Genomic DNA, 448,049 nt, shown 5'->3' with positions numbered 1-448,049 from the left:
TTTTGCGCCTGGCGTGCTGTATTACCTGACGTTGTGGTTCCCGCAGCACTTCCGTGGGCGCATCACGTCGATGCTGTTCCTGGCGTCGGCCTTTGCCGGCCTGGTGGGCGCACCGTTCTCCGGCTTGGTGCTGGAGCACCTCGACGGCGTCTTGCAAATGCGCGGCTGGCATTGGCTGTTCCTGCTCGGTGGCTTGCCGTGCATCGGCCTGGGCTTCCTGGTGCTGACGCTGCTCAAGGACCGCATCGAAGATGCCCATTGGCTGACACCCGCGGAGAAAACCTTGCTGGCCAGTCGCATCGCCAAGCATGAGCCGAACCAGCACGGGGGCTCGCTGCTGTCAGCAATCCGCATTCCTGGGTTCCTGATGCTCGGCTTCATCTACTTCCTGATCCAGGTGGCGTCCTACGGCCTCAACTTCTGGGCGCCGCAATTGATCCGCAGCGCCGGTACCCAGAGCCCGGTGATGATCGGCCTGCTCACGGCGATTCCTTATGTGTGCGGCGCGATCACCATGGTGGTGATCGGGCGGCTGTCGGATGCCTCCGGCGAGCGGCGCAAGTTTGTCTGCGGCCTGGTGGTGCTGGGGGCGGTGGGCTTCTTCAGTGCCGGCATTTTCGCCGACCACACGACCTTTCTGATTATTGCCCTGGGCATGCTGGGCGCGGGCATCATCGCCTCGATCCCGACCTTCTGGACCCTGCCACCCAAGTTGCTGGCCGGTGCCGGAGCCGGCGCGGCGGGTGGGATTGCGGTGATCAATACCCTCGGGCAGTTCGGTGGCATTGTCAGCCCGGTGATGGTGGGACGCATCAAGGACCTCACCGGCAGCACCACCCCGGCACTGTATGTGATCGGCGTGTGCGCGCTGTTGGCAGCAGCGCTGCTGCTGTGGGGCTTGCCGCAAAAACTGCGCACGCTCGATAAAGGCTGATCAGCCAGCGGTGGCCAACGCTCGGGCCGGTGTGGCGCTGAACTGAATCAATGCCACCCCGCCAATCAACAACAACGCCCCCAGCACACGGGGCGTTGTCAGTTGGCGCTCCACCAGGCCGAACAGGCCGAAGTGATCCAGCACCAACGAGGCCAGAATCTGCCCAGCCATGGCCAGCGCGATGAACCCCGACGCACCCAGTTTGGGCAGCAGCATCAACGCCAGGGCAATAAAGCACACGCCAAACGCGCCGCCCGCCCACATCCACAAGGGCGCCTTGCTGATAAACGCCAGGCTTGGCAATGGCAAGCGCATCGCCAGAATCACCGGCAGCAACACGATGATGCTCACCAGCAGTGACGCCAGGGTGGCCCACAATGGATGGCCGAGCCCGCGCCCGAGGTTTGCGTTGATCGCGCTCTGAAACGGCACCACCGCGCCGCCGATGACCGCCAGCGCCAACAGACCTACCCAATGCAACGTCGTCATGTCCAATCTCCCAGAGGTTTTGCTGGACTCTAGGCTATTCGTCACGCAAATTTAAATTCCAAGTTCTTATGCCGAGCATGCAGCTGATGAATGATCTGCGCCGCATCGACCTCAACCTACTGGTGATCCTCGACGCCTTGCTCAGTGAGCAACACGTCACCCGTGCTGGCGAGCGTTTGCACCTGAGCCAGCCGGCGGTCAGTCATGCGCTGGCGCGTTTGCGTGACCTGCTGGGCGACCCGCTGCTGGTGCGCCAGGGCGGTAGCCTGGTGCCGACGGCCCGCGCGCTGGAGTTGGCCACGCCACTGGCTGAAGCCCTGGCGCAGGTACAGGCCCTGCTGGCGCCGAATCGCTTTGACCCGGCGTCGGCCAAACGTAGGTTTCGTGTGGCGATGTCTGACTACAGTGCGGCGATTTTCCTACCCGACCTGGTGCGGATGCTGCGCCGCGAGGCTCCGGGTATCGATCTGCAAATCATCCAGGCCAGCCGTGAAGGCATGGTGGAGGGCGTGCTCAATGGCGACCTTGACCTGGCGGCGGGGGTCTTCCCCGACATGCCCGCAGAACTGTGTACTACGCCGTTGTTCGAAGAGCACTACACCTGCCTGGTGGACCGCAACAGCCTGTCGGCAAATGGCACATTGGATTTGTCCACCTACCTGTCACGCCCCCATGTCTTGTTGGAAATGCGTGGCAGCGGCACACCGGAAATCGAGCGGGCACTGACGGCGATTCGTGAACGTCGACACGTAGCAATCAGCCTGCCGCACTGGGGCGTAGCACCGCAGTTGATCCAAGGCACCGACCTGATCCTCACCGTCTCGACGCGTGGCTTGCTGAATATTGATCACCAGCACTTGTTGGCCGTACCGCCGCCCTTTCATATTCCATCGTTTGCGTTTGAATTGGCGTGGCATGCACGCCGGGGCGGGGATTCGGGGTTGCAGTGGTTGATTGGGCAGGTGCAGGGTGTATTGTCCAAGGGCCACCGCTGACAGGAAAACAACACCATGCTTTCTGGCTTCAACCACCTCACCCTCGCTGTCACCGATTTGGATCGCAGCGTCCGCTTCTATCATCAGCTGTTGCAACTTCAACTGGACGCTACCTGGGACGCCGGCGCCTACCTCTCGCTGCCGGGCCTGTGGTTATGTTTGTCGCTCGATCCATTGCGCACTGCGCAGCCGGCGGCCGACTACACCCATTACGCGTTCACAGTGGCTGCAGATGATTTCAGCGCACTGGTGGCACGCCTGCGCGCGGAGGATGTGCAGGAGTGGCGCGACAACCGCAGTGAAGGTGCCTCGTTCTATTTTCTCGACCCGGACGGCCACAAGCTCGAAGCCCATGTCGGCGACCTGGCCTCGCGGTTGCAAGCGTGTCGCGCCAAGCCTTATGCGGGAATGAAGTTTTACCCGTAGCACGGGAACGTGCAGAATCCCGTCACTGTTCAACCCCCCTGTCTGAGTCTCGCCCATGACCCCATCCTTGCTGTTCGCCGTGCTTGCTTCAGGTTTTATCTACGGTATTACGCCGGGGCCGGGGGTGTTGGCCGTGTTCGGCATCGGCGCCGCCCGTGGCCGGCGTGCCGGCGCAGGGTTCCTGTGCGGGCACCTGCTGGGAGATGTGGTGTGGTGCTCGACAGCGCTGATCGCCATCGTTGGGGCGCGGGAAGTGGGCAGCAGTGCGTTTGATGTGCTTGGTGTGCTCAGTGGCCTGTATTTGTTCTGGCTTGGCTGGCGCGCGATCCGAACCCAGCGCCGCAGCAGCGATGCGCCTCAAGGGGCAGCACGGCATCCGTTCTGGCATGGCATCGTGTTCGGCCTGACCAACCCCAAGGCGTACCCAGTGGCGGTGGCGACATTCACGGCGTTGCTGTCCAGCCGTGCCGAGTTGCTGACCTGGTCGATGCTGCCGTCGTTGATCTTCCTGAGCTTTGTCGGCGGGCTGCTCGCCTATGCGATCCTGATCGGTGTGGTCGGCGCCCAGCGGGTGCGTACGGTGTATCAACGCCATGAAATCCTGATCACCAGACTCTGCGGCGTGATGTTTATCGGTTTCGCCATCAATGCTCTAGCGCATGCATTACCAGGCTTGTTTGGCAGCAAACCCGCCTGATTTGATGATGACCGTTCGTCGCACTGGCGAGTTTTTTCTAAACCTTTGCCGCCCTGAAAATTCGAATTGAGGGCGGGGTGTGTTCCCCCGCACCTATTTTTACCCTGGAGGAACCCATCATGAGCCGCATGGCTATCCGGTTACGCACCGCCAGTTTCGCGATGCTGCTGGGCCTCGGCGCCAGCAATGCTTTCGCCCAGTCGCCTGCTGAATTCATCGAGCAGGCTTCGGCCAAAGGCATGGCCGATATCGAAACCAGTCGCATGGCCCACGCCAAGACCTCGTCCCAGGAAATCAAGGACTACACCATTGAGGTGATCAACGAGCGCACCCTGGCCAACCAGCATCTGGCGGCCATCGCCAAGAAGCTCGACTTGCCCGTCGCGCCGCGCGAAAAGATCGTCGACAAAGCCGAAACCCTGATGCCCGAACTCAAGGACGGCGACTCCTTTGATGCGGCCTACACGGCGCAACAAGTTAAGGAAAACGAAGACGCTATCGCCCTGTTCAAAAAGGAAGGTGCAGCGTCGGATGTGCCAGAAATAAAAGCCCTGGTGGATGAGACGCTGCCCAAGTTGGAAGAGCGTCTGCAAAAAGCCCGTGCATTGGCATCGACCTATGGCAAGGGTCATCAAGGCGACGGTTGAGCCTGTCACCTGAACTGAAAAACGGCGGTTGGCGCTTCTCCAACCGCCGTTTTTTTATGCCTGGTTCAAATCGGTCTTGATCTGCGCGGCATCGTCGGCGTGCTCGCCGCAACTGCTGTTGAGGCTGACGCTACCTGCCGCACCGATGCTGCGGTATTCCTTGCGCAGTTTCTCGAGTTCTTTACGGTCGAGCCCGTCCAGGCTCAGCACGGCATTCTGTGCATCCTTGGACACGCGCAGCAGCTCATCGATCTTGATATGCAGGATGTCGTTGTCGCGGTTCTGCGTGTTCTGGATCAGGAACACCATCAGGAAGGTGATGATGGTGGTCGAGGTATTGATGATCAGCTGCCAGGTGTCGTTGTAGTGGAAATACGGCCCGCTCAGGCTCCATGCCAGGATCAACGCCACCGCCGCGTAGAACGTGCGTGGGCTGCCCGCCCAACGGGACAGGGATTGGGAGACTGCGGAGAATTTCATGACCGTTGTTCCTTTGGAAGAGGTGATGAAATAATGGACCGCAGGGAATCTTTGAAATTTCTTTTTACATTTGGCTGGGTGAACAAAGTTGTACGTTTTTGTCGTCAGCTACCTCAGAAGGCCAGCTCCGCTTGGCCAGTGCCCTCCAGCGCGAGCAAATACTGCTTGGCTTCCAGCCCCCCGGCAAACCCGGTCAACCCGCCCGACGCGCCGATTACCCGGTGGCACGGTGCAATGATCGATATCGGGTTACGCCCATTGGCGGCCCCCACCGCGCGCACGGCTTTCGGGTTGCCGATCTGCTGTGCGATCTGGCTGTAACTTCGGGTCTCGCCGAAAGGAATCGTCAGCAGTGCCTGCCAGACCCGCTTCTGGAAATCGGTGCCGGAAAAGTCCAACTCCAGCTCGAACTGGTTGCGCGTACCCGCGAAGTATTCCTGCAACTGGCGTTCGGTTTCCAGCAGCACCGCGCTGTCATTGGCCTCGCGCAATTCCCCCAAACGCACACGGTTGGCGCGCTCGGTTTCCCAGAGGATGGCGCCGAGTTTGCCGTTGCGCGCCACCAGGGTGAGTTGGCCGACGGGGGAGGGAATGAGTTTGTATTCGTAGGGCATGGGCCTGATCCTTGACGCTGTATGGCGTCACTATCCGTGTTGTAAACCGTGGGGGAACCCTGTTTCTTGCGATGGAATTCCACGTGGCTAAAAACGCCAGTGAATCCAATTGCCCGACCCATAGACCCAGGAGACCTGGAAGATAAACCAGGCTATCGAGGGCGTCGACAATGCGACCAGTGAGCCGACATTGAGCAGAGCAATGATGGCTGCGACGATTGTCAGACCTCGACTGGCATGCTGCCTCGCGTACCACGCGCCATAGATAGACCCGGCAACGGTCGCTATCGATCCAAGGCCTCCGAGACCTAGGGGGGGCAAGGGCATCAGCGAGGCCAGCAGTGGAATGATCAGCACCAGCCCCACGACTTTTCTAAAGATCGGCCTCGGCGTTTTTTGTCCGCGCGGGAGCATTCTAAGTTGTCCTGTTTCTGGGTAAGGGGTTTCCCATAGTGATAGGCGAATTTTCTTATCCCTGTAGGGATGGGCTTAATCAATGTTCCAGCTGAAGCACTTTCAGCGCTGCCGACGCCAGAAACCCCGAACGGCTTTTTTCTTCCGGGTGGTGCAGTACCTATTCATCGATACGATTGAGCAGATAACCGGGCAATGTGATGTTGAGCTTCTGCGCCTTGCCCGGGGACTTGGTGACATCGATGTCCAGCCTGCGTACTGAGGATTGGCGGCATGCAGGGTGACCTTTTGCGCACTGGGAATCGGCGCACCGTCTTCTGCGAGGATCTGCGAAGGCGTTACCGAATATGTATCGTCTGTGCAATGACGGCGATAAACTCATCAACTAGCACACTTTTTGTTTCAGTCCGGGTCAGCACCAACAATTGCGCACACGCATCCCCCTCCACCAACGGCCGGTAAGTCACACCTTTATTCATCAAACTCTGCGTGCACGCCGGCACCAACGCCACCCCTTGCCCGGCCGCCACCAGCGCAATGATCGATGTGATCTGCCGCCCGGTCGGGCCTGGGCGTAATGGCTGGCCGTGGTGGCGGTAAAGCTGTTCGATGGACTGGTTGAGCCCCGAGCCATAATCGGCTGGGAATAAAATCAACGGGTAGGCACTGAGCTGCGCCAGGTTGACGCTGGGTTGACGGGCCAGCGGGCTGTCGCTGGAAACGGCGGCTACCAAGCGCTCTTCGCCCAGGGACAGCGCATGCACCTCGTCGCCCTTTGGCAGCAGGCGACTTAGCCCGATATCCAGCCGCCCGTCCGCAACTTGCGCGCCCAGGCTGCCGGAGGCGCATTCCACCAGGGTCAACTGCACATCGGGAAACCGTTGGGCAAATTCCTGGATCGCCTGGCTGAACAAATCCGACAGGGCGATCGAGCTGACATACCCCAGTGCCAGTTGCCCCGCAGTGCCCGCCGCCAGCTTCCCGGCGATGACCTGCGCCAATTCCACCTGCTCCAGCACGCTGCGTGCGTAGGGCAGGAACGATCGGCCCTGAGCGGTGAGGGTGACCGTACGGCTGGTGCGATCAAACAGCTTGAAGCCCAGCTCCGTCTCCAGCGCCGAGATCTGCCGCGTCAGCGGCGGCTGTGCCAAATGCAGGCGAATGGCCGCGCGGCCGAAGTGCAATTCTTCGGCGACCGTCAGAAAGTAACGCAGCTTGCGTAGGTCGAGCATCCTGGTCCTTGGGTATCGATCGGTCCGAAATCGGTATTGGTTTTAGACCTGCCGGCCATTCTATAAAGACCTCACAAAATAAAACGAGAGGTTTCATGAAACCGCGCCTGCATTGTGCCCGTCTTGCCCTGTTCCTGTGTGGCTGCGCGGCGTTTCTCAACCTGTATGCCACCCAGAGCATTCTCCAGACGTTCGCCGCGCAGTTTCACATCAGCGCCAAGGCGGCGGGGTGGAGTATCACCGTGACGACCCTGGCGGTGGCGATCACTGCGCCTTTCGTCAGCCGGCTGACCGGGCGCTTTGAGCAACGCACGGTGATCAGCGCTGCGGCGTTGTTGCTGGCGGTGCCTGCGTTGATGACAGCCTATGCCGACAGCTTTGCCGAGGTGCTGGTGTGGCGGTTTGTGGAGGGCATGCTGATTCCGGTGGTATTCGCTACCAGCGTGGCGTACATCGGCGACCGCTGGCGTGGCGGCACGGTCACGGAGGTCACCAGCCTTTATGTCGCCGGGACGGTGCTGGGTGGGTTTGCCGGGCGCTTCGTCACGGGTGTGATGACGGAGTACGTGGGGTGGCGCGAAGCCTTTGAATTGATGGCGGTGCTAAGCCTGATGGTGGGTGGGTTTATCCAGTTCTTGTTGCCGGTCAGCCGCGCACGACCCGTAAGGGTTGAGACTTCGTTCTCGACGGTTTTTCGCAAGCCTTTATTGGCCGCCTACGCGGTAGGTTTTTGCGTGCTGTTTTCCCAGGTGGCGGCGTTTACCTACGCAGGTTTGTATCTCGGATTACCGCCGTTCAGCCTGGGGCCTGCGGCGCTGGGTACGCTGTACATGGTGTTCCTGTTGGCGCTGATCGTGATCCCCATCGCCGGCCGCCTCAGCAAGGCCCGGCCACATGCTGAACTGCTGAGCGTGGCTGCGGTGCTGGGTATTATCGGCTCCGCGCTGACGCTGTTGCCCTCTTTGTGGTGCATCGTTGCAGGCCTGGCCCTCAGCTCGACTGGCGTGTTCCTGGCCCAGGCGGCGGCCAACGCGTTCACCACCGCGACCGCAGGTGACAACAAAGCAGGCGCCGTGGGCGTGTACCTCACCTGTTACTACCTGGGCGGCAGTTGCGGTGCGATTGTCCCGGCGTTGGCCTGGGAGCGTTGGGGCTGGGCCGGGTGTGTGGTGCTGATTATCGCCTTCCAGGTGTTGACCTTGTTGATCGCGCTCACTGGCTGGAAGCCCGTTAAACCTCAACTGATCGCGACGCCATGAACGACACCTCAAACCGCCGCCGTACCTTGATCGCCGGCTGCAGCGCCCATGCCGTGCATGATGGCCTTACCGATGTTATCTACGTGCTATTGCCGATCTGGCAGGCGCAGTTCGCGCTGTCCTACGCCCAGATCGGACTGTTACGCGGTGCTTATTCCGGGATGATGGCAGTGTTCCAACTCATGGCCAGTCGCGCCGCGAAACGCTGGGGCAGGGTATCGATGCTGGTGGGCGGCACAGCACTTGCCGGTGCGGCTTATCTAATGGTGGGCCAAGCCACTGGATTGGTGATGTTGCTGCTGGCACTCCTGTTAGGTGGATTGGGCGCCAGCACCCAACACCCGCTGGCCTCTTCGATGATCAGCGACGCCTACGAGGACGGTGGCGGAATCAAGCAGGCGCTGTCCCAGTACAATTTTTCCGGCGATATCGGCAAAACGCTGATTCCGGGCTTGATCGGGTTGCTGCTCACCGTCATCAGCTGGCGTGCCAGCGCCACGTTGCTGGGGTTGCTCGGCTTGGCGGCGGCGGGGCTGCTGTGGTGGTTGGTTCCGGCAAAAGCATCCGAATCCACCTCTACAAAAAGCGCAAAGCCTTTCAGCGGAAGTGGCTCCGTCACCGGCCTGCGCGCCTTGATTCTCACAGGCACCCTCGACAGCGCCGTACGCATGGGCTTTCTCACCTTCCTGCCCTTTCTGCTGCAAGCGAAAGGCGCGGGCACTGCCGGTATTGGCCTGGCCCTGACGTTGCTGTTTATCGGTGGCGCATTCGGCAAATTGCTCTGCGGTTACCTGGGGGCGCGCATCGGCATGATGAAAACCGTGTGGCTGACGGAAACCAGCACCGCGTTGCTGATCGTTGCCGCGGTGTATCTGCCGCTGGCCGGGTTGATGGCGATGCTGCCGTTATTGGGCCTGGTGCTCAACGGTACGTCTTCGGTGTTGTATGGCGCCGTGCCAGATCTGGCGGGCGCGGGGAAGCGGGAGCAGGCGTTTGCAGTGTTCTACACCGGCACCATCGGTGGTGGTGCGCTGGCGCCGGTGGTGTTCGGCGGGGTGGGGGATGCGTTGGGCGTGTCGGTGGCAGTGATGGTATTGGCGGGGGTGTTGTTGGTGACGTTGCCGTTGGCGTGGGTGGTGCGGCGGGGCTTCGAGCTCAAATAATCGAGCGGTCGACCGGATGTCCAGCCCGCGCAAACAGATCGATACCGAGGGAGTGGAGTACTTTGAGTACAGTTTCGAAGCGAGGTTTTGCGCCAGGGGCGAATGCCTTGTAAAGGCTCTCACGACCCATGCCCGCTTCGGCAGCGATCTTTGTCATTCCTCGGGCTTTAGCCACGTAGCCGATGGCGCGAAGAAATTCTTGATTGTCGCCGTCGGCCAGAACCTGAGAGAGGTATTCACTGATGGCCTCGTCGCTGTCGAGCAGTTCGGTCATATCAAATGTCGTCAGCGTTTGTTTCATGATCAAACCTCTTTTGCCAATTTTTTTGCTCTACGGATATCAGTGTCCTGGGAAAACTTGTCACCGCCTACCAGCAAGATGACGATCACGAAACCATCGCCGGCGCGGGAGCCATGACCAATGAGTTCGCTGAAACCCTGCCTTCCCAACAGCGCTACCTGGCCCTTGCGATTCAGCAAATGATCGAGTTGGGGCTGATGCTGGTGGAAGCGGCGCAGGACCGCGTGGATCAAGCCGCCTAGGTCACTTGGCGCACCGCATAGGCTTGCCTTCCCAGGCCGCCCCTACCAAGGGGGAGGGGAGCCAACAAATTCCAAATCTTACAGGGACGAGGCCAGCGTAAACGGAATGCGCAATGCGCCGATCGGTCCTTCCCGCACACCGCACATTTCATCGTGCACGCAGTGCTGCACCAGTACGCAGGGAAAGGGCGGAACCCGTTGCAACAGGCTGCGCAAATGCGTGATGGAGCCGATGCGCAGCGGCTTGGCGTCATCGCCCTGCAGTGTCATCTCAACGTTATCCAGCCTGATGCGCGCGATATAGAAGCCACCTTCCAGCGACAGTAACTCCAGCTCGCGAACTTCACTGTTCATGGCCAACTCAGTCAGCATTTGCAGGTTCATGTTTCACCCTCACTGCGGGTCATTCACTGGCGACGAAAGAACAACGTGACCTGGCCCCATTCGACGCCGAACTTGGTCATGCTGGAGCGGTTGATCAGGGTGTCTTCGTCCATCAGGTACATCCAGTCATCAAAGCTCACCTCATAGACGGAACCGTCCACGGGCAGGTTGAGCCGGTAGCGCCAACGCAGTGCGTTACCCGCCACTTCGCCAATGGCCTCACCAACCACATCACCCGCCCGGCCCTTCCAGCGCCCCGGGCCATCCGGTGTCAGCGTCCACACACGTTGTTGACGCGTGCCGTCGCTGTACAGGAAGCGTTCGTCGAGAATCAAGGCATTACCCTCGCGTCGGCTGGCGATGTTCACTTCAAAGCGCTTGGCCACTTCGCCCGAGCGCTTCTGGAAAATCCCCCAGGCCTTGACGGGCTTGCTGAAGAACCGCTCCAGGTCCAACTGCGGCTGCTGGTCGGCGTAGTGCTCGACGCCTACGTTGGCGCAATTGCTCAAGCTCAATACCAGCAACAATGAAACCAGTAGACGTGTCATTGCTCGGCTCCGTGAACATGCGTAAGTATTCTTCTGAAGTGATACTTGTACAAAAATATTAATTTGTATAGGTGTGGGCGAGGCGAATGATCAGCGTCTCAAATCGCAGCCATAAAAAAACCGGCCTCAAAGGACCGGTTTTTTTATGCATTCCCCGTCAAAAACAACCTGACACAGAACGCGAATTTGAGTGGAGCGGGTAGAGGGAATCGAACCCTCGTCGGAAGCTTGGGAAGCTACTGTTCTACCATTAAACTATACCCGCTCAGAGCGGCTGACTTTGTACCAGATGTTCGTCGGGATTTGAAGTTTTTCTTCAAAAATGTGTGGGTTGTGTGCCTTTGTAGGAGCGGGCTTGCCTGCGATGGCATCGCCTCGGTTTACCTGATACCCCGAGAGCCATCGCAGGCAAGCCCGCTCCCACACAAGCATTCAAATGGCGAAGGCATGCTGCGCCTGGCCCTGGTGATAGCGCAACCGGCTGACCTGCCGCTGTGGTTTCAAGAAGCCCACCACCGCATCCCGGCTGTCCCGGCACGCCGCCTTGTGCTCCATGTCCAGGAAATGCCCCGTCGCCTGAATCGTACTGAAGCTGCTGTTGGCCACATGCTGGCCAAACAGCTTGGCGTCCTGGGCGCTGGTGTATTCGTCCCATTCACCGTTGAGAAACAACACCGGAATGTCGATCTGCTTGGCGGCCTTGAGGTAGCACAAGCGATCACTGTTGAGCACATGGCTGATGTGAAAGTGCATCTGCCCATACTCATGCTCGGCCAGGCTGCTCACGTGTTTATAGTTGAAGCGCTTGAACAGCGACGGCAGGTGTTTGCCGATGGTGCTGTTGACGAGGTGGCCGACGCGGTCGCGGTCGAGGTTGCCGAGGTAGTCGACGCCGCGTTCCAGGTAGTCGCGCATCGGTGCGTTGATCACCGGCGAGAACGAACTGATCACGGCCTTTTCCACGCGACGAGGGCGGTGGGCAAGGGCGACCAGGGCAGCGGCACCGCCCCAGGAAAAGGACAGCACGTGCTCGGCGGCGAAGTGGTCGATAAGCTCCAGCAGGATCTGGCCTTCGACTTCCTTCGTCAGCATCTGCTCATGGCGGTTGTGGATTTTGGAGCGGCCGGCGTAGGGCTGATCGTACAAAACCACATTGAATTGCGGGTACAGGCTTTTCACGGTTTGGGCGAAGGATGCCGTGGTGGCCATGGAGCCGTTGACCAGGATGATGGTCTTTGCAGCAGCGTCCGCGCGATAGAACTCCGTGTAAACCCGATACTGACCCTGTATATCCAACACAGCGATTTCTGGCCTCATGTCGTAAGACTCCTGGCAAGCGGGTAGGGCGCGCAGATCACTCTGCACGAGCTTTATGACAGGTAGGCATACGCCTGGAAAAGGAGGCCCATGTCGATCCAATGACGGCTGGCCGACGGGTGTTGTTATGGCGGGCTGTTTGCCGGGAAGGCCCGTGGATCAAGCGCGGGCGGGGCAAGGTGTTTCTTGGAGGTTATAGGCGACTCGCCGGTCATATTTGAACGGGTGATCCTGATTCAAGCAGCAGAGCGGGCAGCTCGCAAGGTGGTGAAGCGGTTTTTTGCCATCACCGGCTGAACGGTCATCAGACCTGGCGGATTTCTTCGTCAGTCAGCGCCCTATATTGGCCGGGCGCGAGGGCGGCATCCAGCACCAAGGGCCCCATGCGCTCGCGATGCAGGCCGATGACCTTGTTATCAAAGTGCCCGAACATGCGCTTCACCTGGTGATAGCGCCCTTCGATGATGCTCAGCCGCGCGGTTCTCGGCCCCAGCAACACCAGTTCGGCGGGTTGGGTGGTCAGGTCTTCGAACGCGAAATACACGCCCTGTGCAAACGTGGCGGCGTACTCCGCGCCAATGTCCTGCTCGGTCTCTACCCGGTAAACCTTGGGCAGTTTGGTCTGCGGTTGTGTCAGGCGACGCGACCATTGGCCGTCGTTGGTGATCAGCATCAGGCCGGTGGTGTTGAAGTCCAGGCGACCGGCAATGTGCAATTCGTCTTTGCCCGGCTCATCGAGTAGATCCAGCACGGTCGGGTGCTGCGGGTCCGCCGTGGCGCTCACACAACCCTGGGGCTTGTGCAGCATGAAGTAGCGCGCCGGTTTGCCCGCCTGCAGCACTTCATCGTCAACACACACGCGGCTGAATTCCCGCACTTCGTGATGGGGATCATTGACCGCCACGCCATCCACCGACACCCGCCGCTCAACCAGCAACAGCCGCACTTGCTTGCGATTGAACCGGGGCAGGTTACTGAGGAATCGATCAACCCGCATTACGTTGGCTCAGCCCCACGCAACTGCGCATCGACCTGGGCACAGCGCGGGCATAGGCAGGCCTTGTTGCGCAATTCATCGGGCAAGGCTTGGAGCACGGCCGGGTCGAGGGTGACGCTGTAGCACCAGCACGCCTGGTCGACCGTGCGTGGGTCTGCCAGGGAGCAGTCGTTGCGGGCGCCGCAGGCGGGGCAAAGGGTTGGCGTGGTCATGGGCAGGTTCGGGCTGGATCTGGCAAATAGTCCGGAGTATCCCGGTGTGCCTCGTACGATACAGGGCCGACCCTGCCCAGGCTACTTAGAGCTGGAACTTACTGACCAGTACGTTGAACGAGGTGGCCAGGCGCGACAGGTCCTGGCTGGAGGCGTTGGTCTGATGGGCTCCGGCGGCCGTCTGGGTAGACAGGTCCTGAATATTCAACAGGTTGCGATCCACCTCGCGGGCCACCTGGGCCTGTTCCTCCGAGGCCGAGGCGATCACCAGGTTGCGCTCATTGATTTTCGCCACACTGGCCGTGATCCGTTGCAACGCTTCGCCGGCGTTCTGCGCCAGGGCCTGGGTATTGTTGGCCCAGGTCAGGCTCTTGTTCATTGCCGCGACCGCATCGTCGGCGCCGGTCTGTACTTCACCAATCATCTTTTCAATGTCCACCGTGGACGTCTGGGTGCGGTGAGCCAGCGCCCGCACTTCATCGGCGACCACCGCAAACCCACGCCCTTGCTCGCCCGCGCGGGCGGCTTCAATGGCGGCGTTGAGGGCCAGCAAGTTGGTCTGGTCAGCAATGCCGCGGATCACATCGATCACCTTGCCGATCTCTCGCACCTGGCCGGCAAGGTCTGCAACCGATTGTGTGGAGTCGTTAATCTCGACCACCATCGAACTCATGCCGGACACCGCCTGTTCCACTTGCTGGCGGCCATCTTCGGCCTCGGTGGTGGCCTGGCGCGAGGCTTCAGAGGTCGAGACAGCGTTGCTGGCCACTTCGTCCACGGCGGCGGTCATCTGGTTGACGGCGGTGGCTGCTTGTTGGATTTCATCGTTCTGGCGGGTCAGGCCGCGGCTGCTTTCATCGGTGACGGCACTCAGTTCCTCGGCCGCCGATGCAAGCTGGTCGGACGCGTTGGCGATTTCCACGAGGGTACTTTTCAGGCCGCCTTGCATGTCCGACAGCGCCATCAGCAGTTGCCCGGCTTCATCGGTGCGCTCGGTGATGATGGCCTGGGTCAGGTCGCCCTGGGCAATGCGTTGTGCGCTCTGCACGGCTTGAGCGATAGGGCGGGTGATCAGGCGGGTGATCAACACACCGATGATGATCGCAATGAGGAACGCCAGCACAATGCCGCCGATCATCCACGTCAATGCACTGTTGCGCAGTTCATCGGCTGCGACCGCGCCTTCCTTGATCTGGCGGTTATTGGACTCGATCATTACGCGGATCAGCTCACGCGCCTGGCGGAACAGTTCATTGTTGCTGGTATTGAGCTGGGCCCGGGCCTGGTCGACTTGGCCACCGTCGAGCAGTGCCATGATGCGTTCAGAGTTGCTGATGTAGCTGGGCCAGATCAGGTCAAGTTTGTCTCCCGCTGCCCGTTCGTCATCTTCCAGCGGCGTTGCGCGGTAAGTGGCGTAGGACGCTTGGCTACGCTTGAGTTCCTGGGCGATGTCCTGGCGCACGCGGTCGCGGTCCTGCGGGGAAACGTCGCCTCTGCTGGCATCCATCAAGCGGTACAGGCCGCGGTTGTGGGCCACCAGGCCGTTGAGCGTAGCGGCCGTGTTGCTCACCGAAACCAGGTTGTTGGAAAACGTCAGTTCCAATGCCGTGGAGAGGCGAACCACCCCTTTGATTCCCAGCAGGCCCACCGCCAGGGTGACCAGCGCACACAGTAGAAACGAGAGCAGCAGTTTGGTTGAGATTTTCATGGGTCAGGTCCGGACAGGGTAGCGAAGGCGCACGCTAGAGCCTCCCTGGCACGGTGCGATGTCATAGTGACATCATCGCAATTGAGAAAGTTGCGAGCCAGACAAATTTACTGAACCGATAAAGCTGGCGCAGATGTATCAAGCTGTTGCGAAAACGCACCAGATTCCGTTTTTGATGTCAGATATTTCGTCATTCAGTGAAAGCTGAATGCCGCCCTCCCGCGTCGCTGGAGGTGCTCTTTCGCGGTCCAGGAGGCCGCCATGTATCGACGACTGCTGCTCAGCGCTTTACTCGGTCTGACCCTTTCTGCTTGTGTGCCTTATTACGATGGAGGCCAGAGCTACTATCGATCCGAGGTCTACACCTCACCGGCGCCGGTGTACTACTACGGCGGTGGCACGGCGTATCCGTATCGACGTGACTACTACCCCGCACCGCGCTACTACGCGCCACAACCGCGCTACTATTCGGCGCCGCGTTATTACCAGCCGGCACCGCGTTACTACGGACCGCGCGCAGGTTACCGGCCTTACCCGAACCAGGGGTGGGGTGGCGGCGACCGTTGGGGAAATGGTGGGCACGGTCGCGGTTCCGACCATGGGGGTGGCCGGGGCGGTCACCGTTGACAGGTCTGCATTGCAAGCGGCGCATGAAGCGCCGCTTTTTTATGGGCAACTGTTTAGTAATCGGACAGGTCGGCCAAGGGGTGGCGACCTTCCCACGCCTTATTGAAATGCGCCTGCACCACCGCCTCCGGAATCGCGTTGATATCCGGCCAATGCCAATGCGGCGCCTGGTCCTTGTCGATCAGCCGCGCACGCACGCCTTCGCTGAATTCGGGGTGACGGCAGCAATTGAGGCTCAGGGTGTATTCCATCTGGAACACCTGCGCCAGTGACAGATGCCGGCCACGCTGGATCTGCTCCCACACCAGGTGCGCGGTCAATGGGCAGCCTTCGCTGAGCATCTTGCCGGCCCGGCTGAACAGCGGGTCGGCGTGTTCGCTTAGTTGGCTCAACGCCCGCCAGGCACACCGCACATCGCCCACATCCAGCCATTCGTCGATCTGCGCCCGGCGTGGCAGCCATTGTGCCTCCGGTTGTTGCTCGACGGCTTCCTGGGCCAACGCCTTGAGAAGACTGTTGAGCTGCATCGAGGTCTGTTCCTGCCAGTTCAGTTGCAGCAGGCCGTCGAGCAGTTCGTCTTGCTGGTCGTCGCGCAGGAAGCGGTCGGCCAGGCCCAGGTCCAAAGCGTCGCGGCCATTGATATGGGCGCCTGTGAGGCCCAGGAACAACCCGAGCTTGCCCGGCAGGCGTGACAGGAACCAGCTGGCACCGACGTCCGGGTACAGGCCGATGCTGATCTCTGGCATGGCCAACCGGCTGCTCGGTGTAACGATGCGCACGGCGGCACTTTGCAACAGGCCCATGCCGCCGCCCAGCACGTAGCCGTGACCCCAGCAGATCAGCGGTTTAGGGTACGTGTGCAGGCGATAATCCAGGCGGTATTCCGCCGCAAAGAACTGCGCAGCCAGCGACGGCACGACACCTGGCTGTTCGCGGCAAGCCTGCGCCAGGCTGCGCACTTCACCCCCGGCGCAAAACGCCTTGGAGCCGTTGCCGCGCAGCAGTACACAAACGATGTTCGGGTCCTTGGCCCAGGTGTCCAGGCGGTCGCCCAGGGCGAGGATCATCGGCAAGGAAAGGGCATTGAGGGATTTTTCAGCGTCGAGGCTGGCGATGCCGATGCGGGCACCGTCGCTGCCGGTCAGCTCTTCGAAGTGCAGGTTCATCGTGACCTCATTCGATACGTTGAAGGATGAGTATGATCGCTTCGCAGGAAAGTGCGGGTGGTGTGTCAGATCAATTGACAAGCGGGGTCGGCTTTCCTAGGGTTCGCCTCATTCTTTTTGACAAGACCATTCAACCATGACCGAAGACGACCGTATCAAACTCGAACCCAGCTGGAAACACGCCCTGCGGGATCAGTTCGAGCTGCCGTACATGTCCCAGTTGCGCGAATTCCTGCGCCAGGAACATGCCGCCGGGAAAGAGATCTACCCGCCTGGCCCGCTGATTTTCAACGCACTCAACTCCACACCGCTGGACAAGGTCAAGGTGGTCATCCTCGGCCAAGACCCGTACCACGGCCCCAGCCAGGCCCACGGCCTGTGCTTCTCGGTGCAGCCGGGCGTGCCGGCGCCGCCGTCGCTGGTCAACATCTACAAAGAGCTCAAGCGCGACCTGAACATCGACATCCCCAACCACGGCTACCTGCAAAGCTGGGCCGACCAGGGCGTGCTGATGCTCAACACCACCATGACCGTCGAGCGCGCCAACGCGAACGCCCATGCGGGCAAGGGCTGGCAGTTCTTTACGGATCGGATTATCGAAGTGGTCAGCGAACATCAGCCGCACCTGGTGTTTTTGCTGTGGGGCGCCCATGCCCAGGGCAAGCAGAAGCTGATCGACGCGACCAAGCACCTGGTGCTGACGTCGGTGCACCCGTCGCCGTTGTCGGCGTATCGCGGGTTTTTGGGTTGCGGGCATTTCAGCCGGACCAACAAGTTTCTTGAGCAGAATGGCGAGACGCCGATCGAGTGGCGGTTACCGCCGGTCTGATTGAAAAGGGCGGTGCAATGCCGCCTGAACCGCGTCTACTCCTTGTTTCGACACGGGCTTCACTTTTTTGAACGCTTCAGAACGCAGGGGTACCTGTTAGTTCTGACAGTATTCATGGTCAGTTCAAGCGCATTAACTACTCTTCTCGGCCGTTGGGGCTGGTGCCTACCAGCTCTTGGTCGACGGCGGCTTACTGCTGATTACCAAGGAGATTAGATATGACTAGACCCACTGTAACGACTCCAATGGTCGCTCGAGCCAGGGCTCCTGGGGTTCTTGAAGCAGATGCCCCGGTGGCGCCGGATGCGTTGCCCCTGTGGGATGACGATGTTGGTTTCAAGATCCCGGTGACCTTTCAAAGTACGGGGTTGCCAGTCCAGGTACCCACCCTGTGGGGGGGGACTGGCGCTCTGTTCCCTGGCGACATAACTGCCGTTGTCTGGTACTGGGATGGCGTACCGTTTGACACCAAGCGGGTGGAGGCACCTTACGATGCCACCGACTTACCTCTCGTTGACGCGGTGGTACCGCCCCAACTGATGGATGCCGCTGGCTTGCATAACTTGCACTATGAAGTGTTGCTTAGGGAAAGCAGTGGGAACCCCGGCGAGCTGTCTTTTGTAACCGTGCTGGACAGCGACAAGGTCGGGCCCAATCAGGGGCAGCGTGGTCCACGGCTGCGATTTCCACCTGAAATTGAACAAGATGGCGTCACTGATGATTACCTGAATGACCCCGCCAATAACGACCAGGTGGTGGGCACCGTCGTTTCCACTACTACGCCTGCCTGGCTGGACATGCGATTAGGCGATGTTGTTGAAGCCTACCTGGCTCTTTTGCCTTTGCGTCGGCCCTTGCGCAGGCATCCACGGCAACAGGATATTGTTGCCACAACCCCCATCACCCAAGCACACAAAGATGGAGCGCCCGTTGAGGTGATTTTCCCCGGGGACGTCCTGCGTAGTCTGGCGTCCAATCGAGAGTACAACGCACACTACTGGCTGCGAGACCGGGCAGGTCGCGAATCGGGTCCGTCATTTACCAGTGTGTTGTATATCAATTTGGCAGTAACACCTATTGAGCTGCGCCCGGTCGATCTGCCTCAGTTGAACGACGGACGTATCACACTAAGCGATGCCCGCGAGCCCGATGGTGTGTTCATGAATATTCCTGAAATATTCGGCTCTGCGCCGGGGGACATTCTGCGTCCTCTCTGGAACTTTATTCCTCTGCCTGAAATTGAGATTGCGGCTATTCAGGCTTGGCCCATCTGCGTGCCAATCCCGTATTCGGACCTCGCTACAGGTGGTTTTGAGGTGACACCGGGGACGATTCGGGCGGGTTATACATGGGAGCGAGGATCGGCGACGCCCAGGCCCTCCCAACCTCGGTTTGTCCCTGTCGACTTGACGGTTGCCGGCCCAGTCAGCCCAGGCAATCCGGACCCAATCAACCGCTTGCTGGAGACAGTCACCGTCAAGGGGCGAGACGCTGATAACCTGCTGACCCTCAATGATGTGGGCCTCCCTGTTCGGGTCGTGACCTTGTTGTTCGACGAGCCTAATGCCAACGAAACCTTGGAGCTGATGGTAGGTAACCATCCGGTACCGTTGGCCACCTATACCGTGCAGCTCAACGACGTCGCCGGGCAGGAGATCGAGTTTTTTGTCGACTGGGCTGATTTGGCACCCATTGTTGGTAACGGCGGCATCTTCGCGTTCTTCTATTGGACCTTTAACGGCGTGAACCGCCAGCGTGCCGAGGACACCTCGGTGACTGTCAACATTGTGCCCATCGTCGGGTTACAGGACCTGGAGTACGTTGGCGTCACCTATGGACCGGGGCCTGGTGCAGGGTTTATCAGTTGCCCATTGAGGCCTTGGGTTAACGGTGTAGGCGTCCTCATTCCGGGGGACGCTAGTTTGCTGGAAGGCGGTGACGAATTGGTTCTCGAGTGGGCCAGTTACGCAAACCCCAACGGTCATCCGAGTGGCGTCATGCCCGAAACGATTAACACATTTTCCCATACGTTGAGTCCCGCAGAGGCTCGGGATGGTTATGAGTTCAGGGTTCCCTTCGACCCCTACATCCTGCATCCAGGGTTGGTGAAACCACCTACCGGGCAAACAAATCCTCGACATGGTTCAGCCATAGCACAGTACCGGGTGATGAAACCCGCAGGGGGCGGAATGGGGTGGTCTCCTCGCAGGTTGGTGGCCATTACGTTGATCCGTCCTGCTGGCCTGCCGCCTTGCCTTTCGGATGAATGAAGCCGCGCGCACGGGCGTTACACCCGTGCGCGATTCAAACGCTCGGCACCTGTCAAGTTTGACAGTTACGGGTGATCGAAAACTCACATTTAATGGACACGAGATCAGCAGGTTCGCAAGACCAGGTAGTTGTCGGTCGTAGTTCGCTCTTCCCCATAGACGGCCCGGGGTGACCGGGGTGAAAACTTGTTCCTACCAGGAGTGTGCACCATGTCCAACAAGCCCCAAAACATCATCAATAAAAAAACGTCCGCGCAACCGCAGTTTCCCATGGAAGATTGGGAAGATCCCGTCATTGATCCCACACTTGAGCCTGCCCCTTTGATCGACGGGTTGTTACCCGCTATTCCTGGGGACTCACATAGGAATATTGTGGACAGGGACATGCAACTGCGGGGCGTGGTGCTGTCCATCCGGCTGTGGGATCGGAGTGGCTTTCTCAATGACTTTGAAACACTCACCGTATTCGTTAACGACAGGCCTATAGAGATCAGGACCTATGACCAGACCGACGCTCTGCCAGACCCTGTGATGGTGGATCTGGGGCCTAAATCCGCGTTGCAGACTCATGGCATCAAGGACATCCGGGTGCATGTAGTCAATTTCGGCGCCAATGACGTTAACTACAACATCACCCGGGTCTATGTGGATGTGCAGGACCCTAACTACAACAACCAACCTGGTTTGATCAGACTGGAAGATTACGGTTCGGATCTGACTCCTGCTGACTTGGAGGGAAAAGCCGGACTTGATTTCATTATTCCTAATCCTGCCGATCGTCGCGGGGGAGATACTTATAAGGTTTATGTCGGGACGAGCGAGCTTCCGGTGGCGGATAGCGTTCCGCTGACCGGAGACATTGAGGGGACCATTCCCACCGCGATGATCCTGGCAAGGTCAGGCGAAATCCCTGTGCGGTATAGCCTGGAGGATCGTTCTGGTAACAGCACCGTCCTCTCCCTTCCGGCGTATGTGCGGGTCAGTCTCAACGATCCACCGGAATTCGGTACTGTGTCGGTGTTGGAAGAGCCCGTGGTCGATAAAGAGGAAGCCCGCAACAGTGCGACGGTGCGCCTGGAAAACCTTACCGGCCATCTGCCCTCAGATATCTTGGTGGTTCGCTGGGGAACGGTTGAGATCTACCGGCAAGCCCTCGGCATGGGCATCTTCCCGATGGACATTCCCGCGCCGTTTGCGGCTATTGCGGCGGGCGGGGACTTTTACACTGCGGACATTCAACTCACTGTTGAACGCCTGGACGGCAGCACATACCCAGGGCCAGGCACGCAGGTAGACGTCGACCTGCGTGAGCCGGGCGTCACCAACCCGGACCCAGGCCCGGTAGACTCCAACCTGGCCAAGCCTGATCTGATTGGCGGAGGACCGCTGCCAAGGCCACTCAATCGTCTCTCGGAAAAAGACCGTGGATTTGATGCCACCGCAACCTTCTTGTTGCCACCCGGCCTGGAGACAGGTGATTTCATTGACTTTGTCTATGCGGGCAATGTTGTCGCCACCTATCCTGTGACGGGGGCCGAAGCCCCAGACTTTACCGTGACGGTTACCGTGGACTGGGATGACATCGATGGGACGGGGAACGGTACTATTCCCCTTTTCTGCCTCATCCGTGATGCGGTCAATTACAAACATTCGCCACATCAAGACGTCATCGTAGAAGTCTTCAATCTAAACGGCCTGGCCGATGCGATCTTTAGTAACGCCCAGCCTGTTACCGGCCAGACGAACTTCAGCTACTACATCAATTGCACAAGAAGTCCTTGGCTGGGTGTGCCCATCCAGGTCCTGGATTCTGGATTGCTCCAGATCGACGATGAAGTGATGATTGAGGCGGTCAGGTATGCGTATGTCCCACCTACTGCACCGATCGGTGTGCCTATCGGTACGCCCATAGAGAGTGCGTGGTTCACACTCAACAGTTCAGATGTCAATCTTGGTCTGGTTGTGCCAATGGATTTGAGAGCCTGGTTCGAAGACCACACGGGTACTACAGGTCGAGGCTATGTTGGCGTGCGCTGGAAACTTTATCGCCCCTCGACAGGCGATAGGGGCATCTCCGAGGAGGTCAGGGCGGCCTGGGACCTCGTCGGTACTGGCGGTGGTGTGCCGGGTAGTTGCGTTCCGGGGGCGTCACGTCGTAACGGTACGCTTTGAAGCAACGTTGAAGCTTCATCCTTTCTGATTGAAAGGGTGAGGCTTTTTTGTGTAATGACCTTTAGTCGCTACCCGCGTGACCTTAAGGAAAGTCCTACAGGGCTTGGGAGGTCAGGTCTTTAGTCTCTGCGCCGAAGAAAACGGAAACCTATTCGATACGGGGTCCGGATTCGAACTGGTATTTACTTCTGAGACTACATGGCATGACTTCTATTACTTCCCATCGTTTTCGCTTGTCGCGTTTATCGTCAATCATCAAACTCATGGCGGTTGCCCCGCTCTACTTGCTGAGCGAGCAAGCACTCTCCGCGGTCGTCGTAGACGGTAATGTCGGTAGCGGCAAACATGACGTCTATCCCGGTACAGGCGCTACCGATTACATTGCCCAGAACGGTGCGACGCTCACTGTCCACGACGGCGCGACGGTCAAGGAAATCCGGGCTACGACCGGCTCCAATCTGACCATGACCGGTGCCACTGTGACCTCGGCACACGCCTCCCAGGCGGCGATTACCCTGGCCAACTCGAACGCAGTCATCACCGGCACAAAGATTACCAGCCATTTCAGCGGCGGCTTGAGCGTGGCTCGCCAGCCGGGCACGACGACTGGTTCCTATGCACAGGTCAATGGCAGCGAAGTCATCGGTGCAACCTGGGGAGCCAACGTCACCTCCCATAGCCTGCTGGAGCTGAATAACTCTACGTTGACAGGGCAAAGCCGGCAGGGCTTGGTGCTGCAGGGGGGCGCGGCGATTGCAACCGGCAGTGAAATTATAGGGGCTACCAGTGGTGTGGTAATGACGGGTGAGAGCCTGAGCGTGCCTGCAACGCCTCAATTGACCCTGGACGGTTCGCGGGTGGTTGGGCTCAATGGTCCGGCAATCAGCGTAGAGCGACCGTTCACTGCTGAAATCGACGTGCGCAATGGCTCCACCCTGGTCGGCGGCAACGGCAACATGCTCGAGCTGACGGGGGGCGGCAACGCCAACATGCGCGTCAACAACAGCGCCCTGACCGGCAACATCCAAGTGGGCACCGGCAGCGCCCTGGACCTGAGCCTCGACCACGCCATCATGAACGGCGACGTGATCAACAACGGCGGCAGCGCCAGCGTTGGCCTGAGCAACGGCTCGATCCTCACTGGCCGTCTGGAGAACGTCGACAAGCTGGCGATCAATAGCGACGCCACCTGGGTGATGGTCGACAACCAGCAAGTGGGCGACCTGTCCCTGAGCGGCGGCAACGTCAAGTTTGGCGACCCGGGCGTGTTCTATCAACTGGACGTGGAAAACCTGTCGGGCAACGGCACCTTCATCATGACGGCGGATTTCTCCACCTTGACCGGTGACTTCCTTAACGTTACCGGGACGTCGTCGGGTGACCACAAACTGCTGATCGCCAGCAGCGGTGCCGACCCCTTGAGCGATGATCGCCTGCACGTGGTACACACCGCAGATGGCGGCGCCAAGTTCAGCCTGCTGGGTGACCGCGTGGACGTGGGGACCTACTCCTACAGCCTGGTCAACGACAACGAAGGCAAAGACTGGCTGCTGGACCCGGACAGCAAGGTCATCAGCCCGAGTACCCACTCCGTTCTGGCTCTGGCCAACGCAGCGCCGAGCGTGCTCTACGGTGAAATGACCAACCTGCGTACCCGCATGGGGGAGTTGCGTCACAGCGATGGCAAGTCCAGCGGCTTGTGGAGCCGTACGTACGGCAACAAGTTTGAAGTGAACAACCGCGATAAAGGTGTGCAGTACAACCAGGTCCAGCGTGGCTTCACCCTGGGTGCCGACGTACCGTTGTCCGGCGGCGACGGCCAATGGCTGGCAGGCTTCCTGGCCGGTCACAGCACCTCCGACCTGGACCTGAACCGTGGCAGCAAAGCCACCGTCAACAGCTACTACGCCGGTGGTTACGCCACGTGGCTGGACGCTGAGAGCGGCTTCTACTTCGATGGCGTGCTCAAGTTCAACCGCTTGCACAACGAGTCCAACGTGGCAATGAGTGACGGCAAGAAAGCCAAGGGCAACTACACGCAGAATGCGGTAACCGCCTCGGCCGAAGTGGGCCGTCACATCAAGCTGGACGACGGCTTCTTCGTGGAACCTTACGGCCAATTGGCCACGGCGATCATCCAGCGCCAGAGCTACGAGCTGGATAACGGCCTGCAAGCCAAGGGCGCGCGTACCGCTTCGGTGGTGGGCAAGGCCGGTGTGACCGCCGGGCGTGACATCCAACTGGACGGAGGCAGTGTGTTGCAGCCGTACTTGCGCACTGCCGTTGCCCATGAGTTCAACCAGAGCAACAAGGTGTCGGTGAACGGCAACAACTTCAACAACGATTTGTCGGGTACCCGGGTTGAAATGGCAGCTGGTCTGGCCATGGCTGTGTCGAAGAACTGGAAGGTTCACGCCGATGTAGAGCGCAGCATGGGCAAGAGTGTTGATCAGCCGTGGGGGGTGAATGTGGGGGTGCGGTATGATTTCTAAGTTTGCATAAAATCAGCACCTATTAAAAAGCCCCGTATCCTTGATACGGGGCTTTTTTACAGGCTTCAATTTAAAATTGAAGCTTAAGCCGGCCTATCATCTGGTTTGGTCCATCGTTGTTGTATGCAAGCCTGCGCTACGAGATAACGACAGACTGATTATTGCCCGAACTCCACGCATCCCAACTCAAGCCTGAGCCACTCACCACTTCGACTATGTGGTAAACGTTAGGTTGGCCGGCTGTTGGGTGTACAGTCCAGTAATAACCGCTTAGTGGAAATGCGCTACTGAATCTCCAATACAGCGAGGAGAATTCACTGATTGTGGGCAACCGTCCGCTGGCATTGGCATTCGCCCATGGCAATATACCAATGTACGTAAGGGTTGAGTAAGACCCCGAAACTTGAATCTGGTAGGTTGCCGACTGCGGTGGCTGCGAACTATCCGTCACTGTGATGGTTGCAGTACCAGTGCCATTGGGTGTGACCCTCCCTGACGAAGCTTCAACAATGACTGCACTACTATTGCTGGAGTACCTATAGGGCCCTTTGCCTCCCGAAGCTGTACGAGTGGTGAGCCCATACGCAAGCTCGGTGATACCAAAGTTTTTAAGCAGCCACCCGCCGAGATTTACAAACCTGGTATCACCGGGAATAGTTAGCGGTGGCACCGAGCTTAGGGTGTAGGTCCTGGGAGTCAAAGCTATCGCTCCGCTTTCAAGGCCAGTCCCATTCAAGACAACCTTGGCCCTAACAGTCAGGGAGCTGCCATTGGGTTTTGTCTTGAGGTAATCGCCTGGGATCAGGTCCAGAGTACGGCCCGCTGTGAACTCGGATGGGGTGACAACCAGGCCGTCACGCAACGTCAGGTCGCCGGCTGTGTGTTCCAGTTCAATGAATACCGGTTGTCCCGCCTTGAAGAATGGCCATGGGTCGATTTTCACGTTGTTGGCGGTGTTCACGTTAATTGAAGTGCCATTCGCCTCAGGTACTGAAACGATGTCCAGCGTACTAGATGGTAATGCCGTGACCCTGAGCGTCAGGATGGCTGACGGAACAGGGTTGCCATTGCGCATAACCGTGAAAAACACCTGGCAGAAACTCCCCAGGTAAGCGGCCACGAAATCACTCAGGATGGGGAAAGAAATGTAATCCACACCTGCGTCAGGCACACCAGGTTTGGACGGGATGACGGGTTCGCCCAGGCCAGGCATACCCACAATATGAACAGTTACATCATCGGTGGGTAACAAGTCGGTAGCAGGCACCTGGATGGTGACGATGGTGGGCGACGGCGGCCGTACATGCAGTGGGTTCATCTCGGCTTCGGTAGGCGAAATGACCGTCGCCTCCAGCACCTTGGGTGGCGTAGGGAGCCTCAACGCCATGCCGACATTGATAACCAGGTCTCGTGAAAACAGATTAGCGGCACCTGGTGCGGGAATGACCTCGTAGTACAACCTCATCGTGCTGTTCAGGTTGGCTAGTACGATCAGTCGTGGAACGGTAAACGGCACGACTGAACCCTCCCAGTTGTCGTCCACGTTGAACCAGTTGCTTGTAAAGCTACCTCCTGGCTGAGTGCCAATGGCGAACAGCCGTATCTGGGCCCCTTCGACAATTACCGGATGGGGGTCAACGCGTACGTTGAGGTTTGCCAGGCTGATGGCGGGGTCGAACGTGTGGTCGGGAGGTGTTGCCTGCAATGTCCACGGTGGTGGTAGTACCGCTTGTGCATCGCCGACCGGTACAGTGACCGACTTCGATGCGGGTCGCTGGGCAGCGCCATTGATCTCGTAGTACGCAACGAAGTAGCCACCGTTCAGTGCGGCGAAGAAGGGGTTGTCCAAGAGGAACGTCAGATCGCCAGTGCCGGCCATGTCTGTAAACGTCGCGTACACTGGTCTTCCGTCAGCTGTCAGGCCCGTCACGATGAGGTCAACGCGGTCATTCGGTAACTGGCCGAAGTAACGCGGAACCACAATTCTCACCGGGTTGGTATCAGCTGGTAAGGCACCCTCGTTGAGGTCCAACACTATCGGTGCTTTGAGACCGTCCTCAACGGGTTCACCATCGATAGCGTACAACACACCTTCTGACGGGCGATCAGCGACGCCTGGTCGAACCCGTTTGTAGGTGATCAGAATCAGGCCGCCCGATAGCAGTAAGAGAAAATCAAGGTCCAGAGGGATGTACACACGGATCGGTGTAATCGAGTTGACCGTGTAGTCGATGATTTTTTCGGAGGAAGTGCCATCTGCGGCAAGCCCTCTAACCGTAATGATCACCGTATCGTCGAGGAGGTAGCCTTGGTTGCGGATCAGCAGTTCCAGCGGCGTATCGACGACAAGATGTCGCGTGTCGATAAAGTCCAGATCGCGTACTGGGTCGTAATCGGATTCGGATGCAAGTAACGCTTTCAGCAGCGGCTCGGTCGAAGCACCGGAGTCCACTTGTATCAGCCGAGGCGGTGAGGCCCCGGGGGAGGGGTTGCCGACCTTGTCCAGTACATTCCATTCGGCTAACCGAACGCCGTCGGGCACTTGGCTCCAAAAACCGAAATACAGGGTGAATTTGATGGGGTCATTGCTAGCGGCTTCAAAAGCGGTGACCGTATGACTGGCTGTTGCACCGCCGATACTCACGGTGATGACGTCATGTTCCTTGCGCCAGTGAACTTGCGGCAATGACCTGTCCAGCGGGTAGTTGGCGATTTCTACCTCGGTGCCGAGCTGCATCTGGGCTAGGGTTACGAGACCAAAAGCTTCAATCAACGGGTCGGTAAACTTCAACACGGCCATGTTTTCGTTATAGGGCTTGTTGAAGGTTGGGAATGGGCTGACCGGTAGTTGGCGATCAACGAAAATATTAAAGAGCTTGGACGGCACGGGGTCGCCACCCTCCGGCGTTACAAAGGCCTGTATCGTATTGTTGGCCTGGTCGAAAAAGCGACTGCTGTTGATGAACAGGACGATCGCCTTGCCCTTGGAGGCTTCATCGTCGGTGACAATGTGGAATGTAACTTGTGTCCCGTTGACCCTGAGGCTGATGAAATCGTGCTCTTTTTGGTCCAGGTATGCATTTACGATGCAGATCACACCAAATTGGTTGACTATCAAGGCTGCAGCATTGAGCCCACCGTCGTGGCCCGGGACAGGGTTCCAGAGTGTGGGGAGGTACAAGGGCAGCACGCTGAAGGGCGTATTGATAAAAGCCTTGTCATTCAAGATCGCCCCGGCGGGCGGTGGAGACGTGAAGCCTTCGCGTCGATAAAGGTTAGGTGGCAGCCCACCCGACACTTGGCTACGGACTTTGACTAGTTGGTTTCTCGCTACGTTGCGAGAGCTTGCAGTCAAGGCTGGAACACTGGATTCGTCATCATTACTGGGTTCAGGGTTTTGGTCGTAGGTCATGATCGGCATCCTGTTAGATAGAATCGACGCGATCTGAAGCCCGATGGAGCGTCGACAGTCGCTGGCTCGATTCAACGCCCGCGGTCGCTGGCCGACTAGCTGTGAAAAATGACAGTGCCGACAAACGGTAATGAGGGGGGCGGAGCTTGCCATCCCAGAAGAGTTAAGACGGGCGGTTCCAATGCCTGAACAACGGCTCCGCCAGAAACAACACAAACAACAAGCGCATCACCTGCATCGCCGTCACCAGTGGCACGGACAGTTGCAGGGTCTCGGCTGTAAGGCTCATCTCGGCAATGCCACCGGGCATCATGCCCAGGGTCAATGAGCGCAGATCCAGGTGTGTCAACGCACTCAGCCCCACGGCCGCCAATGTCGCCAGCGCCATGGTCAACGCCGTGCCGATCAAAGTACGGCCCATGAACGACGGCGCCCGACGAAAGAACTGCCGGTTGAAGTGGCAACCCAAGCCACTGCCGATCAACCACTGACCGATCTGGCTGCCGCCATCGGGCAGGCCGATATGCAGGTCCCAGACCACGCTGGCCGTCGCACTCACCAGCAACGGCCCGAACAACCAAGGGTTCGGCTGGCGCAAGCGCTGCCAACCCCAGGCGACCAAGGCGCCCAGCGGAAACAGCGCCAGCAGCCACGGCCAACTCACCGGCGCCGGATGAAACTGCGGTGTACCGCCTTCGAGCAAGTACTTGAAGATCGCCGGCACACACAGCACCACCACCAGCACCCGCAGGCTCTGCCCCGCCGCGACACGGCTCAACACCGCGCCATTGCGCGCGCCGAGGTTGACCATCTCACCGGAACCACCCGGCATGCTGGAGAAGAACGCCGTGGCGCGGTCTTCACCGCTGCGGCGCATCAACCACACGCCGACCACGCTCGACAGGCTGGTGACCAGCGCGCCGAAGAAGATCAGGCCGAAGTGGCTCATCACCTGTTCGATCACCACTGGCGTGAAGTGCAGGCCGATGCCGATGCCCACCACCCATTGGCCGCATTTGCGCCCGCCGGGAATCTCCGCCAACTGCCACGGCGTGAGGCAACGTACCAGGATGATCGCCAGCAACGAACCGACCATGTACGGCAAAGGCCAGCCAACCAGGCTGGCCAGGTAACCGCCGGCCAGGCCGACCAGCGGTGTTCCCCACCAATGTTTAAAGCTGACCTCAGACATCGGCCACGGCACGACGCTGCAGGGCACGTTTGCGGTAGATGCGGATCAACGGGAAGGCCAGCATCAGCGCGGTCAGCACCCACACGCCAAAGGTGATCGGGCTCGACCACAGGATCTGCAGGTCACCGTTGGAGATCGACAGCGCACGGCGCAGGTTCTGTTCCATCAAGCCGCCGAGGATGAAGCCGAGCAGCACCGGTGACAGCGGGAAGTCGAGCTTGCGCAGGATGTAGCCGAAGATGCCGATACCGACCATCAGGAACAAGTCGAAGGTGGTGGCGTGAACGGCGTACACACCGATCGCGGTGATGATCGCGATCACCGGCACCAGCGCCCAGTTCGGCACGGCGAGGATGCGCGTGAAAATGCGGATCATCGGGATGTTGAGGATCACCAGCATGATGTTGGCGATAAACAAAGAGGCGATCAGGCCCCAGACGATGTCCGGTTGCTGTTGGAACAGCAGCGGGCCCGGGGTGATGTTGTACAGCGACAGCGCGCCGATCATCACCGCCGTGGTGCCCGAGCCGGGAACGCCGAGTGTCAGCATTGGCACCAGGGCGCCGCAGGCGGACGCACCAATCGCGGTTTCCGGAGCGGCGAGGCCGCGCATGTCGCCCTGGCCGAATTTACCGCTGGCACCGGCCAGGCGTTTTTCGGTCATGTAGGCAACGGCCGACGCCAACGTGGCACCTGCACCGGGCAGCACGCCCATGATGAAACCGAGCAAACCGCAGCGGATGTTGACGACAAAGACCGCGCCCGCTTCCTTGAGGTTGAACATCATGCGGCCCGTGGCTTTCACGGCTTCCTGGCCACGGTGGGTTTTTTCCAGCAGCAACAGGATCTCACTGATAGAGAACAGGCCCAGCACCAACACCACAAACTGGATGCCGTCGGTGAGGTGGATGTTGTCGCCGGTAAAGCGGTACACGCCGCTGTTCGCGTCGATGCCGACAGCCGACAGGAACAGGCCGATCAGCGCTGCAACAAAGGTCTTCAAGGGTTTGTCACCGGCCATGCCGCCGAGACAGACAATCGCAAACACCATCAGTACGAAATATTCCGCCGGCCCGAAGGCAATCGCCCATTTGGCCAGCAGCGGCGCAAACAGCACCATGCCGCAGGTGGCGATAAACGCGCCGATGAACGAACTCCACGCCGACAGCGACAGCGCCACACCGGCGAGGCCTTTGCGGGCCATGGGGTAGCCGTCGAGAGTGGTCATAACGGTGGACGCTTCGCCCGGGATGTTCAGCAGAATCGAGCTGATACGCCCGCCGTATTCGCAGCCCAGGTACACGGCTGCCAGCAGGATCAGCGCCGATTCCGGCGGCAGGCCCAGGGCGAACGCGATGGGGATCAACAGCGCCACGCCGTTGATCGGGCCCAGGCCCGGCAACAGGCCGACCACGGTGCCGATCAGGGTGCCGCACAGTGCGGTGATGAGGTTGTAAGGGGACAGTGCAACGCCGAAGCCTTGGCCCAAATAGCCGAAAGTATCCATATCAGTTCTCCAGAACGTCGAGCAGGCCGAGGGGCAGCGGCACATCCATGGCTTTATCGAACAGCAGGTAAAGACCAATCGCCATCAGGCTGACGATCACCACGCTGGGCATCCAGCGGCCGCCATACAGGCGCGCCATCGGGATGCCGATCAGCATGCTGCTGAGGATGAAACCCAGGGGTTCGAACGTGCCGGCAAACACGATCAACAGCGCGACGCACGCGGCGATCTTGACCAGGGTCTCGCGGTCCAGCGCGGGTTCTTCTTCCGTGTGCTTGGTCGGCTGGGGGCGAAACAACATGTAGATCAGTGCCAGGCTCATCAGCCCGAGCATCAGCAGCGGGTAGGCCCGAGGGCCCACCGGCTCGTAGGAAAACGACGCCTGGTACGGCCAGGCCATCAGCGCCAGGCCGGCACAGGCCAGCAGCAGCGCGGCGGCGAAAATGCGTTGTAAGAGCATGTGAAACTCCTGGGCCACGCCACTGGGTCAAGGGGCGTGGCCGCACAAAAGAGGGGCGATTACTGGATCAGGCCGAACTCTTTGGCCAGCACTTTGTAGTCAGCCACCTGTTTCTTCACGTAGGTGTCCAGCTCCGGGCCGGTCATGGCGAACGGGAACAGCTCGCGCTGGTCACGCAGCTTGGCGAACTCTTCCGAGGCCAGCAGTTTGTCGAACGCTTCTTTCCACCAGGCGTAGTCGGCATCGCTGACTTTTGGCCCGAGGTAGAAACCACGCACCACCGGCCAGACGATGTCGTAGCCTTGCTCTTTGGCGGTCGGAATATTCTTCATTTCCGGCTCGTCCAGGCGCTGTTCGGAGAACACGGCCAGCAGGCGCATGTCGCCGCTCAAGATGTGCGGCATGGAGTCGGAGATGTCGGTACTGCCTACTTGGATGTGGCCACCGAGCAGGGCGGTGGCAATTTCGCCGCCGCCTTCGAGGGCTACATAACGCAGTTCACGCGGGTTGATCCCGGCCGCCTTGGCGATCAGGGCGGTTTGCATCCAGTCCTGGCTGCCAACGGTGCCGCCGGAACCGATCACCACGCTGCCCGGATCTTTCTTCAAGGCTTTGACGAGATCGTCGAGGGTCTTGTAGGGCGAATCTGCTTTCACCGCGATGGCCCCGTAGCTGGTGCCGACCGCTGCGAGCCAACGTACGGCGCTTTCATCGAAGCGACCGAATTTGCCCTGGGCCAGGTTCAACAGCGAACCGCTGGACCAGGCCACTAGCGTGCCGGCATCTGCAGGACGCTGGGCGACCACGGCGTTGTAGGCCACCGCGCCTACGCCGCCAGGCATGTAGGTCACGCGCATCGGCTTGCTCAGCAGCTTTTCGTTGACCAGCGCGCTTTGCGCCAGTTTGCACGTCAGGTCAAAACCACCGCCCGGCGAGGCCGGGGCGATGCATTCCGGGCGCTTGGGTTCATCGGCGGCCAGCAGTTGGCCGGCGAACAGCATGCAGCCGGCGGCGAGGGCCAATTTACGCAGTGAAAGGGTCATGGTTATCTCCGTCTTTGTTGTTATGAGTTGTTACTACCAGAGCGCAACGCTATAGCTCACCAGCACGCGCATTTCATCCGCGTCACGGGCCGAATAGTTGGAGCGGTACGTGGCGTTGCGCAAGCGCACGGCCACGTCCTTGAACGTGCCGGTTTGCACCACGTACTTGATCTCGCTGTTGCGTTCCCACTCCTTGCCGGTCTCGCCGTTCTTGAGCTTGATGTTGTCACCTGAGAGGTAACGGCTCATGAAACTCAGGCCGGGAATACCCAGCTTGGCGAAGTCGAAGTCATAGCGGGCCTGCCAGGAACGCTCTTCGGCGCCGGCAAAGTCGTTGATCTGCACGAAGTTGACCAGGTACGGGTCGCTGCCATCCACATACGGGAAGGCGCTGTCGCCGGACAGGTGCTGGTAGCCGGCGCTGAGCTTGTGGCCATTGAGGGCATAGCTGAACAGGCCGTTGAGGGAGGTGTTGTCGATCTTGCCGCCGCGTGCTGCGCCGGCGTCATCGCTGATGGCCAGGCGCAGGTCGGTGCCGAAGGTGCCGGGGCCCATCGCACGCGCAGCCACCAGGCCGAGGAAGTGCTGGCGGTACACATCGTCGAGTTGGGCGAAGTGATAGCTGCCGGTGATCTTGTCGGCGAATTTATAGTCGACGCCGCCGAAGTTGAAGTGCTTGCCGGTGGCGCCGCTGAGGAAGCGACTGTTCTTATTGTTGAGGGCGATGTCTTCGTAGTTGGTGTCGTCGCGGTCTTTGGCCTTATCGAGGCGACCACCGGTGAACACCAGGTTCTTGAATTCCTTGGAGGTGATCAGGCCGCCATTAAAGGTCTGCGGCAGGATGCGGCCGTCGTTGGGCTTGAGGATCGGCAGTTCGGGGATCAGTGCGCCGATTTTGAGCTCGGTGGCCGAGATCTTCACTTTGCCGGTCAGGCCCAGCTTGGAGTATTCGTCGGCGGCACGGCCATCGTCATGGGTTGGCAGCAGGCCGGTGCCGGTGCGGTCTGGGCTGGAGTCGAGCTTGACCCCAAGCATGCCCAGCGCATCCACACCGAAGCCGACGGTGCCGTCGGTGTAGCCCGACTGCAGGTTGAGCATGAAGCCCTGGGCCCATTCGTCGCGCTTGGATTGCTGTGCGCTGGTGCCATCGCGAAAGTCGCGGTTGAAGTACATGTTGCGGGTTTCCAGGGTCGCGCTACTGTCTTCGAAGAAGGCAGCCTGGCTAAGCGGCGAAAAGCCGGCAAGGGTAGCAGCACTGGCAAGGGCGGTCTGGGTCAGGCGAGAAAAACGAACAGGCGAGGGGGCCTGGGGCTGTGTCGACAGCATCGTTGTGTACTCCGTTATTGTTCTTATTTTGGCGAAAACGCTTCGAGGCGTTTTTCGGGCGCTGCGCTTCAGGCAGCTCGGTGGGCACAGACCACCTTGGCTGGATGCTAAAGGGCGAAGCTTTCACTAACCTTTCAGTTGCCTTTCAATGTTTTCGGGCTTCACAGGGCAGGCGGCGCCTGTAAACTGCCCGGCAAAGCGTGGTGCCAACCACCCCTGACTGAGGTAGAAATCCATGCGTGTCTTGCTGGTTGAAGACCATCTGCAACTCGCTGAAAGTGTCGCGCAAGCGCTCAAGAGCACGGGTTTGACCGTTGACGTGCTGCACGATGGCGTGGCCGCGGACTTGGCCCTGAGCAGTGAGGAGTACGCCGCGGCGATCCTCGATGTGGGGCTGCCGCGCATGGATGGTTTCGAGGTGCTCGCCCGTTTGCGCGCCCGTGGGAAGAATTTGCCCGTGCTGATGCTGACGGCGCGCAGTGATGTGAAAGACCGCGTGCATGGCCTGAACCTGGGCGCGGACGACTACCTCGCCAAACCGTTCGAGTTGACGGAGTTGGAGGCGCGCGTCAAAGCGTTGCTGCGCCGCAGTGTGTTGGGCGGCGAGCGCCAGCAGACCTGCGGCGTGTTGGTCTACGACCTCGACACCCGGCGCTTTACCGTAGGCGGCGAATTGATGACGCTCACTTCCCGCGAGCAAGCGGTGCTTGAAGCACTGATCGCCCGCCCTGGCCGGGTGATGAGCAAGGAGCAATTGGCCGCACAGGTATTTGGCCTGGACGAAGAAGCCAGCCCCGATGCCATCGAAATCTACGTGCACCGCCTGCGCAAGAAACTCGACGGCCAGCCCATCGCCATCGTGACCTTCCGTGGCCTCGGCTACCTGTTGGAAGCCCGCGATGCATAAGCCCAGCAGCCTGCGCTGGCGTCTGTTGTGGAACCTGGCGCTGTTGCTGGTGCTGCTGATGTTTGCCAGCGGCATGAGCGCCTACTGGAATGGCCGCGAAGCTGCCGACACAGCCTACGACCGCACGCTGTTGGCCTCGGCGCGCACCATTGCTGCCGGCTTGACCCAAGTGGACGGCACCCTGAGCGCCAATGTGCCCTACGTGGCGCTGGACACCTTTGCCTACGACAGTGCCGGGCGTATTTATTACCAGGTCAACGACATCGACCAGAAACTGATCTCCGGCTACGAAAACCTCCCTGGCCCACCACCCGGCACGCCGCGCACCGATGACTATCCGGCGCTGGCGCGCTTCTATGACGCCATCTACCAGGGCCAGCCGGTGCGTGTGGTGAGCTTGCTCAAAGCCGTCTCCGAACCGAACATGAACGGCATGGCGGAAATCCGCGTAGCCGAAACCGACGAGGCCCGCGTGAGCATGGCCCGAAGCCTTATGGCTGATACTTTGCTGCGCCTGGGCATGCTCGGCGTCGGCGCGTTGCTGTTGGTGTGGTTTGCCGTGAGTGCCGCATTGCGGCCACTGGAGCGCCTGCGCACGGCGGTGGAAGAGCGCCAGCCTGACGACCTGCGGCCGTTGCCTTTGGTGGAAGTGCAGCATGAGTTTGGCCCATTGGTGCGTTCCCTCAACCACTTCACCGAACGCTTGCGCGGCCAGTTCGAGCGCCAGGCGCAGTTTATTGCTGATGCAGCCCATGAATTGCGCACGCCACTGGCCGCGCTCAAGGCGCGACTGGAACTGGGCTTGCGCGCCGAAGACCCCGCCACGTGGCGCAGCACTCTGGAGACTGCAGCCCAGGGCACTGACCGCCTGACTCACCTGGCCAATCAATTGTTGTCTCTGGCACGCATCGAAAATGGTGCCCGCGCGATTGCCGAGGGCGGCGCGCAGTTACTTGACCTTAGCCAGTTGGCCCGTGAGCTGGGCATGGCCATGGCGCCATTGGCTCACGCACGCGGTGTGGCGCTGGCGCTGGAAGCCGACGAGCCGGTGTGGCTGCGCGGCGAGCCCACTTTGTTGAACGAGCTGTTGAGCAACCTGGTGGACAACGCCCTGGCCCATACGCCGCCGGGCGGCAACGTGATCCTGCGGGTGACAGCGCCGGCGGTACTGGAAGTGGAAGATGATGGCCCAGGCATCCCGCTGGACGAGCGCGACCGGGTGTTCGAGCGCTTTTACCGGCGCAGTCAGCAGGGCATGGGGTCGGGGTTGGGCCTGGCGATCGTCGGCGAAATCTGCCGGGCGCACCTGGCGCAGATCAGCCTGCACGATGGCGAGCAGGCCGGGCTGAAGGTGCGGGTGAGCTTTATCGCCGGTTGATCAGTAGAGCATCGAGCGGGCTTCATCCAGCTCGGCGCGCAAGGCGTCGCTGTAGGGGTCGACCCGCAGTTTCTTGATCGCTGGCAGCGTGGAAACCGGAATGTTTGCCAACGGATGATCGGTGCCGCGATGGCAATACATCACGGCCACTTGCACCAGGTCGATGTAGTCGAGGCTGGGCGAGTCGCGCTCCAGGTCCAGGTATTGGCCGGGCAGCTTAGCCAGCATTTCCGGGAAGTCCCAGCCCCCCAGCAGTTTGTCGCCCAGTAATGGGTGAATGCTCTCGATGACATGGTTGAGGCTGACTGGGTCGGCCAGCAGTTCGTAGTGGTCTTCGGCGTACGTCAGGATCGGCAGCACGCCGATCTGGTGCACCAGGCCGCCGAGGGCGGCCTGGTCCGGCTTGAGCTGGCTGTGGCTGCGGCACAGGGCGTAACTCACGCCCGCGACCTCCAGGCTGCGGCGCCACACATCACGCATCTTTTGTTCGACCACGTCGGAGCGGGCGTGGAAGATCTGCTCCATCACCAGGCCGATCGCCAGGTTGCTGCTGTAGTTGGTGCCCAGCCGGGTGATGGCGGTATGCAGGTCGGTGACTTCCTGGGTGGCGCGCAACAACGGGCTGTTGACCACTTTGATCAGGCGTGCCGACAGCGCGGTGTCACGACCGATCACTTTGCTCAAGTGGCTGATGCTGATTTCCGGGTCTTCGGCAGCCTGGCGTATCTTCAGGGCCACTTCCGGCAATGTCGGCAGAACCAGGTCATCGTTATCGATGGCCGTCACTAAAGCCTGTTGGACTTTTTCCGCCAGCTTGTTCATTCATGATCTCTAGGGTGTTGCAAAAAAGTACGGCGATTAACGCTGGATCTCTCGATCACGGTCGAGCGTGTAAGGCAAGTCGAGCAGTTGCAGACCGGGGCCTTCGAGGGTGCCTAAGTGCACATCGCCACTGTCGGCAGCTTCGGCTTGCAACACGGCCAGAAGTTCAACGCTCTGGTCAGCTTTTGCGGCTATGACCACTTCGCCGATCGCGCTGTTATGGCTGGGGGAAAACAGCGGAGTGCCTGGCTCGGGCATTTCAGCCGCATTAAGGCTCAAGCGGTACAGGCGACGTTTGAGTTTGCCCAGGTACTGCATGCGCGCGACGATTTCCTGGCCGGTGTAGCAGCCTTTTTTGAAGCTCACGCCGCCTATGGCCTGCAGGTTGAGCATCTGCGGGATGAACAGCTCGCGGGTCTGTGGCATGACCTGGCCAATGCCGGCGCGGACCTGGCCCAGCAGCCATTCATTCAAGTCGGCTTGTTGCAGCTGTTCAGCGAGTTGGTTGCGCACAGTGTCGGCCTGCTCGGCGGGCACCCAGAGTTCGGCACGGCCAGGGGACACGCGCACGGCGATCAAGGCATCGGCGCGGGCGACGCTGTCGGTCTCGGCGGGCAGCGCCAGGCCAAGGCCGGACAAGGCCTGGTCGGCATTCGCCAGGCCGAAACGCACCCAGGCGGTGCTTTCGTCGGTGAGTTTGGATTTCGAGAACACGGCGTACTTCTTCAAGTCTGCCAGTTGCGATTCCAGCAGCTCGGTGGCCATAGCCAGCAACACGCCGTCACCTTGCAGCAGGATGCGAAAGCTCGACTGCATGCGCCCTTTTTGCGTGCAGCGCGCGCCGAGGCTTGCCTGGGTGTCGCTCAGGTAATTGAGGTTGCAGGTCAGTTGGCCCTGAAGGAATTTGGCAGCGTCGGCGCCGCGGACGGCGAGAACGCCTTCGTGGGACAGGGGGCAGAAGAAAGCAGAGTCAGCCATGGGTCATCGCAGGTCAAAAAGTCATGGGTGCATCATAGAGGGGCGCCCGGCAAATGGATAGTTTCCGTATGGGGCGACCAAAGCCGACTGTTCCGGTGCCGTCTGGCCTGTATACTTGCCGCCTATTTGAGGAGCGCTCCATGGTCGAAGAAGTAGAAATCAATCGCCTCTACTGGCACAGCCGTCGTGGCATGCTGGAGTTGGATGTGTTGCTGGTGCCTTTCACCAAAGAAGTGTACGCAACGCTCAACCAGGTGGATCGCGACCTCTACGTCAGGCTGCTGACTTGCGAGGATCAGGACATGTTCGGCTGGTTCATGGAGCGTGCCGAATCTGAAGATCCGGAGCTGCAGCGCATGGTTCGGATGATCCTGGACCGTGTCCAGCCCAAGTAATCGCTTTGAATGCCGCTGGCAGGCCTCACGGCTGTTGCTGGCGGCGTATCTCCTTGCCCAGCTGTTTGCGCTGGGTGCGCTTTTGTTTCTCGATCTGTCTTATTCAAGCCTTGGCCTGCTGTTGTGCCTGGCGCACGCCGTCTGGGTTTTGCCGCGCGCCGTCCTGCTGACACACCGTTCGTCGATTCGTGGCCTGCGCCGCGACGCGGATGGCTGGCAGCTATTGAGCGCCGAGCACGGCTGGCGCAGCGTGCAGTTGCGTCCCGACAGCCTCGCCCTGCCATTGATCGTCGTGCTGCGTTACCGAGTACCCGGTGAATGGCGGGTGCGTACGGTCTGCGTGCCCAGGGATGCGCTGGTCGCCGATGTGCATCGGCGCCTGCGCGTGCGGCTCAAGTTCAGCCGCCGTAGGTGGTTGGCACCAGGATAGTGTCGCGGGCCTCGGGTAGCATCTGCGGGTAGTCGAGGGTGTAATGCAGGCCGCGGCTTTCCTTGCGCTCCATCGCCGAGCGGATCATCAGTTCGGCCACCTGGGCCAGGTTGCGCAGCTCGATCAGGTCGCGGCTGACTTTGTAGTTGCTGTAGAACTCGTCGATTTCATCCAGCAGCAGCCGTACGCGATGTTGCGCGCGTTGCAGGCGCTTGTTGGTGCGCACGATTCCTACGTAGTCCCACATGAAGCGGCGCAGTTCGTCCCAGTTGTGCGCGATGATCACGTCTTCGTCCGAATCGGTGACCTGGCTGGCGTCCCAGCGGGGCAGGGCGGCAGGCACAGGAATGCGTGGCAGTTGTTCGAGAATGTCCGCCGCCGCAGAGCGTGCGTAGACGAAGCACTCGAGCAACGAGTTGCTGGCCATGCGGTTGGCGCCGTGCAAACCGGTGAAGCTGGTTTCGCCAATCGCGTACAGGCCGGGCACGTCGGTACGGCCGTGCTGGTCAACCATCACGCCGCCGCAGGTGTAGTGCGCGGCCGGCACCACCGGGATGGGGCCTTTGGTGATGTCGATGTTGAACGCCAGGCAGCGCTCGTAGACGGTGGGGAAGTGGGTCTTGATGAAGGCTTCGGGCTTGTGGCTGATGTCCAGGTAGACGCAGTCGACGCCCAGGCGCTTCATTTCATGGTCGATGGCGCGGGCGACGATATCCCGCGGGGCCAGTTCGGCGCGTGGGTCGAAGCGCTGCATGAAGCGTTCGCCGTTGGGCAGCTTCAGGTGCGCGCCTTCGCCACGCAGGGCTTCAGTGATCAGGAAACTCTTGGCCTGCGGGTGATACAGGCAGGTGGGGTGGAACTGGTTGAATTCCAGGTTCGCCACCCTGCAGCCCGAACGCCAGGCCATGGCGATGCCATCCCCACAGGCGCCGTCGGGGTTGCTGGTGTAGAGGTAGACCTTGGCGGCGCCACCGGAGGCGAGGATGGTGAAGCGTGCACCGTAGGTGTCGACTTCGCCGCTGCCACGGTTGAGCACGTAGGCGCCAAGGCAGCGTTCGCCGTCGAGGCCCAGGCGTTTTTCGGTGATCAGGTCGACGGCGACCCGTTGTTCGAGCAGTTCGATGTTGGGGCGCTGCCGGGCTTGGTCGAGCAGCGTCTTGAAGATCGCAGCGCCAGTGGCGTCGGCGGCATGAATGATGCGGCGATGGCTGTGGCCGCCTTCACGGGTCAGGTGGAACTCGAAACCGCCGTCGTCGCTGCCCGCGTGTTCATCGCGGGTAAACGGAACACCTTGATCGATCAGCCACTGGATCGCCTCGCGGCTGTGCTCGACGGTGAAGCGCACCGCTTGTTCATTGCACAGGCCGCCACCGGCATTAAGGGTGTCTTCGACGTGGGATTGCACCGTGTCGGTGTCATCCAGCACGGCCGCAACGCCACCCTGGGCCCAGAACGTCGAGCCATTGGCCAGGTCGCCTTTGCTCAGTACCGCGATGCGCAGGTGGCTGGGGAGGGTGAGTGCAAGGCTCAAACCGGCCGCGCCGCTGCCGATCACCAGGACATCGTGTTGAAACTGTTGGCTCATTGGAGGGATTCCGCAAAAAGCGATCCGAAGAGGTGGCGCAAACAGGACGCCTGGATCGGCGAATCAAAGGGTCACACGGGCTACTAGTATATAGAGGGGTGGAGCGGCACAATAGCCGGGCATTCGTGGCAATGTGAGATTACGGTGCACGGCTTGGGTAAAATCGGCTGGTTATTGGAACGGGAACTTTTTGCATGAGCCCCGACTCAATAGCAGGTTGCCCGAAAGCTGGGAAAACGTTGAGTTTATTGGCCCGTCGGGAGCATTGGACGCGTCAGAAAACCGGCGACAAGATTATTCGCGCAGTCGGCGTTGCCCGCACTGCGTTTTTCGTGTGTGCCAAATCAGTGCGTGCCGGAAACTTGCTTGAAGGGGGAGAACTTTTGCGAAAAGACCGAGTCTATGTTTGCAAGCCTGATCGTTTAGTTATGCAAGCCTCCTTCAAGTACAACGAGGAGTGTTCATGCTAACCCAGGAAGAGGATCAGCAGCTGGTCGAGCGCGTTCAACGCGGCGACAAGCGAGCTTTTGATCTGCTAGTGCTGAAATACCAGCACAAAATTCTCGGGTTGATCGTGCGGTTTGTGCACGACACCCATGAAGCGCAGGACGTTGCACAGGAAGCCTTTATCAAGGCTTACCGTGCACTTGGTAACTTTCGCGGTGACAGTGCGTTTTACACGTGGCTGTATCGCATCGCCATCAACACGGCGAAGAACTATCTGGTGTCTCGCGGGCGCCGCCCACCGGATAGTGATGTAAGTTCAGAAGATGCAGAATTTTACGATGGTGATCACGGCCTCAAAGATCTCGAGTCGCCGGAGCGTGCATTGCTGCGCGACGAGATCGAAGGCACCGTTCATCGCACAATTCAGCAACTGCCAGAAGATTTACGTACGGCGTTAACTTTACGTGAATTCGATGGTCTGAGTTACGAAGACATTGCGAGCGTCATGCAGTGTCCGGTGGGGACTGTAAGGTCACGGATTTTCCGGGCCCGGGAAGCCATCGATAAAGCCTTGCAACCGTTGTTGCAAGAGAACTAAAGACAGCGGCGACAGCCAAGAGAGGAACCGCCATGAGTCGTGATGCCCTGCAGGAATCGCTGTCCGCAGTGATGGATAACGAAGCGGATGAACTGGAACTTCGTCGAGTGCTCAATGCATTTGATGATGCCGAAACCCGTGATACCTGGTCTCGTTACCAAGTCGCTCGGGCGGTGATGCACAAGGATCTTCTAATCCCTCGTCTGGATATTGCTGCGGCCGTTTCTGCTGCGCTGGCTGATGAAGCCGTTCCGGCAAAAGCTGCTCGTGGTCCATGGCGTAGCCTGGGTCGCCTGGCAGTTGCTGCATCGGTGACTGTTGCCGTGCTGGCCGGTGTTCGCCTGTACAACCAGGACGAAATCGCCGGTGCCGAACTGGCCCAACAGACCCAGCAACCGGTCATGGCCGGTCCGCAAGTCAAAGGCCCAGCAGTACTGGCCGGTTACAAGGAAAGCTCTGACACCACCGGCCCCATGGCCAACGGTGTGTTGCAAGGGCAATCCGGCTGGCAAGACCAGCGTCTTCCAGGCTACCTGCGCCAGCACGCTCAGGAATCGGCCCTGAAAGGCACTGAAAGCGCTCTGCCCTATGCTCGTGCAGCAAGCCTGGAAAACCGCTAATCCGTAAGGAGCTCTATGCGAGCCATACCGCTCCTTACGCTTTTGCTCAGTGGTTGGTTTGCACTCCCCGCCCATGCCGATGAAGCCCAAGACTGGCTGACTCGACTTGGGCGTGCAGAGCAGCAGCAAAGCTTTCAAGGTACGTTCGTCTACGAACGTAACGGCAGTTTCTCTACCCATGACATCTGGCATCGTGTCCAGGATGGTCAGGTCCGTGAGCGGCTCTTGCAGCTCGATGGTTCTGCCCAGGAAGTCGTGCGGTTGGACGGCCGGACGCAATGTGTCAGCGGCACCCTCGTCGCAGGCCTGGGCAATTCACGTGATGCCCCTTCACGTGCGCTTGATCCGCAAAAACTCAATCAATTCTATGAACTGGCCGTCATTGGCAAATCCCGCGTGGCTGGTAGAAATGCAGTCATCGTATCGATCACGCCGCGTGATCAGTACCGTTACGGTTTTGAATTGCACCTGGATCGAGAAACCGCACTGCCGCTCAAATCGCTGTTGTTGAATGACCAGGGGCAATTGCTAGAGCGCTTCCAGTTCACGCGACTGAATACGTCGGTGATACCTGACGACCGCGATCTGCAGTCCAGTAGCGAATGCACACCTATTGCGGTGGCCACTAGCAAGGCGCCAGAGGTGCAGTCTACCGAGATTTGGCACCTGGAATGGCTGCCACCGGGCTTTCAGTTGACCAATACCAGCGCCCGCAAAGACACCCAGACCAAAGCCACAGTCGACAGCTTGATGTACGAAGACGGGCTGGCGCGTTTCTCGGTGTTCCTTGAGCCGATCAGCGACGCGAGCGTTACCGAAACCCGTACACAACTGGGCCCAACGGTCGCTGTATCCCGTCGTCTCAACACAGTTGATGGCGAGATGATGGTGACGGTAGTGGGTGAAATTCCGATCGGCACCGCTGAGCGGATCGCGTTGTCGGTGCGCGGCGAAAAAAAGCCAGTCACCCAGCCGTGAGTCGTTAATCCTATGTTCATCCTGACCTTTCAGTGTATTTCCATGCCAGATTGGCTGCCGAGAGCATGAAATGTCTGGATTAGCATTTTCACTTGCAAAAATCTCTCATGTTTTTTATAGGTCAGGGCTTGTCGGCTCTGGCCTTGTTTTGTTCGCGGAACAAAGATGTCGGTCGCAGTTTTCGGCGTTTCTTGAACCCTGTCGCTCAACCCTGCTCGTCGTAACGGGAGCTGTATGTCGATACCACGTTTAAAGTCTTACCTAACCATAGTCGCCACGGTATTGGTGCTGGGTCAGGCCTTGCCTGCGCAAGCAGCCGAGCTGCCTGACTTCACCCAATTGGTTGAGCAAGCCTCGCCTGCGGTGGTGAACATCAGTACCACGCAAAAACTGCCGGACCGCAAAGTCTCCAACCAGCAGATGCCAGACCTGGAAGGCCTGCCGCCAATGCTGCGCGAATTCTTTGAGCGTGGCATGCCGCAACAGCGCGCACCCCGCGGCGGTGGTGGTGGCCAGCGTGAGGCCCAGTCCTTGGGCTCGGGCTTCATCATTTCGCCGGACGGCTATATCCTCACCAACAACCACGTGATTGCCGACGCCGATGAGATCCTCGTGCGCCTGGCCGATCGCAGTGAGCTGAAAGCCAAGCTGGTCGGCACCGACCCTCGTTCCGATGTGGCGTTGCTGAAGATCGAAGGCAAGGACTTGCCTGTGCTTAAGCTGGGTAAATCCCAGGACCTGAAAGCTGGGCAATGGGTCGTCGCTATCGGGTCGCCGTTTGGTTTTGACCATACCGTCACGCAAGGTATCGTCAGCGCCATTGGCCGCAGCCTGCCGAACGAAAACTACGTGCCGTTCATCCAGACCGACGTGCCGATCAACCCGGGTAACTCCGGTGGTCCGCTGTTCAACCTGGCGGGCGAAGTGGTCGGCATCAACTCGCAGATCTACACCCGTTCCGGTGGCTTCATGGGCGTGTCGTTCGCCATCCCGATCGACGTGGCCATGGATGTTTCCAACCAACTGAAAAGCGGCGGCAAGGTCAGCCGCGGCTGGTTGGGCGTGGTGATCCAGGAAGTGAACAAAGACCTGGCTGAATCCTTCGGCCTCGACAAGCCGGCCGGTGCCCTGGTCGCACAGATCCAGGACGATGGCCCGGCTGCCAAGGGTGGCCTGCAAGTCGGCGACGTGATCCTGAGCATGAACGGCCAACCGATTGTCATGTCGGCTGACCTGCCGCACTTGGTCGGTGCTCTCAAGGCTGGCAGCAAGGCCAAGCTGGAAGTGATCCGCGAAGGCAAGCGCCAGACCGTGGAGCTGACGGTGGGCGCGATCCCAGAAGAAGGCGCAACACTGGATGCCCTGGGCAACGCCAAGCCGGGTGCCGAGCGCAGCAGCAATCGCCTTGGCATCGCCGTGGCCGAACTGACCGATGAGCAGAAGAAGAGCTTCGACCTCAAGAGCGGCGTCGTGATCAAGGAAGTGCAGGACGGCCCCGCCTCCCTGATCGGCCTGCAGCCAGGTGATGTCATTACCCATCTGAACAACCAGGCAATCGATACCACCAAGCAATTCACCGACATCGCCAAGGCGTTGCCGAAGAACCGTTCGGTGTCGATGCGTGTGCTGCGTCAGGGACGTGCGAGCTTCATCACCTTCAAACTGGCTGAGTAAGTCGGTAAAAGCAAAAAGCCCCGCCTTCGTTTGACGAGGGCGGGGCTTTTTTGTGCCTGATGGGTTTAGCTCATCATCCCTTTGACCAGGCGTTCCTGTTCGATCAGCTCACGCTGGCGTGCGTCGATACGTGAAGACAGCGGGAAATTGTTACCCGCGCGGCGCTTGGCGAAATCCAACTGTTGAATGGCCTGCTGGAAATCACCCACCAATGCAAAGTACTCGGCGCGGGCCTGATGCAGGCCGATGATATTGCCCGACAACCCGCGTGTCTCGGCGACCTGGTACCAGACGTCCGGGTCATCCGGGCGCGACTTGAGCAGGCTGTCCAGCGCCTTCTCCGCATCCGCCGTGCGGTTCTGCTTCAGCAGTAGGTCCACGCGCACCTGATTCAATGGGTAATTGCCCGGATACTGGGTCAGCATCCGATCTGTACGTTGCTGGGCATCCGGCAGGCGGCTGTTGTCGATGTCCAACTGGATCTGCGCCAGGTTGTAGGTGATGTCGTTGGGGGACTTGGCCAGCAGCGGCGCCAGATTGTCCCGTGCCTGTTTGAACTGGGAGCCTTTGATCTGGGCGATAGCCAGGCCGTAGCGCGCCACATCGTTCTTTGGGTTCTCATCCAACTGCGCCTGGAAGCGCTTGGCGGCGAGGCCCGAAGTGTCTTCGTATTGCAACTGCACCCGCGCCCGAATCAGTTGATAGCGCAGGCTGTCTTCCTTGCCGCCTGGCTTGGCCTGCTCGGCACGGTTGCGCGTGTCGGCGATCCGCGACTCGGTAACCGGGTGCGTCAGCAGGAATTCCGGTGGCTTGGCATCGAAGCGGTACTGGCGCATCAGGCGCTCGAACATGGTCGGCATGGAGCGTGGGTCGTAGCCGGCTTTTTCCAGGTTGAGAATGCCGATACGGTCTGCTTCCTGTTCGTTCTGGCGTGAGAACCGGCGTTGCTCCTGGATGGCGGCGGCCTGGGTACCGGCGATGGCGGCAATACCGGCATCACCGGCGCCGGCGGCTGCCGCAATGATGCCGCCGAGCAGGGCAGCCATCATCGGCAGTTGCATACGCTGTTGCGCTTCAACGCCACGGGCGAAGTGACGTTGGGACAAATGCGCCAATTCGTGAGCCAGTACCGAGGCATATTCCCCTTCGGTCTGGGCGTTGAGGAACAGGCCACCGTTGACGCCGACAATCCCGCCAGGTGCGGCAAAGGCGTTCAATTGCGGGCTGTTGATCAGGATGAACTCCAGGCGCCGGTCGTTGACCTGGCTGGTCTCCACCAGTTTGTACACGCTGGTTTCGACGTAGTCCTTGAGCTGCGGGTCGTTGAGTTGCGAGACCTGGCCCCGCAGGTAGGCCAACCAGGCGCGGCCCAGCTGGTATTCCTGTTGTGGCGAGACAATGGCAGAACTGGCGTCGCCAAGTGACGGCAGGTCGTCAGCGAAGCCTGGGGAGGCCAGCAGGCAAGCCAGCGTCAGCAGGGTAGGGCGCAAAAAAGTCATGCACAAAGCCTTTCGACAAAGAGCTTACTGTAGCCGGACACTGAGCTTCGGACCAGATATTCTAAGCAACCCAAACGCGTGTCCGGAGTAAAACCATGACCGACGCTGTAGCCTTTGATGCCGAACTCGACGCCAGCGGCCTCAATTGCCCGTTGCCCTTGCTCAAGGCCAAGCTGGAACTCAACCGTTTGGCCAGCGGCGCAGTGCTCAAGGTGATCGCCACGGATGCGGGCTCCCAGCGTGATTTCCGTACCTTTGCCAAGCTGGCCGGCCACACCCTGTTGCATGAAGAGGACGCTGGCGGTGTGTACCGTTACTGGTTGCGCAAGGCCTGAACCGTTTGCCCCATCACCCGAGGTTGATTGATGTTCAAAGTGTTACGAGACTGGATTCAGCGCTACTTCTCCGATGAGGAAGCGGTGGTGCTGGCGGTCCTGCTGTTTCTGGCCTTTACGGCCGTGCTCACCTTGGGCGGCATGCTGGCGCCTGTATTGGCGGGGATGGTGCTGGCTTACTTGATGCAAGGCCTGGTCACCACCCTGGAACGCTTGCGCTTGCCAGGCGGAGCCGCAGTAGGGCTGGTTTTCGCCTTGTTCATGGGCCTGCTGGTGTTGTTTATCGTGGTGGTGTTGCCGCTGCTGTGGCACCAACTGATTACGCTGTTCAACGAGTTGCCAGGCATGCTCGCCAAGTGGCAGTCGCTGTTGCTGCTGTTGCCGGAGCGCTACCCGCACCTGGTGTCCGACGAGCAGGTGTTGCAAGCCATCGAAGTGGCGCGCGGCGAGATAGGCAAGTTTGGCCAATGGGCGCTGACCTTTTCCCTGTCCAGCCTGCCGCTGCTGGTCAACATCATGATCTACCTGGTGCTGGTGCCGATCCTGGTGTTTTTCTTCCTCAAGGATCGCGCCATGATCGGCCGCTGGGTGCGTGGCTATCTGCCGCGTGAGCGAGCGCTGATCACTCGGGTAGCCGAGGAAATGAACCGGCAGATCGCCAACTACATCCGTGGCAAGGTCATCGAGATCATTATCTGCGGAGGCGTGACCTACATCGCGTTTATTGCACTGGACCTGAACTACGCGGCCTTGCTGGCTTTGCTTGTCGGTATTTCAGTGGTGGTGCCCTATGTCGGCGCCGTGGTCGTGACAGTACCCGTGACCTTGATCGCCTTGTTCCAGTGGGGCTGGAGCGACCAGTTCATCTACCTGATGGCGGTATACGGGATCATCCAGACCCTGGATGGCAACGTGCTGGTGCCGCTGCTGTTCTCGGAGGCGGTCAACCTGCACCCGGTCGCGATCATCTGTGCGGTGCTGTTGTTTGGTGGGCTGTGGGGATTCTGGGGCGTGTTCTTTGCGATCCCGCTGGCGACGCTGTTTAAGGCGGTGCTGGATGCGTGGCCGCGGCAGGAACCGGTGGTTGCGCCGTTGCTTTGAACATTGCGGTGGGGTTGGGGGCGTCATCGCCGGCAAGCCGGCTCCTACAAAGGATGTGTAACAAATGTAGGGGCCGGCTTGCCGGCGATGACAATCCAAAGGACGCCGCAGCGATCAAGCCTTGTTCAGCGCCTGCGCCGCCGCCAAAACGGCATCCACGTGGCCCGGCACTTTCACACCACGCCATTCCTGGCGCAGCACACCTTCGCTGTCGATCAGGAAGGTGCTGCGATCCACGCCCAGGTATTCCTTGCCGTACAGCTTCTTCAGCTTGATCACATCAAACAGCTGGCAAACTGCTTCATCCTTGTCGCTGATCAGCTCGAAGGGGAATTCCTGCTTGCCCTTGAAGTTCTCGTGGGACTTCACGCTGTCGCGCGACACGCCGAACACCTCGGTGTTGGCGGCCTTGAACGCTGTGTATTGGTCACGAAAGCCCTGGCCTTCGGTGGTGCAGCCCGGCGTGCTGTCCTTCGGGTAGAAGTAGATCACCACTTGCTTGCCTTTGAGGGCTGCAAGGCTGAAGGTCTGGCCGCTGGTGGCCTGGGCTTCGAAATCGGCTACGGGTTTGTCGATGACTACCGCCATGAAAACTTCCTTACATTGGGTTCTGTGGGCGCCATGGCTCGATCAAGGCGTCGAGGTTCAGGGCATCGGCGAAATCCAGGAACTGGTCGCGCAACCAGCTGATCTGCACGCCAGCCGGCAAGGTTACGGTAAACGTAGCGTTGAGCATGGTGCCGCCGGTCTGCGGTGCCTGGTAGGTGTCGCAGGTCAGGTTCTCCAGCTCGACGTTGTGGTCGATAAAGAACTGGCACAGTTCGTTGACGATGTCCGAGCGGTAGGCGGAGCTGACATATGCCACATAAGGCAGCGCCTGGGGACGATTCTCCAGGGCCGCACTGCGCACTACATTGACAGTGAAGTCGTGCTTCTTGGCCAGGCCTGGCAGGCCGGTTTCCAGGCGCGCCAGGGCATCCCAGGTGCCGGAGATCTGCAGGACCAGCGCGCTGCACTCGCCATGGCGGGTCAGGCGCGAGGTCACGACGGCGCAGCGGTTTTCATGGCTGGCGCGGCACAGGACGTTGGTCAGCTCCATGGGGTTGGCGCCGAGGGCACTGATAACAAGGAATTGTTCGCGAACTGTGGGGGTGGACATGCAGCCTTCCTAAAACGATGAGCGGTCGATACCGTGAGGGCCGTATCGATCAAAGGATGAAGGGTAGCGAAAACCGTCGCCAAGGGATAGGAGGTGGCGTTTTCATTACGTGAACGGTCTGATTTCAGCGTGCTTCAAGGCGTGCTTTTGCCCAATGATGGCATTGCCCGTCGTTTAGTTGCGCCAGAACGCATCCTCAGGCGGTACTTCGCTTGTGCAAGCATCTTGGCGCCAGTACCATTACGGCTCTCTTTTTCCGGCAGGAGCGGTTGCATGATTGCGGGCAGTATGGTGGCACTGGTCACACCCATGGATGCACAAGGTCATCTCGACTGGGACAGCCTGGGCAAACTGGTGGACTTCCACCTGCAAGAAGGCACCAATGCCATCGTGGCGGTCGGCACCACCGGTGAATCGGCCACCCTCGATGTGGAAGAGCACATCCAGGTGATCGAATTCGTGGTCAAGCGTGTCGCGGGCCGTATCGCCGTGATCGCCGGTACGGGCGCCAACTCGACGCGTGAAGCGATCGAGCTGACCAAAAATGCCAAGAAGGCCGGCGCCGATGCCTGCCTGCTGGTGACCCCGTACTACAACAAGCCGACCCAGGAAGGCCTGTACCAGCACTTCCGCGCCATTGCCGAAGCCGTCGACATTCCGCAGATCCTCTATAACGTGCCGGGTCGCACCGCGTGCGACATGAAGGCCGAGACGGTGATTCGCCTCTCCACCGTGCCGAACATCATCGGTATCAAGGAAGCCACCGGCGACCTGCAGCGCGCCAAGGACATCCTGGCCGGCGTGAGCAGCGATTTCCTGGTGTATTCCGGTGACGACGCCACGGCTGTAGAGCTGATCCTGCTGGGTGGTAAAGGCAATATCTCCGTGACCGCCAACGTGGCCCCGCGTGCCATGAGCGAAATGTGCGCCGCCGCCATTGCCGGCGACGCCGTGACCGCCCGCGCGATCCACGAAAAGCTGATGCCGCTCAACAAGACACTGTTTATCGAATCCAACCCTATTCCCGTGAAATGGGCACTGACTGAAATGGGCATGATGCCGGACGGTATCCGTCTGCCGCTCACCCGTCTCAGCGACGCCTGTCACGAACCGCTGCGACAGGCCCTGCGCCAGTCCGGCGTCCTGGTTTAATTGAGGAAGCACTACGCATGAAGCGATTGGCCGGACTTTCCGCACTTGCCTTGATTATCTCCAGCACCAGTGGCTGCGGTTGGATCTGGGGCCCGGAAGGCTACTTCCGTGACCGCGGCAGCGATTACCTGGAAGCACAACCCACCAAACCGATGGAATTGCCGCCAGGCGTCAACGTCGCCAAGCGTCTTGACCCGTTGCTGCCGATCCCGCGCAACGTTGCCGACGACACCACCAAGGGTGAGTACGTGGTGCCACGCCCGCAGCCGATCTCGGCCGTAGCGGATGCCAGCGACTACAGCCTGCAGAAGAGCGGCGACTCCCGCTGGATCGTGGCTCAGCGCCCACCTGCCGAAGTCTGGCCAGTGGCCGTGCAGTTCTTCCAGGACAACGGTTTCCGCATCGACGAACAGCGTCCTCAGACCGGTGAATTCACCACGGCGTGGCAGCAGGGCAGCGAGCTGTCCGCCACCATGGCCAAGCGCTTGCAGGCCGGTGGTGTCGCCGCCGACAGCGAAGCCCGTGTGCGTGTACGCATCGAGCCAGGCGTGCAGCGTAATACCAGTGAAGTCTACGTGGTCAGCGCCGAGCGTCCGGCCGGCAGCACCGCCAACGTTGAGTTCACCAACCGCTCGGTCAACACCGGTGTCGACTCGGCGCTGGTCGACGAGATGCTGGCCAGCATGAGCCGTATCTCCGAGAAGGGCGGTTCCGTTTCCCTGCTCGCCGCACGTGATTACGACACCCCGAGCCGCGTCAGCCTCACCGAAGACGGCAGCGGCAACGTGGTGCTGAACCTGGGTGAAGACCTCGACCGTGCCTGGGCCAGTGTCGGCCGCGCGTTGGAGCAGGGCCCTTGGCGTGTTGAAGACATCAACCGCAGCCTGGGTTTGTACTACATCAACGTGGCTGAAAAAGCCGAGCGTAAAGATGACGAGCCTGGCTTCTTCGGCAAGCTGTTCGGCAGCAAGCCGACCAAGGAAGAGATCGAGACCCGCGCCGAGCGTTACCAGGTTCGTTTGAGCAAGGTTGGCGAAAGCGTGCAAGTCACCGTCGAGAAGAACATCAATACCGTTGCGCCCGCTGAAACAGCGCGCAAAGTGTTGGGCGTGATTCAAGACAACCTGGGCTGATCCAGTGCGTTTTGCCGTTCTCGGCAGCGGTAGCCAAGGGAACGGTACGCTGGTCGCCCACGACGACACGTACGTGCTGGTGGATTGTGGTTTCTCGCTAAGGGAAACCGAGCGGCGCCTGCTGCGCCTGGGGGTTCATCCCGCGCAGCTGAGCGCCATTCTGGTGACCCACGAACATGCCGACCACGTGCATGGCGTGGGTTTGCTGTCTCGGCGCTACAATCTTCCGGTGTACCTCAGTCGCGGTACCTTGCGCGGGATGCGCAAACCCATTGAACCCGCAGGTTTCCTGGCCGGTGGCGAGCAGCTTCAAATTGGCGCCTTGAGCATCGATGTGGTTGCCGTGGCGCACGATGCCCAGGAACCGACGCAGTATGTATTCAGTGACGGTGAGCGGCGTTTCGGCGTGCTGACCGACCTGGGCTCCTACTGCGCCAGGGTGCTGGACGGCTACCGGAACCTCGATGCCTTGATGATCGAGTCCAACCACTGCCGAGACCTGCTGGCTCGCGGTCACTACCCCTACTTCCTCAAGCAGCGGGTGGGCGGCGAACTGGGACATTTGAACAACCACCAGGCGGCGTACCTGGTGTATGAGTTGGGCTGGCAAGACTTGCAACACCTGGTCCTGGCCCACCTGAGCAGCAAGAACAACCTGCCGCAGCTGGCCCGGCAATGTTTTGTCGACACTCTCGGGTGCGACCCAGACTGGCTGCAACTGGCCGATCAAGATTCAGGGCTCGACTGGCGACACATCGCCTAGCCCACCATTTAGCAAGCGGAGCCCATCATGGAAAAACGTGAAGAACTCTACCGCGGCAAGGCCAAGTCGGTGTACAAGACCGACGACGCCAACCGCCTGATCCTGCTGTTTCGCAACGACACCTCGGCGTTCGACGGCAAGCGCATCGAACAACTTGATCGCAAAGGCATGGTGAACAACAAGTTCAACGCCTTCATCATGCAAAAGCTCGAAGCGGCCGGTATTCCGACCCAATTCGACAAGCTGCTGGGCGACAACGAGTGCCTGGTCAAGAAGCTCGACATGATCCCGGTTGAATGCGTCGTGCGTAACTACGCCGCCGGCAGCCTGGTCAAGCGCCTGGGCGTGGAAGAGGGCCTCAAGCTCAATCCCTACACCTTCGAACTGTTCCTGAAGGACGACGCCAAGGGCGACCCGTTCATCAACGAATCCCACGTCGTGGCATTCGGTTGGGGCACCGCTGAGCAACTGGCGCGCATGAAGGAGTTGTCCCTCAAGGTCAACGACGTGCTCAGCAAACTGTTCGACGACGCAGGCCTGCTGCTGGTGGACTTCAAGCTCGAATTCGGCGTGTTCCACGACGGTTCCATCGTCCTGGGCGACGAATTCAGCCCGGACGGCTGCCGCCTGTGGGACAAGGACACCAAGAAGAAGATGGACAAGGACCGCTTCCGCCAGGGCCTCGGTGACGTCATCGAAGCCTACGAAGAAGTCGCCAATCGTCTCGGCGTACCGCTTTAATCGACGCAAGCATCTGATAGCACGGAAAAAAATCGCTTCGGCGCTTTGCATCCACGAATCATGCTGTTATGATGCGCGCCGTTGGAGAGATGCCAGAGTGGCCGAATGGGACGGATTCGAAATCCGTTGTACCTTCACCGGTACCTAGGGTTCGAATCCCTATCTCTCCGCCATATCAGTACAAAAAGGCCCCGTTTTTACGGGGCCTTTTTGCATTCTGCGGTTTCTGTTCCTTCATTGATCCCCTCCTGAATTCCCCCGTGATCTAGTCCCCTAAGCGCCTTTCGCTTGGGTGCTGGTTTTTCATCTTTAAGCCAGGCGAACGCGCTGGGTTTTTTACACGTCCTGCCAACCCTGCTAACCAACCGAGTGACCTTCCTACGGCATCGCCGCTTGCGGTACTTGCGCGTTCCCTCGCCCGCGCATCCGTTCAATGTGCGCGCATTCAAAAAAATAGGTTGAATAGTCACACCAAATGTTATTTAAATAACAAAAATAATGACGCTGCGGTGCCTGCCACCCCGTGCACAAGGTAAAGATATCCATGAATAAGATCGCGGTCATCGGTAGCAATATGGTGGATTTGGTTACCTATATCGACCGAATGCCCCGCCAGGGCGAGACCCTAGAAGCCCCGGGCTTTGCCATGGGGTGTGGCGGCAAGGGTGCGAACCAGGCGGTGGCGGCGGCCAAGCTTGGCAGCGAGGTGTTGATGCTGACCAAGTTGGGCGATGACATGTTTGCCGATAACACCCTGGCCAATTTTCAGCGCCATGCCATCGACTCGCGTTACGTCACGCGGGTGCCAGGGGTGTCCAGCGGCGTGGCGCCGATCTTTGTGCAGCGCGATTCCCACAACAGCATTCTCATCGTCAAAGGCGCCAACGCGCATTTGAAGCCTGCCGATATCGACGCCGCACAAGCGGCTTTGCGCGAATGCAAGCTCATCGTCTTGCAGTTGGAAATCGACTTGGCGACCGTCTACTACGCCATTGAGTTTGCCAAGCGCCACGTTATTCCGGTGTTGCTCAACCCGGCCCCTGCGGTCGCAGGTTTGAGCCGAGAGCATCTGGCGCAGCTGGACTTTTTCATCCCTAACGAAAGCGAACTCTCGCTGATCACCGGCAAGCCGGTCGAGGGGCCTGAGAGTGCGTTGCTGGCCGCGCGGGAATTGGTCGTCCAGGGCATTCGCCATGTCATCGTCACCCTGGGTGAACAGGGCGCGCTGTATGTGGGCGAGGAGGGTGAGTTTCATGTGCCTGGCCGCAAGGTCGAGGCCCGGGATACCACCGGCGCGGGTGACGCCTTTATCGGTTGCTTTGCCCACTACTGGACCCAGCAGGGCGATATGCGTGCGGCCATGACTCGGGCTGTGGCGTATTCCGCCTGTTCGGTCACAGGCCTCGGTACCCAGAGTTCCTACCCGGATGCTGCCCGGTTCGCGGAGTTTTTGGACCCGCGCTGATTCCTCTATCACCGATGTTGGCGATCCCAGCATGGCTGGTGCGCCCTATATCCCACGGAGAATAACAATGACAAAAGTCCCGCTCCAACAGACCGCCGATGGTTTCTACCTCAACCGCACGCCTTGGTTCGCGTTTTTGCTGCTGTGCAGTATTTTTGCCCTGTGGGCGGCGGCGGCCAGCATGAATGACGTGCTGATCGCGCACTTCAAGAAAGCCTTTTTGCTCAGCGATTTTCAGACCGCCTTTGTGCAGTCGGCGTTTTACCTGGGCTACTTTTTCGTGGCGATTCCGGCGGCCATGGTGGTGCGTCGCTTCGGCTACAAAAGCACGATCCTGGTGGGCTTGATGCTTTACATGGCGGGCTGCGCGCTGTTCTTTCCTGCGGCCTCCACTGCCACCTACGGCATGTTCCTGATGGCGCTGTTTGTGATCGCGTGCGGGCTGTCGTTTCTCGAAACCGCCTGCAACACCTATTCGACGTTGATGGGACCACGGGAAACCGGCACCCGCCGTCTGAACATCTCGCAGACCTTCCACCCGTTCGGCGCCATGGCGGGGGTGTATGTCGGTAGCTTTGTGATGTTCAAGGACACCGACGCCACCCACGAACAGTTGACGCAAATGAGCGCCTCCGAGGCGGCCATCCAGCAGTTGGAAATGATCCAGTCGACCCTGCTGCCCTACAAATGGATGATCGCGGTGCTGGTGCTGATGTTCATCCTGATCGCCATTACCCGCTTCCCCGCATGCCGGGGCAACGCCAAGGCCGACGTGAAAAAGCCCAGTCTCGGCCAGAGCCTGGCGCGCTTATCGCGCAACCCGCGCTTTACCTTCGGCGTGCTGGCGCAGTTTCTGTATGTGGGGGCTCAAGTCGGGGTATGGAGCTTCACCATTCGCTTGGCGATGCAAATGGGCGGGATGAACGAGCGCAGCGCGTCATGGTTCCTGCTGACGACCTTTGCCGCCTATTTCGTCGGCAAGATGATCGCCAACCTGTTGATGCGCAAGCTGCACCCGGCCAAGGTCCTGGCGATCTATGGCGTGCTGACCATTGTCTTGCTTGCCTATACCATCCTGGTGCCGAATATCAGCGCAGTGTACGCGGCGGTCGCGGTGAGCATTTTCCTCGGGCCGTGCTGGCCGACCATTTATGGCCTGACGATTGAAGGGCTGGGTGAAGACACCAGCGTCGGTGGTTCACTGCTGGTGATGAGCATCGTCGGCGGCGGGGTGATCCCGGTGTTCCAAGGCCTGCTGTCAGATGCCACCCACGGCAATATGCAACTGGCCTACAGCGTGCCCCTGCTGTGTTTCGTGGTGATTGTGGCCTACGCCTATTCCTGCATGCGCCACAGTCGCGCCACACAGCCTAGGGCTGGCGCCGTGGTGGCCTCATGAAAACCTTCACCCTGGCCTTGTCTCCCGAGCAATTCAGCGGGGCAGAGAAAACCCTGCTGCAATCGGCTGATTTTCGCGTGCTGGCCTGGACCTACCCCAGTGGGGTCAAGGCCCTGGCGTTGGAAAATGCCCGTGGTCGCGTGGTGGCCTTGCCTTATCAGGGGCAGATGATTTGGTCCGCGACCTTTGACGGCTGCGAGTTGACCATGCGCAATATGTTCCGCCAGCCAAAGCCCAGCGCAACGGTAATTGGCACCTACGGATGCTTTATGTTTCACGCCGGGCTGTTGCGCAATGGCTGCCCGACCCCAAGCGACGACCACCCGCTGCACGGCGAAATGCCCTGCGCACCAATGGACGCAGCCTGGCTGGAAGTGGGCGAAGACGCTGCGGGCCTGTACCTGCGCCTGGGTGGCGATTACGAGTATGTGCAGGGGTTCGGCGACCACTATCGGGCCACACCCACGCTGACCCTGCGGGCCGGCTCGGGGGTATTTGATATCGGCATGGCGGTCACTAATCTCGCGGGTAAGGCCATGGAACTGATGTACATGGCCCACATGAACTACGCCTACATGCCTGGCGCGCGCTTTGTCGAGCCCCTGGCCGGCGCCCGGGTGCGCGTACGCAGCAGCGTGCCGGCCCACGTCAAGCCAACCCCCGAGTGGTCGGCCTACATGGCTGAGCTGAGCCGCGACCCTTCACGCCTGAGCAGCCTGGACAGCCCCGCGCTGCATGATCCGGAAATCGTCTGTTTCTTCGAAGAGGTTCCAGCCGATGCCGCAGGCAATGCGCATTTTCTGCTGGACCATCCCGAAGGGTCGGCGTTCTACACCCACTACCGGCCCGATCAGTTCTCCCATGCCACCCGCTGGGTCCTGCATAACGCTGACCAGGGCGTCGCCGCATTTGTCTTGCCTTCTACCTGCGAACCCGAGGGCTACCTGGCAGAAAAAACCAAAGGCAATGTGCGTTCATTGGCCGGCGGACAACAGGCATTGTTCAGCGTGAGCACCGGCTATTTGTCGGCTGAAGAACGGCGCCGCCTGCGGGATGAGCTAGGCGGCTGATGAGGTGCGGCAAGGGTGGTCACACCACCCATTGCGCGCCATATTGGGTGATCAGTTCACGGTACGCTTTGGGCAGCTTCTTGTCGGAGACCACCACATTGAACTGTTCGAGGGTGGCGAAATGCGCGGTGCGCACAACGTCGAACTTGCTGTGATCGGCCAGCAACAGGGTGTGTTGGGCCTGGCGCAAAACCTTCTGTTTGACCGCCACTTCATTGAAGTTGAAGCAGGTGACACCGAAGGTCTCGCTGATGCCTGCGGCCGAAATGAAGGCCCAGGTCAAACGCACGCTGTCGAGGATGCTGCTCTCGTCGGCATGGTCGAACACTTGGTTCTTGCGATGAAAGGTGCCGCCACACAGGACGATAGTGCAGTTGGGCTTCTGTTGCAGCTTGAGCAGCACGTTCAGCGAATTGCAGACCGCCGTGAACTCCAGCTCATCGGGAATGAAATCAATCACAAAAGGCACAGTGGTGCCGCAGTCGAAGAACACCGTGTCGCCACTTTTGACAAACGCGGCCGCGAGCTTGCCGATACGGCGTTTCTCTTCCACATGCCGAGTGCCTTGCTCCGTAACCTTGTAGTCAGGCGCGTCCGCCGGGTCGAAGGTGAGGGTGATATGCCCGCCGAGCAGGTGGAACTTGTCCGGGTGACGGTTCAAGTCCCGGCGCAGGGTCATTTCCGAGACTTCCAGTAATGCGGCCATTTCCCGCAGGTGGATCGCCTTTTGGTCCTGCAGGGCTTGTTGGATCAGTTTGATGCGTTCTGATTGTTTGCTTTCCACAGGCATTCCGGTCGGCTGGTTATGTTGTAATTACATCATTTATTGGTATTATAGTCACATCTTTTGGGCGTGCTTTCTCACAGCTGCGCCCATCGTGCTCCTTCACCAGGAACGGATTTCATGACCTCAATCACACCCGCAGCACTTGCACAGTTTATCGACCACACGTTGCTGGCGCCCGACGCAACGCGGCAACAGATCGCAGCGTTATGCAAAGAAGCGCAGGAATACGGGTTCTATTCCGTCTGCGTGAACTCGGGCCAGGTGCCTTATGCCGCGCAATTGCTCAGTGGGCAAAAGGTCAAGGTCTGCGCGGTGGTCGGGTTCCCGCTGGGCGCCGGGCTGAGCGAGAGTAAAGCCTTCGAAGCCCAACAGGCAATTGCAGTGGGTGCGGGCGAGATCGACATGGTGCTCAATATTGGCGCGTTGCGCGAGGGCCTGTTGGATACGGTGCGTGACGACATCGCCAGGGTGCATCAAGCGTGCGGTTCGGTGCCGCTGAAAGTGATCCTCGAAACCTGCCTGTTGGACGAGGAACAAAAGATCCGCGCCTGCGAAATTTGCCGTGAACTGGGGGTGGCCTTCGTCAAGACCTCGACCGGCTTTAGCCATCATGGCGCCACCGCCGGAGATATTGCCCTGATGCGCCGTATCGTCGGCCCGCAGATGGGGGTCAAGGCGTCGGGCGGGGTGCGCGATTACGCGACCGCAGTGGCCATGATCGAAGCCGGTGCCACCCGCCTGGGCACCAGCTCGGGGGTGAGCATTGTCAGTGGCAAGCCTGCGGAAGCGGCGGGTTACTGATTTCGCCAGCGCACACGAGGTCTGGCAATGTTTGAAAAAAGGAGCTTCGGCTGCTTTTTCGGCGGCACAGTTCACGCCGATTGCGGTGCCGTAATCCAGGGCCTGGGCCAGCCCCAGTCCCGCACGGCCAAGTCGGGGTTAAACCTGATTCTGTGCTCGGGTGCAATTCCCTGGTTGATAACCCAGGCAAATGATGCACTGCCCTGAAACTGAAAAAGCCTGCTGGGCGCAATGCTCAGCAGGCTTTTTAGTGAGTGCGGTTGGATCAGGCAGGCTGAGCCACCAAGCTGTTACTCACCTTACGGCCCAGCACCAGCACTGTCACAAACCCGGCGCCCACCAACGCCGTGGCCAAGCTCAGCAGCACCGCGCTACCCATCTGATCGACGATGCGTCCGCCAAAGAATGAACCCAAGGCAATGATCACCTGGAACAGGGCAACGAACAGCGGCATGCCGCGCTCCACATCCTTGGGCGCTACCACGAACATCCAGATGCTGGCGCAGGCCGGGAAGGCGCCGAAGGCGAAGCCCCATAGGCCGATCAGCATCGCTGCGCCGGTCATGCCGGTGGCGAAGTAGGGGAACAGCGCGGTGCTGGTGCCGATCATCAGGGCGACCAGCAACAGGGTGTGGCGTACGCTTCGGTTGGCGGCGAAACCGGCAAAGATATTACCGAACACCCCGGCCACGCCAAAGAGCAGCAACAGTGAGCCAATCGTCGGGCCATCGAAGCCGGAGCTGTATTTGAAGAACGGCGCGACATAGGTGTACGCGGCAAAGTGCGCCAGGCCGATCAGCAACACGGCGATCAACCCGACCCGCGCTTGCGGGTTGATAAACAAGGCGGGCAGGTCGCTGACGCGAATCGCCTTTTCCGGATCAAGGCGGGGAAGCAGGAAGATCTGCGCCAGCAGCACCGGTACGCCCACCAGCGCGGTGACCAGGAACGTCATGCGCCAGCCCATCAGGCCACTGAGCCAGGTGCCGACGGGCACGCCCAGTACGGTGGCCAGGGTCACCCCCATCATGATGATCGAGGTGGCCTTGGCTACGTCGACGCCCTTGGGGGCCAGGCGGCCGCTGAGGGCGATGGCTGTCGCCCAGAAACCACCGATGCTGATGCCCAGCAGTACGCGGCCAAACAGCAGCAGGCTGAAGTCGCTGGCGAAGGCCACGACCGAGTTGGCGATGATCATGATCAGCGTCAGGCCGATCAGCAGGTAGCGACGGTCCATGGCGCCAATGCTGACGGACAGCAGGGGGGCGGCGAGGGCCGCCATGATGCCGGGCAGGGTCACCATCAGGCCGGCGTGGCCAGCGCTGATACCCAGGTCGCTGGCGACGTCATTGAGTACGCCCACAGGGAGAAACTCACTGGTCACCAGGGCGAAAGCACCCACGGCAACCGAGAGGATCGCCAACCACTGCTGTTTGACACTCTGTTGATTATGTTCGGGAAGGCCGCTAGGGGCCTGGCTGGCACTTGGCATGGAGTTGGGTTCCAGGATGAACGTCGCCTGAAGCCAGGCGAAGGGAAGGGAATTTGGAGCCGATTATAGGAACCGATACTGAAAATCGGGCAGGCGCTCGGTTCGATAGTAATCATCAGTGCAATCGATGCAACGCTCTAGACCGCACTACCTGACCCGGTGATCTTTCACACGAACTGCGCAAACGTTGCCTACAGGCCGTGCATTGCTGGTCCGCCGGCAACTTATTACTTTGTGGTAGCGCTCAAGATCGGGCGCCTCCCACCGCAAAGGAATTGCGTCATGAGCAAGAATACGAAGAAAACCTCCGTCAAGGTCGCGACATTGGCGGCGGAAACCCTCAACAGCCCAGCGTCTTCTGCCATCGCTAAAAGCCTCGCTGCTTCAGCGTTGGCGCAGAAAGGCACTGACAAACAGACAAGCGCCGAGATGGAGGAAATAGCAGGCAAGGTGCTGGGCAGTGATAAATACAGCGAAGACACCAAAGCGCTGGCCGCGTCGGTCCTTTCCCAAGCCAATAAAGAGCGAGGACACTGAGTTAAAGCGCCGCCAATAAATAGAAAGGCCTTGTGGCGAATCAAGCTACAGGGCTTTTTCGTGTCCAGGCGTGGGGTTTGCCATGGCGGGTGTGCATAAATTATTCGCGCCTACCGAATAATCTCCGGGACTGCGGTGTTCACCTCACAGACCACCCAGGAAACGCCCATGAACCACGCTGCCGACCGCTACGACCGCCTGACCCGCACCTTCCACTGGCTCACCGCTGCCGTGGTGATCTTCATGTTTGCCAGTGCGCATATCTGGGAAAACCTGGAGAAGGGCACGCCGCTGCGCAAGGGCCTGCAATCGGTGCATATTTCCCTTGGCATAGCCATGGCATTGTTGATCGTCGTACGGATTGTGTGGCGTGTGTTCGGCGGCAATCGCCCGAAGGCCGACAGTCACCCAGCGCTTAACCTGCTGGCGAAAATGGCGCATGGTTGTCTGTACCTGTTGTTGCTGGTGCAGATTGCGTTGGGCTTCCTGTTTCGCTGGGCTCAAGGTGAACCCTTTAACTTTTTCGGGCTGTTCCCTGTTCCTGCGCCCTTTGTGATCGATCACGACGGGCGGGGCACCCTTGGCGGCCTGCATAACACTGTGGCCTGGGCGATTATCCTGCTGGCAGGCCTGCATGCGATGGCTGCGCTCTGGCATCACTTTGTCATGGGCGACAGCACGTTGCGCCGAATGCTGCCGGGTTCACGCAATGTGTTTCAAAAGTGATGTTTCCTACCTATCGCTACGGAGCATGACAATCATGAGTCACCGCCACGAACACCCCGTCTCTTACCGTGCTGCGCGGTTCTTCGGCGCGTGCCTGGCTGCCGCGTTACTTGCCGGTCAAGCCCACGCATCCGGTGATGAGTCAGCACCGCCCAAGCCCAACTGCCCCAAAGGCCAGGTTTGGGACACCAAGACCGGAAAATGCGTGCTGCAAACCAGCAAAGCCACTTCGGACGCCGACCGTACCGACTACGCCTATCGCTTGGCCAAGGACGGGCGCTACGACGAGGCCCTAACCCTGCTCGACACCCTGCAAAACCCGAACACCGCCAAGGCCCTCAATTATCGCGGTTACGCCACGCGCAAACTGGGGCGCACCGATGAAGGCATCGGTTATTACCTGAAATCGGTCGCGCTCGACCCCAACTACGCCCAGGTTCGCGAGTACTTGGGGGAGGCCTACGTGATCAAGGGCCGAGTCGATTTGGCACAAGAGCAATTGCTGAAGATCAAGGCCTTGTGCAGCACGACCTGCGAAGAGTACGAAGACTTGGCCGAAGCCATCGCCGCCGCCCCGCAGGCTTGAAACCGATGCGTGAGCCAGCAGGGGGCAGCCATCGACAGAGAGGCTGAGTTTCGTCGCGAGTTGGGCCTGCTGTTGCCGCGTCTATGGCGATATGGGTGGGTGTTGTCGCGACAAAAGCACGTGGCCGAAGATCTGGTGCAGGCCACCTGCGTGCGAGCGCTGGAGCGTGCCAGTCAGTTCGCTGACGGCACACGGTTGGACCGTTGGCTGCTGGCTATCATGCATTCGATCTGGCTCAACGAACTGCGTTCACAGCGGGTTCGCCAAGGGCAGGGCTTTGTGGAGGCAGAGCAGGCGTTGTCGTTCGATGGCGAAAGCCAGGCCCAGGATCAGGTGCTGGCCGCGCAGGTGATCAAACGCGTCAACGGGTTGCCTGAAGCGCAGCGGGAAACGGTTTTTCTGGCCTATGTCGAAGGGCTTTCTTACAAGGAAATTGCCGATGTCCTGCATATTCCGGTGGGTACGGTCATGAGCCGGCTCGCGGCTGCGCGCGCCAGGCTTGCCGAGGCGGCACCTGCAAAAGCCCAGGCCGAAAAATCCAGCGGAGAACGGCGATGACCCACACACACCTACCCTCCGATGAGCTGTTGGTGGCTTATCTGGATGATGAGCTGGACGCTGATCAACGCCGGTTGATCGCCGACCAGGTCCGCACTCAGCCTGCGGTCGCTGCGCGCCTGGAGGCATTGCAGTGCGCGGATATGCCGTACAAGGCCGCGTTCGACAGCCTACTGGACCAAGCGCCAACCGAGCGTCTGCAGGCGATGCTCAACACCTTGCCACCGGCAGAAATCCCAGCCCTGAGTCGGCGCCGTTTCCTTGCGATTGCCGCAAGCTTCGGGGTAGCCGGCATAGCCGCCGACCGTCTGTTCATGGCCTGGCCCCGCGCAGAGTCTGACCAGGGTTGGCGCGCTTCGGTCGCACAATACATGGCGTTGTATACACCGCAGACCCTGGAAAATCTCAGTGCCGATCCGGCCACCTACCTCGCGCAACTGAGTTCGGTGGGCGCGCAATTGGGCTTGCCGTTGTCTCCTGGGGTCGTTGACCTGCCCGGTGCGCAATTCCGGCGTGCACAGATCCTTGATTATGACGGTGTGCTGATTGGCCAATTGACCTATCTGGACCCGCGCTACGGTCCATTGGCGTTGTGTATCACCGCCAGCAAGAGAGGCCCGGCGACCCTGGCGACGGAGCAGCGACGCGGCATGAATGTCGTGTATTGGTCCAGCGTCTCCCATGGTTTCATGCTGATCGGCAGGAACCCGATCGAAGACCTGCAAATCATGGCGCACAGGGTAGAGGAAACCTTACTCGGCTAACCGTCCTCTGAGGCTGTCGATAAACATGCCTTCCGCCCGACTCATCTTCTGTTCCCGATTCCACAGCAGATGAATATCCACGTCCGCAATCCCCTCATCTGGCGGCAGGCGCCACAGCAGGCCGTTCTTCACGTCTTCCGCCACCACATGGATCGGCAAACAGCCCAGGCCAAATCCGGCAATCACCAGGCGCCGCACTTCCTCCAGGCTTGAGGACGATGCAACGATCCGCCCACTGAACCCTTGTTGATCGCGGAAAATCGTCAAGGGCGACAGCATCCCGCCAATCTGGTCGCTGGTGAAACTCACGAAGTTCTCCGACTGCAGATCCCCCTCCGCCAAGCCGGTGCGCCCGAACAGTGGATGGTGCCGCCCGCAAAAAAACGCGTAGCGCTGACGCAAAAACAGGTGCTGCTCCAGGCGCGGCTGTGGTCGGCGGTTGAGGCTTAAACCCAGGGTCGCGGTTTTCTCCAGGAGGGCGGCGACGATGTCCGAGCTGCGCATCACCTCGACCTCCAGGTCTACCCGTGGATGCTCGCGGTGAAAGCCTGCCAGGAAGTCATCGAAGGTGTCCGAGTTGATCCGGCTGATCATCAGCAAACGCACCTTGCCGATCACTTCATCACCCGGTTTTTGCAGGGCATTGCTCATCTGCGACACCTGGCCGTACATCTCGCCGGCAATCGCAAAGATCTGCTCGCCGGCTTCAGTGAGTACAAAGCGTGGACCACGGCGGACGATGAGCTGGCAGTCGAGTTGTTCTTCCAGGCGCTTGAGGGCTTGGCTGATCGCTGGCTGGGTAAGGTGCAGGCGGGCGGCCGCGCGGCTGATGCTCAGTTCCTGGCCGATCACGCGAAAGGTGCGCAGCAGGTTCCAGTCCAGGCGGTCGTTGAGCAACGGGTGGATATCGCGACGGGTTTCGGACATGGCGCAGCTCAATAATAAGCAGGATTTATAATTCGAATAATAAATAGAAAATTGACTAATCATAGCCCCGGGACGAAAAATCACCCTCGACAAGCGCCATCAGAGCGCATGCGTTCGACCTTTCTCCTGCCAAAAAAATAAACAAAGGAGCCAGCCCCATGAAGCCTTCCGCTTCGCCCCAGCCTCGCCGTGCTGCGGCCGCCGCTTTTATCGGCACCATGATCGAGTGGTACGACTTTTACATCTACGCCACCGCCGCCGCGCTGGTGTTTGGCCAACTGTTTTTCCCCTCCGAAGACAAACTGTTCAGCACCATGGCCGCGTTCGGCACCTTTGCCGTGGGCTTCTTCGCCCGGCCATTGGGCGGCATTGTGTTCGGGCATATCGGCGATCGGATCGGGCGCAAGAAATCCTTGGTGATTACCCTGGTGATGATGGGGGTGGTCACTGTCTGCATTGGTCTGCTACCGACCTACGCCCAGATCGGTGCCGCCGCGCCGGTGCTGCTGATCCTGTTGCGCGTGGTGCAGGGCATTGCCGTCGGCGGCGAGTGGGGCGGGGCGGTGTTGATGGCCGGTGAGCATGCACCGAAAGGTCGGCGTAACTTCTTTGCCTCCTTCGCGCAGTTGGGCAGCCCGGCGGGGTTGATCCTGTCGCTGCTTGCCTTCAGTGCGGTCACCCGCCTGCCGGAAGAAGATTTGCTTAGTTGGGGCTGGCGCGTGCCGTTCCTCGCCAGTGCCTTGCTGTTGGTGGTCGGCCTGGCGATTCGCCTGGGCGTGAATGAGTCGCCTGAGTTTCTCGAAGACAAAGCCCTGGCGGAAAAAGCGCGGGCGATCAAGCAAGACCAGGCCCCAGTGATCGAGGTGCTGAAAACCGCCTGGCGGCCGTTGCTGCTGTGCATCGGCGCAAATACCTTGGGCATCGCCGGCGTGTATTTCACCAATACCTTCATGATTGCCTACAGCACTCAGCAATTGGGCCTGCCGCGCTCGCTGATTCTGGAATGCCTGTTCTTCGTTGCCATTATTCAGTTCTGCGTCCAGCCCCTGGCCGCCTGGGTGGCAGAGAAGGTCGGTGCCACGCGCTTCCTGTGCGCGATGACGGTGCTGGCCATGGCCTCGCCTTACCCGATGTTCGTGCTGGTCAGCAGTGGCCAGGCCCCCTTGATCATCCTCGGCATTGCCCTGGCAGTGGTGTGCATGGCGTCGTTTTACGCGGTGATTGCCGGCTTCGTCAGCGGCCTGTTTGAAACCCGTGTGCGCTACACCGCGATCTCCCTGGCGTACCAGGTATGCGGCGCGCTGGCCGGTGGCCTCACGCCGTTGATCGGCACCTGGCTGGCCCATGAATACCAAGGCCAATGGTGGCCGATGGCAGTGTTTTACAGCCTGATCGCGGCGGTCTCGCTGGTGTGCGTACTGGCGTTGTCGCGCCGCCACGCCACCGCTCACCGTCTTGAGATGGCCCATAGCGTTTGATGGAGAGTCTGCAATGTTGAAGATCAACGGCGAGCGCCTGTGGGCCAGCCTGATGGCCATGGCCGAAATTGGCGCCACGGCACGCGGTGGCAGTTGCCGCCTGGCCTTGAGTGCCGAAGACAAAGCCGGTCGTGAACTGTTCAGCCACTGGTGCACAACCGCTGGGTTGACCCTGAGCGTCGACGCCATCGGCAATCTGTTCGCCCGGCGTGCCGGAACGGATAAAGACGCGGCGCCGGTGATGATCGGCAGCCACCTCGACACGCAGCCCGAGGGCGGGCGCTTCGATGGTGTCTACGGGGTGCTGGCTGGCCTGGAGGTGATCCGCAGCCTCGACGACCAAGGTATCCAGACCTGCAAACCCCTGGAGATTGCCGTGTGGACCAACGAAGAGGGCGCCCGTTTCACCCCGGCCATGCTGGGCTCCGCGGTGTTCACCGGCACCCTGGCGCTGGACAAGGCCCTGGCCACTGTCGATGCCGCTGGCGTCAGTGTGGCCGAGGCATTGCGCGTGACGGGCTACAACGGTTCACGCCCATTGGGGGGTGCGGTGGATGCGTATTTCGAAGCGCACATCGAGCAAGGTCCGATCCTTGAAGACAATGCCAAGAGCATCGGCGTGGTCACCGGTGGCCAGGCAATTCGCTGGCTGGATGTACGCGTCGAAGGCATGGCGGCCCACGCCGGCACAACGCCGATGCCGCTGCGTAAAGATGCGTTGTATGGCGCCGCGCAAATGATCCAGGCGCTGGAAACGCTGGCAGCGGACTTTGCCCCGGAAGGCCTGACCACCGTCGGCGAATTGAGCATCGCCAAATCGTCGCGCAACACCATTCCAGGGTTGCTGAGTTTCACCGTCGACCTGCGTCATCATCGCGACAGTGAGATCGACGCCATGGAGCGCCAGGTGCGCCAACAGGTGCAGGCCATCGCCGAGCAACGCGGCCTGACCGTGACGGTGACCCCGCACTGGATCAGTCCGGCTACGCCCTTCGACGCCGAGTGCGTCGCCTGCGTGCAAACCTCGGTGGACACCCTGGGCTACAGCCAGCAGCGCATCGTCAGTGGCGCCGGCCATGATGCCATCCACCTGGCGCGTTACTGCCCGACCGCGATGATCTTCATCCCGTGCGTCGGCGGCCTTAGTCACAATGAAGCCGAAGATGTACTGCCCGAGGATGTGCGCCAGGGCACCGACGTATTGCTCAACGCCGTATTGAAACGCGCCGGCCAGGCTCAGTAAGGAGACTTTTTGATGCGAACGTTTTTCCACCCCGAACAACTTCTGCACCATCCGCGCAGCTACTACTCCCGTGGCCAGATGCGCACGCCACAGGAAGTCCCCGAGCGCGCCCGCAACCTGCTGCTGGCCGCGCAAACCCTGGGCTTCGATATCCAGCAACCCCAGGACCATGGTCTCGACCCACTGCTGGCCGTGCATGGCGCGCCTTACCTGGCTTTCCTCCAGGAGGCCTACCAACGCTGGAAGGAAGTCCCCGAAGACTGGGGCGACGAAGTCATGTCCAACATCTTCGTGCGCGAGCCCAACGCCCTGCGCGGCATACTCGCCCAGGCTGCGCGGTACCTGGCGGACGGCAGTTGCCCCATCGGAGAACTCACCTGGCGCTCGGCCTACTGGTCAGCCCAGAGCGCCGTCGCGGCCGCCAAGGACATCCTCGAGGGTGCCCCGGCCGCTTATGCGCTGTGTCGTCCACCCGGCCATCACGCCCGCTTTGATGCAGCGGGAGGTTTCTGCTACATCAACAACGCAGCAGTGGCCGCCCAGGCCTTGCGCGAAGGCTACCAGCGCGTTGCCGTGCTCGACACCGACATGCACCACGGCCAGGGCATCCAGGAAATTTTCTATGACCGCGATGATGTGCTGTATGTGTCGATCCACGGTGACCCCACCAACTTCTATCCGGGTGTCGCCGGCTTTGCCGAAGAACGCGGCAGCGCGGCGGGTGAAGGCTTCAACCTCAACCTGCCCATGCCCCACGGTGCCAGCGAGGCGGTGTTCTTCGAAAAGCTGCAACTGGCCCTGGCGGCGGTGAAGGACTTTTCGGCGGACGTACTGGTGCTGTCGCTGGGGTTTGATATCTACGAACTGGACCCACAGAGTAAAGTCGCGGTCACCCGCGAAGGGTTTGCGCGGTTGGGCGAAAGCATTCGCGGGCTGGGACTGCCCTGTGTGGTCGTGCAGGAGGGCGGGTACCACCTGGAGACGCTGGACAGTAATGCGCGGGCGTTTTTCAGTGGGCCGCAGGCCTGGGTGTAGCCAGAAACGCAAAGCCTGCCGAACTCAGCGTTCTGCAGGCTTTGGTGGGTGAGGTGACAGAATCTGCTGGCTTGCTGTTCAGGCAGGCTTCACCGGTCTGATCAGACTCTGGGCCGGGATTCCAAACATCTCATGCAGTTTCCAGATCATGGGCAGGGTCAGTGCTCGTTTTCCATTCAGCACTTCATAAACCCGATTCTGACGGCCTATGGCGGGGACCAGGTCGGAGGCTGAAAGGCCTGACTGTTCCATCCGGAAACGGATAGCGTCGACTGGGTTGGGCAGGTCAACCGGAAAATGCTTCGCCTCGTACGCCTCGATCAACGTGATCATTACATCAAAATAATCACCTTCCGGCGTGCCGGGCTCAGGTTCATTGTCGAATAGCGCTGAGACAGATTTAAGCGCGTCCTTGTAGTCCTGTTCGGTGTGAATAGGTCGAATGTTCATGGGTTACTCCGCTTCAACGGTATCAGCGTCAATCATGTCGTATTGCTTATGCGTGCCGATGAATTTGATATACAGCGCGCCGTAGCGGTAGGCCACGGCGGCGACGAGCCGGTAGTCATGACCCTTGATATTGAAGACGACTCTTCGACTCTTGAGAACGCTGGCATGGCGAAATTGTTCTTTGATGGCTGCTGGTGTTGACCAGTTGGCGTTCTTTGCCTCGTCAATCCAAGCCAGCAGTGGCTGTTCCGCGTCCGGGTATTTTTGCCAGAACGCTTTGACTTGGCTGATCGCAATAATTCTCATGGGCTGATCCTAGTCCCGTGGTGGGACTTATGCAAGCGGGTGGTATCGATATCGATTGTTTCCAACTGCGGCGGTGCTATGAACGAAATTTTCCGCATAGGAAATTCCCCTCGTAACCATGTACGAGGGGGCCCAGGAACATGAGAGGACCACAGGCGTAAAGTGGGGAGGGGGAGGGGCGTGTGCTACAGACAGGGAGCTTCAGGGGTATAGGTATTCCGATCCAAAGGGTCATGCCGCACCAGGTTCTTGCGGGTGGGTTTTGATGGTTTGCGACGTAATGGTTGTTGCCTGGAACTGATAACTGCGCGCCGAGGCAACCGGTCAGGCAAGAAATTGATAGCGCAGCTAGTATGGCTTTTTCCATGTATGACCTCTATGAAAGCAATGCTTCGAGGCTCTCAGTATTGTCGTCAGGAAAAGTTATGCCCGCCGATGGCCTAACTAACTGACTGATTTTTATGACTTCTCGTTTCCCGGTCCGTACAAGGCACTGGCGCGGCTCAAGTTGGCGCGTGCTTCACGGTGATGCCGTGTGTTTATCGGGTACCAGTTCCAACACTCGGTTTCTCCCGCCTTCGGCCAGCAAGTAAGTCCCCTGGCCCGTCGGCACGATCGACTGTGGTGCTTTCAGGAATGACAGAATCGTCCGCTGGCGCCCTTGCTTATCAATCAGCAACAACCGCGCCCGATGGGTGGCGTCTTCATTGACCCACAGCCCGCGCTCGTCGCACATCAAAAAGCTCGGCTGGTTGAGGTGGCTCAGCACCACCGGGTCGCTGCCGTCTGCGCTGAGTTCACGCACGACACCTTTGTTCTTTTCGTTGTAGAGCATCCGCCCGTCAGTACAGCGAACGATGGATTCGCCTTCCTCCACCTGGTCGCGCAACACGCTCAAGGTCTGGTCGCTCCAGCGATAGCGCAGCAATCGCCCGAAGGGCTTGCGGTCTTCGATGGCATACAAGTAATCGCCGTCATCCCACAGGCCCTGCACACTCTCACCTTGGAAGAGTTCGGTGACGACGCCGTCCTTGAAGAAGCTCACGGGCAGGGCGGCGGACTCCTGGCTGAAGACCCAGCCGCCACGGGTGGCAAACAGACCGTCGGGCTTGGACAGGCTGGCCACCACCACGTCGCGGGTGCCGTCCGGGTGGATGCGCACGATGCTGCCCTTGGCCTTGTCGAGTTCCTGGCTGACCACCAGCGAGCCGTCCGCCATGGGCAGCAGCGAGGCGGCTTTCTGGACATCGCGATGCACCACCTGCACAGTCCAACCGTCGGCGGCACGGACGGGGTAGTAACTTTGCCAGGCAAAAAAGCCCAGGGTCGCGACGCATAGCAGGCCTGCTGCGCGCAGGCCAAATCGCAGTGCCGGGTGTTTTTTGGAAGAGAGGGTCATCGATGATTGCCAGTAGCCGGGGAAAAAACGCCGACCACCCTACCAAGCTTGCCGAAGAACTTCACGTGTGGGAAACCCGCTGTCCCCTTTATCAGTGCCTAGCCCTGGGTCTCCAGACCTTGCCTGAGTTTTTCCAGCAACTCATCGATGTGAAACGGCTTGGTGATCAAGTCCATGCCCTCACCCAGGAAGTTCTGTCGGTTCGCCGCGTTCTCGGCGTAGCCGGTCATGAACAGAATGGGCAGGTTGGGGCGCAGGGCGCGTGCATGGTCGGCCAGCTCGCGGCCAGTCATGTACGGCAGGCCGACATCGGTGAGCAGCAGGTTGATGCTCGGGTCGGCCTGCAGGACGGCCAGTGCTTCGTCACCGTCCGCTGCCAGGCTGCAGCGGTAACCTGCATCGACCAGCACCTCAGCCACGAAGCTGCGCACCGAGGGCATGTCTTCGACGATCAGAATGTGTTCACCCTTGCTGTTACCCGGCACTGCCAATGTCTTGGTGGTCGCGGCGGCGGGGCCAGCGGCGGCGGGGAGCATGATGGTCACCTCGGTGCCCTGGCGGGTGACGCTGCGGATCTGCGCATCACCGCCGGACTGGCGGGCAAACCCGTAGATGGTCGACAGGCCCAGGCCGGTGCCCTGGCCCACTGGTTTGGTGGTGAAGAACGGGTCGAACACCTTGTCGATCACGCTGTGCTCGATGCCCACGCCGTTATCCCTGACCGACAGGGCGATGTAGGGGCCGTTTTCCAGCTTGAGGTTGCCGTTGGAAAACGCCTGGTAGGTCGTGACCCACACAATGCCACCCTGGGGCAGGGCGTCCCGCGCGTTGATCACCAGGTTCAGCACCGCGCTTTCCAGTTGGATCGGGTCCACCATCGCCACGGCGGGGTTGTTGGTCAGCTCCAGTTTCAAGGCGATGTGTTCACCGATGGTGCGCACCAGCAACTCTTCCAGGGAGCGAATATGCGCATTGATATCGATTGGCCGGGTGTCCAGCGGCTGCTGGCGGGCGAAGGCGAGCAAACGGTTGGTGAGGCCGGCGGCACTCAGGGCTGAACTGAGTGCTGCGTCGGCGTAACCCAGGACCTTGTCGGTACGGTTGCTTACGATGCGCTTCTTGATCAGTTCCAGGCTGGTGATGATCCCGGTCAGCAGGTTGTTGAAGTCATGGGCGATACCGCCGGTCAGTTTACCCAGGGCATCCATTTTCTGGGCCTGGAGCAGTTGCGCTTCGGTACGTGCCAACTGGCTGGCGGCATTGGCCAGCTCGGCCTGTTGGTGGCGTTCGCGGTGGCGATGTTCGGTGACATCTTCGACAAACACCAGGCTCAGTTCGGCACGGCGATAGGGTGAAATCTGCCATTCGGTCTCGCGCAGTTGGCCATCGACCTTCATCTGCAGCGTGCCCTTCCAGCGTTCACCGGCTGTCAGGCGCAGGCACAGTTCGTGGATGACCGCGTGCTGGCCGTCTGCGAAGCATTCGAGCAGGGCATCCGGGTTGAGGTTGTCGTGGATCAGTTGGGCGAACGCGTGGTTGCATTCGTGCACTTTGAGCTGTGCATCCATCACCGCGATCGGCGCGCTGATATTGAAGAAGATCTCTCGAAAGCGCGCCTCGCTTTCACGCAGGGCGTATTCGGTGTCGCGCACACGCAGCAAGGTGCGCAGGGTCGCCAGCAAGACGTCAGGGTCGACCGGATGGATCAGGTAGGCGTCGGCACCGGCGTTGAGGCCGGTGATGATGTCACCGGTCTCGATCGACGCGGCCGACACGTGCACCACCGGCAGCAACGCCGTGGCCGGATCGCTGCGCAAGCGCCGCACGATATCGAAGCCGCTCATGTCCGGTAGGTTGACGTCGAGGATCAGTGCATCAATCTTTTCCTTCGCGATCAGGTCCAGTCCGTCCTGGCCCGTGCCGGCTTCGAGCACCGCGTAATCATGGCGCTCCAGGCGCCGACGCAGGGCGTAGCGCGTGGCGGCGTTGTCGTCCACGATCAAGAGTTGAATGTCACGTTTCATTGACGTTCTCGCTGGCGATGGACAGGGGAATGATCACAAAGAACAGCGAGCCCACGCCGGGTGTGCTTTCCACGCCCACGCGACCGCCCAGCAGCTCGGCGAAACGCTTGCACAGGGACAGACCGAGGCCGGTGCCGCGCAGGCGTTTTTGCAACGGTGAATCGATCTGGGAAAAATCTTCGAACAGGTTGTTATGCAGCTCGCCCGGTATGCCCAGGCCTGTGTCCTGTACGGCAAAGCGGATTTCGTGGTCACTCTCCATGCGCGCCGACACGCGCACTTCGCCCTGCACCGTGAACTTCAAGGCATTGGAGATAAAGTTGCGCAGGATCTGCGCCAGCTTCTTGTCATCGGTATAGAGCTTGGGCAGGCCGGATGGCTCTTCGAAGATCAGGTCGACGGACGATGCATCCACAATCGGCCGGAACATCCCGCGCAGTGCCGAGAACAGGTCGAACATATCGAACCAGGCCGGGGAGATGGTGATACGCCCGGCTTCGATCTTCGCCAGGTCCAGCAGGTCGTCGACCATCTCGCGCAGTTCGCGGGCCGAGCTGCGGATGAAACCGACCTGGGTGTGCTGTTCCGGGCTCAACGGGCCATCCAGCTCATCGGCCAGCAGGCTGGTGATGCTCAGGATCGAGCCCAGCGGCGTGCGGAACTCATGGCTCATATAGGACAGGAAGCGGCTTTTCAGGTCCGACGCCTGGCGCAACTGATCGGCCTGCATATCCAGCTCGGCGTACAGCGCCAACACGCCCTGGTTGGTTTCGTCCAATTCGGCGCGCAGATTATCCGCTTCCTGGCGAAGGTGTTGGATTTCAGCGGTAAGCGAGGCGGTGGTGTCAGCCATCAATGGCCTCCAGGGCAATCACGAAGACGGTGACGTCATCCCGGCCGCGACAAAAATCGCGGTGCAGGATGGCGGCAATGAGGGCCGGATGGCGATGAACAAGCCCCGGATAGTCCGACAGGTTCCAGCGTGATTTCAGGCCGTCGCTGTACAGGATCAACAACTGGCCGGCCACTTGAGCGTAGTCGAAGGGCTGTGCCTTGCGAAACTGCACCCCGACGATCCCCGGATGGGACGCCAGGCCGCGCGACTTGCCCGGCCCGATCAGGCTGGCGCCGATATTGCCGACGCCGGTGAACCGCAGGTTGTCGGCATGGGCATCGTACTGGGCCACGGCCATGGCGCCACCTCGGGTGCCGTTCATGCCGATGTGCATGTCGTTCATCAACACCGTCGAATCCGCAAAGGCATACCGTGCGAACACGTCTTCCCCGGCCCTGGCCGCGCGCTCTGCATGCTCGCCATGGCCAAGGCCGTCGGCCATCATCACGCTGAAGCGGCCGGGTTCGATTGCCAAGTGCCAGGCATCGCCGCAGTGTGGATCATCGTGCAGCGAATGCTGGCTGACCCCGTAGCGAATGTCTTTCGGCGTCGACCCGCGTGGGTACAGCCTGGCCAGGATCGCCGTGCCACGCTGATCGGCGTGCGCATCGAACACTTGGGCCAGGCGTGATATAGCGCCCAGGCCGATACCCTGGGTGCCGCCGGTGGAAAAACCGTCCACCAGGCAACTGTCCAGATCAAAGCCTTGCCCACGGTCCATGGCAATCAGTTCGACGCCTCCGTTTCCCGTGGCGCGCAGGTGCAATGCACCATGGTCGGCGTGCTTGAGGACATTGCTGGCCAATTCAGTCGCCACCAAGGCCACGCGGCCGGCATCGGTCTCGTCGAAACCCAATTGCTCGGCGAGACGCTGCGCCACGCGCCGGGCATGGCCGATCTGGCTGGAATCCTCAATCAACAACACGGTGGTGAGGGCGCTGGGAATGTTCAGGCCCATCGGGTGATCGTCACGCGGGTACCCTTGCCTGGCTCGGTGTCCAGTTCAAATTCATCCACCAGACGCTTGGCCCCGGTGAGCCCCAGGCCGAGCCCGCTGCCGGATGTCCAGCCGTCGGTCATCGCCAGCTTCAGGTCGGGAATGCCCGGCCCTTCATCGCGAAATGTCAGGCGGACACCGGGGCGGTGGTCTTTTTCGATCACTGCCCAGTCCATGTAGCCACCACCGCCATACACCACGGTGTTTCGCGCCAACTCACTGACCGCCGTGACCAGTTTGGTCAGGTCGATCAGGCGCATGCCGCAGTCCTGGGCCAGTTTGCGGACCAATTGTCGAGCCAGCACGACGTCCTGTTCGATCAGCACCGGGTGGGTGCCACTGCTGGCTTGGGTCATGAGTGTTCTACCCGGTCACGCAGCAGTTTCATGCCGCGCTCCACATTCAGTGCGGTGGCGACGCCGGGCAGGGTCATGCCCAGTTCCACCAGGGTAATGGCCACGGCTGGCTGCATGCCCACCAGGACGGTCTGGGCGTCCATGATGCGGGACAGGCCCGAAATGGTGCCGATCATGCGCCCGATGAACGAGTCGACCATGTCCAGCGCCGAGATATCGATGAGTACGCCCCGCGCCGAGGTACGGCTGATCCGCTCGGACAGGTCGTCCTGCAAGGTCAGCGCGAGTTGGTCGTGCATGTCCACCTGGATGGTCACGAGCAGGAATTCGCCCATCTGCAAAATAGGGATGCGTTCCATGCTCAGACGGCCTTGGTGACAGTGACGCCTAGGCGTTTGAGGGAGAGGGCCAGGGCATCGGCAAGGTTGGCCTTGGTGACCACGCCTTGCAGGTCAAGGCCCAGGTGCACGATGGTCTGGGCAATCTGCGGGCGCACGCCGCTGATAATGCAGTCGGCACCCATCAGGCGGATGGCCGTGACGGTTTTGAGCAGGTGCTGGGCGACCAGGGTGTCGACGGTCGGCACGCCGGTGATGTCGATAATCGCGATTTCAGCACCGGTGTCGACGATGCGCTGCAGCAGCGACTCCATCACCACTTGGGTGCGTTGCGAGTCCAGCGTGCCGATCATCGGCAGGGCCAGTACGCCATCCCACAGCTTGACCACCGGCGTGGACAGCTCCAGCAGTTCTTCCTGCTGGCGCTTGATCACCGACTCGCGGGACTTCTGGAAGGTGCGGATGGTGTGCATGCCCAGCGCGTCGAGCAGTTCGGAAATCTTCAGCAGTTGTTCGGCAAGCTGCGCCGGTTGCTCGGTGTACACGCGCTGCAGCAGGGCAAACAGCGGGCCTTTGAGGGCAAAGATGAAGCTGGCGGTTTGCTGCGAGTCCTGGCCGGCGAGGGCGCGACTGTGGGACAGTTTTTCCAGGAATACACGGGTTTCTGCCCAGTTTTCATGGTCGGTGTTCTGCGAGCTGCCTTGTTGCAGGGCAGTCGCCAGCAGGTTCAGGAACTCCTGGGTTTGCTGTTTGACGTCGTCGCCCTTGATGTTGCGCGTCGCCCCCGAAGTCTCGAGGCTGGCATTCCATTCGGCAAGGAGGGCGCTGCGATTGTCTTGCAGTGCCTGAATAGTGTTCGTTTGCAGAGTTGCCACGGGTAACCTCCATGAATGCCATCGATGCGAATCGCGCAATTTATACTAATTTGATCTGTTTAGAATTGTTTCAGACGTAATCGTTCGCAGCCGGCGCAGGGAAACGACGATTGCGCTCTGGAACTATAGATTGATACCTCTGATCGGCCAGTGACTCTCCTCAACACCCATACCATAATGCCCACCATCCCGACCACTCTGGCTTCTTTCCCGTGATCATCAACTTCGACCTCAACGACCTCCAGGCCTTCCGCGCCGTGGTAGACAAGGGCAGTTTTCGCGGCGCCGCCGAGGCCATCCGCATCTCGCAACCGGCCCTGAGCCGGCGGATCGAAAAGCTCGAGACCGCCCTCGACGTGAAGCTGTTCGAACGCACCACCCGGCGCGTCAGCCTGACCATGGTCGGCCGCGCGTTCCTGCCCCAGGTCGAGCGCATGCTTGATGACCTCGACGTGGCCCTGATGGGCATCAGCAATGTGGCGTCCACGCGCATGGGCAATGTCACCATCGCTTGCGTGCCGTCGACCGCGTATTACTTCATGCCCCACGTGATCTCCGAATTCCACAAGCTGTACCCGAAGATTCGGCTGCGGGTGCTGGATGCCAGTGCCGGCGAGGTGTGCAATGCGGTGGAGAGTGGCGAGGCGGATTTTGGCGTGAGTTTCAGCGGCAGCCTGGCTGATGAGGTGGAGTTCGAACTGCTGCTGCAAGAGCGCTATGTGCTGGCCTGTCGCCGCGACCACCCGCTGGCCCAGCGCGACAGCGTGACCTGGGTCGAGGCCTATGAGCACGACTACATCACCGTGGACAAAACCTCCGGCAACCGCTTCCTGTTGGACCAGGCCTTGCGCGGCGTGCGGGTGAAAAAGCCGAGTATCTGCGAGACGCACCACGTGACCACGATGATCGGGCTGGTGGAGGCGGGGTTGGGCGTGGCGATGGTGCCGTCGATTGCGATGCCGTCCACGGAGCACCCGATCTTGGTGAGCGTGCCCCTGGTGGAACCGCAGGTGATGCGCAATGTGGGCTTGATCAAACGCCGCGGGCGGACATTGCCGCCGGCGGCGCTGGAGTTGGAGCGGTTAGTGCGGGAGATGCCGTTTCGCTCAGCGTGACACCGAGTCCAGGCCGGTGGATTGCACCACCGGTTGTGCCTCGGGCGAGGCCAGGTAGTGCAGCAGCGCCTTGGCCTGCGCCGGGTGCTCGGCGTTGACCGGGATGCCGGCGGCAAAGCGCGTTACCGATTGCACATCTTCCGGGATCTTGCCGACGTAGGTCACACCTGGCACCGGCAACAATTCCGCCACCTGTTGCAAGCCCACTTCGTAGTCACCCTTGGCGACCTGCTCGGCCACCGGAAGGCGTTCGATCATGGTGCCCTTGGCGGGCATGCCGAGCTTCTTGAACAGCTCTTTCTCGACATACACACCGCTGGCGCTGTCCGAATAGGCCACCGACTTGGCATTGCTCAGGGCGGCCTTCAATTCGGCATCGGTGCCGATAGCCGGCTTGGCCGCGCCGGCCTTCACCACCAGGCCGATGCGCGAGTCTGCCAGTTCCACGCGGGAGGCCGGGTCGACCTTGCCCTGCTTGATCAGCTCATCCAGGGCGTAGCCGACCATGATCACCACGTCGGCGTGTTCGCCACGGGCCAGGCGGTTGGGAATCGCTTCCGGCGCCTTGCCCATGGACGGGCCGAGGATGGTGTCGAGGCTGTCACCGCTTTGCTTGGCGTACTGCGGGCCGAGCAGTTTATACGCGGCAGTGAAGCCGCCAGAGGTCATCACCTTGAGCTGTTCGGCCTGGGCCGTCAGCGCCAGGGCGCCGAGGGCCAGGGCCGTCAGGGTCTTGAACAGTGCCTTCATTGCGCTGCTCCCTGCATCACCTGCCCGCGAGCGTTGGCGCGGCGATACAAGGCGAGGGTCGAGCACAGCGCGCACAGTGCGGCGAACATCATCCAGTAGGCCGGCGACGCCTTGTCTTCGGTGATGTGAATAAACCAGGTGGAGATCGCCGGGGTGAAGCCGCCGAAGATTGCGGTCGCCAGGCTGTAGGCCAGGGAGAAGCCCGCCACGCGGACTTCCACCGGCATGATTTCGGTCAGGGCCGGGATCATCGCACCGTTATACATGCCGTAGAGGAAGGAGAACCACAGCAGGGTTTCCAGCATATGGGCGAAGCTTGGCGCGTTCACCACGTAGGACAGCGCTGGGTAAGCTGTGAGAACGGTCAGCACGGTCATGGCGATCAGTACCGGCTTGCGACCGAAGCGGTCACTCAACGTACCGCCGATCGGCAGCCAGACAAAGTTCGACACCGCCACCAGCAAGGTCACCAGCAGGGCATCCGAGGTGCTCAGTTGCAGCACGGTCTTGCCGAAGGTCGGCGCGTACACGGTGATCAGGTAGAACGCGGTGGTGGTCATGGCCACCATCAGCATGCCGCCGATGACCACGGTCCAGTTCTTCACCAGGGTCGCCAGCACTTCACGCATGGTCGGGCGATGCTTGCGGTTGGCGAACTCTTCGGTTTCCTGCAGGTTACGCCGCAGGATAAAGATGAACGGGATGATCACACAGCCGATGGCAAACGGAATGCGCCAGCCCCAATCGGCTACCACGGCGGGTTCCATCCACACGTTCAGGCCATAACCCAGCGCGGCGGCGACCACGATGGAGATCTGTTGGCTGCCCGATTGCCAGCTGGTGTAGAAGCCTTTGCGGCCGGGGGTGGCCATTTCGGACAGGTACACCGACACACCGCCCAGTTCCGCGCCGGCCGAGAAGCCCTGCAACAGGCGGCCCAGCAGCACCAGCAAAGGTGCCCAGAGGCCAATGGTGTGATAACCGGGCACCAGCACGATCAGCAACGTGCCGCTGGCCATGATCGAGAGCGTCACGATCAGCCCCTTGCGGCGACCGACGTCATCGATGTAGGCACCCAAGATAATCGCGCCCAGCGGGCGCATCAGGAAGCCCGCGCCGAACACGGCGAAGGTCATCATTAATGACGCAAACTCATTAGCGGCAGGGAAGAACGCGGCAGCGATGTAGGTGGCGTAGAAACCGAACAGAAAGAAGTCGAACTGTTCGAGGAAGTTGCCCGAAGTAACGCGGAATACCGCACCAACTTTCGAACGGGCAGAGTCGGGCCGGGTAGGGCTAGTCATGGTTTTGTGTCTCCAGCGTTCTTTTTAAAGTGCTTGTTTCGCTTAAGACTTGGAATAGTGGCTGACACATTTAGAAATGATAAGTGACAAATTTGGATAGATTGATGTTCATTGGCTATCAATCGGCTATAAGCCAAAACCGCATCGGCTGTTCTATGCTGAAGACGTGACCAATTCTTACGGATGGGAGGTGGCAATGACGGATCAACAGACACGGCGAGATGAGCCGCAACGCGAGCAACCCCAACGGCGGGAGGAAGAGAAACCGCAAACCTGGAAGCATCCCGATGATGGGACGGAGCTTTCCGAGCGGGATCAGGAACGTCCGCTGAAACCCTGAGTGCACACCAACTGTAGGAGCCGGCTTGCCGGCGATGGCGTAGTCGAGATCGCCATCGCCGGCAAGCCGGCTCCTGCGTTTCTGCTGCGCGAAGATAGGAAACTATTTGACATATTTGATTTGTGATCACATATTGAGGCCATAAGAACGACAACACAGGTTTTGCCTCATGACAGATGGTCCGCTCCTCCTGCCCACCCTGCGCCAGGTGTCCCGCGATACCTTGCAAGACCAGGTCTATCGCCAGATCCGCGAAGCCTTGATGAGTGGCCGTTTCCAGCCCGGCCAGAAACTCACTATCCGCGGCCTCGCCGAAGCCCTCGGTTCCAGCCCCATGCCGGTGCGTGAAGCCCTGCAGCGCCTCAGCGCCGAAAACGCCTTTGAAGTCACCGAAACCTCGCGTCTGCGCGTCCGCTTGATGACGGTCGAACGCCTACGGGAAATTCGCGATGCACGGGTCGCCCTCGAAGGGCTCCTGGCGGAAAAAGCCGTGCTGCTCCTGCAGAAGGCCGACCTCGATGAAATCACCGACCTGTGCCAGCAAATGCAGCACGCCGCCGACGAAGTCGACGTGTCCCGCTACCTGTGGACCAACTTTGCCTTTCACCGGCGCATCTACGCCGTGGCCCAGGCCGAGTTGACCATGGCCGCCGTGGAAAACTTCTGGCTGCACATGGGCCCGTGCTTCGCGCTGGTCGCCCCGGACAAAGCTCACCTGCAACGCTCGATGGAGGCGCACACGCGCATCGTCGAAGCCCTGGCTGCCCGTGATGGCGCGGGTGCACGCGCGGCGGTGACCGATGACATCATGCAGGCCGCCGATTCCCTGGCGCGCCTGCTCGTCAAGAACGACCGTGCGCGGTCGTCTGCTTCAGGAGGTAAACGTGCATGAGTGTCCTACAACGGCTGCAGCCCTATCCTGGGTTACGTGTGTTGATTTCCGGCGGGGCTGCCGGCATCGGTGAAGTGTTGGCAGCGGCGTATCTGGAAGCCGGTGCCCAGGTGCATGTGTGTGATGTGAGCGAGCCGGCCCTGGCCGCGTTTCGCGACAAATACCCGGGCACGGTTGCCACCCGTGCCGATGTCAGCGATGCCGCACAGATCGAAGCGGTGTTCCAGGTGCAGCGCGAGCATTTCGGCGGCCTCGATGTGTTGGTCAACAACGCCGGGATCGCCGGGCCCACTGGCGGCATCGATGCGATCAGCGACGCGGAGTGGCAAGCCACTATCGACATCAATCTCACCGCGCAGTACCGGTTTGCCCACCACGCGGTGCCGATGCTCAAGGAATCGTCCCACGGCCATCTGCTGCATATCGCCTCGGTGGCGGGGCGCTTGGGCTACGCGTGGCGCACGCCGTACGCGGCGACCAAATGGGCGATTATCGGCCTGATGAAATCCCTGGCCTCGGAGCTGGGCGAGAGCGACATCCGCGTCAATGCCTTGCTGCCCGGCATCGTCGAAGGTCCGCGCATGGACGGCGTGATCCGCGCGCGTGCCGAACAGGTCGGCGTGCCCGAAGCCGAGATGCGCCAGGAATACCTCAACAAGATTTCCCTCAAGCGCATGGTCACCGCCGAAGACGTGGCAGCCATGGCGCTGTTCCTCTGTTCGCCCGCCGCACGCAACGTGACCGGCCAGGCGATCAGCGTCGACGGTAACGTCGAGTACCTGTAAGCCACGGAAGAACACATCGCGCTGCACCCAGGATTTTTTTCATAAGAATAAAAGTCGGAGATTCGTCATGTCCAAAAATCGTCCTGTCATCATCACCTGCGCCGTCACCGGTGCGATTCATACGCCGTCGATGTCGCCGCATCTGCCCATCACTGCGCAGGAAATTGCCGACGCCGCCATCGGTGCCGCCGAGGCTGGCGCCGCGATTGTCCACCTGCATGCCCGCGATCCGATTGATGGCCGTCCCAGCCAGGACCCGGCGCTGTTCGCCGAATTCCTGCCGCACATCAAGGCCGCCAGCGACGTGGTGATCAACATCACCACCGGCGGTGCTCCGACCATGGGCGTGGAAGAACGCCTGCAGCCGGTGATGCAGTTCAAGCCGGAATTAGCCTCGCTGAACATGGGCTCGATGAACTTCGGCCTGTACGAAATGCTCAACCGCTTTACCGAGTTCAAGCACGACTGGGAGCGGCCGTATTTGGAGGACAGTGACGACCGGATATTCCGCAACACCTTCCGCGACATCACCCACATCCTCAATTCGTGCGCCGAGAACCGCACGCGTTTTGAGATCGAGTGCTACGACATCGGCCACCTGTACACCGCTGCACACTTCCTGGAGCGCGGCCTGCTCAAGCCGCCATTGTTTATCCAGTCGGTGTTCGGCCTGCGCGGCGGTATCGGCGGCCACCCGGAAGACCTGGCGCACATGCGCCGCACCGCCGACCGCCTGTTTGGCGACGACTATGTGTGGTCGATCCTTGGCGCCGGGCGTGGGCAGATTCCGCTGGCGACCATGGGCCTGTCCATGGGCAGCAACGCCCGTGTCGGCCTGGAAGATTCGCTGTGGGATGGCCCGGGCAAACTGGCGGCGTCGAATGCCGACCAGGTCCGGCGTATTCGTACCGTGATCGAAGCGCTTGGCCATCGGGTCGCTACGCCGGATGAAGCGCGGGAAATCCTCGGGCTCAAGGGGCGCGACCAGGTCAACTTCTAACTCAACAAACCGCCGCGTCAAGGCGCGGCCTGCATCCCGCACAACAACAATAAGGGGATCACCATGCGTATCGAAGTGCTTGTCGACGTCAAGACCACCCTGGGCGAAGGCCCGGTGTGGGACGTCGAGCAACAACGCTTGTATTGGATCGACAGCGCCGACGGCCGCATCCTGCGCTGCACCGACGATGGCCGCGAACTGCGGGCCTGGGAGGTGGGCCAGAAGATCGGCTCCATGGCCCTGCGTCGCGAGGGCGTGTCGGCCATCGTCGTGCTGCAGAACGGCGTGCATACCCTCGACCTCAACAGCGGTGAGCTCAACCTGGTCATCGACCCGGAACCGCACCTGCCCGACAACCGCCTCAACGACGGCAAGGTCGACCGCCAGGGCCGCTTCATCTTCGGCTCCATGGACACCCAGGAGGACAACGCCAGCGCCAAGCTTTACCGCCTGGACGCCGACCTGAGCCTGCACACCCTGGACGAAGGCATCATCGTGTCCAACGGCCCGTGCTGGAGCCCATCGGGTGACACCTTCTACTTCTGCGACACCTGGTCCGGCGAGATCTGGGCCTATGACTACGACCTGGCCACCGGCAGTGTCAGCAATCGTCGCACCTTCGCCAAGGTCGACACCTCCGGCGGGGGCGCTGCCGATGGCTGCACCGTGGATGCCGAAGGCTGCCTGTGGCAGGCGCTGGTCTACGCCGGAAAACTGGTGCGCTACACCCCCGACGGGCACGTCGACCGCATCATCCAGATGCCGGTGAAAAAGGTCACCAGCCTGACCTTTGGCGGGCCGAATCTCGACACCCTGTTTGTGACCTCCATGGCCAAGCCGCCGCTGCCGCGTTTTCCGGCAGACGGCCAGCAGCGCGGAGCGCTGTTCGCCATTACCGGGTTGGGCGTGCAAGGAATAGCCGAGCGACGGTTCGCCAGCTAGCGCGTGTGTGTGACAAGGCATATTCCTTCGCAACCTTGTGTCAGTGCGCGCCCTTGCGCGCCTGGAGAGGCCCATGGCAACTATAAAAAAAGCGTCGCTGCGCAGCATTCACCGGCATTCCTGGGTGTCGCTGCTGGTCTGCTGGATGATCTGGATCCTCAACGCCTACGACCGTGAGATCGTGCTGCGCCTGGGGCCGACCATCTCCAAGCATTTCGATTTATCCGCCGACCAATGGGGCACCGTGGCCACGGTGGTCATGCTGGCCCTGGCGCTGCTGGATATTCCCGGGTCGATGTGGAGCGACCGCTACGGTGGCGGCTGGAAACGTGCGCGCTTCCAGGTGCCGCTGGTGCTGGGCTACACCGCGATTTCGTTCCTGTCCGGCTTCAAGGCGTTGAGCGGCAATCTCGCCACTTTTATTGCCCTGCGTGTCGGCGTCAACCTCGGCGCCGGCTGGGGTGAACCGGTGGGCGTGAGCAATACCGCCGAATGGTGGCCGGTGGAGCGTCGCGGCTTTGCCTTGGGCGCGCACCACACCGGCTACCCGATTGGGGCGATGCTCAGCGGTATCGTCGCAAGTTTCGTCATCACCGTGTTTGGTGAGGAGAACTGGCGCTACGTGTTCTTCTTCGCCTTCGTGGTGGCGTTGCCGCTGATGATCTTCTGGGCGCGTTATTCCACCGCCGAGCGCATCACCGCGTTGTACGTCGACATCGCCGCCAAAGGCATGACCCCGCCGGACAGCGCCCCGGCCAGTTCGGTGAAAGGCGAAGCCTGGCGTACCTTTGTCGCCACATTGCGCAACCGCAATATCGCCCTGACAGCGGGCAATACGATGCTCACTCAAGTGGTGTACATGGGCGTGAACATCGTGCTGCCGGCCTACCTCTACAACATCGCCGGATTATCGCTGGCCGAGTCGGCGGGGATGAGCGTGGTGTTCACCCTCACCGGCATCCTCGGGCAACTGGTGTGGCCGTCGCTGTCGGACATCATTGGCCGGCGCACCACCCTGATCATCTGCGGGCTGTGGATGGCGGCGAGTGTCGGCGCGTTCTACTTCGCCAACACCCTGACGTTGATCATCGTCGTGCAACTGCTGTTCGGCCTGGTGGCGAATGCAGTGTGGCCGATCTACTACGCGGTGGCCTGCGACTCGGCAGAGTCGTCGGCGACCTCCACCGCCAACGGCATCATCACGACGGCGATGTTCATCGGCGGCGGCCTGGCGCCGGTGCTGATGGGCAGCATCATCGCCATGGGCGGCGGCTGGACCACGCTGCACGGCTACACCCTGTGCTTCTTCGTGATGGCCGGCTGCGCCCTGGGCGGCGCACTGCTGCAACTGTTTTCCCATCGCCCCCAGGCGCTGGTTGTGCAACTCGACTCCTAGAACAACACCGATGCGCCCCCCAGCCTGGCTGGCGGGGCGCCAAGAGGAATTGCCGATGACTACCGTCCCCCACGCCCGCGAGCCGCAGGCGTTGAACAAACTGATGTTCGTCAAGCTGATGCCCTTGCTGATCATCGCCTACATCCTTAGCTTCCTGGACCGCACCAACATCGCCCTGGCCAAGCATCACCTGGACGTCGACCTGGGCATTTCCGCCGCGGCGTACGGGTTGGGCGCGGGGCTGTTTTTCCTGACGTATGCGCTGTCGGAAATCCCCAGCAACCTGATCATGCACAAGGTCGGCGCGCGGTTCTGGATCGCGCGGATCATGGTGACCTGGGGCCTGATCTCGGCGGCCATGGCCTTTGTGCAAGGCGAGACGTCGTTCTACGTGCTGCGCCTGTTGCTGGGCATTGCCGAGGCCGGTCTGTTTCCGGGCGTGATGCTGTACCTGACCTACTGGTTCAACCGTGAACAACGGGCGCGCGCCACCGGCTATTTCCTGCTCGGCGTGTGCTTTGCCAACATCATCGGCGGCCCGGTGGGCGCCGCCTTGATGCGCATGGACGGTATGCTCGGCTGGCATGGCTGGCAGTGGATGTTCCTGCTCGAAGGCTTGCCGGCCGTGGCGTTTGCCTGGGTGGTCTGGCGCAAGTTGCCGGACCGCCCGAGCAAGGCGCCCTGGCTGTCGGCCGAGGAAGCGCGCGGGATCGAACAGCGCATCGCGCTGGAAACCGAAGAGGGCGCAGGCGAGGGGGGCCACTCGTTGAAAAACTGGCTGACCCCGCAAATCCTGCTGGCGATTTTTGTGTACTTTTGCCATCAGATCACCATCTACACCGTGATCTTTTTCCTGCCGAGCATCATCAGCAAGTACGGTGAACTGAGCACCATGAGTGTTGGCCTGCTGACCTCCTTGCCTTGGATCGCGGCGGCCCTCGGCGCAGTACTGATCCCGCGATTTGCCACGACGCCGGGGCGTTGTCGGCGGTTGTTGGTCACCGGGCTGCTGACCATGGCGCTGGGGTTGGCCATCGCATCGATGTCGGGGCCGGTGTTCAGCCTGCTGGGCTTTTGCCTGTCGGCGGTGATGTTCTTTGTGGTGCAGTCGATCATCTTTCTGTACCCGGCTTCACGCCTCAAGGGCGTGGCACTGGCGGGCGGCTTGGGCTTCGTCAACGCCTGCGGATTGTTGGGCGGGTTTGTCGGGCCGTCGGTGATGGGCGTGATCGAGATGAGCACCGGCAATGCGATGAACGGCTTGAAAGTCATCGCGCTGGTATTGGTGGTAGCGGCGCTGGCGGCCTTGCGTCTGCGCCAGGGCCAGGAGGAGGCTCAGACCAGTAACGCGGTGGGAAACCCTGAAGCCAGCACCAGGTAGGCCACGACCGCCGCCAGGCATAAGCCGACGAATACGCGCAGCAATGTCCTGGCGGTGGGATGGGCGATGAACTTGATGGCCCAGAGCAAACTCCCGCCGAGCAGGAGGCTCAGGGCAAGAATGACCAGCACGTTGGTGTTCCTGCGACCTTAGAGAGCTGATTTATAGTCGCAAAGCCGCTGGATGAACAGTGCGCACATAGACGCAGGCCCCCGCGCTTTCTAAACTGCGGCTTGTCTTGGGGAAAGGGGCAGGCGCCGATGAATCGCAATGAATTACGCAAGGCCGACATCAACCTGATGGTGGTGTTCGAAGCGTTGATGCTCGAGCGCAACGTGACGCGGGTGGCGGAGAAGCTGTTTCTCGGCCAGCCGACCATCAGTTCGGCCCTCAACCGCTTGCGCACGCTATTCAACGACCCGCTGTTCATTCGCGTCGGCCACCGCATGGAGCCGACGGCGCGGGCCGAGGAAATCATCCAGCACCTGTCGCCGGCCCTGGATTCGTTGTCGTCGGCCTTGAGCCTGACCCACGATTTCGACCCGTCCATCAGCACCATGACCTTTCGCATCGGCCTGTCCGATGATGTCGAGTTCGGCCTGCTGCCGCCGTTGCTGCGCGCCTTGCGCCAGGAAGCGCCGCAAGTGGTATTCGTGGTGCAGCATGTGGACTACTGGCGCATTCCCGACCTGCTGGCCTCCGGCGATATCACCGTCGGTATCACCCAGACCCGTGGCCTGCCGGCCAATGCCAAGCGCAAGCTGCTGCGCCATATCCGCCCACGCTTGCTGCGCGCCGATGCCTCGGACACACCGCTGACCCTCGATGAATATTGCTCGCGGCCTCATGTGCTGGTGTCCCACACCGCCAACGTGTCCGGGTTCGCCGATGAGTGGCTGGCGGAAATCGGCCGCAAGCGTCACGTGGTGCTGTCGGTGCCGCAATACAGCGCGCTGCCGGCGTTGTTGGCCGGCACTGACCTGATCGCCAGCCTGCCGGACTACACCGCCGAGGCCATGGCGGTGTCGGGCCAACTGTTCTGCGAGCCGTTTCCGTTCGAGACACCGACCCTGGATTTGTCCATGGTCTGGCTCAGCCATGTCGACACCGACCCGGCCGAGCGCTGGGTGCGTTCGCGCCTGGAAGCGTTCATGAGCGACCGAGGGCTGGCGGCCAAGCCCTGACTGACAGCGCTTTCATGCCTGGGACACGGGGCGCTGTGATATACCTACGAACCTTCCTACATCAAACATGGAAACTGCCATGCCGCACCTGCACCTGGAATACACCGCCAACCTCACAGGCCTTGCTGTCGAGAAGACCCTGTTGCGGCTCAATAACGTGCTGATGGTGTCCGGGCAGTTCGCATCCGAATCCGATATCAAAAGCCGTGCCGTCAAGGTCGAGAGCTTCCAGGTGGGAACCTCCCTCGCCCCGCGTGGCTTTATTGCGGTGAGGCTGTCACTGCTCAGTGGGCGGTCGGGGCAGGTCAAGCAGCAGCTGTCGGAAAGCCTGCTGGCGGCGTTGCAGGACCTTGGGGATTGGCCGGCGGATATACAGGTTCAGCTGAGCGTCCAGTTGGTAGACATGGACCGCGAGTCCTACAGCAAAATCGCCATTGGCTGAGGCTTACAACAGCCCCTGATCCGCACACACCTTGACCACCTGCTCACGAAACCAGGTATTGGCACTGTCCTGTTCACTGGTTTCATTCCACTGCATCTCCAGGGTGAACCCCGGCAAGCCGTTGGGTGCTTCGCAATGGCCGAACACCGTCGCCGGCGCCAGCAGCTTTTGCACGCGGCGTGGCAGGGTGACGATGAAGTCGGTGCCGGTGATCATTTTCAGCGCCGCGCTGTAGCTATTGGCGCGGGCGACCACCTGGCGCTTGTGGGCCTGACGCGCCAGCCAGCCGTCGATCATGTTGGTGTCGGAGGTCCACGGCGTGGGGAACACATGGCGCCGCTCGACGAAGGATTGCAGGCTGAAAGCCGGCTCCCGTGGGGCCGAGCGCTTGTCGAAGACGCACACCAGGTCGTCCTCCAGCAGCATCTGGGTGCGGAAGTCCTTGTGGGCGCGGTGGAAGTTGGGGCCAAAGCAGATCACCAGGTCGAGGCGACCGTCACGCAGGTCATCGGCGGGGATGTCGGTTTCCAGTTTCTGCACATTGACGATCACCGGCAGGTCGGCGCGGTCGAAGTTCTTCAACAGTCGCGGCAGGATCAACTGTTCGAAGTATTCCGGCGCGCAGATATTGAAGGTCACGGCTTTCTGGGTCGGGTCGAAGGCCTGGCCACCGGCGTGGCACAGGTTGATGCTTTCGAGGATTTTCTGCACATGGCCATACATGGTGGTGGCCTTGTAGGTCGGCCGCATGCCCGCGCGGGTATTGATAAACAGCTCGTCTTCAAAGCTGATGCGCAGCTTCTTCAGGCTGTAGCTCACGGTGGACTGGCTGACAAACAACGTTTCGGACACCTCGGTAACGCTGCTCTGGTCGTAGACTGCGATAAACACCATCAAGTCCTGCATATCGAGCTTTCTGAGCAAGTTACTGTTTAACATCGGTTTCGTCCGTAAACCTGTTGTACCGAACTCAGTACAAGACAACGCAAAAGCTTAACGGAACGAGCGTGCCATTAGAAAGCTCTGTAGGGCGTTTCTATGTTTGGTGTGAGACAAATACTTTTTGCAACACGACGTCAGCGGATATGCCTCGCGTAATGCCGAGGGTCGAAGCGCGTGACGATCAGCAGCATCACCACGATCACCGCCGTCAGTGACCACCAGGCCCATTCGAAGCTGCCCAGTTGGTCGCGGATCATCCCGGCGATCAGTGGCGACAGCCCGGCAATCAGGTAGCCGATACCTTGCACAAATGCGGTGAGGCCTCCGGCGCGGCGGGGGTTGTCCAGGTGGTCGAGGGACAGGATCAGGCTCATCGGGAACAGACCGCCGATGCCCAGGCCCAGCAGGCACGGCCACAACAGGCTCAGGTGGTGCGGGCTGAGAATCAAGCCGCAGAAACCCAGGATGATCAGCACCAGCAACACTGCCACCACACCGCGCTTATCCTGGCGACGGTTGGCAATGGCAGGGGTGATCAGGCCGGACACCACTTCCATGGCTGTCAAGAATCCCAGCAGCAACCCGGCATTCTGTTCGCTCCAGCCTTGCTCCACGTAGTACGGCGCCAGCCAGGCGAGGACGCAGGTGTAGGACGCGGTACCCAGGCCGAAGAAGATCGCCAGCAACCAGGCGCGGCCATTGCCGAAAAACGATTCTTGAGGGCCGGCGCCGGCTTGGGGCAGGGGCGGCAGCGCCGAGCGCTGCGCATACCAGAACACCAGGGCCAGCAAGGCGAGCACGGCCCAGATCGCCAGGCCGATGCGCCAACTGCCGGTCTGTGTTTGCACGAACGGCGCGAACGACGCCGCCAGTGCCGCGCCGCCCATGATCGCGGTGACGTAGAGGCCCATGAACAGCGAGACGTTGTCGCTGAACCGCGACTTGATCAGTGTTGGCATCAACGCCTGGATCATCGCAATCCCCACCCCGGCGGCGATGGCGCTGACGATCAATTCCAGCGCTGAATCGAGGAACAACCGTGACAGGGTGGCGACGCCAATCACCAGCAGCGACACCACGATGCTGCGGTGCTCGCCAAAGCGCTTGGCCAGGCCCATGCCAAAGAACATCGCCACGCCCATGGCCATCACCGGCAACAGGGTGAGCAAGGCTGCGCTGCTGAAACTCAATGCCACGTCGGCGCGGATCGATGACAGCAGTGGGCCGATCGCCGCCATTGATGGGCGTAGGTTGAGGGCGACCAGTACGACGCTGATCATCAGCCAGAGGGCGGTGGTGGGTTTGGTGTGGACGGTTTCCATGGGACGGCCTTGAGTGAACAAGGGGGCATCAGGCCATGGGTGGGGGAGTGGGGCAAATGAGAAAGTCGCAGGGGCTATCTAAAAATTGCAGGCGGGCGGTCTGATACGACGTCGATCCAATGTGAGAGCTGGCTTGCCAGCGATGGCGGCCTGACAGCCGACCACAAACTAACTGTCACCCCGCGATTCAAAAATGTGGGAGCTGGCTTGCCTGCGAAGACGGCCTGACAGCCGACCACTCTCTAACTGTTGCCCCGCGATCCAAATGTGGGAGCTGGCTTGCCTGCGAAGGCGGCCTGACAGCCGACCACTCTCTGACTGTTGCCCCGCGATCCAAATGTGGGAACTGGCTTGCCTGCGAAGGCGGCCTGACAGCCGACCGGGATGTTGGATCAGACCGAGTACATATCCGTTACTTGGGTAACGGCTGCTATGGGTTCCGCCCTTACGGCGGCTCACTTTTGAAAAGCCCAAAAGTAAGCAAAAGGCTCTTGCCCCAACACTCGGCACCTCGCCTAGGCTCGGTGTGCCCGTAATCCGACAGGTATTTGGGGGGTCGCCGCCACGCGCCATCCATGGCGCGGGGCGGCTAAACCGGCATCCCTGCCGGTTTACCCCCCAAATCCCTGTCGAATTCCGGCCAGCGTGTTTGACGGGGCGCCTGAGATCAAAAGCAGGATCAAGATCAAGATCAAAAGCAGGATCAAGATCACGAGCAACAGCGGCTCGCTTCGCAGTGTGGTTAGGTTAGTTGGAGCTGATTACGTGTTTGATCTCTTGAAACGTGGCCAGTCCCCACGGGCCTAGTTCGCGGCCGATGCTGCTTTGTTTGTAACCGCCCCACGCGGTCTGCGGGAAGATGACTTGCGGTGCGTTGATCCATACCAGGCCGGCCTGCAAGGCATTGGCGACGCGTTCGGCGGTCTCGGTATGGGTGCTGACGACGCTGGCGACCAGGCCGAAATCACTGGCATTGGCCAGGGCGATGGCGTCCTCCTCGGAGGCAAAACGGCGGACACACAGGACCGGGCCGAAGATTTCTTCGTTCCACAACGCGCTGTCGAGCGGCACATCGGTGAACACGGTGGGGCGAATGAAGAAACCCTTGGGCAAATCTGCCGGGCGTTCACCGCCGCAGAGCAAACGGGCGCCGTCTTCGATGCCGCGCTGGATATGCCCCAGCACCCGCTGATACTGCACGCGGTTGATCAGCGCGCCCATTTCTACTTCTTCGGCAAAGGGGTCGGCCACGCGAATGCTTTCAGCGCGTGCCTGCACACGCTGCAGGAATTCATCCGCCAGGCTGTCAGCCACCAATACGCGGCTGGTGGCGGAGCACATCTGGCCGGCGTTGAAAAATCCGCCGCCACAGGCCAGTTCCACCGCCAGGTCCAGGTCGGCATCCGCCAGCACCAACAATGAAGATTTACCGCCCAACTCCAGGCTCACGCCCTTGATGGTTTCGGCCGCGCGTTGCATCACCTGCACGCCGACGGCGTTACTGCCGGTGAAGGAGATCTTTGCTACGCGAGGGTCTGCCGCCAACGGCGCGCCGACGTCCAGGCCTGTGCCGCAGACCAGGTTGAATACCCCAGCCGGCACGCCGGCCTCGGCGATAATCCGCGCCAATTGCAACTCGGCCAAGGGCGTGACTTCCGACGGTTTGAGCACCACGCAGCAACCGGCTGCCAGGGCCGGGGCGAGTTTCCAGGCGGTGGTCACCATCGGGAAATTCCATGGCACGATCAGCCCCACCACGCCGCACGGTTCACGGCGCAGGCGTGCGCTGAAGTCATCACTGGGCAGCGTCACTGCACGGTCCTGGCCGTCGTCCATGTCGTCGGCTACCGTGGCGTAATACTCGAAAGTGGCGATCACATCGTCCACATCGATCGCGGCTTCAAACAGCGGCTTGCCGTTATTGCTCGACTGCAGGTGCATCAGTGGTTCACGCTGCTCGTTGACGCCCTGGGCGATCTTGCGCAGCAGGGCGGCGCGATCGCGGCCGGTGCTTTTCGACCAGTCGCCGAAGGCAGCGCTGGCGGCGCCGACCGCCCGCTTCACTGCCAGCGCATCGCCCACGCTGACCTGGGCCAGCAGCGCCTCGGTGGCCGGGTTGATCACCTCAATGACGTCATGACCGGCATGCCACGCGCCGTCGATGTAGATCCCGTTCAATACCGTGCTCATACCTCCACCCCCTTCATCCACAGCCCTTGGTCGATTTCGATCAGCGTCGGCCCCTGGCGATCAGCGGCGCTGCGCAATGCTGTGCGCAGTTGCTCGATGCCCTGGATGCTTTCGGCTGTACAGCCCAGCGCCTTGGCCACGCCGATGAAGTCCGGTGTGTAGATGTCTACGCCGACCGGCTCGATGGCGCGGTTGACCATGTATTTCTTGATCTCTTCATAGCCGTGGTTATTCCACAGCAACACGATGACGGGCGTGCGCGCTTCCACGGCGCTGGCCAGTTCCGGCAAGGTGAATTGCAGGCCGCCGTCGCCGATCAGGCACACCACCGGTTGCCCGTCGCCGCGTCCCAGCCAGGCGCCGATGGCGGCGGGCAGGGCATAGCCGAGGGTGCCGTAGCCGGTGGATGAGTTGAACCAGCGGCGCGGGTGGTCGAGGTTCAGGGTGAGGTTGCCGCTGTACACCGGTTGGGTCGAGTCGCCGACCAGCACGGCGTTGGGCAATGTCTCCAGGACGGTAGTGAGGAACAGCGTTTGCGCACGGGTGGCGGCGTCCCAGGCAGGGGTCAGCTCGGCCCACAGGCGTGCCACACGGTCAGCGCCCCAGGCACTGTTGCGTGGCGGCAATGGCTGGCTGCTCACCTCCGCGAGCAAGGCTTCGGCGGCAATGTGCGCATCGGCTACCAAGGCGACGTGCGGCGGGTAGTTGCGCACGGTCTGGTCCGGGTCGATGTCGATACGCAGCAAGGCCCCGGGAATCTCGAAGCCGCCAGCGAAGGTCACATCGTAGTCGGTTTCTGCCAGCTCAGTGCCGATGGCCAGCACCACGTCTGCTTCGGCCACCAGCGCGCGAGTGGCGACCAGGGTCTGGGTCGAGCCGATCAACAGCGGGTGGCGGGCCGGCAGCAGGCCTTTGGCGTTGATGGTCAGGGCCACGGGCGCGCCGAGCGCCTCGGCCAGTTGCGTCAGTGCGGGTGCGGCGTCGATGGCGCCGCCACCGGCCAGAATCAAGGGCCGCTTGGCGGCGGCGAGCAACTGGCTCATCTGCTTGACCGCCGACGGCGCCGCACCGGCACGGGCCACGCTGACCGGCTCACTGCCCAGCAGTGCATCGGCATTTTCCACCAGTACATCCAGCGGGATTTCGATGTGCACCGGGCGCGGCCGACCGGCCTGGAACAGCGCAAACGCCCGCGCCAGCACACCGGGCAGTTCCGCCGCCGACATCAAGGTATGGGAGAACGCCGCCACGCCGGCCATCATCGCGCCCTGGTTCGGCAGCTCATGCAACTTGCCGCGCCCGCCGCCCAATTGGCTACGTGACTGCACGCTGGAGATCACCAGCATCGGGATCGAGTCGGCATAGGCCTGGCCCATGGCGGTGGTGATATTGGTCATGCCGGGGCCGGTAATGATGAAGCACACGCCGGGCTTGCCGCTGGTGCGCGCATAACCGTCGGCCATGAAGCCGGCGCCCTGTTCGTGGCGCGGGGTGACGTGACGGATGCTGGAACGGGCCAGGCCGCGGTACAGCTCCACGGTGTGTACGCCGGGAATGCCAAACACCTGGTCCACGCCGTAGCCTTCCAGGAGGTTGACCAATACTTCGCCGCAGGTCGCCATACATGTCGCTCTTATTGTTGAGGTAAGGCGTTATTGGACCGGCTGGCCCGTAGCGGCAACAATCGATAAAAAGTCATACTAGCCATGTCCTCACGTCATGGCTCAGCCCTTATGAAACGCCTTCCGCCGCTGCCCGCGTTGCACACCTTCTGGGTCACGGCCCAGTGCTGCAACTTCACTCGCGCCGCCGAGCAACTGCATATCACCCAGGGCGCGGTGAGCCGGCAGATTGCGGGGCTGGAAAGTCATTTGGGCTACGCGCTGTTCCAACGCCAGGCGCGGGGCTTGAGCCTGACCGAAGAGGGCCGCGAATGGTCCCTGCGCGCACACCAGGTGTTTGGCCTGATCGGCGAGGCGGTCGAGCAGATCGGCAGTCGCCGCCAGACCCTGCAGCTCAAGGCCTCCACCTGTGTGATGCGCTGGCTGCTGCCACGCCTGATGCAATGGCAGAAGGAGCGCCCGGACGTCCCCGTGGAACTCACCACCACCGTGGCCTACACCGTGGACTTTCGCCGCGAGCAATTCGACGCGGCGGTGATCTACGCACCCATCGCCGAGCAGTCGGCGCAGGCGCGGCATTTGTTCGATGAACAACTCACCCCAGTGTGCGCGCCGGCATTGCTCGGTGCCTTGCACACACCGGCGGACCTGCAGCAACAGGTGCTGCTGCACCCCACGCGGGATGAGCGGGATTGGGCGCTGTGGCTGAAGGCGGCGAATACGCGACTGAGCAATTTGAGCCAGGGGCATCATTTTGAAACGCTGGACTTGGCGATGACGGTGGCGTCCCAAGGTTCCGGCGTGGCGATTGGCGACAGTGCGTTGATTGGCGAGGATTTGAAGGCCGGGCGGTTGGCGACGCCGTTTGAACTGAGGGTGCCGACGGGGATGGGGTATTACCTGGTGTATCCACCGGGTACCGAGCCTTCGGCAGGGCTGGAGGCCCTGATTAACTGGTTGGTCATGAACGCCAAATCCCCGTTGTAGGAGCCGGCTTGCTGGCGATGGCGACCTTGAAATCGCCATCGCCGGCAAGCCGGGCTCCTACACGGGAGGGGGTGTCAGTAGCCGACGGTGAAGCGTTGGCGCGAGTGCTTGGGTGTTTCGACTTCGTCGATCAGGGCGATGGCGTAGTCGGCAAAGCTGATCCAGCTGCGGCCTTCACTGCTCACCAGCAGATCATCCTGGCCCACGCGGAACCTGCCGGTGCGCTCGGTTTCGACGAATTCCGCCGAGGGCGACAGGAAGGTCCAATCCAGCTCTTTTTCCTGACGCAGCGTGTCGAGAAACGCTGCCCCTGCGCTGGCTTCGGCTTTGTACTCCGCCGGGAAACCTTCACTGTCGATCACCCGACCGCCACCCGGCAGCAGCAGTGAACCGGCACCGCCTACCACCAGCAAGTGTTTCACCCCGGCTTTTTTCACCGGCTCGATCACGGCTGGGGCGGGCAGGGTGGCGAAATGCGCCGCGCTGATCACCACGTCGCTGCCGCTCACGGCCTGTTGCAGGGCGGCGGCATCCAGTGCATCCACTTGCTTGACGGTGACGCCAGGGCGCGCCGCCAGCGTGTCGGTGTTACGTGCGATGGCCACAACGCTATGCCCACGGCGCAAGGCTTCTTCCAACAGTTGGCTACCCGCACGGCCAGTGGCCCCAATGATTGCGATCTTGCTCATGTCGTTCTCCAGTACGTTAGGGGTTAAAACCCATCACCACTTCATCTCGCCCTTGGCGACTTTGGCGCTCAGTTCCAAGCTGCTTTCGTCTTCAAGGTCCGGGTAACGCTTTTTCATCGCCGCGATCAGTGCAGTCGAGTCCTTGGCCTTGGCGGTCTCGATATCGAAGGCCTTGATGTAGTCGGCGGTAAAGGCCACTGACTGCACGGTGGGTGTGCCCAGGTAGTGGCCCGGAATCACGGTAGACGGTTTCAGGTCCTGGATGCGTTGCAAGGTGGCCAGCCAGTCGGTGTGGGACTTGGCGCTTTGCGTATCGGCCATCCAGACATGGGTGTTTTCAAAGACGACGACGCCCCCAACCACGGCCTTGATCGATGGAATCCACACAAAGGTGCGATCCGGCTGCGGGCCGTCCAGGCCGATCACTTCCAGCGTCTTGCCTTCCAGGGTCAAGGTATGGCCTTGCAGTACCTGCGGGATGACGGCTTTGCTTGGTTTGTCTGCGCCCAGCTTCGGGCTCCAGAACGCGATTTTTTGCTCAACGGTGGCCTTCATATGGTTCACCACGGGCTGCGTTGCCAGTACCTTCGCATCGGGGAAAGCCGCCGTCAGAGTGTCGAGGCCGAAATAGAAGTCAGGGTCGCCATCGCTGACATAGATGGTGGTCAAGTGCTTGCCGCTGGCGCGAATTTTGGTCACAAGCTGCTCAGCTTGGGACTTGCCGAATTGGGCATTCACCAGAATCAGGTCCTTCTCGCCGCTGACCAGCACCGAGCTGACGGGCATCATCGCCGATGTGCCGGGGTTGTAAGCGTCCAGCGTCAGGTCGGCTGCCGCAGCATGGGCGGCGAATGCCAGGGCGGCCGTGGCGATGGCCAATCGTTTGAGCGTCGAGATCATGTGCAGCTCCAGCAGGAGATAAGTGATGCACAGAGCTTAGTTGCACCAAACACAACAAAAAATGCCATGCTTTAACATAGTTTGTTTCTGAAATCGGGCAAGTTATGGATCGTCTTCAAGCAATGCGCGTGTTTGTGACGGTAGTCGACCTGGGCAGCCAGTCGGCCGCCGCGGATCAACTAGAGCTGTCGCGGCCAGTGGTCTCGCGGTATCTGGCCGAGCTTGAGGATTGGGTCGGCGCGCGCCTGATGCATCGCACCACGCGCAAGCTCAGCCTCACCGCCGCCGGTAGTGAAATGCTGCCCCGCTGCCGACAAATGCTGGAGCTGTGCAGTGACATGCAGGCGGCCGTCAGCGAACCGGACGAGGCGCCACGGGGCCAGTTGCGGCTGAGTGTCAGCAGCTCATTCGGCCAGGCGCAGTTGGCGGATGCCGTGGCCGAGTACGTCAAGCGTTTTCCGTTGGTCAGCATCGATCTGCAGATGCTCGACCGCACGGTGAACTTGGTGGATGAGCGCATCGACCTGGCGATCCGCACCAGTTTTGAACTGGATCCCAACCTGATCGCCCGCAAGCTGACGCTTTGTCGTTCGGTGATCTGCGCGTCGCCGGCGTACCTGCGCGAGCACCCGCAGCCTCGACAGGTGCGCGAACTGGCTGGACACAATTGCTTGACGCACTCTTACTTCGGCAAAAGCCTGTGGCATTTCACCGAGAACGGCGAGCCGGTGTCGGTGGCGGTGCAGGGCAATATCACCGCCAACGAGGCGACGACCCTGTTGCGGGTGACGCTGGCGGGGGCCGGGGTGGCACGGTTGCCCAGTTATCAGGCGGGGGATTACATTCGCAGCGGCGAACTGATCCGTTTGCTGCCCGAGGCTGAGCCCCAGCAAATGAATGTTTACGCGGTGTATGCCTCGCGCAAACACATGCCGTTGGCGCTGCGCAGCCTGCTTGATTTTCTGGTGGTGCGGTTCCCGGAAGAACCCGTCTGGGATATCGGTCTCTGAACCCGACATAAACGGGTTGAATGGCGTCCAATAATGGCAACTCGCGCCGGTTGACCTATGCTTTGAATAGCACCGTGTAGATCCGCTCAGAGGTCTGTGCCATGAGCATTAAAACCAGAAAGTACCTGATGATTGTCAGCCTGTGCGCCATCGCCAGCGCGCTTTACGGGACCGCCGCCTATCGCGTGGAGCAGACCCGTATGCAGCCAACCTTTGCGATCAGCTGCCATCAGGATCAATGCGTTCCCCATACCGGCAGCTTCAGCGCTTTGCGTTAAAAGCGGACAGCCGGGCATCTGAATGTGGGAGCCGGTTTCCACATTCAATTGGGTGGTGTTTCGGTTTTCAGTTGCTCGCGAAACGCCTTCGGTGAGAACCCGACCCGGCGACGGAACAGTCGAGAGAAGTTGGTCGGGTCGGAAAAACCCAACACCTCCGACATTTCATTGATGGTCATGCTGGTGTAGGTCAGCAAGCGCTTGGCCTCCAGCAGTTGGCGATCGTGCATGATCTGCAGCGCAGGCTGCCCACCCAATTCCCGACACGTCCCGTTCAGGTGAGAGACCGAGATGCCCAGTTTGTGGGCCAGGTCTTCGATCTTGGGGTGTTCGCGGTAATGCTGCTCGACCAACTGGGTAAAGCGTCGAAAGTACTCGCGCCCCCTCGGCGCCCGTGGGTGGCGACGCTGGATGGCCTGGCGGCTGATCCACACCAGCAGCACGCTGACCAGTGCATGCATCATCATGTCCCGTGCCGGCTGTTCGTCGGCGTATTCATCCTGCAGGCGCGCGAACTGGCTGTTCAGGTAGTCACTGTCCTTGCCCGCCGGGTAGTTGCCCAGCGCCTGCAAGCCGTCCACCGTGGTGCCCAGTTGGGTTTGCAAGTGGCTGACCAGCGGCGCGGCGAGCGTCACCACGTAGCCTTCGACGTCCTCGGAAAAACGAAACCCGTGCACACACAGCGGCGGCAATACCTGCAATGTCGCTTCGTTCAGGGTGGAGCGCTGGCCTTCGATTTCCAACTCTGCCTGACCTTTGTGCACATACAGCAATTGGCACAGGTCCGCGTGCCGGTGGGGCTGGATTTCCCACTGGTATTCCCGACTGCGCCGGGAAATGGTTTCACAGTGCAACAAATCGGGGGTCGGCCATTGCTGGTTTTCCCCGTAAAGCTTGAAGACCGGAATCGCGGTTTTGGTCATGGTTTCAATCCGATACCCAGGAGAGTGGTGCGGTAATCGCCCCGATTGGCAAAAAGCGCAGGCTTTGGCTCAGTTTTCACCTTCTTATACCGACCACTCAAGTGAAAAATGTCAGCTACAAGACCAATGACAATTCTTTCACCCTATCCGTTCGGGTGGAGCTTGCGGGCGATAAAAATAATGAAAACGTTGAAAACCCAAGTCGCTATTATCGGCGCCGGTCCCTCGGGACTGTTGCTCGGCCAGCTGCTGCACGACGCCGGTATCGAGACCCTTATCCTAGAGCGCCAGAGCGCCGATTACGTGCAAGGCCGTATCCGTGCCGGGGTGCTGGAACAAGGCATGGTCGACCTGCTGAGGCAGGCGGGCGTCAACCATCGTATGGATAGCGAAGGCCTGGTGCATGACGGGTTCGAGTTGGCGCTGAACGGACAGCTTACCCACATCGACCTCAAGGGGCTGACCGGTGGCCAGTCGGTGATGATCTACGGCCAGACCGAAGTCACCCGCGACCTCATGGCCGCCCGCGCCGCCGCAGGTGCCACCACCCTGTATGAAGCCAGCGACGTGCAGCCGCACGGGCTCAAAAGTGATCAGCCCTGGCTGACCTTTGAGCATCAGGGCGAAGCCTATCGCCTGGAGTGCGACTACATCGCCGGGTGCGATGGTTTCCACGGTGTCGCGCGCCAATCGATCCCAGCCGAATCGCTCAACGTCTTCGAACGAATCTATCCTTTTGGTTGGTTGGGCATCCTCGCCGACACACCGCCGGTGCACGCGGAGTTGGTGTATGCCAGACACCCGCGTGGCTTTGCCTTGTGCAGCATGCGTTCACCGACCCGCAGCCGTTATTACCTGCAGGTGCCGGTGGACGAACCGATTGATGAATGGCCCGATGCGCGCTTCTGGGACGAACTGAAAACGCGTCTGCCCAGCCACCTCGCCGAGGGCCTGGTCACCGGCCCCTCGATCGAAAAAAGCATCGCGCCGCTGCGCAGTTTCGTGGTGGAGCCGATGCAGTATGGGCGCCTGTTCCTGCTGGGGGATGCGGCGCACATTGTGCCGCCCACCGGCGCCAAGGGCTTGAACCTGGCGGCCAGTGATGTGAGCACGCTGTATCGAATCTTGCTCAAGGTCTACGGCGACGGGCGCGTGGACTTGCTGGAACGCTACTCGGCCATCTGCCTGCGGCGGGTGTGGAAAGCCGAGCGGTTTTCCTGGTGGATGACCTCGATGCTGCATCAGTTTCCCGAGGCAGACGGCTTCAGCCAGCGCATCGCCGAGAGTGAACTTGAGTACTTCATCCACTCCGAGGCAGGGCGCACGACCATCGCGGAAAATTACGTCGGACTTCCTTACGAAGCTATCGAATAGCCTGCTATCGTATCGAGCATTCCCGTGGGCCGCCTTTTCCCGCGGGCCCTGCTCGAAGGTTCTGCCGTGACGCACCTCAACCCGCCCGTTCCGCCGCTGCCTGCTGTGCGCAGCATCCTCGCCTCACTGATGATGGCGATCTTCCTGGGGGCCCTGGACCAGACCATTGTCGCCGTGTCCATGCCTGCGATCTCCGCCCAGTTTCATGACGTCAACCTGCTGGCCTGGGTCATCTCCGGCTACATGGTGGCGATGACCGTCGCGGTGCCGATCTACGGCAAGCTCGGCGACCTGTATGGGCGGCGGCCGATGATGCTGATCGGCATGGGCCTGTTCACCCTGGCCTCGCTGTTCTGCGGCATGGCGCAAAGCATGGAGCAACTGGTGCTGGCGCGGATCCTCCAGGGCATCGGCGCCGGCGGCATGATCTCGGTGAGCCAGGCGATCATCGGCGACATCATCCCGCCCCGCGAACGCGGGCGGTACCAGGGCTATTTCAGCAGCATGTACGCGGTGGCCAGCGTCGCCGGGCCGGTGCTCGGCGGCTACATGACCGAGTACCTGTCGTGGCGCTGGGTGTTCCTGATCAACCTGCCCTTGGGCGCCGGCGCCTGGTACGTGGCCCATCGCACCCTGGTCGGGCTGCCGGTACCGCAGCGCAAGCCGATCATCGATTACCTCGGCACCGTGCTCATGATCATCGGCCTGACCGCCTTGCTGCTGGGCATCACCGAAATCGGCCAGGGCCACCCTTGGCGTGACGACGAAGTGCTGGGGCTGTTGCTGGCTGCTCTGGTGGCGTTGACGTTATTCGTGTGGCACGAGCGCCGCGCACGCGAGCCGTTGCTGCCGATGCACCTGTTCGCCAACCGCAGTGCGGTGTTGTGCTGGTGCACGATCTTTTTCACCAGTTTCCAGGCGATTTCCCTGACGGTACTGATGCCCTTGCGTTATCAGACCGTGACCGGCTCGGGTGCTGACAGCGCGGCCCTGCACCTGCTGCCGCTGGCCATGGGCTTGCCGATGGGCGCCTATTTTGCCGGGCGCATGACCTCGGTGACCGGGCGCTATAAACCGATGATCCTCAGCGGCGCGCTGCTGAGCCCCTTCGCGATCCTCGGCATGGCCCTGAGCGCGCCCCAGGCAGTGGGGCTGACGGCGATGTTCATGCTGCTGTGCGGGATCGCCGCCGGCATGCAATTCCCCACCTCGCTGGTGGGCACACAAAACTCAGTGGACCAGCGCGACATTGGCGTCGCCACCAGCACCACCAACCTGTTCCGCTCCCTGGGTGGAGCAGTCGGGGTAGCGTGCATGTCGGCGCTGCTACTGGCGCTGCTGCAAGACTCCAGCTTCGCCCACCTGGCCAGCGGCGCACCGGTGGCGGAAGGCACCTCCGGCAACGTACTGCTCGACGGCCTCAACGCCGCCCCCGGCCCGGCACAAGACGCCCTGCGCGCAGAACTGGCGGTGACGTTCAGGCATTTGCTGATGGTGAGCGCAGCAGTGTCACTGCTGGGCCTCGCAGCGGCAATCGCAATGCCGAACCGAGTGCTGCGCGGCCGTGAGGACAAGGCTAAATAACTGCAGGAACAGCAACCGCAACCGCAACCGCAACCACGATGCGAAGCGAGCCGCTCTTGATCGTGATCTTGATCTAGCTTTTGACCTTAGGCGCCCCATCAAACACGCTGGCCGGAATTCGACAGGGATTTGGGGGGTAAACCGGCAGGGATGCCGGTTTAGCCGCCCCGCGCCATGGATGGCGCGTGGCGGCGGCCCCCCAAATACCTGTCGGATTACGGGCACACCGAGCCTAGGCGAGGTGCCGAGTGTTGGGGCAAGAACGTTTTGCTTACTTTTGCGCTGTTCAAAAGTGAGCCGCCGTAAGGGCGGAACCCATAGCAGCCGTTACCCAAATAACGGATATGTACCCGATCAGATCCAACATCCAGGTCGGCTGTCAGGCCGCCTTCGCAGGCAAGCCAGCTCCCACATTTGGAGCGCGGGGCAGCAGTTAGAGAGCGGTCGGCTGTCAGGCCGCCTTCGCAGGCAAGCCAGCTCCCACATTTGGAGCGCGGGGCAGCAGTTAGAGAGCGGTCGGCTGTCAGGCCGTCTTCGCAGGCAAGCCAGCTCCCACATTTTTGAATCGCGGGGTGACAGTTGGATTGTGGTCGGCTGTCGGGCCGCCATCGCTGGCAAGCCAGCTCCTACAGTTAGATCACGGGGTGAGAGTTGGATTGTGGTTGGCTGTCGGGCCGCCTTCGCAGGCAAGCCAGCTCCCACATTTGGATCGCAGGGCAACAGTCAGAGAGTGTTCGGCTGTCAGGCCGCCTTCGCAGGCAAGCCAGCTCCCACATTTGGATCGCGGGGTGACAGTTAGAGTGTGGTTGGCTGTCAGGCCGCCATCGCTGGCAAGCCAGCTCCTACAGTTTTGGATCGTAGGGTTACAACGAAATTGGGGGAGCAACCCCCCACAGACCATCGCATTTCAACACCCCATCAAGGGCTGTAATACCCCACCGCAACCATGAAATGCCCCGCCTTACGCACATACGCATGCTTATTCTCAACCTTATCGGTCACCGGGTTCTTCCAACGGTACTTATATTCCCCCTGATCCTGCTCCGCCATCAGCCTGAGAATCGGCTCCCCAACCGGCCTCCCATCCGGGTCCTTGATCTTGCTGAAGTCAGTGTTGACCAGCCGCAGATTAGTGCCGTGGGCCACATAGCGCTGGGTATCCAGGTCGACCACAAACACATAGAGATCATCCTGCAGGAACCCCCCCTGCAATGAGTTGATGGCCGTAAGCGTACCGGCTTCATCCTTGAGCAACGCGTTCACCGCTTTGTTGCGCAAGGCCCTGGCCTGTTCCGGCGTAGCCCGTGGCAAGTAATAACCCACCGCCAGGATGCGTTCGCCCACGCGCTGATAAAACACATGTTTATGCTCGACCTTGCCGTCGTTCCAGTTCTGCCAGCGGTAATCGGCCTGCTGGATGCCCTGGCCTTCCGGGCGCTTGAGTGCGTCCTTGAACGACTGGCGCAAATCCGGGCCCAGCACTTCGGACACATCGCGGCCGATCAAGGCGGAGGAGGGCCCGCCACTGGCCAGCAGCACGCCTCTGGTGTCAACCACAAACACATAGCGGTCGTGGTCGACGAATTCGCCCTGCCGGCTAAAAGCGGCAAAGGCCTTGTCGCCGTTGCTCTGGTAGTAAGCCAAGGCTTTTTCCAGCAGCGCCTTGGCCGCCTGCGCGTCCTCATCCTGAGTCGTCGCGGCGTGCACCTGGCTGAAACACAACAGCAGCAGCCAGCTGAGTCGGAGCAGTCCCTTCATGGCCCATCCCTCGTTATTGTTGGTGTGACCACAGCGTAGACGGCCCTGGCTCAAGGCGCCGCCAGCCATTGGTTGACGATGCCGTCATACACCCCGGTGGCGACGCTCAGGTGCAACCATTGGTCGACATAGCTCTTCCAGGCCACGTCATCACGCGGCAGCAAAAAGGCTTTTTCGCTGTACTGCATCTGCCGCTCCGGGTTGACTGCACACAGCCCGGGTTTGAGCTTTTGCTGGTAACGCGCTTCGCTGGCGTCGGTGATCATCACGTCGGCCTTGCCCGACAGCAGTTCGTCGAAGATGGTCACGTTGTCGTGCAAACGGATTTGCGCCTGGCCCAGGTGGGCGCGGGCGAACACTTCGTTGGTGCCGCCTGCCGGTTCGATCACCCGCACCTGGGGCTGGTTGATCTGCTCGACGGTCTGGTAACGCTTCACATCGTCGCACCGCACCAGTGGGATCTTGCCGTCGACGCCCAGGGACTGGCTGAAGAACGCCTTCTTCTGGCGTTCCAGGGACACCGAAATCCCGCCCACGGCAATGTCACAGCGCTGGGCCAGGAAGTCCGGCATCAGGGTTTTCCAGGTGGTGGGCACCCATTGGATGGTGGCGTTGAGGCTCTTGGCCAGGGACTCGGCCATGGCAATGTCGATGCCTTCATAGCGGCCGTCGGCGCGCAAGGCGGTGTAGGGCTTGTAGTCGCCGGTGGTGCAGACCGTGAGCGTGCCGCGCTTGAGCACCTCGTCCAGGCGCGACGGGGCGGTGTCGGCCAGGGCGCTGGTTGCCAGGCCGAGTACACACAGGGCGAAAGGAACTTTCATGCGGTCGAGTCCTTGGGGCATGGGCAGGGCGCTCATTATTTCCAGCGCTGGGCCAGGTGGCAAGGCGCGGTGAATGTTTAGCCAAGTTGCAACCAAACTCCGCCAACCCTGAATTTAACCACCTATGCAGGCATGTGACGCTGGCGTTTATCTCTAGCACTGTGATTCCCGCATGGACGGCTCCTCCGACACCCACCCCGCGACACTGCCGTCCGATCTCGCGTTCTGGGCCCTGTTCCACTGCCGACACGCACGCCCACCAGACACCTCATTCCTACGTTGATCCATCCCCAGGATGGCGCGCACCTGTGCGCCTGCCCGACACACACGTATGAGAATGCCCATGAGTGTTTTTGCCTGCCTGCACGAAGCCCAGTCTTTCCTCGAACAGCATCCGGACATCGAGATGTTCGAGCTGTTTATCCTCGACAACAACGGCGTACCGCGCGGCAAGTTGCTGCACCGCGATGAACTGCTGGCGGTGTATACAAGCGGCCGCCCCTTGCCCAGCACTATCCTGGGGCTGACCATCAACGGCGACGACGTGGAAAACTCGGGTCTGGTCTGGGAGGTGGGTGACATCGACTGCCGCGCATACCCGATCAGCGGCAGTCTGCAACGCATGCCGTGGCGGTTGATCCCCACCGCTGCGGTGCAAGTCAGCATGCACCCCACCGAAGGCTTGCCCGCTACCGTGGCCGACCCCCGGCATTTGCTCGCCAAGGTGATCGATGGCCTCAAGGCCGACGGTTATTACCCGGTGATGGCGGCAGAGTTGGAGTTCTACCTGCTGGACCAGAAGCCCGACAGCAATGGCCGTCCGCAACCGGCGCGCGATGTGGATGGCGGGCGCCCACGCTCGACCCAGGTCTACGGTCTGCGTGAGCTGGAGCAGATCGAACCCTTCCTTGCCGACCTCTACAGCGCCTGCAAACTGCAGGGCATTCCTGCGCGCACGGCGATTTCCGAATACGCGCCGGGCCAAGTGGAAATCACCCTGGAGCATCGCACCGACGCTCTGCAAGCCATGGACGAAGCCGTGCGCTACAAGCGGCTGGTCAAGGGCGTGGCGCATAAGCACGGGATGACCGCCTGCTTCATGGCCAAGCCGTTCGACGACTTGGCGGGCACCGGCATGCACATGCACGTGAGCCTGGCGGATGCCGAGGGCAATAACCTGTTCGCCAGCGAGGCCACCGACGGCACGCCGCTGCTGCGCCAGGCGGTGGGCGGCATGCTCAGCACCTTGCTCGACTCGCTGCTGATGTTCTGCCCCAACGCCAACTCCTACCGTCGGTTCCAGACCAACAGCTACGCACCCCTGGCCGCCACCTGGGGGGTGGACAACCGCACCGTCAGCTTGCGCGTGCCGGGCGGTCCGGCCAACTCCCGGCATATCGAACACCGCATCTGCGGCGCCGACGCCAATCCTTACCTGGCCGCCGCCGCGATCCTGGCCGGCATCCATCGCGGCATCCGTGAACAACGCGACCCCGGCGCTCCAGTAGAAGGCAATGGCTATGCCCAGGCCAGTGAGTTGCTGCCTACCGACTGGTTGACCACCCTGCGTGCCCTGGAAGGGTCGAGCTGGGCGCGGGACGCGTTCGGCAGTGAATTCCTGGGCGTGTACCTGGCCGTCAAGCGCGCCGAGTACCGCCAGTTCATGGGCGAAGTGGGCGAGCAGGATTGGCGCTGGTATCTGCACCAGGCGTGATCGGGGCTACGGCAGTGAAGGCTTCGACCTTTTTTTGACATTGCAGTGGTTAAGCTGCGAATCAAGGTCGTTCACTACCGTTCAACTCACCTGAGCCCGCGATGTCGCCACAACCACCTTCTTCTATCGAGATTGAATACGCCGAGCGCTGTGACCGCGAGCACGCCAGGGTGTGCGGCGACACGCGCCCGCCGGGGTTGCGGCGGCGCCTGGCGTCGTGGCGCGACGAATGGTTGGTGCGCCAGGCCCTGAAAGTGGCCGGCGAACCTGGGCTGGTACTGGACCTGGCCTGCGGCTCGGGACGTTTCTGGCCGGTGCTGGCCGAGCACGTCAACCGTGTGATCCTGGCCTCGGACAATTCCCAGGACATGCTCGACCACGCCCGCACCCACCACCCGGCGTCGTTGCTCAAGCGCGTCAAGACGTTTCAGGGTTCGGCGTTTTCCATTGGCTTGTCGGCGAATGCGGTGGACTGCATTTTCTGCCTGGAATTGTTTCGCCATGTACCCAGCAGCGAAGGGCGATTGGCCTTGTTGCGCGAGTTCCACCGGGTCAGCCGCGACACAGTGATTGTCTCCGTCAATGCGCGCACGGCCGTAGAAGACGAGTTCCGCCAGGCCGGCTTCAAGGTCTTGCACCATCAGGAGTTCATGCCTGGCTCAAGCCTGTGGCGGGTCTACGTGCTGCGTAAGAGAGGATAACTCCCGCCTGTCGGACTATTCTTCATCTCCTGTCTGAGTTTTCATGGTCGCCTGTGCACTGCGGATGCTCGCTAGCCCCTTTCGCGATATATACTGCGCGCCATTCTTCAAGGGAGAGCCGTGTGGCCATCGATATTCACTGGATCTGCGACAACGATAGCCTCGGCCAGCATTGCGCCGAATGGCAGCAGTTGCCATTCGTCGCCCTCGACACCGAATTCATGCGGGTCGACACCTTTTATCCCATTGCCGGGCTGATCCAGATCGGTGATGGCGTTCGCGCTTACCTGATCGACCCCCTGACCATCGACAATTGGCAACCCCTGGCCGCCTTGCTGGAAAACCCGGCGGTGATCAAGGTGGTGCACGCCTGCAGCGAAGACCTCGAAGTGTTGCTGCGCCTGACCGGCAGCCTGCCGGTGCCGTTGTTCGACACCCAATTGGCGGCGGCTTACCTGAACCTCGGTTTCTCCATGGGCTATTCGCGCCTGGTGCAAGCCGTGCTGGATATCGAGCTGCCCAAGGGCGAGACCCGTTCGGACTGGCTGCAGCGGCCATTGTCCGAGACGCAGGTCAGCTACGCCGCCGAAGACGCGGTGCACCTGGCCGAGGTGTACATCCGCCTGCGCCCGCAGCTGTCGGATGACAAATACGCCTGGGTACTGGAGGACGGCGCCGAATTGGTCGCCAACCTGCGCCGCGAAGTCGACCCTTACGAGGTGTACCGTGACGCCAAGCTGGCGTGGAAGCTGTCCCGCGCCCAGCTCGCCGTGCTGCGTGAACTGTGCGCCTGGCGCGAGCAACAAGCCCGTGCCCGGGACCTGCCGCGCAACCGCATCATTCGCGAACACTCATTGTGGCCCCTGGCCAAATCCCAGCCGGATAACCTCGCCGCGCTGGGCAAGATCGAAGACATGCACCCGCGTACCGTGCGTCAGGACGGCCAGTTCCTGCTGGACCTGATCAAGCGTGCCGGCAGCGTGCCCATGGACCAATGGCCGCCTGCCGTTGCCGAACCATTGCCGGTGGATGCCGCCGCACTGATCAAGCAACTGCGCGCCCTTGGCCAAGCAGAGGCCGAACGCCTGGACATGGCGCCGGAACTGATGCTGCGCAAGAAAACCCTCGAAGCCCTGGTCAAAAGCGGCTATCCCGATGGGCCTTATAAATTGCCAGACTCGCTGCGTGGCTGGCGCCGCGAGTTGATGGGCCAGGCGCTGCTCGATAGCCTGGCCACTGCCGGAGAACAGCCTTGAAACGTATCTGCTCCATATATCGCAGCAAGAAAAAAGACGGGATGTACCTCTACGTGCTGAAAAGCGACGCCCTGGAGCGCGTGCCGGAACCCTTGATGGAAGCCTTCGGCAAGGCCCATCACGCGTTTGACATGGTGCTGACGCCGGAGCGCAAGCTGTCCCGCGAGGACATTGCCGTGGTCCTGGAAAACCTCGACAAGCAGGGCTATCACCTGCAAATGCCGCCAGCCGAGGACGAGTACATCGAACACTTGCCCGAAGAGCTGCTGCGCCGCAACGACCCGATGTGATCGTTCCGTGCCCCGTCCGGGGCACGTGCTTCAATGGAATCGTATAAGTGGGCGGTGGCCGTAAGGATGCGGGCGGCCGCCCGTACTGTTTTTGAAAGGTTTTAAGCATGCGTGTTCTGATTGCTGAACAGGATCACCCGCTCTACGCCCAACTGCTGGGCGAAGCGGCACCTGACCTTGAAGTGCTCACCAGCGGCGATTCGGCCGAACTGTCGCGCCTGGCCGCCGATTGCCCGGTATGGCTGGGCCAGCCGGATCTGTTGGCCACTTTGTTGCGCCAAGGCCATCAGCCGCAATGGCTGCAATCGACGTGGGCCGGCATCACGCCATTGCTGGCCGAAGGCCTACCCCGCGATTACCGCCTGACCCGGGCCGTTGGCATCTTTGGCCAGGTCATGGCCGAATTCGTGCTCACCTACATGCTCGGCCACGAACGTGAAGTGCTGGCGCGCCTGGTCAGCCAGGTCGAGCGCAAATGGGACAACCGCATGGGCCAGAGCCTGGCGGGGCGCAAGGCGCTGATCGTCGGTACCGGCGATATCGGCCAGAGCGTCGCCGAGTTCCTGCTGCCGTTCGGCGTGAAGCTCTACGGTATTGCCAGCGTTGCGCGCGAGCAGGCGCCGTTTATCGAAGTGGCCGGGCTCGACCAATTGGGCCGGCTGGTGGGGGAGGTGGACTATGTGATCAACCTGCTGCCCAACACGCCGAACACCCATGACCTGTACGGCGCGGCGCTGTTCAAGCAATTCAAGCCGACCGGGTTGTTCATCAACGTCGGGCGTGGGGTGGCGGTGGTGGATGCGGACTTGGTCGAGGCCCTGAAAGAAGGGCACCTGGCCGGTGCGGTGATTGACGTGTGCCGCCAGGAACCGCTGCCGCAACGTCATCCGTTCTGGACCGCGTGGGGCCTGTTGCTGACCGGGCACAGTTCGGCACCGACGTCACCTGCATTGATGGTGGAGTTGTTCATGCAAAATATGCGGGCGTATCAGGCCAAGCAAGCATTGCGTGGAACCGTGGATTTCGAGCGCGGTTACTGATAGCAAAGGAGCCGGCATGCCGGCTCCTCTTGGCATTACAGGCTGAAGTCACCTTCCGATACCAACTCGCTCACCGGCTTGCGCGGGCTGGGTGCTTCGCGACCTTGCAGGTATTCCGGCAAGGTCGACTTGTCGCCCAGCTTGCCGATCGCCACGGCGGCGTGCAGTGCATAACCTTCCGGGATCTTCAGTTCCTTGCGGGTCAGCTCCTGATCGAAGCCGGCCATGCCGTGGGTGTGCCAGCCGCTGAGGCTGGCCTGCAGCGCCAGGTGGCCCCAGGCGGAACCGGTGTCGAAGGTGTGCCACAGGGCCGGGGTTTCTTCGGTGGCGCCGGGGGCGGTGAAGTCGGTTTTCGAGGCGATGATCACCAGGGCCGATGCATGCTGCGCCCAGTTACGGTTGAATTCATTCAGCAAGCCCAGGAAACGCTCCCAGTCTGGCGTGTCGCGGCGCGCGTAGAGAAAACGCCACGGCTGCGAGTTGTAGGCGGAGGGGGCCCAGCGTGCGGCTTCGAAGAAGCTCAGCAGGGTGTCCTTGGAGATGCTCTCGCCGGTGAAGGCGCGAGGTGACCAGCGGTCGGTGAACTGGGTGTGGATCGGATAATCGGCAACACGGGTCATGAGCAGTTCCTGATCGTCAATTCGGCGCTCAAAGCTACTGCGCGGCCACTAGACTGACAAGTGTTGTTGCACCGCCAGTCGCTAGCGCTTGGTTCCAGGCGCCTTGGGCACTAGACTGGCGGCCTTTTCACCTACCGATACTGATGTAGAGCCATGGCCGCCAAAGTCGAACCCTTCTGGATACGCAAAACCCTTGAACACCTCGATCAGGAGGAGTGGGAGTCGTTGTGCGACGGCTGTGGCCTGTGCTGCCTGCAAAAGCTTGAGGACGAAGACGACAACAGCGTCTATTACACGCGTATCGCCTGCAAACTGCTCGACCTGAAAACCTGCCAGTGCACTGACTACCCCAACCGGCGTGCGTCGGTGCCGGACTGCATCCAGCTCACCCCAGGCCAGGCGGACCAGTTCAAATGGCTGCCACCGACCTGCGGCTACCGCCTGGTCAGCGAGCGCAAGGACCTGCCGCTGTGGCACCACCTGGTCTGTGGCGACCGTGATGCCGTGCACCATGAACGCATTTCCCAGTCCGGGCGCATGCTCAGCGAAGGCAGCGTGCCCGAGGATGACTGGGAGGATTACCTGATTTTCCGCGCGGGCTGAACAAGGAGTGGGTATGAGGGTGGGATTCAAGCTGGCGGCATCGGTCGTGCTGCTGGTGCTGAGCACGTCGGGCTGGTGCGCGAAGAAAGTCGACCTGGACTATCACGTCAAGCTCCTGCCCCAGAGCGACCAGGCCGAGGTGCGTGTGAGCCTGTCCCAGGGCTCGGCGGTGCGCAGCCTCAACTTCGACCTCGGCCACGACGGTGACTACAGCGACTTCAAGGCCGACGGCCAGTGGAGCATCAATGAGCACCGCGGCCTCTGGCAACCCAGCGCCAGCAAAGCCAGCCTCACCTACCGCGTGCGCCTTACCCATGCGCGCAAACCCGGTACTTATGAAACGCGGATGACGCCGAGTTGGGCGTTGTTTCGCGGCGAAGACCTGGTGCCGCCGGCGCGGCTCGACCAGCAGGACGGCATCGAGCTGGTCTCGCGCCTGGTGTTCGAGCTGCCGGCCGGCTGGAAAAGCGTAGAAACCGCCTGGCCGCGCATCGGCAAGCACACATTCCGCATCGACAACGTTTCCCGCCTGTTCGACCGCCCCACCGGCTGGATGCTCGCCGGCAACCTCGGCAGCCGCCGCGTGCGCCTGGGCGAGACAGAAGTCACCGTGGCCTCGCCCAAAGGCCAGGCCATGCGCCGCATGGATGTGCTGACGTTGCTGACCTTTGTCTGGCCCCAAGTCGAAGCGGCCTTCCCGCGGCATCCGGCCAAGCTGCTGGTGGTGGGCGCCAGTGATCCGATGCGCCGTGGTGCGTTCTCGGCGCGCGACTCGATCTACCTCAACAGCCGCACCCCACTGGTCAGCGAAAACGGCAGCAGCCCGTTGGTGCGGGAAGTGGTGCAGGCGATCGGGCGCTTCAATGACCACGACACCAGTGACTGGATCAGCGAAGGCCTGGCCGAGTACTACGGCATCGAACTGGTACGTCGGGCCGGTGGTATCACCGACGAGCGTTATCAGGCAATACAGGCGCGGTTGGCCAAGGACGGCAAGGACGTGACCAGCCTGCGTGGCGAACGCGTCAGCGGTGCGACGGTGTCACGGGCGGTGGTGGTGTTGCAGGAACTGGACCGCGAGATCCGTGTGAAGACTCACAACAAACGGTCATTGGACGACCTCGCGCAGGCGGTGATGCGTGCCAACAGCATCACCACCGCGGAGTTTGTGAAGCTGGCTGAGAGCATCATCGGGGAGTCGTCGGTGGTGCTGGACAACAAGCTGCTGCGTTGAACCCTTGCTGAACCTCCGCAATCCCTTGTAGGAGCCCGGCTTGCCGGCGATAGGGCCCTCAAGGACGCCATCGCCGGCAAGCCGGGCTCCTACAGGTCGGTGTGGTGTCAGCCGGTGGTTTTTACGGCTTTCTCAGCGGCCACTTCGGCCTTGGTCTTCAAGTTCTTCAATTCTTCCCCGGCCCGCTCGATCTTTGCGCGCACTGTGTTCATTTCCTGGCGGCCCTGTTCGAGCTTGTCCTTGAGCGTGCTGTGCCCGGTAAAACCACGGGCCAGCGCCACGCCGCCGATCGCCACTTGGATCAAGCCGAAAATCCCACCTCGGCGCAGGCCTTTGCCGACCATCATCACGCCACCGGCCACTGAGCCAATGCGCTCCCAACCGTGCACGTTCTGCGTGGGCTGGGTCTGGAACGGTGTGTGTTCGATGATAGGTCGCAAGGTTTTGCTGTCGCTCATGATCTGTCTCCAACGAGGGCTAGTGATAAATAGCTGACTGCCCGCAGGCGCCGGATGTTCCCTAAATCTCAGTACTTGGGACCCGAGCGGGTGTTGTTGCCCTTGGCCAGGCGGTCATAGAGCACCACGTTGACGGTGGCGGCGAGGTTCATGCAGCCGGTGGTCGGGATGTACACCACATCCTCACACCAGTCGCGGATCTCCTTGTCGAGGGAGCCGTCTTCCGGGCCGAAAATGTACAGCGCGCGGTCGGGGTGGGTGTATTCCGGCAGGGGGCGGGCGCCCTCCACCAGTTCCACAGCGACGGGGATGCAGCCCAGGGGCAGGATCTTTTTCAGGTCATCGATGCCGATCAGCGGAATGTCGTGGTGGACCTTCTTGGTGTCGGTGATGAAGTCCCGGGCGCGCTCGTAACGCACGCCGGTGTAGAACACCGAGGCCACGCCGTAGCAGCCGGCGGCGCGCATGACCGAACCAACGTTTTCGGGGGATTTGGGGTTGTACAGGCCGATGCAGCTGTAGCGTTTATTGCCCACGGGGAAGGGTGCCTTGGAGAAAAACGGCGATTATACGGCCTTGGGGGAATCTAGTGTTTGGGCGATCGCGATCGCCGGCAAGCCGGCTCCTACATTGAAATGCATTCCTCTGTAGGAGCTGGCTTGCCAGCGATGAGGCCAGAACAGGCAAAGAAGCTCTTCAGTCGTCTTTCTTCATAAGGCCAGCCAACGCCGCAAACGGGTTATGCGTGGCCTTGGCAATCGTCGGGCTGCTGGTAGAACCTTCGCCGAAGTACTGCTGGTCGGTATACCGCGAGTGTTCGTTGTCGTGGCAATACAGGCACAACAATTCCCAGTTCGAACCGTCCTGGGGATTGTCATCATGATTGTGGTTTCGGTGGTGTACGGTCAGTTCACTCAGGCGTTTGCCGGCGAACTCACGGGCGCAGCGGCCGCACACGTGGGGGTACATTTTCAAGGCTTTATCGCGGTAGCCCATTTCCCGGTCGCGCTGGGCATCGGCAAGGATGCGGTCCAGCTTGGCGGTGTGGGAGGGCGGGTTGGTTGAGCTCATCATGGCTCCTGGCTATTTTGGGGTTCACGGATAGGGTTGATTCTAGCCGCTCGCGTTGCAAATAACCGCTTCACTTTATCGATAAGGATCTGAAACTCATGCGTCTGCATTCATGGACTGTTGCACTGTTGTTGTGTGGGCTCACGGCCCAAGCCCAGGCATTCTCTACACCACAACCCGGTCAGGTGATCGAGGTGGCCCTCGACCAATTGCACCCGACCCAGGCGGTGGTGGGTTTTGACCAGATTTACTACAGCCTCGGCCTGTTCGCTGACAAACCTGCCAAGGTCTTCGATGAATACTGCGAAACCAACGGCCAGGGCGAGGCCGACACAGTGCCCAAGAGCGCGGACCTGCACAAGCCGGCGAGCTTCACCTGCAAGGAGCCGGTGGGCACCCATCCCGACGACATGAAAACCGTGGTCGTCGGCCCCGGCGGCCAGTTGTACCTGACCGACGGTCATCACAGTTTCACCACCTTGTGGGAAGTGCCCGGCGGTGGGCCTCGCCTGAACATGTGGGTCAAGGTCACCGATGACTTCAGCAACAGCCCGACCATGGCCAACTTCTGGCAGCGCATGGAGGCCGCGCGCAAGGTCTGGCTCAAGGACAATCAAGGCCAGACCCTGCCGCCCGAGCAACTGCCAGCGCACCTGGGCTTCAAGAACCTGCAGGACGACACGTTCCGCAGCCTGGTGTATTTCACCCGCAAGGCTGCGTATGGCAAGCCGGACAGTGGGGAGATCGCGCCGGAGTTCCTGGAGTTCTACTGGGGCAATTGGCTGCGCACTCAAATTGATCTGGGCAAGTACAACCTGGACAAGAAGGGTGGCTACAAGGACGCCATTGAGGCCGTGGCCAAGCGCATGGTCAGTCTGGCGCCGGGCTCACAGGTCGGTGACAGCGGCTTCACCGCCCATCAACTGGGCGGCATGACCAAACTCGACCGCAATGAGCTGGAGAAGACCTTCGACAAAAAAGTCCCGTATGTGATCGATTACCGCCATTCCCTGCGCTAACCGATCACACCTTCTGCGCAATCCAGATGGTGTGTCGGGTGCCCTTGTTGCCATGGGCAAACACCCGCACTTCCTCGGCCTTGAAACCGGCCTTGCGCAGTTTGTCGCTGAACAGCTTGTCCGCGCTGGCCGACCACACGGCCAGCACGCCTTTGGGGCGCAGGGCCTTGGCGCAGGCGGCCAGGCCACCGGCGGAGTAGAGCCAGCTGTTGGCCCGTTGCGTCAGGCCTTCGGGACCGTTGTCCACGTCCAGCATGATCGCATCAAAGCCTTGGGGCTCGGCCTGTAGCACCTTGGCCACGTCTTCCAGGCGGATCACCGTGCGCGGGTCCAGCAGCGGGCGGCCGGATTTTTCGCCCAGCGGCCCACGGTTCCACTCCACAACGCCCGGCACCAGTTCTGCCACGACCACTTCGGCAGTCTTGCCCAAATGCTTGAGCGCCGAGGCCAGGGTAAACCCCATGCCCAAGCCGCCAATCAACACCCGCGAACCGGGGCGGCCGGCGACTTTGCGGCAGGGGATTTCCGCCAGGGCGTCTTCGGAGCCGTGCATGCGCGTGTTCATCAATTGGCCGCCGTCACCGCCCTGGATCTTGATGACAAAATCTTCACCGTATTCGAACAGGCACAAGGCACCGCCGTTATCGGGGATCGGGGTGGTGTCGAGCAGAACGAAACGTTTCATGGAAATCTCATTGGGAAGGGCATTCTTGCGCGGTTGGGAGTAGCCTTGTGACATTCCGGTCAGGCCATGGAGCCATCGATGAAGTGCAGCATTCTAACGGTCATTGTGTTGAGCGCGCTCGCATTGGGTGCGGCGCAGGCTCAGGAGTTGCAAACCGTACCGGTCGCGCCCGCTCCAACGCCAGGCGCGCCGGGCACCCCGACGCCGACGTTGTACCCGCAAGTCACACCACCGGTCGTGCCCAACACCAACGGTTCGCCGCCCCTGGCGCCCATCGTGTTGCCCACGCCGCCAAAGGACCAGAGCGTGCCTGGCCTACTGCAAAACGACAGCAAGCCGAAGACGCCGGGCGGTTAGAACTGTTGGGACAGCAGTTGCCCGTCGGCCATGCGCAGGCGCTTGGACAGGGCAATCGCGATTGCGCGGATGATCTTGGCGGCCACCCTGGGGGCCTCGTTGAGCATCTTTTCCAAGGCATCCTTGCCCAGGTTCAGCAGCACGCAGTCGCTGGCAGCCACGCAGCTGGCCGAGCGCCGTTCGCCGTCCAGTACGGCCATTTCGCCAAAAGCCCGGCCACTGCGCAGGGTGGCGATGGTCAGGCGCTGGCCTTCATGGTTGGTTTTCTGCACTGCCACCTGGCCGCTGTGGATGATGCACATGAAGGTGCCGGCGTCGCCCTCCAGGAAAATCACTTCGTCACGGGCAATGCTGCTGATATTGAAGTAGCCGGCGGCCACGTGAAAATCTTCCGGCAACAGCGGGTCGAACAGGCCGCAGTCCATGAGCATGTCGCGGATTTCGTTATTGAGAAGCGTCGGTTGTGACATGGCTGCAATCTTGGTCCATCAATCAGGTTGGGCGGTCCTGTGTTCAGACAGGACCGCCTGGCTAAGTTCCTTAAACCAACCCCAGCGCCTTGAACACAAATGCATATTCGAGTGCTACGTCACGTAATCCCTGGTAACGACCGCTCATGCCGCCGTGGCCGGCGCCCAGTTCGGTCTTGAGCAACAGCAGGTTGTCGTCGGTCTTGGTGTCACGCAACTTGGCCACCCACTTGGCGGCTTCCCAGTACTGCACGCGGCTGTCGTTGTAGCCGGCGATCACCAGCATGTGCGGGTAGGCCTGGGCGCTGACGTTCTCGTACGGTGCGTAGGCCTTGATGCGCTCGTACACCTCGGGTTCCTGCGGGTTGCCCCACTCGTCGTACTCGGTGATGGTCAACGGCAGATCCGGGTCGAGCATGGTGTTGAGAACGTCGACGAACGGCACTTCGGCAATCGCCGCCTGGAACAGCTCGGGGCGCTGGTTGAGTACCGCGCCGATCAACAGGCCGCCGGCACTGCCGCCGCTGATGGCCAGTTGCTTGGAAGTGGTCAGGCCTTGGGCGATCAGGTGTTCGGCGCAGGCGATAAAGTCGCTGAAGGTGTTTTGCTTGTGTTCCTGCTTGCCCGCGCGGTACCAGGCTTCGCCCAGTTCGCCACCGCCGCGCACATGCGCAATGGCGAAGCCTACGCCTCGGTCCAGCAGGCTCAGGCGTGCGTGGGAAAACCAGGGGTCGAGGCTCGAACCGTAGGCGCCGTAGCCGTACAGGTACAGCGGCGTTGGCTTGCCCAACTGATCGCGCCGGACCACCAGGCTGATCGGCACCTGGGTGCCGTCCGCCGAGGTGGCCCACAGGCGCTGGCTCACATAGTCATCGGCGTTGAATACACCAAGTACCGGGGTTTCCTTGAGCACCTGTTGCGCACCGTTGGCCAGGTCCAGCTGGCGGACCTGGGCCGGGCGGTTCAGGGCTTCATAGCGCAGGCGAATCTTGTCGCTGGCAAATTCCAGGCTGTTCTGGACGTAGAGGCTGTAGGCGGCGTCCGGCAATTCCACGCGATACGCCGACAGGCCTTCCGGGTGCACTTCGATCACTGGCAGGCCGCCGATGCGCAGGCTCAGGGTCATGGCGCTGGCATTCAGGCTCACGCCGTCGAGCATCACGTCGTCGCTGTGGGGGATCAGGTTCTGCCATTCATCCTCGGTTGGGATGTCGCCAATATCGGTGGCCACGAACAACGCGTAGTTGATCCCGTCGCGGTTGCTGCGGATAAACCAGGTCCACGCGCCATTCAGCTGGCCATGGTCGACATCGTATTCGTGGTCCTCGACCCGTGGCGCCAGGCAGGTGAACTCCAGGTGTGGCTGGTTGGCATCCAGCGCCCAGATTTCGCTGGTGGTCTTGCTGCCCAGTGACAGCAGCAACTGGCGCTCGGAGCTGGAACGGTAGCAATGCAGGAAGAATCGGCCGTCGGGCTCGTGGAACACTTCCTGCGCGGCCGTGCCGTCCAGGCGATAGCGATAGAGTTTGTGCGGGCGGTGGGTGTCGTCCAGTTCGCCGAAGAACAGGGTCAGGCTGTCGTTGGCCCAGGTCATGCTGCCGTCGCAGTCCTGGAACTCCAGTTCGCTGACTTTGCCGGTCGCAATTTCCTTCACGTACAGGGTGTAGATCTCTTCACCGCTGGTGTCGAGGCTGTAGGCCAGGCGTTGGTGATCGGGGCTGATGCTGAATGCCCCGAGGGAGAAGAAACCGCCATTGGCCAGCACGTTCGGGTCCAGCAACAATTCTTCGCTGCTGTCATCCACTTGGTTGCTGTCGTCGGCCGGGCGGCGGCAGCGGTAGTGGCGGGCGTACTCGTCACCGGCGGTGGTGCGGGTGTAGTACAGGTACGGGCCCCACGGCGAGGGCAGCGATAAATCGGTTTCGAGAATGCGGCCCTTGATTTCCTCGAACAGGCTTTCGCGCAGCGCCGCCTGGTCGGCGAGTTGGACGTCCTGCCAGGCGTTTTCGGCCTTGAGGTAGTCGAGCACCTCAGCGCTGTCACGCTCCTGCAGCCAGGCGTACGGGTCTGGGCCTGGGGCCTTGCGGGCAATCGGGGTGGTCGATGTAGGCATGGATTAATCTCTATCTGGCGGACGGTGGCAGCCATTGCAGCCGCGACACGCAAAAGCCGTTATCATAGCCGCCTGTTTGCCAACCTTGCCATGGACACCATGACCGAGAACGACTATCTGACCGCTTGGGGCCTTTACGCCTTCGCCGCTTTGGGCTGCCTGTTGGTGTGGTGGCGCATGACCCGCTGGATCTGGCGCTGGCTGCGCGAGCCGCTGCAACTGCTGATGGCGGTGCTGCTGTTCAGCCCGACCATCGTCGATCCGGTCAAGACCCAGTTCGCACCGGCCGTGGCTATCACCGCCCTGGACCTGGTGCTCAAGGTCGGCAACAACGCCTGGCGGGCCATTTCCGATCTGTTCATGTACACCATGATCGCCTTTGGCGTGTACCTCGTGTTTGTGCTGATCCGCTGGCCCATCGAGCGCGCCGCCAACGCCCGCCGTGAGCGCAAGGCGGCTGCCGATGCAGCCCTGGCTGCCGAGCCGGATCAAGATGAAGACGACGTGCCTTTCCGCCGTCCTGCACCTGTGAGCGGTATGCGCGTAGAACCGCGCCTTTAACGTCGTCCGCCCTGCAGCGAGAGCCCTGGCATGTGTGAATTATTGGGCATGAGTGCCAACGTCCCCACCGACATCGTGTTCAGCTTTACCGGGCTGATGCAGCGCGGTGGGCGCACCGGCCCCCACCGTGACGGTTGGGGCATCGCCTTCTATGAAGGCCGTGGCCTGCGTTTGTTCCAGGACCCGGCCGCCAGCAGCGAATCGGAAGTCGCGCTGCTGGTGCAACGTTACCCGATCAAAAGTGAAGTGGTGATTGGTCATATCCGCCAGGCCAACGTCGGCAAGGTCAGCCTGGCCAATACCCACCCGTTCGTGCGCGAACTGTGGGGCCGCAACTGGTGCTTCGCACACAACGGCCAGTTGGCAGACTTCAACCCCCGCGCCACCTTTTACCGCCCGGTGGGTGACACCGACAGCGAAGCGGCCTTCTGCGACCTGCTCAACCGCGTGCGCGAAGCGTTCCCTGAGCCGGTGGACATCGAAAAGGTGCTGCCCGACCTGATCGCCGCCTGCTCCGAATACCGCAGCAAAGGCGTGTTCAACTGCCTGCTGAGCGACGGCGACTGGCTGTTTTGCTTCTGCTCGACCAAATTGGCGCAAATCACCCGTCGCGCACCATTCGGCCCCGCACGCTTGAAAGATGTCGACGTGATCGTCGATTTTCAGGCCGAAACCACGCCCAATGACGTGGTGACCGTGATCGCCACCGAGCCTTTGACCGACAACGAAAACTGGACCCGTTACGAACCGGGCCAATGGAGCCTGTGGCGACGCGGTGAATGCGTCAGCCAGGGCATCACCGAGTAAGGATATCGCCCATGTTGCTCAGTTATCTGCGGTTGGTGCTGTTTGCCATTGGCCTGTTGGTCGGTGTGCAAGTGCCGGGCTTCATCAATGACTACGCCAAGCGTGTCGAAGCCCACCTGATCGAGGCCCAGACCGGCCTCAGCGGGTTTGAAACCACCGCACGGCAGTTCTTCAACGGCGATTTGAAGGCGTTGGTGGCGCATTACCGCGCCAGCGACGACCCGGTGTTCCAGAGCGACGCCAACAGCCTGGGCGCCATGCTTGACCGCCAGGTGGCGTTGGACAAGCAATTCCAGGCCATGCAGGGCCCGTGGTACATCCGCGCCCTGCAGGTGGCGGTGGCGGCCGACCCGGATATCCGCCAGGAAACCTGGAATGGCTACAGCTACCAGATCCTGCTGACGCCTGAGGCAATGGGCTGGGGCCTGGGCGGGGCGATGCTGCTGTCGTTTGGCCTGGAGTGCCTGTTCCGCCTGATCGACTGGGTCGTGCTGGGCGGCAAGCGCCTGCGCCAGAGTCGGCCGATTGAAGAGCGAGACCTCAAAGGCCTCTAAAGACCGACGCGGTCAACTGTGGGAGCTGGCTTGCCTGCGATAGCTATTTATCAGTTAATGCATCAGTGACTGATACACCGCTATCGCAGGCAAGCCAGCTCCCACAGTTTTAATCGGGTTTCGCCAGCACCATCCGCTCTTCACCGACCTCTGCGGCATACCGCGCCACCACCTTCTGGCACAGCCCGACGATCTCTTCCACCAACTCCACCCCCACGCGCCACGACACCACCACCTGCAAGTTCGGCAGTTTCTGCCCCATCGGCAGCATCACCAGTTCGCCGCGCGCCAGTTCTTCGCTGACCAGCACCGGCGGCAGCGCGCCAATGCCGAAGCCATCGCGCAACAAGCGAGTAATCGCCGACACTGAATTCACACAGTTCATCCGTGGCGCGGCCACGCCGTTGGCTTGCATCAGGCTGATAACGTCCTGGTGCGGGTGGGAGTTTTTCGAGTAGGTGATGATGCGCTCCTGGGCCAGTTCGGCCAGGGAGGCGTAGTCACGGTTGTAGATCGATTGGCTGGCGACGATCCAGGCCATGGGGTGGCTGGCCAGCTCCAGGCTGCGCACGGTTTCGAGGCGCAGCAGGTCGGTTTGCAGGATCAGGTCGAGAAAGCCTTTTTGCAGCTGATCGCTGAGGTTCAACGCGGTATCGGCGACCAACTCGATTTCCACCAGGGGGAAGTGGTCCATCAGTTCGGCGACCAGCGGGCTGAGCCAGGTGTGGATCACCGTATCCATGGCGCCGATCCGAATGCGCCCGACCTTGCTGCTGGTGGTCTCCAGGGACTGCTTCAAGCCCTGCATGGTCACCATCATCTGCTCGGCATAGTCGAGCACCTTCAAGCCTTCCGGGGTCAGGCTCACACCACGGGAGTCACGCAGAAACAGCTTCACCCCCAGCTCGCTTTCCAGCACCGCGATGCGGCTGGAAATCGACGCCTGGGTGGTGAACAACTTCTCGGCGGTCAGGCGGAAACTCTTGAGCTTGGCCACCCAGACGAAGGTTTCGAGGAACTTCAAATTCATGGGATCAACTTTTTCTTATGCATGGATCGGTTTTTATTAGTTGGACGCCGCACCGGGCCAGCGCCAAAAATCGAGCCATTCCACGATAAGCGCCGTTGGGGTGTCAGGACAAGTTGCGAGTTCTGTGTAAAAAATCCCACACTACAAAAAAATAAAGCCTACAGGAGCAACAGCCCGTGAGCCGTCTTTTACTCAATTGCGACATTGGCGAAAGCTTTGGCAACTGGACCATGGGTCTGGACGCCGAGGTCATGCCGTTCATTGATTGCGCCAACGTGGCCTGTGGCTTTCATGCCGGCGACCCCAGCATCATGCGCAAGACCGTCAGCCTGGCGCTCAAGCACGGCGTGCAAGTCGGCGCGCACCCGGCGTACCAGGACCTGCAAGGCTTTGGCCGCCGCTCCATGGCCTACACCCCTCAAGAAATCCAGGACCTGTTGCACTACCAGATTGGTGCCCTCGACGGCATCTGCCGTGCCCAGGGTGGGCGTGTCAGCTACGTGAAGCCCCACGGTGCGATGTACAACGACATGATGGCCAACCCCACGCAGTTGCGTGCGGTGATCCAGGCCGTGGCGGCCTACGGCGAACTGCCGTTGATGCTGCTCGCCACCCGCGACAACAGCGCGGCCCAGGCCCTGGGCGACGAATACGGTGTAACGCTGTGGTTCGAAGCCTTCGCCGACCGCGCCTACGACCACAAGGGGCACCTGGTCTCCCGCCAGTTACCCGGCGCCGTGCACCACGATAGCGACACCATCGTGCAGCAAGCCCTGACCATTTCGCGCCGCGAAGCGCTGATCGCCAGCGACGGCAGCCCGCTGGTGCTGCAGGCCAACACGCTGTGCGTGCACGGCGACAACGCCAGTTCGGTCGCCGCCGTGCAGCGCATCCGCGAGGCATTGAAGCCAGTATGAAGGCACGGATTGAAGTGGTCGCCATCGACTGCCTGATGGTGCGTCTGTTTGATGCAATCGCCGAAACCAATATGCCGTGGATGCTGGCCGCTACCCAGCGCCTGCGCAGCGGTTTTGGTGCCGCATTGGTGGACCTGGTGCCGTCCTACACCACCTTGATGGTGCATTACGACCTCACCGCAGTGAGCCCGGCCCAGGCACGGGAATGGATCGAGCAGGCCCTCATCGACCTGCAGCCCCAAGCCCAGGGCAGCGGCCAGTGCCATGTGCTGCCGGTGTGGTATGACCTGAGTGTCGGCCCCGAGTTGACCTTGCTCAGCCAGCGCAGCGGCCTGTCTGTCGACGACGTGATCCGGCGCCATAGCGCCCACGAATACCAGGTATTCGCCCTCGGCTTCGCGCCCGGTTTTGCCTTTATGGGCCTGGTGGATGAAAGCCTCGCCACCCCGCGCCTCAACACCCCACGCAAACGCGTGGCGGCTGGCAGCGTCGGCATCGCCGAACGCCAGACCGCCGCCTACCCGGTGGTGTCGCCCGGCGGCTGGAACCTGATCGGTCGCACGCCGGCCAAACTCTTCGATCGCGAGCGCGACGGCTACAGCCTGATGCAACCGGGCGACACCGTGCGCTTTGCGCCGGTCGATCACGCTGAATTCATCAAGCTGGGTGGCGATGACACGCCGTTGGAGGCGCAAGCATGAGCCGCTTGATCATCGAGGCCAGCACGCCGCTGTGCCTGTTGCAGGACGCCGGTCGCTTTGGCGTGCGTCACCTGGGCGTGACCCAGGGCGGGGCGCTGGATTGGGTGTCGATGTCCTGGGCCAACTGGCTGCTGGGCAATGCACTGGACTCGCCGGTGGTGGAAATCACCCTGGGCGGCTTCACCGTGCAAGCCGAGGCGTATTGCCTGCTGGCCCTGGCCGGTGCGGACCTGGGCGCCTATATCGACGAGCGCGCCATCAGCCCCGGCCGTAGTTTTATCCTGCAAAAGGGCCAGCGTTTACGCTTTACCCAGCCGTTCAGCGGCGCGCGGGCTTACCTGGCGGCACCGGGCGGGTTTGATGCGCCGGATGTACTCGGCAGTTGCGCCACGGTGGTGCGGGAAGAACTGGGCGGGGTGGACGGTTTCGGCAAGGCGTTGGCCGAAGGCGGGCGCCTGGCGTATTCCGGTGTGGGCGGTGCGCTGAAAGTGCTGAACGATCCAGGCCTGCCGGCCAAGGCAGCATTGGACGTGATCGTCGGCGCGCAGATCGGCCAGTTCAGCGGCCAAAGCCTGTTCGATGCCTTCAACACCGACTGGGCCCTCGACAGCCGAGCCGACCGCATGGGCATGCGCCTGTTGGGCACGCCGTTGCAGTATCAAGGGCCGTCGCTGATTTCCGAGGGCATTCCGCTGGGGGCGATCCAGGTGCCGCCGGACGGGCAGCCGATCGTGTTGCTCAATGACCGGCAGACCATCGGTGGCTATCCGCGCCTGGGCGCGTTGACGCCGTTGTCGCTGGCACGGCTGGCGCAGTGCTTGCCGGGGGAGAAGGTGCGGTTGGCGCCGGTGGTGCAGCACAGTGCTTATGAGCAGCATATAAAGTTTTTGGCGCAATACGGCCGGCCCTGACTGCTGTACTTACATCACTGTGTGATTCAAACATCACGCACTTCAATATCGAATTTCAGACACGCGCTGTGGTGGCGTATGGATCGGCCCTTTAACCGCTACCTTGAAATCGTTGCCGAAGACCTTGACTTGGATGGGCAACCCGATCTGGTCAGATTGAGGTTTCATGAGGGCGATGGGCCGCCGACTGACGACGGTAGACGCCGCCGCTTGGATCTTTCTAAATGACAGCGCCGGAAGCTGTTTTACGCTCAATGAGGATGTCAATGCAGACTCATATATCGATCAACGGGATGCGACTTTTGTGGAGGAGTTTTGTCGTGACTTTCTAAGGTGTAATTGGAATAACGTTCGAGCAGCAAAGCCTTGTTCATCCTCCGGTACGCCCTTTTAACTTACAGGGCTTGCGCGTTTGCCTCAAAAAACCGCCTGGTTTCTGATTCGCGACGGTGAAAATATTGAGGGTGGTAGTTTCGGAAAAGTCCTTCAATGCAACGTGGCTTTTTGAGGTTGTGCCTTTGGCATCTTAGTGAAAACCTTCACCATCTAGCTAACTTCATGGAGAGGAGTTCATATGAGATACCTGGTAATAACGTCCAAAGACGCCAAGGACGATGATGTACCCGCTGTCCACTTTGGCTTTTATGAGCATGAGGCAGGGACGCTCCCTCGCCTCATCAAACAGGCACTGGCCGAGGATCTGCATGATTTCGGTGAGCTTGATGAGGTGACGACTGATGACGTTATCGAAGATGGTGTAGTGGATGAGGCGGATAAACGCCTGATCAAGCGTTTTGCGCAACAGTTTCTTGAGTTCAACTGGTTCAGTCCGGAACCGCCCTTCGACAAGCACATGAAAATCTTTGCCGAGGAGTTTGACGCCTGCGGTGTGGCTCAAACCGTGCGCTTAGAGTTTTTTAACGTCACAGACTCCTTGGCGTTCAGCGCTGCCTACCAAACCAATGCTGACGGGAGAGGGATGGAGTTGACCATATTTTCAGACGTCAACGGCGACAAACAGACCAATTATGTGGACGCCCAGCTCGTCAAGGGTTTTGCGCTTCAGTTCCTTTCGTTTCGCTGGTACGGCGCGCACGACCATACGTTTTGTCAGTTACAGCTGCTGTAGCAAGACAAATCTGTGACGTTGAGATCCCGCTAATCCTTTGGTGCCCGCCCAGGTGGTCCGCCCGATACGTGAAGGTACATTTTATGCGCTATATGAAACTATCCGCCCAAGACTATTGCCCCGACGGCACACCTGACGTTGTGAAACTGGAATGGCATGACAACCAGCGAACTCCTTCGCTTGTTCGTTGCGTTACGGTGTTCGACATGGACAATGACGGGAATTTGGATTGCGCTCAGCCGGAAGATATTGATAACGACGGCGTCAGTGACGAGTGGGATCGGTTCAAGGCGATTGCCTTGGCTCGCCAATTTCTCGAATTCAACTGGTTCAGTCGCGATCAGTCGTTCAACAAATACCTTAAGGTCTCTGCCTATGATTTGGATGCCAGTGGTTTTCCCGAAACGGTGCATCTGAGGTTTCATATCGGTGACGCGCGCGTGGCGTTCAGTGCTAAGTTCTACAGCGTGACTGGTGGGCAGCAGGGGGCAGTCAACCCGGACGTCAATGGAGATGGTGAAGTCGACTTCAGTGATGCCGACCAGATTCGTATGTTCTGTACCGCGTTCCTGGCGCTGGGTTGGTTCACTGCCAAGTGTTCCAGTGCCTGATGGCCTTGAGGTATCGGTTGAAGGAGCTGGACGTTGAATCAAGCCCCTTGGTTTGATGACTTACTTGGAAAGAAAACGCATCCCTTCTTCCAACCCCCGCAACGTCAGCGGATACATCTGATCCTCCACCAACTCCCGCACAATTCCCGTCGACGCCGTATACCCCCAGGTGTCCTTCGGATACGGGTTAATCCAGATCAGCTTCTTGTACTTGGCCATGAAGCGCTGCATCCACACATACCCCGGCTCCTCATTCCAATGCTCGACGCTGCCGCCGGCCTGGGTGATTTCATACGGCGCCATCGACGCATCGCCGATAAAAATCACTTTGTAATCCGCGCCGTACTTGTGCAACAGGTCCTGGGTCGAGGTGCGCTCGGAGGTGCGACGCTGGTTGTTTTTCCACACCGACTCGTACACAAAGTTGTGGAAGTAGAAGTACTCCAAGTGCTTGAACTCGGTCTTACACGCGGAGAACAGCTCTTCGCAGATCTTCACGTGGGCGTCCATCGAGCCGCCGATATCGAACAGCAACAGCAGCTTGATGGTGTTGCGCCGCTCCGGTCGCATCTGGATATTCAATAAGCCGGCATCGCGGGCGGTGTGGTCGATGGTGCCGTCGATATCCAGCTCTTCCGCCGCGCCCTGGCGCGCAAACTTGCGCAGGCGCCGCAGGGCCACCTTGATATTGCGCGTGCCCAGTTCCACCTGGTCGTCGAGGTTCTTGTACTCGCGCTGGTCCCAGACCTTCACGGCCTTGCCCTGACGCTTGCCGGCGTCGCCGACGCGAATGCCTTCGGGGTTATAGCCGCCGGAGCCAAATGGGCTGGTGCCGCCGGTGCCGATCCACTTGTTGCCGCCGGCGTGGCGTTCCTTTTGTTCCTCCAGGCGCTTCTTGAATTCCTCGATCAGCTTGTCGAGTCCGCCGAGGGACTGGATCTGCGCGCGTTCTTCATCGGTCAGCGAGCGCTCGAACTCCTTGCGCAGCCACTCTTCGGGAATCAGCGCCTGCAGGTGGTCGTCGAGTTTTTCCAGGCCGTTGAAATAGGCGCCGAAAGCCCGGTCGAACTTGTCGTAATGCCGCTCGTCCTTGACCAGGATCGCCCGGGACAAGTAGTAGAACTCGTCCATGTCGGCGAAGGTCACGCGCTGTTTCAACGCATTGATCAGGTCGAGCAGCTCACGCACCGACACCGGCACCTTGGCTGCACGCATTTCATTGAACAGGTTGAGCAACATCAGCGATTACCGCGACGGCTCATGAACGCCAGACGCTCCAGCAATTGCACGTCTTGCTCGTTCTTGACCAGGGCGCCGGCCAGCGGCGGGATGGCCTTGGTCGGGTCGCGCTCGCGCAGCACGGCTTCGCCGATGTTGTCGGCCATCAGCAACTTGAGCCAATCGACCAGCTCGGAGGTGGACGGTTTTTTCTTGAGGCCCGGTACTTTGCGTACATCGAAGAACACGTCCAGCGCTTCGCTGACCAGGTCTTTCTTGATGTCCGGGTAGTGCACATCCACGATCTTTTGCAGGGTGGTGCGGTCGGGGAAGGCGATGTAGTGGAAGAAGCAGCGGCGCAGGAACGCGTCCGGCAGTTCTTTTTCGTTGTTAGAGGTAATGATGATGATCGGGCGTTTCTTGGCCTTGATGGTCTCGTCGATTTCGTAGACGTAGAACTCCATCTTGTCGAGTTCTTGCAGCAGGTCGTTAGGGAACTCGATGTCGGCCTTGTCGATTTCGTCGATCAGCAGGATCACCCGCTCTTCGGACTCGAAAGCTTCCCAGAGCTTGCCCTTCTTGAGGTAATTGCGCACGTCGTGCACCTTGTCCACGCCCAGTTGCGAGTCGCGCAGGCGGCTGACCGCGTCGTACTCGTACAGGCCCTGGTGGGCCTTGGTGGTGGACTTGATGTGCCAGGTGATCAGTCGGGCCCCGAAGGATTCGGCCAGTTGCTCGGCGAGCATGGTCTTGCCGGTGCCCGGTTCGCCCTTGACCAGCAGCGGACGCTCCAGGGTGATGGCAGCGTTGACGGCCAGTTTCAGGTCATCGGTGGCAACATAGGCCTGGGTGCCTTCGAACTTCATCGGTGTTTCCTCGAATTCATCAATGCCGGGACTATACCGCGCAGCCCCGGCGACTGTGAACGCAGGCGGGTTATTCAGTCTCTGAATGACCGGTCACGTTCAATCCGCCGAGGGCTTGGGCTGTTCATACCGCGCGTTGAACGCCTGGATGAACCCGTTACGCAAAATCGACAAAAACGCGGAAAACGCGCTGACATTTTGCTGGTGCACGCTGCCACTGAGTTCCACGCGCGTGGCGAACTGGTTCTTGCTCTGGTTTTTTAGCACGGTCTCACTGGCGCCCACTACGGCCTCCCAGATCGAACGGAAGATGTTCTTGTCTTTGTTTTCCACGTCCTGCTGCCAATCAAACACCTCGACATCACGCAGCAGCGGCTTGATGTAGCCGGTTAATTGGCCTTTCTCGGCCTGGGCTTCGATCACCACGTCGCCGGTGCCGGCCTTGAAGTCGAACTTGCCATAGGCCGAGGCGAAGTCATTCATGCGCTTGAGCTGCAAGTCCCTGGCGCGGAAACGGAATTCAAAGTTTTCGAAATTGCTCAACGGGTCGAAGGTAGCGGTGGCTTCCAGCGGCGCCTGGCCCTGGAGCAAGGCCTTGCCGTCGAAGCGCGCATCACGCTTGCCTTCGACGTCCACCACATTGGTCAGGTTGTAAAAGCTGGCGTTGACCGAAGTGGCATTGATGTTCACTGGGGGTTTGGAGTTGAAGTTACGGAAGCTGATCTTGCCGTCCTGGATCCGCACTTCATCGAGGGTGATGGGCGCCAGCTTGCTCAGTTGCTCGCGCCAGTCGGTACCCTTACCGGTCTGGGACGCCTGCTTGTTGGCGCCGCCGTCGACAAAGTTCACTTCTGGGTTGATAAACAGCACCTTGGCGACCACGGCATGGTCGTACCACAACGAGTGCCAGCTCACCGCCAGGTCGATCAGTGGCGCCTTGACGAACGGTACCGGCACCTTGCCATCTACCTTGATGATCTCCAGGCCGTTGATCTTGTAGGCGCCGCGCCACAGGGCCAGGTCGACATCCGTGACGTGGCCGCGGTAGTCGCCCATGTCGGCGAGTTTGTCATTCAGGTAGTTACGCACCAGATAGGGCAGGGCGATGGCCATGGCGACCAGCACCACCACCAGCCCGGCGACAGTCCATAGTGGCCAGCTGTAGCGACGTTTCATGGGGCAGTCCTCTTTGCTCGTAGGAGATTGACTACTATCAAGTGCGCAACGTTCCTCTGACTGGACGCCTTGCAGCACGAGGCATACCCTTGGGGCCTTCCAGAAATCGAGCAATAGGACCCGTCATGAGCCGTATCTTTGCAGACAACGCGCACTCCATCGGTAATACGCCCCTGGTTCAGATCAACCGGATCGCACCGCGTGGCGTGACTATCCTGGCCAAGATCGAAGGGCGTAACCCGGGCTACTCGGTGAAGTGCCGCATTGGCGCAAACATGATCTGGGACGCCGAAAGCACCGGCAAGCTCAAGCCGGGCATGACCATTGTTGAACCGACCTCCGGCAACACCGGCATCGGCCTGGCGTTCGTCGCTGCCGCCCGTGGCTACAAGCTGCTGTTGACCATGCCGGCGTCCATGAGCATCGAGCGGCGCAAGGTACTCAAGGCCCTCGGCGCCGAATTGGTGCTGACCGAGCCGGCCAAAGGCATGAAGGGCGCAATCGAAAAAGCCGGCGAAATCGTCGCCAGCGATCCGGCCACTTACTTTATGCCGGCCCAGTTCGAAAACCCGGCCAACCCGGCCATCCACGAGAAAACCACCGGTCCGGAAATCTGGAACGACACCGATGGCGCCGTGGACGTACTGGTCGCGGGCGTGGGCACCGGCGGTACCATCACTGGCGTGTCGCGCTACATCAAGAACATCGCGGGCAAGCCGATTCTTTCGGTGGCCGTCGAGCCAATGGTCTCGCCGGTGATTACCCAGGCGCTGGCGGGTGAAGAGATCAAGCCCAGCCCGCACAAGATCCAGGGCATTGGCGCGGGTTTCGTGCCCAAGAACCTGGACTTGTCGATGGTCGACCGCGTGGAACTGGTGACCGACGACGAATCCAAGGCCATGGCCCTGCGCCTGATGCAGGAAGAGGGGATTCTGTGCGGTATCTCCTGCGGCGCCGCGATGGCCGTGGCGGTGCGCCTGGCCGAGAAGCCGGACATGCAGGGCAAGACCATCGTGGTGATCCTGCCGGACTCCGGTGAGCGCTATCTGTCGAGCATGCTGTTCAGCGATTTGTTTACCGAGCAAGAAAACCAGGCTTGATTTGAGTCAGCGCCGATAACCCGGGCCTTCTGCATAATGGCCCAACTGTTTATCATGGCCGGCTGCTACGTCTGCTGTTGGCCAGGCGCTTATTTCCAGGAGTTGCTGCATGACCTTTTCTTTGGCCGCCAAACTGTCGGTACTGGCGCTGTTTATCGGTAGCACGTTGTATGTGCACCTGCGCGGCAAGGCGCGTTTGCCGATGTTGCGCCAGTTCGTCAATCATTCGGCACTGTTCGCCCCCTATAACGCCCTGATGTACCTGTTCTCGGCCGTGCCGTCCAAGCCGTACCTGGACCGCAGCAAGTTCCCGGAACTGGATGTACTCAAGGACAACTGGGAAGTGATCCGCGAGGAGGCCATGCACCTGTTCGACGAGGGTTACATCCGCGCGGCGGAAAAGAACAACGATGCCGGCTTCGGTTCATTCTTCAAGAAGGGCTGGAAGCGTTTCTACCTCAAGTGGTACGACAAACCGCTGCCATCGGCCGAGGCGCTGTGCCCGAAAACCGTGGCGCTGGTGAGCAGCATTCCCAACGTCAAGGGCGCAATGTTCGCGCTGTTGCCGGGTGGCAGCCACCTCAACCCGCACCGCGACCCGTTCGCCGGTTCCCTGCGTTATCACTTGGGCCTGTCCACACCGAACTCCGACGACTGTCGCATCTTTGTCGACGGCCAGGTGTACGCCTGGCGCGACGGTGAAGACGTGATGTTCGACGAGACCTACGTGCACTGGGTCAAGAACGAAACCGAGCAGACCCGCGTGATCCTGTTCTGTGACATCGAACGCCCCCTGAGCAACCGCGTGATGACCCGCGTCAACCGCTGGGTCAGCAAGCAACTGGGTCGCGCGACCGCGCCGCAGAACCTTGACGACGAGCGTGTTGGCGGGATCAACCAGGCCTATGCCTGGAGCAAGACCTTCAGCGACAAGTTCAGCGGTGTGGTCAAGCAGTGGAAGCGCAAGCATCCGAAGGCGTATCGCATTGCGCGGCCGGTGCTGGCGGTGGTGGTGCTGGTGCTGCTGTGGAAGTGGTTGTTCGGCTGATTTGAAACGCAGTCAAAACTGTGGGAGCGGGCTTGCTCGCGAATGCGGAGTGTCAGTCGATGCATGCTTGACTGATCCACCGCATTCGCGAGCAAGCCCGCTCCCACATTGGTTTTGCAGTGTTGCTTAAGAGGCGATCAACTGGCGCAGCACGTAGTGCAAGATGCCGCCCGACTTGAAGTATTCCACCTCATTGAGCGTATCGATCCGGCACAGCACCTCGACCTTCTCGCTGCTGCCATCCTCGCGGGTAATCACCAGCGTCAGGTTCATGCGTGGCACGATCTCCACGTCGGTCAGACCGAGAATGTCGATCTTCTCCTTGCCGGTGAGCTTGAGCGACTTGCGGTTCTGATCCAGCTTGAACTGCAGCGGCAGCACGCCCATGCCCACCAGGTTGGAGCGGTGAATCCGTTCGAAACTCTCGGCGATCACCGCCTTGACGCCTAGCAGGTTGGTGCCCTTGGCTGCCCAGTCGCGGCTGGAGCCGGTGCCGTATTCCTGGCCGGCCACCACCACCAGCGGCGTGCCCGACGCCTGGTATTTCATCGACGCATCGTAGATCGGCATTTTCTCGCCAGTGGGGATGTACAGCGTATTGCCGCCTTCTTCGCCGCCGAGCATTTCATTGCGGATACGGATGTTGGCAAAGGTGCCGCGCATCATCACTTCATGGTTGCCGCGGCGTGAACCGTAGGAGTTGAAGTCCCGTGGCTCCACGCCCTGTTCGCGCAGGTAGCGGCCGGCCGGGCTGTCGGTCTTGATATTGCCGGCAGGGGAGATGTGGTCGGTGGTGACCGAGTCGCCCAGCAGCGCCAGCACGTTGGCGCCTTTGACGTCCTTGATGACCGGCAGGGGGCCTGCAATATCGTCGAAGAATGGCGGGTGCTGGATGTAGGTGGAGTCTTTCTGCCACACGTAGGTGGCGGCCTGTGGCACTTCAATGGCTTGCCATTGCTCGTCACCGGCAAACACTTCGGCGTATTCCTTGTGGAACATGCCGGTGCTGACTTGCGCCACTGCGTCGGCGATTTCTTTGCTGCTCGGCCAGATGTCCTTGAGGTACACCGGGTTGCCGGCCTGGTCGTTACCCAGCGGCTCGCTGCTGATATCGATGCGCACGGTCCCCGCCAGGGCATAGGCCACCACCAGCGGCGGCGAGGCCAGCCAGTTGGTTTTCACCAGGGGGTGCACGCGGCCTTCGAAGTTGCGGTTACCGGACAGCACCGACGCCACCGCGAGGTCAGCCTTTTGGATGGCTTTCTCGATCGGCTCGGGCAACGGCCCGGAGTTGCCGATGCAGGTGGTGCAGCCATAGCCCACCAAGTCGAAGCCCAGTTTATCCAAGTACTGGGTCAGGCCCGCCGCCTTGTAGTAGTCGGTGACCACTTTGGAGCCGGGGGCCAGCGAGGTTTTCACCCAGGGTTTGCGGGTCAGGCCCTTTTCCACGGCCTTCTTCGCCACCAGCCCCGCCGCCATCATCACGCTGGGGTTGGAGGTGTTGGTGCAAGAGGTGATTGCGGCGATCACCACCGCGCCGTTCTTCAGGCGATAGGTCTGGCCGTCGTATTCGTAGTCGGTTTCGCCCACCAGGTCGGCGTTGCCCACGGCAACCCCGCCGCCGCCTTCGCTTTCGAGGCGGCCTTCTTCCTTGTTGGTGGGTTTGAATTGCAGGTCGAGGAAGTCGCTGAACGCCTGGCCGACATTCGGCAGGGCCACGCGGTCCTGTGGGCGTTTCGGCCCGGCCAGGCTGGCTTCGACGCTGCCCATGTCCAGGGCCAGGCTGTCGGTGAACACCGGCTCCTGGCCGGCGATGCGCCACAGGCCCTGGGCTTTGGTGTACGCCTCGACCAACTTCACGGTTTCTGCCGGACGGCCGGACAGGCGCAGGTAGTCCAGCGTTACCTCATCCACCGGGAAAAAGCCGCAGGTGGCGCCGTATTCCGGGGCCATGTTGGCGATGGTGGCGCGGTCGGCCAGCGGCAGGTCGGCAAGGCCGTCGCCATAGAACTCGACGAATTTACCCACGACGCCTTTTTTGCGCAGCATCTGGGTCACGGTCAGCACCAGGTCGGTGGCGGTGATGCCTTCTTTGAGTTTGCCGGTGAGCTTGAAGCCGATCACTTCCGGGATCAGCATCGACACCGGCTGGCCGAGCATTGCCGCTTCCGCTTCGATCCCGCCCACGCCCCAGCCGAGTACGCCGAGGCCGTTGATCATGGTGGTGTGGGAGTCAGTGCCGACCAAGGTGTCGGGGAAGGCGTAAGTGCGACCGTCTTCGTCCTTGGTCCACACGGTGCGGCCGAGGTATTCGAGGTTGACCTGGTGGCAGATGCCGGTGCCCGGTGGCACCACACTGAAGTTGTCGAAGGCGCTCTGTCCCCAGCGCAGGAAAGCGTAGCGTTCGCCGTTGCGTTGCATCTCGATGTCGACGTTCTGCTCGAAGGCGCTGGTGGTGCCGAACTTGTCGACCATCACCGAGTGGTCGATCACCAGGTCCACGGGAGAAAGCGGGTTGATGCGCTGCGGGTCGCCCCCGGCCTTGGCCACGGCGGCACGCATGGCGGCCAGGTCGACCACGGCAGGAACGCCGGTAAAGTCTTGCATCAATACCCGAGCCGGGCGGTACTGGATCTCGCGGTCGGACTGGCGCTCTTTGAGCCACGCGGCGATGGCCTTGAGGTCGGCGCCGGTGACGGTCTTTTCGTCTTCCCAACGCAGCAGGTTTTCCAGCAGCACCTTGAGGGACATCGGCAGTTTATCCAGGTCGCCCAGGCTCTTGGCGGCCTCGGGCAAGCTGAAGTAGTGATAGGTCTTGTCGTCGATCTGCAGGGTTTTAAGGGTTCTCAGGCTATCAAGGGATGACATTACATGACTCCTTATGGTCCGCACGGCTACGGACCTGACGGGACGAACAGAGCTTTCAACTTAGCCCTGTTTTCATTAGCAGGCTAATAACTGGACTCTATCGTTAAGTCCAAGGTTCCGAACTCGGCTATCATGCGCGCGTTTTCATGACAGGACTTGCGCTACAGCAAGCCCAGTTGCCAGGAGATTCAATGAACACCCTTTTTATGCACTGCCGCCCGGGTTTTGAAGGCGAAGTCTGTTCCGAGATCGCGGACCTCGCCGCGCGCCTGAACGTTTCCGGCTACGCCAAGGCCAAGACCGGCAGCGCCTGCGCCGAATTTGTCTGCACCGAAGAAGACGGCGCCCAGCGCCTGATGCACGGCCAGCGCTTTGCCGAGCTGATCTTCCCGCGGCAGTGGGCGCGCGGGGTATTCATCGACCTGCCGGAAACCGACCGCATCAGCGTGATCCTCGCTCACCTGCGCGAATTCCCGGTGTGCGGCAGCCTGTGGCTGGAGATGGTCGACACCAACGACGGCAAGGAGCTGTCGAACTTCTGCAAGAAATTCGAAGTGCACCTGCGCAAAGCCTTGCTGAACGCCGGCAAGCTGGTGGACGACCCGAGCAAGCCGCGCCTGCTGCTGACTTTCAAGAGTGGCCGCGAAGTGTTCATGGGCCTGGCCGAGTCGAACAACTCGGCGATGTGGCCGATGGGTATCCCGCGGCTCAAGTTCCCCCGCGAAGCCCCCAGCCGCTCGACCCTCAAGCTGGAAGAGGCCTGGCACCACTTCATCCCCCGCGACCAGTGGGACGAGCGCCTGCACGGCGACATGACCGGCGTCGACCTCGGCGCAGCGCCGGGCGGCTGGACCTGGCAGTTGGTCAACCGTGGCATGCTGGTAACCGCCATCGACAACGGCCCCATGGCTGAAAGCCTGATGGACACCGGCCTGGTGCAACACTTGATGGCCGACGGTTTCACCTTTGTGCCCAAGCAGCCGGTGGACTGGATGGTGTGTGACATCGTCGAGAAGCCGGCGCGCAACGCCGCATTGCTCGAAACCTGGATCGGCGAGGGGCATTGCCGTGAGGCGGTGGTGAACCTGAAGTTGCCGATGAAACAGCGCTACGCCGAAGTGAAGCGCCTGCTGGAACGCATCGAAGACGGTTTCAAAGCGCGCGGCATCCGCGTGGAGATCGGCTGCAAGCAGCTGTACCACGACCGTGAGGAAGTGACCTGCCACCTGCGTCGGTTGGTGGATGTGAAGAAAACCAAGGCCCGGTAGACTGGCGGCCAGTTCCAGGAGTAGATCATGAGCGATATTTTCGACACCGCCGTCGACGGCACCCTAGATGCAACAGGCTTGAATTGCCCGGAGCCCGTGATGATGCTGCACCAGCACATCCGCGACCTGCCGCCAGGCGGCTTGCTCAAGGTGATCGCGACCGACCCGTCCACGCGCCGCGATATTCCCAAGTTCTGCGTGTTTCTCGACCACGAGCTAGTGGATCAGCAGGAGCAGGCCGGTAAGTACCTGTACTGGATCCGCAAGAAGTCCGCTTAAACCCGCGCCTTGTCGGCGCGTATGCGCCGGCGTGCACTGCGCGCCAGGCGCACCAGCAACATCCCCGCCGCACAGCTGAGGCCCACGATCAGCCCTTGCCACAAGCCGCTTGGGCCGCTGGGTTCGCCGAGCCAGTCGGTCAGGCCCAAGGCATAACCCACCGGCAGGCCCACGCCCCAGTATGCGAACAGGGTTAGCACCATGGTCACGCGGGTGTCCTGGTAGCCACGCAATGCGCCCGCCGCCGTGACCTGGATCGAGTCGCTGAACTGGAACAGCGCCGAGAACACGATCAACATCGACGCCAGGTGAATGACCACCGGGTCCGGGGTGTAGATCGCCGCAATCTGCTCACGAAACACCAGCATCAGGCTGCAGGACAGGCAGGCATACGCCAGCGCAGTGCCCATGCCGACACCCGCCGCGAAGCGTGCTTCACGCGGCTCGCCACGGCCGAGGGCCTGGCCGACGCGCACGGTGACGGCCATGCTCAGGGAGTAGGGGATCATGAACACCAGCGAGCTGACGTTCAGCGCGATCTGATGGCCCGAGACCACGGTGGCGCCGAGGCTGCCGATCAGCAGGGCGATGACCGCGAAGATGCTCGATTCGGCAAAGATCGCGATGCCGATGGGCAGGCCAATCCCCAATACACGCTTGATCACGGCCCATTGCGGCCAGTCGAAACGCTTGAACAGTTCGCTGCTCTGGTAAGCCGGGCCCCAGCGCGTCCAGACCGCCAGGCCGAGCATCATCACCCACATCGCAATGGCCGTGGCCCAGCCGCAACCGACGCCGCCCATGGCGGGCACGCCCAGGTGGCCGTAGATGAAGATGTAGTTCAGCGGGATATTCAGCGCCAGGCCACACAGGCCCATCACCATGCTCGGCCGCGTGCGGCCCAGGCCGTCACTGAAACAGCGCAGCACGTAATACAGCGCAATGGCCGGCATACCGGCAGCGATGCCGTGCAGGTAGCCCATGGAGGGTTCTATAAGATCCGGTTCCACCTTCATCGCCTGCAGGATCGGCTCGGCGCAGAGCAGCAACAGCGAGGCGGTGATACCGACCACCACGGCCAGCCACAAGGATTGACGCACCAGTGGGCCGATCTCGCTGAACTGCCCGGCCCCGTAACGCTGCGCGACTTTGGGCGTGGTGGCCAGCAGCGTGCCGGTCATCAGCAGGTACACCGGGATCCAGATCGAGTTGCCCAGGCCCACGGCCGCCAGGTCCTGGGGGCTGACGCGCCCGGCCATCACCGCATCGACAAAACTCATCGCGGTGGTCGCCAGTTGGCCGATCATGATCGGCAGGGCGAGCGTCAGCAGGCCGCGCACTTCCCGGCTGATGCGGGCGGGGCGAGTGAGGGTGGCGGTGGCAGTGTTCACGTACAGGTGTCCCGTAGAAGGAGGCGCAAGGACGGCGGATTCTACGCCTTGACGCATCGGTCAGGAAAAAACCAGTGTTAGCGATTTGTAAGCGAGGGCTGCGATCCCTGTACACTGCGGGTCCGCCAAAGGAGCCTGCCATGCTGATTGTTGCCGACGAAAATATTCCGCTGCTCGATGCATTTTTCCAGGGGTTTGGCGAGATTCGCCGCGTGCCCGGCCGTTCCATTGACCGCGCCACGGTCGAGCAGGCTGATGTGTTGCTGGTGCGCTCGGTGACCAACGTCAACCGCGCGCTGCTGGAGGGCACGAAGGTGCGCTTCGTCGGCACTTGCACCATCGGCACCGATCACCTGGACCTCGACTACTTCCAGCAGGCCGGCATCCAGTGGTCCAGCGCCCCAGGCTGTAACGCCCGTGGCGTGGTGGACTACGTGCTTGGCAGCCTGCAGACCCTGGCAGAGATCGAAGGTGCCGACCTCAATCAGCGCACCTACGGCGTGGTCGGCGCCGGTGAAGTGGGCGGGCGGCTGGTCAAGGTGCTCAAGGGCCTGGGCTGGAATGTGCTGGTGTGCGACCCGCCACGCCAGATCGCCGAGGACGGGGATTACGTCAGCCTGGCGCAGATCATCGAGCAGTGCGACGTGATCAGCCTGCACACGCCGCTGACCAAGTCCGGCAACGGCTCCACCTGGCACCTGTTCGACCGCCAGCGGCTCAACCAGCTCAAGCCCGGCACCTGGCTGATCAACGCCAGCCGTGGCCCGGTGGTCGACAACGCCGCCCTGCGCGAGGTGTTGCTGGCGCGCGAAGACCTGCAAGCGGTGCTGGATGTGTGGGAGGGCGAACCTGAAGTGGACGTCGACCTGGCGGACCTGTGCGTGCTGGCCACGCCGCATATCGCCGGCTACAGCCTGGACGGCAAGCAGCGCGGCACGGCGCAGATCTATCAGGCGTTCTGCGCGCACCTGGGTCAGGAGCCGAGCATTCATTTGAGTGATTTGCTGCCCCCACCCTGGTTGGCCGAGGTGCACCTGAATGCCGCCACCGACCCGGCTTGGGCCTTGGCGACCCTGTGCCGCAGCGTGTACGACCCGCGTCGTGACGATGCGGATTTCCGTCGCAGCCTGGTGGGCACCGTGCAAGAGCAGCGCAAGGCGTTTGACCTGCTGCGCAAGCATTACCCGGAGCGCCGTGAAATTGATGGCTTGAAGGTGCGTATCCACGGGGAATCCGCCGCACTAGCCGCGATAGCCACGGCCCTCGGTGCCGACGTGCACTAACTGTATGACTCCTACACGGGGTGTGTTTCGAGCATAAAAAACCCGGCCACCAGGGCCGGGTTTGAAAGAGCGTAGGCGTTTCAGCCTTGCTGGGCAGGCTTGACCAGTCGCTGTTCCAGTTCGCTGCACGCTTGCTGGATCATCTCTTCGGTAATCTGCACTTCGCGGCCCTTGGCGTCGATGTACGAGCAAGGCAACTGCTGCGGCTGGCGGATCACTTCAATCTTGGCATCGCTGCTATTTTGCAAGGTCATGGCCTGTCTCCTCATCAGGTTGTGTCCCTATTGTGCTTATCACTCTAAGCCGCCCGCGTGACGAGGCTGTTACAACTCCCTGCAAGGTCACCGGTTCGAACACCCAGTCCACCAGAAACCGCTATACATTTCCAGCCTGGGGTTAGACCGATAGCCTCTAGGGATCAGCATCGGCGGGCATAATTAACCTGACTCATTGTTATTTACCCGAGTTCCCCCAATGTTGTGGTGTAGACACTTATCTCCCTTGCGCAGGTGATGCCCTCCATGTTCTCCGTCCGTCAACGCCGTGCGATCCGCCTGGCCAGCCGCTTCATTGCGCCCTACCGCTGGCACGCCCTCGGCGCCCTGTTGGCGCTCATTGTCACCGCAGGCATCACGTTGTCCATGGGGCAGGGTATTCGCCTGCTGGTGGACCAGGGGTTCATGACCCAATCACCGCACCTGCTCAACCAGTCCATCGGCCTGTTCATGGTGCTGGTGCTGGGCCTGGCAGTGGGCACCTTTGCACGGTTTTACCTGGTGTCGTGGATCGGCGAACGGGTGGTGGCGGATATCCGTCGGCAAGTGTTCAACCACCTGATCTACTTGCATCCGGGCTTCTACGAGAACAATCGCAGTTCGGAAATCCAGTCACGGCTGACCACCGACACCACCTTGTTGCAATCGGTGATCGGCTCATCGCTGTCACTGTTCCTGCGCAATGCCTTGATGGTCATCGGTGGCATCGTGCTGCTGTTTGTCACCAACCCCAAGCTCACCAGTATCGTGGTGGTGGCGCTGCCGCTGGTGTTGGCGCCGATCCTCATCTTCGGCCGACGCGTACGCAGCCTGTCGCGCCAAAGCCAGGACCGCATCGCCGACGTGGGCAGCTATGTGTCCGAGACCCTCGGGCAGATCAAGACCGTGCAGGCCTACAACCATCAAGTGCAGGACGAGCAGCGCTTCGCCGTGACCGTGGAAGACGCCTTCACCACTGCGCGCAAACGCATCACCCAGCGCGCCTGGCTGATTACCCTGGTGATCATGCTGGTGCTCGGCGCCGTAGGGGTGATGCTGTGGGTCGGTGGCATGGATGTGATCAACGGGCGCATCTCCGGTGGTGAGCTGGCGGCGTTTGTGTTCTATAGCCTGATCGTCGGCAGCGCGGTCGGTACCCTGAGCGAAGTGCTCGGCGAGCTGCAGCGCGCTGCCGGTGCCGCCGAGCGGATTGGCGAGTTATTGCAGTCGAGCAACGAAATCCAGGCGCCCGCCGCCGGGACCGTCCAACTGCCGGAACGGGTCAGTGGCCGCATGGAGCTGCAAGGCCTGCGCTTTTCCTACCCTTCACGGCCCGACAGTTACGCCATCGACGGCCTGGACCTGACCATCAACGCCGGTGAAACCCTGGCGCTGGTGGGCCCGTCCGGTGCGGGCAAGTCGACGATTTTTGACCTGCTGCTGCGCTTCTACGACCCCCAGCATGGCCGCATCCTGCTCGAAGGCCACCCGCTGACCGAACTCGACCCCATGGACCTGCGCCGCCACTTCGCCCTGGTGTCCCAGAGCCCGGCGCTGTTTTTCGGCAGCGTCGAAGAGAACATCCGCTACGGCAACCCGACGGCCACCCTCGAACAGGTCGAAGCCGCCGCGCGCATTGCACACGCCCATGACTTCATCCTGCAAATGCCCGACGGCTACCGGACCCACCTCGGCGACGGTGGTATGGGCCTCTCCGGCGGTCAACGCCAACGCCTGGCCATCGCCCGCGCCTTGCTGGTAGACGCGCCGATCCTGCTGCTGGACGAGGCCACCAGCGCCCTCGATGCCCAGAGCGAACATTTGATCCAGCAAGCGCTGCCGCAACTGATGCAAGGGCGCACCACGCTGGTCATCGCCCATCGACTGGCCACGGTGAAGAACGCTGACCGCATCGCCGTGATGGACCAGGGCAAGTTGGTGGCGGTAGGCACGCATCAACAACTTATTGCGAGCAATCCGTTGTATGCGCGGTTGGCAGCGTTGCAGTTCAGTGATGGGGTAGAGGAAAGCGCCACACACTAACGCTCACTGCCCATAAAAAAATGCCCGTATTGAGAAATACGGGCATTTTTTATTGAGCTTGAAGCTTCAAGCTTGACGCTTAACGCTGCCTTTACTACTGATCATCAAAATACCGCTCATGCCAATCCACCAACGGCTGGGGTGAATTGAGCTTCTGCCCGTAGATCACCGAATAAGACAGCACGTTTTGCACATATTGGCGGGTTTCGTCGAACGGGATGCTTTCCACCCACACGTCGAAACTCAGGTGGTCTGCGCCGCGCAGCCACTGGCGCACACGGCCTGGGCCGGCGTTGTAGGCGGCGGAGGCGAGCACGCGGTTGCCGTTGAACTGGCTGTGCACCTGGCTAAGGTAAGCAGCGCCGAGCTGGATGTTTTTGTCCGGGTCCAGCACCTGGGCCGGGGAGGCCAGGGGGATGCTGAACTTGCGCGCGGTTTCCTTGGCAGTGCCGGGCATGAGTTGCATCAGGCCGCTGGCGCCGACGCCGGAGCGGGCGTCGTCCATGAAGGCGCTTTCCTGGCGGGTGATTGCAAACACCCAGCTGGAATGCAGGCCACGCACCTTGGCTTCACGCACCAGAGTGTCGCGGTGGGCCATCGGGAAGCGGATGTCCAAGTCGTCCCAATACTGCGCCTGGCTGATGGTGCGGATCGCCGGGAAATACCACTTCATGTCGTAGGCCAGCTTGGCCTGGGCGACCATCTCGTCGCGGTTGAAGTGACGGCTGACGTGGTACCACTCGCGGCGGCCATCCACGATCTGGCCTCGGGCGTAGAACTCCAGCGCACGGCGTACGCCGGGGGTGTTGCGCACCTTGTTGAGTAGCGCCTGGCTCATTGGCAGCGGTTTGTTCTTCAACTGGTACGGGGCCTTGGAGCGATCCGCTGCGAGGAAGCCGTAGAAGTCGCGCTCTTGCGACAGGTGCTTGTACAGGACCAGCGCTTGCGGGTTTTTCGGCTCGGCCAGTTCCAGGCTGCGGGCCTGCCAGTAGCGCCAGCGGTTGGTGGTGGCCAGGTCTTGTGGGAGTTTGCGGGTCAACTGGTAGGCATCTTCCCAGCGGGCCAGGCGCAACAGCAGGCGCAGGCGCCACTCGGAGACTGTGTTGTCACGCAGTTCAGGGTCGTACTTGGTCATCACCTCGAGGGCGCGCGGGTCATAGCGCTTGGCCAGGGTGAGGCCGATTTCGCGGGCGATCGACACTTTTTCGTCACGCGAGAAGTGCATGCTGCTGGCGTAGCCGTCGAGCAGGGCCATGGCCTTGTCCGGATCCTGGCGTGCCAGGCGGCGCAAGCCGAGGCCCACGGCGTCAGACATGGCCTCAGTGGCCGGCAGGAAGCGGGACGGGTCGCTGAGCATGTCGGGCTTCTGCGCCACGTCCACCATCAAGCGACCTTGGGCGCCGAGGGTGGGCAGGGTTTTCACCAGGCTGTTGGCCAGGGCGTAGTTGCGCGCTTCGGCGGCAAGCTTGGCGCGGTCCCAGATCTTCTGTTCGGTGAGTTGGCCGTCTGCCGCCCACTGCCCGAAGGTGACATCGCAGGCCGCCGGTTGGGACTTGCCAGTCATCCAGAGTTTTTCGGCGGTCTTATAGCCTTCCGCCTTCAAGTTGTGGGTGAGCTGGTACTGCCCATGCAGGCAGTCCAGCTCGACGAAATTGAGCTTGGCGTCGTAGTACTTTTCAAAGGTCTGCCAGTCCCCGCGTTCAGCCAGCCAGCGCAACCAGCGCAGTTTCATCCAGTTGGCCTGGGGCAGGTCGCCGTTTTTGGCGAGGAACTGCTCGATTTCCTGGTTGCTCGCGGTTTTCAGGCGGGCGGTCAGCTCGTCGTAGGCCAGGTACGGTGTCAGCGGGTAGTCGGCCAGGGCCTGGCTGTATTGCATGTACGGGCCGGTATCGCCCTTGGCCAGGGCGCGTTTGGCTTCATCGTAATATTGACGTTGGGTGGTGAGGTCCACGGCCTGGGCGGATTGAACGGCGGTGGCAGAGAGAAGCAGACAAGATAAAAGATTAAAAAGGCGACTGCGCATGAGACGTCCGTGCAGAGAAATCACGACTAGCACCGGCACCGCCGACACTGATTGCCCCTAGCTTAGCCTTTTGCCCGCAGCCTAAGAAAGCTTTGCCGGCCGGTTCGTTCAAGTTCGCCGGAAATGTCCTACAGAACGTGTCGACAGCGAAAATGCCAGCCGCATCCCACCCTCAACTCAGGTAGAATGCGCGCCCAGTTTTTGGAGAAGCGTATGACCCTGCTCAAATTCAGCGATGTGTCCCTTGCTTTCGGCGCTATGCCGTTGTTGGACAAGGTGTCCTGGCAGATCGCCCGTGGTGAGCGGGTGTGCATCATCGGCCGCAACGGCACCGGCAAATCCAGCATGATGAAGCTGGTAAAAGGCGACCAGAAGCCCGACGACGGCTCTGTATGGCGCGCCCCGGGCCTCAAGATTGGCGAATTGCCGCAAGAATTGCCGGTGGCCGACGGACGGACAGTGTTCGACGTGGTTGCCGAAGGACTGGACGGCGTGGGTGAGCTGCTTGCGCAATACCATCACCTGGCGCAGAACTGCGTCACCGAAGAAGACCTGGACAAGCTGATGCACGTCCAGCAGGACCTCGAAGCCCGTGATGGTTGGCGCCTGCAGCAACTGGTCGACAGCACCCTGAGCCGCCTGCAACTGCCGGCCGACAAGACCCTCGCCGAGTTGTCCGGTGGCTGGCGTCGCCGCGTGCTGCTGGCCCAGGCCCTGGTGTCCGAGCCCGACCTGCTGCTGCTTGACGAACCGACCAACCACTTGGATATCGGCGCGATTGCCTGGCTGGAAGAAGCCCTCAAGGACTTCCAGGGCGCCGTGCTGTTCATCACGCACGACCGTTCCTTCCTGCAGAACCTGGCGACCCGCATCCTCGAACTTGATCGTGGCGGCCTGATCGACTGGAACGGCGACTACGCCAGCTTCCTGGTACACAAGGAAGCCGCCCTGGCTGCCGAAGAAACCGCCAACGCGCTGTTCGACAAAAAGCTGGCCCAGGAAGAAGTCTGGATCCGCCAGGGCATCAAGGCCCGTCGCACCCGTAACGAAGGCCGCGTGCGTGCCCTGAAGGCCCTGCGTGTTGAGCGCAGCGAGCGTCGTGAGCGCACCGGCAAGGCCAATATCCAGCTGGACACCGCCGACAAGTCGGGCAAGCAGGTGATGGTGCTGGAGAACGTCAGCTTCCACCACCCGGATGGCCCGTTCCTGATCAAGGACTTCTCCATGGTCCTGCAGCGCGGCGACCGTATCGGCCTGCTGGGCGCCAACGGCACCGGCAAGACCACCTTGCTCAAGCTGATGCTCAGCGGTCTGCAACCGACCAGCGGCACCGTGGAAGAAGGCACGCGCATTGACGTGGCCTACTTCGACCAGCTGCGCCACCAGTTGGACCTGGAAAAAACCGTGATCGACAACGTCGCCGAAGGCCGCGACTTTATCGACATCGACGGCCAGAGCCGCCACGTGCTCAGCTACCTGGGCGACTTCCTGTTCAGCCCGCAACGTGCGCGTACACCGGTGAAAGCCTTGTCCGGTGGTGAGCGTGCGCGTCTGCTGCTGGCCAAGCTGTTCAGCAAGCCGGCCAACCTGCTGGTACTCGACGAACCGACCAACGACCTCGACGTGGAAACCCTCGAACTGTTGGAAGAAGTGCTGTTGACCTTCAACGGCACCGTGTTGATGGTGAGCCACGACCGGGCATTCCTCGACAACGTGGTCACCAGCACCCTGGTCTTCGAAGGTGAAGGCAAGGTGCGTGAATACGTCGGTGGTTACCAGGACTGGCTGCGCCAGGGTGGTTCGCCGCGTTTGCTGGGTGTGACCGAAAGCAAGTCCGGCAAGGCTGACTTGACCTCGGCAGTCGTGGCACCTGTGGTTGCCGAGGCTGCACCGGTCCAGGACGCTGCACCGGCGGCCAAGAAAAAGCTCAGCTACAAGCTGCAGCGTGAACTGGAAGCCTTGCCGGGTGATATCGACGCCAAGGAACAGCAGATCGCCGCGGTAGAGGCGCAAATGGCTGACGCGGGCTTCTACCTGCGTCCCGCGGCGGAAACCGCCAAGGTCATCGCCTCCCTGGAAACATTGAACCAGGAGCTGGAAGCGTTGGTTGAGCGTTGGGCTGAGCTGGATGCCTGAGTGATTCCAGTGCATTAAAAAACCCGGTGTTCATCTGATGAACACCGGGTTTTTTATAGGAACCTGTAGGAGCCGGCTTGCCCAAGATTGCATTCTGTCAGGCCATACATCTGGTGGCTGACAGTCCGCTATCGCTGGCAAGCCAGCTCCTACAAGGGGTTATGCGTTTTTGATCAGTTTGACGGCCAGCACATCGCACGGCGCACCGTGCAGCACATCATTGGCTGTAGAACCCAGCAACAGCGCTAAACCGTGACGACCATGGCTACCCACCACGATCAAGTCGCAAGCCTTTTCCTTGGCCAGATGGTGGATTTCCTGGCGCGGTTGGCCGTACGTCAGGTGGCAGTCTTCCTTTTTCAGGTGCGGGTATTTGAGAATCAAACGGTCCAGGCGCTCCTTGGCCTGGTCAAATTGTTGTTGCTGCAACTGGGAAAGGTCCATGGGCACGTCGCCACCAAAGGCCATGGCCATGGGCTCGACAATATGCACCAGCGACAGTATGGCGCCATTGGCCAATGCAGATTCCTGCGCGCGCTTGATCACCGGATCGCACTCTTCGGTCAGATCGACAGCGACCAGAATATGTTGGTAGGGCATGAGGCGTTCCTCCAAGGGACTGCAATATGTTCAGTATGGCTGCTTTCAAGCGGATGGGGTTGCGTCAGGTCAAATCCGCTCATCTAGAAATTCGGGAGTACACATATGACGGTCTGGATAGTGGTGTCAATCCTTGTGGTGGTTCTGAGCCCCCTGGCATGGCTGCGCCCGTCGCGCCACCAGAGCGGGCGCATGGCCCTGCGCATGGAGGCACGCCGCATCGGCCTGGCCATGCAATTGGCGCCTCAGGAGTGGCCGCACTGGCTCAAGCAAGAGCCGCCGAGCCCCTGCGCGCAGTACTGCAGGCCGCGGCGGGGCAGCACCCCGGCGATCTGGAGTTACTGGCAGCTGGAGCCGGGGGTGTGGGTCAATCAGTGGCGCGAAGTGTGCGTGGATGAGAAGTTGTTGCCGCATTTTGCAACGCTGCCGGCCAACGTCTACAAGGTCGAGGCCGACAAGCAGATGATCGCCTTGTATTGGGGCGAGAAGGGTGAGGCAAGTGTGTTGAAGGCTATCGATGCGTTGCTCAAGGCCTTGGCCTGACACCGACCCTGGCGGCCTGCGACAACCCCTGTAGGAGCCCGGCTTGCCGGCGATGGCGTTCTCAAGATTGGCGCAATGTTTGCGGGCCCCATCGCCGGCAAGTCGGGCTCCTACAGGTTGTGCGCGAACAGCAGGCAATAAAAAGCCCGACATCATCATCGGGCTGGAGTTGGCCAGGCAGGCCGGTAAACCTGTGGTACCCGCGTCGGATGTTCATCCAGGCGCGTTACGGTTGTCGCTAGCCTAGCGGCATATCCGGTTCTGTACAGCCTTTTCCCACATCTTTTCTATTATTGATTTCGTGAATATTTGAATATTGATGAATCACGGGCTTAGGGTCGGGGTTCTGAAATGACTGGAAAGTCGCGTTTTTCCTAGCCTTTCGAGCGATTGACAATTGTCCGGAATTGGATGAAGGTGGCGTACCCAAATCAAACGGGCGTATGAATTGAGCGTTTGTCTGTCAGACTGCTCATACAGAACCCCGACTATCGCATTGGCGGGTGTGCCTGGCGGATTGGCATGAGCATTGACGCAACGGTCAGTGTCCAACCAGAGGCCAGCGTCCAATGTGTACTGTTCAGCTTCCATATCGTGGAGATCAGTTGATGATTTACGAAGGTAAAGCCATCACGGTTAAGGCTCTTGAAAGTGGCATCGTCGAACTGAAGTTCGACCTCAAGGGTGAGTCCGTCAACAAGTTCAACCGTCTAACCCTGAATGAATTGCGTCAGGCCGTAGACACCATCAAAGCAGATGCTTCGGTCAAGGGCGTGATCGTTTCCAGCGGCAAGGACGTGTTCATCGTCGGCGCTGACATCACCGAATTCGTCGACAACTTCAAGCTGCCCGATGCCGAGCTGGTGGCTGGCAACCTCGAAGCCAACAAGATTTTCAGCGATTTCGAAGACCTCAATGTTCCCACCGTGGCTGCCATCAATGGCATCGCGCTGGGCGGCGGCCTGGAAATGTGCCTGGCTGCAGACTTCCGCGTCATGTCGGCCACCGCCAAGATCGGCCTGCCCGAAGTCAAGCTGGGCATCTACCCAGGCTTCGGCGGCACCGTGCGCTTGCCGCGCCTGATCGGTGCCGACAACGCCATCGAGTGGATTGCAGCTGGCAAGGAAAACAAAGCTGAAGACGCCCTGAAAGTCGGTGCCGTCGACGCTGTGGTTGCCCCGGACAAACTGGCCGAAGCCGCACTGAACCTGATCAAGGGCGCCATCAGTGGCGAATTTGACTACAAGGCCAAGCGTCAGCCGAAGCTGGAAAAACTCAAGCTCAACGCCATCGAACAAATGATGTCGTTCGAAACCGCCAAGGGTTTCGTGGCTGGCCAGGCCGGCCCGAACTATCCGGCGCCGGTTGAAGCGATCAAGACTATCCAGAAAGCCGCGAACTTCGGTCGCGACAAAGCCCTGGAAGTGGAGGCGGCTGGTTTCGTCAAACTGGCGAAAACCTCGGCGGCCCAGAGCCTGATCGGCCTGTTCCTGAACGATCAGGAGCTGAAGAAAAAGGCCAAGGCCTACGACGAAATCGCCAAGGACGTGAAACAGGCTGCCGTACTCGGCGCCGGTATCATGGGCGGCGGTATCGCCTATCAGTCGGCGTCCAAAGGCACGCCGATCCTGATGAAAGACATCAACGAGCACGGTATCGAGCAAGGCCTGGCAGAAGCCGCCAAGCTGCTGGTCGGTCGTGTGGACAAAGGTCGCATGACCGCTGCGAAAATGGCTGAAGTGCTTAACGGCATTCGTCCTACGCTGTCCTACGGTGATTTCGGCCACGTCGACCTGGTGGTCGAAGCGGTTGTCGAAAACCCGAAGGTCAAGCAAGCCGTGCTGGCCGAAGTGGAAGCCCAGGTCAAAGACGACACCATCCTGGCCTCCAACACCTCGACTATTTCCATCTCGCTGCTGGCCAAGGCCCTCAAGCGTCCGGAGAACTTCGTCGGCATGCACTTCTTCAACCCGGTGCACATGATGCCGCTGGTGGAAGTGATTCGTGGGGAGAAGTCCAGCGAGCTGGCCGTTGCCACTACCGTTGCCTACGCCAAGAAAATGGGCAAGAACCCGATCGTGGTCAATGACTGCCCGGGCTTCCTGGTCAACCGCGTGCTGTTCCCGTACTTCGGCGGTTTCGCCAAGCTGGTCAGCGCCGGTGTGGACTTCGTGCGCATCGACAAGGTCATGGAAAAATTCGGCTGGCCGATGGGCCCGGCGTACCTGATGGACGTGGTCGGCATCGACACCGGTCACCACGGTCGCGATGTGATGGCTGAAGGCTTCCCGGACCGCATGAAAGACGACCGCCGCTCGGCGATCGACGCGCTGTACGAGGCCAAGCGCCTGGGCCAGAAGAACGGCAAGGGCTTCTACGCCTACGAGGCGGACAAGAAGGGCAAGCAGAAGAAAGTGGCCGACCCTTCGGTGCACGAAGTACTGGCGCCGGTCATCTACGAACAGCGTGAGGTGTCGGACGAGGACATCATCAACTGGATGATGATCGCCCTGTGCCTGGAAACCGTACGTTGCCTGGAAGACGGCATCGTCGAGACCGCTGCCGAAGCCGATATGGGCCTGGTATACGGTATTGGTTTCCCTCCATTCCGTGGTGGTGCGCTGCGTTACATTGATTCGATCGGTGTGGCTGAGTTCGTTGCCCTGGCTGACAAATACGCTGATTTGGGCCCGCTGTACCACCCGACCGCGAAGCTGCGTGAAATGGCCAAGAACGGCCAGAGCTTCTTCGGTTAAGCGCCCAGACGACTAGAGCGAGAATATTTATGAGCTTGAATCCAAGAGACGTGGTGATTGTCGACTTCGGTCGCACACCGATGGGCCGCTCCAAGGGCGGCATGCACCGCAACACCCGTGCCGAAGATATGTCGGCGCACCTGATCAGCAAGTTGCTGGAGCGCAACGTCAAGGTCGACCCGAACGAAGTCGAGGACGTGATCTGGGGCTGCGTCAACCAGACCCTGGAGCAGGGCTGGAACATCGCGCGCATGGCGTCGTTGATGACCCAGATCCCGCACACCGCTGCCGGCCAGACCGTCAGCCGCCTGTGCGGTTCGTCGATGAGCGCGCTGCACACCGCCGCCCAGGCGATCATGACCGGCAACGGTGACGTGTTCGTGGTCGGTGGCGTGGAGCACATGGGCCACGTCAGCATGATGCACGGCGTCGACCCTAACCCGCACATGTCGCTGTACGCGGCAAAAGCCTCGGGCATGATGGGCCTGACTGCGGAAATGCTCGGCAAAATGCACGGCATTACCCGCGAAGCCCAGGACGCGTTCGGCCTGCGCTCTCACCAGCTCGCCCACAAGGCGACCGTGGAAGGCAAGTTCAAGGATGAAATCATCCCGATGAACGGTTATGACGAGAACGGTTTCCTGAAATTGTTCGACTACGACGAAACCATTCGTCCGGATACCACCCTGGAAAGCCTGGCGGCGCTCAAGCCGGCCTTCAATCCAAAGGGCGGCACCGTGACAGCCGGTACTTCGTCGCAAATCACCGACGGTGCCTCGTGCATGATCGTGATGTCGGCGCAGCGTGCCCAAGACCTGGGTATCCAGCCGCTGGCCGTGATCCGTTCGATGGCAGTGGCGGGTGTGGACCCGGCAATCATGGGCTATGGTCCAGTACCGGCCACACAAAAAGCCTTGAAGCGCGCAGGCCTGACCATCAACGACATCGACTTCTTCGAGCTCAACGAAGCTTTCGCCGCACAGGCCCTGCCCGTGCTGAAAGATTTGAAAGTGCTCGACAAGATGAATGAGAAGGTTAACCTGCACGGCGGCGCGATTGCCCTGGGCCACCCATTTGGTTGCTCCGGTGCGCGTATCTCCGGCACTTTGCTCAACGTGATGAAGCAAAATGGCGGCAACCTCGGGGTAGCCACCATGTGCATTGGTCTCGGCCAAGGCATTTCCACCGTCTTCGAACGCGTCTAAGCGTTGGGTTGACGGAAGCCGGGGCCCAGTGCCCCGGTTTTTGTTTTTGGGCAGTTTTGAATTTTTTTTTAATAAATTTTGTAAGAGGGCCAGAGCATGAAAGTCGAACCAGGGCTCTACCAGCATTATAAAGGTCCGCAGTACCGTGTTTTCAATGTGGCGCGGCACTCCGAGACCGAAGAAGAAGTGGTGTTTTACCAAGCACTGTATGGCGATTACGGCTTTTGGGTGCGCCCATTGAGTATGTTCGTGGAGACCGTCGAAGTTGACGGCGAGCACGTCCCGCGCTTTGCTTTGGTCCAGGCCGAACCCAGTCTTTTTTCAGGGCAATAACGGCAGGTCGCGCAGAATGCTGCGCTTGACCTCACCTTGTTGCCACTATATATAGCGTTGCCGCGACAGGCGCCAACTGCCTTTCACTTCTCGAATTCAGGAATTTTCCGATCCATGGGCAAATCGCTGGTCATTGTGGAATCCCCGGCTAAGGCCAAGACCATCAACAAGTACTTGGGCAACGAGTACGTGGTGAAGTCGAGTATCGGCCATATCCGAGACCTGCCCACCAGCGGTTCGGCTAGCGCCAGCAAGGAGCCAGCCGCCAAGCGCGGCAAGGCGGCTGCGGGCGAAGGTCCGGTACTTACCCCTAAAGAGAAAGCGCGCAAGCAGCTGGTCTCGCGCATGGGGGTGGACCCGGATCATGGCTGGAAGGCCAAGTACGAAATCCTTCCAGGCAAGGAAAAGGTCATCGAAGAGCTGCGCCGGCTCGCCAAAGATGCCGATACCATCTATCTCGCAACGGACTTGGACCGCGAAGGGGAAGCCATTGCCTGGCACCTGCGGGAAGCCATCGGCGGTGATGACAGCCGCTACAAGCGTGTGGTGTTCAACGAGATCACCAAGAAAGCCATCCAGGAAGCCTTCTCCAAACCGGGCGAACTGGACATCGACCGCGTCAACGCCCAGCAGGCCCGGCGGTTCCTCGACCGCGTCGTGGGCTACATGGTTTCGCCACTGCTGTGGGCCAAGATCGCCCGTGGCCTGTCCGCCGGCCGTGTGCAATCGGTTGCGGTGAAGCTGGTGGTGGAGCGTGAACGCGAGATTCGTGCGTTCATCCCCGAAGAATACTGGGAAGTCCACGCCGACCTCGGCACCGCCAAGGGCGCCAACGTGCGCTTCGAAGTGGCCCGCGAGAAAGGCGAGGCCTTCAAGCCGCTGAACGAAGCCCAGGCCATGGCCGCGCTGGAGAAGCTCAAGTCTTCCAGCTACAGCATCGTCAAGCGTGAAGACAAACCGACCAGCAGCAAGCCGTCGGCGCCGTTCATCACGTCCACCCTGCAACAGGCCGCGAGTAACCGCCTGGGCTTTGGTGTGAAGAAAACCATGATGATGGCCCAGCGTTTGTACGAGGCCGGCTACATCACTTATATGCGTACCGACTCCACCAACCTGTCGGTGGACGCAGTCGCGATGGCGCGTACTTATATTGAAAGCGAGTTCGGCAAGAAGTACCTGCCGGAGAAGCCAAACGTCTACAGCAGCAAGGAAGGCGCACAGGAGGCTCACGAAGCGATTCGTCCGTCCGACGCCAACACCGAGCCAAGCAAGCTGAGCGGCATGGAGCGCGACGCTGAGCGCCTCTACGAGCTGATCTGGCGCCAGTTCCTGGCCTGCCAGATGCTGCCGGCGCAATACCTGTCCACCACCGTGAGCGTGGGCGCTGGCGACTTCGAGCTGCGTGCCAAGGGCCGCATCCTCAAGTTCGACGGCTACACCCGCGTGATGCCGCAAATCGCCAAGCCAGGCGATGATGACGTGCTGCCGGACATGGCCCAGGGCGATACGTTGAAGCTGATCAAGCTTGACCCGTCCCAGCACTTTACCAAGCCGCCGGCGCGTTATTCGGAAGCCAGCCTGGTCAAAGAGATGGAAAAACGCGGTATCGGTCGTCCTTCGACCTACGCGGCGATCATCTCGACCATTCAGGACCGTGGCTACGTGGCGCTGCACAACCGTCGTTTCTATTCGGAAAAGATGGGCGATATCGTCACAGAGCGCCTGTCCGAGAGTTTCTCCAACCTGATGGACTACGGCTTCACCGCCGGTATGGAAGAGAACCTCGATGACGTGGCCCAGGGCGAGCGCGACTGGAAAAACGTGCTGGACGAGTTCTACGGCGACTTCAAGAAGAAACTCGAAGTGGCCGAAAGCCCAGAGAGCGGCATGCGCGCCAATCAGCCGGTGATGACTGACATCCCGTGCCTGACCTGCGGCCGTCCGATGCAGATTCGTACCGCGTCCACCGGTGTATTCCTCGGTTGCTCGGGCTACAGCCTGCCGCCGAAAGAGCGCTGCAAGGCCACGGTCAACCTGGTGCCGGGCGATGAAATCGCTGCGGACGACGAGGGTGAATCCGAGTCGCTGGTACTGCGTGGCAAGCACCGCTGCCCGATCTGCAGCACTGCGATGGATGCTTACCTGCTCGATGAGAAGCACAAACTGCACATCTGCGGTAACAACCCGGATTGCGACGGCTACGAGATCGAAGAAGGCAGCTACCGCATCAAGGGCTACGAAGGCCCAAGCCTTGAATGCGACAAGTGCGGCAGCGAGATGCAGCTCAAGACCGGCCGGTTCGGCAAGTTCTTCGGCTGCACCAACCCGACGTGCAAGAACACCCGAAAACTGCTGAAGAGCGGTGACGCGGCGCCGCCGAAGATGGACCCGGTGAAGATGCCCGAGCTCAAGTGCGAGAAGGTCAACGACACCTACATCCTGCGTGATGGCGCTTCGGGGCTGTTCCTGGCTGCCAGCCAGTTCCCGAAAAACCGCGAGACCCGCGCACCGCTGGTGCTGGAAATCGTGCCGCACAAGGACGAGATCGATCCGAAGTACCACTTCCTGTGTGAAGCGCCGAAGAAGGACCCGGACGGTCGCCCGGCCGTGATCCGTTACAGCCGCAAGACCAAGGAGCAGTACGTGCAGTCCGAAGTAGACGGCAAGCCTACTGGCTGGAAAGCGTTCTACGACGGTGGCAAGTGGAAGGTCGAGGACAAGCGCCAGGGCGCTTGATCGACTAATCTGCGAAATACAAAGGCCGCCTGCATAGGCGGCCTTTTTTTGCGCTTGCAGTGCGCTCGGCTGATCCTTGACACTGTTAAGCCAGCATCACGCTTATTCGTTGTGGAGATTGCCGTCATGGCCAACGAACTCTATACCCGTACCAATCAGAAAATTTACTTCGCGGGTTTGTCCCTGGAAGCCCTTGGCCGTGCCGAGGAAGGGAAGGAGATGAACGCCATCGCGCTGGTCCAGGCAGGGCGTGAAGCGGCGCTGTTCCACCTTTACGGCGCCTTGCTGGGCTTGTGCCATGAAATCGCCGGGTTTTACCGCCTGCCCCAGGCCGGTTCGCCGCGTGCGGAAATGATCATGAATCGCGAAGTGCTGGATTCGATGGCGATTCCTGAGCTGGCCGAGCTGGTCGAAATGGCGCAAAGCCCCGACAGCTGGGTCGCACGCTTGCTCAAGGCACATGCCGACATGTTCCAGCCGCCGCGTATTCCCCATGTGCCCAAAGGCGACGTCACCCAGCCCTTGATCGTGGCGGTTGCGGTGGAAGAGGAAGAACCCAAGCCGTTGAGCCGTGAAGAGCTGGAGGGCTGGCGTCAGGAACTGAAAAAGATGGCGCTGCGCTTTCGCGAAGGCCTGAACGAATGCTGATCCCCTCGTAGGAGCCGGCTTGCTCGGAGTGTGAGGCGCAACGCGTTGTAGCAATCGAAGCCGGCGACCATTCATCAAGCTGTCAACAAACCTGTTCAGATCCTCTGCGAGGCTGGGTGGATGACTGATATAATCCCGGCCTTTCGTGGAGAACAGACTTTTATGCCGACGTCCTTTCTGGAAATTGTTGAGTTGCCTGACGGCCGAATCGAGCTGCGCCGGGCTGAGGACGAGGGTTCTCTGGTTATCTTGGATTTTTCCGAAGACGCCAAGCAGTTCCTGCAAGGCCAACACGTGGAAGTGGCTAAAGCCATGTTGAGCGTGGGTGTGCAAATGGCCGGTCGCCTGGCGGAAGGCGAGCCGGAGAAAGACGAAGGGCCGCGGGTTCTTCACTGAGCCCTGTGGGTAGGGATTCTGTGGTGTTAGGCAGGCTTCTGGAGTGAGCTAGCTTGCTTGTGGTGAGTGGGCTTTTTGTGGTCAGTGAGATTATTGTGGTGAGTGGGCTTGTTGTGGTGAGCGGGCTTGCCCCGCGCTGGGCTGCGCAGCAGCCCTAAACAGATTGACGCAGTACATCAGGTATTCCACGGTGCTTGGTTTTGGGGCCGCTTCGCAGCCCAGCGCGGGGCAAGCCCGCTCACCACAGAAGCCCGACCACAGAAGCCCGCATGTCACGGGACTTCGGTCGATCAGACCTCAGCCCAATCGAATATTCAAACTCTGCGCATCACCCGTACGGGCGGCGCTGATCAGTTGCTGCTTGGCGCTGACACTCAGTGGATTCAACCAGCTCACTACGGTATGGCTACGGCCCAGGCGCAGGGCTTCGCAGGTCAACTGCTGGGCACTTTGCGCGCCGCGAGGTTGCAGTAGCAGGATACGCTCGCGGTTGAGGCCGGCGTCCCGCAGCCAGGCCTGGGTCAGGCTGGCGGGTGGGGCGATCAGCGTCAGCCAGCGGGCGTCCTGCTCTTCGCTCAATTCACGAAGGATCGGCGCCAGCAGGCTCAGGCAGCTCCCAGCTGCACCGCGCAACGACAATTCACTGAACGCCTCAGGCTCGGCGCTCCAGGGCGCTTCGATCGTTTCCTTGAGGATGGGCGCAAGGGGTTGGGCCATGAAGGCCTCGAACAGCGACAGTTGTGTGTGTTGTGGGGTGTGCACGAGCTGCATGATGCCTCCTTTAGCGGCGAATGACGCCGACGCTCAAGCCTTCGATCACCAGGTCCTGATCTTTCAGGTTCACTTCAATCGGGGCGAACTCAGGGTTCTCGGCCAGGAGCCAGACCTTGCTGCCTTCGCGCTTGAAGCGTTTGACGGTGACTTCGTCGCCGATACGGGCAACGACGATCTGGCCATTACGGGCTTCGCGGGTAGTGTGGACGGCCAGCAGGTCGCCATCGAAGATGCCCACGTCCTTCATGCTCATGCCATGGACCCGCAACAGGTAGTCGGCGCGAGGATGGAAGAAGGTGGGGTTGATGTTGCAGGACTCCTCGACATGCTGCTGCGCCAGGATCGGCGCACCGGCAGCGACACGGCCGATGATCGGCAGGGTCGATTCGTCGGCCTTGGCTTCGAAGCCAGGGATGCGAATACCGCGAGAAGCACCGGGGGTCATCTCGATCGCGCCTTTGCGAGCGAGGGCCTTGAGGTGTTCCTCGGCGGCGTTGGGGGACTTGAACCCCAGTTCCAGCGCAATTTCCGCTCGCGTCGGCGGGTAGCCGTTGTCATCGAGGCAGCGCTTGATAAAAGCCAGAATCTCAGCTTGGCGTGGCGTCAGTTTTAGCATGTTGATCGCTCTGTCTTTTTATACAGTGACTGGGATTATATACAGTGAACTGCGCTTGGCAATCCTCCTTTTCCACGACTCCGCTGGACGGTCATCGGACGCGCTGCCTACAACGTAGAGATAGCGCTGCCTACAGACCACTGGGGATGTGATTAAATAGCGATGAAATACATGACTGCCCAGCCGGAAAGCGGACCCGCAGGCTTGACAAGACACAACCTGAAACGTATGTTTCAAACAAGTGTTTGTCAGGCGGAGTAGCCATGGCCCAGTCGGAAACCGTTGAACGCATTCTCGATGCTGCCGAGCAGTTGTTCGCGGAAAAAGGATTTGCTGAAACTTCATTGCGGCTGATCACCAGCAAGGCTGGGGTCAACCTGGCTGCCGTGAACTACCATTTCGGCTCGAAGAAAGCCCTGATCCAGGCGGTGTTCTCGCGCTTCCTGGGGCCGTTCTGCGCCAGCCTCGACCGTGAGCTCGAGCGTCGCCAGGCCAAGGCCGACCACAAGCCGACCCTGGAAGACCTGCTGGAAATCCTCGTCGAACAAGCCTTGGTGGTTCAGCCCCGCAGCGGCAATGACCTGTCGATCTTCATGCGCCTGCTGGGCCTGGCGTTCAGCCAGAGCCAGGGTCACCTGCGGCGTTACCTGGAAGACATGTACGGCAAGGTATTTCGTCGCTACATGTTGCTGGTCAACGAGGCCGCCCCGCGTATTCCGCCTATTGAACTGTTCTGGCGTGTGCACTTCATGCTCGGTGCCGCCGCGTTCAGCATGTCCGGGATCAAGGCGTTGCGGGCCATTGCCGAAACCGATTTCGGCGTAAACACCTCCATTGAGCAGGTCATGCGCCTGATGGTGCCGTTCCTGGCTGCTGGCATGCGTGCCGAGACCGGCGTGACCGACCCGGCCATGGCTGCCGCCCAATTGCGCCCGCGCAGCAAATCCGCGCCAGCCCCCGCCAAGGTTTGACCGACCCGGGTGTGCGCCGCCGCTTGCATCCGCTAAGCTAGCGGCCATGCCGAATTCAGCTATTTACTCACAACCCGTTGTGCTCACTGTGCCTGGTGAGGGCAACGGGTTGTGTGCGTTCTATAAGGAAGGTTTATGACTGCTGCCCTGCAAGGCTCTTTGATGGTCGACGTTGCCGGTACTTGGCTGACGGCCGAGGATCGCCACCTGCTGCGCCAGCCTGAAGTGGGTGGCCTGATCATTTTCGCGCGCAATATCGAGCATCCGCGCCAAGTGCGGGAGTTGAGCGCGGCAATTCGTGCCGTGCGCCCGGACCTGCTGTTGGCCGTCGACCAGGAGGGTGGTCGCGTGCAGCGCCTGCGCCAGGGCTTTGTGCGCCTGCCGGCGATGCGTGCGCTGGCGGATAACCCCAACGCGGAATGCCTGGCCGAGCAGTGCGGCTGGATCATGGCCACTGAAGTGCTGGCCGTGGGCCTGGACCTGAGCTTCGCCCCGGTACTCGATCTGGACTATCAACGCAGCGCCGTAGTCGGCACCCGCGCCTTCGAAGGCGACCCCGAGCGTGCTGCCGTGCTGGCGGGCGCATTCATCCGTGGCATGAACAGCGCCGGCATGGCCGCCACCGGTAAACACTTCCCGGGCCATGGTTGGGCCGAGGCCGATTCCCACGTCGCGATTCCCAATGACGAACGCAGCCTGGAAGAGATTCGTGCCAACGACCTGGTGCCTTTCGCACGCTTGAGCCAGCAACTGGCCGCCGTGATGCCCGCCCACGTCATCTACCCGCAAGTCGACGCCCAGCCTGCCGGCTTCTCGCGCCGCTGGTTGCAGGACATCCTGCGCGGTGAGTTGCAGTTCGATGGGGTGATTTTCAGTGATGACCTGTCCATGGCGGGTGCACATGTGGTCGGTGATGCGGCCAGCCGGATTGAAGCGGCGCTGACGGCCGGTTGCGATATGGGGCTGGTGTGCAACGATCGTGCGGCGGCTGAGTTAGCGTTGAGTGCGGCACAGCGTATGAAGGTCACACCGTCGGCGCGCATTGCGCGGATGCGTGGACAGGCAGTTGCCTCGACGGACTACAAGCAGGATCCGCGTTGGCTGGCGGCGCTGACAGCGTTGCGGGATGCTCAACTGATTGGCTGAACACCGCGGCGCGGCCTTCGCGAGCAAGCCCGCTCCCGCATTCGACCGAGTTCCAACTTTGGAATGCAGTCAAATGTGGGAGCGGGCTTGCTCGCGAAAGCGGTCTGGAAGTCAGCGCTTTTCTTGCTTATTCGGCAACGGCGCAAACAACGCCTCGATATCCTCATTGCCCAACTGCCAGTCTCCGGTGGTACGCCCATCCAGCACACCTGCTGCCAGGTCGGATTTCTCCTTCTGCAGGTGCTGGATTTTCTCCTCCACCGTGCCTCGGGCAATCATCTTGTAGACGAACACCGGCTTCTCTTGCCCGATGCGATACGCACGGTCGGTGGCCTGGTTTTCCGTGGCCGGGTTCCACCACGGGTCATAGTGGATCACCGTGTCGGCTTCAGTCAGATTCAGGCCTACGCCCCCGGCCTTCAGGCTGATCAGAAAAATCTGCAGCTTGCCGCTCTGGAAGTCCTTTACCGGCGTGCGCCGATCGCGGGTCTGGCCGGTCAGCAACGCGTAGGCAACGCCGCGTTTTTCAAGCTCGACTTCGATCAGGCTCAACATCGAGGTGAACTGCGAAAACAACAGGATCCGCCGTCCTTCCTCAAACAGCTCTTCAAGCATTTCCATCAGGCTGTCGAGCTTGCCCGAGCTGCTGCCCCGGGCGGGCAGGGTGGCGTCGTTGACCAGGCGCAGGTCACAGCACACCTGGCGCAGCTTCAGCAGCGCCTCAAGAATGATGATCTGGCTGCGTGCCACGCCCTTGCGGGTGATCTCGTCGCGTACCTTCTTGTCCATGGCCAAGCGCATGGTTTCGTACACGTCGCGCTGGGCTTCATTGAGGTCGACCCAGTGGATGATCTCGGTCTTGGGCGGCAATTCCGTGGCGACCTGTTCCTTGGTACGGCGCAGCAGGAAGGGTTTTATCCGACCGTTGAGGTGCTGCAAACGCACGTCACTGGCGCGCTTTTCGATGGGCACGCGGTAATCGCGGTTGAAGCTTTTCACGTCGCCCAGCCAGCCCGGCAGCAGGAAATGAAACAACGACCACAGCTCGCCCAAGTGGTTTTCCAGCGGCGTGCCGCTCAGGCACAAACGCTGCCGGGCATTCAGTTCACGTGCTGCCTGGGCCGCCTTGCTGGACGGGTTCTTGATGTATTGGGCCTCATCGAGGATCAGCACATGCAGGGGCAGGGCCGCGAGCTGTTCGATGTCCTTGGGCAGCAGCGCGTAGGTGGTCAGCAGCAGGTCATAGTCCTGCAGGCTCGCGAAATGTTTCTTACGTGCTGCGCCATACAGGGCCAACACCTTGAGTTGCGGGGTGAAGTGCGCCGCTTCATCCAGCCAGTTGGGAATCAAGCTGGTGGGCATCACCACCATGCATGGGCGGTCCAGGCGTCCGGCGGCTTTTTCCGTAAGAATATGCGCCAGGGTTTGCAGGGTTTTGCCCAGGCCCATGTCATCCGCAAGTATCCCGCCAACCTCCAGCTGGCGCAGTGACTGCATCCAGCTCAAGCCTTCCAGCTGATACGGACGCAACGTTGCGTTCAGCCCCTCGGGCGCCACGCAGGTGAAGTCCTTGATATCCCGCAGGCGCTGGGCAAAGTTGCGGATCTTCTCGCCACCTTCCCATTGCAGCGGCAGGTCTTCGAGGGGGTTCAACCGAATTGCATCGGCCTTGGCCAGGCGCAGCGTGGTGGTGCCGGCGTCCTGCAGGTAGAACTCGCCGAGGGTGGCCAGCACCGGTTTCAGGCGGCCGTAGGGCAGGGCGACTTGCAGCGGACCATGGCCGCCGTTCGGCAGGCCAGGGATGTTCACCAGGATCAGTTCATCATCGCGCCGACGTGCGAGTTTTTCCGGGTTGAGGATCTCAGTGTGGGAGCGCATCAGGTTCAGCAGGATCGGCAATAGGCTCAGCCGTTCACCGTTGACGATAATGCCCAGCTCCAGGTCGAACCAATCGCGCTCGGGGCCTTCATCGACGGTGGCGTACCAGTCGTCGACGGCGCTCAAGTCGAAGCCGAAATCCTCGTCGATCTGCAGCTCCCAGCCCTCGGCGCGCAAGGTCGGTGAGGCGTTGAGGGTGAAGTTCAGCCAGGCGCTGTCATTGACCATCTCGAACAGCTCGCCGGCGCTTTCCGGCAGCGCCTTGCTCTGGCGCGTGGCGATCTTGAAACCCAGCAGGCGCAGTTGTTCACGGTACGGCTGCTCAAGCTCCGGATGGCGCTTGATGCGCAGGCTTTGGGTGTCTTGGCGCACAATGATGTCGGCGTTTTTCTGCCCGCTGACATAGTTGCCCAGGTAGTTGAACGATAACGCCGCGCGGTGCTGGATGTAGCGCTGCATCTTGCCGTTGCGCGGCTCAAATGCACTGAACTCGACACTGGCGAGCCACAGGCGTGGCACGGGCACCACATCCTCCATGACCACCTGCGGCAACGCCACGCGGTTTTCCAGTACGGCCTGGAGTTTTTCCAGCAGCTCGGCATCCTGTGCGGCGGCTGGGTAAGCCAGGGTTTCCTGGACCTTGAGCAGCACCGCCGCGATGTGTTTGCAGTTGGTGTGCACCGGGCAGGTACAGCGGCTGTCCACCAGGATCAGCGTGCCCTTGGCCGACTCGCGCAGCGAGATGGTCTGTCGGTAGACGTTACCGCCCGAGCCTTCGCAACTGGCGACGATGGTGCTGTCGCCGGACTCGACGATGCGCACGCGGTTCTCCAGGGCATAACGTCGCCCGCGCTCCAGGCTTTGCTCTTTGAAGCGATTGGCCCACGAAGGGGCCAGGGGTTTGGTCAGCGACGACGTCAGGGGCATGGCGTTGGATCAGTCCTGAATGTCGGGCGGTGGTGCGCTGGGGGGCTTGGCGGTCAGCGAGGTGATCTTGATCAGCAGCGCCAGGTGGCCGCCGTCCAGGTAGTTGAGCTGGTTGTTCTTGGTGCGCACATCGGTCTGGCTCAAGTGCTCGCTGGCGATCACGCTGCCATTGGCGTCGAACTGGTTGATCCAGAAGTTTGCATCGATGTCGGTAAAGCGCCCCAGTTGCAGGCTCAACACGCCCTCGATGGGAAACTGACCGAACTGCTCCTGGCCGTCGGTGATGGCGACTTTGACCGGTTGCTCGCCGAGGTTCTGCTCCCAGGCCTTGTGCGCCAGCACGGTGTAGCTGGAGTCGGCTCGCAGCTTGTCGACAATATTGCTCAGGCGCGGTGGGCTCAACTTATCGCCCAGGCGCACGGCGCCGGCATCCCAGTTTTCCGGCGCGGGGCGGCTGTTGATCACCGGCTCCGCATTCTGGCGCACCAGGATCATTTCCACCTGGTACGGGCTGTCGGCGAACGCCGCAGGTGCCACGACCACCAACAACAGGCTCAACATGCGGAACAGGCGCATTGGGGCGTCCTTCAAGCAGATTTCGGGATGAGGCGCTCGAACAACGCCTCCAATGTATTAAAGCGTTCTTCGGCACGTTCCATCGGCACCATGAACTTGAACAGCGTAGCCCCTTCGAACTTGTAGCGGTTGGGCTGGCCCTGGATCAGCTTGATCAGCACCAATGGGTCCACCGGTGTCTGCGCTTCGAACTCGATGCGCCCACCTTGCGGCCCGGCGTCGACCTTCTTGATGCCCAACTGCTCGGCCTGCAATTTGAGCAGGGTCAGGCGCACCAGGTTCTTGGTCGGTTCCGGCAGCAGGCCGAAGCGGTCGATCATCTCCACCTGCAGGTCCTTGAGGCCCTCTTCGTCGGTGGCCGAGGCGATGCGCTTGTACAGGATCAGCCGCGCATGCACATCCGGCAGGTAGTCTTCAGGAATCAACGCCGGCAAGCGCAGGTTGATCTCCGGACCGCCGCCCAGCGGTTGATCGAGGTTCGGCTGCTCGCCTTTGCGGATGGCTTTCACCGCGCGCTCAAGCATCTCCATATACAGCGTGAAACCCACCGCCTGGATCTGCCCGCTCTGGCCGTCGCCCAGCAGCTCGCCGGCACCACGGATTTCCAGGTCGTTGGTGGCGAGCACAAAGCCGGCGCCCAGGTCCTGGGTGTTGGCGATGGCTTCCAGGCGCTTTTCTGCGTCGGAGGTGATCTGCTGGCGCGGCGGCGTCAGCAGGTAGGCATACGCTTGGTGGTGACTGCGCCCGACCCGGCCGCGCAACTGGTGCAGCTGCGCCAGGCCGAACTTGTCGGCGCGCTCGATGATGATGGTGTTGGCGCTCGGCACGTCGATGCCGGTCTCGATAATGGTCGAGGCGATCAGCACGTTGAAGCGCTTGTGGTAGAAGTCGCTCATCACCTGTTCGAGTTCGCGCTCGCGCATCTGCCCGTGGCCGATGGCGATACGCGCCTCCGGCACCAGTTCGGCGAGGTCGGCGGCGCATTTCTCGATGGTCTTCACGTCGTTGTGCAGGTAATACACCTGGCCGCCGCGCAGCAATTCGCGCAGCAGAGCTTCCTTGACCGTGCTTTTGTTCTGCTCCATCACAAACGTGCGCACCGACAAACGACGTGCCGGCGGCGTGGCGATGATCGACAGGTCGCGCATGCCCGACACCGCCATGTTCAGCGTGCGCGGAATCGGCGTGGCGGTGAGGGTGAGGATGTCGACTTCGCTGCGCAGGGCTTTGAGTTGTTCTTTCTGACGCACACCAAAGCGGTGTTCTTCGTCGATGATCACCAGGCCCAGGTTCTTGATCTTCACATCGTCCGACAGCAGCTTGTGCGTGCCGATGACGATATCGATCTTGCCTTCGGCCAAGTCGGCGATAGCGGCATTCACTTCCTTGGCGGACTTGAAGCGGCTCATCACTTCCACGGTCACCGGCCAGTCGGCAAAGCGGTCGCGGAAGCTGTTGTAGTGCTGCTGGGCGAGCAGGGTGGTAGGCACCAGGATCGCGACTTGCTTGCCGCCGTGCACCGCAATAAAGGCGGCGCGCATCGCCACTTCGGTCTTGCCGAAGCCGACGTCGCCGCACACCAGGCGGTCCATCGGCTTGGGCGCGAGCATGTCGGCGCGTACGGCTTCGATGGTGGTTTGCTGGTCCGGGGTTTCTTCGAAGGCGAAGCCGGCGCTGAAGGTGGCGTAGTCGGCTTTCGGGTCGGCGAAGGCGTAACCCTCACGGGCGGCGCGACGTGCATAGATGTCGAGCAATTCGGCGGCGACGTCGCGCACCTGCTCGGCGGCTTTGCGCTTGGCTTTCTGCCAGGTCTCGGAACCCAGGCGGTGCAACGGCGCCAGGGCGTCGTCGCTGCCGGTGTAGCGCGCGATCAGGTGCAGGCTGGCCACCGGCACGTAGAGCTTGGCGCCCTCGGCGTATTCCATGGTGAGGAATTCGGCGGCCTGGTTGTCGATCTCCAGGGTCTGCAGGCCCAAGTAGCGCCCGACGCCGTGATCGATGTGCACCACCGGCGCGCCTTCACGCAGCTCGGTGAGGTTCTTGATCACAGCATCGTTGTTGGCGTCGGCGCGTTTTTCGCGGCGGCGACGTTGCATCACGCGCTGGCCGAACAGCGGGCTCTCGGCGATCAGCGCCAGGGCCGGATCATCCAGCAACAGGCCTTCATCGAGCGGCGCGATGGTGATTGCCAGGCGCTCTTTGCTCTTGACGAAATCCGGCCAGCTGTCGACGGTTTTCGGTCGCAGCTTCAGGCGTTCGAGCAGTTCCAGCAGTACTTCGCGGCGGCCGGCAGACTCGGCGGTAAACAGCACGCGGCCTGGGAAGTCGCCGAGGAAGTTGGACAGCGCTTCCAGCGGTTGCGTGGCTTTGGCCTGGATCGCGAGGTCGGGCAACGTGCCCGCGGGGAAGCGTTCGCGACCGACACCGGTGTCGACATCCTGCTGGCTGGCGACCACGCGCGGCCAGTTTTTCAGGCGTGCGAAGCAGTCTTCCACCGGCAGGAACAGTTCGGCGGGCGGCAATAAAGGACGGGATGGGTCGACGCGGCGTTCTTCATAACGGTTACGCACGTCGTTCCAGAAGTTTTCCGCCGCTTGCTCGATACCTGGCAGTGAGAACACTTGGGTGTCCTGGGGCAGGTAATCAAACAGGGTGGAGGTTTCGTCGAAGAACAGCGGCAGGTAGTACTCGATACCGGCCGGTGTAATCCCGCTGCTCAGGTCCTGGAAGATCGGGCAGCGGCGGAAGTCCACGTCGAAGCGTTCTCGGAAGCGCGCCTTGAAGCGGGTGACCGCGTCTTTTTGCAGCGGGAATTCCCGTGCGGGCAGCAGCTTGACCGAGTCGACTTTATCGATGGAGCGTTGGTTTTCTGGATCGAAGGTACGCAGGGTCTCGATTTCGTCATCGAACAGGTCGATGCGGTAGGGCAACTTGCTGCCCATCGGGAACAGGTCGATCAGCGCACCGCGCACCGCGAACTCGCCGTGCTCGTACACCGTGTCGACGCAGCGGTAGCCGCTCGCTTCCAGGCGTGTGCGCATTTGCTCTACGTCGAGCTTCTGGCCGATATCCAGCACCAGGCTGCTGCCCAGCAGGAACTTGGTCGGCGCCAGGCGATGCAAGGCCGTGGTGATCGGCACCACCAGCACGCCGTGGGCCAGTTCCGGCAAGCGGTACAGGCTGGCGATGCGCTGGGAGATGATGTCCTGGTGCGGCGAGAACAGGTCGTAGGGCAGGGTTTCCCAGTCGGGGAAATGCAGCACCGGCAAATCGGGGGCGAAGAAGCTCAGCTCCTGCTCCAACCGTTCGGCGCTTTGGCTGTCGGCGGTGAGCAGCAGGGTAAAGCGCTTGGCTGCGCTGGCAGCCTCGGCAATGGCCAGGCTCAGGGCGGCACCGGGCAGGTTGCCCCAGTGCTGTTTACCTGCCGCGGCAGGGAGAAGCGGTAGACGCAGAACGGGCACGGAAGGTTGAGCTCCAAGCGTTGCGACAAAGTCGGTAATTGTAACGGCCCAAGGTGCCGCCTGTCAGTTTCTGACTGAGCCTATTACGGTTTGTAGGAAATGTAGTGGCTAAGACAAACAATGGCGGGTTTTGACTCATTATGTAGTGCCAAAATGTACGCGTTTTTCGGAGGGTTACGGACAAGTCGTCCCGCGCGCGCCATTGATGGCCTTCTGGAACCCGCGTATTTACTGGGCTGTAGCGGGGTGTCAATTTTCCGCAAGTGGTTTTTGTTGTCCGGGGCGCATTGCTCCGGGGACGGTCGGGCGGCATAATGTAGCCCCTTTTTTCTGCCCCTACATGTGGAAGGTTCCCGTGACTCAGAAGCCCGACCAGTGTCTTGGTGAATGGATCGACCGTGAAGCACTCGCTGAAGCGATGATTCCGCTTATCGGTCAGCTGTACCGCAATAACAATGTGGTGAGCTCGATCTATGGCCGCAGCCTGATCAACCAGTCTGTCATCGCGATTCTCAAAGCCCACCGCTTTGCGCGTCACCGTTCCGCCGACGACAGCGAACTCTCCGTCCACGAAACATTCCCACTGCTCAAGGCCATGAGCGAGCTCAAGCTCGGCGCGGCGTCGGTAGACCTGGGCAAACTGGCCTACAAATTCCGCAAGGAAGGCGCCGGCCGTACCGCCGAGCAGTTCGTGCGTGAAGAAATGGCCGATGTGGTTGGCCAGCAAAACGCCGCTGCCCGCAAAGGCACCGACGTGGTGCTGTACGGCTTCGGTCGTATCGGCCGCCTGCTGGCACGCATCCTGATCGAAAAAACCGGTGGCGGCGACGGCCTGCGCCTGCGTGCCATCGTGGTGCGCAAAGGCGCCGAGAACGACCTCACCAAGCGCGCCAGCCTGCTGCGCCGCGATTCGGTACACGGTCCGTTCAACGGCACCATCGTCATCGACGAAGAAAACAACACCATCACCGCCAACGGTAACCTGATCCAGGTGATCTACGCGAAGAACCCGTCCGAGGTGGATTACACCCAATACGGCATCAAGGACGCCCTGCTGGTGGACAACACTGGCGTATGGCGTGACGCCGACGGCCTGGGCCAGCATTTGGCCTGCCCGGGTGTTGATCGCGTTGTCCTCACCGCGCCTGGCAAGGGCAAGCTGAAGAACATCGTTCACGGCATCAACCACGCTGAAATCACCGCCGACGACAAGATCGTGTCCGCCGCTTCCTGCACCACCAACGCCATCGTGCCGGTGCTGAAGGCAGTGAATGACAAGTTCGGTATCGTCAACGGCCACGTCGAGACCGTTCACTCGTACACCAACGACCAGAACCTGATCGACAACTTCCACAAGGGCGATCGCCGTGGTCGTAGCGCCGCGTTGAACATGGTGATCACCGAGACCGGTGCTGCCACCGCCGCTGCCAAGGCCCTGCCTGAGTTGGCCGGCAAGCTGACCGGTAACGCGATCCGTGTTCCGACGCCAAACGTGTCGATGGCCATCCTCAACCTGAACCTTGAGAAAGCCGCCACCCGCGAAGAGATGAACGAGTACCTGCGCTACATGGCGCTGCACTCCGATCTGCACAAGCAAATCGACTTCGTCAACTCGCAGGAAGTGGTCTCCACCGACTTCGTTGGCTCGCGCCACGCCGGTGTGGTGGACGCGGAAGCGACCATTACCCAGGACAACCGCGTTGTCCTGTACGTGTGGTACGACAACGAGTTCGGCTACAGCTGCCAGGTGGTTCGCGTGATGGAAGACATGGCCGGGGTCAACCCGCCTGCGTTTCCGCGCTAAGCATTAGCGGTAAGTGAAAAAGCCCCGACTGGTTTGGGGCTTTTTCATGCCTGGGGGTTTTTGGGTGTTTGGGCGGGCCTCATCGCCGGCAAGCCGGCTCCTACAGGGGCGCATTTCATTGTAGGAGCCGGCTTGCCGGCGATTGCGGTCTAACAGGCTACCTGAGCAATTTGTCACGCAAACTATCCGACAACCCATTGGGCGCCAGCCAAATGCCTAGGTAAGCCCTCGCTAGCTCATCGTCACGACTGCTGAACACCACCTGCCCGTTGATCTCCAGGTTCAAACCACGTCCCGGATGAAAATCCAGGGCATACCGATCGCCGCTGCGGATATCGCGAAAGCTGGCGTGCAGTTTGTCTATCTCGGGCTTCAGTCGGGCGCTGGCCTGCTGGCGCTGCAGCGTGGCAGTGGCGGCTTTGATCACATCATTGCGGTCGATGTCGCGGAAGTAGTACAGCGTCAGGCGCAACGCTTTTTGTTGCGCCCAGGCCTGCTTGGCGCTCAGGTCGGAAGGGGCATACAGCGCGGCCGCGTAGACATCCGCCCAGAGGTAGGTGAGCACCGCCTGGTTTTTCAGGGTCAGTTGCTGTGACTGCGCCGGGAAATCGGCTTGTTTCAGACGATCCGCCTCATTGGCGTGCACCGTGATCGACAGCATCAGCAATAAACAGAAAGCGACATGCCGCATAATGGCCAGTCCTGCAAAGGGGCTTGCTGGCAGTGTAATTGCAATTTCCTGATGGTGTAGTAAAGGCAAGACTGGCCTACGACGCGACCAAGGGTTAATGTTCGCGGCGTTGAGCCTTATATAGACTGTGCCCCGGTTCACACACTTGAGCCAAATTGTCCTTCATGACCGCTGGCCGCGGCATGATTTAGCCCGGCGTCCAACCGTACGCCTGGCCTGTTCTGAGGAGTACGCATGGCTGTCTACAACTACGACGTGGTGGTACTGGGTTCCGGCCCGGCTGGAGAAGGTGCGGCGATGAACGCCGCGAAAGCAGGGCGCAAGGTGGCGATGGTCGATAGCCGTCGCCAGGTCGGCGGTAACTGCACCCACCTGGGCACCATCCCGTCCAAGGCCTTGCGTCACTCGGTGCGCCAGATCATGCAGTTCAACACCAACCCGATGTTCCGGGCCATTGGTGAGCCGCGCTGGTTCTCGTTCCCGGACGTGCTCAAAAGCGCCGAGAAAGTCATCTCCAAACAAGTCGCCTCGCGCACCGGCTACTACGCCCGTAACCGCGTCGACCTGTTCTTCGGCACCGGCAGCTTCGCCGACGAGCAAACCATCGAAGTGGTCTGCCCCAATGGCGTGGTCGAGAAGCTGGTGGCCAAGCACATCATCATCGCCACCGGTTCGCGCCCGTATCGCCCGGCGGATATCGATTTCCACCACCCGCGTATCTACGATAGCGACACCATCCTGAGCCTGGGCCATACCCCGCGCAAACTGATCATCTACGGCGCCGGTGTGATCGGCTGTGAATACGCCTCGATCTTCAGCGGCCTGGGTGTACTGGTCGAGCTGGTGGACAACCGCGACCAGTTGCTGAGCTTCCTCGACTCGGAAATCTCCCAGGCGTTGAGCTACCACTTCAGCAACAACAACATCACCGTTCGCCACAACGAAGAGTACGAGCGCGTCGAGGGCCTGGACAACGGGGTGATCCTGCACCTCAAGTCCGGCAAGAAGATCAAGGCCGACGCCTTGCTGTGGTGCAACGGTCGTACCGGCAACACCGACAAGCTGGGCATGGAAAACATCGGGGTCAAGGTCAACAGCCGTGGCCAGATCGAGGTGGACGAGAACTACCGCACCTGCGTGACCAACATCTACGGTGCCGGTGACGTGATCGGCTGGCCGAGCCTGGCCAGTGCCGCCCATGACCAGGGCCGTTCAGCCGCTGGCAGCATCGTCGACAATGGCAGCTGGCGCTACGTGAACGACGTGCCGACCGGGATCTACACCATTCCCGAGATCAGCTCGATCGGTAAGAACGAGCACGAACTGACCAAGGCCAAGGTGCCTTACGAAGTGGGCAAGGCGTTCTTCAAGAGCATGGCGCGTGCGCAGATCGCCGGTGAGCCGCAAGGCATGCTGAAGATCCTGTTCCACCGTGAAACCCTGGAAGTCCTCGGCGTGCATTGCTTCGGCTACCAGGCGTCGGAGATCGTGCACATCGGCCAGGCGATCATGAACCAGCCGGGTGAGCTCAATACCCTGAAGTATTTCGTCAACACCACGTTCAACTACCCGACCATGGCAGAAGCCTATCGGGTAGCGGCCTACGACGGCCTCAACCGGCTTTTTTGAGCGGCTCCGGCCGGTGGCCTGAGCCGGCCGGGGAGACCGATTTCAGTAATTCCCGAGAGTGGCAGTGGCCAAACCGGGAAAGTCTGTAATCAGGCTATCTACGCCGAAGTCGGCGAGCCTGCGCATCAGCGCGGGTTCGTTGACGGTCCACACGGACACGTGCAAGCCCTGGCGCTGGGCTTTTTCCAGTCGCTCAGGGGTGCACAACGTCCAGTTCAACGCCAGAATCTCACAGCCATAGTTCTGCGCGACTTTCAGCGGGTCGAGCCAGGCGTATTCGGCGACCAGCCCGCGTGACAAGTCGGGTGTGAGCTCAACCGCTGCTTTCAATACTTCCCGCGAACTTGAGGTGACGGTGACTTTGTCCATCAGGCCAAAGCGCACGGCCATTTCGCGGATCGCCAGCACGGTGGTGGCGGCGCGGGTGCGCGAAGCGCTTTTGACTTCCAACTGCCAGTGATCGAAATCGCACGTTTCGAACAGCTCCTCCAAGCGCGGGATCGGGCACGGCTTGACCCAGCCCGGGCCGCCTTTGCGCGCGTCCATCTTCACCAGGTCGGCCGCCGAGTACTCGACGACTTTGCCGCGTCGGTCGGCGGTGCGCTTGAGGGTCGGGTCGTGGATGACCATCAGCTCGCCGTCCATGGACAGGTGCAAATCCAGTTCGCAGCGGCGTACGCCGTGCTTGAGGCACTCCTGGAAGCTGGTCAGGGTGTTTTCCGGTGCTTCGCCTTTGGCACCGCGGTGGCCGTAGATCAGGGTCACAGTTGCTCCTTTATGCCAGGTCGTCCGGCAGGGTGAATTCGAGAGTTCAGGTGTCTTGGGCGTCGCTCTGTTCCCGCGCCAGGCGCCGCTCCTGGGCCTGTTTCTGCAGGATGTAGCGCGCCAGCAGTTGGCGTTGGGCGTCGGTCATGGATTCGAATTCGGTGCCGACGTCAAAGCCTCCGCCCTTGGGGTCGCAATGGGTGACCCGCGCGCGCAGCAGCAGGCCGAGCGCCTGGGGCATCAGCACCAGCTTGACCGCCAGGTGGGCGCCGGCCGGCAGGGGCGTGGGGTGTTGGAAGTCGATGCCGCCTTCGGAAATGATCACCGGCTGCGGTGCGCCGACCTCATCCAGCAGGCCGCGCGCCATGATCTGGCTGAGCAGGTCCAGGCGTTTGTTCTGCACACGCAGGAAGGCGGCGAGGGTGCGGTCCTTCTCACTGAGTTGGCGCAGCAGGTGCTGGGCTTCGAATTCGCTCAGGTGCAGTTCGCTGAGCAGATTGAATAGCGGTGAATCATCCAGCAACACTTCCTTGCTCGCTGCTTCGGGGGCAGACAGGCTTTTGATTTGGAGTGCGATCATGTCGTCGATACGGTAGTATTCGCGGCGCTCTTCTTCATCTAATGTCGACATGGCGAACCCCAGGTAACGGTAATGGTCTGAGTGTAAAGCTGCTTACCAGACCCCGCCACCGGGACGTCTTCTTTTCCTCCGAACAAGCCCCGACATGTTCAGACCTCTCTTCGTATTTATCGGCACGCGTTATACCCGTGCAAAGCGCCGCAATCATTTTGTGTCGTTCATTTCCCTCACCTCGATGATCGGGCTCGCCTTGGGCGTGGTCGTGATGATCGTGGTGCTGTCGGTGATGAATGGCTTCGATCATGAAATGCGCACCCGCGTGCTGGGCATGGTGCCCCACGCGACCATCGAGGGCGATGCGCCCATCAGTGACTGGCAAAGCCTGGCCGACAAGGTCAAGCAGAACCCCAAGGTGCTGGCCGTTGCGCCTTTTACTCAGATGCAGGGGTTGCTGACCAATGACGGCAAGGTGCAGAAGATCCTGCTCAATGCCATCGACCCGGCCCAGGAGCGCAACGTCTCGATCATCGACAAGTTCATGCTGCAAGGCAAACTTGACGACCTGGCGCCCGGCAGTTTCGGCATCATCATCGGCGACAAGGCCGCGGCCAAGCTCGGCGTGGGCCTCGGCGACAAGCTGACCTTCGTCGCGCCGGAAGTCACCGTGACCCCGGCCGGCATGTTCCCGCGCATGAAGCGCTTCACCGTGGTGGGCACCTTCCACGTCGGCGCCGGCGAGATCGACGGCTACCTCGGCCTGACCAACCTCACCGACCTGGCCCGCCTGCATCGCTGGCAGCCGGACCAGGTGCAGGGCCTGCGCCTGAAGTTCAACGACCTGTTCGACGCACCGCGCGGCGCCTGGGAAATCGCCCAGCACCTGGGCGAGTCCCAGTACTACGCCCGCGACTGGACCCGTACCCACGGCAACCTCTACCAGGCCATCCGCATGGAAAAAGCCATGATTGGCCTGCTATTGCTGCTGATCGTCGCCGTGGCCGCCTTCAACATCATCTCCACGCTGGTGATGGTGGTGAACGACAAGAAGGGCGATATCGCCATCCTGCGTACCCTCGGCGCCACGCCGGGGCAGATCATGGCGATCTTCATGGTGCAGGGTACCGTGATCGGCGTAGTCGGCACCTTGATCGGCACGGCGGTGGGCATTCTGGCTGCGCTGAACGTCAGTGCTGCCATCGCCGGCCTCGAAACCCTGATCGGCCACAAGTTTCTCAACGCCGACGTCTACTTCATCGACTACTTGCCGTCCCAGGTTCAGGCCCAGGACGTGTTGATGGTAGGAGGCGCTGCGTTGGTCCTGAGTTTCCTTGCCACCCTGTATCCAGCCTGGCGCGCGGCACGTACCCAGCCAGCACAGGCCTTACGTTATGAGTGAATCGGGCATGAGTGAAAAAGCAATCCTGAGCTGCCGCGACCTGGGCAAATCCTACGAGGAAGGCCCGGAGTCGGTGGTGGTGCTGTCCAACCTGCAACTTGAGCTGCACCCGGGCGAGCGCGTGGCGATCGTCGGCAGTTCCGGTTCCGGCAAAAGTACCTTGCTGAACCTGCTGGGCGGCCTTGATACGCCGTCCCAGGGCAGCGTGTGGCTGGCCGGTGAGGAGCTGTCGGCCCTCGGTGAAAAGGCTCGCGGTCAACTGCGTAACCGTTCGCTGGGTTTTGTGTACCAATTCCACCACCTGTTGCCGGAGTTCACCGCCCTGGAAAACGTGTGCATGCCGCTGCTGATCGGCAAGACCGCGATCCCGGAAGCCCGCCAGCGCGCTAAAGCACTGCTGGAGCGCGTCGGCCTCGGCCATCGCCTGGAGCACAAGCCGGCGGAACTGTCCGGGGGCGAGCGCCAGCGTGTGGCGATTGCCCGTGCCCTGGTGAACAACCCAGGGCTGGTGATGCTCGATGAGCCGACCGGCAACCTCGACTCCCACACCGCCCAGGGCATCAAGGATTTGATGCTGGAGCTGAGCACCCAGATGCGCACCGCATTCCTGGTGGTGACCCATGACATGAGCATGGCCCGCCAGATGGACCGCGTGCTGCACCTGCAGGAAGGTCATCTGGTCGCCATCTGACCCGTTTCAAGCCCGGTGCTTCAAGCGCCGGGTTTTTCATTTTTTCAGGCGGTGCACGCGAATGTTCAGACCGTTATCGATTTTTATCGGCACGCGCTATACCCGCGCCAAGCGCCGCAACCGTTTTGTCTCGTTTATCTCGATGACCTCGATGATCGGCCTCGCCCTGGGCGTGTTGGCGATGATCGTGGTGTTGTCGGTGATGAATGGCTTCCAGCGCGAAATGAGCTCGCGCATTCTCGGCATGGTGCCGCACGCGACCATCGTTGGCGTGAACCCGATCGACGACTGGCAGCCCGTGGCCGCCGCCGCGATGAAGAATCCGCAGGTGACCGCCGCCGTACCCTTCACACAGATGGACGGCATGTTCTCCTACAAGGGCGCCATGCAGCCGATTGAGATCAGCGGTATCGACCCGGCGCAGGAAGGCAAGGTGTCGATCGTGGCCCAGCACATCGTGCGCGGCAAACTGGATGACTTGAAACCCGGCGAGTTCGGCGTGGTGGTCGGCGAAATCACGGCCCGGCGCTTCCGCCTGAATGTGGGCGACAAGCTGACCCTGATCGTGCCGGAAATCAGCACCGCGCCGGGTGGCATCACCCCGCGCATGCAGCGCCTGAACGTGGTCGGCATCTTCAAGGTCGGCGCCGAGCTGGATGGCTCCATGGCCATGATCCACATGGCCGACGCCGCAGAGATCCAGCATTGGCAGCCGAACCAGGTGCAAAGCGTGCGCCTGGCGGTGAAAGACCTGTACGCGGCGCCCAAGGTCTCGGCGGACATCGCCGCCAGCCTGGGCACGGGCTACAAGCCTGATGACTGGACCCACACCCAGGGCAGCCTGTTCAGCGCGATGAAGATGGAAAAGACCATGATCGGCCTGCTGTTGCTGATGATCGTCGCCGTGGCCGCGTTCAACATCATCGCGACCTTGATCATGGTGGTGAACGACAAGGGTGCGGACATCGCGATCCTGCGCACCATCGGCGCCACGCCACGGCAGATCATGGCGATTTTCATGGTGCAGGGCACGGTGATTGGTGTGGTTGGCACCTTGATCGGCGGCATCCTGGGCGTGATTGCGGCGCTGAACGTGAGTGAGCTGGTGGGCTGGGTCGAGCGGGTCACCGGGCAGCATATCTTCAGTTCGGATGTGTATTTTGTCAGCAACCTGCCTTCGGAGCTGCAGGGCGGGGATGTGCTGCTGATCTGCACGGCCGGGTTTGTGTTGAGCTTTCTCGCGACGATTTACCCGGCGTATCGGGCGGCGAAGATTGAGCCGGCGCATGCCCTGAGATATTCGTAAGCCTTTAGGCCGCTATCGCCGGCAAGCCGGCTCCTGCATTGGATTGCGTGTTACCTGTAGGAGCCGGCTTGCCGGCGATGGCGCTTAACCGGGCAACTCAATCACAAATCGTGTCCACCCCGTCCCAGACTCGCAATAAATCCTCCCCCCATGCGCCCGCACAATCGACTGGGTAATTGCCAACCCCAGCCCCGCATGCTCGCTGCTGCCTTCATGCCGAGCCGGGTCCGCCCGGTAGAACCGATCGAACAACCTCGGCAACAACTGCGCGGGAACACCTTCGCCGGTGTTCTCGACCGTGAGGGTCACGCCGTCCTGCATGCGTACCCGCACTTCACCGCCCGGCGGGGTAAACCGCAGGGCGTTATCAAGCAGGTTCGACAATGCGCGGCGCAACATGCCGCGATCACCCATCGTGTGGGCCGTGCCTTCGCGCACCAGGCTGACTTGGGCGTCTTCCGCCAACAACGCAAAAAACTCCAGCAACGCATCGACTTCATCGGCCAGCGCCAAAGGCTCGCGCTTGGGCATCAGCAACCCATGATCCGCCTTGGCCAGATAGAGCATGTCATTGACCAACTGCGCCATCCATTGCAGCTCTTCCAGGTTGCTGTGCAGCGCCTCGCGGTAATCCTCCAGCGGGCGTGGCTGGGTGAGGATCACCTGGGTCTGGGTCAGCAGGTTCGACAACGGCGTGCGCAGTTCGTGGGCGATGTCGGCGGAGAAGGCCGAAAGGCGTTGGAAGGCATCGTCCAGGCGGCCAAGCATGGCGTTGAAGGTTTGGGCCAGTTCGGCCAGTTCCACTGGCATGTGTTGCTGGGGCAGGCGCTGGGTCAAGGAGTGGGCCGACACACTCGCGGCCACTTCCCCCATGCGTCGCAATGGTCGCAAGCCACTGCGGGCGGCCCAGGCGCCGAGCAGGGCGGTGGCCAGGGCTGACAGGCCGACGGTGAGCCAGATCAGGTGCTGCATGCGCTGCAGGAAGTGCTGGTGGTGGGTGATATCCAGCACCAGCGTCAGCTGTGGCGAGTCTGCTTGGCTTGCCCGCAACGGCGCGTTGTAGACCCGGTAGTCGGTGCCGGCGTTTTGCAGGCTGTGAAGCCCGGGTGCGGTGGGCAGATTGACGCCGGGCGCACCGTCGAACCAAAGTTGGCCTTGGGCGGTGATGCGCAGCGCCAGGTCAGGTTGGCGATTGAGCTCGGCGCGCAGCTGGGCTTCACGTTGCGCGAACACTTGTGGCGAGTCGACACCCTGCAAGGTGCTGCGCAGGTTTACCAGCTTGCTGTCGAGTTGTTGCTGGTCCAACTCAATGAAGTGGGCCTCGCTGGCCCGGTTGAACAGCACGCCCGCGATCAGCGACACCACCGCTGTGCAGGCTGCGAACAGCAGCGCCAGGCGGCTGGCCAGGGACAGGCGCTTGATCAATTGACGCGCTCCTCCAGCACATAACCCATGCCGCGTACGGTGTGGATCAGTTTATTCGGGAAGTTGTCGTCGACTTTCAGACGCAGGCGGCGAATCGCCACTTCGATAATGTTGGTGTCGCTGTCGAAGTTCATGTCCCACACCTGGGAGGCGATCAGCGATTTGGGCAGCACTTCGCCTTGGCGGCGCAGCAGCAGTTCGAGCAGGGCGAACTCCTTGGCGGTCAGGTCGATGCGCTGGCCGTCCCGCTCGACACGGCGACGGATCAGGTCCAGGCGCAGGTCGGCGAGTTGCAGCGCGGTTTCCTGCGGTGTGCTGCTGCCACGGCGCAACAGGCTGCGCACGCGTGCCAAGAGTTCGGAAAAGGCGAAGGGTTTGACCAGGTAGTCGTCGGCGCCCAGCTCCAGGCCGTGTACACGGTCTTCCACGGCGTCGCGGGCGGTCAGGAACAGCACCGGGACGTCCAGGCCGGCAGTGCGCACGGCCTGGAGGATCTGCCAGCCATCACGGCCTGGCAGCATCACATCAAGGATCAACAGGTCGTAGTCGCCGGTCAGTGCCAGGTGCTGGCCGCCGGTGCCGTCGGCCACCAGTTCGGTGGTAAAACCCGCCTCCGTCAGGCCCTGGCGCAGGTATTGGCCGGTTTTGAGTTGGTCTTCGACGATCAGCAGTTTCATGGGCAGCTCTTGGCAACGGGTGACGACGGCTTTATACCTTGGGTGCCAGGGCAGGGGGACTACCTGACAAAGTTGTAATCTAGCAGTCAGCTGGCTGGCAGCGGCGCAATCTTAGAGTGTGCCCCAGGTCAGTCAGATATTTTTGGAGAGAAGAGATGGCATTGCGTACACCCCTGTTGCTCGCGGGTTGCCTGCTGGCGTTGAGTTTTGATGCCATGGCCGATGCGGCACACACCTACGCGTTCGGCGAAGCTGCGCCCGCCAGCAAGGCCACGCGGACCGTAGAAGTGACGCTGCAGGACATTGCCTTTTCGCCCAAGTCCATTGACGTGAAAGCCGGTGAGACAGTGCGCTTTGTGCTCGTCAACAAAGGCCAGTTATTGCACGAATTCAACCTGGGCGACGCGGCGATGCATGCCGAGCACCAGAAGGAAATGCTGCAGATGCAGGCCAGCGGCATGCTCACCTCCACTGGCATGGGTAAGATGGACCACAGTGCCATGGGCCATGGTGCGATGAAGCACGACGATCCCAATAGCGTGTTGGTCGAACCCGGCAAAACCGCCGAACTGACCTGGACGTTCACCAAGGCCACAGGCCTGGAGTTTGCCTGCAACCTTCCAGGGCATTACCAGGCAGGCATGGTCGGCACGCTTAACGTCGATTGATCCGCTGGCGCTTAGGCGTGGGGGCAAAGGCTGGTAGACTGGCGCGGTTTATTTAGCCAGGTTTCCGCCATGCATCCCGCAGCCGAACATTCGCCGCTGGGCAAGTCCAGTGAATACATCTCCACCTACACACCGTCGTTGCTGTTCCCGATCCCGCGTGCCGCCAAGTGGGCCGAGCTGGGCCTGAGCGCCGATACCCTGCCTTACAAGGGCGTGGATTTCTGGAACTGCTTCGAACTGTCCTGGCTGTTGCCGTCGGGCAAGCCGGTGGTGGCCATCGGCGAATTCAGCATCCCGGCCGACTCGCCGAACATCATCGAGTCGAAGTCGTTCAAGCTGTACCTCAACTCACTGAACCAGACCGCGTTTGCCGATACGGCAAGCCTGGAAGCGACCTTGCGCACCGACCTCAGCGCCGCTGCCGGTGCGCCTGTGAGCGTGCGTATCCGCACGTTGGCTGAAATCGAAGCTGAAGGCGTAATGGCGCTGCCCGGTGTGTGCATCGATGAGCTGGATATCAGTGTCAGCAACTACGAGCACCCGCGCCCGGAACTGCTGCGTTGCGATAACTCACGCGTTGTCGAGGAGAGCGTGCATAGCCACCTGCTCAAATCCAACTGCCCGGTGACCAGCCAGCCGGACTGGGGCAGCGTGGTGGTGCATTACCGTGGCCACGCGCTGGATCACGCCAGCCTGCTGGAATATATCGTGAGCTTTCGCCAGCACTCGGACTTCCATGAGCAGTGCGTGGAGCGCATCTTCCTGGACCTGCAGCGCTTGCTGAAGCCGGAGACATTGACGGTGTACGCGCGGTATGTGCGGCGGGGCGGGTTGGATATCAACCCGTATCGCAGTACTGAGGATGTGGCGTTCCAGAATGTGCGGCTGGCTCGCCAGTAGCTATTCCGCAAATCAAATGTGGGAGATGGCAAGCCAGCTCCCACATTTTGCTTCTGTGCTGGGCGGGGGACTGTATTAGATCCCCATGCTGCCCAGCGTGTTCATGATATTGCGCAATGTCCCGGAAATGACCGGATGTTCGGCATCGAACTCGATGGCCGCTTGATTCACATCGTCGGAAATACTGGGCGTCTGGGTCGCCGGTTCAAGTTCAAGTTGTAATTCAAACTTGGCAATCAAGGCCTCCAGCGCTTCACGTTTCTCTTCCGACAGCGGCGGTTCCTGTTCCAACTGCCCGCGCAGGATTTCGACCTGTTCTTCCAGTTTTTTGCGATCAGGCATGACGTGTTTCCTTTTATCGATAGGCACTGGCATAGACCGCGGCACGCCGAGAAAGGTCTACGGGCTGACCTGTAGATTAATCCACTGGCGCCGACCGTGCATGATCCGTGTCAGGGCTTCTCGCCTTTGAGCTTGCGCAGGCTGATGTCGGCCAGGCACGTGCCGAGTTCGCCCAGGTGATCGATCACCGAGTGCACGCCCAGCGCGTACAGCGCGAGGGTGGCCTTGCCGCGCTTGAATTCGCGTTCCTGTTCGGTCAGTGCCTGCCATTGCTCGGGTGCCATGCCGCACAGTGAGCCGCAGGAGGCCAGGCCGATGGTCCACAACCCGGCATTGAGCCCGGATTGCAGCAGGCGCGGTTCGCCACTGATCAAGACGCAGCCTTCGAGGCGTTCGATATTCAGTGCCATCAAGGCTTGCCAGCAAGCGTGGGGCGCGGGCCAGCGAATGGAGGAGGGCGGGGTGGCCTTGACCCAGTCAGGCAGGGTGGTGGCCAGCGGAGTGGTGACGGCGGGGGGGAGTTCATCCAGCCAGGCGCAGGGCACGCCTTGTTCCTTGAGGCTGCGCAGGATCTTCAGCGCCCCCGGGGTGGCTTGGGAGTCGGGTGAGGGGGAATCGCTGCGTGCCCTGGAACCGAAGTCCACCAGGCAGCCACTCAGGCCAAACAGAACGGCGGTCAAGGCGGGAGCGCTGGCGATGGCTATCTCGGCGTGAGGCATGTCGACATCCCTGAAATAGCGTTAACGCTATCGAATCGGGATGACAAGCCGATGACAGGATTGTTAATTGTAGGATTTTTGTCCATTTTGGGTCTGACGTTTCCTAGTTGCTGCCTAATTGGCGACTTCCGTCATATACTGACCGCCTTATTCAGGGCATAGCGCCCATGACAGACCATTCAAGGAGCAAAAGCTATGCGCTGGAGCCACTACTTCGCTCAGCTGTCAGTGTGTGCCACTGTCCTGCTGGCGCCTTTCGCCGCACAGGCTGCATCGGAAGACGATCCATGGGAAAGCGTCAACCGCCCGATCTTCACCTTCAACGACACCGTTGATACCTATGCCCTCAAGCCACTGGCCCAGGGTTATCAGTTCGTGACCCCGCAATTCGTTCAGGATGGCGTTCACAACTTCTTCCGCAACATCGGTGATGTGGGCAACCTGGCCAACAATGTGCTGCAGCTCAAGCCCGAAAAGGCCGGTGTAGACACGGCCCGTTTGCTGGTCAACACCACGTTCGGCGTGCTGGGCTTTATCGATGTCGGCACCAAAATGGGGCTGCAGCGCAGCGATGAAGACTTCGGCCAGACCCTTGGCTACTGGGGCGTAGGCAGCGGTCCATACGTAATGCTGCCTTTGCTGGGCCCGAGCACCCTGCGTGATGCGCCGTCCAAGTACGTGGACAGCTACACCCAACCGTACCGCTACATGAACGACATCGGCTGGCGCAACAGCACCTTCGGCCTGAATATCGTTGACACCCGTGCCAGCCTGCTCGACAGCGAGAAGCTGATCACCGGTGACAAGTACACCTTCATTCGTAACGCTTACCTGCAGAACCGCGAGTTCAAGGTCAAGGACGGCAAGGTCGTCGACGACTTTTAAGCCGTGACGTTTTGAAATGAAAAAAGGCGACCCTCAGCGGTCGCCTTTTTCGTACGCGGTGTTCAGCGCATTTTCAGGATTTTGAGGCCCAGGTGCTGGTCTTCACCGGTGGCTTTGGCCCAAACCACTTCGGTGTCTGCCTCCAGGCCCTTGAGGGCGGCGTGCTCCGAATCGATGCGCACAGTCAACAGGTCGCCTACGTTGAACTGGCGAGGCGCCTGCACCTGCATGCCGGAGCTGGACAGGTCTACGCAAACCCCAGCGATCTCCTGGCCTGCATGGATCAAAGACACATCCGCATCCACACGCATGCGGATGAAATCGCGTTTTTCGGCGTAGTCGCGCTCGTGTTCGCTCATGGGCTTCATCCTTACTTTGTGTTGTGGTCGTGCCTGTTCTTATAACTCCCGGTGATTTGCGATGTAAAGACGCCCGGCGACCATCGGCATGAGCTTGAAACCCCTCACGGATGGGAGTACCGTCTGCGCCTTAGAAGGGCACCTCTGCTTTACCTTTGTGCATGGGCCATATCCCAATGCTTTGTAGGACAGAGAGGCTAGAAAGCGAATCCAGTACGTGAGCCCGGCCATTGCCGAGCCGCCTACGCCAACCTAATTCTGGCGCCGTTTGCCCACATGCAAAAAACCAGTGCCACGCTGCTGATAATCGATGACGACGAAGTAGTGCGCGCGAGCCTCGCGGCCTATTTGGAAGACAGTGGCTTCAGCGTCCTGCAGGCCAGTAATGGCCAACAGGGTCTCCAGGTGTTCGAGCGCGACCAGCCCGACCTAGTGATCTGCGACCTGCGCATGCCCCAGATGGGCGGCCTGGAGCTGATTCGCCAGGTGACCGAGCGTGCGCCACAGACGCCGGTGATTGTCGTGTCCGGTGCTGGCGTGATGAACGATGCCGTCGAGGCCCTGCGCCTGGGCGCTGCCGACTACCTTATCAAGCCCCTGGAAGACCTGGCCGTGCTGGAGCACTCGGTGCGCCGCGCGCTGGACCGGGCCCGCTTGCTGGTCGAGAACCAGCGCTACCGCGAAAAACTCGAAACCGCCAACCGCGAACTCGAAGCCAGTCTGAACCTGCTCCAGGAAGACCAGAATGCCGGTCGCCAGGTGCAGATGAACATGTTGCCGGTCAGCCCGTGGACCATCGACGAATTCAAGTTTGCGCACCAGATCATCCCGTCGCTGTACCTGTCGGGTGATTTTGTCGACTATTTCCGCGTTGATGAGCGCCGGGTGGCGTTCTACCTGGCCGACGTATCCGGCCACGGCGCTTCTTCGGCTTTTGTCACCGTGTTGTTGAAGTTCATGACCACACGGTTGTTGTTCGAATCCAAACGCAATGGCACCTTGCCGGAGTTCACCCCCTCCGAGGTGCTGGGCCACATCAACCGGGGCCTGATCAGCTGCAAGCTGGGCAAGCACGTGACGATGGTCGGCGGCGTTATTGATGAAGAAACCGGTCTTTTGACCTACAGCATCGGCGGTCACCTGCCGATGCCGGTTTTATACACTCCAGACAGTGTGCGTTACCTGGAAGGGCGTGGTCTGCCGGTGGGCTTGTTCAATGAAGCCACCTACGAAGACCACATCCTGGAACTGCCGCCGACGTTCAGCCTCACGCTGATGTCAGACGGCATCCTGGACCTGCTTCCAGAGCCTACACTCAAAGAGAAAGAAGCCGCCTTGCCCCAAAAGGTCAAGTCGGCGGGCGGCAGCCTGGATGGCCTGCGGCAGGTTTTTGGATTGGCCACGCTGGGGGAGATGCCGGATGATATCGCCCTATTGGTGTTGAGCAGGAATCTTTGATGAGTACCGGAAGAATCCAATTCGCCGAGCAAGACGGGACCTTCGTCCTGAAATTTGTCGGTGAAGTGCGCCTGACCTTGTGTTCGGCGCTGGATGCGACGATTGAGCGGATCTTCACAGCGCTGAACTTCTCGGCGATCGTGATCGATCTGACCGAAACCCGCAGCATCGATAGCACCACCCTTGGCTTGCTGGCCAAATTGTCCATTCTGTCTCGGCAGAAGGTTGGCCTGTTGCCGACTGTGGTCACCACCCACGAAGACATCACCCGTCTGTTGCAGTCCATGGGCTTCGACCAGGTGTTCAACATCGTTGACCGCCCGATTCCGTGCCCGGAATGCCTGACCGACCTGCCTTCGCAAGACCAGTCCGAAGAAGTCGTTCGGGTCAAGGTGCTGGAAGCGCACAAGATCCTGATGGGCCTCAACGAGTCCAACCGCGAAGCTTTCCACGACCTCGTGAACGCCCTCGAACGCCACTGACGAAACGCTCCCCCTGTGTAGGAGCTGGCTTGCTAGCGATGGCGTCAGTCCAGGCAGCATAAAAAAGGGCGGAACCCTCACAGGTTCCGCCCTTTTTGCAGTCGCTGCCTTTTACAGCTTGGCAGTCAGCAACGCCTCCAGCTTCTCTTGGTCTCGAGCAAACTGACGAATACCTTCCGCCAGCTTCTCAGTCGCCATCGCGTCCTCGTTGGACTCCCAGCGGAACTGCGCTTCAGTCAAATGCACACGCGCTTCACCGGCATGGCCTGGCGACAGCTTGCGTTCCAGCTTGCCTTCATCGGCCGCCAGCTTCTCCAGCAAATCGGGGCTGATGGTCAGGCGATCGCAGCCTGCCAGCTCTTCGATCTGGCTCAGGTTGCGGAAGCTCGCCCCCATCACCACGGTCTTGTAGCCGTTGGCCTTGTAGTAGTTGTAGATGCGCGTCACCGACTGCACGCCCGGGTCTTCAGCACCGGTGTAGTCGTTGCCATTGGCCTTTTTGTACCAATCGTAGATACGGCCCACGAACGGCGAGATCAGGAACACGCCAGCCTCTGCACACGCCACAGCCTGGGCGAACGAGAACAGCAGGGTCAGGTTGGTCTGGATGCCTTCTTTTTCCAGCTTCTCCGCCGCGCGGATGCCTTCCCAGGTGGAGGCGATCTTGATCAGCACGCGGTCGCGGCCAACGCCGGCTTTGTCGTACAGGTCGATCAGACGGTGCGCACGCTTGAGAATGGCAGCTTCGTCGAATGACAGGCGGGCATCCACCTCGGTGGAAATGCGGCCCGGTACCACTTTGAGGATCTCTTGACCCACCGCCACCGCAAAACGGTCGCTGGCCAGGCCCACGTCACCGTTGCAGTCTTTTACGGCTTCGTCCAGAAGGTTGGCATAGCCTGGGATCGAAGCGGCCTTGAGCAGCAGGGAAGGGTTGGTGGTGGCGTCTTGCGGCTTGAGTTTGGCGAGGGTAGAAAAATCGCCGGTATCGGCTACGACAGTGGTGAATTGCTTGAGTTGTTCCAGCTTGGAAGTCATGGGCGTGCTCTGTCCTGTGGGTCTGATGACATTACCCGAGCGCCGACAGGCGCTCAAGGGCGCAAATGCGTTCGATCGTTTGCGAGGGCAATAACCTGAAAACAGCCGTTTGAATCACCGGCCTTGATGCTAGATAGGAGGCCAAAACCGGCAGCAGGTTCAACCCGATTCGAGCTCCTGTAGGCGCTGGCTTGTCAGCGATGAGCATAGGTACCTACATAACTCTGGGTACGGCGCCGGAACTTTGGAGAGTGAGCTTTTCCCCGCCGTCGGCCTGACAAACGACCGCTATCTATCTGTTGCCCCGCAATCCAAATGTGGGAGCTGGCTTGCCTGCGAAGGCGGCCTGACAGCCGACCGCTATCTATCTGTTGCCCTGCAATCCAAATGTGGTTGCTTCAGAATCGTGTAGATACCTACGCAGCGATGAGCGCAGGCAGCCCACCTAATCATCAACCGCAACTCACCGCCCTTCCAACAAAGCCCCAGCTTGATCCAGCAACGCCAATGGATCACTCGCCTTGTGAATATCCACCGACAACAACTGCCTGAACTTGCGCGCCCCAGGGAAACCGGTGCCCAGCCCCAGGATATGCCGAGTGATATGGTGCATCGAGCCACCGGTCGCCAAATGCTGCGCAATATAAGGCCGCAACTGCACCAACGCCTCCGCCCGACTGATCACCGGCGCGTCACTGCCAAACAGCTGCTGATCCACTTCCGCCAGCAGGTACGGATTGTGATAAGCCTCCCGGCCCAGCATCACGCCATCAAACGTCTGCAAATGCTCATGGCACTGCTCCAGCGTCTTGATCCCGCCGTTAAGCACTATCTCCAACTCCGGAAAGTCCCGCTTCAACTGCGCTGCCACGTCATAGCGCAACGGCGGAATGTCGCGATTCTCCTTCGGCGACAACCCCTCCAGAATCGCGATCCGCGCATGCACGGTAAAACTGGTGCAACCCGCGTCCTTGACTGTCCCGACGAAATCACACAGCTCGGCATAACTGTCCCGCCCATTGATCCCGATGCGATGCTTCACCGTCACCGGAATCGACACTGCATCACGCATTGCCTTCACACACTCCGCCACCAACGCCGGGTGCGCCATTAGGATCGCGCCGATCATATTGTTCTGCACGCGGTCGCTGGGGCAGCCGACGTTCAGGTTCACTTCGTCGTAACCAGCCGCTTCGGCCATACGCGCGCACGCGGCCAGGTCGGCGGGGACACTACCGCCCAATTGCAGTGCAAGCGGGTGCTCGGCTTCGTTGTGGCGCAAGAAGCGGTCGTGGTCGCCGTGCAGGATCGCGCCGGTGGTGACCATCTCGGTGTAGAGCAGGGCATGCTTGGAGAGCAGGCGCAGGAAGAACCGGCAGTGGCGGTCGGTCCAATCCATCATGGGAGCGACGGAAAAACGGCGGGAAAGGGGAGCGGATTGTAGGGACATTGGGGAATCTGAGTGAGCGGGGTGAATGGTGCGCAGTTTATCAGGGATGGGGTTTGGGTGTCGGGAAGGTGTGCGGTGCGTTTCTCACGCCTGCGCCCGTCGTTGCCAAGCAGTACGCCCAGGCACCTTTGCGAAGCGGCAATCTGAACCAACCCTGTCGCCCGGCAAAATTTCATGATTCCCAACTGCCCTGAGGCCTACGGTCACTCTTAATAGGGGCTCCTCGCGCCTCCAGCCCACAGGGAATTGAACAATGATCTCGAATCTCGTCAAAGTCGTGATGATCGCCGGCGCGCTGTTGTTGAGTGCGTGTTCGTCGGTTTCTTCGGGTGTGAGCAGCGACCCTTGTTTCGCTGGGGGATGCCAGGCGTTCGGCGACCATGCCCCCAGCAAGGCGGCCAAGATGAGTTTTGGCGGCAGTGGGTTGGGTAGCAGTTATGGGGAGTATGGGTCGGGGTTGTTGCATGACGACTGATTAAGCATGGGGCTGCTGCGCAGCCCCGCGCGGGGCAAGCCCGCTCACCCCAAAGGGGAGGGGGTTTAGACTTCGGCGTGGCTGGGGCCCAGGATCACGTACAGGCATTGGGCCTGGGCAAGCACAGGTAGATGCCCAAGCTCCCGCCATGATGGGTTTCGCCAGTGGGGGGTTAGCGGGCAGTGACCGTGCCTTTATGGAAGATCTCGCGTCGGGCGCGGCGGCTGATGTTTTCGTGTTTGCTCAGCGCATAGAGTTCATCAAAGCGACTGCGGTCAATGCCTTCATAGTTGCCCAGTGCGTCCATGACCATCTGATCGTAATCTTCCTCGATGACGAACCTGAAAATCTCCCGCCGATAATAAAACCCAAACTGAAAAGCCAGCACCTCGCTCAAGTGTTCCGTCGGTGTCAGAAAGCAGTTTTCCAGGTCGATGGCTTTGGTGAGCTCGGGTTGCACCATGTTGACCATCACATTGTTGGCCCAGAAGTCCATGTGCACGATGCCCTTGCTGTGAAGGGCATGCAGTAATTTGAATGACGCGGTGATCAGGCTGCGAATGTCGCGCTCCTGCTTTAGCCATTCCAGCCCACTGAGGTAGCCGTCGAGCAGCTCGGTGAAGATGAAGAATTCCTGGATCAGGCCAAACACTGACTTTCTGTAGCCGAAACCATACAGGCCGGCGACAGGCGCGCCGCGTTTGTGTGCGGTGTAGGTATTGAGAACTTCTTCCACCGGCCAGTCGAACGTGCCGTCTCGCTTGGAGCGGCCAAACGTGACGCGCAGTTTGGGCCTGAGGCTATCGAGTGGTTGGGATTTGGCGAACAGGTCGTTCTCCATCCCTTTCAGCGGGGCGCTGACGCGGTCTGTCAGTTGGTAGCGCGTGTCGATCAGGTTCTGAATCGCTTGCTGGGTGCTGTTGTCAGCGCCCTGCGTGGTGAAGACCGTAGCGTTGCGATGGGTGAGTGTCGATGGGAAGCTCTGTAGCACGCAGCTGTCGGGAAAGCTCAAAACACATCCTTGTCATTCAAAATTATGACAAATATGTTACATTCTGAACGCATTGGATCCAACCTGAACCTCTCCTGAACGAAGATTAAATAAGGGTGTGGCTAGTCTTTTTAACCTTGACTTCGAGTGGAGATTCTGAGGCATTCGATTGTGAGCGCAGGGTGTGCGGGTAGTTTTCAGCAAAAAATTACCGTGAAAAATGCCAGGCACGGTGCAATAATGGCCTTGGGCCATTATCTTACTTTCATAAAGTACTCTTGATGAAAACAACATTTTCCGCGAAACTTTTTATTGTTGTTGTTGCTTCCCTGCTGGTCTGTGTTGTTTATATCCTTATTGATGAGTTCCTGTAGCGCTCCGTATGCTCAGTTCGACTGTTTACGCTGTCGAATGAAGAACCTGCCGAGCACAAAGGCACTCCCTAGAATCAGTCCTAAAAAGGCGCCCAGAAAGGCGAACTTTTTAGTGCTTTTAGTAGTGGATATTTTTACGTCATCAAGCGTGTTGAATGCTTTTAACGTATTGCCGGCGGCCAATGCTGGCACGTTAAGCGCTATCGCTTCGGTGTTGGCAGCCTCCATGGCGGATTTCAACTGGGCAGACGCCAGTGCTGCCGTCATTGCGGTGGTTGAGGCAACATAAAGGACAGGCTCATTCCCACGCAATTTAGGTGGCGTTTCTTTCAAGGTAACGGATTGAGCTGCCATCACGCCCATGGCCGAGTAGAAAATATCATTCTGTATGGTGCTGTACAGCTTGGTTTCCAATGACAGTGGACTGGCTTTGGCTGGCGCATCCTTTTCATTGATTTCTTTATATAAGCTGTAGAGCGATGGTTTGGTAATGTAAGTGCTGGCAGTCCATTGTTCTGGCGAAGTTGCGGAAAGGGCCAAAGAAGCAACAGTGCCAACCAGGGTGGTTAGAATAATCGTGATCTTGCTATGCCACAGTACTTGAACAAGTGGTATCAGATCTATTTCATCATCATTGGAACGGGCGTTTGAATTCGTTGGACTGCTCACGAAAAATTCCTTTATTTGCGTTTTTATATTGTAGAGAAAAAAACACAATGCGCCCACGTAAAAGTACGCTTCGTATTAGATACGAATGGTTCTTGTTTGGTGGGGTCGGCGCGCCTCTTTTATAGACTCGCGCCGACCCAGCGCGCCTGCTGTAGGGGTATCCCTGCGATGCATTCGTTCAGATACCCGCCGCTCAATGCCCGCCGTGCATTCTCCGTGCGATGAGATAAACGCCGAGCCCCACCAACGCCGTCACCGCTCCGATGTATCCCGTACTCGTCCATCCCAATCCAGCCGTGATCGCCATCCCGCCAAACCACGGGCCCAGCGCGTTCGCCAAGTTGAACGCGGCATGGTTGGAAGCCGCCGCCAGGCTAGGGGCTTCATGGGCGATATCCATCAAGCGGATCTGCAATGGCGCGGCCAGCGAGACCATGGTGCCAACCAGCCCGATGCCAAGCAGCACACTCCACAACGACCCTGCGGCAAACGGGAAGAACACCAGCACCGCCATCGACCACACCAGGATCAAGCCGACTGCACGGAATTGCATACGGTCAAACAGCTTGCCACCGGCGATATTGCCGATAATCCCACCGACGCCAAACGCGGCCAGGCCAAACGGAATCCACTGTGGCGACACTTTGGTCACTTCGAGCATGGTCGGCGCCAGGTAGCTGAATACGCAGAACATGCCCGCAAAGCCGATTGCACCAATGGCCAGGGCCATCCACACCTGCGGCTTGGTAAAGGCTCGCAGTTCCTTGCGCGGGTCGCTGCGCTGTTCGTCGTGGCGGTGGGGCACGAACTGCCAGACCAAGGCGATGGTGCACAGGGCAATCACGCTCACCAACGCGAACGCCGAGCGCCAACCCAGGTGCTGGCCCAGGAAGGTGGCAATGGGGTTGCCGAGCAACATGGCCAACGTCAGTCCCATCATCACCCGTGCTACAGCGCCGGCGCGTTTGTCGTTGGGCACCATGCTGGAGGCGACCACCGCAGCAATACCGAAGTAGGCACCGTGGGGCAGGCCGCTGATAAAGCGGAACGCCACCAGCGAGCCGAAGGTCGGCGTGAACGCAGTGGCCAGGTTACCCAGGGCATACAGCCCCATCAGTAACAACAGCATGTGTTTGCGCAGCAGCTTGGCGCCGAGGATCGCCAGCAGTGGCGCGCCGACCATCACGCCCAGGGCGTAGGCGCTGATGGCGTGGCCGACCTGGGGTTCGCTTAGGCCGAGGTTTTGGGCAATGTCGGGCATCAAGCCCATGATGGCGAATTCGCCAGTACCGATAGCGAAAGCGCCCACGGCCATGGCCGCTTCCATTTTGGCGGCACTGCGCGCGGGCAGCACGTGCCCGGGAGTTTGGTGGATAGACATGGATCGCTCTGTTGAGATGGATAACACGAAGGAGAGCCGCCGATGCTACGCACGCAGCGGCGAACCTGTCTAGAACAGCGATTTACGGCAGAGTTCAATGGCGCTTTGAGATCCGTCTTATTCTCCGGCTCGTGTGCGCGCCGTACGCTTGCGGTGATGAAACTCAAACATTTCCTGCAACCTCTCGACTCGTCCTTCTCCACGCCCAAAGCGGCCCGCAAGCTGTTGCGCCTGTTCGCCCTGGCGTTGGTGCTGGGCGTGTACGCGGGCGCCTACAGCTATTTGCGCGCCGCGCTCAGCGAGGAGATTTCGTTGCGGCGCAGCTATATGAATGAGGCGGTTTCCGATGCCCAGAGTTTCTTTGTCAGCCGCCAGACGCTGCTGAAAAGCCTGGGCCTGTCGACGGTGCGGCATGTGACGGCGCCCGTGGGCAACCTCAATAACGTGCCCGCCGAAGAGGTGCATATCACCCTGGGCGAGGCGGGCAATATCTGGAGCCTGTGGCTGACCCGGCGCATGCTCGACTATCTGGAGGCCAATCAGGTCAACCTGATTTACGTGGCCCAGCGTGCCGAGCCTGGGGTGGAACGCTTGTATACCGTCGGCCCTGCACCGCAGGCTGTGCCACAGACGGTGTTGCAGCGGCTGATGGCGGTGGATACCGGTAACGAGTCGCTCAGCGATGAGCTGTGGCTCACCGAGCAAAGCCGGCAGGATTCGCCGCTGTATATCTTTACGCGTCTGGACGAGCGCAGCCCTGCCTCGGGTTGGCTCGGCCTGGAAGTGGACGCCCCCGACCTGATCAACGCCCTGCAGCATGAAAAAGCCGGTGACTTCATGTTGCTCGACGGCACGGGCCAACTGATTTTCAGCAGTACGCCCCAGCAAACCTCGGCGGCGACGGTGCTGCACCAGTATCACGCCACGGCCTGTTTCGGCTGGGAGGGCAGTCGCTGGTTGCCGGACCGCCTGGCCATCCGCAAACACTTGGGTTTTTCCCAATGGCAGATCGTCTACAGCCTGGAGCTGGTTTCGTTGTTGCCCAGCCTGGCCGTGCCGTTGCTGGTGTGCCTGCTGCTGTGCGTACTGGTGAGCGTGTTGATGGTGCGGCTGGTGCGACGTATCGATCAGCGACTGATCATCCCGGCGGCCAATCGCATTGAAGCCTTGGTGGAAAGCGAGGCGTTCAGCAGCGCAGTGATTCGTATCGCGCCAGTTGCCCTGTGCGTACTGCGCCGCAGTGACGGCGAGGTGGTGCTGGAAAACCCCCTGTCGCGCCAATGGCTGGGCAACGGTCGGGAGCGCGAGCAACTGTGTCACGACTGGATTCGCCGGGCCTTTCACGCCGCCGAACAAAACAACACCGAAGAGCTGCAAATGGCCGATGGCCGCCACTTGTTCCTGAGTTTCGCACCCACCCGCTACCAGCGTGAAGAAGTGTTGATTTGCGCGTTCAGCGATATCAGCGAGCGCAAGCAGGTGGAGCTGGCCTTGCAGCAGGCACGCACCCTGGCGGATGCGGCCAATGAGGCCAAGACCTTATTCCTGGCCACCATGAGCCATGAAATCCGCACGCCCTTGTATGGTGTGTTGGGCACCCTGGAATTGCTCGCCCGCACCGACCTCAACAGCCAGCAACGTGGTTACCTGAATGCCATCGAGGGCTCGTCGGCGAACTTGCTGCAATTGATATGCGATGTGTTGGATGTGTCGAAAATCGAGGCGGGGCAACTGTCCCTCGAACTCAGCGTGTTTTCCCCGCTGGAGCTGGTGCAAGAGGTGATTCAAGGGTATGCGGGAGCGGCCCAGAGCAAGGGTTTGCAGTTGTTTGCCTGCCTCGACCCGCAACTGCCGGACCATGTGCGAGGCGACGTCACGCGTATCCGCCAGATTCTCAATAACCTGCTCAACAACGCGCTGAAGTTCACCGAGAGCGGGCGCATCGTATTGCGCTTGCGCCTGGAGAGCCGCGAAGGCGAGCGCGCCCTGTTGCAGTGGCAAGTGGTCGACACCGGCAAGGGGATTGCCGCGCACGACCAGCAGTACCTGTTCGAGCCTTTTTTCCAGGCCAGTGGCAATGCCAATGTGGTCGCGGGCACCGGCCTTGGGCTGTCGATCTGCAAGCGCCTGGTGCACTTGATGAACGGCACGCTGCGCGTGGTCAGCGAGCCAGGGCTGGGCAGCAGTTTTACCTTCACCCTGCCGTTGGAGCAGGTTGACGAGTACGCCGATGAGCCGTGGGCGTTGCCCTTGCTGGGCGAGCGGGTCTACGTGGTGTCGCCGGTGCGCGAGTTGGCCGAGAGCATGGGCGGCTGGTTGCGACGCTGGGGCGCACGGGCGCAATTGGGTGTACCGCACTCGGCCGAGGCCGATCCCGGCGCGGTGCTGGTTGAGCTCTATCCCGGCCCGGTCGATCCGGGCCAACGGCTGCATTGGGGTGGCCCACGGGTGATAGTGGGTACCGATGAACATGGCGTCTACCCTGGGCCCGTGGCCTGCTGGCAGATCGGCCTGAACAACCTGCAGGCCCTCAATCGCGCGGTCAGCCGGGCACAGGGCATCGAGGAAAACCATTCGCCTATCCCCTGCGAGGCGCCGGCCGAGATCAACCTCAACCTGCGCCTGCTGGTGGCCGAAGACAACCTGATCAACCAGTTGATCCTGCGCGATCAACTCGAAGAACTCGGCTGCACGGTGGTGCTCGCCGGCGACGGCATTGAAGCCCTCTCGCTGTGGGGCGAAACCGCGTTCGACATGATCCTCACCGACGTCAACATGCCGCGCATGAATGGCTACGAACTCACCGAGCAACTGCGCCGCCTGGGATGCTCGCTGCCGATCATCGGCGCTACCGCCAATGCCATGCTCGATGAAGCCGAGCGCTGCCTCAATGCGGGCATGGACCACTGCCTGGTCAAGCCCTTCACCCTGCGCGCGCTCTACCAGTGCCTGCAGCCTTACCAGAGGAGCGTGGTTTGAGTGCCTATCGCGTGCTCATCGTGGAGGACCATCCCTTTCAACATGAGTACCTGATCAACGTGTTCCAGGCCATCGGCGGCTTTGACGTCGACGTGGTGTGGGACGGGGCGAGCGCGTTGCAGCGCCTGGCCCGCCAGCGCTATGACCTGCTGCTCAGCGACTTGATGATGCCGGGGATGGACGGCGTGCAATTGATCCAGCAGCTGGCGCACCTTGACGCCCCACCGGCCCTGGCGCTGATGAGCGTGGCCTCGCGACGCATGCTCGTGGGTGCCGGCCAGGTCGCGGGGAACCTGGGCCTGACCGTTGCCGGGTTGATCTCCAAACCGGTGCGCGAGCCCCAGGTGCGCACCCTGCGCGATTGCCTCGACAAACTCGCCGAACAGGCGCGCGCGCCGTGCTGCCACCGCGGCGTCAACCTGCCACGGGAGAACCTGGTACGCGCCTTGGCCAACGGAGAGATCCAGGCCTGGTTCCAGCCAAAAAAGTCGTTGCAGGACGGGCGCATCGTCGGCGCCGAAGCCCTGGCGCGCTGGGTCCACCCGGTGGAGGGGCTGTTGATGCCGGGTGAGTTCCTGGGCGAAATCGAACGCCTGGGCCTGGAAACCCAACTGCTGACCTGCATCCTCGCCCAGACCCTGACGGCCCAGGCCCAGTGGGCGCAACTCGGCTACCGGCTGCCGGTATCGATCAACCTGCCTACCCATCTGCTCGACCAGTGCGACTTGGTCGACCGTCTGCTGGCCCAGGTTCAGCACCGGGATGCCGAGCCCCGGCAAATCACCTTCGAATTGATGGAAAGCTCCACCACACAGTTGCCCAGTAACTACTACGCTGGAGCATGCCGCTTGCGCATGATGGGTTTCGGCCTGGCGCAGGACGATTTTGGCAAGGGTTTCAGTTCCTACTTCAACCTGGTCTCCACGCCGTTCAATGAAGTGAAGATCGACCGCTCGCTGGTGCATGGCTGTGCAGAAAATGAAAGCCTGGCCTCGGCCTTGCAAAGCATCGTCGAACTGGGCCGCAAGCTGGGGCTGACCACCATTGCCGAAGGCGCCGAAACCCAGGCGGAACTGGCGGTATTGCGGCGTATTCGCTGCGACCAGGTGCAGGGCTTCCTGATTTCTCAAGGGGTTGCCGCGGATAAGTTCAGTGCGTTGCTGATAGAAGATGGCCCTGCGCCAGCACTTATCTGAGCGGCCAGGGTCACACACTCAAGAAGCCCGAAGGAAGGGTCGCCCGGTCAGCCGGGCGTTATTGGCCAATGCCGGGATCATGCATAGGCTCCACGTCCTGATTCAGGCTTCTGCGGTACTGACGATGAAACATGCAAGCCTGCGCCTGGATAAGCTGGCACAGAGTTCCCAGCGCTTGAACACCGCCCTGTTGCTGCTCACCGGGCTCGTCCTGTTGCTGTCCAGCAGTTGCTATTGGGCGGTCTCGCGGTTGCTCGATGCCGAGCAGGAAAAGGTCGAGTTTCACTTCGCCCGCGTGGTGGAGATCATCCACGAGCACGAGGCGTTCCTGCGCAACGTCGCTGTTGGCTACAGCCGCAGCAATGCGCCGCCGCTGCCGTCAGTGCAATCCACCCAGGTGGTGGAGCTGCAGCGCGACGCCGGGCAAGTCGTGGTGCAAGCCAAGGGCTTTGCATTGTCGTTGCCATTTACCTTGTCCCACGCGGTGGGGTTCTCGGCGGATGACACGCGCCGCGCGCTGGCGTTTGGCGTGCAATTGACCGACTACTACGGCGGCTACTGGGCCAGTTCCTTTTATGCCTCGCCGCAGGTGTTCGTGTTTACGCCCAATGACGTCGCCAGCCTGGCCGTACCGGGCATTGGCGGCCTGCGCCAGCATCAGCCGTTGTTGCGCGAGCACTACCGCGAGGTGGCGAGCCGCCTGCACCAGTTACAACAAAGCCAAAGCCTGTTGCTCACCGACAGCCGCGTACGCTGGATGCGTGCGCCCTTGCAACTGTATCCACGCAGCCGCAGCGTGGTCGCGATGATCGGCCTCGATGCGCCCGCCGCCGTGCTCCCGGCCAATCAACCCCAGGGCCTGCTGACCCTGGCGGCCGTGGTGGATACCTCCCAGGTCGATGAGTTCGAGCGGGTGCTGCAGCGCTCGGTCTACAACCAGTTCACCCTGATCTCACCCCAGGGCGATGTCTTGCTCGGCAGCCTGGGTGATGAACACATGGCGCCCCTGTGCCTGAGCTTCAACAGCCAGGGGTTGCGCTTCAAGATGCTCAGCGAGGGCGGCGAGCACTGGACCGGCCTGTACGCCATCAGCTATCAGGATTTCCTGCGCTACGCCAAGTGGCCGCTGTTGGGCCTGGGCCTGACGTTTCTGGCGGCCGTGCTGCTGGGCTGGTGGATCAACCATTGGTACAAGACCCGCATTGTCAGCCCGGCCCAACGTGCCCAGGAGCGTCTGTTCGATAGTGAGGCGTTCAACCGCATCATGCTGCACAACGCCCCGGCGGGCCTGTGTGTGGTGCGGCGCAGCGACTGCCAGTTGTTGCTGGAAAACCAACGTGCCTTGCTCCTGGGGGGCACCGCACCGCTGGTGGCCGTGCTCAAGGCCAACGACGGCCCGGACACCCCCGGCGAGATGTGCCTGGCCGTGCAGGGCCGCTACCTGCAAATTGTGGTAGTGGCCGCGCGCTACGAAGGCGAAGACGTGTTCCTGTGCGGCTGCAACGACATCACCCGCCACGTGGACGAAACCTTGCAGTTGAACCAGGCCCGCCAGGAAGCCACGGCCGCCAATGAAGCCAAGACCGTGTTCCTGGCCACCATGAGCCATGAGATCCGCACGCCCCTGTACGGCGTGCTGGGCAACCTGGAACTGATGGCCCTGACCGCCATGAGCGAGCGCCAGCGCCAGTACCTGGAAATTATCCAAGGCTCGTCCACCGTGCTGTTTCAGCTGATCAGCAACATACTCGACGTGTCGAAGATCGAGTCCGGGCAAATGGCCGTGGAAGCGGCGCCGTTCAACCCGCGGCAACTGGTGGAGGAAGCCGTGCTGGGCTTTACTGCCACGGCACGCAACAAGGGTTTGCAGATCGATGCGGAAATCGACCCGCAAGTGCCCCATCCACTGTTGGGCGATGCGGGGCGTATCCGCCAGATCCTGCATAACCTGCTGGGCAATGCGATCAAGTTCACCGAGTCGGGGCGTGTGCGTTTGCGGCTGACCGTGCAGGCACTGCTCGCCAATGAAGTCGCCCTGCAATGGCAAGTCACCGATACCGGCGTGGGCATTCCGGAAAAGGCCCTGGATCAATTGTTCAAGCCGTTCTACCAAGTGGCGGGCGGCCAGGATGGCAACGGGGCGGGGCTGGGACTGTCGATCTGCTCGCGCTTGAGTGAGTTGATGGGCGGCAGCATGCGTGTGGTCAGTGAGCCAGGGTTGGGCAGCAGCTTTTCGCTGTTCATCACCTTGCCGATCGTTGACGGTGCCCCCTTGGTGGCCAGTCCCGAACTGGTGCCGTCGTGCCTGGATGCGCCTTGCCTGAACGTACGGGTGCTGGTGGCCGAAGACAACCCGGTCAGCCAGGCCGTGCTGCAAGAGCAGCTCGAAGCCCTCGGCGCCCAGGCCACCGTGGCGCGGGACGGCGAGCACGCCCTGCAAATCTGGGGCTCGCAGCCGTTCGACCTGGTGATCACCGACATCAACATGCCGCGCCTCAACGGCTATGACCTGGCCCGCGCACTGCGTGAACAGGGGGTGCAGGTGCCGATTATTGGCGTGACTGCCAACGCCCTGCGCGAGGAAGGCGAGCGTTGCCTGGCGGTCGGCATGAACGCCTGGGTGGTCAAGCCGCTGAGCATGAGCACGCTGCGCCAGGCCTTGATGGCGCACTGTCGCCGCGCCAGCGCCCTGGCGGTGTCTCCGGCGGAGCGTGACCGCGACGGCTGGATCGAGTTGTCCCCGTCCATGCGCCAATTGATGGGCGATACCTTGCTGGAGGATGTGCAGCACATCGAACAGGGCCTGGCCGCCGGCGATGCCGACCGGGTGCGCCAGCGCCTGCATAGCCTCAACGGTGCGCTGGCCAGTGTGCGTGCCGGGGTGCTCTCCAATGCGTGTCAGACCTGGGAAAACACGCTGTACGAAGGCCCTCTGGATCACCACGCGACCACGCAGATCCGGGCGTTGTGTGCGCGGCTGACGGCGGTAGCGCACTGCTTGCTGGCAGAGTCGAAAGCTCACTACAAGGAAGATAAATAATGCGAGAAATGAACGTCGTCATTGCCGACGACCACCCGATCGTTCTGGTGGGCGTGCGCGAGATTGTGCAACGTGATTCACGTTATCGCCTGGTGGGCGAAGCCGTCAGTTCCAGCCAGTTGATCGAACTGTTGCGCGCGCACCGGCCGCAAGTGCTGATCACTGATTTCAACATGCCGGGCGACGACACCTACGGCGATGGCTTGAAACTGATCGAGTACATCCTGCGGCACTTCCCCGACACCCAGGTGCTGGTGCTGACCATGATCTCCAACAGCCTGATCCTCACCCGTCTACAGGAATTGGGGGTGGCAGGCGTGATCCAGAAAAACCACCTGCACGACGAAATCGAAAAAGCCTTGGGCGCCATCAGTGCCCAGCGCAATTACCAGGCGCCTAGGCCTGCGGCGACGTCGGTGGTGGGCAATGCTTTCCAGGTGCAGGAGCGCTTCCAGAGCCTGTCGCCGCGGGAAATGGAGGTGCTGCGTTTATTTGTGACGGGCATGAGCGTCAGCGATATCGCGCGGCAACTGAGCCGCAGCAACAAGACCGTCAGCGCGCAGAAAATCTCCGCCATGCGCAAGCTGGACGTGGACAGTGACCAGGCGTTGCTGACCTATTGCATCGAGGCGCGGCAGTTCCAGTAGTCAGCGGTAGGTGATGTGCATCAACAGCATTGCGCTGTAGCTGCCCGCGTCGGGCAGTTCACCCACGGACACGGGCTTGACGCGCAGGGTCAGTTCCAGCGGTCCGTCGGTTACCGGCCAGGTGCCGGTTTCCCCCAGGCTGAAATCAGCCTTCACGCCTTTATTCAGCAAGCCAAGCTGCAAGCCCAGGGCCGGGCGGCTGGTGAGCAGGGTGTGGCTGTCAACGCTGCCCACGCCCGCCGTGAGGGTTAGGCTGACTTGGCTGTTGGGCTGGCAATCGAACACCAGCGGCACGTCGGTGACGCCGGCACTGGCGTCGGCCAACTGGTTGAGGTTCACGTTGCCCAGGTCCACCTGTTGCGTACTGGGAAAACGCGCTGAGCAAGGGGGCGCGATCAGCTTGCCGGTGACGTCGACCTTTGCTTGGTCCGCTGCCTGGGCAGCGGCTGCGCCGGTCATCGCCAGCAGTATCCAAAGCAACCTGTTCATAAGTAATTGATGGTCATGACCATGGACGAACTGAAGGCTCCGGGCGTCAATGCCCCGCGCGCAATCAATTGTGCCTTGAGGCTGATATCGACGTTGCCACTCAGGTTGGTGTAGCGCTTGGTGGTGCCGTTGAGGTTGGCCAAGGAATCGTCGGCCGCCCACAACAGCGACACGCCCAAGTTGTCGACGGTGGTTTTGGCGACAGTGGCCGTATGTGTGCCGTTATTGGCGCTGAAGCTGACATTCATCGATGAGCCCGCCGGGCAAATCAATTGCACGGGGATGGGCTGGGTGGCGGTCGTAGTCACTTGGTCGGTGCGTACATCACCAAATTCGGCGGTGAGGGTGGTGCTGGTGCTGAGCACGCACGGCGGACGAGTCAGGGTGCCGCGTACGGTGATGTTCACGGTATCCGCGGCCTGTGCGGTGGCGCTGAGCAGCGCCAGGGCGAGCAGTGAGGTTTTCATGGCGATGGTCTCAGCGATAGTCGATGGTCAGGGTGTATTGGCTCTGGAAGGCACCGGCCGGGGATTGGCCGCTTTCCAATTGCGGGGTGAAACCCAGCCCCAAGCTGTTGCTGCCCTGGCGAAGCTGCAGGGTGCGCGGGCTATTCAGGTTTACCGGCGTGTTATCCCCCCAGCGTGCCTGCATGTTCAGCCCCGCCAAGGTGGTGCGCGATACGCCGTTACTGGCGCTGACCACCGCTTGGCTTGGCACCAGCGTAGCGGTGGCTTGTACAGCGGCTGGGCAGGTGACTGATACCGAGGTGGATTGCTTCTGGTTACTGAGGTCGGCACTGCTGATGGTGCCGAACGACAGGTCGACGCTGCTCGGTGAACTCAAGCTGCAGGCGGGCAGGTAGACCGTGTAGTTAAACGGATATTGCATGAACCATTCGGCCCAATTGGCGTAATTATGCGAAGTCACGCCAAGGTACAGCTGGACATAGCGCCGGCCCGTAGTACGGGGCGCCGTGCCCACCAGTCTGTATCGATAGGGCACCACCGTGTTGAGCGGCAGCGGCCGGCAGGGCCCGCCCAGACAACTCCCTCCATATTGGCCCAGGGGCAACTCAAGCATGTAGGTGTTGCTGTATGGGTCGACAAAGCGCAACCGGGCCTGATCGGCGCCGGACATATAGGCGATCTGCGCATTCATGCCGGCCGCATAAGGGAAGGCCCGGCGAATGGTGCAAGTGCCGGTATAGGCAATATCGATCTCCTGCCCCGGCGTGAACCGGTAGCCATTGCTCGGGTAGCCCGGCATTGAGCATTCGAGGTTGCCACCAATCAAGGCGTGCGCCGATTGCGGCAGGCCGCTCAATACGGCGCACACCAACGCCAGCATCAGCCCAGCGTGCGTTTTGCCCAGGATATTCATGATCACGAATCCTTGGCGCCCGACTCACCGGCCGCACGCTCACATTGAATGTTCAGTTGAGTAATCCCACCCTCGGCAGGACCGTCGTCTTGCAGTTTCAATTCGCGGCTGCACCACGGTTGCCCGTCCACGCTGATCAACAGGCGTGCCTCGGGCGGCACGCCGGTCAGGAACGCGCGGCCCTTGTCCGCCACCAGGGTGTTGCCCAGCGAACGGCCGTCTGCCGCGAAGAGTTCGGCGCGCGCGGCAAAGGGCGCGGCTTCGCCTTGGGTGTCGCGGATGCGGAACAGAATGCGTTTGCCGCGCCGGGTGTCGAAGTCCGCCAGCACAAAGGCGCCGCGATTGGGCGTGACTTCCTGCACCGGCTCGGCGATGTCGATGTCAGCGGACATCGACTGGGTGGCCAGGGACACGCGGTTCTTACGATAGGGCAGGGCGGACGGCACCACCGTGTAGCCATTGGCATTGGTACGCACCCCACGCTTGTTGGTGATCGCCACATCGGCGGCTCCTGGCGTAGCGACGATGACATTGGTTTCGCCCAGCGGCTGGCTGAACATCAGGTTGCTGCCGTACGCCACCACCGAACCTTCCACGCCCAGGTCCAGTTGGCGGTTGCCGGTGGACTCGTTGTAGGCACCGCGCACAATCGCGCTCGGCGCGTCGTACTGGGCGGCGAACGTGCCGCCCGTCTGGCGTTGGGCGCCGTTGACTTGCTGCGCCACGCCCGCGCTGTAAGCCAGGGTGTCATCGTCAAAAGCGTTACCACTGAGGGTCGCGGTGCGTGACGCCGCGCCGCGCGCGCTCTGGTTCATGCTCGCGGTGACACGTTGGTTGCGCGGGCTGCCCAGGGGCATGCTGACACTCAGGGACAGGCTGCGATCGTTGCTGTCAGCACCTTTGTTCAGGCCCAACCCGAGGGAGTAGGAAACACTCCCGGCGCTCACGCTATAACCCAATTGGATCGAGGTGTCGGCATGGCCCCTGTCCCAATACGCGGTTTTCGACACGTTGGCGTACACCCCGCCGTAGCCGCCCAGTTGCTGGGACACGTTGACGGTGAAGTTGCTTTTCATATGGCCGCGGCGGTAGGTGTCCAGGGTTTGCCCGGCATTGCGGCTGTTGAGCGCTTCGTTGAACGAGTAGTAGCCGCCAGTGGAATAGCGGTAGCCGATCAGGCTGAAATTGGTGTCGGTGGCCGCCAGGGATTTTGAATAGCGAAAGCGGAACGACTGGCCGCTGGCGCTGGTTTTTTCATGGCCCATGGCGTCGCTGCGGGCGTGGGTCACGTCCACTGAAATCGCGCCGAAGCCGGCGAAGTCGTGGGCGAAACCCAGCAGGCCGGCGTTGTATTGGTCGCTGAGCAGGCTGGCGCCGAATAGCGTGGTACTGCCACTCAAACCTCGGCGCAGGGAGGCCTGGAGGAAGGCCGGGGTTTCTTGTGCAAAGGCCGACTGCGCCGGGCGGTACTGGCCGGCGAACAACGAATAGCTTTGCTGCCCCTCGCGCAGCATGTAGGGCACCGACGAGAACGACTGGGTGTAGACCTGGCGCTGGCCGTCCGGGCCTTCCACGGTGACCTCGATGTCACCATTGCTGGCGGTGGGATACAGATCCGTCAAGGCAAACGGCCCCGATGGCACCCATTGCTCATGGATCACGTAGCCACGCTGGCGGATGATCACCCGCGAGCGGCCATTGGCGATGCCGCGCACCACCGGTGCGAATTCACGGGACTGGTCGGGCAGCATGTCCAGGTCCGAGGCGATGCCCACGCCGCGATAGGGAATCGCGTCGAACAGGTCGCCCTCAGTGGTAGCGTCGCCCAGGGTGGCAATCGCCATCATGTTGCCCATGTCCCGTTGGGCATAGGTTTCCATCGACTCCCAGCGCCCGGTGTCGCCCGTGCCTTTCTGCCAGGTCGAGAAATTGCGCAGGCGCCAGGCCCCGGCATTGATGCCACTGCGAAGGCTACCGAACTGGTTCTGGCGACGGCCGCTGTCGGACTCTGTTGTGCTGCCGCTGAAGCTGTAGTTGGTGAACGCCACGTTCTCACCGGTGCTCCACTGCCGACGGCGCACCTCAAACGCAATACTGCCCAGGTACGCCTGGGGAATGTCGATCGACAGCAACTGGCGGTTGAAGTCGTAGTCGTAGACCACCCCGGCCAGGCCTTGGTCGAAGGCCACGCAGGTGGGGTCCGCATCGCTTCGGTTTTGCAGGGCCGTTTCGGCCACGCCCTGGGCGCGCAAAAAATCCGCATCCAGGCACGGGAACAGCCCCGTGGCCGAGCGATCCGCCGTGCCGGTGGCGCGCACGAAGCGCACGTCGCGCTGGTCGACAGCGTGTTGGTTGACTAGCACATCGACCCGGTAGATTCCCGGCAACTGGCCTTCGCTCATGGCGCTGACCTGTTGTTTCACCGCCGCCGAACTCTGCCCACCGCCGATCTCGAGGAACGAGGCATCGAACTCGTAGCCGGCTTTTGCGGGGGCCAGGTGCAAGGCCACGGCAGCCACGAGCGGACAGCCGAAAGCCTTCACGGCGCGACGGCGCGTGAATGGGAATGAACGGTGCATGGGCGTTCCTGATGGGGGCGTGCGCGTGTATCAATGAATGCGGATAAGGGGGGCGGTCACGATGCTGCCGTAGTCGTCGATGTAGCTGAGCGACACGTCATCGCCCGCCTTGGCCTGGATCGGCAGTTCGCGCTGTTCCCCAGGGCGTAGCACATCCGGCACCTGGGTGATCGGCAGGCCGTTGAGTGTGAGTTCGCTGACCACGACGTGCAGCTTGGAGGCGTTATTGAAATGCAATGCCCCCGCGGTTGACGTCCAGCCCACCTGTGCCACTGCGTCCTTGAGCGAGCCTTTGACGCCTGCGGGGCGGTAGAACAGCTTGATGGTGGTCTTGAGAGCAATCTGCAGCACGTTCTTGCCTTTCTGGTCGTCGCTCATGGCCGGAATCGCCTTGACGTTCATCAGGAACAGGCTTTCGCGGTCCTGGGGTACATCGGCGCCCCCGGTAAAGATGACGCGCAGGATGTTTTCCTTGTTCGCATCGAGTCGGAACAGCGGCGGGGTGACGATAAAGCTGTCGACACTTTCGTCATTGCCCGTGCCAAAGCGGCTGACCCAGGATTGCACCAGGTAGGGCGAGGTGTCTTCGCGATTGCTGACGGTGAGGTTGGCTTCACTGGAAGCCCCGTCGTAGATCAGCCGCGTGGCGCCGACCGTGACGGCGGCATTGGCTGCCGCGCTGTGCCAGAGCGGCAACAGGGCGAGCAAGAAACACAGGTTCAAACGCATGATGAGAGACCTTTGAAAGTCCGTGGGCCGGCGAGCGGCCCACGGTATTGACGAGCAATTACTTGTAGGTAACGTCGAAGCTGGCCAGCGCGTGCACCTGACCGGTGCCGATACCGGACGTGGTCACGGCATCGTCGCCTTCGCCGGTAGTCGTGTCGGCGACGGTACGCACGTAGGCGGCGGTGAAGTCGAAGGTGTTGGACTGCGTACGCAGGTCGTAATCGGCGGTCGCCGTGTTCAGTGGCAGCTTGTTGCCAGTACGCGAGTCGGCGATCTGAATCGCGATGCCGCGCACTTGATTTTCCCCGGTCAGACCGAGCAGGGTCGAATCGGTGGCGTCCTGCTGACCACTGAAGGTAATGGCGGCGTTCTTGCGGGTCGCGGTGCTGCAGTTGTCCAGGCTGATGGAGAACGCTTTGGGCTTGGCGGTGGAACCCACGGTGGGTGCGAAGTCGGCAATACGTACCGCGTCCAGGGTCACGGATTTATTCACGTCGCCGGTGGTGATGGTGCACGCGTTGTCGGTGACCGAACCGGTGAATTCGATCTGCCCGTCCGCGGCCTGTGCAGTGCCAGCCAGCAGCCAGCAAGCGCCGCAGGCAAGGGTGAGTTGGCTCAGTTTGTTCAGCATTGCAATGCCTCTTTTAAAGGATGGAAGGTTGTCTGCTACCCGTTGGGTGAGCCAATCCATAGTGCAATGCTGCGATTTATAGGCCCATGAGACAGATCTTAAAAACTGGCGAACTGATGGCCTTGCGACTGGCAAGTCCATATCCGACGCCGGGCGTGATATTCTGCGCGCCATCTTGGTCTAGTCTGTCTCTGGTACGTACATCCGTATACGTCCCGGCAGTTGGCTGTCGCCCAGGTAGCTGAAGCCAATAATGATAAGAAGTCAGCGCAGAAGGGACATAAAAGTGAGGTCGATACGTTGGCCTTGTGTGCCCACCCTGCGGTCCTTGAGTGAATGTGCGAACCCCGCGGTGCGTTGCCTGGCGCAGCGTGATTGAGGGTTGCCCATGATCAGGGGCGGTAGGGCGGATGGCGTTTTATCATAGGTGCTACTGATGTTTAAAAAAGTAAACACTGCCCTGCTGGGGTTGGCTTTGTCGCTGGGGATCAGCTCCGCTCACGCGGAAGAGGCAAAGAAAGTCGATGTGCTGCTCATTGGCGGCGGCATCATGAGTGCAACCCTGGGTGTATGGCTCAATGAGCTGGAGCCGGGTTGGTCGATGGAAATGGTCGAGCGCCTCGATGGCGTGGCCGAAGAAAGCTCCAACGGCTGGAACAACGCCGGTACCGGTCACTCGGCCCTGGCTGAGCTGAACTACACCCCGGAAGACAAGAACGGCAACGTTGAGATCCCGAAAGCGGTCGAGATCAACGAAGCGTTCCAGATCTCCCGTCAGTTCTGGTCCTGGCAGGTCCAGCAGGGCGTGCTGAAGAACCCGCGTTCGTTCATCAACTCCACGCCGCACATGAGCTTCGTGTGGGGCGATGACAACATCAAGTTCCTGAAAAAACGCTACGAAGCGCTGCAAGCGAGCCCGCTGTTCGCCGGCATGCAGTACTCCGAAGACCCGGCGCAGATCGCCAAGTGGGTTCCGCTGATGATGGAAGGGCGTGACCCGAACCAGAAAATCGCGGCCACCTGGACCCCGATCGGCACCGACGTGAACTTCGGCGAGATCACCCGCCAGTTCGTCGCTCACCTGCAAACCACGCCTAAGTTCGACCTGAAACTGTCGAGCGAAGTGCAGGACATCACCAAGAACGCCGACGGTTCGTGGCGCGTGAGCTACAAAAACCTGAAAGACGGCACCAAGACTGAAACCGACGCCAAGTTCGTGTTCATCGGCGCCGGCGGCGGTGCACTGCACCTGCTGCAAAAGTCGGGCATTCCTGAAGCCAAGGAATACGCTGGCTTCCCGGTAGGCGGCTCGTTCCTGGTGACCGATAACCCAACCATCGCCGAGCAGCACCTGGCCAAGGCCTACGGTAAAGCTTCGGTTGGCGCGCCACCGATGTCGGTTCCGCACCTGGACACCCGTGTGCTGGATGGCAAGCGCGTAATCCTGTTTGGCCCATTCGCCACCTTCTCGACCAAGTTCCTGAAAGAAGGCTCGTACCTGGACCTGCTGACCAGCACCACCACCCACAACATCTGGCCAATGACCAAAGTCGGTATTCGTGAATACCCACTGGTCGAGTACCTCGCCGGCCAACTGATGCTGTCGGATGACGACCGCTTCAAGGCGCTGCAAGAGTACTTCCCGAACGCCAAGCAATCCGACTGGCGCCTGTGGCAAGCCGGCCAGCGCGTGCAGATCATCAAGCGTGACGAAGAGCAGGGCGGCGTCCTGAAACTCGGTACCGAAGTGGTCAGCTCCGCCGACAACACCATTGCAGGCCTGTTGGGTGCATCGCCAGGCGCGTCCACTGCGGCTCCGATCATGCTGACCGTGCTGCAGAAAGTGTTCAAGGACAAGGTAGCGACCCCTGAGTGGCAGTCCAAGCTGCACCAGATCGTACCGAGCTACGGCACCAAGCTGAACGACAGCCCTGAAGCTGTTGCCAAGGAATGGGCCTACACCGCCGGTATCCTGCAACTGACGCCACCACCTGCGATCCCGCAAGTGACAGCGCCAAAGGCTACCGAGGCGGCCAAGCCTGCGGCTGAGCCGAGCAAGCCGGCCTCTGACCTGGCGCTGTAAGCCAAGTACCGAGCCGATGTGAAAAGCCCGCTGAACCGGTGACGGTCAGCGGGCTTTTTTGTGGCTGGTGGTCAAACCCTGAAGTGCCTGATTTGCTCATTCAGGTGCAAGGCTAGCGCGTTGCCGGAATCGCACAACAAGTACAGGTGTTGTGCAGGCAGCGGTGGCAGTTCTGTCATGTGCACGAGCCCTTCGCCCATGCGGCTCTCTTCCATCAGACCCACCGCAACGCCACTGCGAACACAGGCTTCAACCGCGGATGAGTTGGGGCTTTCCAGCAGCAAGCGGTGGTAAAGCCCGTAATCCTGTAATGCTCGCAACGCGGCTGCGCGATACGGGCAACCCGCGATGGGTACGGTGATGGGCAGCGGCGCATGGGTTGGGCAATTGAAGCGCTCGCTCGCGACCCACAGCGGCTGCACGGGCCCCAAGCGTTCGCCCTGCGCCAGCGGCTGGGCGCTGACGGTGATCGTCAGGTCCAGCTGGTCGGCCATGAACAGGTTCAGCAGTTCGCCACTGGTGCGCGCTTCGATTTCCAGCTCCAGCAGCGGATTGTCAGCGATCAGTCGAGGCAGAAACTCCTGTATGAACGCCGGCGCATAGGTGTCCGGAACGCCCAGGCGGATCTTGCCCTCCATACGCTGTGGCATCAGCGAGATCAGCAGGCGGTCATGGCTCTTGAGAAACTCGGTGGTTTCACCCAGCAGTTTCTTGCCGTACAGCGTCAACTCCACGCCTTGGTTGCTGCGGCTGAACAGGCGCTGGCCGACCTGATCTTCCAGCTTCTGTATCTGTGTCGTCACGGTAGAGGCGCTGCGATGCACATGCTCGGCCGCTTCGTTGAAGCGCCCGAAACGCGCCACCGCGTGGAAGGTGCGCAGCAGGTCGATATTCAGTTGTTTGGCCATGATTCCACTATTTCGAATTGATGGTGCAGCTTATTCAAATATACAGAAGCATGCGCGGCCCTTAGCCTTTCAGTCAACGTGAACTGACGGACAGGCTTCATGACGCGATCAACCTTAAAGCGGCTGCTGTTGCAGGTGGCATTTGTACTCTCATGGAGCTCTGGCTACATCGGCGCCAAACTGGGTACGCAAGGCGGCGGCGCCTTCAATCTGCTGTTCTGGCGCTTCCTGCTGGTCTCGGTGTGCCTGGGGCTGTTCCTGAATGTCAGGTTGCTGAAGGTTACTTGGGCGCAGGTTCGCCATTACGCCGTCGTGGGATTTCTTTCGCAGTTCCTGTACCTGAGCTGCCTCTATGTTGCGATCCAGAATGGTTTGTCTCCCGGCATTGCTGCGATCATCGCGGCGCTGCAGCCATTGATGACCGCGGCGCTATCGACCGGCAGCGCGACTGAACGCAGTGGTGGTTGGCAGTGGACCGGGCTGATGATCAGCTTCGTGGGCGTTTCCATCGTGATCGCCGGGCAGTACGGCAGTGGTGGGAAGGGTGTCGGCCTGGTCATGTACCTGTTGCCACTGGCCGCAGCGCTGGGGCTGACGCTGGCGACCCTCTATGAACGCCGTACTAAGCAGCGCCAGGACGCAGGCTTGGTGCTGCCGTTGTTCATCCAGTCGCTGCTGACCTTGATCGGCTTTACCGGCGCGGTGCTCTACACCGACACGCTGAGTATTCCCCACGACCCTGACGTATTGATCTCAATTGTCTGGCTCACCTTGTTCTCGACCTTCGTCGCCTATTTGAGCCTGTGGATGTTGCTGCGCGTGATGACCGCGACCCAGGTGGCGGCGCTGGTCTACCTCGAACCGCCGGTCACCCTGGTATGGGCGGCGTTGATGTTTGGCGATGTGATCCAGGCCTCGACCTACGCCGGCATCGCCGTGGTCGTCGGCGGGCTGCTGTTGATACGCCTGAAGCGACCGACCGTCGCGTGCGCCTCTTGAGGGCTGTGGGTTCAGCAAGCCGACAGACATCACCTGTTAAAAATACCCAAGGCCAAGCAGGAGCGAGGCTGTAACAAGGGGGCATTTTTTAGCCGTGCAGGTTGTGGGCGTCAGCGCCCGAGGGTTTTTTTATGTTGCTACGTTATGCGGCATTGGCGGCCATGGTCGTCGCGGCATCCGGGTGTGTGCAAGAACGCGTTGTGCATGAGCGCAGGCCGGTGCAACGTGAGTATGTCGAAGTCGTCGCCCCGCAACCGCCGCCGGTGCAGGTGATCGAAGTCGAGCCGCCGGTGCGCTATGGCTATATTTGGTCACGCGGTTACTGGCGTTGGGAAGGTGGGCGCTATGTCGCGGTGCACGGTCACTGGGAGCCGGTGCGCGAGGGGTACCGCTACGTGCATCCGCATTGGGTGCAGCGTAATGATGGGTACCACTGGCAGGGTGGAGGCTGGGTTCGCTGAGCCCCGGCTAAATCGGCTTTTGGGTGCCCAGGAGCCGAACTTCCCGCAGCAGCGCGGCACCGAGTTGATCGGAGCCCAGTTCCCTGTAACCCACTGCCTTGACCTCGCCGTTCTCCTCCGCCTGGATAAGGATCACCGGGGTTTCCTTGCCGGTGGCTTCGTCGATGTGCATGGCGTACTGGGGAATATCCAGCTTGATCGGCGTACCCGCCGCCTGGCCTTTCACATTGATCAGGAAGGCGGCGCAACCGGTATCGAGATCCGCACTGGTGGCGGAACGGCCGCTGACGAAGCAGGTTTTTGGCAGGTCGGGCCAGGTGATGGCGTCAGCCAGTGCGGTGGTGGAGGCCATGGCAAGGGCTGCGAGTAGAAACGTGCGCACGTCAGTCTTTCTCTCGATCAAGGTAAAAGCGGTTTGTACCAAAGCCCGCCCGCAGTCGCAACGCTGCGGTTCAGGCCAGGCGCTTCATGCCCGTTGTCTTGATCGCGTTGAGGTCGAAGGTAGCTGTGTACGTGCAACCGGCGGCATGGGCGCAGCGTTCGATCAGGCAGTCTGCAAAGTCGGCCTTGTTCGCCACAAACTTGCGCAGTGCCTGCCAGATGATCTCCCCATGCTCCACGGTCAATTCGCGGGTCCTTAGCAGGGTTTCCAGTACCGTCACCACATCGCTCTTGGCCGACTGGTAGCAGCTTTGCAGCACCCACACCAATTCCACGATCGACACCATGCTGACAAAGCCGGGCGAGGCGGTGGTCAGCGATTCGATCAGCTCGGAGGCCTTGGCGGATTGAACCGGATCATCCTGGGTGACGTAGCGCACCAGCACATTGGTATCCAGTCCGATCATCCGGCTTTTGCCCCCTGTGCAGCGATGGCCTGGTTCATCTCATCGATAGAGACGGCCCTGGCGGGTTTGCGGATCAACCCCTTGAGGTCCTGAACCCTGTGGCTCGCGGCAATGATGGAAAAATGCCCGTTTTCCATTTCAACAAACTCGACCCGGTCGCCTGTTTCCAGGCCAAGGGCGGTCCTGACTTGGACAGGAATGGTGATTTGACCTTTCGAGGTCAGTGTGGCGGTCGCCATAGTAAAGATCTCCATCGTTATATTCCTTACCTTAGGGTAAGGAGCCGCAGAGGACAATATCCGTTGGTCCATAGGTCGCTCATCTGGTGTGGGTTAGTCGGAACAGGTAAAACACTAGTCCGAACTGTCCCCGCCCACAGGGTTTAAAGAGATACAAACCATGACCGACCGCCACCGCATCATTCCTCCTTCCATGCACCCCATCGTCGAGCGCGCCGGCTACGTGCCTGCGGTCAAGGTCGGCAAGACGTTGTACTGCGCAGGCCAAGTCGGGCGGACGGCTGCATTGGCGGTGATCGAGGACCCCGAGGCGCAATTCGTCGCGGCCTGGGAAAATCTGCGGGCCGTTCTGGAGGAGGGCGGCTGCACCTTCGACGACGTGGTGGACATGACCACCTATCACGTCGACATGAGCCAGCACATGGCGGTATTTCGCGAGGTGAAAAACCGTTTGTTCCCACGCGGGCATTGCGCCTGGACCACGATCGGGGTGTCCGAACTGGCGCACCCCGGTCTGCTGGTGGAAATCAAATGCGTGGCGGTACAGCGCTAAGTCATTGCACCACGCGGTAGCACGGCACATACGCCGCGCCGCCGGGCAATTTCATGCGGTGCTGGGCGACGAAGGCCTGTAGCAGTTCGTCCAGCGGTTTCATGATGGCCGGGTCGCCGTGGATTTCATACGGGCCGTTCTGTTCGATCAGGCGGATGCCCTTGTCCTTGACGTTACCCGCCACGATCCCCGAGAACGCACGGCGCAGGTTGGCGGCGAGTTCGTGAGGCGCCAGCGCGTGGCTCAACTGCAGGCTGGCCATGTTCTCGTGGGTCGGGTCGAACGGGCGCTGGAAGCCCTCGTCGATCTTCAACAGCCAATTGAAGTGGAACGCGTCGTTGCGTTCGCGGCGGAACTGCTTCACCGCCTTCAGGCCAGCGGTCATCTGGCGGGCTACTTCGGCCGGGTCATCAATGATGATCTGGTAGTGCGCCTGGGCCGCTTCGCCCAATGTGGCGCCGACGAAGGCGTGCAGTTGTTGCAGGTACGGCGCGGCATGTTTCGGCCCGGTGAGAATGACCGGGAACGGTAAGTCGCGGTTGTCCGGGTGCATCAAGATACCCAGCAGGTACAGGAACTCCTCTGCCGTACCGGCACCGCCCGGGAAGATGATGATGCCGTGGCCGACGCGGACGAAGGCTTCCAGGCGTTTTTCGATGTCCGGCAAGATCACCAGCTCGTTGACGATCGGGTTCGGCGCTTCGGCGGCAATGATGCCCGGCTCGGTCAGGCCCAGGTAACGCCCGCCGGTGATCCGTTGCTTGGCGTGGGAAATGGTCGCGCCTTTCATTGGGCCTTTCATCACGCCAGGGCCACAGCCGGTGCATACGTCGAGGCTGCGCAGGCCCAGTTCGTGGCCGACTTTCTTGGTGTATTTGTATTCTTCGGTGTTGATCGAGTGCCCGCCCCAGCACACCACGATCTTCGGCTCGACACCGGGGCGCAGCGTACGGGCGTTGCGCAGCAGGTGGAACACGTAGTCGGTGATGCCCTGGGAATTGCTCAGGTCGATGCGCTGGCTGTCCAACTCGTTTTCGGTGTAGACGATGTCACGCAAGGCGCTGAACAGCATTTCGCGGGTGCTGGCGATCATTTCGCCATCGACGAAGGCATCGGCGGGGGCGTTCAGCAATTCCAGGCGCACACCGCGGTCCTGCTGGTGGATGCGCACTTCAAAGTCTTGGTAGGCGTCGAGGATGGTCTTGGCGTTGTCGATGTGCGCGCCGGTGTTGAGGATCGCCAGGGCGCATTGGCGGAACAGGGTGTAGATGCTGCCGGATCCGGCTTCGCTCAGTTGCTGGACTTCACGTTGTGACAGGGTTTCGAGGCTGCCCTTGGGGCTGACGGAGGCATTGATGACTTGACGTTGGGGCATTCTGATTCCTTGAAAGCGCAGCCACCGCACCCGTAAGGGGCCGCGATGGCTTGAGAATGATGGGCGCCGATTTCGGTCGCACGAGACAGTTATTTACCTCAGGCGCAAGGCCGAGCGCAAACACCGTCCAGTACCATCATGCCGCAGAACTTACTGAATCAGCTTCCAGTTTTTGTAGAAAACCCGACGCAGGGTAAAGGCCATGCCGGCAAACCCAGCGATCACGGCGTTGAGAACCAGGGGCACCGGGGTCGGCCGCACGATATCGATGAACAGGCAGTAACGCTTGGCATCGTTTTTGTTGAAAGACGCATGCATCAAGGTGTCATCGAAGATAAACAACGGATCGTCGTGCCAGTAATGCTTGTGCTTGCCCACCTGGATGTAGACGCCCTCGTGATGGGGCGCCGGAGCCATGTTGTAGAGCACGCGGAACATCATGCGCAGCGGGCCGAAGTGGAAGGACGTCGAGCGGTTTTCATTGAACACCGACACGCCAATGGTCTTCACGAACGGCAGCTTTTGGCGCAGTTGCGGAATATCCAGGGTGGTTTCGATGGCCTGGCCGTACCACTGGAAAAACAGCATGCCGCGCTTCTTCTCGGCCATGCGTTCGTCCAGGTAACCGATGATTTCGTCCTTGTGGGCCATGGCGTCATCGATCACCTGTTGCAGGTCCTCGCGCCAGGCCGGTGGCAGGTCGGCCATCGTGTAGACGTGACGGTTACGCGAGCTCAAAAGGTCGAACAGGGTGTTGAACGGCGCCAGCAGCCAGGTGTTGCGACCGCTGCCGATGAAGTATTTCTTGATAGTGGGCGCGTCATACAGGCCATTACGCAGGAAGTCGTAGACGCCGCACACCACGACCAGGCCAAGAAACACCAACGTGGTTTCGGGGAACACATCAATGATCAGCAGCACGCCGAGTACCCAGGCGACCGATACCGCTTTTTTACGCAAAGCAGGCTTATTCATGTAACTCAGCTCCAGCAGGACGCCATTCGACAAGTCCGGATCCCTGGCTGCGAGTGGTGGGGGTTTTGAAACATATTGAAACAACTGCGTCATGATAAGACGTTCGGGGCTGGAGAGGCGTTTTTAAATATTGCGAAATTGTGAAGGCTTTACACAGTTTTTAACCCTTGTAGCACTGAGTGGATTGGATTTTGTAAACGGAAGATTTGCGACTATCGTGACGCTTCGGTTTTTTGGACGTCATAGACCGGTACGATTGAAGTTGAATGGCCACCACTGGCTTTCGGCACCTTGGAAGAGGCAGAAATTTTATGATCATCAAACCGCGGGTTCGTGGCTTCATCTGTGTGACCGCTCACCCTGTTGGCTGTGAAGCGAACGTCAAAGAGCAGATCGACTACGTCACTCAGCACGGCGTCATCGAAGGCGGCCCGAAAAAGGTCCTGGTCCTCGGTGCATCCACCGGTTACGGCCTGGCTGCGCGCATCAGTGCTGCCTTTGGCTGCGGCGCCGACACCCTGGGCGTGTTTTTTGAGAAAGAAGGCGAAGAAGGCAAGCTGAGCTCCGCCGGCTGGTACAACAGCGCCGCGTTCGAGAAGTTTGCCGTCGAAAAAGGCCTGTACGCCAAGAGCATCAACGGCGACGCGTTCTCCGACGAGATCAAGCGCCTGACCATCGAAACCATCAAGAAAGACCTGGGCAAGATCGACCTGGTTGTCTACAGCCTGGCCGCGCCTCGCCGTACCGACCCGCAAGGTGTGGTGCACAACTCCACCCTCAAGCCGATCGGCAAGGCCGTGACCCTGCGCGGCATCAACACCGACAAAGGCGTTGTGGTCGACACCACCCTTGAGCCCGCCACCCAGGAAGAAATCGACGGCACCGTGAAAGTCATGGGCGGCGAAGACTGGCAGCTGTGGATCGACGCCCTGCGTGACGCCGACGTCCTGGCCGAAGGCGCCAAGACCACCGCGTTCACCTACCTCGGTGAAAAGCTGACCCAGGACATCTACTGGAACGGCTCCATCGGCGAAGCCAAGAAAGACCTCGACAAGAAAGTCCTGACCCTGCGCGACAACCTCGCCGCACTCAAGGGCGACGCCCGTGTGTCGGTACTCAAGGCCGTGGTCACCCAGGCCAGCTCGGCGATCCCGATCATGCCGCTGTACCTGTCGCTGCTGTTCAAGGTGATGAAAGAGCAGGGCACCCACGAAGGTTGCATCGAGCAAGTCTACGGCCTGTTCAAGGACAGCCTGTACGGCAAAGAGCCGAAGCTCGACGCCGACGGCCGCCTGCGTGCCGACCTGGCCGAGCTGGAACCCAAAGTCCAGGACGCCGTGGCAGCACTGTGGAACCAGGTCACCGACGATAACGTCAACGAGATCAGCGATTTTGCCGGCTACAGGGCGGAATTCCTGCGCTTGTTCGGCTTCGAAGTCGATGGCGTGGACTACGACGCTGACGTCAATCCGACCGTCAAGATCAATGGTCTGATCCAGGCCTAAGCGATCCGGTTTGAGAAAAACGGCCCTTCGGGGCCGTTTTTTATGGCCTGCAAAAAAGGCTGATCTCAGAACCCTCCTACACATTTTTGAGCAGCGCCTGATCCCTCCGATATGCCAGACTCCGTGCGCTATCAACGCGTACTAACGGAGGATCTGATGACGATTCGTGCAGTAGTTTTTGATTTCGGCGGTGTCCTGTTCGATTGGAACCCGCATCACCTGTATCGCAAGCTGATTGCCGACGACCGTGAGCGGCAATGGTTTCTCGACAACATCTGCACCCAGGCCTGGAACACCGAGCAGGACGCTGGCCGCACCCTGGCAGATGGCACCCGCAGCCTGATCGAGCAACATCCTCATCATGAGCGCCTGATCCAGGCGTATTACGACCGTTGGCACGAAATGCTGCGTGGCCCGTTGCCGGACGGCGTGGCGATCCTCAACGCGTTGCACCAGGCCGACATGCCGCTGTTCGGGCTTACCAACTGGTCTGCCGAGACGTTCCCCTATGCGCGGGCCAATTACCCGTTCCTGCAGTACTTTCGCGACATCCTGGTGTCCGGCGAGCTGAAGCTGATCAAGCCGGAGGCGGCGATCTATCACGCCAGCCTCAGCCAGGTACGCGCCCACTTGCCGGATATCCAGCCGGCTGAAGTGGTGTTTATCGACGATGTTGCCGGCAATATCGAGGCGGCGGTTGCCCTGGGTTGGCAGGGGATTCATCACGTATCCGCCGAGCGTACGGCGGCGCGGCTGCGCGAATTAGGCGTGAACTACTAGCGCGCCCACTTTTCCATGGCGAAATCCACGAAGGCGCGCAGCTTGGGCAGGCGATAACGGTCCTGGCCGTAGAGCAGGTGCATCGGGCGGCTGGGCAGTCGATAGGTGGTCAGCAAGGCCACCAGCTTGCCGCTGTCCAGGTCCGGCTGTACCAGGGCATCGGCCAGCATGATGATGCCCATGCCGTTTACAGCCGCCTGGCGCAGGCCTTGCGAGCTGTTGATGGTCAATGAGCCAGACACCGGGATTTCCACCTCGCCGGCATCGTCGGTCATGCGCCAGAGCTTTTCGGAGTCGCGCCAGTTGTCACTTGCCGGGTAGGCGAACGCCAGGCAGTTGTGCTGCTGCAGGTCATCGGGGGTTTGCGGTGTGCCGTGTCGCGCCAGGTAGTCCGGTGACGCGCAGAGGGTGAGGGTGTAGTCCTGCAATGGCCTGGCGATCAGGCTGGAGGTTTCCAATTCGCCAAGACGGATCGCCACGTCGAAGCCGCTGTCGACCAAATCCATGCGCTCATTGCTCAGGACCACGTAAAGGTTGATCTGCGGGTAGCGCCGGGAAAACTCGCTCAAGGCCGGTGTCAGGCGTTCGGTGCCGAACACCGGAGGCGCGGTGATACGCAAGGTGCCTTTGGGAATGTCGCTGTGGGCCTGCTCGGCCAGCTGCTCGGAGTCGGCCACCAAGCCCAGTACTTCCAGGCAACGCTGGTAATACTGCCCGCCAAATTCCGTAAGGCTTTGTTTGCGCGTGGTGCGCTTGAGCAGGCTGACCCCCAGTCGTTGCTCCAGGGCGCGCATATGGTTGCCGACCATGGTGGTGGACATCCCACAGGCCTCGGCCGCCGCGGTCATGCTGCCGGTCTCGACCACTTTCACGTACACCGACATTGCCTGGAACAGGTCCATTATAAAGTCCTGGTTTAAAGTCATTGCAGGGATGTGCAGTTTATCCAGCTCAGGTGGCTAACGATACTGCAGTCATCCCTACGATGCACCGGAGCCCGCACCATGACCGCCGCCTGCCTGATGACCACTTACCAACCCCTGGCCCTGAGCTTCACCCGCGGCCTCGGCACGCGCCTGTGGGACCAGCAGGGGCGCGAATACCTGGATGCCGTGGCCGGTGTGGCGGTGACTAATGTCGGTCACTCACACCCCAGGCTGGTAACGGCGATCAGCGAGCAGGCTGGCTTGCTGTTGCATACCTCCAACCTCTACAGCATCGACTGGCAGCAACGGCTGGCCCAACGTCTCACCCAACTGTCTGGCCTGGACCGCGCCTTCTTCAACAACTCCGGTGCCGAAGCCAACGAAACCGCGCTGAAACTTGCGCGCCTGCATGGTTGGAAAAAGGGCATAGAAGAGCCCTTGGTGGTGGTGATGGAAAACGCCTTTCATGGCCGCACGCTCGGCACGATGGCGGCCAGCGATGGGCCGTCGGTGCGCTTGGGCTTCCAGCGCTTGCCGGGGGATTTTCTCAAGGTGGCCTTTGGTGATATCGCTGCGATAGAAGCCATCACACACGCATTCGGCGCGCGTATCGCAGCGGTCCTGCTGGAGCCTATCCAGGGTGAAAGCGGTGTGCTGCCGGCCCCGCCGGGCTACCTGCTGGCCCTGCGTGACCACTGCACGCGCCACGGCTGGCTGCTGATGCTGGATGAAATCCAGACCGGCATCGGTCGCACCGGCGCCTGGTTCGCCTTCCAGCAGGAAGGCATTGTCCCGGATGTGATGACCCTGGCCAAAGGTCTCGGCAACGGCGTGCCAATCGGCGCCTGCCTGGCTCGGTCCGCCGTGGCCCAATTGTTCACACCGGGCAGCCACGGCAGCACCTTCGGCGGCAACCCCTTGGCGTGTCGGGTGGGGTGTACCGTGCTGGACATCATTGAAGAACAAGGCTTGCTACAGAACGCCGCGCAGCAGGGGGAGCGCTTGCTGGCGCGGTTACAGGTGGAGCTGAGCGAGCACCCGCATGTACTGGCGATTCGCGGGCGGGGGTTGATGATAGGTATTGAGCTGACCCACCCTTACCGGGACCTGGCCCAGCGTGCCGCTCAGGAGCATGGGTTGTTGATCAACGTGACGCGCGGCAAGGTCATACGCCTGTTGCCGCCACTGACCCTGGATGCCAAGGAGGTCGAGATGATCGTGCGAGCCATTACCCGTCTATTGGATTGAAATACGCTCCCACAGGGGATCTCCATGATTGTCAGGGATCGTTTCCGTTCAGCCACTCCTGGTTCATCGTCTCGGTATCCCCCAAATACTCCAACAACCACGCCATGGCCGGTGAAAGCTTGCTCTGCGCCCAGGCCACGCACGACGGGCTGGCCGGAAACGGTCGGCTCAGTCGCAACGCCACCAGCTCACCGCGTTCGATCCACGGCAGCACCTGGTGCGCCGGCGCCATGCCGACGCACAGGCCATCGCGCAGGCAATCGATTGCCGAGGACCAATTCGGCACAACCAACCGGCGCTGGTTATCCAGGGTCCAGGTGTCGCGCTTGGGCAGGTTGCGCGAGGTGTCGGTCATGCACAACGACGCAAAGGGGCGCAGCTGATCGTCGCTCAGCAACCCGTCGACGCTTGCCAGCGGATGCCGCGCGCTGACCACGCAGAGCCAGTTCAACAAGCCCATGTCGCGAAAGGTAAAGTGACTGGCCACCGGCACCGCGCTGGTGGCGCCGATCACAATGTCAGTGCGCTCATCCGCCAACGCATCCCACACGCCGTTGTACACCTCGTACTCCAGCAACAGTTCGACCTCGGGAAACTGCCGGTAGAAATCCACCACCAACTGCCGGCAGCGCTGGGGTTTGACGATGGAGTCCACCGCCACCTTCAACTGGCCACTCCAGCCATTGGCCACCTGCTGGCACAAGCGCCGTGTGCCGAGCATTTTTTTCATCACGCCACGGGCTTCGTCGATAAACAAGCGGCCCGCAGGTGTCAGCTCGACGTCGCGGTGGCGCCGCACGAACAGCGGCACCGCCAACCATTCTTCGAGCTGGCGCACCGTATAGCTGATGGCCGACGGCACCCGGTGCAGTTCCTGGGCGGCCGCGCTGAAACTGCCATGCCGCGCCACTGCATCGACCACATCCAGGGAATATTCGGACCACATGGCAGTTGCCTTCAAAAATATTGATAAGAGTGTCCAATTATTATCGCTTCACACATGAACTGTCAGCCTCATAATGGGCGCCAGTCAGCAAATAGTTTGATGGCAGGATTAGCAAGGCTTCGATGAAAAATTCTTTTGGTTTCACTTGGTATCTGGCGGGGCTGAGCATGCTCGGTTACCTCGCCATGGACATGTACTTGCCGGCATTCGGCGCCATGGGCGAGCAGTTGCAGATCGGTGCTGGCGCGGTGGGCGCCAGCTTGAGTATTTTCCTCGCCGGCTTTGCGGTGGGGCAGTTGTTGTGGGGGCCGTTGTCCGATCGCCTGGGGCGCAAGCCGATCCTGCTCGCCGGCCTGAGCCTGTTCGTGCTGGGCTGCGCGGGCATGTTCTGGGTCGAGACCGCCCCGCAACTGCTGGCGCTGCGTTTTATCCAGGCGATTGGCGTGTGTTCCGCCGCCGTGAGCTGGCAAGCCCTGGTGATCGACCGCTACCCGGCCGACAAGGCTCACCGTGTGTTCGCCAGCATCATGCCGCTGATGTCGTTATCGCCGGCGTTGGCGCCGCTGTTGGGCGCGATGGTGCTGAATCACTTCGGCTGGCAGGCGATCTTCGGCGTATTGCTGGGGGTGTCGGTGCTGCTGTTGCTGCCGACATTGTTCCTGCGCACGGTGGCGAAGCGTCCGACGGAGGAGCGCAAACCCATGCGCCTCGGTTACGGGCAGTTGATCACTTCCCGCGTGTTTACCGGCAATGTGATGATCTTCGCCGCCTGTTCGGCGAGTTTTTTCGCTTGGCTGACCGCGTCACCGTTCATCCTGGGTGGCATGGGCTACAGCCCGAATGACATTGGCCTGAGCTACGTGCTACCAACGCTGGCATTTCTGGTGGGCGGTTATAGCTGCCGCAGTGCCATGCAGCACTTACCGGGCAAGACGTTGCTGCCCTGGTTGCTGCTAGCGTACTGCATCAGCATGGTGGCGTTGTACCTGGTTGCTACCTTGACCGTGCCAACCCTCACCACCCTGTTGATTCCGTTCTGCCTGATGGCGCTGTGCAACGGTGCCAGTTACCCCATCGTGGTGGCGAATGCGCTGATGCCCTTTTCGGAAAATTCCGGCAAGGCGGCGGCCCTGCAAAACACCCTGCAACTGGGCCTGTGTTTCCTCAGCAGCCTGGTGGTGTCGTCGATGATCGATGAGCCCCTGCTGATTACGGTGATCGTGATGTTGGCGACCGCGCCACTGGCGGTGTTGGGTTACTGGCTGGCGAGGCCGAAAAGCGATAATTCCGAACTGGCCCGAGTCTGAGTCGGCCCGCATTCCAAACTGTAGGAGCCGGCTTGCTGGCGATGCAGACAACTCGGTAATTCTGCTGCACCGCGTCGATGCAATCGCCGGCAAGCCGGCTCCTACAGGAATTGGCGTTTTAGAAGGTGATTTCCATATTCACCGTCGGTGTTGATGTGCGGCTACCCCGGCCGCCGTCGACGCCGAACTTGTTGTGCCAGTACTCGTAACCCACCCCGAGGTACAGGTTTGGCTTGACGCTTTTGCCCGGTCGCACCGCCACCATCAGCGCGGTGCGCATCAGGGCCTCCGGCGCCGTGTCGCGGCCGTGGTAGTCCTCGCCTTTTTCCCCGACGTAATTGATAAATCCCTGGAATTTCGCCGCATGGTTGGCGATCTCGAACGGGCGCATCCACGTCAGGTTGAGCATGTAGGTGTCGTCGAAGGTGTGGTTCGACTCCTGCGCGCCGGGGATGCCGGTGTGGTTCCTTTCCTTGTAGTACATCAGGCTCAGGTCCAGCACGCCGACGGTGTTGAACTTCAAGGTCGGGCCGATCACCAGGGCGCGCTTCTTGGCTGAGGCGAAGTTGTTGTTGCGGTTGGCATCGAAGCCCAGGGTCAGCGCGTAATCCTTGATCAACCCGGTGCCCAGCGGCACGTCGAACACCCGCGATGCGTACAACTGGTGGCGGTACACCGCGTACACCTCGCTCCCGCCATGATCGGTGCCCTTGCGCGGGTCACGGCTGTCGGACAGGAACACATCAAGGTTGAGGAAATTGCTGCCGTACCGGTAGCCGCTGGCGTGGGTGAAGCTGTAAATGCGCTTGCTGAACTCGTCGGGGTTGTTCGGGTTGGTGAACTGCTGGCCGTAGCGAAATCCTACGCTGTTGTTCATCCATTCCACCGCAACGGCCTCCCCGCCGCCGAGGAGGGTGAGTGCAACGGTTGCTCCCTGTAATGCCTTTTTCATTGTTCTAGGTCCTTTGGCGTTCTGGCTCATCACGGCCGGATTGTTTTTGTAACGCCGATGGAGGGTATCTTGTTCGATTGATTGTATACAACTCTATGGACATGCAGTCCAAACATTGCATACAGTGGCCGCACAACAAAAACAGAGAACCCCTCACCATGACTATCCCGAAGGCGTCACCGCAGCGGCCCGAAGATGAGAATCTCGGCGTCGCCGCCAACATGGCTTACGGCCTGCAACATGTGCTCACCATGTACGGCGGCATTGTCGCGGTACCGTTGATCGTCGGCCAGGCGGCCGGTTTGTCACCGGCGGATATCGGCCTGTTGATCGCCGCGTCGCTGTTTGCCGGTGGCCTGGCCACGCTGCTGCAGACCCTGGGCCTGCCGTTTTTTGGCTGTCAGTTGCCGCTGGTGCAGGGCGTATCGTTTGCCGGGGTGGCAACCATGGTGGCGATTGTCGGCAGTGATGGCGCCGGTGGTGTGCCAGCAATTCTCGGGGCGGTGATGGCCGCGTCGTTTATCGGGCTGCTGATCACCCCGGTATTCTCGCGGATCACCAAGTTTTTCCCGCCGCTGGTGACGGGTATCGTGATCACCACCATCGGCCTGACCCTGATGCCCGTTGCGGCGCGCTGGGCCATGGGCGGCAACAGCCGCGCCGCGGATTTCGGCAGCATGTCCAACATCGGCCTGGCTGCGTTGACCCTGGTGCTGGTGTTGCTGCTGAGCAAGATCGGCAGCGCGACCATTTCGCGCCTGTCGATCCTGCTGGCGATGGTGATCGGCACCGTGATTGCGGTGTTCCTTGGCATGGCCGACTTCTCCGGCGTGGCCCAGGGGCCGATGTTCGGTTTCCCCACACCCTTCCATTTCGGCATGCCGACCTTCCATGTCGCAGCGATCATTTCCATGTGCATCGTGGTGATGGTGACCCTGGTCGAGACCTCGGCGGACATCCTGGCCGTGGGTGAAATCATCGACACCAAGGTCGACTCCAAGCGCCTGGGCAACGGCCTGCGCGCCGACATGTTGTCGAGTATGTTTGCGCCGATCTTCGGTTCGTTCACCCAGAGCGCGTTCGCCCAGAACGTCGGCCTGGTGGCGGTCACCGGGGTCAAGAGCCGCTTTGTAGTGGCCACGGGCGGATTGTTCCTGGTGATTCTCGGGCTGTTGCCGTTCATGGGTCGCGTGATCGCGGCGGTGCCCACCTCAGTGCTGGGCGGTGCCGGGATTGTGCTGTTCGGCACCGTGGCGGCCAGTGGTATTCGCACCTTGTCCAAGGTCGATTACCGCAACAACATGAACCTGATCATCGTTGCCACTTCCATCGGTTTTGGCATGATCCCGATTGCCGCGCCGAGCTTCTACGATCACTTCCCAAGCTGGTTTGCGACCATCTTCCATTCGGGGATCAGTTCGTCGGCGATCATGGCGATCCTGCTGAACCTGGCGTTCAACCATTTCACCGCCGGCAATTCGGACCAGCAATCGGTGTTTGTGGCGGGGACTGAGCGCAGCCTGTGCTTCCGTGATGTGTCGGAGCTGCGTGATGGGGATTACTTCAAGGGCGGCAAGTTGTTTGATGCCGAGGGGAGAGAAATTCCATTGGTGGCGGATGCCCCGAGGAAAACAACCAAGCCTGAGACCTCCGAAGTCTAACGCCACTCCTGTAGAAGCCGGCTTGCCGGCGATAGCGGCCGACCAGTCAACATTGCATCAACTGACAGATTGCTATCGCCGGCAAGCCGGCTCCTACGTTGGGGGTCAGCCAGCCTTGAGTACGTTGTACTTCGCTGAACACACCTCATCCAGAAACTTCACCACGGTGCCCATGCACGCCTGGCGTTCTTCCACGTGGGGCATGTGGCTGGAGTCTTCAAACAGCGCCCAGCGCACATCCGCGATTTCATCCAGGAACGGCTTGACCACCAAGGGCGTGGCCTCGTCGTGCCGGCCGGAGATCACCAGCGTCGGTACATTGATGGCCGACAGGCGGCCGGTAGATTTCCAGTCCTTCAAGCTGCCGATCACATGGAATTCAGTCGGGCCGCTCATGGCGTGGTACACGGTTGGGTCTGAATCGACCTGGGCGAAGGTGCGCGCCACTTCTTCCGGCCACGGGATGACCCGGCACACGTGATGGTCATAGAACACCCGCGACGCGGCGAGGTATTCCGGGTCCTGATAGTTGCCGACGGCTTCGTGCTTGAGCAGGGTTTCATGCACGCCTTCGGGCAACAATTTGCGCAGGCGGTTGGCTTCGCTGACCCAGGTGCGCATGCACGTCGGCGAGTTGGCGGGGATAAAGGCTCGCAGGCCCTTGGGTTGCAGGATCGCGTGTTCACTGCCGAGCATGCCGCCCCAGGATTGGCCGAGGATCGCGTAGTTATCGCTGATCTCCAGATGGTCCAGCAGGTTGTTGAGTTCTTCGAGGAACAGGCCCACGGTCCAGAAGGACGGGTCTTTGTCGGGCAGGTGGGTGGAACGGCCATTCCCCAGCTGGTCGTAGTGGATCACGGCATGGCCGCTGGCGGCGACGTCCTTGAACGCGTCAACATAATCATGGGTGCATCCGGGGCCGCCGTGGATAACCACCAGGGGCGTGCGACCGCTCGACAAGTCACCGGTGACGCGGTACCAGGTTTGGTAGGCGCCAAACGCCGCATACCCTTCGCGGATTTTTTCGATGAATTCCATTTCGTACCCTGCTCTGAAAAAATGATCAGGGACACGATAATGCGTGGGAGAAATTTAAGTAACTAGCAAAACAGCTAGGTTTTGCCCGGCGGTCAGTCGTCGAGCAGGCGGTAATGGGTGGCGCGCACCACCGCCTGGACGCGGTTCTTGGCCCCCAGCTTGTGCATCGCCGAGGCCAGGTGCAGGGTGACGACCGCCAGCGAGCGACTCAATTGCGCGGCGATTTCAGCGGCGGTCAGGCCGTCGGCGGCCCATTTGAGGCACTCGCGTTCACGTTTGGTCAGGTGAATATGCGGGTAAGTGCGTAGCTCTTTGCTGAACAGCGGGTAGGCCGCTTCCTGCAAGGCGTGGGAAATTAGGCTGAAGTCCGACAAGGTCTGCTGCGCATCCTGCAACACACTGCGGGCCTTGCCGGTACGCAGGCCGGTCAGCGAGGCGAAGCCGCCGCGGGGCAGGTGGATCGGCACGCTGACGCCGCAGGTCAACTGCTGGTCGTGCAGGTAGGACGAAACCGGCGCATGGCAGGGATCGATGACCTTTTGCAGAGGGGTATCGGCCTTGACGTCGTAGGACCACACGAACGGCGATACCGTGCTCAGGGCCAGGTGTTGCACCGGGTCGATCTGGTAGAACCCTTCGCTGCACCACAAGGTGTGCCAGTCGGGCGGGGTGTTGCGCAGTTCCAGCACCGAAGGGGTGATCAATGCACCATCCTGGTCGATCGGCACCGGGGTGTAGTCATACACCAGTGCATCGAAGCCCAACTGCTGGGCGAGGACAAAGGTGTTGTCCATCTGCTCGTCCAGGCTCCTGCCCGGCATCAGACGGTGATTTAAGGCAGTCAGCTTGGCCAGCATCCGTTCTGCTCCCGAATTCATTTGAATCTCGACTTGCTGCAAGTAGAATGCCACGCCCCGGCGAAGGACTGCCAGGCCAAACCTATAAGAAATGCTAGGTTATGGACGCGCGGCATCCTCGGTAGTGTTGGCCTGATCAGCGGCCCGCTACCTGCCAGGCCGACACTACACAAGGAATGTATGCATGTGGCGTGAAATTGCCCCCGACCAGCAGTACAACGTGCAAGTCGACGGCCATAACCTCGTGGTCTACAGCTTCGGCGAAGGCGATGAGGTGCTGCTGTGCCTCAACGGCGGGCCGGGCCTGCCGTGTGACTACTTGCGCGACGCCCATGGCTGGCTCAAGGACCATAACCTGCGAGTGGTTGCATTCGACCAGCTTGGCACGGGCGCATCAGCCAGACCCACCGATATTTCCCTGTGGGAAATCCGCCGTTATGTCGAAGAAGTCGAAACTGTGCGCCAGGCACTGGGCCTGGGCCGCGTGCATTTGCTTGGGCATTCCTGGGGCGGCTGGCTCGGCATCGAATACGCTATCCATTACCCCGACGCCCTGAAAAGCCTGATCCTCGAAAACACCGTGGGCGACATTCCGCACTTGTCCCAGGAACTGGAGCGCCTGCGTGGCGCCCTCGGCAGCGAAACCGTGGCCATGATGCAACGCCACGAGGCCATGGGTACCCTGGACCATCCGCAATACCAGGCCGCGATCACCTTGCTCAACTACCGCCACGTGTGCCGCCTCGACGAATGGCCCGAGCCGGTCAAGCGGTCCCTGGGCGACTGGAACATGGGCCCTTACGAAACCATGCAGGGCCCCAACGAATTCCTCTATATCGGTAACCTCAAGGACTGGAACCGCATCCCCGAGATGGCCGAGTTCAAGATGCCGATCCTGATCACCACCGGCCAGCACGACGAACTCACCCCCGCCTGCGCCCTGCGCATGAAGCTCGCAGCCCGGCACGCCGAATTGCACGTCTTCCCCAACAGCAGCCATATGCCGTTTTATGAAGAACCCCAGGCATATTTCCCGGTGCTGCTGGACTTCCTCTCGCGTCACCGAGGCTGACGGATGAACCTGGCGCGCTACCGTTTTGTGCTGTCCCGGCCGCTGCAATTGCTGCCGGTGCTGTTTGGCATCAGCCTGATCACTTTTGTGCTGGTGCGCTCGATCCCCGGCGACCCGGCGCGCGCCCTGCTGGGCTCGCGCAGCACGCCCGACGCCTTGCTGAAGATCCGCGCCCAGTACGGCCTCGACCAGCCGCTGTGGCTGCAATATTTCTACTTCCTGAAGAACCTGCTCAAGGGCGACCTCGGCCAATCGCTGCTGTACAAGGTCGACGCCCTCAAGCTGATCGTCACCCGCATCGAACCCACGTTGGTCTTGGTGCTGGGCAGCGTGGTGCTGGCACTGCTGATAGCGGTGCCGCTGGCGACGCTGGCCGCCCGCAACAAGGGCGGCTGGGCGGACAACCTGATCCGCGTGTTTACCACGGTTGGCCTGGGCATGCCGGCGTTCTGGCTGGGCTTGATGCTGATCCTGTTGCTGAGCGTGCAGTGGGGCTTGTTTCCCGTGTCCGGTTACGGCCGCACCTGGCTCGACAAGGCGCATCACATGGTGCTGCCATGCCTGACGATTGCCCTGGCGTTGTCGGCGGTGCTGGTGCGCAACCTGCGGGCGAGCATGTTGATGGAGTTGCAGGCTGACCATGTGACCGCCGCCCGCGCCCGTGGGCTGTCAGAAGCGGCGGTGTTTCGTCGCCATGTGTTGCCCAACTCCCTGGTGCCGGCGGTCAACCTGCTGGCGGTGAACATCGGCTGGCTGATCAGCGGCACGGTGGTGATCGAAAGCCTGTTCGCCATTCCCGGCATCGGCCAGTTGCTGGTGCGCGGCATCTTCACCCGCGACTACATGGTGGTGCAGGGCGTGGCCATGGTGCTGGCCTGCGCGACGGTGGTGGTCAACTTCATCGCCGACGTGGTAACCGTGGCCCTCGACCCACGGGTGAAGATGCAATGAGCAGCCGCCCGTTGATTGCCCCGTGGCGCTTGCGCCTGCGTTTTGGTTTGCGCAATGGCCGGCTGACCGCTGCGTGGGGCCTCTTGATTCTGCTGGTGTGGCTGGCGCTAGCGCTGTTTGCGCCGTGGGTCGCGCCCTATGACCCGATCGCACAGAACACCGATTTCAGTTTGCTCGGCCCAAGCCTTGCACATCCGTTTGGCACGGATAACTACGGCAGGGACATCCTTTCGAGGGTGATTTGGGGCGCGCGCATCGACCTGCAGTTGGCCATCATTGGGGTGATCTTCCCGTTCATGATCGGCACCTTCGTCGGTGCGGTCTCCGGCTACATCGGCGGGCGTTTTGACAGTTTTTGCATGCGCGTGATCGATGTGATCCTGGCCTTCCCGTTCCTGGTGCTGATGCTGGCGATCATGGCCATCCTCGGGCCGGGCCTGAAGAGCTTCTACATCGCCATGGCGCTGGTGGGCTGGGTGTCATATGCGCGGCTGATCCGCTCGCAGATTCTGGTGCTCAAGGAAAGCGACTTTGCGTTGGCTGCCAAGAGCCTGGGCTTTGGCCACGGGCGCATTCTGTTCCGGCATCTGCTGCCCAACGCGATGTTTGGCTCGATTGTGTTTTCCATGTCTGACGCCGTGCTGGTCCTGCTCAATGGCGCCGCCGTGAGCTACCTGGGCCTGGGCGTGCAACCGCCAACTGCTGAGTGGGGCACCATGGTCGCCGAGGGGCAGGCCTTTATCACCACGGCCTGGTGGATTTGCACCTTTCCGGGCTTGGCCATCGTGACCCTGGCCATGGGCTTCAGCCTGCTGGCCGATGGTGTGGCGCAAGTGCTGGGGGATCGCTCATGAGTCTGTTGCAAGTGCGCGACCTCAGTGTGATCGCCAGCAACACCGGGCGCGATGTGACCCTGGTGGACCGCGTGTCCTTCGACTTGGCCGAAGGCGAGATCCTCGGCCTGGTGGGGGAGAGCGGCTCGGGCAAGACCATGGCCTGTCGCGGCGTGATGCGCCTGCTGCCATCGCCCAGCCTGCGCGTGCAAGGCGGTGCGGTGCGGCTGGCCGGCCAGGAGCTGCTGTCATTGGATGACGCCGGCATGCGTGCCGTGCGCGGCGGTCAGTTGGGCATGATCTTCCAGAACCCCAGCAGCCACCTCGACCCGTTGATGCGCATCGGCGAGCAGATTGCCGAGGGCATCCGCCTGCATCAAGGTGCGTCGAAAAAAGACGCGCGCCTGCAGGCCATCGAGGTACTGCGCCAAGTGGGCATCCCCGATCCCCAGGCGCGGGTCGACAACTACCCCCACGAGTTTTCGGGTGGCATGCGCCAGCGCGCGATGATCGCCGTCGCCCTGGGCTGCAACCCCAAAGTGCTGATCGCCGACGAACCGACCACAGCCTTGGATGTGACGGTGCAGGCGCAGATCCTGCGGTTGCTGCTGGACCTGCGTGATCAGCGCGGGCTGTCGATCATCATGATTACCCACGACCTCGGCGTGGTCGCGCAAACCTGCGATTCCATCGCCGTGATGTACGCCGGGCGCCTGTGTGAGCACGGCAGCAAATACGACCTGCTGGCTCGCCCGCAGCACCCGTACACTGCCGGGCTGATTGACTGCCAGCCTGCCCACAGCAGCGGCCACGCCTTGCTGCGCACCATTCCCGGTCAACCGCCTTTGCTGGACGCGTTGCCCACTGGCTGCCGGTTCAACCCGCGCTGCCCGCAGGTCGGCCCCTTGTGCATCGAAGTGTTGCCGGAAGGCGCGCGAGTGGCCTGTCATTACCCGTTGGGAGCGCAGCCATGAGCCTGTTGCACATCAAGGATCTTGAGGTGAAGTTTGCCGCGTCCGGCACCGGCCTGTTCGGCATGAACAAACAGTGGGTGAGGGCGGTGAACGGCGTGTCGCTGAACCTGGCTGCCGGCCAAACCCTTGGGCTGGTAGGTGAGTCCGGCAGCGGCAAGAGCACCCTGGGCCGCGCCATTTTGCACCTCAACCCGATCAGTGCCGGGCAGGTGCTGTTCGATGGCGTCGACATGGCCCATGGCAGCGCCATCGACATTGCTCGCCTGCGGCATGAAACCGCAATGATCTTCCAGGACCCGTACGCCGCGCTGAACCCGCGCCACACCATCGGCGAAACCCTCGCCGAAGTGCTGCGCGTGCAGCGCAAGGTTCCGCCCGCGCAGATTCCCGAACGCGTGAATGAACTGCTCGACCTGGTCGGCCTGCGCCCCGAACTGGCCAGCCGCAAACCCGGGTCCCTCAGCGGCGGCCAATGCCAGCGCGTTGGCATTGCCCGGGCGCTGGCGGTCGAGCCGCGCCTGATCATCGCCGATGAGTGCGTGGCGGCGCTGGACGTGTCGATCCAGGGCCAGATCATCAACCTGCTGCTGGAACTGCAGCAGCGCATGAACCTGGCGATCCTGTTTATTGCCCATGACCTGGCCATCGTGCGCCGCTTGTGCGACCGCGTGGCGGTGATGTACCTGGGCAAAATCGTCGAAGAAGGCCCGGTGGAGGCGGTCTTCACGGCGCCACGCCACCCGTACACGGCGGCGTTGATCCAGGCGATTCCCGAGATCGATCCCCATCGGCCATTGCCTACCGAACCCTTGCCGGGTGAACCACCGAGCCCGCTGAATTTGCCTACGGGCTGCGCCTTTCACCCGCGTTGCCGGCATGCGCGCTCACTGTGTTCCGTGGTGTTGCCGCCAACGCATTTCCTGCACGAGCATCGGTACAGTTGCGTGCTTGAAGAACCTTTGCTTTAACCCTCTGCCATTCATTAACAAGGAGTTGTGATATGCAATCGCGCCACTTGAAGTTGCTCGCCGCCGCAACATTGACCGCCTGGTCGCTGACCGCCGGTTTCGCCCAGGCCGCTGGTGTCCTGACCATCGGCTGCCGTGAAGACAGTACCACGTTCGACCCGATCAAAAGCGCGCAAAACCGCGACACCTGGGTGTTCGCCAACGTCTACGACACCCTGGTGCGCGTCGACAACCTGGGCACCAAGATGGAACCGGGCCTGGCCGAAAGCTGGGACATTTCCAAGGATGGTCTGACCTACACCTTCAAGCTGCGTGATGCGAAGTTCTCCGACGGTTCGGCGATCACCGCCGACGATGCAGCGTTCAGCCTGCTGCGCATCCGCGACAACAAGGCTTCGCTGTGGGCTGATCCCTTCAACCTGATCAACACCGCCAAGGCATCGGACCCGAAAACCCTGGTGGTCACCTTGAAGACTCCGGCCGTGGCCTTCCTCTCTCAATTGGCGTCGCCGACGGTGTCGATCCTGTCGGAGAAAGCCATGACCAAGATGGGCGAAGACGCCTACTCGGAAAACCCGGTGACCTCCGGCGCCTTTACCGTGGACGAGTGGCGCAAGGGCGACCGCGTCATCCTGAAGAAAAACCCGAACTTCTGGCAGGCCAAGAACGTGAGCCTGGATGGCGTGGAGTGGGTGTCCGTCACCGACGACAACACGCGCATGCGCATGGTGCAGAACAACGAACTGGACACGGCGATCTTCGTACCGTTCTCGCGGGTTGAGGAGTTGAAGAAAGACAAGAACGTGGTGATCCACGCCGACCCGTCCACCCGTGAAGATCACTTGCTGATCAACCACGACCACGGGCTACTGGCCAAGCCGGAAGTGCGTCAGGCGCTGGACATGGCCATCGACAAACAATCGCTGGTGAAAACCGCCACTTACGGCCAAGGCACCGTGGCCTATTCCTACATTCCAAAAGGCTCGCTGTACCACTACGCCAACAACCTGCAACGCCCGTATGACCCGACCGCCGCCAAGAAGCTGCTGGAGCAGGCCGGTGCCAAGGACTTGAAACTCAACTACGTGGTCAACGCCGGCAACGAGGCCGACGAGCAGATAGCGGTCATCATCAAGGATCAACTGGCCAAGGTCGGCGTAACCGCCAACCTGCAAAAGGTCGACCCGACCCAGAGCTGGCAGATGCTGGTGGACGGTGAATACGATATTTCGGTGATGTACTGGACCAACGACATCCTCGACCCAGACCAGAAGACCACCTTCGTGCTGGGCCACGACACCAACCAGAACTACATGACCCGTTACAAGAACGACAAGGTCAAGGACCTGGTGGCCGCTGCGCGGATCGAAGCAGACCCGGTCAAGCGTGAGCAGATGTACGTGGAACTGCAGAAGCTGGCGAAACAGGATGTTAACTGGATCGACTTGTACTACAGCCCCTACATCAACATCTCACGCAAAAACGTGAGCAACTTCCTGCAAAACCCGCTGGGCCGTTTCACCCTCGAAGAAGTGGTGAAGAACTAACCCGCGACGCTATCCCTTGTAGGAGCCGGCTTGCCGGCGATGGCGTCCTCTTGATCGATGCTGATTTCAAGGGCCTCATCGCCGGCAAGCCGGCTCCTACAGTTTATTGCGCGTCGAACGCCTGGCCGTTGATGCCGGCACTGTCCGGCCCCATCAGGTACAGGTACACCGGCATGATTTCTTCCGGCGCGGGCCGTTCCATCGGGTTTTCCCCTGGGTAGGCCTGGGCGCGCATGCTGGTGCGCGTACCGCCGGGGTTGATGCTGTTGGAGCGTACCGCGGCCACATCCTCAAGCTCATCGGCCAGGGTTTGCATCAAGCCTTCGGTCGCAAACTTCGACACGCCATAAGCGCCCCAGTAAGCCCGACCCTTGCGCCCGACACTGCTGGAGGTGAACACCACCGACGCATCCTGGGACAGCTTCAGCAGCGGTAGCAATGTGCTGGTCAGCATGAACATCGCGTTGACGTTTACGTGCATCACCCGCATGAAATTCTCGCCGGACAACTGCTCGAGCGGCGTGCGTGGGCCGATGATCGAGGCGTTGTGCAGCAGGCCGTCGAGGTGGCCGAATTCCTTTTCGATCATCGCGGCCAGCTCATCGTATTGATGGGGCAGGGCGGTCTCCAGGTTGAACGGGATCACCACCGGTTGCGGCTGGCCGGCCGCTTCGATTTCGTCATATACCTGGGCCAGGTTGGCTTCGGTCTTGCCCAGCAACAGCACGGTAGCGCCATGGGCGGCGTAGGTCTTCGCCGCCGCCGCGCCGATCCCGCGACCGGCGCCGGTCACCAGGATGATGCGGCCTTTGAGCAGGTCTGGACGTGCGGAGTAATCAAACATAAATAGCCTCGACAAAAGTTCAGCAGGTTGCAGACACCAAACTTGAAAGCAACGTTGATCCCCTGTGGGAGCGGGCTTGCTCGCGAATGCGGAGTATCAGGCCGCAAATTTGGTCCTGATAGACCGCCTTCGCGAGCAAGCCCGCTGCCACATTTGGATCTTCATTGGTCAGTAGATTTGGTGAACAATCAGCAACTGCACAGTGCGTTATCCAGCACCTTGCGCAGTTCCAGCGGGTGATCCACCACCACATCGGCGCCCCAGTGGCGCGGGTTGTCGTCCGGGTGGATATAGCCGTAGGTGACCGCTGCGGTGCGGGTGCCGGCGTCGCGGCCGGACTCGATATCGCGCAGGTCATCGCCCACGAACAACACGCTGGCCGGGTCCAGGTCGAGCATCTTGCACGCCAGGATCATCGGCTCCGGGTCCGGCTTGCTGTTTTTTACGTGATCAGGGCAAATCAGCAGCGCCGAGCGCTCGGCCAGGCCCAGTTGCTGCATGATCGGTTCGGCAAAGCGCAGTGGCTTGTTGGTGACCACGCCCCAGATGAGGTTGGCCTTCTCGATGTCTTCCAGCAGCTCGGCCATGCCGTCGAACAGTTTGCTGTGGACCGCGCAGCCCTTGAGGTAACGCTCGAGGAATTCCAGGCGCAGTTCTTCGAAGCCCGGGGATTCCGGGTCCATCGAGAAGGTCACGGCGACCATCGCCCGCGCGCCGCCGGAGATCTCATCGCGGATATGCTCGGGGTTGATCGGCCCCAGTCCGCGGTCGGCCCGCATGGCCTGGCAGATGGCGATAAAGTCCGGCGCGGTGTCCAGCAGGGTACCGTCCATATCGAAGAGAACCGCTCGCAACTTCACAGGCTCACTCCTCGCGCAGGGTTTGGATCATGTAGTTGACGTCAACGTCGTTGGTCAGCTTGTAGTGCTTGGTCAGCGGGTTGTAGGTCAGGCCGATGATGTCCTTGACGGTCAGCCCGGCCTGGCGGCTCCAGGCACCCAGCTCGGACGGACGGATGAATTTCTTGAAGTCATGGGTGCCGCGCGGCAGCAGCTTCATGATGTATTCGGCGCCGATGATTGCGAACAGGTAGGCCTTGGGGTTGCGGTTGATGGTGGAAAAGAACACCTGGCCGCCGGGCTTGACCATGCGGAAGCACGCGCGGATCACCGAGGACGGGTCCGGTACGTGTTCGAGCATTTCCAGGCAGGTGACCACGTCGAACTGCTCGGGCATTTCTTCGGCCAGGGCTTCGGCGGTGATCTGGCGGTATTCCACGCTCACGCCGGATTCCAGTTGATGCAGTTGGGCCACGGCCAAGGGCGCTTCGCCCATGTCGATGCCCATCACGGTCGCGCCGCGCTGGGCCATGGCTTCGCTGAGAATACCGCCACCGCAACCCACATCCAGCACCTTCTTGCCGGCTAGGTTGACGCGTTCGTCAATCCAGTTGACCCGCAGCGGGTTGATGTCGTGCAGCGGCTTGAATTCGCTCTCGCGGTCCCACCAGCGGTGAGCCAGGGCTTCGAATTTGGCGATTTCGGCGTGGTCGACGTTGCTCATGGTGAATCCTCTAAACCTGATAATCGTTTGGTCAGTCCTGAACCCAGGGGTTCAAAACCTTCGTTATTCGCTGTGCCCGCTGATGCGTTGGCCCCAGGCGATGGCCGTGGCGGTCAACTGTTGTTCATCCATGCGGGTCAATTGCCGGTCGTCGAGCAACTGCTTGCCGGCGACCCAAAGGTGTTTCACACAATCGCGTCCGGTGGCATATATAAGCTGCGAGACCGGATCGTAGATCGGTTGTTGCGCCAGCCCCGACAGATCGAAGGCGGCGATATCTGCCGCCTTGCCAACTTCCAGCGAGCCAATCTCGCTTTCCAGGCCCATGGCCCGCGCGCCGTTGAGCGTCGCCATGCGCAGGGCGCGATGGGCATCCAGCGCGGTGGCAGAGCCGGCGACCGCCTTGGCGAGCATGGCTGCGGTGCGGGTTTCGCCCAGCAGGTCGAGGTCATTGTTACTGGCGGCGCCGTCGGTGCCGATTGCTACATTCACGCCAGCCTGCCACAGACGCTCCACCGGGCAAAAGCCGCTGGCCAGTTTCAGGTTCGATTCCGGGCAATGGATCACGCTGGTGTTGCTTTCTACCAGCAAAGCCAGGTCGTCCTCGCTGATTTGGGTCATATGAACGGCCTGGAAGCGCGGCCCCAGCAGCCCGAGTCGGCCCAGGCGCGCCAGTGGGCGCTCACCGGTCTGCTCGACGGCTTGCTGCACTTCGAAGGCGGTTTCGTGCACGTGCATATGGATCGCGGCGTCCAGCTCTTCGGCGATGACGCGGATTTTTTCCAGGTTGTCATCGCACACCGTATAGGGCGCGTGGGGGCCGAAGGTGATCTTGATGCGTGGGTGGTGCTTGAGGTCGCCGAACAGCTCGATGCCCTGGCGCAGGGCCTCGTCGGGCGTGCTGGCGCCCGGAATCGGGAAGTCGAGGATCGGAATCGCGATCTGCGCGCGCATGCCGCTGTTGTGCACGCAGTCGCTGGCGACCTTGGGGTAGAAGTACATGTCGGAGAAGCAGGTGATGCCGCCCTTGATTTGCTCGGCGATGGCCAGGTCGGTGCCGTCGCGCACGAAGGCTTCATCGACCCACTTGGCCTCGGCGGGCCAGATGTGCTTTTCCAGCCAGGTCATCAGTGGCAGGTCGTCGGCCAGGCCGCGAAACAGGCTCATTGCCGCGTGGCCGTGGGCGTTGATCAGGCCGGGGCTGAGCAGCACGCCCGGCAGCTCGCGGGTCTCCAGGGCGGGCTGCTTCAAGGCGGCTTCGCGAGGGCCAATAAATGCAATGCGCCCATCGCGCATGCCCAGGCCATGCTCTTTGAGCACCACGCCAGCTGGTTCGACAGGCACCAGCCATGTAGGCAGCAACAATAAGTCGAGCGGGGCGGCAGTGGCGGTCATCGCAGGCTTCTTCCCAGGCAGCTATAAAAGAAGGGCGAAGTATACCCGAGCGTCCTGGCTGGCGGATCGCTATAATCGGCGGCTTTGTTCATGAGTGCGGAGTAAGGGATGCGCGATCGACTGTTGGCAGCGGAGAAGGTGAAGGCCATCGATTGGCGTGATGGCGCGCTGTACCTGCTCGATCAGCGTGCCTTGCCGTCCCGCGAGAGCTGGGTGGCGTGCGTCACGGTCGAAGACGTCGCGGCGGCCATCCGTTCGATGGTGGTGCGCGGGGCACCGGCCATTGGTATCAGTGCCGCATATGGCCTGGTGCTGGCGGCGCGTGAACGGATCGCCGAGGGCGGTGACTGGCAGGCCTCCTGGGAAGAAGACTACGCACTTTTAGCCGATGCCCGACCGACTGCGTCGAACCTGTTCTGGGCGTTGAAGCGCATGCGCGACCGCCTGGACCGCGTCAAAAAGCACGCCGACCCGCTGGCGGTGCTGGAAGCCGAGGCGATTGCGATCCACGAGAGTGATCGCGAAGCCAACCTGACCATGGCCCAGCTGGGCGTCGAGCTGATCCGCAAGCACCAGGGCAATGCCCAGGCCATCCTTACCCATGGTAATGCAGGCGCCCTGGCGACCGGCGGCGTGGGCACGGCGCTCGGGGTGATTCGAGCAGCTTACCTGGAAGGCATGGTCGAGCAGGTGTACGCCAATGAAACCCGGCCCTGGCTGCAGGGTTCGCGGCTGACCGCCTGGGAACTGGCGGGCGAGGGCATCCCGGTGACGGTGAATGCCGATTCGGCGGGTGCGCATATCCTCAAGACCAAAGGCGTGACCTGGGTAATCGTCGGCGCCGATTGCATTGCCGCCAATGGCGATGTGATCAGCAAGATCGGCACCTACCAACTGGCGGTGTGTGCGATGCACCACGGTGTGCGCTTCATGGTGGTGGCGCCGAGCTCGACCCTGGATATGATGATGGCCAGTGGCGATGACGTGGCCCTGGAAGAGCGCGATGCCGGTGAACTGTTGGACGTGATGGGGCAGCGTCTTGAGGCGGCTGCGTTTAATCCGGTATTCGATGTGACGCCGGCTGACTTGATTGATGTGATCGTGACGGAGAAAGGCGTGGTCGAGCGGCCGGATACGGCCAAATTGGCCAAGTTGATGTGTCGCAAGCGCTTGCATTGAGGGGCCTGGCGCCCGTGAAATGGCAATCGCAGGCAATCCAGCTCTCACATTGGATAGTGTTCACAGGTCTAAGTGTGGGAGATGGCTTGCCTGCGATTGGCCATTTAAGTCAATAAAATCCTCGGATCCACGCCCGAAAAATAGCACCACCCCATCTCTGAGCCCCTCTCGTCCCCCTCAAGCCTGTCATCCGTCAACTTACTATGCTCCATGCGCATCAGGGGGATAGGTGCGTGGCGGCGATTGTGATAACATCCGGCGGTTTCCAGGGTTGCCCCGAGGGGTGGCCTATAACGTGCAGATCCGTGTCATAACTCGTTGATTTGTCGTAAGTCGTTGTCAGGCACTTTGCCGGCAGCGGCGAGCTTCGTTCGTCCCATATGGATGTGACGAGGTTTCACCCGAAAAAGGAATCAGGCTTCTCATGGGCGAACTGGCCAAAGAAATCCTCCCGGTCAATATCGAAGACGAGCTGAAACAGTCCTACCTCGACTACGCGATGAGCGTAATTGTCGGTCGGGCACTGCCTGATGCGCGCGATGGCTTGAAGCCCGTGCACCGGCGTGTGCTGTTCGCGATGAGCGAGCTGGGTAACGACTGGAACAAGCCGTACAAGAAATCTGCCCGTGTTGTCGGTGACGTGATCGGTAAGTATCACCCTCACGGCGACACTGCGGTGTACGACACCATCGTTCGGATGGCCCAGCCGTTTTCCCTGCGCTACCTGCTGGTAGACGGCCAGGGCAACTTCGGTTCGGTCGACGGCGACAACGCCGCGGCCATGCGATACACCGAAGTGCGCATGACCAAGCTGGCGCACGAGCTGCTGGCCGACCTGCATAAAGAAACCGTGGACTGGGTGCCGAACTACGACGGCACCGAAATGATCCCGGCCGTCATGCCGACCAAGATCCCCAACCTGCTGGTCAACGGTTCCAGCGGTATCGCCGTGGGCATGGCAACCAACATCCCGCCGCACAACCTCGGTGAAGTCATCGACGGTTGCCTGGCCCTCATCGACAACCCCGAGCTGACCGTCGACGAGCTGATGCAATACATCCCGGGTCCGGACTTCCCGACCGCTGCGATCATCAACGGTCGCGCCGGCATCATCGAAGCCTACCGTACCGGTCGTGGCCGCATTTACATGCGCGCCCGCTCGATGATCGAAGACATCGACAAAGTCGGTGGCCGCCAGCAGATCGTCATCACCGAACTCCCGTACCAGCTGAACAAAGCGCGTCTGATCGAGAAGATCGCCGAGCTGGTCAAAGAGAAGAAGCTCGAAGGCATCACCGAGCTGCGCGACGAGTCTGACAAAGACGGTATGCGCGTGGTGATCGAGCTGCGTCGTGGCGAAGTGCCTGAGGTGATCCTCAACAACCTCTACGCCCAGACCCAGCTGCAAAGCGTGTTTGGTATCAACGTGGTTGCACTGATCGACGGCCGCCCGCGCATCCTGAACCTCAAGGATCTGCTGGAAGCCTTCGTGCGTCACCGCCGCGAAGTGGTCACCCGCCGTACCGTGTTCGAACTGCGCAAGGCTCGCGAACGCGGCCACATCCTGGAAGGCCAGGCCGTTGCGCTGTCGAACATCGACCCGGTGATCGCCCTGATCAAAGCCTCGCCAACCCCGTCGGAAGCCAAAGAGGCGCTGATCAGCACCCCTTGGGAATCCAGCGCCGTGGTGGCCATGGTTGAGCGTGCCGGCGCCGATTCGTGCCGTCCGGAGACCCTGGACCCGCAATACGGTCTGCGCGAAGGCAAGTACTTCCTGTCGCCGGAACAGGCCCAGGCTATCCTGGAACTGCGCCTGCACCGCCTGACCGGCCTGGAGCACGAGAAGCTGCTGGCCGAGTACCAGGAGATCCTCAACCAGATCGGCGAGTTGATCCGCATCCTCAGCAGCGCCGTGCGCCTGATGGAAGTGATCCGCGAAGAACTGGAAGTGATCCGCGCCGAATACGGCGATGTGCGCCGCACCGAGATTCTCGACGCGCGCCTCGACCTGACCCTGGGTGACATGATCCCGGAAGAAGAGCGTGTGGTGACCATCTCCCACGGTGGCTATGCCAAGACCCAGCCGCTGGCTGCGTACCAGGCCCAGCGTCGTGGTGGTAAAGGTAAATCGGCTACTGGCGTCAAGGATGAGGACTACATCGCTCACCTGCTGGTCGCCAACAGCCACACCACGCTGCTGCTGTTTTCCAGCAAAGGCAAGGTGTACTGGCTCAAGACCTACGAGATCCCGGAAGCCTCCCGTGCCGCCCGTGGTCGTCCGCTGGTCAACCTGCTGCCGCTGGACAGTGATGAATACATCACCACCATGTTGCCGGTCGAGGAATACACCGAAGGTCACTTCATCTTCATGGCCACCGCCAAAGGCACCGTCAAGAAGACCCCGCTGGAATCCTTCAGCCGCCAGCGCAGCGTGGGCCTCATCGCCCTGGAGCTGGACGAAGGTGACGTGCTGATCTCCGCTGCCATCACCGATGGCGAGCGTGAAGTCATGCTGTTCTCCGACGGCGGCAAGGTGACGCGCTTCAAGGAATCCGACGTTCGTGCCATGGGCCGTACCGCCCGCGGTGTGCGCGGCATGCGCCTGCCAGAAGGGCAAAAGTTGATTTCGATGCTGATCCCGGAAGAAGGCAGCCAGATCCTCACCGCTTCCGAGCGTGGTTATGGCAAGCGCACCGCCATCAGCGAGTTCCCGGAGTACAAGCGTGGCGGCCAAGGCGTGATCGCCATGGTCAGCAACGACCGCAACGGCCGTCTGGTCGGCGCGGTCCAGGTGCTCGACGGCGAGGAGATCATGCTGATTTCCGACCAGGGCACCTTGGTACGTACCCGTGTGGCCGAAGTGTCGAGCCTGGGCCGTAACACCCAGGGCGTGACGCTGATCAAGCTGGCCAAGGACGAAAAACTGGTCGGCCTGGAGCGTGTCCAGGAGCCATCGGAAGTCGAAGGCGAAGAGTTGGAAGGTGAGGAATTTGAAGGCGAGGTGATCGCAGCAGGCGATGACAACGTCGACGAGCCAACCCTCGATGCTGCCGCAGACGAAGAAGAACCGCAGGAATAAGCGGACACACAGGGGGCGGATGAAGATTCGCCCCCTTGTTGTTTGTCCCTTATGAAATAACACGTCCTTTGGCTGGACGCGGTCAATGTGGGAGCTGGCTTGCCTGCGATGGCAGCGCCGCGGTATCACTGTGCTACCGAGGTGCCCCTATCGCAGGCAAGCCAGCTCCCACAAGGGTTCGCTCCAGAGAAAGGTTGTTACCGAACATGATTGCAGCCCCACCAGATCAGAGTGAGATTGGATGTGAGCAAGAGAGCCTATAACTTCTGTGCCGGTCCCGCGGCGCTTCCTGAAGCAGTCCTGCAGCGTGCGCAGGGTGAACTCCTCGACTGGCATGGAAAAGGCCTCTCCGTGATGGAAATGAGCCATCGCAGCGATGAGTTCGTGTCCATCGCCACCAAGGCCGAGCAGGATCTGCGCGACTTGCTGGACATCCCATCCAACTACAAAGTGCTGTTCCTGCAGGGCGGCGCCAGCCAGCAGTTCGCCCAGATCCCGCTGAACCTGCTGCCGGAAGACGGCACTGCCGACTATATCGACACCGGTATCTGGGGCCAGAAGGCCATTGAAGAGGCTTCGCGTTACGGTCACGTCAATATTGCCGGTACCGCCAAGCCCTACGATTACTTCGCCATTCCCGGTCAGAACGAGTGGAAGCTGTCGAAGGACGCTGCCTACGTTCACTACGTGGCCAACGAAACCATCGGCGGCCTGGAATTCGACTGGGTGCCGGAAGTCGGCGACGTTCCGCTGGTGTGCGACATGTCTTCGGACATCCTCTCGCGCCCGATCGATGTGTCCAAGTACGGCATGATCTACGCCGGCGCGCAGAAGAACATCGGCCCGAGCGGCATCCTGGTCAACATTATCCGCGAAGACCTGCTGGGGCGTGCCCGTTCGCTGTGCCCGACCATGCTCAACTACAAGGTCGCGGCCGATAACGGCTCGATGTACAACACCCCGCCGGCGTTCGCCTGGTACCTGTCCGGCCTGGTCTTCGAGTGGCTGAAAGAGCAGGGCGGTGTCGCTGCCATGGGCAAGCTGAACGAAGAGAAGAAGCGCACCCTGTACGACTTCATCGACGCCAGCGGCCTGTACAGCAACCCGATCAACCTGACTGACCGCTCGTGGATGAACGTGCCGTTCCGCCTGGCTGACGACCGTCTGGACAAGCCATTCCTGGCCGGTGCCGACGAGCGTGGCCTGCTGAACCTCAAGGGTCACCGATCGGTCGGTGGCATGCGCGCCTCCATCTACAACGCTGTCGACATCAACGCCATCAAGGCGCTGGTTGCCTATATGGCAGAGTTCGAAAAGGAACACGGCTAATGTCTGAGCAAGAACTCAAGGCGCTGCGCGTACGCATTGACAGCCTGGACGAGAAAGTCCTGGAGCTGATCAGTGAGCGCGCGCGGTGTGCCCAGGAAGTGGCACGGGTGAAGATGGCGTCCCTGGCTGAAGGCGAAGTGCCGGTGTTCTACCGTCCCGAGCGTGAGGCCCAGGTGCTCAAGCGTGTGATGGATCGCAACAAGGGCCCGTTGGGCAACGAAGAGATGGCGCGGTTGTTCCGTGAAATCATGTCTTCGTGCCTGGCCCTTGAGCAGCCGCTGAAAGTGGCCTACCTCGGCCCGGAAGGCACCTTCACCCAAGCGGCGGCCATGAAGCACTTCGGCCACGCGGTGATCAGCAAGCCGATGGCGGCGATCGACGAAGTGTTCCGTGAAGTGGCAGCCGGTGCGGTGAATTTTGGCGTGGTGCCGGTGGAAAACTCCACCGAAGGCGCGGTCAATCACACGCTGGACAGCTTCCTTGAGCACGACATGGTGATCTGCGGCGAAGTCGAGCTGCGTATCCACCACCACCTGCTGGTGGGTGAGAACACCAAGACTGACAGCATCAGCCGCATCTACTCCCATGCCCAGTCCCTGGCCCAGTGCCGCAAGTGGCTGGACGCTCACTACCCGAATGTCGAGCGCGTGGCGGTCTCCAGTAACGCCGAAGCCGCCAAGCGGGTCAAGGGCGAGTGGAATTCGGCGGCCATCGCCGGTGATATGGCGGCGGGCCTGTACGGCCTGACGCGCCTGGCCGAGAAAATCGAGGACCGCCCGGACAACTCCACGCGCTTCCTGATGATCGGCAGCCAGGAAGTGCCACCGACCGGCGACGACAAGACCTCCATCATTGTCTCCATGAGTAACAAGCCCGGCGCGCTGCATGAGCTGCTGGTGCCGTTCCACGACAACGGGATTGACCTGACGCGCATCGAGACTCGTCCTTCGCGCAGCGGTAAATGGACTTACGTGTTCTTTATCGACTTCATCGGCCACCACCGCGACCCACTGGTCAAGGGTGTGCTCGAGAAAATCAGTCAGGAAGCCGTGGCACTCAAGGTGCTGGGCTCTTACCCGAAAGCGGTTTTGTGAGGCTTTAACATGAGTGGCAACTTCCTCGCCCTGGCTCAGCCGGGCGTGCAACAACTGTCGCCTTACGTCCCGGGCAAGCCTGTGGACGAGCTGGCGCGTGAGTTGAACCTGGATCCGTCCAGGATCGTCAAGCTGGCGAGCAACGAGAACCCGCTGGGCCCTAGCCCGAAAGTGTTGGCGGCGATCCGTGAAGAATTGGCCGAGCTGACCCGCTACCCTGATGGCAACGGCTTTGCACTCAAGTCCCTGCTGGCGGAGAAGTGCCGGGTCGAGCTGAACCAGGTAACCCTGGGTAACGGTTCCAACGACATTCTTGAACTGGTCGGCCGTGCCTACCTGGCGCCAGGCTTGAACGCGGTGTTCAGCGAACACGCGTTTGCGGTCTATCCGATCGTGACCCAGGCGGTCGGTGCCGATGCGCGCGTCATTCCAGCGAAGGATTGGGGCCACGACCTGCCGGCCATGCTGGCGGCCATCGATGCACAAACCCGCGTGGTGTTTATCGCCAACCCGAACAACCCGACCGGCACGTGGTTCGACGCTCAGGCGCTGAACGACTTCCTGCAAGACGTGCCTGAACACGTGCTGGTGGTGCTGGACGAGGCGTACATCGAGTATGCCGAGGGCAGCGACCTGCCAGACGGCCTCGACTTCCTGGCGGCGTACCCGAACCTGCTGGTCTCGCGCACCTTCTCCAAGGCCTATGGTCTAGCGTCGCTGCGCGTGGGCTACGGCCTGTCCACGGCGGTGGTCGCTGATGTGCTGAACCGCGTGCGCCAGCCGTTCAACGTCAATAGCCTCGCCCTGGCGGCGGCTTGTGCGGCGGTGAAGGATGCCGAGTACCTGGAAGAAGGCCGTCGCATCAACGAAACCGGCATGCTGCAGTTACAGGAAGGTTTCCGTGAGCTCGGCCTGGGCTGGATTCCGTCCAAGGGCAATTTCATTTGTGTCGACCTCGGCCAAGTGGCTGCTCCGGTATTCCAGGGCCTGCTGCGCGAAGGCGTGATCGTGCGGCCGGTGGCCAACTACGGCATGCCGAACCACCTGCGCATCACCATCGGCCTGCCGGCGGAAAACAGCCGCTTCCTTGAGGCGCTGGCCAAGGTTCTGGCTCGTGGTTGATGTCACTGCATTGCAACCTGCTGTGCCTATGATCGGTCGCCTAGTGGTGGTCGGTCTGGGGTTGATCGGCGGCTCCTTCGCCAAAGGCCTGCGTGAAAGCGGCGTGTGTGGCGAAGTGGTGGGGGTCGACCTGGACCCGCAATCGCGCAAGTTGGCGGTCGAGTTGGGGGTGGTGGATCGTTGCGAGGCGGACCTGGCGCTCGCGTGCCAGGGCGCTGACGTGATCCAGTTGGCGGTGCCGATCCTGGCCATGGAAAAATTGCTGGCGGTGTTGGCGGGCATGGACCTGGGCCATGCGATCCTCACGGATGTCGGCAGTGCCAAAGGTAACGTCGTGCGCGCGGCGCAACAGGCGTTTGGTGGCATGCCGGCGCGCTTCGTGCCGGGCCATCCGATTGCCGGTTCCGAGCAGAGCGGGGTGGAGGCGTCGAATGCGCAGTTGTTCCGTCGCCATAAGGTCATCCTGACGCCGCTGGAGCAAACCGATCCGGCTGCGCTGGCGGTGGTGGATCGCCTGTGGCGCGAGCTGGGGGCGGATGTCGAGCATATGCAGGTCGAGCGTCACGACGAAGTGCTGGCCGCGACGAGCCATCTACCGCATCTGCTGGCATTTGGCCTGGTGGACTCCCTGGCCAAGCGCAATGAGAACCTCGAGATTTTCCGTTACGCCGCCGGCGGCTTTCGCGACTTTACGCGGATTGCCGGCAGCGACCCGGTGATGTGGCACGATATCTTCCTCGCCAATCGCGAGGCGGTGTTGCGCACCCTGGACACCTTCCGCAGCGACCTCGATGCCTTGCGCGACGCGGTGGATGCCGGCGATGGCCATCAATTATTGGGCGTGTTCACCCGTGCGCGGGTGGCGCGTGAGCATTTCAGCAAGATCCTGGCGCGCCGGGCCTACATGGAAACCGCTGTGAACGCCGATGACCTGACCTTCCTCGCCAACCCGGGCGGCCGCTTGAGCGGAAGCATTCGGGTGCCGGGCGACAAGTCGATCTCCCATCGGTCGATCATGCTGGGTTCGTTGGCTGAGGGGGTGACTGAAGTTGAAGGATTCCTTGAGGGCGAAGACGCCCTGGCGACCTTGCAGGCGTTTCGCGACATGGGTGTGGTGATCGAAGGCCCGCACCATGGGCGCGTCACCATCCATGGCGTGGGCTTGCAGGGTTTGAAACCAGCGCCGGGGCCGATTTACCTCGGCAACTCGGGCACCTCCATGCGCCTGCTGTCCGGTTTGCTGGCGGCGCAGCGTTTCGACAGCGTGCTGACGGGCGACGCGTCCCTGTCCAAGCGCCCGATGAATCGCGTGGCCAAACCACTGCGGGACATGGGCGCGGTGATCGAGACGGGCCCGGAAGGGCGTCCGCCGCTGGCTATCCGTGGTGGGCAGTCGTTGAAAGGCCTGACCTACGCGATGCCGATGGCCAGCGCGCAGGTTAAATCCTGCTTGCTGCTGGCGGGGTTGTACGCCGAGGGCAAGACCGCGGTCATCGAGCCTGCACCGACCCGTGACCATACCGAGCGCATGTTGCGCGGCTTTGGTTACCCGGTGACGGTGGAGGGCGCGACGGCTTCGCTGGAATCGGGCCAGGCGTTGACGGCTACCCATATAGAAGTGCCGGGGGATATTTCTTCTTCGGCGTTTTTCCTGGTAGCGGCTTCGATCGCCGAAGGCTCCGAGCTGTTGCTGGAGCATGTGGGAGTCAATCCGACACGTACTGGCGTGATCGACATCCTGCGGCTGATGGGCGCGGATATCACCCTGGAAAATCAGCGCGAAGTCGGCGGCGAGCCGGTTGCTGACCTGCGCGTGCGCGCGGCGACGCTAAAAGGTATCGAGATTCCCGAGGCGCTGGTGCCGCTGGCAATCGATGAATTCCCGGTGCTGTTCGTCGCGGCGGCCTGTGCCGAGGGGCGGACCGTGTTGCGTGGGGCTCAGGAGTTGCGCGTGAAGGAGTCCGATCGCATCCAGGTCATGGCCGACGGTCTGCTGGCACTGGGGGTGAAGTGTGAACCGACCCCCGATGGGATTATCATTGACGGTGGCCTGATGGGCGGTGGTGAAGTCCATGCCCATGGCGATCATCGGATTGCCATGGCGTTCAGCGTAGCTTCCCTGCGGGCGGCGGCGCCGATTCGTATCCGTGACTGCGCCAATGTTGCTACGTCTTTTCCGAATTTTCTTACACTGTGTGCCCAAGTCGGCATCCGTGTTGCCCAAGAGGCTCAATTGTGAATATCAAAGCACCGGTGATTACCATCGACGGGCCAAGCGGCTCGGGCAAAGGCACGATCGCCGGCATCCTGGCCAAGCGCCTGGGTTGGTGCCTGCTGGATTCCGGCGCGCTGTACCGCTTGCTGGCATTCGCCGCACGCAACCATGGCGTCGACCTGACCAACGAAGAATCCCTCAAGCTGCTGGCGGCGCACCTTGATGTGCAGTTCGTCGGCGCGACGGAAGGTCATCCCCAGCGCATCATCCTCGAAGGGGACGATGTGACGGATGACCTGCGCAACGAACAAGTCGGCTCCTGGGCTTCCCAGGTTGCCGCGCTGCCGGCCGTGCGTGATGCGCTGCTGCAGCGCCAGCGGGCTTTCCAGGAGCCGCCGGGCCTGGTGGCCGATGGCCGTGACATGGGGACCGTGGTGTTTCCCGAGGCACCCTTGAAGATTTTCCTGACCGCCAGCGCCGAGGAGCGGGCCCGCCGCCGCTACTTGCAGTTGAAGGGCAAAGTCGATGGTGTTAGTCTGTCGAGTCTGCTAGATGAGATCCGTGCACGCGATGAGCGTGATACCCAGCGCGCAGTAGCCCCGCTCAAGCCGGCGGCTGATGCCATACAGCTGGATTCCACGGAGTTGTCCATCGAGCAGGTGCTGGAACGCATCTTGAGCGAGATCGCCATTCGCGATATCGCCGGGTGACCAAGAAGGCCGCAGGGGACCAGTCATAGTCCTGTGGTGCTTCTTTTAATTGAAACTGACCCACACCGTCTGGGGTGTGGAGATGGGCGTATTCTTCGCCCTTATCAACAGGAATTAAAATGAGCGAAAGCTTTGCGGAACTCTTTGAAGAAAGCCTAAAAACCCTGAACCTTCAGGCAGGCTCCATCATCACCGGTGTTATCGTTGATATCGATTACCAAGCTCGCTGGGTAACCGTTCACGCTGGTCTGAAGTCTGAAGCTCTGATCCCGCTGGAACAGTTCTACAACGATGCTGGTGATCTGACAATCAATGTCGGTGACGAAGTTCACGTTGCTCTGGACTCGGTTGAAGACGGTTTCGGTGAAACCAAGCTGTCCCGTGAAAAAGCCAAGCGCGCTGAATGCTGGATTGTTCTCGAAGCAGCCTTCGCAGCTGAAGAAGTGGTCAAGGGCGTTATCAACGGTAAGGTTAAAGGCGGCTTCACTGTCGACGTTAACGGCATCCGTGCGTTCCTGCCAGGTTCTTTGGTCGACGTTCGTCCAGTGCGCGACACCACGCACCTGGAAGGCAAAGAACTCGAATTCAAGGTCATCAAACTCGACCAGAAGCGCAACAACGTTGTCGTTTCCCGTCGCAGCGTCCTGGAAGCAGAGAACTCCGCCGAGCGTGAAGCTCTGCTGGAATCCCTGCAGGAAGGCCAACAAGTCAAAGGTATCGTCAAAAACCTCACCGACTACGGCGCATTCGTCGACCTGGGTGGCGTGGATGGCCTGCTGCACATTACCGACATGGCTTGGAAGCGTATCAAGCATCCTTCCGAAATCGTCAACGTTGGCGACGAGATTGATGTCAAGGTTCTGAAATACGATCGCGAGCGCAACCGTGTTTCCCTGGGCCTGAAGCAACTGGGTGAAGATCCATGGGTCGCTATCAAAGCCCGTTACCCAGAAAGCACTCGCGTTACCGCGCGTGTTACCAACCTGACCGACTACGGCTGCTTCGCTGAGCTGGAAGAAGGCGTGGAAGGCCTGGTACACGTTTCCGAAATGGACTGGACCAACAAAAACATCCACCCTTCGAAAGTCGTACAAGTCGGCGACGAAGTGGAAGTTATGGTTCTGGACATCGACGAAGAGCGTCGTCGTATCTCCCTGGGCATCAAGCAGTGCAAATCTAACCCGTGGGAAGATTTCTCTGGCCAGTTCAACAAGGGCGATAAAATCTCCGGCACCATCAAGTCGATCACCGATTTCGGTATCTTCATTGGTCTGGACGGCGGCATCGACGGCCTGGTTCACCTGTCCGACATCTCCTGGAACGAAGTGGGCGAAGAAGCTGTTCGTCGTTTCAAGAAGGGCGACGAGCTGGACACCGTTATCCTGTCGGTTGACCCAGAGCGCGAGCGTATCTCCCTGGGTATCAAGCAACTGGAAAGCGACCCGTTCTCTGAATACGTTCAGGACAACGACAAAGGCGCAATCGTTAAGGGCACTGTGAAAGAAGTTGACGCTAAAGGCGCCATCATCACTCTGGCCGACGATATCGAAGCGACTCTGAAAGCCTCCGAAATCAGCCGTGACCGCGTTGAAGACGCGCGTAACGTTCTGAAAGAAGGCCAGGAAGTAGAAGCCAAGATCATCAGCGTTGACCGCAAGAGCCGTGTAATCCAGCTCTCCATCAAGTCGAAAGACGATGCTGAAGAGAAAGAAGCCATCCAGAGCTTGAAAGACAAGCCTTCGGATAGCATCGCTGCTGGTCCTACCACTCTGGGCGACCTGTTGCGTGCACAAATGGAAAAACAGAACTAAGTTCTGTCAGACCATAGAAAAAGGGCGACTTCGGTCGCCCTTTTTTGTGCCTGAAATTCGTTGAATCAACACAGAGAACCAAGGCGTATAGCTCAGTGTCAGATCTGACTATAGTCTTAAGAAAAAAAGCGGTTCTTGTGTTGTCGCTTCAATAAGGAATTGAATGAACAGGCTTATCGTAATACTCGCAGTGGTCATGCTGGCAGGTTGCTCCACCACCAGCGCCAAGACCCACGCTAAACGCGGCGTCAGCGGCATCGAGATCGATTGCTCGGGCCTGGGTAACAAATGGGAGAAGTGCGAGAAGCGCGCGGCCCGGGAGTGCAAGATGCAGGGCTATAAGGTCATCACCAGGTCCAGTGACGCCACGGACGAAGAGGGCGACTACCTGTTCGGCTGGAACCCCGCCGGTGCGGTGACTCGCACCATGCTGGTGATCTGTAATTGATGATGGAATACGCCTATAGCAAGTTGCCATCTAGCCTGCAGATAAGTTGGCTGGCGGGCTGTTCAAATTCATCAAGTCATGCTAAAACCTTCGAAGCGCTTTTCCTAGCTGCTTGAAAAAGAAGGGAAAAATATGACGAAGTCGGAGTTGATCGAACGAATTGTCACCCATCAAGGGCTGCTCTCATCCAAGGATGTAGAGCTGGCTATCAAGACTATGCTTGAACAAATGTCCCAGTGCCTGGCGACGGGTGATCGGATTGAGATCCGTGGGTTTGGGAGCTTTTCGCTGCACTATCGTGCGCCGAGGGTGGGGCGGAATCCGAAGACGGGGCAGTCTGTAAGTTTGGATGGGAAGTTTGTGCCTCACTTCAAGCCGGGGAAGGAGCTTAGGGATCGTGTGAATGAAGATGAGGATGTGGTTTGATTTTCTTTTTTGGGGAAGCTGATCATGCATGGAATTAAGCGGGCTGCATTGCTAATACTGCTATTGATTGCGGCGTTGGTGATCCTGGTGTTCGTGCTTGAGAATCAACAGTCGTTGGCTTTTTCTTTCTTGGGCTGGGTAACACCTCAGGTTCCTGCGTCGGTGTTTGTAGTGGTGGCGCTGATTGTCGGGCTGTCCGTTGGGCCTTTGATGGCGCTACTATTTAGGCGTGATGGGGCAGTTAGCCGGCGCCAATAGTTGGTGGTGAATCTTAATGTGCTCATGGGCGTGGCGCTTTCGGTCTGGCTGATACGCCCTGTGAATTTTCGAGAACTATTACGCCCGTTATCCATTTAATGGCCGTTTTTCCTACAATGACGGCACTCCGCGCTGTTTGATTCAGATAAGCCCTTCGGTGCGCGAACCTCAATAACGAGATTGTGCATCAATCTCTGCCCTTCTTAGATTCCTTTCCAGTCCAATGGTGTCGAGCCTGATGCTTCGTGCCGTTTTGATCAGGTGATGACCTGGCAAGCCGCATTTTGCCGTCGCCAGTTTTTGACATTCCTTCAAAAAAGTGTCTCGTGCGAGCAGGGTTTGCTGGCAGATGATGTTTTGTGATCAGCAGTCAGTTACCTCCGCTAGCGGTGAGCCATATTCGCTCACGCCTGCATTCTGCTGAGCGTGACTTATCTATCTGTGCAACCGTTGCACGCTTCGTCAGCCGTACAAGGGTCAACAAAAAGAGGGCCTGCGCGTTGTACTGGCCACCGCTGGTTATCACGGTGCGCGCCCGCGCGTGAAGTAGATCCGATTCGCTTGTATACTGTGCTGCATAAACGCAGGAATCTCGCATGACCTCATATGAGGGTAGACATTGTCAATTTTTTGGCGGCTGACTGGATGTTTTGCGTTGATCTGCGATGTAATTCGTCAGTTTCCTACTAGACATACTGCCACTCAAATAACAGAGGCTAGGCAGTCAAAAGATCCGCGCCAACTCTAAGGTTCTCTATATCAATACGCCGTAAGTGTTTGGTTTTGCTCAGGCGCCTGTTAGATAAGCACAGGCCTCTAATTTGCGTTTAAATTAGCTTGTTTTTCGAGGGCTCCCTCAGCTGATCATAAGGTGCTCCTAAGGGAGTAGAGTGACGCTTGGGAGCAACGTATTTATTCAGGAGAATCCGGTTGCGCGAGAGCATAGGTTGCTCAGCCAACTTCTTACCTTTGGGATGCAAATGTCAATAAAAGTGCTTTCAGTGTTTGGGACTCGTCCGGAGGCCATCAAAATGGCTCCTTTAGCATTAGCCTTGGCGACTGATGACCGTTTTGATGGTCGAGTTTGCGTGACAGCGCAGCACCGTCAAATGCTTGATCAGGTCCTGGAGCTTTTCAACCTGAAGCCTGACTACGACCTTGACATCATGCAGCCAGGGCAGGACCTGTCTGATATTTCTACTGGAATCCTGCTGGGTATGAAGGACGTATTTGCTTCATTCACCCCGGACATTATTTTGGTACACGGTGATACGGCTACGACGTTTGCGACAGCGTTAGCTGCCTATTACCATAGAATTCCCGTCGCACACGTAGAGGCCGGTTTAAGAACCGGCGATCTTTACTCGCCGTGGCCTGAGGAAGGGAATCGAAAGCTGACCGGCGCTTTGGCAGAACTGCATTTTGCACCGACGGAGAACGCTGCACTAAACCTGCTCCGTGAGGGTGTCGATCAAGCTGCTGTGCATGTAACAGGCAATACCGTTATTGATGCACTGCTCGAAATCGTGGCGAAACTGGAAGGCGATAGTTTGTTAAAAAGCCAACTCGATAAGCAATTTTCGTTTTTGGACAAAAGCAAAAAAACTATTTTGGTCACCGGCCACCGACGCGAAAGCTTTGGTGGCGGCTTCGAAAGAATATGTACTGCACTTGCTGAAACAGCACGTGAGTACCCGGATATCGAAATTGTTTATCCCGTGCACCTGAATCCTAACGTCAGAGAGCCAATAAATCGACTGTTGTCAGGGATCGCAAATATTCACTTGATCGAGCCCTTGGATTACCTGCCTTTTGTTTATTTGATGAACCGGTCGTATCTGATTTTGACTGATTCAGGTGGCATACAGGAAGAGGCGCCTTCTCTCGGTAAGCCTGTATTGGTTATGCGAGATACCACCGAACGCCCTGAGGCGGTTGAAGCAGGCACAGTAAAACTTGTGGGTACAGATGTTTTAACAATCAAAGACAATTTAAGTCGATTGTTAACCGATAGCGCTTTCTATGAGGAAATGGCGTACGCACACAATCCGTATGGCGATGGCCAAGCATGTAACAGAATCGTCGAGATTTTATTTAATAATTTTCACAAAGCCGATTGCTGATAATTGGTCAAGGATATATTTGTGTTTAAAACTATTTCGGTTGTTGGTCTCGGCTATATCGGTTTGCCTACTGCAGCCGTTTTTGCGTCTCGTAAAATTAAAGTAATTGGCGTCGATGTTAATACGGTCGCTGTAGAGACGATTAACCGTGGTGAGATACATATCGTCGAGCCCGACTTGGATATGGTCGTTCATGCTGCCGTCACTGAGGGGTATTTGCGGGCCACCTGTACGCCTGAGCCTGCTGATGCGTTCCTTATTGCAGTGCCCACGCCATTTAAAGCAGGCCATGAGCCGGATCTGTCCTACATTGAGTCGGCCTGCAAGGCCATCGCACCTGTATTGAAAGCCGGCGATTTGGTGATTCTAGAGTCAACCTCGCCGGTAGGTGCAACGGAGCAGATGTCTAAATGGCTCGCGGAAATTCGCAATGACCTTACCTTTCCGCAGACCCACGGTGAAGCTTCTGACATCCGTATAGCTCACTGTCCAGAGCGCGTGTTGCCGGGGCATGTACTACGTGAATTGGTTCAGAATGACCGCGTTATCGGCGGCATGAGTGCTAAGTGTTCTAACGCGGCAGTCAGCTTATACAAGTTATTTGTAGAAGGTGAGTGCATTGTTACTAATGCGCGTACAGCCGAAATGTGCAAGCTGACAGAAAACAGCTTTCGCGATGTGAATATTGCATTTGCCAATGAATTGTCGATGATTGCTGATAAGTTGAACATCGATGTATGGGAGCTTATCGCGTTAGCTAACCGGCACCCTCGGGTTAACATACTGCAACCAGGTCCCGGGGTGGGGGGGCATTGTATAGCCGTCGACCCATGGTTCATTGTAAGTAGTACACCAGATCTGGCAAAACTTATTCGCTGCGCCCGCGAGGTAAATGACAGTAAACCTGAGTGGGTTATCAGCAAAGTTCAAATAGCCGTCGCGGAGCATCTACAGGCTAACCCTGATAAATCTGCGAAAGATGTGACAATCGCATGCTTTGGTTTGGCATTTAAGCCCGACATTGATGACTTACGCGAAAGCCCATCCGTCGGTATCACGCTTGCATTGGCAAAAAAACACCCAGGTCGCGTCCTTGCCGTCGAACCGAATATAGAAAGATTGCCTGAATCGTTGACAAATTCGGTAGAGCTGAAGAGTGCCGATAGCGCGCTCCATGAGGCAGATATCGTCGTACTACTTGTTGATCATAAAGCGTTTAAGGGAATTCCAAGGAGTCAGCTTGAAACGCGTCAGATAATTGATACGCGCGGCATCTTTGGTCGTTAATTTTGTCATTATGAAGTGCCTGTACCCATTCGTCATGGGCAGGCATTTTTTATTAATGGGTTTGGTCTGAGTATTGCCGTCGAGCTATGATATTGATACGTAAAAATCTGGCTAACATATTTTCACTTGCGTGCGTGCAGGGTGCGAATGCGTTGCTGCCCATTTTTATCTTTCCCTACGTATTACATCTGATTGGAGCTGAAAAATACAGGGACTTGGTGGTCTCAGAAGCCATTGGGCTCATTGTGCTGGCGATCGTACTTTACAGCTATGAGATTAATGGAGTTACGAGGTCCGTCCATGCACTGAAGCAGGAGGGCGTAGCGCTAGCATCCACAGTGTTCAGTGAGGTGATGTGTTCGCGTCTCATTATATGGGCCTTCTGTGTCGGCGTTGTGTTGATCAGTGGTGTATTTCTTGCGCATGATGTTTACCTGTCCTTGTTGTGTTGGATGTTGCTTCCACTGGCATACATATTTCAATCCACCTATTTTTTTCAAGCTCTTGAAAATAATGTACCTGTCGCAGTGCTGTCTCTCGTCAGTCGCCTGGCGTGTTGTGGCATAGTATTTACTTATTTGCAGCCTTCCGATCCGACCTATTTTCTTCCACTGATAGTGGGGTGTAGTTATTTGGTCGGTGGGTTTTTTTCGACGCTGTACTTGTTGTTTGTTGTAGGGGTTAAATTCACATCCGTTTCCTGGAAAAATATGTGGAATAGCTTGGTTGACGGAAAAGAAATTTTTTCCGGAAATTTTGCGGTTGTACTTTTTCGGGACTCAAACTTGTTGGTCTTGAGTTTTTTCGGGGTGAGCGCAGCATCAGTAGCCAGTTATTCAGTGGTGGAAAAATTTATCAAGGCATTTCAGGCCGTGATACGACCGCTAAATCAGTTCTTCTTTCCTCGTGTCATACACGCCGTATATGGGCGTCCGGAACCAGATAAAATAGCGCTCTATAGAATTCTGCGCCTAACGTATCTGCAGCTCATGATTCTTTTATTGATACTGATCGCCATCGTTACTGTGTGGGTGTTGCTGAACGATAAGGTCGCCTTTTTAAGTAGCTATCCCGATAAGCCACTCATGGCGAATCTATTCTTGCTGATGTCAGTGGGTGTATTTTTCGGTGTCTCGAATTTCATGCTAGGGACCGCGGGTCTGAACAGTTTGAATGCAAAAAGGTACCTGGCCAAGTCTTTGATTGCGACGGGCATACTTACCCTCACGCTCTGTGTCGCGTCAACCAAACTTATTGGGGTTTATGGTGCCGCAGCCAGTTTTGTTTTTGGCGAAGTTATGTTGTTTCTTCTGATTCTGCGTAGGTACTTGAAAAGCGGGTGTTAGCGAAAAATTGAAACGGCGGCTCAAGACAACGCATAAAGTGCACGTTGAGACGCTTTGAACATATTGACGAATTAGAGGGAGCTCTTTTATGAGTGGTCGGACATACCAAATCTGCAACAACTGCGTAATGGACACATCGGACGAAAATATTACGTTCGACGAAAAAGGGGTCTGCGACCATTGCAACGGCTTCTATCGTGACCTGCTGCCCCACTGGGACACCGGGGAAAAAGGCCGTCAGCAGATCGCGGCGATTTTCGAAAAGATAAAGGCCGATAACAAAGGAAAACCATTTGATTGCATCATGGGCATGAGTGGCGGGCTAGACAGCTCCTACTTGCTCCATATTGCGGTGAAAGAATTTGGTTTGCGCCCGTTGGTGTTTCACGTCGATGGTGGCTGGAATTCACAGCTGGCGGTTCACAATATTGAAGTCATTGTGGAGAAGCTGGGCCTCGATCTTTATACTGAAGTGATCAACTGGGAAGAAATGAAAGACTTCCAGAGAGCTTTTTTTAAAGCCTCCGTGCCTCATATCGACATTCCTCAAGATCATGCTTTCATTGCAACACTCTATAAATTTGCAAATAAACATGGCATTAAATACATCTTGAATGGCGGTAACTATTCTACCGAGTGCGTACGTAACCCACTGGAGTGGATGTACTACGGTACAGACATGTGGCAGTTGAAAGATATTCATAATCAGTTTGGTGATCGACCGCTTAAAGATTACCCGTTAAGCAGTATTTGGTTTCATAAAGTGTACTTGCGTTTTATCAAAGGCGTGAAAGTTGTCAAGCCCCTGAATTATGTCCCGTATATTCGTGAGGATGCTATTAAGACTCTGACTGAAGAGTATGGCTGGAAATCGTATCCAAGAAAGCACGACGAGTCACGCTTTACAAAATTTTATGAAGGGTATTGGCTACCAAAGAAATTTGGTTATGACACTCGAAAAATTCAGTATTCGAGCTTGATTTTGACAAAGCAAATGACGCGTGATGATGCACTGTCAAAGTTGGCACTACCGGCCCATGATCCCGAAACGATAGACCAGGATTTCGAGTACGTGGCTAACAAGTTGGACATGACTGTCGACGAACTGCAACGCTTGATGGAATTGCCTAATAAGTCTTACCGTGATTATAAGTCTCAACGGTATCTGTTTGACCTGGGTGCTAAAGTTATGCACTTCCTTGGCATGGAAAGAGCAATTAAGCGATGATAAAGGTTATCAACTATGGCTTGGGTAATATACTCTCTTTTATAAACTTATATAAAAGGTTGAACATCGAGTGTGGTGTTGCGACCTCTTCAAGAGAGCTTGAGGGTGCGACCCGTATTATTCTACCGGGTGTTGGGTCATTTGATCATGCCATGGACAGCTTGAATCAATCAGGCATGCGTCCCGCATTGGATGAGCTTATTCTTGAAAAAAAACTGCCGGTATTAGGTATTTGCGTTGGTATGCAGATGTTGGCGGGCTCTAGCGATGAAGGCCAACGGCCGGGTTTGGGGTGGGTTCCTGGAAGCGTCAGAAAATTTGATCTCGAGCGTGTGAAGCAGTTACCGCATATGGGCTGGAACGACGTTGATCCTGTCGATGCTGAAGGCTTGTTCAAAGGAGTTGGAGGCTCATCAAAGTTTTATTTTTTGCACTCTTATTATTATGAGTGTGAGCAGCAGGCTCATGTTTTGGCCACCGCAAATTATGGCGCTGATTTCACGTGCGCAGTAAAGAATAATAATGTTCATGGTGTACAGTTCCACCCAGAAAAAAGCCATCAATATGGCATGAGTCTACTCAAAAATTTTTCGGAGTTGTAAGCCATGCTGCGACCTAGAATTATTCCCTGTTTGTTGATTCAAAATAAGGGTCTTGTTAAAACGGTAAAATTCAAAGACCCTAAATATGTGGGTGATCCGTTAAATGCGGTGAAGATATTCAATGAGAAAGAAGTAGACGAGCTTATCGTTTTGGATATCGATGCTTCGGTTGAGGGGCGTGAGCCCGACTACGCGTTGATACAGAAAATGGCAATGGAATGCCGTATGCCTTTTTGCTACGGCGGCGGAATTTCCAATGCGGACCAAGCCAAAAAAATTATCGGTCTTGGTGTGGAGAAAATTGCACTCAGTTCCGCCGCGGTGCTCAACCCTTCGCTGGTCAAACAGATTGCGGATGAAATTGGCAGCCAAAGCGTGGTTGTCGTGTTAGACGTTAAAAAGAAGTTACTGGGTGGGCGTTATGAAGTGTGGATCAATAATGGAAGAAAAAATACGGGCAAATGCCCAATAGAGCTTTCAAAGGTATTACAAGATTTGGGCGTTGGAGAAATCGTAGTCAACTCCATCGATGCTGACGGTGCAATGAAAGGCTATAATCTTGACATTGCGGAAAAAATTCACAAAAACATACATGTACCGCTGACGATTTTGGGTGGGGCTGGTTCGTTGGATGATATTGGGGCTCTCATCAATAAGTTCGGAATTGTAGGTGCGGCTGTGGGTAGTCTGTTCGTGTTTAAAGGCGTTTATAAAGCCGTTCTGATAAATTATCCATCGCCTACGGAAAAAGACAATCTGCTCAAACGATACCTCTCATTATAGGTATGTAATGTTGATGCTGGACCGATTATGCAATGGTTTGAATGGATCATTTACAGAAGCAGGGCGATATGAAAGTTGCGATAATCTGTGTTTGCTACAACGCGTACGATCATCTATTAGCGTACGCGCGCTCTTTGGAAACTGCTATTTCAAATGCCGAAGGCGTTGAATTCTCGCTCGTCGTTGTGGATAACTCTACGCAACTGACCGGGGCGGATACGCTCAGCCTCATCTCGGGTATGAAATTCGATTACCACTACATAAAGTCAGGCAACGTTGGATATTTTCCCGCCTTTAAAAAAGGTGTGGATTTTCTGCCTTCGCTTTCTGATTTTGATTGTGTGGCGGTCTCCAATGTTGATCTAAGCGTCAGTGATGATTTTTTTGAATCGCTAACGGTATGCTTGGGGGAGCTTCCAGATAACGTCGGTATCGTCGCGCCTGCTATCATTTCACAAGAGCGCGTTGCTGACCTGAACCCCAAGACGTTGTATCGCCCCACCCGATTGTCTCTTCAGAAAAACATATTTATTTTCAAGCGCCTCTGGTTATTCCGGCTCTACAGAAAGCTGTCTGATCTGAAGGCAAGGAGACCGTTGATAAAATACCCTGAAGGAATGGAATTTTATTCTCCACACGGCTCATTTATTATATTTACGCGGCACTATTTTCTGAGCGGTGCTTCATATGACTACCCACAATTTCTGTTTGGCGAAGAAGACTTTGTTGCTGAAGAGTGTCGACGATCTGGGCTTAAGGTCAGCTATCAACCCAGCATAAAAATATCGGATTTTGACCACGGTTCTACATCACGAGAAAAGCTCAGTTTTATTGCGAACGAGCACGTTAAGTCAATCAAGTATATCGTTGACACTTATCACTCTTAATGGTTGGTGATTTATGAAGCAGATTTTGCAAGATATGGCGAAAGGCGGTACGACAATCGCTGAGGCCCCAGCACCACAGGTGTCCCGCGGAACCGTTGTTATTAATACCCGCATGTCCCTGATCTCAGCTGGGACGGAACGTATGTTGGTTGGTTTTGGTAAAGCGTCTTACCTGGAGAAAGCGCGACAGCAACCAGAAAAAGTTAAGATGGTGCTCGAAAAAATCCAAACAGATGGATTGATGACGACCATTGAGGCTGTCCAGTCAAAACTCTCCCAGCCACTTGTCCTGGGGTACTGCAATGTCGGTATTGTCGCCGAGCTAGGAAGTGAGGTTGACGGATTTAAAATAGGAGATCGCGTCGTTTCCAACGGCGCACATTCCGATATTGTTAAAGTCCCCAAAAACTTGTGCGCGCGCATCCCCGACAATGTTGAGGATGCGCAGGCAGCTTTTGTGGTCGTTGCCAGTATCGGCCTGCAAGGTATTCGATTGGCTGAACCCACGTTGGGTGAGTCATTTGTTGTCACGGGCGTTGGTCTGATTGGGTTGCTTACGGTCCAACTTCTAATTGCGCACGGCTGCCGGGTTCTGGCGATTGATTTTGATGACTCGAAGTTAGAACTGGCTCGTCAGTTCGGCGCCGTGACTTGTAATCCTGGAAAAGGCGAAGATCCCGTTGCTGCGGGTATGGCGTTCAGTCGAGGGCACGGCGTTGACGGTGTAATTATTACAGCGTCTACAAAGGTCAGTGATCCTGTTACGCAGGCTGCGAGGATGTCCCGAAAACGCGGGCGTATCGTGATGGTGGGGGTCACGGGGTTGGAGCTCAACCGTGCTGATTTCTATGAGAAGGAGTTATCTTTTCAGGTCTCTTGTTCATACGGGCCTGGGCGATACGACAGCAACTACGAGGACAAAGGGCAAGATTACCCAATCGGATTCGTTCGCTGGACTGAGCAACGCAACTTCGAAGCCGTCCTGGATATGCTTGCTTCGGGTCAGCTGAATGTCAAACCGTTGATCAGCCATCAGTTCAACTTCGAGGATGCTGCGCTAGCGTACCAGGCGTTGACGGACGATCGATCGGGCTTGGGTATTATTCTTGAGTACACATCAAACGTAGCCGAGAGAGCGATAAAAGAGGTTTCACTGAATCCGGCGGCTACGTTCAACCCCGAAGTACCCGTACTGGCTTTTGTTGGTGCAGGTAATTATGCCTCTCGCGTCTTAATACCCGCGTTCAAGGCGGCCGGCGCACAGCTTCATACAATTGTCACTGCGGGTGGTATTAGCGGAGTTATTCACGGTAAAAAAACCGGGTTTGCCAAGGCATCTACAGACTTGGAGGCGGCGCTTTCGGAGCCTGAAATCAACACCGTCGCAGTCGTGACTCGTCATGATACCCATGCTCGCTTTGTATCGCAGGCGCTTGAAGCAGGCAAGAACGTGTTTGTCGAAAAGCCGTTGGCTATTAGCCATCTTGAACTTGAACAGGTACAGCAAGCCTATTGGCAGGCGCATGGGCGTGGTTCATCACCACACCTGATGGTGGGGTTCAACCGCCGATTTTCTCCCCAGGTCGCTAAAATGAAAACTCTTTTAGCTTCCGTCAAGGAACCAAAAACGTTTCTTTTGACGATGAACGCCGGAGCGATACCTTCCAACCATTGGACCCAGGATAACGCGGTGGGTGGTGGGCGTATCATTGGCGAGGCGTGTCACTTTGTCGATTTGATGAGGTTCCTGGCAGGCAGTAAAATTGTCTCGGTACAGGCCCGCCGGATGGGTGATAGCCCTGGAATCGAGGTTGTCGAAGATCGGGCGTCGATCACGTTGGGATTCGAGGATGGCTCTTTCGGCACTATTATTTACACCGCCAACGGCGCGTCCAGTTTTCCTAAAGAGCGCGTGGAAGTCTTTACGGCTGGCAGAGTCTTACAGCTGGATAATTTCCGCAAGCTCAAGGGGTATGGTTGGCCCGGCTTTGCTAAGCTTAATCTTTGGAAGCAAGATAAAGGCCAGCATCAGTGTGCTCTCAACTTTATTGATTCCATCAAGACGGGCCAGCCCGCAATTCCTGTGGACGAGATTTTTGAGGTGGCGCGCGTGACTATCGAAATTGCTGAATTACTGCGTGAACAATGAAATTACTGTTTGTTAAGTTCACGACAGCACTCTCTTTAGGTGTTCCGAACCTCGTTCGAGTGCTTTTTTATCGTCTCGGGCTGAAGCTGAAGTTGAATCCTATTTTCAAATTAGAAGGAGAGGCTCCTCAGGGGCCCTTCTTCTTCCCATCAGCTCACCCGTCCAAAAAATTGGTTTCCCCCGGTCACTGGCACGGCAACGGCTTATTATTTGGCTATATTCCGTATCCAGTGGGTGCACTCCCACCCGATTGGCATAAGAATCCTATTAATGGTGAGGTCATGGAGTACCAAGACCGGCCTTGGTGGGAAATACCTGACTTTGATCCCAAGGTAGGTGACATAAAACTAATATGGGAAGCCTCGCGATTTGATTGGGTGCTGTCGTTCGCGCAGCGCGTTAAAGAGGGGGATGACGTTGCACTTGAAACACTTAATTCTTGGCTAAACGATTGGTGCGAACACAACCCGCCTTATTTTGGTGCAAACTGGAAATGTGGTCAGGAGGCCTCAATCAGGGTCATGCACCTTGCCATGGCCAGTCTAATTATCGGTTCCTCCCACGATGTGTCAGCGCCGCTACTTGAATTGATCCGACTGCACTTATGCCGTATCGCCCCGACTTTGCAATATGCGATAGCGCAGGACAACAACCATGGTACGTCCGAGGCAGCGGCGCTTTACATTGGCGGTAGCCTGTTGGCTAGCTACCACATTGAGGGCGGTGCTGGTTGGCGACGCATGGGCGTCTACTGGTTAGAAAACCGCTCGAAACGGCTTATAGGCAAGGACGGCAGCTTCAGCCAGTACTCTGTTACTTACCATCGTGTGTTGCTTGATACTTTGTGCATGGTTGAGCTTTGGCGACTTAGCCGTGGTGATCAGCAGTTTTCGACATTATGGAATTCGCGCGCCGGGGCTGCTACTCATTGGTTGTACACGATGGTTCGCGGCGCAAATGGGGATGCACCAAATTTGGGTGCCAATGACGGTGCACGCTTACTTCCGTTGCTAGATGATGACTATCGGGATTTTCGGCCAACCGTACAGATGTCGAGCCGCCTGTTTCTTAACGCTAATGCCTATCCTCCCGGTCCCTGGGACGATCGACTTGAATGGTTTGGCCTGTCGCGGGCGGCGTCTGATTTGGAACTACCTGCCAGTAGGTTAAGTGATAGCGGCGGTTTAGCGGTGCTTCACGAAAATGATGCGATGGTCGTCATGCGTTATCCGCGGTTTCGCTTCAGACCCAGCCAAGCAGACGCAATGCATGTCGATCTATGGAGGGGGAATACGAATCTGCTGCGGGATGCCGGAAGCTACTCTTATAATACAGAGCCTGTTTGGCAAAACTACTTCCCTGGTACCCAGTCTCACAATACCGTTCAATTTGACGGTCGTGACCAAATGCCACGATTGAGCCGTTTTCTTTTTGGTCGCTGGTTAAAGACCCAGGAACGGTCGCACATTCATGCGCAACAAACTGCAGTCAGTTTTTCTGCCTCATATATGGACAGTGAACGTTGCAGCCACAAGCGATCAATCCTCATGGATAAGGGGGGGCTGAAAGTTTCTGACGAAATCAACGGGTTTAAAGAGAAAGCCGTTCTTCGTTGGCGATTGTCTCCGGGGGTGTGGGTGCAAGAGAGCGATTATTCTTTTACAAATGGTAGAGATCGAATTTCGATAGAACCCACGATGTCGGTACGGCGGTGTGAGGTCATCGACGGGTGGGAGTCTCGCTATTATTTGCAAAAACACCTGGTGCCCGTTCTTGAATTGGAAGTCACGCAGCCCGGGTCTTTAATTACGGAGTATCGCTGGGATTTATGAAAGTCATTTATTTTCACCAACATTTCTCTACGCCCAAAGGCACCGTTGGTATTCGCTCATACGAAATGGCACGGCGCCTTATTTTACGTGGGCATGAAGTAACCATTGTTTGCGGCAGTTATGGCGGCGGAGATACTGGTCTGGAGGGGCCTTTTCTAAAGCGCGTTCGCCGTGGGACCATTGACGGTATCAACATTATTGAACTGGACCTCGCTTATTCCAACAGTGACGGTCTTCTGTCCCGAGCGTTTACTTTTTTAAGGTTTGCTGCGTCCAGTGTTAAGATCGCGCTGACTGAACGTTATGATTTGATTTTTGCAACCACTACGCCTTTGACTGCAGGGATCCCTGGCATATTTGCACGCTGGCTTAGAGGCAAGAAATTTGTGTTTGAGGTGCGTGACCTATGGCCTGAATTACCTAGAGCCATGGGCGTTATACGTAATCCGATCTTGCTGAAAGCGTTGTCCGCGCTTGAGTGGGCGAGTTACCGTTCAGCTCATCGTGTAATAGGTTTATCGCCAGGAATCGTTGAAGGTATTGCGCACCGGGGAGTGGACCGCTCAAAAATTGCACTGATTCCCAACGGATGCGATTTGGATATTTTTAATGAGTCTACGCAGCCCTGGCGTCCAGCGGGTGTCTCGCCCACGGATTGTGTTGCTTTGTTTGCTGGGACCCATGGCATGGCTAATGGTCTTGATGCCTTGCTTGATAGCGCTGTGGAGCTAAAGCGTCGCGGCCGGACGGATATCAAATTCGTACTGATCGGCCAAGGCAAGCTTAAGCCGGCCCTGCAGAGCCGAGCAGAGAAGGAAGGCCTTACCAATGTGATATTTCATGATCCGGTCAACAAGGCTAGCCTTTCCGGATTGATGGCCGCAACTGATGTAGGCCTGCAATTGCTGGCCAATGTCCCTGCCTTTTATTTTGGCACGTCCCCAAACAAGTTTTTTGATTACATCGCGGCGGGGCTCCCCGTTTTGAATAACTATCCTGGGTGGTTATGCGGCATGATCGAAAAAAACGAGTGTGGCTTCGCCGTTCGCCCGGAGGACGCGTCGGGGTTTGCAGATGCCCTTGAGGCGGCGGCTGACGACCGCCAGGCATTAGCAGTGATGGGACAAAATTCATTACGTTTAGCGCGTGAGGAATTTGATCGTGTACTGCTTTCAAACCGTTTCGCAGACTGGCTGGAAGGTGCTGTTAAATGATCAAGCGCATTTTTGATATAGTCGCGTCGACAATAGGCCTGATTATCCTTTCACCGGTCATTGTCTTTACGGCCTGGCGAATCAGGAAGCGACTGGGTTCGCCTGTCTTGTTTCGCCAGGTGCGACCGGGGCTCGGAGGAAAGCCGTTCGAAATGATCAAGTTTCGGACAATGCGTGACGCGGTGAACCGTGATGGAACACCTCTACCCGATGCTGAGCGGATGACGCCGTACGGGGCTTTTTTGCGCGCAACTAGCCTGGATGAGTTGCCTGAGCTGATAAATGTCTTGAAGGGTGATATGAGCTTGGTAGGGCCCAGGCCGTTGTTGATGGAGTACCTGCCTCTATATTCGCCAGAACAGTTTCGACGTCACGAAGTAAAGCCGGGTGTGACTGGTTGGGCTCAAATAAATGGTCGTAATGAACTCAGCTGGGACGATAAATTTAAGCTGGACGTCTGGTATGTCAATAATCGCTCTTTCTGGCTCGATATTAAAATAATTTTTCTGACAGTAAAAAAGGTCGTCGTGCGTGACGGTATCAGTGCCGCCGGTGAGGCAACGATGAGCAAATTTACCGGTAACAAGTAACCCTCGTTGTTGATCAATACAGACGAGAGACGACGAATGTGGAAGTGGGCAGGTGTGTGATGGCAGATCGCAAGGAATTAGTAATTGTAGGCTTTAGTGGCTTCGGGCGAGAGGTGTACCTGCTTGCAACTCGGCTGGGAATAAAAATTCGTGGGTTTCTCGATGATAACGTCGACAACCACGGAAAGACCTATGGTAATACGGTGGTTTTATCCAGCGTCGATAGATGGACGGACTATTCTGATTGTGAGTTTGTCGTTGCGATTGGCAACCCTCGCGTCAGGAAGCGAGTTATAGAGGCAATGGAAGTCAGGGGACGTCCTTCATACGCAACATTGATCGATCCTGCTGCGATTGTGCACGCTGAACATGTCCGGATAGGTAACGGCAGTGTCATCTGCGCGGGCACAATATGCACAGTGGATATCGAAATCGGCGATCATGTGATTGTGAATATTAACTGTACGGTAGGCCACGACACTGTTATCGGTGACTTTTCGACGGTTGCACCCATTGTCGCCATTTCTGGAAATGTGAGTATTGAAGAGCGCGTTGAGGTAGGTACCGGGGCGTCCATTCGCCAAGGCATCTCAATCGGCGCTGGCTCAATGCTGGGGATGGGAAGTGTACTGACGAAATCCATGCCTGCTCAGACTGTGTATTTTGGCAGCCCGGCCAAACTGATCAAAAATATTTCGGAATAAGGAAGTGCAAATGAGTGACCCACTTATTATTTCGACTGTTGGTGTTATTGGCACCGGCACTATGGGCAAGGGAATTGTTCAGATTTTGGCGCAGTGCTCGCACGTCAGTACTGTTATATGGAAAAGCAATTCCGTAGAAAAAGGCCAGCGCGCGTTTCTGGAGCTGGAAACGTTATTCAAGCGGCTAGCCTCTAAGAGTCGGATTTCTCAAGAAGACGCCGCTGCCTTTATCGGAAAAATATCGGTCGTTACGGATTTTCCAGCACTTTCAGATGCGCAGCTGATTGTTGAGGCAGTCTCAGAGGACATGGAGGCTAAGCGCGAGGTTTTTGCGAAGCTGTCTGACGTGGTGGGCGTTTCGACGATACTTGCCTCCAATACCTCTTCGTTATCGATAACAGAACTGGCAGGTATAACTCAATATCCACAGAATGTCGTCGGCCTGCATTTTTTCAATCCGGCAGCGCTCATGAGGCTTGCTGAAGTGATCTGTGGTCTTACGACCTCTTCGCAGACGATTTCCACGGCCATGGAGTTTGCTAGAAAACTGGGTAAAGACCCTGTACTGGTAAACGAAGCGCCGGGATTTATCGTAAACAGAATGCTCATACCGATGATCAACGAGGCGATAGGCATTTTGGCTGAGGGTGTGGCTGAAGCTGAGGAAATCGATAAGGCCATGCGATTGGGCGCAAATCACCCCATAGGTCCTCTAGCCTTAGCGGATTTGATCGGTAATGATGTGAACCTCTCGATTATGGAGACGCTCCACAACGAGACGGGAGACCCCAAATATCGTGCTCATCCTCTATTGAGGAAAATGGTGCGCGCTAATCACCTGGGTCGGAAAACAGGCCAAGGCTTCTTCAAATATTAATCCGGGATTCGTCTGATGCTCAATTCGCAATTTTCGCCATGGCCATCTTTTACGGTAGAAGAAGCAGACGCCGTTCGCGAGGTCATCCTTTCCAATAAGGTAAACTATTGGACTGGTCAAGAAGGCCGAAAATTCGAGGAAGAATTTGCCCACTGGGCTGGCACTCAGCATGCCGTTGCTGTCGCAAATGGCACTGTAGCACTAGACCTTGCACTCAAAGCACTGTCAATCGGGTCAGGGGACGAGGTCATCGTGACTTCGCGTACGTTTCTGGCTTCGGTTTCATGCGTGGTCCTTGCAGGAGCGACTCCTGTATTCGCTGACGTCGATCGAGACTCGCAAAACATTACCGCTTCCTCCATCGCGGCAGTTCTAACCGAGAAGACCAAAGCTATTATTTGTGTGCACCTTGCTGGCTGGCCATGCGAGATGGCGCCGATCATGCAGTTGGCTGAAACGCATGGCATTAAAGTCATTGAGGATTGTGCACAAGCACATGGTGCAACGTACCAAGGCCGTCCAGTTGGCAGTATAGGTCATATCGGCGCGTGGTCTTTTTGCCAGGACAAAATCATGACGACTGGCGGGGAGGGCGGGATGGTGACGACAAACGATCCTGATCTCTGGTCAACCATGTGGGCCTACAAAGACCATGGAAAAAACTGGACTGCCGTCTACGAGCGGCAGCACCCCCCGGGTTTTCGATGGCTCCATGATAGCTTTGGCACCAACTGGAGGATGCTTGAGGTGCAAGCCGTTCTCGGTAGGTTGCAACTCAAGAAGATGGCGCAATGGCATAAAGTTCGTTCTGAAAATGCCAGTAAAATCTGGAGCTGCGCTAAGGCGCTGAAAGGGCTGCGGGTGCCCAATTTACCGGATGATGTCAGTCATGCGGCGTATAAATGTTATGTATTCGTGCAACCCGAAATGCTCCGGCAGGGCTGGGACCGAGACAAAATTATCGCCAGCTTGGCGGAGAGAGGCGTTCCAAGTTTTTCAGGTTCCTGTTCCGAGGTTTACTTGGAAAAGGCATTTGATGGTACGTCTTTCAAACCTAAGGATCGCTTGCCGATAGCGAAGGAGCTGGGTGAAACCAGTTTGATGTTTTTGGTGCACCCTACATTGAGTGCGGCTGAGATAGATAAGACATGCGATGCCTTGATTGCTGTAATGCACGAGGCGGCTGAAAACTAAGTTGTCGCTGTAGTTGTCAAGGCTGTTGAGTCGCTCTGCCAGACCCAGAGTGCACTCACACAGCCCTTTTTATTTTTCGCCTCACCGTAGTAATGAGGCAGCTGGTAGGGTGCTGCCCGCGCTAGCCGGTAGTAAAGGCAGTTATCAGCTTCCTGAAGGGGATAGAATCGAAATGGATAAAGTACGTAGCTTCTTATTGAATCTGCCGCGCAGAAAAAAAAGAATATTCCAATTATTGGCGGACGTCGTACTGATCTGGGTAGCGCTGTGGATGGCGTTTGTAGTACGTCTGGGTTTAGACGAAATTAGCAATCCTTTCTTAGTGCACACTTGGTTGTTTTTAAGCGCGCCTGCAGTCGCGATACCTCTATTTATTCGGTTTGGTATGTACCGCGCCGTCATGCGATATTTTGGCAATGATGCTCTGATCGCAATCATTAAAGCGGTGACTCTGTCTTCGTTAATTCTTGGGCTCATAGTTTATTGGTACAGCAATCATCAGAACGTAGTGCCTAGGTCGATCGTGTTCAATTACTGGTGGTTGAGCATGGTCATGGTGGGTGGACTGCGTTTAGCGATGCGCCAATACTTTTTAGGCGACTGGTTTGCAGCTTCACAGCATGTGCCCTTCACCAACCGGGATGATGGTATTCCCAAGGTGGCGATTTACGGCGCTGGTGCGGCAGGTAATCAGCTCGTGGCTGCCTTGCGTATGGGGCGGTTGATGCGGCCGGTGGCGTTTATCGATGATGATTCCAGCATCGCCAATAGCGTGATTGCAGGGTTGCAAGTCTACAAGCCTAAAAATATCCAAACAATGGTTGATGTTACCGGCGCTCAGGAAATTCTGCTTGCGATTCCTTCCTCGACGCGTGCACGTCGGCGTGAGGTACTCGATTATCTGGAAGGTTTCCCCCTTCATGTGCGTAGCGTGCCAGGCTTCATGGACCTGGCCAGCGGTAGAGTGAAGGTTGATGATATCCAAGAGGTTGATGTGGCAGACCTTTTGGGCAGGGATGCCGTTCCGGCACAAGGCGAACTGCTCGAGCACTGTATCAAGGGTATGGTCGTGCTTGTCACCGGGGCGGGGGGCTCGATCGGTTCGGAACTGTGCCGTCAAATACTTCAATTACGCCCTACAGCGTTACTCCTTTTTGAACATGGCGAGTTCAATTTATATAGTATTTTTTCTGAATTAGAACATCGGATACAACGCGAATCGCTACCCATTAAGCTGTTGCCGATACTGGGGTCAGTCCGTAATCAGGAAAAGATATTTGACGTGCTGAAAGCATGGAAAGTAGATACCGTTTATCACGCGGCTGCGTATAAGCATGTGCCCATGGTTGAGCATAACATTGCTGAGGGCGTGTTAAATAACATCAACGGAACCCTTTATACCGCCCAAGCCGCTCTTCGCGCAGGTGTTTCTAACTTTGTCTTGATTTCGACAGATAAAGCCGTCCGGCCGACGAATGTCATGGGGAGTACCAAGCGCCTTGCAGAGATGGTGCTTCAGGCGTTGAGTCGGGAAAAAGCGCCCGTGCTATATGAGGCACAAGACGCGGTGCCGACTATCAATAAGACCCGCTTTACGATGGTCAGGTTTGGAAATGTCCTCGGTTCGTCCGGCTCGGTAATTCCACTGTTTCATCGGCAAATCAAGTCAGGCGGTCCTGTAACGGTTACCCATCCCAAAATCACGCGCTACTTCATGACAATTCCAGAAGCGGCTCAGCTGGTAATTCAAGCCGGGTCGATGGGGTTGGGGGGGGACGTGTTTGTTTTGGATATGGGGGCGCCGGTAAAGATAATTGAATTAGCCAAAAAAATGATTCATCTGTCTGGGATGAGTGTGCGCTCCGACGCTAACCCCCATGGTGATATTGCAATCGAATTCACTGGGCTGAGGCCCGGTGAGAAGCTGTACGAGGAGTTGCTGATTGGTGAAAATGTCATTGCCACAGATCACCCAATGATCATGAGTGCTAATGAGGACTATATTCCCTGGGAACAATTAAAGCTCAAGTTGAAAGAGCTTAACTCTGCTGTGGCGAAGGATGATTACAGCAGTGTGAGGCAACTGCTCAGGGAAACAGTCAGTGGGTACTCGCCAGATGGAGAAATAGTGGATTGGATTTATCAACAGCGACGATTGGATTCTTGACTTCTAAATAAGGTAGTGTCTATGCATGTTTCGCGTTTTTTACCACGGAAAGGAGGTGTTTATGCGTGCCTCATTTTGCTGTGTTTGTTTTTCTTTGTGTGTGGTTTTTTTTATAAGAAAAGTGTAGAAGCAGACCACGTCGAAGCGCCTATTGTCAGTCTCGTTGATCTGACGGACTTTAATATCGCCACCTCGGTAGATAAGATAACGATTGACCTGGGTAAGGTGTACTTTGCAAAAGTGGCCTTCAATGTCGATGCAGCTAATAGTGGGTCTAAAATCCGACTGAAACTCAGAGAAAGCTCCGAGCCAGAGCCCCTTCCCAGTATTGGTGCTGAGCGGATTGGGGTGCGATTTTATGATACTGAAATCGCCCTTAAAAAAGGCTCGCAGCCTGTAGCTCTTCCTCCAGAAGATGCGCGATTGATGCCTAGCGATATTGGTTCTGTCATGCCCTTCAGGTATATCGATATCTATGGTTGGAAGGGGGATTTTTCCAAGCAGTCCATATCGATCCAGTATGCGCGTTCTTCCGCTTTTCAGCAGCAGGGGAAAATTTCGTTTACGGGTGATTCTTCTGCGCTTGAACTCGATCGAATTATGCGCTTAATGGACCATACGATGATGGCCACTAGTTTTGCAGGTATTTTCGTCGATGGAGACAGGGAGCGCCTGCCGTATGAGGCCGATGCATATATCAACATGCTGGGTTGGTTCGCGCAGGTGGGCGAAGTTAGTGTTCCAAGGCGGACATTTGAGTTTCTGGTGAAAAACCCCACTTGGCCGACTGAGTGGCAGTCTCACATGATCTTGATGGCATGGGCTGACTTCATGCAAACCGGAGATAAGGAGTTTCTTCGTACGCACTATGCTTGGTTGAAACTGTTGACCCTCAAGGACGCCATCTCGGAAACGGGCATGGTGGATATCAGCAAGATAAAACCTGAGCTGAAGAAAGCACTCAAGGTGACGTACCCAATGGGTGACCTGGTTGACTGGCCCCCCAGCCAGCGCGACGGTCATGAGATGGTCGCGAATAACACGGTAACTAATGCCTTTGTCTATGAGTCTATGCTTCGGATGGCCGACATCGCACACGCGTTGGATGAGGAGTCTGATCGTCAGTTTTTCACTGAGCAAGCTGAAAAGCTGAAGGCAGCAATTCGTGGGAAGGTTACCTTGAGCAATGGATTGTTTTCTGACGGTATAGGCTCAAGTCATACGTCCGCACACAGTCTGTTTGTACCGTTGGATTTCGGGCTTGTAAATGAAGATGAGCGTCAATTATTTGTAACCGAGATAAAAAAGAAAATCACCGCCTACGGAGGGGGATTTCCGAGTTCTGTGTTTGCGGCCCAGTATTTGTTGGAAGCTCTCTTCAAGATGGGCGAGGATGATCTCGCATTGAGCTTGATTTTAAATGAGAGTGACCGTGGTTGGCTTAACATGCTCAATAAATACGATGCCACCATCACCCATGAGGCGTGGGACGTAAAATTCAAAGACAATGAAGATTGGACCCACGCGTGGGGAGCGGCACCCGCCAATATAATACCTAGGTACTTACTGGGGGTGAGGCCGACTAAGGCGGGCTGGCAGAATTGGGAACTGGCTCCCTCCCGTGCGCTCCGCTTTTCGGCAGTCGCCACCCTTCCCACGCCGAAGGGGAACATTTTCTTGAATTTTGACTATCCTAAGCGCCTTATCAACGTGACTGTCCCAGTCGGCTCATCGGCGAAGTTTATTCACAATGGGCAATCAACAGAGCTAGGCTCGGGGCAGCATCAACTGGACTGGAAATAATTATAGTGCGTTGACGCTGCTGATATATAAATCTTAAGGTCCGATGCTAGATATCTAGCATCGGATTTTTTATGTGTGTCCAGCATCATGTGCTCAACCTCATTGATCTTTCCAGCTTCTGCGACTTGAATACGTTTGCCCAAATACTTCCATTGGAGCGTAGGGCGCGCGCCGGATCTACTCATTCATGCGCGCCATTTGTCGGCGCGGCATGCTTGCGGACTCAGTACTCTGGCTAGTCTTGGCATGGATTCGTTTTGTGATGTGCGTACTGAGTGACCGTCAGACGACCCCTCCCATGATTCACCTGTCGACACTGATGAACGTAGGCTCGTATTTTATTCTGGATGCGTAATCATGCCCGTAGCTGCAATGCCAAGGGCAGTGGAGGCCTCAATAAACCTATTCCCAAAGCTGCGCAAGGATGCTCGGCCCGTGAACTGCATCAATTCCTTTCAGTGAGCCGTTCTAACCGTTCTGGGGCCAGAGATTTCGCTGAGCGGTCAAGCCTTCAACGTGCATCTCTCGCCACAGAGCACGTGCTAGAATGTCTCGGTGGTTTCTTGTGAAAGAATAGTGTTCTTCTTTGACCGGTATGTGGCATCTAGTGGCTTTGCGGATTTTAGACAGGGATAACTGTAATGAAGAGGGAACGCGAGGCGTTGCGAGATCTAAAAAGGCACTGAAACCGTTACATGTATATTTTTTCAATGACAATGGGGTAATTGTAATGCCCCTATTCATACGTCTCACAATATCGGTAAAACAATGAGTCCAGATGACTACATCCTAAAAGCAATATCAATTATGATTAGCCTCATGATACTGCCTTTTGCATATTTGCTTAAGATAAAATGCAAATCCTGGGTGGCGCCGTCGGTAGTATTTACGTTGTTTTGGTTTTTGTTGACGTTTTTACCCTTGGTCGTGATGTTCAGTGTTCCTTCGAACCCGTTCGCAATGGTTTATATATTTGCGTGCTTGTTGGCATTTTCAATGCCGTCCCTATTGACGACATGGACGCCAAAAAATACAAAGAACGAACAGAAATCAACAGTGTCTGCGGATATATATAACAGTTCATTTTTAACGATTTCTTTCTATTCAATGCAGATTGTTGTGGTGCTTTGTATTTTCATAAATTTATCCATCCAGGGATATTCTCCTTACGATTTTCTAACCGATTTGACTGGAACAGCTTATAGATATTTGAATGATCGCTACAGTGGCAATATTGAGGCGAATTTCTTTTCGCGTACAGGAACCTTGCTTAATTATACCGCCAACTGTATTGGCGGTTTGATCATAGCAAGAAAAACAAACCCGAAAAAACTGCTCGTTTTTTTATTCAGTTTCGTTCCGGCCTGCCTTTACATGGTGGTCTATGCAGATAAAGGGACCTTGTTCCAATGTGCTGCATTTTTTTACTCTGGCGTGCTGGTAGCGCGGATAAGTTCTGGCGATTTCTCCCTCACCAACAAAAAAACAAATCGTGTGATTTTTTTCTCTTTAATCTGCTTGCTGCCCATACTCATCCTATCTTTTTTGGCAAGGGGCATTGGTGGAGGAACCACCGAGGAAACCATAGATAAGCTACTGTACTACTTTTCGTCTTATGCTTTTGGGCATTTTTATGCTTTTTCGGATTGGTTTTCCAGCGTTTACTCTGGCTACTCAATTGCTCACTTCGTTGATAGCGGCGAAAATACTTATGGGTTGTACACATTCATGGCACTCTTTAAAGCGCTAGGCAGTACCGCCTTTATTCCAGAGGGCTACTACGATGAGTATTACAACTTCAACAATATTATTCAGTCTAATATATACACAATGTTCCGTGGTACTATTACTGACTTCTCTGCTTTCGGTGCGTTGACGTACTTTCTATTGTCAGGTTTGTTTTTCAATGCTGGGTATATCAGCATGCTGAAGAACGCCAGGCCGATATTTTCACCCGCTATTTACATGTGTTTCATCGCCTACACTTACTCATCATTCCTAATAAGTATCATGACATGGAACAGTATTTTTGCTGTTTTTATATTGGTATCCCTGCTCCTTTGGATAAACCGAGTTGCGTATGGAAAACGCCTGGTTTTGCGCTCCACTCAAACCCACTAAATTCTGCCATGTCGGGTTGATCGAACATTAAGTTCGTCGCCCGGCGGGTGGGTTGATAGTTTCCGATTGAGTACCGGGAGCCAGCGATGTTGGGCCTCTACACGAGTCAGGGGTGCCAGGCCCCCAATCCAGCGTACTCGAAACGAATACTCACGCCCGCAGGTGGGTGAGTGTTTTCCGGTACATGTCCGGAGACCCATTCCATGGTAGCAACACTAAGCGACGAGGCGACTTACCAATTTAACCGGCTATAGAAAAGCTAGCTTTCCCTAAGGGTTGGCTAGCTAGACGTTACCTATTTTGCTTGGTCACCATTCTTACGATGTAACTCATACGGTCTAGAATGGTTGCTGGCTTTGTTAAAATGTCACGCAAGACCTTAAAACCCATGATGATTATGAATTTTGCTAAGTGAAGCCTTACTGCCATTGTCATCTTAGGGAAGTACTTTTCTGTTTCGGGGGCGCGTTTGACATCAATAACCAAATGAACGCGCTCTACATCGCTTTCGTTCTGTGCGGCGTGGAGTCCTGACGTATCAAGCGCCCAAACTTCATTCAGTTTAAGTTGGTAACGAATGTGCTCAATTTCCAAAAAAGCAAGAGGGTTTGTTTTCAGTGGTATATGGAGTCGAGATATTCCAAACAGTAGATTTCCCGACTGGTCTCGATGAGCATGCTGTTCTGAACGCGGTGCCATGTTGTAATAATTCACCATGGCGACGTTTTTCATGCCGATTTTTTCGAGGTGTGATCTCAAGTAGGGTAATTCTGATAAACGATTGGCTCCACGCAAATCGAAGACTCTGACACCCGTCCAGGCGTCGGATCCTGAGTACGCAGGCGTAAGCTCCTTAGCACACACGCGCTCAAATTCCTCGAAGAAGGCTGCGGAGTCAGCCGTCTCGTCGATTTTGAACATGCATTTGTACGCTCCCATTTTCCCCTCCCCATCTTCCTAAATTCCTACAGTATGCGCTAATTTTTCAAATGCGGAAATCTCTAGGCACACTTTTTATAGGGGGGCTCAATTAGCAGGTGCAGTTATAGCTAACTAAATTACTCGGGCTTCAACGATATGTATGTGTTTATCGAGTCAATGATGGTGGTAAGCAGGTAAAGAAGTAAATGGGTGAAATGAGGCCAAATATGTTTGCGTGGGTGCGCATGCTCGGATCGGTAGTACTTACACAATGTAACGTTCTCCGTTTTGACGATTTGAATAGATCGTCTAAGTTTCGAGTGCGGCTTCGGAAAGCTGCCTTCGCTTAGTTAATTCATGGAGTGTCACAATGCAAAATATCTATCTAACCTCTCTTATGTTCGCGTTCCTTACTTCCCTGTCCTTCACCACCACCGCGGCACCGTCCATCAAACAGGAAGCCACAACTCCTATTACCGCCCAGGTAGCCAAGGCAGAGCAATCCGCCAAGGTCAATCTCAACGCCGCAGACGCCGAGACATTGCGCCGTGATTTATTCGGCATTGGTGCCTCGAAAGCCAAGGCGATTATCGCCTACCGCGAAAGCAATGGTCCGTTCACGGCGGTGGATGAGTTGTTGGAAGTGAAAGGGATTGGCAAGGCGCTGCTGGAGAAGAACCGCGATCGGCTTGTCATCAACTAAGCCAATAAGGGGAGGCCGGTCATTGACCGGCTTTTTCATCCTCCGCAACCTGGTTTTTCAAGCTGTCGCGCACCACGTCCAGGATGCGCATCGCCAGTGCCTTGTCCTCGACACTCCGGGCTAGCACCAAAGCGCCTACCAGTGTCGACATCATCACCAAGCCTTGCGCGTCACACTGTCCATTCCCCAAGGCTGTTTCAATCTGCTTGAGTCGAGCGCCGAGTACTGCATCTGTTGTTGCACTGTGCTGGCCTCTCAGGCCTAGCTCAGAGGACATGGTCGGCAATGGGCAGCCTTCTGCCGGCGAGGTCAGGTGCCACTCCGACAGGTAGCTGTCAATGAAGGCTTCCAGCGGCCGCTCCTGGCTGAACAGCATCTCGCAATGGGCGTCCAACTCTGCTGCTGCAGCCTGAAGGGCCTTTTCCACCAGTTCGTCCTTGGACCTGAAGTGCGCGTAAAACCCGCCATGCGTCAGGTTCAGCGCTTTCATCAGCGGCTGCAGGCCGGTCGCGCCGATGCCGTCGCGGCGAAAGCGTACCGAGGCTTCCTTGATGATGCGTTGGTGCGTCTGGTCTTTGTGGTCGGATGAATAACGCATAGGGGCGGCCTCGGGGACAGGTTGGCATTCTAACCAACTTGATTTGATTTACACGCATGTGCTGTTCGGTAGCCGTTGGCACGAAAAGTGGTTACCTCTACGTGGAGGATTGTTCAACAATCGTGAGGTAGCCATGACACTCAGTTTGTCTTTAGCCGACCAGATTGCCCTGGAGCTGCGTGCTGACATCATCGGCGGGCGACTGCTACCAGGAATGCCCTTGATCGAAATGGAACTGGTGAAGGCCTATAACGCATCGCGTAACACTATTCGTGAAGCGTTGCACCGATTGGGGCAGGAAGGCTTGACCCGTTATGTGCGCAATCGAGGGGTAATGGTCCGGCGGTTGGCGCGGGAGGAAGTGCGTGACTTGTTTGTCGTCCGTCGCACCCTGGAGTTGCAGGCCATCGCCCAGAGCGGCCCTCTGACAGAAGATCAATCCCGACGCATGCAGAACGCCATCGACGCCACCACCCTGGCCCGTGAGCGAGAAGACTGGCGTGCGGTCGCTACCCACAGCCTGGTGTTTCACCAGCATATTGTCGGGTTGATGCACAGCCCACTGTTCGATGAGTTTTTTGCCCAGGTGATCGCCCAATTGCGCCTGGTGTTTTGCGCCGCGCCCGATGAGCAGCGCTTCCAGTCGCCGTGGCTAGAGCGTGATCGTGAAATTTACACCTTACTGGCCCAGCAGGATAAAACGGCGGCAGGGGAGGCGATGAGCCTGTACCTGGATGATTCGGAACATCTGTCCCTGGCCTTGTTTAACCACCCTTGATCGAGGATCTGCACCATGTACAAAGACTACCCGGCCGCTTATCAGGTCAGCAATGGTTCGGCGTTGCAGGTCGACACGCCGTTTTACGAGCGTATTCGTGATCGAAAACAGCAACGCACGTTGATTGAGCAGTTTGAAGTGCCGATTCGTACGGGCAGGGCGTGGAAGGTGCCGGCCGGGCATGTGTTCCGTGTGACCACGCCGGTGGGCCCGCAGGTGGGTGACTTCAACGTGTGGAACGCCAATGACCCACGCGAGCGCTTGTGGGCGGCGCGTACGCGTCAGCTGCAAGGTGCCCATGTCAGCACCCATGACCGCTTGTGGTCGAACCTGCCATTCCTGCGGCCTTTGGTGACGATCACCGATGACAGCCTGGCCAGTTACGGCATTGATGAGCACGGCGGGCGTCTGCATGATTTGCTGGGCACGCGCTGTGATCCGTATGTGAATCGCATGCTCACTGGCGAGGATTTCCATCACCATTGTCACTCGAACCTGACCCGCGCGGTTTTACCCCACGGTCTGACGGAATTCGACGTGCATGACGTGCTGAATATTTTCCAGTGCACGGGCCTGAATCATGACGACATGTATTTCATGAAAGCCTGCCCGGCGCAGAAGGGCGATTACCTGGAATTTTTTGCCGAGATTGATTTGCTGTGCGCGTTGTCGACATGTCCCGGTGGGGATTTATCGCTGCCGATGTGGGGGCCTGAGGCGCAGGATCCGCTGACGGTGTGCCGCCCGCTTGGGGTTGAGATCTATAAATTGGAAGATGAGTTGCTGAACGGCTGGAGCCAGCCGGAACGTGCTGCCTACAAGGGGCAGCACGGTTTGCATATTGCCAAGGCGGCTTGGGAGTAACCCAAGTTCAGCGATCCTGCGCGTCCTTGGCATCCGCCTGGGCGTTGCGCTCGGCCACGCGCTTGCGTTGTTCGTCAGTGAGTTCCACTTTGTTGGCGCTGTCACGCAGCATCATCAGTCCACCGACGATCGACCCGATGGCGACCACTAAAATCAACCATGCATACCACGGCATAAGGCTCTCCTTGAGGCAGATTGCCGTGGGAGAGTTTTCCCACGGTAATAACTGCTTTGAGTGACGGGCTTTCTTACTAGTTCAGTGTAGGCCCGTTCTGCCTCTAAGTAGATCAGAGCCCGGTCAACATCGCATCCGCCGGCGCATCGGCACGGTCTTGCGCAGTCATCTGGAAGTAGGCGAACCCAACCACCATGAAGCCCAGGAAGATCAGCCCGATCAGCGCATTGAACCAGGCCATCGCTACCAGGCACACCACCGCCAGCACCAGCGCAATGCCCGGCACGATTGGGTAACCCGGTGCGCGGAAGGTGCGTTCCAGCAGGGGTTCGGTCTTACGCAGTTTGAACAGGCTAAGCATGCTCATGATGTACATCACGATGGCACCGAATACCGCCATGGTGATCATCGCCGCAGTCAGTGTCATGCCGCCCAGGTTGATCAGGCCGTCGCTGTAGATCGCCGCAATACCGACCACACCGCCGGCGATGATCGCCCGATGCGGTGTCTGAAAGCGCGACAGTTTGGCGAGGAAAGACGGCAGGTATCCGGCGCGGGCCAGGGCGAAGAACTGGCGCGAGTAGCCGAGGATGATGCCGTGGAAACTGGCGACCAGGCCAAACAGGCCGATCCATACCAGCATGTGCAACCAGCCGGAGCTGTCACCGACCACGGTTTTCATGGCTTGTGGCAAGGGGTCGTTGATGTTGGACAGGGTGCGCCAATCGCCCACGCCGCCCGCGAAGAACATCACACCCATGGCCAGGATCACCAGGGTCAGGATGCCGCTGATGTAGGCTTTTGGAATGGTGCGCTTCGGATCTTTCGCTTCTTCGGCGGCCATGGCTGCACCTTCGATGGCGAGGAAGAACCAGATGGCGAAAGGAATCGCGGCAAACATGCCGGCAATCGCTGGTGCGCCAAAGGTGTCGGAGCCGGCCCAGCCGTTGAGGGCGAAGTTGCTGAAACTGAAGGCGGGTGCAACCACGCCCATGAACACCAGCAACTCAGCGACGGCGAGCACGCATACCACCAGCTCGAAGGTGGCGGCGAGTTTCACGCCGAGGATATTCAGGCCCATGAACACTATATAGGCGCCCACGGCCGCATGTTTCGGGTCCAGTGCCGGGAACTGCACATTCAGATAAGCGCCGATGGCCAAGGCGATGGCGGGTGGCGCGAAGACGAATTCGATCAGTGTCGCGAGGCCGGCGATCAAACCGCCTTTTTCTCCGAAGGCGCGACGGCTGTAGGCAAACGGTCCGCCGGCGTGAGGAATGGCGGTGGTCAGCTCGGTGAAGCTGAAGATGAAGCAGGTGTACATCGCGGCCACCATCAGGGAGGTCACCAGGAAGCCCAGCGTCCCTGCGACGCCCCAGCCATAGCTCCAGCCGAAGTATTCACCGGAAATGACCAGGCCGACAGCGATACCCCATAAGTGCAGGGTGCCCAAGGTGGGTTTGAGTTGTGTGTTCATTGTGTCGCTCCCTGAATCATTTCAAATGATAAAAGGGCGTTAGCAGCGACCATGCCAATGCACAATTCGACGTCGTAAGTTTATTGAACTGTCGGTTTTAGAACGGTTGGCCTACCAAGACTTCCATGGCGCGCACTAAGTTGGGGCGTTATCATTTGAATTCCAACGATTCGGGTTCACTGTCCTGTGCATGCCCGTGTCAGAGTTCGGTAATTGGGGCCGACGCAGCGTTGAGCGCTAGGTTCGATCAATGACCGCGAGAGGCCCCAGTGTTTTTAGTTGGCAGTGGAAAGAGGAGGTTGCAGTGCGCGCGCGAAACGTTCTTTGACGGCTTCGCCATACAGTCGCGCGCCGACCTCATTTAAATGATCGCTGTCGGAGTAGAGCGGTGTATGCCCAAAAAAAGGAGCGTTGTTGAACAGCTCGATGTGGCTGTAGTCGAGTATTTTTACGTTGGGGTAGTGCTTGGCTATCTCTGAAATTTTCAAGTTGTATTCATCCGCGTCCGGGTTTTTTCCCAGGGGTGGATGTAAGCCCAGTGCCTCGAACTTAATAGCGCGTTGTAAGTTCAGGGTCAGGCTCGGGACTTGTGCCAGTATAAATACGCGCTGATTTCTTTCTCGTGCAGTGACGAGGAATTTGTTGAGGGCTATCACGAATTCTGGACTTTTGAGTTGATAGTCCCATCGTCCAGCAAGCACGATGTCCTGTGACCCGAGAAGCGCTTTGTCAGCTTCCTCTGTCTGCGTTATACACGATTTTCTTACGGGCTCTGGAATGCGTTCTACATCAAAGTTGTCAATGTTGATGCAGCTACTCGCTGTGATGACGCGTATGCGAACCTTCATGAATTGACCGATAACGTCGGCGAATATATTCAGTTGAGCTGCGTGACTGTCTCCGATCATTAGAATTTCTTTGTTACTCTCCCTGTCGCCTCTTATGCAATCACCCATCATCTGCGAATGGCAGATGGTCTGCTGGTCGGCATAACGTGTTAGCTCAGTGGGAAGAGGCGTTGTCAGGTGATGGTTTATTTTGGGTGGAATTACAAGGCTGCCGAGTATGAAGGTGATGACCACCGCCGCCATTGTCAGAGGGGAGAGACGAGCCTTCGGACGGCGCATCGGACCTTCTACCCACGTGTAAGACGCGTAAGACACCAACACAATCAATCCAATAGCTATAAGTGTCGAGCCCATCGGAAGATTATAATCACCGTAATAGTATTTGAAACCTGCCAATATTGGCCAGTGCCAAAGATAGAGCGAGTATGAAATGTTACCTGTGAATACGAGGGGAGGGTAAAATAGCCAGCTTTTAGGGTTCTTATGTTGACTCCAGATTATCAGTGCTGCACCGATGCACGGCGGAAGCGCTAATATTCCAGGGAAGGGTAAAGAGTCATTAATAAAGAATAAGCTGAGCGTTATCAGTATCAAACCGGCGCGGTAGGCCACTTTTTTGTGGGTGACGGTTTTAGGGGCTTGGCTTAAAGCAACCATACTTCCTATCAAGAATTCTGGAACGCGCGCCAGTAATGAGTAGTATATTTCATTGCTGTGTTTATACAATGTCTCGTAGCTCGCATAGAGTGTGAGAATGGACAGGGTAGCGAGTATAGCGGACGTACGATATTTTTTTGGGATTAAGAGGAGCAGCGGTGAAATGAAAAGATAATACTGCATTTCTACTGCGAGTGACCACGTGTGTAAAAGCGGTAGCTCATAGCCCTGAGGGCCAAAGTAATCATAATACGTGGCAAAGTAGTTGTTGCTGTAAAAGAACAGAGCTCTTTTAAAGCTGGGGAAGAAAGCGTTGAAGTCATTGGTGGTTAGGAGCAAACTGGCCAATAGGCTGGTGGCAAACAGCAAGGCAAAATAAGCGGGTGCGATTCTTCTTAGCCTAGACGTGCAGAAGTCTATGAAGCTAAACGTTCCGGCATCCTTCTTAATGAATATCAGATTTGAAATGACGAAGCCTGAGATGACGAAAAAAATATCAACACCTAGAAAACCTCCCGGCAGCCAGGTTTTATCGATGTGAAATATAATGACTGCAATGACCGCGAGCGCTCGCATACTTTGAATATCATTTCGTAGGGTCTTGTTGCTATTGGTCATGTTTTCCGCTTTTTTTCTAAGTGCAACGGTTGCATTCATTGTGCGCTTATGGGTTTCTAGGGGTATGAAAGGTAAAGGTTTTCACCTTAAGGGGCTAACGCGAGGTCGCCGGATTTTATCGTCAAGCTATATAATTGAAGTTGCGTCAAAAGTATAGCGTCACTGATGAGCATTTGACGCTGTGCAGCAGTCTCCCCCCTGTAAACCCCGCATAAACCCACTCTTTACGCCGTCTTTACGCCCTGCCTACCCCCTCGCTCTCGTTCCTTTACGCCACTCCTGCCGACAATTGCCCCACACGCGGCACTCGCCGCTAAACGGAGAGACTTCCATGAGCGTTCTGGACGGGGTGTCACTGCTATTGGCCGTGGCGCTGTTCATTTATCTGCTGGTTGCGCTGTTACGCGCGGATCGGAACTAGGAGCGGGCCATGCACAGTTATGACTATTGGCTGATCATTGCCTTCTTTGCGGTGGTGCTGGTGCCGGCCCCGTTCTTGGGGCGGTTCTATTACAAGGTGATGGAAGGGCAGCGCACCTGGCTCACGCCGGTCTTCGGCCCTGTCGAACGCGCCTGTTATCGCCTGTCGGGCGTGGATGAGCATCAGGAACAAAGCTGGCAGAAGTACATGCTGGCCTTGCTCGCCTTCAACCTGGCGGGCTTTGTGCTGTTGTTCGCGATCCTGTTGTTCCAGGACTATCTCCCACTGAACCCGCAGAAATTGCCGGGGCAGGAATGGACCCTGGCCTTCAACACAGCGGTCAGTTTCATGACCAACACCAACTGGCAGTCCTACAGCGGTGAGGCGTCCCTGAGTTACCTCAGCCAGATGGCCGGCCTGACCGTGCAGAACTTCGTCAGCGCGGCGACCGGTCTGGCCGTTCTGGTCGCGTTGTGCCGGGGGATCGGTCGCAAATCGACCAAGACCCTGGGTAACTTCTGGGTCGATATGACCCGCGCCACCCTCTACGGCCTGCTGCCGTTGTGCCTGGTGCTGGCGTTGTTCCTGGTGTGGCAGGGCGTGCCGCAGACCTTTGCGCACTACGTGGATGCCGTGACGATGCAAGGCGTGGATCAAGTGATCCCCCTGGGGCCGGCGGCCAGCCAGATTGCGATCAAGCAATTGGGCACCAACGGCGGCGGTTTCTTCGGTGTCAACTCGGCGCACCCGTTTGAAGACCCGACTGCCTGGGCCAACCTGTTCGAGTTGGCGGCGATCATCCTGATCCCGGTGGCGCTGGTGTTCACCTTCGGCCACTACGTGAAGGACCTGCGTCAGAGCCGCGCGATTCTCGGCTGCATGCTGGCGTTGTTCCTGATCGGCGGCGCGACCTCGCTGTGGGCCGAATACCAGCCCAACCCGACCTTGAGCAACCCGGCCGTGGAGCAGACCGCACCCCTGGAAGGTAAAGAAGCCCGCTTCGGCACCACCGGCACGGTGCTGTGGGCTGCGACTACCACCGCCGCCTCGAACGGCTCGGTCAACGGCATGATGGACAGCCTCAACCCCCTCAGTGGCATGGTTGCGCTGGTCAACATGATGGTCGGCGAAGTGATCTTCGGCGGCGTCGGTGCCGGCATGTACGGCATGTTGCTCAACGTGTTGATCGCGGTGTTCCTCGCCGGCCTGATGATCGGTCGCACCCCGGAATACCTGGGCAAGAAGCTGCAGGCCAAGGAAGTGCAATTGCTGGTGGTGACCTTGCTGGTGATGCCAGTCGGTACGTTGGTGCTGGGCGCGATTGCTGCGAGCCTGCCCGGCCCGGCGGGTGCGGTCAGTAACCCTGGCCCCCATGGGTTCAGCCAGTTGCTCTACGCCTACACCTCGGCCAGTGCCAACAACGGCTCGGCGTTCGGCGGTTTCAGCGCCAACACCCCGTTCCACAACCTGATGCTGGGCCTGGGCATGTTGATCGGTCGCTTCGGTTACATCCTTCCGGTGCTGGCCCTGGCCGGCAGCCTGGCGATGAAGAAGACCGCACCGATCGGCCAGAACAGCTTCCCGACCCATGGCCCGCTGTTCGTGACCCTGTTGACCGTGACCATTTTGCTGGTGGGCGGCCTGACTTTCCTGCCAACGCTGGCGTTAGGTCCCATTGCTGAACACTTGAGCATGGGCTTCTAGTAAAGGGATATGAAAATGAATATGCCTGCAAAAAACGCGGCTCCGGCACAAACCCAGGAACCCGCCAAAACCGCCATCTCCGCCCTGTGGCGCCCGGCGCTGGTCCAGGCGTTCGTCAAGCTCGACCCACGCCAGTTGCAACGCTCGCCGGTGATGCTGGTGGTCGAGTTGACCGCCATCCTCACCACTGTGTTGTGCTTCGTGCCCGAAACCAGCGTGCCGACCTATGTCGCCGTGCAAATCGCCGTCTGGCTGTGGTTCACCGTCCTGTTCGCCAACTTCGCCGAAGCCTTGGCCGAAGGGCGTGGCAAGGCGCGTGCCGACAGCCTCAAGGCCGGCAGTGAAGGCTTGAGCGCCCGTCGCAAGGAGGCGGATGGCAGCTTCAAGGTCGTGCCGGCCACCAGCCTGCGCAAAGGTGATGTGGTGCGCGTTGCCGCCGGGGAAATGATCCCCGGTGACGGCGAAGTCATCGAAGGTATCGCGGCGGTCAACGAAGCCGCGATCACCGGTGAGTCCGCACCCGTCATCCGTGAATCCGGCGGCGACCGTTCGGCCGTCACCGGCAACACCCGACTGGTATCGGACTGGCTGCTGATCCGCATCACCGCGAACCCGGGCGAGTCGACACTCGACCGCATGATCGCCCTGGTGGAAGGCGCCAAACGCCAGAAAACCCCCAACGAAGTCGCGCTGGATATCCTGCTGATCGGCTTGACCCTGATCTTCCTGTTGGTGGTGGTGACCCTGCAGCCGTTCGCCCACTTCGCCAGTGGCAGCTTGCCCCTGGTGTTCCTGGTCGCACTGCTGGTGACGCTGATTCCTACTACCATTGGCGGTTTGCTCTCGGCCATCGGTATCGCAGGCATGGACCGCCTGGTGCGTCTCAACGTGATCGCCAAGTCCGGCCGTGCCGTGGAAGCGGCGGGGGACGTGCATGTGTTGCTACTGGACAAGACCGGCACCATCACCTTTGGTAACCGTCGGTGTGCGGCGGTGGTCGCGGCGCCTGGCGTCAGCGGCAAGGAAGTTGCCGAAGGGGCGCTGTTTGCCTCGCTGGCGGATGACACGGCGGAAGGTAAATCCATCGTCGAATACCTGCGCGCCTTGCACCCTCAAGCCGAGCCGTCCGCAGATGAGTTGACCGCCGTGCCGTTCAGTGCCGAAACCCGGCTGTCCGGCGTTGATTATCAGGGCCGCGTATTCCGTAAAGGCGCGGTGGACTCGTTGCTGGCGTTCATCGGTCAACAACGTCGCGATCTTGCACCTCCTCTGTCGCGGGAAATCGACAAGATTGCCCAAAGCGGTGGCACCCCGTTGCTGGTGTGTGCCGATGGCAAGTTGCTCGGTGCGATCCACCTGAAGGACGTGGTCAAGCCCGGCATCCGCGAGCGTTTCGCCGAGCTGCGCAAACTGGGCATCCGCACTGTGATGGTCACTGGCGACAACCCGCTGACCGCCGCCGCGATTGCTGCCGAAGCGGGCGTGGACGACGTGCTGGCTGAAGCCACGCCAGAGAAAAAACTCGCCCGCATTCGTCATGAGCAGAACGACGGCCGCCTGGTGGCGATGTGCGGCGACGGCGCCAACGACGCCCCGGCGCTGGCCCAGGCTGACGTCGGCATGGCGATGAACGATGGCACCCAGGCTGCTCGCGAAGCCGCCAACATGGTCGACCTCGACAGCGACCCGACCAAGCTGCTGGACGTGGTGCAGATCGGCAAGGAATTGCTGGTGACGCGCGGCGCGCTGACCACCTTTTCCATTGCCAACGACGTGGCCAAGTACTTCGCGATCCTGCCGGCACTGTTCGCCTCGATCTACCCGCAACTCGGCGTGCTCAACGTGATGCACTTGCAGAGCCCGCAGAGCGCGATCCTCTCGGCCATCGTGTTCAACGCGCTGATCATCGTGGTGCTGATTCCCCTGGCGCTGCGCGGTGTGCGTGTGCAGGCAGCGAGTGCGGCAGCGTTGCTGCGGCGCAACCTGTTGATCTACGGGTTGGGCGGGATCCTGGTGCCGTTCGTGGGCATCAAGGCGATCGACATGCTGTTGACTGCACTGCACCTGGTTTGACCCTATTCCTGTGGGCGCCCGGTGGGTGCCCACAGGTTGCAATGACCGAATTGAGGAATCCGATATGTCCAACATGATCCGCCCGGCCCTGAGCCTGCTGGTGCTCATGACCCTGATTACCGGCGTCGCTTACCCGTTGGTAGTCACCGGTGTCGCCCAAGTGGCATTCCCAAACCAAGCCAATGGCAGCCTGGTGCGCGACGACAGCGGAAAAGTGCGCGGCTCCCGCCTGATCGCCCAGGATTTTACCGGTGACAGCTGGTTCCACCCACGCCCATCGGCCGGCGCGTTTGCCACGGTTTCCAGCAGCGCCAGTAACCTGGGCCCAAGCAATCCGGCGCTGGCCACGCGCGTCTTCGAGGATGCGAACAAACAGTGGGTGCCCAGCCAGGGGCCTGTGCCTTTGGCGTCGCTGACTACCTCTGGCAGCGGTCTTGATCCACACTTGCCACCACCGGCGATTGCCTATCAACTGGCGCGAGTGGCGGCGGCGCGGAATGTGCCGGTGTCGACCTTGCAGCGGTTGCTGGATGAGCACATCGAAAGCCCGCTGGTGGGCCCGCCGGTGGTGAATGTGCTGGCGCTGAATATGGCCTTGGAAAAATTGTAAGCAGTGAAACCGCTTCGCGGGCAAGCCCGCTCCCACAGGGGGGATACATTCCAAATGTGGGAGCGGGCTTGCCCGCGAAGCGGCCTTAAGCGCAACCAATAAACACCTGAAGGAACCCCCGAGCATGAGCGACTCCGGCCGCGCCGACGCCCTCTTAGCCGATCTGCCCCGGGACGGCCGTGGCCGGCTCAAAGTTTTTCTCGGCGCCGCGCCTGGGGTGGGCAAGACCTACGCCATGCTCCAGGCCGCTCACACGCAGTTACGCCAAGGCGTGCGCCTGATTGCCGGCGTGGTCGAAACCCACGGCCGTGCCGAGACCGAAGCCTTGCTCAGCGGCCTGCCGCAACAGCCTCTGCTGCGCAGCGAATACCGCGGCGTAATGCTCGAAGAAATGGACCTCGACGGCCTGCTCGCCGCCAAGCCCAAGCTGGTGCTGGTGGACGAACTGGCCCACAGCAACGCTCCCGGCAGCCGCCACGAAAAGCGCTGGCAAGACATTCAGGAACTGCTCGCCGCGGGCATCAACGTGTTTACCACGGTCAACGTCCAGCACCTGGAAAGCCTCAACGACCAGGTGCGCGGCATCACCGGTGTGCACGTGCGTGAAACCCTGCCGGACTGGGTGCTGCAGGAGGCTGACGAACTGCTATTGATCGACCTGCCGTCCCGCGAGCTGTTGGAGCGCCTGCGCGACGGCAAGGTCTATGTGCCGGAGCAGGCCCGCGCAGCCATCGATGCGTTTTTCACCCAGACCAACCTCATGGCCCTGCGCGAGTTGGCGATGCAAACCGCCGCCGCCCACGTCGATGATGATTTGGCCCAAGGCTATCGCCAACTCGGCCAGGCTGCGCCAGCGGTGCGCGGTCGCTTGTTGGTGGGTGTCGATGGCGACGCGCAAGCCGAGCGCCTGGTGCGTCATGCCAGTCGGGTTGCCCAGCGTCGGCATCTGCCGTGGAGCCTGGTGCATATCGATAACGGTCGGGCGCGGGACGAGCAGTCGCGGCTACGCCTGCAGAATGCCCAGCAACTGGCCGAGCGCCTGGGCGGTGAGGTGGTGCTATTGCGAGCGGGGGAGGTGGCGAAGACGCTGATCCAGCACGCCGCCGAACGCCGTGCCAGCCTGCTGCTGGTGGGGCAGTCACGGATGCGTTGGCGGCGTCGCTTGTTCGGCGGTGGCCTGGCCGCGCGTTTGCTGCGCAATGCGCGCGGTCTGGAAATCAACGTGCTCGACAGCGATGACATCCCCGCACCGCCACGCTTGCCGGATGTGCGCGGGCTGGTGTGGTTCGACTACGCACTGGCGGTCGTGGCGACGGTGGTGGCGGCGGCAGTGGCCTGGGCGGTGTCCAGCGTCTTGCCGCTGCCGAACATCTCGCTGGTGTTCCTGGCCGCCGTGTTGCTGGTGGCGGTGCGCAGCAGCCTGGGGCCGTCGCTGGTGTGTGCAGCCTTGTCGTTCATGACCTACGACTTCCTGTTTATCCCGCCGAATTTTTCCTTTGCCATCCAGCGCGAGGAAGACGTGCTGACCCTGTTGTTCTTCCTGTTGATGGCAGCGCTGACCGGCAACCTGGCCGCACGTCAGCGCCGGCAGTTGCAGGCATTGCGCGACACGCAGGAGGAAACCAGCGAGCTGCTTGACCTGTCACGCAAACTCACCGCCGCTACCGATCGCCAGGCCGTGATCAGTGCCGCAGCGCATCATTTGCAAGGCTGGAGCGACCTCGATCTGTGCCTGGTCAATCGCGATGGCCAGGGCGGTTGGACGATCGAAACCGGTGGCCCGCTGACCCTCACCGAAGCCGAGCGCGCCGCTGCTGACTGGGCCTGGCAGCATGATCAGCCAGCGGGCATGGGCACCGGCACCTTGCCGTTCGGGCGTTGGTGGTGGTGGCCGTTGTCGGGCGAAGAAGGCCCCTTGGGTTTGCTGGGTGTCAGCCCCAAACCCGGCCTGGAATTGAGCGGCCAACGTCGGCGCTTGCTCACTGCCTTGAGCCAACCACTGGCCCAGGCGCTCGCACGGGCGCAATTGGCCCAGGAGCTGGAGTCCGCGCGGCTGCACGGCGAAACCGAGCAACTGCGCAGCGCTTTGCTGGCTTCGGTGTCTCACGATTTGCGCACACCGCTGACCTCCATGCGCGGCAGCATCGACAGCCTGCTGGCACTCGGTGAGGCCATCCCCCTGGAGGATCGCCGCGAGCTGCTGGAAGGCACCCGCGATGAGGCCGAGCGCCTCGACCGCTATATCCAGAACTTGCTGGACATGACACGTCTCGGCCACGGCGCGTTGAAACTGGCGCGGGATTGGGTGTCGCCAGGCGACATCGTCGGCAGCGCCCTCGGCCGTCTGCGTGCGGTGCTGGCACCGTTGCAGGTGAGTACCGATGTGCCGCCCGAGTTGCCCTTGTTGTATGTGCATGCCGCGTTGATCGAGCAGGCACTGGTCAATGTGCTGGAGAACGCCGCACGGTTCTCGCCGGCTCAAGGTCGCTTGCAACTGAGCGCCGGCGTGTTGGACAACCAGCTGTTTTTTGCCGTGGCCGATGAGGGGCCGGGAATCCCCGAGGAGGAGCGCACGAAAATTTTCGACATGTTCTACACCGCTGCACGCGGTGACCGAGGCGGGCAGGGCACGGGCCTGGGCCTGGCGATCTGCCAGGGCATGGTCGGTGCCCACGGTGGGCATATCAGCGTGGCCGACGGTATAGAAGGGCGTGGCACCTGCATCACCTTGTTCCTGCCCTTGCCGACACAGCCTGGCCTGGAGCGCGAGGCATGAGCTACCCTGTTTTCTTCACGGATTTTGATTGGACACCATGAGCCAGACCTCGACGATTTTGGTCATTGATGACGAACCCCAGATCCGCAAATTCCTGCGCATCAGCCTGGCCTCCCAAGGTTACAAAGTGATTGAGGCCGGCACCGGCAACGAAGGCCTGGCCCAGGCCGCCCTGAGCAAGCCGGATTTGCTGGTGCTCGACCTTGGCCTGCCGGACATGGACGGCCAGCAAGTACTGCGTGAATTCCGCGAATGGTCGACGGTGCCGGTGCTGGTGCTGTCGGTACGGGCCAGCGAGGTGCAGAAAGTTGAAGCCCTTGATGGCGGCGCCAACGACTATGTGACCAAACCCTTCGGCATCCAGGAATTTCTCGCTCGGGTGCGCGCGTTGTTGCGCCAGGCGCCGGCGGGCGAAGCCCAGGAAGCCGCCCTGCGGTTTGGCCCGCTGACGGTGGACCTGGCCTATCGCCGGGTGCTGCTCGACGGAGCTGAAGTGGCGCTGACCCGCAAGGAGTACGCGGTGCTGGCGCAACTGGCACGGCATCCGGGGCGGGTGATTACCCAGCAGCAACTGCTCAAGGACATCTGGGGCCCGACCCATACCGAAGACAGCCACTACCTGCGCATCGTGGTGGGGCACCTGCGCCAGAAGCTGGCGGATGACCCGACCCAGCCGCGGTTTATCGTGACCGAGGCGGGGGTGGGGTATCGGTTGTTGGGCGGATAGATTTTCGGCGCTTGCTCTGGCGTCATCGCAGGCAAGCCAGCTCCCACATCGAGAATGCATTCCCCTGTGGGAGCTGGCTTGCCTGCGATGGCGCCATCAGCGACACCACGCATTTCAGCGCTGCTCACTCTCATACCGATCCAACGTATCACTGGCAATCTCCCGCCCCAGGGCGATCAATTCCGGCGCTTTGTAGAATTCGAAAAAACGGCACACTCGCTTCGGCACGTTGATCAGCACATCCGGCGGATACCCGGCAATCTTGTACTGCGCCAGCGACGTTTGCATCACCTCGAAGCTCTGGTTGATCAGGTCCAGCAGCGACGCCGGGCCGACGTTATCGATGATGAACGACCCGGTCGCCGATTTCGGTGCGCCGGGCTTTTCCGGTGCGGCGGCGGGTTGTTGGGATTCCGGCTCGGCGGACTCCAGCCACGGGTTGATCTCAGCGGCCTGCGCCTCCAATGCCTCCTGCTCCAGCTTCATCAACTGTTCGGCCTGCTTGCGGCGAAATGGCAGGTGCGAGCCGAGTGATTTCGCCAGGTTGTTGAAGCGACTCTTGAAGGCGGGCGGACGTTGGATCACCGGCAACTGGTAGTGCTTCTGGTTGGTGGCGTTGAGGTTGACCGCGATGATCAGGTCGCAATGGCTCGACACCACCGGCACGATGGGCAGCGGGTTGAGCAGGCCGCCGTCCACCAGCATGCGATTGCCTTGCATCACCGGGGTGAAGAGGCTGGGAATCGCCGCCGAGGCGCGCATGGCCTGGTGCAGGCAGCCTTCCTGGAACCAGATTTCCTGCTGGTTGGTGAGGTCGGTGGCGACGGCGGTGTAGGGAATGCGCAGTTCTTCGATATTGATCTCGCCGACGATCTTGCGGATCTGGCCGAAGACCTTCTCACCGCGAATCGCACCCAGGCGAAAACTGACGTCGACCAGGCGCAGTACGTCGAGGTAGTCGAGGCTCTCAATCCAGTTCCGGTATTCATCCAGCTTGCCGGCGGCGTAGATCCCGCCGACCACGGCGCCCATGGAACAACCCGCGATACAGGCGATGTCGTAGCCACGCCGTTCGATTTCCTCGATCACCCCGATATGGGCGTAGCCCCGGGCCCCGCCGGAGCCCAGCACCAAGGCAACACGTTTTTTCATGGACCATGTCCTCCCCAAGGCAGGTGCCCACAATGCACCCATGAGGGGCCGGCTTCAATCTTCGTGGCGGCCTGCAATATTTTTCCTGGGTCGCGGTGCTGCTCGGGTATGCTCTGGTCCCTAGGTACTACCGATTTCAGGCTAAGGACAGGCACTTTTCCATGTAGGCAACGTCTACAGCGTACGACTGTTTTTTCTTTATTTTGAGGTGTCATCGATGAAAGCCTGGATGTGTGTGCCTGTGATCATGTTGGCCCTGGCCGGTTGTGCCGGGAAAACCGCATACCGCGACAGCTGCGGCACCCAATTGGACGCGGCCTGGAAAGAACTGGACCTGGCGAAGGCTGAAGGGTTTGCTGGCACCGTAAGCTACTCCAAGGCCTTGTCGCTGTTGACGGGCGCCAAAACCCAGCAACAATTTGAAGCGTTTGAAGGCTGTTCCAACAAGGCCGAGAAGGCGCGGTTCTATATTCGTGAGTCTCGCGCCGGGCGTTGACCTGTAGTCGCGAGTAGAACTTTTCATCAGACAGTGAGGGCAGGATGTCAGCTTTGGTCGATCAGTTAGTCGCTCAGGTCATTGGCCTGGAAGTAGGGTTACTGAGCTGCCAGGCTCGCCTAGCCGCCGTCACCGACGATGAAGCCCTGCATGACCTGCGCACCACTGTGCGCCGCTTGCGCAGCCTGTTGCGCCCTTTGCGCGGGTTGCCTGGGGTTGAACAGCTTGAGTTGGCTGCCAGCACCATCGGCCAACTGACGACGCCGCTACGCGACCGCGAGGTGCTGGCGGCGTATTTGCACCAGCATGGCCACCATGAAGCCGCCGACCGGCGCCTGCGCCTGCAACCCGATGCCTATCGCCACGTGGCGCAAAGCTCGGAACTTGCGCATCTGCTGCTGATCCTCGATGCCTTTCCGCGTTTCATCCGTGCTTCCGAACACCAGAAACTGCTCAAAGGCCTGCGCCCGCGCATTGAAAAACGCCTGGCCAAGCAGTGGCAGAAACTCGATGAGGCCCTGAAGGATCCGGACCACGATCGCCATCGCCTGCGGTTGCTGATCAAGCGCGTACGCTACGCCGCCGAGGCCTACCCCGAATTGGACAAACTGCCCGCCAACGCCATGGCGCGCCTGAAAAAGGCCCAGGGCGCCCTGGGGGATTGGCACGACTGCTGGCAGTGGCTGATCCAGGCTGAGCACCAGCCGGATTTGCAGCCTTGTGTCGCGACCTGGCATCGAACCATGGCCAAGGCTGAAGGCCAGGCGGATCGGGTGCTGGACAAACTCAGCGCCGCTTGTTTCTGAACCGGTCCGGCATTTGGCCGGAATAGGCGCTGTACCTGTCGGGCGCGATGGTTAAGATCCCTCATCTGTTCCTTTTGATGTGAGACCGCCATGCGCTTTAGTGATTTGCTCGACGCCGCCCGCAGCAACCCGCTGGATGTCACCATCCCTGCCGAATGGGCCCAGGGCCGCGCGACCTTTGGTGGTCTGGTGGCTGCTTTGCAATACGAAGCCCTGCGTGCACAGGTACCGGCTGATCGTCCTTTACGATCGCTGGCAATCACCTTCGTAGGCCCGGTGGCGCCGGACGTTCCTGCTCAATATCAAGTCGAAGTGTTGCGCGAAGGCAAAGCCGTCAGCCAACTGCTTGGCCGTGTGATACAGAACGGTGAAGTGGCGACACTGGTGCAGGCAAGTTTCGGCGCGTCCCGTGAGTCAGAGATCGCTGTCGAGAGCGAAGCGCCCCCGGTGTTCAAACATTGGGATGAGTGCCAGGAACTGCCCTACATCAAGGGCGTCACACCCGAATTCATGCGCCACCTGGCGATGCGCTGGAGTGTCGGTGACTTACCCTTTACTGGCAATAAATCCCGGGACATGGGCGGTTGGGTTCGTCTACGCGGCGATGTCAAAGAAGAGCCCCTGACTGAGGCGCATATTCTCGCCCTGGTTGACGCTTGGCCCCCAGCCTTGCTGCCGCACCTGAAAAAGCCGGCTCCCGGCAGCACCCTGACCTGGACCATTGAATTCATCCAGCCCTTGCAGGATCTGACGACCCTCGACTGGTGCCAGTATTACGTCAACATCGAACACGCCCGCGATGGCTACGGCCATGCCGCTGCCGCCCTCTGGAGCCCGACCGGCGAGTTGATCGCCATCAGCCGCCAGACCGTAGTGGTCTTCGCCTGACCTCAATGTCGGTGGCGCTGCCGCCAGGCGCGCCACCAGCCGCCGCTTAGTACAAAGCGCGGAAAAGTCACGAACTGCTCGACCACCAGACGCTGCACCGCATCTTTACGGTCACTGAACGGCTCACTGGCCTCGGCTTCCAGGCTATGGCCATGACGCTGCAACGCCAAGCCGGCCAGGATCCCGACCACCCCCACGGCAAAACTGGCCAGGTTCAGGCTGAACACCCCGGACACAATCAACAGAAACCCGATGATAAACAGCGGCACGGCAATCAGGTGCAACGCCAGATTGGTAGGGTGCTGATGGTTCTGCGGGTAGTTACGCCATTGCCAGGCGGGGAGATTGGGATGACGTTTGCCCATGATGGTGAATCCTCTGTCCGTTGAAATAGCATGGAGAGAGTTTAGGTGGGGTTGGGGGGAGGGGCGAATTGGGGCTGGCTATGGGGGTCATAGAGGGCAATTTGTGGAAGGCACGCCCGTGCCCAAATAACGCAGTCATGATCGTCCATATGCATTAGAAACGTGAGGTCCTGATCGGTTACCCAGAATGGGTATCCGGTCGTTTCACCCAGAACCTCTGCAATGTCTTGTGCATCATGGATTTTCCACGCCCGGTATGCTGAGTCGAACACCAATAATACTAGGTTTTCTTGACTAATCCGATGCTGTATTTCCTGCCTAAAAGTTAGGATTGTGTTCTGCGCTTTTTTCGTTCAGTTCGACTGGATCGAGTACGTTACTTTCTGATGTGAAGAACTTCTTAGTCAGAGAGTTAATAAGATTTTCGAGTTCGGTCGATTCTATTTTTTAGCATGGATATCTAAAGTTTTGAATGAGCTGTCTATCTCTTTTTCAAGATGATGCATTAGGTAACACCGCCTAGGGGTATCCTTGGGGGGGGTATTGTTTTTGGGTTGTTTAGAAGTAATAGTCGTTCGGATCGTTAATGTAAACATTTGGCCCGTTAAGTGAAATGAATTTTGCGTTGAATTCTATAGATGTATTTTCGCTGGTAGCTTTAAAAGTGAAGTAGTCTGGTTTTTTATTGATTTTTACTGTGAATAACTCATGCGCAGGAATGTTAAGGATCTTCAGATTATCAATGTCGTTGCAAGTTATTCCAAGTCTGCACATGTTGTATCCTTTGTTTTTCCATTTTTCTGGTAAATTATCTGGGAATTCGGGTATGTCGAAACCTAGTCCAATACAAGGTTGATCATTTTCTACCCTTAATGAAAAAAGAGCTATTTTTCCAATTTCAATAGGATGGCTGAAGATTTTACTGAGCAGTATACTTCCGTCTAACTCGTTCCAATATTTCATATTTTTCCGGGGGCCGTATTTTTTTTGTTGTTGATGCCAGCATTCTAGAAATTATCATCGTTTCCTTTGATGTAAATATTTGGGTCGCAAAGTGAAATCGATTGTGCTTTAAATTCGATTAAGGAATCATTGTTGGTAGCTTGGAATAGAACGTGGCTATGCTCTTTTGTTATTTTTACAAAAAGCTTTTTATGGGTCGGTATATTCAATATTTTTAGATCTCTAATCTCGTAGCAGTCAATGCCAAATCTACAAACGTTGTAGCCTTTGTTCTCCCATTTTTTCGGTAGTCTATCTGGGAATTCAGATATGTCGAAGCCAACTCCTAGGCTCGGGCGGTCATTATCTATCTGTAGAGAGGTTAGAGTGATTTCGCCTATTTCAACAGGCTGGCTGAAAATCATCTCAAAAAATATATTCTTATCGAGTTCGTTCCAGTATTTCATTTTTTTCTCCTGAAGAAATAATGTGATTCAGCATCGATTAGTTTGCCGTTTCGGGGTTGTTCAATTGGTCGTAAGTTGAAGTGTGCTGTTTGATCTCCAACGCCATCTACTCTGCCGAATTTGTGCCCCGCCGAGTGATCCTGAATAAGTACTTGTGAGCCATCCTCTCTCGTAAACTGATATACCCTAGTCTCTATTGGTTGGCCGGCGGCATTGAGTATTTTCTTATTGCTTTTATCGGTCATTAGTTCTGTTTTGTACTGTTGCACTCGTCCTGTTTTCGGGTGGATAGACACATCCGGACCTTGATTCATCGGTATGTGGGCATCCCTTTTAGCTTGCCTGAACGCCCCCTTACGAGAAACTTCCGGGATGTCCGGTTCACTAGGAGTAGAGCAAGAGGGATTTTTCTTTATCGATCCAGGGCAGTTTGCGCTGAGCCCCAAAGGATCAATCCACCCCGTAGGGTTGGGCACGTACTGATACGCGTTGATCCCGCCCGCTAATTTCACCGGGTCTGGCGTGAGGTAGCGACCAACATCCGGATTGTAGTAGCGATGACGGTTGTAATGCAGTCCGCTTTCTTGATCGAAATACTGTCCCTGGAAGCGCAGCGGGTTGTCGACTTCTCCTATGTCGAGACGGCTGATTTCGCCATACGCGCGGTAATGCGCGGACCAGACGATTTCGCCATCCGGGGCGGTGAGTTCCTGCGGGGTGCCGAGGTGGTCAAGTTGGTAGTGGTAGGGCTTGGTTTCCTTTGGGCCGAAGCCTTCCAGCAGGGCCAGCGGGCGAAAGCTGTCCGGTTCGTAGAGGTAGCTGCGGTGGCGGTTCACGTGGTGCTCGGCGATGAGTTTGTCGCCTTGCCAGAAGAACTCAGTCGTGATGCCGTCGACGGTTTTGCTGATGCGGCGGCCAAATGGGTCGTAGCGATAGCTAGCGGTCTGGCCATTGGGCGTTTTAATGCCGATCAGCCGATGCTGGCAGTCGTAGCGGTATTCGGTGACGAGTCGATGGCCTTTGCCGCGTCGTTCGCGAATGAGGTTGCCGAAGGCGTCGTAGTCGTAGTGGTGGTCGCCCTGGATCATCAGGCGGTTGCCGGCGACGATGTCGGGGCCGGGGCGGTTTTGCATGAGCAGGTTGCCGGCGGGGTCGTGGCCGAAGCGTTCTTGCTCGTCTTGGGAGTGGTCGGCGCGGGTGAGGCGGCTTAGGGGGTCGTAGTGGTAGCGGTGTTCGCCTTTGCGAGTGTCGAGCAGGCGGGTGAGGTTGCCGGATTTGTCGTAGTCGTAATGACGGCGGTATAGCGGGCCTTCGGCGTCGTTGATGCTCTGGTTGAGCAGGCGTCCCTGGTGGTCGTGTTGGTAGTGGCTGAGCAGTTGGCCTTGTTGGCGTTGCTGTTCCTGGCCAGCTTTGTAGAGATGAGATGTAAGGATTTCACCGTTCAGTTCGACGGTGGCGAGGTGACCGCCTTTGTCGTGTTTGAAGGTGAGGCGGTTGTTGTCCGGCAGGCGTAGGTTTTGAAGGTGGCCGCAGGCGTCGTAGCCGTAACGCAGGGTGCCCCAGCCTTGGTGTTCGGCGGTGAGGCGATTTTGAGCGTCGTATTCGTAGGCCAGGGCCCAATGACCATCTTCGACGCTTAGGAGATTGCCCTGGCGGTCGTAGGCGTAATCAACCTTGTTGCCGTCGGGCAGGGTTTTTCGTACGAGCCGACCGGCATGGTCGCGTTCGTAGCGGGTGACCAGCTGACTGCCGTCATCGCCGTGTTCGGTCTTTTCCTGCAGGTTGCCATTGAGGTCGTAGACGTAAGCCGTGCGCTGGCCGTCAAACCCGGTTTCCTGCTGGATCAGGCCGCTGCTGTGGTACTGGAGCCGATAGGTTTCGCCAATCTCGTTTTCGATCTCGGTCAGCAACAAACGCGCGTTGTCGTAACGGTATTTGACCTGGCTGCCATCAGCGTTGATGCGCCGGCTGATCAGGTGCAGGCCGTCGGCGTATTCGTAGCGGGTGACGTGCCCCAGTTCATCTCGTTCGGAGGTGATTTTTCCGTAGGGGTTGTAGCTGTATTCCCTGAGCTCGCCGCCTGGCTGCACAACGCGAATCAACCGACCTACGCTGTCCCACTGATACTGGGTCAGCGCGCCATGTTCATCTTCCCGCGCAATCTGTCGCCCCAGATCGTCATAGCGATAACGCTTGATCCCACCATCCGGCAACTGCTCCTCAAGCAACTGCCCACGCTCATTCCACACCAGCCGCTGACAGCTATGATCCGGGTACCAAACCCCAACCAGCTGCCCGTATTTGTTGTAGCTGTAGTCAGTTACATGACCGTCAGGATCGGTCTTGCGCGTTACATCGCCTTGATCATTGCGCTCATACTTCCAAACCGCCTGACCCCGCCTTACAACCCGTACGAACCCGTTGTCATGCTCGTAGGTCGTTGGCTCATCGTCCCCCGGAAACAACGCCACCAAGCGCCCAGCTTCGTCGTACTGATACGCCGTGATCGCGCCCAGCGGATCCTGCTCAACCGTCAGCCGGCCGTTGTCATCGTAGGACTTAAAGTGCTCGGCCCCGTCTGGATCCACCCGTTGCACCAGCCGTGCGCGCTGGTCATGCACGTAGACTTCCTGGCTACCATCGGCGTTAAACACCGTGACTTGCCCGTTGTCGTCCCAGGCATACCGCGTGTCCATCTGCGAAAAGCTCGCCCAATGCCGGACACACCGCGCCGCCTTGCCAGCCCGTTCCCACTCCCAGTAGAAACTCGCCCCACCGGCCAAGCCGCGCTCAAGAATGACGTGCTGATCGTCGTACCGGTAAACCTCGCTTTCGCCGACTGCATTGGTCGCCGAAATCAGTCGGCCAAGGTCGTCATAGGCGTAGGAAACAACCGTCTGTTCCGTCACCCAAACATACGGACCCTCGTCCACGATGCGTTGAATTTGGTAGTCCACCGCCACGATCCGCCCCGACGCGTAGCGCAACAACAGCGAGCGCCCCACACCGTTATCGAGCCGCTCAATGCGGCCCAGAAAATCCCGGGCAATACGCAGTCGGTTGTCATACGCGTCGCTGATCGCTGTCAGCACACCGTCGCGGAAGTGGTAGAAACGTGACGCCTGAGCCAGCACCAGTTCATCGGGCAACGACCCGAGATAGATCGCCGCTTCAGCCAGGCTATTGGTGATTGCGGGACGGGAAACCGTGGGCAAGGGCAGGGTGGTCGAGCGATTTTCATGATCGGTCCACACCACCGAATCACCGGAAACACTCAGCCGATGGGCCAGTGAGTGACTCCAACCAAACCCCAGCCCGCAATCCATTTCCACCGCGCTGGTGCGGTACAACCGGGTCCACTCAAACGGCAACATCCCGTCCAGCGCACCATCGGTGAGGGTCAGCAGTTCTTCGCCCGTGACCATCGACACCGGGCAGCCGTTGGTGGCGGTCTTGTCGGAAGAGGCGGCAGCATCCCCAGCCGGATTTTTCGCAACTGCGGGCACGTCATCCACAGGCTCTTGCCGCACCAACACCGTCCGTTGCGTGGTCTTGTCCCGGACCACCGACACCGGGTTGGAAACCAACTGATCCCCAGCCTTCAACGTCGCATCCGGAATCACCTTGATCGGCGTCCCCGCGCTCCCCAACAACAACGGTTTGGCCGCTTCGACATGCACGTCCAACCGAGGCCCTACCAGTTGATCGGCCAGCCTCTCCAACCATTTGCGTGCTTGGCCAGACTTGATGCTCCCCAACACCCGCATACCCAGGCGAACCTGAACCCCCATGCCCCGCGTCGCCCAGACCAGGAATAGGTTGATCAGCACCTCGCCGGTAATCTCGCCCAGCAATTCATACATCTGCGGCGGCGGCAGCATGCGTATCCAGGCGGCCATGGCCGACAGATAGATAAACAACAGCGGCTCATCGCTGAGCACAAGCAGACCCTGGGCGATGGTGTCTTTGCCCAGTTTCAGCAGTTCGTTGAGCTCGGCCTGCGAGAGGTAATGCAACAACTTCTGGCTATTAGCCTTGATATCCGCCAACAGCTCGTACAGTTGGGTGAAGTTGTCCCAAAGGTTGTAGAGCGCCTTGGCAATCCCGTTTGAAAGCGCCAGGCCTTGAATCGCGCTGCGCTCGAACGGCGTAGCGTTGGCGAAGTCGCGCCATTGCGGCTTGAAAGTCTTCTTCCACTCATCACGCAGGCCGACTTCCAGCCCCACGATGACCGACTGATAAGACGCATATAGCGCCTTGACATGATCCTTGGAGACATTGGGGTAGAAGGTGATTTGATAACGTTGATCGCGGGGGCAGTCTTTGATTTCAAGAATGCCGCTCGGCCCAATCGTTCTATGGATGGGCGGGCCCATGTGGCTGCCGTCCGCAGCAATGGCCTGCAGCATCACCGGTGTGTTGCCAATGGGCACAAACCGCGTGCTCTCGAACATGTGCACCAGGGTTAACGAGCCCTGGGCCTTGCAGGTGGCAACCGTGCGACTGGGCTTTTTGGACGATGCGGCAGCGACGAGGGAGACCTCTTCCCCGACCTTGAACACCTGCTCCACTTCCAGTGCCGAACCACTCCAGAAGTGCTCGGCCCACTCGTCAAAAGTATTCAGGCAATGTCGGAAGTCGTGAAACACGCTATCGACGTCCGGCTTGTTGCCATTCATGGGCGACAGGACGAACTTGGCGATAGCCGGCATCATGAGGCGGGCCCCTTGAGTGGGGCACTGAGTGAGAGGTGCATCGGCGGTCCCTCGCGCTGATTGATCAGGCGAGAGACTTTGGAGAGGTTGGTAGGGGAAAGAAGTCGGCTTTATTCGCTGGAGTGGGTAGGACGCTTCGCCAAAACCTCGGGTTTACCGAGGCTTTGTTGTAGGAGGTGGATTACAGGTTGAGCAGTCCTACAGCTTCAACTGCCCAATCGCCTTGCTCAGTTCCCCGGCCAGCGTTGCCAGTTCATTGCTGGTCGTCGCGGAGTCCACGGTCTGTTGCACGGTGTTCTCGGTAACGTCGCGAATGCTCACGACCGCGCGGTTCATTTCTTCGGCGACGTGGCTTTGCTGTTCGGCGGCGACGGCGATCTGGGTGTTGCTCTCGCGCATCTGCGCCACGGCGCCAGTGATTTCGGCAAGTGCGGCGCCGGCTTCCTGGGCTTGCTGCACGCAGTCGTCAGCCTTGAATGAGCTTTCCTGCATGAAGTCCACCGCGTCGCGGGTACCGGCTTGCAGCGCCGAGACCATGCGGGTGATTTCGTCAGTGGAGCTTTGCACGCGCTTGGCCAGGTTGCGCACTTCGTCTGCGACCACGGCAAAGCCACGGCCCATTTCCCCGGCGCGGGCGGCTTCGATGGCGGCGTTGAGGGCAAGCAGGTTGGTCTGCTCGGCGATGCTGTGGATCACGCTGACCACGCCGTTGATTTTCTGGCTGTCCTCGGCGAGCTTCTGAATCATTTCGGCGGTTTGTTGCACACCGGTGGACAGGCCGGCAATCGAACGTTGCACGCGGGTGACCACTTCCTGGCCGCTACCGGCGAGGGTGTCGGCGGTCTGGGACAGGTCCCTTGTGGCGCCTGCGTGCTGGGCAATGTGATAGACCGTTGCAGTCATTTCGTTGATGGCGGTGGCGGCCTGGTCGGTTTCGCTTTGCTGGCCGAGCATGCCGTGTTGCACCTCGTTCATGCTGCTGGCGAGGCGCGCGGCGCCGTCGTCCAGCTGTTGGGCGGTACGCGCTACGGTGCTGACCACTCTCTGGTAGCCCGCCTGCATCGCGTTGAACGCGCTGGCCATCTGGCCGACTTCATCCTTGCACGCCAAGGGGACGCGGGCTGACAGGTCGCCGGTTTTTTCCACGTGCAGCATCACGTCCTTGAGAGTGTTGAGTTGGCTGAGCAGGAAGCGGATCAGCAATTGCGAGGCGCCGAGCATCGCCAGCATCAGGATCAATACCGCCACCGCGTAGTTGGCGAAGCGCTCGCCGAACACCTGGGTCAGGCTAGGCGCATAGGCGAGCACAGCGACATATTGGCCGTCTGGACGCGCGTTGACTTCGGCCCCCATCAATGGGTTCTCGCCGAACAATGGCATGTGATTGATTTCGACCCAGCCGAGTGTGCTGCCCAGGGCTGATAGATCCTGACCCGCCAGTTGTGGGACTTGGCCGCGCTTGAATGTCAGCCAGTGTTCGCCCTTGGGCAGCGCTTCGCCGGCTGGCCAGGCGCTGAGCAGGTGCGCTTGGGCCTGCGCCGAGGCCCGGGAAGCATCGCTGCGTGCCTGTTGTTCGAGCTGCACGGCGTAGAGCACCAGCAGCAGGGTGGTAATGAAGGCGACCGCGTTGACGGCCCAGAATTTGTACTTCAGCGAGATATTGCTAAGCCAGGCACCCATGGAAGGTTTTCTCTGATAGCGGAAACAGCATTGGCAAGGTGCCATTATTGTGCCGCTATCCCGGAAAACGGTTTTGACATGGGTCAATGCACCGCATCACTCCACGTCGGGCAAGCCAAAAAAGCGCCGGGCGCAGGCGGTGCTGTGACGGGCCAGGTCTTCCAGGCTCTCGTTGCGATGCAGGGCGACTTCGCGCAGCACTTCCGGCAGATACGCAGGCTCGTTGCGGCCATTTTTTGGCTTGGGACGCAGGGTCCGCGGCAGCAGGTAGGGCGCATCGCTTTCCAACATCAGGCGACCACGGGGAATTTCCCTGACAAGCGGATGTAGGTGAGTCCCACGGCGTTCGTCGCAGATCCAGCCGGTAATACCGATGTGCAAGTCGAGGTCGAGGTAGCTGAACAACGCCGCCTGTTCGCCGGTGAAGCAATGCACCACGGCGGCGGTGAGGTGGTCGCGGTAGTCCTTGAGGATGTCCAGCAGCCGCTGGTTGGCGTCGCGTTCGTGTAGGAACACCGGCAGTTTCAGCTCAACGGCCAGGTCCAGGTGCTGTTCCAGGACTTTTTCCTGTTGTGGGCGCGGTGAAAAGTCCCGGTTGAAATCCAGCCCGCATTCACCCACTGCGCGTACGCGGCTTTCAGTGAACAAAGCGCGCAAACGCTGGGCGCTGTCGCTATTCCAGTCGCTGGCGGAATGGGGGTGGATGCCGGCGGTGCTGAACAAGCGCTGGCCGCTTTCATCCAGTTTTGCGCACAACTCCAGGGCCTGTTCGCTGCCCTCGACACTGGTGCCGGTGAGCACCAATTGCTGCACGCCGGCGGCATAGGCGCGCTCGAGTACGGCCTGGTGCTTCTCGTCGAAACTGGGGTTGGTCAGGTTGACGCCGATATCAATGAGTTGCATGGTGCTATCTCCGCCTGCGGCCGGAAAGCATATCAGAGCTGTAGATTTATAAGAAAAACTAAGAACTACAACGAGTTATAGCTGTCTTTGAACGTCGCAAGTGACATTGTGGTCGGCCAGACGCCCTCCACCCTGCCACCGTTGCGCGCCTTGCCAGCGCATAAAGCGCTCTGTTTCTGACACCCACCGCCTCGTTTTTCGTGAGCGCGTTGGCCAGTATTCTTTTCCGGAGAGCGGATGATCCGACCCTCGGCGTTGCTTATGTTGTGCCTGACGTTGCTGCTGCCCATGGCGGCGGTCGCGCGTCTGGACGGGCCGCTGGAAGTGACCAAGCCCGGCAAGGTCCGCGACCTGGCGGAAATTCGCTCCAGCCGTACCCTGCGCGTACTGGTCAACCAGAGCCGTAACAGCTCCGGTGAGGTGCAAGGCCAGGCTATCGGTGTCGAATACCATCGCCTGCGCGCCTTCGAGCAGTACCTTAATGGTCATGCCCGTGATGGCCAGGAAATCAACCTCAAGATCATTCCCAAAGCCAAGGACCAGTTGCTCGGCGCGTTGGCCCGTGGCGAAGGCGACCTGGTGGCGCCGGGTGAACTGCTCGATGTGAAGGCCGCGCACAAGATCAGCACCAGCGACCCGATTGCCAGCGATGTACCGTTGTGGTTGGTGGGAGTGAAGGGCGAACGACGGTTTACCAAGTTGGAGCAGCTGTCGGGACGCACCCTGGCGCTGACCACCGGCAGTGCGGCGGCGGATGCCATCAGCCAGGTCAACCAGAAGCTGGCCCTGCACAAACAGCCCCCCATCAAAGTGGAGTGGGTGGACCCGACCCTGGCCGTGGAAGACGTGCTGGAGATGGTCCAGGCGGGTATTTTCCACCTGACTATCGTCGAGAAACCGATTGCCGAACGCTGGTCGAAGATCCTGCCCAAGTTGCGCTTCGACAAGCAAGTGGCGATCAGCGAACCGGGCGACGAGTACTGGTTTGTGCGCCAGGACGCGTCGATGCTGCGGGCGAGCATTGACCGATTCCTCAAGACCTATCGAACGCCTTCCGACCAGGATGTGGCGTTCCAGCGCATCTACCGTCGCCTCTATCAAGTGCGTAATCCACTGGCCCGCGTCGACCGCCAGCGCCTGGAGAAACTGCGTCCGGTCTTGCAAAAGCATGCCCGCGAACAAGGCATGGATTGGCTCAACCTGGCCGCCCTGGCCTTCAAGGAATCGGCGCTGGACCCTGGCGCACGCAACAGCGGTGGGCCGACCGGCTTGATGCAGATCACGCCCTCGGCGGCGCAGCGAGTAGGGGTCAACAATATCGAGAATCTCGACAGTAATGTGCAGGCCGGTGCGCGTTACCTGGCGATGATCCGCCGCAAGTTTTTCGCCAGCCCCAAGCTTAACGAACGCGAGCGCATGGCCTTTGTGCTGGCGGCTTACAACATGGGACCGGAACGGGTGCAGGGTATGCGCACCGAAGCCAAGCGCCGGGGGCTCAACCCCAATCAGTGGTTCTTCCAGGTTGAACGCATTGCCATGGAGCAAGTAGGGATGGGCGGCGTCAGCTATGTTAATAGCGTCAATAAGTACTACTTGGCGTTCGACCGGGAACGGGAGTCCCTGGAGCCGCCAGCGCCGAAAATCGCCTCACGGAAGTGATCGATTTTATCGATATTAATCAGGCGTTTTTTCGGCTTTTATCATTGCTTAAACTGATTAATATAGCGGCCAACCAACCCCTACTTTGAAAAGGATTATCACCATGAGCCCACTGATCAAAAGCATCCTGTCCACCCGCGCCGGTTACGGCCTGACCATTCTGCGCATCGTTGTCGGCATCATCTTCGCCGCCCACGGTTCGCAAAAACTCTTCGGCTGGTTTGGCGGCTACGGCTTGGCGGGTACTGCCCAGTGGATGGAAAGCATCGGCCTGGCGCCGGGTACCCTGATGGCGCTGCTGTCGGGCGGTACCGAGTTCTTCGCCGGCCTGGCGCTGATCATTGGCTTGCTGGCTCGCCCTGCGGCATTGGGCCTGACCATTCTGTCGCTGGTGGCGATATTCTCGGTGCACATCCATAACGGTTTGTTCATGGCCAACAACGGTTATGAGTTCGCCCTGGCCTTGCTCGGCGGCTCCCTGGCGGTATTGCTCGAAGGTGCTGGCAAACTCTCCGCCGACCGCGCCATCGCCCACTGATCCTTCTGCCGCACCCTGAACAGGCCCGCCATGCGCGGGCCTTTTCGTTGCTCGGGATTCTTGACACCGCCCCACCGGCTTCTCTAGGATGCCGCTCATGCGCCGATTTAAACAGCTAATTGCGGGGCGCCATGGGTGATCGTTATCGGTCCCGACAGAAGCATGCTCCATGCTTCGAAATTCCGCTAAAGCGCTGGTTCGGTGTTGCCTCTCACCTGCCCGCAGACTTTTGAGGCAGAGACACGACACGATGAATGCACTACGCCCCCTGATACGCCTGGCCCCGATCACCGCGGACCTCACGCAACGCAATCCGAAAATCCTTCTTGGCGGCAAGCACCAGCCGACGCTGTTGCGTTACCTGGATGGCTGGCCGCGTCGTACGGGCCGACCCTCGGCATTCCTGATCCAATTTGTGGAAGATGGCGATTCCCTCGCGCGGTTTGCCAGCAACAGTTTTGACCTCGCGGTGATCCAGGCCCCCAGCGCCAGTGATGCCGATGAGGTCATCCGCCATCTGACCCGCATTGCCCGCCAAGGACTCATCGCCCGTCGTTGAGCAGTCAGTGAGCTGCTCTGGCCGCGCGCAGCTGACGTCGACGATGGCCCATAAAAACCATCAAGGCGATCAGGCATAACGTCAGCGGTATCGCAAAGATCATGGTCAGCTTGATGGCCCATTCCAGGCGTTGCACTTGGTCATAAGCTTCGCGCTGCAAAGCATGCAGCTCCATGGGCAGGCGCAGGCGTTCCTTGTTGAGTGCTTGCAGTTGGGTGGTGGTGGTCACGGTCTGGGTGCCGAGGGCCGTTTCCCACGGATTCAACCGTAGCCATTCCTGCTCCGTCCGATGTAGGCGTCGCTCCAGTTCGCTGGCGTTCAGGCGATAGGCCTGCTTGGCGGTTTCGCGCATGGCTTCCAAGAGTGTCGGTGACCTTTGCGGGGCGACGCGAGGGCGAACGGCGGCGAGTGTGTCGGGCGCGGAGAGGTTGTCCAGCGTATTAAGGACGAACAGCGCGTTGCTGTCAGGCGCCAAGGTGCTGACCTGGTCCGTGAGCATGTCGGTGTCTGCAATGACCACCACATGAATGTGCTCTGCGTTTTGCACACCGGGCGGCTGTCCCTTGATCCCATCGGGAAACACCGAATAGCCTGGCCCTTCGATACGCGCGGCAATGACATGGCGGCGCTCCTGTTTAGAGGCCTTATCTATCAAGGTGTCTAGCGTGGTGGTGGTCGGCAGGTTGATGGCATCCACCAGCACCGATTGCTCAGAACTATGCAGGAGAGGGGTGAAGGTCGTACGGCTAGTGTTGAGCCGCAAGAGAGCACCACTGCTCGATACCGTTACCCTGTTGAGGTTCCAAGTACTGACGTCGTGTGTAGTCATCGCCTGACGGGGCAGGTCCAGCCTGGCCCGATTGGGGGCGCTCGCTGTATCCCAAGGCGTATAGGTGTAATCGACCAGCAGCTTGTCCGCCGGCATATGAATACCCCAGGCTGCAAGCAACTCGTCCAGTCGCGTATTGGCAGGGGGGGCGGTAGCGCGTTGCTCGCTCAAGGGGTCGATGAATATCATCAATTTACCGCCCTTCAATACAAATTGTTCAATCCCATACAGCGTTCGTTCCGGTAACAGGCGAGGGTGCACAACCATCAACGCTTTTATGTGGCTGGGGATCTGCGTGGCGGTCGATGCCAATGTGACCAGATCAAATTCCCGCTGCAGCTCCTGAAAAAGCCGACTCGCCGGTTCGTTCATCGCCATCCCCGCTAACAGCGCCACAGTCGGCTTCTCTGGGGACTGCAACTTATAGAGCAGATGGCTGATTTCGTACTCAAGCAAGGGCGCTTGGTCGAGGCGGAAGGAGGCGATACGTCGGACGCCGTGACCCGTACGAGTGCCGATGAGGCCGATGAACCCTGCGCTGTCGTCGAGCCCGGACAGCCTGGCTTTGTAAGCGTCTTCCGAAAAAGGCGTTGGCTCAATAAGGTGCAGGTTGACCATGCCTTTGGCTGCACCTTCGTACTCTTTGAGCAGATCCTCGATACGTTTGCCATAGCGTTTTTCGGCATAGCTTCTTTTCGGGTGATTGTTTGAATTGAAGTAATACAAGTCCACCGGGCTTGCCAGCGTGGCGACCAGTTGTTGAGCGGCTGGCGACAAGGTATGAATTTTTTGCTCTGAAATATCCCACCGTATATCAGGAAGTTTAGCGATCCAAACCAGATTGAACGCCAGGAAAAGCAGCAGGATTACGATGAGTGTCATGCCAGTGCGCAGAGTGGGCCGCATTAAGGACTTCCCTTCTCAGCTGTGTTTATAGTTGAGCGTGACTGTCGTCGCAGAGAGAAAGGCGAAGATCATGCTAATAAAGTAAAGCGTGTCGCGAAGGGTGAGCTTTCCATCGCCGATACTGTTGAATCGCAACGCAGGACTAAGTGAAGCCAGCGTGTCTATCAGCCCGATAGGGGCTTGATGTTCAAGGGCATCCAATAAAGAAGAAAGTCCGCTGGCAATCAGTAATAGCCCCAGCGTCAGTAGGAAAATGACGGTGCGTTGATGAACCAGTACGCAAATAAAACAGCCGACCGACAAGTAACTGCCGGCCAACAACCAGCTCGCTAGAAATTGCGAGGCGATGACCGTGTTGTCTGCTTCACCCAGATAGTTTGCAATGATCACGAGCGGCAATGTCATCAGCAAGGCAGTGCTTGCGACGAACCAGGCGGCGAGGAATTTTCCGACAACCCAATCAAACGCTGTAACGGGCAGGGTTTTCATCAGGCCCAGAAACCCATTATTGGCTTCATCGGACCATAATTGCGTCGCCAGGGCGGGGATCAGTAGCAAGTATAGCCAGGGGTGGAAATGGAAGAATACTTGCAGGTCACTGTTGTTTTGTTCCAGCCAGGGGCTCGTGTACAGCCCCAACGCCACTGACAGCATCAAGAAAATTGCAATGTTCAAGTAGGTACTGGGTGTGCGGGCGTAACTGGCGAGCTGGCGTATCAGAACGATCGGCAACAGTTTCAAGCGGACGCCTCCTGGCTAAGATGGTGGACCACATCAGTCAGGCGACCCGGCTCCAGGTTCAATGCGTTGATTTTCCATCTGCGACTGGCAATGAGCGTGTTGATGTGGGGATAAATGGTGTGCCCGGGCATGGCGAGGACAGTCACCGTACCGGGCGCATGCCGATGCTCTTCAATGCCTGCCACTCCTGGCAGCACGGCCAGCGCCAGCAAATCCAGCGGACTCTCTGCGGTGAGGGTGACTGCCTGGAAGTGTCGGGAGCCGCGCTGCAGGTCGGGCAGGGCGGTATCGGCCACCAGGCGACCGCCTGCAATGACCAGTGCACGCGTGCACAAATCGGATAATTCATCGCAATGACGAGAGGCTACGATCACCGTCATTTCCTGCGTCAATGATTGGATAAGTGCCCTGAACACAGGTTTTTGCTCGGGCGAGAGTCCTTCCGTGGGTTCATCCAGCAGTAATAGTGAGGGTCCATGCAGAATGGCCTGGGCAATGGCGACTTTGCGTTTCCAGTCGATGGTGAGGGTGTCGAGGGGGGCATCGAGCACCGCAAATAACTCCAGTCGTGCTACAGCATGCTCCAACCGCGTGCGTTTGTCGGCGCCGTGGAAGCCGCGTAGGGCAGCGATGAACCCGAGGAATGTCTTGACGGACATAGTTGGGTGACCGGGATCGTTGGCAAGTTGATAGCCGATAAGATGCTTTGCTTTCAATGGGTGGGTTTGCATGTTGAAACTCTGGATGCTTATAACGCCGCTGGAGGGTGGTGTCGAACCCGCTATGAGATTGAGTAGTGTTGTTTTGATAGTAGCGTCTTGCCCAAACAGTCCCAGGCATTCTTGTTGGTTGGCGCTGAAAGAAAAGTCGCTGAGGATGATCGAGTTGCCCGCGTGTTTTGTCAGATTGCTTATTTCGATCATTTTTTTACCGAATAAGTTTGGTATGACGTAAGGGAAGTTAAAAAAGGGTACGGGTAATGGTCGTTTTTGGGAACGTCGATCTATATTAATAAGAGAAGTCCTACGTGTGCGGCACGTGGGTCGCTGAAACAATGTGTTGTGTTTTTGAATGTCAAATTCCTGAATGTTTATTGGGTTGTTTATATAAACTTTCTGTCCTGCACAATGAGGCCTGATTGCCATGATGTTGCTACGTACTCTTGTTCTTGAACGCGACGGTCAGGATGCTCCGGTTAACGGCGCATTGCTCTGTGGTTTTGCTGTAGGTCAGGCCGGCTCCAACTTTCTTGTCTACAGCCTGGACGAAGAAGTAGAACCGGGAAGTTCCAGGGTCTATATCGCTGCCCTGCGTAAGAAAGCCGACCGCTACTTTCTCGGAGGGGTTGAGTCCAGGGACGATCTGCAGACGGCCTTACTTGTTTTCAAACAAATACTGACAGTGGCTGCTTCGGGGGTTAAAGCGGGTGGCGCTACCGAAACCCAAGTGTCCTATCATTTTATCGATTTAAAGGGCTGCAAATTGCCGCCTGCGCGGCCTGAGGATCATCATTCGGTAATTATCAAGAAAGCGCTGGTCATGAAAGTGATCACGCTGGGCATGTCTGCGCCGACGCTGCCGGCGATCGAAAGCGCCTCAGTGATCGTGCCGTCCATTCGTTTCTCGTCGCAAATGGTCTCCCCTCCGAAAGGGTCAGGCCCAGCCGAGCTGCCTCGGTTACCTGCACAGGAAGATCCCGTTGAAGAGCCCCGACAGGCACCCGTCGCACCGCCGGTCATCGCGGTTCAGGCCATGCCCGCTATCTCGACTGAGCCGAATACGCCGGCGCAGTTGAAACCCCCGGCATCCACTGACCACAGTACATTGTTCGAAGTCGACAGCACGTTGACCAACCTTGCACGCGTCGCCCAGGAGCTGACCCAGCAAAAACTGGCTGCAACCGAGCAGGAGACAGCGCTTGAGCAATGGCAGGCACGACTGCAACAGGAACAAACCCAACTGGATGAAAAAGCTCGAGCGCTGGAGCAACGCACCGCTCAATTGCATGATCAGTCGCTTGCGGTCAGCCAGAGAAGCGAAGCCCTCAACGCGATGATGTCGAAGATGTCGAGCTTGCGGCAGAACCTGCGAAGCATGCTGATTGAGTTGGATCAGGCGCTGGACAGCTAGACTGGCCTGGCTACTTTCTCGGGTTCATTTATGATCAACGCCAGCCAGTCGAGGCTCGGGTGTGAAACCCGGGCGTTTCGGCAATTATGGATATTGCCTGGGGATGCGAGCGTTTGAGTACCAAGCTGATTACCAAAGAAGGTCATGAAGCGCTGAAGAAGGAGCTGGATTACCTGTGGCGTGAAAAACGCCCGGACACCACGCGCAAAGTGACCTGGGCCGCCTCGCTGGGAGATCGCAGCGAAAACGCCGATTACCAGTACAACAAGAAACTGCTGCGTGAGATCGACCGTCGCGTGCGTTACCTGCGCAAGCGCCTGGAAGACATGCGGGTGGTGGAGTACATGCCCGAGCAGGAGGGCAAGGTGTTCTTCGGCGCCTGGGTGGACATCGAGAACGAGCAGGGCGAAACCAAGCGTTTTCGCATCGTCGGTTATGACGAGATTTATGACCGGATGGACTACATCTCCATCGATTCCCCCATGGCCCGTGCATTGTTGCGCAAGGAAGTGGACGACGAAGCCCTGGTGCAGACCCCAAGTGGCGAAGTGTGCTGGTGGATCACCGGGATCGAATATGTGAAGTGAGCGAAATGGGCCCGCATTCTGTGAGGAATGCGGGCCCATCGCGTTTTAACCTTCGCGCAATACCGTCAGGGGGCTGGCATTCAGTGCGCGGCGGGTGCCAAACACACCGGCACCGCCGATCAGCACGGCACCGATCACCGGCAGCAGCAACAGCCATGGGTGAGGGTGCCAGGCCAGGTCGAACGCGTAACGGTACAGCACGAAGGTCACAAGCTCCGTGCCCAGCGCCGCGAGCAGGCCACTGACCGCACCCAGCAAGCCGAACTCGATACGCCTGGCCTTGACCAGCAGCTTGCGTTCGGCACCCAGTGCACGCAGCAGTGCCCCTTGGCGAATGCGTTCATCCAGGGTGGCTTGCAGGCCGGAGAACAGTACCGCCATTCCTGCCGCCAGCACGAACAGCAGCACATACTCCACCGCCAGGGTCACCTGGGCGAGGATGCTGCGCAACTGCTCCAACAGCGCCTCGACCTGCAGGATGGTCACCGCCGGGAACGCCCGGGACAAGTCGACGATCTGCTGGTCATGCCCAGGTGCCAGGTAGAAGCTGGTCAGGTAGGTGGCCGGCAGGTCCTTCAAGGTGCCCGGCTGGAAAATCATGAAGAAGTTGGGCTGGAAGTTATCCCAGTTAATGGTCCGCAGGCTGGTCACCCGCGCTTCACGGTTTTCACCGCCCACCGTGAACACCAGGTGGTCGTTGAGCTTGAGCTTGAGGCTTTCCGCCACCTTGGCTTCGACAGAGACGCCAGGGATTTCATCGGTGGGTTGCTGCGACCACCACGAGCCCGCAGTCAGGGCGTTGCCCGGCGGCAGGTCGGCGGCCCAGGTCAGGCTCAGGTCGCGTTGCACCGCGCGATCACCGCTGGAATCCTTGCTGACAATTTCCTGTACGGGTTCACCGTTGATACTGATCAAGCGCCCCGGCACTACCGGATACAGCGGTGCGGATTGCGCTTGCAGTTCCAGCAGGCGGGCGCCAAAGGCATCCTTGTCGGCTGGCAGGATATTCAAGGCGAAATAGTTGGGCGCATCCTTGGGCAACTGGTTTTGCCAAGTGTCGAGCAACTCACCCCGCAGCAGGGCGATCAAGCCCATGGACAGCAGGATCAAGCCAAACGCCAGGGATTGACCGGCCGCTGCCAGCGGGTGACGCAACAGTTGGCCCAGGCCCAGACGCCAGGGCAGGGACGCGCGAGCCAGCAGGCGACGCAGGCTTTGCAACAACAGCAGGAGCAAGCCGCCGAGTACCAGCGCAGCGACCACGCCGCCGCCGAGCAGGGCGAAGGTCAGCACCAGGTCGAGGCTCAGGCGCCACATGATCAGGCCTAGTGCGAACAACGCTGCGCCATAGACCATCCAGGTGCTGGAAGGGATTGGCAGCAGGTCGCGGCGCAGCACCCGCAGCGGTGGCACGCGCCCCAGTGCGGCGAGCGGCGGCAGGGCGAAGCCGGCAAGGGCGACCAGCCCGGTGCCGATCCCGGCAATTGCCGGTAGCAGCCCGCCGGGTGGAACATCCGCCGGCAGCAGGTCGTGGAGGAAATAGAACAGGCCAAACTGTGCCAGCCAGCCAAGCACGGCGCCGGTCAGGCTCGCCAGCAGCCCCAGGACGCTCAGTTGCAGGCTGAACAACAACATGGCTTCACGCCGTGACAAGCCCAGGCAACGCAGCAATGCGCTGGCATCGAAACGTCGGGTGGCGAAGCGGTTGGCCGACAGCGCCACGGCCACACCGGCCAGCAGTACCGCGACCAGGCTGGCCATGTTCAGGTATCGCTCGGCCTTACCCAGGGCGCCGCCGATCTGCTGGTTGCCGTCCCGTGAGTCCTGCAACCGCTGGTTGGCGGCGAGCCCCGGTTTGACCAGGTCGCGATAGGTCTGCAACACGGTGCTGCCCTGCGGCCCGCGCCATAACTCGCGGTAACTGACGCGGCTGCCGGGCTGCACCACACCGGTGGCGTCCAGGTCTGCCAGGTTGATCATCACCCTGGGCGTGAGGCTGTAGAAATTACCCGCGCGATCCGGCTCGTAGGTCAGCACGCGGGCCAGGCGCAGCGTTTTCATGCCTACATCGATGCTGTCGCCGACTTTCAGGTCCAGCGCGGTCAGCAGTCGGGCTTCCACCCAGGCTTCACCGGGTTTCGGGCCGCCACCGGGGGTTTCATCGCCAAAAGGCGCGGCAGCGCTTTTCAGTTCACCGCGCAGGGGGTACTGCTCGTTGACTGCCTTGATGCTGGACAGCTGGATGCCGTTGTCGGTGGCAATGACGCTGGAAAATTCCACCACCCGGGCGTGATCCAGGCCCAGCTCGGTGCCCGACTGGATTTGCTCGGGGCGAGCCGGCGAGCTGCCCTCGAGTACCAGGTCGGCGCCGAGGAACTCGGTCGCGCGCAACAGCATCGCACCGTTGAGGCGCGCACCGAAGTAGCCGATGGCAGTACTGGCGGCCACAGCCACCAACAGGGCGAAGAACAGTACGCGCAATTCGCCGGCGCGGGCATCGCGCAGCAATTGGCGCATGGCAAGGCTGAACAGGCGCAACAGCGGCAAACGTGCCATCAAGGCTCCAGGGGCGCGACCATCAGGCCGGCTTCAAGGCGGATCAGGCGTCGGCAACGGTGGGCCAGGCGCTCGTCGTGGGTGACCAGCACCAGGGTCGTGCCGCTTTCTTTGTTGAGTTCGAACAGCAGGTCGCTGATGCGCTCGCCGGTGTGGCTGTCGAGGTTGCCGGTGGGTTCATCGGCAAACAGCACGTCCGGTTCTGCGGCAAAGGCGCGGGCAATCGCCACTCGCTGCTGTTCGCCACCGGAGAGTTGGCGTGGCGAGTGAGTCAGGCGTTGGCCCAGGCCTACGCGTTCCAGCAGGTGCCGGGCGCGCTCACGGGCGTCTTTGCGACCGTCCAGCTCCAGCGGCAGCATGACGTTTTCCAGCGCGTTGAGGCTGTCGAGCAGTTGGAACGACTGGAACACGAAGCCCACATGCTCGGCACGGATGCGCGCGCGCTGGTCTTCGTCGAGGGTGCTGAGGGCTTGCCCGGCGAGGGTGACTTCGCCGCTGCTGGGCAGGTCGAGGCCGGCCAGCAGGCCCAGGAGGGTGGATTTGCCGGAACCGGAGCTGCCGACGATAGCCAGGCTATCGCCCTTGTTCAGTTCCAGGCTCAGTTCGTGCAGGATAGTCAGTTCACCTTCCGCGCTGGGAACCACTTTGCTAAGGTTCCGCGCGGTGAGAATGCTTGCGCCCATGGAGAATCCGATGCGAATGTGGTTTTTGAGTGCTGGCCTGGCCTTGATGTGCATGGCCCAGAACGCAGCGGCGGGTACAGTCCTGATCGTTGGCGATAGTATCAGTGCCGGTTTCGGCCTGGATACCAGCAAAGGGTGGGTTGCCCTGCTGCAGCAACGGCTCAAGCAGGAAGGTTTCGACGATAAAGTGGTCAATGCCTCCATCAGTGGCGACACCAGTGCCGGAGGCTTGGCGCGGCTGCCGGCGGCGCTTGCAGAGCATAAGCCGGACGTGGTGGTGATCGAGCTAGGCGGTAACGATGGCCTGCGCGGGCAGCCGCCTGCGCAATTGCAACAAAATCTTGCGTCGATGATTGACCAGTCCAAGGCCGGCGGGGCCAAGGTGTTGTTGTTGGGGATGCAGTTGCCACCCAATTATGGCCCGCGATACACCACTGCATTTGCCGAAGTCTATGGTGTGCTGGCCAAGGAAAAAAACGTCCCGCTGGTGCCGTTTTTCCTCGATGGCGTGGGTGGTCATCCGGAGCTGATGCAGGCCGATCAACTTCACCCGGCGGTCGGCGCCCAGGGCAAGTTGCTGGAAAATGTCTGGCCGACGCTAAAACCGCTGCTATGACGCTTTTCTACCGGCAGGCTTTCGGCTAAGGTGGCGCCCCCCCGATTTGGAGCCCCCGATGTCGCGTCCTGCCTGGTCCCTGTTTAACTACCAACTGATCGAGCCGGACGAGCAGCTGGATCTGTTCGCCTGCCAGGAAGTGCGGGTGCATCTGGTGGCGCGTCAACTGGAACTGGGCGGCTCCATCGATCGCACGTTGTGCGGCACCCTATTGCCGGCGCAACCACGTTGGTCGCGGGTCGATCGTTCGATCTTCCAGGACCAGCGCCTGTGCCCGCTGTGCCGGGCCATCCTGGAGTCGCAGAAGCGTGGTACGCCGCCGATCTGGCCGGAGCTGCGTTTCGAGCTGTAGGGGGCAGCTAGAAGCGCGCTTCACGTATACAATCGATGTTTACCTACCCGTCGTTCTGCGAAGGATTTACCGGATGTTGTCGCGCCTTTCCGTCGTCACCTGCTGCCTGTCTATCGCTGCACTCTGTGCGGCCGGTTCTGCGTCAGCCCTGCAGTTGCCCTTGCCACCACCGGGTGAAGACATCGTCGGCCAGGTCCAGGTGATCAAGGCCAAGTACGAAGACACCTTTGCCGACCTGGGCACCACCTATGACCTGGGGTACTCGGAGATGGTTGCGGCCAACCCAGGCGTGGATGCCTGGTTGCCGGGCGCGGGTACGGAGATCGTGCTGCCGACGCGTTTCATCCTGCCACCCGGTCCTCGGGAAGGCATTGTGATCAACCTGGCGGAATACCGGCTCTATTACTTCCCCAAGGGCCAGAACGTGGTCTACACCTTCCCGCTGGGGATCGGTCGTGAGGGCTGGGGGTCGCCGATCGCCCACACCAGCATCATTGCCAAGACACCCAACCCGACCTGGACACCGCCAGCCTCGATCAAGGCAGAGCACGCGGCCAATGGTGACCCTCTGCCCAACGTGGTGCCAGCCGGCCCGGACAACCCATTGGGCCCGTTCAAGTTCACCCTGGGTACGCCGGGTTACCTGATCCACGGTTCCAACATGAAATTTGGTATCGGCACGCGTACAAGCCACGGCTGCTTCCGCATGTTCAACAACAACGTGCTGGAAATGGCGGGCATGGTGCCGGTGGGGACGTCGGTGCGCATCATCAACGACGCCTACAAGTTCGGTCGCAGTGGCGGCAAGGTCTACCTTGAAGCGCATACGCCGTTGAATGATGACGGGACTCCGTCGGTGGTCGACAAACACACCGCCGTCATCAACGCTTTGCTCAAGCGTGAAGACTTGGCCAACCAATTGCGCGTGAACTGGGACCAGGTGCGTGACGTGGTTGCGGCGGAAGACGGCTTGCCGACGGAAATCGGCGTGCCTGGCGCAGCCTCGGTGGCCGCCAGTGCGCCGATCGATCTGCAGCAGTAACGCTGTTTGATCAACAGCCCGCTACGGCGGGCTTTTTATTGCCCGCGATTTGGGCACAAACCCCAGGCAATAAAAAAGCCGACCCATAAATGGATCGGCTTGATAACAACCCCGAGGGATTATTACTTGCGGCTAGCTTTTTCAAGCATACGCAGAGCGCGCTCGTTAGCTTCGTCAGCAGTCTGTTGTGCTTTTTGAGCAGCAGCCAGAGCTTCATCAGCTTTACGGTAGGCTTCGTCTGCACGAGCCTGGGAGCGAGCTGCTGCGTCTTCAGTTGCAGTCAGACGTGCTTCGGTTTCTTTGGAGACGCTGCTGCAACCGGTAGCCAGAACTGCGGCCAGAGCCAGTGCAGAGAATTTCAGAACGTTGTTCATCGTGTTCCCCTTCAAGGACTTTCTATTAGATGGCTAGTTCGCCCAGAGTGAGCTAATAGCCGGCGTACATACTACCCATTACTTGTAGTAAGTAAACTGACGTAACGCAAGAAGCAAAAAAAATTCTCGCGTCGAATCTATTTTGGCTAATCTTTTGGAGGTTTGTATAAAAACCGTCCAATTTTTTTCATACAGGCGAAAATTGGATCCAGGCTGAAAGGGCCGGCCCGCATGTGTTAAGCCTTGTAAACAGATGAAAATTTATATATCCACGCTGACACTTTCGTTCAGCCTGGCTTTGCGTTGCCCAGCATCTTTTACGCATGTAGAGGTGACTTTAAGAGCGCCTGTTCGTCTTAAGGTTCAACTGCCGGCAATGTTCAGGCTTTCGATCATCGGTTGATCGGAGCCCTTTCTATATCCACCAGCGGCAGGGGATGACGAGTGCGCCTTGAGCAATTGCAGGATTGGTGCCTACTATTCCCTATGTGCTGGTTGTGAGCGCTCAGGGTTTTCTCGTTGTCGAAACCGGCACGGGGTGGCGTAGATGTTCCTTCGCCGGAAAAACATCGGTAAGGTAGGGGTCAGAAACCAAGACCCGCGAGGAGTAGTGATGAGCGAGGCGTTGTCCATCCACCATGACCAGGCTGGTCATCAGTTCGAGACCAATGTGGACGGTCATCGTGCCTATCTGACCTATATGGATCTCGGCAAACAGACCCTGGATATCTATCGGACCTTTGTGCCCAACGCACTGCGGGGCCGTGGTATCGCGGCGGCATTGACCGAGGAAGCCTTGAAGTTCGCCGAAGAGGCAGGCTACACGGTGATCCCGTCCTGCTCCTACGTCGAACGCTACATGGAGCGCCACCAGCGCCATGCCGCGAAGCTGTAAACCGTAAACAGCAGCATGAAAAACGCCGGGCTTGCCCGGCGTTTTTGTGTGCGCTCGATACAGACTCAGGTGCGTTTGCGCTTAGGCAATACGTCCTTGAGCTTGGCGTGCATGCTGCGCAGGGTGTTTTCGGTGGCGGACCAGTCGATGCAGGCATCGGTGATCGACACGCCGTACTGCAAGTCGGCCAGGTCTTTTGGAATCGCCTGGCAACCCCAGTTCAGGTGGCTCTCGACCATCAGGCCGATGATCGACTGGTTGCCTTCCAGGATCTGGTTGGCGACGTTTTCCATCACCAGCGGCTGCAGGGCCGGGTCCTTGTTGGAGTTGGCGTGGCTGCAGTCGACCATGATGTTCGGCTTGATCTTGGCCTTGTTCAGCGCCTGCTCGCACAGGGCAACGCTGACCGAATCATAATTGGGCTTGCCATTGCCGCCGCGCAACACCACGTGGCCGTAGGCGTTGCCCTTGGTGGTGACGATGGACACGCCACCTTCCTGGTTGATACCCAGGAAACGGTGCGGGCTGGACACCGACTGCAGCGCGTTGATCGCCACGGTCAGGCCGCCATCGGTGCCGTTCTTGAAGCCCACGGCCGAAGACAGGCCGGACGCCATTTCGCGGTGGGTCTGGGATTCGGTGGTGCGTGCGCCGATGGCCGACCAGCTGATCAGGTCCTGCAGGTACTGCGGGGAGATCGGGTCCAGGGCTTCGGTGGCGGTGGGCAGGCCCATCTCCGCCAGGTCCAGCAACAACTGACGACCAATGTGCAGGCCGTCCTGGATCTTGAACGAGTCGTCCAGGTACGGGTCGTTGATCAAGCCTTTCCAGCCGACGGTGGTGCGCGGTTTTTCGAAATAGACGCGCATCACCAGGTAGAGGGTGTCGGACACTTCCGCCGCCAGCACTTTCAGGCGCTCGGCGTACTCGTGGGCAGCCTTGAGGTCGTGGATCGAGCAAGGCCCGATGACGACAAACAGGCGGTGGTCGGTGCCGTCGAGAATGTCACGGATGACTTCGCGGCCCTTGGTGACGGTCTGCAGGGCAGCGTCGCTCAGAGGGATTTCGCGCTTGAGCTGATCGGGCGTGATCAGGGTCTCGTTGGATTCGACGTTTAGGTCATTGATCGGTAAATCAGCCATCGTGTTACTCGTCAGGGTCACGGGTGCCGGCCGCCAGCCATCCCCGTGCGGCGGAGCACAGCATGATTTGAATGCAGGGGGGAGGAACCTTAGCGCGTAACACGGGCCCGCGACAATGGGCAAAGCCCGCTTTAATCCAGCGCTGGCGCCACAAAGGCCTCATGGGAGAACTCGTTGGCATGGCGCGATACCCACTCACGTGCCAGGGCTTCGAGTTGCTGGGGTGTCGGTTCGGCATCTTCGTGCTGGCGGCAGTAGCGCTCTATCCGGCATGCTTGCTCACCCATGCGTGCACCGAACAAGGCATGTTCGTCGGTGAACGAGATACCGACGCGGTAGCCGGTTTCCACCTTGCGGCACCACGCCACGTAGCCAGGATAACGCGCGCTGGCACCCAGGGAAGGAATGTGCAGATCAACCGCCGTGCCTTCGCGCCAGGCACGTGGCCAATGGCAGGCGATGCCGCCCAGGCCGCTGATGTGCAGGCGTTGGCGGGGGATAGCAGGAGAGGGGCGTTGGATTAACTCGACAGCGACATCATCAGGGTGAGGTAAAAAACGACCCATGTACACGGACTCCGAGCACCGTCCAATTGACGGCGGTGGCAGCAGTATAGTGAAGGAACTGGAATTGACCGACCTGGATATTGACCAGCAATTGCTGGGATTGCCAGGTATTTCGCTCGTTGTGTTTACGAGCCGTGGGTGTTCCAGTTGCCGGTGGGCGCGCCAGCAGTTCCCGGGTTGGCCGTTGCCAGTGGACCGGGTGTGTTGGGTGGACGCCGGGCATAACGGTGGGGCGGTCGAACGCTACCAGATCTTTCATTTGCCGGCGCTGTTCGTGGTGTGCGAGGGTCAATTCCATGGGCAAATACAGACACGTCTTACGCGTGACGACATTTCCGATGCAGTAAAACAGGCACTCACCCGTCCACCTGAGGATTTGCCATGACAGCAGTTACACCCCAGTCGCCACGGATCGGCATTATCGGCACCGGTGCCATCGGTGGTTTCTACGGCTTGATGCTGGCGCGCGCCGGTTTCGATGTGCACTTCCTGTTGCGCAGTGAATACGCGGCCGTCAGCGAGCACGGCCTGCACTTGAACAGCACGGTGCATGGCCCGTTGCACCTGCACCCGGTGCAGGCTTACGCCCGTGCTGCCGATATGCCGCCGTGCGACTGGCTCCTAGTGGGCACCAAGTCGACCGGCAACGTCGAACTGGCCCCGACCCTCGCCCAGGTGGCGGCGCCGGGTGCCAAGGTGGTGTTGCTGCAAAATGGCCTCGATGTCGAAGACAGCCTGCGTGAACACCTGCCAGCGTCGCTGCACCTGCTCGGTGGCCTGTGCTACATCGGCGTGCACCGTTCGGCCCCCGGCGTTATCGAGCATCAGGCGTTGGGCCGGGTCAACCTGGGTTATCACAGTGGCACGGCGGCCAATGACGAAGCCCTTCAAAAGGCCATTGTCGAAGCCGGTGCCGCGCTGTTTCACCAGGCCGGTATCGAGTCCCAGGCCATGGCCAACGTGCATCAGGCCCGTTGGCACAAACTGGTGTGGAACGTGCCCTACAATGGTCTCTCGGTATTATTGGGCACTGGCACCACGGCCATGATGGCGGACGAGTCCAGCCGCGAACTGATCCAGGCGCTGATGGCCGAAGTGGTGCAGGGCGCCCACGCTTGTGGTCATGACATCCCCCAAAGCTACGCCGAGCAGATGTTCACCATGACCGAAACCATGGATGACTACCTGCCGAGCATGTACCACGACCATGTGCACAAACGCCCGCTGGAGCTTGCGGCGATCTATGCCCGGCCACTGGCCGCTGCCAAGGCTGCCGGCTGCGAGCTGCCTCGAATGCAGGCGCTGTACCAGGCCTTGAGTTTTATTGATCGGCGTAACCGCTGAGTAGGGGAGGCACCATGGCAAAAGGCTTGGGCGACAAACTGGTGCTGGCGATCTCGTCGCGGGCACTCTTCGACTTGAGTGAAAGCCACAAGGTCTACCTGGCCGAAGGGGTCGAGACCTACCGCCAGTACCAGATCGAACACGAGGAGGAAATCCTCGAGCCCGGTGACGCCTTCCCGCTGGTCAAGAAGCTGCTCAGCCTCAATGCCAGCCTCGGCCGCGCCCGGGTCGAAGTGGTGCTGGTGTCGCGCAACAGTGCCGACACCGGCCTGCGCGTGTTCAATTCAATCCAGCATTACGGCCTGGATATCTCCCGCGCCGCTTTCGTAGGCGGGCGTAGTCCTTATCCTTATTTGGCGGCCTTTGGCTGCCATCTGTTTCTGTCGACCCACGCCGAGGATGTGCGCAGTGCCCTCGATGCGGGGTTTGCGGCGGCGACGATTCTGTCGGGCGGCCCGAACCGCGCCTCCAGCGAAGAGCTGCGCATTGCCTTCGACGGCGACGCGGTGTTGTTTTCCGATGAGTCGGAGCGTGTGTACCAGGCTGGTGGCCTGGCAGCGTTCCAGGCCAATGAGCGGGAGGCGGCGCGCCAGCCGTTGCACGGCGGTCCTTTCAAGGGTTTTCTGGCGGCACTCAACTTGTTGCAGCGCGAGTTTCCCGATGAGGCCTGCCCGATCCGCACCGCCTTGGTCACTGCCCGTTCGGCGCCGTCACACGAGCGGGTGATTCGCACATTGCGTGAATGGGATATCCGCCTGGACGAGTCGTTGTTCCTGGGCGGCCTGGAGAAATCCGCGTTCCTGGAGGCGTTTGCCGCCGATGTGTTTTTTGATGACCAGGCCGGGCATTGCGAGAAAGCCATGGAGTTTGTCGCCACCGGGCACGTGCCCCATGGCATCAGTAACGAGGTGAAGAGCTAAGTCAATCCAAGACGCCCGGGCGCTGCTAAGCTGATTTCATCTCCGCCATCCTGGCCGTCCAGGAGGTTTTATGATTCGTTCGATGCTGTACGCCACGGACCTCGGTCTGTATGCGCCTTATGTGATGCAGCATGCGCTGGCGCTGGCGCGGACGTTCAAGGCGGACCTGTATGTGATTCACGTGGTCGAGCCCATCGGGCTGTTCGCCGAATCGGTGTTACAGAGCTACCTTGATGAGAAGGCCCTGAGTGAATGGCAAAGCCAGGGGGTGACCACGGTGATGGCGACGATCGAACAGCGGGTGCTGGACAGTTTTCGCGAGGAGTTGGGGGACGGGGAGCAAGACCTGAAGTTGATTCGCTCGGTACGGGTGATACAGGGGGATCCGTGTGAGGTGATACTCGACCAATTGCGCAAACTTTCTGTAGACCTATTGATCGTAGGAAGTCATAGCCATGCAACTGCGGCGGCCACCCCGTTGGGGCGCACGGCTGCACGGGTGCTGCAGTTGTCTACGGTGCCGGTTTACCTGGTGCCTTCGTTGCAACGTCGACGCAGTGATGACGTGTGATGGGTAAAAACGATAAAAAGTTCTAGATTTATCCATCGAACCTTTAATATAGTTATATACCGTCGCTGATACCCGTGGCGTCTATCTGCTTTGAGGGACACATATGAAGCTTCAACAACTGCGCTACATCTGGGAAGTGGCGCACCACGACCTCAACGTTTCCGCTACCGCTCAAAGCCTCTACACCTCGCAACCCGGTATCAGCAAGCAGATCCGCCTGCTCGAAGACGAGCTAGGCGTAGAAGTGTTCGCGCGCAGTGGCAAGCACCTCACCCGCGTCACCCCGGCCGGTGAGCGCATCATCACCACCGCCGGCGAAATCCTGCGCAAGGTCGAAAGCATCAAGCAGATCGCCCAGGAATTCTCCAACGAGAAGAAGGGCACCCTGTCCATCGCCACCACCCACACCCAGGCGCGTTATGCGTTGCCGCCGGTGATCCGCGACTTCATCAAGCAGTACCCCGACGTTGCCCTTCACATGCACCAGGGTTCGCCGATGCAGATCGCCGAGATGGCCGCTGACGGCACTGTCGATTTCGCCATCGCCACCGAGGCCCTGGAGCTGTTCGGTGACCTGGTCATGATGCCGTGCTACCGCTGGAACCGTTGCGTGGTTGTGCCGCAAGGTCACCCATTGGCCAAGCTGCCGAAGCTGACCCTGGAAGCCCTGGCTGAATACCCGATCGTGACCTACGTGTTCGGTTTCACCGGCCGTTCCAAACTTGACGAAGCCTTCAGCCATCGCGGCCTGACGCCAAAAGTGGTGTTCACCGCAGCCGATGCCGACGTGATCAAGACTTACGTGCGCCTGGGCCTGGGCGTGGGTATCGTCGCCAAGATGGCGGTCGACACTGCCCTCGACAAAGACTTGGTGGTGCTCGATGCCAGCGAACTCTTTGAGTCCAGCGTGACCAAGATCGGCTTCCGTCGTGGCACGTTCCTGCGTGGCTTCATGTGCGATTTCATCGAGAAATTTGCGCCGCACCTGACCCGCGAAGTCATGGCCAAAGCGATCCAGTGCCACAACAAGCAAGAGCTGGAAGAGCTGTTCGACGGCGTTGAACTGCCCGTCCATTAAGTGAATGAATGCGATCCACTGTAGGAGCGAGCTTGCTCGCGAAAATCGTCAACGATAACGCAGGGGGCCAGGATTCACACGGCGTGCTTGCGTTCTTCGCGAGCAAGCTCGCTCCTACAGGTTATTTGGCGTCGGTCACCGTGAAGTGTTGCCGGGCGCCTGCCACCAGAATCTCCACCTCATCGCCTTCGAACTTGCCCAGCAGGCTTTTGCCCAACGGCGAGCGCGGGGTGATGACGGTCACCGGTTGCCCGACCACGTCCACTTTCAAGCCCGCCGCATCCGGCGCCAAGAACAGCCATTGCTGGCGTCCGTTCTCATCCTCCAGGCCCAATAGCGCGCCGATCTCTATGCCCCGCTGATCGTCGTAGGCGCGCAGTGTCAGGTTCTGGCACAGCGCGAGCGCCTGCTTGATCTCCTCGACACGCTTGGCTTGCCCGGCCGCCAGGTAGGACGCTTCCAGCCCTAGGGTGTCGTACTTGTTCTCGGCGATGTTTTCTTCGTGGGTCGCGGTTTCGTAGGCGGTCTGCGCGGCCCGTTGGGCGATGTCGAGATCGACGCTGAGCTTTTCCAGGATCAACAGGTGGACGGCGTGTTTATTCATTGGTCATCAATCGCAGAATTGCAGGACATTGGCCCGGGTCTTTTCGTTGGGGGCGTTCTGGTCCTGTTGCAGCCAGAACTGGCATTTGGGGTTGGACAGGTTGCGCGCATTGTTGCGAGCCTGGTCCAGGCTCTGTTGCTGTTCCTGCTTCTGCAGGTTCTGCTGGTATTGCTCGAACAGGCGATTAGGCGGTTCAGGCGCCACAACCGCAGGCTTGCCCAATTGCTGCACCGCCTGGGCCACCGGCGCCAGGCTCTGCGGGAACAGATAGCGCGACGCCAGCCAGGTGGTCAGCACAATAGCGATAAACCCCAGCCACACGCCAAACGCGATAGCGGCACTGAGCTTGAACCGCGACAACGGACGATCAGACATGATGGCCTCCTGGCAGGCATTGACGGCGTGGCGGCGATTGTCGCACAGCCGCTGCGCAGAATAATCGCGAACAAGCCTTCTGCATCCGTGCATTTATGCGGACAATCGAACCTTTGAGTGTTGGAGCCCGGAATGAAAGCCCGCTGGGATATTTTTTGCAGCGTCGTCGACAACTACGGCGACATCGGCGTGACCTGGCGCCTGGCCCGGCAATTGGTGGCGGAGCATGCCTGTGATGTGCGCTTGTGGGTCGATGACCTGCGCGCCTTCGAACGCATGTGCCCGGACATTGATGTGCACCACGACCTGCAATGGCAGGAAGGCGTCGAAGTGCGGCATTGGCCGTCAGAGTGGGGACAGGCGTCTGCGGCGGATGTGGTGATTGCCGCGTTCGCCTGCCAGTTGCCGCCGGACTACATGGAAGCCATGGCTGCACGTGAACGCACGCCATTGTGGATGAACCTGGATTACCTCAGTGCCGAAGAGTGGGTGGTGGGTTGCCACAGGTTGCCGTCGGTGAAGTTCAAGGGCGTGCAGAAGTACTTCTTCTTCCCAGGGTTCCGAGCCGGCACCGGTGGCCTGCTGCGCGAAGCGGGGTTGCTGGAGCAGCGTCGGGCGTTTCAGCACGATGCCAGTGCGCAGCAAAGCTTCCTGCATGCCTTGGGCGTGTCTCCTACAATGGGGGCGCGGCTGATCTCACTGTTTGCCTATGAAAATGCCGGGCTGGCCAGTTGGCTCGAGGTGTTATCGACGGATGGACGTGCCACTCATCTGTTGGTGCCCGAGGGGCGCATCCTTGGCGATGTGCAGCGCTGGCTCGGCGTGGATCGGTTGGCGGCGGGGGATATCCACGAGCGCGGATCGCTGACCGTGCAGGTCATCGCATTCGTGCGCCAGGAGCAATATGACCGCCTGTTGTGGTGCTGCGACTTCAATGCCGTGCGCGGCGAAGACTCCTTCGTGCGCGCCCAGTGGGCCGGCCGGCCGCTGCTGTGGCACATCTATCGGCAGGACGAGGACATCCATCTCGACAAGCTTGATGCCTTCCTTGAGCTGTACACCGCCGACTTGTCACCGCCGGCAAGGGCGGCCTTGATCGGGCTCTGGCAAGCGTGGAACACCGAGGCCGATATGGCTCAAGCGTGGAAAATGTTGCTGGAACACTGGCCGGAGGTGAGCCAGCGCGCCGAAACATGGTGTCTGGAACAGGGCTTGCAGGCCGATCTTGCGACGGCGCTGGTGCAGTTTTATGAAAGTTGGATATGATACGCCACCTTGAATTTTGTAAATCCCATCCAAATTTCGGATATATGCAATGAAAACTGGTAAAGAACTGAAACCCGGTACAGTGATCCGTCTCGAAAACGACCCTTGGCTGGTTCAGAAAGCTGAGTTCACCAAGTCTGGTCGTAACAGCGCAATCATGAAGACCAAGCTGAAGAACCTGCTGACCGGTTACAAGACCGAGATCGTCTACAGCGCCGACGACAAACTGGACGACGTGATCCTCGACCGCAAAGAAGCGACCCTGTCCTTCATCAGCGGCGACACCTACACGTTCATGGACACCACCGACTACACCATGTACGAGCTGAACGCTGAAGATATCGAAGCCGTTCTGCCGTTCATCGAAGAAGGCATGGAAGACGTCTGCGAAGCTATTTTCTTCGAAGAGCGCCTGGTTTCCGTAGAGCTGCCGACCACCATCGTGCGTAAAGTGGCCTACACCGAAGGTTCCGCTCGTGGCGACACGTCGGGCAAGGTGATGAAACCTGCCAAGCTGAGCAACGGTACCGAACTGCAAGTGGCCGATTTCATCGAAATCGACGACCTGATCGAGATCGACACCCGCGAAGGTGGTTCGTACAAAGGTCGCGCCAAGAAGTAATTCTGGCCCTGCCGATACGAAAAAAAGCCCGACCTTGAGTCGGGCTTTTTTGTGGGCGTTACGTTTTACTTCAGGTGTTGCTTCAGCTCATCCGAGGCCTGGAGCAAGGCTGAGCGCACGGCTGGCACCTGGCTGACCACGTTGAGCAAACCATAGTCGTGGATCATGCCGTTGTAGCGCACGGCGGTCACCGGCACTCCGGCGGCATCCAGCTGGCGGGCATAGGCCTCGCCTTCATCACGCAGCACGTCGGCACCAGCAGTCTGGATCAGCGCGGGCGGCAAGCCCTTGAGCTGGTCTGTCGTTGCCCGCAGCGGCGAGGCGTAGATCTGCGCGCGCTGGTTGGCGTCGGTGGTGTAGTTGTCCCAGAACCACTTCATCATGTTCTTGGTGAGGAAGTGCCCTTCGGCGTACTGGTTATAGGACCCGGTGTCGAAGTTGGCATCGGTCACCGGCCACAACAGCAGCTGGAACTTGATCGCCGGCGTGCCCTTGTCCTTGGCCATCAGGCTGACCACCGCCGCCATGTTGCCGCCGACACTGTTGCCGGCTACCGCCAGGCGCTTGCCATCAACGTTGATCTCTTGACCGTGCTCGGCCACCCATTTGGTTGCGCCGTAGGCCTGGTTGATGGCCACCGGGTAGTGCGCTTCCGGCGAAGGTGTGTAGTTGACGAATACCGCCACCGCCCCCGAACCGACGACCAGATCCCGCACCAGGCGTTCATGGGTCGGGTAATCCCCGAGCACCCAGCCGCCGCCGTGGAAGAACATGAACACAGGCAAGGTGCCCTTGACCCCGGCCGGACGCACGATGGTCAGGTCGAGCGGCTTGCCATCGACCTGGATGGTCTTCTGGCTCACGTCCGCCTTGGGCAGCGTCAGCTTCACACTGGCCTGGGCGCCGGTCAGTACGGCACGGGCATCCTTGGGCGTCAGCTGTTCCATCGGTTTGCCGGTGCCTGCGTTCAACACATCCAGGAACGCCTGGGTGTTGTGCTCGACTTCACCGGTCGCCGCAAAGGCGTTGGTGATGGACAGGGCGAGCAGGGTGCCAGTGAGCGCTTTACCAATTGTGTTCATTTCGTTCTCCAGGGGCGGCCGAGGTCATTTAGACGGTCACGTGCAGGCGTACATCGACGTTGCCACGGGTGGCGTTGGAGTACGGGCAGACTTGGTGAGCAGCGTCGACCAGGCTTTGCGCGTCGTCCTGGGCCAGGCCCGGCAGGCTGATGTGCAGGTCGATATCCAGGCCGAAACCACCGGGGATCTGGCCGATGCCGACGTGGGCAGTGATCGAGGCGTCATCCGGGATTTTGCGCTTGGTCTGGCTGGCGACAAATTTCAGGGCGCCGATAAAGCAGGCCGAGTAGCCGGCAGCAAACAGTTGTTCAGGGTTGGTGGCCTGGCCACCGGCACCGCCCAATTCTTTAGGGGTGGAGAGTTTGACGTCGAGGATGTTGTCGCTGGAAACAGCACGACCATCACGGCCGCCGGTGGCGGTAGCTACTGCGGTATAGAGCGTTTGCATGGTGTTTTCCTCTTGGTTTTTAGCGCTAAATGTTTGCGCGCTAAGTAGTTGGTGAGGTGAATGTATAGCTCTAATGTTTAGCGCGCAAGATAAATTTTAAAATTTTTTCAACGTGAGGCGGTGATCTGTAGGAGCCGGCTTGCCGGCGATTGTGTTGTATCAGGTGTACCGCAATCGCCGGCAAGCCGGCTCCTACAAGGGAAGGGGACTAAACGCTGGCCTGCAGGTTGGCGCGCAACGCGATCAGGTCGCTTTGCAGCTTGCGCAGTTGGTCCAGTTCCAGGCCGCTGGCGCCGAGGATGCACTGCGGAATACCCATGGCTTTGTCCTGCAGGGCACGGCCGGCGGCCGTCAATTCAACGACCACCACCCGTTCATCCTCGCGGCTACGGGTACGGCTGAGCAGGCCTTCGGCTTCCAGGCGCTTGAGCAGGGGGGTGAGCGAGCCCGGATCGGTCAGCAAGCGGCTGCTGATTTCGCCGACGGTCAAACCATCCTCTTCCCACAGCACCATCATGGCCAGGTACTGCGGATAGGTCAGGCCGAGGGCTTGCAACAGCGGCTTGTAGACCTTGGTCATCAGCAGCGAGGTCGAGTGCAGGGCGAAGCACAGCTGGTTGTCCAGCATCAGTGATTCGCAGGGATCAGGGTTCTTGCTCATGGCGGTACCTCGAAAAAGCGTGTCTGGGCTGGAATCTAGCGGGCAAATCTTTAATGCGCCAGATAATTCTGTCCGAGCGCTCAGGCCAAGCCGCTTTGCAGGGCCAGGTCCCACGGCGGCACGGGGCTGAACCGGGTTTTCAGGTATTCCAGCAACAAGCGGCTGCGCGCATTGGGCTGCTGTTCCAGGCGCAGTGCATAGATCCCGGTGGTTTCCGGGCTGGGCAGGCCGTTTTCGCAAAACAACGGCAGCAGTTCACCGCGCACCAGGTACTCACTGGCAAGCCACGTGGGCAAGTGCGCGATGCCCAGCCCCGCCAAGGCACCCGACAGCAAGGCTTCGGCATTGTTGGCGCTCATGCGGATGCGTCGCGGCCGATAGGTAGCGCGGCGCCCATCCAGCTCGAAGCGCCAGGCGAACATCGGCGCCAGGCCGTCCCAGTCCAGCCCGTCGTGCTCGCTCAGCTCCTGAGGATGGGTGGGCGTGCCCCGGCTTTTCAGATACCCCGGGCTGGCGCAGGCGATGCGCACGATGCTCGCCAAGGGCGTGGCGATCAAGCGCGTGTCGACGATATGCCCGGCGCGCAGCACCAGGTCCACCTTGCCCAGGTGCGCGCCCTGCATGTCTACAAAGCTGTCGATCAAATGCAGGTGCACATCCAGGCCGGGGTACACGTTGAGGAAGTCCGCTATCACCGGCGCCAGGTGCCGTCGACCAAAGGCCGCGGGCGCGTCCACCCGAATCAGGCCCTCCGGCGCGTGGCTGAGGGATACCGCCTCGGCCCGTGCCAGTTGTAACTCGCTGACAATCCGTCGCGCCCGTTCGGCAAACGCCAAACCTGCCGGGGTCGGCACCACCGCGTGGGTGCTGCGCTGGAACAGGCGGCTGCCCACTGAGTTTTCCAGGCTGTCGATGCGCCGAGCCACCGCAGAGGGCGTCAGCGGATGGCGGCGGGCAGCGGCAGAAAAGCTGCCGGTTTCCAAGACATCGAGAAACAGGCCCAGTTGATCAGTCAGGGTATTGGGGTTCATCAAACGCTGCTTATGCAAGATTGGCACAGCCATTGTGCGTTGCTGTGCGTTTCCGCGCCAGAGCCGACTGCGTAGCATGCAAGGCCTGGGATTGCGGAGTAACAAGCGGTGTGGGATTTAGCGATGTACCTGGTGTTGGGCGCGGCCCTCGGCACGGTGGGCGGCCTGTTTGGCATTGGCGGCGGGCTGATTGCAATCCCGGTGCTGGGCGTGTTGTTCGGCTTGGACCAGCAACTGGCCCAAGGCACGGCGCTGGTGATGGTGGTGCCCAATGTGATGCTGGCGCTGTGGCGCTATCACCAACGCAACCGCATTGAACTGCGGCATGCGCTGCCGTTGGGCGTCATGGGGTTCACCTTTGCCTGGCTCGGTTCGATCTGGGCGGTGGGCCTGGACGCGGGGGCGATGCGTATCGGCTTTATCGCTTTTTTGCTGACGCTTTCAGCCTACAACCTGCTGCGCATGTTCACCCGCAACGCGCCGCCGACCGCCCAGATGCGTTATTCCTGGCCGTGGCTCGGGGTGCTCGGTGCCGCCTCCGGTTCCATGGGGGGGCTGTTTGGCGTCGGCGGCGCGGTGGTCGCAACGCCAGTGCTGACCAGCCTGTTCGGCACCACCCAAGTGGTTGCCCAAGGCTTGTCCCTGGCCTTGGCATTGCCCAGCACGGGCGTGACATTGGTGACCTACGCCTGGCACCAGGAGGTGGACTGGATGATCGGCGTGCCGCTGGCTGTCGGCGGTTTGCTCAGTATCAGTTGGGGCGTGAAGGTCGCCCACGCGCTGCCGGAGCGCGTGCTGCGCGGCCTGTTCTGCGGCTTCCTAGTGGTGTGCGCGGTGATGCTGACCTTTAAAGTCTGAAGCCTTCGAGGATGTATTCCGCGAGGCATTCGGTGATGGGCGAGGTCATCGCGGGGTTGCGCAGCAAGCGCAGATTCATCGACGGCAGCGGGGGGAATCCTTCTTCGCTACCCAGGACGCGCAGGTCTTCGGTGACCAGGCTTTCCATGCTGACCATCACCGCCAGGCCGGAACTCACCACGGCCTGGATCGCCGCCACGTTGGAGCTGTGGTAAGCCAGCCGGTAGTCGCGCCCGGCAGCGTCCAGGGCTGCGCGGGTCCACTGGGTGCAAAAGCTGTCGACGCCGGAAATCGCCAACGGCAATGCATCGTGCTCGTCCACACAGAAGCACGGCGCCGCCACCCAGACCATGCGCTCGGTGCGCAGCAATTCGCCGATCTCGTTACCGGGCTCACGGCTGATCACGGTCAGCGCCAGGTCGCGGCGCTGCATCAATACGTTCGACGCCTCGCAGTGCATCTCGATCTGGATCAGCGGATACGCCTTGGAAAACCGTTTGAGAATCCCCGGCAGGAAACGCATCACGTAGTCGTCCGGCGTGCCGATGCGCACCAACCCGACCATGTGCGGTTCACGCAGGGTGTTGAACACTTCGCTGTGCAGTTTCAGGATGCGCCGCGCGTACCCCAGCAGCACCTGGCCTTCGGGCGTCAGCCGTACCTGGCGACCATCACGCTCGAACAGCTTGCGCTGCAACACGTCTTCTTCCAGGCGTTTCATCTGCATGCTCACCGCCGACTGGGTGCGGTTGACCAGCTCGCCAGCTCGGGTGAAACCGCCCTGGTCGGCGATGGCGACGAAGGTGCGCAGCACTTCAGTGTCGATACTCGGGTAGCCGGACAATTGATCAATCTCCGAGATGTATTGCATAAGAAACATTCGTTGGATTGATCTTAAGCCCAGGCACACACTCGCGTCATCCCCACTGGAGGGCGAGAAGATGAAAGGTCAAAGAGGTTTTGTGTTGATGGCGAAACGTCCGTTTGCCGGGCTGTTTCACAAGATTGCCCGTTGGCAGGCGCTGCATGAGGAGCGCCAGATGCTGGCGACCTTGAGTGATGATGCGCTCAAGGACATCGGGCTCAACCGTGGCGATGTGGAGCAGGAGCGCCAGCTGCATTTCTGGCAGGACCCGCTGCGAAAATGACCCAGGATGCAGTAGGGTAGTCGGCGAGCATCCACGGAGAACCCCATGCCCGCCGACCCGTCATTTTCACTCAAGCAAGCTCGACGCATGGCACTGGCGGCCCAGGGTTTTTCCGGGCGCCAGGCGCCTGCCCTGATCAAGGCTGCGCACCTTAATCGCATGATCGAACGCCTGGGCGTGTTGCAGATCGATTCGGTCAATGCCGTGGTGCGCTCCCATTACCTGCCGCTGTTTTCCCGCCTGGGCAACTACTCCCCGCTGATACTTGAACAAGCCGCCTGGAGCCAGGGGCGGCGGCGTTCGCTCTTCGAATATTGGGGGCATGAGGCGTCGCTGTTGCCAATGGCGTTGTACCCGTTGATGCGCTGGCGCATGGAGCGGGCCAAGCAGGGCCAGGGCATTTATTCGCAGATGGCGCGCTTTGGGCGTGAGCAACAGGCGACGATCCAGCGCGTACTGCAGACGGTCGAGCAACAAGGCGCGTTGGGTGCCGGCAGCTTGTCGACCCGGGAGGAACGCGCCGGCCCTTGGTGGGACTGGAGCGACGAGAAACACGCGCTGGAATGGCTGTTTGCCGCCGGCCTCGTCACGGTTGCAGGGCGGCGTGGGTTTGAGCGGCTCTATGATTTGCCGGAGCGGGTCATCCCCGGCGATATCCTGCAAGCCTCTGTCACAGAGGCCGAGGCCCAGCGCGGCCTGCTGCTGCACAGCGCGACGGCCTTGGGCGTGGCGACCGAGAAAGACCTGCGCGACTACTTCCGCCTCGATCCGGCCGACAGCCGCCACCGTCTCGCTGAACTGGTGGAGGACGGTCAACTGTTGACGTGCCAGGTGCAGGGCTGGAAACACCCAGCCTACTGCCTGCCCGATGCAAAGGTACCGCGAAAAGTGCCGGCCAGCGCCTTGCTGTCGCCGTTCGATTCGTTGGTGTGGGAGCGTGCGCGTACCGAGCGTTTGTTTGACTTCCGTTACCGCCTGGAGATCTACACGCCACAAGACAAACGGGTGTACGGCTACTACGTGCTGCCGTTTCTGCACAACGAACGGATTGCCGCGCGCGTTGACCTGCGCGCCGAGCGCGCCAACGGGCGCCTGGCCGTGCATGCGGTGCATGAGGAAGAGCCAGGGCTGGATGAGGAGGGGATGCAGGCGCTGGCGCAGAACCTGTTACAGATGGCCGACTGGCTGGGGCTGGAACAGGTACAGCTCAATTGCCAAAGGCCGAGTGCCGACCGGTTGCGGGTGGCGATGATCACTCGGGGCAGTGCTCTCTAGGACGCCATCGCGGGCAAGCCCGGCTCCCACAGGGGGACGCGGGCACCGGTGGGAGCCGGGCTTGCCCGCGATGGCGTCAGAGCAGGCGACTTAACGTCTTAGCGTTTGACTTGTTTCAACGTCTCGGCAATCAGGAACGCCAATTCCAGCGACTGATCGGCATTCATCCGTGGGTCGCAGTGGGTGTGGTAGCGGTCCGACAAGCCATCCTCGGTGATCGGCCGCGCGCCGCCGATGCATTCGGTGACGTTCTGCCCGGTCATCTCGATATGAATCCCGCCGGCATAGCTGCCCTCGGCCTGGTGCACCTGGAAGAACTCCTTCACCTCACCCAGGATCTGCGCAAAGTCGCGGGTCTTGTAGCCGCTGCTGGCCTTGATGGTGTTGCCGTGCATCGGGTCGGAGCTCCACAGCACCTGCTTGCCCTCGCGCTGCACCGCGCGAATCAGGTTGGGCAGGTGGTCGCCGACCTTGCCGGCGCCCATGCGCGCGATCAGATTGAGGCGGCCAGGGTCGTTGTCCGGGTTGAGGATGTCGATCAGGCGGATCAGGTCATCCGGGTTCATGCTCGGGCCGACCTTGACCCCGATCGGGTTGTTCACCCCGCGCAGGAACTCGACGTGGGCACCGTCCAACTGGCGGGTGCGGTCGCCGATCCACAGCATGTGCGCCGAGCAATCGTAGTAGTCGTTGGTCAGGCTGTCACGGCGCACAAAGGCTTGCTCGTAGTTGAGCAGCAGTGCTTCGTGGGCGGTAAAGAAGCTGGTTTCGCGCAGTTGCGGCGAGCTGTCCATGCCGCAGGCGCGCATGAAAGCCAGGGTTTCGTCGATGCGGTCGGCCAGTTGGCTGTACTTTTCGGCCAGTGCGGAGTTGGCGATGAAGTCCAGGTTCCACTTGTGTACCTGGTGCAGGTCGGCAAACCCGCCCTGGGCGAAGGCACGCAACAGGTTGAGGGTGGCGGTGGACTGGTGGTAGGACTGCAGCAGGCGGTCGGGGTCCGGCACGCGGCTTTTTTCGTCGAAGCCGATGCCATTGACGATATCGCCACGGTAGGCGGGCAGGGTGATGCCGTCGATGGTTTCATCGTTGGCCGACCGCGGCTTGGCAAATTGGCCGGCCATGCGCCCGACTTTGACCACCGGGCAGCCGGCGGCGAAGGTCATCACGATCGCCATCTGCAGCAGCACCTTGAAGGTGTCGCGGATCTTCGCGGCGGAGAACTCCGCGAAGCTCTCGGCGCAATCGCCGCCTTGCAGCAGGAACGCGCGCCCCTGGGTCACCTCGGCAAACTGGCGGCGCAACTCGCGGGCTTCACCGGCAAACACCAGTGGCGGGTAGCTGGCCAGGTTCTGCTCCACTTGCAACAAGTGCGCAGCGTCCGGGTACTGGGGTTGTTGCTGGATCGGCAGGGCGCGCCAGCTGTCGGGGCTCCAGGGTTGGCTCATCATGAACTCGATTGGCTGATTGACGGTCGGGCGCCAATGTTATCAGCAATTAGTGCGTGACCTGTTGCCGCCGGTTGGCCGACAATCGCGCCTTTGCCGTGCGGTAAACCCCCTAGGAGTAGTGATGACCGAGGAGCGTGTCGAGCGCCTGCTGGCCGAAGTCCATGATGATTTCGGCATGATCCGTGTGCTCGAAGTGGCCGATTACCGTTTTCTCGAGTTTGGCGACGCCATCGAGCAAAGCTGCGTGTTCACCGCTGACCCCAGCTGGCTGGAGTACGACTACACCCGTGCGATGCTGATTGGCGCGTTGTGCCATGCGCAACCGGAGAGCGCGCTGTTCCTCGGCCTGGGCGCCGGCACGCTGACCCAGGCGTGTCTGAAGTTCCTGCCGCTGGAAGATGTGGAAGCCATCGAACTGCGCCCCGATGTGCCGCGCCTGGCCATCGAATACCTGGGGCTCGACGACGATCCGCGGCTGTACATCCGCATCGGTGACGCCCTGCAATTGCTCGACAGCGCCGAGCCGGCCGACCTGATTTTCGTCGACCTCTACACCGACGTCGGCCCAGGCGTCGGCCACCTGGCGTGGACCTTCCTGGAAAACTGCCAGAAAAAGCTCAACCCCGGCGGCTGGCTGGTGATCAACCAGTGGGCCACCGACGATGGCAAGCCCCTGGGGGCGGCGTTGTTGCGTGGGTTGTACCACCGGCATTACTGGGAGTTGCCGGTGAAGGAGGGCAATGTGATTTTGCTGGTGCCGTCCGAGCTGGACCAGGAACTGGAGGTGGATGCGCTCTCGGCCCGTGCCGAAGCGTTGGCGCCGAGGTTGGGGTACTCGTTGCAGCCGTTGATCAAGGCGATTCGGCCCGCAACCTAATTGCTTGTTTGGACGCCTTCGCGGGCGAGCCCGCTCCCACCGGGGAATGCACTTCAAACTGTGGGAGCGGGCTTGCCCGCGAAGAGGCCGCTACTGCCAATTCAAATGCCCTTGAACACCCCAGGCCGCTTCTCGATCATCGCCCGCACACCTTCCTTGGCATCTTCACTGTTAAGCAGCTTATCCACCATCGGCGGCAACGCGGCCGCCGCCACGGTTTCACCCTCTATGCGCGCCAGGCGTGCCGACATCAACGTCGCCTGCACACCCAGCGGTGCCTGGCGCGCAATGCGGTTGGCCAGTTCGACGGCGCGGGGCAGCAGGTCTTCGCTGGCCATCACTTCTTGCACCAGGCCCAGGCGCAAGGCGTCATGGGCATCGAACTCATCGCCAGTGAGCAGCCAGCGCATCGCGTTGCCCCAACCGGCGATCTGGTGAAAGCGCAACGTCGCGCCGCCGAACGGAAAGATCCCGCGCTGGACTTCCATCTGCGCAAAGCGCGTGTTGCTGGCGCAAAGATTGATATCCGCGGCCAGCATCAACTCGATGCCAATGGTGAGGCAGTAGCCCTGTGCCGCGACGATCACCGGTTTGCTAACCCGCGGGCCGGCGAACACGCCCCAAGGGTCGCAGCCCCCCAGCGGCGGTTGCCAGCCGCCTGCCATCACGCTACTGACATTGGCCAGGTCCAGTCCGGCCGTGAAGTGATCGCCGTGGGCAAACACCAAGGCCACCCGTGCGTCGTCATTTCGATCAAATTCGCCATAGGCCAGGCTCAGTTCATTGAGCAGGTCCAGGTCGAAAGCGTTGCGCTTGGCCACCCGGTCCAGGCCCAGCATCAGGACATGGCCCTGGAGTTCACGGCTGACGCGGCTGCTGCTGGCTTGATTCATGGGGTGTGCCCTCGGGCGCGGGGAAGGGTTTCGGACCAAAGGGTCGGAAAGGTCAGGTGAACCGTTTAAGCTTTATGACCAGCAGGGCCGGGCCTTTGAAAAATAGACCCTGGCGCAGTTATCTGCAAAGGCTGTGACGCAGCGCGGTTTATCGGTGCCTGGCGATAAAAAAAGCTCCCTTTTTCAGCTATTTCCGGTATAGTGCGCGCCGGCCTTTAACCGGGCCGCGTTTAGGTAGCGCAATTCCCCGAAGTCAGCTTCGGCTGCACGTCCGCACAGCGGACTCTCCCTTGACGAATCTTTTTCATTCATTCGTTTTCGCAAATCCCCGCCGACAAAGCAGCCAGGGCGACTCTTGAGTCTCAACACGGCATGCGCAGCTTTGGAGCATGGGTCTTTGCGGATGCACTTAGAGGCAGACCCATGACCCAGGAAACCGGCGGCTTCGCCGCTTTTAATCTTAACCCGAATATTCTTGCAGCCGTCGCAGCGACCGGCTACGAAGAGCCTTCGGCGATTCAGCAGCAATCGATCCCGATCATCATGGCCGGCCAGGACATGATTGGCCAGGCGCAAACCGGTACCGGTAAAACCGCCGCGTTCGCCCTGCCTATCCTGCACTGCATCGATCCTGCCAAGCGCGAACCGCAAGCCCTGATCCTGGCGCCAACCCGTGAGTTGGCGCTGCAAGTAGCAACCGCTTTTGAAACCTACGCCAAGCAAATGCCAGGCGTAACCGTTGTGGCCGTTTACGGCGGCGCGCCTATGGGCCCGCAACTCAAAGCTATCCGTAACGGCGCACAGATCGTTGTCGCCACCCCGGGCCGTCTGTGCGACCACCTGCGTCGTGACGAGAAAGTCCTGTCGACCGTGAACCACCTGGTTCTCGACGAAGCTGACGAAATGTTGAAGCTGGGCTTCATGGATGACCTGGAAGTCATCTTCAAGGCACTGCCACCCACCCGTCAGACCGTACTGTTCTCGGCCACCCTGCCACAGTCGATCCGTGCCATTGCCGAACGCCACCTGCGCGATCCGCAACACGTGAAGATCCAGACCAAGACCCAGACCGTTACCGCGATCGAACAGGCTCACCTGTTGGTTCACGCTGACCAGAAGACCTCGGCTGTATTGAGCCTGCTGGAAGTCGAAGACTTCGACGCCCTGATCATGTTCGTGCGCACCAAGCAAGCGACCCTGGACCTGGCAAGCGCCCTGGAAGCCAAAGGCTACAAGGCCGCTGCGCTGAACGGCGACATCGCCCAGAACCAGCGTGAGCGCGTCATCGATTCCCTCAAGGATGGCCGCCTGGACATCGTTGTGGCGACCGACGTTGCTGCCCGTGGTCTTGACGTTCCACGTATCACCCACGTGTTCAACGTTGACATGCCGTACGACCCAGAGTCCTACGTTCACCGTATCGGCCGTACTGGCCGTGCCGGTCGCGAAGGTCGCGCTCTGCTGCTGGTGACTCCACGTGAGCGCCGCATGCTGCAAGTGATCGAGCGTGTTACCGGCCAGAAAGTCGCTGAAGTGCGCCTGCCGGATGCCCAGGCAGTCCTCGATGCCCGCATCAAGAAACTGACCAACAGCCTGGCGCCACTGGTGGCTGACGCTGAATCGACCCACGGCGAACTGCTGGACCGCCTGACCGCCGATATTGGTTGCACCCCGCGTGCCCTGGCTGCAGCCCTGCTGCGCAAAGCTACCAACGGTCAAGCCCTGACCCTGGCAGCCATCGAGAAAGAACGTCCACTGGTTCCGAACAGCGCGCCACGCGGTGATCGTCCAGAGCGTTCCGGCGACCGTCCAGACCGTGGTGATCGTGAGCGTCGCGCTCCGGTGCCATTGGCTGAAGGCCGTGCTCGTTGCCGTACCGCGCTGGGCGCGCGTGATGGTATCGCTGCCAAGAACCTGCTGGGCGCTATCCTCAACGAGGGTGGCCTGGCACGTGAAGCCATCGGTCGTATCCAGGTCCGTGACAGCTTCTCCCTGGTGGAGCTGCCGGAAGACGGTCTGGAAAAACTGCTGGCCAAGCTGAAAGACACTCGCGTTGCCGGTAAGCAGCTGAAGCTGCGTCGCTACCGCGAAGATTGATCCGCCCTTGGGCTGATTGATCGCACATAAAAAATCCCCGACTCGGTCGGGGATTTTTTTTGGCTGATATTTTTACACGGCTATGCAGCACCTGTAGGGCCCGGCTGTCAGTGCCAAGTGTGTGGGCTGGAGCGCCGCACCCGCCGGCCAGCCGGCTCCTGCAAGGGCGGGGCGTCAGCCGAAGCGGTAGATGTCCATGCCCAGCGCACCCAGGGTGAAGCCCTGGTGCGCCACGCTGAAATCGCCACCGGCACCCCGCGCAAAATACAGCGGCAGCAGGTGTTCATCACTGGGATGGTTGCGCACGGCATTCGGCGCCTGGCGACGGTAGTCGTGCAATGCGGTTTCATCGTTGGCCGCCAGCTTGTCGACGACCCAGTCGCGGAACGCCTGCGCCCATGGCGTGATGGTCTCCGGCCCGGCGCGCCAGTCAAGCTCACCGAGGTTATGGGTGATGCTGCCCGAGCCGATCAGCAACACACCTTGCCCGCGCAGGCTGGCCAGGGCATGCCCGACGCGGGTCTGCAGGGCAGGGCCCATGCGGCTGGGCAGGGACACCTGCACCACCGGGATATCCGCCGCCGGGTACATCAGCGAAAGCGGCACCCAGGTGCCGTGGTCGAAGGGGCGGCGGTCGTCAATGCGGGCAGCCAGGCCATCGGCATGCAGCAGTTGGAGGATCTCGCTGGCCAACTGCGGGTCGCCCGGCGCCGGGTATTGCACGGCGAACAATTCGCGTGGGAAACCGCCGAAATCGTGCCAGGTTTCGGGCGCTGCGCTGCCGCTGACCAAGAGTTCTTGGCTCTCCCAATGCGCCGACACCACCACGATTGCCTTGGGCCGTGGCAGCTCGGCCGCCAGGCGCTGCAACGCGGGGCCGCTGGCGCCGGGTTGCAGGGCGAGCATGGGCGAACCGTGGGAGATAAACAGGCTGGGGAACATAAGTGAGGTCCTGAGCGTTAACATGGGCCCATCTTTAATCAGATCATTGATCTAAATCTAATATAAGTTTTAGTGCCTTTTGATCGAGTTTTCGGGAGGATCCATGGAGCCTAAGTTTTGGCAGGAGCGCTGGGCGCGCAACCAGATCGGTTTTCATTTGCCCGAGGTCAATCCTTACTTGCAACGGCACTGGCCGCAGTTGGCGCTCGCCCAAGGCGCCCAAGTGCTGGTGCCGTTGTGTGGCAAAAGCCTGGATTTGATGTGGCTGGCCAGCCATGGGTTGCGAGTCATGGGCGTGGAGCTGTCGGAACGGGCTGTGGAGGCGTTTTTCAGTGAGCAGAACCTTGTGCCGCGCATTACACGGCGGGGCGCATTCACGGTGTATCAGGCTGATCTGATCGAGGTATGGTGCGGCGATTTCTTTGCCCTGGACGCCGAGGCACTGGCTGATTGCACCGGGCTGTATGACCGAGCCGCACTGATTGCCTTGCCGCCGTTGATGCGTGTGCAGTATGCGGAGCACCTGAACCATCTGCTGCGTTCCGGTTGCCAGGGGCTGCTGGTCACCCTTGATTACGACCAGACCCAAAAAGCCGGGCCGCCGTTTGCGGTGACGGATGATGAAGTGAAGGTGTTGTTTGGGGCGGAATGGACGTTGGGGGTGCTGGAGGAGCAAGACATCCTGGGTGAGAGTTGGAAGTTTGTGCAGGACGGTGTAACGCGGCTTGATGAGCGGGTTTATCAGCTGACTATGCGCTGATCAGGGCAGTGCGATTGCGGCATGGGTCGCCTAAGATCAAAAGCAACATCAAGATCAACAGCGGCTCGCTTCGCATCGTGGTTGGGGATGACCATCGCGAGCACGCCCGGCGCCTGCATGTGCCAACATACGACTGTGGGAGCCGGGCTTGCCCGCGATGACGACAGTAGCGCCCACAAAAAAGGGGCGATCGGATCGCCCCTCGTTGTGCCACCTTGTACTTAGCCCCGACGACGCAGAGCGTCGATGCGCTCTTCCAGCGGCGGGTGGCTCATGAACAGGCGAGCCATGCCCTGTTTGATGCCGCCGTTGATGCCGAAGGCGGTCAGGCTGTCTGGCATGTGCACCGGCAAGCCTTGTTCGGAGCGCAGGTGTTGCAGCGCTGCAATCATCGCCCCGGTACCGGCCAGGCGAGCACCGGCTTCGTCTGCACGGAATTCGCGTTTGCGCGAGAACCACATGGTGATCGCGCTGGCCAGGAAGCCCAGCACCAGTTCAGCGAAGATGGTCGACACGAAGTAGGCAATGCCGCGGCCGCCTTCGTTCTTGAAGATCACCTTGTCGACAAAGTTGCCGATGATCCGCGCGAAGAACATCACGAAGGTGTTCACCACGCCCTGGACCAGTGCCAGTGTGACCATGTCACCGTTGGCCACGTGGCCGATCTCGTGGGCCAGCACCGCCTTCACTTCATCGTACGAGAAGCGTTCCAGCATGCCCTGGCTGACGGCAACGAGCGCGTCGTTCTTGTTCCAGCCGGTGGCAAACGCGTTGGCTTCATAGGCCGGGAAGATCCCGACCTCAGGCATCTTGATACCGGCCTCGCGGGACAACTGCTCGACGGTCTGCAGCAACCATTGCTCATGCCGGGTACGTGGCTGGGTGATCACCTGGGTGCTGGTGCTCATCTTTGCCATCCACTTGGAGATGAACAGCGAGAACAGCGAGCCGGCAAAACCAAAGACCGCACAGAAAACCAACAGCTGATTGAGGTTCAGGTCAACCCCGTTGGCCGCCATGAACCCGTTGAAGCCGAAAAGGCTCAAGGTGATGCTGGCAATCAGCACGACCGCAAGGTTAGTGGCCAAGAACAGCAGGATGCGCATCATGGTTGTAGAATTCTCCTCATGCTTAATATGTCGCGTACTGCGGGGTATATAAGGTGCGGCATGGGGTGATTCAACCGAGCGACTATTTCAAACTGTGTCCTACAGCATGAATGTAGGGCCTTGAAGGGATTTTCCGAGGTTCAAAAGGCGTCTTGATCGGTTCGCCGATACCTTTGCACCCTGTAATCATAGGGGGTAGCTGGCGTTTTCGCCGCCAGTGAAGTGCTGGAATGGGGGACGGGCAGAGAAGTGTTGCCAGATACTCGCTGTACGACCGATTGTCGGTCGTACAGCGCCGTTTGCATTACTGGCGATAGGACTTGAGGAAGTTGCCGATGCGACCAATGGCCATGTCCAGGTCATCCACGCGCGGCAGCGTCACCACGCGGAAGTGATCCGGCCACGGCCAGTTGAATGCGGTGCCTTGCACCACCAGCAGCTTTTCCGACAGCAACAGGTCGAGCACAAACTTCTCGTCGTTGAGAATCGGGCACACTTTCGGGTCGATTCGCGGGAAGGCGTACAACGCACCCATGGGTTTGACGCAGCTCACGCCCGGGATCGCGTTGAGCAGTTCCCAGGTGCGGTTGCGTTGCTCCAGCAGGCGGCCTTGGGGCAACACCAGGTCGTTGATGCTCTGGTAGCCGCCCAGTGCGGTCTGGATCGCGTGCTGGCTCGGCACGTTGGCACACAGGCGCATATTGGCCAGCATGTCGATGCCTTCGATGTAGCTCTGGGCGTTGTGCTTGGGACCGGAAATGGCGATCCAGCCGGAACGGAACCCCGCCACGCGGTAGGACTTGGACAGGCCGTTGAAGGTCAGGCACAGCAGGTCCGGCGCCAGGGAGGCGGTGCACACGTGTACGGCGTCGTCGTAGAGGATCTTGTCGTAGATCTCGTCGGAGAACACCACCAGGTTGTGCTGGCGCGCCAGTTCGAGCATGCCCAGCAACACTTCCTTGGAGTACACCGCGCCCGTCGGGTTGTTCGGGTTGATGATCACCAGGGCTTTGGTGTTCGGGGTGATCTTGGCCTTGATGTCGGCCAGGTCGGGGAACCAGTCGGCGCCTTCGTCACACAGGTAGTGCACCGGGTGGCCGCCGGCCAGGGTCACGGCGGCGGTCCACAGCGGGTAGTCGGGTGCCGGCACCAGCACTTCGTCGCCGTTGTTGAGCAGGGCCTGCATGGACATCACGATCAGCTCGGATACGCCATTGCCCAGGTAGATGTCTTCGATGCCGACACCTTCGACCTGCTTTTGCTGGTAGTACTGCATCACCGCCTTGCGCGCGCTGAACAGGCCTTTGGAGTCGCTGTAGCCCTGGGCGGTGGGCAGGTTGCGGATCACGTCCTGGAGGATCTCGTCCGGCGCTTCGAAACCAAACGGCGCCGGGTTGCCAATGTTCAGCTTGAGGATGCGATGGCCTTCCTCTTCCAGGCGTTTGGCGTGCTTGAGCACTGGGCCGCGAATGTCGTAGCAGACGTTGGCGAGCTTGTTCGATTTGCTGACCTGCATGGCGATGTGATCCTGAAAATGAACGATCCAGACGGTGTGGACACTACCGTACTGCGAATCCTGCGGGGCCCGCACCCATAAATACGTTTGAATGCCGGTAGCGCGGGTGCCAGACTGGCGTTTTGAAGAGGCGCAATCATACGTGCCGCCTGATCCATGGAAAAGACACAGATCAGGCTTTTTCAGTTGCCGAGGTGTACCGATGGAAAAGTTGCAGAAAACCGTTGATGAGTGGAAGGCGATGCTCGATCCAGAGCAGTACAACGTATGCCGTCTCAAGGGCACCGAGCGTCCTTTCAGCGGCAAGTACAATGACACCAAGACCGACGGCGTGTATCACTGCATCTGCTGCAATGAGCCACTGTTCGATTCGGCTACCAAGTTTGACTCCGGCTGCGGCTGGCCGAGCTTCTACGCGCCGATCGCCGACAGCGCAATGGTCGAGATCCGTGACGTCAGCCACGGCATGATCCGCACCGAAGTCACCTGCGCCAAATGCGATGCGCACCTGGGGCACGTGTTTCCGGACGGCCCGCCGCCGACCGGCCTGCGTTATTGCATCAATTCGGTGTGCCTGGACCTCGTCCCGCGTTGAATTGACCGGCGCGGCACCTGTAGGCGCCCGGCTGCCGGCGATGGCGATCTCACGGACGCCATCGCCGGCAAGCCGGGCGCCTATGGGGGAGGGGTGATAGTGAGGTATCAATTCGGCCAATTAAATTGCACACAATTTAATTGCCTACTATGTTTACCCCTCTTTTCCCCAACGAGGCACTGCCATGAGTGACAACCTGCTGAGCATCCCTTGCACCACCATCAAGGGTGAGCAAAAGACCTTGGCCGATTTCGCCGGCAAGGCCATCCTGGTGGTCAATACCGCCAGCAAGTGTGGCTTCACCCCGCAGTACAAGGGCCTGGAGCAACTCTGGCAGCAGTACAAGGACCAGGGGTTAGTGGTACTGGGTTTTCCTTGCAACCAGTTCGGCAAGCAAGAGCCCGGTAACGAAGGTGCGATTTCCGAATTCTGCGAGCTGAATTTCGGCGTCAGCTTCCCGCTGTTCAAGAAGATCGACGTGAATGGCAGCGAGGCCCATCCCTTGTTCGTGCAACTGAAAAAGCAGGCGCCAGGCCTGCTGGGTTCCAAAGGCATCAAGTGGAACTTCACCAAGTTCCTCATTGGCCATGACGGCCAGGTGGTCAAGCGCTTTGCCCCGACCACCAAGCCCCAGGACCTGACCCAAGAGATCGAAGCCCTGCTCAAATGACCGTCTCCCTGGCCCTCGACCATCAACTGTGTTTCAAGCTCTATGCCGCCTCCCGGGCGGTAACCCGTGCCTACAAGCCAATGCTCGAAGAGCTGGGCCTGACCTACCCGCAATACCTGGTGATGCTGGTGCTGTGGGAATGGCACGAAGCAGCGCCGGCGCAGCCCACGGTCAAGGCCCTGGGTGAGCGCTTGATGCTCGACTCGGGCACGCTGACGCCGTTGCTCAAGCGTCTTGAGCAGCTCAAATGGGTCCGGCGCCAGCGCAGCGCGAAGGATGAGCGAGAAGTGCACTTGAGCCTGAGCGAAGCCGGTGTGCACTTGCGCGACCAGACCCAGGGCCTCAAGACCCGGCTGCTGTGCGACAGCGGCATCGACCTGAACCAGGCCGACACGTTGCGCGATGGCCTGGACCAGTTGCTTGGGCAGATCAGAGACGTGTCGTCTTCGGCACCCACAGCTCCAGCAAGCCGCTGAGTTCTTCGCGACGAAACGGTTTGGCCAGGTAGTCATTCATGCCTGCGGCCCTGCACCGCTCGCGTTCTTCTGACAAGGCATTGGCCGTCAACGCGACAATGGGCAGGTCCGGCCAGCGCCCGCTGCGGCGAATCTGCCGGCTGGCCTCATAGCCATCCATCACCGGCATATTGCAGTCCATCAACACCATGTCGAAGGGCTGCTCTTCCAGGAACTTCAGCGCCTCGCCGCCGTGAGCCGCCACGACCACCTCGCACCCCAACTTGCTGAGCATGCCCTTGGCCACCAGTTGGTTGACCGGGTTGTCCTCCACCAGCAGGATGCGCGCGCGGTGGGCCAGGGGCGCGGCTTCCATCTGGATCGGGTCGAGGATCAGTTGCGCATCGCTGCGCAGGTTTCGTTGCAGGATCTGATACAGCGCATTGCGGCTCAGCGGGCGTGCCTGTTGCTGCAAGGGCGCGAGGGCCGCGACTTCTTCACTGGGCATGAAATTGCCATAGGCGGTCACCAGCAGGATCGGCGCGCTGATGGACGGACGCAGGCGGAACAGGCATTCCGGGCAGTCGGTGATCAACAGGTCCGGCGCGTGTCCGCTCAAGTCCTCATCACGCGGGTAGCAATGCGGTGTCAGCCCCCAATGGGGCAGCAGGGTGGTGAGCAGTTCGGTCAGGCCGCTGCCGGCGCTGGTGATGGCGATCACTTCACCCATGAGCGGCGTCGGTTGCACCGCAGGCAAATGGATCGGCAGCGGCAGGTCGGCGCAGAACTGGCTACCAAAGCCCACCTCCGAGCTGATGCTCAAACGGCCCTTCATGGCTTCACACAGGTTATGCGTCAGGGCCAGCCCCAGGCCTGTGCCACCATACTGGCGGGTGATACCGGCGCCAGCCTGGGTGAACGGCTGGAAGATCTTCACCTGGGCTTCCTGGGCAATGCCGATACCGGTGTCGCACACCTCGATGCGTACCCGGCCCTCCAGCGCACTGAGGCGCACGTCCACACGGCCGAAGCGCGTGAATTTCAAGGCATTGGACAGCAGGTTACTGACAATTTGCCGCACCCGGGTCGGGTCGCCCAGGACTTGGGCGGGAAATTGCGGGTCGATCAGGCAGGTCAGCTCAACGCTCGGCGCGGCGTTCTGCGACAACAGGTTGGCGGTGTCTTCCACCAGTGAGCCCAGGTCGAACGGGATGCGCTCCAGCTCCAGTTGACCAGCGTCGAACTTGGACAGGTCGAGAATATCGTTGAGCAATTCCACCAGCACTTTGCCCGAATCATGGGCGATGGACAGTTGCTGGCGCTGCTCAGCGTTGAGCGGGCTGTCCAGCGACAGCGCGATCATGCCCAGCAGGCCGTTCAGCGGGGTGCGGATTTCGTGGCTCATGTTGGCCAGGAACGCGGCCCGTGCCTGAGCCATGCCCAGTGCATGCATCTTCGCCGCTTCCAATTCATCGTTGGACTGACTCAGGCGCTGGTTGCTGGCCTTGAGCTCCAGGGTGCGGGCGGAGACGATGTCCTCCAGTTGCCCCAGGTATTCAGTCAGCCGATCTTCGGCGTGACGGCGTTGCTGGATCTCCGTCTCCATGTTTTCGAACTGTTGGTTGGCGACGTTGACCAGTACGCCGATTTCGTCGTGTTCATGGCCGGGCGGGCAGTCCAGGCGGGCCTGTCTGCGGTTGCTCAGCTCACGGATAATACGCACCAGCGGCTGGGTCAACATCACGTAGAACAAGCCCAGCAGGATGCCGGTGAGCAACAGACTGCGGACAAAGCCATTGAGCAGGGTGATCTCGGCACGGTGCAGAAAGCGGCTGCCAAAGGCATAGGTATCGACGTCCAGGCGCAGCACGCCGAGGGATTCGTTGGGCATATGGCTGAGGAATAAGCGGTCTTCAAACTGGCGGTTAGCGCCGAACATGAAGTCGCTGAGGGGGCGGTAGGTGCCCTCTTTGCGTGGCCGGTCGACATCGGCCAGCACCACGCCGTTGTTGTCGATCAACTGGGCGTGAATGATGGCGGGGGAGTGCAGCAGGCCCAGGGTCAGTTCCTGGGCCAGTTCGGCGTCGATGTTGTAGGCGATGCGTGACGCGGGGTTATGGCTGATTTCGATCAGTGAGCGAATTTCACGGTTGATGGATGCGTCTTCGCTGGCATAATCAATGCCGATTTGGATCAGGCTGAGCAAGGTTCCCAAGACGAAACCGACCAGCACAGTCAATCTGGCTTGTTTATAAGACAAGCGGTGGGCGAACTTGATATCCATCGAGTGTTGAACCACTTCACGTTTCCCTTCGCCCGGCAAGCATAGCTGAACATCCACAGGCTCTGGCTTACCCGGCATGAATCGTTTTTTTACGCAGCCTCGTGCGGTCTGCCGCAGGGTTGCCAATACGCCATCTTTTGCAAGAACTTGCCAGAGGAATAATCGTGGATTCTCGATTGAACGCCTTTCTTGAGCGGGCCGACGCAGTGCTCGCCCGCCTGGAACCCTTGTTGCCCGCGCCGCGCCAAACCATCGATTGGAACCAGTGCCTGGCTGCCCGCTGGCAGCGCGAAGGCCGCAGTGGTTTCCTGTTGCCCCTGGACGTGAGCCTGGAGATGCGCCTGTCCGACCTGATCGGCGTGGACAAGCAACGTGAAACACTGGCGCGCAACACCCAGCAATTCATCGATGGCCTGCCCGCCAACCATGCACTGCTGTGGGGGTCGCGTGGCACTGGTAAATCGTCCATGGTGCGTGCCTTGCTGGCCCAGCACGCCAAGGCCGGCTTGCGCCTGATCGAAATCGAGCGCGACCACCTGGCGGACCTGCCGCGAGTGGTCGAGCAACTGGTCAAGCTGCCGCAGCGGTTTATCCTGTTCTGCGACGACCTGTCGTTCGAGGCCGGCGAGGGTGATTACCGCGTGCTCAAAAGTGTGCTCGACGGCTCCCTCGAACAAGCCCCGGAAAACGTGCTGTTGTACGCCACCTCCAACCGCCGCCACCTGGTGCCGGAAAACCAGAGCGACAACGACAACTGGAAACGCGTGGATGGCGAACTGCACCCAAGCGAAGCCGTGGAAGACAAGATTGCCCTGTCTGACCGTTTCGGTTTGTGGCTGTCGTTCTACCCGTTCACCCAGGAGCATTTCCTGGATGTGGTGGAGCACTGGATCGGCGAGCTGGCGAACAAGGCCGGCTTGCAGTGGCAGCGCGATGAAGCCCTCGACATCCTTGCCGTGCGCTGGGCCACCGGTCGCGGCAACCGCAACGGCCGCTGTGCCTATCAATTCGCCCGCTATTGGGTGGGCCTCAAACTGCTGGAGCGTCAACCATGATCGATCTAACCAGCGCCGGTACTGGCCTTGATGGCTACGCCATGCTCTGCGCGCAATTGGAGTCGCTGCTGGCCGATGAGCGTGACTTCATCGCCAACAGCGCGCAGTTTTCGGCGTTCCTGTTCAACCAGTTGGATGACTTGAACTGGGCCGGCTTCTACCTCAACCGCAACGAAGAACTGGTGCTCGGACCGTTCCAGGGCCAGATTGCCTGTGTGCGTATTCCGTTTGGCCGTGGAGTATGCGGTGCGGCGGCAGCGTCGCGGCAAACCCAGCGGGTGGAGGATGTTCACGCATTTGCGGGGCACATTGCCTGTGACAGCGCGTCCAACAGCGAGCTGGTGGTGCCCCTGGTCAAGGACGGCAAACTGATTGGCGTCCTTGACCTCGACAGCCCATCACTCGCGCGTTTTACCGTCCAGGACCAGGCAGGTATCGAACAGTTGGCGGCGATTTTCCTGCGCTTGACCGACTGCTGATCAGGTGAGGGGCGGCAACCGCCCCTTACACGCTATCCAGGCTGTGAAGCTGCACTTTAAGCAACCTCTCGAGTTCCAGCATGAGCTTTTCCAGGGCTTTCACATCTGTTTCTATCTGTGCCCATTCAGCGCCGCGGGCACACGCCTGCTCCAGGGTCTCGCAGTGCGCGGCCAGTGAGGTAGCCTGAACGATACGCGCCGCGCCCTTGATCTTGTGCGCCTGCTCGATGATGTCCTGGAGCGGGGCGTGCGCAGCGGCCAGCGCCTTCAGCTCCTGGCGATCATGCCGACTGCTGCTCAACAGCTCCTCCAGCAAACGCCAGCTCAGCTGCGGATCTCCGCCGGTCAGGGCCTCGAAGTTGCCAAGGTCCAGGTGCAGGTGGGGAGATGGAGGGGCGATCTGCGCCAGTTGCCGCTCCAGTGCCGTGAGGCTGATGGGTTTGAACAGGCAATCGTTCATGCCTGCCTGGGCGCAGCGTTGCTTCTCCTCGGGTTGGGCGTTGGCGGTGAACCCCAACACTACGCACGGCACCAGTTGCTCGCGCTGTTCGTACTCGCGGATCGAGCGGCTCAACTCGTAGCCATTCATGATCGGCATGTTGCAGTCAGCGATGACCAGGTCGAAACGCTCTTGGCGCCAGGCCTGGAAACCGGTGGCGCCGTTCTGCGCCGCGGTGAACTGATGACCCAGGTAACCCAACTGCTGGCACATCAGCAAGCGGTTGGCCGGATGGTCATCCACCACCAGCACATTGAGTACCGGAGCGGTGGTAGGCGCCTCGGGCTTGAGTTCATCCGTTGCCTGTTCCGGCTGCAGGCGCGTCATTTTCAGGCTGACATGCACCTGGGTACCCACCATGGGCACGCTGCTCAGGCTCAGTTGCCCACCCATCATCGCGCACAGGCTACGGCAGATCACCAGCCCCAGGCCGGCGCCGCTCCTGGCAAGATGGCCGGAATTGTCCGCTTGGGCAAACGGTTCGAACAGGCGCAACTGATCATCCCGGCTGATGCCAATCCCGGTGTCCTCGACCACCAGTTTCATCTCGACCTGCTGTGCCAGTTTGGTGGGCACCACCTCCACCTTGATTTTTACCTGGCCCAGCTCGGTGAACTTGATGGCATTGCTGACCAGGTTGGACAGCACCTGCTTGAAGCGCAGCGGGTCGATCAGCACTTCGGTGTCGTCGTGGTCTGGCTTGAACTCAAGGGACAGGCTCAGGGTTTTCTGGCGCGCCAGGCCGTCGAAGACACGCACCACCGACTCGATCACCTCACGCAGGTTGACCCTCTCCGGCGCCAGGCTCAGGCGGCCGGATTCGATGCGGGCAATGTCGAGGATATCGCCGATCAGCTCCAGCAGGTCCTTGGCCGAGTTGTACGCGACTTCGATGGCAGGACGATCGAGATGACCCTGGTCAGCGCGTTTGAGGGTCAGCTCCAGCATGCCGATCACCGCATTCATCGGCGTGCGTATTTCATGGCTCATGGTCGCGAGGAACGTGCTCTTGGCCCGGTTGGCTTCATCGGCGCGCTCTTTGGCCGCACGGATTTCATCGAACAGTTGGCGTCGCTCGCTGATGTCGATCCAGCCACCGATGATCCCCTGTACTTCCCCGGTAGAGTCGCGGTACGGCAGGATCCAGTGGTAGATCGTCAGCTTCTTGCCATGAATATGCAGGGTACGGTCCAGGATCAGCGGGTTGCCTTCGGCCATCACCCGCTGGTAATCGGCGTGGTATTGCGTCGCGTCGGTTTCGAGGGCGGAACTCATCTGGATGGCGTTTTTGCCGATCACGTCTTCGCGCTTGACGTCGAATACCTGCAAGTAGCTGTCATTGCAGGTCTGCAGCATGCCTTTACGATCACGTACGTAGATGGGGTGCGGGGTTTCATTGACCAATGCCCGCATGAACTCGAACTGGTCATTAAGGGCCCGCTCGGCCATCTGGCGATGTTTGATCTGGCGACGCATGTAGGCGTTCCAGCTCAGGGAGACCAACAGCAAAAGCCCGGTGCCGATGATGATGCGGGCGATCAATTGGTGATAATTGCGCCAGTAGCTGTCGGAGGCGGCCGTGTAGCCACGCCAGCGACTGTTGATCACGCCCAGCTCATCCGGGGCGATGCTCAGTAGTGCCTTATCGAGAATCGAGCTGAGTTCGTTGGCACTGCGTGATGTAGCCAGTGCAAACGTCGCGGGTAAGGTGCCGATACTGGTGCTGATCTGTAGTTTGTCCTGAAATACCTGGGACGACAGGAAGTAGTTGGCGACCACCAGCGAGTTGACCGCGCCTTCCACATGCCCCTGGGCCAGTAGCTCCGAGGCCTTGAAGGTGTCACTGGCCTTTACCAGTTGGACCTCGGGAAAATCGCGGCGCAAGATCGATTCCAAAGGATTGCCCTGGGTGATTGCCAGGCGCTTGCCGGCCAACTGTTCCAGGCTCGAGGGCGCATCGGGCTCCTTGCGTGTCAGCATCACATAGGAGTTTTCCAGGTAGGGTCGACTGAAGTTCAGTTGTGTTTCGCGTTCAGCGCTCGGCACGATTGCGCCGATGATGTCAGCCTTGCCGTCGTCCACCTGTTGGATCATTGCGTTCACGTCACGCCCGTGCTGGATCTCGAAACGCAACCCGGTACGCAGACGGATCAGTTCCAGCAGGTCGGCAGTGATGCCGCGAAAGTTACCGTCGGCGTCGAAGAAGGTCAGGGGTGCGAAGGCTTCGTTGACGATCACTTTGACCACAGGGTGGTCCTTCAGCCAGCGCTCTTCACGTTGTGTCAGTTGGAGCTTCTGGTCGGTCAGCAAAATATCGCTGCCGGCGCTCCAGCGTTTGGTGATCGTTTCTCGTTCATTGGTGGGCACGGCCGTCAGTACTGCGTCGACGATACTCACTAGCATGCCTTGATGTTGGGGTATGGCAAAGCTGAAACCATAGGCCTCGTGTTTACCGAAATTGGCCATGTGGATGTTTTTCAGATAGCCCTTGTTGATCATGTAATGGGTGGAAATGGTATCGCCGAGGAACACGTCGGCCTGGTCGAATGCCACCGCATTCAAGGCATTTTGATACGAGGGATAGGCACGGATGATTGCGTCGGGGTACAGCTTTTCCACCTCGCTCAGGGGCAGGTAGTGATAGACCAGCGCCAGCCGCATCCCGGCCAGGCCATCCTGCAAACTGCGGGTCTCGCCTTCGCGGGTGACCAGCACCGGTTGGTCGACAGCATACGGTTCAGAAAGGGTGAAGTTTGGGTTTGCTGCCTCGAAGCCGTTCGAGGTGCCCAATAAATCAATATCGCCCATTTCGAGAGCGCTGATGGCGGCCTCTCGGGAAGGGTAGCGCAACACCTTTATCGGCAAGCCCACTGCCCTGGCCAGCAGCCCGGCGTAGTCAGCGGTGAGCCCCTCATAGTCGCGACCGCTGGAGGTGAGGTCGAACGGGGGGTAGTCAGGGGACGCTGTGCCCAGCACCAATTCGCGTTTGTTCTGTAGCCATTGGCGTTGGGCCTTGTTCAGGTGGGTTTCCAGTTGAACCGAGCCTGCGCGGCTCAACAAGGTGAGGTGTTCCGGGCCCGTTTGCTGGTTCCCGAGCACGGCGGTGCTAAAGCACAAACCGGCACTCAATGTAATCAGATAGTCCTTTATACGCCTGGGCATCCGCTTTCTCACACTAGCGCGTTTCGTTTTGCCATCTCGATAAGTTCTACCAAGGATTTGGCTTGAAGTTTCTGCATTAGCCTTTTTTTGTAAGTGCTGACTGTTTTGTTGCTCAAGAACATGCCTTTGGCGATTTCCTTGTTGGTGCGGCCTTGTGCAAAAAGTTGCAATACCATGAGTTCCCGGTCGTTGACGGTCTTGAATAATTCAAGTTCCTGGGATTCCACGCCATCGGCACCATTGGAGGTCAATGCCTGGCTGGGGAAGTAGTTATAACCGGATAAAACTGCGCGGATAGCACTCAGCAACTCGCTGAGATCACCTTCCTTGCACACGTAGCCGTCGGCGCCCGAGCGCATGCAGCGTGTGGCGAATAGCGTAGGAGACTGGGCTGTCAGGATAAGGGTTTTCATCGGCGTGTTCATCGCGTTAAATCGGCAAAGCACTTCCAGCCCGTCCAGCTTGGGGATGCTGATATCGAGGATAATCAGGTCTGGCAAGCACTCGCGGACCATCTGAATGGCGTCGCAACCGTTGTCCGTTTCACCCACCACTTTGTAGCCTTCGTGCTCTAACAGCATTCGAATGGCAAGCCGTATAACCGGGTGGTCATCGATAATAAAAACTGAGTTCATGATCACATTCCGTGCAAGTGCAAATAAAGCGGGCACATTAGCTCAGAAGAGAAGGGAGGAGCATGAGCTTGGGGGGGAGTAGATATAAAACAGGAATATTCCTACATTAAAAAAGGCAAAAACTTACCGGCTGCTAAGGCTTCGTGAAGCGATATACCAGGGGTTATAAAATGAATGAGTAAAAAGCCAGTGATATGGAAATGGCTGGCGCCGTACACGCGTATTTTCCAGAACCAGATGTTTAAAGTCCTACATCTTCAGCCTGAGTAATGGGCAGATCAAACGTGCAAGTTCATCCTTGTTCAATGGCTTTGATAAATAGCCAAGCAGCGGCAGGCCGCGCTCCACGGCTTGGGCGATCAGGCTGGCGAGCTCTGCCACGGGCAAGCCGCTCAGTAGGATGGCCGTGGTGGTAAAGCGGCGGCGATTGGCGATGTCAATCAGCTCGAGGCCCGGCAGGTCGGGTAGACATTGGTCGCACAGGATGATGTCGAAGGGCGCCTCGGCCTGTGACATCAGACAGATTGCCTGTTCGGCGCTTTCGGCCGTGGTCAGTCGTGCGAAGCCGAAGCTTCTGAGCAGGCACTGGGTGGCGAGGAGCTGAAACGGATGATCCTCCACCAGCAGGATACGGAGCGGGTAACTGGGCATTGGCGGCACACGATGATTCAAGCGTCGATGGGGGGGCGCGTAGGAACTGTTCGCCTGGGTCGCCCTGAGCGTGCGTGATTATTCATCGGGTGTTTGTGCGAATTCGATCAGGCTGCTCTGTTCCCTTCGTAGGTCTATTCCTTTCAGGCAACAGGCAGCGTGATCGTGTTCGCTATTGAGGGCTGGAACGCCCGGTCATTTCCCGCGCCATTTCGGTGGCATAGCTGTCGGTCATGCCCGCGATAAAGTCGATCATGCGCAGGAACGAGGCATGCAGCGGCCACTGAGGGTTCGGCGCGTTGTTCCCCAGCAGGTCGAGAATGCGCCGGTTCTTGAACGACGGTGTACGCCCGCCGTGCTGCTCCAGGGCCGCACCGCAAAAGGCATTCAACAGGATTTCCAGGGTGGTGTAGGCGCCGATCTCATGCAGGGTCTTGCGCTTGTCCTGGAAGATCTTTTTGCGCGCCATGTCCTTGGCATCCAGGACGCAGCGTTTGGCCGGGCCATGCATGTGCTCCACCAGGTCGCCGGGCAGGGTGCCGGCCAGCAGGGCGTCCTGTTGCTCGACGAAGGCGCTTGCCGCCGCGTTGGTCAAATGCTCGATCGCCTTGCCGCGCAGGATCGCCAGTTTGCGTCGGCGCGAGTCCTGGGCACCGAGTTGGCGATAGGTCTGGGGCAGGTCATCGCCCACCAGGTTAAGCAGCAGCGACTCGACTTCGGCGTACTCCAGCAACTCCATTTCCAGGCCATCTTCCAGGTCGATCAGGGCGTAGCAGATGTCGTCCGCCGCTTCCATCAGGTACACCAGCGGATGTCGCGCCCAGCGCTGTTCTTCGAGTTGCGGCAGGCCAAGCTTGTGGGCGATCTGCTCAAGGATCGGCAACTCGCTCTGATAACAGCCGAACTTGTGTTTCTTATAGCCCAGGGAGTCCGCGTGGCGAGCGGTCCACGGGTATTTCAAATAAGTGCCCAGGGTCGCGTAGGTCAACCGCGTGCCGCCGTCGAACTGGTGGTATTCCAGTTGGGTGAGCACGCGAAAGCCCTGGGCGTTGCCTTCAAAGTTGAGGAAGTCATTACGCTCGGCACTGCTCATGTCGTCCAGCCAACCGCGCCCTGCGGCCTGCTGGAACCAGTGGCGGATGGCGTCTTCGCCGGAATGCCCGAACGGCGGGTTGCCGATGTCATGGGCCAGGCAGGCCGATTGCACCACCATGCCCAGGTCGCTCGGGTCGCACCAGTCGGGCAGGGCGCTGCGCAGGGTTTCGCCGACGCGCATGCCGAGGGAGCGTCCTACACAGCTCACTTCCAGGGAGTGGGTCAGGCGCGTGTGGATGTGGTCGTTGCTGGAGACCGGGTGTACTTGGGTCTTGCGCCCCAGGCGGCGGAATGCGCCGGAGAAGATAATACGGTCATGGTCTTTGTGAAACGGGCTACGTCCCAGTTCTTCCGGGCTGTGCAGCGGTTTGCCAAGACGTTCGCGAGTCAGCAGGGTGGGCCAATCCAAGGCGGGTACTCTCCGTGCGGTGAATGACCCTCCCAGCTTCCCGGTTCAGTGCCGCCTGGGCAAGCGAAAATCTACAGCCCGACGGCGTCGATATCGATTAACAGTAAACGCTGACCGTTATCGAAGAATTGTCCGGCGGTGAGGCAATACTGGTTGGTGGTCGCGTCGCGGTAGGTCGAGGACAGGGTCAGGCGTCGCTCCTCCCAGCCTTCGGCCAGCAGGTGATAGAAGTACGGACGCCACGACCAGTTGTGGCCCAGGTAGCGGCTGTCAGCCTGCCAGGCGTCCAGGCGCCATTCGAAGTTGGGCGTCAGTTGCGTGCCGTGCCGGTCGCACTGGTAGAAGCGCAGTAGCCAGGGAAAGGCCTGCAACGGCGGCAGTTGGCTCAGCGGCGCCTGTGCCTGGGCCCAGGTTTGCAGGATCTTCATCAGTTCGGCCAACTGCTGGCGCAGTTGCATGATGCGCCCGCGCTCAGCCAGTTTTTGCTGGACGTACGCGGTGCGCAATTGGGCGAAGCGCGGCACGAAGGCGTCGGCGGCGAACCATTCAAGCTGCGCCTGGGCGAACAGATAGCCCTGCACATAGCGCGAGCCACACTCCAGGGCGAAGCTCAACTGTGCTTCGGTCTCCACGCCCTCGGCAATGATCCAGCACCCGGTCTTCTCCGCCATCTGCGCCAGCGCGCGCACCACTTCGCTGCTTGGCCCGCCCCGAGCGGCGTCCTGAAACAAGCGCATGTCCAGCTTGAGAATGTCCGGCTGCAAGGCCAGTACCCGATCGAGTTGGGAATAGCCGGCGCCAAAGTCGTCAATGGCGATGCGCGCACCGGCTTCGCGATAACGCACCACCACGTCCGTCAGGCGCTGGATGTCGCCACCCAGTTCGGTGATCTCGAACACGATGCGTCGTGGGTCGACGCCGTGGCTGTGAATCTGCTTCAGGCTCGGCAGGGCTTGGCCCGGGCGCAGGCGGTTGATCCAGCGTGGCGAGATGTTCAGGCTCAGGAACCAGTCTTTGGGGGCTTCATGCAGGCGGCTCAGCGCATTGTCGCGCAGCTGCCGGTCGAGACGGCGCAAGGTCGCGCCCGGCGTGCGCGGGTCGGCGAACAGCGGGCCCACGGACTGCAAGCGGCCGTCAGCCTGGCGCAGACGGCCCAGGGCCTCGACGCCGGCGATGCGGCCGGTGGCGGTGTCGATAAACGGCTGGAAGCAGGCGAGCGGTTGCCCGTCGATCACGGGGCCTCCTTAAGAGAGGTGGCGAAAAAAGACCCGGCCCTCGAAAACGAGGGCCGGGCCGATTCTGTTAGCAAGAATGCAGCCAGCCAGCCTCAACTTTTACGTGAAGTGCCCTGCATGGCCAGTTTGATCAGCGGGATCAAGCCGGCACCCAGGCGTACCAGGCGAGTCAGGCTGCCAATGCCGCCACCCTTGGCGCCTTTGCCGGTAAAGAAACCCATCAGGGTCACGGCGGCCACGCCCCACAGCGGCGCGTGCTTGATGCCAAGGCCGTCCTGCCAGCTCTGCCCCATGGTGCGCACCTTGTTCAAAGGCAGCATCAATTGCTGGGACTCGTGGCGGATCTCCTGACGGTGCATTTCCATGCGCAGGCGAATCAGCGCCTTGCGCATTTCGCGCCGCGACGTGTTTTGAGGCATTTCAGTCATGCTCATGGCAACAGGCGCTCCCGGTCGTTGGCCAGCTCTTCGAGGGTGGCGTGGAACGGCGTGGATTCATCGAACACCGCCGCTTTCAAGCGCACCCCGCAAAACGCTGCGGCCAGGGTGTAGAACACGCAGAGGCAGATGATCCCGGTCAGGCGATAGCCGGTGTCCCATACCAGGATCATCACCAGCGTCGACAGCCCCACCAGCAACAGCAGCGCAAACACCAACGCCAGGCCGGCAAACAGCAGCAGGCTGACGGTGCGGGCCTTCTGTTCCTGCAATTCGATGCCAAACAATTCGACGTGACTGTGCAGCAAGCCCAACACGGCCGCGCCCAGACGCCTAGAGGTTGTCCCTGTGGACGAGCCAGTTTCGCCGATAGACATGATTTAGCGCCTTGTAGCCAGCAGGCCGATCAGAAAGCCCACGCCGGCGGCAATGCCGACCGACTGCCAAGGGTTGGCCTGCACATAATCTTCGGTCGCGGTGACAGCCGCCTGACCGCGTTCGCGCAGGGAATCTTCTGTCTGCTTGAGGGTTTCGCGGGCCTGGAGAAGCGTGTCGTGGATCTTGGCCCGCAGCTCATCGGCTTGGTCACCGGCGAGCACTTTGGTGTCGTCCAGCAACCTTTCGGTATCAGTCACCAGGGTTTGAAAATCCGCCATCAGTATTTCTTGAGCAGTCTTTGCAGTTCTTCTGGCCATGGTTATCTCCGTGATTGGCTGATCGTGTACGTCTGTTTTCGAGTCACCGGCGTCGGTGAAGGTTCAGTTCAATTGTGTGGTACAGCTTTTGCTTTGCCTTGGTGCGCAGGCCCCTGGGCCTGCGCTGAATCCGGGCGGCCCTGGGCAATGCCTTGAAAAACCTTACCCTAAATAACTGAAACTCGCGGAAAAACCCTGTCGGCAACGGCTTGTCGTGTTGATCGCTGCGCTAAAGCGGTTCACACCCTCTGAAGAGGGGTGGGACCGGTGGTGCCAATTTAGTGCGCGCAACCCGGGCTTGAACCGCTTTGGTGCTTTTTGCCTTTATTGCAGGCCTGCCAACCCCCATGGAAAATTTGCAAAGTGCGGTGGACACGCTTGTCCACAGCTCCAACACCCTGTTTATCCTGATCGGTGCGGTCATGGTCCTGGCCATGCACGCCGGCTTCGCGTTCCTGGAAGTCGGCACGGTGCGCCAGAAGAACCAGGTCAACGCCCTGTCCAAGATCCTCAGCGACTTCGCCATCTCGACCCTGGCCTATTTCTTTATAGGCTATTGGATCTCCTACGGGGTGAGCTTCATGCAACCGGCGGCGGTCATCAGTGCCGACCACGGTTATGGCCTGGTGAAGTTCTTCTTCCTGCTGACCTTCGCGGCAGCGATCCCGGCGATTATTTCCGGTGGGATTGCGGAGCGCGCGCGGTTTGCACCACAGCTCTGCGCCACCGCATTGATCGTGGCGTTTATCTACCCGTTTTTCGAGGGCATGGTGTGGAACGGCAACTTCGGCCTGCAGGCCTGGCTGCTCGCGACCTTCGGGGCCAGTTTCCATGATTTCGCCGGTTCCGTGGTGGTCCACGCCATGGGTGGCTGGCTGGCCCTGGCGGCAGTGTTGTTGCTTGGCCCGCGCAACGGGCGCTACCGCGAAGGGCGCCTGGTGGCGTTTGCGCCGTCGAGCATTCCATTCCTGGCGCTGGGCTCGTGGATTTTGATCGTCGGCTGGTTCGGCTTCAACGTAATGAGCGCGCAGACCTTGAACGGCGTCAGCGGCCTGGTGGCAGTCAACTCGCTGATGGCCATGGTCGGCGGTACCGTCGCGGCCCTGATCATCGGCCGCAACGACCCAGGCTTCCTGCACAACGGCCCGTTGGCGGGGCTGGTGGCGATCTGCGCCGGTTCCGACCTGATGCACCCGGTGGGCGCGCTGGTCACCGGGGCCGTCGCGGGTGGTCTGTTTGTGTGGTTCTTCATCGCCGCCCAGGATCGCTGGAAGATCGACGATGTACTCGGTGTGTGGCCGTTGCACGGCTTGTGTGGCGTGTGGGGCGGCATTGCCTGCGGCATTTTCGGCCAGACCGCCCTGGGTGGCCTGGGCGGCGTGAGCCTGGTCAGCCAGTTGATCGGCACGGCCCTTGGCGTGCTGGTGGCGCTGGTCGGCGGCCTGGTGGTGTATGGCGTGATCAAGCGCGTATACGGGCTGCGCTTGAGCCAGGAAGAGGAGTATTACGGCGCGGACCTGTCGATCCACAAGATCGGCGCGGTCAGTCAGGATTGATCGGCTCGTCTGCCTGCCGATAAAAACCATGCAGCAGGCGATAGCGGTTCTGTCGCACCTCATCAACCCGCGCCTGTACCTGCTGGTCCGGCAGGCCCAGCAGGATCAAGGCGTGGGAGGCGAGCATCAGGCTCGACTCCAACAGCTCGGGCACCACTTCGCTGGCGCCTGCTGTTTTCAACTCGGCGAGCTGGCTATCGTCGCGGGTGCGCACCAGGATTGGCACCTCGCTGTTGATCCGGCGTGCCTCTTTAAGCACCGCCAGGGCGACATCACTGTTGTCCACCGCAATCACCACCAGCCGCGCACGTTCCAGGCCGACCGCACTGAGCAGGGCGCCACGCCGACAATCGCCATAATGCACGCTGCTGTCCTCGGTGGCCGCTTCCTGCACGCGTTCCGGGTCGTCATCCAGGGCGATAAACGCCTGTTGCTCCTTGCGCAGAAAACGCCCGATGGATTGGCCGACGCGGCCATAGCCGCAGATCACTGCGTGCCCGCGTAGCTCGGCGTTCAGCGCGGTGATTTCTTCCAGTTGCACTTGCTGGTTGGGCTTGCGGTGCAGGCGCAGGGCGATGCCCGGTGCGGCGCGTAACAGCAGGGGCGTGAGCAGCATCGAACAGAAGGTGGCAGCGAGCAGCAAACCGTTGAACTCGTCGGGAATCAACCGGCTCTGCTGCATCTGCGCCATCAACGCAAAGCAAAACTCGCCGCCCTGGGCCAGGGCCAGGCCACTGCGCCAGGCGGTCTCGCTGTCACTGCCGCGCAGTTTGACCAGCGCGGCCACCACGCAGCCTTTGACCAGCATCAGTGTGAGGGTGAGGCCGAGGATCAGCAGGCTATGACTGACAAACAGCTGCAGGTCGATGAGCATGCCGATGCTGACGAAAAACAGCCCCAGCAAGATGTCGCGAAACGGGCGGATGTCCGCTTCGATCTGATGGCGGTAGTGGCTTTCTCCCAGCAGCATGCCGGCCAGGAACGCACCGAGGGCAGGGGACAGCCCCAGCAGGTGCGTGAGCCAGGCGGTGAGCAACACAATCACCAGCGCCAGCAGCACAAACAGCTCCGCCGAATGGGACGCGGCAACCTCATGAAACAAACGCGGCAACAACCAACGGCTGGCGAGCAGCAGGCCGACAAACAGCACCACGGTCTTGCCCAAGGTCACTGGCAGCGCCCAATACCAGGCTTGCTCGCCGGTGCCGGCAAACACCGGCACCAGGGTCAGCAGCAGCACCGCCACCACATCCTGGAACAGCAACACGCCAATAGCATTCTGGCCATGGCTGCTGAAGATCTCCCCCAGGCTGGTCAACTCCTTGCTGACGATGGCCGTGGATGACAATGCCAGCCCTGCACCCAACATCAAGGCGATGCCCGGCGCGACACCCAGCATCATCAACAACAGCCCCAGGAGTAGACCGCAACCCAGCACCTGCAAGCTGCCCAGGCCAAACACCACGCGGCGCAGGGCGAGCATCTTGGTCAGGGAAAACTCCAGGCCCAGGGAAAACAGCAGGAACACCACGCCGAGTTCGGCAAGGTCGGGCAGCTCTTCGCTGTCATTCACCCAGTCCAGCGCAGTGGGCCCCACGGCCAGGCCGACACACAGGTAGCCCAGCACGGGCGGCAACTGCAGCCGGCGAAACAGCGCAATCACCACCAGGGATGAGGCCAGAATGATCAGCAGGTTGGCAAACACACGCATCTCCGTTGCAAAGGGGCAGGCAAAAAGCCGCGAGAATCGCTGAATCAGTTATAGGCCATGGTGACCTGGATCAGGTTTTTTGTGGTGGTGGGCTTCATGCCGCCAGCGGGCTTAGAATGTTGGCCTACTTTCTGATCAGGTCCAATCGCCATGCATCCTGAATGCCAGTTATTCGGCACCCTGGGTTGCCATCTTTGTGAGATTGCCGAGGCCGAAATCATGCCGTTGGTCGAACACGGGTTGTTGGTGGAACTGGTGGATATCACCGATCCCGACGACCTGACCGAGGCCTACGGCCTGCGGATTCCGGTGCTTCGCCGGGTGGACACCGGGGCGGAACTGGATTGGCCTTTTGACACACAACAGGTCGTGGCCTTCCTTCGTTGAGTGTTATGCGATGGCAGGTTTCCAAATATTACGTTACTGTATGTTTGTACAGCGATTGAATTGAGGGAACGCCCGTGGTGAATGTCGAACAACTAAAAAGCAGCGTCAATCGCATGTCCGCCGATGTCGTGCGCGACGCGGTGAATGAGCTGCGCCTCGATGGCCTGGTCACGGAAGGCAAGACGCCGTTCAACAAAGTGCATTTCAATACCTGCTTTGCCGAGATCGAGGCATTGTTCCAGCGTGCCGGTTACCACAAGCAGCTGGACGTGGTGGGGTATCAGGGCTTGTTGTACGCGTTGTACGATCCAGGCCGCTGGGAAGCGGTGGACGTGCTGCGCTGGCTCAAGGAGTTCACCGAGGCCGCCAGTGCCTCGAAGCTCCTGCGGGTGGAGTTGGCCAAGGCCTGAGATCCGCCCTAGGCTCAATCCCGCTGCATGCGGGATAATGGCTGCCTGTTTTTTCCAGGCTTCGAGCACATCCATGTCCACATCCGGTTTTTCCGCGTCCCAGCACCAAGCCAGCACCTTGTACCTGCCGCCCGGTCCTTGGGCGACGGTGCTCGATTGCCTGTGCGCGCACTTCCCGGCGATTGGCCGTGAACACTGGCTGGACCGCATCGCCCGGGGCCGGGTGTTGGACATCAACGGCAGCCCGATCAGCCTGGACCTGGCCTACAAGGAAGGCCTGTGCATTTATTACTTCCGCGAAGTGCCCAACGAGAAAGCCATCCCGGTGCAGGAAACCATCCTGTATGCCGACGAGCATCTTGTCGTCGCCGACAAACCGCATTTCCTGCCCGTGACGCCGGCCGGTGAGTACGTCGAGCAAACCCTGCTGCGCCGCTTGATTCGCCGCCTGGACAACCCGTCACTGGTGCCCTTGCACCGCATCGACCGGCATACGGCGGGGCTGGTGCTGTTCTCGGCCAACCCGGCCAGCCGCTCGGCTTATCAACAACTGTTTCCCACACGCCAGATCGATAAGTTCTACGAAGCCATCGCGCCGGCCCTGCCAGGCCTGACGTTCCCCCTGGTGCATAAAAGTCGCCTGGTGGATGGCGAGCCGTTCTTTCGTATGCAGGAAGGCGCCGGTGCCGCGAACACCGAAACGGCTGTGGAAGTGCGGGAAAAGAACGGCGATCTATGGCGTTACGGCCTGTTCCCCGTCACCGGCAAGAAGCACCAGTTGCGCGTGCACATGACCGCACTCGGCGCGAGTATCTGTAATGATCCGTTCTACCCCGATGTGATCAAGGATGCCGTGGACGACTACGCCAACCCGCTGAAACTGTTGGCCCAGGGCGTGCGGTTTATCGACCCGGTCACAGGTGTCGAGCGCAGCTTTCGCAGCCAGATCACCCTCGACTGGTAACCGTCAGAGACAACAAGGCCCGCGCGAGGCGGGCCTTGTTGGCAAACGCTAAGATTTACAGGTCTTTAACGGTGCGAACCTGATCTTTGTTGATGCGGGTGCGCTTGCCGTCAAGTTGTTCGAATTCGTAGAAACCCGAATCTTCGTTGTATTTCGGGGTGTCGACGGCCTGGATTTCGCGACCGTCATTCAGGGTGATCACTGTTGGCGAGGCGCAACCGGCGAGGGTGGCGAGGCCCAGTGCAAGCATGAGAGCGGCGATGGTCCGTTGAGTCATGAGTTCGTCTCCGAGAGAATTCTTTTAAATAGCTGACCTTGTGACGTGTGCGACGCCGCCAAAGTTCCTTGTGCGAAAGTTCATTCTGACACGTCAGACCTTGGGTGCAATAGCTCAGGTGTATTGAGATTGTCCAGGCGCGAGTCATTCGCTGCGCATTCCAGCGCCACGGCACCCAGTTGCAGGAAGATCTTTCGCGGGCTGCGTTCACCGGCATGCCAGGCCTGTTCTACCTCTGCCTGCAGAGGGGTTGGGATGATGCAGATCAAGGGTTCCCAGAATTCGCCGTGACGCACCATCACCGGCAGCGATGGATCGCGCTGCGCGGTCTCACGCAGCTCGGCGAGCAATCGGGCATCCATTTGCGGCACATCGCACGGCAATATCAGAAGATGCGCGTGGCGTGCGGCGGCCAGTCCTGCACGAATGCCGGCGAGCGGGCCGGGAAAGTCCGGGCTGTCATCGCTCACCAGTTGGTCGGCATACGGCGCGTACCGGTCATGGTTGCGGTTGCACGAGATGATCAGATCGTCTGTCAACGGGCGCACCAGGCGCTGCAAGTGCGCGATCAAGGGTTGCCCGCGCCACTCCAGCAAGCCTTTGTCCTGCCCGCCCATGCGCTGGCCGCGCCCACCCGACAGCAGCAGGATCGAGCAGGGCAGGGGTGAAGAATCAGTCGACATGGCGGTTCCGCTGCGGCAGGTAAATAGGGGCCTGTGATATAACATCGGGCTGTTCCTTCGACAACCGGACCGTGCCATGAAAGCCAAGGCAGATGCGCCCTTCGTACCCCTGAACATCGCTGTACTGACCGTCAGTGACACCCGCACCCTCGAAACCGATACCTCCGGCCAGGTCTTCGTCGACCGCCTCACCGCCGCCGGCCACCTCCTGGCCGAGCGCGTGCTGCTCAAGGACGACCTCTATAAGATCCGCGCCCAGGTCGCCCACTGGATCGCCGAAGACGTGGTGCAAGTCGTGCTGATCACCGGCGGCACCGGCTTTACCGGCCGCGACAGCACCCCCGAGGCGGTCAGTTGCCTGCTGGACAAGCAGGTCGACGGCTTTGGCGAACTGTTCCGCCAGATCTCCGTGGCCGACATCGGCACCTCCACCGTGCAGTCCCGCGCCCTGGCCGGCCTGGCCAATGGCACCCTGGTCTGCTGCCTGCCGGGTTCCACCAACGCGGTGCGCACCGGTTGGGACGGCATCCTCGCCGAGCAGTTGGACAACCGTCACCGCCCGTGCAATTTCGTGCCGCACCTGAAACAGGCCGAGCCTTGTGAATCCCGTGGGTAAGCCCGGCAAGACCGGCGCCCTGATGCCGGTGGAAGACGCCTTGCAACAACTGCTGGCCATGGCCGCGGCCGCGCCGATCCGCGAGCAGGAAACCTTGGCCCTGGCGGACTGCGATGCTCGCGTACTGGCGCAGGACCTGGCCTCCACCCTCGACCTGCCGCCGTGGCCGAACAGCGCCATGGACGGTTATGCCGTGCGCCTGGCGGACTGGACCGGTGAACCCCTGGTGGTCAGCCAGCGCATCTTCGCCGGCCAGGCGCCACAACCCCTGGCTGCCGGCACCTGCGCGCGCATCTTCACTGGCGCCCCGGTGCCCGAAGGGGCCGACTGTGTCGAGATGCAGGAAAATGCGGTGGTACACGCCGATGAGCGCGTGAGCTTCACCGAAGCCCTGCACATCGACCAGAACATCCGCCCCCAAGGCCAGGAAACCACCGTCGGCGAGTTAGTGCTCACGGCCGGCACGCGCCTGGGCCCGATCGAGCTGGGCCTGGCCGCCTCCCTCGGCCATGACCGCCTCGCCGTGATCCGCCGCCCACGGGTGGCTGTGCTGTCCACGGGCGACGAGTTGATCGAGCCCGGTTTGCCGCTGGGGCCGGGGCAGATCTACAACAGCAACCGTCGGGTGTTGGGCTCATGGCTCACCCGCATGGGCTGTGAAGTGATCGACGCGGGCATCCTGCCGGATGACCTGGAGAAAACCCGGAACTGCCTGGCAGGCCTGGGCGCGGTCGACCTGATCCTGTCCACGGGCGGTGTATCGGTGGGCGAGGCAGACTTCCTCGGCATCGCCCTGCGTGAGGAGGGCGAGTTGGCGTTGTGGAAACTGGCGATCAAACCGGGCAAGCCGCTGACCTTCGGCCACTTCCGTGGCGTGCCGGTGATCGGCCTGCCGGGCAACCCGGCTTCGACGCTGGTGACCTTCGCGCTGCTGGCACGCCCTTATCTGCTGCGCCGCCAAGGCGTCCAAGACGTCGAGCCGCTGCGCGTTGAAGTGCCGGTGGGGTTTGTCTGGCCCAAGCCAGGCAACCGCCGTGAATACCTGCGCGGGCGGATCGAACAGGGCAAGGCGATCATCTACCGCAACCAAAGCTCCGGCGTGCTGCGCAGTGCGGCGTGGGCGCAAGGGTTTGTGGAGGTGTTGGAAGGCACGACCTTGGAGATCGGCGATACCGTCAATTTCATCCCGCTCAGTGAAGTCCTGAACTGAACACAGATCAAAAATGTGGGAGCGGGCTTGCTCGCGAATGCGGTGTTTCAGCCACTAAATGTGCGGACTGATCCACCGCTTTCGCGAGCAAGCCCGCTCCCACAGTTAGTTTTGTGTTGTCGGTGAGTCAGTAGTCATCCCCACGCTCCGTCACGTCCCTCTCCACCGGCCCTGCATTCGGGTCATAGCCCACCGGGAACTTGCCCTTCAACGTCCACGCAAACGCAATGATCTCGGCCACCGTGCGGTACAACTCCTCCGGAATGCTGTCGCCCAACTCCATGCGCGCCAGCAGCTTTACCAACTCGGCGTTTTCATAGATCGGCACTTCATTCTCGCGCGCCAGTTTAAGGATGGCTTCGGCCAGGGCATCGTCGCCTTTGGCCGTCAGGGTCGGCGCCTGCTGGCCGTCGTACTTGAGGGCAATCGCCTGGCGCGGTGGCGTCGGGTTCTTCATGCGGTTTCATCCACCCAGCGTTGCTCCAATCCGGTTTTAGGCCCGCGCGGCGGTGTGCCGAGGTGGCAATCGAGGTCGCCGACGTTGATGCCGGAGGTCACCAGGCGTTCGCGCAGGTTGCCCAAGTGGCTTTCGATCAAGCTGGCGGTGAAAGGCCGGGAAGCCCACAACTGGCTGGACAGTTTGCCCTGGCTCAATTGCGCCTGGACCTGCAACGGGCCCAACGGCTCCATGTCGAAGGCGAGTTCGACGCGCCAGAGCATTTGCTTGGCGTCCTTCTTGTCCTTGCGCTCGGGCTGGTCCTTGTCGGGTGCGGGTTCTTCGCGTTGGAATTTGACCTGCAGCGGCACGATGTCCTGCAACGTACGCATCGGGATTTCCAGCTGCCAAGTGGTCTGCAGGCGGCCGTCGGCGGTGGTGCCGGTCTGTTCCAGGCTCGACAGCTGGTGGCTCTGCAACCGCGAGATGGCCCCGGCGGCCAGGCGCAGCAGGTTTTCCAGGTCGCCTTCGCCTTCAAGCTTCGCCATCAGTCGCTCGGGCAGCGGGAATCCGGCGGGCAGCTGCCGGGCGCTGACTTGGCCGAGGGTGTTCAGGGGGCTGCGCACAAAGTTGGGAAGCACCTGGGCCAGGGTATTGGCGGCGAGGATGGCATTCATATTGGTGCTGGCGGGCAGGGCGGGCAGCAAGTCCGCGACCAGGCGCAGCAGCGCGCCTTTCATGTCCAGCGGTGGGATCTGCGGGTTTTGCCCGGCCAGCAGCTTGGCTTCCAAAAAGGCGCCACTGTTCTGGATGACTTGCGCCAGCACCTTGGGATTGCTGACCTGGGCCAGGTCCGGCAAGGCGGCCAGCAGACGGTCGGCGGCGGCGCGCAGGTCGGCGGAGGTGCTGTCGCCACGGGGCAGGTTCTGCAGCACGGTGAACACCGCGTCCAGTGAGCCTTGGCGGCTTTGCTGGGTTGACAGTTGCTGGGTGACGGCCAGTTGATCCTTGAGCCCGCTCAGCGGCACAAAGCTCAGGGTCTGCGCGTTTTGCACCACGGCGCTGAGCAAGCTGCCGACGCGCAGGGGTTGCGGGCTTTCCACGGTCAGGGTCGCGCCCGCCAGGGCACTGTTGAGCACGGTAACCAGCGAGCGATAGATCGCCGGTTGCACCGTGCCCTGGGGCAACATCTGGGTGGTCAGCACCTTGGCCTGAAGCAGCGAGCCCACCGGCATCTGGTTCGTGTCGATGCGGGTGAGGGCGGCGACATTGGCGCTCAAGGCCTGTTGCAAGCTCAGGGTGAGGTTGCCCGCAGGCGTCTGGCTCACGGCGACATTGCTGCCCAGCGGCAGCGGCTGCGGGCTGCTCGCCTGCACCAGTGTCTGGCGACCGCCTTCAAGGGTCAGTTTGAGCAGTAACTGGAAGGCTTCACCGCCTTGTTTCAGGGCGATGACTTCAGCGTTCGCGGTTTTCCCGGGGTCGATCAGGCCGATCTGCGGCTCCAGCAGTTTTAGCAACTCGCCGGCCGCAGGCGCAGGGCCGGGCCCGGCTGCCGGGGCGGGTGGAAGCGTAGGAAGGTTGATCTCACCGGTCATCGCGCGCGTCGTCTCTGGGGAAATTGCCCTCTTTAGAGTAGGGCATCACATGTATAATGCCGCCCGTCTGCAAAGAGAGCGGTAAAAACCTCACAACTATTTGATCCAGCTCTCTAAAATCGGTCGCCAAAGCCGTTATTGTGCATTTCTCTTTAACGGCCGCTGCACCGCCGACTTGAACCGTAAAGGCCCGCGATCTTTTGACCAGCCCTCTTCTTGAAGCCGTAGCGCTCTCCTGTGAACGCGACCTGCGCCTGTTGTTCGAGCACCTCGAACTGCGGCTGACGGGTGGCGACATGGTGCAGGTCAGCGGCCCCAACGGCAGCGGCAAGACCAGTTTGCTGCGCCTGTTGGCCGGGCTGATGCAGCCGACGGCAGGCGAAGTTCGGCTCAATGGCAAGCCCCTCCACGAGCAACGTACCGAACTTGCGCGCAACTTGATCTGGATCGGCCACGCCGCCGGCATCAAGGACGTGCTCACCGCCGAAGAAAACCTCAGCTGGCTCAGCGCCCTGCATCATCCCGCGTCCCGCGACGCCATCTGGCAGGCCCTGGCCGCTGTCGGCCTCAAGGGCTTCGAAGACGTGCCCTGTCACACCCTGTCTGCCGGCCAACAGCGCCGCGTGGCCCTGGCGCGTTTGTACCTGCCGGGCCCGCCGCTGTGGATTCTCGACGAACCCTTCACCGCCCTCGACAAACAAGGCGTGGCCCAGCTGGAAGAACACCTGGCCCACCATTGCGTGCAGGGCGGCCTGGTCGTCCTCACCACTCACCACACCTTGGCGCGCATGCCTGCTGGCTACCGCGAGCTTGACCTGGGCCGGTGGTCGCTATGAGCGTCTTCGCCCTGCTGGTCGCCCGCGAAGCGCGGCTGCTGTGCCGTCGCCCGGCCGAACTGGCCAACCCGCTGGTGTTCTTCGCGATTGTCATCGCGTTGTTTCCGTTGGCGGTCGGCCCCGAGACTAAACTGTTGCAAACCTTGTCCCCCGGACTGGTGTGGGTGGCGGCGCTTTTGTCGGTCCTGCTCTCGCTGGACGGGCTGTTTCGCAGTGATTTCGAAGACGGTTCCCTCGAACAGTGGGTCCTTTCGTCGCACCCTTTGCCACTTCTGGTACTGGCAAAGGTACTGGCACACTGGGCTTTTTCCGGCTTGGCGCTAGTCTTGCTCTCGCCACTGCTGGCGATGATGCTCGGCCTGCCCGTCGAATGCCTGCCGGTGTTGCTCCTGTCCTTGTTACTCGGTACGCCGGTGCTCAGCCTGTTGGGGGCGGTGGGCGCAGCGTTGACCGTGGGTTTGAAGCGGGGCGGCCTGTTGCTGGCCCTGCTGATTCTGCCTTTGTACATCCCGGTATTGATCCTGGGCAGCGGCGCCTTGCAGGCCGCGCTCATGGGCATGCCGGCGACCGGTTACCTCCTGTGGCTTGGCAGCCTGGCCGCCCTGGCGGTAACCCTGACACCCTTTGCTATAGCGGCTGGCCTGAAGATCAGCGTCGGCGAATAATGAGGTCTGGCTAAGCGTTATGCCTTAGCCAGTAAAGACCCTGAGAGCTTCTTGCCAAGACAAGAGGCCACCGTGATGGAAACAGCAATGAACTGGACCTGGTTTCATAAGCTCGGCTCGCCCAAATGGTTCTATGGCATCAGCGGCAAGCTGCTGCCGTGGTTGAGCGTCGCCGCCGTGTTGCTGATCGGCATCGGCCTGGTCTGGGGCCTGGCCTTCGCGCCGCCGGACTACCAGCAAGGCAACAGCTTTCGCATCATCTACATCCACGTGCCCGCCGCGATGCTGGCCCAGTCCTGCTACGTGATGCTGGCGGTGTGCGGCATCGTCGGCCTGGTGTGGAAGATGAAACTCGCGGACGTGGCCCTGCAATGCGCCGCGCCCATCGGTGCGTGGATGACCGCCGTGGCGCTGGTCACCGGCGCGATCTGGGGCAAACCCACCTGGGGCTCGTGGTGGGTGTGGGATGCACGACTAACGTCGATGTTGATCCTGCTGTTCCTGTACTTCGGTCTGATTGCCCTGGGCAACGCGATCAGCAATCGTGACAGCGCCGCCAAGGCCTGTGCGGTGCTGGCGATTGTCGGCGTGATCAACATCCCGATCATCAAATACTCGGTGGAGTGGTGGAACACCCTGCACCAGGGCGCCACCTTCACCCTCACCGAGAAACCGGCAATGCCCGTGGAAATGTGGGCACCGCTGCTGTTGATGGTGCTGGGGTTCTACTGTTTCTTCGGTGCCGTGCTGCTGCTGCGCATGCGCCTTGAAGTGCTCAAGCGTGAAGCCCGCACCAGTTGGGTCAAGGCCGAAGTGCAAAGCAGCCTGGGAGCGCGCGGATGAGTTTTGCTTCTTTCAGCGAGTTTCTCGCCATGGGCCATCACGGCCTGTATGTCTGGACGGCCTATGGCATCTGCCTGGCGGTGCTGGCCCTCAACGTCGCCGCGCCGATCCTGGCCCGCAAGCGTTACCTGCAACAAGAGGCGCGTCGTCTGCGCCGGGAGACCGATAAGTGAATCCGCTGCGTAGAAAGCGTCTGTTGATCATCCTTGCCATCCTGGCCGGCGTCGGCATTGCCGTGACCCTGGCCTTGAGCGCCCTGCAACAGAACATCAACCTGTTCTACACCCCGACCCAGATCGCCAATGGTGAAGCGCCGGTCGACACGCGCATCCGCGCCGGCGGCATGGTGGAAAAGGGCTCGCTCAAGCGTTCCGCAGATTCCCTCGACGTGACCTTCGTGGTCACCGACTTCAACAAGGCCGTGACCATCACCTACCGCGGCATCCTCCCGGACCTGTTCCGCGAAGGCCAGGGCATCGTTGCCCTGGGCAAGCTCAACGCCGACGGCGTGGTGGTGGCCGATGAAGTGCTGGCCAAGCACGATGAGAAATACATGCCGCCGGAAGTCACCAAGGCCCTGAAAGACAGCGGCCAATCCGCGCCAACGCCTGCCAAGGAGGGCTAAGCCATGACGTCCGCACTGTTTATTCCTGAGCTGGGCCAGTTGGCGATGATCCTCGCCCTGTGCTTTGCCATCGTCCAGGCCGTAGTGCCATTGCTCGGCGCCTGGCGCGGTGACCGCTTGTGGATGAGCCTGGCGCAGGCGGCTGCCTGGGGCCAGTTTGCGTTCCTGCTGTTCGCGTTCGGTTGCCTGACCTACGCCTTTATGACCGACGACTTTTCCGTCGCCTACGTGGCCAATAACTCCAACAGCGCGCTGCCTTGGTACTACAAGTTCAGCGCCGTGTGGGGCGCCCACGAAGGGTCGCTGCTGCTGTGGGCGTTGATCCTCGGCGGCTGGACCTTTGCCGTGTCGGTGTTCTCGCGCCAACTGCCGCAAGTGATGCTGGCGCGGGTGCTGGCGGTGATGGGCATGATCAGCATCGGCTTCCTGCTGTTCCTGATCATGACGTCCAACCCGTTCAGCCGCATCCTGCCGCAGATCCCGGCGAACGGGCATGACCTCAACCCGCTGCTGCAAGACATCGGCCTGATCGTGCACCCGCCGATGCTCTACATGGGTTACGTCGGTTTCTCGGTGGCCTTCGCCTTCGCCATCGCCGCCTTGCTTGGCGGGCGCCTCGATGCGGCCTGGGCGCGCTGGTCGCGGCCGTGGACCATCGTCGCCTGGGCCTTCCTCGGGATTGGTATCACGCTTGGCTCCTGGTGGGCGTATTACGAACTCGGTTGGGGCGGCTGGTGGTTCTGGGACCCGGTGGAAAACGCCTCCTTCATGCCCTGGCTGGTCGGCACGGCGCTGATTCACTCGCTGGCCGTCACTGAAAAACGCGGCGTGTTCAAGAGCTGGACCGTGCTGCTGGCCATCGCGGCGTTTTCCCTCAGCCTGCTCGGCACATTCCTTGTGCGCTCGGGCGTGCTCACCTCGGTGCACGCGTTTGCGTCCGACCCTGAGCGCGGCGTGTTCATCCTGATCTTCCTGCTGTTTGTGGTCGGCGGCTCCCTGACGTTGTTTGCGTTGCGCGCGCCAGTGGTCAAGAGCCAGGTCGGCTTCAACCTGTGGTCGCGGGAAACCCTGTTGCTGGGCAATAACCTGGTGCTGGTGGTGGCCGCGTCGATGATCCTGCTCGGCACCCTGTACCCGTTGGTGCTGGACGCCTTGAGCGGCGCCAAGCTGTCCGTGGGCCCGCCGTACTTCAACGCGTTGTTTATCCCATTGATGGGCCTGTTGATGGTGGTGATGGCGGTCGGCGTGCTGGTGCGCTGGAAAGACACGCCAGTCAAATGGCTGGCCGGCATGCTGATGCCGGTGCTGCTCGGCAGCGTGGCCTTGGCGGTGATCGCCGGGTTTGCCTACGGCGACTTCAACTGGGCGGTACTCGCGACCTTCCTGCTCGCCGCCTGGGTATTGCTGGCCGGCGTGCGCGACCTCTTCGACAAGACCCGCCACAAAGGCCTGATCAAAGGCCTGCCAACCCTGACCCGCAGCTACTGGGGCATGCAGATCGCCCATATCGGCATCGCCGTGTGCGCCCTGGGCGTGGTGCTCTCCAGCCAGAACAGCGCCGAGCGCGACCTGCGCCTGGCGCCGGGCGAGTCCATGGACCTGGCCGGTTACCACTTCATCTTCGAAGGCGCCAAGCACTTCGAAGGGCCGAACTTCACGTCAGACAAAGGCACGGTGCGCGTCGTCCGTAACGGCAAGGAAATCGCCGTGCTGCACCCGGAAAAACGCCTGTACACCGTGCAGAGTTCGATGATGACCGAGGCCGGTATCGATGCCGGTTTCACCCGCGACCTCTATGTGGCGCTGGGTGAACCCTTGGGCGAGGGCGCCTGGGCGGTGCGGGTGCACGTCAAACCATTCGTGCGCTGGATCTGGTTCGGCGGCTTGCTCACCGGTTTCGGCGGTTTGCTGGCCGCGATGGACCGGCGTTATCGGGTCAAGGTCAAGAGCCGGGTGCGTGAAGCCCTCGGCCTGCAGGGAGCGGCGGCATGAAGCGTTGGTTGATGGTGGTACCGCTGGCGATGTTTCTGGTGGTGGCGGTGTTCCTGTATCGCGGTCTTTATCTGGACCCGGCCGAGCTGCCCTCGGCGATGATCGGCAAGCCGTTCCCGGCGTTCAGCCTGCCAACGGTGCAGGGCGACAAGACCCTGACCCAGGCCGACCTGCTGGGCAAACCCGCCCTGGTCAACGTGTGGGGCACCTGGTGCATCTCCTGCCGCGTCGAGCACCCGGTGTTGAACAAGCTGGCCGAGAAGGGCGTGGTGATCTATGGCATCAACTACAAGGACGACAACGCCGCAGCCTTGAAATGGCTGGCCGAGTTCCATAACCCGTACCAACTGGATATCCGCGATGAAGACGGCAACCTCGGCCTGAACCTTGGTGTCTACGGCGCTCCGGAAACCTTCTTTATCGATGCCAAGGGCGTGATCCGCGACAAGTACGTCGGCGTGATCGACGAGGTGGTCTGGCGCGAGCAACTGGCTGCCAAGTACCAGGCGCTGGTCGATGAGGCCAAGCCATGAAGCGTCTGTTAGCCGCTGCGGTGCTGGCGCTGGGATTGGCCGGCGTGGCCCACGCTGCCATCGACACTTATGAATTCGCCAAGGACGGTGACCGCGAGCGCTTCCGCGAACTCACCAAGGAACTGCGTTGCCCCAAGTGCCAGAACCAGGACATCGCCGACTCCAACGCGCCCATCGCCGCCGACCTGCGCAAAGAGATTTTCCGCATGCTGGGGGAGGGCAAGGACAACCAGCAGATCATCGACTTCATGGTCGACCGCTACGGTGATTTCGTGCGTTACAAACCGGCGCTCACCGGCAAGACCGCGCTGCTGTGGTTCGGCCCTGCCGGGCTGTTGTTGGCGGGCGTGGTGGTGATGGCGGTGATCGTGCGCCGCCGTCGCGCCGCACCGACTGACGGTTCCGACGCGCTGTCCTTAGATGAGCGTAAACGCCTCGACCAATTGCTGGACACCAAGACTGATGATTGATTTCTGGCTCGCAGCCGGCTTGCTGCTTCTGATTGCCCTGAGTTTCCTGTTGATCCCTGTACTGCGTGGCCGTCGTGCCCAGCGTGAAGAGGACCGCACCGCGTTGAACGTGGCGCTCTACCAGGAACGTGTCGCCGAGTTGCAAGTGCAGCAGGACGAAGGCGTGCTCAACGCCGCGCAACTCGACACCGGCCGCGCCGAAGCGGCGCGTGAATTGCTGGCTGACACCGAAGGCGTGGAAAAACCCCGCGAATCGCGTCTGGGCAAGCCATTGCCATTTTTGGCGGCGTTTTTGGTGCCGGTCTTGGGCGTTGCGCTGTACCTGCATTACGGGGCCAGCGACAAGGTCGAACTGACCCGTGAATTCTCCCAGCCGCCGGTGTCCATGGAAGACATGACCCACCGCCTGGAACGCGCCGCCGCCGCCCAGCCGGACTCGGCGGAAGGCCTGTACTTCCTTGGCCGTGCCTACATGGCCCAGGATCGCTCCGCCGATGCGGCCAAGGTTTTCGAACGCACCGTCGCCCTGGCCGGTCGCCAGCCGGAACTGCTCGGCCAGTGGGCCCAGGCGCAGTATTTTGCCGACAACAAACAGTGGTCGCCCAAGGTGCAAGCGCTGACGGACGAGGCGTTGAAGCTTGATCCGAAGGAAGTCACCAGCCTCGGCCTGTTGGGTATCGCTGCCTTTGAAGGCCAGCGTTATCAGGAGGCAATCGACTACTGGAATCGCCTGTTGGCCCAGTTGCCCCCGGAAGATAACTCCCGCGCCGCCCTGCAAGGCGGTATCGACCGCGCTGCCGAGAAGCTCAAGGAAAGCGGCGGCACCGTCGCGCAGAAGGCCGTATTGCACGTCCGCGTGGACCTGTCCGCCGAGGCGAAAGCCAACGCTTTGCCAAGCGACAGCGTGTTCATCTTCGCCCGGGCGGTCAGTGGCCCACCGGCGCCATTGGCGGCCAAGCGTGTCACCGTCGCCGAACTGCCGATCACCGTCGAACTGGGCGATGCCGACGCGATGATGCCGCAGTTGAAACTGTCGAACTTCCCCGAAGTCCAACTGGTTGCGCGCATATCCCGGGCCGGTGTTCCGACCGCTGGCGAATGGATCGGCCGCAGCCAACCCTTGGCCAGCACCACCACTGCCTTGCAGCAGCTGACCATCGACAGTCCGGACAAGTAATCGAGGGAAACGCCTATGACCGCATTTGCACGCATCACCTTGCTCAGCCTGGTACTCGGCCTGAGCGCTTGTGCGGTCCACCGCCCACCTCCCGCGCCCACCGGCCCGACCATCCCACCGTCAGGCCCGTCGACCCAGCCGAGCACCAAGCCCTCGGGCCCGGTGACTCCAGCACCGAAACCCGTGCCGACCAAATCGCCGACCTTCGCCCCACCACCGGGCGCGGCCAGTCACTGGGACGGCAAGATGCAGGTGTATGTGCTGGAAGAACAGCCCGACACCTTCTACCGCCAGCGCACTTACTACCGCTGGAGCAACGGCTGGAGCCGCTCGATCAGCCCGAACGGGCCATGGGAAGAGACCGACGTGCAAGGCGTGCCGCCGGGACTGAGCAAGCAATACGCGCAATGAAAAAAGGCGACCTTCGGGTCGCCTTTTTCATGCCTGTGAATCGCGTTCTCCAATCCAATGAAGATCACCTGTGGGAGCCGGGCTTGCCCGCGATGGCGGCGTGTCAGGTACCGAATCAATTGCAGCTAAACCGCCATCGCAGAGGTGCGGCGATCCGACAGGCCAGTTTCCACAGGAGACCTCATCGGCTGTCAGGCCACCGGACACGCCCGACTCAGCACTTCATTCACCGTGGGAACGATCATTCGGCCACTTCCAACCTTTCACAAAACCTTCATCCAACCGACCCCCTCCAGTCATGTGCAAGTAATAGCACTGACACCTCCCGCGCCTACTGTCGTTTGAACTCAACCGCAGCCATCCCCTGGCTGTTCAAACAAGACAGAGAAGCCCATGACTCACGCTATCCATGTCGATCACTTGAACAAGACCTTTGCGAAGAAATCCGCATTGGTCGACCTCGAACTCACCATTGCCCCGGGTGAGATGGTCGCGCTGATTGGCGCTTCCGGTTCCGGCAAGTCCACCTTGTTGCGTCACCTGGCGGGCCTGGCCTGTTGCGACAAGAGCAATGGCGGCAGCGTCAAGGTGTTGGGCCGGGAAGTGCAAGCCAGTGGGCGCTTGAATGGCAAGGTGCGGCGGCTACGCGCAGACATCGGCTACATCTTCCAGCAGTTCAACCTGGTCAATCGCCTGAGCGTGCTCGACAACGTGCTGCTCGGCTGCCTGGGTCGCATGCCGCGCTGGCGTGGCAACCTGGGGTTGTTCAACGCCGAGGAAAAAGCGTTTGCCCTGGAGTCCCTGGCACGTGTGGGCCTGGCCGATCTGGCCGCGCAACGTGCTTCGACCTTGTCCGGTGGCCAGCAGCAGCGCGTGGCGATTGCCCGTGCGTTGACCCAGCGCGCCGAGGTGATCCTCGCCGACGAACCCATCGCCTCCCTCGACCCGGAGTCGGCGCGCAAGGTGATGGAGATCCTCGCCGACATCAACCGCTGCGACGGCAAGACCGTGGTGGTGACCCTGCATCAAGTCGATTACGCCATGCGTTATTGCCCGCGGGCCGTGGCGCTCAAGGGCGGGCGCATTCATTTCGACGGGCAGGGCAGTGCGATGAGCAGCCAGTTTCTCAATGATTTGTACGGTGCCGACGTCGACACCAGCCTGATGTTTTCCGACCAGACCCGCCATACCACCGTGACCCCTCGGCTGGCCCTGGCACGCGCTTGAAACCCTACTCACGACCCACAGGAATCCCGTCCATGTTGAACCGTATCGGCCAAGTGTTTCTGTCCGCCGCGTTGTTGGCCAGTGTCGCCATGGGCAATGCCTATGCGGCCGACAAAGCCATCAATTTCGGCATCATGTCCACCGAGTCTTCGCAGAACCTCAAGAGCATTTGGCAGCCGTTCCTGGATGACATGCACAAGAAGACCGGCCTGACCATCAACGCCACCTTCGCCTCCGACTACGCGGGCCTGATCCAAGGCATGCGCTTCAACAAGGTCGATGTGGCCTGGCTGGGCAACAAGGCCGCGATGGAAGCGGTGGACCGCTCCAACGGCGAGATCTTCGCCCAGACTGCCGCCGCCAACGGTGCCGCCGGTTACTGGAGCGTGCTGATCGTGCGCAAGGACAGCCCGATCAACAACGTCGAGGACATGCTCAAGAATGCCAAGCACCTGACCTTCGGCAACGGTGACCCGAACTCCACCTCGGGCTACCTGGTGCCGGGCTACTACGTGTTTGCCAAGAACAATGTGGACGCCGCCACCGCGTTCAAGCGCACGCTCAACTCCAGCCATGAAGTCAACGCACTGAGCGTGGCCAAAGGGCAGTTGGACGTGGCCACTTTCAACACCGAAAGCTGGGACCGTCTTGAAGTGACCCAGCCGGACAAGGCCGCGATGCTCAAGGTGATCTGGAAATCACCGCTGATCCCGGCCGACCCGATGGTGTGGAGCAAGGCGCTGAGCGACAGCGAGAAGACCAAGATCCGCGACTTCTTCGCCCACTACGGCGACACCGATGAAGAGAAGGCCGTGCTGAAGAACATGCAGCTGGGCAAGTTCCTGCCTTCCAGCGACGACCAACTGTTGCCAATCCGCCAGCTGGAGCTGTTCAAGCAGCGCACCACGATCAGCGCCGACGACAAGTTGGAAGCGGCTGACAAGGCCAAGAAGCTCGCCGACATCGACGCCGACCTGGCGAAGCTGCAACAGCGCATCTCCGAGCTCGACAAAAAGACCGCAGCCAACGGCTAACCCCCTGTAGGAACCGGGTTTATGTGGGAGCGGGCTTGCTCGCGAAAGCGGTGAATCAGTCGCCGGATGCATTGAATGACACACCGCATTCGCGAGCAAGTCGAATCGTCGCACCGCCGCTCCCACAGAGATCCAGTTCCCACCGTTATTGAGAGTGCCCCATGACTACCTTGCACGCTGAAGCCGTCGGCAAACGCACCTGGCCGCAATACCTCGGCTGGGGCCTGTTCCTGGTCCTGCTGGCCTGGGCCTGGCACGGCGCCGAGATGAACCCGCTGGCGCTGTACCGCGATTCCGGAAACATGGCGACCTTCGCCGCCGACTTCTTCCCGCCCGACTTCCACGAATGGCGCTCCTACCTCAAGGAGATGATCGTCACCGTACAAATCGCCCTCTGGGGCACGGTGCTGGCCATCGTCTGCTCGGTGCCGCTGGGCATCTTGTGCGCCGACAACATCACCCCCTGGTGGATCCACCAACCCCTGCGCCGGGTGATGGACGCGTTCCGCTCCATCAACGAAATGGTGTTCGCCATGTTGTTCGTCGTTGCGGTCGGCCTCGGTCCGTTCGCTGGCGTATTGGCCCTGTGGATCAGCACCACGGGCGTTCTCGCCAAGCTGTTTGCCGAAGCCGTCGAAGCCATCGACCCAGGCCCGGTGGAAGGCGTGCGTGCTACCGGCGCCAGTGCCCTGCAGGAAGTGATCTACGGCGTGATCCCCCAGGTGATGCCGCTGTGGGTGAGCTACGCGCTGTACCGCTTCGAAGCCAACGTGCGTTCGGCCACGGTGGTGGGCATGGTCGGCGCGGGCGGGATCGGCGTGATCCTCTGGGAAAACATCCGCGCCTTCCAGTTCGTCCAAACCTGCGCGGTGCTGCTGGTGATCATTGTGGTGGTGAGCTGTATCGATGTGCTGTCCCAACGCCTGCGCAAGCAGTTCATCTGACCTCGGAGGGGTGCCCGCGCGGCGCTTTTTTTAAGCATGCAGTTGTCTAGACAAGATGAGCCGGTGTACCGCGAACTCGCGGATATCCTGCGCCGTGAATTGAGCAGCTACAGCGCCGGCGACTTCCTGCCCGGCGAGGTGCACATGGCCGAGCGTTTTGGCGTCAACCGCCACACCTTGCGCCGCGCCATCGATGAGTTGGTGTTCGAGGGCAGCCTGTTGCGCCGCCAGGGCAAGGGCACCCAGGTGCTCGACCGCCCGCTGATTTACTCGATGGGCGCCGAGACCTCCTACAGCCAGTCGCTGTCGGCCCAGGGCGTGGGCGTGCAGGCGCTGTTGCTCAAGCGCCGCTACTGCTACGCCAGCCGCGATGAAGCACGGCACCTGGGCATCGCCGAAATGGCGCCGATGATCGAGCTGCAAACCCTGCGCAAGCTCGACCACCAGCCCGTCAGCCTGATCCGCCACCGCTACTGCGCCAGCCGTGCGCCGTTGTTGGCCGACTACACCGGCGGCTCGCTGCGCCAATACCTGCGCGAACGTGACCTGCCGCTGGCCCGCACCCAAAGCCTGATCGGCGCGCGTTTGCCCAACCGTGATGAAGCCGCGCTGCTGCTGATGCCTCGGCACTTGCCGGCCCTCACCGTCTTTACCCTTTCCTGCGATCGCGACGGCCGCCCGGTGGAGCTGGCGCAGTCCACCAGCCGTTCGGATCGCTTCCAGTACCAAGTGGTGACCTGATGGAGACCCTGATGAATCTGTCCCCGCGTCAGCATTGGATTGGTGTGCTCGCCCGCGCCCAATTCAGTGAACTGCAACCTCACGAAGCCGCGTTGAAAGACGCGGAATACCAACTGATCCGTGCCCCGGAAGTCGGCATGACCCTGGTGCGCGGCCGCATGGGCGGCAATGGCGCGCCATTCAACGTCGGCGAAATGAGCGTGACCCGCTGCGTGGTGCGCCTGGCCGATGGCCGCACCGGCTACAGCTACCTGGCCGGGCGCGACAAGGTCCATGCCGAGCTGGCCGCCCTGGCCGACGCTCACCTGCAAGGCGCTCATCCCTGCATTTGGCTCAGCGATTTGATCACCGCGCTGGCCAGTGCCCAGGCTCAGCGCCGCGCGCAAAAAGAAGCCGACACCGCGGCCACCAAGGTCGAGTTCTTCACCCTGGTGCGAGGAGAAAACTGATGAATGCTCAGCTGTTGCAACCGGCCTTTGTCGACCCGGTGCTCGACGCCCAGCGCGGCTTTCGCAGCGCGCTCAAGGCCCTGGCCGAACCGGGTCTGATCCAGCACTTGCCGTCCGCCCCTCGCCTCGACGGCTTGGCGCCCGCCACCTATGCGCTGTGCCTCGCGTTGCTGGACGGCGACACGCCGCTGTGGCTTTCACCGAGCTTCGACACACCGCTGATCCGCGCCAACCTGACCTTTCACTGCGGCTGCCCGTTGACGTCGAATCGCGAAGACGCGGTCTTCGCGCTGCTCGGTGAACAGGACCTGCTCGACCTCAGTGGCTTCGACCACGGCAATGACCGCTACCCCGACCAGTCCTGCACCTTGCTCGTGCAGCTCACCGACCTGGAGTCCGGTCGCGGCCTGCTCTGGCGCGGCCCGGGCATCAAGGCCCAGCGTCAGGTGCACCTGCCGGTGCCACAAGCCTTCTGGCAGGAACGCCAGCGTCGCGAAGCCTTCCCCCGTGGCCTGGATGTGTTGTTTGCCGCCGGCGATCACCTGATCGGCCTGCCACGCAGCAGCCGCATCGCAGAGGAGCACGCCTGATGTACGTAGCCGTCAAAGGTGGCGAACAGGCCATCGACAATGCCCACCGCCTGCTGGCGAAAAAGCGCCGGGGCGACACCGCGATTCCTGAATTGAGCGTGACGCAAATCCGCGAGCAATTGCCATTGGCCGTGGCGCGAGTGATGACCGAAGGCTCGCTGTTCGATGAGGAACTCGCCGCGCTGGCGATCAAGCAAGCGGCGGGGGACCTGGTGGAAGCGATCTTCCTGCTGCGTGCCTACCGCACCACGCTGCCGCGCTTCAGCCCGAGCCTGCCGATCGACACCGCGCACATGTCGCTGAGCCGGCGCTTGTCGGCCACGTTCAAGGACGTGCCGGGCGGTCAATTGCTCGGCCCGACCTTCGACTACACCCATCGCCTGTTGGATTTTGCACTGCTGGCCGAAGGTGAATACCCGGGGCCGCAGACCACGCCGCAGGCGAGCCTCGAAGCCTGCCCACGCGTTCTCGGCCTGCTCGCTAAAGAAGGCCTGATCAAGAATGAAACTGACGACAACGCCAGCGTCGCCGACATCACCCGCGACCCGCTGGAGTACCCCGCCAGCCGCGCCGAACGCCTGCAAGCCCTGGCCCGTGGTGACGAGGGCTTCCTGTTGGCACTGGGCTATTCGACCCAACGTGGCTACGGCCGCAACCACCCGTTTGCCGGCGAGATCCGCATCGGCGATGTGGAGGTGTGGATCGACCCGGAGGAACTGGGTTTTCCCATCTGCCTGGGCAGCATCGAAGTGACCGAGTGCGAGATGGTCAACCAGTTCGTCGGCTCGGCCACCGAGTTGGCGCAGTTCACGCGCGGGTATGGCCTGGCGTTCGGGCATGCCGAGCGCAAGGCCATGGGCATGGCGTTGGTCGACCGCTCGCTGCGCGCCGGGGAATACAACGAAGAGATCGTCTCGCCGGCCCAGCGTGAAGAGTTCGTGCTGGCCCACTGCGACAACGTCGAGGCCGCGGGCTTTGTCTCGCACCTCAAATTACCGCACTACGTGGACTTCCAGTCCGAGCTGGAACTGATCCGCAAACTGCGCCAACCCGCCGAGGGCTCCCGCCATGAATGACACGGCCTACAACTTCGCCTACCTCGACGAACAGACCAAACGCATGATCCGCCGCGCCTTGCTCAAGGCGGTGGCGATCCCGGGTTACCAGGTGCCGTTCGGCGGCCGCGAGATGCCATTGCCGTACGGTTGGGGCACCGGCGGCATGCAATTGACCGCCGCGATCCTGGGGGATGATGACGTGCTCAAGGTCATCGACCAGGGCGCCGACGACACCACCAACGCCGTCTCCATCCGCCGCTTCTTCGCCCGTACCGCTGGCGTCGCCACCACCGAAGCCACACCGGACGCCACGGTGATCCAGACCCGCCACCGCATCCCGGAGACGCCGCTGCGGGCTGGCCAGATCATGGTCTACCAAGTGCCGATCCCCGAGCCGCTGCGCTTCATCGAACCGTCGGAAACCGAGACCCGCACCATGCACGCCCTCAACGATTACGGGGTGATGCACGTGAAGCTCTACGAAGACATCGCCACCTTCGGCCATATCGCCACCAGCTACGCCTACCCGGTAATGGTCGACGAGCGCTACGTGATGGACCCGTCGCCGATCCCTAAATTCGACAACCCCAAGCTCGACATGAGCCCGGCGCTGATGCTGTTCGGCGCCGGTCGCGAAAAGCGCCTGTACGCGGTGCCGCCGTACACCGAAGTCACCAGCCTCGACTTTGAAGACCACCCCTTCGAAGTGCAGCAGTGGGAACACAACTGCGCGATCTGCGGCAGCCACGAATCCTTCCTCGATGAGCTGATTCTGGACGATGCGGGAACCCAGAGTTTTGTCTGTTCCGACACCTGGTATTGCGCCCAACGGGTTCTGGAGAACAACCAATGAGCCAGGTTCTTTTGAAGCAAAAAGCCGGCGCACCGCTACTGCAAGTGCGTGACCTGTCCCTGTTGTACGGCCCGGAGAAGGGCTGCCAGGGCGTGAGCTTCGATTTGTACCCCGGTGAAGTGCTGGGCATCGTCGGCGAGTCCGGCTCGGGCAAGTCCACCTTGCTCTCGCTATTGAGCGGGCGGCTGCCGCCGCAAGCGGGGAGCATCGGCTACCGCAGCAAGGACGGCGAATGGCTGGATTTGTACAGCGCCAGCGAAGCCGAGCGCCGCACCTTGCTGCGTACCGAATGGGGCTTTGTCGAACAGAACCCTCGCGACGGTTTGCGCATGGGCGTGTCAGCCGGCGCCAACATCGGCGAGCGCCTGATGGCCCAGGGCGTGCGCAATTACGCGCAACTGCGCGGCGCCGGCCTCGACTGGTTGGGCCAGGTGGAAATCGACCCGCAACGTATCGATGACTTGCCGCGCACCTTCTCCGGCGGCATGCAGCAACGCCTGCAAATCGCCCGCAACCTCGTCTCCAGCCCGCGTCTTGTGTTCATGGACGAACCCACTGGCGGCCTCGACGTGTCGGTGCAAGCGCGCCTGCTCGACTTGCTGCGCAGCTTGGTTCGCGAGCTGGATTTGGCCGTGGTGATCGTCACCCACGACCTGGCCGTCGCGCGCCTGTTGGCCGACCGCCTGATGGTGATGCGTCGCTCCCGTGTGGTGGAAACCGGGCTCACCGACCAGATCCTCGACGATCCACAGCACCCTTACTCTCAACTGCTGGTGTCTTCGGTATTACAGCCATGACAAATGCCTTGATCGAGGTCCGTGACCTCTCGAAAACCTTCACCCTGCATCAGCAACATGGCGTGGTGCTCAACGTGCTGCGCGGCGTCGAGTTCAGTGTGCAGGGCGGTGAATGCCTGGTGCTGCACGGCCAGTCCGGCGCGGGTAAGAGCACCTTGCTGCGCACTTTGTACGGTAACTATTTGCCAGCGGGTGGCAGCATTCGCGTGCGCCATGCTGGCGAGTGGCTGGAGTTGGTTGGCGCCGAGCCGCGCGACATTCTCCAGGTGCGCCAGCAGACCCTGGGCTACGTCAGCCAATTCCTGCGGGTGATCCCCCGCGTGGCCTGCCTGGATGTGGTGATGGAGCCGGCGTTGGCCCGAGGCTGGTCGAAGGCCAATGCGCAGTCGCGTGCCGAGCACCTGCTGACGCGTCTGAATATCCCGCAACGCCTGTGGCAACTGGCGCCCGGCACCTTTTCCGGCGGCGAGCAACAGCGCGTCAACATCGCCCGCGGTTTCATGGTGGCCTGGCCGGTGATGCTGCTGGACGAACCCACCGCGTCGCTGGACGACAACAACCGCCAGGTGGTGCTGGAGCTGATGAACGAAGCCAAGGCCGCCGGCGCGGCGCTGATTGGTATCTTCCACGACCGCGCCGCCCGTGAAGCCGTTGCCGACCGCCATTTCGACATGACCCCCACGCCCGTTGCCGCAGAGGAATACGCCCATGCCCGCTGAACAGATCCTCAGTAATGCCCGGATTGTCACGGCTGATCGCATGTTCCTCGGTTCGGTGGTGCTGCGCGACGGCAAGATCGTCGACCTCGCCGAAGGCCGCAGCCAGTTGCCCCAGGCCCAGGACCTGGGCGGCGATTTCCTCTTGCCTGGCCTGGTGGAGCTGCACACCGACAACCTGGAAAAGCACATGACCCCGCGCCCCGGCGTGGACTGGCCGTCGACCTCGGCCGTGCTGAGCCATGATGCGCAGATCATCGCAGCGGGCATCACCACAGTGTTCGACGCGGTGTCCATTGGCGACGTGAACCCCAAGGGCAACCGCATGAAGAAGCTGCCGGCGATGCTCGACGCCATCGCCCAGGCGGAAGGCGCCGGCCTGACCCGTGCCGAGCACCGCCTGCACCTGCGTTGCGAGCTGTGCCACCCGGACACCCTCAGCGTGTTCCGCGACCTGGTGGAAAACCCGTTGGTGCAACTGGTGTCGGTGATGGACCATTCGCCGGGCCAGCGCCAGTTCGTGCTCGAATCCAAGTACCGTGAGTACTACATGGGCAAGTACCACCTGAACGACGAAACCATGGACGCGTTCATCGTGCTGCAAAAGGCCAACTCCCTGGCGTACAGCGACCGTTATCGCGCCGCCATCGTCGAGCATTGCCTGGCGCGCGGTCTGTCCGTCGCCAGCCACGACGATGCGACATTGGCCCATGTGCAAGAGTCGGCGCGCTACGGCATGACCATCGCCGAATTCCCCACCACCCTGGAGGCCGCGAAGGGCTGCCAGGCGCTGGACATGAAAGTGTTGATGGGCGCGCCGAACGTGGTGCGCGGTGGGTCGCACTCGGGTAATGTGGCCGCCGCCGGCCTGGCGGCCGAGGGATTGCTGGATATACTTTCCAGCGACTACTACCCGGCCAGCCTGTTGCAGGCTGCGTTCGTGCTGGCCGACCAGCAGGACGGCGGCGACCTGTCGCGGGCGGTCAAGATGATCAGCCTGGCGCCCGCACAAGCGGCAGGTCTCAAGGATCGCGGCGAAATCGCCATCGGCCTGCGTGCCGACCTGGTCCAGGCCCGCAGCCGCGAAGGGCTTCCTGTGGTGCAACAAGTATGGCGACAAGCGAAGAGGGTGTTTTGATGGCAGGCAGGTTGATCTATCTCATCGGGCCTTCCGGCTCGGGCAAGGACAGCCTGCTGGACGCCGCACGCCCCCGTTTGGCCGAGCGCGGTTGCCGCATTGTGCGCCGCGTCATTACCCGCTCGGCGGAAGCGGTGGGCGAAGCGGCGCAGGGCGTGAGCCCCGAGGCATTTGCGACGATGCAGGGCGAGGGCGCGTTTGCCCTCAGTTGGCAGGCCAATGGGTTGTCCTACGGGATTCCCAGGGAAATCGACGACTGGCTGGCGGCGGGTGACGACGTGCTGGTCAACGGCTCGCGCGCGCACCTGGCGCAGGCGCGCGAACGCTATCCGACGGCGTTGGTGCTGCTGCTGACGGTGGATCAGGCGGTGTTGCGCCAACGCTTGATCGCACGCGGGCGTGAGGCGCTGACGGACATCGAAGCGCGGCTGGCACGCAACGCGCGGTTTACCGCCGAGCTGATTGCCGGCAACGGGGCAGGGTTGTTTGTGCTGGATAACTCCGGTCCGCTTGCTCATACGGTCGAGCGCCTGCTCTGCTGCCTCGACCACGGTCATTCGGCATGCGCCTGACCCTGCTCGGCACCGGTGACGCGCGGCAAGTCCCGGTGTATGGCTGCGAGTGTGCTGCCTGCGGGTTGGCGCGCAGTGATGACAGCTTGCGCCGTCGCCCCTGCAGTGCGTTGATCGAATGCGGCGGGCAGCGCTGGTTGATCGACAGCGGCTTGCCCGACCTCACCGAACGCTTCCCGCCGCGCAGTTTCAACGGGATTTTGCAGACCCACTATCACGCCGATCATGCCCAAGGGTTGCTGCACCTGCGCTGGGGCCAGGGGCTGGTGATCCCGGTGCACGGGCCGGCGGACCCGGAGGGTTTGTCCGACCTCTACAAGCACCCGGGTATCCTGGACTTCAGCCAACCCTTCCGCGAATTCGAAACCCGGCAGTTGGGCGAGTTGAGCGTCACGGCGTTGCCACTGCAGCATTCCAAGCTCACCCTGGGCTATCTGCTGGAAGGCGAGGGGCGACGCATCGCCTACCTCACCGACACTGTCGGCCTACCAGCGGCAACCCTGGCCTGGCTGCAACGCGAACCATTGGACGTGCTGGTGCTGGATTGCTCCATGCCGCCGCAGCCGCAGGCGCCACGCAACCACAATGACCTGACGCTGGCGTTGCAGAGTATCGAGGACACCGGCGCGCAGTTGGGCGTATTGACCCATGTCGGGCATACGCTGGACGCCTGGTTGCTGGAACATCGCCGCGAGTTGCCACGGCATGTCACGGTCGGCTGGGATGGCCGGATCATCTGAACACCCCCCAACCCCGCAGGAGCCGGCTTGCCGGCGCTACGCCATTAACCCTTCAACGTATTCGATAAACGCCTTGGCCTTGGCACTCGGCATTCGACCCGTCGGTAATACCGCCCAGAGATCCTTCGGCGGGAGCTCCCAGTCGGTCAACACGGCTTTCACCTCACCCCTGGCCAATTCCGGGCCGAACATCCATTCGGACGTCATCGCCAGGCCGTGGTGGGCGAGCACGCCAGCGCGCAAGCCTTCGGAAGACGTGACGCGCAAGCGCCCGCGAGCAGCGATGGCGTGCTCGTGCGGGCCCTGTTTGAAGGGCCAGAGCGGGCTCTCCCCGAGGCTGTAGATCACAGCCTGGTGGTTGAGGATATCCGCCGGGCTTTGTGGCTCGCCGAAACGTTCGAAGTAAGCCGGGGTGCCGAACACCCGGCTTGGGCTTTGGCCAAGCCGGCGAGCAGTGAGACCGGAATCACTCAGGTTGCCGATACGCAGGGCGACGTCGATGCCGTCTTCAACCAGGTTGAGGATGCGGTCGTCGAGCAACACGTCGATGTTCAGGCCAGGGTGCTGGTCAAGGAAGGGTCCCAGGTTGGGAATGATCCGCATGCGGGAGAATGTCACGCCGGCGCTGACCCGCAGGTTGCCCGTTAATCCTGCGCCCGCGCCCCGGGCGGCCTCGTCAGCTTCGTCGGCTTCGAAAATGGCGCTCTTGGCTTTTTCGAAAAACGCCAGGCCTGCCTCGGTGGGCGTCAGGCCCCTGGTCGAACGCAGCACCAACCGCACGGCCAGGCGTGCTTCCAATTGCGCGATGCTTTTGGACACGGCGGGTTGGCCGATGCCCAGGCGCTTGGCAGCGGCCGAGAAGGAGCCGGTCTCAACGACGTGAACGAAGGTTTCCATGGCAGTGAGACGGTCCATCGGGTGTTCCTGTTGGCGGGGCGGCGCTCAAGCCTAAGGCGATGGGCTGCCGGTGTCATGCGTTTCCGGCGTTGTACTTTCAATATTCAGTAAAACAGCCGTCAGTCAGGCGTGTGAATTTTGTGCTTGAGTAAAGATAACTCCAGGGTTACTTTTATTCAGGCCAAGCCAAGGAGGCTCGGGTGCAAAGCAGGTTATTGATCAAGGAACTGCAAGAGGCAGGTTGGGTGCTGGATCGGGTCACGGGAAGTCATCATATTTTTACCCATCGCTATAGCCCGTACACCCTTCCAGTGCCCCCATCCAAAGAAGGACTTGCCGCTGGGCACCGTCAGAAGCATCAGGAAACGCGCCGGCTTGTTTCAGTTTTAAGGAGAGCATTCATGCAATACCCAATCTGTATCGAATGGGGCGATGACTTCAGTGCCACCGGTATCCAGATCCCCGATATCCCAGGTGCAGTCACCGCCGGGGACAGTTTTGAAGAGGCGTACAACGCCGCCGTGGAAGTCGCGCACATCATGCTGCAAGAGATCGCCGCAGAGGGCGGGACGATTCCGATGCCCACGTCGGTCGCCCAGTACCATGCCCACGAGGACTACGCCGGGATGGGCTGGGGTATGTTGGAGCTGGACGTCACGCCCTACCTGGGCAAAACCGAGAAGGTCAATGTGACCCTGCCCGGTTATGTCATCCAGCGCATCGACCGCTATGTGCGGGAGCACAAGGTCAAAAGTCGCTCGTCATTCTTGGCGGACGCGGCATTGGAGAAGTTGGTGCGGTCCTAGGGCAGTCAGGCCATGACTGGGCAGCAACGCGAACGGCTGGAGGCGAGGCTGTCAGATAAGGGCGGTATTTTCGCCTGATTTTATTCAAGTATGTTTGGTTGGTTTCCTAATGTTTGAAATTAAGATCCTGACTGAATTTAGTTGTTTGTTTACAAGGTTTCTCGTTCGGAAAATCAAGTGTCTATCGATTTGAGTATGTCGAGAGAACAGGTTTTCTAATGGCGGTGGTGTGTTTTTTTTACGGGTGTGTTTATTAAGCGGTATTGCAAAACAATAGGGGTGGCGAAGGGGTGATTAATTTGGGAGTTTTATTCACCTGACAACGGATGGGTCAGCGTTTGTATTTCACCTACATGGACGGATTGCTCTTCACCACCCAGAGTATTAATCGTCATGCACATTCCGGTCAGGCAGCCTTCCCAGCAACCGCCTGCGCACCCGTCGCACGCCCTGTTGTCAGCGTTTGATAGCGGCGCTTTCCGATGGCCAAGTAATAAGAAGTCGTTAAATACCGATCAGGCGGCTAAGCAGATAACGCGAGGTAACTTCAAGTTTCATGATCGAAATCGAGACGGTAAGGTTGTGGTGGGCTTTAGTTTCTCTAGCGGTTTAACCGCGGATCAGAAAGAACGTGCCCGGCAGGCATTGAAGTCTTATGCCGACGTTGCCAACATTTCCTTTGTCGAAAACAGTGCCCATGTGGATGGGGCCATTGTCATAAGAGGCATGCCGGGTTCCTGGTCGGGCTGGGCGGACTCTCCCAACCAGTACCAATCGAACGTAACGGCAAATGTAGGCACAGGAGGCGCGGGCGGCAACCCTAAAGTGGGCAGCCACTTCTTGTTCCTGCTGGCCCATGAGTTGGGGCACACCCTGGGCTTGCAACATCCGGGCGGTTATGACGGCGGTGGAAGTTACGAATTCGATGCTGAATACGCGCAGGACACCAAGGCCCGCACTGTCATGAGCTATTGGTCGGAGCTTAAACAACCGGGCCATGGCTTCAACCAACAGCAACCGGCTGCGCCCATGATTGACGATATTGCGGCCCTCCAGCGCCTGTACGGGGCGAATACGCGCACCCGTAATACCAACACTGTTTACGGGTTCAACTCCAACACCGAGCGTGAGCACTACAGCCTCAAGAGCGCCCACGACAAACCCGTCTTCAGCGTCTGGGATGGCGGCGGCGAGGACACCCTGGATTTTTCCGGCTTTGCCCACAAACAAAACATCAACCTCAATGCCGAGGCGTTTTCGGATGTCGGGGGGCTACGGGGGAACGTGTCGATCGCCAAGGGCGTGGTCGTGGAGAATGCTATTGGCGGTTCCGGTAGCGATTCGTTGACGGGCAACCACGCCCATAACCGTTTGAAGGGTGGAGGGGGCAGCGACACGTTACGCGGCGGAGCAGGCGCCGACACGTTTGTGTACGACCGCGTCAGCGACTCAACACCGCAGGCACCTGATTTTATCCAGGACTTCACCAGCGGCAGCGACAGAATCGATCTGGCCGGCGTACTTCGAGAGGCGGGTCTCACGTCGTTGACCTTCTCTGATGCCCTCAGTGGGCGCGCGGGCGACGCCGTGCTCAGCCACGACGCGGCTACCGGGCGTTCCACACTGTCTGTGGACACCAAGGGCAAGGGTAAGGCTGACCTGTTGATCACCAGCCAGGGTGAAATCAAGCAGGCCGATGTGATCTGGAGCGGTGAGAGCGCGGCCGTGACGCCCGTTCCCACGCTCGAACCCACGGCTGAGCCCACTCCAGAACCGGAACCTGATCCCGGGCCAGACTCCACGCCAGAACCGGTTCCCCACCCGGCTCCAGGGTACGGTCCCGGGCTGCTAGAACGGGTGGGCAAACAAATACTGTCGGGTATCTCGAGCGCCGCGAAGTGGATATTCGGGTGGTTCCGGTAAACGCTTGTAAATGTAAACACTGTCACCAGTCGTTAACAGTTTCTAAGAACAGAAGTTGATATAAATTTTAATCGGTTATTTGTTTTCAGTGAATGGCCAGCGTTTCACTTTGTATAAGTAATGTGCTTGTTTGGCGTATTTATTACGTGCGATTTTGCAGCTGAGTTAATAGTGTGCTTGTTAATAAGTCGCTCTTGTGTAGAGCGTTGTCTTGTTGCTACTGAAAATCCAGAGGGCGGTTCATGAAAACAACAAATGTTCCCACGGTTGCGAGCACGGCTGGGGCTTTGAATTATCACGCGTTGAAATCGGCGATGGGTCAAACTTCCTACACGACGGATCAGGCCGCGAAACATCTTACTCGAAGGGGGCTTAAATGGAGGGATAAAGACAACGATGGGAAAGTCGACCTTTCTTATACGTTGGACTCAAGATTCACCCCCAATCAGAAGTCGCGGATCAGGGAGAGTCTCAAGTCCTGGGCGGAGGTGACCAACGTGACGTTCAAGGAGAATGCCCAAGGGCGTGATGGCTCCCTCAATATCTCAGCCATACCAGGATACGGAGGGGGCGTCGCGTCCCTGCCCACGGGGAACTCGGTGGGGTCGGTTAATATCGGTACTGGCGGTGCTGATGGAAAGCTGGAGCATGGGACGCTGTTTGATCTGGTATCGGTCCATGAACTCGGTCATGCCCTTGGCCTTGAGCATCCTCACGAAGAGGGCCCGAGATATCAGGAGGACTCAACCGCCTACACCGCCATGAGCTACCGCGATGCGTCTTTTGGCGATCATCCTTACAGCGGGAAAAAAATCGCTGCCCCCATGATGCACGATATCGCTGCGGTGCAAAGGTTATACGGTGCAAACACCGATACTCGAAAAACCAACACGATCTACGGTTTCAATTCCAATACCGGTCGAGACTTCTACAGTCTTGAGAGCGCCAAGGACAAACCTATATTCAACGTTTGGGACGGCGGTGGGACCGACACACTGGACTTCTCCGGTTTTCGCCAAAAACAGAAGATCAACCTGAATGCCGAATCCTTTTCGGACGTCGGAGGCATGAATAACAACGTTTCCATCGCCAAAGGCGTCACGGTGGAAAATGCTGTCGGTGGTTCCGGTGATGACACCCTGATCGGTAACGAGGTGGGCAACCGCCTCAAGGGTGGGAAGGGAGCGGACAGGCTGGAAGGCGGGGGCGGGGCAGATGTTTTTGTCTATGAAGGCGCCGCAGATTCCACGCCAGAGTCGCCAGATCAGATTCTGGATTTTGTCAGCGGCACTGACAAAATAGGCCTGCACGAGTTGTTGAATCGCGCTGCCTTGAAACATCTTTATGTGGTTGACGCCTTTACCGGCCGTGCTGGCGATGCCGTGTTGAGCTACAACGAGAGCACCGCTGAGGGGAGTTTGTCTATCGACATGACAGGGAATGGAAAACCCGATTTTCAGGTGAAAAGTAAGGGGAAAATTCATTACATGGATTTGTTGGTCACGCCTGAGCCAGCCATCTCAATCGAACCCACGCCGACCTCAACCAAAGGTACGCCGACAGCGACGGATCCAACCCCACCTTCAACGTCCGATACGCCAAGGACAAAAAGAGAGGGCAATACAAAAGACGCCAGGGACGGCAAGACGCACACCTACAATTCTGCTTCTGAATCGAACTGCCGCAAGTTCGATACCTTGGATGGCTTCGTAAGTGGCAAGGACAAGCTTGATATCTCCAACATGGCTGCAGAGTCGGGTGTCACGTTGACACAGGTAGAAAGGTTCTCGGGTAGGGCGGGTGAGGTCTACATCAGGAAGTCAGGTGAAGACGGTCGGTACTGGGTTGCCGTTGATTTGGATGGAGACAAGCACACCGATTTTCTTGTCAACAGTCCTAAGGTGATAAGGGCTGGGGACATTGTGGGGATGAAGTTGAACTCAGCCTATTATCGGTCGGTATCCTCGCGTACTTGATGGCACTGCGTCCTCTTGGGCGATGACCCAGCCAAAGCTGCCCTACTTCACGGGCGGGCGGCTTTGGCAGGGGGCGCCAAACACCTCAGGCGGTTGCCACTGACGTCTCACGGGAAGCACTCAGAAAACGCAGCAACGCCACCAGCGGGAATGCACTGCCCACCAGCATCACTCCCAGCCAGCCGCCATGTTCGTACACGCTGCTGGCAATCGCCGAGCCGAAGGCGCCGCCGATGAAAATGCTGGTCATGTACAGCGCGTTCAGGCGGCTGCGGCTGTTGGCGTCGAGGGCGTAGATGGCGCGTTGGCCGAGCACCATGTTCATCTGCACACAGAAGTCCAGGACCACGCCCGTCACCGCCAGGCCGATCACGCTGTACAACGGGTGCACGAAAGCCGGCAGGAAACTCAGCGCAGCGAACAGCATGGCCAGCAGCGAAGCGCGGTGGGTGTGACCGGCATCGGCCAGGCGGCCGGCGATGGGTGCGGCAATCGCACCCAGCGCACCGACCAGGGCGAACAGGGCGATCTCGCTTTGGCTCAGGCCGTGGTTGCGCGCCAGTTCCAGTGGGGCGGCGGTCCAGAACAGGCTGAAGGTGGCGAACATGCACCCTTGGTAGAACGCTCGTTGGCGCAATACCGGCTGCTCACGCAGCAAGGTGCCGAGGGAGCGCAGCAGTTGACCATAGCTGGCGCTGTGGTCGGGTTGGCGCTTGGGGATGGTGATCAGCAGCACCACGCTGATAAACGCCATCAACGCCGCCGCCGCCATGAACATCGCGCGCCAGCCGAAGTGGTCCGCCACCACGCTGGATACCGGGCGTGCCAGCAGGATACCGAGCAACAGGCCGCCCATGATGCTACCGACCACCCGGCCACGGGACTCGGCGGGCGCCAGATGCGCGGCCAGCGGAATCAGGATTTGCACCGACACCGAACTGAAACCGATCAGCAGCGACACCAGCAGGAACAGGTTCGGCTGCTCGGTGACCGCTGCACCCAACAGGCTGGCGATGGCGAGCACGGTGGTGGCAATCATCAGCTTGCGGTTTTCCAGCAGGTCACCCAACGGCACCAGGAAAAACAGGCCCAGGGCGTAGCCGATTTGCGTCAGCGACACGATCAGGCTGGCCATGGCGGGGGTGAGGCCGATGTCTGGCGCGATCAGTTCAATGATCGGTTGTGCGTAGTAGATGTTGGCAACGATGGCACCGCAGCAAAACGCGAACAGCATCACCATGCTCCGGGTCATGGTGGTTGTAGCGTGGGACGTAGCGTTCATGGTGTTCTCATAAAAGCGAAGGAAAGTGGGGCGAGCCTAAAGACAACACCTTAGCCCGGGTAGGCCGCTGGCAGTGATAACACTCATGCCCGGTAATGATGAGTGAATCGTTAACTTTCTGCGCGAAGGGTGATGATACATTCAGGCACAACTGCCGAAACAGGAAATTGATGGTCATGAAAATCACGTTGAACAAAATGCTCCTGGCTTCCACGCTCGCCGCCGCCATGGCCGTGGGCCTGGCCCAGGCTGCCGAAGCCCCGCGCGTAGGTGTACGCGGCGCCATTACGGCGATGGAGGGCGATGCGATGCACGTCAAGGTCAATAGCGGTGAGGAGGTCATCGTGCACCTCACTCCGGACACCCAGGTGCGCGCAGTTACCCTGGCCAAGATCGATGAGATCAAGCCGGGCAGCTACATCGGCTCCGCCGCCATGCCCAACGCCGACGGCAGCCTGACGGCGCTGGAAGTGCACGTGTTCCCACCGGCCATGGCCGGCACGGGCGACGGGCATCGCGCATTTGATTTGAAGGAAGGCAGCAGCATGACCAACGGCACCGTTGGCGATCTGGTGGTCAGCAACGGGCGGACGTTGACCGTGAAATACAAAGGCGGCGAACAGAAGATCGTGGTGCCGGAGGATGTGCCGATCGTCAACCTGGAACCGGGCGATCGCAGCCTGCTCAAGCCGGGGGTGAAGGTGGTGATGTTTGCGGCGAAGGGGGCGGATGGGACTATCACGGCTCAAGCGATTTCGGCCGGCAGGGATGGCGTGACCCCACCGATGTAACTGCCGAGCCTAAAACAAATGTAGGAGCCGGCTTGCCGGCGATAGCAGCACCTCGGTATGCCTGGTACACCGAGGTGATGCAATCGCCGGCAAGCCGGCTCCTACAGGGATGGTTCAGTTATTGACCGGAATAGATCTGGTCGAAAATGCCGCCATCATTGAAGTGGGTTTTCTGCACGGTGCGCCAGTCGCCAAAGGTCTTCTCTACCGACAGGAAGTCGACTTTCGGGAAGCGGTCGGTGTACTTGGCCAGCACTTTCGGGTCACGTGGACGCAGGTAGTTGTTGGCGGCGATTTCCTGGCCTTCCGGCGACCACAAGTATTTCAGGTAGTCCTCGGCGGCCACGCGGGTGCCTTTCTTCTCGACCACTTTGTCGACCACCGACACCGGCGGCTCGGCTTCGGCGGAGACGCTCGGGTAGATCACTTCGAACTGATCACGGCCGAATTCACGGGCGATCATCTCGGCTTCGTTCTCGAAGGTCACCAGCACGTCGCCGATCTGGTTGGTCATGAAGGTCGTGGTGGCGGCACGGCCGCCGGTGTCCAGCACCGGTGCCTGTTTGAACAGCTTGCCGACAAAGGCCTTGGCCTTGTTTTCGTCGCCGCCGTTCTTGAGTACATAGCCCCAGGCCGACAGGTAGGTGTAGCGGCCGTTACCCGAGGTTTTCGGGTTGGGCACGATCACCTGCACGCCATCCTTGAGCAGGTCCGGCCAGTCTTTGAGGGCTTTTGGGTTGCCTTTGCGCACGATAAACACGGTGGCGGAGGTGAACGGCGCGCTGTTGTTCGGCAGGCGGGTGACCCAGTTGTCCGGCACCAGGTTGCCGTTGTCGACCAGAGCGTTGATGTCGGTGGCCATGTTCATGGTGATCACGTCAGCCGGCAGGCCATCGATCACCGAGCGTGCTTGCTTGCTGGAACCGCCGAAGGACATCTGCAGGGTCAGTTTGTCGTTCGGGTGCTCGGCTTCCCAGTGCTTCTGGAAAGCAGCGTTGTAGTCCTTGTAGAAATCGCGCATCACGTCATAGGAGACGTTGAGCAGTGTGACGGGGGCAGCCTGGACGGCGCCCGCCAGGGCAAGGCCGGCGGCCAGGAGAGAGGCGCTAACGAGTTTTTTCACTGCTCATTCCTTGTTGTTCGAGAAGGTTGTCGATTGAGTGAGGGCAATTTGCCAGCGACTATAGCTGGCGTCGCATAGACGTTTAAAGATTAAAACGCACTTTGCTTATTCCACTTTCTTAAAAAGCGCATTGCCGCAACGCGAACAAAAGGCCGCGTTTGGCTCATGGCTGTTTTTGTTGCACACCGGGCAGTCGGTCTGCAGCTGTTCGCCGCGCATGGCGCTGGCCAGTTCGGCGGTGAAAATACCGGTGGGCACGGCAATGATCGAATAACCGGTGATCATCACCAGCGATGAAATCACCTGGCCCAGCGGGGTCTTGGGCACGATGTCGCCAAAACCAACGGTGGTCAGCGTCACGATGGCCCAGTAGATGCCCTTGGGAATGCTGGTAAAGCCGTGCTCCGGGCCTTCGATCACGTACATCAAGGTGCCGAACACGGTCACCAGGGTGCACACGCTGACCAGGAACACCACGATCTTCTGCTTGCTGCCGCGCAACGCCGCCATCAGATAGTTGGCTTGCTTGAGGTACGGGCTGAGCTTGAGCACGCGGAAGATCCGCAGCATCCGGATGATGCGGATGATCAGCAGGTACTGCGCGTCGCTGTAATACAGCGCAAGGATGCCGGGGACGATGGCAAGCAAATCCACCAACCCATAAAAACTGAAGGCATAGCGTAACGGCTTGGGCGAGCAATACAGGCGCAACCCGTATTCGATCAGGAAGATCAGCGTGAAGCCCCATTCGATATAGGCCAGCACATCGGCGTAGTTCTGGTGTATCTGATCGATGCTGTCGAGCATCACGATCACCAGGCTGGCGAGGATGATCAGCAGCAGGATGCCGTCAAAGCGCCGCCCGGCGACCGTGTCACTTTGAAAAACCATGACGTAGAGCCGCTGGCGCCAGTCGTTGTTGCTGTCCATAAATCCCGCCTGAAACGAAGTTCGAGCAAGCCTAGGGGGATTCGAAGGGCCTGTCCATGCGGGGTTTCTGAAGCACGCGACCGCCTGCGCGCACCAGCCAGCAGGCGAGGATGAACGGTGCGGTCAATGCCGGCAGGTGCAGGGCGGCGAAGCCTGGGGTGAGAAGGATCGCCAGCAGGATGCCGAGCAGCGGCAACCAGGGGTGGCGACGCACTTGGCTCAGGGCCAGCGCCGCCAATGCCGGGTTGTAGCTGTGCAGGCCGAGCAGGGCGCTGGCGGGTTCTTGCAGCCACAGCGCAATCAACACACCAGCGGTGGAGCCGACCAAGGCCCATACGGCGGCGCGGCGGTTGGCCAGCCACAGGCCCAGCGCAATCAAGGCACCGGCCACTGGCTGGTCCAACAGCATGATTTGCGCCAGCCCGGTGAAGGGCGCGGTCAGCGCGGCCAGGGTGTCGGGTTCGCCCAGGCTAAAGGTGCTGTCAGGCGCTGTGCCTATCAGTAACCAGCCGAGCAGGACAAACGGCGCGGTATAGGCCGGCAAGTCATCCGGCTGGCTGGCGTGCTTCAACCATTGCCGTGTGAAAATAGCACTCAAGCCACCGCCCGCCAGGATCAGCGGCGGCAGCAAGGCCGACCAGGTGAAGTGTTGGCTGATCAACAGGCCCAGCAGCACGCCGTTATAGCTATACAGCCCGGCCTGGCGCTCGGCCTTGGGATAGCCCCGGCGCTGGGCCGTGAGCAAGCCCGCCACGCCACCCAACAAGGCGCCGCCGAGCAAGGTCGGCGCGCCGATCAGGATCGCCAGCAGGCATAGCAGGCCGCACAGCGGCTGGCGTTGCAGGAAGATCTGGCTGAAGCCGTTGAGCAGCGCTTCGGCCCAGTCGGGGCAGGTGGGGTTGTGCATGGTGGTTAGTCAGTGAGACTGAGTTGTCCCCATCGCAGGCAAGCCAGCTCCCACATTTGACTGTGTTCGCAGATCAAAATGTGGCAGCCGGGCTTGCCCGCGATGGGGCCCGAACAGGCGCTAGATCAGGGTTTCGATACGCAGCGAATTGGTCGACCCCGGCTGCCCGAACGGCACCCCCGCCGTGATCACCAACGTATCCCCGCGCTCCGCCATGCCTTGTGCCTGGGCAATCTCCAGCGCCGTGGAGCACACCTCGTCCACCTGGCGCAGCCGATCATTGACCACCGAATGCACGCCCCACGCCACGCTCAAGCGTCGCGCCGTGGAGAGGTTGGGCGTGAGGTTGAGGATCGGCGCTACCGGCCGTTCCCGCGCCGCGCGCAGGCTGGAGCTGCCCGACTCGCTGTAGTTCACCAGTACCGCCACCGGCAGGATGCTGCTGATACGGCGGATCGCGCAGCTGATGGCGTCCGATACCGTGGCATCCGCCTTCGGCCGGCTGACATCCAGTTGCGCTTGGTAATCCGGGCCGTTTTCCACCTGGCGGATGATCTTGCTCATCATCTGCACGGCTTCCAGCGGGTATTCGCCGGAGGCGGTTTCCGCCGACAGCATCACCGCGTCCGCGCCTTCGGCCACGGCGTTGGCGACATCGGTGACTTCGGCACGGGTCGGCGCCGGAGAGAAGCGCATGGACTCCAGCATCTGGGTGGCCACCACCACCGGTTTGCCCAGTTGGCGGCAGGTGCTGATGATGTCCTTCTGGATCTGCGGCACGCTCTCGGCCGGCACTTCCACGCCCAGGTCGCCTCTGGCCACCATGATCGCGTCGCTCAGTTCGGCGATTTCCTGCAGGCGCTGCACGGCCGAGGGTTTCTCGATCTTGGCCATCAGGAAGGCCTTGTCGCCGATCAGCTCGCGGGCTTCGCGGATGTCTTCCGGGCGCTGCACGAATGACAGTGCCACCCAGTCCACACCCAGTTCCAGGCCGAAGCTCAGGTCGCGCCGATCCTTGGCGGTCAGTGGGCTCAGTTCCAGCAGGGCTTGTGGGACGTTTACGCCTTTGCGGTCCGACAATTCGCCGCCATTCAGCACGGTGGTGTCGATGGTGTCGGCATGTTTGGTGATCACCCGCAGGCGCAATTTGCCGTCGTCCAGTAGCAGGTCCATGCCGGGCTCAAGGGCCTGGATGATTTCCGGGTGGGGCAGGTTGACCCGGCGCTGATCGCCCGGGGTCGGGTCCAGGTCCAGGCGCAGGGCCTGGCCGCGCACCAACTGCACCTTGCCCTCGGCAAAACGCCCCACCCGCAGCTTCGGCCCTTGCAGGTCCATGAGGATGCCCAGCGGATAATTCAGCTGGCGCTCGACCTGGCGAATCCATTGGTAGCGCTGGGCATGGTCGGCATGGTCGCCGTGGCTGAAATTGAGCCGGAAGATGTTCACCCCGGCTTCCACCAGCTCGCGGATGTCGTCGATGCCGTCTGTGGCGGGGCCCAGGGTGGCGAGGATTTTGACCTTCTTGTCAGGCGTCATGTTTGGCAGTCTCAAGGATCAGGATGGCGCGGAAGTCGTTGACGTTGGTGCGCGTCGGCTCGGTGACGATCAAACCGTCGAGGGCGGCGAAATAGCCGTAGCCATTGTTGTTATCCAACTCGTCGCTGGCCGACAGGCCGAGGGCTTCGGCGCGCCGGTAACTGCACGGGGTCATGATCGCGCCGGCGTTGTCTTCCGAGCCGTCGATGCCGTCGGTGTCACCGGCCAGGGCATACACGCCGGGCAGGCCCTTGAGGCTGTCGGTGAGGCTCAGCAGGAATTCCGCATTGCGCCCGCCACGGCCATTGCCGCGCACGGTCACGGTGGTTTCGCCACCGGAGAGGATCACGCACGGCGCCGCCAGCGGCTGGCCGTGCTGGACGATCTGCCGGGCGATGCCGGCGTGCACCTTGGCCACGTCCCGCGCTTCGCCTTCGAGGTCGCCGAGGATCAACGGGCTGAACCCGGCCTGGCGGACTTTTACCGCCACCGCTTCGAGGGATTGCTGGGGACGTGCGATCAGTTGGAAGTGGCTGCGGGCGAGCACCGGGTCGCCAGGCTTGACGGTTTCCGAGGCCGGGTTCTGCAACCAACTGCGAACCGCGGCGGGGACTTCGATGCCATACCGCTTGAGGATCGCCAGGGCTTGTTGCGAGGTGCTCGGGTCGCCGACCGTGGGGCCGGAGGCGATCACCGTGGCTTGGTCGCCGGGCACATCGGAAATCGCGTAGGTATAGACCGTCGCGGGCCATGCCGCTTTCGCCAGTCGGCCGCCCTTGATGGCCGAGAGGTGCTTGCGCACGCAATTCATCTCGCCAATGGTCGCGCCGGATCTGAGCAGGGCTTTGTTGATGGCCTGTTTGTCGGCCAGGGTGATGCCTTCGGCGGGCAGCGCCAGCAGCGCAGAGCCGCCACCGGACAACAGGAAGATTACGCGGTCGTCTTCCGTCAGGTTGCTGATCAGCGCGAGTACGCGCTGGGCCACGGCCAGGCCGGCAGCATCGGGCACTGGGTGAGCGGCTTCGACCACTTCGATTGTCTTGCACGGCGCGCCGTGGCCGTAGCGGGTGACGACCAGGCCGGTAACGTCGCCCTGCCAGCAGTTCTCCACGACCAGCGCCATGGCGGCGGCGGCTTTGCCGGCACCGATCACGATCACACGGCCGCTGCGGTCGGTGGGCAGGTAGGGTTCAAGGACTTGCCGGGGGTGGGCGGCGTCGATGGCTGTGGCAAACAGCTCGCGAAGCAGATGTTGCGGATCGACCGACATAAGCGGGCTCCCGGGGATTCTTATTATTGGAAATACGATGAAACCCTGTAGGAACCCGGCTTGCCGGCGATGGCGGTCTCAAGCCTGGTGCAAAATGCAGCTGGCCCCATCGCCGGCAAGCCGGCTCCTACAGGTGGGTGTCGCGGGTTTATTTATCGCGAATCGAGAAATTCGCCATATGCTCCAGGCCCTTGATCAGCGCCGAGTGGTCCCAATTGCCGCCACCAATCGCCGTGCAGGTGCTGAACACCTGCTGCGTACCGGCGGTATTCGGCAGGTTGATCCCCAGTTCCTTGGCACCGGCCAGGGCCAGGTTGAGGTCCTTCTGGTGCAGGTTGATACGAAAGCCCGGATCGAAGGTGCCCTTGATCATGCGCTCGCCATGCACTTCGAGGATTTTCGACGAAGCAAATCCGCCCATCAGCGCTTCACGCACCTTGGCCGGGTCGGCGCCGTTCTTGGCGGCGAACAGCAACGCTTCGGCCACCGCCTGGATGTTCAGCGCCACGATGATCTGGTTGGCGACCTTGGCGGTCTGGCCATCGCCATTGCCGCCCACCAACGTGATGTTCTTGCCCATGGCCTGGAACAGCGGCAAGGCGCGTTCAAAGGTCTGCGGCTCGCCGCCGATCATGATGCTCAGGGTACCGGCCTTGGCGCCGACTTCACCGCCGGACACCGGCGCATCCAGGTATTGCGCGCCGGCCTCGTTGATCTTCGCCGCGAACGCCTTGGTGGCGGTGGGGGAGATCGAGCTCATGTCGATCACGACTTTGTTTGGCGACAGGCCTGCCGCCACGCCGTCTTTGCGGAACAGCACATCATCGACCTGTGGGGTGTCGGGCACCATCACAATGATGAACTCGGCTTCCTGCGCCACTTGCTGCGGGTTGGCCAGGGCCACGGCGCCTGCGTCGATCAGCGCTTGCGGCGCCTTGCCGTGGTGTTCGGAGAGGAACAGCTGGTGACCTGCTTTCTGCAGGTTCGCGGCCATGGGTTGGCCCATGATGCCGGTGCCGATGAATCCGATTTTAGCCATGATCAATGCCTCTTTTTATTCGATGGGCAGACCTGACCCGGTCTGCCAGACACAGGAGGTCTAAATGTGGGAGCGGGCTTGCTCGCGAAGGTCTTTCATTCAACAGGTGCGTCGACTGATACACCGCTTTCGCGAGCAAGCCCGCTCCCACATAGGGGTTGTGGGGCGTTGGTTAGAGGGCGTTATGGGTTTTGAGCCAGCCCAGACCTGCTTCGGTAGTGGTCAGCGGCTTGTACTCGCAGCCGACCCAACCCTGGTAACCGATGCGGTCCAGGTGTTCGAACAGGAAGCGGTAGTTGATCTCACCGGTACCCGGCTCGTTGCGCCCTGGGTTGTCCGCCAGCTGGATGTGGTTGATCTCTTCCAGGTGCGCGGCCATGGTGCGGGCCAGGTCGCCTTCCATGATTTGCATGTGGTAGATGTCGTATTGCAGGAACAGGTTGTCGCTGCCGACCTGCTCGCGAATCGACAGGGCCTGCGCCGTGTTGTTCAGGTAGAAACCCGGAATGTCGCGGGTGTTGATCGCTTCCATCACCAGCTTGATGCCCACGGCTTGTAGCTTTTCTGCGGCGTACTTGAGGTTGGCGACGAAGGTTTTTTCCAGGGTCTGGTCATCAATGCCTTGTGGTCGGATCCCGGCCAGGCAGTTGATCTGGGTATTGCCCAGCACTTGTGCATAGGCGATCGCCAGCTTGACCCCGGCACGGAATTCTTCAACCCGATCCGGGTGGCACGCCAGGCCGCGTTCGCCCTTGGCCCAGTCACCGGCCGGCAGGTTGAACAGCACCTGGGTCAGGCCGTGGGCGTCGAGTTGCGCCTTGATTTCGGCAGAGCTGAATTCATACGGGAACAGGTACTCGACCCCTTGGAAGCCGGCATCGGCGGCCGCTTTGAAACGGGCAAGGAAGTCCTGTTCGGTAAACAGCATGGACAGGTTGGCGGCGAAACGCGGCATAAGGTTCTCCTTAATCGAGCAGGGAAATGGCAGTCGGCGCATCGTTGCCGACCAGGGCCAGATCTTCGAATTCGTTGACGGCGTTGATCTCGGTGCCCATGGAAATGTTGGTCACGCGTTCCAGAATAATCTCAACGATCACCGGAACCTTGAATTCTTCGATCATTTCCTCGGCGCGGCGCAGTGCCGGCGCGATCTGGCTTGGCTCGAACACACGCAGGGCCTTGCAACCCAGGCCTTCGGCGACGGCCACGTGGTCTACGCCATAGCCGTTGAGTTCCGGCGCATTGAGGTTGTCGAAAGACAGCTGCACGCAGTAGTCCATTTCAAACCCGCGCTGGGCCTGGCGGATCAAGCCCAAGTAGGAGTTGTTCACCACCACGTGGATGTACGGCAGCTTGAATTGCGCACCCACGGCCAGTTCTTCGATCATGAACTGGAAGTCGTAGTCACCCGACAGTGCCACCACCTTGCGGCTCGGGTCGGCCTTGACCACGCCGAGGGCGGCGGGGATGGTCCAACCCAACGGGCCGGCCTGTCCGCAGTTGATCCAGTGGCGTGGCTTATACACGTGCAGGAACTGCGCGCCAGCAATCTGCGACAGGCCGATGGTGCTGACGTAGCAGGTGTCTTTGCCGAACACCTGGTTCATTTCTTCATACACGCGCTGTGGCTTGACCGGCACGTTGTCGAAATGGGTCTTGCGGTGCAGGGTGGCTTTGCGTTGCTGGCAGTCATTGAGCCAGGCGCTGCGGTCCTTGAGCTTGCCGGCGGCTTTCCACTCGCGGGCCACTTCAATGAACATCGTCAGCGCAGAACCGGCGTCGGACACGATACCCAGGTCCGGGGCGAAGACGCGGCCAATCTGGGTCGGCTCGATGTCGACGTGGATGAACGTGCGGCCCTCGGTGTACACCTCGACCGAACCGGTGTGGCGGTTGGCCCAACGGTTACCGATGCCCAGCACCACGTCCGACTTGAGCATCGTCGCGTTGCCATAACGGTGGGACGTCTGCAGACCGACCATGCCGACCATCTGTGGGTGATCGTCCGGAATGGTGCCCCAGCCCATCAGGGTCGGGATCACCGGGATGCCGGTCAGTTCAGCGAATTCAACCAGCAGTTCGCTGGCGTCGGCGTTGATCACGCCACCACCGCTGACCAGCAGTGGGCGTTCGGCCTGGTCCAGCAGCGCCAGGGCTTTCTCGACCTGGATGCGCGTTGCCAAAGGCTTGGCCAGGGGCAGCGGCTGGTAGGCGTCGATGTCGAATTCGATCTCGGCCATCTGCACGTCGAACGGCAGGTCGATCAGCACCGGGCCTGGGCGGCCGGAGCGCATTTCGTAGAAGGCTTTCTGGAAGGCGTAGGGCACCTGGCCCGGCTCCAGGACGGTGGTCGCCCACTTGGTCACCGGCTTGACGATGCTGGTGATGTCCACGGCCTGGAAGTCTTCCTTGTGCATCCGGGCGCGGGGCGCTTGACCGGTGATGCACAGGATCGGGATCGAATCGGCCGAGGCGCTGTACAGGCCGGTGACCATGTCAGTGCCTGCCGGGCCCGAGGTGCCGATGCACACGCCGATATTGCCGGCCTTGGTGCGGGTGTAACCCTCGGCCATGTGGGAGGCGCCTTCAACGTGGCGAGCAAGGACGTGATCGATGCCACCCACTTTCTGCAAGGCCGAATACAGCGGGTTGATCGCGGCGCCTGGGATACCGAAGGCGGTGTCTACGCCTTCACGGCGCATCACCAGGACTGCGGCTTCGATTGCTCTCATTTTGCTCATGATTTTGGTGCCTCTTGCGTTTTGTAATTGTATACAAGTGGTGTCTGGACAAAGTGTATTCACGGCGGGCGGCACAGGTCAATGCATTTTCTAATCTGGCCTTTGCGTTCGTCGGAAGCACTTTTTTCGACGTATGGAGCCTTTGTGCAAAAATATTGTATACAAAATTAAAAGTCATTGTGTTCTATTTGTTTGATCGAGCATCTGATCATTCAGACCTCCACCGCTTTCCCAATAACAAAAGAAGGACGGCACCATGAGCGCTTTAACCTTGAAACTCGCCACCCAACTGGCCAGCCAGGCCCTCAGTGCAGGGCGCACCGTCTCCGCTGCACCCCTGACCATCGCCGTGCTCGACAGTGGCGGCCACTTGGTCACCCTGCAACGCGAAGACGGCGCCAGCCTGCTGCGACCGCAGATCGCCATCGGCAAGGCCTGGGGCGCAATTGCCCTTGGCAAGGGCTCGCGCCTGCTGGCACTGGATGCGCAGCAGCGCCCGGCGTTTATCGCTGCGCTGAACAGCCTGGGGCAGGGCAGCGTGGTGCCTGCGCCGGGTGGGGTATTGATTCGAAATCAGGAAGGCGCGGTGCTGGGGGCGATCGGGATCAGCGGGGATACGTCGGACATTGATGAGCAGTGTGCGATCACGGCGATCGAGGGTGTGGGGTTGATGGCGGATGCGGGGGTGTCTGCCTAGTTTTTTGCTGATTTTTCTGGCCCCTTCGCGAGCAAGCCCCCACACATTGGACCGCATTCTCATGCTGGAACTCGATCAAGTGTGGGAGCGGGCTTGCTCGCGAAGGGGGCAACTCGGTCTCGCCCCTACAACCAAACTGCATCCCACAGCGGATAGTCGCCAATCCGCTTCACCAGCCCCGCCCGCAGAGGATTGGCCACCACATACCGGGCCATCTTCACCAGATCATCTTCCTTACGCAGCGCGCGGTCATGAAAGCTGGTTTGCCAAAGCCTGCCTCTGCGACCAGAAGCACCGTTCACGCTTCGGGTGCTTTTGGATTTTACCTGGCACATCAAATCGCCTAGTGAGCCTTTTTGTAGTTCGATCAACCAGTGGAAATGGTCTGGCATCACTACCCAGGCCAAAGAGTTTGCCAGCCCTTGAGACTGAGCGAGTCTGAGTTGCCAGACCACTAATCGGCCTAGGTAAAAGTCACTGAATATCGGCACACGTTCGTGAGTATTGGTGGTGATCAGATAGATGCGATTGGGTTCGCTGAACCGCCCGATACGCAGGCGGTGTGAGGTGGCTAGATCAGGCATTCCTTGGCCTCTCTTCAGATGGTGTCCTGAGAGGCTAGATCTCGATGGCTGATGCTGATTGGCAGGCTTTTGGCAGGATGTGTCTGGGAGGGCACAGGCCCCGCGGTGTATCAGTCCGGCTCGCACCCCTTGAGCACCAACCGAATAATCGTCTGCGCCGCCGCTTCATAATCCGCTTCATCCAGCTTGGCCTTCCCGGTCACCGCCGAGATCTGCCAGTCGAAATCCGCATACGTCTGCGTGGCCGCCCAGATGCTGAACATCAAGTGGTTGGGATCAATCGGCGCAATCAGGCCGCGATCTACCCAGTCCTGGATGCAGGCGATGTTGTGCTTGGCCTGGGCGTTGAGCTGTTCGACCTGGTCGGCGCTGAGGTGCGGGGCGCCGTGCATGATTTCGCTGGCGAAGACTTTGGAAGCAAACGGCAGGTCGCGTGATATACGGATTTTCGAGCGGATATAGTTGCTCAGCACAACCGAGGGTTCACCATCCGGATTGAACGGCGTGGAAGCGGCCAGGATCGGCTCGATAATGCTCTCGAGCACCTCGCGGTAGAGGTTGTCCTTGGACTTGAAGTAGTAATAGACGTTGGGCTTGGGCAGCCCGGCCTTGGCGGCGATATCGCTGGTTTTGGTCGCGGCGAAGCCTTTGTCGGCAAACTCCTCGCTGGCCGCCCGCAGGATCTTTTCTTTGTTGCGCTCGCGAATGGTGCTCATAAACCTGGAGTTTCCTTGCCAAGACTGGCGGTTGCGCATGGTAGCACCGGCCATCTGCGAGCCTCAACAATCTGCCCGCAGGGCCTTGCGCCGCGCTATGCTCGCCTCATCCCACTCTTACGGAAGCCCGATTCATGGCAGGAAGCAGCTTGTTGGTGTTGATCGACGATATCGCCGCAGTACTCGATGACGTTGCCCTGATGACAAAAATGGCGGCAAAGAAGACCGCTGGCGTCCTGGGTGATGACCTCGCCCTCAATGCCCAACAGGTTTCCGGCGTGCGTGCCGAGCGGGAAATTCCCGTGGTGTGGGCGGTGGCCAAGGGTTCCTTCGTCAACAAGTTGATCCTGGTGCCAGCGGCTTTATTGATCAGCGCGTTTGCACCGTGGGCGGTGACGCCGTTGTTGATGCTCGGCGGTGCCTACCTGTGTTTCGAAGGGTTCGAGAAGCTGGCGCATAAGTTCCTGCACAGCCAGGACGAAGATCATGCGCAACATGTGCAATTGGTCGAGGCGGTCTCGGACCCGGCAACCGACTTGGTGGCCTTCGAAAAGGACAAGATCAAAGGCGCCATCCGTACCGACTTCATCCTCTCCGCCGAAATCATCGCCATCACCCTCGGCACCGTGGCCGATGCGCCCTTGATGCAGCAGGTGATCGTGCTGTCCGGCATTGCCATCGTCATGACCGTGGGCGTCTACGGGCTGGTGGCCGGCATCGTCAAGCTGGATGACCTGGGCCTGTGGCTCACTCAGAAGCCTGGCCAGGCGGCCCGCAGCATCGGCGGCGCCATCCTGCGCGCGGCGCCGTACATGATGAAGAGCCTGTCGGTGATCGGTACGGCGGCGATGTTCCTGGTGGGTGGCGGGATTCTCACCCACGGCGTGCCGGTGGTGCATCACTGGATCGAGACGGTCAGCCAGGGCGCAGGCGGGGTGGCGTGGTTGGTGCCGACGCTGCTGAATGGGGTGGCGGGGGTTGTTGCAGGGGCGGTGGTGTTGGTCGTCGTGCGAGTAGTTGGCAGAGTCTGGCGAGCCGTTAAGCGCTGATTAGTTCGCATCGAATACAGACTGAAAAGTTATTTAAGCTTAATCCTACAGTTCGGTTTTCAAGGCATTTATAGGATGCATCGCGTGCCTTCCCGTGAGCACACACACTAAGAAAACGGATCGAGTAGGGAGTTAAGGATGCACTGGTGTTTTCAGGCAATAAAAAACTATGCCAACTTCAGCGGGCGCGCTTGTAGAAGGGAGTATTGGGCGTTTGCAGTTTTAGACTGGCTGCTGATGTACGGCTCAATTGTAGTAGCGGGCTGGGCCGGGGTTGCCTACAGTAGGTGGTTTTATATCCCGCTGGGTGTTTACGTTGTACTTATGATCATCCCCCGGCTATCTGTAACATTTAGGCGGCTTCACGATGTGAACACGACGGGCGCTTATATCCTGTGGTATGCGCTACCCTTCGTGGGTTTAATAATTGTGACCATTCGACTGCTTAGAAAAGGCGACAAGTTGGAGAATAACTACGGGTTGCCTTGCCGTGATGTCGAACATGCTTAACAGACCGGGCTTATCGTAACCCAATAAAAAGGCCATTCAGTCGAATGGCCTTTTTTGTGGGCGTTTACTCGGCAATCTGCAGCTTTCGCGATTCCGTATAGATGTAGCGCACCTTCTCGTACTCGAACGGCGAGTTCATCTGGCCATACCGGAAGCTGGTCTGATAACGCTTGTCCACTGCGCGCAATGCCCAGATTTCCGGGTGGTTGGAGCTGACTTCGGACACGTTGAGGAAGTTGATCTGGGTTTCCGCGCCGTAGTCGACGATCAGGCCGGTGGTGTCGCGCAGGTTCGACGGCCCGAAGATCGGCAGTACCAGGTAGGCGCCGCCGGGCACGCCGTAGAAGCCCAGCGTCTGGCCGAAGTCTTCGCTCTGGCGTGGCAGGCCCATGGCGGTGGCCGGGTCCCATAGGCCGGCGATGCCGATGGTGGTGTTGACCAGCAGGCGGCCGGTGGTTTCCAGCGAGCGGTGACCCTTGAGCTGCAGCAGGCTGTTCAACAGGTTGGGCACATCGCCCAGGTTGTTGAAGAAGTTGCTCACGCCGGTCCGCAGGAAGCTGGGGGTCACATAGGTGTAGCCGTTGACCACTGGCAGGAACACCCATTGGTCGAAGCGGTAGTTGAAGTGGTACACGCGACGGTTCCACGATTCCAGCGGGTCATACACGTTGAGTGCGGTGAGCGACGAACGCTCGAACTCACGCTGGTCCAGCCCTGGGTTGAACTTGAGCTTGGTCAGCGGCTCCTTGAAACCGTCGGCGCCGACATTGACCGGCTCGTGGGCCTTGCTGTTGTCGGCATTGGCAACGCCCGCGCACATCAAGGCGGCAAGCAACAGAAGATATTTAGCCACGGAAGAACTCCAGCATGGCGTCGGCGTTGACGCGGTAATTGAGGTTGCCGCAGTGGCCGCCCAGCGGGTAGACGGTCAAGCGATCGCCGAAGGTTTTACGCAGGAAACCGAGGTCGCCAGGACCGAGGATCACGTCGTCGGCGTTGTGCATGACGGCGATCTTCGGGTTGGTGTGCAGGTAGTCCTTGAGGGCATACAGGCTGACCTGGTCGACCAGTTGCAACAGGCTGCCGCCGTCGGAACGGGCGCGCCACATCGGGATCACTTGTTCGGTGAGGTAGCAGTCGAAGTCACATTGCAGTGCACGCTTGAGGAACGGCGTGAGGCTGGTGCCTTCGGTGATCGGGTATTTCGGCGGGATGATCAGGCCACGGCGGTTGATCAAGTCCGAGGTAAAGGCGATGTCGGCCGCCGAGAAGCGGAACGAGGTGCCGATCAGCATGGCCATCTGTTCGTTGGTCAGGTGCTGTTTGGATTGCTGGAAGTCGTAGAGCAGGGCGTCGTTCAGGTCGATGTAGCCCTTTTGCTGGAAGTAGCGGGTCAGCTTGTTCAGCACAAGCTCATAGAAGGTGGTGGTGTTATTGATGCCCTTGACCTCGGTCTGCACCAGCTTGTCGAGGTTGGTGATCGAGGTGTAGAGGTTGACCGGCGGGTTCAGCAGCAGCACTTTCTTGAAGTTGAAGCTGCGACGGGTCTCGTCGAGCTTGCTGACAAACGCCGCATCCAGCGCGCCCAGGCTGTAGCCGGTGAGATAGAAGTCGGTCACCGGCAGCGAAGCGTTTTGCGCGCGCACGGCTTGCATCACGCGGTACATGTCTTCGGCGTCTTCCTGGGTGATCCCCGGGGTGGCAAAACGCGAGGCGGCGCTGATGAAGTCGAAGCTGGTCGGCGATGACAGTTGCACCACGTGGTAGCCAGCCTGGTAATACAGCTTTTTCAGGTATTCGTTGATGCTGCTGTCAAACCGCGCACCGGTGCCCGCGATCAGGAAGATCAGCGGCGCGGCGCGGTCCTGCTTGGCGATGCGGTAGGTGAGCTTCTTCACCGCCCAGAAATTGTCCGGCAGGCTGAACTCGCGCTCAGGGCGCATGTTCAGGGTGTAGTCGGATTGGTTGATCTCGTCATCACTCGGCAGTTTGGGCCGAAGGTCGGGCGGGGTGGTGGCGATGGTCGCTTCGAACGGGTTGGTCAAAGGGTAGCCATAGCTGGCTTGGTCAATGTCGACGGCCAGTGCTGACGCACTCAGAAAAAGGCTGCCCAGTAAGGCAGCACAGCGCAAGGAACGGAGCATGACTTAATCCCTAGGAGGAAACGTACTTAATGAAGTTCGCAGGCTATGACCGCCGTCCAGTCGCCGAAGTGCCATCACGCGGCACGAAATGTCGGAAAAAACGCCGGAATCGGGGTAATAGTAGCCAGACGATACACTTTGCCACGCTTTGGTGAACACTAATTGTGTGTATGCGCCTTGCTAACGGCTGCCGGGGCATTAAGCTGAGCGCCGTTTTTGCCTATCGGAGTACCCCATGTCCCGTCGTTTTCCGCTGATTTTGCTGCTAATTGCACTGCCGCTGTGGCTGGCCGCCAGTTACGGTGCGCGCTATGGCTTTATGGAAGATGGCCAGTGGGTGGGCCTCTGCGCGGACGAGGCGAGCCGCTGGGAATGCCAGCTGCGTTCGAACCTTGGGTTGATGATCCACTTCAAGGTGCTGGGCTGGGCAGCGCTGATCACGTCGGTGCTGGCGTTTTTCGTGCCGGGTCGGGTGGGGTGGGGGTTGGCGGTGCTGGGGATGGTATTCGGGGTGCCGGCACTGGCGTTGTACAACACCACGTTCGCGGTGTTTGCCGTGGTGATTGCGGGGTTGCGCTTGGTGCGCAAGCCTAAAGGTCTATGACCCACCTGTAGGAGCCGGCTTGCCGGCGATGATGCCTTTGAAATCAACGGTGATCTCAGGCGCGCCATCGCCGGCGAGCCGGCTCCCACGGTCAGTTCTGGCGTACTCGCAGGCAACGCCACAACGCTACCACCATGAGCAGGCTGACCACCGCCCAACCCCATGCCTGCTGGTTCAACAACCCTTCGCGGTACAGCTGCGGCGCAATGCCCGCACCAATGATAAAGGCCAGCAGCGCAATCTCCCGACGTGGTCCGGTCACCGGACGCACCAGGTACACCAGGGCCGGCAACACCAGCGCGGCACTCGGGAAGCTGCGATAGCGTGGGTCGAACACCAACGCCAGCATCATCACGGCACCGGCAAACCCGGCAATTGCCACCAGCCAGCCCGCGCGCTGCTCCAACCAATTGAACACGCGTGCGCGCCAAGCTTCCCGCGAGCTCAGGGCCAGTGCTGCATGGGCCAGCACCAGCAGGTTCAACACCACCAGCAAGCCTGCCCACACCCATTCATCATTAAAGCGCGCAGTCACGCGGGTCAGCTCGGCCCAAGTGCCAATGGAACAGGCCGCCACCGCACCCAGCAGTGGCAGGGCAATTGCCGCGCGGGTAGTGCGTACACGTCCGCCCAACGCCAAGGTGCCCAATAGGATGATGCCACCCACGCCCAGCCATAGCGGCCAGTACGGCACATTGGTTACCTGCCCGGCGAGGATGCCCTTGTCCTGGCGATCGGCATCGAAAAGGCCCCAGTAACCCCCTACGGCGCCTTCACTGGCCCGCTTCCACGGCTGGTCAAAGGCTTCGATCAGGTTGTAACGCCAGCCATTGGCCTCGGCCATGGCCACGAAGCCGCGCATGAACTTGGCTTCATTCACCCGGCTCGGCACGGCCGTTTCGCGCTGGCGGCCTTCGCTGGGCCAGCCGGTTTCACCGATGAGAATGTCCTTGGGCGCAAACTTGTTGCCGAAGGTCTGGCGCACGTCGCCCACGTGCTTGAGGGCCTGGTCGATACCCGACGGGTCATCTTCCCAGTACGGCAACAGGTGGATGGTCAGGAAGTCCACCGCCGGCGCGATTTCCGGGTGCTGCAGCCAGAACTCCCACACATCCGCGTAGGTCACCGGCTGCTTGATCTGGCTCTTGACCGTATGGATCAGCGCCACCAGTTGCTTGGCGGTCACTTCCTTGCGCAGCAAGGCTTCGTTGCCGACGATCACCGAAGTCACGACATCCGGGTGGGCGTTGGCCGAAGCGATCAATTCGTTGATTTCCTTTGCGGTCGCCACCGGGTCACTGCTGACCCAGGCCCCGGCCATAACTTTCAGCCCGTGCTTGCGCGCCATCTCCGGCAAGGCTTCCAGGCCGGTCATGGAGTAGGTGCGGATGCACTCGAAGCGGGTGGCCAGCAGGGCGAGGTCGGCGTCCATGCGTTCGGGGCGCAGGGTGAATGGCTGGTCGAACGGCGATTGGTCTTTATCGAATGGGGTGTAGGACGCGCACTGCATCTTGTGCGTGGCACTGGCGACATCAGGCAGCACCACGGGCCGGCCGAGGCCATACCAGTAAGCGAACAGGGCCAGCAGGCCGAGGATCAAGGCGAAGCAATAGGGCAGGGCTGGGAAGCGGGCAGTCGCGGGCATGGTCGGCTTATCTGGAAGAGCAAAGGCGCGCATCTTACCCGGATTTGGCCCGACCCAGTGGGGCTGCATAATTTTGACATGCAAAGTTCGGGCGGGATTTTGGCGTCAAGTCCTACAAAGCATCCTACTGGCGATGTGATGTCGTTCCTTGCTTGTAGGATGTCGCTGACAGAGCAGGTCCAACACCCGAGCAGGTTGATGATCGAAGTGTCAGTACTCCGCTGACGGCGCACTACCGTGATCGATGCGCGTGAAGGGGGCGCGGTGCACCACATAACAACAGGTTGACGTCGCTCGGCATCCGCCGGGCGCAGCACTTTCGGGGAAGTACTATGAAGATGCGACGACTCTTGGGCGCAGCTGCCACTCTGGTAGTTGCGATGAGCTCCACACTGGCCAGCGCCGACAGCAAGACCCTGAGCATCGGCTATGTGGATGGCTGGTCCGACAGCGTTGCCACCACGCATGTGGCGGCAGAGGTGATCAAGGCCAAGCTCGGTTATGACGTCAAGCTGCAAGCGGTCGCCACCGGGATCATGTGGCAGGGCGTGGCCACCGGCAAGCTCGACGCCATGCTTTCTGCCTGGCTGCCGGTGACCCACGGTGAGTACTGGGCCAAGAACAAGGACAAGGTGGTCGACTACGGCCCCAACTTCAAGGACGCGAAGATCGGCCTGATCGTGCCGGAGTACGTCAAGGCCAAGTCCATCGAAGACCTCAAGACCGACACCACCTTCAAGAACAAGATCGTCGGCATCGACGCGGGTTCAGGCGTGATGCTCAAGACCGACGAAGCGATCAAGGCCTATGGCCTGGACTACAAGCTGCAAGCCAGCTCGGGTGCGGCGATGATCGCCGAGTTGACCCGCGCCGAAGACAAGCAGGAATCCATTGCGGTCACCGGCTGGGTGCCACACTGGATGTTCGCCAAGTGGAAACTGCGTTTCCTGGACGATCCAAAAGGGATTTATGGTGCTGCTGAAACCGTCAACAGCATCGGCAGCAAGGGCCTGGAGAAGAAAGCGCCAGAAGTCGCGGCCTTCCTGAAGAAATTCCAGTGGGCCTCCAAGGACGAAATCGGCGAAGTCATGCTGGCGATTCAAGAAGGCGCCAAGCCTGATGCCGCCGCCAAGGATTGGGTCGCCAAGCACCCTGAGCGTGTCGCCGAGTGGACCGGTAAATAACGCCCGAAGCGTCTAGATAGCACCTTGCAAGCCCGCCTGGCGTTTTCGTCAGGCGGGCTTTGTCGTTTTTGTGCCAAAGGCTGTCAATTCGATCAGTTAAAAACTGGCGACAACGCCTATGTCGTTCTAATACTAAGGTCGTCTGGAACCCTTTGTGCAGCCGCATACAGTGGATACGTTCCAATAATAAAAAAGCTGTGCTGCGAGGATAAAAACAATGAACGACAGCATTTACCTCTCGATTCAAAACAGCCCGCGTTTCAAGGAGCTGGTGAGAAAAAGGGAAAGGTTCGCCTGGATTCTCTCGGCGATCATGCTAGGGCTTTACTCCGCTTTCATCCTGTTGATTGCCTACGGGCCACAAGTGCTGGGGGCCAAGCTCAGCCCCGGTTCGTCGATTACCTGGGGCATTCCCCTGGGCGTCGGGCTGATTGTGTCCGCCTTCATCCTGACCGGCATCTACGTGCGCCGGGCCAATGGCGAGTTTGACGACCTGAACAATGCGATTCTCAAGGAGGCTGCGCAATGATCCGGCGTCTACTGGCAGTATTCGGCGCTTCGCTCTTTGCCCCGGCCGTTTGGGCGGCGGACGCATTGACCGGTGAAGTGCACAAGCAACCGCTGAACATCTCGGCAATCGTGATGTTCGTCGCGTTCGTCGGCGCCACCCTGTGCATCACCTACTGGGCCTCCAAGCGCAACAAGTCGGCGGCCGACTACTATGCGGCTGGCGGCAAGATCACCGGTTTCCAGAACGGCCTGGCGATTGCCGGTGACTACATGTCGGCGGCGTCCTTCCTGGGCATTTCCGCACTGGTATTCACCTCGGGTTATGACGGCCTGATCTATTCGATCGGCTTCCTGGTGGGCTGGCCGATCATTCTGTTCCTGATCGCCGAGCGCCTGCGCAACCTGGGCAAGTACACCTTTGCCGACGTGGCGTCCTACCGCCTCGGGCAAACCCAGATCCGCAGCCTGTCGGCCTGTGGCTCGCTGGTGGTGGTGGCGTTCTACCTGATCGCGCAGATGGTCGGTGCGGGCAAGTTGATCCAACTGCTGTTCGGCTTGGACTACCACGTAGCGGTGATCCTGGTGGGTATCCTGATGTGCCTGTACGTGCTGTTCGGCGGCATGCTGGCGACCACCTGGGTGCAGATCATCAAGGCCGTGCTGTTGCTGTCCGGTGCCTCGTTCATGGCGCTGATGGTGATGAAGCACGTCAACTTCGACTTCAACACGCTGTTCTCCGAGGCGATCAAGGTTCACCCTAAAGGTGAAGCGATCATGAGCCCTGGCGGCTTGGTGAAAGACCCGATCTCGGCATTCTCCCTGGGCTTGGCCCTGATGTTCGGTACCGCTGGCCTGCCGCACATCCTGATGCGCTTCTTCACCGTAAGCGACGCCAAGGAAGCACGTAAGAGCGTGCTGTATGCCACTGGCTTCATCGGCTACTTCTATATCCTGACCTTTATCATCGGCTTCGGCGCGATCCTGCTGGTCAGCACCAACCCGGCGTTCAAGGATGCAGCAGGTGCCTTGCTGGGCGGCAACAACATGGCGGCGGTGCACCTGGCCAACGCAGTGGGTGGCAGCATCTTCCTGGGCTTCATCTCGGCCGTGGCCTTTGCCACCATCCTGGCAGTGGTTGCCGGTTTGACCCTCGCGGGTGCTTCGGCGGTGTCCCATGACCTGTATGCCAGCGTGATCAAGAAAGGCAAGGCCAACGAGAAGGATGAGATTCGCGTGTCGAAGATCACCACCATCGCGCTGGCAGTGCTGGCTATCGGCCTGGGTATCCTGTTCGAAAGCCAGAACATCGCGTTCATGGTCGGCCTGGCGTTCTCGATTGCCGCCAGCTGTAACTTCCCGGTATTGCTGCTTTCCATGTACTGGAAGAACCTCACCACCCGTGGCGCCATGATTGGCGGCTGGCTGGGCCTGGTCAGTGCCGTTGGCCTGATGATCCTTGGCCCGACCATCTGGGTCTCGATCCTGCACCACGAAAAAGCCATCTTCCCGTACGAATACCCGGCGCTGTTCTCGATGATCATTGCGTTCGTGGGCATCTGGTTCTTCTCCATCACCGACAAGTCGGCGGCGGCAGAGAAAGAGCGTGCGTTGTACTTCCCGCAGTTTGTGCGTTCGCAGACTGGCCTGGGGGCGAGTGGGGCGGTTAATCACTAATCGCTGCACCGTTACAAAAAAAATGCCCCGGTCGTGAGACCGGGGCATTTTTTTGCTTTTATTGGTAACGAATACGACAAAACTGTTTCTCAAATCCTGTACCAATAAAAAAAGCTCGTCACCGATGGCTGATACGTTACCCACTGTAGGAGCCGGCTTGCCGGCGATGGCGTCCTTGAAGCCTTGCGCTGGTCTTGGGGCCTCATCGCTGGCAAGCCAGCTCCTACAGAGGGTGTGGTGTTTTTAGAGAGGCAGAAACAAATAAGGCCTCCAGAGGAGGCCTTATTCAGTGCAGCTAAGCAGTTGAATGCTTACTTGCGATCTTCCAGCTTGGTGATGTCACGCGACTCGTAGCCGGTGTACAGCTGGCGCGGGCGGCCAATCTTGTAAGGGCTGGAGAGCATTTCTTTCCAGTGGGAGATCCAGCCCACGGTCCGCGCCAGGGCGAAGATCACGGTGAACATGCTGGTTGGAATGCCGATCGCCTTGAGGATGATCCCCGAGTAGAAGTCGACGTTCGGGTACAGCGAGCGTTCGATGAAGTACGGGTCGGTCAGGGCGATCTCTTCCAGGCGCATGGCCAGTTCGAGTTGCGGATCGTTCTTGATGCCCAGTTCCTTCAACACTTCGTCGCAGGTCTGCTTCATGACGGTGGCGCGTGGGTCGCGGTTCTTGTAGACCCGGTGACCGAAGCCCATCAACTTGAACGGATCGTTCTTGTCCTTGGCCTTGGCGATGAACTTGTCGATGTTCGAGACATCGCCGATTTCATCGAGCATGGTCAATACGGCTTCGTTCGCACCGCCGTGGGCAGGGCCCCAGAGTGCGGCGATACCGGCGGCGATACAGGCGAACGGGTTGGCACCCGAAGAACCCGCCAGGCGGACGGTAGAGGTGGAGGCGTTCTGCTCGTGGTCGGCGTGGAGGATGAAGATCCGGTCCATGGCCTTGGCAAGCGTCGGGCTGATCGGTTTGATCTCGCACGGCGTGTTGAACATCATGTGCAGGAAGTTTTCCGCGTACGTCAGGTCGTTGCGCGGGTACATCATGGGTTGGCCCATGGAGTACTTGTAAACCATTGCGGCCAGGGTCGGCATCTTGGCAACCAGGCGGATCGCGGAGATTTCGCGATGCTGCGGGTTATTGATGTCGAGGGAGTCGTGATAGAAGGCCGACAGGGCGCCGACCACGCCGCACATGACGGCCATCGGGTGGGCGTCGCGACGGAAGCCGTTGAAGAAGGTCTTCAACTGCTCGTGAACCATGGTGTGGTTCTTCACGGTACTGACGAACTGGGCTTTTTGCTCGGCTGTTGGCAGCTCGCCATTTAGCAGCAGGTAGCAGGTTTCCAGGTAGTCCGACTGTTCGGCGAGTTGCTCGATCGGGTAGCCGCGGTGAAGCAGAATGCCATTGTCGCCATCGATATAGGTGATCTTCGACTCGCAAGAGGCGGTCGACATGAAGCCTGGGTCGAATGTGAAACGGCCCGTGGCCGTCAGGCCCCGTACGTCGATAACATCGGGACCAACGGTGCCGGTTAAAATGGGCAGCTCGACGGGGGCTGCGCCCTCGATGATCAACTGCGCTTTTTTGTCAGCCATGTGGCCTCCTATTTATGCTTCAAATCATCAGACAGACCCCCCACGCAGGGCCCGCACCACTATATTGATATAAATCCAGATGTCAATTTGCCTAAAGTCTTGCGCCAGAAGGCTTTAACCGTACTTTTTCCTCGAAATTGCCTGCCATTTACGCCTTTTATTCCCCCAGCGCAATCCGCTATTAGGGTGAGGAGTGCGCGTTGTCATTAGTAACCTAACTGTCTATACTCGGCCACCGACCGCCAAGGGCTTTTGGGCTTGCTTTCATTGGGGGTCGCACTCCCTGGGTGGTGCTTACCTGACCAGTGCACTCCCCAACAACTTTGCCCTGATTGTTAGGGGCTCTTCAGTGTGAAAAAAAGCCGTGAATAGCCAACGACCTGTAAACCTAGACCTAAGGACCATCAAACTCCCCATCACCGGCGTTACGTCGTTCCTGCACCGTGTTTCCGGCATCATCCTGTTCCTGGGCTTGGGCATCATGCTTTATGCATTGAGCAAATCCCTGGGTTCCGAGGAAGGATACGCCGAGGTGAAGGCATGCTTGACCAGCCCGCTGGCCAAGTTCGTAGCATGGGGCCTCCTGTCTTCTCTTCTGTATCACCTGGTAGCCGGTGTGCGCCACTTGATCATGGACATGGGCATCGGTGAGACGCTGGAAGGCGGCCGCCTGGGCTCGAAAATCATCATCGCCATTTCCGTGGTGCTGATCGTTCTGGCAGGAGTTTGGATATGGTAACCAGCGTTACGAACCTTTCGCGTTCGGGCCTCTATGACTGGATGGCACAGCGTGTGTCTGCGGTCGTTCTCGCGGCTTATTTCATTTTCCTGATCGGATACCTCGTCGCAAATCCGGGCATCGGCTATGAGCAATGGCACGGCCTGTTTTCCCACAATGCGATGCGAATCTTCAGTCTGCTGGCCCTTGTTGCCCTGGGCGCACACGCCTGGGTAGGCATGTGGACCATCGCGACCGACTACCTGACGCCGATGGCGCTGGGCAAGTCCGCGACAGCAGTACGTTTCCTCTTCCAGGCAGTCTGCGGCGTCGCGATGTTCGCTTACTTCGTCTGGGGTGTGCAGATTCTTTGGGGTATCTGATTCATGGCTAACATTCCAACTATTTCATTCGACGCCATCATTATTGGTGGCGGCGGTGCTGGCATGCGCGCTGCGCTGCAGCTGGCCCAGGGCGGTCACAAGACTGCCGTGATCACCAAGGTGTTCCCGACCCGTTCCCACACCGTATCGGCCCAGGGTGGCATCACCTGCGCCATCGCCTCCGCCGACCCGAACGATGACTGGCGCTGGCACATGTACGATACCGTCAAGGGTTCCGACTACATCGGTGACCAGGACGCTATCGAATACATGTGTCAGGAAGGCCCGGCCGCGGTGTTCGAGCTGGACCACATGGGTCTGCCGTTCTCCCGTACCGAGCAAGGCCGTATCTACCAGCGTCCATTCGGCGGCCAGTCGAAGGATTACGGTAAAGGCGGGCAGGCTGCCCGTACCTGCGCCGCTTCCGACCGTACCGGTCACGCGCTGTTGCACACCCTTTATCAGGGCAACCTGAAAGCCGGTACCACGTTCCTGAACGAGTACTACGCGGTCGACCTGGTGAAAAACGCCCAGGGCGAATTCGTCGGTGTGATCGCTATCTGCATCGAAACCGGTGAAACCACCTACATCCGCGCCAAGGCTACCGTGCTGGCGACTGGCGGTGCAGGCCGTATCTACGCGTCGACCACCAATGCCTTGATCAACACCGGTGACGGCGTCGGCATGGCACTGCGTGCTGGCGTACCGGTGCAAGACATTGAAATGTGGCAGTTCCACCCGACCGGTATCGCCGGCGCTGGTGTACTGGTTACAGAAGGTTGCCGTGGTGAAGGTGGTTACCTGATCAACAAGCACGGCGAGCGTTTCATGGAGCGTTACGCTCCGAACGCGAAAGACCTGGCGGGTCGTGACGTTGTGGCTCGTTCGATGGTTAAAGAGATCATCGCCGGCAACGGCTGTGGCCCGAATGGCGACCACGTACTGCTGAAGCTCGATCACCTTGGCGAAGAAGTCCTGCACAGCCGCCTGCCAGGTATCTGTGAGCTGTCCAAGACCTTTGCCCACGTCGACCCGGTCGTTGCTCCGGTGCCGGTTGTTCCGACTTGCCACTACATGATGGGCGGCGTGCCGACCAACATTCATGGCCAGGCGATCACCCAGAATGCCGCAGGCGAGGACGAGATCATCCACGGTCTGTTCGCTGTAGGCGAAGTGGCGTGCGTATCGGTTCACGGCGCCAACCGCCTGGGCGGCAACTCGCTGCTCGACCTGGTGGTCTTCGGCCGTGCTGCTGGCCTGCACCTGGAAAAGGCGCTGACCGACGGCATCGAATACGACGACGCTACCGACGCCAACATCGAGGCCGCCCTGGCGCGCCTGAACGCTCTGAACGAGCGCACTGATGGCGAAGACGTGGCTACCCTGCGTCGCGAGCTGCAAAGCTGCATGCAGAACTACTTCGGTGTATTCCGTACCGGCGAATACATGCAGAAGGGTATCGCCCAGCTGGCTGACCTGCGCAAGCGCATCGCCAACGTCAAGATCAACGATAAGAGCCAGGCGTTCAACACCGCTCGTATCGAAGCCCTTGAACTGCAAAACCTGCTGGAAGTGGCTGAAGCGACCGCAATCGCCGCCGAGGTTCGTAAGGAATCCCGTGGTGCCCACGCCCGTGAAGACTTTGAAGATCGCGACGACGAAAACTGGCTGTGCCACACCCTGTACTTCCCGGGTGACAAGCGCGTGACCAAGCGTGCCGTGAACTTCTCGCCGAAGACGGTTCCGACGTTTGAACCGAAGATTCGGACTTACTAAGGGTGGCTGCCATGTTGAAAGTCAGTGTTTATCGCTACAACCCTGATCAGGACGCTGCGCCGTTCATGCAGGAATTCCAGGTCGATACCGGTGGTAAAGACCTGATGGTGCTGGATGTATTGGCACTGATCAAAGAGCAGGACGAAGGTTTCTCCTATCGTCGCTCTTGCCGTGAAGGTGTGTGCGGTTCCGACGGCATGAACATCAACGGCAAAAACGGCCTGGCGTGCATCACGCCGCTGTCCGCCGTTGTTAAAGGCAACAAGCTGATCGTTCGTCCTCTGCCAGGTTTGCCGGTTATCCGTGACCTGGTCGTCGATATGAGCATCTTCTACAAGCAATACGAGAAAGTTAAGCCGTTCCTGCAGAACGACACGCCGGCTCCGGCCATCGAGCGTCTGCAGTCCCCGGAAGAGCGCGAGAAGCTCGACGGTCTGTACGAGTGCATCCTGTGCGCTTGCTGCTCGACTTCGTGCCCGTCCTTCTGGTGGAACCCGGACAAGTTCCTGGGTCCAGCTGCCCTGCTGCAAGCGTACCGCTTCCTGGCAGACAGCCGTGATACCAAGACGTCCGAGCGTCTGGCTTCGCTGGATGACCCGTTCAGCGTATTCCGCTGCCGCGGGATCATGAACTGCGTCAACGTATGTCCCAAAGGCCTGAACCCGACTAAGGCCATTGGTCACATCCGTAACATGCTGCTGCAGAGCGGCGTGTAACCGACGTTGTAGTAAAGGCAGGACCGTTGTGCCCGTAAATGCTACGGCGCAGGCTTCAACCGGCGCCGTAGTTTTAACTTGAGCAGCGACTTACAAAGCCGCGGCTCTTATTTTGAAGAAATGAGACAAGCAGGGGCATTCGGGTTGGTACCCGAACTATCAGCGTGATCCTAAGTGGCTTGTTTTGGTCGCTGCACTTGGCCTTTTGCAAGCAAACTCGGTGTTTTCGCCGGTGGTGTCCCCAAATCGAGGGTGACCAAGCATGCAAGAAAGCGTGATGCAGCGCATGTGGAACAGCGGCTATCTTTCAGGTGGTAACGCTGCCTATGTGGAAGAGCTTTATGAGCTCTACCTGCACGACCCTAACGCTGTGCCAGAAGAATGGCGCACCAAATTTCAGACGTTGTCTTCAGACGGCAACGCTGCCACCGATGTATCGCATGCAACGATTCGCGATCAGTTTGTGCTGCTGGCAAAGAACCAGCGCCGCGCCCAACCGGTTTCCGCCGGGAGCGTGAGCAGTGAGCACGAGAAGAAGCAAGTTGAAGTATTGCGACTGATCCAGGCCTACCGGATGCGCGGCCACCAGGCGGCCCAGCTTGACCCGCTGGGGCTCTGGAAGCGTCCTGCACCTGCTGACCTGTCGATCAATCATTACGGCTTGACCAATGCCGATCTTGATACGACCTTCCGTGCCGGCGACCTGTTCATCGGCAAAGAGGAAGCGAGCCTACGCGAAATTCACGAAGCGTTGCAGCAGACATATTGCCGCACCATTGGCGCTGAGTTCACGCACATCACCGATTCCGAGCAACGCCACTGGTTCCAGCATCGCCTGGAAGGTGTGCGTGGTCGTCCGGTGCTGTCTGCCGACGTACGCAGCCACCTGCTCGAGCGCGTAACCGCTGCCGAAGGCCTGGAAAAATACCTGGGCACCAAATACCCGGGCACCAAGCGTTTCGGCCTCGAAGGCGGCGAAAGCCTGATCCCGATGCTCGATGAGCTGATCCAGCGTTCCGGTTCCTACGGCACCAAGGAAATCGTGATCGGCATGGCCCACCGTGGTCGCCTGAACGTGTTGGTCAACACCTTCGGCAAGAACCCGCGTGAGCTGTTCGACGAGTTCGAAGGCAAGAAGAAGGTCGAGCTGGGTTCCGGTGACGTTAAATACCACCAGGGCTTCTCGTCCAACGTGATGACCACCGGCGGTGAAGTTCACCTGGCCATGGCCTTCAACCCATCCCACCTGGAAATCGTTTCTCCAGTGGTCGAGGGTTCGGTCCGTGCTCGCCAGGATCGTCGTAACGACACCACCGGTGAAAAAGTTCTGCCAATTTCCATCCACGGTGACGCGGCATTCGCCGGTCAAGGCGTGGTCCTGGAAACCTTCCAGATGTCGCAGACACGCGGCTTCAAGACGGGCGGTACCGTTCACATCGTCATCAACAACCAGGTCGGTTTCACCATCAGCAACCCGCTGGACGCGCGCTCCACCGAGTACGCCACCGACGTTGCCAAGATGATCCAGGCGCCGATCCTCCATGTGAATGGCGATGATCCGGAAGCTGTGCTGTTCGTGACCCAGCTTGCCATCGACTACCGCATGCAGTTCAAGCGTGACGTGGTGATCGACCTGGTCTGCTACCGCCGTCGCGGTCACAACGAAGCCGACGAACCAAGCGGCACCCAGCCGTTGATGTACCAGCAGATCACCAAGCAGCGCACCACCCGTGAGCTGTACGCCGAAAGCCTGACCAAGGCCGGCGTGGTTGACGATGCGCGTGTTCAGGCGAAAGTCGACGAATACCGTAACGCGCTGGACAACGGTCTGCATGTCGTGAAGAGCCTGGTCAAAGAGCCGAACAAAGAGCTGTTCGTGGACTGGCGTCCGTACCTGGGCCATGCCTGGACTGCGCGTCACGACACTTCGTTCGATCTGAAGACCCTGCAGGAACTGTCCGCCAAGCTGCTGGAAATTCCAGAAGGCTTCGTGGTGCAGCGCCAGGTTGCGAAGATCTACGAAGACCGTCAGAAGATGCAAGCCGGCGGCCTGCCGATCAACTGGGGTTACGCCGAAACCATGGCGTACGCGACCCTGGCGTTCGAAGGCCACCCGATCCGCATGACCGGCCAGGACATCGGCCGCGGTACGTTCTCGCACCGTCATGCCGTGCTGCACAACCAGAAAGACGCGGGCACCTACATCCCGTTGCAGAACCTGTACGAAGGCCAGCCACGTTTCGACCTGTACGACTCGTTCCTGTCCGAAGAAGCCGTGCTGGCGTTCGAATACGGTTACTCGACCACCACGCCAAACGCGCTGGTGATCTGGGAAGCCCAGTTCGGCGACTTCGCCAACGGTGCCCAAGTGGTTATCGACCAGTTCATCACCAGCGGCGAGCACAAGTGGGGTCGCCTGTGCGGTCTGACCATGCTGTTGCCACACGGTTATGAAGGCCAGGGTCCTGAGCACTCCTCGGCCCGTCTGGAGCGTTACCTGCAGCTGTGCGCCGAGCACAACATCCAGGTGTGCGTGCCGACTACCCCGGCCCAGATCTACCACTTGCTGCGTCGCCAGGTGATCCGCCCGCTGCGCAAGCCGCTGGTAGTGCTGACGCCGAAGTCGCTGTTGCGTCATAAATTGGCCATCTCGACCCTGGAAGATCTGGCTGATGGTTCGTTCCAGACCGTTATTCCAGAAATCGACACGCTGGACGCGGCCAAGGTGACTCGCCTGGTCCTGTGCAGCGGCAAGGTCTACTACGACCTGCTGGAAAAACGCCGTGCCGAAGGCCGCGAAGACATCGCCATTGTGCGTATCGAGCAGCTTTACCCGTTCCCGGAAGACGACCTGATGGAGGCCATCGCGCCTTACACCAACCTCACTAACGTGGTGTGGTGCCAGGAAGAACCGATGAACCAGGGCGCGTGGTACAGCAGCCAGCATCACCTGCGTCGCAGCATCGGCAACCACAACAAGGCCCTGGGCCTGGAATATGCCGGCCGTGATGCTTCCGCTGCACCTGCGTGTGGTTATGCGTCGATGCACGCCGAGCAGCAGGAAAAACTGCTGCAAGATGCTTTCACTGTTTAACGCCTTCGCGCTGACTGAAACCGAATTTTAAGGACCCACAGATAATGGCTATCGAAATCAAAGCCCCGTCATTCCCGGAATCGGTTGCCGATGGCACCGTTGCCACCTGGCACAAGAAACCAGGCGACGCCGTAAAGCGTGACGACCTGATCGTCGACATCGAGACCGACAAGGTCGTGCTGGAAGTGTTGGCCGAAGCTGACGGTGTGCTGGGTGCAATCGTTGCCGAAGAAGGCGCTACCGTTCTGTCGAACCAGGTACTGGGCTCGATCGAAGAGGGCAGCGCTGCTGCTGCCGCTCCTGCCGCCGCCGCTGCACCGGCTGCTGCTGCCTCGGCTCCTGCCGCCGCTCCAGCTGCTGGCGCTGAAGACCCGATCGCTGCACCGGCTGCCCGTCAGCTGGCAGACGAGAACGGCATCAACCTGGCTTCCATCAAAGGCACCGGCAAAGACGGCCGTGTGACCAAGGAAGACGTGGTTGCCGCTGTTGAAGCCAAGAAAAACGCGCCAGCCGCCGCGCCAGCCAAGGCTGCTGCCCCGGCTGCCGCTGCGCCTGTGTTCGCCGCCGGCGACCGCACCGAGAAGCGTGTACCGATGACCCGTGTACGTGCCACCGTGGCCAAGCGCCTGGTTGAAGCACAGTCGAACATGGCGATGCTGACCACCTTCAACGAAGTCGACATGACTGAAGTCATGGCCCTGCGCTCGAAGTACAAGGACCTGTTCGAGAAGTCCCACAACGGCGTGCGCCTGGGCTTCATGTCCTTCTTCGTGAAAGCGGCCACCGAAGCGCTGAAACGCTTCCCGGCAGTCAACGCTTCCATCGACGGCAACGACATCGTTTACCATGGCTACGCAGACATCGGCGTTGCCGTGTCCAGCGACCGTGGCCTGGTGGTGCCGGTACTGCGTAACGCCGAACTGATGAGCCTGGCTGAAATCGAAGGCGGCATCGCTACCTTCGGCAAGAAAGCCCGTGACGGTAAGCTGACCATCGACGAGATGACCGGCGGTACCTTCACCATCACCAACGGTGGTACCTTCGGTTCGATGATGTCGACCCCGATCGTCAACCCGCCACAAGCTGCGATCCTGGGCATGCACAACATCATCCAGCGTCCGATGGCCATCAACGGCCAAGTCGTGATCCGCCCGATGATGTACCTGGCACTGTCTTACGATCACCGCCTGATCGATGGTAAAGAAGCCGTGACTTTCCTGGTGACCATCAAGAACCTGCTGGAAGACCCGGCTCGTCTGCTGCTGGACATCTAAAGACGCAGCGGCAAGTTGCGAGCTACAAGCTGTAGGAAAAAGCAGCTTGGCTTGCGGCTTGTCGCTTGAAGCTTGTCGCTGAATAGAGGAACTATTTTCATGTCGCAGAAATTTGACGTTGTAGTGATTGGTGCCGGTCCTGGCGGCTACGTTGCCGCCATCAAGGCCGCACAGCTGGGCCTCTCGACTGCTTGCATCGAAAAATACACCGACAAGGAAGGCAAACTGGCGCTGGGCGGTACCTGCCTGAACGTCGGTTGCATTCCTTCCAAGGCGCTGCTGGACAGCTCCTGGAAATTCCACGAAGCCCAAGACGGTTTCGCGATCCACGGCATCAACCATGCTGGCGTGACTATGGACGTACCTGCAATGGTCGGCCGTAAAGCCAACATCGTTAAAAACCTGACCTCCGGCGTTGCCACCTTGTTCAAGGCCAACGGCGTGACTTCCCTGCAAGGCCACGGCAAGCTGCTGGCTGGCAAGAAAGTTGAAATCACCAAGCCAGACGGTTCGGTAGAAGTCATCGAAGCCGAGAACGTGATCCTGGCTCCAGGTTCGCGCCCAATCGACATTCCACCGGCTCCGGTTGACCAGAACGTGATCGTCGATTCGACCGGCGCCCTGGAATTCCAAGCGGTGCCTAAGCGCCTGGGCGTGATCGGTGCTGGCGTGATTGGCCTGGAACTGGGTTCGGTATGGTCCCGCCTGGGTTCCGAAGTCACCGTGCTGGAAGCCCTGGACACGTTCCTGCTGGCTGCCGACACCGCCGTGTCGAAAGAAGCGCTGAAAACCCTGACCAAACAAGGTCTGGACATCAAGCTGGGCGCCCGTGTGACCGGTTCCAAGGTCAACGGTGAAGAAGTTGTCGTGACCTACACCGACAAAGACGGCGAGCAGACCATCACGTTCGACAAGCTGATCGTAGCCGTGGGTCGCCGTCCAGTGACCACCGACCTGCTGGCTTCCGACAGCGGCGTAAACATCGACGAGCGTGGTTTCATCCACGTTGACGATCACTGCGCTACCACCGTGCCGGGCGTCTACGCCATCGGTGACGTGGTTCGCGGCATGATGCTGGCGCACAAGGCTTCCGAAGAAGGCATCATGGTTGTCGAGCGCATCAAGGGCCACAAGACCCAGATGAACTACGACCTGATCCCATCGGTTATCTACACCCACCCGGAAATTGCATGGGTCGGCAAGAACGAACAGCAGTTGAAAGCTGAAGGCGTTGAAGTTAACGTCGGCACCTTCCCGTTCGCTGCTTCTGGCCGTGCCATGGCAGCCAACGACACCGGTGGTTTTGTCAAAGTCATCGCTGATGCCAAGACTGACCGCGTATTGGGCGTCCACGTGATTGGCCCAAGCGCTGCAGAACTGGTTCAGCAAGGCGCGATCGGTATGGAATTCGGCACCAGTGCCGAGGATCTGGGCATGATGGTCTTCTCCCATCCGACCCTGTCCGAAGCGCTGCATGAAGCCGCGTTGGCAGTGAATGGCGGCGCCATCCACATCGCCAACAAGAAGAAGCGCTAAGCGAGATAATAAGAAACCACGGCGGAGTTGCCCGTCGTGAGCCTTGCGCGCAAGACTCACCGCGGAATATCCGCTGGACGCAGTCTTGTGCAGCTTTACGGGCCCTGAGCCCCGCAAGTTGCGCAAGCAGCAGTCACAGGTGGCGCGGCACTCATAATGAGCGCAGCGCCGAATGCGCAGTACCTAACGAAGACGGTAAAAAGCATGAATCTTCACGAGTATCAGGGTAAGCAGCTGTTCGCTGAATACGGCCTGCCAGTTTCCAAGGGCTACGCAGTAGACACCCCGGAAGCAGCAGCAGAAGCTTGCGACAAAATCGGCGGCAGCGAGTGGGTTGTCAAAGCCCAGGTCCACGCCGGTGGTCGCGGTAAAGCGGGCGGCGTTAAGCTGGTTCGCAGCAAAGAAGACGCCAAGGCCTTCGCACAGCAGTGGCTGGGCAAGCGTCTGGTGACTTACCAGACTGATGCCAATGGCCAGCCAGTCACCAAGATCCTGGTTGAATCGTGCACTGATATCGCTAAAGAGCTGTACCTGGGCGCTGTCGTTGACCGTTCGAGCCGTCGCATCGTGTTCATGGCTTCCACCGAAGGTGGCGTGGACATCGAGAAGATCGCTCACGAAACCCCAGAAAAAATTCTGAAAGCCACTATCGATCCACTGGTTGGCGCTCAGCCATTCCAGGGTCGCGAGCTGGCTTTCCAGTTGGGTCTGGAAGGCAAGCAAGTTGCCCAGTTCGCCAAGATCTTCGTAGGTCTGGCCAAACTGTTCCAGGATCACGATCTGGCCCTGCTGGAAGTGAACCCGCTGGTGATCAAGGCTGACGGCGATCTGCATTGCCTGGACGCCAAGATCAACATCGACGCCAACGCCATGTACCGTCAGCCTAAGCTGAAGACTTTCCACGATCCGTCGCAAGACGATCCGCGCGAAGCGCACGCTGCCAAGTTCGAACTGAACTACGTAGCGCTGGAAGGCAACATCGGTTGCATGGTCAACGGTGCTGGCCTGGCCATGGGTACCATGGACATCGTCAACCTGCATGGCGGCAAACCAGCCAACTTCCTCGACGTGGGCGGTGGTGCTACCAAAGAACGCGTAACCGAAGCCTTCAAGATCATCCTGTCCGACTCCAACGTCGCTGCAGTACTGGTCAACATCTTCGGCGGCATCGTTCGTTGCGACATGATTGCCGAAGGCATCATCGGTGCAGTGAAAGAAGTTGGCGTTAAAATCCCGGTTGTTGTTCGCCTTGAAGGTAACAACGCTGAACTGGGCGCTAAAGTACTGGCAGAAAGCGGTTTGAACATCATCGCGGCTACCAGCCTGACCGACGCTGCTCAACAAGTTGTCAAAGCTGCGGAGGGCAAATAATGAGCGTCCTGATCAATAAAGACACCAAAGTTATCTGCCAGGGTATTACCGGTTCGCAAGGTAGTTTCCACACCCAGCAAGCCATCGAATACGGCACCAAGATGGTTGGCGGCGTAACACCGGGCAAAGGCGGCACCGAGCACCTGGGCCTGCCAGTGTTCAACACCGTGAAAGATGCTGTAGCTGCCACTGGCGCCACCGCCAGCGTGATCTACGTTCCAGCTCCTTTCTGCAAGGACTCGATCCTGGAAGCAGCCTTCGGCGGCATCAAGCTGATCGTCTGCATCACCGAAGGCATTCCTACCCTGGACATGCTGGACGCTAAAGTTAAGTGCGACGAGCTGGGCGTAGTCCTGATCGGCCCTAACTGCCCAGGCGTGATCACTCCAGGCGAATGCAAGATCGGCATCATGCCAGGTCACATTCACTTGCCAGGTAAAGTCGGTATCGTTTCCCGTTCCGGCACCCTGACCTACGAAGCTGTGAAGCAGACCACTGACGCCGGTTTCGGTCAGTCGACTTGCGTCGGCATCGGCGGTGACCCGATCCCAGGTTCGAACTTCATCGACATCCTGAAGCTGTTCCAGGAAGACCCGAAGACCGAAGCGATCGTAATGATCGGTGAGATCGGCGGTTCGGCTGAAGAAGAAGCGGCTGCCTACATCAAGGCACACGTGACCAAGCCGGTTGTTTCCTACATCGCTGGTGTGACTGCCCCTGCTGGCAAGCGCATGGGCCATGCTGGCGCAATCATCTCTGGCGGCAAAGGCACTGCAGACGAGAAATTCGCTGCACTGCAAGACGCAGGCGTAAAAACCGTGCGTTCGCTGGCAGACATCGGCAAGGCCCTGGCCGAGCTGACCGGTTGGGCTGTCAAGTAAGCCTCGCGCTTAGCTGACGCTTCACCCCACAAAGGCCACCTTCGGGTGGCCTTTGTGCTTTCCAAGCAAACACCTTTTCTGTAGGAGCCGGCAAGCCGGCTCCTACAGTTTTTTGCATTGCATAGCTGAGTAAATTATCTGCATTGCCAAATTAAGTATGAAAACGCGACATAGAGATGTCGCTTATCGGACAGTCCGCCCCGCAACAGTGCGTTTGTCAGCCCAATTCTGTACCCTAGCCGCCTCTTTATGCGTCCGCATCCCAAAAGGAAGCCGCGCGCTAGACCGGTCGGCTCCCATAAGGGCCGGCAGTATTTCCCTCATCCATAGGGAATCCCTCTCTAAATTCCGATTCAGTAGTGTGGTATTTCCTCAAATGAAAGTGTTGAAAAGCCAGGACATCCTGGCGCTGGGCTTCATGACCTTTGCCCTGTTCGTGGGCGCTGGCAACATCATCTTCCCGCCTATCGTTGGTTTGCAGTCCGGGCCTCATGTCTGGATGGCAGCGCTGGGCTTCCTGATCACCGCCGTTGGCCTGCCGGTGGTCACCGTGATCGCCCTGGCCAAGGTTGGCGGCGGCATGGACGCGTTGAGCAGCCCGATCGGCAAGATCGCCGGTGGCCTGCTGGCGGCGGCGGCGTACCTGGCGGTAGGGCCGCTGTTCGCCACCCCGCGTACCGCGACCGTCTCGTTCGAGGTGGGCCTGGCGCCGCTGACCGGCGAAAGCCCGCTGGCGCTGTTCCTCTACAGCTCGGTGTACTTCCTGGTGGTGTTCTTCGTTTCCCTGTACCCAGGTCGACTGCTGGACACCGTTGGGCGTTTTTTGGCGCCACTGAAGATCATCGCCCTGGCCATCCTCGGTATCGCCGCGTTTGCCTTGCCGGCCGGTGATGTGGGCGTTGCCACGCCGGAATACGTGGCTGCACCGTTCTCCCAAGGCTTCATCAATGGCTACCTGACCATGGATACCCTGGGCGCCCTGGTGTTCGGCATCGTGATCGTCAACGCCATTCGTTCCCGTGGCGTCGAGTCGCCGCAGTTGATCACCCGCTACGCGATCATTGCCGGGTTGATTGCCGGCGTGGGCCTGGCGCTGGTGTATGTCAGCCTGTTCCGCCTGGGCTCGGGCAGCCATGCCGTGGCGGCCGGTGCCAGCAATGGTGCGGCCGTGCTGCACGCCTATGTGCAGCACACGTTTGGCTCCCTGGGCAGTGGTTTCCTGGCGGTACTGATCTCCCTGGCGTGCCTGGTGACTGCGGTGGGCCTGACCTGCGCCTGCGCCGAGTACTTCAGCAAAATCCTGCCGCTGTCCTACAAGGCCTTGGTGGTGATCCTCGCGTTGTTCTCGCTGTTTGTGTCGAACCTGGGCCTGACCAAGCTGATTGCGTTCTCGATCCCGGTGCTTACCGCGATCTACCCACCGTGCATCGTGCTGGTGGCGCTGAGCTTCTGCAAAGACTTCTGGCAGGAGCAGGGCCGCATCGTTGGCCCGGTGATGCTGGTGTCGTTCATCTTCGGTTGCATCGACGCGCTCAAGGGCGCGGGCCTGGCGGACTGGCTGCCTGCGCAGTTGGCACACCTGCCACTGAGCGAGCAGGGCCTGGCGTGGCTGGTGCCATCGGTGATGACACTGGCTGTGGCGTTTGGGGTCGATCGTATGCTCGGCAAGCGCAGCGAAGCCATCGCTTAAATAACCGGGTTTACGTTACAAGGAAATGCCTCGTATCAATCGATACGGGGCATTTTTTATGCTTATAGAACACGATCCTGTAGGCGCTGGCTTGCCAGCTCCAAGAATGGATTGTGTTCACCCAACCAACGTTGATAGGACCCGCATGTCGTTCGTCGAAACCAATCAGATCCACCTGCTTGCCGCGCTCTGGTTCGTCCTGTGCTGGGGCGGCTACACCCGTTATGCCACCTGGAAGGCCCGGGATACCGCGTGCCTGGCCAGTGTGCTGCACCTGTATCGCGAAGACTGGATGCGCCGGATGCTGCTGCGCGATAACCGTATCGCCGACGCCAGTGTGATCGGCAACCTGGAGCGCAATGCCTCATTCTTTGCCTCCAGCACCCTGATCATCCTGGCCGGTATTCTTACCGTGCTGGGTGCCTCGGAACGTGCGGTGTCGTTGCTGGCAGATATCCCCATGGTGCAACAGGCTTCCCAGGGCATGTCGGAGATCAAGCTGCTGTGTTTGGCGTTGGTGTTTGTCTATGCGTTCTTCACGTTCAGTTGGTGCATGCGCCAGTACAACTTCGCGGCGGTGCTGGTGGGCTCGGCGCCGATGATCGGCGAGCGACATGTGTCCGAACAGGAGCGCCGGGCGTTTGCCCTGCGGGCGGCGCGGGTGATTTCCATGGCCGCCAACCAGTTCAACTTTGGCCTGCGGGCTTATTACTTCGGCATGACCATGCTGGCGTGGTTTGTCAGCCCCTGGTTGTTCATGTTGATGAGCAGTGGGGTGGTGTTGGTGCTGTACCGTCGGGAGTTTCACTCCGACGTCTTGCAAGTGATGGTGTATACCCAGACGGACACACCGCCACCGGAAGCGGTTAAAGAAGCCGGTTAACTAACCCTTCAAATAAAAATGCCAGGCAAAGAAAAGCCCGCTATCTAAGCGGGCTTTCTTTTTGCAGCGAAGCTATTTCAAGCCGCGGTCTCAAGAACCGGTGGCAGGGGTAGCAGGTGCTGCTTCTTTTGCGGCGGCTTCGTTCGATTCAGCCTGAGCTTTGGCAGCATCGGCGTTTTCTTTCGCAGCGTCGTTCACTTTATCCTGAGCCTTGGCCATATCTTTCTGAGCTTGCTCGGAATGGGCGGCGGCGTCTTGGGCTTTGTCTTCGGATTTCTTATCGCAGGCAGCGAGACCGAGGGCAGCGGCCAACATCATGGAAATAGCTAAAGTCTTGCGCATGGGGTGTTTCTCCTTATTGAAGATATCTACTGGCCTTTCGAGCATGGCGGTTCGGCATTAGTTCCTTTTATTCCATAGATATATAAATCGCTGACTAACCGGAACTTTTGCCCGCCCCACCCCTTCTGCGGATCAACACTAATAAGAGTCTGTAACGAATGACCGAAAACCCCTTGTTAGAGCGTGCGACACGCTTTGTCTCGGCCTTGCGCCATTGCCAAGTGCTGGGTATTACCGCTCATCATGCCAACGCCGACGGCATCACGCTGATCATGCCCTATGCACCGCATCTGGTTGGCGACCCCCGGACCGGCGTGATCCACGGCGGCGCGCTGACCTCGCTTATGGACACCGCGTGCGGCATGGCCACCCTGTGCGTTTTACCCGAATTCGAAGTGTGCCCGACCCTGGACCTGCGCGTTGACTACATGCATCCCGCCGCGCCACATAAACCTGTGTACGGCTTCGCCCAATGCTACCGGGTGACCACCGACGTCATCTTCACCCGTGGCTTTGCCTACCAGGACGATCCGCAGGAACCCATCGCCCATGTGGTGGGCACGTTCATGCGCATGGGCAAGCGCCTCAAGGGCGCGCAAGGGCTGGGCAACGCGATCAAGGGAGAGCAGGCATGACACACCGATTCAAGACTCGCCTGGAGCAGGCCCACGAGCGCGGCGATTACGAGGTGCTGCTGAGCCTGGTTCCCTACGCCAAGCTGATCGGCATCGAATGCACCCGTCTGGGGGATGAGTTGCTGTTTCGATTGCCGGCCAACAAGGACAATATTGGTAACCCCATATTGCCGGCTCTCCACGGCGGCGTGATCGCGGGCTTCATGGAGCTGTCCGCTGCATTGCATCTGTTGGTGTTCACCGGCGCGCCTGGCTTTCCGAAAATCATCGATTTTTCCCTGGATTACCTGCGCGCCGGCCAGTTTCGCGACACTTACGCCAAGTGCCAGGTGTGGCGCCAGGGCCGACGGGTGGCGAACGTGGCGATTACCGCCTGGCAAAGCACTGCGTCCGAGCCGATCGCCACCGCCCGCGCGCATTTCAAGATCGAGGAACCAAGCCGCCCTTGAAATCCTGGTCTTAGCCCCCAACTTTGATGACAACCCGCCGCCAACCCTTTAGGGCGCGGCCACTGCCATCCAATTGGAGTTTGATGACCATGAGTGTGGAAACTCAAAAGGAAACCCTGGGCTTCCAGACCGAGGTGAAGCAACTGCTGCACCTCATGATCCATTCGCTGTATTCCAACAAGGAAATCTTCCTTCGCGAATTGATCTCGAACGCCTCTGACGCTGTCGACAAATTACGTTTCGAAGCCCTGTCCAAGCCTGAGTTGCTGGAAGGTGGCGCCGAACTGAAAATCCGTGTGAGCTTCGACAAGGACGCCAAGACCGTCACCCTCGAAGACAACGGCATCGGCATGAGCCGCGAAGACGCGATTACCCATTTGGGCACGATCGCCAAATCCGGCACCGCTGATTTCATGAAAAACCTGTCGGGCGACCAGAAGAAAGACTCGCACCTGATCGGCCAGTTCGGCGTGGGTTTCTACTCGGCCTTTATCGTGGCCGACAAGGTTGAAGTGTTCAGCCGCCGCGCCGGCCTCGACGCCAGCGAAGGCGTGCACTGGTCGTCCAAAGGCGAGGGCGAGTTCGAAATCGCCACGATCGACAAGGCCGACCGTGGTACCCGCATCGTCCTGCACCTGAAATCCGGTGAAGACGAATTCGCCGATGGCTGGCGCCTGCGCAACATCGTCAAGAAGTACTCCGACCACATCGCTTTGCCAATCGAGCTGCCGAAAGAACAAGCGGCCGCCGAAGGCGAAGAGGCACCTGCCCAGGAATGGGAAGTGGTCAACCGCGCCAGCGCGCTGTGGACCCGTCCGCGTACCGAGATCAAGGACGAGGAATACCAGGAGTTCTACAAGCACATCGGTCACGACTACGAAAACCCGTTGAGCTGGAGCCACAACAAGGTCGAAGGCAAGCTGGAATACAGCTCGTTGCTCTACGTACCGGCCCGCGCTCCGTTCGACTTGTACCAGCGTGAAGCGCCAAAAGGCCTGAAGCTCTACGTACAGCGCGTGTTCGTGATGGACCAGGCGGAATCGTTCCTGCCGTTGTACCTGCGCTTCATCAAAGGCGTGGTCGACTCCAACGACCTGTCGCTGAACGTGTCGCGGGAAATCCTGCAGAAAGACCCGATCATCGACTCCATGAAGTCGGCGCTGACCAAGCGTGTACTCGACATGCTGGAAAAACTGGCGAAGAACGAGCCTGAGCAATACAAAGGCTTCTGGAAAAACTTCGGCCAGGTCATGAAAGAAGGCCCGGCGGAAGATTTTGCCAACAAGGAAAAAATCGCCGGCCTGCTGCGTTTTGCCTCCACCCAGGGCGACGACGGCGAGCAGGTTGTGTCGCTGGCCGAGTACTTGGCGCGCGCCAAGGAAGGTCAAGACAAGATCTACTACCTCACCGGCGAAACCTACGCACAGGTCAAGAACAGCCCGCACCTGGAAGTCTTCCGCAAGAAAGGCATCGAAGTGCTGCTGCTGACTGACCGTATCGATGAGTGGCTGATGAGCTACCTCAACGAGTTCGATGGCAAGTCCTTCGTCGACGTGGCCCGTGGTGACCTGGACCTGGGTAACCTGGATTCCGAAGAAGAGAAGAAAGAAGCCGAAGAAGTCGCCAAGTCCAAAGAGGGCCTGGTCGAGCGGATCAAGGCGTCCCTGGGTGATGCGGTCAGCGAAGTGCGGGTTTCCCACCGCCTGACCGATTCCCCGGCGATTCTGGCCATCGGCGAGCAGGACCTGGGCATGCAGATGCGCCAGATCCTCGAAGCCAGCGGTCAGAAGGTTCCGGATTCCAAGCCGATCTTCGAATTCAACCCGGCTCACCCGCTGATCGAGAAGCTCGATGGCGAGCAGAGCGAAGAGCGTTTTGGCGACCTGTCGCACATCCTCTTCGACCAGGCGGCCCTGGCCGCTGGTGACAGCCTGAAAGACCCGGCCGCCTATGTGCGCCGCCTTAACAAGCTGTTGGTAGAGCTGTCGGTCTGACCCCGTTGTAGAAAAACCCGCTTCGGCGGGTTTTTTCGTTCTAGCGCACCTCAACTGGAGTAAATGATGAGCCAAGTCACTGTACGTTCCGTGGTCTATCAGATTGATGGCCAGTCTTACGAAAGCCGCCTCGCGTTCGATGCCAGCCACAAGGGCCCGTTGCCCGGCCTGCTGATGGCGCCGAATTGGATGGGGGTGAGTGCGGGTGCTGAAGAGATTGCCAAAAGCGTGGCCGGCAAGGGCTACGTGGTACTGATCGCCGACCTGTACGGGCAGACCGTACGCCCATCGAATGGCGATGAAGCCGGCGCTGCGATGATGCCGTTGAAGAACGACCGTGCATTGTTGAACAAGCGCATGCAGGCGGCCTTCGAGCAACTGCAGGGCCAGACCGAGGCAGCGGTTGATACCTCGAAACTGGCGACCTTTGGTTTCTGCTTCGGCGGTTGCTGCTCCCTGGAGCTGGCGCGTACCGGTGCGCCGGTCAAGGCTGCCATCTCGTTCCACGGCACCCTCGACACGCCAAACCCGGCGGATGCGAAGAACATCAAGGGCTCAGTGCTGGTCCTGCATGGCGCTTCTGACCCGTTGGTCCCTAAAGAGCAACTGCCTGCGTTCGAAGATGAAATGAACGCGGCCGGCGTGGATTGGCAATTGCTGAGCTACGGCGGCGCGGTGCATTCCTTCACCGACCCGCATGCGAATGTGCCGGGCAAGATGATGTACGACGCAAAGACGGCCAAGCGGGCTTTCCAGTCGATGCATAACTTGCTGGATGAAGTGTTCAAGGGCTGATTTTTCAGCGCCTGTTCTGGCCTCTTCGCGAGCAAGCCCGCTCCCACATTTGACGGTGTTCACAAGTCAAAATGTGCGAGCGGGCTTGCTCGCGAATGCTACCTCACCGGCAACTCAATTCTTTCAGACTCACCCGGCACCGTCGGCCAATCCCCAGCCGCCCAGCGCTGCCTGGCCTGTTCGATCACCGCCGGATCACTCGCGACAAAATTCCAATTGATCCGCCGAGGCCCATCCAGCGGCGCGCCGCCAAACACCACCAGGTGGCAATCGCTTTCGGCAAACAGTGTCATCTCCTGACCAGCCGGCAGCACCACCAGGCTGTGTACCTCAAGCGCCTCTCCGTCCAACTGCGCTTCGCCCTCCAGCACATACACCGCACGTTCCTCATGCTCATCGGGAATCAGCAGCGTCGTGGCCGTCTGCATCTGTACCTCGGCGTACAGGGTGGGCGACAGCACCGGCACCGGCGATTTGAGGCAGAACCCATCGCCCGCGATCAGGCGTATCTGCACGCCCAGGTTGTCGCTCACCGGCAGGCTCACTGCCGGATGATGGCTGTAGTGCCCCGGCCCAGTCTCATGGTCCTTGGGGGAGGCCAGCCACACTTGCAACCCATGCAGGCTAAAACCGCTGGCCTTGAGCGGCTCAGGGGTGCGTTCGACGTGGGCAATCGAGCTGCCGGCCGTCATCCAGCTCACATCACCGGCCTGCACCACCTGATCCGAACCCAGGCTGTCCTTGTGCTGCAGCGCACCTTCAAACAAATAGGTGAGGGTCGACAGCCCGATATGCGGATGCTGGCGGATATTCATGCCATCGCCCGGTGCATAACGAGTGAGCAGCATATGGTCGAAGAACACAAAAGGCCCGACGCTGCGGCATTCCCGCGAAGGCAGCGGGCGCAGGATGGGTTGGCCTTCGACATCTTCGGGGCGAGGGCGGATCACGGTGAGGGTGGTCATGGTGCGTCCCAGTCTGAGCGGGTTAGATGCTGCTGAGCATAACCCGCTCGGTAGGATGTTGCCGCTATTGGCTGAAGGCGCCTTCCGACAGCTTTGTCTCGATGGTGACGTCGGCGGTGGTCATCAGCTTGTGCACCGGGCAGCGATCTGCCACACGGTGCAGTTCGTCACGTTGCTCGTCGGTGAGCACGCCCTTGAGCGTCAGCTTGACGGTGAGTTTGTATTTGCCCCTTTGCTCTTCGGTGGCGTCGTGGGTGACTTCCACCGTCACGCCGGTCAGCGGGATGTCTTTCTTCTGCGCGTAGAGCTTGACCGTCAGCGCTTTGCACGACGCCAGCGCGGCATCGAAGTAGTCATGGGGGGAGGGCGCCGAATCGTCGCCGCCCAGGCTTTTGGGCAGGTCGGTAAACAACTCATGGTTATTGATATTGACGCTATGACGGAAGTTGTCCTGGTTCAGGGTATTCACGGTAACAGGCATGGTAAACCTCACAGGGTGGCAGGATGAAGGTCATGCAGTTATAGAGCATGCTGGCACTTCGGTGTTCCGCGTTTTTTGCCGGATGAACCCCGGCAGGGCGCGCAAGGTCTACCCGTATCAGCCCTTATCGAGGTTTTACCGTGCCCTGGACCCGACTGAGCCTTGCCCTGTTGCTCGCCGCCAGCAGCCTTGCCGCGCAGGCCCGCGACTATGCCTACAGCGATGCGCACCTGCATTACGTCGATTTCTTCCAGGAAACCGCCGGCATGGACAAGCTGCTCAAGGCGATGGCTGACAACCGCATCGAGCACGTGATGATTTCCGGCATTCCGGTCGCAAAGAAATGGCACGAAGACGAACCCAAGCGCCCGCGCTATTACGCCGGTGACGATGCCGATGCCTACTGGTACAGCGCCACCGACGTGATCGTGGCCGCAGCGGTCAACAAACTGACCCCTGAGCAGCGTCCGCGCTTTCATCCGTTTCTGTCCGGCTTCAACCCCAACGACAAGAATTCCGCGGCCCATATCCAGCGCATGCTCGACCTCAACCCGGGGCTGTGGCAGGGCATCGGCGAAGTCTTCACCCGCCATGACGACCTCACGGCCATCACCGCCGGCGACACCCCGCGCGCCAATAACGAAGCCATGACCCGCATTTATCACTTGGCGGCGGAAAACGACCTGCCCGTGATGCTGCACTCCAACATCACCTCCAAGCGCGAGCGCAACCCGCTGTACCTGGCCGAGGTCGAGCAGCCCCTGCGCAACCATCCCCATACCCGCTTCATTTGGGCCCATGCCGGCACCAGCAAGGAAATCCACCGCCATCAGGTGCAGATGGACTTTTTGCTGCCGACCTTGAGCCGACTGCTTGAGGCTTACCCCAACCTGTACATCGACCTGTCCTGGAGCATGCTCACGCCGTATTTGCTGGATGACGCAGGGCAGCCGCGCCCGGAGTGGGTCAAGCTGGTGGAGCGCTTCCCGGAGCGGTTTATGCTGGGCTCGGACGTTGTAGGGCGGTTCAACAAGCTCGGTAAGGAAATGCGCCGCTTCGACCCGTTCCTGGATGCCCTGCCGGAGGACGTCGCCCGCAAAGTCGCACGGGACAACTTTTTGGCAATCCTGCCTAAAGCGCCGCGCGATGGTGTAGCACGTTGATATCGCGTTTTCGTCTTACGCAAAGCGAGCAATAGGCCGATACCTTTCAAGAGCCAGCTGCAAATGGATGCAGCGCATTTGGAAGGAGCCAAGGCATGAGTATCAGAAGTCTGAATATCGCCCCGCGCGCGGGCTTGGGGTTTGGCCTATTGGCGTTGATGGTATTTGCCCTGGGCGGCTTTGCCCTGTTGCAGATGGCCAATATGCGCCAGCAATCGGACCAGGTGGAGAACAACTGGCTGCCCAGCGTGATGGCGGTGGGGGAGATGAGTCAGGATTTGCTGCGTGTTCGGGCGCTGACCTTGCGCCTGCTGGTCAACCGCGATCCCCAGGCGCTGGCGCAGAACGAACAGAAACTGGGCGACCTGAAAAGCGGCCTGCATCATGCGCAGACCCTCTACGAGGCGCTGATTGTGCTGCCGGAGGAGCGCACGTTGTTTGATCGCTTCAAGGCCCAGGAGCAGCAATACCTGCAACGCCAGGAGCAGGTCATGGGGTTTTCCAAGGCCAACCAGCTGGAAGACGCGATCAGGGTGGTCAATGGCGAGATGAACCAGATCGCCGATGAAATGGCCGCGACCCTGCATGAACTGGTCAACCTCAACAAAGCCAACGCCAACCAGGCGGCCAGCCTGGCGCAGAGCGTGTTCAGCCAGTCGCGCAGTTGGGTGGTCGGCATGATCGTGCTCACGGCGCTGATCACCATCGGCCTGGCGGTGTGGCTGACGCGCAGCATCGTGCTGCCCCTGGCGCAGTCGTTGAAAGTGGCCCAGGGCGTGGCCAGTGGCGATCTGACGGGTGAGATCAGCGTCAGTGGCAACGACGAGCCGGCGCGCCTGCAGCAGGCGCTCAAGGGCATGCAGGAGAACTTGCGCGACACCATCCGGCGTATCTCCGAGTCTTCCAACCAGTTGGCGTCAGCCTCGGAAGAACTCAGTTGCGTGACCGAAGACGCCACCCGTGGCTTGCACCAGCAGAATCAGGAAATCGAGCAGGCCGCCACGGCGGTCAATCAGATGACCGCTGCGGTGGAGGAGGTGGCAAGCAACGCAGTGGCCACGTCCCAGGCGTCCCGCGAGTCTGACCGCATTGCCCAGCACGGACGCGAGCAGGTGCATCAGACGGTGGTGTCGATCGAGGCGCTGGCCACTGACGTGACCGACAACGTGACGCAGGTCGAGGACCTGGCGCAAAAGGTCTATGGCATCAGCAAGGTGCTCGACGTGATCCGCTCGATTGCCGAGCAGACCAACCTGCTGGCGCTGAATGCCGCCATTGAAGCCGCACGCGCCGGGGATGCCGGGCGTGGCTTTGCGGTGGTTGCCGATGAAGTGCGCGCCCTGGCCCATCGTACCCAGCAGTCGACCCAGGAAATCGAGCAGATGATCAGCGGCATTCAGCAGGGCACCGATCAGGCGGTCAGCTCGATGCAGCAGAGCAATACGCGGGCGCGTTCGACCTTGGATATCGCCAAGTCGGCAGGCACGGCGCTGGAGGAAATTGCGTCGGCGTTCACCTTGATCAACGAGCGCAACCTGGTCATCGCCAGCGCATCCGAGCAACAGGCGGCGGTGGCGCGGGAGGTGGATCGCAACTTGATGAACATCCGCGACCTGGCGCATCAGACATCGACCGGGGCGAATCAGACCAGTGCGGCGAGCCAGGAGTTGTCGCGGTTGGCGGTGGACCTGAACACGATGGTGGCGCGATTTTCGGTGTAGGGCCGGGTACCGAGTTGGCGCTATCGCAGGCAGGCCAGCTCCCACAGGGGAATGCATTTCAAATGTGGGAGCTGGCTTGCCTGCGATGAAGGCGACTCGGTCTTAAATCCATTACCCACAAAAAAGCCCCGAACCAGTCGGGGCTTTTTCATGCAATCAAGCTACAGGTCTTACTGACCCTGCCAGCGTTTCAGCACCAGGGTAGCGTTAGTGCCACCGAAGCCGAAGCTGTTGCTCATCACGGTGTCGATTTTTGCATTCTCGACGGTCTTGGTCAGGATCGGCATGTCAGCCACAACCGGATCAATCTCGTCGATGTTGGCCGAACCGGCCATGAAGTTGCCTTCCATCATCAGCAGGCAGTAGATCGCTTCGTGAACGCCGGCGGCGCCCAGGGAGTGACCGGACAGGCTCTTGGTGGAGCTGATGGCCGGGGCCTTGTCGCCGAATACCGCACGCACGCCTTCCATTTCCTTGGCGTCGCCGACTGGAGTCGAGGTGCCGTGGGTGTTCAGGTAGTCGATTGGGGTATCCACAGTGGACATGGCCATCTGCATGCAACGGATGGCGCCTTCACCGCTAGGGGCAACCATGTCGTAGCCGTCGGAGGTCGCGCCGTAGCCGACGATTTCCGCGTAGATCTTGGCACCACGGGCCAGAGCGTGTTCCAGCTCCTCGACCACCACCATGCCGCCACCGCCGGCGATGACGAAACCGTCACGCTTGGCGTCGTAGGCGCGGGAGGCCTTTTCCGGGGTTTCGTTGTACTGGGTGGACAGCGCGCCCATGGCGTCGAACAGGAACGACTGGCTCCAATGCTCTTCTTCACCGCCGCCGGCGAAGACGATGTCCTGCTTGCCCAGCTGGATCTGCTCGACGGCAGTACCGATGCAGTGAGCACTGGTGGCGCACGCGGAGGAGATCGAGTAGTTCACGCCCTTGATCTGGAACGGCGTGGCCAGGCAGGCCGAGACGGTGCTGCCCATGGTCCGTGTAACACGGTACGGGCCAACGCGCTTCACGCCTTTTTCGCGCAGGATGTCCAGCGCTTCCATCTGGTTGAGGGTCGATGCGCCGCCGGAGCCGGCGATCAGGCCAGTGCGTACGTTCGATACCTGGTCTTCGCTCAGGCCGGAGTCGGCGATCGCGTCTTTCATCGCCAGGTAGGCGTAGGCGGCAGCGTGGCCGACGAAGCGATAGATCTTGCGATCGATCAGTTCTTCGAGGGGCAGGTCGATGGAGCCGGAAACCTGGCTACGCAGACCCATTTCGGCATATTCCGGGTTGAAGCGGATGCCAGGGCGACTTGCACGCAGGTTAGCGGTGACGGTCTCTTTGTCATTGCCCAGGCAAGAAACAATGCCCAGACCAGTGATAACGACGCGGCGCATGCGGATAACCCTTAAAAGTTGTCAGTGGAAGTGAATACGCCGACCCGAAGGCCTTCGGCAGTATAGATCTCGCGACCGTCGACGCTCACCGAACCATCGGCGATGGCGAGGTTCAGCTTGCCCTTGAGGACGCGCTTGATCTGAATGTTGTAGGTGACTTTCTTGGCGGTCGGCAGGACCTGGCCAAAGAACTTCACTTCGCCCGAACCCAGGGCGCGACCGCGACCCGGCAGGCCTTGCCAGCCGAGGAAGAAACCGACCAGTTGCCACATGGCGTCAAGGCCCAGGCAACCTGGCATCACAGGGTCGCCTTCAAAATGGCAGGCGAAGAACCACAGGTCCGGGGTGATATCCAGCTCGGCGACCAATTCACCTTTGCCGTACTTGCCACCCTCTTCGCTGATATGGGTGATGCGATCCACCATCAGCATGTTCGGGGCGGGCAGTTGCGCGTTACCTGGGCCGAACAGCTCACCGCGACTGCAGCGCAGCAGGTCTTCCCGAGTAAAGGCGTTTTGTTTGGTCATGCGAGCTCCTCAATAATCCCATGCGGCAGGGTAGGGCAAATCTTCCCGAACCGAATGAAGCGTTCATGCCTCATGTCGGCAGCCTACACATAGACTATTGCGTTGTAGTGAAAGTCACAGCGGCAAGGCACTGAATGTACACTTGTTCACTGAAATTTTAAACCGGGCCTGTTTATAGGCCCGTTCGGGTGCCTAAGACTGCCGCACTTTCGTCTTTCACGCCAGTCGGAGTTGGCTGATGGCGCGGCGCTATTGCACCCAGCGTTGCAGGATTTGCTGCAAATCCGTGCGTTTGAACGGCTTGGCCAGGTAATCGTTCATTCCTGCTGCCAAACAGGCTTCCCGGTCACCCTGCAACGCGTTGGCGGTGAGGGCGATGATCGGCAGGTCGGCGCAGCCCGGCAGTTGGCGAATCTGCCGGGTGGCCTCATAGCCATCGATCAACGGCAACCGGCAATCCATCAGGATTACCGTGAAAATCAGGCTCTCGGCGCTGCGGATCGCCTCGGCGCCGTCAGCGGCCAGGCTCACTTCAAAACCCAGGCTGCGCAGCATGGCTTCGACCACGGTGCGGTTGACCGGGTTGTCTTCCACCAGCAGGACATGCCGGCCATTGCCGGCGCTGGCCTTGCCGTCGGCATCGCTGGCAATCGCCGGCACGCTGTGCTGGTCGATGGCCAGGGGGATTTCCAGGGTGAACACCGAACCACGGCCTTCTTCGCTCTGGGCGCGCAGGGTGCCGCCCATGCGTTCGGCCAGGGTGCGCGCGATGGGCAGGCCCAGGCCGGTGCCGCCGTAACGTCTTGAAATGGAACTGTCGGCCTGCTGGAACGCGTCGAACATCAATTCCAGGCGTTCGGTGGAAATCCCGATGCCGCTGTCACGCACGGTGCAGGTGAACCACACCAGTTCATGGTCGAGGGTCTGCCAGTGCGGCTCCACGCTGACGCTGCCGTGTTCGGTGAACTTCAAGGCATTGCCGATCAGGTTCACCAGGATCTGGCGGATCCGCGTCGGGTCACCCTGCACCCGCAAGGCGTCCATCCCGGGCGGGATCGACAGCTGCAGCGCCAACCCGCGCTGCTGGGCGCTGTGCTGGAACGCCTGGGCGCAGCTGTTGATCAGGTCCGCGAGGTTGAATGGAATGTGCTCCAACTCCAGGGCGGCGCGTTCGATCCGCGAGAAGTCGAGAATGTCGTTGATGACCTTGAGCAAATGCTCGGTGGATTCGGAGGCCAGCGCCGCGTACTCGGTCTGCTCCTCGGTCATCTCGGTGGTTTCCAGCAACTGCAACATGCCGAGCACGCCGTTCATGGGCGTGCGCAACTCATGGCTCATCATCGCCAGGAAATCCGACTTGGCGTTGTTGGCGCGCTCAGCCTCTTCGCGGGTCTGGATCAACTGGGCCATGGCTTGTTGCTGTTCGCGACTGGCCTGGTTGAGGCCCTCGGCGAGGTTGTTGATATGCCGTGACAGGTCGCCCAGTTCCGAGTCATCCACGATGGGCAGTGGGGTCTTGTAGTCGCCTTGCTGGATGGCCTTCACTGCGTGGCCCATGGCGCTGATCGGCTGCGACAGGCTGGCGGCCAGGCGCCTGGCGAGCAGGAAGGTAAACAGCAGGGCGAACAGCGCGAGGATGCCGGCCTTGAACAGGATCTCCTGCTGGCGCTGGCTGAACGCGTCGTTGGACATGCCGACGATCACCCGGCCCAGGTAGTCCGCGCGCGGCGCCTTGGGTTCGTTGAGGTTGTCCTGGAAGAAGTCATTGCCCAACTGGATGTGTTGCAGGCGGATCGGCGCCTGGAACACTTTGACCGACAGCGAGCGGTCATGTTTTTCCGACGGTTGCTCGACATACACCAGGATGTTCTCGCTGCTGTCCTGGATCTCCAGGAAGCGCACGTGGGGCGTGGCCAGCGTGGCGCGCAGCAGGCTGTCGAGTACATCATTGTTGCCGGAGATCACCCCGTACTCGGTGGCGGGCGCCAGTTGGTTGGCGATCAGCTGGCCGGTGTGGTCCAGTTCCTGGCGCAGGTCCTGGATACGCACGAAGGTGAAGAAGCTGATCAACAGCAACGTCAGCAACAGCGCCGGGCCCAGGGTGATGAGCTGGGTGCGGGTGTTGATGTCCCAACGACGACGCAAGGTCATGGGCGTTTTTCTCCTTCGGCCAATCGGGTGGCGACGCTGGCTTCGTCCACCTGTTCGATCCCCAGTGAGCGGGCGACTTGCGGGTTGCCCACGACTTTGAAGCGTTCCGGGTACAGCGAGCGCGGCCAGTTGGCCGGTGGATGGTCGAGCAGGCGGTCGAGCACCGTCAGCCAGTCGGCCTGGTCGCTGTAGGTGCTGGCCAGGCTGCCGGCGCGCACAAAGCCCGCGTTCGGGCCCACCAGCGGCAATTGCTGGGCGTAGCTGCTCAGCAACAGGTTCTTCGCGGTCTTGGGGTTGTACAACTGCGGGTCGTCGAGGCCGAGCAGCACGTCACTGTTGCGAAACAGGGTTTGCAGCGGCCGACTGTCATTAATGTTGCCCCAGAGCTGCGGCACGATCTCCAGGCCCAGGGGCGTGGCGTGCTGCTGCAGTTCGGGCAGGAGGAATTCACTGTCGGCGCCGTAAAGCACGCCGATGCGCCGCGCCTGGGGCAGGATGCTCGCGATCAGGCGCAGTTGGCGCTCCAGCGGCGGGTCGCTCCACAGCAGGCTGATGCGTGGGTGCTGGGTGCTGCCCAGGCGCTGGTGGGCCTGCAGCCGGCTGATGCGCAGCACCAGCGTCGGCGGGCCCTGGGTGTCCTGCAAGCGCCAGTCGAGGCCCGGCAGGTCGAGCAGGATCAGCCGCGTGTTGGCCGGCAGGCGGCTGGGGGCCGGCATGTCTTTGAGCGGTGTGAAGGTAACGTGGTCTTCGGGGCGTTGCTGGGCCAGGGCCTGGGCGAAGGCCTGCACACCGGCGCCGTCTTCGGCGGCGGTCAGCAGGATATCGGCGCTCCAGGCTGGCGCGCTGAATAGCAGGCACGCGAGCAACACCGCGCGTCGCCAGCGCCGAGTGATAAAGAAGCAGGTCATCCGTGACGAGTCGCCCATGTCAGAACTCTAACTCCGCGCTGAAGTAGAGCACATGGCGATGGTCATAATTGTTATCGGCCCAGGTGGTGGGCTGGTTATCCAGGCGTTCCTGCAACATGCCGGCCAGCTCCACGTTGGCTTTGCCCAGGGCAATGCGCTTGGCCACCCGCAGGTCGACCCGTTCGAAGCGATATTGGTTGAGTGCGTCATCGCCATAGTAGAACAGCGCGCTGGACCAACCCTGGCCCCACTCACGCAACCAGCCGGCGGAGCCACTGTTGCGCGCGGTCTGCGCTTTGTCCAGCGGGTTGCTGCTGGTGGCGTCGACGTAAGCATAGGTGAGCCGCAGGCGGTCGGCGTTGCTCACGCGCCAGTCGAACTGGGATTCGGCGCCGGTGAACCGCGAACTGTTGGCGTTGCTGGCAATGTATTGGTTATTGCGCAGCGGCGAGCTGATCATGTCGGTGATCTCGTCATAGAACAGTTTCACGTCCATGTTCAGCCCGATGTCGGCAAAGAAGCCGTTGTACCCCAGTTCCCGCGATTTCATCATCTCTTTATCGAGGTTGCCCGGGCCCCGGGTCTTTACGAAGTATTGCCCGGTGGTCTGCCCATAGGCGGGAGAGCTGAGGCTGGTGACGCGGTAGCTCCAGTTGACGTTGTTCTCGAACATGTCCGGTGAGCGGATTGCTTCGGAGTACACCGCGCGCAGGCCGTGGCGCGGGTTGATCAGGTAGTTGACCGCCACCCGGGGCGTCAGCGAGTTGCCGCTCAGGTGAGTGTCTTCATACATGGCGCCGCCTTGCAGCAGCCAATGCTCGCTGGCGCGCCACTCCAACTGGCCGAACAGGCGCCAGGTGGTGTCGTCCAGGGTGCCGTTGAAGTAGGTGTCGGAGTCGGCGCGGTCGTAGCGGTAGTTCATGCCGCTGACCAGGCGCAGGCTGTCGGACAGGCTGAGGGTGTCTTGAATCTCCAGGTCGTAGCGGCTTTCGCGGGTGCTCTGGTCGATGTCACCGCACACGCTTTGGCTGGCACCGTCGCGCCACTGTTGCAGCACCTGGTTGGCCAGCGCTTGCTCGGCGGCGCTGCCGGGTGGTGCGCTGCCCTGGCTGTAGGTGTCCATGTGCCGGGCGAGCACTTCGGCGTAGTTGGGGTTTATCTGCCACAGCTGGGTCAGCTCGGGGCTGAATGACACCTTGGCGTCACAGGCCTTCCAGATTTGGCGGCGGTCCCACTGTTGCGCCGAGCCTTGGATATACAGGCTGTGGTCTGGGTTGAAGTCGAAGTTCCAGCGCAGGGAGCCGGCGTAGTCCTTGGCGGTGACGTCGGAATTATTGCCGCCTTCGGTAATCCCGGCAAATACCGGGCTGTAGGTATAAGGGCGTTGGTTGGTGCCTTCCTTCGCATCCAGCTGCAAGTCGATGCTTTGTTGCGTGTTCAGCGTTTGGCTGATCGCCAGGCTGAAGCGGTTCAGACGCCGGCTATCACGGCGGTCGGCGCCTGCGGCATCGCTGTCGAAGCCGTCGTCCTGTTGCCCTGAGAGGGACAGGCGCAAGTCGCCGGTTTCCCAGCCCGCGCCCTGGCTGGCGTAAAAATCATTGATGCCGCGTTCGCCGCGTACCACCTTGACCCGCGTGCCGTGGCTGTTGGCCGGCGAGCGCGTAAGAATGTTGACCACTGCCATCAAGGCATTGGCGCCGTAGCTGACGGTATTGGGGCCACGGAACACTTCGATGCGCTCGATATCCTCCATGGCCACCGGAATGTCGCTCCAGTCCACAGTGGCCAGGCCGGCGCGGTACACCGAGCGGCCATCGATCAACACCTGCATGCGCCGCGCATCGCTGGCACTGGTGCCGTGGTAGTTCACTGCCGCCTGGTTGCCGGTGGTGTAGCCGACCATCATCCCCGGCACCAGGCGCAGCAACTCACTGATGTCCCGTGCACCGCTGGCCTTGATCAGCTCGCTGTCGATCACGGTCATGCTGCCGGGCACGGCGGCGGCCGATTGCTTGAGGCGCGTGGCAGTCAACACCTGGGGCAGCGGCTGGCTGTCGAGGAACAGGTCGTCGGCCAGCGCCGGTGCGCTGCACAACAACATCAACCAGAGGGATGAGCGAGGAGGAGGGCCCAAATACACGGCACGGCCTTGATAATTGCGGATAGCCGCCCATGTTAACTGAGGTGGGGCCTTTTGCCAGTCGCCGGACTTGCAATTACTTCATGTAAACCTGGCATTTTCCGACAAACGCACGAATTGATACGGGGGCTGGCCGCAAGCGGGTCGGCCCGTATAATGCGGGCATCGCCACTGGTATGGATTAACGGATTGCATATGACTGAACAGCGCCCTATCGCGGTCCTGGGAGGCGGAAGTTTTGGTACCGCCGTGGCAAACCTGCTGGCCGAGAACGGTCACGCTGTGCGCCAGTGGATGCGCGATCCCGAACAGGCCGAGGCCATCCGGGTGCACCGGGAAAATCCGCGTTACCTCAAAGGCATCAAGATTCATCCGGCCGTCGAGCCTGTTACCGACCTGCTGGAAACTCTCACCGCCTGCGACCTGTGCTTCGTCGCGCTGCCTTCCAGCGCCTTGCGCTCGGTGCTGGCGCCCCACGCCGAGCGTCTGGCCGGCAAGTTGCTGGTCAGCCTGACCAAGGGCATCGAAGCGCAAACCTTCAAGCTGATGAGCGAAATTCTCGAAGAGATCGCGCCCCAGGCGCGCATTGGCGTGCTGTCCGGGCCGAACCTGGCGCGGGAAGTCGCCGAGCACGCGCTGACCGCCACAGTGGTGGCCAGTGAAGACGAGGAATTATGCGAGCGCGTCCAGGCGGTGCTGCATGGCCGTACCTTCCGGGTCTACGCCAGCAGCGACCGCTTTGGCGTCGAGCTGGGCGGTGCGCTGAAAAACGTCTATGCGATCATCGCCGGCATGGCCGTGGCGCTGGGCATGGGCGAAAACACCAAGAGCATGCTGATCACCCGTGCCTTGGCCGAGATGACCCGCTTTGCAGTGAACCAGGGCGCCAACCCGATGACGTTCCTGGGGCTGGCGGGCGTGGGCGACTTGATCGTCACCTGCTCCTCGCCGAAAAGCCGCAACTACCAGGTGGGGTTCGCCCTCGGCCAGGGCTTGAGCCTGGAAGACGCGGTCACGCGCCTGGGCGAAGTGGCCGAAGGCGTCAACACCCTCAAGGTACTCAAGGCCAAGGCCCAGGAAGTCGGTGTGTATATGCCGCTGGTCGCCGGGTTGCACGCGATCCTGTTTGAAGGGCGCACCTTGAACCAGGTGATCGAGTTGCTGATGCGCGCCGAGCCGAAAACCGATGTCGACTTTATTTCCACCAGTGGTTTCAACTGAGGAACGCGTCATGAACGATCCGAAAGCAGCCCCCAAGTACGAATCCATTGCCTTGCGCATCCTCTGGATGCTGGTGTTTGCCCTGGTGTGGCAGGTGGCGCAGTTCCTGCTCGGTGCACTGGTGGTGGTGCAGTTGATCTACCGCCTCGTCTACGGCGCCCCGAACTTGGGCCTGATGAACTTCGGCGACAGCCTCAGCCAGTTCCTCGCACAGATCGGCCGTTTCGGCAGCTTCCACACCGAACAGAAGCCCTGGCCGTTCGCCGACTGGCCGACCCCGCGCGCGCCCGAGGGCGAAGCCGCCCACAGCGTGCCGCCCGCGCCACACCCGGTGCGTGACGAGGAGCCGAAGCTGTGAAGCTGTGGATCCTGCGCCACGGTGAGGCCGAAGGGCATGCGCGTACCGACGCCGAACGCAACCTCACCGAGCATGGCCGCGCCGAAGTGTTGCGCAGTGCTGCGCACCTGATTGGCCAGCCCCTCAGCGCGATCATCGCCAGCCCCTATGTGCGGGCGCAACAGACCGCACACCTGGTGCGTGAGGCCTTGGGCTTTGAGCCTGAGATTCGCACAGTGCCGTGGCTGACACCGGAGGGCAACCCGCAGCGGGTCCTGCAAAACCTCGACACCGATGACAACGTGCTGCTGGTCAGCCATCAACCGTTGGTGGGCAGCCTGATCAGCTTCCTGCAGCATGGTCATCAGCGCCAGCCGCAGCCGATGCACACCGCCAGCCTGGCGGAGCTGGAGGGAGATTTCCCGCTGGCAGGGCTGATGAACCTGGTCAGTGTGAAGAATCCGTAGGCGTTATCGCTGCTTTGTGTGTGCTATATAGTCAACCGAGCAAGTGCTTGGTTGGCTATCATCGGACCACAAAGGAGCGCGTCCCATGCCCGTCGCTTTTCGTTTGCCGTTGCAGGTCTTCTTCGAACGTGAAGCGCGACATCCGCGCCAGACCTTTCTGGTCCAGCCCGTCGGCGGCGGCCAGGTACAACGCCTCACCTGGAGCGAGGCCGGCCACCAGGCCCGCTGCGCCGCGCATTGGCTACGCGCCCGGGAGTTGCCCCAGGGCTCGCACATTGCCCTGATCTCGAAAAACTGCGCCCACTGGATCATCGCCGACCTGGCGATCTGGATGGCCGGGCATGTCTCGGTGCCGCTGTACCCCAACCTCACCGCCGACTCCGTTGCCCATGTGCTGACCCATTCCGAGGCGGCGCTGGTGTTTATCGGCAAGCTTGACGACTGGCCAGCCATGGCGCCCGGCGTACCATCCGATGTCCCGACCATCAGCTTGCCACTGTGCCCGCCGGGCGCATTCGATTTCACCTGGGCCGACCTGCAAGCCAGCTCGCCGATCCAAGACAATCCTCAGCCGGCTGCCGCAGACCTGGCCACCATCATCTATACCTCCGGCACCACCGGTTTGCCCAAAGGCGTGATGCACAGCTTCGGCGCGCTGGGGTTTGCCGCCACCCGAGGCACCGAGTTATTCGGGTTGGGGGAGGGCGACCGGCTGCTGTCGTACCTGCCGTTGTGTCACGTGGCAGAACGGATGTTTGTGGAAATGGCTGCAATCTACACCGGGCAGACGGTGTTTTTCGCCGAAAGCCTGGATACCTTTCTGACTGATCTGCGTAGGGCGCGTCCGACCGCACTGTTTGGCGTGCCGCGTATCTGGACCAAATTCCAGATGGGCGTCTACGCCAAGATTCCGGAAAAGCGCCTGGACTTCCTGCTGCGCCTGCCCTTGATCGGCAAGCGCGTGGGCCACAAGGTACTCGCCGGCCTGGGCCTGGACGCGTTACGCATCGCGCTGTCCGGGGCGGCGCCAGTGCCCGAGGCGCTGCTGCGCTGGTACCAGCGCCTGGGCCTGGATGTGCTGGAGGTGTACGGCATGACCGAGAGCTGTGGCTACTCCCACGTGTGCCGTCCCGGCCAGCAGACCCTCGGCTGGATCGGCCTGCCGTGCCCCGGTGTGGAAGTGCACATCGACCCCTCGGGCGAAGTCCAGGTGCGCAGCGGCGCGACCATGCTCGGCTATTACAAGGACCCGCAGAAAACCGCCGAGACGATCACCGCCGATGGCTTCCTGCGTACCGGTGACAAGGGCGAGCAGGATGCCGATGGCCGGCTGCGCCTGACCGGGCGGCTCAAGGAAATCTTCAAGACCAGCAAAGGCAAATACGTCGCTCCCGCGCCGATTGAAAACCGCCTGGCCGAACATGCGCGCATCGAGCAGGTGTGCGTGGTGGGCGATGGCCTCACCGCGCCGATTGGGCTGTGCGTGTTATCGGCGGTAAACGAGGACCCGCACGCACTGCGTGGCAGCCTTGAACGCTGGCTGGAACAGGTCAACCAGGCGCTGGATAAACATGAACGCCTGCGCCAGTTGGTGGTGGTGAAAGACAACTGGGCAGTGGAAAACGGCTTCCTGACCCCGACCCTGAAGATCAAGCGCAACGTGATCGAATCGACTTACGGTGCACATTTCCAAGCCTGGAGCGAGCGCTCCGAATCCGTTCTGTGGCAGGATTAGGCTCATCATAAAACCAAAAAGGACAACGGCATGAGCCTGTGGCGCACTCAACCGAATATCGATCAACTCAATGCGATGCAGAAAAACACCATCGGTGAACTGCTGGACATTCGCTTTGAAAGCTTTGACGACGACTCCCTGACGGCCAGCGTGGTGGTCGACCATCGCACCCACCAGCCCTACGGCTTGTTGCATGGCGGTGCGTCGGTGGTGCTGGCCGAAAGCGTGGGCTCGATGGCCGCCTACCTGTGCATCGATGCCAGCAAGTTCTATTGCGTGGGGCTGGAGGTCAACGCCAACCACCTGCGCGGTGTGCGCAGCGGGCGCGTGACGGCGGTGGCCAAGGCGATCCACATCGGCCGCACCACCCAGGTCTGGGACATCCGCCTGACCAGCGACGAGGGCAAGGCCAGTTGCGTCTCGCGGCTGACCATGGCCGTGGTGCCGCTGGGCGAGAACCCCCCGGCGCGATAGGCGTGGCGTGAGTGTCATCATTCCTGGCAGTTACAGTCATTGCTGTGCCGGCCAGGCATGGTGACAATCAATCTCTGTTTTTGTAGATGGATCCGGTATGTCGCAGCACGTGTTTTTTGCCCACGCCAATGGCTTCCCCTCGGCCACCTACGGCAAGTTGTTTGCCGCGCTGGCCCCGGAGTACGCGGTGGCTCACCTGCCACAGCACGGTCACGACCCCCGGTTCCCGGTGGACGATAACTGGCAGAACCTGGTGGACGAGCTGATCCACCACCTGGAGCAACAACCGGAACCGGTGTGGGGCGTGGGCCATTCCCTCGGCGGCGTGTTGCACCTGCACGCGGCCATGCGCTGCCCGCAGCTGTATCGCGGGGTGGTCATGCTCGATTCGCCGGTGCTGACCCGTGCCGACCGCTGGGTGATCCGCGCGGCCAAGCGCTTCGGCTTTATCGACCGCCTGACCCCGGCCGGGCGCACCCTGGGACGCCGCGAAGAGTTCAGCGACCTGGACGCGGCGCGCAGCTATTTCTCCGGCAAAACCCTGTTCCGTGGCTTTGACCCCGAATGCTTCGACGCTTACCTGCAACACGGCCTGCACCAGGTCGGTGACCGCCTGCGCCTGCGCTTCGACCCGGCCACCGAAATCAGCATCTACCGTGGCGTGCCCCACACCAGCCCCGGTCAGGTGCGCCAGTTGAAGGTGCCACTGGCGGTGGTGCGCGGCCGGCAGAGCCGGGTGGTGATGCGTCACCACGCCAGCGGCGTCGGGCGCCTGCCCATGGGCGAATTGCTCACCATGCCCGGCGGCCACATGTTTCCTCTTGAACGGCCCGAAGACACCGCGACCCTGATCAAGAACCTGTTCTCCCGCTGGGAAGCCCGCGAGTGCAACTGCGCATGAGCACCCCGGTCGAAGAAGTGCGCCTGAGCCTGCCCCATATCGAACTGGCGGCCCACCTGTTCGGGCCCGAGGACGGTTTGCCGGTGATCGCCCTGCATGGCTGGCTGGACAACGCCAACAGCTTTGCGCGACTAGCGCCAAAACTTCAGGGCTTGCGCATCGTTGCGCTGGATATGGCTGGGCATGGGCATTCGGCGCATCGTCCTACAGGTGCCGGTTATGCCCTGTGGGATTACGTCTTCGATGTGCTGCACGTCGCCGAGCAACTGGGCTGGAAACGTTTTGCATTACTTGGCCACTCCCTCGGCGCCATCGTGTCGCTGGTGCTGGCCGGTGCGTTGCCGGAGCGCGTGACGCACCTGGGATTGATCGACGGTGTGATCCCGCCGACGGCCAGCGGCGAGAACGCCGCCGAGCGCCTGGGCATGGCCTTGCAGGCGCAGTTGAACCTGCAGGACAAACGCAAGCCGGTCTATAACACCCTGGACCGAGCGGTGGAGGCGCGCATGAAAGGCGTGGTGGCGGTCAGTCGTGAAGCCGCAGAACTGCTGGCCCAGCGCGGTTTGATGCCGGTGCCGGGCGGCTACACTTGGCGTTCCGACAGCCGCTTGACCCTGGCCTCGCCGGTGCGTCTGACCGATGAGCAAGCGATGGCCTTCGTGCGGCGGGTAAGTTGCCCTACGCAGTTAGTGGTGGCCGCCGACGGCATGCTGGCGAAACATTCCGAATTGCTTTCTCAGCTACCTTTTACGGTAACCACGCTGCCGGGTGGCCATCATTTACACCTGAATGACGAGCCCGGCGCGGTCCTTGTTGCAGACTGTTTCAATCGGTTCTTCTCCACGCCTTGACTTGGCGCGGTCAACTGCCGAGGCTGGGCGGATTGAAAGGGAGTCAACCATGAACCATCTCAACACCGCTGTGCGCTCCGATGGCCAGGGCACATTGATCCGATGAGCCTTCGTAAAGGATGTATCCGTGCCCTCGGGCTGTGCTGTTTCAGCCCCCTGGTGTTCGCCGCCGATGTGCCGGGAAGCCAGGATTTACCGGCAGTGTCCCGTCAGGTCGACTCACAGATCGTCGACTACCGCCCGGCCGAAGAGAAGGAGCGCATCTACCCTATGGGCGCGATCCGCAAGATCAGCGGCCAACTGCGTTACGAAGGCCAGGCCACCGCCCGTGGGCAAGCCACGGCGATTACCTACGAATTGCCCGCCGAACACACCTCCAGTGCAGCCTTTACCGCAACGCGCGAAGCATTGCAGGCGAAGGGCGCGCAGTTACTGTTCTGGTGCCAGGCCCGCGATTGCGGTGAAAGCAGCCTGTGGGCCAATGAAGTGTTCGGCAACGCCAAGCTGGTCGGCGCCGACGGCCAGCAGGAATACCTGCTGCTGCGCCTGGCAGCCCCGCAGGACAATTCCCTGGTGGCGCTGTACGGCATCACCCGCGGCAATCGCCGCGCCTACCTGCATGTGGAGCAACTGGACGCCAACGCGCCGCTGGGCGACCTCTTGCCCACGTCGGCCACGCTGCTGCGTGAGTTGAAAAGCACCGGCGAGCTGGACTTCCCCGCGCTCGGCGGCGACCCTGACGACACCTGGCTGACCCTGATTTCCCGTGGGTTGAACCTCGATACCACCTTGCGCGTCAGCCTTACCGGCCCGAACGCCGAAGCCTGGCGCCAGGCCTTGGTCGACAAAGGTGTGCGCGCTGCGCGCATGGAAACCGGCGCCGCTGAAACCAAAGGCCTGCACCTGCATCTGATACGCTGACCGTTACAAGGCGAGCGGACCCGCGCCGTTCGCCTAAGCTCTCTTCCTACAGCCTTCCTCTAGAGATACTCCATGCTCAATAACGATCGCCTACTGGTGCAAATCCTGCTGCTGGTGCTGTTCGGTGCCAGCTTCTGGGTGATGGCGCCGTTCTGGTCGGCGCTGTTCTGGGGCGCGGTGCTGGCGTTTGCCAGCTGGCCGCTGATGGTCCTGCTTACCCGCTGGCTGGGCGGTCGCGAATCCTTGGCCGCCGGCATCCTCACGTTGTGCTGGATGTTGCTGGTGGCGCTGCCGCTGGTGTGGCTGGGTTTCAATCTCGCAGACCATGTGCGCGATGCGACGGCGTTGATCAAGGATATCCAGGTCGATGGCCTGCCGGAGGCGCCCACCTGGCTCGGCTCGATCCCCTTTGTCGGCGAACGGCTGGTGGCGATGTGGGACAGCATCGACCAGCAGGGCGCAGCCTTGATGGTCAGCATCAAGCCGTACCTGGGGCAAGTCGGCAATTGGCTGCTGGCGCGCAGTGCGCAGATCGGCGGTGGGATCCTGGAGCTGACCCTGAGCCTGGTCTTCGTATTCTTTTTCTACCGGGACGGGCCGCGCCTGGCGATGTTCGTCCACCGTCTGCTGGAGCGCTTGATCGGCGACCGCGCCGGCTACTACATCGAACTGGTGGCGGGGACGGTCCAGCGGGTGGTCAACGGCGTGATCGGCACCGCCGCCGCCCAGGCCGTGCTGGCGCTGATCGGTTTCCTGATCGCTGGCGTGCCGGGTGCGCTGGTGCTGGGTATTGTCACCTTCCTGCTCAGCCTGATCCCCATGGGCCCGCCGCTGGTGTGGATCCCGGCCACGGCCTGGCTGGCCTGGAAAGGCGATTACACCTACGCGGTGTTCCTCGGTGTGTGGGGCACGTTCATCATCAGCGGCGTGGACAACGTGCTCAAACCCTACCTGATCAGCCGTGGCGGCAACCTGCCGCTGGTGATCGTGCTGCTTGGGGTGTTTGGCGGCTTGATCGCCTTTGGGTTCATCGGCCTGTTTATCGGCCCGACCCTGCTGGCGGTGGCCTACAGCCTGTTGATGGATTGGAGTGCGACCCAGGCCCAGGGGCGACGGGAAGACAAACCGCTTTAAGCCCTGGGCAACCACATCACGGCGGTCAAGCCACCGCCGGGGGTTTCTTCCAGGTGCAGCCGACCGCCGAGGCGTTCGGCCGCTTCCTTGGAAATCGTCATGCCCAGGCCGACCCCGCCAGAGTTGCGATTGCGTGAGCCTTCCAGCCGATAGAACGGCTCGAACACCGCCTCACGCTTGTCGGGAGCGATGCCGGGGCCGTGGTCGATCACGCGGATCACCAAGGCCTCGCGGCTGTCCGTCAGCTCGATGCGCGCCGTACCGGCATAGCGCAGGGCATTGTCGATCAGGTTGTTGAGGCACGAACGCAAGGCCATCGGCTGCACCTGCAGCGGCGCGCAGGTGCCGGCGAATTGCACATCAGAGCCTTGGTCCTGGGCGTTTTCGCTCATGGACTCGACCAACGCTTGCACGTCCAGCCAGTGTCGGGTTTCGCTGGTGCGTTGTTCGTGCAGGTAGCTCAGGGTGGCGTCGAGCATGCCGATCATGTCGTCCAGGTCCTGGCGCATCTGGCCTTGCAACCGGGTGTCTTCAATCTGTTCCAGGCGCAGTTTCAAGCGTGACAGCGGCGTGCGCAGGTCATGGGAGACCGCGCCGAGCATGCGCGCGCGTTGGCTGACCTGTTCGCGGATGCGCCGTTGCATCAGGTTGAAGGTCGACGCGGCTTGCTGTGCTTCACGCGGTCCCGACTCGTCGAGGGGCGGGCTGTCGAGGTCCAGGCTCAAGCGCTCGGCGGCTTCGCTCAGGCGCTGGATTGGCCGGCTCAGCAGCTTGGCGCCGTACCAGGCGGCGATGATCAACGAGATGAACTGGAACGTCAGCGGCACCACCGGGCCGCCAAACCACGGTCGCTTGTGCTTGGGCAGGGGCTTCATCGTGCCGTCAGGCTGTTCGACAAAGGTTTCCTGTGGCGGCGGCGGGGGCGGGCCGTAATAGCGAAACCAGGAGATTGCCAGCACGTGGGCCAGCACAATGGCCACCAACAACACGCCAAACAGCCGACCGAACAGCGTGTTGAAGGCGTTGCGCATCAGCCGATATCCCGGGCGTCGAACAGGTAGCCTTCGCCGCGTACGGTCTTGATCAGTTGCGGCGCCTTGGGGTCATCCCCGAGTTTCTGCCGCAGGCGCGATACGAGCAAGTCGATGCTGCGATCAAAGGCTTCGATCGAGCGGCCACGGGCGGCATCCAGCAATTGCTCGCGGCTCAGCACCCGACGCGGACGCTCGATAAACACCCAGAGCAGGCGGAATTCGGCGTTGGACAGCGGCACCACCAGGCCATCGTCGGCCACCAGTTGGCGCAGCACACTATTAAGGCGCCAGTTGTCGAAGCGGATATTGGCGCGTTGTTCGGTGCGGTCATCGCGCACGCGGCGCAGGATGGTCTGGATGCGTGCCACCAGCTCACGCGGCTCGAAGGGCTTGGACATATAGTCGTCGGCGCCCAGCTCCAGGCCGATGATGCGGTCGGTGGGTTCACAGCGGGCGGTAAGCATCAGGATCGGGATGTCCGATTCCGCGCGCAACCAGCGGCACAGCGACAGGCCGTCCTCGCCTGGCAGCATCAGGTCGAGCACGACCACGTCAAAGGTTTCGGCCTGCATGGCCTGGCGCATGGCGGTGCCGTCGGTGACACCGGTGGCCAGGATGCCGAAGCGGGCGAGGTAGTCGATCAGCAGTTCGCGGATCGGCACATCATCGTCAACGATCAGCGCGCGGGTGTTCCACCGCTTGTCATCGGCGATCACCGCGCCTTTTTGCTCGTCGGTCATGGAGACGGGAGGGGTATGCATAATGCGATCATCTGCCCTGTTGTTGCGGTCAGCATAGGCGCCCAGCCCCATGGCTGGAAGTGCTGGTCGGTGGGTCGTGCGAGCGAGGCTAGCCGTGGGGCGTGTTGGGGGCATGTCGTGAATGTATCAGCTTTGAAATAATTGCCCGAAAACGCCCGCCCAATGGCGGTTGGTCAGTATTTACCGATCATCGGATCCCGCAACGGCGCTGCTTGCGCTACAATCCGCGCCGATTTCGACTTGCCTGAGAGCCCATTCCAATGTCCGTCTGCCAGACTCCTATCATCGTCGCCCTGGATTACCCCACTCGTGACGCCGCACTGAAGCTGGCTGACCAGTTGGACCCGAAGCTGTGCCGGGTCAAGGTCGGCAAGGAACTGTTCACCAGCTGCGCCGCAGAAATCGTCGGCACCCTGCGTGACAAAGGTTTCGAGGTGTTTCTCGACCTGAAATTCCACGATATCCCGAACACTACCGCCATGGCGGTCAAGGCTGCCGCCGAGATGGGCGTGTGGATGGTCAACGTGCATTGCTCCGGTGGCCTGCGCATGATGAGTGCTTGCCGTGAAGTGCTGGAACAGCGTAACGGGCCTAAGCCGTTGCTGATCGGTGTGACTGTGCTGACCAGCATGGAGCGTGAGGACCTGGCCGGTATTGGCTTGGACATTGAGCCTCAGGAGCAGGTATTGCGCCTGGCAGCGCTGGCGCAGAAGGCTGGCCTTGATGGCCTGGTGTGTTCGGCGCTGGAGGCACAGGCGTTGAAAACTGCGCACCCGTCGCTGCAACTGGTGACCCCGGGGATTCGTCCGGCGGGCAGTGCCCAGGATGACCAGCGGCGCATTTTGACGCCGCGGCAGGCGTTGGATGCGGGCTCCGATTACTTGGTGATCGGCCGGCCGATCAGCCAGGCAGCTGATCCGGCCAAGGCGTTGGCGGCGGTTGTTGCCGAAATCGCCTGACCGAGACGTCTTGTTGGAGGCGGCCTGACCGATGGCCGCTGTCTGACTGAAGCCCCGCGATCCAAATGTGGGAGGGCTTGCCAGCGATGGCGGCCCGACAGCCGACCACAATCTAACTGTCACCCCACGATCCAACTGTAGGAGCTGGCTTGCCTGCGAAAGCGGCCCGACAGCCGACCACAATCCAACTGTCACCCACGATCCAATTGTAGGAGCTGGCTTGCCAGCGAAGGCGGCCTGACAGCCGACCTGGATGTTGGATCTGACTGGGTACATATCCGTTATTTAGGTAACGGCCGCCCATGGTTCCGCTCTTACAGCGGCTCACTTTTGGAAAGGCCCAAAAGTAAGCAAAAGGCCTTCGCCCCAACACTCGGCACCTCGCCTAGGCTCGGTGTGCCCGTAATCCGCCAGGTATTTGGGGGGCCGCCGCCACGCGCCATCCATGGCGCGGGGCGGCTAAACCGGCATCCCTGCCGGTTTACCCCCCAAATTCCTGTCGAATTCCGGCCAGCGTGTTTGATGGGGCGCCTGAGATCAAAAGCAGGATCAAGAGCAAGATCACAGGCAACATCAAGATCAACAGCGGCTCGCTTCGCATCGTGGTTACGTTGGGGCAGCTTTTTCAGTTGACCTTGAGTACGAGCTTTCCAAAGTTTTCGCCGTTGAATAGCTTCATCAGCGTCTCGGGGAAGGTTTCCAGCCCTTCTACGATGTCTTCTTTGCTCTTGAGTTTGCCCTGGGCCATCCAGCCGGCCATTTCTTGGCCGGCGGCGGCGAAGTGGGCGGCGTGATCCATGACGACAAAGCCTTCCATGCGTGCGCGGTTGACCAGCAGTGACAGGTAGTTGGCCGGGCCTTTCACGGCTTCCTTGTTGTTGTATTGGCTGATGGCACCGCAAATCACCACGCGGGCTTTTAATGCCAGGCGGCTGAGCACTGCGTCGAGAATGTCGCCGCCAACGTTATCGAAATACACGTCTACGCCTTTGGGGCACTCGCGCTTGAGTGCGGCGGATACGTCTTCGCTTTTGTAGTCGATAGCCGCATCGAAGCCGAGTTCGTCCACCAGGAACTTGCATTTGTCTGCGCCGCCGGCAATGCCCACCACGCGGCAGCCTTTGATTTTGGCGATTTGCCCGGCAATGCTGCCCACGGCACCGGCCGCACCGGAGATCACCACGGTTTCGCCGGCCTTGGGCGCACCGGTGTCCAGCAGGGCGAAGTAAGCCGTCATGCCGGTCATGCCCAGGGCCGACAGGTAACGGGGCAGCGGGGCCAGTGTCGGGTCAACCTTGTAGAAGCCCCGTGGCTCGCCCAGGAAGTAATCCTGTACGCCCAAGGCGCCGTTGACGTAGTCGCCGACCGCAAACGTTGGGCTGTTCGAGGCAATCACTTTGCCCACGCCGAGGGCGCGCATCACTTCACCGATGCCGACCGGCGGGATGTAGGACTTGCCTTCATTCATCCAGCCACGCATGGCGGGGTCGAGGGACAGGTATTCATTGCGCACCAGCACCTGGCCGTCCTGGGGCGTGCCCACGGGCACTTCCTGGTAGGTGAAGGTTTCCCGGGTGGCCGCGCCGACCGGGCGCTTGGCGAGCAGGAATTGGCGATTGGTCTGGGCGGTCATGGCAGCGACTCTTCTGGAAATGAACCTGAAGTGATAGACCTTGAACGGGCTGGGGGCAAGGTTCACCGAGGGCGCGAATGCCGCTCGATAGGCACTGCTGATAGTCGGGCGGTGGCTCTTATCACTGCGATTCATGCAGCCTCAACTGGCC

The 448,049-nt window shown here is 60.1% G+C and carries 426 protein-coding genes, 2 tRNA genes and 3 pseudogenes (1 of these 431 only partly in view); 253 read left to right on the top strand and 178 right to left on the bottom strand.

Features of this window, described 5'->3' with window-relative positions; all coding sequences use genetic code 11:
* A protein-coding gene (locus AC0IYN_RS03280; protein WP_406598077.1) for an MFS transporter crosses the window boundary here: on the top strand, positions 1-934 show its 3' portion. The gene continues 398 nt to the left of window position 1, outside the view; the window shows 934 of its 1,332 coding nt (coding positions 399-1,332); the start codon falls outside the window, past its left edge; its stop codon occupies positions 932-934.
* On the opposite strand, the gene AC0IYN_RS03275 is transcribed toward AC0IYN_RS03280, so the two are convergent.
* Positions 935-1,423: a DMT family transporter gene (locus tag AC0IYN_RS03275; RefSeq protein ID WP_406598078.1), complete on the bottom strand. Its 489-nt coding sequence runs from the start codon at positions 1,421-1,423 to the stop codon at positions 935-937. It lies immediately after the preceding gene.
* Between the two features lie 77 nt (positions 1,424-1,500).
* Here AC0IYN_RS03275 and AC0IYN_RS03270 point away from each other — a divergent pair, with 77 nt between their 5' ends.
* The 4 genes from AC0IYN_RS03270 to AC0IYN_RS03255 all read left to right on the top strand — a co-directional run bounded on the left by AC0IYN_RS03270 (position 1,501) and on the right by AC0IYN_RS03255 (position 4,188).
* Positions 1,501-2,418 (top strand): LysR family transcriptional regulator, encoded by a 918-nt coding sequence (locus AC0IYN_RS03270; RefSeq protein WP_406598079.1) that lies wholly within the window; start codon positions 1,501-1,503, stop codon positions 2,416-2,418.
* Positions 2,419-2,433: 15 nt separating this feature from the next.
* Positions 2,434-2,844, top strand: a complete 411-nt coding sequence (fos, locus tag AC0IYN_RS03265) for a fosfomycin resistance glutathione transferase (RefSeq protein ID WP_123476418.1) — start codon at positions 2,434-2,436, stop codon at positions 2,842-2,844.
* A gap of 55 nt (positions 2,845-2,899) precedes the next feature.
* On the top strand, positions 2,900-3,541 hold the full coding sequence (locus AC0IYN_RS03260; protein ID WP_406598081.1) for a LysE family translocator: 642 nt from the start codon (positions 2,900-2,902) through the stop codon (positions 3,539-3,541).
* Positions 3,542-3,660: 119 nt separating this feature from the next.
* Entirely contained in the window at positions 3,661-4,188 is a 528-nt protein-coding gene (locus AC0IYN_RS03255; protein ID WP_005785958.1) for a DUF4142 domain-containing protein, read from the top strand.
* A 54-nt stretch (positions 4,189-4,242) separates the two neighbouring features.
* Here the strand turns inward: AC0IYN_RS03255 and AC0IYN_RS03250 are convergent, their stop codons facing one another.
* The 4 genes and pseudogenes from AC0IYN_RS03250 to AC0IYN_RS03235 all read right to left on the bottom strand — a co-directional run bounded on the left by AC0IYN_RS03250 (position 4,243) and on the right by AC0IYN_RS03235 (position 6,928).
* Positions 4,243-4,668: a low affinity iron permease family protein gene (locus AC0IYN_RS03250; RefSeq protein ID WP_406598082.1), complete on the bottom strand. Its 426-nt coding sequence runs from the start codon at positions 4,666-4,668 to the stop codon at positions 4,243-4,245.
* A 113-nt stretch (positions 4,669-4,781) separates the two neighbouring features.
* Positions 4,782-5,282 (bottom strand): methylated-DNA--[protein]-cysteine S-methyltransferase, encoded by a 501-nt coding sequence (locus AC0IYN_RS03245; protein ID WP_406598083.1) that lies wholly within the window; start codon positions 5,280-5,282, stop codon positions 4,782-4,784.
* A 493-nt stretch (positions 5,283-5,775) separates the two neighbouring features.
* Positions 5,776-6,026 (bottom strand): annotated as a pseudogene (locus tag AC0IYN_RS03240) (type II toxin-antitoxin system HicB family antitoxin); the annotation flags it as partial.
* Between the two features lie 8 nt (positions 6,027-6,034).
* Positions 6,035-6,928 carry a LysR family transcriptional regulator gene (locus AC0IYN_RS03235; RefSeq protein ID WP_471840514.1) on the bottom strand — a complete coding sequence of 298 codons (894 nt, stop codon included), beginning with the start codon at positions 6,926-6,928 and terminating at the stop codon, positions 6,035-6,037.
* 95 nt (positions 6,929-7,023) lie between these two features.
* On the opposite strand from AC0IYN_RS03235, the gene AC0IYN_RS03230 reads away from it, so the two are divergent.
* Together AC0IYN_RS03230 and AC0IYN_RS03225 are read left to right on the top strand one after the other, a co-directional pair.
* The gene (locus AC0IYN_RS03230) at positions 7,024-8,187 is read left to right on the top strand and encodes an MFS transporter (RefSeq protein WP_457267543.1); all 1,164 of its coding nucleotides are present in this window, start codon (positions 7,024-7,026) and stop codon (positions 8,185-8,187) included.
* Complete coding sequence (locus AC0IYN_RS03225; protein ID WP_471840513.1) at positions 8,184-9,350, top strand: MFS transporter; 1,167 nt, start codon at positions 8,184-8,186, stop codon at positions 9,348-9,350. The genes AC0IYN_RS03230 and AC0IYN_RS03225 overlap by 4 nt, the downstream gene beginning before the upstream one ends.
* On the opposite strand, the gene AC0IYN_RS03220 is transcribed toward AC0IYN_RS03225, so the two are convergent.
* Positions 9,343-9,651: an addiction module antidote protein gene (locus AC0IYN_RS03220; protein WP_406598087.1), complete on the bottom strand. Its 309-nt coding sequence runs from the start codon at positions 9,649-9,651 to the stop codon at positions 9,343-9,345. The genes AC0IYN_RS03225 and AC0IYN_RS03220 overlap by 8 nt on opposite strands.
* Before the next feature lie 38 nt (positions 9,652-9,689).
* On the opposite strand from AC0IYN_RS03220, the gene AC0IYN_RS03215 reads away from it, so the two are divergent.
* Entirely contained in the window at positions 9,690-9,893 is a 204-nt protein-coding gene (locus tag AC0IYN_RS03215; RefSeq protein WP_471844740.1) for a DUF6124 family protein, read from the top strand.
* Positions 9,894-9,971: 78 nt separating this feature from the next.
* On the opposite strand, the gene AC0IYN_RS03210 is transcribed toward AC0IYN_RS03215, so the two are convergent.
* From AC0IYN_RS03210 to AC0IYN_RS03180, 7 genes are all read right to left on the bottom strand, one after another.
* The gene (locus AC0IYN_RS03210) at positions 9,972-10,277 is read right to left on the bottom strand and encodes a DUF6482 family protein (protein ID WP_406598089.1); all 306 of its coding nucleotides are present in this window, start codon (positions 10,275-10,277) and stop codon (positions 9,972-9,974) included.
* 23 nt (positions 10,278-10,300) lie between these two features.
* Positions 10,301-10,825, bottom strand: coding sequence for a DUF3833 domain-containing protein (locus AC0IYN_RS03205; protein WP_406598090.1), 525 nt, complete (start codon positions 10,823-10,825; stop codon positions 10,301-10,303).
* 191 nt (positions 10,826-11,016) lie between these two features.
* Positions 11,017-11,090: transfer RNA gene (locus AC0IYN_RS03200), tRNA-Gly, on the bottom strand.
* Between the two features lie 167 nt (positions 11,091-11,257).
* Positions 11,258-12,142, bottom strand: a complete 885-nt coding sequence (locus tag AC0IYN_RS03195) for an alpha/beta fold hydrolase (RefSeq protein ID WP_406598091.1) — start codon at positions 12,140-12,142, stop codon at positions 11,258-11,260.
* A gap of 304 nt (positions 12,143-12,446) precedes the next feature.
* Entirely contained in the window at positions 12,447-13,139 is a 693-nt protein-coding gene (locus AC0IYN_RS03190; protein ID WP_457239076.1) for a pseudouridine synthase, read from the bottom strand.
* Entirely contained in the window at positions 13,139-13,351 is a 213-nt protein-coding gene (locus tag AC0IYN_RS03185) for a cysteine-rich CWC family protein (RefSeq protein ID WP_457248061.1), read from the bottom strand. The genes AC0IYN_RS03190 and AC0IYN_RS03185 overlap by 1 nt, the downstream gene beginning before the upstream one ends.
* Before the next feature lie 85 nt (positions 13,352-13,436).
* On the bottom strand, positions 13,437-15,059 hold the full coding sequence (locus tag AC0IYN_RS03180) for a methyl-accepting chemotaxis protein (protein WP_406598094.1): 1,623 nt from the start codon (positions 15,057-15,059) through the stop codon (positions 13,437-13,439).
* Between the two features lie 261 nt (positions 15,060-15,320).
* Here AC0IYN_RS03180 and AC0IYN_RS03175 point away from each other — a divergent pair, with 261 nt between their 5' ends.
* A complete protein-coding gene (locus AC0IYN_RS03175) occupies positions 15,321-15,686 on the top strand; it encodes a hypothetical protein (RefSeq protein WP_078047330.1) in 366 nt (121 codons plus the stop codon).
* Between the two features lie 53 nt (positions 15,687-15,739).
* On the opposite strand, the gene AC0IYN_RS03170 is transcribed toward AC0IYN_RS03175, so the two are convergent.
* On the bottom strand, positions 15,740-16,852 hold the full coding sequence (locus tag AC0IYN_RS03170) for an enoyl-CoA hydratase/isomerase family protein (RefSeq protein ID WP_457239078.1): 1,113 nt from the start codon (positions 16,850-16,852) through the stop codon (positions 15,740-15,742).
* A gap of 136 nt (positions 16,853-16,988) precedes the next feature.
* Between AC0IYN_RS03170 and ung the strand changes: the two genes are divergently transcribed.
* From ung to AC0IYN_RS03150, 4 genes are all read left to right on the top strand, one after another.
* Positions 16,989-17,681, top strand: a complete 693-nt coding sequence (gene ung / locus AC0IYN_RS03165) for a uracil-DNA glycosylase (protein ID WP_471840509.1) — start codon at positions 16,989-16,991, stop codon at positions 17,679-17,681.
* A 218-nt stretch (positions 17,682-17,899) separates the two neighbouring features.
* Complete coding sequence (locus AC0IYN_RS03160) at positions 17,900-19,951, top strand: hypothetical protein (RefSeq protein WP_457239079.1); 2,052 nt, start codon at positions 17,900-17,902, stop codon at positions 19,949-19,951.
* A gap of 210 nt (positions 19,952-20,161) precedes the next feature.
* A complete protein-coding gene (locus AC0IYN_RS03155) occupies positions 20,162-22,123 on the top strand; it encodes a hypothetical protein (protein WP_471840507.1) in 1,962 nt (653 codons plus the stop codon).
* Positions 22,124-22,326: 203 nt separating this feature from the next.
* Complete coding sequence (locus AC0IYN_RS03150; RefSeq protein WP_471840505.1) at positions 22,327-24,615, top strand: autotransporter outer membrane beta-barrel domain-containing protein; 2,289 nt, start codon at positions 22,327-22,329, stop codon at positions 24,613-24,615.
* Positions 24,616-24,751: 136 nt separating this feature from the next.
* Here AC0IYN_RS03150 and AC0IYN_RS03145 read toward each other — a convergent pair whose 3' ends face one another.
* The 6 genes from AC0IYN_RS03145 to AC0IYN_RS03120 all read right to left on the bottom strand — a co-directional run bounded on the left by AC0IYN_RS03145 (position 24,752) and on the right by AC0IYN_RS03120 (position 33,555).
* Positions 24,752-28,027 (bottom strand): hypothetical protein, encoded by a 3,276-nt coding sequence (locus AC0IYN_RS03145; RefSeq protein WP_457248056.1) that lies wholly within the window; start codon positions 28,025-28,027, stop codon positions 24,752-24,754.
* Positions 28,028-28,190: 163 nt separating this feature from the next.
* The gene (locus tag AC0IYN_RS03140) at positions 28,191-29,219 is read right to left on the bottom strand and encodes an AbrB family transcriptional regulator (RefSeq protein WP_457239083.1); all 1,029 of its coding nucleotides are present in this window, start codon (positions 29,217-29,219) and stop codon (positions 28,191-28,193) included.
* Positions 29,212-30,726 carry a tripartite tricarboxylate transporter permease gene (locus AC0IYN_RS03135; RefSeq protein ID WP_122724860.1) on the bottom strand — a complete coding sequence of 505 codons (1,515 nt, stop codon included), beginning with the start codon at positions 30,724-30,726 and terminating at the stop codon, positions 29,212-29,214. The genes AC0IYN_RS03140 and AC0IYN_RS03135 overlap by 8 nt, the downstream gene beginning before the upstream one ends.
* A 1-nt stretch (position 30,727) precedes the next feature.
* Positions 30,728-31,186 (bottom strand): tripartite tricarboxylate transporter TctB family protein, encoded by a 459-nt coding sequence (locus AC0IYN_RS03130; RefSeq protein ID WP_458376511.1) that lies wholly within the window; start codon positions 31,184-31,186, stop codon positions 30,728-30,730.
* Between the two features lie 59 nt (positions 31,187-31,245).
* Entirely contained in the window at positions 31,246-32,235 is a 990-nt protein-coding gene (locus AC0IYN_RS03125) for a Bug family tripartite tricarboxylate transporter substrate binding protein (RefSeq protein WP_170856104.1), read from the bottom strand.
* 27 nt (positions 32,236-32,262) lie between these two features.
* On the bottom strand, positions 32,263-33,555 hold the full coding sequence (locus tag AC0IYN_RS03120) for an OprD family porin (RefSeq protein ID WP_457248055.1): 1,293 nt from the start codon (positions 33,553-33,555) through the stop codon (positions 32,263-32,265).
* 235 nt (positions 33,556-33,790) lie between these two features.
* On the opposite strand from AC0IYN_RS03120, the gene AC0IYN_RS03115 reads away from it, so the two are divergent.
* Positions 33,791-34,462 carry a response regulator gene (locus AC0IYN_RS03115; protein ID WP_122488009.1) on the top strand — a complete coding sequence of 224 codons (672 nt, stop codon included), beginning with the start codon at positions 33,791-33,793 and terminating at the stop codon, positions 34,460-34,462.
* Positions 34,455-35,840 (top strand): sensor histidine kinase, encoded by a 1,386-nt coding sequence (locus AC0IYN_RS03110; protein WP_099492533.1) that lies wholly within the window; start codon positions 34,455-34,457, stop codon positions 35,838-35,840. Before AC0IYN_RS03115 ends, AC0IYN_RS03110 begins: the two co-directional genes overlap by 8 nt.
* Here the strand turns inward: AC0IYN_RS03110 and AC0IYN_RS03105 are convergent, their stop codons facing one another.
* Positions 35,841-36,662 (bottom strand): HDOD domain-containing protein, encoded by an 822-nt coding sequence (locus AC0IYN_RS03105; RefSeq protein WP_471840500.1) that lies wholly within the window; start codon positions 36,660-36,662, stop codon positions 35,841-35,843. It abuts the gene before it with no gap.
* Positions 36,663-36,698: 36 nt separating this feature from the next.
* The gene (gene ygfZ / locus AC0IYN_RS03100) at positions 36,699-37,640 is read right to left on the bottom strand and encodes a CAF17-like 4Fe-4S cluster assembly/insertion protein YgfZ (RefSeq protein WP_406598104.1); all 942 of its coding nucleotides are present in this window, start codon (positions 37,638-37,640) and stop codon (positions 36,699-36,701) included.
* Between the two features lie 140 nt (positions 37,641-37,780).
* Here ygfZ and AC0IYN_RS03095 point away from each other — a divergent pair, with 140 nt between their 5' ends.
* Both AC0IYN_RS03095 and AC0IYN_RS03090 read left to right on the top strand, forming a co-directional pair.
* The gene (locus AC0IYN_RS03095; protein WP_012722757.1) at positions 37,781-38,035 is read left to right on the top strand and encodes an FAD assembly factor SdhE; all 255 of its coding nucleotides are present in this window, start codon (positions 37,781-37,783) and stop codon (positions 38,033-38,035) included.
* The gene (locus AC0IYN_RS03090) at positions 38,019-38,465 is read left to right on the top strand and encodes a protein YgfX (RefSeq protein ID WP_457267054.1); all 447 of its coding nucleotides are present in this window, start codon (positions 38,019-38,021) and stop codon (positions 38,463-38,465) included. The genes AC0IYN_RS03095 and AC0IYN_RS03090 overlap by 17 nt, the downstream gene beginning before the upstream one ends.
* On the opposite strand, the gene nadB is transcribed toward AC0IYN_RS03090, so the two are convergent.
* Positions 38,434-40,050 (bottom strand): L-aspartate oxidase, encoded by a 1,617-nt coding sequence (gene nadB, locus AC0IYN_RS03085; protein ID WP_471840497.1) that lies wholly within the window; start codon positions 40,048-40,050, stop codon positions 38,434-38,436. The two genes, AC0IYN_RS03090 and nadB, sit on opposite strands and share 32 nt — an antisense overlap.
* Positions 40,051-40,513: 463 nt before the next feature.
* Between nadB and rpoE the strand changes: the two genes are divergently transcribed.
* The 4 genes from rpoE to AC0IYN_RS03065 all read left to right on the top strand — a co-directional run bounded on the left by rpoE (position 40,514) and on the right by AC0IYN_RS03065 (position 44,367).
* Positions 40,514-41,095: an RNA polymerase sigma factor RpoE/AlgU gene (gene rpoE, locus AC0IYN_RS03080; RefSeq protein ID WP_003172477.1), complete on the top strand. Its 582-nt coding sequence runs from the start codon at positions 40,514-40,516 to the stop codon at positions 41,093-41,095.
* Positions 41,096-41,127: 32 nt separating this feature from the next.
* On the top strand, positions 41,128-41,715 hold the full coding sequence (locus tag AC0IYN_RS03075) for a sigma-E factor negative regulatory protein (RefSeq protein WP_003172479.1): 588 nt from the start codon (positions 41,128-41,130) through the stop codon (positions 41,713-41,715).
* A 15-nt stretch (positions 41,716-41,730) separates the two neighbouring features.
* Positions 41,731-42,693, top strand: coding sequence for a MucB/RseB C-terminal domain-containing protein (locus AC0IYN_RS03070; protein ID WP_471840495.1), 963 nt, complete (start codon positions 41,731-41,733; stop codon positions 42,691-42,693).
* Positions 42,694-42,927: 234 nt separating this feature from the next.
* Complete coding sequence (locus AC0IYN_RS03065; RefSeq protein ID WP_078047348.1) at positions 42,928-44,367, top strand: DegQ family serine endoprotease; 1,440 nt, start codon at positions 42,928-42,930, stop codon at positions 44,365-44,367.
* A gap of 65 nt (positions 44,368-44,432) precedes the next feature.
* Here the strand turns inward: AC0IYN_RS03065 and AC0IYN_RS03060 are convergent, their stop codons facing one another.
* Complete coding sequence (locus tag AC0IYN_RS03060) at positions 44,433-45,866, bottom strand: M48 family metalloprotease (protein ID WP_078047349.1); 1,434 nt, start codon at positions 45,864-45,866, stop codon at positions 44,433-44,435.
* Between the two features lie 95 nt (positions 45,867-45,961).
* Between AC0IYN_RS03060 and AC0IYN_RS03055 the strand changes: the two genes are divergently transcribed.
* Together AC0IYN_RS03055 and AC0IYN_RS03050 are read left to right on the top strand one after the other, a co-directional pair.
* The gene (locus tag AC0IYN_RS03055) at positions 45,962-46,201 is read left to right on the top strand and encodes a sulfurtransferase TusA family protein (protein WP_200623288.1); all 240 of its coding nucleotides are present in this window, start codon (positions 45,962-45,964) and stop codon (positions 46,199-46,201) included.
* Between the two features lie 30 nt (positions 46,202-46,231).
* Positions 46,232-47,302, top strand: a complete 1,071-nt coding sequence (locus tag AC0IYN_RS03050; protein WP_012722771.1) for an AI-2E family transporter — start codon at positions 46,232-46,234, stop codon at positions 47,300-47,302.
* Between the two features lie 114 nt (positions 47,303-47,416).
* On the opposite strand, the gene AC0IYN_RS03045 is transcribed toward AC0IYN_RS03050, so the two are convergent.
* Complete coding sequence (locus AC0IYN_RS03045) at positions 47,417-47,890, bottom strand: peroxiredoxin (protein ID WP_406598108.1); 474 nt, start codon at positions 47,888-47,890, stop codon at positions 47,417-47,419.
* Positions 47,891-47,900: 10 nt separating this feature from the next.
* Positions 47,901-48,461: a glycine cleavage system transcriptional repressor gene (locus tag AC0IYN_RS03040; protein ID WP_003172487.1), complete on the bottom strand. Its 561-nt coding sequence runs from the start codon at positions 48,459-48,461 to the stop codon at positions 47,901-47,903.
* A gap of 273 nt (positions 48,462-48,734) precedes the next feature.
* On the opposite strand from AC0IYN_RS03040, the gene dapA reads away from it, so the two are divergent.
* From dapA to AC0IYN_RS03000, 8 genes are all read left to right on the top strand, one after another.
* The gene (dapA, locus tag AC0IYN_RS03035; RefSeq protein ID WP_078047350.1) at positions 48,735-49,613 is read left to right on the top strand and encodes a 4-hydroxy-tetrahydrodipicolinate synthase; all 879 of its coding nucleotides are present in this window, start codon (positions 48,735-48,737) and stop codon (positions 49,611-49,613) included.
* A 17-nt stretch (positions 49,614-49,630) separates the two neighbouring features.
* Complete coding sequence (gene bamC, locus AC0IYN_RS03030) at positions 49,631-50,746, top strand: outer membrane protein assembly factor BamC (RefSeq protein ID WP_457231611.1); 1,116 nt, start codon at positions 49,631-49,633, stop codon at positions 50,744-50,746.
* Positions 50,747-50,750: 4 nt separating this feature from the next.
* A complete protein-coding gene (locus AC0IYN_RS03025; RefSeq protein WP_078047352.1) occupies positions 50,751-51,509 on the top strand; it encodes an MBL fold metallo-hydrolase in 759 nt (252 codons plus the stop codon).
* A 27-nt stretch (positions 51,510-51,536) separates the two neighbouring features.
* Positions 51,537-52,250, top strand: coding sequence for a phosphoribosylaminoimidazolesuccinocarboxamide synthase (gene purC, locus AC0IYN_RS03020; protein WP_010212191.1), 714 nt, complete (start codon positions 51,537-51,539; stop codon positions 52,248-52,250).
* 83 nt (positions 52,251-52,333) lie between these two features.
* Positions 52,334-52,423: transfer RNA gene (locus AC0IYN_RS03015), tRNA-Ser, on the top strand.
* 371 nt (positions 52,424-52,794) lie between these two features.
* On the top strand, positions 52,795-53,715 hold the full coding sequence (rbsK, locus tag AC0IYN_RS03010; protein WP_457239089.1) for a ribokinase: 921 nt from the start codon (positions 52,795-52,797) through the stop codon (positions 53,713-53,715).
* 67 nt (positions 53,716-53,782) lie between these two features.
* Positions 53,783-55,114 carry an L-fucose:H+ symporter permease gene (fucP, locus tag AC0IYN_RS03005; RefSeq protein WP_406598111.1) on the top strand — a complete coding sequence of 444 codons (1,332 nt, stop codon included), beginning with the start codon at positions 53,783-53,785 and terminating at the stop codon, positions 55,112-55,114.
* Positions 55,111-56,184: an aldose 1-epimerase family protein gene (locus AC0IYN_RS03000; RefSeq protein WP_406598112.1), complete on the top strand. Its 1,074-nt coding sequence runs from the start codon at positions 55,111-55,113 to the stop codon at positions 56,182-56,184. Before fucP ends, AC0IYN_RS03000 begins: the two co-directional genes overlap by 4 nt.
* Before the next feature lie 19 nt (positions 56,185-56,203).
* Here AC0IYN_RS03000 and deoR read toward each other — a convergent pair whose 3' ends face one another.
* Complete coding sequence (gene deoR / locus AC0IYN_RS02995; protein ID WP_471840489.1) at positions 56,204-56,974, bottom strand: DNA-binding transcriptional repressor DeoR; 771 nt, start codon at positions 56,972-56,974, stop codon at positions 56,204-56,206.
* 114 nt (positions 56,975-57,088) lie between these two features.
* Between deoR and deoC the strand changes: the two genes are divergently transcribed.
* Positions 57,089-57,772 (top strand): deoxyribose-phosphate aldolase, encoded by a 684-nt coding sequence (deoC, locus tag AC0IYN_RS02990; protein WP_078047357.1) that lies wholly within the window; start codon positions 57,089-57,091, stop codon positions 57,770-57,772.
* A gap of 265 nt (positions 57,773-58,037) precedes the next feature.
* On the opposite strand, the gene AC0IYN_RS02985 is transcribed toward deoC, so the two are convergent.
* The gene (locus AC0IYN_RS02985) at positions 58,038-59,264 is read right to left on the bottom strand and encodes an MFS transporter (RefSeq protein WP_078047359.1); all 1,227 of its coding nucleotides are present in this window, start codon (positions 59,262-59,264) and stop codon (positions 58,038-58,040) included.
* A gap of 282 nt (positions 59,265-59,546) precedes the next feature.
* Between AC0IYN_RS02985 and AC0IYN_RS02980 the strand changes: the two genes are divergently transcribed.
* From AC0IYN_RS02980 to AC0IYN_RS02960, 5 genes are all read left to right on the top strand, one after another.
* Positions 59,547-59,801 carry a hypothetical protein gene (locus AC0IYN_RS02980; RefSeq protein ID WP_099492545.1) on the top strand — a complete coding sequence of 85 codons (255 nt, stop codon included), beginning with the start codon at positions 59,547-59,549 and terminating at the stop codon, positions 59,799-59,801.
* A 168-nt stretch (positions 59,802-59,969) separates the two neighbouring features.
* Positions 59,970-60,527, top strand: coding sequence for a cytochrome b (locus AC0IYN_RS02975; protein ID WP_368945355.1), 558 nt, complete (start codon positions 59,970-59,972; stop codon positions 60,525-60,527).
* 34 nt (positions 60,528-60,561) lie between these two features.
* Positions 60,562-61,113 carry a tetratricopeptide repeat protein gene (locus AC0IYN_RS02970; RefSeq protein ID WP_406598116.1) on the top strand — a complete coding sequence of 184 codons (552 nt, stop codon included), beginning with the start codon at positions 60,562-60,564 and terminating at the stop codon, positions 61,111-61,113.
* 60 nt (positions 61,114-61,173) lie between these two features.
* Positions 61,174-61,671, top strand: a complete 498-nt coding sequence (locus AC0IYN_RS02965) for an RNA polymerase sigma factor (RefSeq protein WP_406598117.1) — start codon at positions 61,174-61,176, stop codon at positions 61,669-61,671.
* Positions 61,668-62,435, top strand: a complete 768-nt coding sequence (locus tag AC0IYN_RS02960; protein ID WP_406598118.1) for an anti-sigma factor family protein — start codon at positions 61,668-61,670, stop codon at positions 62,433-62,435. Before AC0IYN_RS02965 ends, AC0IYN_RS02960 begins: the two co-directional genes overlap by 4 nt.
* Here the strand turns inward: AC0IYN_RS02960 and AC0IYN_RS02955 are convergent.
* Positions 62,424-63,362 (bottom strand): LysR family transcriptional regulator, encoded by a 939-nt coding sequence (locus tag AC0IYN_RS02955; RefSeq protein WP_406598119.1) that lies wholly within the window; start codon positions 63,360-63,362, stop codon positions 62,424-62,426. The two genes, AC0IYN_RS02960 and AC0IYN_RS02955, sit on opposite strands and share 12 nt — an antisense overlap.
* 158 nt (positions 63,363-63,520) lie before the next feature.
* On the opposite strand from AC0IYN_RS02955, the gene AC0IYN_RS02950 reads away from it, so the two are divergent.
* Genes AC0IYN_RS02950 through AC0IYN_RS02940 form a run of 3 tightly spaced genes read left to right on the top strand, consistent with a single transcriptional unit; the run spans position 63,521 to position 67,118 of the window.
* On the top strand, positions 63,521-64,840 hold the full coding sequence (locus AC0IYN_RS02950; protein WP_406598120.1) for an MFS transporter: 1,320 nt from the start codon (positions 63,521-63,523) through the stop codon (positions 64,838-64,840).
* Positions 64,841-64,853: 13 nt separating this feature from the next.
* Complete coding sequence (locus AC0IYN_RS02945; RefSeq protein ID WP_471840486.1) at positions 64,854-66,083, top strand: Zn-dependent hydrolase; 1,230 nt, start codon at positions 64,854-64,856, stop codon at positions 66,081-66,083.
* Positions 66,084-66,095: 12 nt separating this feature from the next.
* Positions 66,096-67,118: a histone deacetylase family protein gene (locus AC0IYN_RS02940; protein WP_471840484.1), complete on the top strand. Its 1,023-nt coding sequence runs from the start codon at positions 66,096-66,098 to the stop codon at positions 67,116-67,118.
* A 78-nt stretch (positions 67,119-67,196) separates the two neighbouring features.
* Here the strand turns inward: AC0IYN_RS02940 and AC0IYN_RS02935 are convergent, their stop codons facing one another.
* The 9 genes from AC0IYN_RS02935 to AC0IYN_RS02895 form a co-directional block, all read right to left on the bottom strand.
* The gene (locus AC0IYN_RS02935; RefSeq protein WP_078050878.1) at positions 67,197-67,568 is read right to left on the bottom strand and encodes a helix-turn-helix domain-containing protein; all 372 of its coding nucleotides are present in this window, start codon (positions 67,566-67,568) and stop codon (positions 67,197-67,199) included.
* Positions 67,569-67,571: 3 nt separating this feature from the next.
* A complete protein-coding gene (locus tag AC0IYN_RS02930; protein WP_471840482.1) occupies positions 67,572-67,874 on the bottom strand; it encodes a type II toxin-antitoxin system HigB family toxin in 303 nt (100 codons plus the stop codon).
* 520 nt (positions 67,875-68,394) lie between these two features.
* Complete coding sequence (locus AC0IYN_RS02925) at positions 68,395-69,273, bottom strand: SMP-30/gluconolactonase/LRE family protein (protein WP_471840481.1); 879 nt, start codon at positions 69,271-69,273, stop codon at positions 68,395-68,397.
* 98 nt (positions 69,274-69,371) lie between these two features.
* Complete coding sequence (locus AC0IYN_RS02920; RefSeq protein WP_406598125.1) at positions 69,372-71,297, bottom strand: response regulator; 1,926 nt, start codon at positions 71,295-71,297, stop codon at positions 69,372-69,374.
* Positions 71,287-72,150 (bottom strand): sensor histidine kinase, encoded by an 864-nt coding sequence (locus AC0IYN_RS02915; protein ID WP_406598126.1) that lies wholly within the window; start codon positions 72,148-72,150, stop codon positions 71,287-71,289. Before AC0IYN_RS02915 ends, AC0IYN_RS02920 begins: the two co-directional genes overlap by 11 nt.
* Entirely contained in the window at positions 72,143-73,150 is a 1,008-nt protein-coding gene (locus AC0IYN_RS02910) for an ATP-binding protein (RefSeq protein ID WP_471840479.1), read from the bottom strand. The genes AC0IYN_RS02915 and AC0IYN_RS02910 overlap by 8 nt, the downstream gene beginning before the upstream one ends.
* Positions 73,141-73,545, bottom strand: coding sequence for an ATP-binding protein (locus AC0IYN_RS02905; protein ID WP_406598128.1), 405 nt, complete (start codon positions 73,543-73,545; stop codon positions 73,141-73,143). The genes AC0IYN_RS02910 and AC0IYN_RS02905 overlap by 10 nt, the downstream gene beginning before the upstream one ends.
* The gene (locus AC0IYN_RS02900; RefSeq protein WP_017254285.1) at positions 73,542-73,904 is read right to left on the bottom strand and encodes an STAS domain-containing protein; all 363 of its coding nucleotides are present in this window, start codon (positions 73,902-73,904) and stop codon (positions 73,542-73,544) included. The genes AC0IYN_RS02905 and AC0IYN_RS02900 overlap by 4 nt, the downstream gene beginning before the upstream one ends.
* Before the next feature lie 2 nt (positions 73,905-73,906).
* Positions 73,907-74,758, bottom strand: coding sequence for an STAS domain-containing protein (locus AC0IYN_RS02895; RefSeq protein ID WP_406598129.1), 852 nt, complete (start codon positions 74,756-74,758; stop codon positions 73,907-73,909).
* Positions 74,759-74,970: 212 nt separating this feature from the next.
* Between AC0IYN_RS02895 and AC0IYN_RS02890 the strand changes: the two genes are divergently transcribed.
* Positions 74,971-75,873 carry a LysR family transcriptional regulator gene (locus tag AC0IYN_RS02890; protein ID WP_078047370.1) on the top strand — a complete coding sequence of 301 codons (903 nt, stop codon included), beginning with the start codon at positions 74,971-74,973 and terminating at the stop codon, positions 75,871-75,873.
* Here AC0IYN_RS02890 and AC0IYN_RS02885 read toward each other — a convergent pair.
* Positions 75,865-76,623, bottom strand: coding sequence for a substrate-binding domain-containing protein (locus tag AC0IYN_RS02885; protein WP_406598130.1), 759 nt, complete (start codon positions 76,621-76,623; stop codon positions 75,865-75,867). The two genes, AC0IYN_RS02890 and AC0IYN_RS02885, sit on opposite strands and share 9 nt — an antisense overlap.
* Complete coding sequence (tcuC, locus tag AC0IYN_RS02880; RefSeq protein ID WP_406598131.1) at positions 76,620-77,927, bottom strand: MFS transporter; 1,308 nt, start codon at positions 77,925-77,927, stop codon at positions 76,620-76,622. The genes AC0IYN_RS02885 and tcuC overlap by 4 nt, the downstream gene beginning before the upstream one ends.
* A 509-nt stretch (positions 77,928-78,436) precedes the next feature.
* Between tcuC and AC0IYN_RS02875 the strand changes: the two genes are divergently transcribed.
* The 6 genes from AC0IYN_RS02875 (at position 78,437) to AC0IYN_RS02850 (ending at position 84,663) form a co-directional block, all read left to right on the top strand.
* Complete coding sequence (locus AC0IYN_RS02875; protein ID WP_078047374.1) at positions 78,437-79,159, top strand: GntR family transcriptional regulator; 723 nt, start codon at positions 78,437-78,439, stop codon at positions 79,157-79,159.
* Positions 79,156-79,944, top strand: a complete 789-nt coding sequence (locus AC0IYN_RS02870; RefSeq protein WP_457267936.1) for an SDR family oxidoreductase — start codon at positions 79,156-79,158, stop codon at positions 79,942-79,944. Before AC0IYN_RS02875 ends, AC0IYN_RS02870 begins: the two co-directional genes overlap by 4 nt.
* Positions 79,945-80,011: 67 nt before the next feature.
* On the top strand, positions 80,012-80,944 hold the full coding sequence (gene kce, locus AC0IYN_RS02865) for a 3,5-dioxohexanoate:acetyl-CoA acetone transferase (protein ID WP_099492551.1): 933 nt from the start codon (positions 80,012-80,014) through the stop codon (positions 80,942-80,944).
* 63 nt (positions 80,945-81,007) lie between these two features.
* The gene (locus tag AC0IYN_RS02860) at positions 81,008-81,886 is read left to right on the top strand and encodes an SMP-30/gluconolactonase/LRE family protein (protein WP_471840476.1); all 879 of its coding nucleotides are present in this window, start codon (positions 81,008-81,010) and stop codon (positions 81,884-81,886) included.
* Between the two features lie 73 nt (positions 81,887-81,959).
* Positions 81,960-83,282, top strand: coding sequence for an MFS transporter (locus AC0IYN_RS02855; protein ID WP_457249152.1), 1,323 nt, complete (start codon positions 81,960-81,962; stop codon positions 83,280-83,282).
* 55 nt (positions 83,283-83,337) lie between these two features.
* Positions 83,338-84,663, top strand: coding sequence for an MFS transporter (locus tag AC0IYN_RS02850; RefSeq protein WP_471840475.1), 1,326 nt, complete (start codon positions 83,338-83,340; stop codon positions 84,661-84,663).
* On the opposite strand, the gene AC0IYN_RS02845 is transcribed toward AC0IYN_RS02850, so the two are convergent.
* The gene (locus AC0IYN_RS02845; RefSeq protein WP_458376528.1) at positions 84,618-84,794 is read right to left on the bottom strand and encodes a hypothetical protein; all 177 of its coding nucleotides are present in this window, start codon (positions 84,792-84,794) and stop codon (positions 84,618-84,620) included. The genes AC0IYN_RS02850 and AC0IYN_RS02845 overlap by 46 nt on opposite strands.
* Before the next feature lie 129 nt (positions 84,795-84,923).
* Between AC0IYN_RS02845 and AC0IYN_RS02840 the strand changes: the two genes are divergently transcribed.
* Both AC0IYN_RS02840 and AC0IYN_RS02835 read left to right on the top strand, forming a co-directional pair.
* A complete protein-coding gene (locus AC0IYN_RS02840) occupies positions 84,924-85,847 on the top strand; it encodes a LysR substrate-binding domain-containing protein (protein WP_406599952.1) in 924 nt (307 codons plus the stop codon).
* 79 nt (positions 85,848-85,926) lie between these two features.
* Positions 85,927-86,289 carry a 5-carboxymethyl-2-hydroxymuconate Delta-isomerase gene (locus AC0IYN_RS02835; RefSeq protein ID WP_406599951.1) on the top strand — a complete coding sequence of 121 codons (363 nt, stop codon included), beginning with the start codon at positions 85,927-85,929 and terminating at the stop codon, positions 86,287-86,289.
* Positions 86,290-86,292: 3 nt separating this feature from the next.
* On the opposite strand, the gene AC0IYN_RS02830 is transcribed toward AC0IYN_RS02835, so the two are convergent.
* From AC0IYN_RS02830 to AC0IYN_RS02815, 4 genes are all read right to left on the bottom strand, one after another.
* Positions 86,293-87,228, bottom strand: a complete 936-nt coding sequence (locus AC0IYN_RS02830; protein WP_406599950.1) for a LysR family transcriptional regulator — start codon at positions 87,226-87,228, stop codon at positions 86,293-86,295.
* Positions 87,229-87,365: 137 nt separating this feature from the next.
* The gene (locus AC0IYN_RS02825) at positions 87,366-88,553 is read right to left on the bottom strand and encodes a cyanate transporter (protein ID WP_457240369.1); all 1,188 of its coding nucleotides are present in this window, start codon (positions 88,551-88,553) and stop codon (positions 87,366-87,368) included.
* A gap of 747 nt (positions 88,554-89,300) precedes the next feature.
* The gene (locus tag AC0IYN_RS02820) at positions 89,301-90,743 is read right to left on the bottom strand and encodes an aldehyde dehydrogenase family protein (RefSeq protein ID WP_457249263.1); all 1,443 of its coding nucleotides are present in this window, start codon (positions 90,741-90,743) and stop codon (positions 89,301-89,303) included.
* Complete coding sequence (locus tag AC0IYN_RS02815) at positions 90,740-92,365, bottom strand: 5-guanidino-2-oxopentanoate decarboxylase (RefSeq protein WP_471840470.1); 1,626 nt, start codon at positions 92,363-92,365, stop codon at positions 90,740-90,742. The genes AC0IYN_RS02820 and AC0IYN_RS02815 overlap by 4 nt, the downstream gene beginning before the upstream one ends.
* 111 nt (positions 92,366-92,476) lie before the next feature.
* On the opposite strand from AC0IYN_RS02815, the gene AC0IYN_RS02810 reads away from it, so the two are divergent.
* Positions 92,477-93,352, top strand: coding sequence for a LysR substrate-binding domain-containing protein (locus AC0IYN_RS02810; RefSeq protein ID WP_406599944.1), 876 nt, complete (start codon positions 92,477-92,479; stop codon positions 93,350-93,352).
* Positions 93,353-93,426: 74 nt separating this feature from the next.
* Here AC0IYN_RS02810 and AC0IYN_RS02805 read toward each other — a convergent pair whose 3' ends face one another.
* Together AC0IYN_RS02805 and AC0IYN_RS02800 are read right to left on the bottom strand one after the other, a co-directional pair.
* Positions 93,427-94,041 (bottom strand): NAD(P)-dependent oxidoreductase, encoded by a 615-nt coding sequence (locus AC0IYN_RS02805; protein ID WP_471840467.1) that lies wholly within the window; start codon positions 94,039-94,041, stop codon positions 93,427-93,429.
* Between the two features lie 33 nt (positions 94,042-94,074).
* Positions 94,075-94,941 carry an MBL fold metallo-hydrolase gene (locus AC0IYN_RS02800; RefSeq protein WP_471840465.1) on the bottom strand — a complete coding sequence of 289 codons (867 nt, stop codon included), beginning with the start codon at positions 94,939-94,941 and terminating at the stop codon, positions 94,075-94,077.
* A 104-nt stretch (positions 94,942-95,045) separates the two neighbouring features.
* Between AC0IYN_RS02800 and AC0IYN_RS02795 the strand changes: the two genes are divergently transcribed.
* Both AC0IYN_RS02795 and AC0IYN_RS02790 read left to right on the top strand, forming a co-directional pair.
* Complete coding sequence (locus tag AC0IYN_RS02795) at positions 95,046-95,951, top strand: LysR family transcriptional regulator (protein WP_406599941.1); 906 nt, start codon at positions 95,046-95,048, stop codon at positions 95,949-95,951.
* A 101-nt stretch (positions 95,952-96,052) separates the two neighbouring features.
* A complete protein-coding gene (locus AC0IYN_RS02790; protein WP_177409469.1) occupies positions 96,053-96,229 on the top strand; it encodes a hypothetical protein in 177 nt (58 codons plus the stop codon).
* A gap of 44 nt (positions 96,230-96,273) precedes the next feature.
* Here the strand turns inward: AC0IYN_RS02790 and AC0IYN_RS02785 are convergent, their stop codons facing one another.
* Positions 96,274-97,152, bottom strand: a complete 879-nt coding sequence (locus AC0IYN_RS02785) for a helix-turn-helix domain-containing protein (RefSeq protein ID WP_252993675.1) — start codon at positions 97,150-97,152, stop codon at positions 96,274-96,276.
* Between the two features lie 189 nt (positions 97,153-97,341).
* Between AC0IYN_RS02785 and pobA the strand changes: the two genes are divergently transcribed.
* Both pobA and AC0IYN_RS02775 read left to right on the top strand, forming a co-directional pair.
* Positions 97,342-98,526, top strand: coding sequence for a 4-hydroxybenzoate 3-monooxygenase (gene pobA, locus AC0IYN_RS02780; RefSeq protein WP_471844737.1), 1,185 nt, complete (start codon positions 97,342-97,344; stop codon positions 98,524-98,526).
* 66 nt (positions 98,527-98,592) lie between these two features.
* Positions 98,593-100,110: an MDR family MFS transporter gene (locus AC0IYN_RS02775; RefSeq protein ID WP_406599947.1), complete on the top strand. Its 1,518-nt coding sequence runs from the start codon at positions 98,593-98,595 to the stop codon at positions 100,108-100,110.
* 918 nt (positions 100,111-101,028) lie between these two features.
* On the opposite strand, the gene AC0IYN_RS02770 is transcribed toward AC0IYN_RS02775, so the two are convergent.
* Together AC0IYN_RS02770 and AC0IYN_RS02765 are read right to left on the bottom strand one after the other, a co-directional pair.
* The gene (locus AC0IYN_RS02770) at positions 101,029-101,868 is read right to left on the bottom strand and encodes a cache domain-containing protein (RefSeq protein WP_457240395.1); all 840 of its coding nucleotides are present in this window, start codon (positions 101,866-101,868) and stop codon (positions 101,029-101,031) included.
* A 50-nt stretch (positions 101,869-101,918) separates the two neighbouring features.
* A complete protein-coding gene (locus AC0IYN_RS02765; protein ID WP_099494380.1) occupies positions 101,919-102,689 on the bottom strand; it encodes a transporter substrate-binding domain-containing protein in 771 nt (256 codons plus the stop codon).
* Between the two features lie 343 nt (positions 102,690-103,032).
* On the opposite strand from AC0IYN_RS02765, the gene AC0IYN_RS02760 reads away from it, so the two are divergent.
* The 5 genes from AC0IYN_RS02760 to AC0IYN_RS02740 all read left to right on the top strand — a co-directional run bounded on the left by AC0IYN_RS02760 (position 103,033) and on the right by AC0IYN_RS02740 (position 107,690).
* On the top strand, positions 103,033-104,403 hold the full coding sequence (locus AC0IYN_RS02760) for a glutamine synthetase family protein (RefSeq protein WP_471840461.1): 1,371 nt from the start codon (positions 103,033-103,035) through the stop codon (positions 104,401-104,403).
* A gap of 101 nt (positions 104,404-104,504) precedes the next feature.
* The gene (locus AC0IYN_RS02755; RefSeq protein ID WP_078047395.1) at positions 104,505-105,104 is read left to right on the top strand and encodes a class I SAM-dependent methyltransferase; all 600 of its coding nucleotides are present in this window, start codon (positions 104,505-104,507) and stop codon (positions 105,102-105,104) included.
* Between the two features lie 122 nt (positions 105,105-105,226).
* Positions 105,227-106,360 carry a ribonuclease D gene (rnd, locus tag AC0IYN_RS02750; protein WP_078047396.1) on the top strand — a complete coding sequence of 378 codons (1,134 nt, stop codon included), beginning with the start codon at positions 105,227-105,229 and terminating at the stop codon, positions 106,358-106,360.
* Positions 106,357-106,650: a YcgL domain-containing protein gene (locus AC0IYN_RS02745; RefSeq protein ID WP_003189597.1), complete on the top strand. Its 294-nt coding sequence runs from the start codon at positions 106,357-106,359 to the stop codon at positions 106,648-106,650. Before rnd ends, AC0IYN_RS02745 begins: the two co-directional genes overlap by 4 nt.
* 107 nt (positions 106,651-106,757) lie before the next feature.
* Positions 106,758-107,690, top strand: a complete 933-nt coding sequence (locus AC0IYN_RS02740) for a D-2-hydroxyacid dehydrogenase (protein ID WP_471840458.1) — start codon at positions 106,758-106,760, stop codon at positions 107,688-107,690.
* A gap of 35 nt (positions 107,691-107,725) precedes the next feature.
* On the opposite strand, the gene AC0IYN_RS02735 is transcribed toward AC0IYN_RS02740, so the two are convergent.
* Positions 107,726-108,310 (bottom strand): nitroreductase family protein, encoded by a 585-nt coding sequence (locus tag AC0IYN_RS02735; RefSeq protein ID WP_471840456.1) that lies wholly within the window; start codon positions 108,308-108,310, stop codon positions 107,726-107,728.
* Positions 108,311-108,463: 153 nt separating this feature from the next.
* Here AC0IYN_RS02735 and AC0IYN_RS02730 point away from each other — a divergent pair, with 153 nt between their 5' ends.
* Positions 108,464-108,913 (top strand): YcgN family cysteine cluster protein, encoded by a 450-nt coding sequence (locus AC0IYN_RS02730; protein WP_003172524.1) that lies wholly within the window; start codon positions 108,464-108,466, stop codon positions 108,911-108,913.
* A 13-nt stretch (positions 108,914-108,926) separates the two neighbouring features.
* A complete protein-coding gene (locus AC0IYN_RS02725) occupies positions 108,927-110,147 on the top strand; it encodes a M61 metallopeptidase family protein (RefSeq protein ID WP_471840455.1) in 1,221 nt (406 codons plus the stop codon).
* A 107-nt stretch (positions 110,148-110,254) separates the two neighbouring features.
* Here AC0IYN_RS02725 and AC0IYN_RS02720 read toward each other — a convergent pair whose 3' ends face one another.
* The 3 genes from AC0IYN_RS02720 to AC0IYN_RS02710 all read right to left on the bottom strand — a co-directional run bounded on the left by AC0IYN_RS02720 (position 110,255) and on the right by AC0IYN_RS02710 (position 111,676).
* On the bottom strand, positions 110,255-110,605 hold the full coding sequence (locus AC0IYN_RS02720; protein ID WP_078047401.1) for a YgaP family membrane protein: 351 nt from the start codon (positions 110,603-110,605) through the stop codon (positions 110,255-110,257).
* A gap of 68 nt (positions 110,606-110,673) precedes the next feature.
* Positions 110,674-111,141, bottom strand: a complete 468-nt coding sequence (locus tag AC0IYN_RS02715) for an RNA methyltransferase (RefSeq protein ID WP_003189607.1) — start codon at positions 111,139-111,141, stop codon at positions 110,674-110,676.
* A gap of 160 nt (positions 111,142-111,301) precedes the next feature.
* Complete coding sequence (locus tag AC0IYN_RS02710; RefSeq protein ID WP_003210675.1) at positions 111,302-111,676, bottom strand: YajD family HNH nuclease; 375 nt, start codon at positions 111,674-111,676, stop codon at positions 111,302-111,304.
* Positions 111,677-111,774: 98 nt separating this feature from the next.
* On the opposite strand from AC0IYN_RS02710, the gene AC0IYN_RS02705 reads away from it, so the two are divergent.
* Positions 111,775-112,695, top strand: coding sequence for a ParB/Srx family N-terminal domain-containing protein (locus tag AC0IYN_RS02705; RefSeq protein ID WP_457267246.1), 921 nt, complete (start codon positions 111,775-111,777; stop codon positions 112,693-112,695).
* Positions 112,696-112,699: 4 nt separating this feature from the next.
* On the opposite strand, the gene AC0IYN_RS02700 is transcribed toward AC0IYN_RS02705, so the two are convergent.
* Complete coding sequence (locus AC0IYN_RS02700; protein WP_471840454.1) at positions 112,700-113,380, bottom strand: spermidine synthase; 681 nt, start codon at positions 113,378-113,380, stop codon at positions 112,700-112,702.
* Positions 113,381-113,458: 78 nt separating this feature from the next.
* Here AC0IYN_RS02700 and AC0IYN_RS02695 point away from each other — a divergent pair, with 78 nt between their 5' ends.
* Positions 113,459-113,737, top strand: a complete 279-nt coding sequence (locus tag AC0IYN_RS02695) for a hypothetical protein (RefSeq protein ID WP_406599632.1) — start codon at positions 113,459-113,461, stop codon at positions 113,735-113,737.
* Here the strand turns inward: AC0IYN_RS02695 and AC0IYN_RS02690 are convergent.
* Together AC0IYN_RS02690 and AC0IYN_RS02685 are read right to left on the bottom strand one after the other, a co-directional pair.
* Positions 113,734-114,207, bottom strand: a complete 474-nt coding sequence (locus AC0IYN_RS02690; RefSeq protein WP_214496427.1) for a cyclic nucleotide-binding domain-containing protein — start codon at positions 114,205-114,207, stop codon at positions 113,734-113,736. The two genes, AC0IYN_RS02695 and AC0IYN_RS02690, sit on opposite strands and share 4 nt — an antisense overlap.
* A gap of 70 nt (positions 114,208-114,277) precedes the next feature.
* Positions 114,278-116,320 carry a S9 family peptidase gene (locus AC0IYN_RS02685; protein WP_457267245.1) on the bottom strand — a complete coding sequence of 681 codons (2,043 nt, stop codon included), beginning with the start codon at positions 116,318-116,320 and terminating at the stop codon, positions 114,278-114,280.
* 24 nt (positions 116,321-116,344) lie between these two features.
* Here AC0IYN_RS02685 and AC0IYN_RS02680 point away from each other — a divergent pair, with 24 nt between their 5' ends.
* The 3 genes from AC0IYN_RS02680 to AC0IYN_RS02670 are packed head-to-tail and all read left to right on the top strand — an operon-like array spanning position 116,345 to position 118,242.
* On the top strand, positions 116,345-116,881 hold the full coding sequence (locus AC0IYN_RS02680; RefSeq protein ID WP_078047407.1) for an MFS transporter: 537 nt from the start codon (positions 116,345-116,347) through the stop codon (positions 116,879-116,881).
* A 30-nt stretch (positions 116,882-116,911) separates the two neighbouring features.
* Complete coding sequence (locus AC0IYN_RS02675) at positions 116,912-117,688, top strand: class II glutamine amidotransferase (protein WP_406599634.1); 777 nt, start codon at positions 116,912-116,914, stop codon at positions 117,686-117,688.
* An 11-nt stretch (positions 117,689-117,699) separates the two neighbouring features.
* Positions 117,700-118,242, top strand: a complete 543-nt coding sequence (locus AC0IYN_RS02670; RefSeq protein ID WP_032888750.1) for a DUF2937 family protein — start codon at positions 117,700-117,702, stop codon at positions 118,240-118,242.
* A 109-nt stretch (positions 118,243-118,351) separates the two neighbouring features.
* Here the strand turns inward: AC0IYN_RS02670 and AC0IYN_RS02665 are convergent, their stop codons facing one another.
* Positions 118,352-119,272 carry a LysR family transcriptional regulator gene (locus tag AC0IYN_RS02665; RefSeq protein ID WP_406599635.1) on the bottom strand — a complete coding sequence of 307 codons (921 nt, stop codon included), beginning with the start codon at positions 119,270-119,272 and terminating at the stop codon, positions 118,352-118,354.
* Positions 119,273-119,448: 176 nt separating this feature from the next.
* Between AC0IYN_RS02665 and AC0IYN_RS02660 the strand changes: the two genes are divergently transcribed.
* The 5 genes from AC0IYN_RS02660 to AC0IYN_RS02640 all read left to right on the top strand — a co-directional run bounded on the left by AC0IYN_RS02660 (position 119,449) and on the right by AC0IYN_RS02640 (position 123,541).
* Positions 119,449-120,189 (top strand): 5-oxoprolinase subunit PxpA, encoded by a 741-nt coding sequence (locus AC0IYN_RS02660; RefSeq protein WP_406599636.1) that lies wholly within the window; start codon positions 119,449-119,451, stop codon positions 120,187-120,189.
* Positions 120,186-120,890: a 5-oxoprolinase subunit PxpB gene (pxpB, locus tag AC0IYN_RS02655; protein WP_458376537.1), complete on the top strand. Its 705-nt coding sequence runs from the start codon at positions 120,186-120,188 to the stop codon at positions 120,888-120,890. Before AC0IYN_RS02660 ends, pxpB begins: the two co-directional genes overlap by 4 nt.
* The gene (locus AC0IYN_RS02650; protein ID WP_471840448.1) at positions 120,887-121,801 is read left to right on the top strand and encodes a 5-oxoprolinase subunit C family protein; all 915 of its coding nucleotides are present in this window, start codon (positions 120,887-120,889) and stop codon (positions 121,799-121,801) included. Before pxpB ends, AC0IYN_RS02650 begins: the two co-directional genes overlap by 4 nt.
* Positions 121,802-122,375: 574 nt before the next feature.
* Positions 122,376-122,930: a hypothetical protein gene (locus tag AC0IYN_RS02645; RefSeq protein WP_406599639.1), complete on the top strand. Its 555-nt coding sequence runs from the start codon at positions 122,376-122,378 to the stop codon at positions 122,928-122,930.
* A gap of 83 nt (positions 122,931-123,013) precedes the next feature.
* On the top strand, positions 123,014-123,541 hold the full coding sequence (locus AC0IYN_RS02640) for a hypothetical protein (protein WP_406599640.1): 528 nt from the start codon (positions 123,014-123,016) through the stop codon (positions 123,539-123,541).
* A 60-nt stretch (positions 123,542-123,601) separates the two neighbouring features.
* On the opposite strand, the gene AC0IYN_RS02635 is transcribed toward AC0IYN_RS02640, so the two are convergent.
* The 3 genes from AC0IYN_RS02635 to AC0IYN_RS02625 form a co-directional block, all read right to left on the bottom strand.
* On the bottom strand, positions 123,602-124,780 hold the full coding sequence (locus AC0IYN_RS02635; RefSeq protein WP_078047413.1) for a vWA domain-containing protein: 1,179 nt from the start codon (positions 124,778-124,780) through the stop codon (positions 123,602-123,604).
* The gene (locus AC0IYN_RS02630; RefSeq protein WP_003189627.1) at positions 124,780-125,625 is read right to left on the bottom strand and encodes an AAA family ATPase; all 846 of its coding nucleotides are present in this window, start codon (positions 125,623-125,625) and stop codon (positions 124,780-124,782) included. The genes AC0IYN_RS02635 and AC0IYN_RS02630 overlap by 1 nt, the downstream gene beginning before the upstream one ends.
* 99 nt (positions 125,626-125,724) lie before the next feature.
* Complete coding sequence (locus AC0IYN_RS02625; RefSeq protein WP_406599649.1) at positions 125,725-126,801, bottom strand: DUF748 domain-containing protein; 1,077 nt, start codon at positions 126,799-126,801, stop codon at positions 125,725-125,727.
* Positions 126,802-126,926: 125 nt separating this feature from the next.
* Between AC0IYN_RS02625 and cysK the strand changes: the two genes are divergently transcribed.
* Positions 126,927-127,901 carry a cysteine synthase A gene (cysK, locus tag AC0IYN_RS02620; protein WP_406599650.1) on the top strand — a complete coding sequence of 325 codons (975 nt, stop codon included), beginning with the start codon at positions 126,927-126,929 and terminating at the stop codon, positions 127,899-127,901.
* Between the two features lie 109 nt (positions 127,902-128,010).
* On the top strand, positions 128,011-128,949 hold the full coding sequence (locus AC0IYN_RS02615; protein ID WP_033902591.1) for an aspartyl/asparaginyl beta-hydroxylase domain-containing protein: 939 nt from the start codon (positions 128,011-128,013) through the stop codon (positions 128,947-128,949).
* Positions 128,950-129,075: 126 nt separating this feature from the next.
* Here the strand turns inward: AC0IYN_RS02615 and acnA are convergent, their stop codons facing one another.
* Positions 129,076-131,817, bottom strand: a complete 2,742-nt coding sequence (acnA, locus tag AC0IYN_RS02610; RefSeq protein WP_471840445.1) for an aconitate hydratase AcnA — start codon at positions 131,815-131,817, stop codon at positions 129,076-129,078.
* A 191-nt stretch (positions 131,818-132,008) separates the two neighbouring features.
* On the opposite strand from acnA, the gene rlmM reads away from it, so the two are divergent.
* The gene (rlmM, locus tag AC0IYN_RS02605) at positions 132,009-133,085 is read left to right on the top strand and encodes a 23S rRNA (cytidine(2498)-2'-O)-methyltransferase RlmM (RefSeq protein ID WP_016975248.1); all 1,077 of its coding nucleotides are present in this window, start codon (positions 132,009-132,011) and stop codon (positions 133,083-133,085) included.
* 27 nt (positions 133,086-133,112) lie between these two features.
* Positions 133,113-133,364 carry a sulfurtransferase TusA gene (gene tusA, locus AC0IYN_RS02600; RefSeq protein WP_406599122.1) on the top strand — a complete coding sequence of 84 codons (252 nt, stop codon included), beginning with the start codon at positions 133,113-133,115 and terminating at the stop codon, positions 133,362-133,364.
* On the opposite strand, the gene AC0IYN_RS02595 is transcribed toward tusA, so the two are convergent.
* On the bottom strand, positions 133,361-134,755 hold the full coding sequence (locus tag AC0IYN_RS02595) for an MATE family efflux transporter (RefSeq protein WP_099494395.1): 1,395 nt from the start codon (positions 134,753-134,755) through the stop codon (positions 133,361-133,363). The genes tusA and AC0IYN_RS02595 overlap by 4 nt on opposite strands.
* A 140-nt stretch (positions 134,756-134,895) precedes the next feature.
* On the opposite strand from AC0IYN_RS02595, the gene pdxB reads away from it, so the two are divergent.
* Entirely contained in the window at positions 134,896-136,038 is a 1,143-nt protein-coding gene (pdxB, locus tag AC0IYN_RS02590) for a 4-phosphoerythronate dehydrogenase PdxB (RefSeq protein ID WP_406599120.1), read from the top strand.
* 80 nt (positions 136,039-136,118) lie between these two features.
* On the opposite strand, the gene AC0IYN_RS02585 is transcribed toward pdxB, so the two are convergent.
* Complete coding sequence (locus AC0IYN_RS02585; protein ID WP_014717504.1) at positions 136,119-136,292, bottom strand: PA1571 family protein; 174 nt, start codon at positions 136,290-136,292, stop codon at positions 136,119-136,121.
* A gap of 258 nt (positions 136,293-136,550) precedes the next feature.
* On the opposite strand from AC0IYN_RS02585, the gene AC0IYN_RS02580 reads away from it, so the two are divergent.
* Complete coding sequence (locus AC0IYN_RS02580; protein ID WP_457267242.1) at positions 136,551-138,335, top strand: ABC transporter transmembrane domain-containing protein; 1,785 nt, start codon at positions 136,551-136,553, stop codon at positions 138,333-138,335.
* 94 nt (positions 138,336-138,429) lie between these two features.
* On the opposite strand, the gene AC0IYN_RS02575 is transcribed toward AC0IYN_RS02580, so the two are convergent.
* Positions 138,430-140,358: a transglycosylase SLT domain-containing protein gene (locus AC0IYN_RS02575; RefSeq protein WP_099494397.1), complete on the bottom strand. Its 1,929-nt coding sequence runs from the start codon at positions 140,356-140,358 to the stop codon at positions 138,430-138,432.
* Positions 140,359-140,571: 213 nt separating this feature from the next.
* Here AC0IYN_RS02575 and AC0IYN_RS02570 point away from each other — a divergent pair, with 213 nt between their 5' ends.
* Entirely contained in the window at positions 140,572-142,494 is a 1,923-nt protein-coding gene (locus AC0IYN_RS02570; protein ID WP_078047423.1) for an ATP-binding cassette domain-containing protein, read from the top strand.
* A gap of 159 nt (positions 142,495-142,653) precedes the next feature.
* On the opposite strand, the gene AC0IYN_RS02565 is transcribed toward AC0IYN_RS02570, so the two are convergent.
* Positions 142,654-143,094 (bottom strand): universal stress protein, encoded by a 441-nt coding sequence (locus tag AC0IYN_RS02565; RefSeq protein WP_078047424.1) that lies wholly within the window; start codon positions 143,092-143,094, stop codon positions 142,654-142,656.
* 105 nt (positions 143,095-143,199) lie between these two features.
* Between AC0IYN_RS02565 and AC0IYN_RS02560 the strand changes: the two genes are divergently transcribed.
* The 7 genes from AC0IYN_RS02560 to AC0IYN_RS02530 all read left to right on the top strand — a co-directional run bounded on the left by AC0IYN_RS02560 (position 143,200) and on the right by AC0IYN_RS02530 (position 151,711).
* On the top strand, positions 143,200-143,637 hold the full coding sequence (locus AC0IYN_RS02560; protein ID WP_406599118.1) for a hypothetical protein: 438 nt from the start codon (positions 143,200-143,202) through the stop codon (positions 143,635-143,637).
* Between the two features lie 608 nt (positions 143,638-144,245).
* On the top strand, positions 144,246-146,393 hold the full coding sequence (fadB, locus tag AC0IYN_RS02555; RefSeq protein WP_005786151.1) for a fatty acid oxidation complex subunit alpha FadB: 2,148 nt from the start codon (positions 144,246-144,248) through the stop codon (positions 146,391-146,393).
* Positions 146,394-146,422: 29 nt separating this feature from the next.
* Positions 146,423-147,598, top strand: a complete 1,176-nt coding sequence (gene fadA / locus AC0IYN_RS02550; RefSeq protein WP_016975260.1) for an acetyl-CoA C-acyltransferase FadA — start codon at positions 146,423-146,425, stop codon at positions 147,596-147,598.
* 96 nt (positions 147,599-147,694) lie between these two features.
* Positions 147,695-147,931 carry a DUF1653 domain-containing protein gene (locus tag AC0IYN_RS02545; RefSeq protein ID WP_406599117.1) on the top strand — a complete coding sequence of 79 codons (237 nt, stop codon included), beginning with the start codon at positions 147,695-147,697 and terminating at the stop codon, positions 147,929-147,931.
* A gap of 114 nt (positions 147,932-148,045) precedes the next feature.
* Positions 148,046-150,667: a type I DNA topoisomerase gene (topA, locus tag AC0IYN_RS02540; protein ID WP_099494401.1), complete on the top strand. Its 2,622-nt coding sequence runs from the start codon at positions 148,046-148,048 to the stop codon at positions 150,665-150,667.
* 126 nt (positions 150,668-150,793) lie between these two features.
* Positions 150,794-151,315 carry a DUF6586 family protein gene (locus tag AC0IYN_RS02535; RefSeq protein WP_058425064.1) on the top strand — a complete coding sequence of 174 codons (522 nt, stop codon included), beginning with the start codon at positions 150,794-150,796 and terminating at the stop codon, positions 151,313-151,315.
* A gap of 162 nt (positions 151,316-151,477) precedes the next feature.
* Positions 151,478-151,711 carry a hypothetical protein gene (locus AC0IYN_RS02530; RefSeq protein WP_016975264.1) on the top strand — a complete coding sequence of 78 codons (234 nt, stop codon included), beginning with the start codon at positions 151,478-151,480 and terminating at the stop codon, positions 151,709-151,711.
* A gap of 297 nt (positions 151,712-152,008) precedes the next feature.
* Here AC0IYN_RS02530 and sulA read toward each other — a convergent pair whose 3' ends face one another.
* Both sulA and lexA read right to left on the bottom strand, forming a co-directional pair.
* Positions 152,009-152,482, bottom strand: a complete 474-nt coding sequence (sulA, locus tag AC0IYN_RS02525; RefSeq protein WP_248487011.1) for an SOS-induced cell division inhibitor SulA — start codon at positions 152,480-152,482, stop codon at positions 152,009-152,011.
* 10 nt (positions 152,483-152,492) lie between these two features.
* Complete coding sequence (lexA, locus tag AC0IYN_RS02520; protein ID WP_003172575.1) at positions 152,493-153,101, bottom strand: transcriptional repressor LexA; 609 nt, start codon at positions 153,099-153,101, stop codon at positions 152,493-152,495.
* Between the two features lie 263 nt (positions 153,102-153,364).
* On the opposite strand from lexA, the gene AC0IYN_RS02515 reads away from it, so the two are divergent.
* Both AC0IYN_RS02515 and nagZ read left to right on the top strand, forming a co-directional pair.
* Positions 153,365-154,072 carry a TetR/AcrR family transcriptional regulator gene (locus tag AC0IYN_RS02515; RefSeq protein ID WP_025856990.1) on the top strand — a complete coding sequence of 236 codons (708 nt, stop codon included), beginning with the start codon at positions 153,365-153,367 and terminating at the stop codon, positions 154,070-154,072.
* A gap of 147 nt (positions 154,073-154,219) precedes the next feature.
* Positions 154,220-155,218, top strand: a complete 999-nt coding sequence (nagZ, locus tag AC0IYN_RS02510) for a beta-N-acetylhexosaminidase (protein WP_406599124.1) — start codon at positions 154,220-154,222, stop codon at positions 155,216-155,218.
* Positions 155,219-155,329: 111 nt separating this feature from the next.
* On the opposite strand, the gene AC0IYN_RS02505 is transcribed toward nagZ, so the two are convergent.
* The 3 genes from AC0IYN_RS02505 to mfd are packed head-to-tail and all read right to left on the bottom strand — an operon-like array spanning position 155,330 to position 162,060.
* Positions 155,330-158,023 carry a DEAD/DEAH box helicase gene (locus tag AC0IYN_RS02505; protein ID WP_457238383.1) on the bottom strand — a complete coding sequence of 898 codons (2,694 nt, stop codon included), beginning with the start codon at positions 158,021-158,023 and terminating at the stop codon, positions 155,330-155,332.
* A 9-nt stretch (positions 158,024-158,032) separates the two neighbouring features.
* Entirely contained in the window at positions 158,033-158,599 is a 567-nt protein-coding gene (locus AC0IYN_RS02500; protein ID WP_406599115.1) for a CsiV family protein, read from the bottom strand.
* An 11-nt stretch (positions 158,600-158,610) separates the two neighbouring features.
* A complete protein-coding gene (gene mfd, locus AC0IYN_RS02495) occupies positions 158,611-162,060 on the bottom strand; it encodes a transcription-repair coupling factor (RefSeq protein ID WP_078047433.1) in 3,450 nt (1,149 codons plus the stop codon).
* 340 nt (positions 162,061-162,400) lie between these two features.
* Between mfd and AC0IYN_RS02490 the strand changes: the two genes are divergently transcribed.
* Entirely contained in the window at positions 162,401-163,864 is a 1,464-nt protein-coding gene (locus AC0IYN_RS02490; RefSeq protein ID WP_457238381.1) for a glyceraldehyde-3-phosphate dehydrogenase, read from the top strand.
* Between the two features lie 157 nt (positions 163,865-164,021).
* On the opposite strand, the gene AC0IYN_RS02485 is transcribed toward AC0IYN_RS02490, so the two are convergent.
* Positions 164,022-164,555 (bottom strand): chalcone isomerase family protein, encoded by a 534-nt coding sequence (locus AC0IYN_RS02485; RefSeq protein ID WP_471840441.1) that lies wholly within the window; start codon positions 164,553-164,555, stop codon positions 164,022-164,024.
* Positions 164,556-164,789: 234 nt separating this feature from the next.
* Here AC0IYN_RS02485 and sthA point away from each other — a divergent pair, with 234 nt between their 5' ends.
* The gene (gene sthA / locus AC0IYN_RS02480) at positions 164,790-166,184 is read left to right on the top strand and encodes a Si-specific NAD(P)(+) transhydrogenase (RefSeq protein ID WP_010212052.1); all 1,395 of its coding nucleotides are present in this window, start codon (positions 164,790-164,792) and stop codon (positions 166,182-166,184) included.
* A gap of 42 nt (positions 166,185-166,226) precedes the next feature.
* On the opposite strand, the gene AC0IYN_RS02475 is transcribed toward sthA, so the two are convergent.
* Together AC0IYN_RS02475 and AC0IYN_RS02470 are read right to left on the bottom strand one after the other, a co-directional pair.
* Positions 166,227-166,949 carry a glycerophosphodiester phosphodiesterase gene (locus tag AC0IYN_RS02475; protein ID WP_025856983.1) on the bottom strand — a complete coding sequence of 241 codons (723 nt, stop codon included), beginning with the start codon at positions 166,947-166,949 and terminating at the stop codon, positions 166,227-166,229.
* A gap of 46 nt (positions 166,950-166,995) precedes the next feature.
* Positions 166,996-167,580 (bottom strand): PilZ domain-containing protein, encoded by a 585-nt coding sequence (locus tag AC0IYN_RS02470; protein ID WP_078047437.1) that lies wholly within the window; start codon positions 167,578-167,580, stop codon positions 166,996-166,998.
* A gap of 94 nt (positions 167,581-167,674) precedes the next feature.
* On the opposite strand from AC0IYN_RS02470, the gene AC0IYN_RS02465 reads away from it, so the two are divergent.
* The 3 genes from AC0IYN_RS02465 (at position 167,675) to AC0IYN_RS02455 (ending at position 170,922) form a co-directional block, all read left to right on the top strand.
* The gene (locus AC0IYN_RS02465) at positions 167,675-168,925 is read left to right on the top strand and encodes a lipoprotein-releasing ABC transporter permease subunit (RefSeq protein ID WP_078047438.1); all 1,251 of its coding nucleotides are present in this window, start codon (positions 167,675-167,677) and stop codon (positions 168,923-168,925) included.
* A 7-nt stretch (positions 168,926-168,932) separates the two neighbouring features.
* Positions 168,933-169,616 carry a lipoprotein-releasing ABC transporter ATP-binding protein LolD gene (gene lolD / locus AC0IYN_RS02460; RefSeq protein ID WP_020372622.1) on the top strand — a complete coding sequence of 228 codons (684 nt, stop codon included), beginning with the start codon at positions 168,933-168,935 and terminating at the stop codon, positions 169,614-169,616.
* 61 nt (positions 169,617-169,677) lie between these two features.
* Complete coding sequence (locus tag AC0IYN_RS02455; protein WP_457238380.1) at positions 169,678-170,922, top strand: lipoprotein-releasing ABC transporter permease subunit; 1,245 nt, start codon at positions 169,678-169,680, stop codon at positions 170,920-170,922.
* An 84-nt stretch (positions 170,923-171,006) separates the two neighbouring features.
* Here AC0IYN_RS02455 and AC0IYN_RS02450 read toward each other — a convergent pair whose 3' ends face one another.
* A complete protein-coding gene (locus AC0IYN_RS02450) occupies positions 171,007-172,347 on the bottom strand; it encodes a heavy metal sensor histidine kinase (protein ID WP_457238379.1) in 1,341 nt (446 codons plus the stop codon).
* Positions 172,344-173,024, bottom strand: a complete 681-nt coding sequence (locus AC0IYN_RS02445) for a heavy metal response regulator transcription factor (RefSeq protein ID WP_406599112.1) — start codon at positions 173,022-173,024, stop codon at positions 172,344-172,346. The genes AC0IYN_RS02450 and AC0IYN_RS02445 overlap by 4 nt, the downstream gene beginning before the upstream one ends.
* Positions 173,025-173,179: 155 nt before the next feature.
* On the opposite strand from AC0IYN_RS02445, the gene copI reads away from it, so the two are divergent.
* Together copI and queF are read left to right on the top strand one after the other, a co-directional pair.
* Positions 173,180-173,692 (top strand): copper-resistant cuproprotein CopI, encoded by a 513-nt coding sequence (copI, locus tag AC0IYN_RS02440; protein ID WP_457238377.1) that lies wholly within the window; start codon positions 173,180-173,182, stop codon positions 173,690-173,692.
* Positions 173,693-173,761: 69 nt separating this feature from the next.
* Entirely contained in the window at positions 173,762-174,592 is an 831-nt protein-coding gene (gene queF, locus AC0IYN_RS02435) for an NADPH-dependent 7-cyano-7-deazaguanine reductase QueF (RefSeq protein ID WP_457267981.1), read from the top strand.
* Positions 174,593-174,667: 75 nt separating this feature from the next.
* Here the strand turns inward: queF and AC0IYN_RS02430 are convergent, their stop codons facing one another.
* Positions 174,668-174,934, bottom strand: a complete 267-nt coding sequence (locus tag AC0IYN_RS02430) for a DUF4404 family protein (RefSeq protein ID WP_034102566.1) — start codon at positions 174,932-174,934, stop codon at positions 174,668-174,670.
* 110 nt (positions 174,935-175,044) lie between these two features.
* Positions 175,045-175,653, bottom strand: coding sequence for an HAD family phosphatase (locus AC0IYN_RS02425; RefSeq protein ID WP_406599109.1), 609 nt, complete (start codon positions 175,651-175,653; stop codon positions 175,045-175,047).
* A gap of 195 nt (positions 175,654-175,848) precedes the next feature.
* On the opposite strand from AC0IYN_RS02425, the gene AC0IYN_RS02420 reads away from it, so the two are divergent.
* On the top strand, positions 175,849-176,538 hold the full coding sequence (locus AC0IYN_RS02420; RefSeq protein WP_068936084.1) for an MlaA family lipoprotein: 690 nt from the start codon (positions 175,849-175,851) through the stop codon (positions 176,536-176,538).
* Between the two features lie 62 nt (positions 176,539-176,600).
* Here the strand turns inward: AC0IYN_RS02420 and AC0IYN_RS02415 are convergent, their stop codons facing one another.
* Positions 176,601-176,897, bottom strand: coding sequence for a PilZ domain-containing protein (locus AC0IYN_RS02415; protein ID WP_065882199.1), 297 nt, complete (start codon positions 176,895-176,897; stop codon positions 176,601-176,603).
* 276 nt (positions 176,898-177,173) lie between these two features.
* Between AC0IYN_RS02415 and rssB the strand changes: the two genes are divergently transcribed.
* A complete protein-coding gene (gene rssB, locus AC0IYN_RS02410; protein ID WP_025856971.1) occupies positions 177,174-178,355 on the top strand; it encodes a two-component system response regulator RssB in 1,182 nt (393 codons plus the stop codon).
* On the top strand, positions 178,355-178,837 hold the full coding sequence (gene rssC, locus AC0IYN_RS02405; protein ID WP_003172602.1) for an anti-sigma factor antagonist RssC: 483 nt from the start codon (positions 178,355-178,357) through the stop codon (positions 178,835-178,837). The genes rssB and rssC overlap by 1 nt, the downstream gene beginning before the upstream one ends.
* 111 nt (positions 178,838-178,948) lie before the next feature.
* On the opposite strand, the gene tal is transcribed toward rssC, so the two are convergent.
* Both tal and dusA read right to left on the bottom strand, forming a co-directional pair.
* On the bottom strand, positions 178,949-179,875 hold the full coding sequence (tal, locus tag AC0IYN_RS02400; RefSeq protein ID WP_099494413.1) for a transaldolase: 927 nt from the start codon (positions 179,873-179,875) through the stop codon (positions 178,949-178,951).
* Between the two features lie 463 nt (positions 179,876-180,338).
* Entirely contained in the window at positions 180,339-181,325 is a 987-nt protein-coding gene (gene dusA, locus AC0IYN_RS02395; protein WP_471840436.1) for a tRNA dihydrouridine(20/20a) synthase DusA, read from the bottom strand.
* 253 nt (positions 181,326-181,578) lie between these two features.
* Here dusA and AC0IYN_RS02390 point away from each other — a divergent pair, with 253 nt between their 5' ends.
* Positions 181,579-181,800: a hypothetical protein gene (locus AC0IYN_RS02390; protein WP_406597305.1), complete on the top strand. Its 222-nt coding sequence runs from the start codon at positions 181,579-181,581 to the stop codon at positions 181,798-181,800.
* 172 nt (positions 181,801-181,972) lie between these two features.
* On the opposite strand, the gene AC0IYN_RS02385 is transcribed toward AC0IYN_RS02390, so the two are convergent.
* From AC0IYN_RS02385 to AC0IYN_RS02375, 3 genes are all read right to left on the bottom strand, one after another.
* Positions 181,973-182,812 (bottom strand): lipopolysaccharide kinase InaA family protein, encoded by an 840-nt coding sequence (locus tag AC0IYN_RS02385; RefSeq protein WP_471840434.1) that lies wholly within the window; start codon positions 182,810-182,812, stop codon positions 181,973-181,975.
* 365 nt (positions 182,813-183,177) lie between these two features.
* Positions 183,178-183,834, bottom strand: coding sequence for a Wzz/FepE/Etk N-terminal domain-containing protein (locus tag AC0IYN_RS02380; protein WP_471840432.1), 657 nt, complete (start codon positions 183,832-183,834; stop codon positions 183,178-183,180).
* A gap of 193 nt (positions 183,835-184,027) precedes the next feature.
* Complete coding sequence (locus AC0IYN_RS02375; RefSeq protein ID WP_214496413.1) at positions 184,028-185,215, bottom strand: MFS transporter; 1,188 nt, start codon at positions 185,213-185,215, stop codon at positions 184,028-184,030.
* Positions 185,216-185,371: 156 nt separating this feature from the next.
* On the opposite strand from AC0IYN_RS02375, the gene AC0IYN_RS02370 reads away from it, so the two are divergent.
* The 4 genes from AC0IYN_RS02370 to AC0IYN_RS02355 all read left to right on the top strand — a co-directional run bounded on the left by AC0IYN_RS02370 (position 185,372) and on the right by AC0IYN_RS02355 (position 193,077).
* Entirely contained in the window at positions 185,372-188,194 is a 2,823-nt protein-coding gene (locus AC0IYN_RS02370) for an ATP-binding protein (protein WP_471840430.1), read from the top strand.
* The gene (gene pvrR, locus AC0IYN_RS02365; protein ID WP_457238371.1) at positions 188,191-189,390 is read left to right on the top strand and encodes a response regulator cyclic di-GMP phosphodiesterase PvrR; all 1,200 of its coding nucleotides are present in this window, start codon (positions 188,191-188,193) and stop codon (positions 189,388-189,390) included. The genes AC0IYN_RS02370 and pvrR overlap by 4 nt, the downstream gene beginning before the upstream one ends.
* A 124-nt stretch (positions 189,391-189,514) precedes the next feature.
* Positions 189,515-192,430, top strand: a complete 2,916-nt coding sequence (locus tag AC0IYN_RS02360) for an ATP-binding protein (protein ID WP_471840428.1) — start codon at positions 189,515-189,517, stop codon at positions 192,428-192,430.
* Positions 192,430-193,077: a response regulator gene (locus tag AC0IYN_RS02355; protein WP_457238369.1), complete on the top strand. Its 648-nt coding sequence runs from the start codon at positions 192,430-192,432 to the stop codon at positions 193,075-193,077. Before AC0IYN_RS02360 ends, AC0IYN_RS02355 begins: the two co-directional genes overlap by 1 nt.
* On the opposite strand, the gene AC0IYN_RS02350 is transcribed toward AC0IYN_RS02355, so the two are convergent.
* From AC0IYN_RS02350 to AC0IYN_RS02325, 6 genes are read right to left on the bottom strand one after another with little or no spacing between them, the layout of a single operon-like run.
* On the bottom strand, positions 193,078-193,566 hold the full coding sequence (locus AC0IYN_RS02350) for a fimbrial protein (protein ID WP_471840426.1): 489 nt from the start codon (positions 193,564-193,566) through the stop codon (positions 193,078-193,080). It lies immediately after the preceding gene.
* On the bottom strand, positions 193,563-194,033 hold the full coding sequence (locus AC0IYN_RS02345; RefSeq protein WP_064052316.1) for a fimbrial protein: 471 nt from the start codon (positions 194,031-194,033) through the stop codon (positions 193,563-193,565). Before AC0IYN_RS02345 ends, AC0IYN_RS02350 begins: the two co-directional genes overlap by 4 nt.
* 10 nt (positions 194,034-194,043) lie before the next feature.
* Positions 194,044-194,946: a fimbrial protein gene (locus AC0IYN_RS02340; RefSeq protein ID WP_471840425.1), complete on the bottom strand. Its 903-nt coding sequence runs from the start codon at positions 194,944-194,946 to the stop codon at positions 194,044-194,046.
* 2 nt (positions 194,947-194,948) lie between these two features.
* Positions 194,949-197,525: a fimbria/pilus outer membrane usher protein gene (locus AC0IYN_RS02335; RefSeq protein WP_471840423.1), complete on the bottom strand. Its 2,577-nt coding sequence runs from the start codon at positions 197,523-197,525 to the stop codon at positions 194,949-194,951.
* 30 nt (positions 197,526-197,555) lie between these two features.
* The gene (locus AC0IYN_RS02330; RefSeq protein ID WP_471840422.1) at positions 197,556-198,254 is read right to left on the bottom strand and encodes a fimbrial biogenesis chaperone; all 699 of its coding nucleotides are present in this window, start codon (positions 198,252-198,254) and stop codon (positions 197,556-197,558) included.
* Between the two features lie 58 nt (positions 198,255-198,312).
* Positions 198,313-198,885: a fimbrial protein gene (locus AC0IYN_RS02325; RefSeq protein WP_406597315.1), complete on the bottom strand. Its 573-nt coding sequence runs from the start codon at positions 198,883-198,885 to the stop codon at positions 198,313-198,315.
* 436 nt (positions 198,886-199,321) lie between these two features.
* On the opposite strand from AC0IYN_RS02325, the gene mqo reads away from it, so the two are divergent.
* Positions 199,322-200,968, top strand: coding sequence for a malate dehydrogenase (quinone) (gene mqo, locus AC0IYN_RS02320; protein WP_406597316.1), 1,647 nt, complete (start codon positions 199,322-199,324; stop codon positions 200,966-200,968).
* 71 nt (positions 200,969-201,039) lie between these two features.
* On the opposite strand, the gene AC0IYN_RS02315 is transcribed toward mqo, so the two are convergent.
* Positions 201,040-201,876, bottom strand: a complete 837-nt coding sequence (locus AC0IYN_RS02315; protein WP_100491268.1) for a LysR family transcriptional regulator — start codon at positions 201,874-201,876, stop codon at positions 201,040-201,042.
* Positions 201,877-201,975: 99 nt separating this feature from the next.
* Here AC0IYN_RS02315 and AC0IYN_RS02310 point away from each other — a divergent pair, with 99 nt between their 5' ends.
* Together AC0IYN_RS02310 and AC0IYN_RS02305 are read left to right on the top strand one after the other, a co-directional pair.
* On the top strand, positions 201,976-202,875 hold the full coding sequence (locus tag AC0IYN_RS02310; RefSeq protein ID WP_471840421.1) for a DMT family transporter: 900 nt from the start codon (positions 201,976-201,978) through the stop codon (positions 202,873-202,875).
* Positions 202,876-203,006: 131 nt separating this feature from the next.
* Positions 203,007-203,336: a YXWGXW repeat-containing protein gene (locus tag AC0IYN_RS02305; RefSeq protein WP_043274284.1), complete on the top strand. Its 330-nt coding sequence runs from the start codon at positions 203,007-203,009 to the stop codon at positions 203,334-203,336.
* Between the two features lie 7 nt (positions 203,337-203,343).
* On the opposite strand, the gene AC0IYN_RS02300 is transcribed toward AC0IYN_RS02305, so the two are convergent.
* The 3 genes from AC0IYN_RS02300 to AC0IYN_RS02290 all read right to left on the bottom strand — a co-directional run bounded on the left by AC0IYN_RS02300 (position 203,344) and on the right by AC0IYN_RS02290 (position 204,438).
* On the bottom strand, positions 203,344-203,688 hold the full coding sequence (locus AC0IYN_RS02300) for a hypothetical protein (RefSeq protein WP_406597391.1): 345 nt from the start codon (positions 203,686-203,688) through the stop codon (positions 203,344-203,346).
* 100 nt (positions 203,689-203,788) lie between these two features.
* Positions 203,789-204,184, bottom strand: a complete 396-nt coding sequence (locus AC0IYN_RS02295; protein ID WP_406597318.1) for a PIN domain-containing protein — start codon at positions 204,182-204,184, stop codon at positions 203,789-203,791.
* The gene (locus AC0IYN_RS02290) at positions 204,181-204,438 is read right to left on the bottom strand and encodes an AbrB/MazE/SpoVT family DNA-binding domain-containing protein (protein WP_406597319.1); all 258 of its coding nucleotides are present in this window, start codon (positions 204,436-204,438) and stop codon (positions 204,181-204,183) included. Before AC0IYN_RS02290 ends, AC0IYN_RS02295 begins: the two co-directional genes overlap by 4 nt.
* Before the next feature lie 145 nt (positions 204,439-204,583).
* Here AC0IYN_RS02290 and AC0IYN_RS02285 point away from each other — a divergent pair, with 145 nt between their 5' ends.
* Complete coding sequence (locus AC0IYN_RS02285; protein ID WP_471840419.1) at positions 204,584-204,976, top strand: RidA family protein; 393 nt, start codon at positions 204,584-204,586, stop codon at positions 204,974-204,976.
* Position 204,977: 1 nt separating this feature from the next.
* On the opposite strand, the gene ppnN is transcribed toward AC0IYN_RS02285, so the two are convergent.
* Both ppnN and AC0IYN_RS02275 read right to left on the bottom strand, forming a co-directional pair.
* Positions 204,978-206,351: a nucleotide 5'-monophosphate nucleosidase PpnN gene (gene ppnN / locus AC0IYN_RS02280; RefSeq protein WP_406597321.1), complete on the bottom strand. Its 1,374-nt coding sequence runs from the start codon at positions 206,349-206,351 to the stop codon at positions 204,978-204,980.
* A 150-nt stretch (positions 206,352-206,501) separates the two neighbouring features.
* On the bottom strand, positions 206,502-207,326 hold the full coding sequence (locus AC0IYN_RS02275) for an aspartyl/asparaginyl beta-hydroxylase domain-containing protein (RefSeq protein WP_471840417.1): 825 nt from the start codon (positions 207,324-207,326) through the stop codon (positions 206,502-206,504).
* Between the two features lie 311 nt (positions 207,327-207,637).
* On the opposite strand from AC0IYN_RS02275, the gene fabV reads away from it, so the two are divergent.
* Both fabV and AC0IYN_RS02265 read left to right on the top strand, forming a co-directional pair.
* Positions 207,638-208,831, top strand: a complete 1,194-nt coding sequence (gene fabV, locus AC0IYN_RS02270; RefSeq protein WP_406597323.1) for an enoyl-ACP reductase FabV — start codon at positions 207,638-207,640, stop codon at positions 208,829-208,831.
* 156 nt (positions 208,832-208,987) lie between these two features.
* The gene (locus tag AC0IYN_RS02265; RefSeq protein ID WP_457247752.1) at positions 208,988-209,611 is read left to right on the top strand and encodes an HAD family hydrolase; all 624 of its coding nucleotides are present in this window, start codon (positions 208,988-208,990) and stop codon (positions 209,609-209,611) included.
* Here the strand turns inward: AC0IYN_RS02265 and AC0IYN_RS02260 are convergent.
* Positions 209,608-210,513 (bottom strand): LysR family transcriptional regulator, encoded by a 906-nt coding sequence (locus AC0IYN_RS02260; protein WP_471840416.1) that lies wholly within the window; start codon positions 210,511-210,513, stop codon positions 209,608-209,610. The genes AC0IYN_RS02265 and AC0IYN_RS02260 overlap by 4 nt on opposite strands.
* A gap of 102 nt (positions 210,514-210,615) precedes the next feature.
* Here AC0IYN_RS02260 and AC0IYN_RS02255 point away from each other — a divergent pair, with 102 nt between their 5' ends.
* The gene (locus AC0IYN_RS02255; protein WP_406597326.1) at positions 210,616-211,785 is read left to right on the top strand and encodes an aspartate aminotransferase family protein; all 1,170 of its coding nucleotides are present in this window, start codon (positions 210,616-210,618) and stop codon (positions 211,783-211,785) included.
* A 31-nt stretch (positions 211,786-211,816) separates the two neighbouring features.
* On the opposite strand, the gene punR is transcribed toward AC0IYN_RS02255, so the two are convergent.
* Entirely contained in the window at positions 211,817-212,731 is a 915-nt protein-coding gene (punR, locus tag AC0IYN_RS02250; protein WP_078047476.1) for a DNA-binding transcriptional activator PunR, read from the bottom strand.
* A gap of 122 nt (positions 212,732-212,853) precedes the next feature.
* On the opposite strand from punR, the gene punC reads away from it, so the two are divergent.
* On the top strand, positions 212,854-214,038 hold the full coding sequence (gene punC, locus AC0IYN_RS02245) for a purine nucleoside transporter PunC (RefSeq protein WP_471840413.1): 1,185 nt from the start codon (positions 212,854-212,856) through the stop codon (positions 214,036-214,038).
* Positions 214,039-214,156: 118 nt separating this feature from the next.
* On the opposite strand, the gene AC0IYN_RS02240 is transcribed toward punC, so the two are convergent.
* Positions 214,157-214,990, bottom strand: coding sequence for a nucleoside-binding protein (locus AC0IYN_RS02240; RefSeq protein WP_406597328.1), 834 nt, complete (start codon positions 214,988-214,990; stop codon positions 214,157-214,159).
* A 158-nt stretch (positions 214,991-215,148) separates the two neighbouring features.
* Between AC0IYN_RS02240 and AC0IYN_RS02235 the strand changes: the two genes are divergently transcribed.
* Positions 215,149-216,651, top strand: coding sequence for a nucleobase:cation symporter-2 family protein (locus AC0IYN_RS02235; RefSeq protein ID WP_406597329.1), 1,503 nt, complete (start codon positions 215,149-215,151; stop codon positions 216,649-216,651).
* A 105-nt stretch (positions 216,652-216,756) separates the two neighbouring features.
* On the opposite strand, the gene AC0IYN_RS02230 is transcribed toward AC0IYN_RS02235, so the two are convergent.
* Together AC0IYN_RS02230 and AC0IYN_RS02225 are read right to left on the bottom strand one after the other, a co-directional pair.
* Complete coding sequence (locus AC0IYN_RS02230; protein WP_406597330.1) at positions 216,757-217,689, bottom strand: proline iminopeptidase-family hydrolase; 933 nt, start codon at positions 217,687-217,689, stop codon at positions 216,757-216,759.
* Between the two features lie 92 nt (positions 217,690-217,781).
* A complete protein-coding gene (locus AC0IYN_RS02225) occupies positions 217,782-218,546 on the bottom strand; it encodes a LuxR family transcriptional regulator (protein WP_406597331.1) in 765 nt (254 codons plus the stop codon).
* 184 nt (positions 218,547-218,730) lie between these two features.
* On the opposite strand from AC0IYN_RS02225, the gene AC0IYN_RS02220 reads away from it, so the two are divergent.
* The 6 genes from AC0IYN_RS02220 to AC0IYN_RS02195 are packed head-to-tail and all read left to right on the top strand — an operon-like array spanning position 218,731 to position 224,891.
* Entirely contained in the window at positions 218,731-219,618 is an 888-nt protein-coding gene (locus AC0IYN_RS02220) for a proline iminopeptidase-family hydrolase (RefSeq protein ID WP_078047481.1), read from the top strand.
* 3 nt (positions 219,619-219,621) lie between these two features.
* Entirely contained in the window at positions 219,622-220,569 is a 948-nt protein-coding gene (locus AC0IYN_RS02215) for an ABC transporter permease (protein ID WP_012722919.1), read from the top strand.
* Positions 220,566-221,423 (top strand): ABC transporter permease, encoded by an 858-nt coding sequence (locus AC0IYN_RS02210; protein WP_471840411.1) that lies wholly within the window; start codon positions 220,566-220,568, stop codon positions 221,421-221,423. Before AC0IYN_RS02215 ends, AC0IYN_RS02210 begins: the two co-directional genes overlap by 4 nt.
* On the top strand, positions 221,420-222,376 hold the full coding sequence (locus AC0IYN_RS02205; protein WP_406597334.1) for an ABC transporter ATP-binding protein: 957 nt from the start codon (positions 221,420-221,422) through the stop codon (positions 222,374-222,376). Before AC0IYN_RS02210 ends, AC0IYN_RS02205 begins: the two co-directional genes overlap by 4 nt.
* Positions 222,373-223,344: an ABC transporter ATP-binding protein gene (locus AC0IYN_RS02200; RefSeq protein WP_471840409.1), complete on the top strand. Its 972-nt coding sequence runs from the start codon at positions 222,373-222,375 to the stop codon at positions 223,342-223,344. The genes AC0IYN_RS02205 and AC0IYN_RS02200 overlap by 4 nt, the downstream gene beginning before the upstream one ends.
* A gap of 32 nt (positions 223,345-223,376) precedes the next feature.
* Positions 223,377-224,891 (top strand): ABC transporter substrate-binding protein, encoded by a 1,515-nt coding sequence (locus tag AC0IYN_RS02195; protein WP_406597336.1) that lies wholly within the window; start codon positions 223,377-223,379, stop codon positions 224,889-224,891.
* Between the two features lie 103 nt (positions 224,892-224,994).
* Here AC0IYN_RS02195 and AC0IYN_RS02190 read toward each other — a convergent pair whose 3' ends face one another.
* The 4 genes from AC0IYN_RS02190 to AC0IYN_RS02175 form a co-directional block, all read right to left on the bottom strand.
* The gene (locus AC0IYN_RS02190; RefSeq protein WP_034102626.1) at positions 224,995-225,735 is read right to left on the bottom strand and encodes a YciK family oxidoreductase; all 741 of its coding nucleotides are present in this window, start codon (positions 225,733-225,735) and stop codon (positions 224,995-224,997) included.
* A 188-nt stretch (positions 225,736-225,923) separates the two neighbouring features.
* Complete coding sequence (mupP, locus tag AC0IYN_RS02185; RefSeq protein WP_458376658.1) at positions 225,924-226,595, bottom strand: N-acetylmuramic acid 6-phosphate phosphatase MupP; 672 nt, start codon at positions 226,593-226,595, stop codon at positions 225,924-225,926.
* Between the two features lie 4 nt (positions 226,596-226,599).
* A complete protein-coding gene (gene ubiG / locus AC0IYN_RS02180; RefSeq protein ID WP_471840406.1) occupies positions 226,600-227,298 on the bottom strand; it encodes a bifunctional 2-polyprenyl-6-hydroxyphenol methylase/3-demethylubiquinol 3-O-methyltransferase UbiG in 699 nt (232 codons plus the stop codon).
* Positions 227,299-227,361: 63 nt separating this feature from the next.
* Positions 227,362-228,693 (bottom strand): TRZ/ATZ family hydrolase, encoded by a 1,332-nt coding sequence (locus tag AC0IYN_RS02175; RefSeq protein WP_471840404.1) that lies wholly within the window; start codon positions 228,691-228,693, stop codon positions 227,362-227,364.
* Between the two features lie 108 nt (positions 228,694-228,801).
* Between AC0IYN_RS02175 and mtnA the strand changes: the two genes are divergently transcribed.
* From mtnA to AC0IYN_RS02035, 28 genes are all read left to right on the top strand, one after another.
* Positions 228,802-229,872: an S-methyl-5-thioribose-1-phosphate isomerase gene (gene mtnA, locus AC0IYN_RS02170; RefSeq protein ID WP_457247744.1), complete on the top strand. Its 1,071-nt coding sequence runs from the start codon at positions 228,802-228,804 to the stop codon at positions 229,870-229,872.
* Between the two features lie 424 nt (positions 229,873-230,296).
* Positions 230,297-232,951: a DNA gyrase subunit A gene (gyrA, locus tag AC0IYN_RS02165; protein WP_032892792.1), complete on the top strand. Its 2,655-nt coding sequence runs from the start codon at positions 230,297-230,299 to the stop codon at positions 232,949-232,951.
* Between the two features lie 243 nt (positions 232,952-233,194).
* Positions 233,195-234,280 (top strand): 3-phosphoserine/phosphohydroxythreonine transaminase, encoded by a 1,086-nt coding sequence (gene serC, locus AC0IYN_RS02160; RefSeq protein WP_457238354.1) that lies wholly within the window; start codon positions 233,195-233,197, stop codon positions 234,278-234,280.
* Entirely contained in the window at positions 234,280-235,374 is a 1,095-nt protein-coding gene (gene pheA / locus AC0IYN_RS02155; RefSeq protein ID WP_471840401.1) for a prephenate dehydratase, read from the top strand. Before serC ends, pheA begins: the two co-directional genes overlap by 1 nt.
* Before the next feature lie 9 nt (positions 235,375-235,383).
* Positions 235,384-236,496 carry a histidinol-phosphate transaminase gene (gene hisC / locus AC0IYN_RS02150; RefSeq protein ID WP_078047492.1) on the top strand — a complete coding sequence of 371 codons (1,113 nt, stop codon included), beginning with the start codon at positions 235,384-235,386 and terminating at the stop codon, positions 236,494-236,496.
* Between the two features lie 28 nt (positions 236,497-236,524).
* On the top strand, positions 236,525-238,735 hold the full coding sequence (locus AC0IYN_RS02145; RefSeq protein ID WP_471840399.1) for a bifunctional prephenate dehydrogenase/3-phosphoshikimate 1-carboxyvinyltransferase: 2,211 nt from the start codon (positions 236,525-236,527) through the stop codon (positions 238,733-238,735).
* A complete protein-coding gene (cmk, locus tag AC0IYN_RS02140; RefSeq protein ID WP_003172653.1) occupies positions 238,732-239,421 on the top strand; it encodes a (d)CMP kinase in 690 nt (229 codons plus the stop codon). The genes AC0IYN_RS02145 and cmk overlap by 4 nt, the downstream gene beginning before the upstream one ends.
* 119 nt (positions 239,422-239,540) lie before the next feature.
* Positions 239,541-241,232 (top strand): 30S ribosomal protein S1, encoded by a 1,692-nt coding sequence (rpsA, locus tag AC0IYN_RS02135; protein ID WP_025856938.1) that lies wholly within the window; start codon positions 239,541-239,543, stop codon positions 241,230-241,232.
* Positions 241,233-241,395: 163 nt separating this feature from the next.
* Complete coding sequence (locus tag AC0IYN_RS02130) at positions 241,396-241,680, top strand: hypothetical protein (protein ID WP_252993755.1); 285 nt, start codon at positions 241,396-241,398, stop codon at positions 241,678-241,680.
* Positions 241,681-241,812: 132 nt separating this feature from the next.
* Positions 241,813-242,106, top strand: coding sequence for an integration host factor subunit beta (gene ihfB, locus AC0IYN_RS02125; protein ID WP_122543193.1), 294 nt, complete (start codon positions 241,813-241,815; stop codon positions 242,104-242,106).
* 24 nt (positions 242,107-242,130) lie between these two features.
* Complete coding sequence (locus tag AC0IYN_RS02120) at positions 242,131-242,364, top strand: hypothetical protein (protein ID WP_406597341.1); 234 nt, start codon at positions 242,131-242,133, stop codon at positions 242,362-242,364.
* 980 nt (positions 242,365-243,344) lie between these two features.
* Positions 243,345-244,487 (top strand): non-hydrolyzing UDP-N-acetylglucosamine 2-epimerase, encoded by a 1,143-nt coding sequence (wecB, locus tag AC0IYN_RS02115; RefSeq protein WP_406597393.1) that lies wholly within the window; start codon positions 243,345-243,347, stop codon positions 244,485-244,487.
* A 21-nt stretch (positions 244,488-244,508) separates the two neighbouring features.
* On the top strand, positions 244,509-245,774 hold the full coding sequence (gene wecC / locus AC0IYN_RS02110; RefSeq protein WP_406597342.1) for a UDP-N-acetyl-D-mannosamine dehydrogenase: 1,266 nt from the start codon (positions 244,509-244,511) through the stop codon (positions 245,772-245,774).
* An 86-nt stretch (positions 245,775-245,860) separates the two neighbouring features.
* Positions 245,861-247,120: an oligosaccharide flippase family protein gene (locus AC0IYN_RS02105; protein ID WP_458376661.1), complete on the top strand. Its 1,260-nt coding sequence runs from the start codon at positions 245,861-245,863 to the stop codon at positions 247,118-247,120.
* Between the two features lie 88 nt (positions 247,121-247,208).
* The gene (locus AC0IYN_RS02100; protein WP_214496392.1) at positions 247,209-248,348 is read left to right on the top strand and encodes an N-acetyl sugar amidotransferase; all 1,140 of its coding nucleotides are present in this window, start codon (positions 247,209-247,211) and stop codon (positions 248,346-248,348) included.
* Positions 248,345-248,950 (top strand): imidazole glycerol phosphate synthase subunit HisH, encoded by a 606-nt coding sequence (gene hisH / locus AC0IYN_RS02095; protein WP_471840395.1) that lies wholly within the window; start codon positions 248,345-248,347, stop codon positions 248,948-248,950. The genes AC0IYN_RS02100 and hisH overlap by 4 nt, the downstream gene beginning before the upstream one ends.
* 3 nt (positions 248,951-248,953) lie before the next feature.
* On the top strand, positions 248,954-249,733 hold the full coding sequence (locus tag AC0IYN_RS02090; protein ID WP_406597345.1) for an AglZ/HisF2 family acetamidino modification protein: 780 nt from the start codon (positions 248,954-248,956) through the stop codon (positions 249,731-249,733).
* A gap of 41 nt (positions 249,734-249,774) precedes the next feature.
* Positions 249,775-250,620 carry a glycosyltransferase family 2 protein gene (locus AC0IYN_RS02085; protein WP_406597346.1) on the top strand — a complete coding sequence of 282 codons (846 nt, stop codon included), beginning with the start codon at positions 249,775-249,777 and terminating at the stop codon, positions 250,618-250,620.
* A gap of 13 nt (positions 250,621-250,633) precedes the next feature.
* Positions 250,634-252,769, top strand: a complete 2,136-nt coding sequence (locus tag AC0IYN_RS02080) for a bi-domain-containing oxidoreductase (protein WP_406597347.1) — start codon at positions 250,634-250,636, stop codon at positions 252,767-252,769.
* Complete coding sequence (locus AC0IYN_RS02075) at positions 252,766-254,601, top strand: heparinase II/III family protein (RefSeq protein WP_471840392.1); 1,836 nt, start codon at positions 252,766-252,768, stop codon at positions 254,599-254,601. The genes AC0IYN_RS02080 and AC0IYN_RS02075 overlap by 4 nt, the downstream gene beginning before the upstream one ends.
* Positions 254,598-255,815, top strand: a complete 1,218-nt coding sequence (locus tag AC0IYN_RS02070) for a glycosyltransferase family 4 protein (RefSeq protein WP_406597349.1) — start codon at positions 254,598-254,600, stop codon at positions 255,813-255,815. Before AC0IYN_RS02075 ends, AC0IYN_RS02070 begins: the two co-directional genes overlap by 4 nt.
* Complete coding sequence (locus AC0IYN_RS02065; RefSeq protein WP_406597350.1) at positions 255,812-256,405, top strand: sugar transferase; 594 nt, start codon at positions 255,812-255,814, stop codon at positions 256,403-256,405. Before AC0IYN_RS02070 ends, AC0IYN_RS02065 begins: the two co-directional genes overlap by 4 nt.
* A gap of 59 nt (positions 256,406-256,464) precedes the next feature.
* Positions 256,465-257,109 (top strand): acetyltransferase, encoded by a 645-nt coding sequence (locus AC0IYN_RS02060; RefSeq protein WP_406597351.1) that lies wholly within the window; start codon positions 256,465-256,467, stop codon positions 257,107-257,109.
* A gap of 10 nt (positions 257,110-257,119) precedes the next feature.
* On the top strand, positions 257,120-257,986 hold the full coding sequence (locus AC0IYN_RS02055; RefSeq protein ID WP_406597352.1) for a 3-hydroxyacyl-CoA dehydrogenase family protein: 867 nt from the start codon (positions 257,120-257,122) through the stop codon (positions 257,984-257,986).
* Positions 257,987-258,001: 15 nt separating this feature from the next.
* Positions 258,002-259,180, top strand: a complete 1,179-nt coding sequence (locus AC0IYN_RS02050) for a DegT/DnrJ/EryC1/StrS family aminotransferase (protein ID WP_406597353.1) — start codon at positions 258,002-258,004, stop codon at positions 259,178-259,180.
* Positions 259,181-259,352: 172 nt separating this feature from the next.
* Positions 259,353-261,347 carry a polysaccharide biosynthesis protein gene (locus AC0IYN_RS02045; protein ID WP_406597354.1) on the top strand — a complete coding sequence of 665 codons (1,995 nt, stop codon included), beginning with the start codon at positions 259,353-259,355 and terminating at the stop codon, positions 261,345-261,347.
* Positions 261,348-261,368: 21 nt separating this feature from the next.
* Entirely contained in the window at positions 261,369-263,150 is a 1,782-nt protein-coding gene (locus AC0IYN_RS02040) for an alpha-L-rhamnosidase-related protein (protein ID WP_471840390.1), read from the top strand.
* A gap of 768 nt (positions 263,151-263,918) precedes the next feature.
* On the top strand, positions 263,919-265,271 hold the full coding sequence (locus AC0IYN_RS02035) for an O-antigen polymerase (RefSeq protein ID WP_406597356.1): 1,353 nt from the start codon (positions 263,919-263,921) through the stop codon (positions 265,269-265,271).
* A 291-nt stretch (positions 265,272-265,562) separates the two neighbouring features.
* On the opposite strand, the gene AC0IYN_RS02030 is transcribed toward AC0IYN_RS02035, so the two are convergent.
* Positions 265,563-266,192, bottom strand: coding sequence for an aspartyl/asparaginyl beta-hydroxylase domain-containing protein (locus tag AC0IYN_RS02030; RefSeq protein ID WP_406597357.1), 630 nt, complete (start codon positions 266,190-266,192; stop codon positions 265,563-265,565).
* A gap of 370 nt (positions 266,193-266,562) precedes the next feature.
* Here AC0IYN_RS02030 and AC0IYN_RS02025 point away from each other — a divergent pair, with 370 nt between their 5' ends.
* Positions 266,563-266,895, top strand: coding sequence for a ComEA family DNA-binding protein (locus tag AC0IYN_RS02025; RefSeq protein ID WP_471840388.1), 333 nt, complete (start codon positions 266,563-266,565; stop codon positions 266,893-266,895).
* 19 nt (positions 266,896-266,914) lie between these two features.
* Here the strand turns inward: AC0IYN_RS02025 and AC0IYN_RS02020 are convergent, their stop codons facing one another.
* Positions 266,915-267,493, bottom strand: coding sequence for a TetR/AcrR family transcriptional regulator (locus AC0IYN_RS02020; protein ID WP_471840386.1), 579 nt, complete (start codon positions 267,491-267,493; stop codon positions 266,915-266,917).
* Positions 267,494-267,626: 133 nt separating this feature from the next.
* On the opposite strand from AC0IYN_RS02020, the gene AC0IYN_RS02015 reads away from it, so the two are divergent.
* Complete coding sequence (locus AC0IYN_RS02015) at positions 267,627-268,271, top strand: GntR family transcriptional regulator (protein WP_471840384.1); 645 nt, start codon at positions 267,627-267,629, stop codon at positions 268,269-268,271.
* Between the two features lie 15 nt (positions 268,272-268,286).
* Entirely contained in the window at positions 268,287-269,135 is an 849-nt protein-coding gene (locus AC0IYN_RS02010) for an urea carboxylase-associated family protein (protein WP_471840383.1), read from the top strand.
* 7 nt (positions 269,136-269,142) lie between these two features.
* Here AC0IYN_RS02010 and AC0IYN_RS02005 read toward each other — a convergent pair whose 3' ends face one another.
* From AC0IYN_RS02005 to AC0IYN_RS01995, 3 genes are all read right to left on the bottom strand, one after another.
* Positions 269,143-269,310: a DUF2897 family protein gene (locus tag AC0IYN_RS02005; RefSeq protein WP_012722955.1), complete on the bottom strand. Its 168-nt coding sequence runs from the start codon at positions 269,308-269,310 to the stop codon at positions 269,143-269,145.
* Positions 269,311-269,422: 112 nt separating this feature from the next.
* On the bottom strand, positions 269,423-270,787 hold the full coding sequence (gene eat / locus AC0IYN_RS02000; protein WP_010211919.1) for an ethanolamine permease: 1,365 nt from the start codon (positions 270,785-270,787) through the stop codon (positions 269,423-269,425).
* A 275-nt stretch (positions 270,788-271,062) separates the two neighbouring features.
* A complete protein-coding gene (locus AC0IYN_RS01995) occupies positions 271,063-272,949 on the bottom strand; it encodes an acyltransferase family protein (RefSeq protein ID WP_406597362.1) in 1,887 nt (628 codons plus the stop codon).
* A 292-nt stretch (positions 272,950-273,241) separates the two neighbouring features.
* On the opposite strand from AC0IYN_RS01995, the gene kdpF reads away from it, so the two are divergent.
* From kdpF to AC0IYN_RS01965, 6 genes are all read left to right on the top strand, one after another.
* Positions 273,242-273,331 (top strand): K(+)-transporting ATPase subunit F, encoded by a 90-nt coding sequence (gene kdpF / locus AC0IYN_RS01990; protein ID WP_003218754.1) that lies wholly within the window; start codon positions 273,242-273,244, stop codon positions 273,329-273,331.
* A gap of 9 nt (positions 273,332-273,340) precedes the next feature.
* Positions 273,341-275,035, top strand: a complete 1,695-nt coding sequence (kdpA, locus tag AC0IYN_RS01985) for a potassium-transporting ATPase subunit KdpA (RefSeq protein ID WP_406597363.1) — start codon at positions 273,341-273,343, stop codon at positions 275,033-275,035.
* A 15-nt stretch (positions 275,036-275,050) separates the two neighbouring features.
* Entirely contained in the window at positions 275,051-277,108 is a 2,058-nt protein-coding gene (gene kdpB, locus AC0IYN_RS01980; RefSeq protein WP_471840382.1) for a potassium-transporting ATPase subunit KdpB, read from the top strand.
* Positions 277,109-277,172: 64 nt separating this feature from the next.
* Positions 277,173-277,718: a potassium-transporting ATPase subunit KdpC gene (kdpC, locus tag AC0IYN_RS01975; protein ID WP_406597365.1), complete on the top strand. Its 546-nt coding sequence runs from the start codon at positions 277,173-277,175 to the stop codon at positions 277,716-277,718.
* Between the two features lie 124 nt (positions 277,719-277,842).
* Positions 277,843-280,494, top strand: coding sequence for a DUF4118 domain-containing protein (locus tag AC0IYN_RS01970; protein ID WP_457238336.1), 2,652 nt, complete (start codon positions 277,843-277,845; stop codon positions 280,492-280,494).
* Positions 280,495-280,531: 37 nt separating this feature from the next.
* Positions 280,532-281,221, top strand: a complete 690-nt coding sequence (locus AC0IYN_RS01965; protein ID WP_078047530.1) for a response regulator — start codon at positions 280,532-280,534, stop codon at positions 281,219-281,221.
* A gap of 114 nt (positions 281,222-281,335) precedes the next feature.
* Here AC0IYN_RS01965 and AC0IYN_RS01960 read toward each other — a convergent pair whose 3' ends face one another.
* Complete coding sequence (locus AC0IYN_RS01960; RefSeq protein WP_069022479.1) at positions 281,336-282,373, bottom strand: patatin-like phospholipase family protein; 1,038 nt, start codon at positions 282,371-282,373, stop codon at positions 281,336-281,338.
* Positions 282,374-282,590: 217 nt separating this feature from the next.
* On the opposite strand from AC0IYN_RS01960, the gene AC0IYN_RS01955 reads away from it, so the two are divergent.
* From AC0IYN_RS01955 to AC0IYN_RS01945, 3 genes are all read left to right on the top strand, one after another.
* On the top strand, positions 282,591-282,869 hold the full coding sequence (locus AC0IYN_RS01955) for a hypothetical protein (protein WP_024074187.1): 279 nt from the start codon (positions 282,591-282,593) through the stop codon (positions 282,867-282,869).
* 44 nt (positions 282,870-282,913) lie between these two features.
* On the top strand, positions 282,914-283,675 hold the full coding sequence (locus AC0IYN_RS01950) for a CHAD domain-containing protein (RefSeq protein WP_471840378.1): 762 nt from the start codon (positions 282,914-282,916) through the stop codon (positions 283,673-283,675).
* 90 nt (positions 283,676-283,765) lie between these two features.
* Entirely contained in the window at positions 283,766-284,563 is a 798-nt protein-coding gene (locus AC0IYN_RS01945; protein WP_471840377.1) for an acyl-CoA thioesterase, read from the top strand.
* A gap of 2 nt (positions 284,564-284,565) precedes the next feature.
* On the opposite strand, the gene AC0IYN_RS01940 is transcribed toward AC0IYN_RS01945, so the two are convergent.
* The 6 genes from AC0IYN_RS01940 to AC0IYN_RS01915 form a co-directional block, all read right to left on the bottom strand.
* Positions 284,566-284,928: an Mpo1-like protein gene (locus AC0IYN_RS01940; RefSeq protein WP_078047533.1), complete on the bottom strand. Its 363-nt coding sequence runs from the start codon at positions 284,926-284,928 to the stop codon at positions 284,566-284,568.
* Between the two features lie 558 nt (positions 284,929-285,486).
* Positions 285,487-285,891 carry an Imm50 family immunity protein gene (locus tag AC0IYN_RS01935; RefSeq protein ID WP_457249234.1) on the bottom strand — a complete coding sequence of 135 codons (405 nt, stop codon included), beginning with the start codon at positions 285,889-285,891 and terminating at the stop codon, positions 285,487-285,489.
* Between the two features lie 44 nt (positions 285,892-285,935).
* Positions 285,936-286,337, bottom strand: a complete 402-nt coding sequence (locus AC0IYN_RS01930) for an Imm50 family immunity protein (RefSeq protein WP_457249235.1) — start codon at positions 286,335-286,337, stop codon at positions 285,936-285,938.
* Complete coding sequence (locus tag AC0IYN_RS01925; RefSeq protein WP_471840375.1) at positions 286,334-291,052, bottom strand: RHS repeat-associated core domain-containing protein; 4,719 nt, start codon at positions 291,050-291,052, stop codon at positions 286,334-286,336. The genes AC0IYN_RS01930 and AC0IYN_RS01925 overlap by 4 nt, the downstream gene beginning before the upstream one ends.
* Positions 291,053-291,250: 198 nt before the next feature.
* Positions 291,251-292,732: a methyl-accepting chemotaxis protein gene (locus tag AC0IYN_RS01920; protein WP_471840374.1), complete on the bottom strand. Its 1,482-nt coding sequence runs from the start codon at positions 292,730-292,732 to the stop codon at positions 291,251-291,253.
* Between the two features lie 96 nt (positions 292,733-292,828).
* Positions 292,829-293,635, bottom strand: coding sequence for a TatD family hydrolase (locus AC0IYN_RS01915; RefSeq protein WP_457239832.1), 807 nt, complete (start codon positions 293,633-293,635; stop codon positions 292,829-292,831).
* A 237-nt stretch (positions 293,636-293,872) separates the two neighbouring features.
* Here AC0IYN_RS01915 and AC0IYN_RS01910 point away from each other — a divergent pair, with 237 nt between their 5' ends.
* The 3 genes from AC0IYN_RS01910 to AC0IYN_RS01900 all read left to right on the top strand — a co-directional run bounded on the left by AC0IYN_RS01910 (position 293,873) and on the right by AC0IYN_RS01900 (position 296,391).
* A complete protein-coding gene (locus AC0IYN_RS01910) occupies positions 293,873-295,294 on the top strand; it encodes an MltF family protein (protein WP_078047538.1) in 1,422 nt (473 codons plus the stop codon).
* Positions 295,295-295,397: 103 nt separating this feature from the next.
* Positions 295,398-295,832 (top strand): DoxX family protein, encoded by a 435-nt coding sequence (locus AC0IYN_RS01905; protein WP_025859184.1) that lies wholly within the window; start codon positions 295,398-295,400, stop codon positions 295,830-295,832.
* A 250-nt stretch (positions 295,833-296,082) separates the two neighbouring features.
* A complete protein-coding gene (locus AC0IYN_RS01900) occupies positions 296,083-296,391 on the top strand; it encodes a hypothetical protein (protein WP_025859183.1) in 309 nt (102 codons plus the stop codon).
* A 4-nt stretch (positions 296,392-296,395) separates the two neighbouring features.
* On the opposite strand, the gene AC0IYN_RS01895 is transcribed toward AC0IYN_RS01900, so the two are convergent.
* The 3 genes from AC0IYN_RS01895 to AC0IYN_RS01885 are packed head-to-tail and all read right to left on the bottom strand — an operon-like array spanning position 296,396 to position 299,790.
* Positions 296,396-298,126, bottom strand: a complete 1,731-nt coding sequence (locus AC0IYN_RS01895; RefSeq protein WP_457239831.1) for a Gldg family protein — start codon at positions 298,124-298,126, stop codon at positions 296,396-296,398.
* Positions 298,127-298,141: 15 nt separating this feature from the next.
* A complete protein-coding gene (locus AC0IYN_RS01890) occupies positions 298,142-298,867 on the bottom strand; it encodes an ABC-2 transporter permease (RefSeq protein ID WP_406597376.1) in 726 nt (241 codons plus the stop codon).
* A complete protein-coding gene (locus AC0IYN_RS01885; RefSeq protein WP_471840371.1) occupies positions 298,864-299,790 on the bottom strand; it encodes an ATP-binding cassette domain-containing protein in 927 nt (308 codons plus the stop codon). The genes AC0IYN_RS01890 and AC0IYN_RS01885 overlap by 4 nt, the downstream gene beginning before the upstream one ends.
* Positions 299,791-300,010: 220 nt before the next feature.
* Between AC0IYN_RS01885 and AC0IYN_RS01880 the strand changes: the two genes are divergently transcribed.
* Entirely contained in the window at positions 300,011-300,997 is a 987-nt protein-coding gene (locus AC0IYN_RS01880) for a hypothetical protein (RefSeq protein ID WP_471840370.1), read from the top strand.
* A 113-nt stretch (positions 300,998-301,110) separates the two neighbouring features.
* On the top strand, positions 301,111-301,584 hold the full coding sequence (gene greB, locus AC0IYN_RS01875) for a transcription elongation factor GreB (RefSeq protein WP_192298729.1): 474 nt from the start codon (positions 301,111-301,113) through the stop codon (positions 301,582-301,584).
* 45 nt (positions 301,585-301,629) lie between these two features.
* Here the strand turns inward: greB and AC0IYN_RS01870 are convergent, their stop codons facing one another.
* Positions 301,630-304,140, bottom strand: coding sequence for an ABC transporter permease (locus tag AC0IYN_RS01870; RefSeq protein ID WP_406597379.1), 2,511 nt, complete (start codon positions 304,138-304,140; stop codon positions 301,630-301,632).
* On the bottom strand, positions 304,140-304,823 hold the full coding sequence (locus tag AC0IYN_RS01865) for an ABC transporter ATP-binding protein (RefSeq protein ID WP_005786391.1): 684 nt from the start codon (positions 304,821-304,823) through the stop codon (positions 304,140-304,142). Before AC0IYN_RS01865 ends, AC0IYN_RS01870 begins: the two co-directional genes overlap by 1 nt.
* Positions 304,824-304,833: 10 nt before the next feature.
* On the opposite strand from AC0IYN_RS01865, the gene AC0IYN_RS01860 reads away from it, so the two are divergent.
* From AC0IYN_RS01860 to AC0IYN_RS01850, 3 genes are all read left to right on the top strand, one after another.
* On the top strand, positions 304,834-305,439 hold the full coding sequence (locus AC0IYN_RS01860; protein ID WP_016975368.1) for an arylesterase: 606 nt from the start codon (positions 304,834-304,836) through the stop codon (positions 305,437-305,439).
* A gap of 58 nt (positions 305,440-305,497) precedes the next feature.
* Positions 305,498-305,791 carry a hypothetical protein gene (locus tag AC0IYN_RS01855; RefSeq protein WP_010211879.1) on the top strand — a complete coding sequence of 98 codons (294 nt, stop codon included), beginning with the start codon at positions 305,498-305,500 and terminating at the stop codon, positions 305,789-305,791.
* Positions 305,792-305,864: 73 nt separating this feature from the next.
* Positions 305,865-306,833, top strand: coding sequence for a L,D-transpeptidase family protein (locus AC0IYN_RS01850; protein ID WP_406597380.1), 969 nt, complete (start codon positions 305,865-305,867; stop codon positions 306,831-306,833).
* Positions 306,834-306,955: 122 nt separating this feature from the next.
* On the opposite strand, the gene oprI is transcribed toward AC0IYN_RS01850, so the two are convergent.
* A complete protein-coding gene (gene oprI, locus AC0IYN_RS01845; RefSeq protein ID WP_003172710.1) occupies positions 306,956-307,207 on the bottom strand; it encodes an outer membrane lipoprotei OprI in 252 nt (83 codons plus the stop codon).
* A 613-nt stretch (positions 307,208-307,820) separates the two neighbouring features.
* Between oprI and AC0IYN_RS01840 the strand changes: the two genes are divergently transcribed.
* Complete coding sequence (locus tag AC0IYN_RS01840; protein ID WP_003189869.1) at positions 307,821-308,102, top strand: GNAT family N-acetyltransferase; 282 nt, start codon at positions 307,821-307,823, stop codon at positions 308,100-308,102.
* 65 nt (positions 308,103-308,167) lie between these two features.
* On the opposite strand, the gene AC0IYN_RS01835 is transcribed toward AC0IYN_RS01840, so the two are convergent.
* Complete coding sequence (locus AC0IYN_RS01835; protein WP_010211874.1) at positions 308,168-309,244, bottom strand: 3-deoxy-7-phosphoheptulonate synthase; 1,077 nt, start codon at positions 309,242-309,244, stop codon at positions 308,168-308,170.
* 131 nt (positions 309,245-309,375) lie between these two features.
* Entirely contained in the window at positions 309,376-309,810 is a 435-nt protein-coding gene (locus AC0IYN_RS01830) for a PilZ domain-containing protein (protein WP_214498132.1), read from the bottom strand.
* Between AC0IYN_RS01830 and AC0IYN_RS01825 the strand changes: the two genes are divergently transcribed.
* The 5 genes from AC0IYN_RS01825 to cysB all read left to right on the top strand — a co-directional run bounded on the left by AC0IYN_RS01825 (position 309,809) and on the right by cysB (position 313,723).
* Entirely contained in the window at positions 309,809-310,195 is a 387-nt protein-coding gene (locus AC0IYN_RS01825; RefSeq protein WP_406597381.1) for a YbbN family protein, read from the top strand. The two genes, AC0IYN_RS01830 and AC0IYN_RS01825, sit on opposite strands and share 2 nt — an antisense overlap.
* Entirely contained in the window at positions 310,192-311,154 is a 963-nt protein-coding gene (locus tag AC0IYN_RS01820; RefSeq protein WP_214498134.1) for a putative 2-dehydropantoate 2-reductase, read from the top strand. The genes AC0IYN_RS01825 and AC0IYN_RS01820 overlap by 4 nt, the downstream gene beginning before the upstream one ends.
* Before the next feature lie 14 nt (positions 311,155-311,168).
* The gene (locus AC0IYN_RS01815) at positions 311,169-312,074 is read left to right on the top strand and encodes a 5'-nucleotidase (protein ID WP_406597382.1); all 906 of its coding nucleotides are present in this window, start codon (positions 311,169-311,171) and stop codon (positions 312,072-312,074) included.
* 70 nt (positions 312,075-312,144) lie between these two features.
* The gene (locus AC0IYN_RS01810; protein WP_078047551.1) at positions 312,145-312,645 is read left to right on the top strand and encodes a universal stress protein; all 501 of its coding nucleotides are present in this window, start codon (positions 312,145-312,147) and stop codon (positions 312,643-312,645) included.
* Positions 312,646-312,748: 103 nt separating this feature from the next.
* The gene (gene cysB, locus AC0IYN_RS01805) at positions 312,749-313,723 is read left to right on the top strand and encodes an HTH-type transcriptional regulator CysB (protein WP_012722988.1); all 975 of its coding nucleotides are present in this window, start codon (positions 312,749-312,751) and stop codon (positions 313,721-313,723) included.
* A gap of 121 nt (positions 313,724-313,844) precedes the next feature.
* Here the strand turns inward: cysB and AC0IYN_RS01800 are convergent, their stop codons facing one another.
* Entirely contained in the window at positions 313,845-314,327 is a 483-nt protein-coding gene (locus AC0IYN_RS01800; RefSeq protein WP_406597383.1) for a GreA/GreB family elongation factor, read from the bottom strand.
* Between the two features lie 6 nt (positions 314,328-314,333).
* Positions 314,334-314,702 carry a hypothetical protein gene (locus tag AC0IYN_RS01795; RefSeq protein ID WP_471840367.1) on the bottom strand — a complete coding sequence of 123 codons (369 nt, stop codon included), beginning with the start codon at positions 314,700-314,702 and terminating at the stop codon, positions 314,334-314,336.
* Between the two features lie 132 nt (positions 314,703-314,834).
* Here AC0IYN_RS01795 and earP point away from each other — a divergent pair, with 132 nt between their 5' ends.
* On the top strand, positions 314,835-315,968 hold the full coding sequence (earP, locus tag AC0IYN_RS01790; RefSeq protein ID WP_406597385.1) for an elongation factor P maturation arginine rhamnosyltransferase EarP: 1,134 nt from the start codon (positions 314,835-314,837) through the stop codon (positions 315,966-315,968).
* Between the two features lie 49 nt (positions 315,969-316,017).
* A complete protein-coding gene (locus AC0IYN_RS01785) occupies positions 316,018-316,590 on the top strand; it encodes an elongation factor P (protein ID WP_003172723.1) in 573 nt (190 codons plus the stop codon).
* A gap of 65 nt (positions 316,591-316,655) precedes the next feature.
* Here AC0IYN_RS01785 and AC0IYN_RS01780 read toward each other — a convergent pair whose 3' ends face one another.
* The 4 genes from AC0IYN_RS01780 to AC0IYN_RS01765 form a co-directional block, all read right to left on the bottom strand.
* Positions 316,656-317,672, bottom strand: coding sequence for an alpha/beta hydrolase (locus AC0IYN_RS01780; RefSeq protein WP_471840365.1), 1,017 nt, complete (start codon positions 317,670-317,672; stop codon positions 316,656-316,658).
* 28 nt (positions 317,673-317,700) lie between these two features.
* Positions 317,701-318,120 carry an organic hydroperoxide resistance protein gene (locus tag AC0IYN_RS01775; protein ID WP_010176159.1) on the bottom strand — a complete coding sequence of 140 codons (420 nt, stop codon included), beginning with the start codon at positions 318,118-318,120 and terminating at the stop codon, positions 317,701-317,703.
* A 208-nt stretch (positions 318,121-318,328) separates the two neighbouring features.
* Entirely contained in the window at positions 318,329-318,781 is a 453-nt protein-coding gene (locus AC0IYN_RS01770; protein WP_406597387.1) for a MarR family winged helix-turn-helix transcriptional regulator, read from the bottom strand.
* An 80-nt stretch (positions 318,782-318,861) separates the two neighbouring features.
* Positions 318,862-319,812, bottom strand: coding sequence for a LysR family transcriptional regulator (locus AC0IYN_RS01765; protein WP_457267432.1), 951 nt, complete (start codon positions 319,810-319,812; stop codon positions 318,862-318,864).
* Between the two features lie 108 nt (positions 319,813-319,920).
* Here AC0IYN_RS01765 and AC0IYN_RS01760 point away from each other — a divergent pair, with 108 nt between their 5' ends.
* Positions 319,921-320,670 carry a sulfite exporter TauE/SafE family protein gene (locus AC0IYN_RS01760; RefSeq protein WP_457248741.1) on the top strand — a complete coding sequence of 250 codons (750 nt, stop codon included), beginning with the start codon at positions 319,921-319,923 and terminating at the stop codon, positions 320,668-320,670.
* Here AC0IYN_RS01760 and AC0IYN_RS01755 read toward each other — a convergent pair.
* Entirely contained in the window at positions 320,660-321,541 is an 882-nt protein-coding gene (locus AC0IYN_RS01755; RefSeq protein WP_078047558.1) for a LysR family transcriptional regulator, read from the bottom strand. The two genes, AC0IYN_RS01760 and AC0IYN_RS01755, sit on opposite strands and share 11 nt — an antisense overlap.
* 70 nt (positions 321,542-321,611) lie before the next feature.
* Between AC0IYN_RS01755 and AC0IYN_RS01750 the strand changes: the two genes are divergently transcribed.
* Both AC0IYN_RS01750 and AC0IYN_RS01745 read left to right on the top strand, forming a co-directional pair.
* Positions 321,612-321,818: a DUF1127 domain-containing protein gene (locus tag AC0IYN_RS01750; protein WP_406597389.1), complete on the top strand. Its 207-nt coding sequence runs from the start codon at positions 321,612-321,614 to the stop codon at positions 321,816-321,818.
* Positions 321,819-321,863: 45 nt separating this feature from the next.
* A complete protein-coding gene (locus AC0IYN_RS01745; protein ID WP_406597390.1) occupies positions 321,864-323,093 on the top strand; it encodes a winged helix-turn-helix domain-containing protein in 1,230 nt (409 codons plus the stop codon).
* Positions 323,094-323,191: 98 nt separating this feature from the next.
* On the opposite strand, the gene AC0IYN_RS01740 is transcribed toward AC0IYN_RS01745, so the two are convergent.
* The gene (locus AC0IYN_RS01740; RefSeq protein WP_122759419.1) at positions 323,192-324,538 is read right to left on the bottom strand and encodes a class II 3-deoxy-7-phosphoheptulonate synthase; all 1,347 of its coding nucleotides are present in this window, start codon (positions 324,536-324,538) and stop codon (positions 323,192-323,194) included.
* Between the two features lie 124 nt (positions 324,539-324,662).
* On the opposite strand from AC0IYN_RS01740, the gene AC0IYN_RS01735 reads away from it, so the two are divergent.
* Complete coding sequence (locus tag AC0IYN_RS01735) at positions 324,663-325,418, top strand: spermidine synthase (RefSeq protein ID WP_406599968.1); 756 nt, start codon at positions 324,663-324,665, stop codon at positions 325,416-325,418.
* Positions 325,419-325,519: 101 nt separating this feature from the next.
* On the opposite strand, the gene AC0IYN_RS01730 is transcribed toward AC0IYN_RS01735, so the two are convergent.
* Positions 325,520-326,311 (bottom strand): crotonase/enoyl-CoA hydratase family protein, encoded by a 792-nt coding sequence (locus AC0IYN_RS01730; protein ID WP_471840362.1) that lies wholly within the window; start codon positions 326,309-326,311, stop codon positions 325,520-325,522.
* 423 nt (positions 326,312-326,734) lie between these two features.
* On the opposite strand from AC0IYN_RS01730, the gene AC0IYN_RS01725 reads away from it, so the two are divergent.
* On the top strand, positions 326,735-328,408 hold the full coding sequence (locus AC0IYN_RS01725) for a DEAD/DEAH box helicase (protein WP_078047563.1): 1,674 nt from the start codon (positions 326,735-326,737) through the stop codon (positions 328,406-328,408).
* 174 nt (positions 328,409-328,582) lie between these two features.
* Here the strand turns inward: AC0IYN_RS01725 and AC0IYN_RS01720 are convergent, their stop codons facing one another.
* Positions 328,583-329,350, bottom strand: coding sequence for a DODA-type extradiol aromatic ring-opening family dioxygenase (locus AC0IYN_RS01720; protein WP_471840360.1), 768 nt, complete (start codon positions 329,348-329,350; stop codon positions 328,583-328,585).
* 103 nt (positions 329,351-329,453) lie between these two features.
* Here AC0IYN_RS01720 and AC0IYN_RS01715 point away from each other — a divergent pair, with 103 nt between their 5' ends.
* Positions 329,454-330,110, top strand: a complete 657-nt coding sequence (locus tag AC0IYN_RS01715) for a thiopurine S-methyltransferase (protein ID WP_457240383.1) — start codon at positions 329,454-329,456, stop codon at positions 330,108-330,110.
* Positions 330,111-330,331: 221 nt separating this feature from the next.
* Here AC0IYN_RS01715 and htpX read toward each other — a convergent pair whose 3' ends face one another.
* Entirely contained in the window at positions 330,332-331,219 is an 888-nt protein-coding gene (htpX, locus tag AC0IYN_RS01710) for a protease HtpX (protein WP_471840358.1), read from the bottom strand.
* 304 nt (positions 331,220-331,523) lie between these two features.
* Positions 331,524-332,735: a pyridoxal phosphate-dependent aminotransferase gene (locus AC0IYN_RS01705; protein ID WP_016978462.1), complete on the bottom strand. Its 1,212-nt coding sequence runs from the start codon at positions 332,733-332,735 to the stop codon at positions 331,524-331,526.
* Positions 332,736-332,937: 202 nt separating this feature from the next.
* Here AC0IYN_RS01705 and msrB point away from each other — a divergent pair, with 202 nt between their 5' ends.
* From msrB to AC0IYN_RS01690, 3 genes are all read left to right on the top strand, one after another.
* A complete protein-coding gene (msrB, locus tag AC0IYN_RS01700) occupies positions 332,938-333,330 on the top strand; it encodes a peptide-methionine (R)-S-oxide reductase MsrB (protein ID WP_078047567.1) in 393 nt (130 codons plus the stop codon).
* 184 nt (positions 333,331-333,514) lie between these two features.
* On the top strand, positions 333,515-334,000 hold the full coding sequence (locus tag AC0IYN_RS01695) for a glutathione peroxidase (RefSeq protein ID WP_078047568.1): 486 nt from the start codon (positions 333,515-333,517) through the stop codon (positions 333,998-334,000).
* On the top strand, positions 333,997-334,476 hold the full coding sequence (locus AC0IYN_RS01690; protein WP_406597675.1) for a MarR family winged helix-turn-helix transcriptional regulator: 480 nt from the start codon (positions 333,997-333,999) through the stop codon (positions 334,474-334,476). The genes AC0IYN_RS01695 and AC0IYN_RS01690 overlap by 4 nt, the downstream gene beginning before the upstream one ends.
* Here AC0IYN_RS01690 and AC0IYN_RS01685 read toward each other — a convergent pair.
* The gene (locus AC0IYN_RS01685) at positions 334,430-336,739 is read right to left on the bottom strand and encodes a hybrid sensor histidine kinase/response regulator (RefSeq protein ID WP_471840356.1); all 2,310 of its coding nucleotides are present in this window, start codon (positions 336,737-336,739) and stop codon (positions 334,430-334,432) included. The two genes, AC0IYN_RS01690 and AC0IYN_RS01685, sit on opposite strands and share 47 nt — an antisense overlap.
* Before the next feature lie 164 nt (positions 336,740-336,903).
* On the opposite strand from AC0IYN_RS01685, the gene AC0IYN_RS01680 reads away from it, so the two are divergent.
* Together AC0IYN_RS01680 and AC0IYN_RS01675 are read left to right on the top strand one after the other, a co-directional pair.
* Entirely contained in the window at positions 336,904-337,794 is an 891-nt protein-coding gene (locus AC0IYN_RS01680; RefSeq protein ID WP_078047571.1) for an ATP-binding protein, read from the top strand.
* Entirely contained in the window at positions 337,791-338,273 is a 483-nt protein-coding gene (locus AC0IYN_RS01675; protein ID WP_078047572.1) for a GAF domain-containing protein, read from the top strand. Before AC0IYN_RS01680 ends, AC0IYN_RS01675 begins: the two co-directional genes overlap by 4 nt.
* A gap of 25 nt (positions 338,274-338,298) precedes the next feature.
* Here AC0IYN_RS01675 and AC0IYN_RS01670 read toward each other — a convergent pair whose 3' ends face one another.
* From AC0IYN_RS01670 to AC0IYN_RS01635, 8 genes are all read right to left on the bottom strand, one after another.
* Entirely contained in the window at positions 338,299-341,934 is a 3,636-nt protein-coding gene (locus tag AC0IYN_RS01670; RefSeq protein WP_471840354.1) for a transporter substrate-binding domain-containing protein, read from the bottom strand.
* An 8-nt stretch (positions 341,935-341,942) separates the two neighbouring features.
* Positions 341,943-342,569 (bottom strand): response regulator, encoded by a 627-nt coding sequence (locus tag AC0IYN_RS01665; RefSeq protein ID WP_406597678.1) that lies wholly within the window; start codon positions 342,567-342,569, stop codon positions 341,943-341,945.
* Between the two features lie 249 nt (positions 342,570-342,818).
* Positions 342,819-343,220 carry a response regulator gene (locus tag AC0IYN_RS01660; protein WP_406597679.1) on the bottom strand — a complete coding sequence of 134 codons (402 nt, stop codon included), beginning with the start codon at positions 343,218-343,220 and terminating at the stop codon, positions 342,819-342,821.
* A 172-nt stretch (positions 343,221-343,392) separates the two neighbouring features.
* Positions 343,393-344,724: a deoxyguanosinetriphosphate triphosphohydrolase gene (locus AC0IYN_RS01655; protein ID WP_099492409.1), complete on the bottom strand. Its 1,332-nt coding sequence runs from the start codon at positions 344,722-344,724 to the stop codon at positions 343,393-343,395.
* Between the two features lie 71 nt (positions 344,725-344,795).
* Complete coding sequence (locus tag AC0IYN_RS01650) at positions 344,796-345,959, bottom strand: EAL domain-containing protein (protein WP_457267685.1); 1,164 nt, start codon at positions 345,957-345,959, stop codon at positions 344,796-344,798.
* A 92-nt stretch (positions 345,960-346,051) separates the two neighbouring features.
* Entirely contained in the window at positions 346,052-346,393 is a 342-nt protein-coding gene (locus AC0IYN_RS01645; protein WP_078047577.1) for a hypothetical protein, read from the bottom strand.
* On the bottom strand, positions 346,390-346,773 hold the full coding sequence (locus tag AC0IYN_RS01640) for a phage holin family protein (protein ID WP_033901397.1): 384 nt from the start codon (positions 346,771-346,773) through the stop codon (positions 346,390-346,392). The genes AC0IYN_RS01645 and AC0IYN_RS01640 overlap by 4 nt, the downstream gene beginning before the upstream one ends.
* Before the next feature lie 3 nt (positions 346,774-346,776).
* The gene (locus AC0IYN_RS01635; RefSeq protein WP_012723021.1) at positions 346,777-347,091 is read right to left on the bottom strand and encodes an ElaB/YgaM/YqjD family protein; all 315 of its coding nucleotides are present in this window, start codon (positions 347,089-347,091) and stop codon (positions 346,777-346,779) included.
* Positions 347,092-347,438: 347 nt separating this feature from the next.
* Here AC0IYN_RS01635 and AC0IYN_RS01630 point away from each other — a divergent pair, with 347 nt between their 5' ends.
* Entirely contained in the window at positions 347,439-348,647 is a 1,209-nt protein-coding gene (locus tag AC0IYN_RS01630; protein WP_471840352.1) for an ammonium transporter, read from the top strand.
* On the opposite strand, the gene AC0IYN_RS01625 is transcribed toward AC0IYN_RS01630, so the two are convergent.
* Positions 348,634-350,358, bottom strand: a complete 1,725-nt coding sequence (locus AC0IYN_RS01625; protein WP_471840350.1) for a cation:proton antiporter — start codon at positions 350,356-350,358, stop codon at positions 348,634-348,636. The two genes, AC0IYN_RS01630 and AC0IYN_RS01625, sit on opposite strands and share 14 nt — an antisense overlap.
* Positions 350,359-350,508: 150 nt before the next feature.
* Between AC0IYN_RS01625 and AC0IYN_RS01620 the strand changes: the two genes are divergently transcribed.
* From AC0IYN_RS01620 to AC0IYN_RS01610, 3 genes are all read left to right on the top strand, one after another.
* On the top strand, positions 350,509-350,745 hold the full coding sequence (locus AC0IYN_RS01620) for a glutaredoxin family protein (protein WP_406597684.1): 237 nt from the start codon (positions 350,509-350,511) through the stop codon (positions 350,743-350,745).
* A gap of 74 nt (positions 350,746-350,819) precedes the next feature.
* Positions 350,820-351,155, top strand: a complete 336-nt coding sequence (locus AC0IYN_RS01615; RefSeq protein ID WP_406597685.1) for a transcriptional regulator — start codon at positions 350,820-350,822, stop codon at positions 351,153-351,155.
* A gap of 73 nt (positions 351,156-351,228) precedes the next feature.
* On the top strand, positions 351,229-352,119 hold the full coding sequence (locus tag AC0IYN_RS01610) for a pseudouridine synthase (RefSeq protein ID WP_457232598.1): 891 nt from the start codon (positions 351,229-351,231) through the stop codon (positions 352,117-352,119).
* A gap of 55 nt (positions 352,120-352,174) precedes the next feature.
* Here the strand turns inward: AC0IYN_RS01610 and AC0IYN_RS01605 are convergent, their stop codons facing one another.
* Positions 352,175-352,396, bottom strand: coding sequence for a YgdI/YgdR family lipoprotein (locus tag AC0IYN_RS01605; protein ID WP_010211805.1), 222 nt, complete (start codon positions 352,394-352,396; stop codon positions 352,175-352,177).
* An 80-nt stretch (positions 352,397-352,476) separates the two neighbouring features.
* The gene (mobA, locus tag AC0IYN_RS01600) at positions 352,477-353,079 is read right to left on the bottom strand and encodes a molybdenum cofactor guanylyltransferase MobA (RefSeq protein WP_471840348.1); all 603 of its coding nucleotides are present in this window, start codon (positions 353,077-353,079) and stop codon (positions 352,477-352,479) included.
* Positions 353,080-353,155: 76 nt separating this feature from the next.
* On the opposite strand from mobA, the gene moaB reads away from it, so the two are divergent.
* Positions 353,156-353,695: a molybdenum cofactor biosynthesis protein B gene (gene moaB / locus AC0IYN_RS01595; protein ID WP_003209092.1), complete on the top strand. Its 540-nt coding sequence runs from the start codon at positions 353,156-353,158 to the stop codon at positions 353,693-353,695.
* A complete protein-coding gene (locus AC0IYN_RS01590; protein WP_471840347.1) occupies positions 353,679-354,905 on the top strand; it encodes a molybdopterin molybdotransferase MoeA in 1,227 nt (408 codons plus the stop codon). The genes moaB and AC0IYN_RS01590 overlap by 17 nt, the downstream gene beginning before the upstream one ends.
* A gap of 127 nt (positions 354,906-355,032) precedes the next feature.
* Here the strand turns inward: AC0IYN_RS01590 and AC0IYN_RS01585 are convergent, their stop codons facing one another.
* A complete protein-coding gene (locus tag AC0IYN_RS01585; protein ID WP_034102842.1) occupies positions 355,033-355,362 on the bottom strand; it encodes an EscU/YscU/HrcU family type III secretion system export apparatus switch protein in 330 nt (109 codons plus the stop codon).
* The gene (fliK, locus tag AC0IYN_RS01580) at positions 355,359-356,936 is read right to left on the bottom strand and encodes a flagellar hook-length control protein FliK (protein WP_406597690.1); all 1,578 of its coding nucleotides are present in this window, start codon (positions 356,934-356,936) and stop codon (positions 355,359-355,361) included. Before fliK ends, AC0IYN_RS01585 begins: the two co-directional genes overlap by 4 nt.
* 200 nt (positions 356,937-357,136) lie before the next feature.
* Between fliK and ccmA the strand changes: the two genes are divergently transcribed.
* The 23 genes from ccmA to phnP all read left to right on the top strand — a co-directional run bounded on the left by ccmA (position 357,137) and on the right by phnP (position 375,347).
* Complete coding sequence (gene ccmA, locus AC0IYN_RS01575) at positions 357,137-357,772, top strand: cytochrome c biogenesis heme-transporting ATPase CcmA (protein WP_406597691.1); 636 nt, start codon at positions 357,137-357,139, stop codon at positions 357,770-357,772.
* The gene (gene ccmB, locus AC0IYN_RS01570; protein ID WP_025857894.1) at positions 357,769-358,437 is read left to right on the top strand and encodes a heme exporter protein CcmB; all 669 of its coding nucleotides are present in this window, start codon (positions 357,769-357,771) and stop codon (positions 358,435-358,437) included. The genes ccmA and ccmB overlap by 4 nt, the downstream gene beginning before the upstream one ends.
* Positions 358,438-358,524: 87 nt before the next feature.
* Positions 358,525-359,280: a heme ABC transporter permease gene (locus AC0IYN_RS01565; protein WP_071488491.1), complete on the top strand. Its 756-nt coding sequence runs from the start codon at positions 358,525-358,527 to the stop codon at positions 359,278-359,280.
* Positions 359,277-359,453: a heme exporter protein CcmD gene (ccmD, locus tag AC0IYN_RS01560; RefSeq protein ID WP_010211791.1), complete on the top strand. Its 177-nt coding sequence runs from the start codon at positions 359,277-359,279 to the stop codon at positions 359,451-359,453. Before AC0IYN_RS01565 ends, ccmD begins: the two co-directional genes overlap by 4 nt.
* Positions 359,450-359,905 (top strand): cytochrome c maturation protein CcmE, encoded by a 456-nt coding sequence (gene ccmE / locus AC0IYN_RS01555; RefSeq protein WP_406597693.1) that lies wholly within the window; start codon positions 359,450-359,452, stop codon positions 359,903-359,905. The genes ccmD and ccmE overlap by 4 nt, the downstream gene beginning before the upstream one ends.
* A 3-nt stretch (positions 359,906-359,908) precedes the next feature.
* Positions 359,909-361,897: a heme lyase CcmF/NrfE family subunit gene (locus AC0IYN_RS01550; RefSeq protein ID WP_471840345.1), complete on the top strand. Its 1,989-nt coding sequence runs from the start codon at positions 359,909-359,911 to the stop codon at positions 361,895-361,897.
* On the top strand, positions 361,894-362,430 hold the full coding sequence (locus tag AC0IYN_RS01545; RefSeq protein WP_016978490.1) for a DsbE family thiol:disulfide interchange protein: 537 nt from the start codon (positions 361,894-361,896) through the stop codon (positions 362,428-362,430). The genes AC0IYN_RS01550 and AC0IYN_RS01545 overlap by 4 nt, the downstream gene beginning before the upstream one ends.
* On the top strand, positions 362,427-362,900 hold the full coding sequence (locus AC0IYN_RS01540; protein ID WP_078047592.1) for a cytochrome c-type biogenesis protein: 474 nt from the start codon (positions 362,427-362,429) through the stop codon (positions 362,898-362,900). Before AC0IYN_RS01545 ends, AC0IYN_RS01540 begins: the two co-directional genes overlap by 4 nt.
* On the top strand, positions 362,893-364,077 hold the full coding sequence (gene ccmI, locus AC0IYN_RS01535) for a c-type cytochrome biogenesis protein CcmI (protein WP_471840343.1): 1,185 nt from the start codon (positions 362,893-362,895) through the stop codon (positions 364,075-364,077). The genes AC0IYN_RS01540 and ccmI overlap by 8 nt, the downstream gene beginning before the upstream one ends.
* 15 nt (positions 364,078-364,092) lie before the next feature.
* Positions 364,093-364,488, top strand: coding sequence for a hypothetical protein (locus tag AC0IYN_RS01530; RefSeq protein WP_028615689.1), 396 nt, complete (start codon positions 364,093-364,095; stop codon positions 364,486-364,488).
* Positions 364,489-364,881: 393 nt separating this feature from the next.
* Entirely contained in the window at positions 364,882-365,715 is an 834-nt protein-coding gene (phnC, locus tag AC0IYN_RS01525; RefSeq protein ID WP_457240003.1) for a phosphonate ABC transporter ATP-binding protein, read from the top strand.
* A 32-nt stretch (positions 365,716-365,747) separates the two neighbouring features.
* Positions 365,748-366,749, top strand: a complete 1,002-nt coding sequence (gene phnD / locus AC0IYN_RS01520) for a phosphonate ABC transporter substrate-binding protein (RefSeq protein ID WP_457240002.1) — start codon at positions 365,748-365,750, stop codon at positions 366,747-366,749.
* Positions 366,750-366,910: 161 nt separating this feature from the next.
* Entirely contained in the window at positions 366,911-367,693 is a 783-nt protein-coding gene (phnE, locus tag AC0IYN_RS01515; RefSeq protein WP_033897602.1) for a phosphonate ABC transporter, permease protein PhnE, read from the top strand.
* A 36-nt stretch (positions 367,694-367,729) separates the two neighbouring features.
* Positions 367,730-368,434, top strand: a complete 705-nt coding sequence (gene phnF / locus AC0IYN_RS01510) for a phosphonate metabolism transcriptional regulator PhnF (RefSeq protein WP_406597698.1) — start codon at positions 367,730-367,732, stop codon at positions 368,432-368,434.
* A gap of 11 nt (positions 368,435-368,445) precedes the next feature.
* Positions 368,446-368,883 (top strand): phosphonate C-P lyase system protein PhnG, encoded by a 438-nt coding sequence (gene phnG / locus AC0IYN_RS01505; protein ID WP_406597699.1) that lies wholly within the window; start codon positions 368,446-368,448, stop codon positions 368,881-368,883.
* Positions 368,883-369,473, top strand: a complete 591-nt coding sequence (gene phnH, locus AC0IYN_RS01500) for a phosphonate C-P lyase system protein PhnH (RefSeq protein ID WP_471840340.1) — start codon at positions 368,883-368,885, stop codon at positions 369,471-369,473. Before phnG ends, phnH begins: the two co-directional genes overlap by 1 nt.
* Positions 369,473-370,549: a carbon-phosphorus lyase complex subunit gene (locus AC0IYN_RS01495; protein ID WP_406597701.1), complete on the top strand. Its 1,077-nt coding sequence runs from the start codon at positions 369,473-369,475 to the stop codon at positions 370,547-370,549. Before phnH ends, AC0IYN_RS01495 begins: the two co-directional genes overlap by 1 nt.
* On the top strand, positions 370,542-371,384 hold the full coding sequence (locus AC0IYN_RS01490) for an alpha-D-ribose 1-methylphosphonate 5-phosphate C-P-lyase PhnJ (RefSeq protein WP_406597702.1): 843 nt from the start codon (positions 370,542-370,544) through the stop codon (positions 371,382-371,384). Before AC0IYN_RS01495 ends, AC0IYN_RS01490 begins: the two co-directional genes overlap by 8 nt.
* Entirely contained in the window at positions 371,381-372,181 is an 801-nt protein-coding gene (phnK, locus tag AC0IYN_RS01485) for a phosphonate C-P lyase system protein PhnK (protein ID WP_458376688.1), read from the top strand. The genes AC0IYN_RS01490 and phnK overlap by 4 nt, the downstream gene beginning before the upstream one ends.
* Positions 372,178-372,900, top strand: coding sequence for a phosphonate C-P lyase system protein PhnL (gene phnL, locus AC0IYN_RS01480; protein WP_471840339.1), 723 nt, complete (start codon positions 372,178-372,180; stop codon positions 372,898-372,900). The genes phnK and phnL overlap by 4 nt, the downstream gene beginning before the upstream one ends.
* Positions 372,890-374,035 (top strand): alpha-D-ribose 1-methylphosphonate 5-triphosphate diphosphatase, encoded by a 1,146-nt coding sequence (locus tag AC0IYN_RS01475; RefSeq protein ID WP_457267563.1) that lies wholly within the window; start codon positions 372,890-372,892, stop codon positions 374,033-374,035. Before phnL ends, AC0IYN_RS01475 begins: the two co-directional genes overlap by 11 nt.
* The gene (gene phnN / locus AC0IYN_RS01470) at positions 374,035-374,607 is read left to right on the top strand and encodes a phosphonate metabolism protein/1,5-bisphosphokinase (PRPP-forming) PhnN (RefSeq protein ID WP_100491198.1); all 573 of its coding nucleotides are present in this window, start codon (positions 374,035-374,037) and stop codon (positions 374,605-374,607) included. The genes AC0IYN_RS01475 and phnN overlap by 1 nt, the downstream gene beginning before the upstream one ends.
* Positions 374,598-375,347: a phosphonate metabolism protein PhnP gene (gene phnP / locus AC0IYN_RS01465; RefSeq protein ID WP_457239997.1), complete on the top strand. Its 750-nt coding sequence runs from the start codon at positions 374,598-374,600 to the stop codon at positions 375,345-375,347. Before phnN ends, phnP begins: the two co-directional genes overlap by 10 nt.
* 36 nt (positions 375,348-375,383) lie before the next feature.
* On the opposite strand, the gene AC0IYN_RS01460 is transcribed toward phnP, so the two are convergent.
* The gene (locus AC0IYN_RS01460; RefSeq protein ID WP_078047606.1) at positions 375,384-376,262 is read right to left on the bottom strand and encodes a LysR family transcriptional regulator; all 879 of its coding nucleotides are present in this window, start codon (positions 376,260-376,262) and stop codon (positions 375,384-375,386) included.
* 182 nt (positions 376,263-376,444) lie between these two features.
* Here AC0IYN_RS01460 and AC0IYN_RS01455 point away from each other — a divergent pair.
* From AC0IYN_RS01455 to AC0IYN_RS01440, 4 genes and pseudogenes are all read left to right on the top strand, one after another.
* A pseudogene (locus AC0IYN_RS01455) lies at positions 376,445-376,634 on the top strand (type II toxin-antitoxin system HicA family toxin).
* Positions 376,635-376,645: 11 nt separating this feature from the next.
* Positions 376,646-377,050: a type II toxin-antitoxin system HicB family antitoxin gene (locus tag AC0IYN_RS01450; RefSeq protein ID WP_457267564.1), complete on the top strand. Its 405-nt coding sequence runs from the start codon at positions 376,646-376,648 to the stop codon at positions 377,048-377,050.
* Between the two features lie 393 nt (positions 377,051-377,443).
* On the top strand, positions 377,444-378,973 hold the full coding sequence (locus AC0IYN_RS01445) for a M10 family metallopeptidase C-terminal domain-containing protein (protein ID WP_457267565.1): 1,530 nt from the start codon (positions 377,444-377,446) through the stop codon (positions 378,971-378,973).
* A gap of 242 nt (positions 378,974-379,215) precedes the next feature.
* The gene (locus AC0IYN_RS01440) at positions 379,216-380,949 is read left to right on the top strand and encodes a M10 family metallopeptidase C-terminal domain-containing protein (protein WP_406597709.1); all 1,734 of its coding nucleotides are present in this window, start codon (positions 379,216-379,218) and stop codon (positions 380,947-380,949) included.
* An 85-nt stretch (positions 380,950-381,034) separates the two neighbouring features.
* Here the strand turns inward: AC0IYN_RS01440 and AC0IYN_RS01435 are convergent, their stop codons facing one another.
* Entirely contained in the window at positions 381,035-382,231 is a 1,197-nt protein-coding gene (locus AC0IYN_RS01435) for an MFS transporter (RefSeq protein ID WP_406597710.1), read from the bottom strand.
* A gap of 176 nt (positions 382,232-382,407) precedes the next feature.
* Between AC0IYN_RS01435 and AC0IYN_RS01430 the strand changes: the two genes are divergently transcribed.
* Positions 382,408-383,022, top strand: a complete 615-nt coding sequence (locus AC0IYN_RS01430) for a DUF5666 domain-containing protein (protein ID WP_457239994.1) — start codon at positions 382,408-382,410, stop codon at positions 383,020-383,022.
* Positions 383,023-383,140: 118 nt separating this feature from the next.
* Here AC0IYN_RS01430 and AC0IYN_RS01425 read toward each other — a convergent pair whose 3' ends face one another.
* The 8 genes from AC0IYN_RS01425 to gcl form a co-directional block, all read right to left on the bottom strand.
* The gene (locus tag AC0IYN_RS01425) at positions 383,141-384,145 is read right to left on the bottom strand and encodes a sulfate ABC transporter substrate-binding protein (protein WP_406597712.1); all 1,005 of its coding nucleotides are present in this window, start codon (positions 384,143-384,145) and stop codon (positions 383,141-383,143) included.
* A 105-nt stretch (positions 384,146-384,250) separates the two neighbouring features.
* The gene (locus tag AC0IYN_RS01420) at positions 384,251-385,075 is read right to left on the bottom strand and encodes an ion transporter (RefSeq protein ID WP_406597713.1); all 825 of its coding nucleotides are present in this window, start codon (positions 385,073-385,075) and stop codon (positions 384,251-384,253) included.
* Positions 385,076-385,106: 31 nt separating this feature from the next.
* Positions 385,107-385,982 carry an urea transporter gene (locus AC0IYN_RS01415; protein WP_406597714.1) on the bottom strand — a complete coding sequence of 292 codons (876 nt, stop codon included), beginning with the start codon at positions 385,980-385,982 and terminating at the stop codon, positions 385,107-385,109.
* Between the two features lie 120 nt (positions 385,983-386,102).
* Positions 386,103-387,518, bottom strand: a complete 1,416-nt coding sequence (gene pyk / locus AC0IYN_RS01410; protein WP_471840335.1) for a pyruvate kinase — start codon at positions 387,516-387,518, stop codon at positions 386,103-386,105.
* Complete coding sequence (locus tag AC0IYN_RS01405) at positions 387,508-388,788, bottom strand: glycerate kinase type-2 family protein (RefSeq protein ID WP_406597716.1); 1,281 nt, start codon at positions 388,786-388,788, stop codon at positions 387,508-387,510. Before AC0IYN_RS01405 ends, pyk begins: the two co-directional genes overlap by 11 nt.
* A gap of 148 nt (positions 388,789-388,936) precedes the next feature.
* Positions 388,937-389,827, bottom strand: a complete 891-nt coding sequence (locus AC0IYN_RS01400; RefSeq protein WP_406597717.1) for a 2-hydroxy-3-oxopropionate reductase — start codon at positions 389,825-389,827, stop codon at positions 388,937-388,939.
* 172 nt (positions 389,828-389,999) lie between these two features.
* Positions 390,000-390,782 (bottom strand): hydroxypyruvate isomerase, encoded by a 783-nt coding sequence (gene hyi / locus AC0IYN_RS01395; RefSeq protein ID WP_471840332.1) that lies wholly within the window; start codon positions 390,780-390,782, stop codon positions 390,000-390,002.
* Between the two features lie 10 nt (positions 390,783-390,792).
* Complete coding sequence (gene gcl / locus AC0IYN_RS01390) at positions 390,793-392,568, bottom strand: glyoxylate carboligase (RefSeq protein WP_471840330.1); 1,776 nt, start codon at positions 392,566-392,568, stop codon at positions 390,793-390,795.
* Between the two features lie 256 nt (positions 392,569-392,824).
* Between gcl and AC0IYN_RS01385 the strand changes: the two genes are divergently transcribed.
* A complete protein-coding gene (locus AC0IYN_RS01385) occupies positions 392,825-393,265 on the top strand; it encodes a GlcG/HbpS family heme-binding protein (RefSeq protein ID WP_406597720.1) in 441 nt (146 codons plus the stop codon).
* 125 nt (positions 393,266-393,390) lie between these two features.
* On the opposite strand, the gene AC0IYN_RS01380 is transcribed toward AC0IYN_RS01385, so the two are convergent.
* A complete protein-coding gene (locus AC0IYN_RS01380; RefSeq protein ID WP_471840328.1) occupies positions 393,391-393,849 on the bottom strand; it encodes an REP-associated tyrosine transposase in 459 nt (152 codons plus the stop codon).
* Positions 393,850-393,959: 110 nt separating this feature from the next.
* Positions 393,960-394,565, bottom strand: coding sequence for a TetR/AcrR family transcriptional regulator (locus AC0IYN_RS01375; RefSeq protein WP_177113576.1), 606 nt, complete (start codon positions 394,563-394,565; stop codon positions 393,960-393,962).
* Positions 394,566-394,699: 134 nt separating this feature from the next.
* Here AC0IYN_RS01375 and AC0IYN_RS01370 point away from each other — a divergent pair, with 134 nt between their 5' ends.
* A complete protein-coding gene (locus AC0IYN_RS01370) occupies positions 394,700-395,614 on the top strand; it encodes a DUF808 domain-containing protein (protein ID WP_406597722.1) in 915 nt (304 codons plus the stop codon).
* A gap of 138 nt (positions 395,615-395,752) precedes the next feature.
* Positions 395,753-396,124, top strand: coding sequence for a DUF805 domain-containing protein (locus AC0IYN_RS01365; protein ID WP_406597723.1), 372 nt, complete (start codon positions 395,753-395,755; stop codon positions 396,122-396,124).
* A gap of 64 nt (positions 396,125-396,188) precedes the next feature.
* Here the strand turns inward: AC0IYN_RS01365 and AC0IYN_RS01360 are convergent, their stop codons facing one another.
* Positions 396,189-396,977 (bottom strand): MlaA family lipoprotein, encoded by a 789-nt coding sequence (locus tag AC0IYN_RS01360; RefSeq protein WP_078047623.1) that lies wholly within the window; start codon positions 396,975-396,977, stop codon positions 396,189-396,191.
* Positions 396,970-398,268 carry a serine/threonine protein kinase gene (locus tag AC0IYN_RS01355; protein ID WP_078047624.1) on the bottom strand — a complete coding sequence of 433 codons (1,299 nt, stop codon included), beginning with the start codon at positions 398,266-398,268 and terminating at the stop codon, positions 396,970-396,972. Before AC0IYN_RS01355 ends, AC0IYN_RS01360 begins: the two co-directional genes overlap by 8 nt.
* Positions 398,269-398,503: 235 nt before the next feature.
* On the opposite strand from AC0IYN_RS01355, the gene AC0IYN_RS01350 reads away from it, so the two are divergent.
* Complete coding sequence (locus AC0IYN_RS01350) at positions 398,504-398,872, top strand: hypothetical protein (RefSeq protein WP_406597724.1); 369 nt, start codon at positions 398,504-398,506, stop codon at positions 398,870-398,872.
* 91 nt (positions 398,873-398,963) lie between these two features.
* Here the strand turns inward: AC0IYN_RS01350 and AC0IYN_RS01345 are convergent, their stop codons facing one another.
* Positions 398,964-400,517, bottom strand: coding sequence for a glycoside hydrolase family 17 protein (locus AC0IYN_RS01345; protein WP_471840325.1), 1,554 nt, complete (start codon positions 400,515-400,517; stop codon positions 398,964-398,966).
* A gap of 332 nt (positions 400,518-400,849) precedes the next feature.
* Between AC0IYN_RS01345 and AC0IYN_RS01340 the strand changes: the two genes are divergently transcribed.
* The 3 genes from AC0IYN_RS01340 to AC0IYN_RS01330 all read left to right on the top strand — a co-directional run bounded on the left by AC0IYN_RS01340 (position 400,850) and on the right by AC0IYN_RS01330 (position 403,885).
* Positions 400,850-401,701, top strand: a complete 852-nt coding sequence (locus AC0IYN_RS01340; protein WP_099492436.1) for a glycine betaine ABC transporter substrate-binding protein — start codon at positions 400,850-400,852, stop codon at positions 401,699-401,701.
* Between the two features lie 217 nt (positions 401,702-401,918).
* Entirely contained in the window at positions 401,919-402,230 is a 312-nt protein-coding gene (locus tag AC0IYN_RS01335) for a DUF485 domain-containing protein (RefSeq protein WP_016972153.1), read from the top strand.
* Positions 402,227-403,885 carry a cation acetate symporter gene (locus tag AC0IYN_RS01330; RefSeq protein WP_406597726.1) on the top strand — a complete coding sequence of 553 codons (1,659 nt, stop codon included), beginning with the start codon at positions 402,227-402,229 and terminating at the stop codon, positions 403,883-403,885. The genes AC0IYN_RS01335 and AC0IYN_RS01330 overlap by 4 nt, the downstream gene beginning before the upstream one ends.
* A gap of 311 nt (positions 403,886-404,196) precedes the next feature.
* Here the strand turns inward: AC0IYN_RS01330 and gltA are convergent, their stop codons facing one another.
* Positions 404,197-405,486 (bottom strand): citrate synthase, encoded by a 1,290-nt coding sequence (gltA, locus tag AC0IYN_RS01325; RefSeq protein ID WP_078047629.1) that lies wholly within the window; start codon positions 405,484-405,486, stop codon positions 404,197-404,199.
* A 364-nt stretch (positions 405,487-405,850) separates the two neighbouring features.
* Here gltA and sdhC point away from each other — a divergent pair, with 364 nt between their 5' ends.
* The 11 genes from sdhC (at position 405,851) to AC0IYN_RS01270 (ending at position 419,808) form a co-directional block, all read left to right on the top strand.
* Positions 405,851-406,225 carry a succinate dehydrogenase, cytochrome b556 subunit gene (gene sdhC / locus AC0IYN_RS01320; protein ID WP_003190005.1) on the top strand — a complete coding sequence of 125 codons (375 nt, stop codon included), beginning with the start codon at positions 405,851-405,853 and terminating at the stop codon, positions 406,223-406,225.
* The gene (gene sdhD / locus AC0IYN_RS01315; RefSeq protein WP_003172805.1) at positions 406,219-406,587 is read left to right on the top strand and encodes a succinate dehydrogenase, hydrophobic membrane anchor protein; all 369 of its coding nucleotides are present in this window, start codon (positions 406,219-406,221) and stop codon (positions 406,585-406,587) included. The genes sdhC and sdhD overlap by 7 nt, the downstream gene beginning before the upstream one ends.
* A gap of 3 nt (positions 406,588-406,590) precedes the next feature.
* On the top strand, positions 406,591-408,363 hold the full coding sequence (gene sdhA / locus AC0IYN_RS01310) for a succinate dehydrogenase flavoprotein subunit (RefSeq protein WP_122725258.1): 1,773 nt from the start codon (positions 406,591-406,593) through the stop codon (positions 408,361-408,363).
* 11 nt (positions 408,364-408,374) lie between these two features.
* A complete protein-coding gene (locus AC0IYN_RS01305) occupies positions 408,375-409,079 on the top strand; it encodes a succinate dehydrogenase iron-sulfur subunit (RefSeq protein ID WP_003172807.1) in 705 nt (234 codons plus the stop codon).
* A 262-nt stretch (positions 409,080-409,341) separates the two neighbouring features.
* On the top strand, positions 409,342-412,173 hold the full coding sequence (locus AC0IYN_RS01300) for a 2-oxoglutarate dehydrogenase E1 component (RefSeq protein ID WP_099493386.1): 2,832 nt from the start codon (positions 409,342-409,344) through the stop codon (positions 412,171-412,173).
* Positions 412,174-412,217: 44 nt separating this feature from the next.
* On the top strand, positions 412,218-413,447 hold the full coding sequence (gene odhB / locus AC0IYN_RS01295; protein WP_457239145.1) for a 2-oxoglutarate dehydrogenase complex dihydrolipoyllysine-residue succinyltransferase: 1,230 nt from the start codon (positions 412,218-412,220) through the stop codon (positions 413,445-413,447).
* 99 nt (positions 413,448-413,546) lie between these two features.
* Positions 413,547-414,983 carry a dihydrolipoyl dehydrogenase gene (lpdA, locus tag AC0IYN_RS01290; RefSeq protein WP_406597728.1) on the top strand — a complete coding sequence of 479 codons (1,437 nt, stop codon included), beginning with the start codon at positions 413,547-413,549 and terminating at the stop codon, positions 414,981-414,983.
* A gap of 204 nt (positions 414,984-415,187) precedes the next feature.
* Entirely contained in the window at positions 415,188-416,354 is a 1,167-nt protein-coding gene (gene sucC, locus AC0IYN_RS01285) for an ADP-forming succinate--CoA ligase subunit beta (RefSeq protein WP_003190011.1), read from the top strand.
* On the top strand, positions 416,354-417,235 hold the full coding sequence (sucD, locus tag AC0IYN_RS01280) for a succinate--CoA ligase subunit alpha (protein ID WP_003172813.1): 882 nt from the start codon (positions 416,354-416,356) through the stop codon (positions 417,233-417,235). Before sucC ends, sucD begins: the two co-directional genes overlap by 1 nt.
* Before the next feature lie 376 nt (positions 417,236-417,611).
* On the top strand, positions 417,612-418,925 hold the full coding sequence (gene brnQ, locus AC0IYN_RS01275) for a branched-chain amino acid transport system II carrier protein (protein WP_078047633.1): 1,314 nt from the start codon (positions 417,612-417,614) through the stop codon (positions 418,923-418,925).
* Positions 418,926-419,070: 145 nt separating this feature from the next.
* Positions 419,071-419,808, top strand: a complete 738-nt coding sequence (locus AC0IYN_RS01270) for a DUF599 domain-containing protein (protein ID WP_078047634.1) — start codon at positions 419,071-419,073, stop codon at positions 419,806-419,808.
* 90 nt (positions 419,809-419,898) lie between these two features.
* Here AC0IYN_RS01270 and AC0IYN_RS01265 read toward each other — a convergent pair whose 3' ends face one another.
* Positions 419,899-420,150: a hypothetical protein gene (locus AC0IYN_RS01265; protein WP_010211724.1), complete on the bottom strand. Its 252-nt coding sequence runs from the start codon at positions 420,148-420,150 to the stop codon at positions 419,899-419,901.
* Positions 420,151-420,308: 158 nt separating this feature from the next.
* On the opposite strand from AC0IYN_RS01265, the gene AC0IYN_RS01260 reads away from it, so the two are divergent.
* The 4 genes from AC0IYN_RS01260 (at position 420,309) to AC0IYN_RS01245 (ending at position 424,023) form a co-directional block, all read left to right on the top strand.
* The gene (locus tag AC0IYN_RS01260) at positions 420,309-420,785 is read left to right on the top strand and encodes a PaaI family thioesterase (RefSeq protein WP_406597729.1); all 477 of its coding nucleotides are present in this window, start codon (positions 420,309-420,311) and stop codon (positions 420,783-420,785) included.
* Entirely contained in the window at positions 420,782-421,234 is a 453-nt protein-coding gene (locus AC0IYN_RS01255) for a PaaI family thioesterase (RefSeq protein WP_458376697.1), read from the top strand. The genes AC0IYN_RS01260 and AC0IYN_RS01255 overlap by 4 nt, the downstream gene beginning before the upstream one ends.
* An 89-nt stretch (positions 421,235-421,323) precedes the next feature.
* A complete protein-coding gene (htpG, locus tag AC0IYN_RS01250) occupies positions 421,324-423,228 on the top strand; it encodes a molecular chaperone HtpG (RefSeq protein ID WP_025858543.1) in 1,905 nt (634 codons plus the stop codon).
* Between the two features lie 66 nt (positions 423,229-423,294).
* A complete protein-coding gene (locus tag AC0IYN_RS01245; protein WP_406597731.1) occupies positions 423,295-424,023 on the top strand; it encodes a dienelactone hydrolase family protein in 729 nt (242 codons plus the stop codon).
* Between the two features lie 98 nt (positions 424,024-424,121).
* Here AC0IYN_RS01245 and AC0IYN_RS01240 read toward each other — a convergent pair whose 3' ends face one another.
* Both AC0IYN_RS01240 and AC0IYN_RS01235 read right to left on the bottom strand, forming a co-directional pair.
* Complete coding sequence (locus AC0IYN_RS01240; protein WP_457239144.1) at positions 424,122-424,988, bottom strand: pirin family protein; 867 nt, start codon at positions 424,986-424,988, stop codon at positions 424,122-424,124.
* Positions 424,989-425,052: 64 nt separating this feature from the next.
* Entirely contained in the window at positions 425,053-425,469 is a 417-nt protein-coding gene (locus tag AC0IYN_RS01235; protein ID WP_471840320.1) for an OsmC family protein, read from the bottom strand.
* 140 nt (positions 425,470-425,609) lie between these two features.
* Between AC0IYN_RS01235 and AC0IYN_RS01230 the strand changes: the two genes are divergently transcribed.
* From AC0IYN_RS01230 to AC0IYN_RS01220, 3 genes and pseudogenes are all read left to right on the top strand, one after another.
* Complete coding sequence (locus tag AC0IYN_RS01230) at positions 425,610-426,632, top strand: amidohydrolase family protein (protein WP_457239143.1); 1,023 nt, start codon at positions 425,610-425,612, stop codon at positions 426,630-426,632.
* A gap of 95 nt (positions 426,633-426,727) precedes the next feature.
* Positions 426,728-427,498 (top strand): annotated as a pseudogene (locus AC0IYN_RS01225) (MCP four helix bundle domain-containing protein); the annotation flags it as partial.
* A complete protein-coding gene (locus tag AC0IYN_RS01220; protein WP_457233751.1) occupies positions 427,490-428,353 on the top strand; it encodes a methyl-accepting chemotaxis protein in 864 nt (287 codons plus the stop codon). The pseudogene AC0IYN_RS01225 and the gene AC0IYN_RS01220, both read left to right, overlap by 9 nt.
* A gap of 170 nt (positions 428,354-428,523) precedes the next feature.
* Here the strand turns inward: AC0IYN_RS01220 and fabB are convergent, their stop codons facing one another.
* From fabB to AC0IYN_RS01195, 5 genes are all read right to left on the bottom strand, one after another.
* A complete protein-coding gene (fabB, locus tag AC0IYN_RS01215; protein WP_016979549.1) occupies positions 428,524-429,744 on the bottom strand; it encodes a beta-ketoacyl-ACP synthase I in 1,221 nt (406 codons plus the stop codon).
* An 11-nt stretch (positions 429,745-429,755) separates the two neighbouring features.
* Positions 429,756-430,271 carry a 3-hydroxyacyl-[acyl-carrier-protein] dehydratase FabA gene (fabA, locus tag AC0IYN_RS01210; protein ID WP_010211704.1) on the bottom strand — a complete coding sequence of 172 codons (516 nt, stop codon included), beginning with the start codon at positions 430,269-430,271 and terminating at the stop codon, positions 429,756-429,758.
* A 249-nt stretch (positions 430,272-430,520) separates the two neighbouring features.
* Positions 430,521-432,422, bottom strand: coding sequence for an ATP-binding protein (locus AC0IYN_RS01205; RefSeq protein ID WP_078047642.1), 1,902 nt, complete (start codon positions 432,420-432,422; stop codon positions 430,521-430,523).
* Positions 432,419-433,348, bottom strand: a complete 930-nt coding sequence (locus tag AC0IYN_RS01200) for an ABC transporter substrate-binding protein (RefSeq protein ID WP_406597735.1) — start codon at positions 433,346-433,348, stop codon at positions 432,419-432,421. The genes AC0IYN_RS01205 and AC0IYN_RS01200 overlap by 4 nt, the downstream gene beginning before the upstream one ends.
* A 1-nt stretch (position 433,349) precedes the next feature.
* Positions 433,350-435,470 carry a TonB-dependent receptor plug domain-containing protein gene (locus AC0IYN_RS01195; RefSeq protein ID WP_471840317.1) on the bottom strand — a complete coding sequence of 707 codons (2,121 nt, stop codon included), beginning with the start codon at positions 435,468-435,470 and terminating at the stop codon, positions 433,350-433,352.
* A 195-nt stretch (positions 435,471-435,665) separates the two neighbouring features.
* Between AC0IYN_RS01195 and AC0IYN_RS01190 the strand changes: the two genes are divergently transcribed.
* From AC0IYN_RS01190 to AC0IYN_RS01150, 9 genes are all read left to right on the top strand, one after another.
* A complete protein-coding gene (locus AC0IYN_RS01190; protein WP_012723107.1) occupies positions 435,666-436,691 on the top strand; it encodes an NAD(P)H-dependent glycerol-3-phosphate dehydrogenase in 1,026 nt (341 codons plus the stop codon).
* A gap of 10 nt (positions 436,692-436,701) precedes the next feature.
* Positions 436,702-437,049 (top strand): DUF4389 domain-containing protein, encoded by a 348-nt coding sequence (locus tag AC0IYN_RS01185; protein WP_017846785.1) that lies wholly within the window; start codon positions 436,702-436,704, stop codon positions 437,047-437,049.
* Entirely contained in the window at positions 437,046-437,495 is a 450-nt protein-coding gene (gene sixA, locus AC0IYN_RS01180) for a phosphohistidine phosphatase SixA (protein ID WP_457239142.1), read from the top strand. The genes AC0IYN_RS01185 and sixA overlap by 4 nt, the downstream gene beginning before the upstream one ends.
* Positions 437,496-437,580: 85 nt before the next feature.
* Positions 437,581-439,230 carry an AMP-binding protein gene (locus AC0IYN_RS01175; RefSeq protein WP_471840313.1) on the top strand — a complete coding sequence of 550 codons (1,650 nt, stop codon included), beginning with the start codon at positions 437,581-437,583 and terminating at the stop codon, positions 439,228-439,230.
* A gap of 30 nt (positions 439,231-439,260) precedes the next feature.
* A complete protein-coding gene (locus AC0IYN_RS01170) occupies positions 439,261-439,704 on the top strand; it encodes a hotdog fold thioesterase (RefSeq protein ID WP_471840311.1) in 444 nt (147 codons plus the stop codon).
* 97 nt (positions 439,705-439,801) lie between these two features.
* Complete coding sequence (locus tag AC0IYN_RS01165) at positions 439,802-440,605, top strand: alpha/beta fold hydrolase (RefSeq protein ID WP_471840308.1); 804 nt, start codon at positions 439,802-439,804, stop codon at positions 440,603-440,605.
* Positions 440,602-441,456 carry an alpha/beta hydrolase gene (locus AC0IYN_RS01160; protein ID WP_406597741.1) on the top strand — a complete coding sequence of 285 codons (855 nt, stop codon included), beginning with the start codon at positions 440,602-440,604 and terminating at the stop codon, positions 441,454-441,456. Before AC0IYN_RS01165 ends, AC0IYN_RS01160 begins: the two co-directional genes overlap by 4 nt.
* 102 nt (positions 441,457-441,558) lie before the next feature.
* Positions 441,559-442,377, top strand: coding sequence for a DUF4892 domain-containing protein (locus AC0IYN_RS01155; protein WP_078047650.1), 819 nt, complete (start codon positions 441,559-441,561; stop codon positions 442,375-442,377).
* Positions 442,378-442,449: 72 nt separating this feature from the next.
* On the top strand, positions 442,450-443,511 hold the full coding sequence (locus AC0IYN_RS01150) for an AI-2E family transporter (RefSeq protein WP_406597742.1): 1,062 nt from the start codon (positions 442,450-442,452) through the stop codon (positions 443,509-443,511).
* Here the strand turns inward: AC0IYN_RS01150 and AC0IYN_RS01145 are convergent.
* The gene (locus AC0IYN_RS01145; RefSeq protein ID WP_406597743.1) at positions 443,508-444,542 is read right to left on the bottom strand and encodes a sensor histidine kinase; all 1,035 of its coding nucleotides are present in this window, start codon (positions 444,540-444,542) and stop codon (positions 443,508-443,510) included. The genes AC0IYN_RS01150 and AC0IYN_RS01145 overlap by 4 nt on opposite strands.
* Positions 444,542-445,306, bottom strand: a complete 765-nt coding sequence (locus tag AC0IYN_RS01140; protein WP_095017565.1) for a response regulator — start codon at positions 445,304-445,306, stop codon at positions 444,542-444,544. The genes AC0IYN_RS01145 and AC0IYN_RS01140 overlap by 1 nt, the downstream gene beginning before the upstream one ends.
* Before the next feature lie 260 nt (positions 445,307-445,566).
* On the opposite strand from AC0IYN_RS01140, the gene pyrF reads away from it, so the two are divergent.
* Complete coding sequence (pyrF, locus tag AC0IYN_RS01135; RefSeq protein ID WP_448652215.1) at positions 445,567-446,265, top strand: orotidine-5'-phosphate decarboxylase; 699 nt, start codon at positions 445,567-445,569, stop codon at positions 446,263-446,265.
* A gap of 625 nt (positions 446,266-446,890) precedes the next feature.
* On the opposite strand, the gene AC0IYN_RS01130 is transcribed toward pyrF, so the two are convergent.
* Entirely contained in the window at positions 446,891-447,898 is a 1,008-nt protein-coding gene (locus AC0IYN_RS01130) for an NADP-dependent oxidoreductase (protein WP_471844733.1), read from the bottom strand.
* Between the last annotated feature and the right edge of the window lie 151 nt (positions 447,899-448,049).

The organism is Pseudomonas sp. AC112 (assembly GCF_979253545.1).
The sequence above is the reverse complement of the archived record's forward strand: the minus strand, read 5'-3'. Positions and strand labels throughout refer to the sequence as shown.

Excerpts from the sequence above, each read along its gene's own strand:
- AC0IYN_RS03275 (WP_406598078.1), bottom strand. The coding sequence starts at position 1,423 with ATGACGACGTTGCATTGGGTAGGTCTGTTGGCGCTGGCGGTCATCGGC.
- AC0IYN_RS03270 (WP_406598079.1), top strand. The coding sequence starts at position 1,501 with ATGCAGCTGATGAATGATCTGCGCCGCATCGACCTCAACCTACTGGTG.
- fos (WP_123476418.1), top strand. The coding sequence starts at position 2,434 with ATGCTTTCTGGCTTCAACCACCTCACCCTCGCTGTCACCGATTTGGAT.
- AC0IYN_RS03260 (WP_406598081.1), top strand. The coding sequence starts at position 2,900 with ATGACCCCATCCTTGCTGTTCGCCGTGCTTGCTTCAGGTTTTATCTAC.
- AC0IYN_RS03255 (WP_005785958.1), top strand. The coding sequence starts at position 3,661 with ATGAGCCGCATGGCTATCCGGTTACGCACCGCCAGTTTCGCGATGCTG.
- AC0IYN_RS03250 (WP_406598082.1), bottom strand. The coding sequence starts at position 4,668 with ATGAAATTCTCCGCAGTCTCCCAATCCCTGTCCCGTTGGGCGGGCAGC.
- AC0IYN_RS03245 (WP_406598083.1), bottom strand. The coding sequence starts at position 5,282 with ATGCCCTACGAATACAAACTCATTCCCTCCCCCGTCGGCCAACTCACC.
- AC0IYN_RS03235 (WP_471840514.1), bottom strand. The coding sequence starts at position 6,928 with ATGCTCGACCTACGCAAGCTGCGTTACTTTCTGACGGTCGCCGAAGAA.
- AC0IYN_RS03230 (WP_457267543.1), top strand. The coding sequence starts at position 7,024 with ATGAAACCGCGCCTGCATTGTGCCCGTCTTGCCCTGTTCCTGTGTGGC.
- AC0IYN_RS03225 (WP_471840513.1), top strand. The coding sequence starts at position 8,184 with ATGAACGACACCTCAAACCGCCGCCGTACCTTGATCGCCGGCTGCAGC.
- AC0IYN_RS03220 (WP_406598087.1), bottom strand. The coding sequence starts at position 9,651 with ATGAAACAAACGCTGACGACATTTGATATGACCGAACTGCTCGACAGC.
- AC0IYN_RS03210 (WP_406598089.1), bottom strand. The coding sequence starts at position 10,277 with ATGAACCTGCAAATGCTGACTGAGTTGGCCATGAACAGTGAAGTTCGC.
- AC0IYN_RS03205 (WP_406598090.1), bottom strand. The coding sequence starts at position 10,825 with ATGACACGTCTACTGGTTTCATTGTTGCTGGTATTGAGCTTGAGCAAT.
- AC0IYN_RS03195 (WP_406598091.1), bottom strand. The coding sequence starts at position 12,142 with ATGAGGCCAGAAATCGCTGTGTTGGATATACAGGGTCAGTATCGGGTT.
- AC0IYN_RS03190 (WP_457239076.1), bottom strand. The coding sequence starts at position 13,139 with ATGCGGGTTGATCGATTCCTCAGTAACCTGCCCCGGTTCAATCGCAAG.
- AC0IYN_RS03185 (WP_457248061.1), bottom strand. The coding sequence starts at position 13,351 with ATGACCACGCCAACCCTTTGCCCCGCCTGCGGCGCCCGCAACGACTGC.
- AC0IYN_RS03180 (WP_406598094.1), bottom strand. The coding sequence starts at position 15,059 with ATGAAAATCTCAACCAAACTGCTGCTCTCGTTTCTACTGTGTGCGCTG.
- AC0IYN_RS03175 (WP_078047330.1), top strand. The coding sequence starts at position 15,321 with ATGTATCGACGACTGCTGCTCAGCGCTTTACTCGGTCTGACCCTTTCT.
- AC0IYN_RS03170 (WP_457239078.1), bottom strand. The coding sequence starts at position 16,852 with ATGAACCTGCACTTCGAAGAGCTGACCGGCAGCGACGGTGCCCGCATC.
- ung (WP_471840509.1), top strand. The coding sequence starts at position 16,989 with ATGACCGAAGACGACCGTATCAAACTCGAACCCAGCTGGAAACACGCC.
- AC0IYN_RS03160 (WP_457239079.1), top strand. The coding sequence starts at position 17,900 with ATGACTAGACCCACTGTAACGACTCCAATGGTCGCTCGAGCCAGGGCT.
- AC0IYN_RS03155 (WP_471840507.1), top strand. The coding sequence starts at position 20,162 with ATGTCCAACAAGCCCCAAAACATCATCAATAAAAAAACGTCCGCGCAA.
- AC0IYN_RS03150 (WP_471840505.1), top strand. The coding sequence starts at position 22,327 with ATGACTTCTATTACTTCCCATCGTTTTCGCTTGTCGCGTTTATCGTCA.
- AC0IYN_RS03145 (WP_457248056.1), bottom strand. The coding sequence starts at position 28,027 with ATGACCTACGACCAAAACCCTGAACCCAGTAATGATGACGAATCCAGT.
- AC0IYN_RS03140 (WP_457239083.1), bottom strand. The coding sequence starts at position 29,219 with ATGTCTGAGGTCAGCTTTAAACATTGGTGGGGAACACCGCTGGTCGGC.
- AC0IYN_RS03135 (WP_122724860.1), bottom strand. The coding sequence starts at position 30,726 with ATGGATACTTTCGGCTATTTGGGCCAAGGCTTCGGCGTTGCACTGTCC.
- AC0IYN_RS03130 (WP_458376511.1), bottom strand. The coding sequence starts at position 31,186 with ATGCTCTTACAACGCATTTTCGCCGCCGCGCTGCTGCTGGCCTGTGCC.
- AC0IYN_RS03120 (WP_457248055.1), bottom strand. The coding sequence starts at position 33,555 with ATGCTGTCGACACAGCCCCAGGCCCCCTCGCCTGTTCGTTTTTCTCGC.
- AC0IYN_RS03115 (WP_122488009.1), top strand. The coding sequence starts at position 33,791 with ATGCGTGTCTTGCTGGTTGAAGACCATCTGCAACTCGCTGAAAGTGTC.
- AC0IYN_RS03110 (WP_099492533.1), top strand. The coding sequence starts at position 34,455 with ATGCATAAGCCCAGCAGCCTGCGCTGGCGTCTGTTGTGGAACCTGGCG.
- AC0IYN_RS03105 (WP_471840500.1), bottom strand. The coding sequence starts at position 36,662 with ATGAACAAGCTGGCGGAAAAAGTCCAACAGGCTTTAGTGACGGCCATC.
- ygfZ (WP_406598104.1), bottom strand. The coding sequence starts at position 37,640 with ATGGCTGACTCTGCTTTCTTCTGCCCCCTGTCCCACGAAGGCGTTCTC.
- AC0IYN_RS03095 (WP_012722757.1), top strand. The coding sequence starts at position 37,781 with ATGGTCGAAGAAGTAGAAATCAATCGCCTCTACTGGCACAGCCGTCGT.
- nadB (WP_471840497.1), bottom strand. The coding sequence starts at position 40,050 with ATGAGCCAACAGTTTCAACACGATGTCCTGGTGATCGGCAGCGGCGCG.
- rpoE (WP_003172477.1), top strand. The coding sequence starts at position 40,514 with ATGCTAACCCAGGAAGAGGATCAGCAGCTGGTCGAGCGCGTTCAACGC.
- AC0IYN_RS03075 (WP_003172479.1), top strand. The coding sequence starts at position 41,128 with ATGAGTCGTGATGCCCTGCAGGAATCGCTGTCCGCAGTGATGGATAAC.
- AC0IYN_RS03070 (WP_471840495.1), top strand. The coding sequence starts at position 41,731 with ATGCGAGCCATACCGCTCCTTACGCTTTTGCTCAGTGGTTGGTTTGCA.
- AC0IYN_RS03065 (WP_078047348.1), top strand. The coding sequence starts at position 42,928 with ATGTCGATACCACGTTTAAAGTCTTACCTAACCATAGTCGCCACGGTA.
- AC0IYN_RS03060 (WP_078047349.1), bottom strand. The coding sequence starts at position 45,866 with ATGACTTTTTTGCGCCCTACCCTGCTGACGCTGGCTTGCCTGCTGGCC.
- AC0IYN_RS03055 (WP_200623288.1), top strand. The coding sequence starts at position 45,962 with ATGACCGACGCTGTAGCCTTTGATGCCGAACTCGACGCCAGCGGCCTC.
- AC0IYN_RS03050 (WP_012722771.1), top strand. The coding sequence starts at position 46,232 with ATGTTCAAAGTGTTACGAGACTGGATTCAGCGCTACTTCTCCGATGAG.
- AC0IYN_RS03045 (WP_406598108.1), bottom strand. The coding sequence starts at position 47,890 with ATGGCGGTAGTCATCGACAAACCCGTAGCCGATTTCGAAGCCCAGGCC.
- AC0IYN_RS03040 (WP_003172487.1), bottom strand. The coding sequence starts at position 48,461 with ATGTCCACCCCCACAGTTCGCGAACAATTCCTTGTTATCAGTGCCCTC.
- dapA (WP_078047350.1), top strand. The coding sequence starts at position 48,735 with ATGATTGCGGGCAGTATGGTGGCACTGGTCACACCCATGGATGCACAA.
- bamC (WP_457231611.1), top strand. The coding sequence starts at position 49,631 with ATGAAGCGATTGGCCGGACTTTCCGCACTTGCCTTGATTATCTCCAGC.
- purC (WP_010212191.1), top strand. The coding sequence starts at position 51,537 with ATGGAAAAACGTGAAGAACTCTACCGCGGCAAGGCCAAGTCGGTGTAC.
- rbsK (WP_457239089.1), top strand. The coding sequence starts at position 52,795 with ATGAATAAGATCGCGGTCATCGGTAGCAATATGGTGGATTTGGTTACC.
- fucP (WP_406598111.1), top strand. The coding sequence starts at position 53,783 with ATGACAAAAGTCCCGCTCCAACAGACCGCCGATGGTTTCTACCTCAAC.
- AC0IYN_RS03000 (WP_406598112.1), top strand. The coding sequence starts at position 55,111 with ATGAAAACCTTCACCCTGGCCTTGTCTCCCGAGCAATTCAGCGGGGCA.
- deoR (WP_471840489.1), bottom strand. The coding sequence starts at position 56,974 with ATGCCTGTGGAAAGCAAACAATCAGAACGCATCAAACTGATCCAACAA.
- deoC (WP_078047357.1), top strand. The coding sequence starts at position 57,089 with ATGACCTCAATCACACCCGCAGCACTTGCACAGTTTATCGACCACACG.
- AC0IYN_RS02985 (WP_078047359.1), bottom strand. The coding sequence starts at position 59,264 with ATGCCAAGTGCCAGCCAGGCCCCTAGCGGCCTTCCCGAACATAATCAA.
- AC0IYN_RS02980 (WP_099492545.1), top strand. The coding sequence starts at position 59,547 with ATGAGCAAGAATACGAAGAAAACCTCCGTCAAGGTCGCGACATTGGCG.
- AC0IYN_RS02975 (WP_368945355.1), top strand. The coding sequence starts at position 59,970 with ATGAACCACGCTGCCGACCGCTACGACCGCCTGACCCGCACCTTCCAC.
- AC0IYN_RS02970 (WP_406598116.1), top strand. The coding sequence starts at position 60,562 with ATGAGTCACCGCCACGAACACCCCGTCTCTTACCGTGCTGCGCGGTTC.
- AC0IYN_RS02960 (WP_406598118.1), top strand. The coding sequence starts at position 61,668 with ATGACCCACACACACCTACCCTCCGATGAGCTGTTGGTGGCTTATCTG.
- AC0IYN_RS02955 (WP_406598119.1), bottom strand. The coding sequence starts at position 63,362 with ATGTCCGAAACCCGTCGCGATATCCACCCGTTGCTCAACGACCGCCTG.
- AC0IYN_RS02950 (WP_406598120.1), top strand. The coding sequence starts at position 63,521 with ATGAAGCCTTCCGCTTCGCCCCAGCCTCGCCGTGCTGCGGCCGCCGCT.
- AC0IYN_RS02945 (WP_471840486.1), top strand. The coding sequence starts at position 64,854 with ATGTTGAAGATCAACGGCGAGCGCCTGTGGGCCAGCCTGATGGCCATG.
- AC0IYN_RS02940 (WP_471840484.1), top strand. The coding sequence starts at position 66,096 with ATGCGAACGTTTTTCCACCCCGAACAACTTCTGCACCATCCGCGCAGC.
- AC0IYN_RS02935 (WP_078050878.1), bottom strand. The coding sequence starts at position 67,568 with ATGAACATTCGACCTATTCACACCGAACAGGACTACAAGGACGCGCTT.
- AC0IYN_RS02930 (WP_471840482.1), bottom strand. The coding sequence starts at position 67,874 with ATGAGAATTATTGCGATCAGCCAAGTCAAAGCGTTCTGGCAAAAATAC.
- AC0IYN_RS02925 (WP_471840481.1), bottom strand. The coding sequence starts at position 69,273 with ATGACCCTCTCTTCCAAAAAACACCCGGCACTGCGATTTGGCCTGCGC.
- AC0IYN_RS02920 (WP_406598125.1), bottom strand. The coding sequence starts at position 71,297 with ATGAAACGTGACATTCAACTCTTGATCGTGGACGACAACGCCGCCACG.
- AC0IYN_RS02915 (WP_406598126.1), bottom strand. The coding sequence starts at position 72,150 with ATGGCTGACACCACCGCCTCGCTTACCGCTGAAATCCAACACCTTCGC.
- AC0IYN_RS02910 (WP_471840479.1), bottom strand. The coding sequence starts at position 73,150 with ATGGGCCTGAACATTCCCAGCGCCCTCACCACCGTGTTGTTGATTGAG.
- AC0IYN_RS02905 (WP_406598128.1), bottom strand. The coding sequence starts at position 73,545 with ATGACCCAAGCCAGCAGTGGCACCCACCCGGTGCTGATCGAACAGGAC.
- AC0IYN_RS02900 (WP_017254285.1), bottom strand. The coding sequence starts at position 73,904 with ATGGAACGCATCCCTATTTTGCAGATGGGCGAATTCCTGCTCGTGACC.
- AC0IYN_RS02885 (WP_406598130.1), bottom strand. The coding sequence starts at position 76,623 with ATGAAGGCACTGTTCAAGACCCTGACGGCCCTGGCCCTCGGCGCCCTG.
- tcuC (WP_406598131.1), bottom strand. The coding sequence starts at position 77,927 with ATGACTAGCCCTACCCGGCCCGACTCTGCCCGTTCGAAAGTTGGTGCG.
- AC0IYN_RS02875 (WP_078047374.1), top strand. The coding sequence starts at position 78,437 with ATGACAGATGGTCCGCTCCTCCTGCCCACCCTGCGCCAGGTGTCCCGC.
- AC0IYN_RS02870 (WP_457267936.1), top strand. The coding sequence starts at position 79,156 with ATGAGTGTCCTACAACGGCTGCAGCCCTATCCTGGGTTACGTGTGTTG.
- kce (WP_099492551.1), top strand. The coding sequence starts at position 80,012 with ATGTCCAAAAATCGTCCTGTCATCATCACCTGCGCCGTCACCGGTGCG.
- AC0IYN_RS02860 (WP_471840476.1), top strand. The coding sequence starts at position 81,008 with ATGCGTATCGAAGTGCTTGTCGACGTCAAGACCACCCTGGGCGAAGGC.
- AC0IYN_RS02855 (WP_457249152.1), top strand. The coding sequence starts at position 81,960 with ATGGCAACTATAAAAAAAGCGTCGCTGCGCAGCATTCACCGGCATTCC.
- AC0IYN_RS02850 (WP_471840475.1), top strand. The coding sequence starts at position 83,338 with ATGACTACCGTCCCCCACGCCCGCGAGCCGCAGGCGTTGAACAAACTG.
- AC0IYN_RS02840 (WP_406599952.1), top strand. The coding sequence starts at position 84,924 with ATGAATCGCAATGAATTACGCAAGGCCGACATCAACCTGATGGTGGTG.
- AC0IYN_RS02835 (WP_406599951.1), top strand. The coding sequence starts at position 85,927 with ATGCCGCACCTGCACCTGGAATACACCGCCAACCTCACAGGCCTTGCT.
- AC0IYN_RS02830 (WP_406599950.1), bottom strand. The coding sequence starts at position 87,228 with ATGTTAAACAGTAACTTGCTCAGAAAGCTCGATATGCAGGACTTGATG.
- AC0IYN_RS02825 (WP_457240369.1), bottom strand. The coding sequence starts at position 88,553 with ATGGAAACCGTCCACACCAAACCCACCACCGCCCTCTGGCTGATGATC.
- AC0IYN_RS02820 (WP_457249263.1), bottom strand. The coding sequence starts at position 90,743 with ATGAGCACGGTATTGAACGGGATCTACATCGACGGCGCGTGGCATGCC.
- AC0IYN_RS02815 (WP_471840470.1), bottom strand. The coding sequence starts at position 92,365 with ATGGCGACCTGCGGCGAAGTATTGGTCAACCTCCTGGAAGGCTACGGC.
- AC0IYN_RS02810 (WP_406599944.1), top strand. The coding sequence starts at position 92,477 with ATGAAACGCCTTCCGCCGCTGCCCGCGTTGCACACCTTCTGGGTCACG.
- AC0IYN_RS02805 (WP_471840467.1), bottom strand. The coding sequence starts at position 94,041 with ATGAGCAAGATCGCAATCATTGGGGCCACTGGCCGTGCGGGTAGCCAA.
- AC0IYN_RS02800 (WP_471840465.1), bottom strand. The coding sequence starts at position 94,941 with ATGATCTCGACGCTCAAACGATTGGCCATCGCCACGGCCGCCCTGGCA.
- AC0IYN_RS02795 (WP_406599941.1), top strand. The coding sequence starts at position 95,046 with ATGGATCGTCTTCAAGCAATGCGCGTGTTTGTGACGGTAGTCGACCTG.
- AC0IYN_RS02790 (WP_177409469.1), top strand. The coding sequence starts at position 96,053 with ATGAGCATTAAAACCAGAAAGTACCTGATGATTGTCAGCCTGTGCGCC.
- AC0IYN_RS02785 (WP_252993675.1), bottom strand. The coding sequence starts at position 97,152 with ATGACCAAAACCGCGATTCCGGTCTTCAAGCTTTACGGGGAAAACCAG.
- AC0IYN_RS02770 (WP_457240395.1), bottom strand. The coding sequence starts at position 101,868 with ATGAAGGGACTGCTCCGACTCAGCTGGCTGCTGCTGTTGTGTTTCAGC.
- AC0IYN_RS02765 (WP_099494380.1), bottom strand. The coding sequence starts at position 102,689 with ATGAAAGTTCCTTTCGCCCTGTGTGTACTCGGCCTGGCAACCAGCGCC.
- AC0IYN_RS02760 (WP_471840461.1), top strand. The coding sequence starts at position 103,033 with ATGAGTGTTTTTGCCTGCCTGCACGAAGCCCAGTCTTTCCTCGAACAG.
- AC0IYN_RS02755 (WP_078047395.1), top strand. The coding sequence starts at position 104,505 with ATGTCGCCACAACCACCTTCTTCTATCGAGATTGAATACGCCGAGCGC.
- AC0IYN_RS02740 (WP_471840458.1), top strand. The coding sequence starts at position 106,758 with ATGCGTGTTCTGATTGCTGAACAGGATCACCCGCTCTACGCCCAACTG.
- AC0IYN_RS02735 (WP_471840456.1), bottom strand. The coding sequence starts at position 108,310 with ATGACCCGTGTTGCCGATTATCCGATCCACACCCAGTTCACCGACCGC.
- AC0IYN_RS02730 (WP_003172524.1), top strand. The coding sequence starts at position 108,464 with ATGGCCGCCAAAGTCGAACCCTTCTGGATACGCAAAACCCTTGAACAC.
- AC0IYN_RS02725 (WP_471840455.1), top strand. The coding sequence starts at position 108,927 with ATGAGGGTGGGATTCAAGCTGGCGGCATCGGTCGTGCTGCTGGTGCTG.
- AC0IYN_RS02720 (WP_078047401.1), bottom strand. The coding sequence starts at position 110,605 with ATGAGCGACAGCAAAACCTTGCGACCTATCATCGAACACACACCGTTC.
- AC0IYN_RS02710 (WP_003210675.1), bottom strand. The coding sequence starts at position 111,676 with ATGAGCTCAACCAACCCGCCCTCCCACACCGCCAAGCTGGACCGCATC.
- AC0IYN_RS02705 (WP_457267246.1), top strand. The coding sequence starts at position 111,775 with ATGCGTCTGCATTCATGGACTGTTGCACTGTTGTTGTGTGGGCTCACG.
- AC0IYN_RS02700 (WP_471840454.1), bottom strand. The coding sequence starts at position 113,380 with ATGAAACGTTTCGTTCTGCTCGACACCACCCCGATCCCCGATAACGGC.
- AC0IYN_RS02695 (WP_406599632.1), top strand. The coding sequence starts at position 113,459 with ATGAAGTGCAGCATTCTAACGGTCATTGTGTTGAGCGCGCTCGCATTG.
- AC0IYN_RS02690 (WP_214496427.1), bottom strand. The coding sequence starts at position 114,207 with ATGTCACAACCGACGCTTCTCAATAACGAAATCCGCGACATGCTCATG.
- AC0IYN_RS02685 (WP_457267245.1), bottom strand. The coding sequence starts at position 116,320 with ATGCCTACATCGACCACCCCGATTGCCCGCAAGGCCCCAGGCCCAGAC.
- AC0IYN_RS02675 (WP_406599634.1), top strand. The coding sequence starts at position 116,912 with ATGTGTGAATTATTGGGCATGAGTGCCAACGTCCCCACCGACATCGTG.
- AC0IYN_RS02670 (WP_032888750.1), top strand. The coding sequence starts at position 117,700 with ATGTTGCTCAGTTATCTGCGGTTGGTGCTGTTTGCCATTGGCCTGTTG.
- AC0IYN_RS02665 (WP_406599635.1), bottom strand. The coding sequence starts at position 119,272 with ATGAATTTGAAGTTCCTCGAAACCTTCGTCTGGGTGGCCAAGCTCAAG.
- pxpB (WP_458376537.1), top strand. The coding sequence starts at position 120,186 with ATGAAGGCACGGATTGAAGTGGTCGCCATCGACTGCCTGATGGTGCGT.
- AC0IYN_RS02650 (WP_471840448.1), top strand. The coding sequence starts at position 120,887 with ATGAGCCGCTTGATCATCGAGGCCAGCACGCCGCTGTGCCTGTTGCAG.
- AC0IYN_RS02645 (WP_406599639.1), top strand. The coding sequence starts at position 122,376 with ATGAGATACCTGGTAATAACGTCCAAAGACGCCAAGGACGATGATGTA.
- AC0IYN_RS02640 (WP_406599640.1), top strand. The coding sequence starts at position 123,014 with ATGCGCTATATGAAACTATCCGCCCAAGACTATTGCCCCGACGGCACA.
- AC0IYN_RS02635 (WP_078047413.1), bottom strand. The coding sequence starts at position 124,780 with ATGTTGCTCAACCTGTTCAATGAAATGCGTGCAGCCAAGGTGCCGGTG.
- AC0IYN_RS02630 (WP_003189627.1), bottom strand. The coding sequence starts at position 125,625 with ATGAAGTTCGAAGGCACCCAGGCCTATGTTGCCACCGATGACCTGAAA.
- AC0IYN_RS02625 (WP_406599649.1), bottom strand. The coding sequence starts at position 126,801 with ATGAAACGTCGCTACAGCTGGCCACTATGGACTGTCGCCGGGCTGGTG.
- cysK (WP_406599650.1), top strand. The coding sequence starts at position 126,927 with ATGAGCCGTATCTTTGCAGACAACGCGCACTCCATCGGTAATACGCCC.
- AC0IYN_RS02615 (WP_033902591.1), top strand. The coding sequence starts at position 128,011 with ATGACCTTTTCTTTGGCCGCCAAACTGTCGGTACTGGCGCTGTTTATC.
- acnA (WP_471840445.1), bottom strand. The coding sequence starts at position 131,817 with ATGTCATCCCTTGATAGCCTGAGAACCCTTAAAACCCTGCAGATCGAC.
- rlmM (WP_016975248.1), top strand. The coding sequence starts at position 132,009 with ATGAACACCCTTTTTATGCACTGCCGCCCGGGTTTTGAAGGCGAAGTC.
- tusA (WP_406599122.1), top strand. The coding sequence starts at position 133,113 with ATGAGCGATATTTTCGACACCGCCGTCGACGGCACCCTAGATGCAACA.
- pdxB (WP_406599120.1), top strand. The coding sequence starts at position 134,896 with ATGCTGATTGTTGCCGACGAAAATATTCCGCTGCTCGATGCATTTTTC.
- AC0IYN_RS02585 (WP_014717504.1), bottom strand. The coding sequence starts at position 136,292 with ATGACCTTGCAAAATAGCAGCGATGCCAAGATTGAAGTGATCCGCCAG.
- AC0IYN_RS02580 (WP_457267242.1), top strand. The coding sequence starts at position 136,551 with ATGCCCTCCATGTTCTCCGTCCGTCAACGCCGTGCGATCCGCCTGGCC.
- AC0IYN_RS02575 (WP_099494397.1), bottom strand. The coding sequence starts at position 140,358 with ATGCGCAGTCGCCTTTTTAATCTTTTATCTTGTCTGCTTCTCTCTGCC.
- AC0IYN_RS02570 (WP_078047423.1), top strand. The coding sequence starts at position 140,572 with ATGACCCTGCTCAAATTCAGCGATGTGTCCCTTGCTTTCGGCGCTATG.
- AC0IYN_RS02565 (WP_078047424.1), bottom strand. The coding sequence starts at position 143,094 with ATGCCCTACCAACATATTCTGGTCGCTGTCGATCTGACCGAAGAGTGC.
- AC0IYN_RS02560 (WP_406599118.1), top strand. The coding sequence starts at position 143,200 with ATGACGGTCTGGATAGTGGTGTCAATCCTTGTGGTGGTTCTGAGCCCC.
- fadB (WP_005786151.1), top strand. The coding sequence starts at position 144,246 with ATGATTTACGAAGGTAAAGCCATCACGGTTAAGGCTCTTGAAAGTGGC.
- fadA (WP_016975260.1), top strand. The coding sequence starts at position 146,423 with ATGAGCTTGAATCCAAGAGACGTGGTGATTGTCGACTTCGGTCGCACA.
- AC0IYN_RS02545 (WP_406599117.1), top strand. The coding sequence starts at position 147,695 with ATGAAAGTCGAACCAGGGCTCTACCAGCATTATAAAGGTCCGCAGTAC.
- topA (WP_099494401.1), top strand. The coding sequence starts at position 148,046 with ATGGGCAAATCGCTGGTCATTGTGGAATCCCCGGCTAAGGCCAAGACC.
- AC0IYN_RS02535 (WP_058425064.1), top strand. The coding sequence starts at position 150,794 with ATGGCCAACGAACTCTATACCCGTACCAATCAGAAAATTTACTTCGCG.
- AC0IYN_RS02530 (WP_016975264.1), top strand. The coding sequence starts at position 151,478 with ATGCCGACGTCCTTTCTGGAAATTGTTGAGTTGCCTGACGGCCGAATC.
- sulA (WP_248487011.1), bottom strand. The coding sequence starts at position 152,482 with ATGCAGCTCGTGCACACCCCACAACACACACAACTGTCGCTGTTCGAG.
- lexA (WP_003172575.1), bottom strand. The coding sequence starts at position 153,101 with ATGCTAAAACTGACGCCACGCCAAGCTGAGATTCTGGCTTTTATCAAG.
- AC0IYN_RS02515 (WP_025856990.1), top strand. The coding sequence starts at position 153,365 with ATGGCCCAGTCGGAAACCGTTGAACGCATTCTCGATGCTGCCGAGCAG.
- AC0IYN_RS02505 (WP_457238383.1), bottom strand. The coding sequence starts at position 158,023 with ATGCCCCTGACGTCGTCGCTGACCAAACCCCTGGCCCCTTCGTGGGCC.
- AC0IYN_RS02500 (WP_406599115.1), bottom strand. The coding sequence starts at position 158,599 with ATGCGCCTGTTCCGCATGTTGAGCCTGTTGTTGGTGGTCGTGGCACCT.
- AC0IYN_RS02490 (WP_457238381.1), top strand. The coding sequence starts at position 162,401 with ATGTGGAAGGTTCCCGTGACTCAGAAGCCCGACCAGTGTCTTGGTGAA.
- AC0IYN_RS02485 (WP_471840441.1), bottom strand. The coding sequence starts at position 164,555 with ATGCGGCATGTCGCTTTCTGTTTATTGCTGATGCTGTCGATCACGGTG.
- sthA (WP_010212052.1), top strand. The coding sequence starts at position 164,790 with ATGGCTGTCTACAACTACGACGTGGTGGTACTGGGTTCCGGCCCGGCT.
- AC0IYN_RS02470 (WP_078047437.1), bottom strand. The coding sequence starts at position 167,580 with ATGTCGACATTAGATGAAGAAGAGCGCCGCGAATACTACCGTATCGAC.
- AC0IYN_RS02465 (WP_078047438.1), top strand. The coding sequence starts at position 167,675 with ATGTTCAGACCTCTCTTCGTATTTATCGGCACGCGTTATACCCGTGCA.
- lolD (WP_020372622.1), top strand. The coding sequence starts at position 168,933 with ATGAGTGAAAAAGCAATCCTGAGCTGCCGCGACCTGGGCAAATCCTAC.
- AC0IYN_RS02455 (WP_457238380.1), top strand. The coding sequence starts at position 169,678 with ATGTTCAGACCGTTATCGATTTTTATCGGCACGCGCTATACCCGCGCC.
- AC0IYN_RS02445 (WP_406599112.1), bottom strand. The coding sequence starts at position 173,024 with ATGAAACTGCTGATCGTCGAAGACCAACTCAAAACCGGCCAATACCTG.
- copI (WP_457238377.1), top strand. The coding sequence starts at position 173,180 with ATGGCATTGCGTACACCCCTGTTGCTCGCGGGTTGCCTGCTGGCGTTG.
- queF (WP_457267981.1), top strand. The coding sequence starts at position 173,762 with ATGCATCCCGCAGCCGAACATTCGCCGCTGGGCAAGTCCAGTGAATAC.
- AC0IYN_RS02430 (WP_034102566.1), bottom strand. The coding sequence starts at position 174,934 with ATGCCTGATCGCAAAAAACTGGAAGAACAGGTCGAAATCCTGCGCGGG.
- AC0IYN_RS02425 (WP_406599109.1), bottom strand. The coding sequence starts at position 175,653 with ATGCCTCACGCCGAGATAGCCATCGCCAGCGCTCCCGCCTTGACCGCC.
- AC0IYN_RS02420 (WP_068936084.1), top strand. The coding sequence starts at position 175,849 with ATGCGCTGGAGCCACTACTTCGCTCAGCTGTCAGTGTGTGCCACTGTC.
- AC0IYN_RS02415 (WP_065882199.1), bottom strand. The coding sequence starts at position 176,897 with ATGAGCGAACACGAGCGCGACTACGCCGAAAAACGCGATTTCATCCGC.
- rssB (WP_025856971.1), top strand. The coding sequence starts at position 177,174 with ATGCAAAAAACCAGTGCCACGCTGCTGATAATCGATGACGACGAAGTA.
- rssC (WP_003172602.1), top strand. The coding sequence starts at position 178,355 with ATGAGTACCGGAAGAATCCAATTCGCCGAGCAAGACGGGACCTTCGTC.
- tal (WP_099494413.1), bottom strand. The coding sequence starts at position 179,875 with ATGACTTCCAAGCTGGAACAACTCAAGCAATTCACCACTGTCGTAGCC.
- dusA (WP_471840436.1), bottom strand. The coding sequence starts at position 181,325 with ATGTCCCTACAATCCGCTCCCCTTTCCCGCCGTTTTTCCGTCGCTCCC.
- AC0IYN_RS02390 (WP_406597305.1), top strand. The coding sequence starts at position 181,579 with ATGATCTCGAATCTCGTCAAAGTCGTGATGATCGCCGGCGCGCTGTTG.
- AC0IYN_RS02375 (WP_214496413.1), bottom strand. The coding sequence starts at position 185,215 with ATGTCTATCCACCAAACTCCCGGGCACGTGCTGCCCGCGCGCAGTGCC.
- AC0IYN_RS02370 (WP_471840430.1), top strand. The coding sequence starts at position 185,372 with ATGAAACTCAAACATTTCCTGCAACCTCTCGACTCGTCCTTCTCCACG.
- AC0IYN_RS02360 (WP_471840428.1), top strand. The coding sequence starts at position 189,515 with ATGAAACATGCAAGCCTGCGCCTGGATAAGCTGGCACAGAGTTCCCAG.
- AC0IYN_RS02355 (WP_457238369.1), top strand. The coding sequence starts at position 192,430 with ATGCGAGAAATGAACGTCGTCATTGCCGACGACCACCCGATCGTTCTG.
- AC0IYN_RS02350 (WP_471840426.1), bottom strand. The coding sequence starts at position 193,566 with ATGAACAGGTTGCTTTGGATACTGCTGGCGATGACCGGCGCAGCCGCT.
- AC0IYN_RS02345 (WP_064052316.1), bottom strand. The coding sequence starts at position 194,033 with ATGAAAACCTCACTGCTCGCCCTGGCGCTGCTCAGCGCCACCGCACAG.
- AC0IYN_RS02340 (WP_471840425.1), bottom strand. The coding sequence starts at position 194,946 with ATGAATATCCTGGGCAAAACGCACGCTGGGCTGATGCTGGCGTTGGTG.
- AC0IYN_RS02335 (WP_471840423.1), bottom strand. The coding sequence starts at position 197,525 with ATGCACCGTTCATTCCCATTCACGCGCCGTCGCGCCGTGAAGGCTTTC.
- AC0IYN_RS02330 (WP_471840422.1), bottom strand. The coding sequence starts at position 198,254 with ATGCGTTTGAACCTGTGTTTCTTGCTCGCCCTGTTGCCGCTCTGGCAC.
- AC0IYN_RS02325 (WP_406597315.1), bottom strand. The coding sequence starts at position 198,885 with ATGCTGAACAAACTGAGCCAACTCACCCTTGCCTGCGGCGCTTGCTGG.
- mqo (WP_406597316.1), top strand. The coding sequence starts at position 199,322 with ATGTTTAAAAAAGTAAACACTGCCCTGCTGGGGTTGGCTTTGTCGCTG.
- AC0IYN_RS02315 (WP_100491268.1), bottom strand. The coding sequence starts at position 201,876 with ATGGCCAAACAACTGAATATCGACCTGCTGCGCACCTTCCACGCGGTG.
- AC0IYN_RS02310 (WP_471840421.1), top strand. The coding sequence starts at position 201,976 with ATGACGCGATCAACCTTAAAGCGGCTGCTGTTGCAGGTGGCATTTGTA.
- AC0IYN_RS02305 (WP_043274284.1), top strand. The coding sequence starts at position 203,007 with ATGTTGCTACGTTATGCGGCATTGGCGGCCATGGTCGTCGCGGCATCC.
- AC0IYN_RS02300 (WP_406597391.1), bottom strand. The coding sequence starts at position 203,688 with ATGGCCTCCACCACCGCACTGGCTGACGCCATCACCTGGCCCGACCTG.
- AC0IYN_RS02295 (WP_406597318.1), bottom strand. The coding sequence starts at position 204,184 with ATGATCGGACTGGATACCAATGTGCTGGTGCGCTACGTCACCCAGGAT.
- AC0IYN_RS02290 (WP_406597319.1), bottom strand. The coding sequence starts at position 204,438 with ATGGAGATCTTTACTATGGCGACCGCCACACTGACCTCGAAAGGTCAA.
- AC0IYN_RS02285 (WP_471840419.1), top strand. The coding sequence starts at position 204,584 with ATGACCGACCGCCACCGCATCATTCCTCCTTCCATGCACCCCATCGTC.
- ppnN (WP_406597321.1), bottom strand. The coding sequence starts at position 206,351 with ATGCCCCAACGTCAAGTCATCAATGCCTCCGTCAGCCCCAAGGGCAGC.
- AC0IYN_RS02275 (WP_471840417.1), bottom strand. The coding sequence starts at position 207,326 with ATGAATAAGCCTGCTTTGCGTAAAAAAGCGGTATCGGTCGCCTGGGTA.
- fabV (WP_406597323.1), top strand. The coding sequence starts at position 207,638 with ATGATCATCAAACCGCGGGTTCGTGGCTTCATCTGTGTGACCGCTCAC.
- AC0IYN_RS02265 (WP_457247752.1), top strand. The coding sequence starts at position 208,988 with ATGACGATTCGTGCAGTAGTTTTTGATTTCGGCGGTGTCCTGTTCGAT.
- AC0IYN_RS02260 (WP_471840416.1), bottom strand. The coding sequence starts at position 210,513 with ATGGACCTGTTCCAGGCAATGTCGGTGTACGTGAAAGTGGTCGAGACC.
- AC0IYN_RS02255 (WP_406597326.1), top strand. The coding sequence starts at position 210,616 with ATGACCGCCGCCTGCCTGATGACCACTTACCAACCCCTGGCCCTGAGC.
- punR (WP_078047476.1), bottom strand. The coding sequence starts at position 212,731 with ATGTGGTCCGAATATTCCCTGGATGTGGTCGATGCAGTGGCGCGGCAT.
- punC (WP_471840413.1), top strand. The coding sequence starts at position 212,854 with ATGAAAAATTCTTTTGGTTTCACTTGGTATCTGGCGGGGCTGAGCATG.
- AC0IYN_RS02240 (WP_406597328.1), bottom strand. The coding sequence starts at position 214,990 with ATGAAAAAGGCATTACAGGGAGCAACCGTTGCACTCACCCTCCTCGGC.
- AC0IYN_RS02235 (WP_406597329.1), top strand. The coding sequence starts at position 215,149 with ATGACTATCCCGAAGGCGTCACCGCAGCGGCCCGAAGATGAGAATCTC.
- AC0IYN_RS02230 (WP_406597330.1), bottom strand. The coding sequence starts at position 217,689 with ATGGAATTCATCGAAAAAATCCGCGAAGGGTATGCGGCGTTTGGCGCC.
- AC0IYN_RS02225 (WP_406597331.1), bottom strand. The coding sequence starts at position 218,546 with ATGCTGGCCAAGCTGACTGCCTTAAATCACCGTCTGATGCCGGGCAGG.
- AC0IYN_RS02220 (WP_078047481.1), top strand. The coding sequence starts at position 218,731 with ATGTGGCGTGAAATTGCCCCCGACCAGCAGTACAACGTGCAAGTCGAC.
- AC0IYN_RS02215 (WP_012722919.1), top strand. The coding sequence starts at position 219,622 with ATGAACCTGGCGCGCTACCGTTTTGTGCTGTCCCGGCCGCTGCAATTG.
- AC0IYN_RS02210 (WP_471840411.1), top strand. The coding sequence starts at position 220,566 with ATGAGCAGCCGCCCGTTGATTGCCCCGTGGCGCTTGCGCCTGCGTTTT.
- AC0IYN_RS02205 (WP_406597334.1), top strand. The coding sequence starts at position 221,420 with ATGAGTCTGTTGCAAGTGCGCGACCTCAGTGTGATCGCCAGCAACACC.
- AC0IYN_RS02200 (WP_471840409.1), top strand. The coding sequence starts at position 222,373 with ATGAGCCTGTTGCACATCAAGGATCTTGAGGTGAAGTTTGCCGCGTCC.
- AC0IYN_RS02195 (WP_406597336.1), top strand. The coding sequence starts at position 223,377 with ATGCAATCGCGCCACTTGAAGTTGCTCGCCGCCGCAACATTGACCGCC.
- AC0IYN_RS02190 (WP_034102626.1), bottom strand. The coding sequence starts at position 225,735 with ATGTTTGATTACTCCGCACGTCCAGACCTGCTCAAAGGCCGCATCATC.
- ubiG (WP_471840406.1), bottom strand. The coding sequence starts at position 227,298 with ATGAGCAACGTCGACCACGCCGAAATCGCCAAATTCGAAGCCCTGGCT.
- AC0IYN_RS02175 (WP_471840404.1), bottom strand. The coding sequence starts at position 228,693 with ATGACCGCCACTGCCGCCCCGCTCGACTTATTGTTGCTGCCTACATGG.
- mtnA (WP_457247744.1), top strand. The coding sequence starts at position 228,802 with ATGCGCGATCGACTGTTGGCAGCGGAGAAGGTGAAGGCCATCGATTGG.
- gyrA (WP_032892792.1), top strand. The coding sequence starts at position 230,297 with ATGGGCGAACTGGCCAAAGAAATCCTCCCGGTCAATATCGAAGACGAG.
- pheA (WP_471840401.1), top strand. The coding sequence starts at position 234,280 with ATGTCTGAGCAAGAACTCAAGGCGCTGCGCGTACGCATTGACAGCCTG.
- hisC (WP_078047492.1), top strand. The coding sequence starts at position 235,384 with ATGAGTGGCAACTTCCTCGCCCTGGCTCAGCCGGGCGTGCAACAACTG.
- AC0IYN_RS02145 (WP_471840399.1), top strand. The coding sequence starts at position 236,525 with ATGATCGGTCGCCTAGTGGTGGTCGGTCTGGGGTTGATCGGCGGCTCC.
- rpsA (WP_025856938.1), top strand. The coding sequence starts at position 239,541 with ATGAGCGAAAGCTTTGCGGAACTCTTTGAAGAAAGCCTAAAAACCCTG.
- AC0IYN_RS02130 (WP_252993755.1), top strand. The coding sequence starts at position 241,396 with ATGAACAGGCTTATCGTAATACTCGCAGTGGTCATGCTGGCAGGTTGC.
- ihfB (WP_122543193.1), top strand. The coding sequence starts at position 241,813 with ATGACGAAGTCGGAGTTGATCGAACGAATTGTCACCCATCAAGGGCTG.
- AC0IYN_RS02120 (WP_406597341.1), top strand. The coding sequence starts at position 242,131 with ATGCATGGAATTAAGCGGGCTGCATTGCTAATACTGCTATTGATTGCG.
- wecB (WP_406597393.1), top strand. The coding sequence starts at position 243,345 with ATGTCAATAAAAGTGCTTTCAGTGTTTGGGACTCGTCCGGAGGCCATC.
- AC0IYN_RS02105 (WP_458376661.1), top strand. The coding sequence starts at position 245,861 with ATGATATTGATACGTAAAAATCTGGCTAACATATTTTCACTTGCGTGC.
- AC0IYN_RS02100 (WP_214496392.1), top strand. The coding sequence starts at position 247,209 with ATGAGTGGTCGGACATACCAAATCTGCAACAACTGCGTAATGGACACA.
- hisH (WP_471840395.1), top strand. The coding sequence starts at position 248,345 with ATGATAAAGGTTATCAACTATGGCTTGGGTAATATACTCTCTTTTATA.
- AC0IYN_RS02090 (WP_406597345.1), top strand. The coding sequence starts at position 248,954 with ATGCTGCGACCTAGAATTATTCCCTGTTTGTTGATTCAAAATAAGGGT.
- AC0IYN_RS02085 (WP_406597346.1), top strand. The coding sequence starts at position 249,775 with ATGGATCATTTACAGAAGCAGGGCGATATGAAAGTTGCGATAATCTGT.
- AC0IYN_RS02080 (WP_406597347.1), top strand. The coding sequence starts at position 250,634 with ATGAAGCAGATTTTGCAAGATATGGCGAAAGGCGGTACGACAATCGCT.
- AC0IYN_RS02075 (WP_471840392.1), top strand. The coding sequence starts at position 252,766 with ATGAAATTACTGTTTGTTAAGTTCACGACAGCACTCTCTTTAGGTGTT.
- AC0IYN_RS02070 (WP_406597349.1), top strand. The coding sequence starts at position 254,598 with ATGAAAGTCATTTATTTTCACCAACATTTCTCTACGCCCAAAGGCACC.
- AC0IYN_RS02065 (WP_406597350.1), top strand. The coding sequence starts at position 255,812 with ATGATCAAGCGCATTTTTGATATAGTCGCGTCGACAATAGGCCTGATT.
- AC0IYN_RS02060 (WP_406597351.1), top strand. The coding sequence starts at position 256,465 with ATGGCAGATCGCAAGGAATTAGTAATTGTAGGCTTTAGTGGCTTCGGG.
- AC0IYN_RS02055 (WP_406597352.1), top strand. The coding sequence starts at position 257,120 with ATGAGTGACCCACTTATTATTTCGACTGTTGGTGTTATTGGCACCGGC.
- AC0IYN_RS02050 (WP_406597353.1), top strand. The coding sequence starts at position 258,002 with ATGCTCAATTCGCAATTTTCGCCATGGCCATCTTTTACGGTAGAAGAA.
- AC0IYN_RS02045 (WP_406597354.1), top strand. The coding sequence starts at position 259,353 with ATGGATAAAGTACGTAGCTTCTTATTGAATCTGCCGCGCAGAAAAAAA.
- AC0IYN_RS02040 (WP_471840390.1), top strand. The coding sequence starts at position 261,369 with ATGCATGTTTCGCGTTTTTTACCACGGAAAGGAGGTGTTTATGCGTGC.
- AC0IYN_RS02035 (WP_406597356.1), top strand. The coding sequence starts at position 263,919 with ATGAGTCCAGATGACTACATCCTAAAAGCAATATCAATTATGATTAGC.
- AC0IYN_RS02030 (WP_406597357.1), bottom strand. The coding sequence starts at position 266,192 with ATGTTCAAAATCGACGAGACGGCTGACTCCGCAGCCTTCTTCGAGGAA.
- AC0IYN_RS02025 (WP_471840388.1), top strand. The coding sequence starts at position 266,563 with ATGCAAAATATCTATCTAACCTCTCTTATGTTCGCGTTCCTTACTTCC.
- AC0IYN_RS02020 (WP_471840386.1), bottom strand. The coding sequence starts at position 267,493 with ATGCGTTATTCATCCGACCACAAAGACCAGACGCACCAACGCATCATC.
- AC0IYN_RS02015 (WP_471840384.1), top strand. The coding sequence starts at position 267,627 with ATGACACTCAGTTTGTCTTTAGCCGACCAGATTGCCCTGGAGCTGCGT.
- AC0IYN_RS02010 (WP_471840383.1), top strand. The coding sequence starts at position 268,287 with ATGTACAAAGACTACCCGGCCGCTTATCAGGTCAGCAATGGTTCGGCG.
- AC0IYN_RS02005 (WP_012722955.1), bottom strand. The coding sequence starts at position 269,310 with ATGCCGTGGTATGCATGGTTGATTTTAGTGGTCGCCATCGGGTCGATC.
- eat (WP_010211919.1), bottom strand. The coding sequence starts at position 270,787 with ATGAACACACAACTCAAACCCACCTTGGGCACCCTGCACTTATGGGGT.
- AC0IYN_RS01995 (WP_406597362.1), bottom strand. The coding sequence starts at position 272,949 with ATGAATGCAACCGTTGCACTTAGAAAAAAAGCGGAAAACATGACCAAT.
- kdpF (WP_003218754.1), top strand. The coding sequence starts at position 273,242 with ATGAGCGTTCTGGACGGGGTGTCACTGCTATTGGCCGTGGCGCTGTTC.
- kdpA (WP_406597363.1), top strand. The coding sequence starts at position 273,341 with ATGCACAGTTATGACTATTGGCTGATCATTGCCTTCTTTGCGGTGGTG.
- kdpB (WP_471840382.1), top strand. The coding sequence starts at position 275,051 with ATGAATATGCCTGCAAAAAACGCGGCTCCGGCACAAACCCAGGAACCC.
- kdpC (WP_406597365.1), top strand. The coding sequence starts at position 277,173 with ATGTCCAACATGATCCGCCCGGCCCTGAGCCTGCTGGTGCTCATGACC.
- AC0IYN_RS01970 (WP_457238336.1), top strand. The coding sequence starts at position 277,843 with ATGAGCGACTCCGGCCGCGCCGACGCCCTCTTAGCCGATCTGCCCCGG.
- AC0IYN_RS01965 (WP_078047530.1), top strand. The coding sequence starts at position 280,532 with ATGAGCCAGACCTCGACGATTTTGGTCATTGATGACGAACCCCAGATC.
- AC0IYN_RS01960 (WP_069022479.1), bottom strand. The coding sequence starts at position 282,373 with ATGAAAAAACGTGTTGCCTTGGTGCTGGGCTCCGGCGGGGCCCGGGGC.
- AC0IYN_RS01955 (WP_024074187.1), top strand. The coding sequence starts at position 282,591 with ATGAAAGCCTGGATGTGTGTGCCTGTGATCATGTTGGCCCTGGCCGGT.
- AC0IYN_RS01950 (WP_471840378.1), top strand. The coding sequence starts at position 282,914 with ATGTCAGCTTTGGTCGATCAGTTAGTCGCTCAGGTCATTGGCCTGGAA.
- AC0IYN_RS01945 (WP_471840377.1), top strand. The coding sequence starts at position 283,766 with ATGCGCTTTAGTGATTTGCTCGACGCCGCCCGCAGCAACCCGCTGGAT.
- AC0IYN_RS01940 (WP_078047533.1), bottom strand. The coding sequence starts at position 284,928 with ATGGGCAAACGTCATCCCAATCTCCCCGCCTGGCAATGGCGTAACTAC.
- AC0IYN_RS01935 (WP_457249234.1), bottom strand. The coding sequence starts at position 285,891 with ATGAAATATTGGAACGAGTTAGACGGAAGTATACTGCTCAGTAAAATC.
- AC0IYN_RS01930 (WP_457249235.1), bottom strand. The coding sequence starts at position 286,337 with ATGAAATACTGGAACGAACTCGATAAGAATATATTTTTTGAGATGATT.
- AC0IYN_RS01925 (WP_471840375.1), bottom strand. The coding sequence starts at position 291,052 with ATGATGCCGGCTATCGCCAAGTTCGTCCTGTCGCCCATGAATGGCAAC.
- AC0IYN_RS01920 (WP_471840374.1), bottom strand. The coding sequence starts at position 292,732 with ATGGGTGCCTGGCTTAGCAATATCTCGCTGAAGTACAAATTCTGGGCC.
- AC0IYN_RS01915 (WP_457239832.1), bottom strand. The coding sequence starts at position 293,635 with ATGCAACTCATTGATATCGGCGTCAACCTGACCAACCCCAGTTTCGAC.
- AC0IYN_RS01910 (WP_078047538.1), top strand. The coding sequence starts at position 293,873 with ATGATCCGACCCTCGGCGTTGCTTATGTTGTGCCTGACGTTGCTGCTG.
- AC0IYN_RS01905 (WP_025859184.1), top strand. The coding sequence starts at position 295,398 with ATGAGCCCACTGATCAAAAGCATCCTGTCCACCCGCGCCGGTTACGGC.
- AC0IYN_RS01900 (WP_025859183.1), top strand. The coding sequence starts at position 296,083 with ATGAATGCACTACGCCCCCTGATACGCCTGGCCCCGATCACCGCGGAC.
- AC0IYN_RS01895 (WP_457239831.1), bottom strand. The coding sequence starts at position 298,126 with ATGCGGCCCACTCTGCGCACTGGCATGACACTCATCGTAATCCTGCTG.
- AC0IYN_RS01885 (WP_471840371.1), bottom strand. The coding sequence starts at position 299,790 with ATGATCGAAATAAGCAATCTGACAAAACACGCGGGCAACTCGATCATC.
- AC0IYN_RS01880 (WP_471840370.1), top strand. The coding sequence starts at position 300,011 with ATGATGTTGCTACGTACTCTTGTTCTTGAACGCGACGGTCAGGATGCT.
- AC0IYN_RS01870 (WP_406597379.1), bottom strand. The coding sequence starts at position 304,140 with ATGGCACGTTTGCCGCTGTTGCGCCTGTTCAGCCTTGCCATGCGCCAA.
- AC0IYN_RS01865 (WP_005786391.1), bottom strand. The coding sequence starts at position 304,823 with ATGGGCGCAAGCATTCTCACCGCGCGGAACCTTAGCAAAGTGGTTCCC.
- AC0IYN_RS01860 (WP_016975368.1), top strand. The coding sequence starts at position 304,834 with ATGCGAATGTGGTTTTTGAGTGCTGGCCTGGCCTTGATGTGCATGGCC.
- AC0IYN_RS01855 (WP_010211879.1), top strand. The coding sequence starts at position 305,498 with ATGTCGCGTCCTGCCTGGTCCCTGTTTAACTACCAACTGATCGAGCCG.
- AC0IYN_RS01850 (WP_406597380.1), top strand. The coding sequence starts at position 305,865 with ATGTTGTCGCGCCTTTCCGTCGTCACCTGCTGCCTGTCTATCGCTGCA.
- oprI (WP_003172710.1), bottom strand. The coding sequence starts at position 307,207 with ATGAACAACGTTCTGAAATTCTCTGCACTGGCTCTGGCCGCAGTTCTG.
- AC0IYN_RS01840 (WP_003189869.1), top strand. The coding sequence starts at position 307,821 with ATGAGCGAGGCGTTGTCCATCCACCATGACCAGGCTGGTCATCAGTTC.
- AC0IYN_RS01835 (WP_010211874.1), bottom strand. The coding sequence starts at position 309,244 with ATGGCTGATTTACCGATCAATGACCTAAACGTCGAATCCAACGAGACC.
- AC0IYN_RS01825 (WP_406597381.1), top strand. The coding sequence starts at position 309,809 with ATGTACACGGACTCCGAGCACCGTCCAATTGACGGCGGTGGCAGCAGT.
- AC0IYN_RS01830 (WP_214498132.1), bottom strand. The coding sequence starts at position 309,810 with ATGGGTCGTTTTTTACCTCACCCTGATGATGTCGCTGTCGAGTTAATC.
- AC0IYN_RS01820 (WP_214498134.1), top strand. The coding sequence starts at position 310,192 with ATGACAGCAGTTACACCCCAGTCGCCACGGATCGGCATTATCGGCACC.
- AC0IYN_RS01815 (WP_406597382.1), top strand. The coding sequence starts at position 311,169 with ATGGCAAAAGGCTTGGGCGACAAACTGGTGCTGGCGATCTCGTCGCGG.
- AC0IYN_RS01810 (WP_078047551.1), top strand. The coding sequence starts at position 312,145 with ATGATTCGTTCGATGCTGTACGCCACGGACCTCGGTCTGTATGCGCCT.
- cysB (WP_012722988.1), top strand. The coding sequence starts at position 312,749 with ATGAAGCTTCAACAACTGCGCTACATCTGGGAAGTGGCGCACCACGAC.
- AC0IYN_RS01800 (WP_406597383.1), bottom strand. The coding sequence starts at position 314,327 with ATGAATAAACACGCCGTCCACCTGTTGATCCTGGAAAAGCTCAGCGTC.
- AC0IYN_RS01795 (WP_471840367.1), bottom strand. The coding sequence starts at position 314,702 with ATGTCTGATCGTCCGTTGTCGCGGTTCAAGCTCAGTGCCGCTATCGCG.
- earP (WP_406597385.1), top strand. The coding sequence starts at position 314,835 with ATGAAAGCCCGCTGGGATATTTTTTGCAGCGTCGTCGACAACTACGGC.
- AC0IYN_RS01785 (WP_003172723.1), top strand. The coding sequence starts at position 316,018 with ATGAAAACTGGTAAAGAACTGAAACCCGGTACAGTGATCCGTCTCGAA.
- AC0IYN_RS01780 (WP_471840365.1), bottom strand. The coding sequence starts at position 317,672 with ATGAACACAATTGGTAAAGCGCTCACTGGCACCCTGCTCGCCCTGTCC.
- AC0IYN_RS01775 (WP_010176159.1), bottom strand. The coding sequence starts at position 318,120 with ATGCAAACGCTCTATACCGCAGTAGCTACCGCCACCGGCGGCCGTGAT.
- AC0IYN_RS01770 (WP_406597387.1), bottom strand. The coding sequence starts at position 318,781 with ATGAGCAAGAACCCTGATCCCTGCGAATCACTGATGCTGGACAACCAG.
- AC0IYN_RS01765 (WP_457267432.1), bottom strand. The coding sequence starts at position 319,812 with ATGAACCCCAATACCCTGACTGATCAACTGGGCCTGTTTCTCGATGTC.
- AC0IYN_RS01755 (WP_078047558.1), bottom strand. The coding sequence starts at position 321,541 with ATGCAATACATCTCGGAGATTGATCAATTGTCCGGCTACCCGAGTATC.
- AC0IYN_RS01750 (WP_406597389.1), top strand. The coding sequence starts at position 321,612 with ATGAAAGGTCAAAGAGGTTTTGTGTTGATGGCGAAACGTCCGTTTGCC.
- AC0IYN_RS01745 (WP_406597390.1), top strand. The coding sequence starts at position 321,864 with ATGCCCGCCGACCCGTCATTTTCACTCAAGCAAGCTCGACGCATGGCA.
- AC0IYN_RS01740 (WP_122759419.1), bottom strand. The coding sequence starts at position 324,538 with ATGAGCCAACCCTGGAGCCCCGACAGCTGGCGCGCCCTGCCGATCCAG.
- AC0IYN_RS01735 (WP_406599968.1), top strand. The coding sequence starts at position 324,663 with ATGACCGAGGAGCGTGTCGAGCGCCTGCTGGCCGAAGTCCATGATGAT.
- AC0IYN_RS01730 (WP_471840362.1), bottom strand. The coding sequence starts at position 326,311 with ATGAATCAAGCCAGCAGCAGCCGCGTCAGCCGTGAACTCCAGGGCCAT.
- AC0IYN_RS01725 (WP_078047563.1), top strand. The coding sequence starts at position 326,735 with ATGACCCAGGAAACCGGCGGCTTCGCCGCTTTTAATCTTAACCCGAAT.
- AC0IYN_RS01720 (WP_471840360.1), bottom strand. The coding sequence starts at position 329,350 with ATGTTCCCCAGCCTGTTTATCTCCCACGGTTCGCCCATGCTCGCCCTG.
- AC0IYN_RS01715 (WP_457240383.1), top strand. The coding sequence starts at position 329,454 with ATGGAGCCTAAGTTTTGGCAGGAGCGCTGGGCGCGCAACCAGATCGGT.
- htpX (WP_471840358.1), bottom strand. The coding sequence starts at position 331,219 with ATGATGCGCATCCTGCTGTTCTTGGCCACTAACCTTGCGGTCGTGCTG.
- AC0IYN_RS01705 (WP_016978462.1), bottom strand. The coding sequence starts at position 332,735 with ATGCAGGTCAGCAAATCGAACAAGCTCGCCAACGTCTGCTACGACATT.
- msrB (WP_078047567.1), top strand. The coding sequence starts at position 332,938 with ATGGAAAAGTTGCAGAAAACCGTTGATGAGTGGAAGGCGATGCTCGAT.
- AC0IYN_RS01695 (WP_078047568.1), top strand. The coding sequence starts at position 333,515 with ATGAGTGACAACCTGCTGAGCATCCCTTGCACCACCATCAAGGGTGAG.
- AC0IYN_RS01690 (WP_406597675.1), top strand. The coding sequence starts at position 333,997 with ATGACCGTCTCCCTGGCCCTCGACCATCAACTGTGTTTCAAGCTCTAT.
- AC0IYN_RS01685 (WP_471840356.1), bottom strand. The coding sequence starts at position 336,739 with ATGGATATCAAGTTCGCCCACCGCTTGTCTTATAAACAAGCCAGATTG.
- AC0IYN_RS01675 (WP_078047572.1), top strand. The coding sequence starts at position 337,791 with ATGATCGATCTAACCAGCGCCGGTACTGGCCTTGATGGCTACGCCATG.
- AC0IYN_RS01670 (WP_471840354.1), bottom strand. The coding sequence starts at position 341,934 with ATGCCCAGGCGTATAAAGGACTATCTGATTACATTGAGTGCCGGTTTG.
- AC0IYN_RS01665 (WP_406597678.1), bottom strand. The coding sequence starts at position 342,569 with ATGAACTCAGTTTTTATTATCGATGACCACCCGGTTATACGGCTTGCC.
- AC0IYN_RS01660 (WP_406597679.1), bottom strand. The coding sequence starts at position 343,220 with ATGCCCAGTTACCCGCTCCGTATCCTGCTGGTGGAGGATCATCCGTTT.
- AC0IYN_RS01645 (WP_078047577.1), bottom strand. The coding sequence starts at position 346,393 with ATGAGCATGACTGAAATGCCTCAAAACACGTCGCGGCGCGAAATGCGC.
- AC0IYN_RS01640 (WP_033901397.1), bottom strand. The coding sequence starts at position 346,773 with ATGTCTATCGGCGAAACTGGCTCGTCCACAGGGACAACCTCTAGGCGT.
- AC0IYN_RS01635 (WP_012723021.1), bottom strand. The coding sequence starts at position 347,091 with ATGGCCAGAAGAACTGCAAAGACTGCTCAAGAAATACTGATGGCGGAT.
- AC0IYN_RS01630 (WP_471840352.1), top strand. The coding sequence starts at position 347,439 with ATGGAAAATTTGCAAAGTGCGGTGGACACGCTTGTCCACAGCTCCAAC.
- AC0IYN_RS01625 (WP_471840350.1), bottom strand. The coding sequence starts at position 350,358 with ATGCGTGTGTTTGCCAACCTGCTGATCATTCTGGCCTCATCCCTGGTG.
- AC0IYN_RS01620 (WP_406597684.1), top strand. The coding sequence starts at position 350,509 with ATGCATCCTGAATGCCAGTTATTCGGCACCCTGGGTTGCCATCTTTGT.
- AC0IYN_RS01610 (WP_457232598.1), top strand. The coding sequence starts at position 351,229 with ATGTCCACATCCGGTTTTTCCGCGTCCCAGCACCAAGCCAGCACCTTG.
- AC0IYN_RS01605 (WP_010211805.1), bottom strand. The coding sequence starts at position 352,396 with ATGACTCAACGGACCATCGCCGCTCTCATGCTTGCACTGGGCCTCGCC.
- mobA (WP_471840348.1), bottom strand. The coding sequence starts at position 353,079 with ATGTCGACTGATTCTTCACCCCTGCCCTGCTCGATCCTGCTGCTGTCG.
- moaB (WP_003209092.1), top strand. The coding sequence starts at position 353,156 with ATGAAAGCCAAGGCAGATGCGCCCTTCGTACCCCTGAACATCGCTGTA.
- AC0IYN_RS01585 (WP_034102842.1), bottom strand. The coding sequence starts at position 355,362 with ATGAAGAACCCGACGCCACCGCGCCAGGCGATTGCCCTCAAGTACGAC.
- fliK (WP_406597690.1), bottom strand. The coding sequence starts at position 356,936 with ATGACCGGTGAGATCAACCTTCCTACGCTTCCACCCGCCCCGGCAGCC.
- ccmB (WP_025857894.1), top strand. The coding sequence starts at position 357,769 with ATGAGCGTCTTCGCCCTGCTGGTCGCCCGCGAAGCGCGGCTGCTGTGC.
- AC0IYN_RS01565 (WP_071488491.1), top strand. The coding sequence starts at position 358,525 with ATGAACTGGACCTGGTTTCATAAGCTCGGCTCGCCCAAATGGTTCTAT.
- ccmD (WP_010211791.1), top strand. The coding sequence starts at position 359,277 with ATGAGTTTTGCTTCTTTCAGCGAGTTTCTCGCCATGGGCCATCACGGC.
- AC0IYN_RS01550 (WP_471840345.1), top strand. The coding sequence starts at position 359,909 with ATGACGTCCGCACTGTTTATTCCTGAGCTGGGCCAGTTGGCGATGATC.
- AC0IYN_RS01545 (WP_016978490.1), top strand. The coding sequence starts at position 361,894 with ATGAAGCGTTGGTTGATGGTGGTACCGCTGGCGATGTTTCTGGTGGTG.
- AC0IYN_RS01540 (WP_078047592.1), top strand. The coding sequence starts at position 362,427 with ATGAAGCGTCTGTTAGCCGCTGCGGTGCTGGCGCTGGGATTGGCCGGC.
- ccmI (WP_471840343.1), top strand. The coding sequence starts at position 362,893 with ATGATTGATTTCTGGCTCGCAGCCGGCTTGCTGCTTCTGATTGCCCTG.
- AC0IYN_RS01530 (WP_028615689.1), top strand. The coding sequence starts at position 364,093 with ATGACCGCATTTGCACGCATCACCTTGCTCAGCCTGGTACTCGGCCTG.
- phnC (WP_457240003.1), top strand. The coding sequence starts at position 364,882 with ATGACTCACGCTATCCATGTCGATCACTTGAACAAGACCTTTGCGAAG.
- phnD (WP_457240002.1), top strand. The coding sequence starts at position 365,748 with ATGTTGAACCGTATCGGCCAAGTGTTTCTGTCCGCCGCGTTGTTGGCC.
- phnE (WP_033897602.1), top strand. The coding sequence starts at position 366,911 with ATGACTACCTTGCACGCTGAAGCCGTCGGCAAACGCACCTGGCCGCAA.
- phnF (WP_406597698.1), top strand. The coding sequence starts at position 367,730 with ATGCAGTTGTCTAGACAAGATGAGCCGGTGTACCGCGAACTCGCGGAT.
- phnG (WP_406597699.1), top strand. The coding sequence starts at position 368,446 with ATGAATCTGTCCCCGCGTCAGCATTGGATTGGTGTGCTCGCCCGCGCC.
- phnH (WP_471840340.1), top strand. The coding sequence starts at position 368,883 with ATGAATGCTCAGCTGTTGCAACCGGCCTTTGTCGACCCGGTGCTCGAC.
- AC0IYN_RS01495 (WP_406597701.1), top strand. The coding sequence starts at position 369,473 with ATGTACGTAGCCGTCAAAGGTGGCGAACAGGCCATCGACAATGCCCAC.
- AC0IYN_RS01490 (WP_406597702.1), top strand. The coding sequence starts at position 370,542 with ATGAATGACACGGCCTACAACTTCGCCTACCTCGACGAACAGACCAAA.
- phnK (WP_458376688.1), top strand. The coding sequence starts at position 371,381 with ATGAGCCAGGTTCTTTTGAAGCAAAAAGCCGGCGCACCGCTACTGCAA.
- phnL (WP_471840339.1), top strand. The coding sequence starts at position 372,178 with ATGACAAATGCCTTGATCGAGGTCCGTGACCTCTCGAAAACCTTCACC.
- AC0IYN_RS01475 (WP_457267563.1), top strand. The coding sequence starts at position 372,890 with ATGCCCGCTGAACAGATCCTCAGTAATGCCCGGATTGTCACGGCTGAT.
- phnN (WP_100491198.1), top strand. The coding sequence starts at position 374,035 with ATGGCAGGCAGGTTGATCTATCTCATCGGGCCTTCCGGCTCGGGCAAG.
- phnP (WP_457239997.1), top strand. The coding sequence starts at position 374,598 with ATGCGCCTGACCCTGCTCGGCACCGGTGACGCGCGGCAAGTCCCGGTG.
- AC0IYN_RS01460 (WP_078047606.1), bottom strand. The coding sequence starts at position 376,262 with ATGGACCGTCTCACTGCCATGGAAACCTTCGTTCACGTCGTTGAGACC.
- AC0IYN_RS01450 (WP_457267564.1), top strand. The coding sequence starts at position 376,646 with ATGCAATACCCAATCTGTATCGAATGGGGCGATGACTTCAGTGCCACC.
- AC0IYN_RS01445 (WP_457267565.1), top strand. The coding sequence starts at position 377,444 with ATGCACATTCCGGTCAGGCAGCCTTCCCAGCAACCGCCTGCGCACCCG.
- AC0IYN_RS01440 (WP_406597709.1), top strand. The coding sequence starts at position 379,216 with ATGAAAACAACAAATGTTCCCACGGTTGCGAGCACGGCTGGGGCTTTG.
- AC0IYN_RS01435 (WP_406597710.1), bottom strand. The coding sequence starts at position 382,231 with ATGAACGCTACGTCCCACGCTACAACCACCATGACCCGGAGCATGGTG.
- AC0IYN_RS01430 (WP_457239994.1), top strand. The coding sequence starts at position 382,408 with ATGAAAATCACGTTGAACAAAATGCTCCTGGCTTCCACGCTCGCCGCC.
- AC0IYN_RS01420 (WP_406597713.1), bottom strand. The coding sequence starts at position 385,075 with ATGGACAGCAACAACGACTGGCGCCAGCGGCTCTACGTCATGGTTTTT.
- AC0IYN_RS01415 (WP_406597714.1), bottom strand. The coding sequence starts at position 385,982 with ATGCACAACCCCACCTGCCCCGACTGGGCCGAAGCGCTGCTCAACGGC.
- pyk (WP_471840335.1), bottom strand. The coding sequence starts at position 387,518 with ATGACGCCTGACAAGAAGGTCAAAATCCTCGCCACCCTGGGCCCCGCC.
- AC0IYN_RS01405 (WP_406597716.1), bottom strand. The coding sequence starts at position 388,788 with ATGTCGGTCGATCCGCAACATCTGCTTCGCGAGCTGTTTGCCACAGCC.
- AC0IYN_RS01400 (WP_406597717.1), bottom strand. The coding sequence starts at position 389,827 with ATGGCTAAAATCGGATTCATCGGCACCGGCATCATGGGCCAACCCATG.
- hyi (WP_471840332.1), bottom strand. The coding sequence starts at position 390,782 with ATGCCGCGTTTCGCCGCCAACCTGTCCATGCTGTTTACCGAACAGGAC.
- gcl (WP_471840330.1), bottom strand. The coding sequence starts at position 392,568 with ATGAGCAAAATGAGAGCAATCGAAGCCGCAGTCCTGGTGATGCGCCGT.
- AC0IYN_RS01385 (WP_406597720.1), top strand. The coding sequence starts at position 392,825 with ATGAGCGCTTTAACCTTGAAACTCGCCACCCAACTGGCCAGCCAGGCC.
- AC0IYN_RS01380 (WP_471840328.1), bottom strand. The coding sequence starts at position 393,849 with ATGCCTGATCTAGCCACCTCACACCGCCTGCGTATCGGGCGGTTCAGC.
- AC0IYN_RS01375 (WP_177113576.1), bottom strand. The coding sequence starts at position 394,565 with ATGAGCACCATTCGCGAGCGCAACAAAGAAAAGATCCTGCGGGCGGCC.
- AC0IYN_RS01370 (WP_406597722.1), top strand. The coding sequence starts at position 394,700 with ATGGCAGGAAGCAGCTTGTTGGTGTTGATCGACGATATCGCCGCAGTA.
- AC0IYN_RS01365 (WP_406597723.1), top strand. The coding sequence starts at position 395,753 with ATGCACTGGTGTTTTCAGGCAATAAAAAACTATGCCAACTTCAGCGGG.
- AC0IYN_RS01355 (WP_078047624.1), bottom strand. The coding sequence starts at position 398,268 with ATGCTCCGTTCCTTGCGCTGTGCTGCCTTACTGGGCAGCCTTTTTCTG.
- AC0IYN_RS01350 (WP_406597724.1), top strand. The coding sequence starts at position 398,504 with ATGTCCCGTCGTTTTCCGCTGATTTTGCTGCTAATTGCACTGCCGCTG.
- AC0IYN_RS01345 (WP_471840325.1), bottom strand. The coding sequence starts at position 400,517 with ATGCCCGCGACTGCCCGCTTCCCAGCCCTGCCCTATTGCTTCGCCTTG.
- AC0IYN_RS01340 (WP_099492436.1), top strand. The coding sequence starts at position 400,850 with ATGAAGATGCGACGACTCTTGGGCGCAGCTGCCACTCTGGTAGTTGCG.
- AC0IYN_RS01335 (WP_016972153.1), top strand. The coding sequence starts at position 401,919 with ATGAACGACAGCATTTACCTCTCGATTCAAAACAGCCCGCGTTTCAAG.
- AC0IYN_RS01330 (WP_406597726.1), top strand. The coding sequence starts at position 402,227 with ATGATCCGGCGTCTACTGGCAGTATTCGGCGCTTCGCTCTTTGCCCCG.
- gltA (WP_078047629.1), bottom strand. The coding sequence starts at position 405,486 with ATGGCTGACAAAAAAGCGCAGTTGATCATCGAGGGCGCAGCCCCCGTC.
- sdhD (WP_003172805.1), top strand. The coding sequence starts at position 406,219 with ATGGTAACCAGCGTTACGAACCTTTCGCGTTCGGGCCTCTATGACTGG.
- sdhA (WP_122725258.1), top strand. The coding sequence starts at position 406,591 with ATGGCTAACATTCCAACTATTTCATTCGACGCCATCATTATTGGTGGC.
- AC0IYN_RS01305 (WP_003172807.1), top strand. The coding sequence starts at position 408,375 with ATGTTGAAAGTCAGTGTTTATCGCTACAACCCTGATCAGGACGCTGCG.
- AC0IYN_RS01300 (WP_099493386.1), top strand. The coding sequence starts at position 409,342 with ATGCAAGAAAGCGTGATGCAGCGCATGTGGAACAGCGGCTATCTTTCA.
- odhB (WP_457239145.1), top strand. The coding sequence starts at position 412,218 with ATGGCTATCGAAATCAAAGCCCCGTCATTCCCGGAATCGGTTGCCGAT.
- lpdA (WP_406597728.1), top strand. The coding sequence starts at position 413,547 with ATGTCGCAGAAATTTGACGTTGTAGTGATTGGTGCCGGTCCTGGCGGC.
- sucC (WP_003190011.1), top strand. The coding sequence starts at position 415,188 with ATGAATCTTCACGAGTATCAGGGTAAGCAGCTGTTCGCTGAATACGGC.
- sucD (WP_003172813.1), top strand. The coding sequence starts at position 416,354 with ATGAGCGTCCTGATCAATAAAGACACCAAAGTTATCTGCCAGGGTATT.
- brnQ (WP_078047633.1), top strand. The coding sequence starts at position 417,612 with ATGAAAGTGTTGAAAAGCCAGGACATCCTGGCGCTGGGCTTCATGACC.
- AC0IYN_RS01270 (WP_078047634.1), top strand. The coding sequence starts at position 419,071 with ATGTCGTTCGTCGAAACCAATCAGATCCACCTGCTTGCCGCGCTCTGG.
- AC0IYN_RS01265 (WP_010211724.1), bottom strand. The coding sequence starts at position 420,150 with ATGCGCAAGACTTTAGCTATTTCCATGATGTTGGCCGCTGCCCTCGGT.
- AC0IYN_RS01260 (WP_406597729.1), top strand. The coding sequence starts at position 420,309 with ATGACCGAAAACCCCTTGTTAGAGCGTGCGACACGCTTTGTCTCGGCC.
- AC0IYN_RS01255 (WP_458376697.1), top strand. The coding sequence starts at position 420,782 with ATGACACACCGATTCAAGACTCGCCTGGAGCAGGCCCACGAGCGCGGC.
- htpG (WP_025858543.1), top strand. The coding sequence starts at position 421,324 with ATGAGTGTGGAAACTCAAAAGGAAACCCTGGGCTTCCAGACCGAGGTG.
- AC0IYN_RS01245 (WP_406597731.1), top strand. The coding sequence starts at position 423,295 with ATGAGCCAAGTCACTGTACGTTCCGTGGTCTATCAGATTGATGGCCAG.
- AC0IYN_RS01240 (WP_457239144.1), bottom strand. The coding sequence starts at position 424,988 with ATGACCACCCTCACCGTGATCCGCCCTCGCCCCGAAGATGTCGAAGGC.
- AC0IYN_RS01235 (WP_471840320.1), bottom strand. The coding sequence starts at position 425,469 with ATGCCTGTTACCGTGAATACCCTGAACCAGGACAACTTCCGTCATAGC.
- AC0IYN_RS01220 (WP_457233751.1), top strand. The coding sequence starts at position 427,490 with ATGCAGGAGAACTTGCGCGACACCATCCGGCGTATCTCCGAGTCTTCC.
- fabB (WP_016979549.1), bottom strand. The coding sequence starts at position 429,744 with ATGCGCCGCGTCGTTATCACTGGTCTGGGCATTGTTTCTTGCCTGGGC.
- fabA (WP_010211704.1), bottom strand. The coding sequence starts at position 430,271 with ATGACCAAACAAAACGCCTTTACTCGGGAAGACCTGCTGCGCTGCAGT.
- AC0IYN_RS01205 (WP_078047642.1), bottom strand. The coding sequence starts at position 432,422 with ATGACCTTGCGTCGTCGTTGGGACATCAACACCCGCACCCAGCTCATC.
- AC0IYN_RS01200 (WP_406597735.1), bottom strand. The coding sequence starts at position 433,348 with ATGGGCGACTCGTCACGGATGACCTGCTTCTTTATCACTCGGCGCTGG.
- AC0IYN_RS01190 (WP_012723107.1), top strand. The coding sequence starts at position 435,666 with ATGACTGAACAGCGCCCTATCGCGGTCCTGGGAGGCGGAAGTTTTGGT.
- AC0IYN_RS01185 (WP_017846785.1), top strand. The coding sequence starts at position 436,702 with ATGAACGATCCGAAAGCAGCCCCCAAGTACGAATCCATTGCCTTGCGC.
- AC0IYN_RS01175 (WP_471840313.1), top strand. The coding sequence starts at position 437,581 with ATGCCCGTCGCTTTTCGTTTGCCGTTGCAGGTCTTCTTCGAACGTGAA.
- AC0IYN_RS01170 (WP_471840311.1), top strand. The coding sequence starts at position 439,261 with ATGAGCCTGTGGCGCACTCAACCGAATATCGATCAACTCAATGCGATG.
- AC0IYN_RS01165 (WP_471840308.1), top strand. The coding sequence starts at position 439,802 with ATGTCGCAGCACGTGTTTTTTGCCCACGCCAATGGCTTCCCCTCGGCC.
- AC0IYN_RS01160 (WP_406597741.1), top strand. The coding sequence starts at position 440,602 with ATGAGCACCCCGGTCGAAGAAGTGCGCCTGAGCCTGCCCCATATCGAA.
- AC0IYN_RS01155 (WP_078047650.1), top strand. The coding sequence starts at position 441,559 with ATGAGCCTTCGTAAAGGATGTATCCGTGCCCTCGGGCTGTGCTGTTTC.
- AC0IYN_RS01150 (WP_406597742.1), top strand. The coding sequence starts at position 442,450 with ATGCTCAATAACGATCGCCTACTGGTGCAAATCCTGCTGCTGGTGCTG.
- AC0IYN_RS01145 (WP_406597743.1), bottom strand. The coding sequence starts at position 444,542 with ATGCGCAACGCCTTCAACACGCTGTTCGGTCGGCTGTTTGGCGTGTTG.
- AC0IYN_RS01140 (WP_095017565.1), bottom strand. The coding sequence starts at position 445,306 with ATGCATACCCCTCCCGTCTCCATGACCGACGAGCAAAAAGGCGCGGTG.
- pyrF (WP_448652215.1), top strand. The coding sequence starts at position 445,567 with ATGTCCGTCTGCCAGACTCCTATCATCGTCGCCCTGGATTACCCCACT.
- AC0IYN_RS01130 (WP_471844733.1), bottom strand. The coding sequence starts at position 447,898 with ATGACCGCCCAGACCAATCGCCAATTCCTGCTCGCCAAGCGCCCGGTC.